The organism is Variovorax sp. Root473 (assembly GCF_001426505.1).
Lineage (GTDB): Bacteria > Pseudomonadota > Gammaproteobacteria > Burkholderiales > Burkholderiaceae_C > Variovorax.
The window spans coordinates 1-407,909 of the sequence record NZ_LMEV01000020.1 but is presented as its reverse complement, the minus strand read 5'-3'; the positions used below and the strand labels follow the sequence as shown (position 1 = coordinate 407,909).

Below are 407,909 nucleotides of genomic sequence, written 5' to 3'. Positions count from 1 at the left end.
TTTCTTTTGGCGAAGCAAAAGAAAGTAAGTCCGCCGCCGGGCGGAACTCCCGGCCTCGGAAAGGAAAAGAAAGCACCGCCCTCATTCCCCACCCCCAAGAAACAAAGCCTCAAACTGCAAATCCCGAGGAAGCCCAGTAGCCAACATCCGAACCCCACCTTCCAAAGAAGGCGTCTCCATCCAAAGCGAGGTTCCAGCCAAAGGCAGCTCGAGCGATCGGCCCTCAACAGCGGCCTCATCGGCAGCAGAAGTCACAAACAACTGAGCCAGCGCCGCATCAAACCGCAGCGCATCCAAATCCCCTTCAAGCCCTTCCAACACAGCCTGCGTCCCCAACGCCCACCACCGCAGCGCCGCAGCCAACGCCGCTCCATTCAAGACATCAGAGGAAGAAGCACCTTCATCCAGCTCAACAGCCAGAGTGAACGGAAAGTACCGCCCCACCCCATCCACCGAAGGCATCAACACGCCCATCCACGCCCGCTCCCCCACCACCTGCGCGCCCAGCGCAAAGCACCACACAGGCGCTTCCAGGTAGTGCGAAGTCCAATCCGCATGCCGATCCCGCAGCCGTGCCAACCCGCGCTGCAACCACGGGTCCCACACCGAGCGAAACGACTCCGGCAACCGCCGATGCGCAAAGTCCCCCATCCCCGGCAACTTCCCGAACCAGCCGGGAAGTTCGTCCGAAACGAAGAGAGAAGAAGAGGCCAGGCTCACAACCCCTCCGGACAAGAAAACTCCCGCAGCTCCTTCAGCCGGATCGGATGCTGCACGCTGTTCGTCGTCACCTCGAACCGCGTCTTGCGCGCCCCCACCTGGAAGGTGATGAAGAACTTCTCCGGCGCGTCACCGGCTTCCAGCTGCCCGTCATCCAGCGTACGGAACAAGGCCCAAGGCCCATCCATCGCCGACCCCGAACTCCCGGTCGTCGACGGCGGACTCACCTGAACGCGCACCTGGTTGCTGCCCTTCGGCCCCGGCCACTGCACCGCCATCGGCACCACGGGACCGTGCGCGTACTTCACGAGCTGGCCGTCGACGTCGAGGATGAACTGCGTGATGCCCGCGTCCATCTCCACCGGCTTGAAATCCAGCCGCATCGAGGGCCCACGCCCACCGCCGCGGAAGAAGATGTCCTTGATGCGCGCCGCGCGCTCGAACTGCGCCAGCGCCTGCGTGGTGATCGCGCCGCGCTCGGCCACGGGCTTGTAGCGCCACGGTCGCGTGCTGGTGTCGACGATGGCGGCCAGTCGCTTCTGGAAGAAGTCGTCCATCAGGCCACCGGCGCCGAACATCTGGCCGAAGTCCTCGGGCAGCACGTCGCGCTTGCTGCTTTGCACGAACGGGTAGCGGCCCGCGATGGCGCGGTTGCAGAACTCGGTCACGGGGCGCAGGTCCTGGCTCAGGTTGCCACGCTCGGCCACCTGCGCCTGCGCGGCGCCGGTCTGGCTCAGGTTCTCGATCATGCTGCGCACCGGCTCGGGCAGGCGGCCCGCGTCCGACTTGAGCTTGCCGGCCACGTCGCCGGGCGGCGGCGAGGTGCGGCCCTTCACGGCCGTGTCGACGGCGTTGAGGTACACGTACACCTCGTTGAAGAGCTTGAGCGCATCGTCGATCGGCGCGGGCTGGTTCGGGCCGCCCGCAGTGACAAGGCGGCGCAGCGACTCGAAGCGGTCGTCCACGATGCTCTCGATGCGCTTGCCCGGCGCCACCTGCTTGCCGGGGTCGCTGCCGAACAGGTCTTCCAGGCCCTTGCGCGTGTTGCGCACGGTCTCGGTGGCCTTGCTGACCACGTCCTTGTTGGCATCGGCCGCGGGAATCAACGTGGTCTGCTTGACCACCGCACGCAAGAAGTTCGCGAGCGGCGAATCGACGCCCGACAGGATGCGCGCGGTCTCGATGTTCTTCTCCAGGCCGCTGACGCGGATCAGCCGCACGTCGGCCAGCAGCGCCTCCCATTGCTTGACGTACTCCTCGAGGTACAGGCGCCGCACGCGGTCGGTGAGCGCGCCCAGCGCCGCGGCATCGCGCAAACGTTCGCTCGCGTTGCGGTCCTGGCCGAGCACCCACGGGTCTTCCGCGGCGAGCAAGCCGGTGAGCACGACGACCTCGTTCTGGAAGCGCTTGTGATACCCGTCGTAGGTGAACATGCCCGGCACGCCCTCGCTCAGCGGCTTGCCGCTGATGCGCTCGAACACGAGCGGGCCTGAGGGGCCGGTGGCCTGCGCGACGCTGAAGCCCGGGATGTCCTTGGTGGCGCGCTGGCGCTTGAGGCGGCTGAACACGCGCTGCTCCAGCGGGTAGCTCGCGAGCACGGCGCGCACGCTGCGCACCAGGTTCTCGTCCATCTTGAGCGGCGAGCGCGGCGGGCCTTGGGCGATGAGCACGTCGAGCTGGTCTTCGAGCGCCTTGCGCTGGTCCTCGGGGATGCCGCGGTCGAGGTTGCGTGCCCAGTCGAGCGTGATCCAGGCTTTCAGCGCCTCGGCGTCGAAACGCTCGGGCTGGTAGAGCATCAGGTAACTCTTGAGGGCCTCGTAGGTGAACTCGAGGTTGTCCTTCTGCGCGGTGCGCAGCTGGTCCTCGATGCGCTTGGCGATCTGCGGCAGGAAGGCGTCGTTGAGCGCACGCTGGTGCGTGAGCATCGCGGCCGCATCGAGCTTGTCGCCCTGGTACAGGCCCAGCGTCATCGACAGCGGCTCGTCGCCCTGGCGGTTGTCGGGCGTCTTCCAGATGTCGCGCAGGCCCTGCAGCACGGGCGCGACCTCGACCAGGTTCTGAACGCGCGTCGGCAGCGCGGCCAGGGTCTTCTGCGCGGGCTCGACGCGCGCCTCGACCGACTTCAGGTAGTTGTGGTTCTGCCAGGTGCTGTAGCCCCAGGCGGCGATCAGGCCGACGGTGAGCAGCGTCATCGCAGCCACGCCTGCCAGGCGCAAGGTGTTGCGGCGGCGCTCCAGCTTCACGTCGGCGCCGGCCAGGCGCTGTTCGGGGAACACCACCTCGCGCAGCAGCGCGGTGAGGAAGTAGCTGCGCCCGCTCGACTTCTGCGGCGCGAGCATGGCGCGCTCGATGCCGAAGCTGCGCGCCAGGCTGCCCATCACGCGGTCGATCGGGCTGCCCTCCTGCGTGCCGCTGGTGAAGTACACGCCGCGCACCCACGGCGGCTGCGCAAAGCGCGAGCCGGTGAACACCTGTTCGAGCAGGTCGGACAGCAGCGGGCCGACCGAGCCGAACTGCGCCGGAAAGCCGAAGATCGCCGCGCGGCGCGTGCCGTCGGTCTCGCGCTGCATGCGCGCGATGAGGCCGTCGTTGACGCGGTTGTGCAGCAAGGCGAACTCGCGCTGGAAGGCGGCCGACAGGCCCTTCTCTTCGAGCTGCAGATTCTCGTCGGCCGGCAGCGTGAAGCCGAAGACCTGCGCGCGCTGCTCCTTGCCGAGGTCGTCGAAGTAGTCGGTGAAGCCGTAGAGCAGGTCGCTCTTGGTGACGAGCACGTACACGGGCAGGCGCGTGGTGAGCTTGCTGTCGAGTTCGAGCAGCCGCGCGCGGATCGACGCCGCGAGCTGCGTGCGCGCCTCGGGGCCCTGGCTCAGCAGGTCGCCCACGCTCACCGTCAGGAACACGCCGTTGAGCGGGCGGCGCGGGCGCGCCTTCTTCAGCAGGCCCAGGAAGCCTTCCCACGCACTCTTGTCTTCCGACTGGTGGCTGTCCTGCGTGGTGTAGCGCCCGGCGGTGTCGATGAGCACGGCCTCGTCGGTGAACCACCAGTCGCAGTTGCGCGTGCCGCCCACGCCACGAATGGCACCGGGGCCGAACTTCTCGGCCAGCGGGAACGAGAGGCCCGAGTTGACGAGCGCCGTGGTCTTGCCCGCGCCCGGTGCGCCGATGAAGACGTACCACGGCAGGTCGTACAGGTAGCTGCCGCCCGAGATCGACAGCCAGTCGCGCCAGCCCGGCTTCTTGCCGGCGGCGTGCAGGCGCATCTGCTTGAGCGTGGCGACGGCTTCGCTGAAGCGCGTGTCGAGGATCTTCTGTTCGCCGTCGACCGGTGCGCCGGTCTTGGCGGCGGCCGGCGCCTTCATGAGGCCGTCGGTCAGGTGCTGGCTGGCGCGGCGCGCGCGCCAGCGGCGGTACAGCGCGCGCAGCAGCACGCCAAGCACGATGACGCCGATGACGATGGCGCGCGCCATCTCGCCTTCGAGCGGCGCGAGCGAGCCGATCTTCACCAGCGGGCCGATCCACCAGATCAGCAGCGCGACGACGATCAGCGCCAGAAGCGTCAGCAGCAGCGGGCTGAACAGGAAGCCAAAGATTTTCTTGATCATTTCGTTGCTCCTGGAACGGGAGCAACCGGTGCAGCAGCCATGCGCTCCGGTTCGGTCAGCAGCACGATGTCGACGCGGCGGTTGCGCGCGCGGTTGGCCGGCGTGTCGTTGGCGGCCACGGGCTCGGCGTCGGCCTTGCCGTCGGAGCGCATGCGCGCGGGCTCGACCAGCGTGGAGAGCGCGCCCTTCACCGCGTCGGCGCGCGCGGCCGACAGGTGCCAGTTCGACGGATAGCGCAGCGAGCGGATCGGCTGGTTGTCGGAGTGGCCGGTGATGAGCACCTCGCCCTTCACCTCGGACAGCGCCTGGCCGATGCGACGCAGCACCGGGAGCGACGCGGCCATCGGCTCGGCGCTGCCCGAACCGAAGAACGAATCACCACGCAGGCGCACCACGCTGCGGTCGGCCTCGTCGGTCACCGTGACCAGGCCCTGCTTGATCTCGGGTTCGAGAAAACGCGCGAGCCGCGGCGACTTGGCCGGCGCAGCGGGCGGCGCGATCTGGATGTTCGGCACGCGCAGGCTCGACACGGCCGCGTAGGTGGTGTCGGAGCGGTGGTTGAGCGTGAGCCGCAGGCCGAACCACGCGAGCGCCAGCAGCAGCGCAAAACCGGCCGCGAATACCCACAGCGGCAGCGACTCGCGCAGCCGCACCGTGCCCGCGCCCTGCCCGCGCCAGTGCGGCGACAGCTCGGGCTCGACGGCCGGGCGGTCTTTCGCGATCAGGTCGGCCAGGCGCTGGCGCACCGAGTCGAGCTGCGCGCGGCCGTTGTCGACCACGCGGTAGCGGCCCTCGAAACCGAGCGCGAGCACGCTGTAGATCAGCTCGAGCAGCTGGCGGTGCGTGGGCACGTCCTGCGCGAGCTTGGCCAGCAGCTGGAACACCTTCTCGCCGCCCCAGGTCTCGTTGTGGAACTGCACCAGCAGGCTCTGCTTGTTCCAGCCGGCCTGCACGCCCCAGGGCGTGTTGGCCACGGCTTCGTCGAGCGCGGTGCACAGCACGTAGCGTGCGGCCAGCACCGACTCGTTGCCCACGCCCGCGCGGCGCGCCGCCGCATCGAACTGGTTCACCGCGTCGGCGGTGGACGCGCGCAGCGCCGGCACGTTGGGCGGCTGTGCGAGGTTGCGCAGCTTGCCGATCAGCACCAGCAGCTTGCCCGCGGCCGACACCAGCGGATTGAGCAGGCCGATCTCGCCCACCTCGGCCACAGGCGTCGGATCGGCGCCGCCGAAGAACGGCGCAGGCGCAGCAGCAGCCGGCGGCGCACCACCCGGCGTGCGCGGCTTGGGCTTGATGACCGTGCGCTCGGACTCGAAGGCCGCGAAGGGGTCGGGAGGAGTGCTCATGGTGATGGTCCGTGTCCGTCAGCCGGAGGCGGCTAGGAACGAATGGCCCAGAACGCCAAGTCGAGGCCGGGAAAATCGCCCGCGATGTGCATCGCGATGCCGCCCGACTGTTCGAGCTGACGCCACAGGTCGCTGTTGCGCGTTTCGAGTTCGAAGTAGTTGGCACCCGTGTGGAAGGGAATCTGGCGCGGCGCCACTGGCATCGGCGTCAGCGTGACGCCGGGCAGCGCGAGGTTCACGAGGTCGCGGATGCGCTCGACCGGGCCGATCTTCACCTGCGTGGGAAAGCGCGCGCGCAATGCCTCGCTCGGCATGTTCGCGTTCACCGCGAGCACGAAGGTCGCCTTGCGCTGCAGTTCGACATCGGTCACCACCGCCACGCGCACGCCGTGCTTGCGGTCGTGCAGGTCGATGCGAATGGCCGACTGCTCGAACACCATCGACAGGCTGCGGCGCAGGTCGTCCATCACGGGGCGGAAGCTCAGCGCGAGGTCGTCATGGATGTAGGGCCCGAAGCGCGTCACGCGGCGCGTGTCACGAAAACTCGCGAGGTCGCCGGCCAGCCCGAGCGCGTGCTCGAAGAAATGCTGCGGATGCAGCATTGCGCTCCTGGCCAGGTGCGCAAAGATCGCCTCGTTGCGGTTCACCGCCTGCAGCAGCATGAAGTCGGCGATCTCGGCCACGCCGCCCGTTCCGCCCTGCGTCATGCGCCCCGCCAGCGCTTCGCCACGCTGGCGCAGCAGGCCCAGCAGCTCGTCGAGCCAGGCGCGGATCACCGCATGGCCGGCCACGTCGAGCAGCGGCGGCAGCATCGTGCGGTCGAGCTGCACCTGGTTGTCGACCCGGCGCTCGACCACGCGGGCCACGCCCAGGGTCGCCCAGGCGTCGGTGGCTTCGCTGGCGCGCATCAGGCGCGTGTGGAGCTGGCCGAGTTGCAGCATCGCGGTGCGCTCGCCAGCCGTGTTGGAGTCGGGCACGTCCGACTCCAGCACGCGGTGACGCACCAGCTCCTCGTACTCTTCAGCGTCGGCTTCGCGCGCACCGGCGCGGCGCAGCGGCAGCGCCAGCACCACCGCTTCGTCGCGCATGGACGCAGGAATGTCGATGGGCTCGGGCAACGGATCGACCGCCGGCATGTCGAACACCGTGCCATCGCCGAAGATGCCCACCGCCCGCACCAGCGCCAGCTTGCCCAGCGTGAGCGCCGCCGCGTCGATCTCGACCTCGGCGAATCCCCAGGCGTAGGGCGTGGTGGTGCGCAGCAGCACATGCCGCGCATGGTCGGCATGGCGCTCGCTTTGCTGCAGGTGCTGAGGCTGCAACAGCATCCCCTCGCTCCAGACCACTTTGGTTCGCCAACTCATCCGCACTCCGTCTACGGCAAGGGTGCCGGGAAGTAAGAAGAAACACGAAGTTTCCGGCGCGGGGGGCTGCGGGCAAATCCGTCTAATGGCCTAGACGGCGGTGATTTGCGTACGGCAAAGGGAGTAGATGGCCAGCGAGGACGCATCGAAAGCGCGCATGCGAAGCGAGGCGACGCGGCCCCGCAACTTCTTCTCTAGCGAGGTGCAGCAAAGCCGCGCAGCGCTTCCACCTGCGCCGCATACGCTTTCTCGATGCGCTGCAACCGCTGCTCGCGCGCCGCGTCGTTGACCCATGCTGCCGACAGCGCGCGCTGCCTACCCAGTTGGTATTCCAGCTTGGCTTCCGGCAACAACGCGCTGTCGTCCGCCGCGACATAGCCGTAGGCCGCGCGCAGGTCTTTCAGCACTTCGCGCTCGGCATCGCCGCGCGGTCCCTTGCCTTTGCCATAGCCGACCAGGAAGGCCTGCAGCTTCGCCTGGAACTCGGGCGGATAGTCGCGGCGCACCACCATCGGGGCACCGGGCGGCGGCTCGGATTCCCAGATCACCTGCAGCCTTGCCGCCTCGACCGGAAACTGCTCGCGAAAGCGCTCGAAGTCGGTGGTGTTGTTGGTGGCGACATCGGCATCGCCATTCGCCACGGCCAGCGCGGTGGCCTGGTGCGTGCCGACGAACTCGCTGCGAAAGCGGGTTTCCATCTCGATGTGGTTCGGCAGGAAGAGTTGGCTCTGCGGCACGATGAAGCCGGTGACCGAACGGCTGTCGCCGCGCGCGAGCCGCCAGCGTTCGGGCTGGGCCAGCAAACCCTCGAGCGTGTTGAGCGGCCCGGCCTTGCGCGCGAGCAGCACGGCGCGGTGCTCGGGCATGCCGTCGCGCCGCGCGATCTGCGCGACGACCTTCATGCGCCGCTGCATCACCGCATCGAGCGCCATCTTGGCCGAGAGAAAAGCCATGTCGATCTCGTCGCGGCCGATGGCGCGGTCGAGTTCTTCGTACGACGGCACCGAGTACGCGCTGACGGGAAGGCCGAGCGCGCGGCTCATGTCGGCCATGAGTGGCGTCCAGAACGCACGCGACTCGACGGTGCCGCCCAGCGGCAGCACGCCGAAGCGCACTTCCCTGATCGCCGACGCAGCCTTGGCAGGAGGCGCAGGCTGCGCGTGCGCCGACCATGGCGCCACCAGCATCACCAGCGACGACGCGGCCATCGCGAGCATCGTGCGCCGGTTCAAGGGCTCACATCCTTCAGCACGGCGAGCTGCTCGGCGTAGCCGTTCTCCAGCCGCTGCAGCCGCGCCTGCCGCGCTGCGTCGTTGACCCATTGCGCGCTCTTCGCGTTCTGCATTGCGAGCTGGTAGGCGAGCCTGGCGGCGGGCAGCAGCGAGCTGTTGTCGGCCGCAACGAAACCGGCGAGGTCATGCAGCGACTTGAGCACCAGGCGCTCGGCGTCGCCGCGCGGCCCCTTGCCGCGGCCGTAGGCGACCAGGAAAGCCTGCACGCGTTGGCGCAGTTCGGCCGGGTACTCACGGGCCACGACGATTTGCGCATGCGGGATCAGTTCCGACTCCCACAGCACCTGCAACCGCTGTGCCTCGGCGGGAAAGCGGGCCTTGAAGCGCTCGAAATCGGCCGAGTTGTTGGTGGCCACGTCAGCCTCGTTGTTGGCCACGGCCAGCGCGGTGGCCTGGTGCGTGCCGACGAACTCGCTCAGGAAGCGCGTCTCCATGACGATATGGTTCGGCAGGAAGAACTGCAGCTGCGGCACGATGAAACCCGACACCGACTGCCGCTCGCCGCGCGCCAGACGCCAGCGCTCGGGCTGCTCGATCAGGTCTTTCAGCGTGTTGAAGGGCGGCGCCTTGCGCGCAAGCAGCAGGCCGCGGTAGCCGGGCAGGCCGTCGTGCCGCACGACCTGGGCCACGACCTTCATGCGTTTCTGGCTCACGGTGTCGAGGGCCATCTTTCCGGACAGGAACGCCATGTCGACTTCGCCGCGCTGGATGGCCTGCTCCAGCGCCTCGTACGAATTGACCGAGAGCACGCTCACCGGCCGCTGGATGGCGCGGCTGAGTTCGGCCAGCAGGGGGTCCCAGTCGCTGCGCGACTCGAAGGCCCCCCCCAGCGGCAGGATGCCGAAGCGCACCGGCGCGTCCGTTGCGGGCCCAGGAGCCGGCGCCTGGGCCGTGGCCAGCAGCGGCAGCAGCAGCCCCATGGCAAGCACCAGGGCCACAGGGCGGCCGGTCTGGAGGAAATGGCCGAAACGACGCAAGAAAGCCTGCATGGGGACATCGGAAGACAAAGGCCCGCGACGAACCGGCGGGGACTGGCATGGGCGACGCGGACGCCATTACATCGCAAATAGCGGCTTTTTTCGTGCTGTTTTCCGCACTTCCCTGATCGGATCGACGGCCCTAAGCTCGCCCCCATGCGCCCAAGGCCTTCATGAACTGGAACTTCCGCCTCCTGCGCGGGCTGGCCCGCCTCACCTTCGCCCAGCAGCTGATCCTGCTGGCGCTGGTGCCAGCCACGGCGGCCACGCTGGTGGCCATCGCGGTGCTCACGCGCCAGCACCTGGGCAACCTCACCGAGCTGATGCGCGCCAACGCACAGACGGTGGCGCTGCAGGTGGCCACGGTGGCGCAGGCGCCGCTGACGCGCATGGACCGCCGCGCGCTGGCGCGCACCGCGCAGACGGGCATGTACCAGCCGCACGTGCAGCAGGTGCAGATCTGGACCGAGGACGGCGAGATCGTCGCCAACTCCGAAACCGTCGATCGCCGCCGCGGCGAGGGCCTGCAGGTGGTGGTGCCGATCGTCAGCGACAACGGCCGGCACAACGGCAAGGTGATGGTCGAGATCGGGCTGGACGCAGTGCAGAGTGCGCGCCGTTCAGTGTGGATCAACGTGGCGCTGGTGCTGGCCGTGAGCCTGCTGGGCGTGGGCCTGGCGGGCTGGTGGGCGGCGCGCCGCATCAGCGAGCCGATCCGCGCGCTGGGCGCGGCGGTCGACCGGCTCGGCGCGGGCGAAAACGCGAGCGTGGCCATCGAAGGCACCTCCGAGGTGCGCCACCTGCAGCATGGCTTCAACCAGGCGGCGCGCGCGCTGGCCGAAAGCCACCGGCTGCTGCAAAGCCGCATCACCGAAGCCACGGCCGAGCTGGCACGCAAGAACCAGCTGCTCGAAGTGGCCAGCCAGGCCAAGACGCGGCTGCTGGCCGCCGCCAGCCACGACCTGCGCCAGCCGCTGCATGCGCTCACGCTGTTCTCCGACGGGCTGGCCAACGGCGAGACCGACCCGGTGAAGCTGCAGCGCATCGGCCACATCCGCGAGTGCGTCGATTCGCTCGACCGGCTGTTCTCGGAGCTGCTCAACCTGTCGCAGCTCGATGCCGGCGTGCTGCAACCGCAGTGGGCCGACTTTCCGCTCGACCGGCTGTTCGAGGAGATCAGCCGCAACTTCCGTCCCGTGGCCGAGCAGCAGGGTCTGCGGCTGGTGGTGCGCAAGACCGAACTGTGGGTGCGCTGCGACTACGTGATGCTTTCGCGCATCCTGAACAACCTGGTGTCGAACTCGCTGCGCCACACGGTCGCGGGTGGCGTGCTGATCGGTGCGCGCGCACGCGGCAAGGGCGTGCGCATCGATGTGGTCGACACCGGCGTGGGCATTGCCGCGCAGCACCAGGCCCGGGTGTTCGAAGAGTTCTACCAGGTCGAGGCGGCCAGCCGCAGCAACGCACCCGGCGGCGCGCGCGGCATGGGCCTGGGGCTGGCCACGGTGCAGCGGCTGGCCGAGTTGCTGAACACGCGCGTCGAACTCAGCTCGCGCCTGCACAAGGGCACCTGCGTGCGCGTGCAGGTGCGCGCCGCGCCCGCCGCGCTGCAGGCACCGATGGCCCCGGCACCCGCTGCGGCCACTGCCGCCAACGACAACAGCAGCAGCAGCAACGCCGACAGCCTGGCGCAGCTGCGCATCCTCGTCATCGACGACGAGCGCACCATCCTCGAAGGCCTGAGCGTGGTGCTCGCCAACTGGGGCGCCACGGTGCTGGCCGCGCAAACGCGCGCCGAGGCGCTGGCGCTGGCCGACCACTGGGACACGCCGCCCGACGTGGTGGTGAGCGACCTGCTGCTGCAGGGCGGCGACAACGGCCTGGACGTGATCGCCGCGCTCGAGCGCCACCCCAACGGCATCGGCGCCGGCACGGCGCGCCTGCTGGTGACCGGCGAGACCAAGCCCGACCGCCTGCGCGAAGTGGCGGCCGCCGGCATCGCCGTGCTCTACAAGCCGGTGTCGCCGCGCGTGCTGCGCCAGGCAATCCAGGCACAGCGCGCAGCCGCACTGACGATCGCGGCCAGCCTCTGACCACGGATTGCGGTAGGCGCCGGGTAGTCCGTCGGACATAGGCCAAGCAGCCGCCGCGGTGTGATCTTCCTCACACCCGCGGGCCCTCGCATGCGCGGGCATAAGCCCTCCGCCTTATCGCGGGAAACGGGACGCGTCCTTACATTGGGTCATTGCCGCTTGCTGCCCAAAGCAGTCCATGTCCGTCGCCGAGAACCCTCCCATTCCGCTTTTCTTCGGAAGAGTGCACCGTGCTGTCCACGCCCTGCTGGCCTGCGGCCTCGTGCTGTGCTTGACCGCCGTGCCGTGTGGTGCATCGGCGGCCAACCTGACGGTGCTGGTCGGCGACGACCAGGCCGCATCGGCGGAGTTCGTGCAGCAGCTGCGCAGCGACCAGTCGTCCGGCAGGTTCGACCTCGTGCGCATCGCGCCGGGCGCGGCTGAACCGGCCGACACCGAACCCGCCGCCAATGCCGGTGTGCGCACCCGCAGCCTGCGCCCCCCCGGCGACGCAGGCCTCACCGTGGCGGTCGGCACCGCCGCCGCGCGCGCCGCCCTCGAGCGCCCCGGCGCCGAGCCGCTGGTGCTCGCGATGCTGAGCCGGCTCGAGTACGAGAACCTCAAGGCCGCCACTCCCTCCGCCCTGCGCCGCGGCGACCGGCGCGTGGGCGTGCTGCTGCGCGACCCGGCCATGGCCGACCAGCTCGCGCTCGTGAACGCCGTGCTGCCGCAGAAGCGCCGCCTGGGCGTCATCGCCACGCCCGAATCCGAACCGCTGGTGCGCGAGCTGCAGCGCGCTGCGCAGACCGCCTATCCCGCCTGGGACCTGCAGGTCGAGATCGCGCCCGACGCCCGCTCGCTGGCCGCCGCGCTGCGCGCCCTCGTGCCGCGCAGCGACGCCCTCATGGTGCTGCCCGACCTGATCGGCGACAGCCAGGCCGCGACGCTCTCGGTGCTGCATGCCGGCGCCGGCGCGGGCCTGCCGGTGTTCGGCGCCAGCGAAGGGCTGGTGCGCTCGGGCGGCCTGGCGGCGGCGGTTTCCACGCCCGGCCAGCTGGCCCAGCAGGCGCGCCAGCTCGGGCAGAAGGTGGCCAGCGCCGGCAACCCCAGCGGTCCTCTGGTGGAGGCGGCCACGCCCGCCACCGTGCGGATCAACGCGACCGTGGCACGCGGGCTCGGCCTGCGTCCGCCGGAGGAACGGGAGCTCACCGAACGACTCGCCGCCCCGCGATGAGCACCACGCCGGTCGCCCCGTCCGCGCTGTCCCGACCGACGGCGGGAGCAGGCGTGGCGGTCGACTCTCCCGCCTCGCCGCCGCCGCCACCCCCACCGTCCGCCGCATCGCTCGTGGTGCGCGGCCACCTGCAGCGCGACCTGTTCCGTCTGGGCGTCGTGCCCTGCGCGGCCGTGGCGCTGGCGCTCACCGGCTGGTTCACGCACCACCGGCTGCAGACGCTCGAAGCCGCTTTCGACGCCGAAGGCCAGGCCGTCGCGAAACAGGTGGCGGCGATGTCCGACCTGAGCCTGTACGCGGGCGACCTGCCGGCATTGCAGAACGTGGCCTCGGCCGCGCTGCGCGGCGGGCAGGTGACGCGCGTGGAGATCAGCAACAGCGCCGGCGTGTACGTCACGGCCGGGCCGAAGAACGAATCGCTCGCGCAGCTGCGCATGTTCAGCGCGCCGGTCACGCTGCGCGAGGCCTCGCGTGCCAGCGCCTTCGCACCCGCGGGCTCCACCACCGGGGGCGACGCGCCCATCGGGCTGGTGCAGACCTTCCGCGACACCACCGCCTACACGCACGAGCGCAGCCGGTCGCTCATTGCCGGCATCGGCATCGCGCTGGTCGCGCTGCTGGCGGCGTGGGCCTCGGTGCGCCACATGGCGCGCACGGTGGCGCGGCCGCTGCGGCGCGTGTCGCGCACGGTGGCAGCGCTGGAAGCCGGCCACTTCGAGGTGCGCTGCGGCGTGGTCGAAGGCGGCACGCGTGGCACGCACGAGCTGGCCGTGCTCGCGCACGACATCGACCGCCTCGCCGAGCGGCTGCAATACAACCGCCAGGTGAGCGAGGAGCGCGTGCGCGAAGCCACCGCCGTCGCGCTGCAGCGCATGGCCGAGGCAGAACAGGCGGCGCTCTCTCGCGCGCGCTTCCTGGCCGCCGCGAGCCACGACCTGCGCCAGCCGCTGCACGCCATGGGCCTGTTCATCGACGGCCTGCTGCCCAGCGCCACCGAGGCACAGCGCCCCGCCGTGCTGCGGCTGCAGGAGAGCACCGGCTTCATGGGCGTGCTGCTGGACGACCTGCTCGAAATCTCGCGGCTCGACGCGCAGGTGCTCACGCCCGCCATCACGCGCGTTTCGCTCGCTGCGCTGTTCGACCAGCTCGATGCGCAGCACGCACCCGCCGCCAGCGCGGTGCAGGTGCGGCTGCGTTGGCGCGACCGCGGCCTGGCGGTGCGCAGCGACGCGGCGATGGTGCAGCGCATCGTCGGCAACCTCGTGGCCAATGCGCTGCGCCACGCGCCCGACGGCGGCACCGTGCTGGTGGCCGCGCGGCGCAGCCGGGCCGGCGTGCGCATCGAAGTGCGCGACAACGGCGTGGGCATCGCGCCCATCCACCAGGGCCGCATCTTCGAGGAGTTCTACCAGGTGGCCAACACCGAGCGCGACCGGCGCCGCGGCTTCGGCCTGGGCCTGGCGATCTGCACGCGCATCGCTGCCCTGCTCGGCACCCGCATCACCGTGCGCTCGGCATTGCAGGCCGGCAGCACCTTCGCGTTCACGCTGCCCCCTGCGCGCATGGCCGACGTGGCGCCGCCCGAGCCCGCACCGATCGCGCCCGCCCCATTGGCCGGACTGCGCTGCCTCGTGGTGGACGACGACGCCGCCATCCTCGACGGCACGCACGCGCTGCTCACGCAATGGGGCTGCGAGGTCGAATGCGTCACCACCGGCGCCGAGGCGCTCGCGCGGCTGGGCACCGGCGACATCGCCTACGACGCCGTGCTGTGCGACCTGCAACTGGCCGGCGACGCCGACGGCGTGGAAGTGATCGATGCCGCCCGCCGCCTGCAGCCCCAGGCGCTCGCCGTGCTGGTATCGGGCGCCACCGGGCCCGAGGTGCTGCAGCGGCTGCGCCAGGGCGGCGTGACGCTGTTGACCAAACCGGTGGCGCCGGCCAAGCTGCGCGCACTGCTCACCACGCGGCGCCACGCGCCCGGCGCCTGACCGCCCATGCCTGCAACCGTCGACCTGAAAGACATCCGCCCCTTCGTCGCCATGCCCTGCCACAGCGGCGCGGTCGGCACCGCGTGCGTGCGCAGCCTGCTCGGTCTCGTCAACCTCGCGTGGACCCACGGCTTCGCGATGCAGACGCGCTTTCTGGACGGCGACAGCCTCGTCACGCGCGCGCGCAACCGGCTGGCCGCCGAGTTCCTGGCCGACACGCGCTGGACACACCTGTTCTGGATCGACGCCGACATCGGCTTCGAGCCCGAGGCGGCTGTGCGGCTGCTCACTGCGGGCCGCGACGTGGTGGCCGGCGTGTACCCGCACAAGAGCGACGGCTGGCCCGACGGCGGCCTGCGCACGCCACTGCCGGCCGGCGCCACGCGCGCCGACTTCGAGGCGCTGCATGCGGCGTTTCCGGTCAACCTGAACGATGCGCGCGACGCGGGCGCGGGCGTCGACGCCGACGGTTTTCTCGAAGTGCTCGATGCACCCACCGGTTTCATGCTGATCGCGCGCCATGTGCTCGAGCGGATGGCGCAGGCGCTGCCCGAGCTGCGCTACACGCCCGACCGCATGGACGACCCGCTCGTCGCGGCGCGCCCGCACTACCGCTTCTTCGACGTGTTCGCCGAACCGAACAACGGGCGCTACCTCAGCGAAGACTACGGCTTCTGCCGCCGCTGGCAGTCGATCGGCGGACGCGTGCATGTCGACACGCGCTCGCAGCTGTCGCACCAGGGCCTGCGCACCTACCGTGGCGACTTCGCGAGAACGCTGGGGTTGGGCGGCTGAGCCGATTCCTGCAGATCGGGCGGCAAGGTGCTGCGGTCGTAGTCGCGATCGGGCGCGATGCGCACCAGCTGCAGGCCCGGCCCTTCCTCCGCGAGGTACTCATAGCCGATGGCCTGGAACTGCCGAGACGGATCGAGCCGCGTGTAGAGGTCGCGCCGGGCCACGCGGTCTTCGTGCCGGATGCTCTTCAGGTGATAGAACCGGTAGCGGCTGTAGAACATCGGGCCGTGGCGCTGCGCGTCGTCGGGCAGCCACGGGCCGTGCAGCGCAGGACTCTGGTCGAACGCGATCTGCCGCGGCAACCGGAACAAGCGCGCGCGCGACTTGCGTCCCCACGGACCATCGCTGCGCCATGCATCGGGAGAGTTCCAGAGTTCGCAGGACACGAGCGACAGGCTGGCAAGCTGGTGGTCGGGCAGCGAATCGACGGTGGCATGCAGGTGACGCAGGAACAGCTGTTCGTAGCGCTCGTCGGCATCGCACACCAGCACCCAGCCCGCGCCGTGGCGGCGTGCCGCGTCAAGCAGGCGGCGCTTGCTCTCGGTCTCGTCCCAGACGTGCGCGCCATCGTCGCGCGGTGGGTTCGACAGCAGCTCAAGCAGCATCGGCTCGCGCCGCAGGATGGGGGCTGTGCCGTCGGTCGAGCCGTCGTCGAGCGCGACGATGCCGTCCACATGGCCGCGCAGGTGGTCGAGGCAACCTGGCAGATAGCGCGCCTCGTTGCGCACCTGCATCACGCAGACGATGCGCAGCCGCGAGGTGAGACGCGGCGGGATCGGCGGGTTCTCGCACCGTGGGCAATGGAAAGCGCTGGCTTCGTGATGCAGCAGGCGCGCGCAGACCTCGCACTGGCGGCGCGAGCCCATTGGCACCACCGGTGTGGCAACGGTGGCGTGCAGCCAGACCGGTGCATCGGCGGGCCATGGGCCTGCGCTGCCGTTGCGCGCGACGCGGTCGAAATCACGGCCCCAGCCGGCATCACCGGCGCGGGCCTCGTGCGGTGTGCATCGAATCCAGTCGAGGTCGCGATCGAACTGCTCGCCGCCGGTGCGCGTTTCGTCCGACAGGTGCAGCAGGTGCGCGCCCGGGCAGGCCAGCAGCTGCCAGCCCGCCATCTCGAGGCGCACGCGCAGGTTGTCGTCGTCGCCGCCCCATTCTTCAAGCGATTCGTCGTAGCCATGGACCGCATCGAAGGCTTCGCGCGCGCAGCACAGCGAGCCGTAGAAGGTCTGCAGCAGCAGCTCGGGCGGCACCTGGCGGGCGAAGGCGGCGTCGAGCGTGTCGGCGGCGTCCGTGAGTTCGTCGAAGCGCGCGAAGCCAACACGGCCGACGGCGACGCCGCGCGCGTGCCCCATCGCCGCCCGCAGCAGCACGGCCATTGCATCGCCCGCGTAGGCGGATTCGGGCGAATGGACCAGCACGAAGCGCCCCGCACTGCAACGCACGGCGGCGTTGATGGCCTTGCACGGCGGGCGCCACGCGTGCGCGACGTCGTTCACGAGCACCTTCCAGCGAATCTGCGCAAAGCGCGCGGCCAGCGCCAGCACGCCGGCTTCTTCGCCGGGTTCGTCGAGCGCCAGCACCACCTCGATGCCGGGCCGCGCCCAGTACGCTGCATTCATCGGCAGCACGCGCTCGAACTCGGCGAGCTTGCGGTAGAAAGGCAGCACGACGCTGAGCCACGGCCGGCCCGCATCGCGCAACGAAGCCTCCAGGGCTTCCGACGTCATGATGTCCACTGCATCGCGCCTTCAGCGATGAAGCACCGGAGGTACCCATGCAAGGCTGCTACATCAACCTCGAGCGAAGCACCCGTCGCCGCGCCGCCATGGACGCGCAGCTGCAGCGGCTCGGGCTGACGGACATCCGGCGACACGCGGCCGTCGATGCGCGCACGCTCACGTCCGGCGGTGCAGCGATCACGCCCGGCGAGCATGCCTGCTTTCTCTCGCACACCGAAGCCATCACCCGCGCGAACGCCGGCGAAGCGCTGCTGGTGCTCGAGGACGATGCGCAGCTCAGCGAGGCGCTGCCGACGGTGCTGCGCAGCGGCGTGCTCGCGCAACTCGAAGCCGACGGCTGTGACATCGCGTTCCTGGAGTGCCAGCCCGTGACCGGGACGCAGCAGCTGCTCGCGCTCTGGCAGAGCCTGCAGCGACGGCTGCCGCAAGGCAGCAGCGCGCCGCGCCATGCGCTGACGGGCATCGACTTTCTCGATGCGCGCATGCTCTACAACTGGGGGGCGGTCGCCTACCTCGTGACGCCGAAGGGCCTGCGCGTGCTGCCCGCGTTGCTGCAGGAAGCGCTCGCGAACGGGCCGTCGCAACCGTACGACCTGACGCTGGGCCGCCTGTTGCGCGACGACCGCCTGCAAGGCACGGTGCTCTCGCCCTTCCTTGCCACGCCGACATTCGGCAGCCATGCCGACAGCGCGCTCGGCAACCCCGCGGACGCGGCGGCGCACGACGTGCTCGGCGGCGCGCTGCGGCGCTTGTTCTTCGCGGGGCCGATCGATGGCGTCGATGCGCAGGTCGCGCCGTGGCGGCATGCCCCACTGACCGACGACCCGCAGCTGCGACTGCTCGCGGACCTGATGGCGCAGCTCTTCGTGCTCACGGTCCGCGGCGACGCGGTGCGCTGACACGCCTTGCGTCTCAGAAGTCCGAACAGCCGTTGCGCCGCTCGGTGTTCACGCAGCTCAGCAGGTTGGGCCGCGAGCGCACGCGCGACCATTCGCGCGCCAGCACGTCGGCGCCCTGCGCCACGCGGTCGCCGTCGAGCGGGCCGGTGGCCAGGCAGATCGGCGCCTGGCCGATGTTCTTGTCGTAGAGGTACGAGGTCAGCGGCTCGCGCACCACGTCCACCGAAGGCAGCAACGGCAGCACGGGCCGCGACGGCGCGGCGGTGACCCGCAGCTCGCCGGGCACCACGCGCACCGCATAGCCTTCGGCCGAGGTGAAGCTGCCGTTGATCGGATACAGGCCCGACGGGCTGGCCAGCCCCGCCGTCGTGGACATCGACCCGCTGAAGCCCGCGCCCGTGTCGCCAAGGATCAGGCCCGTGAGGCTGTAGACGAAGAACGGGTTGGGCGCGCCCACCGCGCGCGACGCATCGGCGATCACGATCGTGGCCGTCGGCTGCTGCGCGTAGATGAAGTGGTTGTCGCCCGGCGTCACGGTCACGGTGCACAGGCCCAGGTAGGCGCAGTGATAGAAGTTGGGCAGCGGGCCCGAGCCCGCCAGGCCGCCGCGCGTTTCGCCGACCCAGGTGTCGGCCCACACGCGCCACAGCGCGCCCGAGATGCCGAAGCCCCCCGGGTTCTGCAAGCGCGCCGCTGCCACGAGGTCGGTGCCGCTGGTGCTGCTGACGGGTGCGCCCAGCGTGAGGTCGCCGCTCAGCGTGCGCACGAGCACCGTGTTCGCCGCCATCGAGTCGGCCGAGGTGACTTGCGGCAGGTTGCCCGCCGCATCGAAACCGGTGACCGACACTGGCCCGATCGTGACCGCGTTCGCATCCACATACGCAAAGCCGCCGGCCGCACCGCCGCCGACCGTGGCCACGTCGTTCGCCGGATTGCGCAAATCGACGCTGCCGTTGCGCGAGCGCGCGAGCAACGTGCCCGCCGTGATCGCGCCCGCACCCGACTGGCTCACGTTGCCGCCCGACAGCAGCCCCAGCGTCGCGGCCGAGACCGGCGCGTTGAGCGCGATGTTGCCGCCGCCCTCGTTCTGCAGCGTCAGCGCGCCCGCGGTGGAGAGCGCACCCGCCACCGTGATGTCGGCCGCATGCGTGGTGCTGCCCGCGACGATGGTCGGCGCGGAAAGCTGCGCGAACTCGGCGCCGGACACCGAGAAGCCGTTGACCGTGGGGCCGCCCAGCACGATGGGCGTGGCCGTGTCGTCCGACACGTTCATGTTGGCATCGACCCCGCCCGGGCGCAGGTCGATGGCGCCGGCCGCGACGACCGGTGCCTCGATGACGATCGAGTCGCCGCTGCCGTCGTTGCTCGCACGCAGCAGCACGTTGCCGCTGCTGCGGATGCCCGGCAGCGCACCCGGCGCGGTCGGCGATCCACCGGCCTGCAGCACGACGCCGCGGCCGCCGTTCTGCGAGCGGCCCGTCACCTCGATGTGGCCGCCGCCCGTGGTGACGAGCTGCGCGCCGTTCTCCAGCCGCACGCCGCTGTCTTCGGTCGCGCCCGGTGCCGACGGGTCGTTGTTGAAGTTGTAGCCGCGCACCGCGATGCTGCCGCTGCCGGTGGTGATGGAACTGCCGCCGTTGATGAGCACGCCGTGCGCCGCCGCGAAGGTGGACGAGGCCTGGCGCCGCGCCACGCCCTGCACCGTGACGTTGCCGCTGGTGGTGCTGATGGTGCTCGGGCCGGTCTGGCCGTCGGTGATGACCACGCCGCTGTCCCACGTGGTCGAGGTGCCGCGGATGTCCACGTTGCCGGTGGCCGTGGCGATGCGCGCGCCCTGCAGGTACACGTCGCCGCCTTCGATGCGCACGTTGCCGCCCGCGCCCGCGTCGCTCTGGCCGACGCGCGTGTCGACCTGTACGTCCCGCGCGACGACCGTGCCGGTCGGCGCACCGGGCTGGCCGCTGAACAGCGACACGCTGCCGCCGTCGGTGATGACCTGCCCGCCGTTCAGGCGGATGGAGCCGCTGCCGGGCGCGCCCGTGCCCAGCGCGTTCATCGACACGCTGCCGCCCTGCGTGAGGATGTTGCCCGCGAAGTTGATGTAGCCGCTGCTGCCCGAGGGCGTGCCATCGGGGTTGACGCCGGCGTTCATCACCACGTTCAGGTCGTCGCCGCCGGTGGCGCGGATGGTGGTGCCGGGCGTGCGCGTCTGGATGCCGCTGGCGGCGTCCAGCTGGAGCGTGAGCGGGCCCTTGGAGCCGGTGTAGTTGATGTCGACGTCGGGCTCGAGCGTGATGACGCCGCCACCGCCCGTGCCGGTGCCCGTGGAGATCCGCACGCTGGTGCCGCCGTTGAGCGCGGTGTTGATGTCGCCGTCCTCGATGGTCGAGTTGGCGAGCGCGTCATACGGGTTGCTCGGCAGCGTGCCGCCGGTGTTGCCGTGGCTGATGGTGAGGTCGAAGGGGTCGATGAACCACTGCCCCGCCGCGCCGTTCGGCGCCGACGCATCGACGCGCGCACCCCGCAGGTCGAAGCGTGCGGCCGAAGTTTCGATGCGCCCGCCGTCGCCGCCGGCCGCACCGGCGCGTGCCGACAGCTGGCCGTAGGCGCGCAGCGTCTGGGTCGCCACCACCTTGATGCTGCCGCCGCTGCCCGTACCCGTGACGTTGGCTTCGAGGCTGGTGTTCTTGCCGATGGCGACGGCATTGCTGCCTGCGATGTCGATGCTGCCGCCGCCGGTGGCGCCGCTGGCATCGAGGCGCGCCACCGCGGGCGAGCCGTCGGAGTTCGTGGCGCCGTCGATCAGCACGTTGCGCCCCTGCACCGAGATGCTGCCGCCCTTGCCGCTGTCGCTGGCCACCGAGGCCAGCGTGCCGACGCTGGTGCCTACGCCGGAGAAGAAGGTGACCAGGCGCATCGAGACATCGGTGCCCTGGCCGTCGATGGCGATGGTGCCGCCGTCGGTGCGCAGCGCCATCGGGTGGTCGCTGTCGGCCGTGACGGCCACGCCGTAGGTGGGCGTGGTCGATGGCGTGATGACGATGTCGGGGCTGCCCTGCGTGGCGCTGAAGCCTTCGCTGCCCGCATGGCCGATCACGTCGATGCGCCGGCCCGCACCGGCCGAGACCGCACCACGGATGGCAACGCCGTTGCCGCCGCCGGCGGACATGTTCCCCGCTGCAAAGCCCGTGTCGGTGCGCAGGCCGTCGAGGTTGGCGCCCTGGCCTTCGATGCGCACGTCGCGTTCGCCGGCGACGGTGGCGTCGTCGATGACGACGGCCGTGCTGGCGCCCACCGCGGCGCCGCCGATGTCTGAAGTCCAGGTCGGCCCCTGGCCCTTGATGCCGATGTCGCCCACCGACTTCAGCACCGCGCCGCTGCTGACGGCGACGCCGCTGCGTTCATAGCCCGCGAGGCCATCGACCTGCAGGCCGCCGGCGCCGGCTTCGACCGTGCCGCCCATGATCGACACGCCGTTGCTGCCGCGGAAGATGAAGTCGCTGTTGTCCTGGTCGTCGATCCAGGTGCGGCCCTGGCCGCGCATCGTCACGCGGCCGTCCCCGCGGGTCGTGGCCTGGCTGCCCGCCAGCGTCACGCCGTCGCGCCACACATAGTCGCCGGTGTCGCCGCCGAGCGGAGCCATCCCACCGATGGCACGGCCGTTCTGAGCGTCGCCCTGGCCGAAGAAGCGCACGTCGCCGCCGTTGGCCGCGATGGTCGCTCCGGTCAGCACGATGGCTGCGGCGTAGTCGCTCTCGGCGGAAGGGTTGCCGCTGCTGTTGTTGATGTTCTTCGCGTTGGTGGCGACCAGGCCGGTGGAATCGGCGTTGAAGTCGACATGCAGTGCGCCTTGCTGCGACGTGATGGCCGAGCCCTCGTTCATGACGATGCTGCCGGCCGAGTCGACGCGCAGCCGCGCCGTGCCGCCTTCGCTCTTGATGACCTGCACGCCGGGCGCAAAGGTGACGCCCGCGCCGACGCCGGTGCGCCCGCTCGCCAGCGTCACGTCGGTGCCGCGGCCCAGCGTGTCGCCAACGCTGCCGGCGCTGACGACACCGCCGCCGAAGGACGGCAGCTTGCTGTCGTACACGGGCACGTTGCCGGCCTCGACGATGCCCAGGTCCGACTGCTTCGCGCTCACCGTCCAGCTGCCGTTGGCACCGCCTTGCGCGCCACCGCCCGCATCGACGCGCACGGCCTGCACGCGCACCGAATCGGCTTCGTTCGAGATTGCACCGCCCTTGCCGGCGCCCGCGCCGCGCGCGGTCATCTCGCCGTAGGCCTGCAGCCGCGATTCGCGCTCGGGGGCTGCATCGGCCTCGCCGACCAGGGCCTGGTCCTTGGCACTGGCGGTGGTGACGGTGCCGCCCGCGCCGCCAGTGGTGGCATCGGCGCGCAGCACCGACGTGGACGACAGCGCCACGTCGTAGCCATGCACCGACACGCTGCCGCCGCCAGCCTGGCCGCTGGCGTCGATCACCGCGCGCTGGTCGCCCGCGCCGGTGCCTTCGATGCGCACCTGCCCGGCCGCGATGCGGATGCTGCCGCCTTGCTGGCCCGCGCCCGCGCCGGTGGCGTCGAGCAGGCCGCCGTTCATCTCGATGCGGTTGTCGCGGCCCGCGCCGAGCACGATCTCGCCGTTGACGTTCTCCAACGTGCGCGCGCGCACCGTGCCCGACTGGTTCACCACCAGTTCGCCCGCCGTGTTGGAGCTGCCGACGAGCATCACGCGCCCGCCGTCGGCCTGCAAGGTGCCGCTCTCGGTATTGACCACCTTGGCGCTGGTGGCCATCGCGTCGGCCGCGACCACGAGGTTGGTGAGCCCGTCGTTGCCCAGGTCGAAACTGATCTTGCGGCCCGAAGCCAGCGCCACGGTGCCGCGGTCGGCCACGATGCGGCCGCTGTTGGTCACCTCGGCGCCCATCAGCACCACGGGGCCGCCGGTGGCGGTGAGCACGCCGGCGTTGCTGACGACATTGGTGTTGCCGTCGGGCCGTTCGAAAGTGAGTTGGGTGCTGCCTTCGAGGAAGGCGTTGTCGGTGGTACTCAGCGCCAGCGTGGAGGCCACGAGACCGCCCACGTTGACCTGCGCGCCCTGGCTGAATACCACGCCGTTCGGGTTGACGAGGAACACACGCCCCGGCGACGTGAGTTGCCCGGCGATGGTCGAGAGCTGGTTGCCCGTCACGCGGTTGAGCAGGATGCTGGCCGCGGCCTGCGACGGGTTGGTGTGCGTGATGTTGACCGCGTCCTTCGCGCCGATGGAGAAGGCATTCCAGTTGATGATCGCGCGCAGCGACGACTGCGAGATCCCCAGTGCCTGCCCGCCCGCGCTGGTGGCCGACGTGGTGGTGCCCACCGTCACGCCACCCAGCGTGGTGTAGCCGCCCGGTCCGAAGCTCGGCAGGATGGTCTGTGCCAGCGCGGGCGCCAGGCCCATGCACGCGATCGAAAGCGCCAGCGGGCGCAACGTCAGCCGGGGTTGGAGGTTACGGGGCTTCATGGTCAGAACGCCTTTTGCAGCTGCACGTACAGCCGCGGATTGCGCCCGCCGCCGTCGGTCTGCGCGGGCGGTGTGCCGGCGCGCCAGGCGAGCGTGGCGTTGATCGAGAAGTTGCCCGGGCGCGACCAGCTCAGGCCGATGCCGTAGCCGCGCAGGCTGTGGGTGTTCTCGCCGTCGAAGGGCGAAGGATGGCGCGCGATGCGTCCGCGTGCCGCGTCGTAGAACAGATAGGGCGTGACCTCGTCGGTCGCGGCCCAGCGGTATTCGAGCGTGCCGATCAGGCCCTGGTCCACCAGCAGTTCGCCCGAGGGGTAGGCGCGCACCGCGCGCGCGCCGCCGAGCGCGAGTTTTTCAGACGCGTCGAGGTTCTTGCTCGCCCACTGGCCGCCGACCGAGACGTACAGCGAATGCCGCGGCACGATGGCCTGCAGGCGCGACACCTGGAAGCTCAGCTTGGTGAAGCCGCCTTCGGTGTGGCGCCCGCCGAACTGCTGGTCGGACTGGAAGCTCTGCGCGTCGCGGATCGACAGGTCGCCGTGGTACAGCGTGCCCGAGCTGGCCCAGTAGCCCCCGCCGAGCACCTCGTCGCGCCGCTCCCAGGCCCAGCCGATGCCGAAGCCCTGCACGCGCTTCTTGGCCGTGAAGTCGACGCCGCGCAGTTCGTCGGTGAGGTCCTTCACGTCGGCCGTGAGGCGCAGGAACAGGTTCTGCTGGCGCTGGCGGATCAGCGGGTAGTTGAGCGACACGTCGAGCACGTCGGCACGGCCGCGTGCGTCGAGGTCGACAAACTGGCCGCCCAGGTCGTAGCTCACGCGCGAGATGCCGATGCCCGCGCGCAGGCCGCTGGTGCCCAGCGGCGCCTCGTACGACACGCGTCCATACTGCAGCGCGTTGCTGTTGGACAGCAGCACGCGCGCATCGAGGTTGTCGCCAATGCCGAAGGGGCTGAGCCAGCGGGCCGTGCCCCCCACGCGGTAGCGCCCGGCCTCCTTGGTGCCGTGGTTGTCGGCCTCGGCCGAGAAGGCCCAGCGCGGGCCGGCCTCGACCTCGACCGACAGATCGGTGGTGCCGGCCTGCGCGCCTTCCTGCAGGCTCGACGAGACCTTGAGGCCGGGCTGGTCCGACAGCAGCAGCATCGCGCGCTCGTAGGCCGGCGCGTTCACCGCCTCGCCGGGCTGCAGCGCCGCCAGGAAGCCGCGCACGCGCGCCTCGCTGATCGGCGCCTCGGGCGCGACCACCACATCGACCTTGCCGAGCCGGCCTTCGATGATGCTGATCTCGACGATGCCGTCGCGCACGGTCTGCACCGGCACCACGGCCTGCGCAAGAAAGTAGCCGCGCTCCTTGTAGCGCGTGGTGATGGCCTGCGCGAGCCCTTCGAGGTCGCCGAGCGTGACGTCGCGGCCGATGTACGGCGCGGTGATGGTTTGCAGCTCTTCGTTGCTCAGCGCCTTCACGCCGTTCAGGCGCAGGTCGGTGAGCTTGAAGCTGCCCGCGGCGGCCCGCTGTGGCTGCGCGGGCAGGGTTTGCGGAGCGACGGCGCCGGTGGCCTGCGCGACGGGGCGGTCGCAGCTGCCGCAGGGGTCCTTGGTGGGCAGCAGCGTGGTGGCCTCCTGCGCATGGGCGCGGGGCATGGCGACCCACAGCGTGGCGCCGACGAGTGCCATGGCGGCGAGAGCGACCGGCGTCGGCCGTGAACGAAGGCGGATCGCAGGGGCCATGGCAGTGCTTCTTTGCAGGAGGGAGCGTGGCGAAGACATGGTCAGCTCCCGACGGTGAGACGCCAGTTGCCGATCAGGTTGAACGGCGCCCAGAAGAAGGGATGGGACATCTTGGGGTCCTTCAGCACGGCCAGCTGGCCGGCCTGCATGGCCTTCTGGATGTCGCGGCCCTTGGCGAGCTCGCCGTAGAGCGTGCCCATGAGCACGGCAGTGGCGTCGTCCGACACCGGCCACAGCGAGGCGATGAGGCTGGAGCTGCCGGCCGAGAGGAACGAGCGCGTGAAGCCCAGCACCTCGTCGCCCTGCGCGATGCGCCCCAGGCCCGACTCGCAGGCCGAAAGCGTGACCAGTGCCGTGCCATCCATCGGCAACGCGAGGATCTCGTGCGCCTCGAGAAAGTTCTGCTTGCCGCCTTCGTTCGCCAGCAGGATGCGCGAGTACAGCGGATCGACCTCGTCGGCCTCGGCGTGCGCCGCCACGTGCATCAGCGGCGAGCGCGAGGCCACGTCGCGGAACTGCGTCTTGGTGGCGGCGGCGCCCATGTACACGGTGTTGCGCGGGAACAGCTGCGCGAGCTGCTTCACCTCGGTCTCGGCGCCTGGCAGGTCGTACTTGTCCTCGATGCGCGGATTGCCGAAGGCCGTGAGCGACGCGTTCACGCGCGGCGTGCGCTGCGCCAGCTGCACCGCGATGCTGATCGACGGCGCCACCGACACCGGGTGCGTCTCGATGAGGTAGCGCCCGTCCAGGCGCAGCGCCTGGAACGGCAGGTAGTGCAGCGGCCCGTGCGGCACCACCACCACGCGCTGGCCCGGTGCCAGGCCCAGCGGGCCGAGCAGCGCGGCGCCCAGCTTGTCGGCGTTGGTGATGGCCGCGCGGCGACCGCGCACGATCGAATTGCGGAAGGTCTCGACGAGTTCGGCGAGCTCCTCGCGCTTCACGCCGATGCGCTTCTCGGTGATGCTGTCGGGCCCGACGACCCAGACCATCAGCCGATCCGGCAGCGCGTGGTACTGCACCACGCGCTCGTCGGCCGCCAGCGTGCGCTGCAGCGCGGCCACGCCGACCGTGCCGGCGGACGATTCACTGAGCTTGGCGCGCCCGCGCACCGCATCGAGCAGCGCGCGCGAACGGCTGTGCTCGCTGACCTCGAACGCACGCTGCGGATCGCCCGCTTCGCTGTACACCGCCACGCCGCGCTCGAACACCGACTGCAGGTCGGAGAACAGGCCCATCTTCACTTCTTCGCTGCGAAAGCGCGCGCGCACCTGGTCGACGTCGGCCAGCGCGCGGCCCGCGGCCTCGGCGGCGGCCTGCTTCTGGCCCAGCGCGAGTTCGCTGCGCGCCACGCCGTCCCAGGCCCAGAGGCGGTAGTAGGCGGTGTCGGTGCCAACCTGCCGCGCGGTGAGCGCACGGTACCTGTCGCGTGCCTCGGCGGGCTTGTTCTCGGCCAGCAGCAGGCGGGCGCGCGTGCGTTCGAGCTGCGCGGCCAGCGGCGCTTCGCGCGGCTCGGCCATGTCGCCGAGCACCTGGCGCGCGCGTGCCGCGTCACCCGATTCGATGAGCGCGTTGACCAGCGAGGCCTGCACCAGCGGCGCGTAGCGCGGCGAGCTGTTGGCCAGCGCCTCCTCGTAGCTGAGCACCGCGCCGGCGAAGTCGCCGCGCCGCGTGCGCACGTCGCCGATCACCTTCTGCACCGGGCCGACCACCAGCTTCGGGTCGCGCGCGGTGTGGCGCAGCGCTTCGCGCGCGAACTCCTCGGCCTTTTCGAGCTGGCCCGAGTAGCTGTAGACGATCGCCAGGTCGCGGTTGGCCACGGCGCGCAGGTTCGGGTCGCTGGTGGCGTTGGCCAGGTGCAGCGCCTTGCTCGCGGCGCGCACGCTCTGGCGGAACTCCCCCGCCTCGGCCAGTGCGACGGCCTGGCTGCAGTACTGATAACCCGAGAGCTTGACCGCGTCCTGCCCGTAGAGCACCGCGCCTTCGCTGGTCAGCGCCAGCAGCGTGTCGGTGTCCGCAAGGCGCGCCTGCGCCATCCGGTCGGCCGCGGCCTCGGCATTCGGGCCGCCCGCTGGAGCAGCGGGCGCCGCAGGTGGTGGTGACGCCGGACGTTGTGCCAGCGCCGAAGGGCCACCGGGGCCCAGAAGCAGCACACCCACCAGGCCGACCGTTCCGGCAAGGCCGGCACGGCGACGCGCCGGATGCGCACATCCCCAACTCGAAAACCACGCCATTGAACCCCCTCGACCCATGCACTCGCGCTGCCGCGAACGCTCGACGCCGCGGGAGTGCGCGCCGTTCAGGCCTCGTGGGAAAGTCTAGGAGCGGGTGTTCACCTCGCCTATTCGCAATACGGTCTAGCGCAAATGGCGTAGAGCCTGCTCAGGCTAGGCGGGGACGCTGTCGATGCTGGCGCGGTCCCAGTGCCGATGCTTCGCGATCGCCGCAATGAAGTCGTGCGCGATCTGGGTCGCCGCAGTGGCGTCTCCCAGGTTCGTGACAGGCGTCTGCGCCACCACCACGCCGGCCGGTGCCTCGCCTTCGGGCGTGACGCCGAGCGATGCGAGCAGCTGCACGCCCTCGCCGACCACGCAGATCGCCTTGCAGTGCTTGTAGGCCTCGAGCACGAAGTGCACGGCATCACCCTGCGCCGCGAGCGCTGCAACGCCCTCCGCCCCCGCGGGCACGAGCACGGCATCGAACATCACCGAGGCGGTGTTCGTGAAGGTCATGTCGATGTCGATCTGGCGCTTCGAGGCGCTGGCCACGGTGCCGAGCTTCGGGCCCACCACCTTGCACAGTGCGCCCGCCTGTTCGAGCGCATCGCGGATCGGCTTGAGCGACGCCGAATCGACGCCGTCGGCCACGAGGATCGCGACCTTGCGCGTGCGCACCACGCCGTCGGCGCTGCCGTCGCTCATGCGCAGCGCAGGCGATTCGTCGATGGGCAGGTCCATGCGGTGCTCGCGAAAGCCCGCGTAGCCCGCCGCCGCCTTGGCATCGGGTTCGCCGATGCCCAGTGGCTCGGCCACGCGGCGTGCGAGTTTCTCGTCGACGTGCGCGAGGTTGTCGACCATGCGCTGGCGGATGGCCGGCACATCGACCTTCGAGAGTTCGAAGCGGAAGGCCGCGACGATGTGTTCCTTCTCGGCCATGCTCTGGCTGTTGAAGAACAGGCGCGCCTGCGTGAAGTGATCGTCGAAGGACGGGCTGCGGCGCCGCACCTTGGGCGACACGACCTCGTCGGGAAAGGACTGGAAGCCGTGGCTGCCGCCGTCGACGCGAAACTCGGTGCCGCTGCCCAGCGTGTTGGGCTCGTAGGCGACCTGGCCGCGCGCGATGGTCTGGCGGTGCATGCCGTCGCGCTGGAAGTTGTGGAACGGGCACACGCCCTTGTTGATCGGCAGTTCGTGGAAGTTGGCGCCGCCCAGGCGCGAGATCTGCGTGTCGGTGTAGCTGAACAGCCGCCCCTGCAGCAGCGGGTCGTTGCTGAAGTCGATGCCGGGCACGACGTGGCCGGGGTGAAAGGCCACCTGCTCGGTCTCGGCAAAGAAGTTGTCGGGGTTGCGATTGAGCACCAGCTTGCCGATGCGCTGCACGGGCACCATTTCTTCAGGGATGAGCTTGGTGGGGTCGAGCAGGTCGAAGCCGAGCGACTCGGCGCGGTCGGGCGCGATGAGCTGCACGCCGAGTTCCCACTCGGGGAAGTGGCCCTGCTCGATGGCCTCCCAGAGATCGCGGCGGTGAAAGTCGGGGTCCTTGCCGGCGATCTTCTGGGCCTCGTCCCACACGAGGCCGTGCACGCCGAGCCTGGGCTTCCAGTGGAACTTCACGAAGTGGCTTTCACCGCGCGCATTCACGAAGCGGAAGGTGTGGACGCCGAAGCCTTCCATCATGCGCAGGCTGCGCGGAATGGCGCGGTCGCTCATGGCCCACATCAGCATGTGGGTGGTCTCGGGCATGAGCGAGGCGAAGTCCCAGAAGGTGTCGTGCGCGCTCGCGGCCTGCGGCATCTCGTGGTGCGGCTCGGGCTTCACGGCGTGGATGAGGTCGGGGAACTTCAACGCGTCCTGGATGAAGAACACGGGCATGTTGTTGCCCACGAGGTCGTAGTTGCCCTCGCGCGTGTAGAACTTGACGGCAAAGCCGCGCACGTCGCGCACGGTGTCGGCCGAGCCCCGCGACCCGGCCACGGTCGAGAAGCGCACGAACACGGGCGTCTTCGCGTCCGGGTCCTGCAGGAAATCGGCGCAGGTGTACTGCGACATCGACTGGTAGGCCTGGAAGTAGCCATGCGCCGCCGAGCCCCGCGCATGCACGGCGCGCTCGGGAATGCGCTCGTGGTCGAAGTGCGTGATCTTCTCGCGCAGGATGAAGTCTTCGAGCAGCGTGGGCCCGCGCACGCCCGCCTTGAGCGAGTTGTGGTTGTCGGGAATCTGCAGGCCCTGGTTGGTCGTCAGGTGCGCGGGATGCTCGGCGGTGAAGCCCTCGAGCTGCAGCTGCTTGGCGTTGGCCCCATCACCGGCCTTGGCGGTGCTGGCGCGACGGCCTGCGGCCGCCTTGTTCTGGGGCGTCATCGGGGTTCTGGGCACGTCGTGTCGCCCTCTCTCAGCTGACTTCGTTGCTGTTGCCGCTGGCGCTGCCGCCGCTGCTGCCGATGAAGATGTCCAGGACATTCACCACGGCGATGAGGCCGATGCAGCCGGTCACGGCCGCGACGGCCCAGACCAGGATTTCATCGCCCCACGTGCCCATGAGCGTGTCGAACAGTGTCGAGAATTCCATGATATGTTCCCTCGGAGAAAGTGATCGGGTCGATCGGCTCGGTGCGCCCGACGCCACGGGACAGCGCCCCGGTCGGTCGGCAAGGGCTGAGCTTAGGTTCGGCGCGGCCGCGCACCCGTAGTGGGCGCCCCTCCCCGTCTGTGGGAGAAGGTGGGCGCCCCCGGTAGGAGGGCGCCGACAGCGCCGAGGCTTCAGAGGCCGGGGTCGAGCACGCGGTCGCTGGGCCGCGCGAAGTAGAACCACTCGGCGCCGGGCAGCGCCATGGCATTCGGGAACACGATGAAGCCGTCGTCAGGCGCGCTGACCCGCGTGCCGTCGTGCCGCATGCCGATGGGCTCGCCGCGCCGCACGGCGTCGAAGGTGGCCCAGTCGCGCACGAAGCTGTCGTCTTCGTGCAGGCGGTCGGTCACGCTCGCCAGGCGCAGCAACCGGGGCGGTTGCGCAGGCGCGCCCGACAGGCCCGGCGGCAACGCCGCCATGCCCAGCAGCGCGAGCGTGCGGCGGATGGCGGCCCACGCCACCTCGGGCGCCTGCGGATCCTGGTGCTGGCCGCATTCGAGCGTGACGCCGTAGCCGCCGCAGCTGCGGATGTATTCGTTGGTGCCACGGCCGAAGTCGATGGCGGCCTCGTCGACCGTGGCGCCGCGCTGCGCGAGGCCGGCGGCGTAGATGTCGAGCCAGCCCTCGACGACGATGGGCGTACCGATGTGCAGCGCGAGCCGGCCTTCTTCCTGCGCGCGCGCAAAGGGTTCGAGCGGGCCGTTGTTGTCGCGCGGGCCGATCATGGCGAAGGCCTCGCCCTCGCTCTGGAAGGAATGCAGGTCGAGCAGCGCGTCGTGGCGTGCGATCACGGGCGCCAGCCGGTTGGTGATGCGGGCTTCGTAGTCGGCGGGCAGGTCGCTCGGACGGAACAGGCGGTTGAGGTTGCGCTGGCCCTCGCGCTGCAGGCGGCGCCGCGCGAGCGGGTTGGCCACGGGCACGAGCGTGAGTTCGCCGCGCAGCAGGCGCAGCGCGCCGCTGTCGAATTCGGCCAGCACGCGCGCGATGCCCTCGGTGCCGCAGGTCTCGTCGCCATGAACGCCACCGATCACGAGCAGGCGCGGGCCCGGGTTCAGCGACGCGAACGTGTGCAGGCGCAGGCTGTCGGTGGCGGTCGCGGCGTCGTCGAAAAGGGCGGTGGACATCGGGCGATTATGCGGAGGCGACTTCGACCGCGCAAAAGGCAAGGCGCCGGATGCGGCGGGCGCGCAGCGCGAACCTACAGCCGCGCCCCCGCCTGTCCTACCGCCCTCTCGCGGGGCACCGCGCAAGCTGGCGCCAGACCCGAACATTGAAGGAGCAGACGATGGCCCAGCCGCGCAACGACACGAAGGACGCAGACAAGGACACCGCCGGTGGCGACACGCGCGTCGAAAAGGACGGTGAATCGGCGCCGCGCCTGCCGCACGAGCGCGACCAGTCGTCGGACAGCCAGGCGATGCGGGACGGCCAGCCGCCCGAGAAGGGACGGCGTGGCTACGAGGACGTGGAACGCGGCGTGGTCGACACCGACCGCGGGCTGACGCCCGAGCGCACGCCCGACGGCAAGGTCAGGCCTTGACCGTGGCCAGCTGCTGGCGCATGTCGCCGATCACCGCGCCGTAGTCCTTGGCGTTGAAGATGGCGCTGCCCGCCACGAAGGTGTCGGCGCCGGCCGAGGCCACGCGCGCGATGTTGTCGGCCTTGATGCCGCCGTCGACTTCGAGGCGGATGTCGCGCCCGCTTTGCGTGATGCGCTTGCGGGCCTGCTCGATCTTGCGCAGCGCCGAGTCGATGAAGCTCTGGCCGCCGAAGCCGGGGTTGACGCTCATGATGAGGATGAGGTCGATGTCGTCGATGGCCCAGTCCAGCGCCTCCAGGCCCAGCCCCGGGTTGAACACCAGCCCGGGCTTGCAGCCCGCGGCCCGGATGGCCTGGATGCTGCGGTGCGTGTGGGGCGATGCGTCGGGGTGGAAGCTGATGTAGTCAGCACCCGCTTGCGCAAAAGACGCGGCCAGTGCGTCGACGGGCTGGACCATGAGGTGCACGTCGATCGGCACGGGCGTGCCGTCGGCAGTCTTGGCGTAGGGCTTGAGGGCCTGGCAGATCATGGGGCCGAAGGTCAGGTTCGGCACGTAATGGTTGTCCATCACGTCGAAGTGGATCCAGTCGGCGCCGGCCGCGATCACGTCGGTCAGTTCCTGGCCGAGGTGCGCGAAGTCGGCGGAAAGAATGGAGGGCGCAATGCGGAACGGGGTGCTGCTCATAACCCCGGATTCTCGCAGCCGCCGCAAGTCCGAGGAAAGGCCTCCGTTACCATGCGCCCCATGTCACACAGTCCCTTCAGCGTACAGGTCGAACCGCGATACCTGGCCGACCAGTCCTCGCCCAAGGACAACGTCTACACCTTCTCCTACACGATCACCATCACCAACGTGGGCACGGTGGGCGCGCAATTGATCGCGCGCCACTGGCTCATCAACGACGCTTCGGGCCACCCGCAGGAGGTCAAGGGCCTCGGTGTGATCGGCCAGCAGCCGCTGCTGGCGCCCGGCGAATCGTTCCGCTACACGAGCGGCTGCCGCCTGCAGGCGCCCAGCGGCACGATGCACGGCAGCTTCTTCGTGGTGACCGAGGAAGGCGAGCGCTTCGACGTGCCGGTTCCGATGTTCGTGCTCGAAGCCGACATCGGCGGCACGCCCGTCTCGCGCGTGCTTCACTAGGCACTCCCCCAGGCTTCGCGCACTTCGTGTCGCTTCTCCTTCCCCCTCGCCGGGGGCAACACCAGCGGCCCGGCTGAGCCGGTTCCGCGGTGTTCCCCGCACGGATCCGTTACGAATTCTTCATGGCTGCCGCATCGCGCGACTTGCAGGGGCTGCTTGCCGGCCTCGACCCCACGGCCGATGTGGCGCAGCGCCACATCTGGCTCATCCACCTGTTCGACTGGCTGCGCGGCGACCGTGCGTCGCCGCAGGCGGCCATCGGCCGGGTGCAACTGCTGCTGGACGCCGTCGAGACGCGGCCCGAGCTGTGCGAACGGCTGCGCGCCTGGTGGCGCGCGTTCACGCAGGCGGTCGACCTCACGGCGCTGCTGGCCGACTACGGCTTTGCGCCGCGCACCGCTTTCCTGAGTGAATTCGGCGAGCGCATGCGCCGCAAGATCCTGCCCGGCACGCCCGAGACCACCGACGCCTCGGACCTGTTCCGGCTGGTGCTGCCCGGCGTGTTCGACGCGGGCTGGATCGCGCTGCTCGACGACACCCAGCTCGCGCGCATCGGCGCGCTGCTGTCCGACGCCGCGCCTGCGCACGACGGTTCGCCGCGCTGGCGCCACACGGTGATGGACGCGGTCACCTACTGCTGCAGCCAGGTGGTGGCGACGGGTTTCTCGCCCGAGCTGCGGCTGCGCATCAGCCCCGAAGCGGGCGAGGCGCGCCCTTTTCATGCGCTGATGTCCGACCTCGACGCGCTGCGCGAGCAGATGTTCGCCCGGCCGCACAATGAAGACGCGCTGCAGGCCGCCTTCGTTGCCTTTCGCGACCGGCTCGACGCCTGTCGCTCCAGCGCCTCGTCGGTCTACGCGCACCTGGAAGACAACGGCATTTCGGTCGGCCTGGTGTTCCGGCTGCGCCAGTTGCGCGAGCGCGTGCTGCGCATCCGCGAACTGCTCGACTGCCTGATCTCGCCCGTGCCGGGGCCCAGCATGGCGCGGCTGGTCGGCAAGCTGGTGCTGGCGGGCGGCGAGCGCAACAGCATCCGCGCGCTGATCGCCTCCAACTCGTCGATGCTCGCGGCCAAGGTGACCGAGCGCAGCGCCGAGACGGGCGAGCACTACATCACCCGCGACCGCCGCAGCTACCTGCAGATGGTGAAGAAAGCCGCCGGCGGCGGCGCCTTCACCGCGCTGACGGTGCTGGCCAAGTTCGGCATCTACGCGCTGGCGCTGTCGGCCTTCTGGAGCGGGCTGGCCTCGGGCCTCATGTATGCGGCCAGCTTCGTCGCGATCCAGCTGCTGCACCTCACGCTGGCCACCAAGCAGCCCGCCATGACCGCGCCCGCCATGGCGGCGCGGCTGCGCGACATCAAGTCGGACGGAGCGGTGGACCAGTTCGTCGACGAGGTGGCCAACCTCGTGCGTTCGCAGGTGGCGGCCGTGCTGGGCAACGTGCTGCTGGTGGTGCCGGCAGTGGGCCTGCTGGTGTGGGGCTGCCAGGCCGCGCTGGGCCGGCCGTTGCTCGACGCGGCCCATGCCGCGGCCACGCTGCACGGGCTGTCGCTGCTGGGACCGACCGTTCTTTTTGCGGCATTCACCGGCATCCTGCTGTTTTCGTCCAGCATCATCGCCGGATGGACAGAAAACGCCTTTGTCCTGCATCGCCTGGACTCCGCCATGCGTTACAACCCTCGCATCGGCGCCTTTCTCGGTGCCGCACGGGCCCGTCGCTGGGCCGCCTTCATGCGCACACACATCTCAGGCTTCGCCTCCAACATCTCGCTGGGACTCATGCTCGGACTGCTGCCTGCGTTCGCGGGCTTCTTCGGGCTCGGGCTGGATGTGCGCCATGTCACCCTGTCGGCCGGCCAGATCGCGGCCGCGGCGGCATCCATCGGGTTGCCGGCGCTGCACCAGCCGGCCCTGTGGTGGGCGGTTGCGGCAATCCCGGTGATCGGCGCGCTCAATGTGAGCGTGAGTTTCTATTTCGCTTTCCGGCTGGCGCTGCGCGCGCACAGCGTGAGCCTCGATGACCGCGCCCGCATCCGCAGCGCGATCTGGGCCCGCTGGCGCCGCCGGCCGGTGAGCTTCTTCCTGCCTACATGAACCTGACTGCCTTCATCACCGACCTCCAGGGCTTCTGGTCCGAATGGGTGCGCCCCTCGGCCGGCCTGCCCACCGTGCTCTGGGCTCTTCTGGTGGCCGCCGCTGCCGCTTCCGGCCACCTGGTGCAACGCTACCTGGGGATGCCGAAGGTCGTCGGCTATTCGGTGGTGGGCGCGGTGGTGGGTTTTGCGGGCTTCGAGGGCGCGATCTGGCCGCTGCGCGGCATCAGCCTGTACCTGCTGGAACTGGGCGCGGCTGTGGTGCTGTTCGAGGCCGGCGGGCGACTGCCGCTGCGCTGGTTCCGCCACAACCCGATGGTGCTGGTGCAGAGCCTGCTCGAAGCGACACTGACCTACTTCGGCGTGTACTGGATCCTGATGCTCCTGGGCCTGCCCGACCCGGTGGCCAACCCCATCGCGCTGATGGCGATCGTCGCCTCGCCCGCCGTGCTCAGCCGCGTGATCATGGACACCCGCGCCGCCGGCCCGGTGACCGAGCGCGCCATGACACTGGCCACGCTCAACACCTTCTACGCGCTCGCGCTGGGCTATGCGCAGGCCGGCCTGATCGAGCGCGCGCCGCAGTCGCTGATGCAGAAGCTCTACCCGGTGGCGGTGGTGCTCGGCCTGTCGTTCGTGGTCGGCGCGATCATGGCACTGGCGCTGCGCTCGGCGCTGCGCGTGATGAGCCCGAGCAGCGAAAACACGTCGATCCTGCTGCTGGCGATCATCGCGGCGGGCGCGGCGCTCACGGCCCACATCGGCGGCTCGGCGCCGCTGGCGGCGCTCATCGGCGGCGTGCTGCTCAAGACGCTCAACCCCAAGCCCTGGGCCTGGCAACGCCAGCTCGGCACCGCGTCGTCGCTGCTGACCATGCTGATGTTCGTGCTGGTGTCGATGGTGGCGGCGCAGGCCGACTGGACCCTGCCCGTCGCCAGCGTCGTGCTGGCCGTGATCGGCGTGCGCCTGGTCACCAAGATCTCGGGCGTGGCCATTGCCAACCCGGGCAGCGGCGCCAGCTGGAAGCAGGCCTTCTGGGTCGGCTGCGCGATGACGCCGCTGTCGTCGATCGCCCTGCTGATCGCCTCCAATTTCGCATCGGCCTCGCCGCTCCTGGGCACCATGATCACGCAGGTCGCCCTGCCCTCGATCCTGCTGATGGAAGTGATGGGCGCCGTGCTGGCCACCGTGGCGATCCACGCCGTGGGCGAGAGTTCGGTCCCCTGGGCGCCGCAGGCCTTCAGCACCACGGAAGACACGCAGCGATGAGCAGCCACAGCAACCCCACCTCCATCCTCCCGATCGATCCGGACAGCGACGATGTGCGCTCCGCGCCGCTGCCCGCCGATCCGGCGAGCCGCGCCGTCAAGCTCGAGCCCTTCAACAAGTCGGAAGCGCTGTCGCTCGGCGTGGAGCTCGAGCTGCAACTGGTCAACACGCACGACTACGATCTCGCGCCGTACGCCGAGGACATGCTGCGCCTGATGGCGCAGACGCCGCTGCCCGGCAGCGTGGTGCCCGAGATGACGTCGAGCATGATCGAGATCTCGACCGACATCTGCCATTCGGCGCAGGACGTGATCACGCAGCTGTCGCCGATCCGCGAGGCGCTCATCAAGAACGCCGACAAGCTCAACATCGCGGTGGTCGGCGGTGGCACGCACGCGTTCCAGCAGTGGCACGAACGGCGCATCTACGACAAGCCGCGCTTTCGCGAGCTGTCGGAGCTGTACGGCTACCTGAGCAAGCAGTTCACCATCTTCGGCCAGCACGTGCACATCGGCTGCCCCGACGCCGATTCGGCGCTGCTCATGCTGCACCGCATGTCGCGCTACATCCCGCACTTCATTGCGCTGTCGGCCTCGTCGCCGTTCGTGCAGGGGCAGGACACGCAGTTCGACTCGGCACGCCTGAATTCGGTGTTCGCCTTTCCGCTGTCGGGCCGCGCGCCCTTCACCACGAGCTGGAAGGAGTTCGAGGCCTACTTCGAGCGCATGACCCGCACCGGCGTCGTGCGCAGCATGAAGGACTTCTACTGGGACATCCGTCCCAAGCCGGAGTTCGGCACCATCGAGATCCGCGTGTTCGACACGCCGCTCACCATCGAGCGCGCCGCCGCGCTCGCGGGCTACGTGCAATCGCTGGGCGCGTGGTTCCTGCAGGAGCAGCCGTTCGAGCCGAGCGAGGACGACTACCTCGTCTATACCTACAACCGTTTCCAGGCCTGCCGCTTCGGCCTGGACGCGGTGTACGTCGACCCCGCCAGCGGCCAGCACATGCCGCTGCGCGATCACATCCTGATGACCATGACCCAGCTCGAGTGGCACAGCGAGGCGCTCAACGCCACGCAGGCGCTGGGCGAACTGCGCACCAGCGTCGAGGCCAACCGCAACGACGCGCGCTGGCTGCGCGAGAAGCAGGGCAAGGAACGGCTGCTGGCGGAAGTGGTGCGGCAGGCCTCGCTGCGCTTTCGCGGCGCGGCCTGAGCCTCGCCGGTCAGGCCGTCACGGCCTCCTGCGAGAACTGCCGGCGGTACACCGTCGGTGAGACCTTGAACGCCGTGGCGAAGTGCTTGCGCAGCAGCACCGCCGAGCCGAAGCCCGCGTCGGCCGCCACGCGCTCCACCGAGCGGTCGGTCGTTTCGAGCAACCGCTGCGCCAGCGCCAGCCGCTGGTTCTGCAGCCACTGGCCGACCGTCGTGCCCGTCGATTCGCGAAAGCGCCGCGTGAAGGTGCGCCGGCTCATGAGCGCGCGCCGGGCGAGGTCGTCGAGTTCGTGCGGCGTCTGCAGATGCCGTCCCAGCCATTCGAGCAAGGGCGTGAGCCGGTCGCGTTCGGCCGCCGCCGGCATGGGCTGCTGGATGTACTGCGCCTGACCGCCCTGCCGGTGCGGCGCGACGACCATGCGCCGCGCTGCGCGGTTGGCGGTGTCGGCGCCGTAGCGCACGCGCAGCAGATGCAGGCAGCAGTCGATACCCGCGGCCGTGCCCGCCGAGGTGAGCACATCGCCGTCGTCCACGTACAGCACCTCGGGCTGCAGCACGACCTGCGGGTACTGCCTGGCGAAGGCGGCGGCCAGGTTCCAGTGCGTGGTGGCGGGCCGTCCGTCGAGCAGGCCGGCCTCGGCCAGCACGAAGGCGCCCAGGCACAGGCCGACCACGGTGGCGCCGCGGCGATGCGCCGCCTGCAGCGCACGGATGAGCGCGGGCGGCGCGGGCCGGCCGTCGTCGCGCCAGGACGGCACCACCACGATCTGCGCACGGCGAATCGCCTCCAGGCCGTGCGGCACCCCGAGCGTGAAGCCCGCGTTGGTGGCCAGCGGCCCGGGCTCGGGCGCGCAAACCTGCACGCGAAACCTCGGCGCGCCGGTGTCGGTGCGGTCTTCGCCGAACACCATGCAGGGCACGGAGAGGTGGAAGGGGCTGATGCCGTCGAAGGCCACGACGGCGATGGTTTCAACGGCGGTTCTGGCAGCGGTGGAGCGCATGGCCCGATCTTATCGATGAATGGCTTTCGGGCCACTGTCGCCAAACCCGTGGTGCGCGAAGAATCGAGCCATTCCAGACACAACCACCGAAGGAGATACCCCATGAGCCAGTCCGCACCGCGCCGCGCCCTCGTCGTCATCGACGTGCAGAACGAATACTTCGAAGGCGGCGGCCTGCCGATCGAATACCCGCCGGTCGAGAGCTCGCTGCCGAAGATCGCGCAGGCCATGGATGCCGCGCGTGCGGCCGGTGTGCCGGTGGTGGTGGTGCAGCACCACGCACCGAAAGGCGCGCCGGTGTTCCAGGCCGACAACTTCCATGGCCAGCTGCACCCCGAGATTGCGAAGCGCCCGCGCGACCACTTCATCACCAAGGCCTTCCCGAGCGTCTTCACCGGCACCGACTTCGCCGACTGGCTTGCGCGCCACGAGATCGACACGCTGAGCGTCACCGGCTACATGACGCAGAACTGCGACGCGTCCACCGTGTTCGAAGCCATGCACCGCGGGCTGAACGTGGAGTTCCTTTCGGACGCCACCGGCGCACTGCCTTACGAGAATGCGGCGGGCCGCGTGAGCGCCGAGGAAATCCACCGCGTGTTCAGCGTCGTGTTCCACAGCAACTTCGCCGCCGTGGCGACGACCGACGTGTGGATTGCTGCGCTGAAGAGCGGCACGGCGATCGAGAAGGACAACGTGGTCATGTCCAACCGCCGCGCGCGCGGCGTCTGACCCGCACGGGAAGTCAGGCCAGATCCAGCGGCTGCGGCGTCGGCTTCCCGTGCTTCACCGCGCTCTTCCTGAAGCCACGGCCGTTGGATCAAAAGGCGCCATCCGCCGTTCGCGGTAGCACGTGGGCGAACGGCCGACGGGGCGCCAGGTCGTTATGCTCTTCCCCCCATGGGTGAATTCGACCTGATCACACGCTATTTCAAACGTCCCGCCACGCGCTCGCCGCTGGGCGTGGGCGACGACTGCGCCTTGCTCGCGCCGGCCGCGGGCATGCAGCTCGCCGTGTCTTCCGACATGCTGGTGGAGGGGCGGCACTTTCTGTCGACCGTGGCGCCGGCCCGGCTCGGCCACAAGGCGCTGGCCGTGAACCTCAGCGACCTGGCCGCCTGCGGTGCGAAGCCGCTGGCCTTCACGCTGGCGCTGGCATTGCCCGGCGTGGACGAGCCCTGGCTCGAAGGCTTTTCGCGCGGCCTGTTCGCCCTGGCCGACGCGCACGGCTGCGAACTGGTGGGTGGCGACACCACGCGCGGCCCGCTCAACATCTGCATCACCGTGTTCGGCGAGGTGCCGGCCGGCGCCGCGCTGCTGCGCTCGGGCGCGCGCGCGGGCGACGACCTGTGGGTGAGCGGCTCGCTCGGCGACGCGCGGCTGGCGCTCGAGGTGTTCCGCGGCACGCTCGCGCTGTCGGCCACGGCCTTCGACGCGGCCCGCACCCGCATGGAGCAACCCACGCCGCGCGTGGCGCTGGGGCAGGCGCTGCGAGGCATCGCCACATCGGCGGTGGACGTGAGCGACGGCCTCATCGGCGACCTGGGCCACATCCTCGCGTCGAGCCGCGTGGGCGCCACGCTCGACGCCGACGCGGCCACCGCGCTGATCGCCGTCGACACCGCGGGCCTGCGCACCGAGGCGCTGCGCACCTGCGCGCTCTCGGGCGGCGACGACTACGAGCTGGTGTTCACCGCGCCGGCCTCGGCCCGCGATGCGGTGGAGCAGGCCGGGCAGGCGAGCGCCACGCGCGTCACGCGCATCGGCCGCATCGAGGCCGACGCGGGTTTGCGCATCGTCGATGCGGGCGGCGCGCCGGTGTCACAGCGCTTCGGCTCGTTCGACCACTTCGTCTGAGCACCCCCAGGATTCTCTAGAGGCTCTGCTTCAGCGCCTCGATGAACGCGCGCGCCGCCGCCGACAGCGAATGGCCGCGCTTGGTGACGATGCAGATGTCGCGCGCCACGCGTGGCGCGCTGAGCACCTTCACCACGAGCATCGGGTTCTTCTCGGCGCGCGCGAAGGCCGAGGGCATGATCGATGCGCCCATGCCGGCCGCCGTCATCCACAGCGCGGTGGACAGGAACGACACCTCGTTCACCACGTCGAGCGTCACGCCGGCGTCTGCCGCCGTGCCGTCGATCAGCGGGCGCACACCGTAGCCGGGGCGCACGGTGATGACGGGGTGGCGCCCCAGGTCGGACCAGCGCACCACGCGTGCCTTGGCCAGTGGATGGTCGATGCGGCACACCACGGCGAGGTGGTCGCGCATGAGGCGCTGCACCTCGACCTCGGGGCCGGGCCGCTCGGGCGTGCCGATGCCGAAGTCGACGTGCTCGCCGAGGATGCGCGAGATGAACTGGTCGGGCGCGCAGTCGTTCACCAGCACGCGAACTTTCGGGTGCTGTTCGCCGAAGGCGCGCAGCGCATCGGGCAATAAAAACCCGGCCAGCGTGGGCGTGATGGCCAACGTCACGCGGCCGCGCTCCAGCGTGGCGAGTTCGCGGAAATCGGCCGAGAGCGAATCGACGTCGCGCAGCACGCGCTCGACGGTGGAAATCATCTGTTCGGCTGCGGCCGTGGGCTTGAGCGCACGCGTGGTGCGATCGAACAGGCGCGTGCCCAGGCCTTCTTCGAGCTGGCGGATCAGCATGCTCACGGCCGACTGCGTGACGAACAGCCGCGTGGCCGCGGCGCCGAGCTTGCGCAGCTGGTAGACCGCGAGGAACGCACGCAGCTGGCGGATCGTAGGACTGAAGTTCGTATTCATCAGAAAATTTGAAAAATCATTCGGAATTTCTTGATTTACGAATGAATCCTGCCATCGTTCAATCTCCCATCAAAGCACCGGATTCAAGGAGAGGCACGAATGACAGCACCCATCGCCCGCGACATGCGCGCATTTCAGAAGCGATGGCTGTGGGCTGCGGCCGGTGCGCTGCTGGCCAGCACCGCCCTCGCGCAAGTTCCCGCCGGCGATGCCTTCCCCGCCAAGCCGATCCGCATGGTCGTGACATTCCCGCCCGGCGGCAGCGCCGACGGCGTGGTGCGCATGCTGGTGCCGCGCCTGAACGAGAAGCTGGGCCAGCAGGTGGTGGTCGACAACCGCCCCGGCGCGGGCGGCAACGTCGGGCTCACGCTGGTCGCCAAGGCACCGGGCGATGGCTACACGCTGGGCGTGGGCGCGGCAGGCGCGCTGGCGGCCAACGTGAGCCTGTACACGCAGATGCCTTTCGATCCGCAGAAAGACCTGAAGCCGGTGGGCATGCTGGCGGCCATTCCGTTCGTGCTGGTCGGCCACCCCTCGGTGGCGGCGAAGACGCAGCGCGAACTCATCGCGCTGGCGAAGGCGAAGCCGGGCACGCTGTCGATCGGCCATGGCGGCAACGGCACGGCCATGCACCTGTCGGCGGCGCTGTTCAACCAGATGGCGGGCACGCGGCTGGTCGAGGTGCCCTACCGCGGCTCGGGCCCGGCCGCGCTCGACGTGCTCGGCGGGCAGATTCCGCTCGCGGTGGTCGACCTGCCCTCGTCGCTGCAGCAGATCCGCGCCGGCAAGCTCGTGGCCTTCGCCGTGACCAGCCCGCAGCGCCTGCCGATGCTGCCCGAGGTGCCGACGGTGGCCGAGGCCGGCCTGCCGGGCTACGACTCGACCGGCTGGTTCGGCGTGGTCGCGCCGGCCGGCACGCCGGCGCCGGTGGTGGCGCGGCTCAATGCCGAACTGAATGCCGCGCTCGGCGACGAACAGACAAAGACCGCGATGCGCGCGCTCGGCGTGGAACCCGCGCCGGGCACGGTCGAATCCTTCGACAACTACATCCGCGCCGAGACGAAGAAGTGGGCCCAGGTGATCCAGGACGCCCACATCAAGCTCGATTGAACGACAAGACGATAGAGACATGACGACGACCGCCGACACCCCGATGCAAGCCGACGTGCTGATCGTCGGCGCCGGCCCCGTGGGCCTCACGCTGGCGATGGACCTGGCCTCGCGCGGCGTGACCGTGATCCTGTGCGAAACGCGCCGCTTTGCCGAACCGCCGAACGTGAAGTGCAACCATGTCGCCTCGCGCACCATGGAGCAGTTCCGCCGCCTGGGCGTGGCGCAGCAGCTGCGCGATGCGGGGCTGCCGGCCGACCATCCGAACGATGTGGTGTTCCGCACCTCGGTGACGGGCACTGAGCTCACGCGCATTCCGATCCCGTGCCGGCGCGACCGCTACACCGAAACCGAGGGCCCCGATGCGTGGTGGCCCACGCCGGAGCCGCCGCACCGAATCAACCAGATCTACCTCGAGCCGATCCTGCTGAAGCACACGGCCGCGCTGCCGGGCGTGACGCTGTGCAACCGTACGCAGTTCGAGCGCTTCACACAGGACGCCGACGGCGTGAGCGCCATCGCCACCGACATGGACAGCGGCGCCACGCGCAGCATCCGCTGCCGCTACATGGTCGGCTGCGACGGCGGCAGCTCACCGGTGCGCAAGCAGATCGGCGCGAAGCTCGAAGGCACGGCCGTGATCCAGCGCGTGCAGTCGACCTTCATTCGCGCGCCGCAACTGCGCGCGCTGATTCCGGGCAAACCAGCGTGGTCGTACTACGCCATGAACCCGCGCCGCTGCGGCACGATGTTCGCCATCGACGGCCACGAGACCTGGCTGGTGCACAACCACCTGAACGCCGAAGAGCCCGAGTTCGATTCGGTCGATCGCGACACCTCGATCCGCGAGATCCTGGGCGTGGGGCCCGACTTTCACTACGACATCATCAGCAAGGAAGACTGGATCGGCCGGCGCCTCGTGGCCACGCGCTTCCGTGAAGGCCGCGTGTTCCTCGCGGGCGACGCCGCGCACCTGTGGGTGCCCTACGCGGGCTACGGCATGAATGCCGGCATCGCCGACGCGCTCAACCTCTCATGGCTGCTGGGCGCCTGCGTGCAGGGCTGGGCCGACGAGGCCATCCTCGACGCCTACGAGGCCGAGCGGTTGCCGATCACCGAGCAGGTGTCGCAGTTCGCGATGGACCATGCGCAGAAGATGATCCGCGCGCGCCGCGCCGTGCCGCCCGACATCGAGGCGCCCGGCCCCGCGGGCGACGCGCTGCGCGCCGAGATCGGCCGCGAGGCGTATGCGCTCAACGTGCAGCAGTTCTGCTGCGGGGGCCTGAACTTCGGCTACTTCTACACCGGCTCGCCGATCATCGTGCCCGACGGCGAGCACCGCGCGCCGCCGTACTCGATGGGCGAGTTCACGCCCTCTACCGTGCCCGGCTGCCGCGCGCCTCATTTCTGGCTGGCCGACGGGCGCTCGCTGTACGACGCCTTCGGTCCGGGCTACACGCTGCTGCGCTTCGACCGCAGCGTGGACGTGCGCCCGCTGGAGCGCGCCGCCGCCACGTACCGCATGCCGCTCACGGTGCTCGACATCGAGACCGCAAGCCTGCCCAAGGCCTATGCGCACCGGCTCGTGATGTGCCGCGCCGACCAGCACATTGCGTGGCGCGGCGCGCACCTGCCGGCCGACGTGTACGACCTCGTCGCCACCTTGCGCGGCGAATCGCGGCGCGAGCGTGGACGCCGCCGGGCCTTGGCCTGGGAAGGCGTGCTCGCCTAACGGGGGCGCCGCGCCGCCGCGCGCGATGCCAGCCAGGCGGCGATGGCAGGCGCCAGCGCGAAGGCGGCGAACAACCAGATCGCTGCGCTGCGCGCACCGGCTATGCCACCGGGCACCGTGAGCCCCGCCGCATTCGCCACCAGCCCGGCCACGGCCGCGCCGACGGCCATGCCGTACAGCTGCACGGTGGTGATCGAGGCGGAGGCCAGCCCCTCTTCGCCGCGCGGCGCGAGCGCCATCACGCGCGTCAGCAGGTGCGGCCACCCGATGCCCACGCCGAAGCCGACGGCGGCCAGCGCCACGGCCACGAGCGCGGTCTCGACGTGAGCCTCGAGCGCACCGGGCGTCGGCAACAGCCACGCGAGCGCCAGCAGGCCGGCCGTGCAGACCACCGGTCCGGCGCGCAGCATGCGATCGGCGCTCGTGCCATGGCGGCCCGACGAGAGCAGCGAGCCGATGCTCCAGCCGCCCGCCATCGCCGCCGTGAGGTAGCCCGCCGCGAGCGGCGTGTGGCCATGCAGCAGTTGCAGGAAGTAGGGCACGAAGATCTCGGTGGTGGTGCCGATCAGCAGCAGCGCCACGCTCGCGTAGATGGCGCCCAACGGCGTGCCGAGTGCATAGGCGCCGGTCGGCAGCAGGCGCACGGCGCCCACGCCCTGGGCATGGCGGTCGATGCGGGTGGCGGCAAAACCGATGGCCAGGCCGAGCATCACACCCACCGCCTGTCCCGCGAGGCCGGGCCAGAAGCCGCTGGCCGCGATCACCAGCACCGACAGCGCCAGCAGCGCGATCTGCGGCGCCGGCACGCGCGGCATCTGCGCCGGCCGGTCATGCCGGATGCCCGCCGCGGGCCGCAACTGCACCGCCACCAGCAGGGCCTGCGCCGCCGCCACCGGCAGCAGCGCCCAGAAGGCCCAGCGCCAATGGCCGGCCTGCGCGAACAGTCCGCCCACGGCCGGTCCGCACAGCGTGGCGACGCCCCACATGCCTGATACGAGCGCCACCGCGCGCGGCCACAGCCGAGGCTCGAACACACGCTGGATCAGCCCATAGCTCAGCGCCGCCAGCAGGCCGCCGCCCAGGCCCTGCACCGTGCGCCCCGTGAGCAGCCACGGCATGGCCGGCGCCAGCGCGCAGCCCACCGAGCCGGCGGTGAACACGGCCAGCGCCACGAGGCAAGCGCCGCGCGGTCCGCGCGCGGCCAACAGCCGCACCGAGAGCGTAGCCCCGAGGATCGAGCCGACCACGAACAAGGTCGTGCTCCAGGCGTACCAGTCGAGCCCGCCGATCTCGCGCACCACCGAGGGCAGCACGGTCGTCACGATGTGGACGTTGACCGCGTGCAAGGCGACGCCGCCGGTCAGCGCCAGCGCGCGCCAGCCGTTGCGCCCGCTGAACAGGTCGCGCCACGCGGCAGTGGGCGACGACGCGCCAACGGCGGCAGCTTCGAGGGAAGAGGAGGAAGACGACATGGGAACGAAGGAGAACGCAAAAGGAGCCTGGATACTAGGCGGCGGTCTTCAATTAAACAAGTTATTGCTTTGATAAATAAAAACTTCAGTGCGCAGCCGCCGAACGGGATGCGCGACACTTCGAAACCGATGCACGCCGCTTCTTCCTCCTCTTCTTCGATGGATTCTTCTCCCGCCACCGGCGCACTGCCCCGTTCCCCGATGCGCCGTCCCACCCTGCACTTCCTGCTCTCGCACCCCGCGCATTTCATTGCGCTGGGCTTCGGCTCGGGGCTGTCGCGCTTCGCCCCCGGCACCGTCGGCACGCTGTGGGCCTGGGCCGCCTTCGTGGTGATGCAGCTGTGGTTCACGCCCGCGACCATCGGCTGGATCATCCTCGCCGGCCTGCCGATCGGCTGGTGGGCCTGCACGGTCGCTGCGCGCAACATGAACGTGGCCGACCCCGGCGCCATCGTGTGGGACGAAATCGTCGCCTTCTGGCTCGTGCTCTGGCTGGTGACGCCGGCCGGCCTGTGGGCGCAGGTCGCGGCCTTTGCGCTGTTCCGTTATTTCGATGCCGCCAAGCCCGGCCCCGTGGGTTGGGCCGACGCCGCCTTCAAGCCCCGCGACCCCGCGCGCGTGCAGTGGTGGCGCGCCGGCTTCGGCATTCTTCTGGACGACCTCGTGGCGGCCTTCTGCACGCTGCTGGTCATTGCGCTGTGGCGCGCATGGTGAACCCGATGGAATCCTTCACTCCTTCCAACGCCTCCGCGCTGGCCGAACACGACACACCCGCGCTCGTCGCCACGCTGGCCGAGCGGCTGCAGGCCCGGGGCTGGATGATGGCCACCGCCGAAAGCTGCACCGGCGGCCTGATCGCCGGCGCCTGCACCGACCTCGCGGGCTCCAGCGCGTGGTTCGAGCGCGGCTTTGTCACCTACTCGAACGCCGCGAAGACCGAGATGCTGGGCGTGGACGCCGCGCTGATCGACGCCCACGGCGCGGTCAGCGAGCCCGTGGCGCGCGCGATGGCCGAAGGCGCCATTGCCCGCGGCGCCCCGGCGCGTGCGTCCGTGGCCGTGACAGGTGTGGCCGGCCCCACAGGCGGCTCGCCCGACAAGCCCGTGGGCACGGTGTGGTTCGGCTGGTCGGTCGACGGGCAGGTGCGCACCGAGCGCCGCCGCTTCGACGGCGACCGCGCCGCCGTGCGCGCAGCCACGGTGCACTACGCGCTGCAGACGCTGATCCAACTCCTGCCACGCTGATCGCGCCGCATCCGACGATGATCCGACATCACCACCGCGAGGTTTCATGACCACAGCAGCCATCCACGCCGAGACCATCGAGCGCTTCTACAGCGCGTTCTCGCAACTCGACGCCGCCACCATGGCCACCTGCTACGCGCCCGACGCGGTGTTCGACGACGAGGCTTTTTCGCTGCGCGGCCGGCGCGAGATCGGTGGCATGTGGCGCATGCTGTGCGACGCCACGAAGGCCAAGGGCGCCGATGTGTGGCGCCTGAACTGGCGCGACGTGCAGGCCGACGCCACCACCGGCAGCGCCCACTGGGACGCCCATTACCGCTTCAGCGCCACCGGCCGCCTGGTCGACAACAGCATCGACGCGCGCTTCACCTTCACGCCCGACGGCCTCATCGCCACGCACCGCGACAGCTTCCCGTTCTGGACCTGGTCGCGGCAGGCGCTGGGCACGCCGGGCCTGCTGCTGGGCTGGACGCCGATGCTGCGCAACAAGGTGCGCGCCACGGCGGCTGCCAATCTCGCCAACTTTCTTGCACGCCAACCCTCATGACCACACCTTCGATCGCACTCACCTTCACCAACAACGAAGCGCAGCACCGCTACGAGGCTGCGCTCGACGGCAAGCTCGCGGCCTATGCCGAGTACAACCTGCTGACCGACGCGATCATGTTCACGCACACCGAGGTGCTGCCCGAGCATGAGGGCAAGGGCGTGGGTTCGGGCATTGCGAGGCACGTGCTCGACGAGGCGCGCGCCGCCGGGCGGCATGTGATTCCGGTGTGCCAGTTCATCGCGGGCTACATCCGCAAGCACCGCGAGTACGCCGACCTGGTCCGGCCGGACATCCAGCGCGCCTTCAAGATCTGACGGAAGCCGCCTTCGGCGCGGGCAGCCAAGCGAAGGCGGCGACGCCGATCACCAGCAGCACCGCAATGACTGCCAGCACGGCGGTCAGCGGATCACCGCCGTGCGCCGCGGCCACCGAGGCGGCCACGCCCGTGCCCCACTGCATGAACGCGACGCCCAGGAACATCGCCATGGTGAAGACCGCCATCGCGCGGCCCGTGAGCGCGGCCGGGTAGGCCACGCGCACGTCGGCGTACTGCCAGACGATGAAGCCCGAGAGCACGCCGATGAGCACCATGCCCGCGATGTCGAGCCAGGCGGAGTGCAGCACGGCGATGAGCGCGAACAGCCCGGCGTAGACGAGGCCGCAGGCCACGATCCAGCGGCGGCGCGCGGCACCGTCGCGGTCGAGGCGGCCGAACAGCGGCGCGCCGAACAGCGAGATCACCGACACCACGAGCGCGACGTTGCCGCTCTGCACCAGCGAGTAGCCGTGGCGTTCCATCATCAGCGGACCGAGCCACAGCCCGCGCAGCGAGATGAAGGCCGCGTACGTCACCGCGCCCAGCACCATGATGCCGAGCGTGTGCGGCATGGCGAACAGCGCGCCGAACTGGCGCACCGCAGCGGGAATCGACTCTTTCTGCTGCGGCACGGCCGACGCGGGCTCGTGCACCCAGCGCCAGATCGCGAGCCAGGCCAGCGCCGATGCCAACGAGAGCACCAGGAAGCCTGCGCGCCACGAGTACGCCTGCACCAGCCACGCGAGCGGCGTGCCGGTGGCCAGCATGCCCAGGCCGCCGATGGCCAGCACCATGCCCGAGACGGTCGCAAAACGCGCCGCCGGAAAGTGCCGCGCGATGAACACCGTGCACACCAGGAAGGCCGGCGCGCAGCCGACGCCGATGAGCGCCTGCCCGGCCACGAGCACGAGGTAGTTCGACGACACGGCCGACAGCAGCGCGCCCGCGATCGCGACCGGAAAGGCCACGAGCACGGTGCGGCGCACGCCGTGCAGGTCGATGCCGATGCCCATGAAGAGCTGCATCGCGCCGAACGCAAAGTGAAAAGCCCCCGAGAAGATCCCGAGGGCCTGGGCGGAAAGATGAAAGTCCGCCTGCAGCGGACTGGCCATGATGGCGCCCACGGTGCGGAACGCCTGGCTCAGCGCGACACCCGCACACAACGCCAGGACCATGACCCAGGCGGCGCGGGATGTCAGAGGCTGTGCTGCGGGCGTGGGGCTCATGGACAGGGGCGATCGCCGGAGGACCGTGCCCGCTCACTCACCGTGGCACTTCTTGTACTTCTTGCCGCTGCCGCAGGGGCACGGATCGTTGCGGCCCGGCGTGGCTTCCTTGCGGATCGTCTCGACCTTCGGGCCGAGGCTCTTCCAGAGCTGGCGCAGGTCGTAAACCGCCCAGATCGCGGCGCCGAAGTCGTCCAGGCGCTGCTGGCTCACGCTGGGCGGGCCGTTCTCGTCGTACATCGACAGCGTGGGCTTGGCGGTGTCGTCCTCGGTCAGCGCGACGATGTTGTCGAGCGCGTCGTCGAGCATCTGCGCGGCTTCCTTGTCGCGCGGCGCGGCCCAGTCTTCGGGCCAGTTCTCGACCGCGTACATGAAGCCCAGCGCCCAGACCTGGGCGAACGAGGGAATCTCTTCGCCGGCCATTTCCGCGCGTTCTTCCTCGGGCAGCGAGGCGATGGCGCCGCGCGTGTCGAGCACTTCGGGCTGCCAGCTGCGTTCGTCTTCGAGCGATTCGACCGGGGCGTCGAGGCCTTCCTCGATCTCGCGCCAGCGGCGCTTCCAGTTCCAGACGAACTCCATGTGCTGGGCCGGCACGAAGTGGTCGCCCAGCAGCACGGGCCAGTATTCGGTGGGATCGATGGGACGGCGCGTGCAGATCAGCGCGGCCATGAAGCCTTCGCAGAACTCCCACTGGGGAATTTCCTCGTCGTCCTCGCGCATGGCGTCGAGCGCGGTGTCGAGGGCGTCGAAGTCGTCGGGACCCAGGGCTTGGGGAGGCGTCGCCGGGGCGGTGTCAGGGGTATCGGGGGTCTCTGGGGTGGTCGTCATGGCAGCAGTCACGGCAGGTTGGGAGCAGCCCTCTATGATGCAGCAGGCTCCTGCCGACATCTGATGACCATGCCCACGATTATTCCGTTTCCCGCACGCTACAGCGCGTTCGCCCTGTGTGTACTCGGCTTGGTGGCCTGCCTGGCGATGGTTCTGGCCTCGCCACACCTGTGGCTTGCCTGGGTCGGCGTGGTCGTTTTCGCGGTGCTCACGGGCACCGGCGTGCACGACCTGCGCCAGGCGCGCCACGCCATCCTGCGCAACTACCCGGTCATCGGGCACCTGCGCTTTCTGCTCGAATTCATCCGCCCCGAGATCCGCCAGTACTTCATCGAAAGCGACGCCGAGGCCGCGCCGTTCTCGCGCGCCCAGCGCTCGCTGGTGTACCAGCGCGCCAAGGGCGAGCCCGACAACCGGCCCTTCGGCACGCAGCTGAACGTGTCGGCCGCAGGCTACGAGTGGATCAATCACTCGATGCAGCCCACGAAGCTGGACGGGCACGATTTCCGCATCGTGATCGGCGGCACGCCGCAGCCGGCCGATGCGAACCCGGCGCAGGTCTGCACGCAGCCTTACAGCGCAAGCGTTTTCAACATCTCGGCGATGAGCTTCGGCGCCTTGTCGGCCAACGCCATCCTGGCGCTGAACCAGGGTGCGCAGATGGGTGGCTTTGCGCACGACACGGGCGAGGGCTCGATCTCGCAGCACCACCGCGTGCACGGCGGCGACCTCATCTGGGAAATCGGCTCGGGCTACTTCGGCTGCCGCAACGACGACGGCACCTTCAACGCCGAGCGCTTCACCGCCAATGCGCGCGACCCGCAGGTGAAGATGATCGAGATCAAGCTCAGCCAGGGCGCCAAGCCCGGCCACGGCGGCGTGCTGCCGGCGGCCAAGGTCACGCCCGAGATCGCGGCGGCGCGCGGCGTGCCGGTGGGCGTGGACTGCGTCTCGCCCTCGTCGCACAGCGCGTTCTCCACGCCGACCGAGATGATGCATTTCATCGCCAGGCTGCGCGAGCTGTCGGGCGGCAAGCCGACCGGCTTCAAGTTCTGCCTCGGCCACCCGTGGGAATGGTTCGGCATCGTCAAGGCGATGCAGGCCACCGGCATCACGCCCGACTTCATCGTGGTCGACGGCGCCGAGGGCGGCACGGGCGCGGCGCCGGTCGAGTTCAGCGATCACGTCGGCGCGCCGCTGCAGGAAGGCCTGCTGCTGGTGCACAACACGCTGATCGGCGTGAACCTGCGCCACCGCATCAAGATCGGCTGCGCCGCCAAGGTGATCACTGCCTTCGACGTGGCGCGCATGATGGCGCTGGGCGCCGACTGGTGCAACGCGGCGCGCGGTTTCATGATGGCGCTGGGCTGCATCCAGGCGCAGAGCTGCCACACCGGCCACTGCCCGACCGGCGTGACCACGCAGGACCCGGTGCGCCAGCAGGCGCTGGTGGTGCCGACCAAGGCCGATCGCGTGCGCAACTTCCACCGCAGCACGCTGCATGCGCTGCAGGAGCTGGTGCAGGCCGCGGGCCTGGACCATCCGCAGCAGATCACCGCGCACCACATCGTGCGCCGCATCTCCGACACCGAGGTGCGCCTGTTGAGCAACCTGGTGATGCAGGTGCAGCCCGGCGCGCTGCTCGGGCCGCTCGACCACCAGCACACCGTGTTCCGCACCTACTGGCCGCTGGCCAGTGCACAGAGTTTCCAGCCCGTGACGCAGGGCCCTTACGGGCTGGCGGCGCCGGGCTATGCCATGGCCGCATGAATCCACTGAGACGAGGAGGCGCCGCGACGCGCCTGTACAGCCAACGGGGCGCCGCATCGGCGCCCGCGCCGCTCGAGGACGCTTCAGGCGCGGCGCCGTCTGCGCCCGGCGACTACGCCGAATTCCTGCGCGTGACGCTGCCCAAACAGGCCAAGAACGTGGCCAGCCACCGTTTCGGCAGCGAACGTGTCTGGCTCAAGAAGGCGGGTCCGCGCCACGGGAAGTGGGGCTACCGCGTGATGGCGCTGGTCGCGCGCCTGGCCGGCCTCGACGTGATCAAACCCGTGCCCAATCCGGGCGGCGAAGCCGCCATTGCCACCGAGGCCCGGCGCCTGAAGCAACTGGCCGCTGCAGGCCTGCGCGTGCCCGTGGTGCTGGCAGAGCAAGCCGATGGCCTGTTGATTTCCGACCTCGGCGAAAGCGGCCGTGCGACCGTGGTGCTGCAAGAGCGCATCGACCAGGCCGCCGCCGCCGGTCCGGCCGCCCTGCTCGCCGTGTGGCGCGAAGGCCTGGCCGCCATCGCCGCCGTGCACCTGCGCGGCCAGCACCTGAGCCAGGCCTTCGACCGCAACCTCGTGCAGTGCCCCGACGGCGTGATCGGCTACATCGATTTCGAGGACGACCCCGCCGAAGTCATGACGCTGGCCGAGTGCCAGGCGCGCGACTGGCTCAGCTACCTGCACTCCACGGCCATGATGCTGGAGGCCGCCGCGCCGCAGGCGGCGGGCCAGCACTGGCATGCGGCGCTTGGCGGCGTGAACGAGGAAGTGCGCGAGCGCATCGCGAACGCGGCGCGGCGCATGAAATGGGCGCAAAAGCTGCCGGCCAGCCGGCGGTGGGGACGCGATACGCAGCGCGTGCGGGCGGTGGCGCGGTTGCTGGGGCAGTGGTACGAGGTGAACAAGGGCTGAGACGGATCGGCGTGGCCTATGCCAGCGCCGCCCGCACCGCCACGCCCTGCAGTGCCAGCCGTTTCTTCATCGACAGCACCGCCTTGTCCTTGCTCAACAGCTGCGCTCCGTAGGCGACCGACAGGTCGATGAACACCTGGTCGTCCGGATCGCTGCACACGCACGGCGCACGCGCGGGCACCTCGGTGACCAGATGCACGCGCGCATCGAAATCGGCGAGCACGACGGGGATCGTCAGTTCGCGCCGGGCCATGCGCCTCGCGATCAGCGGGTAGCCGAGCACGCGCTCCAGTTCGCTGCGCATCGCGGGCGTGGCCAGCCAGCGCAGCGCGCCGCGCGCGAGGTCGTCGACCAGCGGCGCCCAGGCGGGGTCTTCGAAGACCAGCAGGTCCAGGGCGATGTTGGTGTCGATGACGACCCACCCGACCGCCGGGGTTCCCACGGCCTCTTCGGGGATCGCGGGCGCCAACGCCACGGCCGGCTGTGCGCTCACTTGCGCGCCGAGCCCGCCACCATGTCGAAGCGGAACAGCCGGCATTCGATGGGGCCGTTCCACATCGGCACGCGGCGCGACTCTTTCAGGCGCATCTGCCTGGGCAGCTTCAGGTCGGGCGTGAGCACCCAGGCGGTCCAGCCTGCGTAGTTCTTCTTCCAGTGGGTGGCGAGCTGCGGAAAGAAGTCGCCGCCATCGCCGCCCTCTCCATCCCCCGGGGTCTGGGCGGCCTCGCGGGCGCCGAAGCGCGCCACGCCGCCGACCTCGATGCGCTCGCCGTACGGCGGGTTGAGCATGATCACGCCGCCCTCGGCCGGCGGCATGCGCTGCAGGGCGTCGCCGCCGCGGAACTCGATGGCATCGGACACGCCGGCGCGCTGCGCGTTGCGCTCGGCGAAGTCGACCATGCGGTGCGACACGTCGGAGCCGAAGACGGCGATGTCGCTCGCGTGCTGCGCGTTGGCTGCCTCGTTCTTGATCGCCGCCCAGACGTGCGCCTGGAACGGCAGCAGCTTCTCGAAGCCGAAGCGCCTGAGCGATCCGGCGGCGATGCCGCGCGCGATCTGCGCGGCCTCGATGGCGATGGTGCCGCTGCCGCAGCAGGGGTCGTACAGCGGGGCCTTGGCGACTTCGCCGGTCTCGGGGTTCCACCAGCCGCTGGCGGCCAGCATGGCGGCGGCCAGGGTTTCCTTCAGCGGGGCATCGCCCTTGTCCTGGCGCCAGCCGCGCTTGAACAGCGGCTCACCCGAGGTGTCGATGTACAGCGTGCAGGTGTCGGTGGTCAGGTGCGCAAAGATGCGGCAGTCGGGCCACTGGGTCTCGATGCTGGGGCGCACGCCGTTGACCTTGGCGCGGAAGCGATCGGCCACGGCGTCCTTGATGCGCAGCGTGGCGAAGTTCAGGCTCTGCAGCGGGCTGTGCTGGGCCGTGGTCTCGATCTTGAAGGTCTGTTTGGGCGTGAACCAGATCTCCCAGGCCACGCCGCTCGCGATGGCGTACAGGTCGTTCTCGTTGCGGTAGGGCGCATGGGCCAGTTCGACCAGCACGCGCTGCGCGAGCCGGCTGTGCAGGTTGAGCTTGAGGCCGTCGCGCCAGTCGGCACGCACGCGCACGCCGCCGCGCAGGGTGAGCAGGTCCTGCCCGGCACGGCCGGTCAGGGCGTGCACCTCCTGGGCAAGGAATTCCTCGACGCCGGCGGCGCAAGGCAGGAAAAATGAGAGATCGTTCACGGAAAGTCGGCCATCGGGAAGCCCGCTAAGGGCCCCCATTGTCGCCGGGGCTGGGGCCTTCTCTATATAGTCGATTTGCCCATGACGCCCACCCCCGCCTCCGCGGCCCCCCCGGCAGACGCCCGCGACGGCGACCACCGCTTCGCGATCCAGTGCGAAGTGCTGCGGTTGTCGATCCGCCCGCTCGGGCCGGTGCTGCTGGTGCAATACCTGCTCAACTGCGGCGTGGCGGCGCTCTTCGCCTGGCAGTTCTCGCCGGCGCGCGCGCTGGTGTGGCTGGCGCTGGTCACCGGTGTCACGGTGATGCGCGGCTTCTTTGCGCAGCGCCTGCCCGAGCCGTTCACGCCCACGAATCTGCGCGAGGCCCAGCGCCGGCACACGCTGCGCACGGCCATCTGGGAGCTGGCGCACGGCCTGGCGGGCGTGCTGCTGTTCAACCCCGAGCGCCCCGATCTGCAGCTGCTGCTGGGCCTCATCCTCATGGGCATGACGCTGTCGTCGGCGTTCTCGGTGTCGTTCTACACGCCGGCCACGCAGCTGGCCATCACGCTGCTGCTGGCGCCGGTGATCGTCACGGGGCTGTGGCTCGGGGCGCCGGTGATGATGGCCGTCGCGGTGATCGGCATCGGCCTCACGGCGATGATGTGGAAGCTGGTGGCCGACCATTCGCGCCAGCTCGAGGAGAACATCGGCCTGCGGCTGAACGAGCGCACGCTGCGCGAACAGGCGCTGGCCGGCCTGCGCGCCTCCGAGCAGGCCCAGGCCGAGCGGCTGCGCTTCTTCTCGGCGGCCAACCACGACCTGCGCCAGCCGGTGATGGCCATCGGGCTGCAGGCCGAGGTGCTGCGCCAGCAGCTGCAGCACGGCACCGACAGCGCGGCCGTGCAGCACACGGTGGCCTCGCTCTCGCGCGCGCAGCAGGCGCTCGAGGGCCTGACCAACCAGCTGCTCGAAATCGGCCGCATCGAGGCCGCGGTCGATCCGCTGCGCCCTGCGGCGGTGGCGCTGGCGCCGCTGCTGAACGAGCTGGCGCGCCAGGCCGGCGAAGGCCGCGTCGCGGTGCGCAGCCCGGCCGATGCGGTGACCTGGACCGACGCGGTGGCGCTGCGCCGCGTGCTCTCCAACCTGCTGGACAACGCCCTCAAGTTCACCCCGCGCGGGCGCGTGCTGCTGGCCGTGCGGGCGCGCCGCCGGCCCGGCACTGACACCGGGCGTGCGTGGCGTATCGAGGTGCGCGACAGCGGCATCGGCATCGCGGCCGAATCGCAGGCGCGCGTGTTCGACGACTTCGAGCAGGTCGGCAACGTGGAGCGGAACCTGCAACACGGCCACGGGCTGGGGCTGGCGATCGTGCGACGGCTGGCCGGGCAGCTGGGCATCGAGGTCGCGCTGCGTTCGGCGCCGGGCAAGGGCTCGGTCTTCAGCTTCGAGCTGCCGGCCGCGCGGCCCGGTGCGGCGACCGTGCCGGCGCCTGCGCCCACCGTGGCGATGGACGTACCCGACGCAGACGCCGCGCTGCGCCCCGGGCTGGCCGTGCTGGTGGTCGAAGACAACATCGTGGTGGCCGATAGCCTCTCCGCGCTGCTGCGGCACTGGCATGTGGCGCCGCGCGTCTACGCCAGCGCCGCCGAGGCGCTCGCGCTGGCCGACCTGGACGCGCTCGACGTCGCGCTGTGCGACATCCGCCTGCCCGGCGCGTTCAACGGCATCGCGCTGGCCGAGCGGCTGGCGCAGCGCAAGCCTACGCTGACCATCGCCTTGATCTCGGCCGACATCACCGAAGCCACGCAGCAGCTGGCCGCCGCGCGCGGCTGGCACGCGCTGCGCAAGCCGGTGCAGCCGGACGACCTGCGGCGCGTGCTGCTGCGGGCCCAGCAACAACCAACGCCGTCGTCGTAGCGGCCCTCGGCGCGGGCCGGCCCCGCTGCGGTGTCATCGCTTCCGAGCTATGCTCCGCGCACAGGCCGCCGCCCCTGCCCGATGCCCGCCGAACCCCTTCCCACTCCTTCCGTTGGCGCCGTCGCCCTGCGCGAGCCCCGCTACGGGCGGGTCGCGATGGCACTGCACTGGCTGCTCGCGGCGATGATCGTCGGCTCGCTCGGCGTCGGGCTCTACATGACGGGCCTGCCCTTCTCGCCCCAGCGCCTGAAGCTCTACAGCTGGCACAAGTGGGCCGGCATCACCATCCTCCTGCTGTCCGCGCTGCGGCTGCTGTGGCGCCTCACGCACCGCCCGCCGCCGCTGTCGGCGCGGGTGCTGGCTGCCATGCCGGCCTGGCAGCGGGCCGCGCACCGCATCAGCCATGCGCTGATGTACCTGCTGTTCTTCGCGGTCCCGCTGTTCGGCTGGGCCTACAGCGCGGGCATGGGTGTGCCGGTCGTGTGGTTCGGCCTGCTGCCGCTGCCCGACCTGGTGGCGGTCGACAAGGACTTCGCCGAGGCCGTGCTCAAGCCGCTGCACCAGCGCAGCGCCTACCTGCTGGCCGGCGTCACGCTGCTGCACGTGGCGGCGGCGCTCAAGCACCACTGGATCGACCGCGACGGTCTGTTGCAACGCATGTGGCCCGCGCCACGCAAGGAATCCGCCGGATGACGACGCGTCTTTTGTGGGCCGGCGCAACCCTCCTCGGCCTCGCGCTGCACGCCGCGGCCGAGCCGATGCCGGCCACCGCCAAGCTGGTGCCCGAGAAGAGCCAGATTGCCTTCGTCAGCAAGCAGATGGGCGTGCCGGTCGAAGGCAGCTTCAAGCGTTTCGACGCGCAGGTCGCCTTCGACCCGAAGAAACCCGAGGGCGGCTCGGTGGTGCTGCAGATCGACACCGCCAGCGCCGGCTTCGGCATTCCGATGAGCGATGCCGAGCTGCCCAAGCCGACCTGGTTCGACACCGCGCATTTCCCGCAGGCCAGCTTCCGTTCGAGCGCCATCAAGGCGCTGGGCGAGGGCCGCTTCGAGATGGCCGGCAAGCTCACCATCAAGGGCGTCAGCAAGGCCGTGACGGTGCCGGTGAGCCTCACGTCGTCGGGCGGCGCCTATTCGGTCGCCACGGGCACGCTCACCATCCAGCGGCTCGACTACAAGGTGGGCGACGGCGAATGGACCGACACCTCGGTGGTCGGCAACGAGGTGCAGGTGCGCTTCAAGCTGACGCTCGCGGGCCTCGGGCCGCTGTGACGACGATTCCCTTTTCCATGCATCCTTCTTCTTCTTCCGCCATGAACAAGCTCCTCTTTGCCGCGGCCTTCTGCGTGGGTGCGGCCCTGCCCCTGGCCAGCACGGCCCAGGAATACACGGCGCCGCCGCTGGCCGCCAAGCCCGCGGGCGGGCCGGCCAAAAATGCCAGCTACGTGATCGACCCGACCCACACCTTCGTCATGTACGAGATGGGCCACTACGGCACCACCACCAACCGCGGGCGCTTCAGCACCAAGGACGGCTCGGTGCAGATCGACGGCACCGGCGCCAGCGGCAAGGTCGACATCACGATGGACATCAGCTCCATCAACACCGGCGTCGACCTGCTCAACCGCCACGTGCAGAGCAAGGATTTCTTCAACGTGGCCGAATTCCCCACCGGCCGCTTCGTGGCCGAGCGCATCGACTTCAGCGGCGACAAGGTGACCGACGTGCCCGGCACGCTCACGCTCATGGGCCAGACCAGGCCGGTGACGCTGAAGGCCGTGCGCTTCAACTGCTACCTGAATCCGCTGATCAACCGCCAGGTCTGCGGCGGCGACTTCGAGGCCACCGTGCAGCGCAGCGACTGGGGCATCACCTGGGGCCTGAACTTCGGCTTCGAGAACAAGGTGAAGCTGCTGGTGCAGGTCGAAGCCGTGAACGTGCAGCAATGACGACGACGCCAGGAGCCACGCGATGATGGACACCACCCTTTCCCTGATCGGCATCGCCGGCGCCATGGCCGTCGGCGCGATGAGCCCCGGCCCGAGCTTCGTGATGGTGGCGCGCACGGCCGTGGCCTCGCGCAGCGACGGGCTCGCGGCGGCGCTGGGCATGGGCGCTGGCGGGCTGGCGTTCTCCATCGCCGCGCTGGCCGGGCTGCAGGCGGCGTTCCTTGCCGTGCCGGGGCTGTACCTCGCGATCAAGGCCTTCGGCGGCGCGTACCTGATCTACCTGGGTTTTCGCATCTGGCGCGGCGCGCGCCAGCCGCTCGCGATCACGCCCGACACGGACGCCTCGCCCCGCAGCCAGGGCCGCAGCGGACGCACCTTCCTGCTCGGGCTGGCCACGCAGGTCAGCAACCCGAAGACGGCGGTGGTGTACGCGAGCATCTTCGCGGCCTTTTTGCCACGCGAGGTGCCGCTGGTGCTGGCGCTCGCGGTGCCGGCCGTGATCTTCTGCATCGAGACGGGCTGGTACGCGGTCGTTGCGCTGGCGCTGTCTTCGGCTGCGCCGCGCGCGGCCTACCTGCGCTACAAGACCTGGATCGACCGCGCGGCCGGCGGCGTGATGGGGCTGCTGGGCCTGCGGCTCGTGTGGTCCGCGGTGCGCGGCACCTGAGGAGCTACAGCAGGCTCTCCGGCGTGAGTGGCGCCAGCAGCTCGAGCATGGTGCGGTCCCAGAAGCCCGAGTCGGGCTCTTCGTGCAGCACGGTGGTCTTGCCGCCTTCCTCGCTGACCCATTCGATGCGCCGCGAACCCGCTGCGCCTGCGTCGCTGCCTTCGGCAAACCGCAGCCGGTAGGCGCCCTGCTGCTTGAGCACGTCGAGCAGTTTCAGGGTCTGCTGCGCCATCTCCGGGCTGCGGATGAACAGGCCGATCTCGGTGTTGTGGACCTCGGAGCGCGGGTCGAAATTCATCGAGCCGACGAACAGGATGCGCTGGTCGATCACCGCCGACTTGGCGTGCAGCCGCCCCACCGACGTGCCGAACAAACCCAGCCGCACGCTGCGCCGCGTGCGCGCGGAACTCAGCTCGTGCAGCTCGGCGCCCAGCGCCAGCATGTCGGCGCGGTAGCGGCGGTAGGCGGTGTGCACCAGCGGCTCGTCGGTGGCGGCGAGCGAGTTGGTGACCACGCTGATCTTCACGTTGCGCCCGCGGATCTCGCGCATCACCTCCAGCCCCGACGCGCCCGGGATCAGGTAGGGCGAGACCAGCGTCACCTCGCTGCGCGCGCGGCGCATCTGCTCGACCACGTTGTAGCGCACGCTGTCCACGTCGAGCAGCGGCACGCCGCCGTACGACGCGGTCTTGCCGATCACGCGGTCGGGCGAATCGGCATACGCCTCGGCGGTGGTCCAGATGAGGCCCAGCTTGCCGGCGTCGAGGTCGTCGGCCACGGGGCTGTAGCCGAGCAGGTCGTTGGGTGCGGGCCTGGGCGGCGGCGGCGTGGTGTCGGGGCCGGTGGCGACGTCGAAGCGGCGCTGCAGTTCTTCGCGCGGCAGGTCGGTGTGCACGACCGCGCCGATCGGGCGCACGTGCGGGCTGTTCCAGTACTGGTCGAACAGCACGCCCAGGCGTGGGATCAGCGCGCCCGTGACGAAGGTGTCCAGGTCGATGAAGTTCGGGCCGGTGGTGCGGCGGAAGTACTGGTTGCCGATGTTGCGCCCGCCCGCCACCGCCATCGCACCGTCGGCGATGAACAGCTTGTTGTGCATGCGGCGGTTGACGCGGCTGAAGTCGAAAAGCGACGCGGTGAAGCGCTTGAGCAGGCTGCCGCGCCCCGCCGGGAACGGGTTGAACAGGCGCAGCTCCACGTTCGGCGTGGCGGCCAGGCCGAGCAGCAGTTCGTCTTCGCCCGAGGTGTACAGGTCGTCCATCAACAGGCGCACGCGCACGCCGCGTTGCGCCGCATCGCGCAGGGTGCGCAGCAGGTAGCGGCCGGTCTCGTCGTTCTCGATCTGGTAGTACTGCACGTCGAGCGTGCGCTGCGCGCGGCGCGCCAGCTGCAGCCGCGTGTCGAAGGCGAAGTCACCGCCGGGCATCAGGCGAAAGCCGCTGAGGTCGGGGTCGGGCTGCGAGGCCAGCGCGATCTTGCCGAGCACGGTGTCGGCCGAGACGGCGATCGTTTTCGTGGGCGGGCGCGGTGCGTCGTCGGGCAAGGTGGCACAGCCGGCGAACAGCGATGCAGCCACGAGGGCGAAGACCCAATGCCCCCAGCGCGACAGCAGGCGACGGGTCATCGTGGACTTTCTACAGGGCCTTGCGCAGGTTGGCGGGTGCGATGCGCAGCGCTTCGCGGTACTTGGCGACGGTGCGGCGCGCGCACTCGATGCCCTGCTCCTTCAGCATCTCGGAGATCTGGCTATCGGACAGCGGCTTCTTGATGCTCTCGGAACTCACGAACTGCTTGATCAGCGCGCGCACCGCGGTGCTCGACGCATTGCCACCCGTCTCGGTGCCCAGCGCCGAGCCGAAGAAGTACTTGAGCTCAACCGTGCCGAAGGGCGTGGCCATGTACTTGGCGGTGGTCACGCGCGAGATGGTCGACTCGTGCAGGCCCAGCTCGTCGGCGATCTCGCGCAGCACCAGCGGGCGCATGGCCAGCTCGCCGTGCACGAAGTAGCTCTTCTGCCGCTCGACGATGGCGTTGCTCACGCGCAGGATGGTGTCGAAGCGCTGCTGGATGTTCTTGATGAACCAGCGCGCCTCCTGCAGCCGCTGCGACAGCGCCTGGCTGCCCTCGCCCTTGTGCGACTTGAGCGCGCCGGCGTAGATGTCGTGCACGCGCAGGCGCGGCATGACCTCGGGATTGAGCATGACGCGGAACTTCACATTTGTGCCGCGGCCCGTCTTGGTGACGATCACATCGGGGATGACGATGTTGCGTTCGACGTCGACAAAGCGGCGGCCCGGCTTGGGCTCCAGGCGCGCAATGATCTGCAGCGCCGAGCGCACCAGGTCTTCGTTGGTGCGCGTGAGCGTGGCCAGGCGCTTGAAGTCGCGCCGCGCGAGCAGCTCCATCGGCTGCTTGCAGATCGCGATGGCGGTCTTGCGGATGAGCGCTTCGGCCTCGGTCTCGTCTTCGCTGGCGAGCGCCTTCAGCTGGATGCTCAGGCATTCGCCGAGGTCGCGCGCGCCGACGCCGGCCGGCTCCAGGCTCTGCAGCAGGCCCAGCGCCACCTGGAAGTGGTGCACGAGGTCGTCGAACTGGTCGTTGTCGTCGCCCGCCAGGCCCGAGGCCAGTGCCGGCAGCGAGTCTTCGAGGTAGCCGTCGTCGTTGAGCGATTCGATGAGGAAGCGCAGCGCGGCGCAGTCGTTTTCGTTCAGCCGCAGGCTCAGCGCCTGGCGGTGCAGGAACGACTGCAGCGACTCCTGGCTGCGCGCGAGCTCGGTGGCGTCGGCACGCTCGTCGTCGCCCAGGTTGTTCTGGCGCGCGGGCGCATCGCTGCCCCACTCGCTGTCGTCGGGCGCCATGTCGACGGTGCCGTCGCCTTCCCAGTCGGGCTCGCGCTCGGCGATTTCGGCAGCGGGGCCGTCGCTGTCGGGGGTCGAGGTGGTGGTGTCGCTGGACGTGCTGGCGGTGCTGACGGCGGACGGCGCCAACTCGGCCTCGCCCTCGCCCGCGTCGTCGCGCGGCACGGGCGCGTCGGCCGTGTCCAGCCCGAACTCCTCGCGCGCCGCTTCTTCCGCGGTGCGCTCGAGGAACGGGTTCTCGTCCAGCATCTGCTCCACCTCCTGGCTCAGTTCGAGCGTGGAGAGCTGCAGAAGCCGGATCGACTGCTGCAGCTGTGGCGTCAGCGCCAGATGCTGCGAGACGCGAAGGGACAGCCCTTGCTTCATGAGGAAATGGCTCCCCCCCAGGCTGCGCGCTTCGCGCTACGCCAACCCCCTACCGGGGGCGGGCCGGCCGCTTCGGGCGGCCGTGCGCGGCGGCCCCCGCGAGGAAGCTCCGCGCGGACGGCGGCCACGATGATCCTTGACCCTCGCCGCACGGTCACATCCGGAAGTGCTCGCCCAGGTACACCCTGCGTACCTCGGCGTTGTCGACGATCTCCGAGGGTGTGCCTTGTGCCAGCACGTGCCCGTCGCTGATGATGAACGCGTGATCGCAGATGCCCAGCGTCTCACGCACGTTGTGGTCGGTGATGAGCACGCCGATGCCGCGCTCTTTCAGGAAACTGATGATCCGCTGAATCTCGATCACGGCGATCGGGTCGATGCCGGCGAAGGGCTCGTCCAGCAGGATGAAGCGCGGCTGCGTGGCCAGCGCGCGCGCGATCTCGACGCGGCGGCGCTCGCCGCCCGACAGCGCGAGCGCAGGCGAATCGCGCAGGTGGTCCACGCGCAGGTCGGCCAGCAGGTCGGCCAGGCGCTCTTCGGTGTGCTGCTTGGTCAACGGCACCATGCGGCCGTTGGCGTCGGGCTCGCGCTGCAGCTCAAGCACGGCACGCACGTTTTCCTCGACCGTGAGCTTGCGGAAGATCGACGCTTCCTGCGGCAGGTAGCTCAGGCCCATGCGCGCGCGGCGGTGAATGGGCATGTGGGCGATGGGCTCGCCGTCGATGGTGATCTCGCCGGCATCGGCGCGCACCAGCCCGACGATCATGTAGAACGAGGTGGTCTTGCCCGCGCCGTTGGGGCCGAGCAGTCCGACGACCTCGCCCTTCTGCACATCGAGCGAGACGTCTTTCACGACCGTGCGGCTGCCGTAGCTCTTCTTGAGGCCGCGCGCCACGAGGCGGCTGCCGGGGAGGCCATCGACGGTCTGGGTTCCTGCGGCTTCGATCACTTGCGCCCTTCCCCTTCGGTGCCGCCGAGCGTGGTGCTCGGACGCAGCCCGGCGCCGGGCGCGGGGGTGGGCGCCGGGGCCGCGGGCTTCTTGCCGCCCGCTGCCGGTGCCGATCCGCCGGCAGCGGGTGCCGCGGCGGCCTTCGGCGTGAGGATGGCCTTCACGCGGCCACCGCCGCCCGCCGAGACGCCGGCGTTCGGCGGCACGAGGGAGCCGTTGACGGTGTAGGTGTCGTTGCTCTGGTCGTAGACGATCAGTGCGCCGCTGCTCTCGTCGTTGGCCGTGGCGCCGATCAGCCGGCGCATGACGGCGCGGCGGATGAACTTGACGTTGTCGGCGCGGCTGTCGTACTCGATGACTTCCGACTCGCCCTCGATCCACTCGTCGCCGGCGTTGCGCTTCTGCTTGTAATAGGCCAGCTTGCCGGGCGCGGCCGTGACCACGCCGTACTGGTAGCCCTCGGCATCCTGGCGCACGTCCAGCCGCGCACCGCGGATGATGATCGTGCCCTTCGTGACCAGCACATTGCCGGTGAACACGCTGGTCTGTTTCAGGTCGTCATAGCGCATCGAGTCGGACTCGATGTTCATCGGCTTGGTGCGGTCGGCGGTTTCTGCCAGGGCGCCCGAGGCGGCACCGGCCAGCAACAGCGCACCGACGGCGAGACGGCCGAGGCGACGAAGGGTGGGGAATGTGGGGATGGAGGGCAATGTCATAAAGGCACGAAACTTGCTCTGAAACATTGTATGCGTGGGACGGTGATTGACCACCGCCGCCAATGAAAAAGCCCGCCGAAGCGGGCCTTGCATTCGACCGGAAAGCAGGTCGCCGGGGCGGTCAGCCCTTCTTGGCTTCGCCGATGAGGAAGGTCGCCACTTGCAGCACCTTGGACATGCTGCCGGCGGTTTCGCCGTCGACATACCAGCGGCCTGCGACGGCCAGGGCCGGCACGCCGGCCACCTTGTAGGCCTCGGTCTGCTGCGCGGCGCGGCGGGCCTTGCTGGCCACGCCGAAGGACGCAAAGGTTTCCTTGAACTTGGCGCCATCGAGGCCGGCACGCTCGGCCCAGGCCTGGATGTTGGCTTCGCCGTTCAGGTTCTGGCGCTGCGCATGGATGGCGGCGAAGACCTTCGGGTGGTATTCCTCCAGCTTGCCCATGGCTTCGAGCGTGAAGTACAGGCGCTGCTTGGCTTCGACGTCGTTGCCCACGAAGGGCACCGGGATGCGGCGGAACGCCACGTCCTTCGGGGCTGCCTTGACCCAGGCCTCGAGCGAGGGCTCGAAGTCGTTGCAATGCGGGCAGTTGTACGAGAAGAACTCCACCACCTCGACCTTGCCGGCCGGTGCATCGACCGGCACGCGCTTGTCGAGCACGAGGAAATCGGTGCCGGCCTTGGGGGCGCGCTGGGCGTGTGCCGGAACGGCAGCCAGCGAAAGCAGCCCGATCGAAGTGGCGGCCAGCGAAAAGTCACGACGTTTCATGGAAAAGGTTCTCCTGTGGGTACCGCAGACAGAGCCGGCGCGCCGCAGGGAGTTCCCCGTGGGCAGCGCGCCCGAGGCGCTCGAATTGACAAAAACAGCGTGCGGCAGATGCCGCGCGGGCGAAGCTTGGGGGCTGATCAAGAAAGCCGTGGGTCAGCGCTGGACACGGACCAGCGCCGATTCCAGGCCGCCGCCGTCGAGCCGTTCCTTGAGCCGGTCGGCGTCGTCCTTCTTGTTGAACGGGCCGGCGCGCACGCGGTAGACCGTGCGACCGGCCTGCTCGCGCTCGGTGACCTTGGCCTCGACGCCCATGAGCGAGAGCTTGGCGCGCTGCGCCTCGGCGTCGTCGGTGGTGCGGAAGGCGCCGGCCTGCACGAAGTACATGAAGGGGTCGGCACCCGACGCCGACGGTGCGGCCGAAGCGGTGGTCGTGCTGCTGCCGCCTGCGCGGGCCCGGGCGAGGTCGCCCAGCGGATCGTTCGACGGCGGCAGTGCGTTGGCTTCGGCCGGCGTCGGCGCGGGACGCGCCGGCTTGGGCGCCACCACCACGGGGGCCGGGGCGGTGACGGGCGCGGCGGCCGTGGGCGGCGTGCCGGGTGCCACGGTGACGGGGGCGCCGGTGATCGGGTTCACCGGGCCGGTGGCCGTGGCGGCCGGTGGCGTGGCGGCCGGCTTGGGCGCACCGGCCTTGCCGGCCAGCGGTGCGTTCGGGTCCCAGTCGCGGTTCTTGCGGGCTTCGGCTTCGTCCTGCTCGGCACCGCCGCGTTGCGTCTTGTTGACGAACGGGATCGGCACCTTGGTGACGTACACCGCGATGCCCAGGGCGACGCCCAGACCGAGCACCAGGCCGATGATCAGCCCGATGACGATGTTGCCGCGTTGTCTGCTTGTCTTCTTCATGTTCAGAGGGTGATTCACATCTTGCTCGGCGCACTGACGCCGAGGATCGCGAGGCCATTGTGCAGCACCTGCGCAGCGGCTGCGACGAGTGCGAGACGCGCCAGCTTGACGGGTTCGTCGTCCACCAGGATGCGCTCGGCATCGTAGTAGCTGTGGTAGCTGGCCGCGAGTTCGCGCAGGTAGAAAGTCACATCGTGCGGGGCGAAATCCTTCGCCGCGGCCGTCAGCATGGCCGGGTACTTGGCCAGCAGCAGCATTAGCGCCTGGGCCGCCGGGCTGTCCAGCGGCGACAGGTCGACCGCCTTGAGCGCAGCCGCGTCGCCGCCCCAGGCCGCGAGCACCGAGCAGATGCGCGCGTGGGCGTACTGCACGTAGTACACGGGGTTGTCGTTGTTCTTCGTGACCGCCAGGTCGACGTCGAAGGTGTATTCGGTGTCGGGCTTGCGGCTGAGCAAAAAGAAGCGCACGGCATCGGTGCTGGTCCACTCGATCAGGTCGCGCAGCGTGACGTAGCTGCCGGCGCGCTTGCTGATCTTGACCTCTTCGCCGCCCTTCATGACGCGCACCATGGTGTGCAGCACGTAGTCGGGGTAGCCCTCGGGAATGCCTTCGCCCGCGGCCTGCAGGCCGGCGCGCACGCGCGCGATGGTGCCGTGGTGATCGGTGCCCTGGATGTTCACGACCTTGTGGAAACCGCGCTCCCACTTGGCGATGTGGTACGCGACGTCGGGCACGAAGTACGTGTACGTGCCGTCCTGCTTCTTCATCACGCGGTCTTTGTCGTCGCCGTAGTCGGTCGACTTCAGCCACAGCGCGCCGTCCTGCTCGTAGGTCTTGCCGGCGGCCACGAGCTTGGCCACGGCCGCCTCGACGCGGCCGCTGGTGTAGAGGCTGGACTCGAGGTAGTAGTTGTCGAAGCGCACGCGGAAGGCCTGCAGGTCGAGGTCCTGCTCGCGGCGCAGGTAGGCCACGGCGAATTCGCGGATGCTGTCCAGGTCGTCGATGTCGCCGCTGGCGGTGTACTCGCGGTCGTCCGACTTGACGGTCTTCTTCGCCTTGAAATCTTCGGCGATGTCGGCGATGTAGTCGCCGTTGTAGGCCGGGGCTTTTTCGCCGCTGGGCCACTCGGGGTCGCCGGGCTTGAAGCCCTTGGCGCGCAATTGCGTGCTGTTGGCCAGCGTCTGGATCTGCACGCCGGCGTCGTTGTAATAGAACTCGCGCCACACGCTCTGGCCCTGCGAGGCCTGCAGGTTGCAGATGGCATCGCCCAGCGCCGCCTGGCGGCCGTGGCCGACGTGCAGCGGACCGGTCGGGTTGGCCGACACGAACTCGACCAGCACTTTTTCGCCGGTGGCGGGCTGCTGGCCGAAGCCTTCGCCGGCGGCCAGCACCTCGCGCACGATCTGCTGCTTGGCGGCGGCCTTCAGGCGGATGTTGAGGAAGCCGGGACCGGCGATCTCGATGGCCTCGACCCATTGGCCGAAAACGGGGGTGGCGAGCAGCGCAGCGCTCAGTTCCTCGGCCAGTTCGCGGGGCTTGCGCCCCAGCGGCTTGGCGAGCTGCATGGCGGCGGTGCTGGCGAAATCGCCGTGCGCCGCCACCTTGGGCGACTCGAACGCGGCTTTGGCACCGGCGCCGGGAGAGAGGGTTTCGAGCGTGTTCGCGAGCGCCGCGAGCAGCTCCTGTTTGACCAATAGCATCTGTGAATTTTACCGGGGGCAAACCCGGACCCAGTTAACGATCGTCATCCGATGGGCGATGTCGCCCGTTAGGATGGTCGGCCCCGAGGCGGGGCGTCTGTCACAACCCAACCTTGCAAGGACATATCCACCATGAAGAAGCTCCTTTCCCTGGTCGCCTCCACCGTCGCGCTCGGCGCCTGCCTGTCGTTCAGCGCCTACGCGCAGGACAAGGCACCCGCCCCGGTCGTGGCCCCCGCTGCCGCCGCCGCACCTGCGGCAGCCGCTCCTGCCGCCGCGGCCGCACCCGCCGGTGGCGCCAGCTGCGATGCCAAGGCCATCGACAAGAACGGCAAGCCCCTGGCCGGCGCCGCCAAGAACAGCTTCATGAAGAAGTGCACCAAGGCCGCCGCCGCGCCCGCCTGCGCCGCCAAGGCTGTCGACAAGAACGGCAAGGCGCTGGCCGGTGCCGCCAAGAACAGCTTCATGAAGAAGTGCGAAGCCGACGCCGCCAAGGCCTGATCCGGCGCGGCGCCGCCGTGCGGCGCTGACATTTGTTTCCCCCAAGTCAAAGGGCCCGCTCACGCGGGCCTTTTCTTTTTGTCTTTTGTACTGATTACTTGCCGAAGCCGCGCGCCAGAAACACCGCGACCAGCGGGATCAGCGCGATCAGGTGCGCCTGGATCATCACCAGCTTGCGCGTCTTGAGGATGTCGGCCTCTGCCGGCAGCTTGCCGGTGGCGCGCAGCGTCTTGCGCCAGCGGAAATAGGTCAGCGTCGGGAAGATCGACAGCACACCCACGATGATGAACAGCGTGAGCTTCACGTGCAGCAGCGGGTTGGTCCAGTACCAGGCCGTGCCCTTCACGCCCCACCAGGTGCGCGCGATGCCGGTGGCCAGCACCGCGATGGCCGCGATGCCGTAGACCATGTCGACCTTGGCGAGCCGTTCGACCACGGCGGCATTGAGCCACTGGACGCGGCACAGCGCAGCCTCACTGGAAATGAACACGACCATCGTGAGGATGGCCAACAGATGCAGGTAGGCGAGGATGGCTTCGAGCGTCATCGGAAACTTTCTTCATCGGGGTTGCAAGCAAATGCAAAAAGCATTGTGCCGTCCGGTCACGATTTCAGGACCGCCCGCCCCAGAATTCCGGCTGCCCGTACTGCGCTTTGAGGAAATCAAGCCACAGTCGCACGCGCAGCGGCAGGTGCTTGGTGCCCGCGAACACCGCGTAGATGCCGTTGGGCGGCGCGGCGAAGTCATCGAGCACCGGCACGAGCAGGCCGGCGTCGATCTCGGCCTCGACCTCCCAGGTGCTGCGCCACGCGATGCCGTGGCCCGCGAGGCACCAGTCGTGCAGCACCTGGCCGTCCGAACAATCGAGCGGTCCGCTGGGACGCAGATGGATCAGCTCCTGCGCGCCCTCTTCGTTGGTGATGCGAAAGGCCCAGCCGCGCGTCTGCGAGGCATCGCTCGACAGCGCAAGGCAGGCAAAGCGCGACAGCTCGCCCGGGTGCTTCGGCGTGCCGTGGCGGCGCAGGAACTCGGGCGTGGCGACGCAGCGGCGGCGGTTGTCAGCCAGGCGCACGCTCACCAGCGACGAGTCGGGCAGGTCGCCCACGCGCACGGCGCAGTCGAAGCTCTCGCCGGTGACATCCACCACGCGGTCGCTGAGGTTCAGCGAGATCGTCACCTCCGGATGCAGCGCATGGAAGCGCGGCACCAGCGGCGCGACGTGGCGGCGGCCGAAGCCGGCCGGCGCCGTCACGCGCAGGTGGCCGCTGGCCTTGATGCCGCCGGCGCTCACGCTGGCCTCGGCGTTCGCGAACTCGGTCAGCAACCGCTGGCAATCTTCAAGGAAGGCGCTGCCTTCGTGCGTGAGCGTGATGCGGCGCGTGGTGCGCACCAGCAGCTTGACGCCCAGGCGCTCCTCGAGCGCGTCGATGCGCCGGCCCATGATCGCGGGCGCCACGCCTTCCGCCTTGGCCGCCGCGGTGAGGCTGCCGCGGGTCGCGACCGAGACAAAGGATTCGAGTTGCTTGAGGCGGTCCATGGCGCGGGAACTATATCGCCCGCCACGGCGTTGTCGCCGGCTCAGTCGCCGGCCGTGACGCCCTGCGCCCGCAGCGCGGCGATGTCTTCGTCGCTGTAGCCCACTTCCTTCAGCAGCGCCTCGCTGTGCTCGCCGATGTGCGGCGGCTGCAGCCGGATGCCGGGGCGCTCGCCGCCCAGCGTGAAGGGCGCGAGCGGCACCTTGGCCATGTGGCCGTCGTTCATGCGTACGGGCGCCAGGCCGCCGGTCGCATTGAGGTGCGGGTCGTCGAACAATTCCTGCGGCTTGGTGATGGGCGCGAAGGGCAGCTCGTTCTGCTCGAACACCGCGCTGAGTTCGGCGGCGCTGTGGTTGGCGAGGTGCGAACGCAGGATCGGCATCATCCAGTCGCGCGCGCGCACGCGGTCGTTGTTGGTCTTCAGGCGCGGGTCGGCCAGCATCTCCTCGAGGCCAAAAGCGTTGCAGAAGATCGTCCATTGCTTGTCGCTGACCGCGGCAAGAAAGATCTGCTCGCCGTCCTTCACGGTGAACACGTCGTACACGGCCCAGGCCGAGATGCGGCTGGGCATCGGGTCGGCCGCCTTGCCGGTGGCGGCGAACTGCATCATGTGCTGCGCGACGAGGAACACGTTGTTCTCGAACAGCGCAGCCTGCACCTCGCAGCCCTTGCCGGTGAGGTCGCGCTGGCGCAGCGCGGCCATCGCGCCGATGGCGCCGAACATGCCGCCCATGATGTCGTTCACGCTCGTGCCCGCGCGCAGCGGGTCGCCGGCACGGCCGGTCATGTAGGCCAGGCCGCCCATCATCTGCACCACCTCGTCGAGCGCCGTGCGGTGGTCGTAGGGACCGGGCAGGAAGCCCTTGTGGCTCACGTAGATCAGGCGCGGGTTGAGCTTGGCCAGCGTGTCGTAGTCGAGCCCCAGCTTCTTCATCGTGCCGGGCTTGAAGTTCTCGCTCACGATGTCGGCGGTGGCGATGAGGCGCAGCGCGGCCTCCACGCCCTCGGGCTTCTTCAGGTCGAGCGCGATGCTCTTCTTGTTGCGGTTGAAGGTCGGAAAGAACCCCGCGCCCGAGCCCAGCAGGCGGCGCGTGTTGTCGCCCTCGATGGGCTCGACCTTGATGACCTCGGCGCCGAGGTCGGCCAGCAGCAGGCCGCAGGTGGGACCCATCACCATGTGGGTGAACTCGACGACGCGCACGCCCGCGTAGGGCAAGGGATTGGCTTCAGACATGTGCAATGTGTTCCTGGACAAAGCCCTTGGGCAAACCGGCCTCGGGCGTCATGCCGTAGACCGGTTCGCCGGGCAGGCCGGCCATGAGCGGCGCGCGCGCCGCGATGAGTTTCTGGATGTCGATGCCGGTGCGAACGCCCATGGCCTCGAACATGAAGACGAGGTCTTCGGTCACGGCATTGCCCGAGGCGCCGGGCGCATAGGGGCAGCCGCCGAGACCACCGAGCGAGGCGTCGAAGGTGCGAACGCCTTCGTCCCACGCGGCCAGGCAGTTCGCGATGCCCAGGCCGCGCGTGTTGTGCATGTGGGCCGCGCCCGCGTGCACGCCGATCTCGGCGCGCAGCCGCTTGAAGAGGCGGCGCACCTGCGCGGGATTGGCGTAGCCCACCGTGTCGGAAAGCCCCGATTCGTCGGCGCCGGCCTCGATGCACTGCGCGGCCAGGCGAATCACGTCGTCTTCCGGCACCAAGCCCTGCAGCGTGCAGCCGAAGGCGGTGGAAATGCCCGCTTCGAGCTTCACCTGCGGCGCGAGGGCGCGGCGCAGTTCGGCGATGGCGCGCACCTCCTCGACCATCTCGGTCGGCGTCTTGCGCACGTTGGCCAGCGAATGCGCGACGCTGGCCGACACCGGCATCGTGAGCTTGTGCACGCCCGCCTCGAGCGCGGCCTGCGCGCCCTTGCGGTTGGGCACCAGCGCCATCACGGTGAGGCCGGGCAGGGTGACCGCGTGGCGCACCACCTCGGCGGCATCGGCCATCTGCGGCAGCAGCTTCGCGGGCACGAACGAGGCGACCTCGATCTCGCGCACGCCGGCGGCGTAGAGCGCGTCGATCCAGCGCAGCTTGTCGGCCGTGGGCATGGCGGCCTTGACCGATTGCAGGCCGTCGCGCGGACCGACCTCGCTGATGAGAACGTCGGGGGAGGTCATCGGGTGCTTTCTTGACTGTTCTATCTTGCAGAACTATATTCTGTTAAGCAGAATTAAATCGGCAAGCCCGCCGACTGTCAAGCCACGCCATGCCCCGCAAAGCCCAGAACGAATCGGTGTCCGACCTCAACGCCGCCCCCGGCGGCGCCGCCGCGGTCGACCGTGCGCTGAGCCTGCTCTCGGCCTTCCAGCCCGGCGACGAGGCGCTGTCGCTCGCGCAGTTTGCCGAGCGCACGCAGCTCTACAAGAGCACGGTGCTGCGGCTCTTGGCCTCGCTGGAACACGCGCGGCTCATCCGCCGGCACGACGACGGGCGCTATGCGCTGGGGCTGGAGATCGCGCGGCTGCACGGGCTGTATGCGGCGTCGCAGTCGCTGGACCGCCTCGTGCTGCCGGTGCTGCGCACGCTCGCCGCCGCCACCGGCGAGAGCGCGGCGTACCACGTGCGACAAAACCAGGGCGACAGCTGGGTGCGGCTGTGCCAGTTCCGCGTCGATTCGTCGCACGTCGTGCGCGACCATGTGCGCGCGGGCGACTTGCTGCCCAACGACCGCGGCGCGGGCGCGCGCGTGCTCATCGCCTTCGGTCCCGACGCCGAACGGCCGCGCGGCGCGAAGGAACGCAAGCTGTACGACGCGATCCGCGCGCAAGGCTATTGCGCGTTGGTGGGCGACCGCACGGCCGAGCTGGCGGGCATCTCGGCGCCGGTGTTCCATGCGGATGGGCGTCTCGCCGCGGCGATCACGCTGACGATGCCGACGCATCGGTATGACGCGGGCTACGTCGGGCCCGTGCTGGCGGCGGCGAAGGAACTCGGCGGCCAGGTCTGACGGTCTTGCTCCTTCCCTTTTCGAGGAAGGCTGGGGTCGGGGGGCCGCGGCCTTTGAACAGGCCGCAGCGCATTCGCTCAGCGCAGCGCTGCCAGCAGCGCCTCGTTCTGCGCCAGCAGCCCAACGCTCACGCGCAGCCATTGCGGCAGGCCGTAGGGGCCGAGCAGCGAGACCTCGATGCCAGCGGCGAGCAGGCGCGCGTGCACGGCGGGCGCATCGCCGACCTGCACCATCAGGAAGTTGCCCGACGACGGGACGTACGGCAGGCCCAGCGCGCTGAAGCCCGCGGCGAGCTGGTCGCGCCCGGCGGTGTTCAGTTCGTAGGTGCGCGCCAGGAAGTCGGCGTCGCCCAGCGCCGCCACGGCCGCGGCCTGGGCCGGCGTCGTCACGTTGAAGCGCGGGCGCTGCGCGTTCATGCGCGCCGTGAGCGCCGGCTGCGACACGCCGTAGCCGATGCGCAGCCCGGCCAGGCCGAAGGCCTTGGAGAAGGTGCGCGCCACGATCAGGTTCGGCAGGCGGCGCACCCACTCGATGCTGTCGTAGCGCTGCGCGGGCGCGAGGTACTCGGTGTAGGCCTCGTCGAGCAGCACGGTCACGTGCGCGGGCACCGATTGCAGAAAGTCGCGCAGCGGCGCAGCATCGATGAAGGTGCCGGTCGGGTTGTTCGGATTGGCGACGAAGACCAGTTGGGTGTCGCCGCCGATGGCGGCGCGCATCGCGTCCAGGTCGTGGCCGAAGTCGAGCGCGGGCACGACGGTGGCGCGCGCATGGGCGTGCGCCGTGGCTGCCGCATAAACGATGAACCCGTACTGCGAATAGACGACGTTCTCGCCCGGCTTCAGGCTGACCTGCGCCGCCAGCTCGAGAATCTCGCTCGATCCGCTGCCCAGCGTCAGCCATTCGGGCGGCACGTCGAGCCGCGCGGCCAGCGCCTGCTTGAGCGCGGTGCCGTTGCTGTCGGGATAGTTGCCCGCGCCTTCGAGGGCGGCAGCGGCGGCGCGGCGGGCCGACTCGGGCATGCCGAGCGGGTTTTCGTTGGAAGCCAGGAGGATCATTGCGACAGGAGCTGATTATTTAAGAAGTTAAATATATACAGCCGCCACTGCCCCGCCCTCAGGACCTTCCCTTTGAGGTGCTGCGGGGCCCTCGCGGACCTGCGTTGATTACATGCATTTTTGTCACAGATAAATCTCACTTTCGGCTCTTACTGTCCTGCAAAGTATCGAATACAGTTCTCACATGGCTTCACCTGGGGCAGTTCTCTTTGACGCTTACGGCACCCTGTTCGACGTGTACAGCGTCGGGCAGGCGGCCGAGCGCCTGTTCCCCGGCCAGGGGGCCGCGCTGGCCGTGGCCTGGCGCGACAAGCAGATCGAATACACCCGCCTGGTGACGACCAGCAACGACGGTGCCTGCTACCGCCCGTTCAGCGAACTCACGCGCGCCGCCCTGCGCTACAGCACCAAGCGGCTGGGCCTGGCGCTGGACGACAACGCCGAACAGCAGCTGATGGGCGCCTACCGCACGCTCGCCGCCTTCGAAGAAAGCCGCGAAGTGCTGCAGGCGTTGAAGGCGCGCGGCGTGGTCACCGGCATCCTGTCGAACGGCGACCCCGGCATGCTCGACGACGCCGTGCGCAGTGCCGGCCTGCACGGCCTGCTGGACCACGTGCTGAGCGTGGACGGCATCCGCAAGTACAAGACCCATCCCGAGGCGTACCGGCTGGGCGTCACGGCCACCGGCCTGCCGCCCGCGCAGATCGCCTTCGTGAGCTGCAACGGCTGGGACGCGCTGGGCGCGACCTGGTACGGATTTCGCACGCTCTGGGTCAACCGCTACCAGCTGCCTTTCGAAGAACTGGGCACGTCCCCCGAGCGCACCGGCCAGAGCCTGCGCGACGTGCTCGCCTTCTTCTGAATCAGGCCCTCCCGATTTCCATTTTTTGCATTGCGTTCCCAAGGAGAAAACACATGACCGACCGCACCACCGCCCACCGACTCCAGGTCGCGACCGAACTGCACCGCTTCGTCGAAGAGAAAGTCCTGCCCGCCAGCGGCGTGGCCAGCGACGTGTTCTGGAAGGGCTTCGATGCCATCGTCCATGACCTCGCACCCAAGAACGTCGCCCTGCTCGCCGAGCGCGACCGCCTGCAGAGCGAACTCGACGCCTGGCACAAGAAGAACCCCGGCCCGATCGCCGACATGCCGGCCTACCGCGCCTTCCTGGAAAAGATCGGCTACCTGCTGCCGCAGCCCAAGGGCGTGAAGGCCACCACGGCCAACGTCGACTCCGAACTCGCGCTGCAGGCCGGCCCGCAGCTGGTGGTGCCGATCCTGAATGCGCGCTACGCCCTCAACGCCGCCAACGCGCGCTGGGGTTCGCTGTACGACGCGCTGTACGGCACCGACGCCATCCCCGAAACCGGCGGCGCGGAAAAGGGCAAGGGCTACAACCCCGTGCGCGGCGCCAAGGTCATCGAGTTCGCACGCAACGTGCTCGACCAGGCCGCACCGCTGAGCAACGGCTCGCACAAGAACGCCACCGGCTACAGCGTGAAGGACGGCCAGCTCGTCGTCGCACTGCAAGGCAGCACCACCGGCCTGGCCGATGCGTCGCAGTTCGTCGGCTACCAGGGCGACGCGACCGCGCCGTCGTCGGTGCTGCTCAAGCACAACGGCATCCACCTGGACATCCGCATCGACCGCAGCACCGCCATCGGCAAGAGCGACGCCGCCGGCGTGAGCGACCTCGTGCTCGAAGCCGCGCTCTCCACCATCCTCGACCTCGAAGACTCGGTGGCCGTGGTCGACGCCGCCGACAAGGTCGTCGCGTACGCCAACTGGCTAGGCATCGTGCAGGGCACGCTCACCGAGGAAGTCGCCAAGGGCGGCAAGACCTTCACGCGCGGCCTGAATGCCGACCGCGAGTACACCGGCGCCAACGGCCAGCCGCTGAAGCTGCACGGCCGCTCGCTCATGTTCCTGCGCAACGTGGGCCACCTGATGACCAACCCGGCCATCCTGTACGAAGGCGGCAAGGAAATCCCCGAAGGCATCCTGGACGCCGTGGTCACCACCACCATCGCGATGATCGACGTCAAGCGCAAGGGCAACTCGCGCACCGGCAGCATCTACATCGTCAAGCCCAAGATGCACGGCCCGGCCGAAGTCGCCTTTGCGAGCGAGCTGTTCGGCCGCGTCGAGCAGCTGCTCGGCCTGCCCGCCAACACCGTCAAGCTCGGCATCATGGACGAGGAGCGCCGCACCAGCGTGAACCTGCAGGCCTGCATCGCCGAGGCCGCCGCGCGCGTGGCCTTCATCAACACCGGCTTCCTGGACCGCACCGGCGACGAGATGCACACCGCCATGCAGGGCGGCCCGATGATCCGCAAGGGCGACATGAAGTCCAGCGCCTGGATCGGCGCCTACGAGAAGAACAACGTGCTCGTCGGCCTGAACTGCGGCCTGCGCGGCAAGGCGCAGATCGGCAAGGGCATGTGGGCCATGCCCGACCTGATGGCCGCGATGCTCGAACAGAAGATCGCCCACCCCAAGGCCGGCGCCAACACCGCCTGGGTGCCCTCGCCCACGGCCGCCACGCTGCACGCGCTGCACTACCACCAGGTCAGCGTGACCGCCGTGCAGCAGGAGCTGGAAAAGATCGACGCCGAAGGCGAGCGCGAGAACATCCTGAACGCACTGCTGCAGGTGCCGATCGCCGCGCAGGCCAAGTGGACCGACGCCGAGAAGCAGCAGGAAATCGACAACAACGTGCAGGGCATCCTGGGCTACGTGGTGCGCTGGATCGACCAGGGCGTGGGCTGCTCGAAGGTGCCCGACATCCACAACGTCGGCCTGATGGAAGACCGCGCCACGCTGCGCATCTCCAGCCAGCACCTCGCCAACTGGCTGCTGCACGGCGTCGTCACGAAGGCGCAGGTCGACGAGACCTTCCAGCGCATGGCCAAGGTGGTCGACGAGCAGAACGCCGGCGACGCGCTGTACCAGCCGATGGCCGGCCACTTCGAGACCTCGGCCGCCTACAAGGCCGCGCAAGACCTCGTGTTCAAGGGCATCGAGCAGCCCAGCGGCTACACCGAGCCGCTGCTGCACGCCTGGCGCCTGAAGGTGAAGGCCGCGGCCTGACGCGCGCGATGCGCAGTGCCGGCCACCGCCGGCACTGACGCCTCGGAGACAGCCAACGAACGGCGCCCTCGGGCGCCGTTCTGCATGGGGCGCGACATGCCGGTAGCATCGACGCCGCCCTCCTCTCTCTCCGGTTTCCGTTTCTCCCGATGAACAAGCACGCGGCTTCGCCGCCCCCGACCCGCGGGTCGACCTCGGCCGCGGCCATGCTGGTCGCACTGGCCACCGCCTTCGCGCTGAGCCAGGCCTTTCGCACCGTCGGCGCCATGATGGCCACGCCGCTCACGCAGCACTTCGGCCTCACGCCGCAGGCGCTGGGCACCTGGGCCGGCACCTTCCATTTCACCTTCGGCATCATGCAGCTCGCGATGGGCGTGTCGATCGACCACTTCGGCGTGCGCCGCACCGTGCTCACCGCTTTTCCCCTGGCCATTGCGGGCGCCGCGCTGTGCACCGTGGCGCCGGGCTTCGGCGCGCTGCTGCTGGGGCAGGCGCTGATCGGCGTGGGCTGCGCGCCGGCCTTCCTGGCCTGCACGGTGTTCATCGCACGGCACTTCGACGCCTCGCGCTTCACGGCCATGTCGGGCCTGGTGATGAGCCTCGCGGGCATGGGCATCCTGTTCACGGGCACGCCGCTGGCGCTGCTGATCGAGGCCGCGTCGTGGCGCGCCGGCTATGCCGCGTTGACCGCCTTCGCCGTGCTCTCGTGGATCGTCATCTTCTGGCACGTGCACGAGCCAGCGCGCACGACCACGACCACGACCACGTCTGCGGCGTCGGACGAGCCCGCGCCCGAGCACCAGTCGCTGCGCCAGGCCGTGCGCGACCTGGTGCCGCTGTTCGCCATGCCGCACACGCTCGGGCTGCTGTGCTTCGCCTGCGTGTCGTATGCGGCCTTCATCACGCTGCGCGGCCTGTGGCTCGGCCCCGTGCTGCACGACCGCCACGGCCTCTCGCTCGTCGCCAGCGGCAACGTGGCGCTGGTGATGACCGTCGCCGGCATGGCCAGCCCCATGCTGTTCGGCCGCCTCGACCCCGGCGGCGCGCGCCGCACGCGCTGGATGATGCGCTGCGCCTTCGCCGGCGCGGCGATGTTCGCCGCCATGGCCCTCACGCAATCGCGCGCCATCGACATCGGCCTGCCGATCGTCTACGGCATGCTGTCGGGCTACAGCGTGCTGCTGTACGCGTACACCAAGAACGCCTACCCGGCCGCCGTGACCGGCCGCGCGATGGCGCTGCTCAACATGGCGATGTTCCTCGGCGTCTCGCTGATGCAATGGACCACCGGCGTGGCCGCCTCCTGGGCCGTGGCCCAGGGCAGCGAGCCGTTCCGCGCGGTGTTCCTCACGGTGAGCGGGATGCTGGCGGCGGGGACGCTGGCGTTCTGGGTGTTGCCGCGGGCGCGTGAGCGTGCACGGCCGGCGTCGGGCGAACGCTGACGTCACGCATCGTCGGCCCTCCGTCCGACGTCGCGCGCGGCTTTCTGCAGCGCCACCTTCTGCGCGCGCCGTTCGGCACGGTGCGTGCGCAGGTGGCGGCCTGCGCCCTGGCTGGATTCACGGCGGGCCATCGCGGCCACCACGGGATTGCGCGGGGCCGACGCGGGCACCGCAAAGTAGAACCGGCCCAGACGCTTGTCGTCGTCGCGGGCCTTTCGTTGAGCACTCATGTGCACACACTCCGAAAAAACAAAAAGGCCCCGGCGAATGCAGTTGCGCGCGGGGCCCTTGTCGATACGGCCGCGGCGGATGCGAAGGTGCACATCCGGCCGGGGCGGTCGGCGTGCGTCAGGTGTTCAGTGAACGGTTCATTGGTTGGTGTTCTCGCCCGGGAGGTCGATCGTCGCCGTGCGTGGTGTCGAAAAACTGTCGCTGAAAAAGGAAGGGCGGATTCTGTCGAGGGCTTGCGCGGCGCGCAAGCGGGGCGTGGCGCGTTGTGGCGCAAAGCTGACGCGGCGCGGCTCGCCGGGTTCATTGAATCGACGCTGGTTGAATCCGCTTCGCGCAACGCGCCGTATGGCATCTCAAGCGCATCGCGCCTCCGAGCTGTTGGCGGTTTCCACAGAGCCCTTTCTTTCCAGGAGACATCCATGAAAAAACTCGTGATCGCACTCGGCGTGTCGGCGTTGCTCGGCGCGTGCGCCGGCACAGGCATGAGCAATGCCAGCAGCAGTGCCGCCGTCCCCATGGTCGGCGGCGCGCCGATGTACCCGACGAAGGACATCGTCGACAACGCGGTGAATTCGAAGGACCACACGACGCTGGTCGCCGCGGTGAAGGCGGCCGACCTCGTGGCCACGCTCAAGAGCCCGGGCCCGTTCACGGTGTTCGCGCCCACCAACGCCTCGTTCGCGGCGCTGCCGGCCGGCACGGTCGACACGCTGCTCAAGCCCGAGAACAAGGCCACGCTCACCAAGGTGCTGACCTACCACGTGGTGCCCGGTCGCATGGACAGCGCGGCACTGACGAGCGCGATCAACGCGGGCGGTGGCAAGGCGATGCTGAAGACCGCGAGTGGCGGCACGCTCACGGCCACGATGAGCGGCGGCACCGTGTGGGTGACCGATGCCAAGGGCGGCACGGCGGCGGTGACGATCGCGAATGTCTACCAGTCGAACGGCGTGATCCACGTCGTCAACAAGGTGCTGCTGCCGGGCTGATCGCGCACCGGCCGTTCAGCCGCGCCGGGCGGCCTCGGCCTCCTCGCGCAGCCACTGCGCGAAGTCCTGCGCGTCGCGGTTGCTCGCGGCGCGCCGAGAGGTTTCGACGAAGTAGCCGCGCAGCGACGCGGCGCCTTCGCCGAGCGGCGCGACGAGGCGGCCTTCGCGCAGCAGTTCGCGCAACAGCGGCAGCCGGCCAATCACCACGCCCTGCCCCGCCACGGCGGCGGCCACGGCATCGGCGTACTGCGTGAAACGCAACGTGGTCTTCATGCGCAGATCTTCGAGCCCCATGAGCTTGAGCCAGGGCTCCCAGTCGGCCGTGGGCGCCTCGCCGTGGTCGGGGTAGTCGACCGTGAGCAGCGTGAGCTGCGCCAGGTCGGACGGCGTGCGCAGCACGGTCGCGAGCTGTGGCGAACACAGCGGCATCACCGACTCCTCGAACAGCGCCGGGCCCAGGCCGCGCGCAATGGGCATGAGCCGCACGGCCACGTCGATGCGGCTGCGTTCCATGTCGAGCACGTCGAGCGTCGCCGACACACGCACGTCGACCTGCGGGTGGCTGCCGGTGAAGCGCGCCAGCCGCGGAATGAGCCACAGCGATGCAAAGCCCGGCGTGGTGGTGATCGCGACCTGGCGCGGCGCGGCATGGGCGCGCACGCGGGCGGTGGCGTCGCGCAAACGTTCCAGGCTGTCGGTGACCGCGCGCTGCAGCACGCCGCCGGCCTCGGTGAGCACGAGCGCGCGGTGGCGGCGCTCGAACAGCAGCACGCCCAGGCTGGCTTCGAGCTGCTGGATCTGCCGGCTCACGGCTGACTGCGTGAGGTGCAGTTCGCCGGCCGCCAGGGTGAAGCTCAGCCGGCGCGCGGCGGCCTCGAAGCTGCGCAGCAGCTCAAGCGGCGGAAGCTCGCCGGCCGGGGTTTTCACATTCTCTGGAGGCATGCAACGAGTTCCGAATGACCGCGTGTAAGAGAGGAATCGGCTCACTATATTCATTCGCATCACGAATGCAATGGAGCTTCCCATGAGCACCGCCACCACCCCGTCTTCTTCGGCTTTTTCTTTCTCCTCGTCGACCTCGCGCTTCCACGTGAGCTTGCCCAGCCGCGCCGTCTTCGCCGTGCCCGACGGGGCGGGCGTGGGCATCGAGTGCCGCAGCGGCGCGGTGTGGATCACGCTCGACCGCGACCCGCGCGACATCGTGCTCGGCCCGGGCGAGCGCTTCGAGAGCACCGAGCACCGGCGCGTGCTGGTGTCGGCGCTGGAGTCGTCGTGCATCTCGGTGTCGGACGCGCAGCCTGCCGCGCTGCCGAACCCCGCCTCGCGCGCGCAATCACGCGCGGGGTCGCCCTGGCGACTGGCGCTGCACGGGTTGTCCCCGGCTTGACCGCGGGCGCCGTGGCATCGAACCTCGATGCCATGGACCGCCCCCGCAGGGAGCGCCGCGCGCCGCCGTGACGACAGGCGGCTTTTTGCTTTGGGCGTCCGTTTTCCTTCTTGCCTTGAACGGGACACGCCCATGACCACCACTTCTGGCGCAGCGCTCGCATGACCGCGCCGCAACCCACACCCCAACCCTGCATCCTGTGCGAGCAGGCCGACGGCATCGCCACGCTCACGCTGAACCTGCCGCACAAGCTCAACCCGATCGCGAAAGACCTGCAGGTCGAACTGCGCGACGCGCTCGAACGCATCCGCGACGACCGCACGGTGCGCGCCGTGATCCTCACGGGCGCCGGCAAGGCTTTCTGCGTGGGCGCCGACCTGAGCGCGATGGCGCCGCCCGGCGAGCCTGGTCAGACGCTCGGCGACCAGACCGCCGAGTGGATGCAGAAGCTCAGCAACCCGCTCATCGAGACGCTGCGCACGCTGCCGGTGCCGGTGGTGGCCGCGGTCAACGGCCCGGCGGCCGGCGCGGGCGTGGGGCTGGCGCTCGCGGCCGACGTGACCATTGCCGCGCGCAGTGCCTACTTCTACCTGCCCTTCCTGCCCAAGCTCGGCATCGTGCCGGACCTCGGCTGCACCTGGGCCATTCCGCGCCGCGCCGGCCGTGCGCGCGCGATGGGCATGGCACTGCTCGACGAACGCCTGAGCGCCGGACGCGCGGTGCAGTGGGGCCTGATCTGGGCCTGCGCCGACGACGAACAGCTGATGGACGAGGCCCGCGCCATCGCACAGCGCCTGGCGCGCCTGCCGGCGCATGCGGTGCTCGAAGCGCGCGAGGCATTCGACGCCTCCGAACACCACACGCTGAAGGAACAACTGCACTACGAGAGCGAGCGCCAGCGCGCGCTCATCGACCGCCCCAGCTTCCGCGAGGGCGTGAGCGCCTTCCTGCAGAAGCGTCCTCCTGTCTTCGAAACCCGCTGACGTCCCCATGACCATCGAACGCACCCTCTTCACCGCCGACCACGAGGCCTTCCGCGACAGCTTCCGCCGCTTCATGGACAAGGAGATCGCGCCCTTCCACGACGACTGGGAAGAGCAGGGCTACGTGGACCGCGCCGTCTGGACCAAGGCCGGGGAGAACGGCTTCCTGTGCATGGCGCTGCCCGACACCTACGGCGGCGCGGGCGCCGACCTGCTGTATTCGGTGATCCAGTTCGAGGAGCTGTGGGCACGCGGCTTCACGGGCATCGGTTTCGGCCTGCACAACGAGATCGTGGCGCCGTACATCCTGCGTTACGGCACCGAGGCGCAGAAGCTGCACTACCTGCCCAAGCTCGCCAGCGGCGAGATGGTCGGCGCCATCGCCATGAGCGAGCCCGGCGCGGGCAGCGACCTGCAGGCCGTGAAGACCAGCGCCCTCCGCCAGGCCGACGGCAGCTACCTGCTCAACGGCAGCAAGACCTTCATCACCAATGGCTGGCACGCCGACCTGGTGATCGTGGTCGCCAAGACCGATCCGGCCGCGGGCGCGAAGGGCACCAGCCTGTTCCTCGTCGAGCGGGGCATGCCGGGCTTCGAGAAGGGCAAGCGGCTGAAGAAGCTGGGCCTGAAGGCGCAGGACACCTCGGAGCTGTTCTTCAACGACGTGCGCCTGCCCGCCGAGGCGCTGCTGGGCGACGCCGCCATGCTCAACCGCGGCTTCGTCTGCCTGATGGAGCAGCTGCCCTGGGAGCGGCTGCAGATCGCGATCAGCGCGGTGGCCGCTTCGCAGGCCGCCATCGACCACACCGTGGCCTACGTCAAGGAGCGCAAGGTGTTCGGCCAGCCCGTGGGCCACTACCAGAACACGCGCTACACGCTGGCCGAGTTGCAGACCGAGGTGCAGGTGGCGCAGGTGTTCGTCGACAAGTGCATCGAGCTGCTGATGGCCGAGAAACTCGACACCGCCACCGCGAGCATGGCCAAGTACTGGACCAGCGACCTGCAGTGCAAGGTGATGGACGAGTGCGTGCAGCTGCACGGCGGCTACGGCTTCATGTGGGAGTACCCGATCACGCGCGCCTATGCCGACGCGCGCGTGCAGCGCATCTACGGCGGCACCAACGAGATCATGAAAGAAGTGATCACGCGGTCGATGGGGATGAGATAGCGCTCGCCTCCCCGCTCGCACGACTCGCTGGACTTCTGGCTAGCGCGGCTTCAGATCGATTGCGAGCGAAACGAGCCCTGCATTTGAGCCTGTGCGATGACGTGGCCGTGTGCGGCTGCCTTGGCAATCCACATCAAGCCGATGTTCTTGTTTTTCGGCACGCCTTCACCGCCGATATAGCAGCGGCCCAACCACTGCATAGCGTCCGCGTGGCCTTGACGCGCGGCCTGCTCGAGCCAATACAGGGCAATCGTCGGCTTGCCAGCGTTCGAAAACAACTGCCCAATGTCGTTCTGTGCATCGGCATTACCCGCGTCGGCTTGTACGAGAAAATCGAGATCCGACTGATCGAGCGGAACGCAAATGAGCGGTGCGACCTCCGCCAAGCTGAGCATGGCCCGCCCCTTTGCGTCGTCAGTCAGACGGGTCATCGTCCCATCCGCGATTCGCCGCCACCAAGTGCGCCGGCTACGCTCAGCGACGACGACCGACGCAGCAATGCTGATTGGCACATTTTTCATGAAACGCGCTCCCTGATTTTTCCTTATTTTAAATGCATGAAGATGCACATTTTGGCTCAGCGCTCGTATAAATAAAAAAGCGGCCAAGGCCGCTTTTTTATTTATACGAGCCTCAGTTAAGAGCAATCCTTCGGCTTAAGCTTGGTGTCAACGGTGGTGGAGCACGACCACGCGCCCGGAGTCGCGCTGTCATCCGCCAATCGCGACCAAGTGATCGTCTTGCCATTCACTTGGGAGCCACCAATCATCGTGCATGTAATGCTGCCAACACCTTTATCAACAATCTTAAACGCGGGAGTAATGGCAGAGCAGCGTTTCGTGGCCTTCTGCAACCCGATTTCTTCGGCAGATTTTATCTCCACGCCATCGGTAATTTTTGTTTCAGAAGTCACCTTGCCTGGCGTAATTTCTGCCAACGCGGCGGCGATCTGGGCCTTCGCGGTGTAATCCTGATAAGCAGGCAACGCGACAGCGGCAAGAATACCGATGATCGCAACGACGATCATCAATTCAATGAGAGTGAAGCCCTTTTGTGTGGTACGTAGCATTGAACGGTTCATGAAATTACCTTTGATTTGAATTGAACCCCAGACCTTCTGGCGCTCAATCCAATCCAGCAATGCACGTACCTCGACCTCCTTTTACAGTCAATTAAGATTAAATAACATTTAACCTCTTAATTAACATTTTTGGCGTGCAGTGAGGTGTGCCACGCCACCGCAGCACCTGTGCCATGGCTTGACTCCGAGGTGTGCCAAAACGCATAACGTCCCGCGCACCACAACCCGACCTGGCTTGTGGCTTAGCGTTGCCGCAAAATTGGGTCATGCCCACCCCACCGGCCCTGCCAGCCAAGCGTTGCACGAGCGCGTCTCGCACAAGTCGAGCAGCTTGGCCCCGCATCTGCGCGCGCCGAACCGCTGCTTCGGCATCACTGACCGAGGAATCCATCCCATGAGCAACATCACCCTGACTCATGCCTTCTACGCCCAGTCGGGCGGCGTCACCTCGGTCATCAACGCCTCGGCCTGCGGCGTGATCGAGACGGCGCGCCAGCACCCGGACCGCATCGGCACGCTCTATGCCGGACGCAACGGCATCCTCGGCGCGCTCACCGAGGACCTGATCGACACCAGCGCCGAGCCGGCAGAAGCGATTGCGGCGCTGCGCACCACGCCTTCGGGCGCGTTCGGCTCGTGCCGCTACAAGCTCAAGTCGCTCGAGAAAAACCGTCGTGAATATGAACGTCTCATCGAGGTGTTCAAGGCGCACGGCATCGGCTACTTTTTCTACAACGGCGGCGGCGACTCGGCCGACACCTGCTTCAAGGTAAGCCAGCTGTCGCAGTCGATGGGCTACCCGCTGCAGGCCATCCACGTGCCCAAGACCATCGACAACGACCTGCCGCTGACCGACTGCTGCCCGGGCTTCGGCTCGGTGGCGAAGTACGTGGCGGTGTCCACGCTCGAGGCCTCGTTCGACGTGCGCTCGATGGCCGCCACCTCCACCAAGGTGTTCGTGCTCGAGGTGATGGGCCGCCACGCAGGATGGATCGCCGCGGCTGGCGGGCTGGTGGCCGACCATGGGATTCCGGTGGTGGTGCTGTTCCCCGAGATCGAGTTCGACGCGGCCCGCTTCCTGGCCCGCGTCGATGCGCTCGTGCAGCAGCACGGCTACTGCTCGGTGGTGGTGTCCGAGGGCTGCCACCACCCCGACGGCACCTTTCTCGCCGAACAGGGCGCGCGCGACGCCTTCGGCCATGCCCAGCTCGGCGGCGCTGCGCCGGTGGTCGCGCAGATGGTGAAGGAAGCGCTGGGCCACAAGTTCCACTGGGCCGTGGCCGACTACCTGCAGCGCGCGGCGCGGCACATCGCCTCGGCCACCGACGTGAAGCAGGCCTACGAGCTGGGCCAGCGCGCGGTCGAGCTGGCGCTCGAAGGCCGCAACGCGGTGATGCCGACCATCGAGCGCACGAGCGACGTGCCCTATGCCTACACGCTCGGCGCGGCGCCGCTCGAATCGGTCGCGAATGTCGAAAAGCCGATGCCGCGCGACTTCATTTCGGACGACGGCTACGGCATCACCGAGAAGTGCCGCCGCTACCTGCTGCCGCTGATCGCGGGCGAGGATTACCCGACCTACCGCGACGGCCTGCCGGTGTACGCAACGCTGCGCAATGTCGCGGTGCCGAAAAAACTGCCGGCTTTCGCGCTCGCATGACCGTCGTCATCGACACCGCGCACTGCCCGCTGTGCGGCGAGGCGAACCGCTGCGCGATGGAGGTCGAACGCGAAACCGGCCAGGCGCAGCCGCCCTGCTGGTGCATGGCCGCCGATTTTTCGCTGGCGCCGCTCGACACGCTGCCACCGACATTGCGCGGGCAGGCCTGCATCTGCGCGCGCTGCGCCGCGGGCCTGCCGCCGGCTCAGGACTGAGCGACGTCGCCCTGCGACTGCGCTTGTGACTGGGTTTGCGACTGCATCGCTGCAGGCTCGGCAGCTTGCGCCACAGGCGCCGTCGCATCCCCCGCCATCACCATCGTCGGCGCCATGCCGCTGCGCTGCGCGGTGACCACGCCGTGGATGAACTGCAGCTTGCCCACCGCCGCGCGCGGCAGCACGAAGGGGTAGTAGTCGGGCTGGCCCATGCTGCGCGACAGCTCGTTGAGCATGCTGGTCAGCAGCACCCAGCCGTTGATGAAGTCGAGGAATTTCGCGGCGTCGGGATGGTCGGGCTGCCACAGGTCGGCAACGGTGAAGAGGTCGCTCGTGAGTTCGACGTTGCTTGCATCGATGCCGAAGCTCATCGCCGTGTCGGCCGTGTCGGCCATGTGCAGGTAGTGAGCCCAGGTCTCGGCCCAGTCTTCCCACGGATGCATGCTCGCGTAGCTGCTGACGAAGCGCTGCGCCCAGTCGGGCGGCGGGCCCTGCTCGTAGTGCTGCTGCAACGCGGCGCCGTAGTCGGCGCGCTCGTCGCCGAAGAGCGCGCGGAAGTCGTCGATCCACGGCGTGGGCAGCACCAGCAGGTCCCAGTAGTAGTGGCCGATCTCGTGGCGGAAGTGGCCCAGCAGCGTGCGGTAGGGCTCGTGCATCTCGGCGCGGATGCGCTCGCGCACGGCGTCTTCGGCCTCCTCGGCGTTGAGCGTGATCAGGCCGTGCTCATGGCCAGTCATCACATGCGGGGCGCCCGGCATGTTGCTGAGAAAGTCGAAGGCCAGCCCGTGCACCGGATCGGCATGGCGGCTCACCACCGGCAGGCCGAGCGCGAGCAGCTGCGAGATGAGCCGGCGCTTGGCCATCTCGAGCTTGCACCACAGCTCGCCGTTGGCCGCCACCGACAGGTCGGGAATGGTGCGCGTGACACTGCACGACAGGCAGTAGCCCGGCGCGTGGCCCTGCGTGTCGGCGGGAATGGCTTCGCCTTCGCGCGGCGTTGCCACCATCCAGTTGCAGGCGGCCGGCGTCATGAGGTTGGCGCAGCGGCGATAGGTGAGGCCATGCGGGTCGCCGAAGACGGTGAAGGTGTCGGGCAAGGCGCCCTCGCCTTCGGCGGGCGCGAGTGGCACCACGCCGAGCCGGTCGATCACGTAGCCCAGCGGCGTGAGGCAGGCCAGGCATTTGCTGTTGCGCAGGAACACGGGGCGCCCACACTGGCAGCGGTAGGCGCGGCTGACGGTGGGTGCGGCGAGTTCGGCCCCGAGCGTGGGGGCCGCATCCTGCACGGCCGGGTCATCGGCGGGTTCTTGGTGGATCGGCGGGTTCATGGCGTGTTCTTTGGATGGCTTGACGCACAAGGGACTGCCGCCGCATTGTGCGACCCGCGCGCGCAGCGTCCGCCGCGCAAACACCGATATGCTTGTAGGACGACGGACGTCCCAGACGCCGCTGGACCTTGCGCTGCTCCATGACCTCCCCACAAACACCCGACACGCTGCCCTCCATGGGCGTCCTTCGCGCCCGCTACGGCGAGCGCTACCGCTGGTACCTGCTGCTGTCGGTCATGGTGGGCACGATGGCGTCGATCATGTCGTCGACCATCGTCAACGTGGCGATCCCCGACATGAGCCACCACTTCGCGCTGGGCCAGGAGCGCGCGCAGTGGGTGAGCTCGGGCTTCATGGTGGCGATGACGGTGTCGATGCTCACCACGCCGTGGCTGCTGTCGCGCTACGGCTACCGCCGCACCTACGTCGGCACCATGCTCCTGCTGCTGGCTGGCGGCATCGTCGGCGGGCTGGCCGACCACTACCCGCTGGTGCTGATGGCGCGCGTGGCCGAGGGGCTGGCGGCGGGCGTGGTGCAGCCCATTCCGGCCATCATCATCCTGCGCGCCTTCGAGCCGCACGAGCAGGGGCGCGCCAGCGGCATCTTCGGCATGGGTGTGGTGCTGGCGCCGGCCATCGGGCCGAGCATCGGCGGGGTGCTGGTCGACCTGTTCGGCTGGCGCTCGATCTTCTTCATGGTGGTGCCCTTCTGCCTGGCCTCGATCTGGCTGGCCTACAAGTTCGTGCCCAAGACCGCACCCGGCGGCGTGGCCGCGGCACGCGGCAGCGGGCTCGATGGGCGCGGGCTGGCGCTGGGCACCGTGGGTACGCTGTGCCTGCTGAACGGGCTGGTCGAGCTGCGCGGCGATTCGCCGCTGCAGGCCACGCTGCTGCTGGCCGGCGCGCTCATCGCCTTCGTCGCCTTCGTGTGGTGGCAGCGCCGCCTCATGGCCGCGGGCGGCGCGCCGCTGATGAACCTCGCGCTCTTTCGCTACCGCCAGTTCGCGATGGGCAGCCTGGTCGCCTTCATCTACGGCACCGCGCTGTTCGGCTCGACCTACCTGCTGCCGGTGTACATGCAGGTGGGGCTGCACCTGTCGGCCTCGCACGTGGGCACGACGCTGCTCCCGGCCGGCATCGTGCTGGCCCTCACCATCCCGCTCGTGGGCCGCATGGCCGACAAGCAACCGACCTGGCTGCTGGTGAGCATCGGCCTGGCGCTGCTGGCGGTGTCGTTCGCGCTCATGGCCGTGCTGCGGCTGGACAGCCCGCTGTGGCTGCTGGTGATGTTCGCGATCGTCGGGCGCATCGGGCTGGGCTTCATCCTGCCTTCGCTCAACCTCGGGTCGATGCGCCCGCTGGCCAAGCCGCTCATTCCGCAGGGTGCCAGCGCGATCAGCTTCGTGCGCATGCTCGGCGGCGCGGTCGGCGTGAGCCTGTGCGCCATCATTCTCGAATGGCGCCTGGCTGCGCACGGCGACTCGCTCGCCAACCCGGTGAGCACCCCGGCGCGGCTGGCCGCCTTCGACGAGGTGTTCCTGATGCTGGCCGGCCTGTGCGCGCTGGCCGTCTGCGCGGCCTGGCAACTGCGCGAGAAACCCGACGAGGACACGGCGCAACACACGGGGTAAACCCCGGCGGCGTACGAGGATGCTTTCGATTTCAATTGTTATCAGTTGTATCTAAAAGCGGAATCGGCTCCATGCATCGCAGACGTTTTCTCGCCGCCTCGGCAGCGGCGACGGCCGGACTCGGCCTCCTGATTTCTTCCTCCACCGCGCTGGCCGCCGAGAACGGCGTCAGCGACGGCGAGATCGTCCTGGGCCACACCGGCATCCTGAGCGGGCCGCTGGGCGCGCCCATCCAGGTCGTGATGGCCGGCGCCGGGCTGGCCTTCGACGCGGTCAACGCGCAGGGCGGGCTCGCGGGCCGCAAGATCAAGCTGGTCTCGCTCGACGACGAGCTCAAGCCCGAAAAGGCCGTCGCCAACTACGAGAAGCTGTTGGCCGAGCACCGCGCCTTCGCCTTCTTCGGCTGCGTAGGCTCGGGCACCACGGCCGCCGCGGCCAAGGTGCTGGGCCGAAGCGGCGCGCCGATGGTCGGCGGCTATGCGGTGTCGGACTCGGCCCGCGAGAAGGTCGCGGGCGCGGGTTATTTCGTGCGCGCCACTTTCGCGCGCGAGGCGCAGGCGCTCGTGCAGCACCTGACGACCATCGGCGTCTCGCGCATCGCCGTCGCCTACCTGGACAACCCCGGCGGCGCCGAAGTGGCGCGGCTGGTCGAGGCCGCACTTGGCGCGCTCCAGCTCAAGCCCGTGGCGGCCGTGCCCGTGAAGGGTGACGGCACGGCCAACGAGGCCTCGGGCAAGGCGCTGGCCGACAGCCAGGCGCAGGCCGTCATCATGTACCTGGGCGGCGGCATCGGCGGCGAGGTGATGAAAAGCGCATGGAGCGCCGGCGGACGCCAGATGTTCTACGGCATGTCGATCGTTCCGGGCGACATCACCGCCAGGCTCGTCGGCGACAAGACCAGCGGCCTGGCCATCTCGCAGATCGTGCCCTATCCCTGGAGCGAGGTCGACGCCACCGCGCGCGAGTACCGCCAGCTGGCCGAGCGTGCCAAGGTGGACATCGGCTACCTGAGCTACGAAGGCTATGTGAACGCGCTCGTGATGATCGAAGCCCTGCGCCGCACCGGCCGCGACCTCACGCGTGCCCGTCTGCACGCCACGCTGAAGGCGATGAAGCTGCGCATCGGCAACATGGAAGTCGACTTCACCGGCGCAAGCAACACGGGCTCGCGCTTCATCGAGATGGTGCGGGTGACGAAGGAAGGGCGGTTTCTGCGGTAGCGCACAGGCCGGCCAGGGAATCCCTCGGTCCCCAACGCGCCGGTTTTGCCGCTTCTTGATAACCGCTTGCGGACGCGATCGCTGTCGTCGATCGCCATATGTCCGCCGCCCTGCCGCCCTTGCCGAGCGCCCGCGTGACTGCAGCAGCCATCAGCGCGCTTCGATGCGTTCCAGCGTGAACCGATCGACGAGATGGCGGCTTTGCACGGGCTCTGAGCGGGCCGGCGCATGGACTAAGCTCGCCGGCGACGGCCCCTGCGGGGCCGCGCTTCCTGCTTCACCGTCCATGCCCCGTCTCATCACCCGACGCGCCCTCGTCGTCCTCGCCTCGCTCGTCCTCATCGCCTGGCTCGGGCTGTGGGGTGCGAGCCGCTTCAACGTCAACCTGACGCATGCGCCCGGCGAGGTGATCGACCAGTTCGAGGGCGTGCAGGTCTACTACAACGGCGCCATCAACCACGTCGACGGACGCAGCCTCGCACCCGATGGCTACAACATCGGCCTGCGCTGGCAGTGCGTGGAGTTCGTCAAGCGCTACTACTACGAGCGGCACCAGCACCGCATGCCCGAGGCGCGCGGGCATGCCAAGGCCTTCTTCGACGCGGCCGTGGCAGACGGTGCGCTGAACGCGGCGCGCAACCTGGTCCAGCATCGCAATGGCGGTGCGAGCGCGCCGGCGGTGGGCGACATCGTCGTGTTCGCGCCGTGGCTCTTCAATCCCTACGGCCACGTGGCGATCGTGTCGCGCGTGGACGCCGACGCGGTCGAGATCGTGCAGCAGAACCCCGGGCCCTTCGGTACCTCGCGCGAGCGGCTGCCCCGGGCGCTCACCACCGACGGGCGCACGCAGCTGGGCACCGGGCGCGTGCTGGGTTGGCTGCGGCTGCCCGCGGCTGCCTCCTCCTCCTGAATCGCGGTCTAATCACAGCCATGTGCCAATTGCTAGGGATGAACTGCAACACGCCGACCGACGTGACCTTCAGCTTCACGGGGTTCGCGCAACGCGGCGGCCGCACCGACCACCATGCCGACGGCTGGGGCATCGCGTTCTTCGAGGACCGCGGGCTGCGCCACTTCGTCGATCACCAGCCGGCCTGCGAGTCGCCGGTGGCCGAGCTGATCCGGCGCTATCCGATTCAAAGCCGCAACGTCATCGCGCACATCCGCAAGGCGACGCAGGGCGAAGTGAATCTGCAGAACTGCCACCCCTTCGTGCGCGAGCTGTGGGGCCGCTACTGGGTGTTCGCCCACAACGGCGACCTGAAGGACTTTCGCCCGCGCCTGCACGGCAACTTCCACCCGGTGGGCAACACCGACAGCGAGCACGCCTTCTGCTGGATCATGCAGGAGCTGGCCAAGTCGCACGCGGGCGTGCCCAGCGTCGAGGAGCTCACGCTCACGCTGCGCGAACTGGCGCCGCAGCTGGCGGCGCACGGCACCTTCAACTTCATGCTGTCGAACGGACAGGCGCTGTGGGCGCATGCCTCCACGAACCTCTGGTACGTGGAGCGCCGCCATCCCTTCGTGACGGCGCAGCTGTCCGATGAAGACCTGGAGATCGACTTCGCCCAGCACACCACGCCCACCGACCGCGTGGCCGTCGTGGTGACGGCGCCGCTCACCACCAACGAAACCTGGACGCCCTTCACCTCGGGCGAATTGCATGTGTTCGTGGACGGCCAGCGGATGCCGCGCTGAGGCAAAAACTCAATCCTTTGCCTGACACTTTTTTGCAACAGTGCAAGAAAGTACCGCCCCGTAAGTGCAAACCATGAACAATAACTGTTCTCATTTGTACACGGTCGCCCTTTCATGCCCGCCTGCGCCTCTCCTTTCTTCCTTCGCCCGACCGTGGCCGCCTCGTTGCTGGCCCTTCACGCGCTCACCGCCCTGGCGCAAACGCCGGTCGCCGAAACTGCGGCCCCCGCCAGCGGCACGCTGAGCACCGTCACCGTCGAAGCCAGCGCCGACGCCTCGGCCGAAGGCCTGGTCAAGCCCTTCGCGGGCGGGCAGGTGGCGCGCGGCGGGCGCGTGGGCATCCTGGGCAACCAGGACATGATGAGCACGCCGTTCTCGAGCACCAACTACACCAACGAGCTGATCCAGGACCAGCAGGCCAAGAGCGTGGCCGACGTGCTGCTCAACGACCCGTCGGTGCGCCAGGCACGCGGCTTCGGCAACTTCCAGGAGCTGTACGTGGTGCGCGGTTTTCCCGTGTACTCGGACGACGTGGCCTACAACGGCCTGTACGGCATGCTCCCGCGCCAGTACATCGCCTCTGAATTCTTCGAGCGCGTGGAAGTGTTCCGCGGCGCCAACTCCTTCCTGAACGGCGCCGCGCCCGGCGGCAGTGGCATCGGCGGCGCGATCAACCTGCTGCCCAAGCGCGCGCCCAACGAGCCGCTCACGCGCGTCGGGTTCGGCGTGCAAACCGGCGGCCAGGGTTACGTGAACCTCGACCTGGCGCGCCGCTTCGGCCCCGACGACAGCCTGGGCGTGCGCGTGAATGCCGTGCGCCGCGAAGGCGGCACCGGCGTGCACAAGGAAAGCCAGCAACTGAGCGCCTTCGCCGTCGGCCTCGACTGGCGCAACCGCAACGTGCGCCTGTCGGCCGACTTCGGCTACCAGGACTACGACCTGAAGGACGGCCGCCCCAGCCTCACGCCGTCATCGGCGCTGCCGATTCCGCGCGCGCCCGACGCCAGCACCAACTTTGCCCAGCCCTGGACCTACTCGAAGGAAAAGGACAAGTTCGCCACCTTCCGCGGCGAAGTCGACATCACCGACCACATCACGGCCTGGGCCGCCGGCGGCGTGCGCCGCAGCGACGAAGACAACGTGCTGTCGAACCCGACGCTGAACGACGTGTTCGGCAACACCAGCAACACGCGCTTCAGCAATACCCGCAAGGACCGCATCGGCACTGCGGAACTCGGCGTGCGCGGCACCTTCGCCACCGGCCCCGTGAAGCACACGGTGGTGGCCTCGGCCGCCACGTACAGCAACGACCGCGACAACGCCTACGCGATCTCGCGCGGCAGCCTGCGCAACAACATCTACGCGCCGTTCGCGTCGCCCTACCCGCTCGCCAACAACTTCACCGGCAACACGCTGGAAGACCCGCGCCTGACCGACAAGATCGACACCTCGAGCGTCGCCATTGCCGACACCATGTCGTTCATGGACGACCGCCTGCTGGTCACGCTCGGCGTGCGCCGCCAGACCATCGAGCAGACCAGCTTCGCCTACACCACGCTCAAGCAGTCGAGCACCTACGACAAGAGCAAGACCACGCCGGTGGCCGGCGTCGTGTTCAAGATCACGCCGACCGTCTCGGCCTACGCCAACTACATCGAAGCGCTCGTCAAGGGCAACGTGGCGCCCGGCACGGTGAACAACCGCCCGGTCACCAATGCGGGCGAGGTGTTCGCGCCGTACCAGGCCAAGCAGAAGGAAGTCGGCGTCAAGTACGACGGCGGCAGCCTGGGCGCGAGCGCCGCGTTCTTCACCACCGACCAGCCGGTCTACCAGTACGCGGGCCAGACCTACGGCCTGTACGGCAAGCAGCGCAACCAGGGCCTGGAGTTCTCGGTGTTCGGCCAGCCGGCCAAGGGCCTGCGCCTGCTCGGCGGCCTGACGCTGCTCGACGCCAAGCAGAAGAACACGCAAGGCGGCGCCACCGACGGCCGCACGGCCATCGGCGTGGCCAAGCAGCAGGCCAACCTGGGCGCCGAGTGGGATGTGCCGGGCGTGCGCAACCTGTCGCTCAATGCGCGCCTGCTGTACACGTCCAAGCAGTACGCCAACGCCGCCAACACGCAGCAGATTCCGGGCTGGACGCGCTTCGACATCGGCGCGCGCTACCTGGTCGACCTGGGCAATGGCCGTGCGCTCACGCTGCGCGCGCGCATCGACAACCTGTTCAACAAGTCGTACTGGGCATCGGTGGGCGGCACGCAGGGCTCCAACTACCTGACGCTGGGCGCACCGCGCACCTTCTCCGTGAGCGGCACCATCGACTTCTGACCCGATGCGCGCCGTTGCGACCGCCATTCACCGCTGGGCCGGCCTGGCGGTTGCGCTGTTTCTTGTCGTCTCGGGCCTGACCGGCGCCGTCATCTCGTGGGACCACGAGATCGACGGCTGGCTCAACCGCAAGCTCTACGACACGCCAAGCCGCGGCCCATTCAAGGACCCGTTCGACCTCGCCGCCGCGGTCGAGGCGCACGACCCGCGCGCGCGGGTCGCGTACATGCCGCTGGGTTTCGAGGAAGGCCACGCCGCCGGCTACTTCGTGCAGCCGCGCACCGACCCGGCCACCGGCAAGCCCTTCAGGCTGGGCTACAACCAGGTGTTCGTCGATCCGGTCACGGCCGAAGTGCGCGGCCGGCGCGACTCCACGGCCATCTCGCTCAAGCCCGAGACGCTGATGCCCTTCCTGCGCAAACTGCACTACATGCTGCACGTGCCGGCGATGTGGGGCACCGACCGCATCGGCTGGTGGATCATGGGCACGGTGGCGCTGGTGTGGCTGCTCGACAGCTTCGTCGCGCTCTACCTCACGATGCCGCGGCGCCTGCGCAAGGCGGTGCATCCGGCGCACCGGCCGGCGTCCGTGTGGTGGCAGCGCTGGAAGCCGTCGTGGACCGTGCGCTGGGCCGCCGGCGGCTACAAGCTCAACTTCGACCTGCACCGCGCGGGCGGGCTGTGGATCTGGGGGCTGATCATCGTCGTGGCCTTCACCTCGTTCTCGCTGAACCTCTACAAGGAGGTGTTCCACCCGATGCTCTCGCTGGTCTCCAAGACCACGCCGGGCCCGTCGGCGCTGGTGCCGCTCGCGCCGCTGGGCACGCGCATCGAGCCCACCATCGGCTTCCGCGAAATCGTGGCGCAGGCCGACGCCGAAGCGCGGCGCCGCGGCTGGACCACACCGCTGGGCGGCGCGTTCTACAACGCACGCGGCGGCTTCTACAACATCTCTTTCTTCGACCACGCCACGCACGACGACAGCGACGGCATGGGCCTGTCGAACCTCTACCTGGACGGGCGCGACGGCCACCTCATCGGCAGCAACCGGCCGTGGCACGGCACGGCGGCCGACGTGTTCGCGCAGCTGCAATTGCCGCTGCACGGCGGACGCATCCTGGGCATGCCGGGCCGCATCCTGATGTCGGCGCTGGGGCTGGTGGTGGCGATGCTGTCGATCACCGGCATCGTCATCTGGGCGCGCAAGCTGCGCTCACGGCGGCTGCAGGCGCGGCGCGAGCGCGAGGCCCGCACCGCGGCTTCGGGGCTCAGGCGGGCCGCAGCGTTTTCTCCAGCGCGTCGATGAACATCTTCGGCACGTCGAAACCGGTCTGCTCGGTGATTTCCTGAAAGCAGGTCGGGCTGGTCACGTTGATCTCGGTGACCGAGTCGCCGATCACGTCGAGGCCGATCAGCAACAGCCCGCGCGGCGCGAGCACCTTGCCGATGGCCTCGGCGATCTCGCGGTTGCGTGGCGTGAGCGGCTGGGCCACGCCCTTGCCACCGGCCGCGAGGTTGCCGCGCACCTCGGTGCCCTGCGGAATGCGCGCCAGCACGAAGGGCGCCGGCTCGCCCGCGATGATCAGGATGCGCTTGTCTCCCTGCGTCACCTCGGGCACGAAGCGCTGCACCATGATGGTTTCGGCGCCGTCCTTGTTGAGCGTCTCGACGATGGAGCCCAGGTTCAGCGCGTCTTGTTTCACGCGGAAGATGCCCATGCCGCCCATGCCGTCGAGCGGCTTGAGGATGATGTCGCCGTGCTCGGCATGGAAGTCGCGCACGGCCTGCGCGCTGCGCGTGACCAGCGTGGGCGTGACGAACTGCGGAAACTCCATGATTGCGAGCTTCTCGGGGTGGTCGCGCAGCGCGCGCGGCGAGTTGACCACCTGCGCGCCCTCGCGCTCGGCCTGCTGCAGCAGGTGCGTCGAGTAGATGTACTCGGCGTCGAAGGGCGGGTCCTTGCGCATGAGCACGGCATCGAAGTCTTTCAGCGCCTTCGACTCGACGATGTCGACGCGGTACCAGTCCTTGGCGTCGCCCGTGAGCGTGATCTGCTGCACCACGGCCGAGACGCGGCCGCCCGAGGTCCACTGGATGTCCTGCGGCAGGCAGGCCGCGATGCGATGCCCGCGGCGCTGGGCCTCGCGCATCATCGAGAAGGTCGTGTCCTTGTAGATCTTGAAGTGATCGAGCGGGTCGGCCACGAAGAGGATGTTTTTCATCAGGCGTTCTTTCCGGCGCCGGGAACGGCGGCTGTGGAGGGGGTTTCTGGCGGCATGTTGCCGGAAGCGGCGATGTCCTTGTCGGCCGGGGCCTTTTCAACGGGCACCTGTGCGCGGCGTGCGCGGCCGACCTGCTGCACCGCCAGCGCCAACGCGCCAGCCACCACGCCCCAGAAGGCGGAGCCGATGCCAGCCAGGGTGACGCCCGAAAGCGTGACCAGGAAGGTGATGAGTGCGGCCTCGCGGTGCGCCTCGTCGCGCACCGCGGCCGCGAGCCCGCCACCGATGGTGCCCAGCAGCGCCAGCCCGGCGATGGCCGCGACCAGCTCTTTCGGAAAGGCCGTCAGCAGGCCCGTGACGGCCGCGCCGAACAGGCCGATCACCACATAGAGGGCGCCGCAACTCACGGCCGCCGTGTAGCGCCGCGCCGGGTCTTCGTGCGCCTCGCGGCCCATGCACATGGCAGCCGTGATGGCGCTCAGGTTCAGCGCGAAGGCGCCGAAGGGCGCAAGCACCAGCGTGGCAACGCCGCTGATGGTGATGAGCTTGCTCACCGGCAGGTCGCTGTAGCCGCTGGCGCGGATCGCCGCCACGCCGGGCAGGTTCTGCGAGGCCATGGTCACGACGAACAGTGGCAGCGCCAGGCTCACGATGGCCTGCCAGGTGAAGACCGGCGCCGTGAACACCGGCCAGGTGAGAGAGAAGTGCACAGCCGACCATGCCAGCTCGCCGCGCGCGGCCGTAAAGGCGATGGCCACCAGCAGCGTGAGCGGCACCGCGTAGCGCGGCAGCAGGCGCTTGCCCACGAGGTAGGTGCCCAGCATCAGCAGCACCAGCGGCAAGGCGGTCTGCGCCGCCGTGAAGGCCGACATGCCGAAGCGCGCAAGCACGCCGGCCAGCAGCGCCGACGCGATGGCCATCGGGATCTTGTTCATCACGCGCTCGAACCAGCCGGTGGCGCCCGCGAGCACGATCAGCACCGCGCAGACGATGAAGGCGCCCACCGCCTCGCCCATGCCGTAGCCCGCACCGGCCACGGCCAGCACGGCCGCACCGGGCGTGCTCCAGGCAATCATGACGGGCTTGCGCCACCACAGCGAGGGCAGCGCCGACGCCAGCCCCATGCCGATGCCCAGCGCCCACATCCACGAGGCCGCCATCTCGGGCGTGGCGCCGAAGGCCTGGGCGGCCTGGAACACGATGGCCACCGAACTCGTGAAACCCACGAGCACGGCGACGAAGCCTGCCGTGAAGGCTGAAAGGCTCAGGTCCTTGAAGAATCGCATGCCGGGATTCTGCCGGGGCACGCGGCGGGCGCCGCGGCCCTCAGATCTCGATCTTCGAACCCAGCTCGACGACCGCATTGTTCGGCAGGCCGAGGAAGGCCGCCGCGCCGCTCGCGTTGTGGTGCATCTGCGCGAACAGCTTCTCGCGCCAGGGCGCCATGCCGCTGCCCAGCGTGGGAATCACGACGTCGCGCGAGAGGAAGTAGCTGGTCGTCATCGGCTCGAGCTGGCAGCCGCGCATGCGCGCGTTGTCGAGCGCGCGCGGCAGGTCGATGTCGTTCTTGAAGCCGTAGTGCACGATGACCTGCCAGCAGTGGTTGCCCAGCGACTCGATCTCGATGCGCTTGTCCATCGGAATCCAGGGCACCTCGTGGTTGCGCACGGTGACGAACATGTTCTGCTCGTGCAGCACCTTGTTGTGCTTGAGGTTGTGCAGCAGCGCGTTGGGCACCACGCCCGGCTCGGCCGTGAGGAACACGGCCGTGCCGTCCACGCGCGCGGGCGGGCTCATGAACACCGAGCCCAGGAACGACTTCAGGTCGATCGCGTCGGCGTGCTGCGCCTCGCCCATGAGGCGGCGGCCTTCCTTCCAGGTGACCATCAGCGTGAACACGGCGCCGCCGATCAGCAGCGGGAACCAGCCGCCCTCGAACAGCTTGAGCAGGTTCGAGGCGAAGAACAGGAAATCGACGACGAAGAAGATCGCGGTCGAGGCGATGCACAGCGCCAGCGGCAGCTTCCACGCGTAGCGAATCACGAAGAAGGTGAGGATCGTGGTGATCAGCATGTCGGTGGTCACGGCAATGCCGTAGGCCGCGGCCAGGCTGCTCGAGGTGCGGAACATCACGACCGCCATCACGATCGCGACGAACAGGCCCCAATTGACCAGCGGAATGTAGATCTGACCCGCGGTGCGCACACTGGTGTGTTCGATGTTCAGGCGTGGCAGGTAGCCCAGCTGGATCACCTGGCGCGTGACGCTGAAGGCGCCGGTGATGAGCGCCTGCGAGGCGATCACCGTGGACAGCGTGGCGAGCAGCACCAGCGGAATGAGGGCCCATTCGGGCGCCATCATGAAGAACGGGTTCTTCACGGCCTCGGGGTTCTCCAGCAGCAGCGCGCCCTGGCCCAGGTAGTTGAGCGTGAGCGCCGGCATGACAACCGAGAACCACGCGATGCGGATCGGCTTCTTGCCGAAGTGGCCCAGGTCGGCGTACAGCGCCTCGGCGCCGGTCACGCACAGCACCATGGCGCCCAGCAGGATGAAGCTGGTGCCCGGGTTGTCCCAGATGAACTTCAGGGCGAACCAGGGGCTCAGCGCCTTGATGATCTCGGGGTGGTGCGCGATCTGCCACACGCCCAGCACGGCGATGGCCGCGAACCACGCCAGCGTGACCGGGCCGAAGAACTTGCCGATGCCTGCGGTGCCGCGCTTTTGGACCGCGAACAGGCAGAACAGCACGACCAGCGTGATCGGGATCACGTAGTGCTTGAAGTGCGGCGACACCACCTCCAGGCCCTCGACCGCCGACAGCACCGAGATGGCCGGCGTGATCACGCCGTCGCCGTAGAACAGCGAAGTGCCGAAGATGCCGACGATCAGCAGCAGCTGGCGCAGCCTGGGCTTGTCGGCCACGGCCTGGGAGGCCAGCGCGAGCATCGCGACCAGGCCGCCCTCGCCTTCGTTGTCGGCGCGCAGCACGAGCACGACGTACTTGATCGACACGATGACCGTGAGGGTCCAGAAGAACATCGACAGGATGCCGTAGACGTTCTCCACGGTGAACGGCACATGGCCGTGACCGAAGACTTCCTTGACCGCATAGAGAACGCTGGTGCCGATGTCGCCATAGACGACGCCAATGGCGCCGACGATGAGGCCGGCAGAGATGTTTTTGGGGGCTGACACGAGGTCGATGGGAAAAGGGCGGCTCGCAGTGATCGACGCGTCAGTCACGCTGGGATGCCGCGGCCGTGCCGCGCATCCCTCCGCCCTTTGGGTTCCTTTGCTGTGGGGCTGCTATTTTGCCGCCGCCCGCCCGCGCCGCAACCCGGCTTGGCCGCTCATTCGTAGATTTCGGCGTCCGGATCGGTGGCTTCCATCTCGTAGCTGGCCGCGACCATCGCCAAACGGCCCACCACGCCATACATGTAAAAACGGTTGGGGGCGCTGGCACCGGGCTTGGCGCCCGGCTGCGGCAGTTGCGCGCTTTCCGAGAAAGCCAGGGGCACGTAGCTGGCGCCCGGCTGCTTGAGGTTCTCGTCGGCGGCGCGCTCGGCGTGCACGCGGTAGAAGCCGCCCACCACGTAGCGGTCCATCATGTAGACCACTGGTTCGGCCACGCCGTTGTGCACGCGCTCGTTGGTGAGCACGCCTTCCTGCACGATCAACTCGGTGGGCTCGCGCAGGTCGCGCCCGGCGCTGGTCTTGCTGGGCGATGAGGTGGCGGTGCGCGACTTGCCGATGAGCGCCTCGACCTCCTTGGCGTCGCGCACAGTCACGACGCCGGGGCTGCCGCTGCCGCTGTGGCCGCCCTTGACGACCACGAAGGGCTTCTCGTTGATGCCGTATTCCTTGTACTTGCGGCGCACCTTGGTGAGCACCGCGTCGACATGGCTGGTGAGCACGTCGATGCCTCGGCCTTCGGCCACATCGACGCCTTCGGCGCGCGCGTAGATCGGGTTGATGAGCCAGGGATCGATGCCCAGCAGCTTGCCGAAGCGCTTGCACAGCTCTTCGTAGCTGTGCAGGTGGTTGCTCTTGCGGCGCACCGACCAGCCCGCGTGCAGCGGCGGCAGCAGGTACTGCTCGTGCAGGTCTTCGAGGATGCCGGGTGTTCCCGCAGAAAGCTCGTTGTTGAGCAAAATTGTGCAGGGATCGAAGTTCTTCAGGCCCAGTCGGCGCTTGGAACGCACCACCGGTTCGAGCGTCACGGTCTCGCCGTTGGGCAGCTCGATCTTCTTGGGCGACTTGATGGCCGGGTCGATCGACCCGATGCGCACATTGAGGCCCGCCATATGGAAGATGCGCACGAGTTGCGCGACGTTGGCGAGATAAAAGGTGTTTTTCGAGTGATTTTCAGGAATGACGAGCAGGTTGCGGGCTTCCGGACAGATCTTCTCGATGGCTGCCTGCGCGGCCTGCACCGCCAGCGGCAGCATTTCCTTGGTGAGGTTGTTCCAGCCACCGGGAAACAGGTTGGTGTCGACCGGCGCAAGCTTGAAGCCAGCGTTGCGGATGTCGACAGCGCTGTAGAACGGCGGCGTGTGCTCCATCCACTCGAGGCGGAACCAGCGCTCGATGGCGGGCATCGAGTCGAGCACCCGCTGCTCCAGTTCGTTGATCGGGCCGGTCAGGGCGGTGACGAGATGCGGAACCATGCGGCGGCCTTCTTGGACTTGTACGGGAAAAGCTGAGCGGGATTGTAGGATTTGGGGCTGCCCGCGCGGATGACAAGCGGAAACACTGCGATTCCTTCAACGGCCCCTGCTTTCACCCACCGTCCTGTAGGACTTGCCTGCTTTCGCCCTCTGCAAAGCGACAAGGCCAATGGCGCGGCACCCGCCTCGGTGCCGCCGGCATCCGTCAGCTGCGAGTTTCGCCCTGCCCGAGCACTACGTACTTGAGCGAGGTCAGGCCTTCGATGCCGACCGGGCCGCGCGCGTGGAACTTGTCGGTGCTGATGCCGATTTCGGCGCCCAGGCCGTACTCGAAACCGTCTGCGAAGCGCGTGCTCGCATTCACCATCACGCTGGCCGAATCGACTTCGCGCAGGAAGCGCTGGGCGTTGATGTGGTCGCGCGTGACGATGGCGTCGGTGTGGTGGCTCGAGTAGCGGTTGATGTGCGCAATGGCCTCGTCCAGCCCCGCCACCACCTTGATGCTGATGACGGCGGCCAGGTACTCCTCGGACCAGTCGGACTCGACCGCATCGATCACCTTCGCCTGCGGATGGTGCGCCTCGCTGGCGCGCAGGATCGCGGCGGCGGCCGGGTCGCAGCGCATCTCGACGCCCTTGGCGGCGAAGACGGCGGCGATTTCGGGCAGGAAGTGGTCGGCCACCGAGGTCGCCACCAGCAGGCCTTCGGCGGCGTTGCAGGGGCTGTACTTCTGGGTCTTGGCGTTGTCGACGATGCGCAGCGCCATGTCGAACTCGGCCGTGTCGTCCACGTAGACGTGGCAGTTGCCGTCCAGGTGCTTGATGACCGGCACCTTGGCGTCGCGGCTGATGCGCTCGATCAGGCCCTTGCCGCCGCGCGGAATGATCACGTCGACGAAGTCGGGCATGGCGATGAGTTGGCCCACGGCCTCGCGGTCGGTGGTCTGCACCAGTTGCACCGCATCGACCGGCAGCCCGGCTTCGGCCAGCGCCTCGGACACCAGCAGCGCCAGCGCCTTGTTCGAGTCGATGGCTTCCGAGCCGCCGCGCAGGATGGCCGCGTTGCCGCTCTTGATCGCCAGGCTCGCGGCCTCGATGGTCACGTTGGGGCGGCTCTCGTAGATCATGCCGAAGACACCGATCGGCACGCGCATCTGGCCCACGCGGATGCCACTGGGCTGCTGCTTCATGCCGATGATCTCGCCGATCACGTCGGCCATGCCGGCCAGCTGCTCACAGCCCTCGGCCACGGTCTCCAGGACCTTGGGCGTGAGCTTGAGCCGGTCGACCATCGGGGCCGACAGGCCCGCGGCGGTGGCGCGCTCCAGGTCCTTTTGATTGGCGATGGCCAGCGCGGGGCCGGCTTCGCGCAGGCGCCGGGCCAGCGCTTTCAGCGCTCTGTTTTTGGTAGCTGCATCCGCACGGGCCATGAGGAATGCAGCCGCTTTGGCTTGCAGACCGAGGGTCTGCATGTGCTCGCTGACGTTGAACGCGTTCATAGCCGCGCATTTTCCCACGCGGACCTTCGGCCCGGCTGACACGGGGGCCTTTTGATGGCGCGTCAGGCCCGGCGCGGCGCCGCGGCCGTGCTGCAGGCGCGGCACAACATCAGCGCCAGCCGCTGCAGCGCCTGCCAACCGCTGGCGGGCCAGTCGGGCTGCTTCAGGCCCTTGCAAATGCCGTCGACCAGATGGGCCGCGCGCAACAGCCGGGTCAACATGCGGTCGTCCAGGCGCGGCAGCACGCGTTCGAAGGCGCGCTCGCGCGGGCCCCAGATGCGGTTCTCGCGCAGCGCCATCGGCAGCGGGCGGCCGGCGGCCATGGCGTCCTTCACGCGCTTGAGGGCGCGGATATCCTCGGCGATCGTGTAGTGCACCAGCACCTCGGCCTCGCCCTCGGCCTGCAGGCCGTCGAGCATGCGCGCCACGCGCTGCGGGTTGCCGGCCAGCACGGCCTCGGAGAGCTTGAACACGTCGTAGCGCGCCACGTTGTTGACGGCGCCCTCGACCTGCTCCCAGCTCAGCTCGCCGGCCGGATGCAGCAGCGCGAGCTTCTGGATTTCCTGGTGCGCGGCGAGCAGGTTGCCTTCGACGCGGTCGGCAAAGAACTGCAGCGTGCGCTGGCCTTCGTCGCCGGGCATCACGCGCTGGCCCTGCAGCCCCAGGCGCTGGGCGATCCATTGCGGCAGCGCGGCGCGCTCGATCGGGTCGACCTGGATGCTCACGCCGTTGTTCTCCAGCGCCGAAAACCACGCGCCGGTGCGCGTGGCCTTGTCCAGGCGCGGCAGCATCACCAGCGTGAGCGTGCTGTCGTTGCCCGGCGCCGCTTCGGCCAGCTGCTGCAGGGCGACGCTGCCGTCCTTGCCGGGCTTGCCCGAGGGAATGCGGATCTCGACGATCTGCTTGTCGGCGAACAGCGAGAGCGAGCCCCCCGCCGCCAGCACCGCGCTCCAGTCGAAGTGCGCGCCGGCCACGGTGTACGAGCTGCGCTCGGTGTGGCCCTGGGCGCGAGCGGCGGCGCGGATGGCATCGGCCGCCTCCTGCGCGAGCAGCGGCTCGTCGCCGTGGATCGTGTAAAGCGGCTTCAGGCCCTTTTGCAGGTGGGCGCCGAGCTGGGCACTGGCAAGTTGCATGGAATGAACGGAATCGCGACCGGAGGCGTCGCCTACAGCGACTGCACCGCCGCCAGCCGGCGCATCAACTGCTGCGCGATGTCGGCCTGCATGTCGCGAAACAGCAGCTCGGCCTCGCCTTCCTTGGCCAGCGCGTTGGTTTCGTTGAAGCTCAGGTCGCGCGTCTGCGAGACCTCCGACGCGGGCAGCAATTCCTTGCCGCCCGGCGTGCGCAGGCTGAAGCGCACGCGCAGGCGCAGCTGCAGCTCGCGCAGCAGGCCGGCGGAGTTGGTGGAGATCACGAAGCGGTCGCGGTCCTCCCCCAGCACAACGAGCACGGCGTCGGCGGTGCTGGCCTCTTCCTTGGGCACCAGCCGCACATTGCCGGCCGCACGCAGCTCGCGCCGCAGCTGGTTGATGAGCGCCGTATTGCCGTCGAGCGACAGCGTCTTGAACGCGAAATTCGGCGCCTTGCGCAGCGCGAAGCCGCAGCCGGACAGGGCCAGCGAAGCGCCTGCCACGCCGAGGCCCAGGAGAAAGCCGCGGCGCGGCTGCGAGGCATTGCGAATGTTCATGCGTCTGTCGTTTCCGTCGTTGTGCAGAGACTTGGTCAGATGACCACGTTGACCAGGCGCCCGGGCACCACGATCACGCGCTTGGGCGGCGCGCCTTCGGCGAAGTTGACGAAGTCGTCGCAGGCCAGCGCCAGCCGCTCGATCTCGTCTTTCGAGGCACCGGCGGGCACCAGCAGCTTGCCGCGCAGCTTGCCGTTGACCTGCAGCATGAGCTCGACCTCGTCCTGCGCCAGCGCTGCCACGTCGACCACGGGCCAGGGCGCGTCGAGCAGGTCGCCGAGCGCCTTGTCGTAGCCGAGCTGCTGCCAGAGCTGGTGCGCGATGTGCGGCGTGGCCGGGTACAGGCAGCGCAGCAGGATGCCGAAGCCTTCGCGCGCGGCGGCCGCGTCGCCCGCGCTGCCGTCGGGCTTGAAGCCTTCGAGCGCGTTGAGCAGCTTCATCGTGCCCGACACCACCGTGTTGTATTGCATGCGCTGGTAGTCGTAGTCGATCTGGCGCAGCACGGTGTGCACCTCGCGGCGCAGCGCCTGGGCCGGCTTGCCGAAGCTCTGCCCGGCGATCGCCACCGGCGCCACGTCGGCCTGGGCCACGCCGTAGTTCCACACGCGGCGCAGGAAGCGGTAGCTGCCTTCGACGGCTGCATCGTTCCACTCGAGCGTGGCTTCGGGCGGCGCGGTGAACATGGTGTACAGGCGCGCGGTGTCGGCGCCGTACTTCTCGATGAGGTCCTGCGGGTCGACGCCGTTGCGCTCACTCTTGCCCATCTTGCCGACGCCGCCGTATTCGACCTTCGTTCCGTCGGCCAGCGTGCCGCCGGTGATGCGGCCCTGCGCGTCGAGCACCGCCGTGACTTCGAGCGGCGGGAAGTAGTCCTTGCCGCCCTTCTCGTTGCGCTTGTAGAAGATGTGGTTGAGCACCATGCCCTGCGTGAGCAGCTTGGCGAAGGGCTCGTCGGCCTTCACGAGGCCCAGGTCGCGCATGACCTTGGTCCAGAAGCGCGCGTACAGCAGGTGCAGGATCGCGTGCTCGATGCCGCCGATGTACTGGTCCATCGGCATCCAGTAGTCGGCGCCCTCGGCGACCATGGCCTGGTCGTTCTTGGGGTCGCAGTAGCGCATGAAGTACCACGACGAATCGACGAAGGTGTCCATCGTGTCGGTCTCGCGCCGCGCGGCCTTGCCGCACACCGGACACACCACGCCGGCGTGGAAGCCCTCGTGCTTGGCCAGCGGGTTGCCCGAGCCGTCGGGCACGCAGTCGGTCGGCAGCACCACGGGCAGGTCCTTTTCGGGGACCGGCACCGCGCCGTGCTCTTCGCAATGGATGATCGGGATTGGCGTGCCCCAGTAGCGCTGGCGGCTCACGCCCCAGTCGCGCAGGCGCCAGGTGGTCTGCAGCTCGCCCAGGCCCTTCTGGCCCAGCGCATGGGCCACGGCGGCCACGGCCTCCTTGTACGACATGCCGCTGAAGTTGTCGGAGTTGATGGTCACGCCGCGCTGCTTGTCGCCGTACCAGTCCTGCCACTTGTGATAGTCGAAGTGCGGCTCGTCGTCGACCAGCACGACCTGGATGATCTCGATGCCGTACTTGTTGGCGAAGGCGAAGTCGCGCTCGTCGTGCGCGGGCACGCCCATCACGGCGCCGTCGCCGTAGTTGATGAGCACGTAGTTGCCGACCCACACCGGCACCTGTTCGTCGGTGATCGGGTGCTTGACCGTCAGGCCCGTGGGCACGCCCTTCTTCTCTTGCGTGGCGAGCTCGGCCTCGGTGGTGCCGCCGTTCTTGCATTCCTCGATGAAGGCCGCGACCTTTGGGTCGAGCGTGGCGGCGTGCGCGGCGAGCGGGTGCTCGGGCGCCACGGCGCAGAAGGTGACGCCCATGATGGTGTCGGCACGCGTGGTGAACACGTACATGCGGCCGTCCTGGATCAGCTTGCCGTCGGCGCCCTGGATGTCATGCGTGAAGGCGAAGCGCACGCCTTCGCTCTTGCCGATCCAGTTTTCCTGCATGAGCTTGACGCGCTCGGGCCAGCCCGGCAGCTCGTGCTGGGTGTGCTCGAGCAGCTCTTCGGCGTAGTCGCTGATCTTCAGGTAGTAGCCGGGAATTTCACGGCGCTCGACGGTGGCGCCGGTGCGCCAGCCCTTGCCGTCGATCACCTGCTCGTTGGCCAGCACGGTCTGGTCGACCGGGTCCCAGTTCACGACCTGGGTCTTGCGGTAGGCAATGCCCTTTTCGAGCATCTTCAGGAACAGCCACTGGTTCCACTTGTAGTAGCTCGGATCGCAGGTGGCGATCTCGCGGCTCCAGTCGATGGCCAGGCCCATGGCCTGGAGCTGGCCGCGCATGTAGTCGATGTTCTCGTACGTCCACTTGGCCGGCGGCACGCCGTTCTTCAGCGCCGCGTTCTCGGCCGGCAGGCCGAAGGCGTCCCAGCCCATGGGCATCAGCACGTTGTAGCCGCTCATGCGCAGGTAGCGCGTGAGCATGTCGTTGATCGTGTAGTTGCGCACGTGGCCCATGTGCAGCTTGCCGCTGGGGTACGGCAGCATCGAACAGGCGTAGTACTTCTTGCGACCCGTGTCCTCGGTGACACGGTAGACATCGGCGGCGCGCCATTGCGCCTGGGCAGCGGACTCGACGTCGCTGGGTTTGTAGCTGGGGTTCATGACATCTCGGCAGGGCCCGGCTCGACGGCGGCCGGGAAGGCGGATTATCGCCGCGCGTGATCGCCCCCGGCCGTGTGCCGGAATCAGGCCCTTTCCTGCGGCGGCGGGGCGGGCGTCCACTCGTCGCCCCACAGTTCCGGCTCGCTGTAGGCCTCCAGATTCGCCCAGTGGTGGGCCGCATCTTCCCGGTAGAAAAGGCTGGCGAGCCCCGCTGCCAGGCGCCGCGCGCCGTCGCTGATGGCTGGAATGTCGCCCGACACCGTCCCGTGCGACAGCGCCGCCGGGTAGCAGAAGCAGTGGATGCGATCCAGCCCCGGGCAGGCGCCGGGCGCGTTTTCCTGGAATTCGAAGGCCGGCCCGAGGTCGGGCGAATCGGCCAGCTCGCGGTCCTCGTCGCCGGGCGCGGGCGTGAAACGGTCTTTCCAGGTACGGATGTGCGCGGCAATGCCCGCGAATTCGGGCCGGGCGGCCCAGTCGACCTGGAAACCGGTCGACACGATCAGGAAGTCGAACTCGAAGTCGCCCTTGGGCGTGGTCACGCGCAACCCCTCGCCCTGCGGCGCCACGGCCAGGACGGGGCAGCCGAAATTGAAGAAGGCATTGGCGTGCCGCGACACCCGCAGCGTGCTGCCGTGCGGCGGCGGCACGTTCAGCACGTTGATGTAGTGGCGGATGCGCCACTTCAGTTCGTCGGGCAGGTCGTAGTGCCCCTGCGTGAGCCCCGGCACGCCGGCGCCCTTGCCCTTGTTGACGCGCGGCAGGTCGGGCCGACGGATCAGCAGCTCGACGCTGTGCGCGCCGGCCTCGAGCGCGGTGGCGGCGCTGTCCATGGCCGAGGAGCCCGCGCCGACCACGCCCACACGCAGGCCTTTCAGGCGGCCGTAGTCCATTTCGTCGGAGGAATGCGCCCACTTGGCGCGCGGCAGGCCGTCCACGAACGCCGGCACGGCCGGGCCGCCCAGGCCGTCACGGCCGGTGGCCAGCACGACGCGGCGCGCCAGCACACGGCGCACGCCCTCGGGCGTGCGCAGGTCCAGGCGCACGGCGCTGGCGTCGCGCAACGGTTGCAGGCCAGTCACAGCGGTGTCGTTGCGCACGTCCACGCCCATCACGCGGCGGTACCAGACCAGGTAGTCCATCCACTGCAGGCGTGGGATCTTGTCCATCGCGGCCCAGGCCTCGGTGCCGAACTGGGCCTCGAACCACGCGCGGAAAGTCAGCGAGGGCAGCCCCAGCGCGGGGCCCGTGAGTTCCTTGGGCGAGCGCAGGGTTTCCATGCGCGCGGTGGTGGCCCAGGGGCCTTCGCGCCCGGCCGGCGCGCGGTCGAAGACCACCGCGCGGATGCCCTGCTGCGCCAGCGCGCCTGCCGCGGCCAGCCCGGCCTGGCCGCCACCAATGATGGCCACGTCGAGCACGGGCTCGCCGCCGATCTGGCGCGGCGGCACCCAGGCGCGAGCGGGCCAGCCGAGGTAGTCGAGGTCCCGGGCCAGCCGGCGTTCGAGCGCGGCGAGGCCGATGGGTGGGGCAGAGGAGGAGAAAGCGGTGTCGTCGGTGGTCATCGGTCGGGGGTCGGGGCGGCAGCGCCCCGCCCTGCTGAATTTACCCACTTCCGCGCGGCGCCCGCCTGCCACAGCGTACCGCTGGCCCGGATTTCGCATGCCACAATGAATTTCGACCACAGGGGCAGGCATGAGCGGCAGCAACGGCGAATGGTGGCGGGGCGCAGTGATCTACCAGATCTACCCGCGCAGCTTCATGGACAGCAACGGCGACGGCGTGGGCGACCTGCCCGGCATCACGTCGAAGCTCGACCACGTCGCCAGCCTCGGCGTCGACGCGGTCTGGGTCTCGCCCTTCTTCCGCTCCCCCATGAAAGACTTCGGCTACGACGTGGCCGACTACCGCGCGGTCGATCCGCTGTTCGGCACGCTGGCCGACTTCGACGCGATGCGCGCACGCATGCATGCGCTGGGCCTGAAGCTCATCATCGACCAGGTGCTCTCGCACACCTCCGACCAGCACGCGTGGTTCGCCGAAAGCCGCAGCTCGCGCGACAACCCGAAGGCCGACTGGTACGTCTGGGCCGACCCGAAGCCTGACGGCACGCCGCCCACCAACTGGCTCTCGGTCTTCGGCGGCCCGGCCTGGCAGTGGGACTCGCGCCGGCGACAGTACTACCTGCACAGCTTCCTGGCCGAGCAGCCCGATCTCAACTTCCATTGCGCCGAAGTCCAGGACGCCCTGCTCGGCGAGGTGCGCTTCTGGTGCGAACGCGGCGTGGACGGCTTCCGTTTCGACGCCTGCAACCACCAGTTCCACGACGCGCTGCTGCGCGACAACCCGCCGGCCACGACCGCGTCGATCGACGAGGTCAGCACCGTGCGCCCCGACAACCCCTACGCGATGCAGCAGCACCTGTACGACAAGAGCCAGCAGGAGAACCTCGTGTTCCTCGAGCGCCTGCGCCAGCTGCTCGACGGCTACGGCGCGGTCGCGCTCGGCGAGGTCGGCGACGAGAACGCACCGCCCGTCATGGCGCAGTACACCGAACTCGGCAAGCGCCTGCACCTGGCCTACAGCTTCAGCCTGCTGACCGCCGACCACAGCCCGACGCATTTGCGCCACCAGATCGAGACGCTCGACGCCGCGCTCGCGCCCACGGGCGGCTGGGGCTGCTGGGCGGTGTCGAACCACGACGTGCCGCGCGTCGCCACGCGCTGGAGCGACGGCGCCGCGCCCGACACCCGCCGCGACCGGCTCTGGCTCGCGCTGCTGCTCGCGCTGCGCGGCAGCGCCAGCCTCTACCAGGGCGAAGAACTGGGCCTGCCCGAGGCCGACGTGCCCTTCGAACTGCTGCAAGACCCCTACGGCCGCGCCTTCTGGCCCGAGTTCAAGGGGCGCGACGGCTGCCGCACGCCGATGCCCTGGACCACCGACGCACCCAACGCCGGCTTCAGCAGCGGCACGCCCTGGCTGCCGGTGGACGGCGCCCACCTGCCGCTGGCCGTCGCGCAGCAGGAGCGCGACCCCGGCTCGATGCTCACCTTCAGCCGCGCGCTGCTGCACTGGCGGCGCACGCAGCCGCTGCTGCGCACGGGCGCGCTGGCGTTTGTCGACGTGCCCGAGCCGCTGCTGCACCTCGTGCGAAGCGATGGCGATGCGGTGCTGCATGCGATCTTCAATACAGGCATCGAACCTGTCTCAGTTCCCTTGCCCGAGCCGCTGGTGCCGCTGGCCGGCCACCCCCTCACGCCGACCGCAACGATCACCGCCGATCCAAAGCCCCTGCTGACGTTGGCGCCTTATGGCGTGTTCTTCGGCACGCCTGCCGAAGCAGGAGGACGCTGAACCCCATGCCGCCTTCTCCTTTTCTCCAAGCTGCCGACATCCAGGCGCTGATGCGCGCCGAACACGGCGACCCGTTTGCCGTGCTCGGTCCCCACGAGACCGCCGACGGCCTCGAGGTGCGCGCGCTGATGCCCGGCGCGCGGCAGGTGGCCGTGGTGCATTCGCGCACCGGCTGGCCGCTGTCGATCCTCGCGCGGCACGAAGGCTCCGACCTGTTCAGCGGCCTCGTGCCCGCGGCCGAGGCGCGCATGGGCTATTCATTCCAGGTCGATTGGGACGCGGGCCATGCCACGCGGCTCGAAGACCCCTACCGCTTTCCTTTCGTGCTCGGCGAGACCGACGTGTGGCTGCTGGCCGAGGGCACGCACCTGCGGCCCTGGGAGCGGCTGGGCGCGCACCTGCGCGAGATCGACGGCGTGAAGGGCGTGGCCTTTGCGGTGTGGGCGCCGAACGCGCGGCGCGTGTCGGTGGTGGGCGACTTCAACAACGGGGACGGCCGGCGCCACATGATGCGGTTGCGCCGCGAATGCGGCGTGTGGGAAATCTTCGCGCCGCACGTCGCCGTGGGCGACAGCTACGCCTTTGAAATTCTCTCTGCGCAAGGCGAGGTGCTGCGCAAGGCCGACCCCTTCGCCTTCTCTTCGCAACTGCGGCCCGGCACCGCCTGCGTCGTGGCGCCGCTGCCCGCGCCGGTGACGATGCCCGCCGGCCGCGCCGAAGCCAATGCGCGCGAGGCACCGATCAGCATTTACGAAGTGCACCTGGGTTCATGGCGCCGCAAGCACCACGGCCAGGAATGGCTGGACTACCGCGAGCTGGCCGACACGCTCGTGCCCTACGTGCGCGACCTGGGCTTCACGCACATCGAGCTGCTGCCCATCACCGAGCACCCTTTCGATGGCTCGTGGGGCTACCAGCCGATCGGCCTGTATGCGCCGACCTCGCGCTTCGGCACACCCGGCGACTTCCGCCATTTCGTCGAAGCCGCGCATGCCGCGGGGCTGGGCGTGATCCTCGACTGGGTGCCCGCGCACTTTCCGACCGACGCGCACGGCCTGGGCAACTTCGACGGCACCGCGCTGTACGAGTACGCCGACCCGCGCGAGGGCTTTCACAACGACTGGCAGACGCTGATCTTCAACTACGCCCGCACGGAGGTGCGCAACTACCTCGTCGGCAACGCGCTGTACTGGCTGGAGCGCTACGGCGTGGACGGCCTGCGCGTGGATGCGGTGGCGTCGATGCTGTACCGCGACTACAGCCGCAAGGCCGGCGAGTGGGTGCCGAATGCACAGGGCGGGCGTGAGAACCTGGAGGCCATCGACTTCCTGCGCCGCATGAACCGTGTGGTGGGCGTGGAGCGTCCGGGGGCTGTGACCATTGCGGAAGAGTCGACAAGCTTTCCCGGCGTGACGCGGCCGCCGGAAGACGGCGGGCTGGGGTTTCACTACAAGTGGAACATGGGGTGGATGAACGACACGCTGGCGTATGCCGGGACCGATCCGGTCTATCGCAAGCATCATCACCAACAGGTCACCTTCGGACTGATGTACGCGCACAGCGAGAACTTCGTGCTGCCGCTGTCGCATGACGAAGTGGTGCACGGCAAGGGGTCGATGATCGGACGCATGCCCGGGGATGAATGGCAGAAGTTCGCGGGGTTGCGCAACCTGTATGGGTACCTCTGGGCTTATCCGGGGAAGAAGCTGCTGTTCATGGGCGGGGAGTTTGCGCAGTACGCGGAGTGGAATGCGGATCGCGGGCTGGACTGGCACTTGCTCGAGCATGCGGCGCATCAAGGGGTGCGGCGGTTGGTGCGTGATCTGAACAACGTGTATCGGCACTTTCCTGCTTTGCATGAGCTGGACCACGAGGGTTCCGGGTTCGAGTGGCTGGTGCATGACGATGTGGCGCAGTCGGTGTTTGCGTTTGTTCGTCGGGCTCGGGATGGTGGGTTTGTTGTGGTGGTTTGCAACTTCACGCCTGTGCCTCGGCATGGCTATCGGTTGGGGGTTCCTGTGGCTGGCTCGTATCGGGAGGTCATCAATACGGATGGGGTTGTGTATGGGGGGAGTGGGGTTGGGAACGGGGTTGTCGAGAGTTCTCCGATGGGGTGGCATGGGAAGGCGGATTCGGTTGTTGTCAGCTTGCCGCCGCTCGCTACTTTGATGTGGGTGTTGGCTTGAAACGCTCTGGGCTGGTTTTTGTTCCGGGGCCGGGTCTCGGCCCGGCCTCGGGAAGCAAGAGCCGCCGAGGAGTCAAAGCATGCTGAGCCCAGGCAACCCATATCCCCTCGGCGCAACCCCGTCACACCAAGGCGTCAACTTCGCAATCGCAGCGCCAACAGCAACCAAAGTAGACCTCTGCCTCTTCGACAGCACAGGCCAGAACGAACAACAGCGGCTAACGCTTCCAGAATGCACCGACGGCATCTGGCACGGCCACCTCCCCACCGCCCGCCCCGGCCTGATCTACGGCTACCGAGTCCACGGCCCCTGGTCCCCCCAAGAAGGACAGCGCTTCAACCCCGCCAAGCTCCTCCTGGACCCTTACGCCCGAGAAATCGTCGGCCACTACAACGGCAGCGACCTCTTCCTGGGCCATGACCCCAACAACCCAACCCAACGCGACCGCAGAGACAACGCTCCCATCGCACTCAAGGCCCGCGTAGCAGCACCCAGCAACACCCCCCCAACCACAGGCTGCGCCCACATCCCTCCCACCGATCGCGTCCTGTACGAGCTGCACATCCGCAGCCTCACCAGACAACATCCAGGCGTGCCCGACCCCTTGCGCGGCACCTACGCCGGCCTCGCAGAACCCGCCGTGCTCGACCACCTGCAACGCCTGGGCGTCACCACCCTGAGCCTCATGCCCGTGCAGCACCGCGCCGACGAACAGCGCCTGCTGGCCCGAGGCCTGACCAACCACTGGGGCTACAACACCATCGGCTGGTTCGCGCCCGAAGCGCGCTTCTGGAGCGGCCGTCCCGGCACCACGCCCGCCAGCGAGTTCCGCGCGATGGCCGATGCGGTGCATGCGCGCGGCATGGAACTGGTGATCGACGTGGTCTACAACCACAGCGCCGAAAGCGACGAGCTCGGCCCGACGCTCTCGCTGCGCGGCATCGACAACGCCCTGTACTACCACCTGCGCCCGGACGACCGCGCCCTCTATGAGAACTGGGCCGGCACGGGCAACTGCCTGAACCTCGGCGAGCCGCGCGTGCTGCAGCTCGTGATGGACAGCTTGCGCTTCTGGGCCTGCGAGATGGGCGTCGACGGCTTCCGCTTCGACCTCGCGCCCGTGCTGGGCCGCGACGCGCAGCGCGGCTTCGATGCGCGCGCGCCCTTCTTCGCGGCCATCGCGCAAGACCCGGTGCTGTCGCGCACGCTGCGCATCGCCGAGCCCTGGGACCTCGGCCCCGGTGGCTACCGGCTCGGGGAGTTCCCGCCGGGCTGGCTCGAATGGAACGACCGCTTCCGCGACACGCAACGCGGCTTCTGGCTGCGCCAGGGGCGCGAAGGCGCCACCGGGCTGGGCGACTTCGCGCAGCGCTTCACCGCCTCCAGCGCGAGCTTCGCGCACGATGGCCGCGCACCGACCGCGAGCGTCAACTTCATCACCGCGCACGACGGCTTCACGCTGCGCGATCTCGTGAGCTACGAGGAGCGCCACAACCTCGCCAACGGGGAAGGCAACCGCGACGGCCACGCGCACAACCTGAGCACCCACTGCGGCGTCGAAGGCCCGAGCGACGATCCCGCCGTGCGCGCGATGCGCGCGCGCCTGCAACGCACGCTGCTCGCCACGCTGCTGCTGTCCCAGGGCACGCCGATGCTGCTGGCCGGCGACGAGCTCGGCCACAGCCAGAACGGCAACAACAACGCCTACTGCCAGGACAACGAAACCACCTGGCTCGGCTGGATCGGCCTGTCGGATCCGGCCAGCGAACGCGCGCGGCTGACTGCGTTCGTCGCGCGCCTCACGGCGCTGCGGCGTGAGGCGCCGGCGCTGCGCAGCGTGCGCTGGTGGCCGGCCGATCCACCGGCCGGCGCACCGCCGGGCATTCGCTGGCTGCGCCCCGACGGCAAGCCGATGGCACCAGCCGACTGGCACGCAGGCACGGCCCTTGCAATCCTGTTCGGGCAGGCCGAGGACGCCTGGCTGGTGCTGGTGAATGCGGGCCCGAATCCCGTCCGCTTCACGTTGCCGCAGGGAGACTGGCGCCGCTGCCTTGCGACCGATGCCGAAGACCCCGACGACCTGCGCGCCGCGCCTCACCTGATGGGACGCGCGGTGGAGGTACCGGTTTCGAGCCTCTGGCTTGCAAGAACGTAGGAGCCAAGCCCACGGCGCAGTGCCAGACTCGGTGCGGACACTCTGACGACGACGAATTCAACAAGCGAACGAACGAACGGAGACACAGATGGACAAGCTCAACACCCAGGGAACCCGGGCCCCGCAGCCCCCCTTGCAGGCCCATCAACTGGTCCGCCGCACCATCGCGCTGGTCCTGGCCGGCGGCCGGGGCTCCCGCCTCAAGCAGCTCACCGACCGGCGCGCCAAGCCGGCCGTGTACTTCGGCGGCAAGTTCCGCATCATCGACTTCGCGCTGTCCAACTGCCTGAACTCCGGCATCCGGCGCATGGCGGTGGTCACGCAGTACAAGTCGCACTCGCTCATGCGCCACCTGCAGCGCGGCTGGAGCTTCCTGCGTGCCGAGCTCAACGAGATGGTCGACGTGCTGCCCGCGCAGCAGCGCATGGGCGACGAGCACTGGTACCGCGGCACGGCCGATGCGGTGTTCCAGAACCTGGACATCATCAGCACCCGCTCCACGCCGCACGACTACGTGGTGGTGCTGGCCGGCGACCACATCTACAAGATGGACTACTCCGTCATGCTCAAGGACCACGCCGAGCGCGGCCTGGGCTGCACGGTCGGCTGCATCGAGGTGCCGCGCATGGAGGCCACGGCCTTCGGCGTGATGGCGGTGGACGACGGCCGCCAGATCACCAGCTTCCTCGAGAAGCCCGCCGACCCGCCCGCCATGCCCGGCCATCCCGACCTGGCGCTGGCCAGCATGGGCATCTACATCTTCGACTCGGCCTACCTGTACCGGCTGCTCGAGGAAGACAACGCCAACCCCGACTCGAGCCACGACTTCGGCAAGGACATCATCCCGCGCGCCGTGGCCGAAGGCCGCGCGCTGGCACATCCGTTCAGCATGTCGTGCGTCACGCGCGCCTCGCGCGGGCCCGACGCCAAGGCCTACTGGCGCGACGTGGGCACGATTGATGCATTCTGGGCAGCCAACCTCGACCTGGCCTCGATCACCCCGGAGCTCGACATCTATGACACGGACTGGCCCATCTGGACCTACCAGCGGCAGCTGCCGCCCGCCAAGTTCGTGCTCGACCGCGAGGGCCGCCACGGCATGACGGTGAACACCATCGTCTCGGGCGGCTGCATCGTCTCGGGTTCGAAGGTGAGCAGCTCGGTGCTGTTCTCGGGCGTGCGCATCCATTCCTTCTGCGAGATCAACGAGGCCGTGCTGATGCCCGACGTGGAAGTGGGCCGCGGTTGCCGGCTCAACCGCGTCGTGATCGACCGCGGCTGCGTGATCCCCGACGAAATGGTGATCGGCGAAGACGCCGCAATCGATGCGGCGCGCTTCGAGCGCACGGAAACGGGCGTGGTGCTGGTCACGCGCGAAATGCTGCACCGGCTGGCGCCCGACCCCGTGCCCGCTGCCGTTCGATAGCCCGAAGCACCATGCGCATCCTGCAAGTCAGCGCCGAGCTGTTCCCCCTTCTCAAGACCGGCGGCCTGGCGGACATCGCCGGCGCCCTGCCCCTGGCGCTCATGGCCGCGGGGCAGGACGCGCGCGTGCTGCTGCCGGGCTTTCCCGCCATCGTGGCCGGCATGCGCGACCTGGTGCCGGTGGCCGAGTTCACCGCGCCCTGGGGCGAGCGCTTCGGCCTGCGCGCCGGACATGTCGCCATTGCCGGCGATCCGCCGATGGCCACCTATGTGATCGACGCGCCCGCGCTCTTCGACCGCCCTGGCAATCCGTACGAGGACACCGCGCGCCAGCCCTACAGCGACAACCACCGCCGCTTCGCGCTGCTGGGCTGGGCGGCGGCGCAGCTCGCGCAAGGACTCGACCCCGGCTGGCGGCCCGACATCGTGCACGCGCACGACTGGCACGCGGCGCTTGCACCCGCCTACCTGTCCTTCGCGCGGCGCGCAGGCGGCGCGCGCGTGGGCACCGTGTTCACCGTGCACAACCTGGCCTACCAGGGCTTGTTCGCGCCGAAGCACTTCGCCGAACTCGGCCTGCCGGCCTCGGCCTTCCACATGAACGGCCTCGAGTACCACGGCCAGGTCTCCTTCATGAAGGGCGGCCTCTGCTTCGCCGACCAGCTCACCACCGTGAGCCCGACCTACGCGCTCGAGATCCAGACGCCCGAGCAGGGCTGCGGCCTCGACGGCCTGCTGCGCCAGCGCAGCAACGTGCTCAGCGGCATCCTCAACGCGGTGGACGACCAGGTCTGGAACCCGTCCACCGACACTGCGCTGGTACAGGGTTATCAGACGCCCGAAGGCCGCCACATGGCCGGCAAGGCGCGTTGCAAGTCGGTGCTGCAGCGCCAGCTGGGGCTGGCCGAACGCCCCGACGCGCCGCTGTTCATCGTCGTGAGCCGGCTCACCGAGCAGAAGGGCCTGCACCTCGTGCTCGGCGGCCTGGACACGCTGCTCGCCCAAGGCGGCCAGCTCGCGCTGCTGGGCAGCGGCGAAGGCTGGCTCGAAGAGGCGTTCCGCCAGCGCGCGGCAGCGGCGCCCGAATCGGTCAGCGTCACCATCGGCTACGACGAGGCGCTCGCGCACCAGCTCTTCGGCGCAGGCGACGTGACGCTCGTGCCTTCGCTGTTCGAGCCCTGCGGCCTTACGCAGATGTACGGCCTCAAGTACGGCAGCCTGCCGCTGGTGCGCCGCGTCGGCGGGCTGGCCGACACCGTCGTCGACTGCACGCTGGAAGACATGGCCAGCGGCGCGGCCACCGGCTTCGTGTTCAACCGCTTCGAAGACGCCGACTACGACCGCGCCCTGCGCCGCGCCTTCGCGCTCTACGAGCGCGCCGCCGACTGGCGCCGCGTGCGCGGCAATGCCATGCGACGCCCCGCCGACTGGGGCGCCGCAGCGGCGCAATACATCGATGTGTATCAACGGGCGTTGGCCTGAAGAGGCCCCGCGCTTCCATCCGTCGACCCACAACCCCACAACCCACCCCCGAGAACGCCTCCCATGACGATCAAGGACTTCGCCTACGACCACCCCGACCGCGACGTGGCCGCCTTCAAGCGTGCAGTGGCCAACAAGCTGATCTACGCCGTCGGCAAGGACCCCGTGGCCGCCAGCCCCGACGACTGGCTGCACGCCACCGCGCTGGCCGTGCGCGACCAGCTCGTCGAGCGCTGGATGACGACCACGCGCGCCAACTACGCGCAGGACCTCAAGCGCGTGTACTACCTCTCGATGGAGTTCCTCATCGGGCGCACCTTCACCAACGCGCTGCTCGCGGTCGACCTGTACGGCACCGTGCGCGAAGCGCTGGCCGACTTCGGCGTCGACATGGCCGCGCTGGCCGAACGCGAACCCGATGCGGCGCTCGGCAACGGCGGCCTGGGACGGCTCGCGGCCTGCTTTCTCGATTCGATGGCCACGCTCGGCGTGCCTGGCATGGGCTACGGCATCCGCTACGAGTACGGCATGTTCCGCCAGCAGATCGTCGACGGCCAGCAGGTCGAGACGCCCGACTACTGGCTCACGCGCGGCAACCCGTGGGAATTCCAGCGGCCCGAGGTGAACTACCGCGTGCGCTTTGGCGGGCGCGTGCAAAAACGCGAAGGCACCCACGCGCCCTACGGCGCGGCCGACTGGGTCGACACGCACGACGTGCGCGCCGTGGCCTACGACACCATCATTCCCGGCTACGGCACGCAGGCCACCAACACCCTGCGGCTGTGGTCGGCACGCGCCACCGAGGAGATCGACCTGTCGGCCTTCAACCGCGGCAACTACATGCAGGCGGTGGAGAGCAAGAACCACTCCGAGAACGTGTCGCGTGTGCTCTACCCCGACGACTCCACGCCGTCGGGCCGCGAGCTGCGGCTGCACCAGGAATACTTCTTCTGCAGCGCCAGCGTGCAGGACCTGCTGCGCCGCTACCTGCGCAACCACACGAGCTTCGACCAGCTGTCCGAAAAAGTCAGCATCCACCTGAACGACACGCACCCGGTGCTCGCCGTGCCCGAGCTCATGCGGCTGCTGCTCGACGAGCACGACCTCGCGTGGGACGTGGCCTGGGCGCACACGCAGAAGGTGTTCAGCTACACCAACCACACCTTGATGCACGAGGCGCTGGAGACCTGGCCGGTCGAGATGCTGGGCCGCATCCTGCCGCGGCACCTGCAGATCATCTACGACATCAACGCGAAGTTCCTGGCCACGGTGACGCAGAAGGTGGGCAACGACGTCGAGCTGATGCGCCGGCTGTCGCTGGTCGATGAAACCGGCGAGCGGCGCGTGCGCATGGCCTACGTGGCGGTGCTGGCGAGTCACTCGATCAACGGCGTGTCGGGGCTGCACTCGGAGCTGATGAAGCAGTCGATCTTTTCGGACTTCGCCAAAATTTTTCCGGAGCGCTTCAACAACAAGACCAACGGCGTCACGCCGCGCCGCTGGCTCGCGCAGGCCAACCCGCCGCTGGCCAGCCTGCTCGACCAGCGCATCGGCAAGGGCTGGCGGCGCGACCTGTCGCAGCTCGAAGCGTTGCGGCCGATGGTCGCGCAGCCCGCCTTCGTGCGCGCCTTTCGCCATGCCAAGCGCGAGAACAAGCTGCGGCTGGCCAACTGGGTCGGCGAGCACCTGAAGCTCGACCTGGACACCGACGCGATGTTCGACGTGCAGGTCAAGCGCATCCACGAGTACAAGCGGCAGCTGCTCAACGTGCTGCACGTGATCGCTCGGTATCACCGCATCCTCGATGCACAGGCCAGCGGTGCGCCCGTTGACATCGTGCCGCGCGTGGTCGTGTTCGCGGGCAAGGCGGCTTCGGCCTACGCGATGGCCAAGCAGGTGATCCGCCTCATCAACGACGTGGCGGCCACCGTGAACGCCGACGCGCGCGTGGGCAGGCTGCTGAAGGTGGTGTTCCTGCCGAACTACAGCGTGAGCCTGGCCGAGATCATCATGCCGGCGGCCGACCTGTCGGAGCAGATCTCGACGGCGGGCACGGAAGCTTCAGGCACAGGCAACATGAAGTTCGCGCTCAACGGCGCGCTCACCATCGGCACGCTCGACGGCGCCAACGTCGAGATGCGCGAGAACGTCGGCCCCGAGAACATCTTCATCTTCGGCCACACCACGCCCGAGGTGGCCGACATCCGCGCCCGCGGCTACCAGCCGCGCGAGATCTACGAGGAGAACGCCGAACTCAGGCGCGTGCTCGACGCCATCCGCGACGGCGCGTTCTCACCGGGCGAGCCGGCGCGCTACCAGGGCATCTACGACGCGCTCGTGAACTGGGGCGACCACTACCTGCTGCTGGCCGACTACGCGAGCTACGTGGCCAAGCAGGCCGAAGTCGATGCGCTGTACCGCGACGCGCAGGCGTGGACGCACATGGCAATTCTCAATGTGGCGGGGATGGGCGCGTTCTCGTCGGACCGGACGATCGCGGAGTACGCCCACGAGATCTGGCATACGAAGCCGGTTGTGCTGAGCTGAGCTGACTCAAGCCTTCGGTATTTTTCCCTCTCCCGCTGGGGGAAGGAGCAAAACCACTCAGCGCGGTTTTGCGGGCGCCGCTTCGGCCTCGGTCACGAAGCCGATCCGACTCAACCCAGCCTTGTTCGCGATGCCCATCAGCGCCACCACCTTGCCGTAGGGCACGGTCTGGTCGGCGCGCAATTGCACCTCGGTGTCCTTGCTGTCGACGGCGGCTTTCTCGAGTTGGGCCGTCAGCTCTTCGTCGGTCACGGGCTTGTCGTTCAGGAAGACCTTGCCCGCCGCGTCGACCGACAGGCTCACGAACTTGGGCGTGTCGTTGGGCTGGCCCGCGTCGGTCTGCGGCAGGTCGAGCTTGATCGAACTGGCCATCAGCGGCGCCGTGATGATGAAGATCACCAGCAGCACCAGCATCACGTCGACCAGCGGCGTGACGTTGATGTCGGACAGCGGACGCTGCCCGCCCGCGCCCGTCGCACGCCCGCCGCCTGCGGCGCTGCTACCTAGCGAAGTGCGTCCGAAGGCCATGGTGTGTGCTGCGTCCTAGACAGGCATCGGCCGCGCCGGCGGCGGTGCGGCGGGTGCCGGCGCTTCGCCGAAGCTGCCGAGCAGGTCGTGCGCGAAGCCTTCGAGCTCGGCCTCGACGCGGCCCACCACACGGCCGAACACGTTGTAGGCCAGCACGGCCGGAATGGCGACGGCCAGACCGAAGGCCGTCATGACGAGCGCCTCGCCGACCGGCCCGGCCACCTTGTCGATGGTGAAGCCGCCGGTCTGGCCCGCGATGCCCGCCAGTGCGCCGTAGATGCCCCAGACGGTGCCCAGCAGGCCGACGAAGGGCGCGGTGGCGCCGACGGTGGCCAGCAGGATCTGCCCGGCCTGCAGGCGCCGCAGCGCGCCGTGCAGCGCACCGCGCAGCACGCGCGTGAGGCGCTGGTTGCGATCGACCGTGGCACCCAGCGTGCCGCCGGGGGCTTCGGTGGCGGCCTGGCGCAGCGCGGCCACGGCGGGGCGCACGAGTTCGGCGCGGTCGAAGGCCTGGAGCTTCTGCTCGGCCTCGGCCAGCGTGGCCGACTGCCAGAACGCCGCGATGCTGCGCAGCACGTCGCGCGTGCCGCCGCGCAGCAGCCAGGCTTTCCAGAGGATCACGACCCAGCTGGCGATCGACATCGCGAGCAGCAGCGCGGCCACCGAACGGCTGACGCCGTCACCGTGGGTCAGCAGTTCGAGCACGCTCATTCGCGTCCTTGGTTGTGGTCCGCGTGCTTAGCGCAAGCCCAGCACGTCGAACATGTCGAACAGGCCGTTGCGCTGGTCGCCCAGGAAGCGCACCGCACGCAGCGCGCCCTGTGCGTAGGTCACGCGGCTGGACGACTTGTGGGAGATTTCGATGCGCTCGCCGATGCCCGCGAACAGCACGGTGTGGTCGCCCACGATGTCGCCGCCGCGGATGGTGGCGAAGCCGATGGTCGACGGATCGCGCTCGCCGGTGATGCCTTCGCGGCCGTACACGGCGCAGTCCTTGAGGTCGCGGCCCAGCGCGTCGGCGATCACCTCGCCCATCTTGAGCGCGGTGCCCGAGGGGGCATCGACCTTGAAGCGGTGGTGGGCCTCGACGATCTCGATGTCGTAGCCGGTGGCCATGGCGCGGGCGGCCATGTCGAGCAGCTTGAGCGTGACGTTGACGCCCACGCTCATGTTGGGCGCCATCATGATGGCGATGTCCTTGGCGATCTCGGCGATCTCGGCCTTCTGCGCGTCGCTGAAGCCGGTGGTGCCGATCACGGCCTGCACGCCCAGCTCGCGGCACACGGCCAGGTGCGCCATCGTGCCTTCGGGGCGGGTGAAGTCGATGAGCACCTGCGCGTCTTGCAGGCCTGTGCGCAGGTCGGCCACGATGGGCACGCCGCTGGTGAAGCCCAGGAAGGCCGCGGCATCGGCACCGAGGGCGGCGCTGCCTGCGATGTCGAGGGCGCCGGCCAGGCGGCAGTCGGGCGCGTTGCGCACGGCCTCGATCAGCATGTGGCCCATGCGGCCCGAGGCGCCAGCGATTGCAACACGGCGCAGCGCGGGAGCGGAGGAAGAAGAAGCGGAGGAGGTGGTGGTGGTCGGTTCAGTCACGGCGATTCAGTCTTTGAAAAGTCCCTGCGGGAGCCATGGACACCGACGCAGCCAGCCCACCGGCCCGGCGGGCACCGCCCGCAGGTGGGGTGGCCGCCGCCGGAGCCCTGCCGCGCACGCTCAGCGCGCGGCTTCGAGCGGGGGGTAGGCGGCCGGCAGCGCGGGGGCGGGAGCCACCGGAGTGCCGCTGGCGTCGGCTTTCTTGTCGTCCTTGGCGGGCGCGAATTTCTTGAGCTCTTCTTCGGTGGCCTCGAGCTGCGGCACCTTGCCGACCTTGCGGCGGGTGTCGAGCGTGGCGACGAACTCTTCTTCGCTGGGCATTTCGTCGCCCTCGAAGCGGTCCATGAGTTCGCCGTTGAAGAACACGGTCAGGCGGCGCTCCTGCGGATCGACGCCCTGGCGGCGGATCGTGAAGACGTAGTCCCAGCGGTTGGCGTGGAAGACGTCGTTCAGCAGCGAAGTGCCGAGGATCTCGCGCACCTGCTGGCGCGACATGCCGGGTTTGAGTGCCGCGACCTGTTCCTTCGACACGAAATTGCCCTGCACCACTTCGACTTTGTAGGGAGTGACGGCAGACAGCGCGCCACGCGTGCGTTCGCTGAAACCGCTGCAGGCACCGAGGGCGAGCGTCGCCGCAATGGCAGCAACCAGCAACCAGGGCCGGCGTTGGAGGATGGCAGGCATGGGAGAAGAGGGGGTAGCGATATGATCGAACATTGTAGCGGCCGAGCCTGAAGGCCCGGTCTCAGCCCAGGGCGCAGGAACCATCATGGCCAACATCGACGAACTCAAGAACACCGGCCTCAAGGCCACCTTGCCGCGGCTGAAGATCCTCGAGATCTTCCAGACCGGCAGCCAGCGGCACATGACGGCGGAAGACGTCTTCCGCGTGCTGCTCAATGAACACTCCGACATCGGCCTGGCCACCGTGTACCGCGTGCTGACGCAGTTCGAGCAGGCCGGCATCCTGGAGCGCAGCCACTTCGAAAGCGGCAAGGCGGTCTACGAGCTGAACGAAGGCACGCACCACGACCACCTGATCTGCACCTCGTGCGGCAAGGTCGAGGAGTTCTACGACGCCGAGATCGAGCGCCGCCAGCAGATGATCGCCAAGGACAAGGGCTGGATCCTGCAGGACCACGCGATGTCGCTGTACGGCCTGTGCGGCGACTGCGTCAAGAAGCGCTGACGCCAACGTCCTGCTGAAGCAGGCAGCGGCCCTTCCAGCCCTTCGGGCGGAAGGGCTTTTTCTTTTCTTCCTCAGTCCGGATCGCGCCCGCTCTCCATCGCCTTGTGGTGGCGCGCCACGAAGTCGGCATAGGTGTCGATGCCGCGCAGCTGCAGGATCGAATTGCGCACCGCGGCTTCCACCAGCACGGCGATGTTGCGCCCCGCCACCACCTGGATGATGACCTTGCGCACCGGGATGCCCAGCACGTCCTGCGTGAGTGGCGCCGAGGGCATGCGCTCGTAGTCGCGCTCGAAGCTGTCGCGACGCACGAGGTGCACGATGAGCTTCAGGCGCATCTTCCGGCGCACCGCCGTTTCGCCGAAGATCGCGCGGATGTCCAGGAGGCCGATGCCGCGCACCTCCAGCAGGTTCAGCAGCAGGTCGGGACAGCGGCCCTCGATGGTGTTCTGGTTGATGCGGTACAGGTCGACCGCGTCGTCGGCCACGAGGCCATTGCCGCGCGAGATCAGCTCCAGGCCGAGCTCGCTCTTTCCGAGGCCCGACTCGCCCGTGATCATCACGCCCATGCCCAGGATGTCCATGAACACGCCGTGCATCGAGGTGCGCTCGGCGAAGTGCTTGGACAGGTAGGCGCGCAGCAGGTCGATGACGAAGGCGGACGATTCGCGCGTGGCAAACAGCGGCAGCTGGGCGCGCTCGCAGATCGACAGCAGCTCGTCGGGCGCGGTTTGGCCGTCGGCCAGCACCAGCATCGGCGGCTCCAGCGTGACGATGCGCCCGATGCGGCGCACGCAGTCTTCCTTGCTGCCGCGCGTGAGGTAGGCGACCTCTCGCGCGCCCAGGATCTGCACGCGGTAGGGGTGGATGTAGTTCAGGTAGCCGACCAGGTCGGCGGCCGACTGCGCACGGCTGATGACGTCGGGGTCGAACTGGCGCTCCGAGGCACCGAGCCCCGCGAGCCATTCCCAGCGGAGCGATCCGCGGAACTCCTCGAACATGGCATCGGCGCTGATGACGGTCGGCTTCATGCGTGCGGCGGCCGGCCCGAAGCGCCGGCATTCTGGTCAGGATGGAGGGAAAAGCGTCGCCGCAGCTTATCAGCAGCGGCAGGCCCGGCGCGCGCGCTCAGGCGACCTGGGTCGATTGCCAGCCAGCAATGAGGCCGTGCAGCGCGGCGGCGTCGGTGGTGGACTTGATCTGCTCGCGCAGGCCGGCGTCGCTCAGCAGCTCGGCAATTTCCGACAGGATTTCGAGGTGCTTCTGCGTGGCCGCCTCAGGCACCAGCAGGAAGATCAGCAGCGCCACGGGCTGCTCGTCGGGAGCGTCGAAGCCGATGGGGTTGGCCAGCTGGAACACCGCGGCCATCGGCGCCTTGAGGCCCTTGATGCGGCCATGGGGAATGGCCACGCCGTGGCCCAGACCGGTGGAGCCGAGGCGCTCGCGCGCAAACAGGCTGTCGGTGATGAGGGCACGGCCCAGACCGTGAAGGCTCTCGAACAGCAGGCCGGCTTCTTCGAAAGCACGTTTCTTGCTGGTGGCGTCAACGCTCACGAGCACTTGAGCGGGCGGCAGGATGGACGCGAGGCGATTCATGGTGGGGTCAGAGCGGGGGCGATTATGCACCTCCTTGGTAAAAACCCCCAGTACCCCTCATTACTTTCGTCTACATCTGTTGCCCTGAGGCGTCGCCGCCCTTGGAGGGCCTTGCAAAGCCCCACCAATGTGGTCGGACAAACAAAAGGCCGCCCGAAGGCGGCCTGGGATGCGGGGCGCGCGGCCCGGCGTTTACATCACGCGCTTGGGCGCTACGTGATGGTGGTCTTGCAGGCGGTCCTTGTGGCGGACCACCTGGCGGTCGAGCTTGTCGACCAGTTCATCGACCGCGGCGTACAGATCAGCGTGGCTCGATTCCGCGAACATGTCATTGCCCTTGACGTGAATGTTGCACTCCGCCCTTTGGCGGCGTTCCTTTTCCTTCTGCTTTTCCACCGTGAGGATCACCTTGACATCGACCACCTGGTCGAAATGTCGCGTGATCCGGTCCAGCTTGCTCGTGACGTAGGTGCGCAAGGCAGGTGTGACGTCGAGGTGATGACCGCTGATCGTCAAATTCATGAATGACCTCCTGAGAATTGACGGTTGGGGAAATGACCGCGCTCCAGGATGAAGTGTGGCCGGCGAAACAGGTGTGGGGAGAACGGGAAGAGAAGAAAGAGAGATGAGGAAAGGGGGCGGTCGGATTCACTATGCCCAAGCTGTCACGGTATTGCAATACGGGGGCTTGCCCGAATGACGCAGAGGTGAATGGCGTGCCCTAATCCGCTATTGATTCCATAGCTACGCACGTGCAGTGGCATGCAGTTGCGGCACATTGGAAGCAAGTGTTTCGATGCGCCGCGTGCAGTGACCCTCCCGCCCGAAGGGCCGGCCCGTTCAGCGCCAGGCCGCGCGCATGCGGTTGCGCAGGTCGATCACCGCGGCCGGTGGCGGCACGGCGGGCGGCAGGACCGGGGGCGGCGGCCAGGTCTGCAGCTCGAAGCCCGCCAGGTCCGCCTCCGTGATGAAACGGGTGCGGTTGGCGTACAGATGCCGATCTCCGCGCGCTGCCTGCTGGGTGATGTGGAAGCGCTGCGGCATCACCAGATGCAGGTGGTCGCGGGCCCGCGTCATCGCCACGTAGAGCAGGCGCCGTTCCTCTTCCAGTTCGTGCGCGCCCTGCGCCACGTCGGCCGGCATGCAGCCGTCGACCACGTTGATCACGTGCACCGAGTTCCACTCCTGGCCCTTGGCGGAATGGATGGTCGACAGGATCAGATAGTCCTCGTCGAGCAGCGGCGGGCCGGGTCGGTCGCTCGTGGCTTCGGGCGGATCGAGCGTGAGTTCAGTGAGGAAGCGTTCGCGCGAGCCGTAGCCACCCGCGAGCCGCGCCAGCTGTTCGACGTCGGCGCGGCGCACGCCCGAGGTGTCTTCGTACAGCCGCTCCAGGTGCGGCTGGTACCACTGCATGGCCACCTCGACGTCGGCCGGCCACTGCAGCGACGGCGCGCGCAAGGCGGCGTAGGCCTGGGCGAAGTCGGCCCACTGTTCACGCGCTGCGGAGGGCGGCACGAAGTCGCGCACGGCCGCGACCGGGTCGACCGCCTGGTCCATCGCGTCGAGCAGGCGCGTGCCGGTGGCCGGCCCCACACCGGGAATGAGCTGTGTGACGCGAAAGCCTGCCATGCGCCCGCGCGGGTTCTGCGCGAAACGCAGCACGGCGAGCAGGTCCTTCACGTGCGAGGCCTCGAGGAACTTGAGCCCGCCGAACTTCACGAACGGGATGTTGCGCCGCGCCAGTTCCAGTTCGAGCGCCGCGCTGTGCGACGAGGTGCGAAACAGCACCGCCTGCGACTTCAGCGCCAGCCCGCCCTCGCGGTGCGCCAGGATCTTGTCGGCCACCCAGCGGGCCTGCCCGGCCTCGTCGGGCACGAGCACCAGCACCGGCTTGCCGGCCGAGGGCTTGTCGGTCCACAGCGTCTTGGCGTGCCGCTCGGCGGCCTGCGCGATGACACGGTTCGACACGTCGAGGATCGGCTGCGTCGAGCGGTAGTTGCGCTCCAGCGTGACGATGCGCGCCTCTTGCGAGAACTGCGACGGAAAGTCGAGGATGTTGCGCACCGTGGCGCCGCGGAACGAATAGATCGACTGTGCGTCGTCGCCCACCACCGTCACGCCGCGCCCGTCGGGCTTCATCGCGCGCAGGATCTCGGCCTGCAGCAGGTTGGTGTCCTGGTACTCGTCGACCAGCACATGGTCGAAGCGCGCGCCGACGTGCGCGGCCAGCGCGGGCTCCGCGACCATTTCGGCCCAGTAGAGCAGCAGGTCGTCGTAGTCGAGCACGTTCTGCTGCTGCTTGGCTTCGACGTAGGCGCCGAACAGCGTCTTGAGCGGGGCCTCCCACTCGGCGCACCAGGGAAAGCTGTCCTTCAGCACGACGGCCAGGGGCGCGCGCGTGTTCACGCAGCGCGAGTAGATCGACAGGCAGGTGCCCTTGCGCGGAAAGCGGTTGACCGTGGACGACAGGCCCAGCTCATGCCGCACCAGCCCCATGAGGTCTTCGGCGTCGCCGCGGTCGTGAATGGTGAAGTTTTCGTCGAGCCCGATCTGCGCGGCGTATTCGCGCAGCAGCCGCGCGCCGATGCCGTGGAAGGTGCCGGCCCACGGCAGCGCGGGCGGCCGCTCCGACTTCAGGCCCAGCACGCGCGCCAGCACCTGGCCCGCGCGGCGCTCCATTTCCTGCGCGGCGCGGCGCGAGAAGGTGAGCAGCAGCAGCCGCTGCGGATCGACCCCGCCCGCGATCAGGTGCGCCACGCGGTGCGCCAGCGTGCTGGTCTTGCCCGAACCGGCGCCGGCGATCACGAGCAGCGGCCGGTGGTCTTCGCCGACCGTCGCGCCCACGCCGTGCTCGACCGCCGCGCGCTGGTCGTCGTTGAGCGCGGCGAGCGCTGCGGCCAGGCGTTCGGCCTGAGTCTTCGGTGCGGTGGAAATTGCGGGGGGCGCAGCGGTCTGCATGGGCACGACTTTACTGTATGTCCGTCCAGTCCGAGTGCCTTGCCGCCCAATGGCCGGTGACATAATCGCGCCTCGCTGCAACCGGAGACTCCCCATGGAAACCGCCCCGTCTCGGCAGCTTTCAACTCCCTTGCGACGCCGCGCGTGATGTACTGACGCCGGGTCCGCGGGAATTGAAAGCGCCCCTCCCTCGCCCATCGTTCAGTCATTCCCGGGAGTGAGCCCATGCTCAATATCTTTACGCTCGCCAACGGCCGCCTCGTCCAGGAAGAGATCGAGTCGCTCGAAGAGCTCTCCAAGTTCCAGCCGATCTGGGTCGACCTCGAATCGCCCACGCTCGAGGAAAAGCGCTGGATCAAGCAGTACTACGGCCTCTCGATTCCCGAAGACGCGATGGACGAGGACATCGAGGAGTCGGCCCGCTTCTACGAGGAAGACAACGGCGAACTGCACATCCGCTCCGACTTCCTGATCGACGACGACGAAGACCCGCGCACCGTGCGCGTCGCCTTCATCCTCAACCAGCACAACACCGATTTGCGCAGCCGCGGCGTGCTGTTCTCGATCCACGACGAAGACGTGCCCGTGTTCCGCCTGCTGCGCATGCGCGCACGCCGCGCGCCGGGGCTGATCGAAGACGCGAAGGAAGTGATGCTCAAGCTCTTCGACGCCGACGCCGAATACTCGGCCGACACGCTGGAGAACATCTACGACGAACTCGAAGTGGCCGGCAAGAAAGTGCTGTCGGGCAACGTCAGCGACGAGCTGGCCGGCGAGGTGCTGGGCGCCATCGCGCGGCAGGAAGACTTGAATGGCCGCATCCGCCGCAACGTGATGGACACGCGCCGTGCCGTGAGCTTCATGATGCGCAGCAAGATGCTCAACGCCGAGCAGTTCGAAGAAGCGCGGCAGATCCTGCGCGACATCGAATCGCTGGACAACCACACGGCCTTCCTCTTCGACAAGATCAACTTCCTGATGGATGCGACCGTCGGTTTCATCAACATCAACCAGAACAAGACCATCAAGATCTTCTCGGTGGCCAGCGTGGCGCTGCTGCCGCCCACGCTGATCGCGAGCATCTACGGCATGAACTTCAAGTTCATGCCCGAGCTCGACTGGGCCATGGGCTACCCCTACGCCATCGCGCTGATGGCCGCCAGTGCGCTGGTGCCGATGTGGTACTTCCGCCGGCGCGGCTGGCTCAAGTAGTTCTTCACACTGGGTGCTAGAGTGGCTGCCGGCAGGCAGCTGACCTGGAGAGCCCCGTGCGCAGACTTCGTTTCCTCACCAATCGCCACCGAGCGCCGTCGACGAACACCGCGCTCGGCTTGCTGCTGGCCTTCAATGCCGGCGCCGTCAATGCAGGCGGCTTCCTCGTGCTGCACATGTATACCTCGCACATGACCGGCTTCGCCTCGCAGCTGGCGGACGGCATGGTGCTGGGCAACCTCACGCTGCTGCTGAACGCGCTGGGCGCGATCCTGGCGTTCGTGAGCGGCGCCGCGGTCTGCGCGGTGCTGGTGAACTGGGCGCGGCAGCACCGGCTGCATGGCGTGTACGCGCTGCCGCTGCTGCTGGAGGCCGCGCTGATGTTCCCGTTCGGGCTCGCCGGCGCCATCACGCTGACCTGGGCCACGCCGTTCGCGGTGCCGCTCACGGTGCTGCTGCTCTCGTTCATCATGGGCCTGCAGAATGCCGTGGCGTCGAAAACCTCCGGCGGCAGCACGCGCACCACCCACATGACCGGCAACATCACCGACGTGGGGATCGAGCTGGGCAAGATGCTCTACTGGAACCGGCGCGCGCCGTCCACGCCGCTGCCGGTGCGCCACGACCGCAGCCGGCTGCGCCGCTGCGGCGGGCTGGTCGGCATGTTCGTGCTCGGGGGCGCGGTGGGCGCGCTGGGCTTCAAGCACGTGGGCTTCATCTGCGTCGTGCCGCTGGCCGCGCTGTTGCTGGCACTCTCGATTCCGCCGCTGTTGCGCGACCTGCCGCAGCTGCGCCGACTCGCACCGTAGGCAGCTTCTTCAGGCTGCGTCGCGCGGCAGGGAGGCGAGCCAGGCGTCGACGAGCGCCAGGCTGTAGCGGCTCGCCACCTCCGCCACGAAGCGCGTGAAGTCGCCGTGCGCGGCATCGTCGGCACGGTCCGAAATGGTCCGCAGCGCCGCAAAGGGCATGCCGTAGTCGTGGCAGGCCTGCGCCATCGCCGCGCCTTCCATCTCGACCGCGAGTGCATCGGGCAACGAACGCTGCAGGGCCTCACTCTCCGCGGTGGTCGACACGAAACGATCGCCGCTGATCAACAGGCCGCGGTGCACCTTCGGTGAACGCAGATGGAACTCATCGACCGCCTTCTGCCCCACCAGGCCCACCGGATCGCGCAGCGTGCCTTCAGCCACCGCTGCCAGCGCATCGCCAATGGCCGCATCGACCGCGAAGCGCGAACGCCCCATCAGCGGCACCTCGTACTTCGGAAAGATCGGCGAGGCGTCCATGTCGTGCTGCAGCAACTCGGTCGCCACGACCACGTCGCCGACGTTCACGCCCGGCGCGAGTCCGCCCGCCACGCCCGTGAACACGATCGCCCGCACGCCGAAGCGTTCGAGCAGCACCGTGGCCGTGACCGCCGCCGCGACCTTGCCGATGCGCGACAGCACCGCGACCACGGGCTGGCCCTGCAGGTGGCCGACCCAGAAGTCGCGGCCGGCCACGCGCACGCGCTGCTCGTCGGGCATGCGCGCGAGGAGCGCACTGAGCTCCTCGTGCATGGCCGCGACGATGGCGATGGACGTGGACAACACAACAGAACTCAAAACAAGACTTTCTCTATTCCAGAAACACCGCGGAACCGGCTTCGCCGGGCCCCAGGTGTTGCCCCCTGCAAGGGGGTTGGCGTAGCGACACGAAGTGCGCGAAGCCTGGGGGTTTACTTGATATCCACGCCGTAGAACGTATGGCGACCGAAGGGGCTCAGCTTGAAGTCGATCACCTCCTTGCGCACCGGCTTCAGCTGCACCGCGTGCGCGATGGTGAACCACGGCGCCTGCTCCTTGAAGATGACCTGCGCCTTCTTGTAGAGCGCGTCGCGCTCCGACTGCTTGGTCGCACTCTTGGCTTTCACCACGAGGTCTTCGTAGGGCTGGTAGCAGAACTTCGAGATGTTGCTGCCGCTGGCCGACTTGGCCGAGGCGCAGCCCAGCAGCGTGTAGAGGAAGTTGTCCGGGTCGCCGTTGTCGCCGGTCCAGCCCAGCATGCCCATCTGGTGCTCGCCAGCCTGCAGGCGCTTGCGGTACTCGCCCCATTCGAAGCTCTTGATCTCGGCCTTGACGTTGATCTTGGCGAGGTCGGCCTGCATCAGCTCGGCGATGCGCTTGGCGTTCGGGTTGTACGGGCGCTGCACCGGCATGGCCCACAGGTCGGTGCTGAAGCCGTCGGGGAAGCCGGCTTGCGCCAGCAGCTTCTTCGCGGCCTCCGGGTCGTACGGGTCGTCCTTCACGGCATCGTTGTAGGACCACAGCGTGGGCGGGATCGGGTTCTTCGCGGCCACGCCGGTCGTGAGGTACACGCCGTCGATGATGGCCTTCTTGTTGATCGCCATGTTGATGGCCTTGCGCACGCGCACGTCGTCGAAGGGCTTCTTGGTCGTGTTGTACGAGAGGTACCCCACGTTCAGGCCCGGCTGCTCCAGCACCTGCACGTTCGGGTCCTTGCGGATCGCGTCGAGGTCGGCCGGGTTCGGGTACGGCATGACATGGCACTCGCCCTTTTGCAGCTTGGCCCAGCGCACCGAGGCATCGGGCGTGATCGCGAACACGAGGTCGTCGATCTTGGCCTTGCCGCCCCAGTACTGCGGGAACGCCTTGAAGCGGATGATCGCGTCCTTCTGGTACTGCACCAGGTAGAACGGGCCGGTGCCGATCGGGTCCTGGTCGACCTTCTCGGGCGTGCCGGCCTTGAGCATTGCAATCGCGTACTCTTTCGACTGGATGCCCGCGTACTGCATCGCCAGATTGGCGAGGAACGGCGCCTCGGCCTGGTTGAGCGTGATCTTCACCGTGTGGTCGTCGATGCGGTCCACCGACTTCAGCAGCTTGGGCATGCCCATGTCGTTGAAGTAGGAGTGGTTCTGGCTCGTGACCTTGAAGAAGGGATCGCTCTCCTTCCACTGGCGTTCGAGCATGAAGATGAAGTCGTCGGCGTTGAAGTCGCGCGTGGGCTTGAAGCTCTTGCTCGTGGTGTGCCACTTCACGCCCTTGCGCAGGTGGAAGGTGTAGACCGTGCCGTCGGCCGAGATGTCCCATTTTTCAGCGAGGCCCGGCATCACCTTGGTGCCGCCGCGCTCGAACTCGACGATGGTGTTGTAGACCTGCGTGGTCACGTCGAAGGACGTGCCGGTGGTGTTCATGCCCGGGTAGAAGTTTTCCGGGCTTCCTTCGGAGCAGTACACCAGCGTCTTGGCTGACACGGCGCCGCAGGCCAGGGTAAGGGCCGTGAGCGCTGCTGGTGCCAGGAGCGCCAGCTTTTGTGAGCGGCGCGAAACGGAGGACTGGGTCTTCATGGGGACTCCTCGAGACAGGGTTGAAAAATTCGCCGCGCCTCAGGACGCGGCGAGCACGGGACCATCGGCGCGCACGGCCGGCGCGCCATCGAGAAACTGCTCGGCGTAGTGGCAGGCCACCAGCCGTTCGTCGAGCGCGCGCAGCGCGGGGCGCTCCTCGCGACAGCGCGGTTGCACATGCGGGCAGCGCGTGCTGAAGACGCAGCCCGAAGGCGGGTTCAGCGGCGACGGCAGCTCGCCCTTGAGCACGATGCGCTGGCTGCTCAGACCCGGCGTCGAGGCCAGCAGCGCCTGCGTGTACGGATGCAGCGGCCGCGTGAAGATGCGCGACTTGGGCCCGTGCTCCACCGCATGGCCCAGGTACATCACGAGCACGTCGTGCGCAATGTGACGTACCACGCCGAGGTCGTGCGAGATGAAGAGATAGGCCAGCCCCAGCTCGGCCTGCAGGTCGGCCAGCAGGTTCAGCACCTGGGCCTGGATCGACACGTCGAGTGCCGACACCGGCTCGTCGGCCACCAGCAGGCGCGGCGACAGCATGAGCGCGCGCGCAATGGCGATGCGCTGGCGCTGGCCGCCCGAGAACATGTGCGGGTAGCGGTTGGCGTGCTCGGGGCGCAGGCCGACGCGGGCGAGCATCTCGCGCGCGCGCTCGGCGCGCTCGGGCTTGCTCAACGAGGTGTTGATGGCCAGCGGGTCTTCGAGCACCGCCGAGATCTTCTTGCGCGGATTGAGCGAACCGTACGGGTTCTGGAACACCAGCTGCACGGCCTGGCGCAGCTCGCGCTTGCGTTCATGCGGCGGGCTCACGGCATCGGCGCCGATCAACGTCAGCTGCCCGGCGGTGGGCTTTTCGATCAGCGCGACCATGCGCGCGAGCGTCGACTTGCCGCAGCCCGACTCGCCCACCACCGCCAGCGTACGCCCACGTTCGAGGCGGAACGAGATGTCGCCCACGGCGCGCAGCTGCGCCGGTGCGCGGAACAGCCCGCGCCGCACGGCGTAGGTGCGCTGCAGGTTGCGCGCCTCGGCAACGATCTCCGGTGACGGTGCATCGCTCATGGCAGCACCTCCGCGACGGGAGCGCGCGGCGGGTCGTGCGCGATGGCTTCGGCGCGACCCGGCTCGCCGAGTGGAAAGTGGCAACGCACCTCGGCACCCTGCCACGCGCGCAGCGCCGGTCGCACCTGGCAGGCGCGCTCGGTGACGTAGCCGCAGCGCGGTGCGAACAGGCAGCCCGCGGGCCGGTCGTGCACGCCGGGCACCACGCCGCTGATCGTGGCGAGCCGGCCCTCGGGCGCGGCGCGCTCGGGCAGCGCCGCCAGCAGCGCCTCGGTGTACGGATGCTGCGGCGATGCAAAAAGGCGGTCGACGCGCTGGTGCTCCATCACCTGCCCCGCGTACATCACGGCGATGCGCTGCGCCATTTCGCTCACCACGCCCATGTTGTGCGTGATGAGCACGAGCGCCATGCCGCGCTCCTTCTGCAGGTCGCGCAGCAGGTCGAGGATCTGCGCCTGGATGGTCACGTCGAGCGCGGTGGTCGGCTCGTCGGCGATCAAGAGGCGCGGGTTGCAGGCGATGGCCATCGCGATCATCACGCGCTGGTTCATGCCGCCCGAGAGCTGATGCGGAAAGCTGCCCAGGCGCGACGAGGCGGCGGGAATGCCCACCTGTTCGAGCAACTCGGTGGCGCGCTTTCTTGCTTCGCGCTTGTCGAGCTTCAGGTGCAGCCGCAGCGTTTCCATCAACTGGAAGCCGATGGTGAAGCAGGGGTTGAGGCTGGTGGTCGGCTCCTGGAAGATCATCGCGACCTCCTTGCCGACCAGCGTGCGGCGGGCCTTGTCGGAGATGCCGAGCAAGTCCTTGCCCGCAAAGCGCATGTGGTCCGCGCGCACGCGGCCCGGGAAGCCGACGAGGCCCATGAGCGCCATCATCGTGACGCTCTTGCCCGAGCCCGATTCGCCGACGATGCCGAGCACTTCGCCTTCTTCGAGCGTGAGGCTCACGCCGTCGACCGCATGCAGCACACCGCCCTGGGTGGGAAATTCAACGTGCAGATTCTGGATATCGAGCAAAGGCATCGTTTCTCTCCTTTGCTTCAGCGCTTGAGCTTGGGATCGAGCGCATCGCGCAGCCCGTCGCCCAGCAGGTTGAACGCCAGCACCGCCGCAAGAATCGCAAGGCCCGGAAAGGTGACGACCCACCACGCGCGCAGCACGAACTCGCGCGCGTCGGCCAGCATGGTTCCCCACTCGGGCGACGGCGGCTGCGCGCCCAGGCCGATGAAGCCGAGCGCCGCCGCATCGAGGATGGCGGTCGAGACGCCCAACGAGGCCTGCACGATCAGCGGTGCCGAGCAGTTGGGCAGCACCTCGCGGAACATCAGGCGCAGCGTGCCGGCGCCGCTCACGCGCGCAGCGGTCACGTAGTCGCGCGAGACCTCGGCGATGACGGTGGCGCGCGTGATGCGCACGTAGTGCGGCAGCACGACGATGGCCACCGCGAGCATGGCGTTGACGAGCCCCGGCCCGAGGATCGCGACGATCACGATGGCCATCAGCAGGCTGGGCATCGTGAGGATGATGTCCATCATCCGCATGATCGCGATCTCCAGCGCGCCGCGGAAGAAGCCGGCGACGAGCCCGAGCACCACGCCCACCACCACCGACAGCGCCACCACGGCGACGCCGATCGACAGCGACAGCCGCGCGCCGTGCATGAGCCGCGACAGGATGTCGCGCCCGATGGCGTCCGTGCCCAGCACGTACTGCCACGAGCCGCCCTCCTGCCAGGCCGGTGGCTTGAGGAAGGCCGCGGCGTTGGTCTCGTTCGGCGCATGCGGCGCGATCCACGGCGCGAACAGCGCCACCAGCAGCAGCACGACGATGGTGACGAGGCCGATGACAGCGCCGCGGTTCGCCGAGAAAGCGGTCCAGAACTCGCGCCAGGGGCCGGGAGGCACCGAGGCCGGCGTGCCGGGGGCAACCGCGTGGGTGTTGCCTGCCATGGGCTCAGTGCCTGATCCGCGGGTTGATGACGCCGTAGGCGACGTCCACCAGCAGGTTGAGCAGCATCACGATGCCGCCGAGCAGCAGCATGCCGCCCTGCAGCACCGGGTAGTCGCGCCGCCCGATGGCCTCGATGAGCCACTTGCCGACACCCGGCCAGGAGAAGATGGTCTCGGTGAGGATCGCGCCGGTGAAGAGCACGCCGATCTGCAGGCCGATGACCGTCACGACCGGGATCAGCGCGTTGCGCAGCGCATGCAGGCCCACCACGCGAAAGCGCGACAGGCCCTTGGCGCGCGCGGTGCGGATGTAGTCCTCGCCCAGCACTTCGAGCATGGCTGAGCGCGTCATGCGCGCGATGACGGCCAGCGGCACGGTGCCCAGCACGATGGCCGGAAGGATGAGGTGGTGCAGCGCCGACCAGAAGGCCTCGGTCTCGCCGGCGCGCAGCGCGTCGATCAGCAGGAAGCCGGTCTGCGGCTCGACGAAGTACTGCACCGAGATGCGGCCCGACACCGGCGTCCACCCCAGCTGCACCGAGAAGAACAGGATGAGCAGCAGGCCCCACCAGAAGATCGGCATCGAGTAGCCGGTGAGCGACGTGGCCATCACGCCGTGGTCGAAGATGGAGTTGCGCCGCACCGCCGCCAAGATGCCGGCCGGCAGCCCGAGCAGCAGCGCGAAAAGAATCGCGCACACGGCGAGTTCGACCGTGGCCGGAAAGAGCGCGAGGAACTCGCTCATCACCGTGTCCTGCGTGATGAGCGACTTGCCCAGGTCGCCCTGCAGCACGCGGCCGATGTAGATGCCGTATTGCACGAGCAGGGGCTTGTCCAGGCCCATGGCGGTGCGCAGCTGGGCGTGGCGCGCGGGGTCGATGCCGCGCTCGCCGGCCATCGTCTCGATGGGGTCACCCGGCACCAGCCGGATGAGAAAGAAGGCCAGCAAGGTCATGCCGATGAAGGTCGGCACGAGCAAGCCTAGGCGGACATAGATGAATCTGAGCATCGACCCGCGAATATGCAAGATCGATGCCCCGGCCCCACCCGGGCGGAACCCTTACTACTTCTTGCTATCCCGCAGTTCGCGCCGCAGGATCTTGCCCACCGGGGTCTTGGGCATGTCGGTGCGGAACTCGATCACGCGCGGCTGCTTGTAGCCCGTGAGGTTGGCGCGGCAGTACTCGCGCACCTGCGCTTCGGTGAGTGCCGGGTCCTTCTTGACGATGACCAGCTTCACGGCCTCACCGGTCTTGTCGTCGGGCACGCCCACTGCGGCGCATTCGAGCACGCCGGGCAGCATTGCCACGACGTCCTCGATCTCGTTCGGGTACACGTTGAAGCCCGACACCAAAATCATGTCCTTCTTGCGGTCGACCACCTTGAAGTAGCCGCGCTCGTCGACCACGCCGATGTCGCCGCTCTTGAAGTAGCCGTCGGGCGTCATGACCTTGGCGGTCTCGTCGGGGCGCTGCCAGTAGCCGGCCATGACCTGCGGGCCCTTGATGGCGATCTCGCCGCGCTCGCCGGTCGGCACTTCGTTGCCCTCGTCGTCGAGCAGCTTGAGCCAGGTGCTCGGCAGCGGCAGGCCGATGGTGCCGGTGTAGGCGGTGCTGTTGGTCGGGTTGCAGGTGGTCGAAGGCGAGGTTTCCGAGAGGCCGTAGCCTTCGCAGATCGGGCATCCGGTTTTCTCGAGCCAGAGCTTGGCCACCGCGGCCTGCACGGCCATGCCGCCGCCAACGGAAACCTTCAGGTTCTTCCAGTTGACGGTGTTGAAGTCAGGGTGGTTCGCCAGTCCGTTGAACAGCGTGTTGACAGCCGGGAAGCTGTGGATGGTGTGCTTCGACAGTTCTTTCAGCACGCCGGGAATGTCGCGCGGGTTCGGAATGAGGATCAGCTTGCCGCCCGTGCGCATGTTCAGCATCATGCCGACCGTGAACGCGAAGATGTGATACAGCGGCAGTGCGCACACGCTGGTGGGCTGTTCGTTGGCCGGCACCTTGGCCATGACGGGCTCGTTCCAGGCTTCGGACTGCAGCACGTTGGCGATCACGTTGCGATGCAGCAGCACCGCGCCTTTCGACACGCCGGTGGTGCCGCCGGTGTACTGCAGCACGGCCACGTCGTCGGGGCCGATGGCCACAGGCTTGAGCTTGCCGCTCGCGCCCTTGTCGAGCGCGTCGTTGAAGCGCACCGCGCCCGGCAGGCTGAAATGCGGCACCAGCTTCTTCACGTTGCGCACCACGTAGTTGACGAGCGCGCCCTTCAGGAAACCGAGCCGGTCGCCCATGGCCGCCAGCACGATGTGCTTGATCGGCGTGGCCGCGATGCATTGCTGCAGCGTGGTGCCGAAGTTCTCCATGATGACGATCGCCTTGGCGCCCGAGTCCTTCAACTGATGCTCGAGTTCGCGCGGCGTGTACAGCGGGTTCACATTCACCAGGATCAGGCCGGCGCGCAGGATGCCGGCCACCGCGATCGGGTACTGCGGGCAGTTGGGCATCATCACGGCCACACGGTCGCCCTTGGCCAGGCCCAGGCCCTGCAGGTACGCGGCGAAGGCCTTGCTCCGCTTGTCGGTTTCCGCGTAGCTGACGTCCTTGCCCATGAAGCTGTAGGCCGTGCGGTCGGCGTGCTTGGTGAAGCTCTCCTCCATGAGCGCCACCAGCGACGGGTACTGCGAAGCGTCGATGTCGGCGGGCACGCCTTGCGGGTAGCTGCTGAGCCAGGGGCGTTCGGTCATGGATGTGTCTCCTCGGAGTCGGATGAGTTTTTAAAACGAAAACGGCGCACGTAAGGCGCCGCGACGATCGGGCCCGCATCGCGGGCGCGGACCTTCGGCCTATTCGATGGCCTTGCCCATATCTTCCACTACTTTTTTCGCATCACCAAAGACCATCATGGTCTTGTCCATGTAGAAGAGTTCGTTGTCCAGGCCCGCGTAGCCGGCCGCCATGGAGCGCTTGTTCACGATGACAGTCTTGGCCTTGTAGGCTTCCAGGATCGGCATGCCGTAGATCGGGCTGCCCTTGGTGTGCGCCGCAGGATTCACCACGTCGTTGGCACCCAGGATGATCGCCACGTCGGCCTGGCCGAACTCGCCATTGATGTCTTCCATCTCGAACACCTGGTCGTAGGGCACCTCGGCCTCGGCCAGCAGCACGTTCATGTGGCCGGGCATGCGGCCGGCCACCGGGTGGATCGCGTACTTGACGGTGATGCCCTTCTCGGTGAGCTTGGCCGCCAGTTCCTTCACGGCGTGCTGGGCGCGCGCCACGGCCAGGCCGTAGCCGGGCACGATGACCACAGTCTCGGCGTTGCCGAGCACAAAGGCCGCGTCGTCGGCGCTGCCGCTCTTGACCGGGCGCTGTTCCTTCGCGCCGCCGGTGGCCGCGGCCGCCTCGCCGCCGAAGCCGCCCAAAATCACGTTGAAGAACGAGCGGTTCATGGCCTTGCACATGATGTAGCTCAGGATCGCACCCGACGAGCCCACCAGCGAACCGGCCACGATCAGCATCGCGTTGTTCAGGCTGAAGCCAATGCCGGCCGCCGCCCAGCCCGAGTAGCTGTTGAGCATCGACACCACCACCGGCATGTCGGCGCCGCCGATCGGGATGATGATGAGCACGCCCATCACGAAGGCCAGCGCCAGCATCGCGAAGAATGCCGGCCAGCTTTCGGTGGCCACGAACACCAGGCCCAAGGCGATGGTCGCCAGGCCCAGCACCAGGTTCAGCATGTGCTGGCCCTTGAACTGCACCGGCGCGCCCTGGAACAGGCGGAACTTGTACTTGCCCGAGAGCTTGCCGAAGGCGATGACCGAGCCGCTGAAGGTGATGGCGCCGATGGCCGCACCCAGGAACAGCTCGAGCCGGTTGCCGTAAGGAATGCCGTGGCGCACGAAGCCGTCGAAGAGGATGGCGCCGTCGGGCGTGCGCGCACCGATGACGGCCGCCACGGGCGCGGCCGTGATGCCGAAGGCCCAGGGCTCGGCCACTGCGGCCACGCCGATGAACACCGCGGCCAGGCCGATCATGCTGTGCATGAAGGCGACCAGCTCGGGCATCTTGGTCATCTCGACCTTGTTGGCCATGAAGGCGCCCAGGCCGCCACCGACCACGACGGCGGCCAGCACCCAGGCGATGCCGGTGGTGAACTCGACGTTGAGGGCGCGCGCCTGTGCGTGCACCAGTGCAATGGTGGTCAGCACGGCGATCGCCATGCCGGTCATGCCGAAGACGTTGCCGCGGATCGAGGTGGTGGGATGCGACAGGCCCTTCAGGGCCTGGATGAAGCAGACGCTGGCAACGAGGTACAGCAGCGTGACGAGGTTCATGCTCACTTGGCCACTCCTTGTGCTGCCTCAGCGGCCTTGGGGGCGGCCTTCTTGTCTTTCTTCTTGAACATCTCGAGCATCCGGCGCGTGACCAGGAAGCCGCCGAAGACGTTCACCGCGGCCAGCGCCACGGCGAGCACGCCCATGGTCTTGCCCAGCGGGGTGGTGGTGAGCGCGGCGGCCAGCATGGCGCCCACGATCACGATGGCCGAGATGGCGTTGGTCACGGCCATCAGCGGCGTGTGCAGCGCGGGCGTGACGGTCCAGACCACGTGGTAGCCAACGTAGATGGCCAGCACGAAGATGGTCAGGTTGATGACGGTGTGCGAAACGATTTCCATGGTGTTTTCTTCTCCTCGTTCGGTCTCGGTGTCTCTGGGTCCAGGGCGCTGTCAGAGCTGCTTGACTTCGTTGATGCGGTTGGCATCGCCCAGCAGCACCACCTTGGGCTTGTGGTCGGCGGCTTCGACCTCGGTCATGGGGGCATAGGTGCAGATGATGAGCAGGTCGCCCACATGCGCCTTGCGCGCCGCCGCGCCGTTGAGCGAGATGGCGCCCGATCCGCGCGCCGCCTTGATGACGTAGGTCGAGAAGCGCTCGCCGTTGTTGACGTTGTACAGCTCGATCTTTTCGTACTCGCGCATGTCGGCCGCGTCGAGCAGGTCCTCGTCGATGCCGCACGAGCCTTCGTAGTGCAGGTCGGCTTCGGTGACGGTGGCGCGATGCAGCTTCGCGCGCAGCATGGTGCGATTCATGGAACGGCAGCCTGCTCTTACTTGCGCGTGACCTGGCCGTCCTGCGTGACGCGGCAGGCGGCGACGATGTCGTCCTCAAGGTCGATCTTGAGTGCGCCTTCCTTCGTGACGACGAGCTTGAGGAAGTCGAGCACGTTGCGCGCATACAGCGCCGACGCGTCGGCTGCCACCAGCGCCGCAAGATTGGTTTCGCCGACGATGGTCACGCCATGCTTGACCACGGTCTTGTCGGCTTCCGACAGCGGGCAGTTGCCGCCCACGCCACCATCGGCATTGACAGGGCCCTTGCCGGCCGCGATGTCGACGATGACCGAGCCCGGCTTCATCGACTTCACCATGTCCTCGGTGATGAGGGTCGGCGCCGCACGGCCCGGGATGAGCGCGGTGCTGATGACCACGTCGGCCAGCGCGACGCGCTTGGCAACCTCGATCTGCTGGCGCGCGAGCCAGCTCGCAGGCATCGGCTTGGCGTAGCCGCCGGCACCGACCGCGGCCTCCTTCTCTTCGTCGGTGTCGTAGGACACCTCGATGAACTTGCCGCCCAGCGACTCGATCTGTTCCTTGACGCTCGGACGCACGTCCGACGCCTCGATCACGGCGCCCAGGCGCTTGGCCGTGGCAATGGCCTGCAGGCCGGCCACGCCGACACCCAGGATGACGACGCGCGCGGCTTTCACGGTGCCGGCAGCGGTCATGAGCATGGGGAAGAAGCGCTGGTACTTGTCGGCCGCGATCATCACGGCCTTGTAGCCCGCGATGTTGGCCTGCGAGCTGAGCACGTCCATGCTCTGGGCGCGCGTGGTGCGCGGCGCGGCTTCGAGGGCGAACGCCGTGACGCCCGCGGCAGCCAGGCGTTGCAGGCCGGCCGCGTCGAAAGGATTGAGCATGCCGATGACGACCGCGCCGGCCTTCAGCTGCGCCGCTTCGGCGTCGCTGGGCGTGCGCACCTTGAGCACCATGTCGGCGCAGAACGCCCCGGCTGCATCGGTGATCTCGGCCCCTGCCGTCTGGTATGCCGCGTCGGTGACGCTGGCCGCAATGCCGGCACCGGCCTGCACACGCACGGTATGCCCGGAGGCCACCAGTTTCTTCACCGTTTCGGGTGTCACGGCCACTCGGGTTTCGCCAGCCGCTGTCTCGGCAGGCACGCCTATCAACATAGAGTTCTCCTCAGGGGGAAGGGGCAGCACGGATTGCGGGCAGAGCTTACAGCAAGATTACAAGCGTTCACTGTCACCAACATACCGCGTGCGACTCACCTTTCGATGCCCATCTGCATTGGTTTTATAGCTATTTATTTGATAGCAGCTTGAGGATCGACGCGATTTTTGCGAGACGCCGTTCTCGTGAGTTGAAACCCCCACGTCGACCGGATCAGCGATTCTTTTCGAATGCGTGCGATTGAATTCAATTGCATTCAATTAACGATTTGATCACAAAGATAAAATCAAATTGAGCAAATTAGCAGCAATTCGAAGCCGATATCGAAGACGCAGATAGATACACTTCGATTCATATTGCCGACACATGTACAGAGCGGCTCACGGCGGAAAGGGAATGGAATGCGAATTGCGGTACTCGACACTGAGCCGGACCAGCTTCAGTTGATCAACCAAACCATGGCGAGCCTCGGCCACGAGTGCCACGCCTTCCCCGGTGGCAAGGCACTGCTCCATGCATTGCGCCGCGAGACCTTCGACATGCTGGTCCTCGGCTGGCGCCTGCCCGACATGAAGGGACCCGACGTCGTGCGCACGATCCGCCAGGAGCACAAGAGCCGCATGCCTATCCTGTTCGTGACCGACTGCCACGACGACACCGACCTGGTCGAAGGCCTCAATGTCGGTGCCGACGATTTCATGGCCAGGCCGCTGCGCCCGACCGAATTCCAGGCCCGCATCAATGCGCTGCTTCGCCGCTCGTACCCCGCACGGCACGAGCCCGAGCTGGTGTTCGGTCCGTACCATTTCTTTCCGCCCTCGCGCACCATCAAGGTCCACGGCGCCACGGTCGAGCTGAAGAACCGCGAATACGAACTGGCGCTCTTCCTGTTCCAGAACCTCGGGCGGCTGCTCTCGCGCGAGCACCTGCATGAAGCGGTGTGGGGGCTGGGCGTCGAAGCCCTCTCGCGCTCGCTCGATACCCACGTGTCGCGCCTGCGCACCAAGCTCGAGTTACGGCCTTCGAACGGCTTCCTGCTATTGGCGGTCTATGGCCTGGGCTACCGGCTGGAAACCATCGACGTGCAGGCGCGGGCCGGCACGGCCCTGCGCTGACGCGCTCCCGGCCGCAGCGCCTGCCGCACAGCCGGCGTCCGATAGCCGATAGACTCGCGCCCACGATGCCCACACGCTGGAAACCCAATGTCACCGTGGCCGCGGTGATCGAGCAAGACGGCCGCTTCCTGCTCGTCGAAGAGCAGACCGACGACGGCCTGAAGCTCAACAACCCCGCCGGCCACCTCGACCCCGGCGAGTCGCCCGAGGACGGCTGCATCCGCGAAACACTCGAGGAAACGGCCCACGCCTTCACACCGACCGCGCTGCTCGGCGTGTACATGGCGCGCTCGGCCGAGCAGCCCGACGTGACCTACATGCGTTTTGCCTTCACCGGCGAACTGGGTGCGCGCGAAGAAGGCCGCGCGCTCGACGAAGGCATCGTGCGCACGCTGTGGATGAGCGCGGACGAAATCCGCGCCAGCGTGGCGCGCCATCGCAGCCCGCTGCTGCTGCGCTGCATCGAGGACTACCTCGCCGGCAAGCGCCACCCGCTGTCGCTGATCCACACCGAAGACGGCGTGCGGCAGTCGCGCTGAGCCGCCGCTCGAATCAGACGATGACGCCGCCCCCGAGGCAGCGCTCGCCGTCGTACAGCACGGCCGACTGCCCCGGCGTGACCGCCCATTGCGGCGCACCGAAGCGCAGGCTGAATGCACCGTTGGCGCCCTCGCCCAACTCACAGGCCGCATCGGCCTGCCGGTAGCGCGCCTTCGAACCATAGGTGCCGGCCGCAGGCGCATCACCCGCCACCCAGCTCGCATCGTCCGCCGTCAGGTCGGTCGACAGCAGCCACGGATGGTCGTGCCCCTGCACCACCCACAGCGTGTTCTTCTCGACGTCCTTGCGCGCGACGAACCACGGCGAATGGTCGCCCGCGCCGCGCTGTGCGCCCTTCTCCTTCACGCCGCCGATGCCCAGGCCCTGGCGCTGGCCCAGCGTGTAGAAGCTCAGGCCCTGGTGCTCGCCGAGCTTGCGGCCGCGATCGTCCTTGATCGGGCCCGGCTCCTTCGAGATGTAGCGGTTCAGGAAGTCGCGGAACGGCCGCTCGCCGATGAAGCAGATGCCGGTCGAGTCCTTCTTCTTCGCGTTGGGCAGGCCGATTTCCTCGGCGATGCGGCGCACCTCGGTCTTGTGCAGCTCGCCGACCGGGAACAGCGTCTTCGACAGCTGGGCCTGGTTCAGGCGATGCAGGAAGTAGCTCTGGTCCTTCGAGTTGTCGAGCCCCTTGAGCAGTTCGTGCCGGCCCGTGGCCTCGTTCAGGCGCACGCGGGCGTAGTGGCCGGTGGCGATCTTCTCGGCGCCCAGCCGCATGGCGTGGTCGAGGAAGGCCTTGAACTTGATCTCGGCGTTGCACAGCACGTCGGGGTTCGGCGTGCGGCCGGCCTTGTATTCGCGCAGGAACTCGGCGAACACGCGGTCCTTGTAGTCGGCGGCGAAGTTGACGTGCTCGATCTCGATGCCCAGCACGTCGGCCACGCTGGCGGCGTCGATGAAGTCGACGTTCGACGAGCAGTACTCGCTGTCGTCGTCGTCCTCCCAGTTCTTCATGAAGATGCCGACCACCTCGTGCCCCTGCTGCTTGAGCAGGTGCGCGGTGACCGCGGAGTCCACCCCGCCGCTCAGCCCGACCACGATCCGTTGTTTTGCCATAAGCCCGCCATTGTCCCAGCCCGGCGACAGGGGCATCCGGCGTGTGGGAAATCGGGAAAACCCGTGTCGCCGGCTTGTCAGCCCGCACGCCACGATGCGAAAGGCCGGCGCTACAGTGACCCGAAACACAGCGGAGACACGACGCATGGCGAACCTTCCCCCTTCTGGCGACACCCTTCCCTGGACGCGCAACTACCCGCCCGGCATGCGCTGGGACGCCGAACTGCCCGTCAAGCCGGTGCAGCAGATGCTCGACGAGGCGGTCGCGCGCTGGCCCGACCACTCGGCCGTCGAGTTCATGGGCCAGTCGCTGACCTACCGCCAGCTCGGCGACGCAGTCGACCGCGCCGCCAAGGGCCTGCAGGACCTGGGCGTGAAGCCAGGCGTGCACGTCGGCCTCTACCTGCCGAACACACCGCACTACCCGATCGCCTTCTTCGCCGTGCTCAAGGCCGGCGGCACGGTCGTGAACTACTCGCCGCTGGACGCCGAGCGCGTGCTGGCCCACAAGATCGAGGACAGCCGCACCGACATCCTCGTCACGCTCGACCTCGTGAACCTGTATCCGCTGATGGCGCGCCTGCTCGACAGCTCGCGCCTGAAGACGCTGGTGGTCGGCAGCCTCGGCGACCACGGCGCGGCGGGCGACAAGGTGCAGGCGCAACTGCAGGCCGCAGGCCAGATCGCGCCCGTGCCCACCGATGCGCGCCACGTGCGCTTCACCGACCTGCTCCAAAGCGAAGGCACGCACCAGACCTACCCGCTGGGCGACCTGGCCGAAGAGATCGTGGTGCTGCAGTACACGGGCGGCACCACGGGCCTGCCCAAGGGCGCGATGCTCACGCACGCCAACCTCACGTCGGCTTCGGCGCAGTACTACGAATCGACGCGCGGCGAGCCACCGATCCTCGACGAAGGCAAGGAGCGCTTCCTGGTCGTGCTGCCGCTGTTCCACATCTTCGCGCTGAGCGCAGCGATGCTGCTGGGCGTGCGCCTGGGCGCGGCGCTGGTGCTGCACACGCGCTTCGACGTCGACGCGGTGATGAACGAACTCGCGGCCAGCAGGATCAGCGTGTTCCCCGGCGTGCCGACCATGTACACCGCCATCCTGTCGCACCCCAAGGCCAGGGAGATGGACCTGCGCTCGCTGAAGTTCTGCGGCTCGGGCGGCGCGCCGCTGCCGGTGGAGGTGGAGCAGCGCTTCTTCGAACTGACGGGCTGTCACCTCAACGAAGGCTGGGGCATGACCGAGACCTCGCCCGTGGGCACCTTCACGCCCGCACGTGGCGTGCGCAAGGCCGGCTCGTGCGGCATGCCGCTGCCGCAGGTGCGCATCAAGCTCGTGAACCTCGACGATCCGACGAAGGACGTGACCACGTTCGGCGAACCGGGCGAGCTGTGCGTGCAGGGCCCGAACGTCATGAAGGGCTACTGGAACAACCCGAAGGCCACCGCCGAGTCGATGACGGCCGACGGCTACTTCCGCAGCGGCGATGTCGCGAAGATGGACGCCGACGGCTACCTCTACATCGTCGACCGCACCAAGGACATGCTGCTGTGCGGCGGCTACAACGTCTATCCGCGCGTGCTCGAAGAGGCGGTGTACGAGCACCCGTCGGTGGCCGAGGTCTGCGTGATCGGCGTGCCCGACGCGTACCGCGGCCAGTCGCCCAAGGCCTTCGTGAAGCTCAAGGACGGCGCAGACGACCTCACGCTCGACACGCTCAAGTCTTTCCTGAAGAACCGCCTGGGCAAGCACGAGATGATCGGCGCGCTCGAAATCCGCGCCGAGCTGCCCAAGACCGCCGTGGGCAAGCTCTCGAAGAAGGACCTCGTGGACGAGGAAGCCCGCAAGCGGGCCTGATCCTCAGGCCTGCTTCTGACCGAATGCCTCGGCCAGCAGCTCGTACGAGCGCAGCCGGGCGGCGTGGTCGAACACCTGCGAAGTGATCATGAGTTCGTCGGCGCCGGTGCGCGCCACGAACGCTTCCACGCCCTGCTTCACGGTCTCGACCGAGCCCACGGCCGAGCACGACAGCACCGAGTCGAGCAGCGCGTTCTCCGCCGGCCCGACCTTCTGGCGGTAGTTCTCGACCGGCGGCGGCAGGCGCCCGGGACGGCCACTGCGCAGGTTCACGAAAGCCTGCTGCCACGAGGTGGCGCGGAACTCGGCCTCGGCGTCGGTGTCGGCCGCGAACACGTTGAAGCCCAGCATCACGTAGGGCTTGCTCAGTTGCGCCGAGGGCTTGAAGGTCTCGCGGTAGATCTGGATGGCCTGCATGATCTGCTGCGGCGCGAAGTGCGAGGCGAAGGCGTACGGCAGCCCCAGGTGCGCTGCGAGCTGAGCGCCGAAGGTGCTCGACCCGAGGATCCACACCGGCACTTCGAGCCCCGCGCCCGGCACGGCGCGCACGGCCTGCTGCGGATTCTTCGACATGAAGTCCATGAGTTCCATCACGTCCTGCGGGAACTGGTCGGCGTCGGACTCCAGGTTGCGCCGCAGGGCGCGCGCGGTGCGCTGGTCGGAACCGGGCGCGCGGCCCAGGCCGAGGTCGACACGGCCCGGGTACAGCGACTCCAGCGTGCCGAACTGTTCGGCGATCACCAGCGGCGAGTGGTTGGGCAGCATCACGCCGCCGGCGCCGATGCGGATGGTGGAGGTGCCCGCGCCCACGTACGACAGCAGCACGGCCGTGGCCGCGCTCGCGATGCCCGGCATGCCGTGGTGCTCGGCGAGCCAGTAGCGCGTGTAGCCCAGCTTCTCGCCGTGCTGCGCCAGCGACAGCGAGTTGCGGAACGACTGCGCGGCATCGCTGCCTTCGGTGATCGGGGAGAGGTCGAGGATCGAAAGCGGAATCATGGCGCGATCATGGCGCGAACCGCCCATGCCGTCACGCACGGGGCTATTCGGTTTGGTATAGCGTCCCGACGCTCGCGAAATCGCGGCCGTGCTGCGTCACGTGGACCTGGAAGGGCACGCTCTCGCCCGGCGCAATGGCCGGCAGGTTCTCGACCACCTTGAAGCCGGTCAGCTGGTCGTTGCGGTCGCGCAGGCTCACCCACAGGCGCACCTTGGCCGCGATGGCCGTGCCGGGGTTCTTCACCGTGCCCGTGACCTCCACGCTCTTGTAGGTGAAGCGCTGGCTGAAGTTGAGCAGCACGCTGCCGGTGCCGGCCTTGGTGCCCGTCACCTGCACCTCCAGCGGCTTGCGCGGGCCAGGCAATGCGGCGCGGCGCATCGGCTTCCACTCGACGCGGGTCTGCGTGATGCGGTCCACGGCCCTCGGCTCGAACAGGATCGGAAAGCGCTCGCCCGGATACAGGTAGGCCAGCTCGTCGAGACGCGTGGTGCCGTCGGCCGTGCTGCCGCCGAAGCGCGAGATCACCGCGCCGGGCGTGATTGCCACGGCGTCGGTGCTGCGGTTCACCAGCTCGGTCATGAAAAGCGGCCGCTGGATCGTGCTGCGTCCCGCCACCAGCGGCAGCAGCTCGAGCTGCCGCGGGTCGAAGCGCTCGCTGTCCTCGGCCAACAGGTCTTCAGTGCTCAGCCGCAGGTCGGGGTGGAAGACCTCCGGCCCGCCGGTCGCGCGGATCACGCGGTCGGCACTCAGCACCGTCGTACGCGAGCCCGAGGGCGCGACCGTGCGGTAACCGACGCGGTAGTCCCACGCCGCAATGGCGGTGCCACGGCCGAAGCGGCTGATGTCGACATCGATCGCGGTACGCCCCCCGGGCTCCAGCATGGAGCCCGGCGCATGGCCGCGACCCGTGCCGATCACCTGGCCCGCATCGTCGTACAGCGTGACAAGCGCCTCGATGCTGCCCAGTGCGGGTGCCCCCGGCGCACCCGCATGCACGATGCGGCCGGCCAGGCGCACGCGCTCGCCCTGCTGCACCAGCCGCCGGCGCGAGAACACCAGCCGCGGCCCTTCGGCGGCGCTGCGCGGTTCGGACAGCTTCTCGACCGTGACATCCTGCCGCGTGACGTTCTTGCCCGACGGCAGGTCGACCACCACGGGCGCGGACTCGCCGGGCATCAGCACGTCGATCGGCAACGATTCGCTGCGCTCGCTCAGCCGGGTGTCGCCATCGTGGAACACGACCTTCAGGCTGGGCCGTTCGAGCGGCCGGCCGGTTTCGTTGCGCGCCAGCACCCACAGCTTCGGCCGCTCGCCGACGAGCACCTGGCGCGGCTCGGAGAGCTTCAGGCCGTCCGTCGGGATGGTGCGGTCGACGATCGCGCGCGCCACCGTGGGCACGTTGTTCTGCTTGCCCGAACCGAACAGCAGCATCGCGACCTGGATGGCCAGCGCCACGCCGACAAAGCCGATCACGACGAAGCCGATCATGCGCAGCATCTGCTTCTGGCGCAGCGCCTGTTCGGCCGCGATCTGCTGGCCGGCGTGGTGCTTGACCTGCTGCAGCACGCGCTCGAGGCGGTCGGACACGTCGTCTTCGACCAGTGACATCGAACCGCAGTGCGAGCAGGTGTATTCGTTCAGGCCGGTGCGGCGCAGCGCGCTGCTGCCGCACTCGCCGCATTTGAGGGTCTGCAGGTCGATGCTCATGGCGCTTCTTTTTCTCTTCGTTCGTCCCTTACCAGCCGAACACATCGACGATGTCTTCAGCCACCGCGGCGCTGCCCAGCAGCGGCACGAGCCGCTCGATCAGCCGCGCGCGATGCACCGGATCGACTTCGCAGTCGTCCTCGTCGGTGAAGATGGCGTCGCCCGCTTCGTTCCACACCTGGCCGATGGTGCCGAGGCAGGCGGCCATCTCGAAGATGTCGGCGAAGAGCGGATCGTCTTCCTGCCATGTGCCCGTGCCGTGCATCGCGAACTGGATCGCGCCGGTGCGCAGGTCGAAGATGAACGGGTCGGCGCCCTGATCGGCCACCACCAGCCAATGCTCGGGCCAGTCGGCAATGCGCTCGCCGGTGATGCCGTGCCAGCGGTAGCCCGCCTGCAGCTGCCACAGGCGCGAGAGCGCGGGAATGCTGAACGGGTTGCCGGTGGTCGGCACGGTGAGGCCGGCATGGCCCACGCGGTCATTGACCCAGTCGCCGAGCGGGCCGACCTGTTCGTAGAAGGTGGCGATGGCGGCGGGCAAGGCCAGCTCGCCGTGCCAGTGCTCGGCGGCGAGTTGCGGCGCCAGCGCGCCATGAGGTGCCAGGGCCGCGCGGGCCTGTTCGATCGATGCCACGTGTGTTGTTCTCCGTTCAGGCCACACAGGCGGCCTGCAATGCGATACGCAGTGCGCCGATGTCGCCGGGTGCGACCTCGTGCACGCCCGGCACGCCGGCCAGGCCGCAGGCCGTCGATGCCACCACGGGCACGCCGGCCGCCACGGCGCGCAGCAGTGCGCGCGGTGCATGTTCGACGTGTGCGGGCAGCACGACGACGCTCGCATCAGCCAGCCAGTCGCCCTGCCAGTTCGCGTGTTGAATGGGTTGGATGCCCTGCCAGAGCTGCACGTCGTCCGACGGCGACCCCAGCACACGCAGGCGGCACGGCCAGCCTTGCAGCGCGGCTGCGAGTTCGCGCGCACCCTTGCGAGCCAGCGCGCTTGCGGCGAACACGACGAGCGGCGGTTCTTGACGCGCGCTGTGCGTGGCCTTCACCTGCGGCAGTGCCCATTCGAGCCGCTGCAGTGTGGCCTGCAGTGCGTACTGCGCCATGGCCTGCGCCACCGCGGCATGCGGCGTGACGACGATTGCCGCGCAGGCGAGCGCCAGCGCCTCGTCGCGCACCAGCGACGCCTCGGCGCGAAAGTCGCGCAAGGTCGCATCGCCGGGCCAGCGCTGCGATGCCGCATCGAGCGTCTGTTCGATGTCGGCCATCGGCAAGGCGCTGGCCAACAGGGTGATGCGGCGCCCATCGAGCGCGCCGAGGCGCTGCAGGTGCGGCAGCAGTGACTGCTCCACCACGAGGTGGGTGTGCGAAGGTGCCAGCCGTGCGGCAAAGGCTTGCGCGAGCCAGCGCTGGCCGTCGATCAGGCTGGCTTGGCGTTGGCCCGCGTGCCGCGCCCAGAGCCGCTGCCACGCGGCGCGTCGCAGGCTCGCGGCCCACGGTGTGGTCACCTGGCCTTTCGTCTCGGACTCGCGATGCCAGCCTGCAGCAGGCACGCGCCAGAACGCGAGCCGCAGCGGCACGGGTTGCATGCGTTGCGCCTGCGGATGCACCCCGCGCAAGTAGCGCGCGAACTCCGGCGTCCAGCCATCGACGAGCGCCACGGTGCCCCCTTCAGGACCGACGTCGATGAGCGACCGATGGCGAAAGCACGTCGTCTGGTCGCAGCTCAGGCAGCCGCGTGCCAACGGCAACACGGTGGGCGCGTCGTCGTTCGTGCGCCGCAGCGTGACGGGTTCGATCGACACTGCCAGCGGCGTACGCGCGCGAATGCGCACCACGAGTTCGGTGTCGGTCAGCATCACCTCGAGCCGCCATGCGTGCCGCGCGCGCAGCTTGAGGTCGACGTAGTTCCAGAACACCGTCGCATCGATGGCGTCGCTGTCGGGCATGACGGCCTGTTCGATGCGTGCCGTGTGCCCGTGACGCTCGACCAGTTCAAGCCCCGCGCGAACGGCCACGGTGGCGAGCGCGTTCGACAGCTGGCACAGCCCGCCGGCCAGCGTCGGCACGACACAGCCGCCACGCACCTCGCGCCCGACCACGAAGCCGCGACCTGGGCCCGGTCGCCCCAGCTGGCGCCAGAAGCTCAGCACTTCGCCGGCCGGGACCTCGATGGCGTCGAACGCAGATCGCGCCACGCGCAGGTTCTGCACCTTGCCGGCGACCAGGGGAAATTCGCCGGCACGGCCGTCGGTCCACAAGGGGGTTCGGTGCTGCGCGAGCACCGGCGCATCGGCCAGTGCGTGTTGGCCACGGGGCCAGCGCCGGGCCGAGGGCCGCAGGGTTTCGCGCAGGGCGTGGGCCGTGGCGAGCAGCCGCGAGCGCAGCCAGAAGTCGATCGCATCGATGCGGCGCGGCGGCTGCCAGGCCTGCACGCTCACGCGGCGGGGCCTCGCTTGCGCCATTGGCCGAGGTCGGCTTCGATGCGCTCGTTGATGTTGCCGCTCCATTGCGCGCCGAAGCCGGCCTCGCGCAGCAGTTCGACGATGCGATGGCCGATCACGACGGTGTTGGCTTCGCGCTGCGCGATCTCGGGAATCATGCCGCCGCTGAAGGCGAGGTACAGGCGGCCGGTGCGCACGGCGCCGTCGAGGTCCTGTGCGTGATAGAAGCAGCAGCCGCGGATGCCGGACTCGAGCCGCCCCGCTGCACGCCACTGTTCGCGCACGTCGTCGTGGCCGTCGGACAGCGTGTTGCCGGCGCGATGCAGGGCAATGATCTTTTCGCTGCGCAGTTGTGCGAACACGGCGTCGAGCCGGTCGTACTCGGTCTGTGCAGGCCACTGCGCCTCGGCGGCGCGCTTGGCGGCGCAGGCGCGCGCGGTTTCGGCCTTGATCCAGGCACGGTCCTCGGACGTGAGCTCATCGGGATCGAGGTACTCGTCAGTGATCATCCAGCCGATGTCGGCATCGGCGTGAAAGCCGCTCCACACCAGGTCGTGGATGCGTCCGCGCGTGTCTTCGGGGTCGAGAGTGAGGGCCATGCGTAGTGGGTCGTCGCGGGGTCGGCGACGGATCATGCTTTCATTTTTCGCGGTCGGAACGACGCTCGATTCTCGCGTGTTCGCACCGCGGCGATGCGTTAATGCGAAAGCATGCGCTCTGGCAGCCGTCCCTCCCGCGCCCAAATCATGAAGGATGCGCACGGCCAAGGCAATGTGACTTTCGGCCAAAAAGTCGCTGTCATCGCCCATGAAAAAAGCCGGTCCTGCGTTGGCAGGGCCGGCTTCCATGAAGACCTGGGTCGTTCGCCGAGTGCATCGGCGAAGCGTTCGGGCCGCTTACAGCGGCAGTGCGTCGCCGTGGGCGGCAGCGCGGGCTGCGGCGCGAACCGCGGCGCGGTCGACGGTGCTGGCGACGATCGGAGCCACGCCCGACGAAGCGCCTTCGGCATACGGGTCGGCGCTGTGCGCAGCGGCGACAGCGTCGGCACGCACGGCAGCGCGGCTGGTCGTCGAGACGATCACTTGCGCGGGGCCGGCGTTGGCGCCGGTGGCGTAGGGGTTGGCGCTGTGGGCGGCCACGGCGGCTTGTGCAGCGACGTCGGCGCGGCTGGCGGCCGAGGTCAGCTGATGCACGCCTTCATAGCTTTCGGCATGGGCGGCGCCGGCAACGGCCATCAGGGCAACAGCAACGGCGGAGAGGATCTTCGAGGCGGTCATTTGGATTTCTTCCTTCTTCAATTCAGTTCAAGTTCTTGCTTTGGATGTCGAACCGGTCTTGGGTGGGTCACCGCCCCTCTCTGTTCTTTTTCGGAGGGCGGCCACCTCGCTCGGGGCCCTGTTCACCCAGATCAGCTTTGAGGGCTGGTCCGTGAGATGAATTGTGCGCCGCGATCTAGGTAAAAACCCGTAGCAAAACGAACCGCGGTGTTCACGGATTCGAAACAATTGAAGGGAAGTGAGACGCGAGTCCCTCGGCGAGGGGAAAAAACAAAAACGCGCGTCCCCTTTTCGGGAACGCGCGTTTCTGTGGAGTCGCACGGATCGCAGCGCATTCGCCCCAAAGGACGACGGCTGCGGCTCGCTGGATCAGAACGGAATGTCGTCGTCCATGTCGTCGAAGCCCGACGACGACTTGGCCGGCGCCTGGCGGGGCGCCGGTGCCGGCGCGCGCGGTGCAGCGGCTGCGGGGGCACGCGGAGCGTAGCCGCCACCGCCGCCACCTTGGGAATACCCACCGCCACCGCCTTGCGAGTAGCCGCCGTCGTCGTCGCTCGGACCCGACGGGCCGCCCTGGCCCTGGCGGCTGCCCAGCATCTGCATCTGGTCGGCGCGGATTTCGGTGGTGTACTTTTCGATGCCGTCCTTGTCGGTCCACTTGCGCGTGCGCAGCGAACCTTCGACGTAGACCTGCGAGCCCTTGCGCAGGTACTGGCCGGCGATTTCGGCCAGGCGGCCATTGAACACGATGCGGTGCCATTCGGTGGCTTCGCGCATCTCGCCGCTTTGCTTGTCTTTCCAGCGATCGGTGGTGGCCACGGTGACGTTCGCGACCTGATCGCCGCTCGGGAAGGTCCGCATTTCGGGGTCGCGCCCCAGGTTGCCGACGACGATGACTTTATTGACCGATGCCATATGCACTGCCCCTGATAAGTAGATGAAGGAGGAGGAAAAAAGAACCCTCGATTGTGCCCCAAGGCGACCTGCCGAGCCTCCGGGGGATGCCAGAATGGCCTTTACCGATGAACCGAGAACCCGACTTTTTCGAGCATCTGCGCGCCGAGTTGCGCGGCGGCCGCGTCTGGCTCGACCGGGCCATCGTGCTGGGCTACGCCATCGCGGCGGGACTGTTCGTGGTGGGCTTCACCTTCGCCACCGACTGGGTCTTCGGCCAGTTCCACCGCTTCTACCGCGCCTGGCCCTGGGCCGTGCTGCTGACGATGCCGCTGATCACGGCCGGCATCGTGTGGGCGACGCTGCGCTTCTTCCCCGGCGCGGGTGGCTCGGGCATTCCGCAGATCAAGGCCGCGCTGCATCCGGCGCTGCCCGAAGAGCGGCGCTTCGCTTTCGCGTCTCTGCGGCTAACGGTCGCCAAGATCGGGCTCGGCGTGGCGGGTTTCGCGGCGGGCCTCTCGATCGGGCGCGAAGGCCCGTCGGTGCAGGTCGCGGCCGGCGTGATGCAGCACGCACGGCGCTGGCTCTCGCCCAACAGCACCATCGACGCACGCGCCCTGCTGGTGGCCGGCGGCGCCGCCGGCATCGCCGCGGCCTTCAACGCGCCGCTGGCGGGTGTGGTGTTCGCCATCGAGGAGCTGTCGGGCCGGCTGGAGGCGCGCTCCAGCGGCCTGATCATCACGGCCATCGTGCTGGCCGGCCTGGTGGCTGTCTCGGCATTCGGCAACACCAGCTACTTCGGCGTGATTCGCGTCCCGCGGCTGGGCTGGGACGCGCTGGGTCCCGGCCTCTTGGTCACGCTGCTGAGCGGCGCGGCGGGCGGCTTGTTCGCGCGGCTGCTGATCGCCTCGCTCACCGGCGGCGCGTCCGGGCGCTTGCAGTGCTGGCGGGCGCGCTTTCCGGTGCGCTTCGCAGCCGCTGGCGGGTTGGCGATCGCCGTCATCGGGCTGGTGACGGGCGGCGTGACCTTCGGCGCAGGCTCCGAAGCGGTCAAGGAGATGCTGCGGGGCCACGACCAGCTGACGCCGCTCTACACCGTGCTGAAGTTCATCGCCACCTGGCTCACCGCCTGGTGCGGCGTGCCGGGCGGCATCTTCGCGCCCTCGCTCTCCATCGGCGCGGGCATCGGGGACGCGGTGGCCCAGCTGGCGAACAGCGACCTGGGACCTGCCCTCATCGCGATGGGCATGGCCGGCTTCCTGGCTGCGGTGACGCAGGCGCCGCTGACCGCGTTCATCATCGTCATGGAAATGGTCGACGGCCATTCGATGGTGCTCAGCCTCATGGCGGCGGCCATGCTGGCCAGCCTGGTCTCGCGGATGATCAGCCGCCCGCTGTACGAGACGCTGGCCGAGCACATGGTCGGCCGGGCCGTCGGCAGCGCCGAACCGGTGCATGCGCCACCCCCAGCGCCGGCACCATCGCCGCAGACAGCCTCCGCACCGGGCCCCTCGCAACCCGCCTCCTGGCCATGAATTGACGGGCGCACTATCATGTCCGGTTGCCCTCGGACGATCGCCCCCTTGAATTCCAAAGCCACTGAAGACATCGCCGCCAACGAGGAAAGCGCCCGCGATGCGCAACTCGAACGCGACACCTACCTCGGCGCGGTGCTGGCGCAGCAGCGCATCAGCATCCGGGGCGCGCGCACCCACAACCTGAAGAACGTCGACCTCGACATTCCGCGCAACAAGCTGGTGGTCATCACCGGCCTGTCGGGCTCGGGCAAGTCGAGCCTGGCGTTCGACACGCTGTACGCCGAAGGGCAGCGACGCTACGTGGAAAGCCTCTCGGCCTATGCGCGGCAGTTCCTGCAGCTCATGGACAAGCCCGACGTCGACGTGATCGAGGGCCTGTCGCCCGCGATCAGCATCGAGCAGAAGGCCACCAGCCACAATCCGCGCTCCACCGTGGGCACGGTGACCGAGATCCACGACTACCTGCGCCTGCTGTACGCGCGCGCCGGCACGCCCTTCTGCCCCGACCACCACCTGCCGCTGCAGGCGCAGACGGTCTCGCAGATGGTCGACGCCACGCTGGCCCTGCCCGACGAGCCGCGCCTGATGATCCTGGCGCCCGTGGCACGCGAGAAGAAAGGCGAGTTCGTCGAGCTGTTCACCGAGATGCAGGCCGCCGGCTACGTGCGCTTCCGCGTCGACGGGCAAACGTACGAATACAACGACCTGCCCAAGCTCAAGAAGACCGAGAAGCACGACATCGACGTGGTGATCGACCGGCTGCGCGCGCGCCCCGACATGCAGCAGCGCCTGGCCGAGAGCTTCGAGGCCGCGCTTCGGCTGGCCGAAGGCCGCGCCATTGCGCTGGAGCTGGGCGCCGAGGGTGCACCCGACAAGGAGCACCTGTTCAACGCCAAGTTCGCCTGCCCGATCTGCCACTACTCGCTGTCGGAACTCGAACCGCGCCTGTTCTCGTTCAACTCGCCCGTGGGCGCCTGCCCGAGCTGCGACGGCCTGGGCCACCGCGAGGTGTTCGACCCGGTGCGCGTGGTGGCGTTTCCGTCGCTGTCGATCGCCAGCGGCGCCATCAAGGGCTGGGACCGCCGCAACGGCTACTACTTCAGCATGATCGAGAGCGTCGCCAAGCACTACAAGTTCGACGTCGACGCGCCCTTCGAATCGCTGCCGGCCTCGGTGCAGCAGACGCTGCTGCACGGCTCGGGCGGTGAAGAGATCAAGTTCAACTACACCATGGAGTCGGGCAACTTCGCGGGCAAGAAGCTCACGAAGAAGCATCCCTTCGAGGGGATCATCCCGAACATGACGCGGCGCTACCGCGAGACCGATTCGGTGATGGTGCGCGAAGACCTCGCACGCTTTCGCAACCAGCAGCCCTGCCCCGATTGCGGCGGCTCGCGGCTGCGGCGCGAGGCGCGCAACGTGTTCCTGGTGGACGACGCCGGGCACGTGGGCGCGAACGGCGGCGAGCCGCCGCGCATGGCGATCTTCGAACTGAGCCACCTCACGCTGCGCGATGCCTATGCCTGGTTCAGCACGCTCAAGCTGCGCGGCGCCAAGGCCGACATCGCCGACAAGGTGGTGCGCGAGATCGGCCTGCGCCTGAAATTCCTGAACGACGTGGGCCTCAATTACCTGAGCCTGGACCGCAGCGCCGAGACGCTCTCGGGCGGCGAGGCGCAGCGCATCCGCCTGGCGTCGCAGATCGGCTCGGGCCTCACGGGCGTGATGTACGTGCTCGACGAGCCCAGCATCGGCCTGCACCAGCGCGACAACGACCGGCTCATCGGCACGCTCAAGCATCTGCGCGACATCGGCAACAGCGTGATCGTGGTCGAGCACGACGAGGACATGATCCACGCCGCCGACCACGTCATCGACATGGGCCCCGGCGCCGGCGTGCACGGCGGGCGCGTGATGGCGCAGGGCAGCTACGCCGAGGTGTCGGCCAACCCCGACTCGCTCACGGGCCAGTACCTCTCGGGCGCCAAGAAGATCGAGGTGCCGAAACACCGCACCGCCTGGCTGCCCGCCGTGAAGAAGCCGGCCTTCAACGAAGGCAAGAAGCCTTCGCGCTTTCCGCAGAGCCCCGCCGCCGAACGACGCGCCGCGCGCGAAGCGGCCCACCTCGCGTCGCAGACCGACCTGCAGGAAATCCGTGTCGTCGGCGCGACCGGCAACAACCTGAAGAACGTGAGCGTCGCCTTCCCCGTGGGCCTGCTGACCTGCGTGACGGGCGTCTCGGGCTCGGGCAAGTCGACGCTCGTGAACGACACGCTCTACACCGCCGTGGCGCGCACGCTGTACCGCGCGCACGAAGAGCCGGCCGCGCACGAGTCGGTGGAAGGCATCGAGTACTTCGACAAGGTCATCAACGTCGACCAGTCGCCCATCGGGCGCACGCCGCGCAGCAACCCGGCCACCTACACGGGCCTGTTCACGCCCATCCGCGAGCTGATGGCCGAGACCAACACCGCGCGCGAGCGCGGCTACGGCCCGGGCCGCTTCAGCTTCAACGTGGCCGGTGGCCGCTGCGAGGCCTGCCAGGGCGACGGCGTGGTGAAGGTCGAGATGCACTTCCTGCCCGACGTCTACGTGCCCTGCGAGGTCTGCCACGGCCAGCGCTACAACCGCGAGACGCTCGAGGTCCAGTACAAGGGCAGGAACATCGCGCAGATCCTCGAGATGACGGTCGAGGTGGCGCACGAGTTCCTGAAAGCCGTGCCCACCATCGAGCGCAAGCTGCGCACGCTGCTGGACGTGGGCCTCTCGTACATCAAGCTCGGCCAGTCGGCCACGACGCTGTCGGGTGGCGAGGCGCAGCGCGTGAAGCTCGCGCTCGAACTCAGCAAGCGCGACACCGGTCGCACGCTGTACATCCTCGACGAACCGACCACCGGCCTGCACTTCGCGGACATCGAGCTGCTGCTGAAGGTACTGCACCAGCTGCGCGACGCGGGCAACACCATCGTCGTCATCGAGCACAACCTGGACGTCATCAAGACCGCCGACTGGCTCATCGACATGGGCCCCGAAGGCGGCGCCGGCGGCGGCACGGTGGTGGGCGAAGGCACGCCGGAAGACATCGCGGCGAACGAGGCGAGCCACACGGGGCGCTACCTCAAGCGCCTGCTGTAGCCGCGCCGCCAGCACGAATGCGCGGGCCGCGCCACAATCGCGGCCCATGCCTTCCTTCACGCCGCGCCAGTTCGTTCTTCTTGTCCTCCTCACCCTCGCGTGGGGCTTCAACTGGCCGGTGATGAAGCTCGGCGTGGCCGACTACCCGCCGCTGGCTTTTCGCGCGATTTCGATCTGGCTGGGCGTGCCCGTGCTGGCGATCGCGCTGGTGGTGATGAAGGTGCCGTTTCGCGTGCCGCGCAGCGCCTGGCCCGAGCTGGTGTGGCTGGGCGCGACCAACATGTTCGTCTGGCACGCCTGCATCATCCTGGCGGTGAAGGCGCTGTCGGGCGGGCGCGCCGCGATCCTGGGCTACACGATGCCGGTGTTCTCGGCGGTCATCGGCGCGCTGCTGTTCTCGGCCGTGCTCACGCGGCGTGCGTGGACCGGCGTGGGTGCCTGCGCCATCGGCGTCGGGCTGCTGCTGTGGCACGAACTCACCGACTTCGCGGGCCGGCCCGGCTACGTGGCGCTGGCGCTGGTGGCCGCCGCCACCTGGGCGCTGGGCACGCAGTTGCTGCGCCACACGCGCATCGGCCTGCCGACGCTCACGCTCTCGTTCTGGATGACGCTCATGACGGCCGTGGTGATGACGGTGCTGTCGCTGCTGTTCGAACGCGGCCAGTGGCGCTCGCCGGGCGCCGTGACCTGGGGATCGATCGCCTACAACGCGGTGTTGATCTTCGGCTTCGCGCACGCGGCGTGGTTCTACCTGGCGCGCGGCCTGCCGCCGGTGGCCTCAACCCTGAGCGTGATGTTCATCCCCGTGCTCGGCGTGTTCAGCGGCGCGGTGTGGCTCGGCGAGGTCGTGCACTGGCAGGACTGGGTGGCGGTGGCGCTGATGATGGTCGCCATCGCCTCGGTGCTCTTGCCTTCACGCAGCAGCAGCAGCAGCGCGAAGGCCTGAGCTCAGGTCGTCGTCTGCACGTGCAGGCGGCTGGTCTTGCAGCGGTGCAGCGCGCGATAGTGTTCCAGCGGCCGGCCGTTGGCGCCGTAGGCGATCGATTCGATGCGCAGCAGCGGCTCGGGCTGCGGCAGGTCGAGCAGGCGGCAGGTTTCCGCGTCGGGCAGCACGGCATCGATCCAGCGTTCGGCGCGCACCAGCCGCACGCCGTACTGGCGGCGCAGCACGTCGTAGAGCGAGCGGTCGTCCAGCCGCGTGCGGTGCAGGCCCGGTGCCAGGTCGGCGGGCACGGCCGTCTCGACCAAGAGGCGCAGTTCGCCATCGACGCTGCGCAGGCGCTTGAGGCCGACCACTTGCGCGTCTTCGGTGAGGCCCAGCGCGGCGGCTTCCTGCGCGGTGGCGGCGCGCAGTTCCTGCACGAGGATCTGCGTGCGCACCGAGCGGCCCTTGCGTTCCATCTCGTCGGAAAAGCCCAGCACGGTGGACACGAAGTCTTCGTCGCGCTCGCGCGCCGACACGAAGGCGCCGCGGCCCTTGATCTTGTAGATGAGGTTGTTGCGCACCAGGTCGGCCAGCGCCTCGCGCACGACGATGCGCGAGATGCCGAACTGCTCGCCGAGCTCGGCCTCGGACGGCAGCTTGGCGCCGATGGGCAGCTCGCCCTGCAGGATCTGCAGCCGGATCGCGTCGCGGAACTGCGCCCACAGCGGCGATTCGGAGTTGCGGTCGAGCGAGGTCGTCGACACGGTGTCGGGGGCGGTGGTGAGGGTCACGTTAGGTCGGGCCGAGGACGGGGCTGGCCATCAATGATGCATCGAAAGCGGAAGGCGCCGGCTCGTTGGCCGCCACCGGTTGCAGGCGCACGCCGTGGCGCTCGCGCAGCGCAGCGGCACAGGCACGCAGCTCTTCGTGTGCACGGGCCGCGTCCCAGCCGAGGGCTTCGGCGGCCACGCCAGCGATCTCGGCGAGCGCGTCATCGGTGACCAGCCCGCGGATGGCCAGCAGCGTGCGGCGGATCACGAGATCGTCCAGGTGCACGACGCCGGTCTCCATGCACAGGTACGAGAGCTCGGCCGCCGAGTACTCGGGCGCATGGCGCAGCGGCGTGTCGCCCAAGGCCGCGAGGCGCTGCGCCAGCGGCAGCGCCTTCGAGCCGTAGCGGCGCAGCAGGCCCAGCGCGCGTGCGCGGCCCAGGCCCGAGCCGGCCGTCATCTTGTCGATGAAGCGTTCGGTGGCGGCCGCGTCGGCCGGCAGCTCGGCGCCGCCGCCGATGGGCAGCGACTGGGTCGAGGCGGTGCGCGAGCGGCCCAGGTGGCGCAGCACGTGGTCGGTGGCTTCCTCGGCCAATGCGCGGAAGGTGGTCCACTTGCCGCCCACGAGGCCGACGATGGGCACGTCGCGCGTCGCGCTTGGCGGGTCGACCACCACCGAATGGTCGCGCGAGATCTGGCCCGGCTTGTCGGCGTCGGAACGCGCCAGCGGGCGCACGCCGACGTAGGTGTAGATCACGTGGTTGCGGTCGAAGGCCATGTTCGGGAACACCTCGCGCAGCACGTCGATCAGGTAGTCGATCTCGGCCGGCTCGGTGACGATCTGGTCGGGATCTTCCACCGGGATGTCGGTGGAGCCCACCAGCACGCGGTCGAGGAAGGGGTAGACGATGCACACGCGCCCGTCCACCGCCTCGAAGTAGGCCATGCGGCCTTCGAGCGCGTCGCGCAGCGCCGGGTGATCGAGCACGAGGTGCGAGCCCTTGGTGCCCATCACGCGCGGGCCGGCGCCGCCGAGCACGGCCGCGCTCCGGTCGAGCCAGGCACCGGTGGCGTTCACCACGGTGTCGGCCGTGACGCGCACCAGCGCGCCGGTGATCTCGTCGCGCAGCGTGAGGATGTTGCCCGCGCAGCCCGTCACACGGCAGTAGTTGGACGCCACCGAGCGCGGCTGGTCGCGGCAGGCGTCGCCGATGAGTTCGAGGATCAGCCATTCGGGATGGCTGATCCAGGCATCGAAGAAGGTGGCGGTCCAGCGGATGGCGGCGCGGAACAGGCGGCGGTCGCTGGTGGGCACGCGGCTGATGCGGTGGCCCGGCATCACGCGCTGGCGCCGGCCCAGCAGGTCGTACAGGCGCAGGCCCGCGGCCACGGCCAGCAGGCCGCGCGTGCGCTGCGGCGGCGTGCGGCCGAAGAACTTGAGCGCGCTGCTCATCAGGCCGCCGAAGAAGCTCGACAGCGGCACCACGGTCTTCAGCGGCTGCACCAGGTGCGGCGCGTTGCGCAGCAGCAGGTTGCGCTCGCGCGTGGCCTCGGCCACCAGCGAGAAGCTGCCGTTTTCGAGGTAGCGCAGGCCGCCGTGGATCATGCGCGAGGGCGCGCTGCTGGCGCCGGCGCCGAAGTCGCCCTTGTCGACGATGAGGCAATCGACGCGCTGCAGCGACAGGTCTCGGAACACGCCCACGCCATTGATGCCGGCGCCGACGATCACCGTCGAAAAATGACGGCCCTCAAGAGAGGCTGGGCGGACAAAGGGCAGTTGCCACGCGCTCATGACGCACCGCCCGAAAGATGGTTGAAGACTGGAGACATGCGATCGATCAGTTCGTTGAATTCGGCGTTGAAATCGGCATGGGCCCGCGCGTCGCGCGCGTCGGGCTCGATGAGTTCGCAGGACGCGCGCAGCGGGCTGGCGGGGCCCGCGTCGTCGAGGTCCTGCGACATCGCGGCATACAGGGCGGCGCCGCGCGCGCCGGTTTCGTCGTCGGCGCAGCGCTCGACCGGGTGGCCCAGCAGCGCCGCGAGCAGGCGCACCAGGCGCGCATCGCTGGCGCCGCCGCCCAGCACGCTGGAGGCCGACACCGGCAGGCCCTGCGACGCGAGGCGCGCGGTGTGGCGCGCATGCAGCGCGGCCACGGCATCGACGACGGCACGCGCCATGTCGGCGGGCGTGTGGTGGCTCTTGAGCCCGACGAAGCCGGCCGTGATGCCGCCTCCGCCATTGATGAAAGGCAGGAAGCGCAGACCGTTCGCGCCCAGCGGCACGCCCATGGCGAGGTCGACCACGGCGCGCGCATCGGGCAGCCCGAGCGCCCCGGCCAGCCACGCGATGTTGGCCATCGACGAGGGGCTGTTCTCCATGTACAGGCGTTCGCGCGTGCGGCCGAAGTTGACGAGCGCGGCGACCTCGGGCTGCGGCGCGACCACCGGACCGATGACGGCGTTGACGCACCACGTGCCCAGCACCGACACGGCACGGCCGCGGTCTTCGGCGCCGATGGCGGTCATCGAGGCGAGCAGGTCGATGGCACCCATCGCCACCGGAATGCCGGCGGGCAGGCCGCACAGCGCCGCCTCGGCCGTGCGCAGCCGGCCCATCGTCTGGCCGCTGGGCACCAGCGGGCCGAAGGCGCGCGGCCCGAGGCCGTCGATGCCCGCGACCTCGAAGGCCAGGGGCGACCAGTCGCCGGTGGCCAGCGTGAGCAGGCCGGCGGTGCTGGCGTCGCTCGCGTCGGTGGCGATCTCGCCGGTCAGCAGGAAGCCGAGGTAGTCCTTGGCGAACAGCAGGCGGTGCAGTTCACCGCGCTGCACGGCGTCGGCGCCCAGCAGCTCGGCCGCGATCACGGTGGGTTGCCCGGGCCAGGGGCGGCAGCCCACGTCCGCGAACAGCCGGTCGCCGTGGCGTGCCGAGAGGGCGAGTGCGCGCGCATCGGCGCGCTGGTCGGTGGAGGCGACGGCGCGGCCGCCCACGAGGTGGTGGTGTGCATCGAGCGCGTACAGGCCCGCCCCGTGGCCGGTGCAGCCGATGGCGCACACGTCCGCGGCGCGCGGGCCGAGCTGGTGCGCCACGTCGCCGAGCACGTGGGTCAGCCCCGCGCGGATCGCCGCCTCGCCCACCTCGCAGCCGCCGCCGGGCAGCCGCGCATGCCGCAGGGGCAGGCGCGACACGGCCAGGCTGCGCCCGCTCCCCGCGTCCAGGGCCAGCGCCTTCAGGCTGCTCGAGCCCATGTCGATGCCGATCAGTATTTTGGTCTTCATGTCATAACAGCTTCGGCGGAAAAAAAGACTGTCACCAGTAGCGTTTCCCCTAGTTATCGGGTGAAACGGCCCGCCATTACATTCTAGCCTGTCATAACAACTGTCGTGACACCACGGTCCACAGGCTCGCCACCCAACGGCGAGCCGAAAGCTCTGCCAGTCAACGTGAGGAGACAAAGAATGAGGCGTAATTTCCTGAAGTCCGCGGCCGCCGCCGGTATCGGCCTGGCCGGTGCGAGCGCGTTCGCGCAACAGCAAGCCGCAGCCCCCGCGGCGGGTGCCGGCCTGCGCGGCAATGCCAGCGACGTCTACGTGATGAACGTGATGGTCTCGGGCGTCGAGTACTGGTTCCCGGTCTACGAAATGATGAAGCAGCTCGGCCGCACGCTGGGCGTTCGCACCCGCTACACCGGCACGCCGGAGTACGACGTGAACAAGCAGCTCGCATCGTTCGAACAGGAACTGGCGCGCAAGCCCGCCGGCATCCTGCTGCACCCGATGAACCCCGACCCGTTCATCGAACCCATCAACCGCGCCGCCGCGATGGGCATCCCGGTCGTGACCTTCGCGGCCGACTCGCCGAATTCGAAGCGCACCTCGTTCATCACCTCCGACAACGACCGCGAAGGCAACCAGGCCGCCGACGCGATCGCCGCATCGCTCAACGGCAAGGGCGAGTACGCCGTGCTCGAGAACCCGGGCCAGGACAACCACGACCGCCGCATCGCCGCGTTCGTGAACCGCATGAAGGCCAAGCACCCCGGCATGAAGCTGGTCGGCCGCGCCGCCAGCAACCAGGACCCGAACAAGGCCTACCAGGCCGTGCTGAGCCTGGCGCAAGCCAACCCGAACCTGGGCGCGCTGTTCATGCCCGAAGCCAACTCGGCGCTCGGCGCTGCGCAGGCCAAGGTCGAGACCAAGAAGAACATCAAGGTGATGTGCTGCGACGTCAACGCCAAGATCCTGGACATGATCAAGTCGGGCGACGTGTTCGGTGCCATCAACCCGAACCAGGGCATGCAGGGCTACATGGGCATGATGATGCTGTTCCTGGCCAAGAACCCGGGCCTCATCGACCCGATGAACGACGCCAAGCGCAATGGCACTAACCCGATGTCGGTGCCCTTCCTGGACAACGGTCTGGCCGTGGTCAGCAAGGCCAACGCCGACGACTTCTACTGGGACAAGTACCTCGCCCGCCGTGGCACCAAGGGAATCGGCGAGTGAGCACCCCTGCCGCATTGCTTGAACTGCGCGGCATCGCGAAGCGCTTCGGCGCTTCGCGCGCCCTCTCGGGCGTGGACTTCTCGCTGCAGGCTGGCGAGATCCACGCCCTGTGCGGCGAGAACGGCGCGGGAAAGTCGACGCTGATGAACATCATCGACGGCATCCACCAGCCCGACGAAGGCACCATCGCGCTGCGCGGCGACACCGTGGTCATCGACGGCCCCGCGCACGCGATGCGCCTGGGCATCGGCCTGGTGCACCAGGAGATCGCGCTGTGCGCCGACGCCACCGTGGCCGAGAACATCTTCATGCCGGAAATCAACGCCGGCCAGCAGGCGTGGATGAACTTCTCCGCGCTGAACACGCGCGCCGCCAAGGTGCTGGCGCGCCTGGGCCAGGACATCGACCCGGCCGCGCTCGTGCGCGACCTGAGCATTTCGAGCCAGCAGCTGGTGGAGATCGCCAAGGCGCTCACACTCGATTGCAAGGTGCTCATCCTCGACGAGCCCACCGCCGCCCTCACCGACAACGAATCGGCCGCACTCTTCCGCGTGCTGCACGACCTCAAGGCACAGGGCATCGGCATCATCTACATCAGCCATCGCATGGCCGAGATCTTCACGCACTGCGACCGCGCCACCGTGCTGCGCGACGGGCGCAACGTACACAGCGGCCCGCTCGAAGGCATGACGCCCGACGAGCTGGTGCGCCGCATGGTCGGACGCGACCTGGGCAACTACTACCCGCCCAAGCAATCCGCCGTTGCCGACGCGAATGCCGACCCCGTGCTCGAAGTCGACGGCATTGCCGACGACGAGCGCGTGCACGGCATCTCCTTCACGCTCCAGCGTGGCGAGATTCTCGGCATCGCCGGGCTCATGGGCGCCGGGCGCAGCGAGCTGGCCGAGACCGTGTGCGGCCTGCGCCCCGCTCGGCGCGGCGCCGTGCGCCTGAACGGCAAGACGCTGGCCATCCGCAAGTACAGCGACGCGCTGCGCGAAGGCATTGCGTACCTCAGCGAAGACCGCAAGGCAGCCGGCGTGTTCCTCGACCTGCCGATCGCGCAGAACATCTCGTCGATGGCGCTGCGCCGCGTGAGTTCGGCGCTGGGCCTGCTGCAGCGCGCCAGCGAACACCGGCTCGCGGTGCAGCTGGGCGCCAAGCTCAACCTGAAGTCGGACGGCGTGGCGATCGAGGTGTCCAGCCTGTCGGGCGGCAACCAGCAGAAGGTGGCGATCGCGAAGCTGCTGGCCACGCAACCGGCGGTGCTGCTGATGGACGAGCCCACGCGCGGCGTGGACGTGGGCGCGAAATCCGAGATCCACCACATCCTGCGCGACCTGGCCGACCAGGGCGTGGGCGTGGTGGTGATCTCTTCCGAACTGCCCGAGATCATCGGCCTGTGCGACCGCGCACTGGTGATCCGCGAAGGGCGGCTGGCGGGCGAACTGGCCCATGACGAGATGACGGAGGAAGCCCTGCTGCGGCTGGCCTCCGGACTTTGCGAACCCGAAGAGGCAATGGCATGAACTTTCCGACCAGAATCGATGCAGGCGCTGCGGCCACGGCCACAGCCACAGCCGGCTCCCTGCAACCCCGCCGAACAGGAGACCCCGTGAAGCAGGCCAACAAGCTCACGAGCATGCGCGAGGCCGGACTGGTGCTCATCATCGTGGCGCTGTGCGTCGCGATGAGCTTCGCATCGCCCTACTTCCTCACCTGGGACAACGTGCGCGCGATGCTGCTGTCCTTCTCCATCGAAGGCATCGTGGTGGTGGGCATGACCATCTTGCTCATCGTCGGCGGCATCGACCTGTCGGTGGGCTCGGTGGTGTGCTTCGCGATGGTGGTGACCGGCAAGCTCTTTCTCATGGGCATGGACCCGTGGCTCGCGAGCCTGGTGGCCATTGGCGCGAGCGGCCTCATCGGCGCCATGATCGGCGGCTGCGTCACGCGCATCGGGCTGAACCACTTCATCGCCTCGCTGGCCTTCATGGTGATCGTGCGCGGCCTGTGCCTCGCACTCACGCAGGGCACGCCACAGTCGTTGTTCTCGTTGCCGGCCGAGTTCAAGTTCATCGGCCAGGGCACGCTGTTCGGCGTGCCGGCCGTGATCCTGATCTTCCTGGCGATCGTGATCGTGAGCGACTTCGTGCTGCGCCGCTCCACCCTGCTGCGCCGCGTGTTCTACACCGGCAGCAACGAGAAGGCCGCGCTGTACGCCGGCATCCGCGTGGGCCGCGTGAAGTTCTGGGTCACGGTGCTGTGCTCCGCCTCGGCGGGCCTGGCCGGCGTGATCTACACCGCGCGCTTCGGCGCCGCCACGCCGACCTTCGGTATGGGCATGGAACTCAACGTGATTGCCGCGGCCGTGATCGGCGGCGCCAGCCTCAAGGGCGGCTCGGGCACCGTGCTCGGCGCCGTGCTCGGCCTGGCGCTGCTGTCGGTGGTGACCAGCTCGCTGATCCTGCTCGACGTGTCGCCTTACTGGCAGGACGTGATCAAGGGCCTGATCCTGCTCGCGGCCGTGACCATCGACCACATCCTGAACACGAGAAAGACCAAGCGATGAGCAGCGCAACGCAAATGACGCAGATGAAGAAGATCACCCTCGGCCCCTCGGGCATCGAATGCTCGGCCATCGGCCTGGGCACCTGGGCCATGGGCGGATGGATGTGGGGCGGCGGCGACAACGCGGCCGCCGTGATCGCGATCCAGGCCTCGCTCGATGCGGGCGTGAACCTGATCGACACCGCGCCGGCCTACGGCCTGGGCCGCTCCGAGAGCATCGTCGGCACCGCCCTCAAGGGCCGCCGCCACGAGGCCGTGATCGCCACCAAGTGCGGCCTGGTGTGGCACACGCAGCAGGGCACGCACTTCTTCGACGAAGACGGCCACCCGGTGTACCGCTACCTCGGGCGCGACTCGATCTTCCACGAATGCGAAGAGAGCCTGAAGCGCCTGCAGACCGACTACATCGACCTGTACATCACGCACTGGCAGGACCACACCACGCCCGTGGCCGAGACCATGGACGCGCTGCTGGCGCTCAAGAAGCAGGGAAAGATCCGCGCCATCGGCGTGAGCAACGCGACGCCCGAGATCCTTTCCGAGTACCTGAAGCACGGCCCGGTCGATGCGGCGCAGGAGCTCTACAGCCTTATCGACCGCGGGATCGAGACCACGCTGGCGCCGCTGTGCGCCGAGCACAACGTGGCGGTGCTGGGCTATTCGTCGCTGGCGCTGGGCCTGCTGGCCGGGCCCATCGACCCCGCGCGTGAGTTCAAGGGCGACGACCAGCGCGCCACCCACCCGCGCTTCAGCGAAGCCAACCGCGCCAGGCTCAAGGCCTTCTTCGACACGCTGGAGCCGCTGCGCACGCACCTGGGCTGCTCGTTCGGCCAGATGATGATCGCCTGGACCATCGCGCGCGGCACCGTCTCGGTGGCGCTGTGCGGCGCGCGCGTGCGCCAGCAGGCGATCGAGAACGCCGGCGCCGGCGCGGTCGTGCTCGACGGCGAAGCCCTGCAGCTGATCGACGCTGCAGCCAAGCGCCACCTGGACGCGCTCGCCTGAGCGCGCGCCTGTTCCTTTCCTTCCTTTTCCTCAACACGGAGTTCTTCCTTCATGTCGAAAGACAAGACCGCGCGGCTCAACCGCCTGCTGCACAACGGCCGCTGCCTGGACATCGCCCTGGACCACGGCGTGTGCAACGAGCCCACCTTCCTGGACGGCCTGGAGGACATGCCCGGCGTGATCGACAAGCTCGTGGCCGCGAAGCCCGACGCGATCCAGCTGAACTACGGGCAATCCGACCTGCTGCAGAACCGCCCCGGCCGCGAGCGCCCCGCGCTGGTGATGCGGCTGGACATGGGCAACCCCTACAACGCCGTGCACCACCGCGTGATGTGGGCCGTGCTGCAGAACCAGGACGACCCGGTGCTGCCCGCCGTGCAGATGGACGCGGCCTGCGTGGTCGTCAACCTGTTCATGCTGCCCGACGAGCCCGACCTGTTTCGCCAGTGCGTGCAGAACATCGCGCGCGTGCGCGCCGACTGCGAGCGCTACGGCATGCCGCTGATGATCGAGCCACTGGTGATGCAGGCGCCCACTGCCAACAGCCGCTACTCGGTGGACGGCGATGCCGAGAAGATCGTCACGCTCACGCGCCTGGCACGCGAAATGGGCGCCGACATCGTCAAGGCCGACCCCACCACCGACCCCACCGACTTCCACCGCGTGGTGCAGGCCGCGCGCTGCCCCGTGCTCGTGCGCGGCGGCGGGCGCGAAGACCTGCAGCAGGTGTTCGCCCGCTCGCGCGTGCTCATGGACCAGGGCGCCGTCGGCATGGTGTACGGCCGCAACGTGTACCAGCACGCCAACCCCTCGGCGGTGGTGAGCGCGCTGATGGCCATGATCCACGACGATGCGAGCGCCGAGGCGGCCTGGAGCATCTACGAATCGGGCGGCGTGAAGTAACCACGCCGCACTGACGCCTCCGCGAGGAGGACCGGGAGCGCAAGAGAGAAAGAAGCTGTACGGCGGGCAACGCACGCATTGCCCGCCGGGGGTGCGCCTGCGCGTGCACTTTGCATTCAGAGCGACCGAGCGAATCGAGTGAACCGAAGGACAAGAGGGTTCCTGCGAACTTCAAACAACCTGGAGGCGACGATGAAGATCCGGTATTTCCTGATGGCGTTGATGGTGCCGTGCGTCACATTGCTGACGCATGCGGCGATCACGGGGGTCAGTCCGATGACGACCCTCAACAACATGGCTTCAGCGGTCTCGGCGGCCGTGGCCGACCCGCTGCCCCTGCAGGGTCCGGGCCTGGGCAACCTCACCTACACCTCGGCGGAGCTGTTCAAGCCGGTGTCGATGATCACCAGCCCCAACCACCCGCTCGACCCGGCGCACAGCAGCGCCTACGAATCGCGCGAGGTGCCCGCCACGTACCCGGGCCGCAAGGACTACGGCATGAACGCCGGCATCATGGTCAACGGCTACTTCCTCACCTCCTTCGCACCCGACAGCGGCCTCGGCCCCGGCGGCTTCCTGCTGTACGACGTGTCGAACCCGCGCCAGATCCAGCTCGTGAAGAAGATCTACGAGCCCGATGACGCTTCAGGAGGCCGCACCAAGGAGTTCCGCGAGACGCACTCCTTCGGCACAGCGAAGATCGGCGGCAAGACCTACGTGGTGCTGCCCAGCATCAACGGCGTCGAGTTCTGGGACTTCACCGACATCAACGACATCAAGCAGGTGAAGAAGCTGGCGCTGCCCGGCGTCAACGCCGGCGACTACGAGAACGTGGCCTGGCAGCTCTGGTGGCAGGCACCCTATCTGTACGTGGCCTCGGCGGGCCGCGGCATGTTCATCGTCGATGCGACCGATCCCGCGAACGCGGTGATCGCCAACCGCGGCGCAGGCAAGCCCAACCCGGTGCCCACCGGTGAACTCGGCGGCTTCCGAATCGGTCCGATCTTCACGATGGGCAACCACATGGTGCTGACCGCGATGGAAAGCACCGGCGGTTTCGCGAGCCTGGACATCTCCGATCCACTCAACCCCAAGGTGCTCGATTCGATCGCCGGCGCCACGCCGTTCTATTACGCGACCTGCTTCGACGGCAAGACCGTGCACACCTCCGCACGCGGCAGCGGCGCCAAGATGTACAGCTACGACCTGAGCGACCGCTCGCGCTTCGTGGCCGAGGACAACCGGCTCGTCATCGACGAACAGCTGTACTGCGCCACGCAGGACCACTACGTCATTCAAGGCGCGCAGACCCGCATCCACAAAGTGGACGTGAGCAACCCGCTCAACCACGTGGAGGTGGGCCGCGGCAGCATCCTGCGCGAGGACGACCCGAACTTCTCGCACTCGGACAACGGCCAGGTCGCGATGTTCGGCAACCTCGTCTTCGTGGGCAACGACCACGGCTCGGGCAGCGGCTTCGTCGTGCACGCGGTAGAGCCCGACACGAGCAAGCCTGAAGTGAAGCAGGTCTCGCCCGCCAACGGTGCGAGGCAGCAGGCCCTGACCTCGCGCATCGGCCTGGGCATGACCGACAGCATCCGGCCCGAGAGCGTGAACAGCAACACCTTCATCGTGCGTCCGGTGGGCGGCAACACGCTGGCAGGCACCTACAGCGTGCAGCTGGGCATCGTCAACTTCCACCCCGCGCAGCCACTGCAACCGGGCACGAGCTACGAGGTGTTCCTGCCGGCCAACGGCGTGACGGACTATGCGGGCAACGCCATCGCCGCCGACTATCGCGCAACCTTCAACACCGGCAACGCCAGCGACATCAACCTGATGCACCACTGGCCGCTCACGGGCAACCTGAACGACCCGATCGGTGCCAACAACGGCACGCCCGCCACCGGCGACGCGTTCGAGAGCATCGGCCTGAACTTCGCGAACCGCACCGCGGGCGTGCCGCTGAAGAACGACACCGTGGCCACTGCACTGGGCGGCACGGCCTCGCTGAGCTTCTACATGAAGACCACGCAGGCGGGCAGCGCCAGCTCGTGGACCGCACCCGGCATCTTCGGGCGCGACCAGTCAGCCGGCACCGACGACGTGTTCTGGGGTTGGCTGGACAGCGGCGGGCGCATCAAGCTCTCGGTGGGCAATGACGGTGGCACCGCCTCCACCGCGGCCGTCAACGACGGCAACTGGCACCACGTCGTGCTCACGCGCGACGCGGCCTCGGGCGCGCAGGCGGTGTATGTCGATGGCGTGAAGACCACGTCGACCGGGCCGACCGGCACCAAGGGCCTGTCGAACAAGTTCCAGGTCATGGGGCAGATCCAGGGCAACGCCGCACTGTTCAAGGGCACGCTGGCCGAGGTGCGCGTGTACGGCCGCGTGCTCGGCCAGACCGAGGTGGACACGCTGCGCGGCCAGGCCATCATCGGCGACCCGGGCCTGGGCGCGGGGCCCAAGCTGGTCAACGGCCAGCTGACGTTCAACCCCGCGACGCTCGGCGCCACCGGCGTGCAGTTCCGCTGGAACTTCGGCAACGGCACGCAAACGGCGTTCTCGTCGGTACCGAACACCAGCTACACCTACACCACCCCGGGCCACTACACGGTGACCCTGACGGTGAAGGACAGCAGCGGCCGCGAGACCTACTACACCTACAACGTGACCATCATCGCGCCGGTCACCGCGACCGCGCCCACGCACACGACCAACATCGCGGGCGATGCGAGCCGGGTGTACTCGGTGAACCCCGACAGCGGCACGGTGGCCGCCATCGACGCGCAGACTCTCGCCAAGCTCTGGGAAGTGCGCGTCGGCGACGAGGCCAAGACGCTGGCCGTCGGCCCCGACGGCCGCATCTGGGTCGCGGTGCAGGGCGAGGACAAGCTGGTGGCGCTCAACGCCGCCGACGGCTCGCAGTCGGTGTCGATCCCGCTGGCCTACGGCAGCGGCCCGTACGGCGTGGCCTTCACGCCCAACGGCGCCAAGGGCCTGCTCACGCTCGAAAGCAAGTCGGTGCTCATGAGCTTCGACCCTAGCAGCGGCGCCACCACCGGCGCGCTGGCGCTCGAGGGCGGCGTGCGCGGCATCGCCGTGGCCGCCGACTCGCAGGTGGCCTACGTCACGCGCTTCAAGTCGAAGATGACGGGCGGCCAGCTGCACAAGGTGAACCTGCAGTCGATGACCGCGCTGCAGACCATCGCGCTGCCGGTCGACACCACGACCGTCGACACCGAGAGCCGCGCACGCGGCGTGGCCAACTACCTGAGCCAGGTGGTGATCTCGCCCGACGCTTCGCGTGCCGTGCTGCCTTCGAAGAAGGACAACATCGTGCGCGGCCGCTTCCGCGATGGCACCGACCTGCCGCATGACCAGACGGTGCGCTCCATCCTGTCGCAGGTGAACCTGCAGGCCGCCGCCGAGGTGTTCGCCGAACAGATCGACTTCGACGACCGCGCCCCCGCGCGCGCCGCGCTGTATTCGCCCGCCGGCGACTACCTGTTCGTGGCGCAGATGGAAGGCAACCGCGTCGCCATCGTCGACAGCTACACCCGCGCGGTGCGCGGCGAGATCAACGCCAGCAGCGCCCCGCACGGCCTGTACCTCGATGCGGCGCGCAAGCGGTTGTTCGTGAACAACTTCCTGGCGCGCTCGGTGTCGGTGCACGACGTGGCGCAGGTGCTGTCGGCCGAGACCAACGCGGCGATCTTCCTGGGCAACGTGGGCACGGTGGCGCAGGAACCGATGGCCGCCGCCGCACTGCGCGGCAAGCAGGTGTTCTACAACGCGGCCGACCGGCGCATGAGCAAGGACAACTACATCTCCTGCGCGAGCTGCCACGCGGACGGCGGCGACGACGGCATGGTGTGGGACTTCACGCAGCGCGGCGAGGGCCTGCGCCGCACCATCAGCCTGCAAGGGCGGCGCGGCACCAGCCACGGCAAGCTGCACTGGACCGCCAACTTCGACGAAGTGCAGGACTTCGAGCACGACATCCGCAACGAATTCGGCGGCACCGGCTTCCTGAGCAACGCCGACTTCGCGGCCACGTCGAACCCGCTGGGCACGCCCAAGGCCGGCAGGAACGCGCAACTGGACGACCTGGCCGTGTACCTGGGCTCGCTCAACAAGTACATGCGCAGCCCGGCCCGCGCCGCGGACGGCAGCCTGAGCGTGGACGCGGTGCGCGGACAGACCGTGTTCAACACGGCCCAGTGCGCCACCTGCCACACGGGCGCCACCTTCCGCGACGGCCTGCGGCACGACGTGGGCACGATCCAGGCCTCGTCGGGCAAGGGCAGCAACCAGCCGCTGGCGGGCGTGGGCTTCGACACCCCGACCCTGTCGGGCACCTGGAACACCACCGCGTTCTTCCACAACGGCCAGGCGGCCACGCTGCAGGACCTGCTCGCGGGCGGCCACGGCAATGCCTCCAGCCTGCCGGCGAACGACGTGGTGGCCCTGCGCGAGTACGTGCGCTCGCTGGACACCGCGCCGGCGGTGGTCACGCGGCTGCGCTCCGACCTCAACCCGACGATGTGCGTGAACATCAAGGGCGCCTCGACCGCCAGCGGCGCGACGGCGGTGCAGTGGCCGTGCGGCAACGCGGGCAACGAGAAGTTCACGATGACGCCGATCACGGGCGGCTACGTGCAGTTCATCGCCGAGCACAGCGGCCTGTGCCTGGCGCAGAGCGGCACGGCGACCACGAACGCGGCGGTGGTGCAGGTGGCCTGCTCGACGGGCAACACGGCGCAGTGGAGCCTCGTGGGCGGCACGCTGCGCAACCGCGCCTCGGGTTCGTGCCTGGACGTGCCGAACGCCTCGACCACGCAGGACACGGCACTCATCACCTGGACCTGCAACGGCGGCAACAACCAGAACTGGACCCAGCTGCCGTAAGCACCCCGCTTCGCGCCTGACCCCCGGCCGGCCGTTTCGACGGCCGGCTTTTTTTCGTCCGGTGCATGACCTCCTGCGTCATGGATTCGATGCACCCGTTCTGGAACAGTGGGTCCATCGATTCATCAACCCCAGGAGAAAAAACCATGACCGGCCTCGACATCCTCCCGCTCGCCGTCGCCCTGCTGATCGGCATTGCCGCACTCGGTTCATGCCTCGGCATCGCGCTGGTGGGCCAGAAGTTCCTCGAAGGCACGACACGCCAGCCCGAGCTGGTCGACACGCTGCAGACCAAGTTCTTCCTGGTCGCGGGCGTGACCGACGGGGCCTTCATCATCGCGACCGGCATCGGCCTCTGGTTCGCCACGGCAAGCCCGTTTGGTTGACGTTGGCGAACCCCTCCGGCAAGGGCTCGGCGCGGCGGAAGCGACACGGTTCACTGGCACCATTCGTGCTAGTACCGTTGACACCGAATTGTTTACGGCTAAAGTATTTAACTATCAACAGTTCAGTTGTCTCAACCCTTCCCTAGCCGGAGAACCCGATGCGCCCCACGTTCCTGAAATCGCCCGCGCTGCCGCGCACCCTGCTCTCGCTGCTGCTGTGCGGCGCTGCCCTCGGCGCCTCGGTGTCGGCCATCGCCGCACCGGTCAAGGTCGGTTTGGCCCTTGATATTTCGGGGCCTTTCGCGGCTTTGGGCGCCGAGGCACGCGACGGTTTTGCACTCGGCATCAAGCAACTGAACGGCAAGCTCGGCGGGCAGGACGTCGAATTCGTGCAGGCCGACATGGCCGGCAGCCCCGACCAGGCCAAGCAGCTGGTCGACCGCATGATCCAGCGCGACAAGATCGACATCTTCAGCGGCCCCATCGGCTCCAACGTGGCACTGGCCGTGGGCCCGACGCTGTTCAACGCCAAGGTGCCCTACCTCTCGGCCAATGCCGGCCCGAGCCAGTTCGCGGGCGCGCAGTGCAGCCCTTATTTCTTCGGCACCGCCTACCAGAACGACCAGTTTCACGAGGCCGCCGGCAAGTTCGCACAGGACCGCGCCTTCAAGAAGATCGTGCTGATCGCCCCCAACTACCCGGCGGGCAAGGACGCGCTCGGCGGCTTCAAGCGCCAGTTCAAGGGCCAGGTGGCCGACGAGCTGTACACCAAGCTGGGCCAGATCGACTACGCCGCCGAACTCGCGCAGCTGCGCGCGGCCAAGCCCGACTCGATCTACTTCTTCCTGCCCGGCGCGATGGGCATCAACTTCATCAAGCAGTTCGTGGGCGCGGGCCTGTCCAAGGACATCACGCTCGTCACCAGCGGCTTCTCGGCCGACGAGGACGTGATCGGCGCCGTGGGTGAGCCCATGCTCGGCCTGTTCAACACATCGCACTGGGCGCACGACCTGGACAACGCCGCCAACAAGGCCTTCGTGGCTGCGTTCCGCAAGGAATACAACGGCCGCTACCCGTCGGTGTACGCCGCGCAGGCCTATGACGCGATCCTCGCGATGGACGCCGCCGTGAAACAGGCCGGCGGCAACGCGCAGAACCGCGAGGCCGTGGTCGCCGCCCTGAAGAAGGCCAGCTACGCCTCGACGCGCGGCACCTTCAAGTACGCGAACAACCACTTCCCCATCGAGAACTTCTACCTGCGCGTGATCGGCAAGGACGCACAAGGCAAGGTGACGAACAAGCTGATCAACACCGTGCTGACGAACTACGGCGACAGCTACGCCGCCAAGTGCAACATGAAGTGATGCCGCGCGTCCTTTCATGAGCGGCATCCTCGTCCTCGAGCAATTGCTCAACGGCATCGGCTACGGCCTGATGCTCTTTCTTCTGGCGGCGGGCCTCACGCTGGTGTTCGGCATCATGGACGTGCTGAACCTCGCGCACGGCTCGCTGTTCATGGCCGGCGCCTATGTGGCGGCCGAGGCGCACACGCGCACGGGCTCGTTCGCCGCCGCCATCGTCGTCGCGGTGCTCGTCACCGTGGTCGTGGCGCTGCTCATCGAGGTGCTGCTGATGCGCCGCCTCTACAAGCGCGACCACCTGGCGCAGGTGCTCGCCACCTTCGGCGTGATCCTGGTGGCCGACGACATCGTCAAGATGATCTGGGGCCCCTCGCCCATCATGGCGCCCACGCCGGCCGCGCTCTCGGGCCCGGTCGAGCTGATGGACGGCCTGCCCTACCCCTCGTACCGGCTCGTGATCCTCGCGGGCGGCGTGCTGATGGCGCTGGCGCTGTACGTGCTCGTGAACCACACGCGCATCGGCATGCGGGTGCGCGCAGGCGCATCTGACAGGCCGATGGCCGAGCTGATGGGCGTGCGCGTGGGCCGCATCTTCAACGGCGTGTTCCTGCTCGGCGCGGCGCTGGCCGCGCTCGCCGGCGCGCTCATGGGCCCGATCGTCGCGGTGCAGGTGGGCATGGGCGAAGCCATCCTGATCCCGGCGCTGGTGGTGCTGGTGATCGGCGGCATCGGCTCGGTGCGCGGCGCCTTCGTGGCCGCGCTGCTGGTCGGCGTGGTCGACACCATCGGCCGCGCCTTCGTGCCGATGCTGCTGCGCGCCACGCTGCCGCCCGCCACGGCGGCCGACCTGGGACCGCTGTTCGCCGAGGTCGCGATGTACGCGCTCATGGTCGTCGTCCTGATCTTCCGGCCCTCGGGTCTCTTCTCCGCCCGCGCATGAAATTCTCGTCACGCACCTTCGGCCTCGGGCTGCTCCTCGTGGCGCTCGCGGCCTTTCCGCTGGTCGCGCCGCTGTTCGGGCTCGACTTCTACATCGGCTTCGTGCGGCGCGTGCTCATCGTCGCGCTCGCCGCCGCGAGCCTGAACTTCATCCTCGGCTTCGGCGGCATGGTGGCGCTCGGGCACGCGGGCTTCATCGGCATGGGCGCCTACACCGTGGTGGCGCTCAGCGACGCCGGCGTGATGTCGGCCTGGATCCTGTGGCCGCTGGCCGCGCTGGTGGCCGGCGTGGTTGCCGCGCTGATCGGCACGGTGGCGCTGCGCACGCGCGGCGTGTACTTCATCATGACCACGCTGGCCTTTGCGCAGATGCTGTACTTCGTCGTCGTGTCGCTGCGCAAGTACGGCGGCGACGACGGCTACACGCTGATGTCGCGCCCCACGCTGCTGCCGGGCCTGGACCTGGGCAACGAATCGACTTTCTACTGGGTGGTGCTCGTGGTGGTGGCGCTCGCGCTGTGGTGGCTGCATCGCGCCACGCAGGCGCGCTTCGGCCATGCGCTCATGGGCATCCGAGACAACGAGACGCGCATGCGCGCGCTGGGCTATCCGGTGTTCCGTCTGCAGCTCGTGGCCTTCGCCATCTCGGGCGCGATTGCCGGCCTGGCCGGCGCGCTGCTGGCCGGCGGCAACGGCTTCGTGAGCCCGGCGACCATGCACTGGACGCAGTCGGCCACGCTGGTGGTGATGGTCGTCATCGGCGGCCTGGGCCGCAGCTGGGGCGGGCCGGTGGGCGCCGTGGTCTGGCTGGTGCTGGAGGAAGCGCTCAAACAGCACACCGAGCATTGGCACATGCCGCTGGGCCTGCTGCTGATCGCTGTCGCCCTCTGGGCTCCGCGCGGCCTGGCCGCACTGTCGACGAAACGCCGCACGGCTGCTGCCGCTGCCGCCATCACGCCACAAGGCGCCGCAGGGAGCGCCAAGCCATGAGCCTTTTCAGAATCGAAGGGTTGGTCAAGCGCTTCGGCGGCCTGCTGGCGACCGACCATGTGAACCTCACGGTGGAGCGCGGCGAAGTGCATGCGCTGATCGGTCCCAACGGTGCGGGCAAGACCACGCTGGTGAACCTCATCACCGGCCTGCTGGAGGCCGACGCGGGCCGGTTGATGCTCGACGGGCAGGACATCACGGCCTACAAGGACCACCAGCGCGTGGCCGCCGGCATGTCGCGCTGCTTCCAGGTGACGCGCGTGTTCGCGAAAGAAACGGTGCACGACAACCTGATGCTCGCGGCGCAGGCCCATGCGGGCAGCAGCCTGCGCTTTCTCGCACCGCGCGCGAACGAACGCGACCTGGTCGACCGAGCCCACGCGCTGGCCGACCGCGTGGGCCTGGGCAGCGAGCGCCACCGCATCGCGGGCACGCTGCCGCACGGTGCGCAGCGCGCGCTCGACGTGGCATTGGCGCTGGCCGCCGAGCCCAAGCTGCTGCTGCTCGACGAGCCGATGGCCGGCATGGGTCCGGACGAATCGGCGCGCATGGTCGACCTCATCGAATCGCTGCGCGAATCGATGGCGATCCTGCTCATCGAGCACGACATGGACGCCGTGTTCCGCCTCGCCAACCGGCTCACGGTGCTGGTGCAGGGCAAGGTGCTGATGAGCGGCACGGCCGATGAGGTGCGGGGCCACCCCGATGTGCAAGCCGTGTACCTCGGCACCGAAGCGGAAGGGCATCTATGACTCCCCCCCAGGCTACGCGCACTTCGTGTCGCTTCGCCAACCCCCTACCGGGGGCAACACCAGCGGCCCGGCAAAGCCGGTTCCGCGGTGTTCCTGGCCTTGTGGCCTGTCTCGCACTTTCGCGTGCGACGAGGTATTGAGATGCTGTTAGAAGCTACATCCATCGAAGCCGGCTACGGCGCCAGCCAGGTGCTGTTCGGCATCGACCTGCGCGTCGGTGCGGGCGAAGTGATGGCGCTGCTGGGCCGCAACGGCATGGGCAAGAGCACGCTGCTGAAGGTGCTGACCGGCACGATCGCACCGATGTGCGGCGGCGTGCAGTTCTGCGGCGCGGCCATCGGCGGCCAACGGCCCGACGCCATCGCGCGGCGCGGCATGGCCATCGTGCCCGAGGGGCGCCATGTGTTCCCCAATCTCAGCGTGGACGAACACCTGCGCGCCTTCGCACGGCCCCGGCCCGGCAGCGCGCCGCGCTGGACCGTGGAGGCGCTGTACAAGCTCTTTCCGCGGCTGTCGGAGCGCAAGGCCAACGCGGGCAACCAGCTCTCGGGCGGCGAGCAGCAGATGCTGGCCATTGCGCGCGCGCTGTCGACGCACCCGCGCCTGCTGATCCTGGACGAAGCCACCGAAGGCCTGGCGCCGGTGATCCGCGAGGAGATCTGGCATTGCATCGCCACGCTCAAGTCCGAAGGCGAGGCGATCCTGGTGGTCGACAAGTACGTGCAGCGCCTGCTGCCGCTGGCCGACCGCCACATGATCCTCGAACGCGGGCGCGTGGTGTGGCAGGGCGACTCGGCCGCGCTCGACGCCGACCGGTCGCTGTGGACGCGCTACCTGGGCGTCTGAACGCGCGCCGCGCTCAGGTCGTCACTCGGGCGCGGCGTCGAGCTTCAGGATCAGGTCGCGGCTGGCCTGATTCAGACCGACGACCTCCACCACGCTGCCGTGCTTGCGCAGGCGCTCGACCACCTTGGTCAGCGCGGCCACGGCGGTGACGTCCCAGAAGTGCGCCTGCGTCACGTCGATGCGCACGGATGCGCCGTCGATCTCGCGCACATCGAAGGCATCGACCAGCATGTCGGCCGAGGCGAAGAACACCTGGCCCGTCACGCGGTACACGCGCGCATCGCCCTCGCCGACCTCGGCCTGCACCTGCAGCAGCCGCGCGACCTTGAAGGTGAAGAACACGCCGCTGAGCATCACGCCGACCGCCACGCCCGCGGCGAGGTTGTCGGTGGCGACGGTGACGGCCACGGTCGCGAGCATCACGGCGCTCGACATGCGCGGATGCCGCACCAGCGTGCGCAGCGAGCCCCAGTCGAAGGTCGAGGCCGACACCATCACCATGATCGCGACCAGCGCCGCCACCGGCACCTGCGACACCCAGGGCTTGAGCAGCACCATGAGGATCAGCAGGAACGCGCCGGCGAACAGCGTCGACAGCCGCCCGCGTCCGCCGTAGCGCACGTTGCTCACGGTCTGGCCGATCATTCCGCAGCCCGCGATGCCGCCGAAAAAGCTGGCCGCGACGTTGGCGATGCCCAGGCCGCTGCATTCGCGGTTCTTCGAGCTTGGCGTGTCGGTGAGTTCGTCGACCACGCTGGCGGTCATCATCGATTCGAGCAGGCCGACCATGGCGATCGCGAAGGCCGGCAGCGCGATGATGCGCAGCGTCTCCAGCGTGAGCGGCACCGAGGGGAACGCGAACGTGGGCAAGGCATCGGGCAGATGGCCGAGGTCGGCCACGGTCTTCAGCGGCAGGCCGAGCCACTGCCCCACCAGCGTCACGACCACGATGCACACCAGCGGCGATGGCACCGCCGTCGTCAGGCGCGGCAGCAGGTAGATGATGGCCAGCCCGAGCCCGACCATGGCCCAGGTCGCGGTGTTGGCACCGATGAAGTGCGGCATCTGCGCCGCGAAGATCAGGATGGCCAGCGCGTTGACGAAGCCGGTGCGCACCGACGACGACACGAAGCGCATCAGCACCCCGAGCCGCAGCAGGCCGAACACGATCTGCATCGCGCCCGCGAGCACGCCCGCCGCCAGCAGGTACGGCAGGCCGTGCGCGTGCACCAGCGGCGCGGCCACCAGCGCGACCGAGCCGGCCGCGGCCGACACCATGGCCGGCCGCCCGCCGGTGAAGGCGATCACGAGGCCGATGACGAAAGAAGCAAAGAGGCCGACCGCCGGGTCCACGCCCGCGACAAAGGAAAAGGCGATGACCTCGGGGATGAGCGCGAAGGTGGCGACGGCGCCCGCCATCAGCTCGCGGGGAATGCTCGGGCACCATTCGGTGCGCAGGCGACTGTGGGTAGAAGACATGGGAAGCAGCAACAGTTCGCGGGCGCCACTGAGGCGCCGCGATGCGGAACAGGAAAAGAGAAGGAGGCCGGCGTGCGGCCCCCCGCGCGGATGGCGACGGCCGTGAGCCGCCGCGCTTCACGCCGCCCGCGTCAGGGAGGCGTCGGCCGCGAGCAGCCCGACTGCCGGCGGCGGATGGGGAAGCGGGGCATCCGTGAACACATGGGCGCCGATTGTAGGGAGCGCCGTTGCAGGCTCCATTCAGACCGAGCGCGTGATGCCGCCATCCACGCGCAGGTTCTGCCCCGTGATGTAGCCCGCGCCCTCGGAGGCCAGGAAGCCGACGGTGGCGGCGATCTCGGCGCTGCGGCCGTAGCGGCCCATCGGGATGCGTTCGCGGAACACGTCCTTTTCGGGCAGGCTGTCGATGAAGCCCGGCAGCACGTTGTTCATGCGCACGTTGTGCTTGGCGTACTGGTCGGCGAAGAGCTTGGTGAAGGCCGCGAGGCCGGCGCGGAACACGCCCGAGGTCGGGAACACGGGATCGGGCTCGAAGGCTGCGAAGGTCGAGATGTTGATGATCGCGCCGCCGCCCTGCTTCACCATGTGCGGCGCCACGAGGCGCGCGGGGCGCACCGCGCTCAGGAAGTAGACGTCCATGCCGCGGTGCCAGTCGTCGTCGCTGATCTCCAGGATGGGGGCACGCGGGCCGTGGCCGGCGCTGTTCACGAGCACGTCGATGCGGCCCCACTCGGCGATGACCTGGTCGACGAGGCACAGAAGGTCGTCGTTCGACTGGTTGGAACCCGTGACGCCGATGCCGCCGAGTTCCCGCGCCAGCGCCTCGCCCTTGCCCGACGAGGACAGGATGGCCACGCGAAAGCCGTCGTCCGCGAGCTTGCGGGCCGCGGCGGCGCCCATGCCGCTGCCACCGGCGGTGACGATGGCTACTTTGTTTGGTGCTTCTGAAGACATCCCGGAATCCTTGGTTTTTGCGAAGACCTGTATTTGGCCAAGGATTCGGGGCGCGTGCTCAGGCGACTGGCAGCGTGGCCTGCATCGACGGCCGCTGGTTGAATGCCGCGAACCACTTCGCGCTGCTCGGCGCCTGGGCGCGCCAGTCCACCGAGGGAAAGCGAAAGTCCATGTAGCCCAGCGCGCAGCCGAAGGCGATGGTGCCGATGTCGACACGGTCGCCGAACGACGGCGCGGCCGCTTCGAGCCATTCGAGGCCGGTGCGCACCTTGTCGAGCTGGCCATCGGTCCAGTCGCTCCAGCGCAGCGCCTCGGGGCGCAGCATGGTTTCGTAGCGTGCGAGCAGCGCGGCGCCGGTCATGCCATCGGCCAGCGACAGCTCGGTCAGGCGCGCCCAGCGTGCTGGCTCGGTGGCCGGGAACAGGCCGCCGCCGTGCACGGTGTCGAGGTACTCGCAGATCACGCGGCTGTCGAACAGCACCTGGCCGTCATCGGTGAGGAAGGTCGGCACCTGACCGAGCGGGTTGTTCGGGAGGATGCTCTCGTCGCGCTTCACCGGGCCGGCCGCGCTGGGCAGCTTCTCGATGCGGTCGGCCACGCCAAGTTCGTGGGCCACGACCATGCACTTGCGCACGAAAGGAGAGGCGGGGGAGAAGAAGATCTGCATGATGATGAAGCGATGTCTTTCAGGCGTTGTCGAAAGAGCCGTGGGCCATGTGCATGCCGGCCACCCAGCCGAAGGTTAGCGCAGGGCCGAGCGTGATTCCCGGCGCGGGGTACTCGCCGCCCATCACCGAGTGCATGTCGTTGCCGGCCACGTAGAGCCCGGCGATGGGCGCCCCTTGCGCATCGAGCGCGCGGGCGTGGCCGTCGGCACGGATGCCGAGCGCGGTGCCGATGTCGCCCGGGTACACCTTCACCGCGTAGAACGGTGCCTGCTGCACCGGCGCGAGACAGGCGTTGGGCTGGTGGTCGGGGTCGCCGAGATAGCGGTTGTAGGCATCGCTGCCCTTGCCGAACACCGGGTCCTGGCCTTGGGCGGCAAGCGGATTGAACTTCGCGACCGTGCGCGCCAGCCCGGCCGGGTCCACGCCCGCCTGCTGCGCGAGCGCTTCGAGCGTGTCGGCGCGGTAGAGATACCCGGCGCGCACCAAGTGCTCGCGCGGCCGGCCACCGGGGAGTGCGAGGCCCAGGCCCCACTTTTCCATGAAGGCGCTGTCGCACACCAGGAGCGCGGGGATGGCCGCGGCCTGCGCGTTCGCGCGGTACATGCCGCGCACGAACTCGTGGTACGAGGTCGATTCGTTGACGAAGCGCTCGCCGCGCGCATCGACCGCGATCAGCCCTGGCTTGGCGCGGTCCCACACCAGGTGCGGATAGCGCAGCACGCTGCCGTCGGGCCGCGTGAGCAACGAGACAGGCGCCCACAGCGCCGGTCCCGTGTGGCCGGTGCCGAGCACGCCGCCGGCCTGCTGCGCCATCGCGATGCCCTCGCCGGCATTGTCTGGGGGCGACATCGAATAGGGCCCCGTAGGCGCCGGGTAGTGTTGTTCGCGCAGGGCGGCATTCCATGGAAAGCCGCCCGTCGCGATGACCACCCCGCGCCGCGCGCGCAGCATCGTTTCCTTGCCGTCGCGCCGCACGCGCACGCCGGTGACGGAGCCCGCCGCATCTTTCTCCAGCGCCAGTGCCGGCGTGTCGAGCCAGAAAGGAATGCGCTGCGTCAGCACGCTGTGAAAGAGCCGCGCCGCGAGCGCGTTGCCCAGCAGCAACCGCGTGCCGCGGTGGTGGCCGCTCAGGCGGTCGCCAAAGTAGCGCAGCACCATCTTCGCGCCATGCTTCCACGACGCGAACGAACGCCAGACCGCAAGCAGGTGCTTCACGTCGGTCATGTTGACCATCATTCCGCCGAGCACGCAGAACTCGGGAAGGGGGTCGCGCAGCGTCTTGAAGTGCGGGCCGAGCAGCCGCCCGTCGAACTCCATGGGGTCGAGCGAGCGGCCGCCCATGGCGGCGCCTTCGCGGTCGGGGTAGTAGTCGGGCGAGTAGGTTCGCGCGGCCAGTTGCACGTCGGTGCGCTCACGCAGGTAGCGCAGTGCGCGCGGGCCCGCATCGAGGAATGCGTGGCGCAATTCTTCGTCACCTGCGGCACCCACGGTGTTCTGCAGGTAGGTCCAGGCTTTCTCGCGCGTGTCGGGATGGCCAGCCGCCTCGGCCTGGTCGTTGAGCGGCACCCACACGGCGCCGCCGGAGACGGCGGTCGAGCCGCCGATGCGGTCGGTCTTCTCGACCACCAGCACGTCGAGGCCTTCGAGCTTCGCGGTGAGCGCGGCAGACAGGCCGCCCGCGCCGCTGCCGATGACGACGACGTCGTACGTGGTCTTTTCTTTCTGTTGTTGCTGCGCCATCAGGACCCCGAACCGCCGAGCGACTTGCCGCCGTCGACGAACAGCACCTGGCCGGTCACGAAACAGGTGGCAGGCGATGCGAAGAAGGCCACCGCGTTGGCGATGTCTTCCGGCTTGCCGGCCGCGCCCGTGGGCTGCAGCGCAAGCTGCGCGGCCAGACGTTCGGGCGAGAGCGCGCGCAGCAGCGGCGTGTCGATCAAGCCCGGGGCGATGGCGTTGACCATGATGCCGTGCGGTGCGAGTTCCATCGCGCTGGCACGCGTGTAGCCGACCAGCCCGGCCTTCGAAGCGACGTAGTGCGCGTGGTTCTTCGCTCCGAGGTAGGCACGCGATGCGATGTTGACGATGCGCGCACCGCTCGCCATCTTGCGCGCGGCCTCCTGCGTGAGCGTGGCTACGGCCAGCAGGTTCACTTCGTACATGCGGCGGAAATCGGCCGAGGTCACGTCGAGAAAAGCACGCTCGTCGAAGATGCCGGCGTTGTTGACCAGCGCCGTGAGCGGCGGCAGCTGCTGCACCATCGCGCGCACGGCGGGTTCGTCGGTCAGGTCGATGGCGCGGCATTCGACGTCGAGGCCGGCGGCGCGCAGCCCCCGCGTTTCACGCTCGGCCAGTTCGCCGTTGAAGTCGGCCATGACCACGCGCCAGCCATCGCGCGCCATGCGCTCGACAATGGCGCGGCCCATGCCGCTGGCGCCGCCTGTCACGAGGACGAGCGGCTTCTCTGCACTGCTGCTGTTGTTCATGATTGTTCCGGCGTGCTGCGGTGCTCAGACCGCGAGATAACCACCATCGACCGGCAGCACCACGCCATTGACGTAGCTGGCCATCGAGGAGGCAAGAAAGACGACCGGCCCGGCAATTTCGTCGGCTTCGCCGTGGCGCTTGATGGGCACGCGGCTCAGGTACCAGTCGGTGCCGTGTTCGGTCTCGCGCTGGCCGGCCGTCATGTCGGTGACCATCAGGCCCGGCGCCACCGCGTTCACGCGCACGCCGTAGGGTGCGAGGTCTCGTGCCAGCACTTGCGTGAGCGAACGCACGCCACCCTTGGCCACCACGTAGCCGGCCGACGAGATGCCCGCGCCGAAGGCCACGATGGACGACAGGTTGACGATGTTGCCGTGTGAGCGCTTGAGCGCCGGCACGAAGGACTGCGAGACGTTGAACACGCCCTGCAGGTTGACCGACATCACGCGGTCCCAGGCCTCGCGCGCACCGGGTTCGTCGAACTTCGAACGCACCGAGATGCCCGCGTTGTTGACCAGCACGTCGATGTCGCCGTGCGACGCCGCAACGCGCACCGAGAGTGCATCGACCGCCGCCGCGTCGCTCACGTCGACGCTTTCGGCATCAGCGCGGCCGCCGGCTTCGCGGATCGATGCGGCCACCTGCTGCGCCGCCTCGAGGTCGCGGTCGACCACCAGCACGTGCGCGCCTTCGATCGCCATGCGGCGCGCGATGGCCTCGCCCAGGCCGCGCGCGGCACCGGTGACGAGCGAGAGTTTGTCTTCGAGGAGCATGAGATTCCCTTCGGGAAAAAGCGTTGCGGCGTCAGACGCCGAGGTAGGCGCGGCGCACCGCTTCGTCGTTCGCGAGCTGCGTGGCCGGGCCGTGCAGCGAGATCTCGCCGTTCTCCAGGATGTAGCCGTAGCTCGACACCGCGAGCGCCAGCTGCACGTTCTGCTCGACCAGCAGGATCGTGATCTTCTGTTCGCGGTGCAGGCGTTCAATGATCTCGAACATCTGCTCCACCAGCAGCGGCGACAGGCCCATCGACGGCTCGTCGAACAGCATCACGCGCGGCCGTGCCATCACGGCGCGGCCGATGGCCAGCATCTGCTGCTCGCCGCCCGACAGCGTGGCCGCCATCTGGTGCTGGCGCTCTTTCAGGCGCGGGAACATCGTGTAGACCGACTCCAGGTCGTTGCGAATGCCCGCGCGGTCGCGCCTCAGGTAGGCGCCCAGGTCGAGGTTCTCGCGCACGCTCATGTCGCGGAACACCTGGCGACCTTCGGGCACCTGCACGATGCCGCGCTGGACCAGCACGTCGGAACCGAGCTTGTCGATGCGCTCGCCGTCCAGACGCACCTCGCCCTCGGTGCAATCCACCAGGTTCGAGATGCAGTTCAGCGTGGTGGTCTTGCCTGCGCCGTTGCTGCCGAGCAGCGCGACGATCTCGCCTTCGGGCACGTCGACCGACACATTGCACAGCGCCTGGATGCGGCCATAGGCGGCCGAGATGGCGCGCAGGGACAACAATGCTTCAGCCATGCGCGGCTCCCTTCCCAAGATAGGCCTCGATCACGCGCGCATTGCTGCCGATTTCCGCAGGCGTTCCTTCCGCGATCTTTTCGCCGAAGGCCATGACGGTGATGCGGTCCGAGATGGACATCACGAGTTGCATCACGTGCTCGACCAGCAGCACGGTGATGCCGTCGCGCGCCACCAGCTCCTTCAGCAACCGGTCGAGGCTTTCGATCTCGCGGTTGCGCAGGCCCGCGGCCGGTTCGTCGAGCAGCAGCAGCTTGGGCTTGATGGCCAGCGCGCGCGCCAACTCCAGCAGCTTCTGGCGGCCGAAGTCGAGGTCGCGCGCCGGCTGATGGCGTTCGTCTGCCAGGCCGACGCGCTCCAGCAGGTGCATGGCGAAGTCTTCGGTGGCGCGGTCGGGGCGGCGCAGCAGCCGGCCCAGTGTGCCGGCACCGCGGGAGTGCGTGCCGAGCAGCACGTTCTCAAGCACCGACAGTTCGGCGAACAGCTCCAGGTTCTGAAAGGTGCGCGCAATGCCGAGCGAGGCCATGCGATGCGGCGACACGCTGGTGAGTTCGCGGCCTTCGAAGGTCACGCTGCCGCTGCTCGGCGTGTAGAAGCGCGAGATGCAGTTGAAGGTGGTCGATTTGCCCGCGCCGTTCGGACCGATGAGCGCGTGGATGCGGCCCTGCTCCACCTGGAACGAGAGGCCGTTCACCGCCTTGAGGCCGCCGAACACCACGCTGATGTCGCGCACATCGAGGAATGTGGTCGCGCTCATGCGTGCTTCTCCGCCACGTTCGCGCTTGCCACGCTGCTTGCGCGCTGCGACTTGCGGCGCGCCGCGAACAGCGACGCCATGCCCTTGGGCAGGAACATCATGAAGAGCATGAGGATGCCGCCGTAGATGATTTCCTGGTACGACGGGGCCTGCCGCAGCAGCTCCGACGCCAGGCCGAACACGATGGCGCCGGCCACCGCGCCGCGCACCGAGCCGAGCCCGCCGACCACCACCATCGTGAGAACCAGAATGGTGGTCTGAAAGCCCAGGCTTTCGGGATGGATGAACGAGGTGAACAGCGTGTACATGCCGCCCGCCACGCCCGCGAAGGCGGCCGACAGCACGAAGGCCGTGACCTTCACCGCGCGCGTGTTCACGCCCATGGCGATGGCCGCCACGTCACTCTCGCGCACCGCGCGGAACGACGAGCCCAGCCGTGAGCGCGCCAGCGCCACGGTGAGCCACAGCATCAGCGCTGCGATAGCGACCACGAAGGGATACGCCTGCAGGTCGTTCATGAGCTGGTAGCCGCCGAGCGAAGCCGGCTTCATCTGCAGGCCGTTCGATCCGTTGGTCACCTGCTCCCAGTTCAGGAACACCCATTGCATCGCCTCGCCGAAAGCGAAGGTGGCCAGCGCCAGGTAGATGTCGCGCATGCGCAGGGCCAGCAGGCCGATGACCCAACCCAGTGCGGCCGACAGCACGGCGCCCGCCACGATGGACACGAAGAACGGCGGCTGCCACTGGTTGTTGATGAGCCCGGCCGTGTAGATGCCGATGCCGAAGAAGGCCGCGTGCGACAGCGCGAACTGACCCGTTTCGCCGATGACCAGGTGCATGCCGAGCGCGAGCACCGAGAACACCATCAGCAGGTTGACCACGTACAGCACATAGCCGCTGGTGGTGAAGGGCAAGACCGCGAGCACCACGGCCATGCCGAGCAGCACGCCGCGGTCCCACCACGGAGAAGAAACCGACGACGCACTCATACCTTCTTCACCTGAGGCTTGCCGCCGAGCAGCCCTTGCGGACGCACCAGCAGCACCACCATGATCGCCACGAAGGGCGCGACCACGATGGCGTTGGACGAAATGAAAAGCCCCACCAGGTTCTCGACGATGCCGATGATGAAGCCGCCGACCACCGCGCCCGGCAAGCTGGTGAAGCCGCCGACGATGGCTGCCGCGTACGCCAGGATGGCGATGTGGCCGATGTCGGGCGTGATGAGAATCTTGGGCGTGATGAGCAGCGCCGAGATGGCCGAGATGACGCCCGTGAGCGCCCAGATCTGCATGCGGATCGAGCCGAGCTTGACGCCCACGATCTGCGCGCCGCGCGGGTTCATGCCCACCGCGCGCATGGCCTGGCCGGTGCGGGTGCGCGTGAACATCAGGTACAGCAGCACCATCACCACTACGGCCGAGCCGAAGATGGCCAGGTCGAGCAAGGTGAGCGAGGCCTGGCCGATCATGATCGGGTCTTGCGGCACCAGCGAAGGCAGCGAGCGCGGCGTGTCGCCCAGGCCGGTCTTGCGCACCAGGCCCTTGAGCAGGTACGCAAAGCCGAGCGTGGCAATCACCAGTTGTACGCCGACGCCGCGCGAGGCCGTCACGCGTTGCATCACCACGCGCTGGAACGCGGCGGCGAGCAAGGCGGTAACGGCGATGCTCGCGAGCACCGCGCCCCAGTAGGGCCAGCCCCACACCACCAGCGGGAAAAGCGCGGCGTAGCCGCCGGCCATGAAGATTTCGCCTTGCGAGAAGTTCGGCACGTCGGTGGTCTTGAAGACCATGACGATCGCCACCGCCAGCAGCGCGTAGACGCTGCCGGTGACGATGCCGGACAGCACGCCCTGCTGGACGAACAGCCAGATGTCGGAGAGGCTCATGAAGTGAATGCCCGTGCGCTCAGGGCTTGTAGGTCCACACGCTCTTGTAGCTGCCCGGCACCAGGGCCATGTTGCTGCCGTCGAACTTGATGTAGATAGCCGCCTCCTGCGCGGCGCGGTCCTGCGGGCCGAACTCGATCGGGCCGGCCATCACGCCGGACTCGAACTTCATGGTCGACAGCGCCGTGAGCACCTTCTCGCGCGTGGGGTTCGGGCCGGCCGCCTTCAGGGCGTTGACCACCGCCATCGCGGGCGGAATGCCGTAGGGCATGTAGGCTTGCGGATGGCCGGGCTTGGTCGCCAGGTCGGGGTAGGAGGCCTTGTAGAGGTCGTACACCCACTTCAGCTTGGGACCGCCGGGCACGTCGGCCAGCACTTCCTGGATGTAGACGTTCTTGAAGGCGTCCTTGTTGCCGACGTTCTCCACCAGCTGCTTGAGGTCGGCGGTCGAGTTGACGGCCAGCACGATCGGCTTGTTGAAGCCCAGCTCGAAGGCACGCTTGACGATCAGGCTCACCGGCCGTGCATAGGTGGTGAGCAGCAGCACGTCGGGGTTGGCGGCCTTGATCTTCAGCATCGGCGCGGTGACGTCGGTGATGTTCGGGTTGACCGACTGCACCTGCAGGTCGACGCCGCCCAGCGCCTTGGCCTGCGCCTGGGCCGACTCGAGGTTCCAGCCGCCGTAGGCGTCGTCGTGGTTGATGTAGCCAATCTTCTTCGCCTTGAGCTGTTCGCTCGCGAACTGCACCATCGAGCCGCCCACGGCGTGCTGCGAGATGGAGAACGCGCCGTAGATGTACTTCGAGGGCGGATACAACGCGCCGTCGCCCGAAGCGTTGAGCATCACCAACGGCATCTTCGCGCGCTCGACGTATTCGCGTGCACCCACCACGGCCGCCGAGCACGAGCCGCCGTTCAGCAGGAACACCTGGTCCTGCTCGGTGAGCTTCTTCACTGCGGCCAGCAGATCGTTGGCATTGCAGCGGTCGTCTTCCACCACGAGCTCGATCTTGCGGCCGTTCACACCGCCTTCCTTGTTGACCTTGTCGTAGTACATCTTCGCGGCGTTGATGACGTCGAAGCCGTAGTTCATCGACGCGCCCGACATCGGCGAGAACATGCCGATCTTGATGGTCTTGTCGGTGAGGCCGGGCTCCGACTGCGCGAACGCAGCGCCCGCCAGGGTGCACAGTGCGAGGGGTGCCAGGGCTGAAACCAGAAAGTTCTTCTTCATGAGCTGTCTCCGTTGGTATGGGTGAGTCGGTGGAAGGCGCTGCCCGCTTACTGCATGCGGTAGCCGCCATTGACGTCGATCACGTTGCCGGTGATGTACGCCGCATGCTCCGAGACGAGGTAATCGACCGCGCCGGCCACGTCATCCACCGTGCCGATGCGCCCGAGCGGAATGCTGGCGGCCGCGGCCGTGAGGGCGCCGCTGCTCTGCACGGTGCCGCGCAGCATGTCGGTGTCGATCAGGCCGGGGGCCACCGCGTTGACAGTGACGCCCATGTGGGCCGACTCGCGCGCCATCGCCTTGGTCAGGCCGAGCACCGCCGACTTGGCGCCGATGTACGTGGCGCTGGAGCGGTAGCCGCCGAGCTGCGCCGCCACCGAGCCGAAGGTGACGATGCGGCCATGCGCCACCGGCGCGGCCTCGCGGCGGCGCAGGTAGGCGCGGCCGCACAGGAACACGCTGCGCGCATTCACGGCGAAGGTGCGCTCCCAGTCGTCGAGCGTGGTGTCCTTGATGAGCGAGCGTTCGCCACCGGGCATCAGCAGGATGCCTGCCACGCAGACCAGCGCGGCGATCGGCCCGAGCTGGCTTTCGATGCCGTCGAATGCGGCCTCGACAGCGGCCTCGTCGCTCACGTCGAACTGGCGGAAGTGGTGGCCTTCGCCTAGCGATCGCGCCACGGTGCGGGCGTTGTCGCCATCGATGTCTGCCACGACGACGCGAAAGCCGCTGGCCGCGAGACGCCGGCAGACGGCTTCGCCGATGCCACGGCCGCCGCCGGTCACGAGGGCCAGCCGGCCGGGCGCTTGTGCATGATGTTCCGTCATGGAATGTGAAATCTCCGTGCCGCGTCATGCGGCGTGAAAGTGAGTCGAGGGCCGCATTGTGTATACATGAGCACTTTATTAATCCCGCATTTACCCTGATTTGTCGCCATATTCTCGACTTTCGCTGGCATCATGTATACCTGAAATGGACACACTCTCCCAACAAGTCACAGAGACGCTGCGCACCTGGATCCTTCACGGGCGACTCGCGCCCGGCACCCGGGTGGAGGAAGTGCCGATCGCGGAAAGCCTGAAGGTGTCGCGCACGCCGGTGCGCACCGCACTGGCCGCGTTGGCAATGGAAGGCCTGATCGACCACCAGCCGAAGAAGGGCTACCTGGTGCGCTCGTTCGCGCTCGAGGACATCCTCGCGGCGTACGAAGTGCGCTCGGTTCTGGAGGGGTTGGCATGCCGGCGCTTCGCGGCGCTGGGCGTGGACGAGTCAACCGCCGCGCTGCTGCGCGAGTGCCTGCGCGAGGGCGACGAGATCCTGGCCAAGGGCCAGTTGCTGGTCGAGGACCTGGCGCCCTACCAGCAGATGAACGTGAAGCTGCACAACGCGCTCATGCATGGCGCCGGCAACCAGTGGGTCATGCGTTTCGGCGCACAGGCACAGGCGGTGCCCTTCGCATCGGACCGGATCATGCTGTGGAACGACCACGGCGTGATCCTGCGTTCGCACGACGATCACCACCGCATCGTGCAGGCGGTGATTTCAGGCGATGCCGCGCGCGCCGAGCAGTTGATGCGCGAGCACGTGTATTACGCCGGCATCCTGCTGCGCGACAACTACCAGCGGCTGCTGGACGAGCGCAGCCGCGACGGGCTGCTGCCCACGCTCACGAACGAGCTCCCGGCTTCCTGATGCGCAGCATGCCCTCTTGCGCCGCCGACGCCACCAGGCGCCCGTCGCGCGTGTAGATGCTGCCGCGGCACAGGCCGCGCGCGCCGCCGGCGCTGGGCGAGTCGACCACGTAGAGCAACCAGTCGTCAAAACGAAAATCGCGGTGGAACCACATCGCGTGGTCCAGGCTGGCGGGGCGCACCCGGCCGCTCATGAAGCTCAGGCCGTGCGGCAGCATCGCGGCGCGCAGCAAGCCGTGGTCGGAGGCGTAGGCCAGCAGCGCGCGGTGCACCGTCAGGTCGTCGGGCAGCGGCGCGATGGCGCGCATCCAGATGGCGCTCTGGTTCTCGGTGGGGCGCACCTCGGGCCGCAGCAGGTCTTCGGGGTCGACGCGCCGGTACTCGATGCCGTGCGGCTGGATGGCCTTGGCGCGCCAGGGTTCGGGCAGGCGATCGCCGAGCGCGATGCGCTGGTCGAGTTCGCTGGCCAGGCCGTCGGGGCCCTCGACCTCGGGCATGGGAAACTGGTGCTCGACGCCCTCGTCCACGGTCTGGAACGAGGCCGACATTTCAAAAATGATGCGCTCTTGCTGGCGCGCCACCACGTGGCGCGTGGTGAAGCTGCGGCCGTCGCGCACGCGGTCGACGCTGTATTCGATGGGCGCGTGCTCGCCGGGCAGCAGGAAGTACGCGTGCATCGAATGCACGGGGCGCTCGGCGCCCACCGTGAGGCTGGCGGCCATGAGCGACTGGCCGAGCACCTGGCCGCCGAAGACGGCGGGCGTGCCGATGTCCTCGCTCTGGGCCAGGAAGCGGTCGCCGCCCAGCGGTTCGAGCTGCATGAGGGCGACGAGGTCGGCAACGAGGCGGGCGGCAAGGACGGGTTCGGGGGTCATCGGGGAAGATTTCTGGGCGAAAAAAGCAGCCCTCGACGATAGCAAAGGCCAGGCCTGCGCGCTGTCGCGGCCCGGTCAGCAGCGCCCGGCAGACCTACTTGAAGAAGCAGATGTCCAGCATCAGGCGCAGGCTGCAGCCGTAGTCCGTGCCGCCGTCGACGATGCGCACCGGCACGCCGGCCAGCAGCATCGCGCCGTCGGCGCCGTACACCAGCGGCGAGCGCTCGGCTTTGGCGAACGGGCCGCTGAGCGTTTCCTGCTCGACGTACTTCAGGTACTGGCGCCGCGAAAAATCGACCTCGTCGGCCGACTTCAGCGCCACTGCCGCGTAGCGCTTGCCGTAGACGGTACCGAAGTAACGCAGCACCGGCCCGGTGCGGTCGCCGTACTTCACCTCGGCCTTCGCGAAACCGGTCTGGACGAGGAAGTTGCGGTCTTCGGGCGTCAGGTCGGCGTCGAAGGCCATCAGCACGTACTGGCCTTCGAAGCTCTGGTTGCGCGCCACTTTCAGTTCGCCGATGAGCGCGGGCGCGATCTTGGTGCGGCCTTCCCAGCGCAGCAACGCGGCCACGGACGGGTCGCCATCGAACACGTAGTGGTACTTCTCGCCAGCGATGGCGACCTTGCGGCCGTCCTTGGCCGCGACGAAGCTCAGCACGCGGTCCTTGCCGTGGACGGGGTCACCCTCGGGGGTGCTGGCGCAGCCCATCTGCAACAGGCCGAAGGCGGCGCAGGCCAGCGCCAGGAAGAGGCGACGCGCGGGGGTCGGCAGCGAAGAAAAGAAAGGCACGGTGTGTCCGGGGTTCGAGTTCATCCAGCCCCGGACTCTAGCGCCGCGCCGCGCTCAACGGTCCAGGTCGACGCCGTCGGCCAGCAGCTTTTTCTGCAGCGCTGCCACATCGATCGCCGCGAAGCGCCCGCTGCCCAGCGACGCCGCCGCGGTGCCGGCCGCCTGCCCCATCACGAAACAACCGCCGCTGGCGCGTGCGGCCGACTGCCCCTCGTGCGTCATCGAGGCGCAGCGTCCGGCCACGAGCAGGTTGTCGACCGTCTGCGGCACGAGCATGCGCCACGGCAGGTGGTTGTAGGCGTTGGCTTCGTCGCGCGGAAAGGCCCACTCGATGCGGCCGTCGGCGTGCATTTCCATCGGCCAGGCGTTCAGGCCGATGGTGTCGTCGAAGGTGGCCGAGCCGAGGATGTCCTCGCGGCCCAGCGCGTACAGGCCCTGGATGCGCCGCGTCTCGCGGATGCCGACCTGCGGCGCGATCTCCACGATGGCCGACGGCGCAAAGCCCGGCACCTCGGCCTGCAGGAACTTGAAGTACGCGGCGATCTGTCGCCGGCCTTCGAGTTCGCCTTCGCTGAGTTCGCGCGCATCGACGCCGTTCATCGCGCGGCCTTCGGCGTTGCGGATCTGCGTGACGTTGGCGCGCCACTCGCGCGGGTCCTTGTTGGGCCGCAGGATCGCGCCTTCGCGCGGAAAGCTGTACTTGCCCGGATGCTGCTGCTCGGCGCGCGCCATGAAGCCGTTGATGGCCGAGAACTCGCCCACCGCTTCCAGCGCGGCCGGCGCGTCGACCTGGCCGATGCGGAACATGGTGGTCGGGAACAGCCCGCTGCCGTGGCCGTCGCCCACCTCGAAGGGCACGCCCGCGAAGGCGGCCACGTCGGCGTCGCCGCTCGCGTCGATGAAGGCGTTGGCGCGGATCGCCTGGCGGCCCGACTTGGTCTCGACCACCAGCGCGGCGATGCGCGCGCCGTCGTGCAGCACCGCTGCGGCATACGCGTGGAACAGCATCTGCACGCCGGTCGCCTCGAGCAGCTGGTCTGCGGCCAGCTTGTAGGCCGAGGTGTCGTACGAGCGCACGCAGATGCGCCCGCCCATGCCGTTCTGCGGCGCGTTCATGCCGTTGAAGCCGGCGATGCGTTCGATGAGTTCGTCGACCACGCCGCGCACCAGCTGCGTCATTTCGCCGCGGCGCTTGCCGTACAGGCCCGCGAAGTTGGTCACGCCGCCTGCGGTGCCCATGCCGCCGAGAAAGCCGTAGCGCTCCACCAGCAGCGTGCGCGCGCCATGGCGCGCGGCGCTCACGGCGGCGGCAATGCCGGCGGGGCCGCCGCCGACGACCACTACGTCGAAGTCGCCGAACACGGGCAGCGCGCGCGCCGGTTCGGTCAGGGTGTGCTGTTGCTGCGCCGTCGCCATCACTGGATCTTGATGCCGCGCGTGGAAATGATCTTGCTCATGATCGCCGCCTCTTCCTTCACGCGCGTGCGCATGCCGTCCGGCGAGGTGCCCACGGCCTGCCAGCCCTGCTCGAAGAGCTTGCGGCGCACGTCGGGGTCTTTCATGACGATCTCGATCTCGCGGCTGATGCGGGCCTGCGCGGTCTTCGACAGGCTGGCCGGGCCGAGCAGCGCCACCCACACCTCGAGGCTGAAGTCTTTCACGCCGGCGTCGGCCAGCGGGGCGATCTCGGGCACCAGCGCGCTGCGTCCGCCCGTCAGGCCCACGGCCTTGAGCTTGCCGGCGCGGATCTGCGGCATGGCCACGCCTGGCGGGATCAGGCCCATCTGCACCTGGTCGCCCAGCATGGCCGTGACGACCTGCGGGTTGCCCTGGTAGGGCACGTGCTCGGGCTTGAAGCCATTCACGCGGCTCTTGAGCAGCTCCATGCCCAGGTGGCCGACCGAGCCCACGCCCACCGAGCCGTAGTTCCACTTGTCGCCGGCCTGGCGCGCGGCATCGAAGAAGGCGGCGCCCGAGGGCAGGCTGTTCTGCGCCACGAGCACCAGCGGCGCGGTGGCGATCAGCGACAGGTAGCTGAAATCCTTCGCCGGGTCGTACGGCAGCTTGGGGTACAGCATCTTCGACGACGTGAGGTTGCCGTTGATGACGATGCCCAGCGTGTGGTCGTCGGTGGCCTTGGCCACCTGGTCGGCCGCGATGTTGCCCGAGGCACCGGCCTTGTTGTCCACCACGACCGGCTGGCCCAGCGCGCGGGACAGTGGCTCGGCGATGGTGCGCGCCGCGATGTCGGGCGTCGATCCGCCGGGGAAACCCACCAGCAGGCGGATCGGCCGGGTCGGCCACGCGGGGGTGTCGGCGCTGGCGGACAGCGGCAACGCCGCGGTGGCGGCCAGGCCGCAGGCGATCAGGAGGGCTCTCTTGGTGGCTTGCATGGAAAAAGACAGTTAAAAGGTAAACAAAAATGCAAAGAGAGGCAGCTTAACTGGCGCGCCGAGCCCAGGGCAAGGCGCACTCTCTTCAGTCGAGGCTGATGTTGCCCCGGCGCACCAGCTCGCCGTACACCTTCGACTTGGCCTCGGCGGTGCGCTCGATCTCCTCGGGCGACCAGGCCAGCGGCTCGAAGGCGAAGGTGTCGAAGCGGGCGCGGATGTCGGGGTCGGCGATGACCTTGGCCACGTCGGCGTTGATCTTCGCCTTCACGGCCGCCGACACACCCTTGGGCGCGAGCAGCGACACGAAGGAGTTGACCTCCAGCGAGGCCGGGCCGCCGGCCTCGGCCATCGTGGGCACATCGGGCATCTGCGGGATGCGCTTGGGCGCGGCCACGGCGATGTAGCGCAGCTTGCCGGCCTTGTAGATGCCCTGGCTCGACGGAATGCTCGCGAAGGCCCACGGCACCTCGCCCGTGCCGACGTTGGAATACAGCTGCGACACCTCGCGGTACGGCGCGTGCCGCATGCGGATGCCCGTGAGCGCCTCGAGCTGCTGCGCGCCCAGGTGGCCCGGGCTGCCGACGCCCCACGAGCCGTAGACCACGCCTTCGGGGTTGGCCTTGGCGGCGGCGATCAGGTCGCCCATGGTCTTCCACTTCGACTCGCTGCCCACGGCCACGAAGAAGGGCGTGCGGAACAGCGAGGCGACCGGGTCGAAGTGCTGCAAGGTCACGAAGTTGCGCGACTTGTACAGGTGCGGCAGCGCGGCGATGTGCTCGCTGTCCAGCTGCAGCAGCGTGTAGCCGTCGGGCGCGGCGCGGCGCGCCTGGTCGATGGCGATGAAACCGCCGCCACCGGGCCGGTTGTCGACCACCACGCGCTGGTTCCACAGGCGCGAGAGCTTGTCGGACACCAGCCGAAGCACGGCGTCGGGGCCGCTGCCGGCCGCGAACGGGGTGATCAGCGTCACCGGCTTGCTCGGGTAGTCGCTGCCCTGCGCCCACGCGCCGGAAGCGGCGGTCAGGGCGAGGACGGCGGTCGTCAGCAATGCGCGTGGAAAGTTCATGGGTTGTCTCCTGGGCCTTCGGCCTCGTGGGTGAAATGAAAGATGACGTTGAGGGGAACGCATGTCAGTTATCCAGCGTCGCCCCTTGCCAAGAACCCCGCGGAACCGGCTTTGCCGGGCCGCTGGGGTTGCCCCCGGCGAGGGGGTTGGCGGACCTCGCGCAGCGAGGGTAGCCTGGGGGAGAGCTTCATTCCAGGCAGTGCTCGGGCCGCCAGGCATAGAGCCATTCGACCGCATCGTAGAAACGTTCGGGCGTGCGCCCGGTCCACAGGCTGTTGCGCACGAGACGCTCCACGCCTTTGGCGTGATACAGGCGCCCCATCTCGCGCACCGACAGCACGACGCGCGCGCAGCGTGCGATGCGGGCCTGTTCGTAGCGCTGGAAGGCGGCGGCCATGTCGAAGTCGCAGGCTTTCACGGCCTCGCCGAGCGTCACGGCGTCTTCGAGCGCCATGCAGGCGCCCTGCGCAAGGTACTGCATCATGGGATGCGCCGCGTCACCCAGCAGCGTGGCCGGGCCGTGGCTCCAGCGTTCGACGGGGTCGCGGTCGGCGGTGCTCCAGCGGCGCCACGAGGTCGGGCGGTCGAGCAGCTGGCGCGGGCGCGCATGCACGCCTTCGAAGTACGACAGCACCTCTTCCTTGCTGCCGTCGGTCACGCCCCACTCTTCTTCTTCACGGCTGTGGAAGGTGACGACCAGGTTGTACTGCTCGCCGTGGCGCAGCGGGTAGTGCACGAGGTGGCAATTCGGGCCGGCCCACACGACGGGCGCGTTCCATTGCAGGTCGGCGGGCATGTCGGCCGCAGGCACGACGGCGCGGTAGACCACATGGCCCGACACGCGCGGCGCGTCGCCGATGAGCTTGGCGCGCACCACCGACTTCACGCCGTCGCAGCCCACGATGGCGTCGGCCTGGAAACGGCGGCCGTCGCGCGTGACGGCGGTGACGCCGTGCGCGCCGGTGTCGATCGTCTCGACCTGCGCCGAGGTGTGGAAGCGGATCAGCGGATGCTGCTTCACCGCCGCATGGATCGCGCCATGCAGGTCGGCGCGGTGGCTCACGGCATACGGATTGCCGAAGCGCGCGCGGAAGGCCTCGCCGACGGGCACCGAGGCCACCTCGCTGCAGTCGACCGCATCCATCATCACGAGCCGGTCGGTGAACACCGAGCTGCGGCGCACGGCCTCGCCCACGCCCAGCGCGTCGAGTGCCGCGAAAGCGTTGGGGCCGAGCTGCAGGCCGGCACCGATCTCGCCAATGACGGCGCTCTGTTCGAGCAGGTCGATGGTCACGCCCAGGCGCGCGAGCGCCAGTGCGGCGGCCATGCCGCCGATGCCGCCGCCGACGAGCAGCACGGAAGGAGGGTTCTTCGAGGGAGTCATGCGCGGGCCGGGGCGATCAGTCGATGCGCACCGTGAGCGACGGCAGGCGCTCGATGCTGACCTTGATCGTCTGGCCCGGCTTCACCGCGCCCACGCCTTCGGGCGTGCCCGTGAAGATCAGGTCGCCGGGCTGCAGCGCGAACAGGGTCGAGAGGTTGGCGATGACTTCGTTCACCGACCAGATCAGGTGCGTGATGTCGCTGTTCTGGCGCACCTGGCCGTCCACTTCGAGCGTGATGGCGCCGGCGTTGATCTCGCCCACGTCGGCCAGCGTGCGCAGCGGTGCAATGGGCGCCGAGAAGTCGAAGGCCTTGCCAATTTCCCACGGGCGGCCGGCTTCGCGCATCTTCATCTGCAGGTCGCGGCGCGTCATGTCCAGGCCGACGGCGTAGCTGTGGATGTGGCTGGCGGCCTGGTCGACCGGGATGTCCTTGCCGCCCTTGCCGATGGCGACGACCAGTTCGGCTTCGTAGTGGTAGTTGCTCGTGAGCGGCGGGTAGGGAATGGCTGCGGTGGCGCCTTCGGCCACGGGCACGACCGAGGCGTCGTCGTTGGGCTTGCAGAAGAAGAAGGGCGGTTCGCGGTCGGGGTCGAAGCCCATCTCGCGCGCATGCGCTGCGTAGTTGCGGCCCACGCAGTAGACGCGGCGCACGGGGAACTGCTGGTCGGAGCCGACGATGGGCAGGCCGACGATGGAGGGGGGCGTGAAGACGAAGGACATGGAAGCTCCTGCCGCGGGGGACGGCACATCAGACAAACAAGAAAAAGAGGGAAGGACGGTCGCCGCGCTGTCAGGCGTCTTCGAGGAAGGCTTCGCGCAGGATGCCCATGGCCTGCTGCACGGGACGGTCGGAAAAGCTGAAGAGCACGGTGTCTTCGCTCGGCGACGACAGGCGCAGCGGCGCCCACGACGGCACGACGAAGGTGTCGCGCGGGCCGAAGTCGAAGCGCTGGCCGGCGATCTCGGCCGTGCCGTGGCCTTCGACCACGCTGTAGACGGTGCCGTCGGTGGCGCGATGCGCCTGGCCGGCGAAGCCCTTGGGCAGCAACTGCAGCTGGGTCGAGATGGTCGGCATCGGCGAGCCGCCCGTCAGCGGGTTGATGTAGCGCAGCTTGTGGCCCAGCCAGGCATCGGGCGCCTCCTGCTTCTGCAGTTGCGCCAACGCCTCGCGGCTGCGCAGGTAGGGGTAGTTGAAGATCGGCGAGGTGGCCGAGGTGTGGTCGTGCCGCACCGGCACCATGTTGTGGCCGAAGCGCGCGAGGCTGTGGCCTTCGGGCCGCGCCACGTGCTGCACCTTGGCGTCGTCGTTCTCGGCAAAGCCGGCATCGAAGAAGCGAAGCATCGGAATGTCGAGGCCGTCGAGCCACACCACCGGCTCGGTCACGCCTTCGATGCCTTCGTTGCCATGGTCGTGCCAGGCCCACGAGGGCGTGATGATGAAGTCGCCGGGGTGCATCGTCGTGCGCTCGCCGCCCACGGTGGTGTAGGCGCCCTTGCCGTCCACGATGAAGCGCAGCGCCGACTGCACGTGGCGGTGCGAGGGCGCGACCTCGCCGGGCATGATGAGCTGCAGGCCGGCGTAGATCGACTGCGTGATCGACGCGTTGCCCGGCAGGGCCGGGTTCTCGAGCACCAGCACGCGCCGCACGGCCTCTTCGGCGGTGATGAGGTCGGCCGATTCCATGAGCAGCGGGCGGATCTCGTCGTAGCGCCACAGCGCGGGCACGCACGGACTCTTGGGCTCGCGCGGCACCAGCACGTGCAGCGACTCCCACAGCGGCGAGAGGTTCAGCGGGCGGATGCGGGCGTAGTAGTCGCGGCGCTCGGCGGCGTTGGCCGGTGCGCTGACGGCATGGGAAGAAGCGGGGTTCATGGGGTCGGTGTCTCCGTTGGCGGCATTGTTGTCCCGCCCCACTATTTGCTCAAGACCGCGTGTCAATACACGGAATTCGAAATTTAGATAATGGTGTCTTTCGCCTTCAGGGCTCCGTCCCGCCCCACCCCATGTCCAAGCTCGATCTCGAATGGCTCGCCGTGTTCGACGAGGTCTACAAGACCGGCAACGTCACCAAGGCGGCCGAGCGCCTGGGCATGGCCCAGGCGGCGGCCAGCACGGCGCTGAACAAGCTGCGTGCGCACTTCGACGACCGCCTGTTCACCCGCACGGCGCAGGGCATGCAGCCCACGCCGCATGCCGAGCGCATCTACCCGAACCTGCGCGAGGCGCTGGCCCAGCTCGCGCAGGCCCAGGGCAACCGCAGCAGCTTCGAGCCGGCGCAGGCGCAGCGGCGCTTTCGCATCTGCATGACCGACATCAGCGAGGTGGTGCTGCTGCCCGGCCTGCTCGACCACCTGCGGCACACGGCCCCGGGCGTGCACATCGAGACCGAGATCATCTCGACCCACAGCGGCCGCCGGCTGCAGGACGGCGACGTGGACCTGGCCGTAGGCTTCATGCCGCAGCTGGACGCGGGCTTCTACCAGCAGGTTTTGTTCATGCAGAACTTCGTCTGCCTGGCGGCACAGAACCATCCGCGCATCGGCGCCAAGCTCACGCGCAAGCGCTTCGAGGAAGAGGCGCACGCGGTGGTGTCCAGTTCGGGCACGGGGCACGCCATCGTCGACACGACCATCGCGCGCCTGGGCCTGAAGCGCAACGTGGTGGTGCGGCTGTCGAGTTTTTTGAGCGTGGCGCGCATCGTGGCCCACACCGAGCTGATCGTCGTGGTGCCGCGCATCCTGGGCAACGTGCTGGCCACGCAGGAGCCGGTGAAGGTGCTGGCGCCGCCGTTCACGCTGCCGGCCTACGCGGTCAAGCAGCACTGGCACGAGCGCTTTCATGCCGACCCGGGCAACGCCTGGCTGCGCCGCACGCTGGCGCAGCTGTTCAGCGGCAGCTGAACGGCGCCAAAGGGCGCCCGGGCGCTCGCATAATCGCGGCTCCCCACCCACAGCCCACAGAAAAAAAGGCGCCCCATGTCTTCCATCACCCTCCGGTTCCTGGCCGAACCCAGCACCGTCAACTTCGGCGGCAAGGTCCACGGCGGCACGGTCATGAAGTGGATCGACGAGGCCGGCTACGCCTGCGCCACCAGCTGGGCCAAGCGCTACTGCGTCACCGCCTTCATCGGCAGCATCCGCTTTCACCGGCCGATCATGATCGGCGACCTGGTCGAGGTCGAGGCCCGACTGGCCTACACCGGCAAGACCAGCATGAACATCTCGGTCGAGGTGCGCAGCGGCGACATGAAGGGCGGCGTGATGGAGAAAACCACCGAATGCCTGATCGTTTTTGTCTCTGTCGATTCCCATGGCCGGCCACTGCCGGTGGAAGCCTTCGTGCCCGGAACGCCTGGCGAAATGGCCTTGGCCGAGCGCGCCAAGTCGCACCTCGACGCCAGCCGCGCTGCCGGCGGCACGCCCTGAGCCTGAGCATGGAGATAGGCGACGCGCCCTAACCACGGGGCGCCCGGGCGGCTAGAGTCGTGCGCTTGCCCCAAAGGAACACACCGCATGGCTACCTCCAGAGACGACGACAGCAGCAAGAGCGACAACTCCTCCGACCGCATCAAGGACTCGGCCCAGCAGATCTGGCTGGCCGGCCTCGGCGCCTTCGCCAAGATGCAGCAGGAAGGCAGCAAGGCCTTCGAGGCGCTGGTCAAAGATGGCGCCGGCATGCAGAAGAAGACCCAGCAGGCCGCCGAGGAAACCCTGGCCCAGGCCCAGCAGCGCATGGCTGGCTTCGCCAGCGAGTTCGGCACCAAGGCGGCCGGCCAGTGGGGCAAGCTCGAGAACATCTTCGAAGAACGCGTGGCGCGCGCGCTCGAAAAACTCGGCGTGCCCTCGGCCGCCGACGTGGCCGCGCTGCAGGCCCGCATCGAGGCGCTCGAGGCCCAGCTCAAGCAGCGCGATGCCAAGTCCGCCGCCACGGCACCTCGCAAGTCCACCGCGCGCAAGGCTGCGCCCGCCGCCGCCAAGAAGGCCCTGCGTCGCACCAAGGCCGGCTGACATCGTTCTGTAATTGCGGCGCTGCACAAAAAATCAGCACCGCAAAACATGCCCCGCACCGTTCATGGTGCAGCGCACATGCGCTAGAGTGCCCCCAGAGACCAAGAGAAACCACGGGGGCACCGACATGGCAAAGAAGGCGCCACGCCGCACTGCGCAACGCATCCTCGAAGCCGCACTGGATTTGTTCAACCGCTTCGGGGAACCGAACGTGTCGACCACGCTGGTGGCCGGCGAGCTGAACATCAGCCCCGGCAATCTCTACTACCACTACCCCGCCAAGGAAGAGCTGATCAACAAGCTCTACGAAGGCTACGAAGCCGAGCTCCACGAGCTGCTGCACGCCAGCGAAGGCGTGCACGACGTGGAGGACGCGTGGTTCTTCATGCACAGCCTGTTCGAGCTGATCTGGCGCTACCGCTTCCTGTACCGCGACCTCAACGACCTGCTGAGCAAGAACCGCCACCTGGAGACCCAGTTCCAGCTCGTGCTCAAGCACAAGGCACGCGCCATCCGCCAGCTGATCGCCGGCCTGAGCCGCGCCGGCCACCTGGACATCGACGCGCACGAGGTCGACACGCTGGCCCAGAGCATGGTCGTGGTGCTGACCTACTGGCTCAGCTACGAGTACGTGCGCAACCCGCGCCAGGCGCTGGAGCCTGCGCACGCGCAAGGCGCACTGATGCGCGGCGGCCACCACACGCTGCACCTGCTCGCGCCCTACCTCGCACGCGAGCAGCGCCGCCACCTGCTGGCGCTGAGCAACGCCTACAACGGTGAGAACGCCGCCAGCAGCAATCCCAGTCCCGTGCCACCGACGGTCGATATGGCGGCCTAGAACATCCCATGCCCCACTCCGATTTCAAACCGTTCTCGCTGCTGTCCGCCAGTCCTGCCGCGGCCACTGCAGGCTCCGCCGGAACCGGCACCGAACCCTGGACGCCTCTTCCCTACCCCGACGTGCCCCGCTACGACGCGCGCAGCCTGCGCACGCACTGGCCGCGCCTGCATGCCGGCCACGCGCTGCCGCCACCTGCGCCCGACGCGCCGTTGGCCGAAGGCTGGGCGCTGTACCACAGCGGCGAATTCGAACGCGCCGCCGCCCTCGGCCTGCTGCACGGCCCCGACGGCCTGGCGCTCGCCAACCAGGCGACCGCGATCTACGCCAACTACCTGGAACCGCGCGAGGCCGTGCGGCTCGCGCTGTTCCGCCAGGTCATCGAACGCGCCGGTGCACAGGTCGCCATCGAGCCCGACAACTGCCAGGCACTCTACTGGCAGGCCTATGCGCTGGGCCGCTACAGCCAGGGCATCAGCGTGGCGCGTGCGCTGGCGCAGGGCCTGGGCACCAAGCTCAAGGGCGCGCTGGAGCACGTGATCGAACTTCAGCCGGAACACGGCGACGCGCACCTCGCGCTGGCCGCCTTCCACGCCGAGGTGATCGACAAGGTCGGTGCGCTGGTCGGGCGCATGACGTATGGCGTGCGCGCCGACACATCGATCGAGCTGTTCGAGCGCGGGCTGGCGCTGCACCCCCATTCGGCGGCCGGGATGATGGAGTACGCGCGTGCGCTGCTGATGCTGCACGGCGAGTCGCGCACGGGCGAGGCGAACAGGCTGTTTGAGAAGGCCGCGGCGCTGACGCCGGCGGACGCGCGCGAGCGGCTGGACGTGGAACTGGCGCGCGCAGGCCTGACCGAATGAAGCGCCGAGTGCTTGCCGTTGGTACCAGTTGGTACCAATCCATTTAAGATGCGCGCTTTCTGACCTTCTTCCTGACCGCCATGTCCGACCTCAACGCCCAATTCGAAGCCGCCCAGGCCAACTCCAAGCTGTTGGCCGAGCGCCCCGACAACCCGACGCTGCTGAAGATCTACGGTCTTTTCAAGCAGGCGACCGAAGGCGACAACACCGCCAAGAAGCCCAGCTTCAGCGACATCGTCGCGCGCGCCAAGTGGGACGCATGGACGGCCCAGAAGGGCGCCACGACCGACGAGGCGAAGCAGAAGTACATCGACCTGATCGAATCGCTGCGAGGCTGACCCGCAACGCCAGCTACCCGACGATCCCCCGCGCCTGCAATGCGGCGATCTGCTCAGTACTCAACCCGATCTCCTTCAACACCGCCTCCGTGTCCGCCCCCAGCGCCGGCGCATTGCGCCGGTGGCCGGCGGGCGTGAGCGACAGCTGGGGCACGAAGCCCGGCACGGCGAGCGCGCTGCCGTCGGGCATCTTCACCTCCTGCAGCATGCCGCGCGCGGCGTAGTGCGGGTCGGCCGCGATGTCGGCGATGGTGTAGATGCGCCCGGCCGGCACATGCGCCGCATCGAGCGCGGTCAGCACTTCGCTCACCGTGCGCTGCGCGGCCCAGTCGCCGATGGCGGCGTCGAGCATCTCGACCTGCGCCACGCGCCCCGTGTTGCCCGCCAGCGCCGGATCGGCCGCGAGGTCGGGCCGGCCGATGCAGGCCATGAGCCGCTTGAAGATGCTGTCGCCGTTGCCCGCGACGATGGCGTAGCCGCCGTCGGCGCAGCGGTAGGCATTGGTGGGCGCAATGCCCGGCAGCGCGCTGCCGGCCGCCTCGCGCACCGCACCGAAGGCACTGTACTCGGGCAGCAGGCTTTCCATGCAGTTGAAGACCGCCTCGTACAGCGCGACATCGACCACCTGGCCCCGGCCCTTCGGGAATTCGGCGCTCACGGTGGCGTGGCGGTGCTGCATGGCCATCAGCACGCCGATCACGCCGTGCAACGAGGCCAGCGTGTCGCCGATCGACACGCCCACGCGCACCGGCACGCGGCCCGGCTCCCCCGTGAGATGGCGCAGCCCGCCCATGGCCTCGGCCACCACGCCGAAGCCGGGGCGGTCGCGATAGGGGCCGGTCTGGCCGTAGCCGCTGATGCGCAGCATCACGAGCGCGGGGTTGGCGGCCAGCAGGTCGTCGGGGCCGAGGCCCCAGCCTTCCATCGCACCGGGTCGGAAGTTCTCGACCAGCACATCGGCCTCGGCCGCGAGCTGGCGCACGATGGCCTGCGCCTCGGGCTCGCGCAGGTCCAGTGCCACCGAGCGCTTGTTGCGCGACTGCACCTGCCACCACACGGAGGTGCCGTCCTTCAGCAGCCGCCAGGTGCGCAGCGGGTCGCCCGCACCCGGCGGCTCGATCTTGACCACGTCGGCGCCGAAGTCGGCCAACGTGCGCGCCGCGAAGGGGCCGGCGATCAGTTGCCCGAGTTCAACGACCTTGAGGCCGGCCAGCGGGCCTGCAGCGGGAGAAGGAGAAGAAGAGCTGTGCGTCATGGCGCCGAGTGTGCCTCGGCGCCGCCCGGTTCATGCACAGCGACGCGGCGAATCAGGCGAGGCGAGTGCTGCGCCCCGGCGCCTCGAGCAGCGCATCGAGGTTGCGCGCGATCTTCTGCTCGATCTGGCCGCTGAAGCTGCTGAACAGGAAGCCCAGCGTCGCTTCGATCCGGAAGGTGTCGCCCGTGATTTCAAACGTGCCGTCGATGCCCGCGCGGCTGAACTGCGCGACGTCGCCGTTGGCGCCCTCGGTGTAGGTGAATTCGAGACCGTAGTCCTGCTCGACCTGCTGCACCCATTGGCGCGCGACTTCGCGGGCGCCGGCCATGCCCAGCGTGTGGTTGCGTTCGATATGGATGTCAGACACCGTGATCTCCGTTGTTGTGCGTGTGCTCAGCGCGGTCGAACCGCGTGTGCAGGATGCCGGTGGCCGCCTGCAGCGCGCTGCGGCGCTCTTGGTCGGTCGGCAGCGCGGCGATGCGCCGGACCTCAGTGTAAAAGCGCGGCCAGTCGCGGCCCTCGCGTTCGAACAGCGCTTCGAAGCCCGGCACCAGGTCGTCGTAGGCGCCCTGCGCACCGAAGGCCGCATTGTTGGCGCGCGCCACCCAGCCGTCGTAGGCGTTCTGGCGCGGACCGGTCCATGCCGCCTTCAGCGCGGCATAGCGCGCGCGGAAGTCGGCCAGGGCGGCCTGCTTCTGCGCCTCGACCTTCGCCCAGTCCTTGGCCTTGGCTTCGGGCGACTCGTACACCTGTGTGAGCGCGCGGCGCGTGTTGAGCGCGAGCGCCCGGAAGTCCTGCCGCTGCGCATTGAACTGCGCATACTCGGCGCGCGCTGCCTCGCCGGCTTCGCGCTGCAGCCACAGCGCGCCACCGATGCGCTCGACGGCCGTGGCGTACGACTCGTTGAACACCGTGTCGCCCGACACGTAGAGCACCTGGTGCGCCAGCTCGTGGAACACGAGGCGCGCCAGCTCGCCCTCGGGGTAGCCGATGAAGGTGGACAGCAGCGGATCGCCGCCGGCCCAGTTCATCCAGCCCAGCGTGGAGTAGGCCGGCACGGGGTACACGGCCACTTCGAGGCCGTTGGCCTTCTGCGCCTCGGCCTCGGTTTTTGCGGCGGCCTCGTCGTAGTAGCCACGGTAGCCCACGCAGCCCGCGACCGGGAAGCACCAGCTCTTCAGCGTGAGCGAATACGGCGGCGCGGCCACCACGTTCCATACGGCGGCGGGGCGATGCAGGTCGGCGTACGCGGTGTAGCTGGCGTTGTCGGGCAGACCAAGTTCGCTCGACGCGAAGCGGCGGATGCGCTGCGCGAGTTCGAGCTTGGCCTTGAGCGGCGCCCCCACGGTCGGGTCGGCCAGCCATTCGGGCACGGGCCTGGCCGCGCGCAGGATGTCGAGGTGGCCGTTGGCCGATTGCCAGTAGTAGCCGAGGTCGGCGCAGCCACTCAAGAAAAGCGCGCTGGCCAATGCCAGCGCAGGCGCACCCGGCCGCGGCATCACACCTTTTCGACCTGCACCAGGCAGTCGTAGAAAGTCGGCCCGCGACCGATGTCGGTCAGGCGCTGGCTGGTCAGTTCGTTGATGTTGGTGCCGTCCATGCCGAACTTGCGCCACCAGATGCCCATGCCGTGCACCACGCCCTGGCGCGCGCGACGCGACACCTCGGCGCGGCAGCGGTGCTCGCCGCGCTGGTTGAACACGCGCACCGTGGCGCCGTCCTCGATGCCGCGCGCGGCGGCATCGTCGGCGTGGATCTCCAGCAGCGGCTCGACCTCGATGGCCCGCAAGCTCGTCACGTTGACGAAGGTCGAGTTGAGGAAGTTGCGCGCCGGCGGCGAGATCATGGCCAGTGGAAACTCGGTCGAGCTGCCGGCCGGCTCCCAGTTGGGCACGTGGTCGGGCAGGCCGTCGATGCCCATGGCCTGCAGACGCTCGCTGAAGAATTCGCAGCGGCCCGAGGGCGTGGGGAATTTGCCCTCGGCGAACGGCGCCTCGGCCAGCTTCAGGCTGGTGAAGCCCTGCGCGCGCAGTTGCTCGAAGTCGATCACGTCGTCGGCGAAGGCGGTGCGGCACAGCGACTCGTCGCCCTCGGCAAAGCAGGGTTCGTCGAAGCCCATGCGGCGCGCCAGCTCGCGGAACACCCAGGCGTTGCTGCGGGCCTCGCCGCGCGGCGCGACGGCCGGCTGGTTCAGCAGCACGTCGGTGTGGCCGTAGCTGCAGTGGATGTCCCAGTGCTCCAGCTGCGTGGTGGCGGGCAACAGGTAGTCGGCGTAGTCGGCGGTGTCGGTGCGGAACTGCTCCAGCACCACCGTGAAGAGGTCTTCGCGCGCGAAGCCCGCCACCACCTTGGCCGACTCGGGCGCCACCGCAACCGGGTTGCTGTTGTAGACCACGACGGCTTTCACCGGCTTGGCGGTGTCGAGCAGCGCATCGCCGATGGTGCTCATGTTGATGGTGCGCGGCGTGCGCCCGGCCAGCAGATCGGGGCGCTGCAGCGCGGCGCGGTCGACCGGGTAATGGCCCGAGCTGCTGAGCAGCAGGCCGCCCGCCCGATCGCGCCAGGCGCCGACCAGCGCCGGCAGGCAGGCGATGGCGCGCGCCGCATTGCCGCCGCCGCGCACGCGCTGCATGCCGTAGTTCAGGCGGATCGCGGCCGGCCTGGTCGTGCCGTAGGCCTGGGCCAGCGCCACGATCTGTGCCTCGGGAATGCCGCAGACCTCGGCCGCGCGCGACGGTGGCCATTGCAGCGCGCGCTCGCGCAGCTGCTCCCAGCCCAGCGTGTGGTTGGCGATGTAGTCGTGGTCGAGCCAGTCGTGCACGATGAGTTCGTGCATGAGCGCCAAGGCCAGCGCGGCGTCGGTGCCGGGCAGCAGCGCGATGTGCTCGTCGCACTTGTCGGCGGTTTCGGTCTTGCGCGGATCGATGCACACCAGCCGCGCGCCGGCGCGCTTGGCGGCCTGGGCGTGGCGCCAGAAGTGCAGGTTGCTGGCGATGGAATTGCTGCCCCAGATCAGGATGAGCCTGGCTTGCGAGAAGAACTCGATGCGCATGCCGACCTTGGCGCCCAGCGTGTAGACCATCGCTTCGCCACCCGCCATCGAACAGATGGTGCGGTCCAGCAGCGAGGCGCCGAGCTTGTGGAAAAAGCGCCGGTCCATCGATTCGCCCTGCACGAGGCCCATGGTGCCCGCATAGCTGTAGGGGAGAATTGCTTCCGGCTCGGCTTGCAATCCCCGAAGATGCGCGGCGATGTCGTCCAATGCCGTCTCCCACGAGACGGGCTCGAAGCGGCCGCTGCCCTTGGGACCGACGCGTTTCAGGGGTTGCACGAGCCGCTCGGCATGGTCATTGCGTTCGATGTACCGGGACACCTTGGTGCACAGCACGCCGCCGGTGTGCGAGTGGGCGGGGTTGCCCTGCAGCTTCACCGCCACGCCGTCCTTGACGGTGGTGACGAGGGCGCAGGTGTCGGGGCAATCGTGCGGGCAGGCGCCCAGCACCGTGGAGGGTGCGGTGGCGTCGGGCGTGTCGAGGAGGGAATCCGTTGCGTGGGCCATCGGACAAGTCTAGTTTGAGTATCAACACACAGAGAAAGAGGGAGGATTTCACCATGACGATGCATCTGAATCGCAGGCATTTTTCGATCGCGACAGCCGCCGCCACGCTGGGCGGCTTCGGCATCGCTCGGGCGCAGAACGACACACCGCTCGTGCTGGGCCAGTCGGCGCCGTTCACGGGGCCGGCCGCCCAGTTGGGCATCCAGTTCCACCAGGGCGCCAAGCTGTTCCTGGACCAGCACAACGCCCAGCCGGGCCAGCGCGACGTGGTCATCAAGAACCTCGACGACGGCTACGAGCCTGACCGCTGCGCGGCCAACACGCAGAAACTCATCGCCGACGACGTGTTCGCGCTGTTCGGCTACATCGGCACGCCGACCAGCCTGGCCGCGCTGCCGCTGGCGGTGAAGGACAAGGTACCGTTCATCGCGCCGTTCACAGGCGCGATGTCGCTGCGCGAGCCGTTTCACCGCAACGTGTTCCATCTGCGCGCGTCCTACAACGACGAGACGGCCCTGATGGTGAAACAGCTCACCCACCTGGGCATGAAGAAGATCGCGGTCTTCTACCAGAACGACGCCTACGGCAAGGCCGGGCTCGACGGCGTGACGCTGGCGCTGGCCCAGCAGCAGCTCAAGCCCGTCGCGCTGGCCACGGTGGAGCGCAACTCCGCCGACGTGGCCGCGGCCGTGAAGACGATCCTGGCGAGCCAGCCCGCGGCAGTGGTCCAGGTCGGCGCCTACCAGGCCTGCGCGGCGTTCATCCGTGAAGCGCGCAAGGCGGGCTACGGCGGCGTGTTCTTCAACCTCTCGTTCGTGGGCACGCAGGCGCTGGCGGACGAGCTGGGCAAGGAAGCCGCAGGCGTGATGGTCACGCAGGTGGTGCCCTCGCCCTTCAACCAGGCGAACGCGCTGGCGCGTGAGTTCACGGAGGCGGTGCGCAAGGCGGGTGGCGGCGCAAGCGCCAATTTCTCGAGCATGGAAGGCTACCTGGCGGCCAAGGTGCTGACCGAAGGCCTGCGCCGCGCACCGGGCGGCAAGGGCACACGCGATGGGCTGATCGCGGGGCTGGAAAGCATCGAGCGTCAGCAGTTCGGCGGCTTCGAAGTGTCCTTCTCGCCGAAGAGCCACGTGGCGTCGCGGTTCGTCGAGCTGTCGATGCTGACGGCGGACGGGCGCGTCAGGACCTGAGGTTCTTTCGTGGAATACCGCGGAACCGGCTTTGCCGGGCCGCTGGTATTGCCCCCTTGAGGGGGTTGGCGCAGCGACACGAAGTGCGCGAAGCCTGGGGGTGGGTCAACCTGCCAGGCCGTCCACCGCCTGGAACATCGCCTGCCGCGCCTGGCTCACGATCTGGCCGCGCCAGGCGTCGCTGTCCGTGTAGAACGCCTCCACCATGCGCGCACGGATGCCGTCGGCCAGGTCGGCCGGCGCGTCCGGATGCTTGTGCAGCCAATGGTCGGCGCGCAGCGCGCCGGTCACTTCGAGCATCGGCAGCGTGCCGTATTCGAGCGCGATGCCCGTGTACTCGGCCTGCGGGCATTCTTCGTACACGGCGTCCCACATCAGGCCGCGCAGCAGCGCCGAGGTGGAGGAGCCGTCGTAGATCGAGGTGACGGGCGCGGCGGGCGTGCCCCACCATGCGTTGGCGCGGGCGTAGGCCACCTTGTCGTCGCGGCAGGCAAAGATGCGCTCGCCCAGTCCGTTGGGGCCGAGCCCCGTGTGCAGGTCGATCCAGGCGAGGCGCTTGGCGTGGCCTGCATGGCGGCGCAAGACGCTGCGCAGGGTCTTGTTGCTCCAGGTCGGCGCCTTGCCGCCGAAGAACAGGCCGTCGTCGAACTGGTATTGGCCGCTCGTCACCGCCGCCTGGTAGGCCGTGGCGCCGTGCTTGCCGATCCACTTCTCGATCGCAGCCTGGTTCTCCGGCGTCGGCGGCCAGGTGTCGGGCAGCAGCAGCGGATGCAGCCTGGCGTAGGGCTCGTTCACCGGCACCGGCTTCGAGAAGTCGAGGAAGTTGCGGTTCAGGTCGACGTTCTCGTGCGTCACGCGGCGGCCGTACGAAAAGCCGTGCGGGTTGAGTGCATGCACGTAGAGCACCGCGACGCCCTGCACCCTGGTCTTCTCGCGCCATTCGGCATCGTGCAGCGCAAACACCTGCACGCCGCTGCCGCAGTGGCCTTCGACGCCGTGGCAGGCGCTGGTGACAACGAGCAGCCGCTCGGCGTTGGCGTCGCCGTCGAGCGCCACGTCCATCGACAGCTCTTCGCCGTCGCGCCCCTTGAGCGGGTGCGCATGCGGCTCGACCGTGAGGCCCGCGCTCACGCAGCCCTGCAGGAACTTCTGGCGCGCGGGGGCGTAGCGCGGCGAAAAGGCCTCGCCGATGCCGATCATGAAGCGTTGCCGCCGGGCTTGAGGAACTGCTCGGCGATCTGCACCCAGCAGGTGGCGCCCAGTGGAATGAGGTCGTCGTTGAAGTCGTAGCTGGCGTTGTGCAGCGTGCACGGGCCTTCGCCGTGGTGCACGTCGCGGTGCGAACCGTCGCCGTTGCCGATGAAGGCGTACGCGCCGGGCTTGGCCTGCAGCATGAAGGCGAAGTCTTCCGAGGTCATGGCGGCCTCCTGCCTGAGCACGTTTTCGGGGCCGACGATGTCGCCCATCACGCGGCGCGCGAAGTCGGCCTCGGCCTCGGTGTTGATGGTCGGCGGGTAGTAGCGCTCGAAGCGGAACTCGCAGGTGGCGTCATGCGCGGCGCAGATGTGCTCGCTGACCTGCTTCATCTTCGCTTCGATCATGTCGAGCACTTCGATCGAGAAGGTGCGCACGGTGCCCGACAGCTCGCAGTTGTCGGGAATCACGTTGTTGGTCTCGCCGGCGTGGATGGTGGTGACCGAGATCACCGCCGAATCGGTCGGCTTCATCTTGCGCGTGAGGATGGTCTGGAAGGCCTGCACGATCTCGCAGGCGATCGGCACCGGGTCGATGCCGGTCTGCGGCAGCGCCGCGTGGCCGCCCTTGCCGACCACGTTGACGTGGAACTTGTTGCCCGACGCCATCACGGGGCCGGGGCTCACCGCGAACTGGCCAGCCTTCATGCCGGGCCAGTTGTGCATGCCGAACACGGCGTCCATGGGGAACTGCTCGAACAGGCCTTCCTTGATCATCTCGCGCGCGCCGCCGCCGCCTTCTTCGGCCGGCTGGAAGATCAGGTAGACGGTGCCGTCGAAGTTGCGATGCTTGGCCAGGTGCTGCGCGGCTGCGAGCAGCATCGCCGTGTGGCCGTCGTGGCCGCAGGCGTGCATCTTGCCGTGGTGCTGGCTGGCGTGGGCGAAGGTGTTGAGCTCGGTGACGGGCAGCGCGTCCATGTCGGCGCGCAGGCCGACGGCGCGGGTGCTGGTGCCGTTCTTGACGATGCCCACCACGCCCGTGGTGCCCAGGCCGCGGTGGATGGGAATGCCCCATTCGGTGAGCTTGCCTGCCACCACGTCGGCGGTGCGGACTTCTTCGAAACAGAGTTCAGGGTGGGCATGAAGGTCACGCCGGACGGCCGCGATGCCGGCCGCCTGCGTGACGAGCGAGTCGATGAGTTTCATGGGACACAGTCTAGGCTTTGCGATCAGCGCCGCAAAGACCGTGCCGGGCAAACCCTCAGCGGCCCATGCTCTTCAGGTACTCGGCGCGTGCAGCCAGCGCGGTGTCGGTGAAGTCGGTGAAAACGCCGTCCACGCCGAGCTTGTAATAAATCGCGTACTCGTTCTTGCCGTCCTTGTTGTAGTCGGCGGCCAGGCGGCGCGACTCGTTGCGGAAGGTGAACGGGTGCACGAAGAGGCCCGCCTTGTGCGCATCGGCGATCAGCGTGGTGGGCGAGACCGAGGTGGCGTCGGCGTCGTTGATCTTGCCGTCCTTGTTCACGTCGAGCGGCTTGCCGTCGGCACCGACGCTGCCCTTGATGCTCACGATGTAGCGCTTCCACGGGCCGATGCCGTCGGCGTAGGTCTTGATCTCGGCCAGCCCGGCGGGCGTGACCATGACGTCGAAGTTGCGCTTGTCGCCGGCCTTGGTCCACTCGTAGGGACGGTCGACGGGCACGGCGTAGGTCATGGCGCCGGTCTTCATGTCGATGCCGTCGCCGTCGATCAGCTGGATGAGCCGGGTGTTCAGGCCCTTGGCCTTCATGTACTTGAGGCTGCCGGGCTCGAACGACTGCACGTAGATGGGCGCGGTCTTGCTGTTCCAGCCGGCGGCGTTGATGGCGGCGATGACCTTGTCTTCCATGGGCAGCCCCAAGTCGCGGAAGTAGGTCGGGTTCTTGGTCTCGGGGTAGATCGCGATGGTGCGGCCGGTTTCCTTCGACTTGGCCTTCGCGAAATCGATGATCTCCTGGAAGGTCGGGATCTTGAACTTGCCGTTGAATTCCTGCGGGCGCTCGGGGTCGGTCGAGATACCACCCAGCGTCTTGATCTCGGCCAGCGTGAAGTCGTTGCTGAACCAGCCGGTCTGGGTTTCGCCGTCGACCTGGATGGTCTTCTTGCGCGAGGCAAAACGCGCGTGCCTGGCCACGTCGGTGCTGATGGCCAGGTTGGGGTCGTGGCGGGCGATGAGCACGCCGTCCTTGGTGGAGACCAGGTCCATCTCGATGACGTCGGCGCCCAGCTCGATGGCGCGCGCGTACGACTCCAGCGTCTGTTCCGGCAGGTAGCCCGAGGCGCCGCGGTGGGCGATGACCAGCGGCGGGTTGCCGTCCAGCGTGAGCAGCTTGTGCGCCGACGGGCCGGTGGTGCCGCAGGCGGCCAGGCTCAGGACGGCCGCGGCGGTCAGGGTGATCTGCAGGGACATGCGCATGTTGTCTTCTCCATCCAAACAAAGAAAAAAGAAGAAGCAGGCTACCCGCTGCGCGTGACAACGCCGGTACCCGCCTGCGCGCGCCTTCAACTTCCCGGACAATCTGTTGCATGCAGCACACGCTTTCTCCCCAGAGCCTCTTGATGGCGCAAACCTTGGTTCGCATGAACACGGTGAGCGCAAACAGCAACCTCGAGCTGATCGACTTCGCCCAGGCGCACCTCGCCGCCCTGGGCGTGAAGAGCCGCATCACCTACAACGCCGAGCGCACCAAGGCGAACCTGTTCGCCACGCTGGGCGAGGGCAAGCCGGCCGGCGTGATCCTCTCGGGCCACACCGACACGGTGCCCTGGGACGGCCAGGCCTGGAGCGTCGACCCGCTGTCGGGCGTGGTGCAGAACGAGCGCCTGTACGGCCGCGGCTCGGCCGACATGAAGAGCTACATCGCGATCGCGCTGGCGAACGCCAAGCACTTCCTGGAAGGCGACGCGCCCTTCGCCGTGCACTTCGCCTTCACGTACGAGGAAGAAATCGGCTGCTTCGGCGTGCGCGAACTCATTGCCGACATGCGCGACGCCGGCATCAAGCCACTGGCCTGCATCGTGGGCGAACCCACCAGCATGGTGCCGGCCATCGCGCACAAGGGCGTGTACCGCTACAAGTGCTGCGTGCGCGGCAAGGAAGCGCACTCGTCGCTCACGCCCAAGTCGGTCAACGCCATCGAGATGGCGGCGCGCGTGATCGGCAAGGTGCGCGACATGGCCGAAGACTTCGAGCGCAGCGAGCCACGCTACGACGGCTTCGACGTGCCCTTCAGCACCGCCAGCGTGGGCCAGTTCCACGGCGGCATTGCCGACAACGTGGTGCCGCGCGACGCCGAGTTCCGCTACGAATTCCGCGACCTGCCCACGGCCGATGCAAAGCGCATGCAGTCCGACGTGCTGGCCTATGCCGCGAGCATCGAGCCGGCCATGAAGAAGGTGGCGCCCGACGCCGGCTTCAGGTTTGAAACGATCTGCGAGATCCCGAGCTTCCTGGGCGCGGCCGGCGATCCGGTCACGCTGCTCGCGCAGCGCCTGGCCAGCGAAGACCGCACCACGCTGGTGGCCTTCGGCACCGAAGCGGGCCTGTTCAAGAACGCCGGCATCCCCACGGTGGTGTGCGGCCCCGGCAGCATCGAGCAGGCGCACCAGCCCGATGAGTTCGTGAGCCTCGAACAGCTCGCGCGCTGCGAGCTGTTCATGCGGCGCCTGGCGTCCGAGCCGGTCATCGGCTGACATCCACCCGGCGCCGCCTGCCCGCCCCATGAAACGCGTTGCGCTCGGCCTGCTGTGCGCGGCAGCGGCGCTGTATGCGCTGGCCACCGTGCTGCACGACCAGCACGCGGCCTGGGGCTACGTGGCGGCCTTTGCCGAGGCCGCGATGGTCGGCGCCATTGCCGACTGGTTCGCGGTGGTGGCGCTGTTTCGCCATCCGCTGGGCCTGCCAATCCCGCACACGGCCATCATCCCGAGCAACAAGGACCGCATCGGCGCGAAGCTCGCGGGCTTCATCTGCGACAACTTCCTGAGCACCGCGCAGGTGCTGGCCAAGCTGCGCCAGTTCGACGCGGCGGCCCGCATCGCCGAGTGGCTGGCCCGGCCCGCCAGCGGCGACAAGCTGGGCGAATGGGGCGTGGCGGCCACGCGCTACGGCCTGGCCGCCTTCGACGACGAACGCGTGCGCGACTTCATGGGCCGCGCCGCTGCGGCCGGGCTGGCCAGGATCGACCTCTCGCGCCTCACCGGCCAGGCGCTCGACGCGCTCACGGCGGGCGGACGCCATCAGGCGCTGCTCGACGACGTGCTGCAGCAGGTGGCCGACCTGCTCGACGGCGACGAGGTGCAGGCGCACATCACCGAGGCCATCGCGCGCGAGATCAAGACGCTGCGCTACGTCGGCCTGGACCAGGTGGCGGCCAAGCTCGCCACGCGCAAGATCGTGGCCGCCATCGCGCGCACGCTGGCCGAACTGGCGGCCGAGCCCGACCACCCGATGCGCCGGCGCTTCGACCACTTCGTCGACGACTTCGTGGTGCGCCTGAAGCTCGACCCCGAGTTCCAGCAGCGCGGCGAGCAGATCCGCGCCGAACTCATCGCCCACCCCGCGCTGGGCGACTACCTGCACGGCCTGTGGGGCGAGCTGCTGGGCTGGCTGCACGACGACCTCGGGCGCCCCGACTCGACCATCCGCCAGCGCATCGCGACCATGGCCGGCGCGCTGGGCCAGCGGCTGCACAGCGACGCGGCGATCCGCGCCTGGATCAACGAGCAGCTCGAAGCCGCCGCGCCGGCCGCCATCGAGCGCTACCGCGAGGACATCCGCCGCTACATCGAACAGCGCGTGGGCGAGTGGAACGCGCATGAGATGACCGACGAGCTCGAACGCCACATCGGACGCGACCTGCAGTTCATCCGCATCAACGGCACGCTGGTGGGCGGGCTCGTGGGGCTGCTGATCCACACGGCGACGCAGCTGCTGCGCGGCTGACGCCGAGGGTTATCCGCAGCGAACAAAAGTCCGCATCCAGTCCCGCGAGCGACTGTGCGGGGCGCATCGGCTCCTAGACTGCGGGCGCACTGTCGCATCCGCCACAACGCCAACCCAGAGGAGATCGCCATGCCCCGTCGCTCGATCCGCGCAGCCGCGCTGACCGCCGCCCTCGCCCTGCTCGCCGCCTGCAGCACGCTGTCGCCGCCCCCCAAGCGCCCCGCCGCCTGGGCCGCGCCCGAAGTGCTCGTGGCCCCGTCGTCCTTCGCGGGCGTGCACGGCCTGGCCATCGATGCGAAGGGCCGGCTGCTGGCGGGCTCCGTGCTCGGCAACACGCTGTGGGAGGTCGACCGCCAGACCGGCGCCGCCAAGGTGCTGGTCGACGCGCCCGAAGGCCAGGCCGACGACATCGCGGTCGGGCCGAAGGGCGAGCTGGCCTGGACCAACTACCTCATGGGCATGCTGCGCTACCGCGAGAACGACAGCGCGCCGCTGCGCGTGCTCGCCAAGGACCTGCCCGGGCTGAACTCGCTGGACTTCGACCGCAGGAACGGCAAGCTCTACGCCTCGCAGGTGTTCCTCGGCGATGCGCTGTGGGAAATCGACCGCGAGGGCAAGAAGCCGCCCCGGCTCATCAAGAAGGACATGGGCGGCTTCAACGGCTTCGAGGTCGGGCCCGACGGGCTGCTCTACGGGCCGCTGTGGTTCAAGGGCCAGGTCGTGAAGATCGATCCGGCGAACGGCCACATGACCGTGATCGCCGACGGCTTCAAGATCCCGGCCGCCGCCAACCTCGACGGCAAGGGCAACCTCTGGGTGGTCGACGCGCGCAGCGGCGAGCTGGTGAAGGTGGACCTGGCCAGCGGGCGCAAGACCGTCGCCAAGCAGCTGCGGCCCTCGCTCGACAACCTGGCCATTGCCAAGGACACGCCCGACGGCACGATCTACGTCTCGAACATGGCCAACAACGAGGTGCAGGCCTTCAACCCCGCCACCGGCCAACTGCGCACGCTCACCAGCGGCAAGCTCGCGGTGCCGGCCGGTCTCAAGATCGACGGCAACGACCTCTGGGTGGCCGACGTGTTCGGCTTCCGGCAGGTCGACGTGCGCACCGGCGAGGTGCGCGACGTGTTCCGCATGCAGCGCGAGCCCGAACTCGACTACCCGTTCGCGGTCGGGCTGTCGCCCAAGCTCTTCGCGCTGACCTCGTGGTTCACGGGCTCGGTGCAGCTGGTCGACCGAAAGACCCTGAAGACGGTCGAAACGATCCACGGCCTGAAGGCCCCGTTCGATGCGCTGCCGATGGCCGACGGCAGCGTGATCTACGCCGAACTTGCCACCGGCAGCATCACACGCGCCAGCGGGCCGAAATTTGCAGAAAAGTCAGTGCTCGCTAGCGGCCTGAACGGCCCGGTGCAGCTGGTGGTGGGCCAGGACGGCGCGCTCTACGTGACCGAGGCGGCCGGCCGGCTGCTGCGCATTCCGCTGGACGCCAGCGCACCGCTGCGCGCGGTGGCCGACGGCCTGGCGCTGCCCGAGGGCCTGGCCCAGACGCCGTGGGGCAGCTTCATCGTGGCCGAGAGCGCGGCGCGCCGGCTGGTCGAGATCGACCCTGCCACCGGCACCCGCCGCACGGTCGCCGACAACCTGCCCATCGGCCTGGCGGCCGGGCCTGGCCTGCCACCGCCGTACGTGGTGACGGGCGTGGCCGTGGGCCGCGACGGCACGGTCTACGTGGCCGCCGACAGGAACAATTCGATCTATCGAATTCGGCCTGTCATTCAGGGTAACAATTAGTACAGATTTCTGTTTACTTTTACAAACACATATTACAAACTGGCCGGGACGCTTCGCGGCGTTCCGACTGCATAGGGTCGTCGGGGTCTGCGAAACGCCTTTTCCCGAAGGGACACCGCATGACTCCACTCGTCGTAGGCCAAGTGCTATCGCCCGAATACTCCCTGGGACTGATCGCACTTTCGTTCGTCATTTCCTTTTTCGGCTCGCTCGTGGCCCTGATCTGTGCCGGGCGCATGGTCGGCGCCGACGGCAAACCCAACCTGGCCATCGTGGCCTGCGCCGCGGTGGCGCTGGGCGGCATCGGCATCTGGTCGATGCACTTCATCGGCATGCTGGCCTACCGGCTGCCCTTCGGCATCTCGTACAACATGCCGCTGACCATCGTCTCGCTGGTGGCGGCCATCCTGATCTCCGGCATTGCGCTGTACCTGGCGGGCGGGCGCGCCAAGTTCAGCCGCTCTGGCTGGCTGGCGGGCAGCCTGCTGGCCGGCCTGGGCGTGTGCGTGATGCACTACATGGGCATGTTCGCGATGAACATGCGGGCCACGATGAGCTTCGACTTCGGCATGGTCGCGCTGTCGGTGGTCATCGCCATCACGGCCGCCGCCGCCGCGCTGTGGCTGGCCTTCAACCTGCGCAAGCTCAGCCACCAGGTGGGGGCCGCCGCCGTGATGGGCGTGGCGGTCTGCACCATGCACTACGTGGGCATGAGCGCGGCCAGCATGATCTGCACGGCCGCCGCCCCGGTCGACGCGCTCACGCTCGGCGGCAGCTACATGGGCCTCACGGTGTTCGGCACGGCCGGCGCGGTGCTGATCTTCATCTACTGGGTGGTCACGGGCAGCAGCCTTGACGCTGCGCCGGCCACCGCCGCGCAGCGGCGCGTACGCCCCAGCTAGTTGGCGCAAGCGGGTCCGGGCCCCGCCTCCTAAAGTCTGTGCGAACGACTCGTTGCGCTTCGCACAGACCTCCATGCCTTTCCTCGAATCCCGGCTGCAGACCGCCGGAGACACCTATCAGGCCAACCGCGCGAGCATGCTGTCGCTGCTGGACCAGGTCCGGTCGCACGAAGCCCGCGCCGTGGCCGCCTCCAGCGCCTCGGCCGAGCGCTTCGCCAGGCGCGGCCAGCTGCTGCCACGCGAGCGTCTCGCGCTGCTGCTGGACACCGGCGCGCCCTTCCTGCCGCTCGCTACCCTCGCGGGCCTCGGCCAGGACAACCCCGACCTCTCGAAGAGCGTGCCCGGCGGCGGCCTGATCGCCGGCATCGGGCGCGTGGCGGGCGTGCGCTGCATGATCAGCGCCTCCGACTCCGGCATCGACGCCGGCGCGCTGCAGCCCATGGGGCTGGACAAGCAGCTGCGGCTGCACGAGATCGCGCTGGAGAACAAGTTGCCCTTCGTCCAGCTGGTGGAAAGCGCGGGCGCCAACCTCATGCAGTACCGCGTGCAGGACTTCGTGCGCGGCGGCAACATCTTCCGCAACCTCGCGCGGCTCTCGGCCGCGGGCCTGCCGGTGGTGACGGTGACGCACGGTTCGTCGACCGCGGGCGGCGCCTACCAGACGGGCCTGTCGGACTACATCGTGATGGTGCGCGACCGCACGCGGGCCTTCCTGGCCGGGCCGCCGCTCTTGAAGGCGGCCACCGGCGAGATCGCCACCGAGGAAGAACTGGGCGGCGCCGTCATGCACACCCATATCTCGGGCCTGGGCGATTACCTCGCCGAGGACGACCGCGACGCGCTGCGCATCGCGCGCGCCATCCTCGGCGGCATCGACTGGGCGCGCGACGAAACGGCGCGCGCCTTCGCACCGCCGCGCCACGACGCCGAGGAGCTGATGGGCCTCATGCCCGCCGACGGCCGCCGCCCGGTGGACATGCGCGAGGTCATCGCGCGCATCGCCGATGGCTCGGAGTTCCTGGCCTTCAGCGAGCACTACGGCAGCGCCACCGTCTGCGGCCACATCCGCCTGGAAGGCCACGCGGTGGGCATCATCACCAACAACGGTCCCATCGATTCCGACGGCGCCACCAAGGCCACGCACTTCATCCAGGCCTGCTGCCAGTCGCGCACGCCTATCGTCTACCTGCAGAACATCACGGGCTACATGGTGGGCCGCGCGCACGAGGAGGCCGGCATCATCAAGCACGGCGCCAAGATGATCCAGGCCGTGACCAATGCCAGCGTGCCGCAGATCACGCTGCACTGCGGCGCCTCCTACGGCGCGGGCAACTACGGCATGTGCGGACGCGGGTTTGCACCGCGCTTTTGCTTCAGCTGGCCCAACGCGCGCACCGCCGTGATGGGCGGCGAGCAGGCCGCGCAGACCATGGCCATCGTGATGGAGGCCGGCATGGCCCGCAAGGGTGCCGTCGACCGCGACAGGATCGACGCGATGCAGCGCCAGATCGTCGAGCGCTTCGATCGCCAGATGAGCGTCTTCACCACCAGCGCGCTGCTGCTCGACGACGGCGTGATCGACCCGCGCGACACGCGCGCCGTGCTGGCCGAGACGCTGTCGATCTGCCGCGACGCCGAGGCCCGCGCGCCGCAACCCATGCAGTTTTCGGTGGCACGGCCATGAGCGCTTTTGACAAGATCCTGATTGCCAACCGCGGCGAAATTGCGGTGCGCGTGATGCGCACCGCGCGCGCCATGGGCTACCGCACGGTCGCGGTGTACTCCCGCGCCGATGCGCACGCCGAGCACGTGCGCCAGGCCGACGAATCCGTGTGCATCGGCGAGCCGCTGCCCGCGCAGAGCTACCTGAACATCGACGCGATCATTGCCGCGGCCCGTGCCAGCGGCGCCGACGCGGTGCACCCGGGCTACGGCTTCCTGGCCGAGAACGCGGCCTTCGCGCAGGCCTGCCGCGACGCGAAGCTGGTCTTCATCGGACCATCGCCCGAAGCCATTCTTTCGATGGGCGACAAGGCCGGCGCCAAGCGTCTGATGCAGGCGGCCGGCGTGCCGTGCATTCCCGGTTACCAGGGCGACGATCAAAGCACCGCCACGCTGGTCGCCGAGGCCGAGCGCATCGGCTGGCCCGTGATGATCAAGGCCACGGCCGGTGGCGGTGGACGCGGCATGCGGCTCGTGACCTCGGCCGGCGCCTTCGCCGAGCAGCTGCAAAGTGCGCAGTCCGAGGCGCTGCATGCCTTCGGCGACGCCACCGTGATTTTGGAGCGCGCCATCGTCGCGCCGCGCCACATCGAGATCCAGGTGTTTGCCGACCGCCACGGCCATGCGATCCACCTCGGCGAGCGCGACTGCTCGGTGCAGCGGCGCCACCAGAAGGTGATCGAGGAAGCGCCCTCGCCAGCGGTCGATGCCGCGCTGCGCGCGCGCATGGGCGCCACCGCCGTGGCCGCCGCGAAGGCCATCGCCTACGAAGGCGCGGGCACGCTCGAGTTCCTGCTCGACGCACAAGGCCAGTACTGGTTCATGGAAATGAACACGCGGCTGCAGGTGGAGCACCCCGTGACCGAAGCGGTGACGGGCCTGGACCTCGTCGAGCTGCAACTGCGCGTGGCGGCCGGTGAGCCGCTGCCGCTCACGCAGGACGACGTGCGCATCGCCGGCCATGCCATCGAGGTTCGGCTCTGCGCCGAAGACCCGCTGCAGGGCTTCCTGCCGCAGAGCGGCACGCTGAGCGCATGGCGCACGTCACCGGCGCTGCGCACCGAACATGCGCTGCGCGACGGCGCCGAAGTGCCGCCCTTCTATGACTCGATGATCGGCAAGCTCATCGCTTCGGGCCGCACGCGCGACGAGGCGCGGCAGCGGCTGCTCGCGGGCCTGCGCGACACGGTCGCGCTCGGCCTGCCGACCAACCAGGCGCTGCTGCAGCGCGCGCTCGCGCACCCGGTGTTCGCCCGCGGCGAGGCGACCACCGCCTTCATCGGCGACCACCTCGACGCGCTGCTGGCCACCGACGCCGCGACCGACACGCGCGCCGCCCTGCTCGCGGCCCTGCTGCTGCAGACCGGCGCGCGCGGCTGGCCCTCGCCGCTGGCGCACACGCTGCCCAACGCTTTGCGTTTCGCGCTCGACGGTGCCGTGCACACGGCGCGCGTGACACCGCGCGGCGCCGCGTCCTTCGACGTCGTGCTGGATGACGCCGCGCCCGTGTCGCTCGCCTTGCTGGCGCTCACGGACGACGGCCTGCTGCGCTTCGCCTGCGACGGCGTGGCCGCGCAGGCGCGTGTCGTGCGGTGCGCCGACCGCGTCGACTTCCATTTCGACGGCCGCGCCTTCCGCCTCGACGACCTCACGCACGTGGCCGTGGCGCGCGCCGACGCGGGCGGCAGTGACGGCCTGCTGCGCGCCTCGATGAACGGCCGCGTGGTCGCGCTGTTGGCCGCCGAGGGCGACACCGTCGCCGCGGGCCAGCCGCTGGTCACGCTCGAAGCCATGAAGATGGAACACGTGCACTGCGCACCCCGTGCGGGCCGCGTCGCGGCGCTGCATGTGGCCGTGGGCGCGCAGGTCGCCGCGCGCCACATCGTGGCCGAAATCGCCGAGGCCTGATCGCTTCTTCCTTTGCCAGAGCCCATCGCCATGAACGCACCTCACTACCGCTCCGTTTTCGCACCCGCCCTGTTCGCCGGCCAATGCATCGTCGTCACCGGCGGCGGCTCGGGCATCGGCCGCTGCACCGCGCACGAACTGGCCTCGCTCGGCGCCCACGTGGTGCTGGTCGGCCGCAAGCCCGAGAAGCTCGACGCGGTGCGCGCCGAAATTGAAGCCGCCGGCGGCCAAGCCAGCACGCAGGCCTTCGACATCCGCCAGGAAGACGCCGTGCGCGAGGCCGTGAAGGCCATCGTCGCCGCGCACGGGCGCATCGACGGGCTGGTCAACAACGCAGGCGGCCAGTACATCACGCCGCTGGCCGCCATCTCGGCCAAGGGCTGGGAGGCGGTGATCCACACCAACCTCACGGGCGGCTTCCTGGTGGCGCGCGAGTGCTACGTGCAGAGCATGCAGGCGAGCGGCGGCGCCGTCGTCAACATCGTGGCCGACATCTGGGGCTCGATGCCGAACATGGGCCACAGCGGCGCCGCGCGCGCCGGCATGGTGAGCTTCACCGAAACCGCCGCCGCGGAGTGGGCCGTGAGCGGCGTGCGCGTGAACGCCGTGGCACCGGGCTACATCGCCTCCAGCGGCATGGACCACTACCCGCCGGAGGCCGGGGACATGCTGCGCGCCATGCGCAAGACCGTGCCCGCCGGCCGCTTCGGCAACGAGGCCGAGACCTCCGCCGCCATCGCCTTCCTGCTGAGCCCGGCCGCGGCCTTCATCAGCGGCACCGTGCTGCGCGTGGACGGCGCGCGTCCGCAGGTGCGCATGGGCTGGCCGATGGAACTTCCCGACGCGCAGGCGCAGCAGCGCCCCGCGGTACGGCCCTATGACGGCTTTCACCTCGCACAGACGCCGCGCGTGTTCCAGGACACGTGAACAGCGAACGAACGGACACACGGAGACCCGCGATGCAGTACACCCACGAACACCTCGAGATGCAGAAGACCCTGCGCCGATTCATCGACGAGGAAATCAATCCCCATGTCGACGAATGGGAAGCTGCCGAGATCTTTCCCGCGCACGAGGTCTTCAAGAAGCTCGGCAACCTCGGCCTGCTGGGCCTGAACAAGCCCGAGGCCTTCGGCGGCGCAGGCCTCGACTATTCGTATGCGATGGCCTTCGCCGAAGCCTTGGGCCACATCAGTTGCGGCGGCGTGCCGATGGCCATCGGCGTGCAGACCGACATGTGCACGCCCGCGCTCGCGCGCTTCGGCAGCGACGAGTTGCGCCGCGAGTTCCTCACCCCCGCCATCGCGGGCGACATGGTCGGCTGCATCGGCGTGAGCGAGCCCGGCGCGGGCAGCGACGTGGCGGGCCTGAAGAGCCATGCGCGCAAGGACGGCGACGACTACCTCATCAGCGGCCAGAAGATGTGGATCACCAACAGCCTGCAGGCCGACTGGATGTGCATGCTGGTCAACACCAGCGACGGACCCGTGCACCGCAACAAGTCGCTCGTGATGGTGCCGATGAACCTGCCGGGCATCGAGAAGGCGAAGAAGATCCGCAAGATCGGCATGGACTCGAGTGACACCGGGCTCATCTACTTCGACAACGTGCGCGTGCCGCAACGCTTTCGCATCGGCGAGGAGGGCCAGGGCTTCGTCTACCAGATGCAGCAGTTCCAGGAAGAGCGGCTGTGGGCCGCCGCCAGTTCGCTCGAACCGATGGAAGACTGCATCGCGCAGACCATCGAATGGGCACAGCAGCGCCAGATGTTCGGCGCCACGCTGGCCGACCAGCAGTGGGTGCAGTTCAAGCTGGCGGAACTCAAGACCGAGGTGGAAGCGCTGCGCGCCCTCGCCTACCGCGCCTGCGACCTGCACGTGAAGGGCGAAGACGTGCTCGAACTCGCGTCGATGGCCAAGCTCAAGACCGGTCGCCTCACGCGCCAGGTGGCCGACACCTGCCTGCAGTTCTGGGGCGGCATGGGCTTCACGCTGGAGAACCGCGTGTCGCGCCTGTACCGCGACGGCCGCCTGGGCTCGATCGGCGGCGGCGCCGACGAGGTGATGCTCGGCATCCTCGCCAAGACCATGGGCATCGCCAAGCGCCCACCGCGCGGCTGACCGGGCAAGCCATGGACGCGGAACTGCAGGCCGACCGCGCCGCGCTCGCCGACACGGTGCAGCGCTTCGCCCAGGCCGAGATCGCACCCAACGTGCACGCCTGGGACGAGGCCGGCGAATTCCCGCGCGCACTGTACGCCCGTGCGGCCGAACTGGGCCTGCTGGGCCTGGGCTACCCCGACGCACTCGGCGGCACGCCCGCTTCCTATGCGTTGAAGCTGCCCGCCTGGGTCGCGCTCGCGCGCCACGGTCAGAGCGGCGGCGTGCTCGCGAGCCTGTTCTCGCACAACATCGGCCTGCCGCCCGTGGTGCTGCACGCGAGCGACGCGGTGCGCCACGAGGTCGTGCCCGCGGTGCTGCGCGGCGAGAAGATCGCCGCCCTCGCGATCACCGAACCCGGCGGCGGCTCCGACGTGGCCGCGGTGCGCACGACGGCGAAGCGCGACGGCGACCATTACGTGCTCAACGGCGAGAAGACCTTCATCACCTCGGGCATGCGCGCCGACTGGATCACCGTGGCCGTGCGCACCGGCGAGGGCCGCGGCGCAGGCGGGCTCTCGATGCTGCTGGTGCCGGGCGACGCGCCCGGCCTCTCGCGCACACGGCTCGCGAAGATGGGCTGGCTGTGCTCCGACACCGCCACGCTGCATTTCGACCACGTGCGCGTGCCCGCGCGCTACCTGCTCGGCGAAGAGGGCGCGGGTTTCCGCATGGTCATGGGCAATTTCAACGGCGAGCGCGTCGGGCTCGCGGCCGGCGCGCTGGGCTTCGCACAGGCCTGCCGCGACGAAGCGCTGGCCTGGTCGCGCGAGCGCAAGACCTTCGGCGCCGCGCTCATCGAACACCAGGCGGTGCGCCACAAGCTGGTCGACATGCAGATGCGCATCGCCTCGACCGAGGCCTGGCTCGAGGCCGTGTCCGCCGAGGGCGACGCGCACGAGGCGGCGGGCCGCATCAACGCACCCGAGTGGGTGGCGCAGGTCTGCCTGCTCAAGAACCATGCCACGCAGACCATGCAGTTCTGCGCCGACCAGGCCGTGCAGATCCTCGGTGGCATGGGCTTCATGCGCGGCACCGTGAGCGAGCGCATCTACCGCGAGGTCAAGGTGATGATGATCGGCGGCGGGGCCGAGGAAATCATGAAGGAGCTGGCGGCGCGCCAGCTCGGTTGGGTGTAGCCGGCCTCAGTCGTTCGGCTCGGCGTCGCTGCGCTGCGACGCAGCGGCCAGCGCCGCGGCGGCGCGCAGCTTGTCCTTCTTGCTCGGCCGCGCGCCCTTGACGCCGCCGTTGCCCGAGGTATCGACCACCACCGGCGCCGTCTCGACCGGCTCGAAACCCGCGATGCGCTCGCGCGGCACATGCTGGCCCTGGCGCTTTTCGATGAGGCGGAAGTGCGCCTCGGTGGCCGCGCTCACGAAGCTGATCGCCAGCCCGCTTGCGCCCGCGCGGCCGGTACGGCCGATGCGGTGGATGTAGTCGGTCGGCGAGCGCGGCAGGTCGTAGTTGATGACCACGGGCAGCTGCGCGATGTCCAGGCCGCGCGCCGCCAGGTCGGTGGCGATCACCACGTCCCACCGGCTCTGCTTGAACTGCGCCAGGATGTCGCGCCGCGTGCCCTGGGCGATGTCGCCATGGAACGGCACGGCGTAGATGCCGTTGCGGTACAGCTTCTCGGCCACGGTCTGCGCGGCGTGCTGCGTGGCGACGAACACCAGCACGCGGTCCCACGTGCCTTCGTTTTCCTTCAGCAACTGGCGCAGCAGCTGCGTGCGGCGGCCGGCATCGACCTGGATGGCGCGCTGCACGATGTCGGGCCGCGTGCCGGGCTCGCCCTGCACGTCGACCAGCGCCGGGTCGTGCAGCATGTCGTCGGCCAGCGCCTGGATGGCGATCGGGAAAGTCGCCGAGAACAGCAGGTTCTGGCGCCGCGCCGGCAGCAGCGCGAGGATGCGCTGCAGCTCCTCGGCAAAGCCCAGGTCGAACAGGCGGTCGGCCTCGTCGAGCACGAGCATCGACACGGCGTCGAGCGCGAGCGCGTTGTGCTCGACCAGGTCGAGCAGCCGGCCGGGCGTGGCGACCACGATGTCGGCGCCGCCTCGCAGGCGCATCATTTGCGGGTTGATCGAGACGCCGCCGACGGCGACGACGATCTTCAGGCGCTCGGGCAGGTGGCGGGCGAAGTCTTCGAGCGTCTCGCCGACCTGGGCCGCGAGTTCGCGCGTGGGCACGAGCACCAGCGCACGCAGCCGGCGCGAAGCGGGCGATGCGGGCTCGGCGGCCAGGCGCTGCAGCAGCGGCAGGGAAAATGCTGCCGTCTTGCCGGAGCCGGTCTGTGCCGAGCCCCGCAGGTCGCGGCCCTGCAAAATTGCAGGGATGGCCGCCGCCTGGATGGCGGTCGGCGCGGCAAAGCCGCTCGCGGCGGCCGCTTGCGCCAGCGCGGGGGTCAGGCCCAGGGTATCGAATGGCATGGAACGGGCACCGGGAAAAGAGAGATCGAAAGAAAGACGGATCGCATGGGAACGATGAAGAACCACCGCACCGGCAGCACGCTGGTGTACTCCACCGAGGCGGGCGGGCGCATGTGCCCCGACTGCGGCGCCCCGATGGCGCAATGCCGCTGCAAGGAACTCGCGAAGGCGCAAACGGCGGCCACGGACGGCATTGTCCGCGTATCGCACGAGACCAAGGGCCGAAAGGGCAAGGGCGTGACCGTCGTCAAGGGCCTGCCGCTCGACGCGGCGGCGCTCGTGGCGGTAGGCAAGCAACTGAAGGCGGCCTGCGGCACGGGCGGCACGGTGAAGGACGGCACCGTCGAGATCCAGGGCGATCACCGCGAAGTCGTGATCGCCGCCCTCGTGAAACAGGGCCACACGGTCAAGCGCACGGGAGGCTGAACAGCGCATGAACCCCGAAGACCTGCAGCGCCTGGTGACGCTCGAAATGCCTTTTGGCAAGCACAAGGGCACGCTGATCGCCGATTTGCCCGGAAATTACCTGACCTGGTTTGCGCGCGAGGGTTTTCCCGCGGGAGAAATTGGCCGACTGCTCGCTTTGATGCATGAAATAGACCACAACGGCCTGTCCGACCTCCTGAAACCGTTGCGAAACCGCCCGTCGGGCCGGAATGTTTCTCGATAACACAAGATTTCCTCCCTTTTTTCGGAAATCGGGCCGGATAATCCGGCTCACGTGTCTGCGAGCCTCGGCTCCCGTGCACGTAATTTGGTGATCGGTCAGTTTCGCGCCACAGCGCATTAGTTTGTTGTGATTCTGGGACTCCATCGCTTTGTGTTTTTTTGGTTTGAATTAGGAGTCCCTCCATGGGCAAGAAACTTTACGTGGGCAACCTCGCCTACTCCGTGCGTGACAACGACCTGGAACAGGCTTTCGGCGAATTCGGTTCGATCGTCAGCGCCAAGGTCATGATGGAACGTGACACCGGCCGTTCGAAGGGCTTCGGCTTTGTCGAAATGGGCACCGACGCTGAAGCACTCGCTGCAGTCGAAGGCATGAACGGCGCATCGCTGCAGGGCCGCGCCCTGACGGTGAACGAAGCCCGTCCGATGGAAGCACGTCCCCCCCGCACCGGCGGTGGTGGCGGCTACGGCGGTGGTGGCGGCGGCGGCTACGGTGGTGGTGGCGGCGGCGGTTACGGCGGCGGTGGCGGCCGTAGCGGTGGCGGCGGTGGTTACGGCGGCGGCGGCGGTGGCCGCGGCGGCTACTAAGCCCTCCCCCACACACGCATGAGCGCCTCGGCGCTCTGAATAAAAAAAGCTCCTTCGGGAGCTTTTTTCGTTTCCGGCCCCACCCCCTCCTGCCCTTGCCCCGATCCCTTCGTGGAACACCACCGAACCGCTTTGCCGGGCCGTCGGTGTTGCCCCGGAAGGGGGTTGGCGTAGCGAAGTGCGCGAAACCTGGGGGAGAGCCAGTACTTACCCTTGTAAGCATTTGTCCGTACCGTCGCGGTCAGCCGACGGTCAGCCGCTGGCGACGACCCTCGTCCCCTTCGAAACAGAGGGTCGAGACGATGAAAATCAAGAGACAGGCGGACTTCTTCTCAGGGGTCATGTTCGCCACCGTCGGTGGCGCGTTCGCCATCGGCGCCACCACCTACACCATCGGCGACGGCGCCCGCATGGGGCCGGGGTACTTTCCACTGATGCTGGGCATCCTGTTGGCGCTGCTGGGCGCGCTGATCATGTTCCAGGCCATGGTGGTCGAGAGCGCCGACGGCGACAAGATCGGCAAATGGGCCTGGAAGCCGCTGGCCTTCGTGCTGGGCGCCAACCTGGCCTTCGGTGTGCTGCTGGGCGGCCTGCCCAGCGTCGGGCTGCCGGCGATGGGGATGATCATCGCGATCTACGCGCTGACGATCATCTCGAGCATGGCCGGCCAGCACTTCAAGCTGCGCGACGTGCTGGTGCTGGCGACCATCCTGGCAGCCGGCAGCTATGTGGCCTTCATCTGGGCGCTCAAGCTGCAGATCCAGGTCTGGCCCACGTTCATTTCGGGTTGAGGAGCACACCGCCATGGAACTGTTCCACAACCTGGCGACCGGCTTCGGCGTCGCCTTCACCTTCACCAACCTGCTGTACTGCCTGGTCGGTTGCATCCTGGGCACGCTGATCGGCGTGCTGCCGGGCATCGGCCCCGTCGCGACGATCGCGATGCTGCTGCCCGCCACCTACGCACTGCCGCCCGTGTCGGCGCTGATCATGCTGGCCGGCATCTACTACGGCGCCCAGTACGGCGGCTCGACCACGGCCATCCTGGTGAACCTGCCCGGGGAGTCGTCCTCGGTGGTCACCTGCATCGACGGCTACCAGATGGCAAGGCAGGGCCGCGCAGGCCCCGCGCTGGCCGCGGCGGGGCTGGGCTCGTTCTTCGCGGGCTGCGTGGGCACGCTGATCCTGGCCGCCTTTGCGCCACCGCTGACCGAGTTGGCTTTCAAGTTCGGCCCGGCCGAGTACTTCTCGCTCATGACGCTGGGCCTGATCGGCGCGGTGGTGCTGGCCTCGGGCTCGCTGCTGAAGGCGGTGGCGATGATCGTGCTGGGCCTGCTTTTGGGCATCGTGGGCACCGACGTCAACTCGGGCGTTGCGCGCTTCAGCTTCGACATCCCCGAACTCACCGACGGCATCGGCTTCGTGGTGATCGCCATGGGCGTGTTCGGCTACGGCGAAATCATCGGCAACCTCTCGCAGCCCGACGACGAGCGCGAGGTGTTCACGCACAAGGTCAAGGGCCTGTGGCCCACCAAGGACGACTTCAAGCGCATGACGCCCGCGGTGCTGCGCGGCACGGCGCTCGGTTCGGCCCTGGGCATCTTGCCCGGCGGCGGCGCACTGCTGGCAGCCTTCGCGGCCTATGCGCTGGAGAAGAAGATCAAGATGCAGCCCGGCGAAGTCGCCTTCGGCAAGGGCAACATCCGCGGCGTGGCTTCGCCCGAGTCGGCCAACAACGCCGGCGCGCAGACCTCCTTCATTCCGCTGCTGACGCTGGGCATTCCGCCCAACGCCGTGATGGCGCTGATGGTCGGCGCGATGACCATCCACAACATCCAGCCCGGCCCGCAGGTGATGACCAGCAACCCGGAGCTGTTCTGGGGCCTGATCGCCTCGATGTGGATCGGCAACGCGATGCTGATCATCCTGAACCTGCCGCTGATCGGCATGTGGATCAAGCTGCTGACGGTGCCCTACAAGTTCCTGTTCCCGGCCATCGTGCTGTTCTGCGCCATCGGCGTGTACTCGACCAACAACAACACCTTCGACGTGTGGATGGTGGCGATCTTCGGCTTCATCGGCTATCTGTTCCTGAAGCTGCGCACCGAGCCGGCCCCGCTGCTGCTGGGCTTCATCCTCGGGCCGATGATGGAAGAGAACCTGCGGCGCGCGCTGCTGCTGTCGCGCGGGGCGTGGAGCGTGTTCGTCACGCGGCCGCTGTCGGCGGGCCTGCTGGTGGCAGCGGCGCTGCTGCTGTGCATCGTGCTGCTGCCGGCGATCAAGGCGAAGCGCGAAGAGGCGTTTGTCGAAGACTAAGCTCGCCCCCAGGCTGNCGCTTCGCCAACCCCCTACCGGGGGCAACACCTGAGGCCCGGCAAAGCCGGTTCCTCGGTGTTTCTCGAAGAAGCCCCCGGCCTCGCGCCTGGGGCTTTTTTATTTCAGGAACGCGTCGTAGGCCGTCTTCAGGATCAGCGCACTCACCACCACGATGAACACGATCCGCACAAAGCCCGCGCCGTGCTTCAGCGCCACGCGCGTGCCGGCCAGGCTGCCGGCCACGTTGGCCACGGCCATCACCAGCCCGTAGTGCCACCAGACGTGGCCCTTGGCGGCCAGCAGGATCAGCGCGGCGGCGTTGGTCAGGGTGTTGATGACCTTGGCCGAGGCCGAGGCGTTGAGGAAGTCGTAGCCCATCCAGCGCACGAACAAAAACACCAGGAAGCTGCCCGTGCCCGGCCCGAAGAAGCCGTCGTAGAAACCGATGGTCAGGCCGATGGTGCTGGCCGCCAGCGTCTCGGCGCGTCCACTGAAGCGCGGCGCGTGCAGCCGGCCCATGTCCTTGCGCGCCAGCGTGTAGATCAGCACGCCCAGCAGGATGACCGGCAGCGCCCGGCGCAGGAAGTCGCCCGGGAAGACCGTGACGGTCCACGCGCCGACCATCGAGCCACCGAAGCCCAGCAGCGCGGCCGGCCACATGGCGCTCCAGCGCATCTGCACCCGCTGGCTGAACTGGGCGGCCGAGGCCGCGGTGCCCCAGATGGACGCGCTCTTGTTGGTGCCCAGCAGCGTGGCCGGCGGCGCGCCCGGAAACACCGCAAAGAGGGCCGGCACCAGGATCAACCCCCCGCCGCCCACGATCGCATCGATAAAACCCGCGAGCAGTGAGGCGCCCGTGACCACCAGCATTTCCATGCGGGCGATTGTCTCACCGGAATTGCTATCGAAACGATAGCTTTGATGGCCGATACCGGCTGGCCAGGAGGCTTGTTTGGCTTGGAGGAAAGCGCCCACGTCCGCGCGGCGAACAGGCAAAAAAAAGCGCCGACCAGCGGCGCTTTTCAAATATCAGGCAGGCATCTCGTACGGAGCCTTTGAAGAATGTTCTTGTTGATCGATCGGAAGCTTGTCTCCTCGGACCCTCGGCAGTACGAGCAGGGCCCGTCGCGAGTGCGCAGATTGTGCAAGCGCGCACCCGCCCGGTGCATTAGGAATTACCCGCTTCGTGTTACTTCGACCCTCCAGTTGGGAAACCAAAGTGTTTCAGCCAGTTAACAAGATGGCATGACTCGTGCACACAGGCCTTCTGTCCACCACTCCAGGAAGAAACGGTCATGGCCCTGCTGGCACCCCAAGCCTCCCTGAACGCGGCCGACACTGCCTGGATGATGACCTCGACCGCGCTGGTGCTGCTGATGACGCTGCCCGGCATCGCGCTCTTCTATGCCGGCATGGTCCGGCGCAAGAACGTGCTGGCCACCATGGCCGGGGTGGTGGCGATCGCGGCGGTGGTCTCGCTGACCTGGTTCGCGCTCGGCTACTCGCTGGCCTTCACGTCCGGCTGGCCCTGGCTCGGCAACCTCTCGCGCATCGGCTTCTCGGGCTTCGAGTACCTGAAAGACGCCGGCCAGGTGGCCGTGAGCCACGTGGCGCCGAACGTGCCGGAGTCGGTCTACGCCATGTTCCAGCTGAGCTTCGCGATCATCACCACCGCGCTGGTGCTCGGCGCCTTTGTCGAGCGCATGCGCTTCTCGGCCCTGCTGTGGTTCGCGCTGCTGTGGAGCGTGCTCGTGTACGCGCCCGTGGCGCACTGGGTGTGGGAGCCGGGCGGCTGGCTCGCGCAGATGGGCGCGCTCGACTTCGCGGGCGGCTCGGTGGTGCACGTCAACGCGGGCATCGCGGGGCTGGTGTGCGCCTATGCGCTCGGGCCGCGCCGGGGCTACGGACGCGAGGCCTTCGAGCCCTACAGCCTGGCGCTCACCATGACCGGCGCGGGCCTGCTGTGGGTGGGCTGGTTCGGATTCAATGCCGGCTCGGCGGTGGCGGCCGACGGGCGCGCCGGCCTGGCCATGCTGGTCACGCACATCGCGGCGGCGGCCGGCGCCCTGAGCTGGATGATTGGCGAATGGATCGTGCGCCGCAGCCCCTCGCTGCTGGGCCTGTGCTCCGGCCTCGTGGCCGGGCTGGTGGCGATCACGCCCGCGGCCGGCTTCGTCACGCCGCTGCCGGCGCTGGCCATCGGCGCCATCGCCGGGCTGGCCTGCTACTGGGGCGCCACGGGCCTGAAGCACCTGCTCGGTGCGGACGACTCGCTCGACGTGTTCGGCGTGCACGGCATCGGCGGCATCGTGGGCGCGCTGCTCACGGGCGTGTTCGCCGACCCGCGCATCTCGGGCGCGACAGGCAACGTGCTGACGCAGGCGATCGCCGTCGGCAGCGTGGCGATCTACAGCGCGACGGGCACGGCCATCGTCCTGTTCCTCGTGCATGTGCTGGTCGGATTGCGCGTCGACCCCGAGAGCGAACTCGTGGGCCTCGATCTTGCTCAACACAAGGAACACCTGGGAGCCTGACCCACAGACGCCGGAGACCCCGCCATGCCATCCATGTCCGAAAGCGAACGCATCGCCCTCGCCGCCCGCCTGCACGTGGCGCTGCGGCGCAAGCACGGACGCGTGACCGACACCGAATGGATGGCCACCAACGCCGAGTACGCCGCCGAGATCGTGCGCATGACGCGCATCCACGCCGCCGAGACGAAGGACGACGAGCTCGACCAGCTCGCCACGCGGCTGGAGCAGGCGATGGAGCCGCTGGCCCGCGCCGCGCGGCTGGCGGCGCGGCAGCCCGACGGCCTGCCGCCCACGCCGCCGCCGCGCTATGTCGGCGGGCTGCGCTGACGACGCCTCAGTTCGCGGCCAGCGCCGCCTTGCGGATCGACTGCAGCGTGCTCGCGGGCGTGATCGCCTCCGGGTCCAGCAGGCAATGCAGGATCGCCGGCTTGCCGCTCGCACGCGCACGCGCCAGGGCCGGGCCGAACTCTTCCGTCGTGGTCACGCGTTCGCCGTGTCCGCCGAACACCTCGGCATAGCCGCGGAAGTCGGGGTTCTTCAGCTGCGTGGCGCTGATGCGGCCGGGGTAGTGCTTTTCCTGGTGCATGCGGATCGTGCCGTACATGCCGTTGTCCAGCAGCACGACGAGGATCGGCAGCCCGTACTGCACGGCGGTCGCGAACTCCTGGCCGTGCATCAGAAAATCGCCGTCGCCCGCGAACACGACCACCTCGCGTTCGGGCCACAGCCGCTTGGCACCGACGCCGGCCGGCAACCCGTAGCCCATCGACCCACTGGTCGGCGCAAGCTGGCTCGCGAACGCGCGGAACGGCCAGAAGCGGTGCACCCAGGTCGCGAAGTTGCCCGCGCCGTTGCAGAAGATGGTGTCGGCCGGCAGCACCTCGCGCAGGTGCTGCATGACCTCGCCCATCTGCAGCGGGCCCGGGATGCGGATCGCGGCCGGGTCGCTCCAGCGCAGGAAGTCTTCGCGCGCGGTCTTCGTCTGCGCCTGCCACACGGGCGATGAAGTCGGACGCAACGCAGACACCGCTTCGGCGAACGCCTGCGGCGTGGCGTGGATGCCCTGCGTCGGGCGATAGAGCTTGCCGAGCTCGTCGGCATCCGCGTGCACATGCACCAGCGCCTGCTTCGGCTGCGGAATCGCGAACAGCTCATAGCCCTGCGACGGCACTTCCGACAGGCGCCCGCCGACCAGCAGCACGAGGTCCGCATCGCGGATGCGCGCCAGCATGCGCGGGTTCGCGCCGAGCCCCAGGTCGCCCGCATAGCAGGGATGCTCGGCGGACATCAGCATCTGGCGGCGGAACGAGCAGTACACGGGCAACGAATAGGCCTCGGCGAACTGCGCGAACTGCTGCGTCGCGGCTTCCGACCAGCGGCTGCCGCCCAGGATGACGACCGGCCGCTGCGCCTGCGACAGGCGCTGCTGCAGTTCGGCGAGTGGGGCCGCGCCGGGATGGGTTTCAGTGACGGCATACGGCAGCGCATCGGCCACCACGGCGGCTTCGGTCAGCATGTCTTCGGGCAGCGCGATCACCACCGGACCGGGCCGGCCCGAGGTCGCGACATGGAAGGCGCGCGAGACGAGTTCGGGCACGCGCGCCGGATCGTCGATCTGCACGACCCACTTGGCCATCGTGCCGAAGACCGCGCCGTAGTCCAGCTCCTGGAAGGCTTCGCGGCCCATCGCGTCGCGCGCGACCTGGCCGACGAACAGCAGGAGCGGTGTCGAGTCCTGGTGCGCGATGTGCACGCCCGCCGCCGCGTTGGTGGCGCCGGGGCCGCGCGTGACGAAGCAGATGCCGGGCTGGCCCGTGAGCTTGCCCTGCGCCTCGGCCATCATCGTCGCGCCGCCCTCCTGGCGGCACACCGTCACGTCGATCGATGCGTCGTGCAGCGCGTCGAGCACGGCCAGGAAGCTTTCGCCGGGCACGCAGAAAAGCTGCTTGACGCCGTGGGTGATGAGCTGGTCGACCAGGATCTGGCCGCCGGTGCGGGAGGAAGTCATGAGGGTTCCAGTGGATTGAAGATGTTCATGAAAGCACGGCGCAGGCGGCGGCGATGCGCGCGCACGCCTCTTCGAGTTGCGCCATCGACGTCGCATACGAGATGCGGAAATACGGTGCGAGCCCGAACACGCTGCCCGGCACCACCGCCACCTCGAAGTCCTGCAGCAGGTAGCGGCAAAAGTCGCTGTCGGTCTGCAGCAGCGTGCCGCTGGCCGTTCGCTTGCCGAGCACGCCGGCGCAGCTTGCGAAGGTGTAGAAGGCGCCCTCGGGCACGCGGCAATGCAGGCCTGGCGCGCGGTTGAGCGCGGCCACGACGAAGTCGCGACGCTGTTGGAACGATGCGCAGCGCTCGGCAACGATGCCCTGCGGGCCGGTGAGCGCCTCGATCGCCGCGGCCTGGCTCACCGACGACGGGCACGAGGTCGACTGGCTTTGCACCACGGCCATCGCCGCGATCAGCGGGCGCGGTCCCGCGCCGTAGCCGACGCGCCAGCCGGTCATCGCATAGGCCTTCGACACACCGTTCACCGTGAGCGTGCGCTCGCGCAGCCGCGGCTCGACGGCCGCCGGTGTTGCGAACGCGAGGCCGTCGTAGAGGATGTGTTCGTAGATGTCGTCCGCCAGCACCCAGACGTGGGGATGGTCGAGCAGCAGGTCGGTGATCGGCCGGAGCTGCGCCGCGCTGTAGGCCGCGCCGCTTGGGTTCGACGGCGAGTTCTGAAACAACCAGCGCGTGCGCGGCGTGATGGCCGCCTGCAGCTGCGCCGCGGTCAGGCGAAAGCCGTTCTCCTCCTCGCACGCCACCGACACCGGCACGCCGCCGCAGATCTGCACGATGTCCGCGTACGAGGTCCAGTACGGCGCGGGCAGGATCACTTCGTCGCCCGGGTTCAGGCTCGCCATCAGCGCATTGAAGATCACCTGCTTGGCGCCCGCGCTCACGCTGATCTCGTCGAGTGCGAAGTCCAGCGCGTTGTCGCGCTGGAACTTCAGCTGCACGGCCGCCTTCATCGCCGGGCTGCCGTCGAGCACCGTGTAGCGCGTGTCGCCGCGCGCAATGGCCTGCGAGGCCGCAAGCCGGATGTTCTCGGGCGTGTCGAAGTCGGGCTCGCCCGCGCCCAGCACGATCACCGGGCGGCCGGCGCGCTTGAGCGCCTGCGCGTGATCGGTGATGCGCAGGATCTCCGAGACCTGGAGGGCGCGCACGCGTTGTGCTGGCGAGAACACGGCGGCGTCGGTCACCTGGCGTAGGCTTCCAGCGGCTTGTCGTTGGGTTCGAGCATCAGCTGCTTGAGCACGGGGCTCATCGGCAGATTGAGGCTGGTGTTCTTCGGCGGAATCGCGGCCACGAACCACTTGGTGTAGATCTTCTCGAGCTCGCCGCTCTTCATGAGCTTGCGCAGTGCGCCGTCCACCGCGGCCTTGAAGGCCGGGTCGTCCTTTCGGAACAGCAGCGCGATCGGCTCCGAACCCAGCGCCTCGCCAGTGATGCGATACGCCGCGGGGTTCTTCGAGTTCGCGATGATGCCGGCGAGCAGGTTGTCGTCGAGCACGAAGGCATCGACACGGCCCGACTCCATCAGCAGGAAGCTCTCCAGATGATCCTTGCCGAGCAAGGTGTTGTACGAGACGTTCTGCGCACGCTCTCGCTTGCGCAGAAGCTGCACGGCGGTGGTGCCGCTCGACGCCGACACGTTGCGGCCCGCGAGCTGGTCGAGCGTGGTGATGCCCGAGTCGACCCGCGACGCCATGCGCACCTCGCTCACGTACGTGGTGAGTGCGAAGGCCACCTGCTGCTGGCGCGCGGTGTTGTTGGTGGTGGGGCCGCAGCCGATGTCGAGCGTGCCGTTCTGCATCAGCGCAATGGTGTTCTGCGCGGTCACGGCCATGTACTCGAGCCTGGCGTCGGGCGCGATGTCTTTCAGCACACGCTCGCAGAGTTCGACGTGGTAGCCCACGTACTTGTCGCCCGCGCCCAGCATGTAGGCCATGGGGGGCGACGCCTCGCGCACGCCGAGCACGGCCTTGCCGCTGGCCTTGATCTTGTCGAGCGTGCCGCCGGTCGGCGCCTGCTGCGCGGAGGCTGTGGTGCCAAAGGCGAGCGCGAGCAGCGCGGCGGTGGCGAGGGTCTTCAGTTGCATCTTCATCTTCTGTGTCTCCTGGTGGTTTTCCGTGAAAGGGTGCGGCGCGCCCTGCCGGCACGGCAGGACTTTTCATGGGACATCGCGGAACCGGCTTTGCCGGGCCGCAGATGCCGCCCCCGGCAGGGGGTGGGCCAAGCGACACGGAGTGCGCGAAGCCTGGGGGCGAGCCTCAATTCCCGATGTCGAAGATCACGCCCTGCGCAAGGGGAAGTGCCGTCGAGTAGTTGATGGTGTTGGTCGCGCGGCGCATGTAGGCCTTCCAGCTGTCCGAGCCCGCTTCGCGTCCGCCGCCGGTTTCCTTCTCGCCACCGAAGGCGCCGCCGATCTCGGCACCGCTGGGGCCGATGTTGACGTTGGCGATGCCGCAGTCCGAACCCGCGCTGGACATGAAGCGCTCGGCCTCGCGCACGTTGAGCGTGAAGATCGAGGACGACAGGCCCGCGCCCACCGCGTTGTGCCATTCGATGGCTTCGTCGAGCGTGCGGTAGCGCACCACGTAGAGGATGGGCGCGAAGGTCTCGCGCAGCACCGGGCCGTCGTGCGATTTCAGTTCGACCAGCGCGGGGCGCACGTAGTAGGCGTCCGGCGTGCCGATGCCGTCGACGCGCTGGCCGCCGTGTACCGTGGCGCCGATCTCGCGGCTTTCGTTCAGGGCCTTCTGCATGCCGTCGAAGGCCGCGCGGTCGATCAGCGGACCGACCAGCGTGCCGGCCTCGCGCGGATCGCCCACGCGCACATTGCCATAGACCTTCGCGAGCTTGGGCACCAGCTGGTCGTACACGCTGTCGTGCACGAACAGGCGCCGCAGCGTCGTGCAGCGCTGGCCGGCCGTGCCCATGGCCGCGAACGCGATGCCGCGCAGCGTGAGGTCCAGGTCGGCCGAGGGCGTGACGATGGCGGCGTTGTTGCCGCCCAGTTCAAGAATGGCGCGGGCAAAGCGCGCCGCGAGTTTCGGCGCGACCTGACGGCCCATCGCCGTGGAGCCGGTGGCCGAGAGGATCGGCACGCGCGGGTCGGCCACCAGCACCTCGCCGATGTCGCGCGGGCCCAGCAGCAGGCCGAGCAGGCCTTCGGGTGCATCGCCGAAGCGTTCAATGGCGCGCTGCGCGATGGCGTGCACGGCCAGCGCGGTGAGCGGTGTTTTCTCGGAAGGCTTCCACACCACCGGGTCGCCGCACACCAGCGCGAGCGCCGCGTTCCACGACCACACGGCCACGGGAAAGTTGAAGGCCGAGATCACGCCGCACACGCCCAGCGGGTGCCAGGTTTCCATCATCCGGTGCTCGGCGCGCTCGGTGGCCAGCGTGAGGCCGTAGAGCTGGCGCGAGAGGCCGACGGCGAAGTCGCAGATGTCGATCATTTCCTGCACCTCGCCCGCACCTTCGGACGGGATCTTGCCGGCCTCCAGCGTGACGAGGCGACCCAGGTCGCGCTTGGCGGCGCGCAGCGCTTCGCCCAGCAGGCGCACCAGTTCGCCGCGGCGCGGTGCCGGCACCAGGCGCCAGGCCTTGAAGGCCTCGTGCGCGCGGCCGATGGCGGCGGTGGCTTCGACGGCCGTGGTCTGCGGCACCTGCGCGATCACCTCGCCGCTGACCGGCGAGCGCACCGTCAACTCGCCGCCGGTGTGGGCCGAGCGCGGCACGCCCAGGCGCTGCAGCAGTTGTTCGACTTCGGCGGGAACGCAATCGGGGGTCTGGGCTTCAGGCATGGGCGCTCCAGGGGAAGAAAGGCCGAACAAATGGAAGGGCGGAACCCGGCCAATATGTGCGAAACCCGCGCCGTTGGCTAATGAAAAAATGGAAGGACTTGGTGCGTTTGGCGAATGAACTCTTGGGCGAAACCTTCGTTCAACGCACGCTTCAAAGCCACCCCCGGCCCGCCCGCACAATCGCAACGTGCCCAGAACCTTGCCCGATCCATCGCCGCCGCAGCCCTACTGGCTCTACCTGCTCGAATGCGAAGGCGGCGTGTACTACGCGGGCATCGCGCTCGACGTGGAGCAACGCTTCTTCCTGCATGTCTTCGGGCTGGGCGCCAAGTTCACGCGTGCGCGTCCGCCGCAGCGGGTGCTGGCGGCGCGCCAGTACCCTGACAGGGGTGCCGCGCTGCGGGCGGAGATCACACTCAAGGCGCTGCCTCGCGCGCGCAAGCTGGCGTTCTTCGACCGGTAGGCGCTCCGTCGACGCACCCGCCCGCGCCGCGCCGCCGAGGCCGGCTCAGCGGTGGCGGTTGTCTTCGAGGATCCAGCCTGCGGCCTTCTCCGCCATCATCAGCGTCGGGCTGTTGGTGTTGCCGCTCGTGATGGTGGGCATCGCACCCGCATCGACCACACGCAGGCCGCGCACGCCGCGCACGCGCAGGTGGGCGTCGAGCACCGCCATCGGGTCGCTGTCGGCGCCCATCTTCGTGGTGCCGACCGGATGGAAGATGGTGGTGGCGATGTCGCCGGCCAGCCGCGCGAGGTCTTCGTCGCTCTGGTACTGCACGCCAGGCTTCCACTCTTCGGGCTGGTACTTCGCGAGCGCCGGCTGCTGCGCGATGCGGCGCGTCACGCGCAGCGAATCGGCCGCGACCTTGCGGTCTTCCTCGGTGCTCAGGTAGTTGGGCGCGATGGCCGGTGCGTCTTCGAAGCGCGGGCTCTTGATGCGCACCGAGCCCCGGCTCGTCGGGTTCAGGTTGCACACGCTCGCGGTGAAGGCCGGAAAGCTGTGCAGCGGCTCGCCGAAGGCATCGAGCGACAGCGGCTGCACGTGGTACTGGATGTTGGGCCACTCGCGGTCGGGCGAGCTGCGCGTGAACGCGCCCAGCTGCGACGGCGCCATGCTCATCGGGCCGCTGCGTTTGAGCAGGTATTCCAGGCCGATCTTCGCCTTGCCGACCATCGACGAGGCCAGCACGTTGAGGGTGGGCGCGCCGTTGATCTTGTAGACCGCACGGATCTGCAGGTGGTCCTGCAGGTTGGCGCCGACGCCGGGCGCGTCGACCGCCACGTCGATGCCGTGCTGGCGCAGCAGGTCGGCCGGGCCGATGCCCGACAGCTGCAGGATCTGCGGCGAGCCGATGGCGCCCGCACTGAGGATCACTTCGCACTCCGCGTGCGCGGTGCTCATTTCGGACCCGTTCCACACCTGCGCGCCGGTGCAGCGTTTCGTGCCGTCGGGCAGCGTCTCGAACAGCAGGCGCGACACCTGCGCACCGGTCCACAGCTCGAAGTTCGGGCGGCCGTAGCAGGTGGGCCGCAGGAAGGCCTTGGCGGTGTTCCAGCGCCAGCCGTTCTTCTGGTTGACCTGGAAGTAGCCCACGCCTTCGTTGCTGCCGCGATTGAAGTCGGTGGTGTGCGGCACGCCGGCCTGCACGGCCGCATCGGCAAAGGCGTCGAGGATGTCCCAGCGCAGCCGCTGCTTCTCGACGCGCCACTCGCCGCCCGCGCCGTGCATCTCGTCGGCACCGAGGTAGAAGTCTTCGTGCTTGCGAAAGGCCGGCAGCACGTTCTGCCAGCGCCAGCCGTCGTCGCCCGTGAGGGACGCCCACTGGTCGTAGTCGCGCGACTGGCCGCGCATGTAGATCATGCCGTTGATGCTGGAGCAGCCGCCCAGCGTCTTGCCGCGCGGGTAGCGCAGCGTGCGGCCGTTGAGGCCCGCGTCGGGCTCGGTGTTGTAGAGCCAGTCGGTGCGCGGATTGCCGATGCAGTAGAGGTAACCCACCGGAATGTGGATCCAGTGGTAGTCGTCCTTGCGGCCGGCCTCGATGAGCAGCACACGCTTGGTCTTGTCGGCGCTCAGGCGGTTGGCGATGAGCGAGCCGGCGGTGCCGGCGCCGATGATGATGTAGTCGAAGGTGGTGTCGCTCAACGGTGTCTCCAATCTGGTTGTTCTTTTCTTCGGCACACGACGTCGTCACGCACCCATGCCTTGCCGGTGCGCCCGCGGAACCGGCTCTGCCGGGCCGCCGGGAGCGCCCCCTCGAGGGGGGATGCGAGCGACACGAAGTGCGCGAGAGTCGGGGGTGGGCTTATTTCGCCGTCGGCATCACGAACTCGGCGCCCTTGCCGATGCTCTCGGGCCAGCGCTGCATGATCGACTTCTGCTTCGTATAGAAGCGCACGCCCTCTTCGCCGTACGCGTGCATGTCGCCGAACAGGCTCTTCTTCCAGCCGCCGAAGCCGTGCCAGGCCATCGGCACCGGGATCGGCACGTTGATGCCGACCATGCCGACCTGGATGCGGCGGCCGAACTCGCGCGCCACGTTGCCGTCGCGCGTGAAGCAGCTCACGCCGTTGCCGAACTCGTGCGCGTTGATGAGGTCCACCGCTTCCTTGAAGGTCGCCACGCGCAGGCAGCCCAGCACGGGGCCGAAGATCTCTTCCTTGTAGATGCGCATCTCGGGCGTGACGTGGTCGAACAGCGTGCCGCCCATCCAGAAGCCGTCGCCGCAGCCTTCGCCCGCCTGGTTGCCGTCGAACGTGCGCCCGTCGACCAGCAGCTTCGCGCCTTCCTTTTCGCCTTGCGCGATGTAGCCGGTGATGCGCTCGTGCGCGGCGCGCGTGACGATCGGGCCCATCTCGGCCGCGAGGTTGGTGCCGTTGAGCACCTTCAGCGTCTTGGTGCGCTCGATGAGCTTGGGCAGCAGGCGGTCGGCCACGTCGCCCACCAGCACCGCGACGCTGATCGCCATGCAGCGCTCGCCGGCCGAGCCGTAGCCGGCGCCGATGAGGGCGTCGACCGCCTGGTCGATGTCGGCGTCGGGCATGACGACCATGTGGTTCTTCGCGCCGCCCAGCGCCTGCACGCGCTTGCCGTGGCGGGCGCCGGTTTCATAGATGTAGTTGGCGATGGGCGTGGAGCCGACGAAGCTGATCGCCTTGACGTCGGGGTGCTCCAGCAGCGCATCGACCGCGACCTTGTCGCCCTGCACCACGTTGAACACGCCGTCGGGCAGGCCGGCCTGCTTGAGCAGCTCGGCCATGAAGAGCGACGCGCTCGGGTCGGTCGGGCTGGGCTTGAGCACGAAGGTGTTGCCCGCCGCAATGGCCACCGGGAACATCCACATCGGCACCATCACCGGGAAGTTGAAGGGCGTGATGCCGGCCACAACGCCCAGCGGCTGGCGCAGCGTCCAGTTGTCGATGCCGGTGCTCACCTGGTCGGTGAAGTCGCCCTTGAGCAGCTGCGGAATGCCGCAGGCGAACTCGACGATGTCGATGCCGCGGCTGACTTCGCCCTGCGCGTCGGTGAAGACCTTGCCGTGCTCGGCGGTGATGAGGTGCGCGAGCTCGTCCTTGTGCTGGTTGAGCAGCTCCAGGAACTTGAACATCACGCGCGCCCGGCGAAGGGGCGGCGTGTCGGCCCACTTGGGGAACGCGGCCTGCGCGGCGGCCACGGCGGCCGAAACCTGCGTCGCGTCGGCGAGGCCGACCTTGCCGGTGACAGCGCCGGTGGCGGGGTTGGTCACGTCCTGCGTACGGCCGGAGGTGTTGGCGGCGGGAGTGCCGGCGATGTGGTGATCGATATTTCGGGTGCTGATGGGCATGTTCGGGTCTCCTGAAGGCAATTTGGCCCGCTCTGCGTAGAGAAAGCCAATGAATTCGCGTCGATGGCGCTATAAATCATCTTTATATGACTGCGCCATCGATGGACCTCCAGATTCTGCGCGCCTTCGTCCTGGCGGCGCGCGAGGGCAACGTCTCGCGCGCCGCCGAAAAGCTGCACCTCACGCAGCCTGCCGTGAGTCTGCAGCTCAAGCGCTTCGCCGAAGAGACGGGGCTGGCGCTGTTCACCCGCACGCCGCACGGGCTGGCGCTCACGGCGGACGGCGCAGCCATGCTGCCGCAGGCCGAACGCGTGCTGGCCGCCGTGGGCGACCTGCAGCAGGCCGCGCGCAACCTGCAGGTCACGGTGCGCGGGGCGCTGCGCATCGGCACCATCCTCGACCCCGAGTTCACGCGGCTGGGCGTGTTCCTGCGCGAGCTGGTCGAGGCTGCGCCGCAGATCGAGACCGAGCTGCGCCATGGCATGAGCGGCAGCGTGCTGGCGCAGGTGCTGCACGGCGAGCTCGACGTGGGCTTTCACCTCGATCCCGGCGATGAGCCGGACACCGCCGCGCCGGCGCCGCTGGCGGTGCGCACGCTCACCCGGTTCAGCTACCGCGTGGTCGCGCCGGCCGGCTGGGGCCCGCAGGTGCTCGGCCGCGACTGGAAGGCGCTGGCCGCCCTGCCCTGGCTCGCCACGCCGCCCGAGTCGGCACACCACCGCCTGCTGGAGCGCGTGTTCGGGCCGCTCGGCCTGGCGCCCCGGCGCGTCGCGCTGGTCGACCAGGAAGCCTCGATGCTCGACCTGCTCAAGTCGGGCGTGGGCCTGAGCCTGGTGCGCGACTCGATCGCGATCCGCGAAAGCCAGGCCCACGGCCTCGTGCTGGCCGACCGCGTGCGGCTCGATTGCGCGCTGCGTTTCGTCTCGCTGGCGGCCCGGCGCGACGAGCCCGTGATCGCCAGCGCATGGAACGCGCTGGCCCGGGCCTGGAGCTGAAGGGCTCCTGAAAAACGGCGTCTGGCCCTACGCGAACGAAGGGCCGGACGCACACAAGCTCCGGATGCACGCGGTTACGATGCGCCCTCTCACCTGCATCCTGTTAACAAACCGCCTCACACGCACGTCCATGGTTTCCAGCCCGTCGTCTGCCGACCTGCCCGCCACCGACGACACCTCTGCGCCGCCGCGCGCGCGCACGCAGGACGTGGACGGCCGCAACTGGGCCGTGGCCAGCGGATGCTGGACCACGCTGGCGATGTCGTCGCGCCCGGCCTGGGACGCGGTGGCCAGGGACCTCGCCGCGTTGCCGCCCGGAGACGACCGCGCCTGGGACCTGCGCCCCATCGGCCAGCTCGACCACATCGGCGCCCAGCTGCTGTGGGACCACTGGCGCCACGACTGGCCGGCCACGCTCGAACTGGCGCCGCAGCACCAGGCGGTGCTCGACCAGGTGGCGAAGTTCACGGTCGCCACGCCCGACGAGCCGCCGAAGTCGCTCGCCGACCGGCTGCGCGCATTCGCCCTTCACGGCCCGCGCGCGATGGCGGTGCTGCGCGATTTCGTCGGCCTGATCGGCCAGCTCGCGCTGGACCTGTGCACGCTGGTGCGCGCGCCGCACCGCGGGCCGTGGCGCGACTTCTCGGGCCACCTCTATCAGTTCGGCGCCACGGCGCTGCACATCACGGCGCTGGTCGGCCTGCTCATCGGCGTGGTGCTGGCCTACCTGATTTCGCAGCAGCTGCGCCAGTACGGCGCCGAGACCTTCGTGGTGAACATCCTCGGGCTGTCGCTGATCCGCGAGCTCGGGCCGGTGCTGGCCGCCGTACTCATCGCGGGCCGCTCGGGTTCGGCAATCACGGCGCAGATCGGCGTGATGCGCGTCACCGAAGAACTCGACGCCATGCGCGTGATGGGCATCCCGCACGGCTTTCGCCTCGTGATGCCGCGCGTGCTGGCGCTGGCCATCGCGATGCCGCTGATCAGCCTGTGGACCTCGATGGCGGCACTGGCCGGCGGCATGCTCGCGGCCGACGCGGCGCTGGGCATCTCGCCGGCGTATTTCCTGTCGGCCCTGCCGCGCGCGGTGCCCATTGCCAACCTCTGGCTGGCGCTGGCCAAGTCGGCGGTGTTCGGCGTGCTGATCGCGCTGATCGGCTGCTACTTCGGCATGAAGGTCAAGCCCAACACCGAGAGCCTGGGCCGCGGCACCACGTCGTCGGTCGTGACCTCGATCACCGCGGTGATCCTGGTCGACGCGCTGTTCGCCGTCCTGTTCAAGGGCATAGGATTCCGCGGATGAACGCCGCCACGACGCCTTCTTCCCCCGGCACGGTGGTCGACATCCGCAAGCTATGGACGGTGTTCAAGAACACCGACGGCGAGCAGGTGGTGCATCGCGACCTCGACCTGCACATCGACCGCGGCGAGGTGCTGTCGCTCGTCGGCGGCTCGGGCACCGGCAAGACGGTGTTGCTGCGACAGATCCTCGGGCTGCAGAAACCCACGAAGGGCGCGGTCGAGGTGCTGGGCCAGGCCCCGGGCGAACTCAGCGCGGCCGGCGCAGCCAACGTGGGCATGCTGTTCCAGCACGGCGCGCTGTTCTCGGCCTTCAGCGTGCTGGAGAACATCGCCTTTCCGTTGCGCGAACTCAAGCTGCTGCCCGACGCGCTGATCCGCCATGCCGCACTCGTGAAGCTGCAGATGGTGGGGCTGGAGCCGCAGCATGCGAACAAGAGCCCGTCGGACCTGTCGGGCGGCATGATCAAGCGCGTGGCGCTGGCGCGCGCGCTCATCATGGACCCGCCGCTGCTGCTGCTGGACGAACCCACCGCCGGCCTCGACCCCGAGGCCTCCGACAGTTTCTGCGACCTGCTGCGCGGCCTGCACCGCGAGCTGGGCCTGACGGTCGTGATGGTCACGCACGACCTGGACACCCTGTTCGACCTGAGCACCCGCATCGCGGTGCTGGCCGACCAGAAGGTGATCGTGAGCGGCACGGCGCGCGAAGTCATCGCCTACCCGCATCCCTTCATCCACGAATACTTTCTCGGCGGGCGCGGCCAGCGCGCCCTGGAGGCGCTGCACGACAAGCCCGCCGCCGCCGCTGAACCACCCGCGCCGCGGCCCGAGGCTGCGCGCGCTGACGAAAGGTAGGTCCCCATGGAAAACAAGGCCCACGCCCTCGCCGCCGGCGCCTTCGTGCTCGGCCTGATCGCCGCGCTCGTCGCGCTGGTGGTCTGGTTCACGCGCGACAACACCGTGCGCAACGTGTACGAACTCTCCACCCGCGACGCCGTGAGCGGCCTGCAGCCGCAGGCCCAGGTGCGCTACCGCGGCATCTCGGTCGGCAAGGTGACCTCGATCGACTTCGACCCCAAGACCAAGGGCAACGTGCGCGTGCGCATCACGGTCGACGAGCGCGTGCCGCTCACCACGTCGAGCTTTGCCACGCTGAGCTACCAGGGCGTGACCGGCCTGGCCTTCATCGCGCTGGACGACGAGGGCCAGTCGACCGTCGCGCTCAAGCCCGACAACGGCAACCCGCCGCGCATTCCGCTCAAGCCCTCGATGCTCGCGAAGCTGCAGGACCGTGGTGAGGAAATCATCGACCAGGTCGAAGAAGTGACCAAGCGCGCCAACACGCTGCTGGCCGACGCCAACCAGAAGCGCGTGGCCGATGCGCTGGAGAACATCGCGGCAGCCTCGGCCAGCGCCAACACGCTGCTCAAGCAACTCGACAACACCGTCAAGACCGGCCTGAATCCGACGCTCGCCGCGATGCCCGAGACGCTGTCGACGGTGAAGAAGGCGGCCGGCGATGTCTCGCGCGTGGCCAACAATTTCAACACCACCGTGGGCCGGCTCAACGCGCCCGACGGCCCGGTCGAGCGCCTGAGCGACGGCACCAAGGCGCTGGCGCAGGCGGTCGATTCGTTCAACGCCGCCACCCTGCCGCGCGTGAACCGCGTGGCCGACGACACCGCGCACGCGGTGCGCCGCCTGGGCCGCGCGGCCGACAGCATCAACGACAACCCGCAATCGCTGCTGTTCGGCAACGGCGGTGCGGCTGCGGGCCCGGGCGAGCCCGGCTTCGTTGCGCCCGCCGCACGCCATTGACCGGGAGCACAACACCATGCGCATGAAGAACACCCTCCACGCCTTCGCCAGCCTCGGCTGTGCGCTGCTGCTCGCCGGCTGCGGCGCGCTGCCCGACAAGCCGGCGCGCGCCACGCTGTACGACTTCGGCCCCGGCCTTTCGGCCCCTGCACCTGCTGCTGCGCCCACGGCCGCACTGCCGGCGCTGTCCCTCGCGGAGTTCGACAGCAACACGCGCCTGGACGGCACGCAGATCCTGTACCGCCTGGGCTACGCCGACGCCAACGAGCTGCGCCCCTACGGCCAGTCGCGCTGGAGCCAGCCGCCCGCGCAGCTGCTGCGCCAGCGGCTGCGCGACACGCTGGCCGAACGCCGCACCGTGCTCGGCCCCGAAGAAAGCGCAACGCTCGCGCGCACCGAGAGCATCGTGCCCGACACGCTGCGCATCTCGCTCGACGAGTTCAGCCACTACTTCGACGCGCCGGCCAGCAGCACGGGCCTCGTGCGCGTGCGCGCCACGCTGGTCCGCAGCGCCACCGGCGGCGACCGCGTGATGGGCCAGCGGACCTTCACCGTGCGCCGCCCCGCGGCCAGCGCCGACGCGCCCGGCGGCGTGAAGGCGCTCATCGCGGCGAGCGACGCGGCCATGGCCGAGGTCGTGCAATGGGTCGACCAGCTGCAACAGCAACAACCGCCAGTGCCGCGCGCGGCACCGGCGCGGCGCTGAGCGACCTGCGCTTTTTCCGTTCTTTCCAACCACCTCGAGGAGACCCGCCCCATGAACGCAACGCGCATCGTCGGCATCCTGCTGATCGTCGCCGGCATCGCCGGGCTCGGCATCGGCGGCTTCAGCTTCACCAAGGAAACCCACCAGGCCAAGCTCGGCCCGCTGGAGTTCTCGGTGAAGGAAAAACAGAACGTCAACATCCCGTCCTGGGCCGGCGTGGCGGCGATCGTGGTGGGCGGCGCGCTGGTGCTGCTGGGTGGCAAGAAGGGCTGATGCCCACCGGCGCGGCCAGGGCCGACGCCTTCGGGGTGCTGCCGCCCGACACGCCGGCGGCGCCTGAGAACTGCGACCGCAAGGACCACTGGCCCGCCAAGAGCCTCGCGCGCTGGCGCGTGCTGCGCGAGAAGCCGCGCGCCAGCGCTCGCTTCAGTCGCCGGCCATGCCCGCCAGCAAGCGCGGCAACAACGCTTCCGACGCCCCCCGCAACACCACCGCCGCCGCATCGTCCAGATGCGGCAGCGGCTCGATGTTCAGCGTGACCAGCCGCGCCCCCCGTGCCATCGCCAGCTTGGGCAGTTCGGCCGCCGGGTAGACGATGGTGGTGCTGCCGACCACCAGGAACAGGTCGGACTCCTGCGCTGCCACTTGCGCGTCGAGCAGCACGCCGGCGTTCAGCATCTCGCCGAACATGACCACGTCGGGCCGCGCGTGCGAGCCGCAGCGCAGGCAGCGGTGAAACGGCCACGGGCCGCTGCGGTTGCCGCAGTGGTCGCAGCGCCAGCGGCGCAGCGAGCCGTGCAGTTCGAGCACGTCCTGACCGCCGGCCTTGCCCAGGAGGCCGTCGACGTTCTGCGTGATGAGCCGCGTCGCAGGGCGCAGCCGCTGCAGCTGCGCGAGCGCGAGGTGGCCGGGGTTGGGCGACGCGGCCTCGATCAGCGACAGGCGCTGGGCCCAGAACCTGGTGAAGCCGCCGGGGTCGCGCGCGAGATCCTCGGCATGCGAGAACTTGAGCGCGTTCTGGCTCATCCACAGGCCGTCGGCGTCGCGGTAGGTCGGGATGCCCGAGGCCCTGGACAGCCCCGCGCCCGAGAAGACCACGATGCGCCGCGCACCGCGCAGCAGCGCCACGGTGCCGTCGATGCGCAGCGCGAGGTCGTCGGCGCCAGAGGAAGAAGACGTGGAAGACAAGGCGGAAGAAAACAGGGTCATCGATCGGAAACGGGGGGAACCACGGCGCCGACCCCGCCCCGGTTGTTGCTCGCCCCCAGGCGCTGCGACACCGTGCCCGCGCAGGCCTTGAGCGCGCGCGCGATCTCGCCGTCCCAGGCGGTGTGGAAGATGCCGGCCGGGCCGATGGCGGTCACGGCCAGCACGATGGCGCCGGTGTGGTCGAACACGGGCGCGGCCATGGCGCTCACGCCCTCGATCACCTCGCCGTCGGAGCGGCTGATGCCGTGGTCGCGCACTTCCTGGCACTGGCGCTCGAAGTCGCTCCACGAGGGCAGCGGCTGCACCGGCGGCATGCCGGCCGGCGGCGCGGGCTCGGCGGCGCCCTTGCGCTGCTTCTGGCGCTGGCGCTCGTCCTCGAGCTGCGCGCGCACCACGGCCGGATCGAGGTAAGCGGCGAAGACGCGGCCCGAGGCCGTGTTGGTGAGCGAGAACACGGTGCCGTGGCGCATGTTCACGTGCACCGGCGAGGGCGACTCGGCCGTGCGCACGATGGTCGCGCCGCGCGCGCCCCACACGGCCAGCGCCACGGTGTGGCCGATCTGCTGCGCGAGCTGGCCGATCAGCGCCGTGGCGATGTGCACGGGGTCGGCCTGCTGCAGGCTGATCAGCCCCAGTTGCAAGGCCAGCGGGCCGAGCAGATAGTGGCCGCTGGCGCGGTCCTGCTCGATGAGGCCCAGCCGGCCGAAGCTCACCATGTACGGGTGGGCCTTGGCGGCCGTCATGTCCGCTTCGCGGGCAAGGTCTTTGAGCGCCATCGGGCGGCCGTGGTGCACCAGCGCGCGCAGCAGTTGCCCGCCGACTTCGATGCTCTGGATGCCGCGCTGGGCGCGGTCGGGGTCAACAGTCGCCATGGCCGCCTTGCCGTCTGGTTGTTCGTTCATGAAGAAGGCATTAGACATGAACCGATCTCGGGCTTACACTGCGCGCATTCGTTATCTGCAAACTCATTCGCCTTAAACGAATGAAAAGAATCCAAACCCACCCCACCGGAGACCCACGATGAGCCAAGCCAAGAAATTCGCCAGCCAGGCCGATCTGGAAGAAAAGAAGATCACTTTCAGCCAGATCTCGGAGCATGCCTGGGCCTACACGGCCGAGGGCGACCCGAACACCGGGATCATCATTGGCGACGACTGCGTGCTGGTGGCCGACACCCAGGCCACGCCCGCCATGGCGGCCGACGTGGTGCGCCGCATCCGCGAGGTGACCGACAAGCCGATCAAGTACGTGGTGCTCACCCACTACCACGCGGTGCGCGTGCTGGGCGCGGCGGGTTACGGCGCCGAACACATCCTGGCCAGCCAGGACACGCGCGACCTGATCGTCGAGCGCGGCGAGGAAGACAAGGCCAGCGAAATCGGCCGCTTCCCGCGCCTGTTCCAGAACGTCGAGACGGTGCCCCCGGGCCTGACCTGGCCCACCATGACCTTCACCGGCAAGATGACGCTGTGGCTGGGGACGCTCGAAGTGCAGCTGCTGCAGCTGGGCCGCGGCCACACCAAGGGCGACACGGTCGTCTGGCTGCCGCAGGAGCGCGCGCTGCTGTCGGGCGACCTGGTCGAGTTCGGCGCCACGCCGTATGCGGGCGACGCCTACTTCCAGGACTGGCCGCAGACGCTGGACAACATCGCTGCCCTGAAGCCACTGGCCCTGGTGCCGGGCCGCGGCGCCGCCCTGACCACGCCGCAGGACGTGGCCAAGGGGCTGCAGGAAACGCGCGACTTCATCGCCGACGTGTACGCCAGCGTGCAAGACGGCGTGAAGGCCGGCCGCGACCTGAACGCGGTCTACAAGGAAACCTACGCGAAGCTGCAGCCCAAGTACAAGCAATGGGTCATCTTCGACCACTGCATGCCCTTCGACGTGAGCCGCGCGTACGACGAGGCCTCGGGCCACGCCGACCCGCGCGTGTGGACGGCGCAGCGCGACATCGACATGTGGAAGGCCCTGGAAGGCTGATCGCGCCGCGACCTTCCCCCGCGCGGGGAAGGCGACGGAAACGACAAGGACGCGGAGACACCACGTGATCGACTACCAAAGCCTGCGCTTCGACTACACCCGCCACCCCGACCAGGACGCCGCCGCGCCCGCCCGCCACCCCGTGGTGGTCGTGGGCGCCGGCCCGGTGGGCCTCACGCTCGCCATCGACCTCGCCCTGCGGCAGGTGCCCGTGGTGCTGCTCGACAACGACAACAGCCTGTCCAGCGGCTCGCGCGCGATCTGCTTCGCCAAGCGCACGCTCGAGGTGTTCGACCGCCTCGGCTGCGGCGACCGCATGGTGGACAAGGGCGTGTCGTGGAACGTCGGCAAGGTGTTCTTCCATGACGAGCAGGTCTACCGCTTCGACCTGCTGCCCGAGCCCGGCCACGAGCGCCCGGCCTTCATCAACCTGCAGCAGTACTACGTCGAGGGCTACCTCGTCGAGCGCGCCGCGGCACTGCCGCTGATCGACCTGCGCTGGAACCACAAGGTCACCGGCATCGCGCAAGGCGAGGATGGCGCAGTGCTCACGGTCGAGACGCCCGAGGGCGAGTACCGCCTGCAGGCCGGCTACGTCGCCGCCTGCGACGGCTCGCGCTCCAACCTGCGCCAGATGCTGGGGCAGGAAGCCAAGGGCCGCGTGTTCCGTGACCGCTTCCTGATCGCCGACATCAGCATGGACGCGCAGCTGCCCACCGAGCGCCGCTTCTGGTTCGACCCCTCGTTCCACCCCGGCCAGAGCGTGCTGCTGCACAAGCAGGCCGACGGCATGTGGCGCGTCGACTTCCAGCTCGGCTGGGACGCCGACCCGGTGGAAGAACGCAAGCCCGAGCGCATCACGCCGCGCGTGCGCGCGCTGCTGGACAGCATCGGCTTCGAAGGCGTGCAGTTCCAGATCGGCTGGGCCAGCGTCTACACCTTCGCCTGCCAGCGCATGGAGCGCTTCCGCCACGGCCGCGTGCTGTTCGCCGGCGACTCGGCGCACGGCGTGTCGCCCTTCGGCGCGCGCGGCGCCAACTCGGGCGTGCAGGATGCCGACAACCTCGCCTGGAAGCTCGCGGCCGTGCTGGCCGGCGACGCACCCGACGCACTGCTCGACAGCTACGCGAGTGAACGCGAGTTCGCGGCCGACGAGAACATCCGCAATTCGACGCGCGCCACCGACTTCATCACGCCCAAGAGCGAGGTGAGCCGGCTGTTCCGCGACGCGGTGCTCGAGCTGACCAAGCGCCACGCCTTCGCGCGCTCGCTGGTCAACAGCGGGCGGCTGTCCGTGGCCACGGTGCTGCGCGACTCGCCGCTCAACACACCCGACGCCGACACCTTCGCCGGCGCGATGGTGCCCGGCGCCGCGGCGGCCGATGCGCCCGTGCGGCGCGCCGATGGCAGCATCGGCTGGCTGCTGCGCGAATGCCATGTGGCGCGCTTCACCGCGCTGGTGTTCGGCACCGGCGACGCCGCCGAGCGCAGCCTGCAGGCGCTGAACGCCAGCGACCTCGCGCTGCACGTCGTGCGCGTGGAAGGCACTGGCGCCGACGCCGAACTCGCCACGCAGCGCTACGACGCGCAGCCCGGCACCGTCTACCTGCTGCGGCCCGACCAGCACGTGTGCGCGCGCTGGCGCCACCCCACGGCGGCGAACCTGCGCGCGGCCCTCGACCACGCACTGGCAAAGGCATGACCCCGATGCAACCGCAACTGATCACCACGCCGAACCTTGAAGCGCCCGACGATTTCTACGAGGCGCTCATCGAGGCCCACCAAGGGCTTTCCACCGAGGAAAGCCACGCCTTCAACGCACGGCTCGTGCTCGTGCTGGCCAACCACGTCGGCTCGCTGGCCGTGCTGCGCGAAGCCTTCGAAGCCGCGCGCGCCGCCTGAGCTGCGCTGCATCCGCACACTCCCACCTCATCGCGATTTTCGAAAGAGAAGCCCATGACCCACCCCACCCCTGCAGCCGAACGGCGCTACCAGAGCGGCTTCGGCAACGAGTACGCCTCCGAGGCCGTGCCCGGTGCGCTGCCCCAAGGCCGCAACAACCCGCAGCGCGGCCCCTTCGACCTGTACACCGAGCTGCTCTCGGGCACCGCCTTCACGGCGCCGCGCCACGAGAACCGCCGCACCTGGCTGTACCGCCGCCAGCCCTCCGTGGTGTCGGGCCGCTACCAGCCGTACGCGCAGGCGCACTGGACCACCGGCGCCGACCGCGAGATCGCGCTGCCGCCCGAGCCGATGCGCTGGGGCCCGCTGGCGCTGGACGGCGCGGCCGACAAGGACTTCGTCGACGGCATGCACACGCTGGCCGCCAACGGCGACGCCGAGTCGCAGGTCGGCATCGGTTCGCTGATGTACCTCGCGGGCCGTTCGATGGACAACCGCGCCTTCGTCAACGCCGACGGCGAGATGCTGCTGGTGCCGCAGCAAGGCCGCCTCGTCATCACGACCGAGCTCGGCGTGCTCGACGTCAAGCCCGGCGAAATCGTGGTGCTGCCGCGCGGCATGGCCTTCAAGGTCGCGCTGCCCGACGGCCTCTCGCGCGGCTACGTGTGCGAGAACTACGGCGCGCACTTCCGCCTGCCCGAACTCGGCCCGATCGGCTCGAACGGCCTGGCCAACGCACGCGACTTCCAGGCGCCCGTGGCGGCTTTCGAGGAAGACGGCGGCGCCTACGAGCTGGTGAAGAAATTCGGCGGCCGCTTCTGGAGCGCGCCGACGAAGCAATCGCCCTTCAACGTGGTCGCCTGGCACGGCAACCTCGCGCCGGTGAAGTACGACACGGCCAACTTCATGGTGATCGGCTCGATCAGCTTCGACCATCCCGATCCGTCGATCTTCACCGTGCTGACCTCGCCCAGCGACACGCCCGGCACGGCCAACTGCGACTTCGTGATCTTCCCGCCGCGCTGGATGGTGATGGAAAACACCTTCCGTCCACCATGGTTCCACCGCAACCTCATGAGCGAGTTCATGGGCCTGGTGCTGGGCGAGTACGACGCCAAGCCGGGCGGCTTCAAGCCCGGCGGCGCCAGCCTGCACAACTGCATGGTGCCGCACGGCCCCGACGAGGAAGCCTTCGACAAGGCCACGCACGCCGACCTCAAGCCGCACAAGCTGGACAACACGCTGGCCTTCATGTTCGAGAGCCGCTACCGTTTCATCCCGACGAACTTCGCGCTGCAAAGCCCGGCGCTCGACACCGACTACACCGACTGCTGGGCCGGTCTCAAGGACCAATTCAAGCCATGAAGATGAAGAAGAGCGCTTTCGCCCTCACCCGCCGCGCGGCGGCCGTCGCACTGCTCGCGGCGCCGTTCCTGCTGGCGCACGCGGCCGACTTTCCGTCCAAGCCCATCAAGTTCATCGTGCCCTACACGGCCGGCGGCACCACCGACCTCGTGGCACGCACCGTGGGCCAGAAGGTGTCGGAGAAGCTGGGCCAGCCGGTGCTCATCGACAACCGCGGCGGCGCGGGCGGCAACATCGGCATGGACGCCGTGGCCAAGGCCGCGCCCGACGGCTACACGATCGGCTTCGGCGCCATCTCGACCAACGCGCTGAACCCGCACATCTACAAGTCGATGGCCTTCGATCCGCGCAAGGACTTCACGGCCATCAGCCTGCTGGGCATGTCGACCATCGTGCTCGAAGTGCCGGCAAGCTCGGCCATCAAGACCGTGCCCGAGCTCATCGCCGCCGCGAAGAAGAACCCCGGCCTGCCCTACGCCACCGCCGGCGCCGGCACCTCGATGAACCTGGCCGGCGTGATGTTCGCGCAGATGACCGGCACCGAGCTCACGCACGTGGCCTACAAGGGCAGCGGCCCGGCCATCACCGACATGCTGGGCAACACCATCGGCGTGATGTTCGACAACCTGCCGGCCTCGCTGCCTCACATCCAGGCCGGCAAGCTGCGCGCGCTGGCGGTGGCGGGCGCCACGCGCTCGCCCTCGCTGCCCGACGTGCCGACGATGGCCGAAGCGGGCCTCAAGGGCTACGCGCTGGAGCCGTGGTTCGGCGTGTACGGGCCGGCGAAGCTGCCGGCGCCGATCGTGAAGGCGCTGAACGAAGCCTTCGTCGAAGCGCTCGCGATGCCCGACGTGAAGGCCAAGCTGCAGCAGGCCGGCTTCTCGCCGCGCGGCTCGAGCGCGCAGGAGCTCACCACGCTCACCGACACCGAATACAAGCGCCTGGGCGATGTGGCCAAGAAGGCCGGCATGACCGCAGACTGATCCGATTCAAGAACCGAAAGACATCCATGACCGCACTCAACGCCACCCACGACCCGAAGCTGCGCAGCTGGGTCGCCGCCGCCAACGTGGCCGGCACCGACTTCCCGATCCAGAACCTGCCCTTCGGCCGCTTCCGCGCCGCCGGCAGCAGCGAGGCCTTCCGCATCGGCGTGGCCATCGGCGACCAGATCCTCGACCTGCGCGCAGCCGGCCTCATCGACACCGACGACATGAACGTGCTGATGAACGCCTCGGTGAAAGACCGTCAGGCCCTGCGCGCCGCGATCTCCGCGGGCCTCGCCGAAGGCAGCGGCCAGCAGGCCGCATGGTCGAAGGCGTTGCTCGCGCAAGCCCAGGCCGAGATGACCGTGCCCTGCCGCATCGGCGACTACACCGACTTCTACACGGGCATCCACCACGCCACCACCATCGGCAAGCTGTTCCGTCCCGACCAGCCGCTGATGCCCAACTACAAGTGGGTGCCCATCGGCTACCACGGCCGCGCCTCGTCGATCGGAGTGAGCGGCCAGGTCTTCAAGCGCCCGCAAGGCCAGACCAAGGCACCCGATGCGGTGGCGCCGAGCTTCGGCCCATCGAAGCGGCTGGACTACGAACTGGAGCTGGGCTTCCTCGTCGGCCGCGGCAACGCGCTGGGCGAGCCCATCGCCATCGGCGACGCCGAAGACCACCTGTTCGGCGTGACCTTGCTCAACGACTGGTCGGCGCGCGACCTGCAGGCCTGGGAATACCAGCCGCTGGGCCCCTTCCTTGCGAAGAACTTCGCCAGCACGCTGTCGCCCTGGATCGTGACGACCGATGCGCTGGCGCCGTTCCGCGCGAAGTTCGAGCGCCCCGCCGAAGACCCGCAACCGCTGCCCTACCTCGACGCGCCCTCGAACCGCGCCAGCGGCGCGCTCGACATCACGCTCGAAGTGCTGCTGCAGACCGCGAAGATGCGCGCCGACGGCGTGGCGCCCGTGCGCCTCACGCTGGGCAACACCACCGAGGCCGCCTACTGGACCGCCGCGCAGCTCATCACGCACCACACGGTGAACGGCTGCAACCTGCAGCCCGGCGACCTGCTGGGCTCTGGCACGCTGTCGGGCCCGCAGCCCGACCAGGCCGGTTCGCTGATGGAACTCACGGGGGGCGGCAAGCAGCCCATCACGCTGCCGAACGGCGAGAAGCGCACCTTCCTGGAAGATGGCGACACGCTGGTGATGCGCGGCTGGTGCGAGCGCGAAGGCGCTGTACGCATCGGCCTGGGTGAAGTCGCCGGGACCGTGGTCGCCTGAGGCCTCCGCCCTGCCTTGCTCCCTCTTCCCGAAGGAAGAGAGAGTCAGAAAATCAGGGCGTCGGCGCCGCCGACGATGCGGCACCCGCAGGCACCGGCGAGGCCGCGCCTGCCACAGGCCACACCACCTCGCTGGCCACGCGCGGCTTGCCCATCGGCGCACCCGCGCGGCCGATGCGCACGGCGGCCATGTCGGCCTCGCTGGGGTACTGGTCCATGAGCCAGTAGTCGAACACGCGGCGCGCGATGGGCGCCGCGGCGCCTGCGCCCCAGCCCGCGTTCTCGACGATGACGGCAAGGGCGATCTTCGGGTTGTTGGCCGGCGCGTAGGCCATGAACAGTGCGTGGTCGCGCTGGTGCTCTTCGAGCGCGCGCGCGTTGTACTTGGTGTTCTTGGCCTGCGTCACGGCCTGCGCCGTACCCGTCTTGCCGGCCGCCTGGTAGCCCGCGCCCGCGAACACGCTGCGCGCGGTGCCGCTGGTGACCACGCTGGTCAGGCCTTCGCGGATCACCGCGATGTTGGCGGCGGTGAAGCCGAGGTTCTCGGCCGGGGGCTGCGGCAGCGGCACGATCTGCCCGCTGACCGTGTTGCGCATCGCCAGCGCCACGTGCGGCCGGTGCTTCATGCCGCCGTCGGCCACGATGGCCGTGGCCTGCGCGAGCTGCAGCATGGTGAAGTTGTTGTAGCCCTGGCCGATGCCCAGCGAGATGGTCTCGCCCGCGTACCATTTTTTCTGCTCGGGCCGCTTGTAGGCGTTGCGCTTCCACTCGGTGCTCGGCAGCACGCCGCGCAGCTCGCCGCCCAGGTCGATGCCGGTGATCTGGCCGAAGCCCAGGGGTTTCATGAAGTCGTGGATGAGGTCCACGCCCATCTCGTTGGCCAGCGAGTAGTAGTAGATGTTGCTCGACAGCTGGATCGAGCGGCGCATGTCAACGCCGCCCAGGTTGCCTTCGGGGCTGCCGAAGCGGTGGCCACCGAAGTTGAAATAGCCGGGGTCGTTCACCACCACGCTCGCGCCGCGCTTGCCCGTCTGCAGCGCCGCCAACGCCATGAAGGGCTTGTAGGTGGAGCCCGGCGGGTAGGTGCCGCGCAGCGCACGGTTGAGCAGCGGCTTGTCGAGCGATTCGCTGAGCTCTTTCCAGCTCTCGGTGTCGATGCCTTCCACGAACAGGTTCGGATCGAAGGTGGGCTTGCTCACGAACGCCAGCACCTCGCCGGACTTCGGGTCGATGGCCACCAGCGCGCCGCGGCGCTCGCCGAACATGTCTTCCACCAGCTTCTGCAGCTTGATGTCCAGCGACAGCATGACGGTGTTGCCCGGCGTGGCCGGATGGCTCGCGAGCCGGCGCACGGCACGCCCGCCGGCCGAGGTTTCCATCTGCTCGACGCCGGTCTGCCCGTGCAGCATTTTTTCGTAGCTCTGCTCGATGCCGAGCTTGCCGATGTAGTCGGTGCCCTTGTAGTTGGCCTGGTCTTCTTCTTCCCAGTCTTCCATCGCGGTCTTCTCGCGCTGGTTGATGCGGCCGATGTAGCCGAGCACGTGAGAGCCCGTCTCGCCGTTGGGATAGTTGCGGAACAGGCGCGCCTTGATCTCCACGCCCGGGAAGCGGTAGCGCTGCGCCGCGAAGCGTGCCACTTCTTCGTCGCTCAGGCGCGTGCGGATCGGAATGGAGTCGAAGCTGCGCGAGTCTTCGCGCAGGCGCTTGAAGCGGCGGCGGTCGCGCGGCGACACCTCGAGCACGCTGGTCAGGCTGTTGATGGTCTCCTCGACGTCGCCGACCTTCGAAGGCGTGATCTCCAGCGTGTAGGCCGAATAGTTGGAGGCCAGCACGATGCCGTTGCGGTCGAGGATGAGCCCTCGGTTCGGCACCACGGGCACCACGGCCGTGCGGTTGCTCTCGGCCTGCTCGGCCAGGTCGTCGTGGCGCACCACCTGCAGGTACACCAGCCGCGAACCCAGCAGGCCGAAGGCGAACAGCACCGCCAGGCCGATGACGATCACGCGGCGCTTGAACCGCGCCAGGTCGGCGGCAACGTTGCGGATTTCGGTCATGGCATCAGGAGCTTAGGCGCGCGCAGGTGCGATGGCAAACGCGGCGCAGGGAAGAACTTAGAGGGGTCGGTTCTCGTCGGGTTCCGGCGTGCGGCGCTGCGGAGCGAGCAGCAGCGCCGTGGCCAGAGGCCACAAGGCGGCCTCGATGGCGGGCGAGATCAGCACGCCCCAGCCCGGGAACACGCCGCCGCCGATCATGCGCGTGATCACCTCGATGAACTGCGACAGCGCAAACAGCGGCAGCACCTGCAGCGCCTGCGAGAACACCGGGTACCACAGCAGGCGCCGGTGGATCATGATCGCGAAGAAGCCCAGCGTGGTGTAGGACAGCGCATGCTGGCCCAGCATCGACGACTGGTGCACGTCCATGAGCAGGCCGAACATGAAGGCCGCGCCGATGCCCACGCGCGCGGGCTGGTGCACGCCCCAGAACACGATCACCAGCGCCAGCAGGTCGGGCATCCAGGCGGCGCGGCCGATGGGGATCAGGTTGACCAGCAGCGCCACGAGCAGGCTGGTCCACATGAAGACGGGGCTGACGGGCAGCAGCAGCTGTTGCTGCCCGGGACGCTTGATCATCGCGTGCCTCCCGCAGGCTTCTTCTCGTTCTTGCCGGCGCCCGGCTTGCCTTCGGGGCGCTTGCGCTGGGTGGACGCGGCCTCGGCGTGCGGCGGCGCCACCGGCGCGCCCGAGGGCTCGAGCACCAGCACGTAGCGCGCCGCGGTCACGCGGGCCAGCGGCACGCAGTAGATGCGCGCAAAGGCCGAGTCGGCGCGGCGCTCGATGCGTTCGATCTTGGCCACCGGCAGGCCGGCCGGGTAGATGCCGTCGACACCGCTGGTGGACAGCAGGTCGCCCTCCTGCAGGTCGGCATTGGCCGCCATGAAGCGCAGCTCCATGCCGCCGCCGTGGGCCGAGGCGTCGCCAAAGGCCACGCTGCGCACGCCGGTGCGGGTGTTCTGCACGGGAATGGCCAGGTCGCGGTCGATCACCAGCGTGACCTCGCTCGTGAAGGGCAGCACCTGCGTGACCTGCCCCAGCACGCCGCGCGCGTCGATCACCGGCGAGCCGGCCGCCACGCCCTGCGTGAGGCCCTGGTCGATGACGATCTTGCGCGTGTAGGGATCGGCCGCGTCGTACAGCACCTCGGCCGGGCGGCCCGGCGTGGTGGTGGTCTGGCGCAGCTCGAGCAGCTCGCGCAGGCGGGCGTTGTCCTGTGCGAGCGTGTCGGCGCGGCTGGCGGTTTCGGCCTGCAGCATCAGCGCCTTGCGCGCTTCTTCTTCGTTGCGCTGCGCGGTCTGCAGTTCTTCGAAGTAACGGCTGCCGCCCATCACCAGCATGACCGGCTTGAGCGCCACCATCTGCACCGGATAGAGCACCGCGCCGATGGCCGATCGGATCGGCTTCACGAGGTGAAAGCGTGCGTCGGCGACCATGAGAAAGAGCGACAGCGCGCCGAAGAAGATCAGCTTGCTGAGTGCCGATTGCCCCTGGTTGAACAGGGGTGGCGCTGTGCGATCGAGCGTGCCCAGAGGCATGTGGTCAGACCCGGCGGTGGTGCGGCATCAAATAACAAAAAGCCGGCCTGCGCAAGCAAAGGCCGGCCGATGATGGCTTTCGCCTTTTACTCGCTCGTGAAGATGCTGCCCAGACGGTCCATGCGTTCGAGCGCGATGCCGCAGCCGCGCACCACGCAGGTCAGCGGATCTTCGGCCACGAGCACCGGCAGGCCGGTTTCCTCGGCGAGCAGGCGGTCGAGGTCGCGCAGCAGCGCGCCGCCGCCGGTGAGCATCATGCCGCGCTCGGCGATGTCAGCGCCCAGTTCGGGAGGCGTCTGTTCCAGCGCGTTCTTCACGGCCGAGACGATGTTGTTCAGGGGATCGGTCAGGGCTTCCAGCACTTCATTGCTGCTGATGGTGAAGCTGCGCGGCACGCCTTCGGACAGGTTGCGGCCCTTGACTTCCATTTCCTTGACTTCGGAACCCGGGAAGGCCGAGCCGATGTTCTTCTTGATGACTTCGGCCGTCGGCTCGCCGATCAGCATGCCGTAGTTGCGGCGGATGTAGTTGATGATGGCTTCGTCGAAGCGGTCGCCGCCCACGCGCACCGAGCCCTTGTAGACCATGCCGCCCAGCGAGATCACGCCCACCTCGGTGGTGCCGCCGCCAATGTCCACCACCATCGAGCCCGAGGCTTCGCTGACGGGCAGGCCGGCGCCGATGGCCGCGGCCATGGGTTCTTCGATGAGGTAGACGGCGGTGGCGCCAGCGGCTTCGGCCGCGTCCTTGATGGCGCGACGCTCGACCTGCGTGGAACCGCAGGGCACGCAGATGATGATGCGCGGGCTCGGCGTGAGCAGCGTGCGCGGGTGCACCATCTTGATGAACTGCTTGATCATCTGCTCGGTGATCACGAAGTCGGCGATCACGCCGTCCTTCATCGGGCGGATGGCCTCGATGTTGCCGGGCACCTTGCCCAGCATGGCCTTGGCTTCGCGGCCGACAGCCTGGATCACCTTCTTGCCGTGGGGACCGCCTTCATGGCGGATCGCGACCACCGAGGGCTCGTCCAGCACGATGCCCTTGTTGCGGGCGAAGATCAGGGTGTTGGCGGTGCCGAGGTCGATCGCCAGGTCGGTGGAGAAGTACCGACGGAAAGCTCCAAACATGTGCGGAATCCTCTGAGCACGGCCTGCGCATCGGCAGGTCGTCGCTCTATTTTTTGGGTCGTTTGACGGGGTGAATTGATCGTTTTTGGCGCAAAAGCCGGCGCGTTCGCGGGGGTTGCGGCAAAGGCGGGATAATAACCGAATCCCCTCTGAATCCCGTGTTAGCACCCTCTTCGGCGTGCGATTACCTCTGGTTTTTCGACCGGTCAGCCATCTATGTCTCTTTCCGCTTCCGATATTGCACGCATCGCCTCTTTGGCGCGGCTGCAGCTTGCTCCAGATGAAAGCGAGCGCATGCTCACTCAAATCAACGGCTTCTTCGATCTGGTCGAACGCATGCGCGCGGTCGACACCACCGGCGTCGAGCCGCTGGCGCACCCCGTGGCCGCGCTCGAAGACGTGACGCTGCGCCTGCGCGACGACGTCGTGAGCGAGCCGAACAACCGCGAAGCCAACCAGAAGAGCGCCCCGGCCGTCGAAGCCGGCCTGTTCCTCGTGCCGAAGGTGATCGAATGATGAGCAGCGGTGAACTGCACCAATGGAGCGTTGTCGAGCTGGCGAAGGCGCTGGCCGACCGCAAGGTCTCGGCCGTGGAGGCCTCGCAGGCTTTCCTTGGCCGCATGAAGGCCCACGAGTCGCTCGGTACCTTCGTCGACGTCAACGAAGAAGTCACGCTGGCCCAGGCCCGCGCCGCCGACGCGCTCATCGCCAAGGGCAACGCCCCGGCGCTGGCCGGCGTGCCGATCGCGCACAAGGACATCTTCGTCACCACCGATTTCGCCACCACCGCCGGCTCGAAGATGCTCGCGGGCTATCGCTCGCCCTTCGACGCGACCGTGGTGCGCCGTCTGGCCGACGCCGGCGCGGTCACGCTGGGCAAGCTCAGCTGCGACGAGTTCGCGATGGGCTCGGCCAACGAGAACGTCGCCGTGCCCGCCGTGGGCCACGACACCGCCGTGCCGGTGCGCAACCCCTGGAACATCGAGCGCATTCCGGGCGGCTCGTCGGGCGCCAGCGCTGCGGCCGTGGCCGCGCGCCTCGCCCCCGCCGCGACCGGCACCGACACCGGCGGCTCGATCCGCCAGCCGGCCTCGTTCTGCGGCGTCACCGGCATCAAGCCGACCTACGGCCGCGCCTCGCGCTACGGCATGGTGGCCTTCGCATCGAGCCTGGACCAGGCCGGCCCAATGGCCCGCTCGGCCGAAGATTGCGCGCTGCTGCTGTCGGCCTTCTGCGGCCCCGACCTCGACCGCGATTCCACTTCGCTCGACAAGCCCGCGGAAGACTTCGGCCGCTCGCTGAACGACTCGCTCGACGGCCTGCGCATCGGCGTGCCCAAGGAGTTCTTCGGCGACGGGGTCGCACCCGGCGTGCGCGCGGCCATCGATGCGGCCCTGTCGCAGTACGAGAAGCTCGGCGCCAAGCGCGTCGAGGTGTCGCTGCCGCGCACCGAACTGTCGATTCCCGTGTACTACATCCTCGCGGCGGCCGAGGCCTCGAGCAACCTGAGCCGCTTCGACGGCGTCAAGTTCGGCCACCGCGCCAAGCAGTACAAGGACCTGGCGGAGATGTACGAACGCACGCGCGCCGAAGGCTTCGGCGACGAAGTGAAGCGCCGCATCATGATCGGCACCTACGTGCTCTCGCACGGCTACTACGACGCCTACTACCTGCAGGCGCAGAAGGTGCGCCGCATGATCGCGGACGACTTCCAGCAGGCGCTGACGCAGTGCGACGTGATCGCCGGCCCCGCCGCGCCGACCACCGCCTGGAAGATCGGCGAGCACGGCGACGACCCCGTGGCCGACTACCTCGCCGACATCTTCACGCTGCCCGCTTCGCTCGCTGGCCTGCCCGGCATGAGCGTGCCCGCGGGCTTCGACGGCGGCATGCCCGTGGGCCTGCAGCTGATCGGCAACTACTTCGGCGAAGCGAAGCTGCTCAATGCAGCGCACCGCTTCCAGCAAGCCACCGACTGGCATACGCGCACGCCGGAGGGTTTCTGACATGAGCGAGACCGTGAACACATTCGAAGCACAACAACAAGGCCGCCCGACCGGCCCGCTGGTGCGCGGCTATGAAGTCATCATCGGCTTCGAGACACACGCGCAACTGTCGACCGCGAGCAAGATCTTCAGCCGCGCCTCCACCGCCTTCGGCGCCGAGCCCAACACGCAGGCCTGCGCGGTCGACCTGGCACTGCCCGGCACGCTGCCCGTGATGAACAAGGGCGCGGTCGAGCGCGCCATCAAGCTCGGCCTGGCGCTGGGTTCGCACATCGCGCCGCGCAGCGTGTTCGCACGCAAGAACTACTTCTACCCCGACCTGCCCAAGGGCTACCAGATCAGCCAGTTCGAGATCCCGGTGGTGCAAGGCGGTGCGGTGTCGTTCTTCCTCGGCGAAGAAAAGAAGACCGTGCGCCTGGTGCGCGCCCACCTCGAGGAAGACGCGGGCAAGTCGCTGCACGAAGACTTCATCGGCCAGAGCGGCATCGACCTGAACCGCGCCGGCACGCCGCTGCTAGAGATCGTGACCGAGCCCGACATGCGCTCTACCGCCGAGGCCGTGGCCTATGCCAAGGAGCTGCACAAGATCGTCACGTGGATCGGCATCTGCGACGGCAACATGCAGGAAGGGAGCTTTCGCTGCGATGCCAACGTGTCGGTGCGCAAGCCCGGCGACAAGCTCGGCACGCGCCGCGAGATCAAGAACCTGAACAGCTTCAAGTTCATGCAGCAGGCGATCGACTACGAGATCAACTCGCAGATCGACGAGCTCGAAGAAGGCCGCGCCATCGAGCAGGCCACCGTGCTGTTCGACCCCGCCACCGGCGAGACGCGCACCATGCGCACCAAGGAAGACGCGGCCGACTACCGCTACTTTCCCGACCCCGACCTGCCGCCCCTCGTGGTGGCTGCCGAGTGGATCGAGCGCGTGCGCGCCACCATGCCCGAGCTGCCGCGCGCCACGGCCGAGCGCTATGTGCGCGACCACGGCCTGTCGGAATACGACGCCGCGCAGCTCACGCAAGGCGCGGCGCTGGCCCGCTACTTCGACGATGCGGTGAACGCCGGCGCGGCGCCCAAGCTGGCCAGCAACTGGATCACCGGCGAGATGGCGCGCCGCCTGAACGCCGCCGAGATCGGCATCGAGGCCGCGCCCGTGAAGGCCGCGCAGCTCGCGCAACTGGTGACGCGCATCGCCGACGGCACGCTGCCGAACAACGCGGCGCGCCAGGTGTTCGAGGCGCTGTGGAGCGGCGAAGGCAGCGATGTCGACGCGATCATCGAAGCGAAAGACCTCAAGCCGATGAACGACGCCGGCGCGCTCGACAAGATCCTCGACGAGGTGATTGCCAGGAACGCGAAGAACGTCGAGGAATACCGCGGCGGTAAAGAGAAGGCGCTCAACGGCCTCGTGGGCCAGGTCATGAAGGCCAGCGGGGGCAAGGCCAACCCTGCGCAGGTCACCGAGCTGCTGAAAGCCAAGCTGGGCTGATCGACCCCCGGGGCCTTGCGCAAGGCCCCGGCCGGTTCATTCGTCAGCGCGGGTTGCCGCCGTTCTGCGGCGACCAGAGCGTCTTCAGGCGCCCGCGCTCTTCGTCGAAGCGCGCATTCACGCGCTTCTTCTCTTCTTCCTGCTCCGCGATGAAGCGGTTCTGCACGGCCAGGCTCTGCGTGTTGTCCTCGATCCGGCGACGCACCGCGCCGGGCGCCTTGCTCGTGTCCTGCTTGTAGAACTCGAGCTCCTCGTCGATCTTCTTGCGGTCGTCGCCGAGTTCGACGATGCGCTTCTTCGCCGCCTGGATCACCGCATCGATCTGCGACAGCGCCTCGACGCGCTCACGGTCGTGGGTGGTGGCGTTGGGGTAGCGCACCAGCAGCGCGCGCTCGCGGCGGCGCTCGTCGATGATGCGCGCCGCCTGGATGGCGGCTTCGCGCGCGCGGTCCTCGCGCTCCTGCAGCTCGTGCGCCGTGTAGGTCGGCTCCAGCTTGCGACGCACCGTGCCACTCGGCCCCAGTTCGCGCTGCTCGCGGTCGCTGCATTCGGCGATCGGCCGGTCGGCGGTGAGCGTGCGTCCGCGCGCGTCGACGCAGGTGTAGATGCCGACACCGGGCGGTTCCGTCCTGGCGGGCTGCGCGAGCGCCGCCCCGCACCCTGACAGGGCTGCCAGGCCCAGCCACAGCGATGCCACGGCGCAGGCGGAAGAGGAGTGGCGGGCGAGGCGTCGCATCGGCGCTGCGTCTCAGGCGCCGTAGCGCGTGCGGTAGGCCAGCACGCGCTCGCGGTGCGCGCCGAGGTCGGCGGCGGCGTTGCCCGAGAGGTAGCTCAACAGGTCGTCCAGCGTGGCGATGGGCACCACCGCGAGGCCGAGCTGGTTGCGCACGTACTGCACGGCGCTGTGGTCCACGTCGACGCCGTTCTCGGTGGCCTTTTCCTGCCGGTCGAGGGCGATGGCCACGGCATGCGGCGTGGCGCCCGCGGCCTGGATCGCGGCGATCGATTCGCGCACCGCGGTGCCGGCGGACATCACGTCGTCGACGATGAGCACGCGGCCCTTCAGCGGCGCGCCCACGAGGTTGCCGCCCTCGCCGTGCGCCTTGGCTTCCTTGCGGTTGTAGGCGAAGGGGTAGTTGCGACCGCGGCGAGCCAACTCGGCGGCCACGGTGGCGCCCAGCGGGATGCCCTTGTAGGCGGGACCGAAGATCATGTCGAACTCCAGGCCGCTTTCGACCAGGCGGTCTGCATAGAATCCGGCGAGCCGCGCGATCTTGGCGCCGTCGTCGAAGAGGCCCGAGTTGAAGAAATACGGGCTCATGCGACCGGCCTTGGTCTTGAATTCGCCGAAGCGAAGCACGCCGGCGTCGAGCGCGAACTGGACGAAGTCCTGTGCCACCGCGCTGCTTGTCTGACCGTCTACAGCCATTGGAAATTCCTTGTGTTCAAACTGACCAGTCTCAATCTCAATGGCCTGCGCTCGGCGGCCACCAAGGGCGTCGCCGACTGGGTGGCCGAACTCGCGCCGGATTGTATTTGCATGCAGGAAATCCGCGTCCAGGCCAGCGATGTCGAGGGCCGCTTCGAAAGGATGGCCGAACTCCAGGGCCACTTTCACTTTGCCGAGAAAAAAGGCTACGCGGGCACTGCGATCTACACCAAGCATGCGCCCAGCGCCGTGGTGGTGGGCTGGGGTGATCCCGAATTCGACGCCGAAGGCCGCTACCTCGAGTTGCGCTTCGACACGCCCAAGCGCAAGTTCTCGGTCATCAGCTGCTACTTCCCGAGCGGCAGCTCGGGCGAGGAGCGCCAGGCCGCCAAGTTCCGCTTCCTGAAGGGTTTCTTCCCGCACCTCGTGGCGCTGAAGAAGGAGCGCGAGTTCATCCTGTGCGGCGACATCAACATCGCGCACCAGGAAATCGACTTGAAGAACTGGCGCGGCAACCAGAAGAACAGCGGCTTCCTGCCCGAAGAGCGCGCCTGGATGACGCGCCTGCTCGACGCCGGCACCGAAGGCGCCGGCCTGGTGGACGTGTACCGCCGCCTCAAACCCGACACCACGGGCGAGGCCTACACCTGGTGGAGCAACCGCGGCCAGGCCTACGCGAACAACGTGGGGTGGCGGCTGGACTACCACCTGGCCACGCCGGCCATGGGCGCGCTGGCGCGCACCGAGTCGATCTACAAGACGGTCAAGTTCAGCGACCACGCGCCGATCACTGTGGAGTACGACTTCACGCTGTAAGTCGCCCGCCCGGCGATGCCGATCCCGACTCCGTCCCCGCCGCCCGCGGCGACGGCGGTGTCCCTGCCACGCGACGTGGTGAACGCGCCCGAGGTGAAGGCCGCGATCGCGCGCCGAAGCGCCGAGCGGGGCGACGACGCCGACAGGGCGGCCTGACCGGCTGCGCCACGAGATCTGGCGCGACGAATACCAGGGCAACGCGGTCGACTCTGCTGGCCGACGCCAACGACAAGGGGCTCTACAACTACCGCGAGAGCCTGCGCTGGATCATGGGCGCGCAGGCCGTGGCGCCCGAAGACGAGTTCGTGGTGAACGTGACCAAGAACACCCACCAGGACGGCTTCCTGTCGTCCACGCTCTACAAGCTCACGCGCCGGCAGATCAAGGCGCATGAGATCCCGGGCGGTGACAACGCGATGGTGTGACGTTAGCGCGACAGCGCCGGCAAGGCCTTGGCCAGCGTCTCGCTGAAGGCGCGCATCGCCTCGGTCTCGTGCGTGCCGCGCTTGGTCAGGCGAAAGAAGTCCATGCCCACGCGCGGCGTCAGCAGCACGTCGGTCTTCACGCGGTGACGGCGGCACGCCGCGAGCGCGAAGGTGGGCATCACCGCGGTGCCGAAGCCGGCCTCGACCATCGAGATCAGTGTGCCGAAGAAGTTGAAGGCAGGCCGCTGCGCGTCGGCCAGGCCGATCTCGCCGAGCTGGCGCTCGATCACCTTCTGGATCGGGTTGCCGGGCGGCAGGCCGATCAGCGTGGCGCCGCGCAGCGCGGACCAGGGCGCGGTGCCGACCGGTTCGCCGTCGGCCGCGGCCTGCGTGACGCGCATCAGCTCGAAGCGCCCCACGGGCGTGCGGTCGAGCCCCGCCGCGGCCTTGAAGAAGAAGCCCAGGCCGAGGTCGGCCTCGCCCGCGGCCACCATCGCTTCCACATCGCGCAGGTCGGCGTCGAAGAGGCGCAGCACGACCTGCGGATGCGCGGCGCGAAAACTCGCGAACACCCAGGGCAGCAGGTGCGACGACACCAGCGGCGTGGCCGCGATGCGCAGCGTCTGGCGCGCCGCGTCGCCCTCGGCGCCGAGTTCGGCGGCCACGTCATCGAGGTCGGTGACGAGCCGCTCCACCACCGGCAGCAGGCGCCGGCCGGCCGGCGTGAGGCTCACCATGCGCGTGGTGCGGTCGAACAGGCGGCAGCCGAGCTGCTTTTCCATCTCGCGGATCAGGATGCTCAGGCCGGCCTGGGTGATGTGCGCCTGCTCCGCCGCGCGGGTGAAGTTGCCGATGCGCGCCACCTGCAGGAAGGCGCGCATCTGGCGCGTGGTCAGGTTCATAAGAATTCATGATAAATCCATATGACATCTAAATTTCCCATATGCCTCGTTTGCGGTCCCAATACGGACCCCATGAGCACCGCACCCCACGAAGTCATCATCCTTGGCGCCGGCATCGGCGGCCTGACCCTCGCCCTGAGCCTGCACCAGGCCGGCATCGCCTGCCGCGTGTACGAGGCCGTGCCCGAGCTGCGCCCGCTCGGCGTGGGCATCAACCTGCTGCCCCATGCAGTGCGAGAGCTGTCCGAGCTGGGCCTGCTCGACGCGCTCGACGCCGTGGGCGTGCGCACGCGGGAGGCGGTCTTCTTCACCGAGCACGGCCAGTTGGTGTTCCGCGAGCCCGCCGGCCAGCACGCGGGCTACGACTGGCCGCAGTACTCGATCCACCGCGGCGACCTGCAGACCGTGCTGCTGAACGAAACCTTGAAGCGCCTGGGGCCCGACAGCGTGCAGTGCGGCCACCGCTGCATCGGCGTCGAACAGGACGCCGACGGCGTGACGGTGCACTTCGCCGACGGCCGCGCGCCGGTGCGCGGCGCGGTCGCGGTGGGCTGCGACGGCATCCATTCGGCGCTGCGCAGGCAGCTGTATCCGGACGAGGGCGCGCCGCGGTATTCGGGCATCAACATGTGGCGAGGCACTGCGGCCTGGAAACCCTTTCTCTCGGGCGGCAGCATGGTGCGCGCGGGATGGCTCACCGTCGGCAAGATGGTGATCTACCCGATCCGCAACGACATCGACGACCAGGGCCGCCAGCTCGTGAACTGGGTGGCCGAGATCCACGCGCCCCAGCCCGCGATGCGCGACTGGAGCCGCGCCGGGCGCCTCGAGGACTTCCTGCCCGCCTTCGCCGACTGGCACTTCGACTGGCTCGATGTGCCGGCGCTGATCCTGGCCTCCGACACCATCCTGGAGTACCCGATGGTCGACCAGGACCCGCTGCCACGCTGGAGTCATGGCCGCCTCACGCTGCTGGGCGACGCCGCGCACCCGATGGTGCCGCGCGGCTCCAACGGCGCGGGCCAGGCGATCATCGACGCGCGCTTCCTGGCGGGCGCGATGAAGCGCGAGGGCGTGGGCATCGCGGCGCTCGAGACCTACGACCGCGTGCGCGTGAAGGCCACCACCGACGTGGTGCTGACCAACCGCAGCAATCCACCCGACACCATCCTGCGCGAGGTGTTCGAGCGTTCGGGCGGCCAGCGCGTCGAAAACCTCGACGAGATCGTCACGCAGCAGGAACTGCAGGCGATCTCCGACCACTACAAGCGCGTGGCCGGCTACGACCCGGCGGCGCTGAAGGCGCGCGCGTCGTACCTCTGAGCGCCGGCACATTCACAGATCAAGACGGAGACAAGACACGATGAAATTTCTGCGCAAGACCTTCGCCACCCTGCTGGTTGCGGCCAGCGCCGCCGCGGCCCACGCCTGGCCCGACCAGCCGGTGACGCTGGTGGTGCCCTACACGCCCGGCACTGGCATCGACCTGATCGCACGCCAGCTCTCGGCCCGGCTGCCCGCCGTGCTTGGCCAGCCGGTGATCGTGGAGAACCTGGCCGGCGCGAGCGGCAACATCGGCAGCGAGAAGGTGGCACGCGCCAAGCCTGACGGCTACACGCTGCTGGTGCAGGTCAACACGCTGGTGATGAACAAGGGCCTGTACAAGTCGCTCGCCTACGACCCGGTGGCCGACTTCACGCCGGTGTCGCAGACCTCGTGGGGCACGCTGCTGCTGGTGACCAACCCGTCCACCCAGAAGGCGGGCTCGCTCGCGCAGCTGGTGGCCACCGCCAAGGCCAACCCCGGCAAGCTGACCTACGCCACGCCCGGCGTCGGCACGCCGCACCACCTGTCGATGGCGCTGCTGATGCAGGGCACCGGCACCGACCTGCTGCACGTGCCCTACAAGGGCACGGCCGGCGCCGTCACCGACCTGCTCGGCGGGCGCATCGACGCGATGTTCCTGCCGGTGCACGTGGCGCTGCAGCACATCCAGGCCGGCAAGCTCAAGGCGCTCGCCACCGGCAGCGGCCACCGCCTGCCGCAGCTGCCCGACGTGCCCACCCTGGCCGAGGCCGGCGTGACCGCCGACAACGTCGACATGTGGTACGGCGTGCTCGCGCCCAAGGGCACGCCAGCCAACGTGGTGGCGCGGCTGAACACGGAGATCGCCGCGGTGCTGAAATCGCCCGAGGTGGCGAAGTCCTTCGAGTCGCAGGGCATGGTGCCCGCCAGCTCGACGCCGGCGGCGTTTGGCGCGCTGATCCAGAAGGATGCGCAGCGCTGGGCGACGGTGGTGAAGAAGGGGAACATCACCGCCGACTGAGCGGAGCCGGGGCGAGACGCCCGCTACTTGCGCGCAGCCGCCCGGTACAGATTCTCGACCTTCGGCACGTTCGCCTCGAGCTTGGCGATGCGGTCCGGCCCGCTCGGGTGGGTCGACAAGAAGCTCAGGCCGCCCTGGTTCCTGGAGGCGGTGGCCATCTTCTTCCACAGCGACACCGAGGCCTGCGGGTCGTAGCCCGCGCGCGCGGCAAGCTCCAGGCCCACGAGGTCGGCGTCGGTTTCGTCGCTGCGGCTGAACTTCAGGGTAATGAGCTGCGTGCCGGCGCGCGCCGCGAGGTCGCCGACCTGGCCGAGCCCCAGCAGCTGCGCGCCGATGGACAGCGCCGCGCCGGTGCCAGCGCTCTTGGCCATGCGCGCGCGGGCGTGCTCGCGCAGCGCGTGCGCCATTTCATGGCCCATGACCATCGCAACCTCGTCGTCGCTGAGCTTCAGTTGCTCGAGGATGCCGGTGAAGAAGGCGATCTTGCCGCCGGGCATGCAGAAGGCGTTGATCTGCTTGCTGCCGATCAGGTTCACCTCCCACTTCCATTCGCGTGCGCGGGCGTTCCACGGCAGGGCGAAGGGAATGAGCCGTTGGGCGATGGCGCGCAGCCGCTGCAGCTGGGCGTTGCCGTCGCCGGCCAGCGCATTCTTGGCGCGCGCCTGTGCGAGCAGTTGGCCGTACTGTTGCACACCGGCCACTTCGATCTGCTCGGCGGGCACGAGGTTGCGCGCCACCGAGGCATTGCCGACGTTGACCTGCGCCAGCGCTGGCGCGCTCAGCGCCGCACCGGCGGCGGCCAGCAGGAAGGCCCGGCGCGGGTTCCAGGCTGAGGCTTCGGAAAGGGCAGAGAAGGGACGTTCGCATCGTGTGCACATAAGTGCCCGGATGATAGGAACAAATGCAGACAAACGGGCGCGCCGATCTCCTGGGCGGCTCATGGACAATCCCCCACTCATGTCCGCACCGCCCGCCGAACCCACCCCAGCCCCCGCGAGCGCCGCCCTGCCCTGGCGCGACGCGCTCAAGGTCTACCTCGAATCCGCCACCCTGCGCATGCTGGCGCTGGGTTTCTCGGCCGGCCTGCCACTGCTGCTGGTGCTGGGCACGCTGAGCTTTCGGTTGCGCGAAGCGGGCATCGACCGCACCACCATCGGCTACCTGAGCTGGGTCGGGCTGGCCTATGGCTTCAAGTGGGTCTGGGCGCCGCTGGTCGACCGGCTGCCGCTGCCGCCGCTGACCACGCTGCTCGGGCGCCGGCGCGGCTGGCTGCTGCTGGCGCAGGGCATGGTGATCGCCGGGCTGATCGGCATGGCGATGAACGACCCGCGCCTGGGGCTGCAGCCGCTGATCTGGTGCGCGCTGCTGGTGGCCTTCGGTTCGGCCACGCAGGACATCGCGCTGGACGCCTTCCGCATCGAATCGGCCGAGACGCGCAAGCAGGCGGCGCTGGCCGCCGCCTATCAAACGGGCTATCGGCTCGCGATGATCTGGGCCGGCGCCGGCGTGCTGTGGGTCGCGGCCTGGGCCGAGGTGGCGCCAGCGGTAGCCGTCACCGGCGCGGCGGCGTACCAGAACGGCGCCTGGAAGACGGCCTACCTCGTGATGGCGGCCTCGATGGCGGTGGGCGTGCTCACGGTGCTGCTGTCGCCCGAACCCGTGCGGCGCGTGCTACCGAAGGCGAAGAACGCGGGCGAATGGCTGCGAAGCGTGCTGATCGAGCCGTTTGCCGACTTCATCCGCCGCTACAAATGGCAGGCGGCGCTGATCCTCGCGCTGATCGCCATCTACCGCATCAGCGACGTGGTGATGGGCATCATGGCCAACCCCTTCTACGTGGACATGGGCTTCACCAAGGACCAGGTGGCCACGGTCAGCAAGATCTACGGCGTGGTCATGACGCTCGCGGGCGCCTTCGTGGGCGGCGTGCTGTCGATGCGCCTGGGCGTGATGCGCGTGCTGATGCTGGGCGCGGTGCTGAGCGCCGCGAGCAACCTGCTGTTCGCCTGGCTGGCCACGCGCGGGCACGACCTCACGGCGCTGATCGCGGTGGTGTCGGCCGACAACCTGGCTGGGGGCATCGCCTCGGCGGCCTTCATCGCCTACCTGTCGAGCCTGACCAACGTCAGCTACTCGGCCACGCAGTACGCGCTGTTCAGCTCGCTGATGCTGCTGCTGCCGAAGTTCATCGCCGGCTACTCGGGCGCGTTCGTCGACGCCTACGGCTACAGCACCTTCTTCACCGCCACCGCGATGCTGGGCGTGCCGGTGCTGCTGCTGGTGGCGCTGGCCGCGCGTTCGGCGGCCCGCACAGGCGGCGGCGAGCGTCAATAGGGCCTGCGCCGGAGCTGTCATCTATAGGAAACAGCCGACGCAACCCGATACGCATCGCTGGTAGGCTGTGACATTCATTGCGCGAAAATTGCGCTTTTCCGCTTTTTCTTCTGTCGTTGACGCCTTTTCGCCTGTCGCCTGCTCCCACATCCATCGTGCCGTCCCGAATTTCTCCCCTTCACATCAGTGCCTACACGGCCACCTCGGCCGTCGGCGTCGGCAAGGAAGCGCACGCTGACGCGCTCGCGCACTCGCGCAGCGGCCTGCGTGCCAACGATTTCGGCGATGCGCCGCTGCCGACCTGGATCGGCCGCGTCGACGGGCTGGAAGACGTCCGCCTGCCTGAATCGGCGGCGTCGTGGGACTGCCGCAACAACCGGCTGGCTTGGCTGGGCCTGCAGGCGGACGGCTTCCTCGAAGCGGTCGCGGCCGCGCGCAAGAAGTACGGCGCCACGCGCATCGCGCTGGTGCTCGGCACCTCCACGGCCAGCATCGGCGAGACCGAACTGGCCTACACGCAGCTCGACGCCGACGGCAACTTCCCGCCGGACCAGCGCCGTGCCGCGGTCCACACGCCGCATTCGCTGGCCATGTTCGTGCAGCAGGTGCTGGGCATCGACGGCCCGAGCGAGACGATTTCGACCGCCTGCTCGTCCAGCGCCAAGGTGTTCGCCTCGGCCGAGCGCCTGATCCGCCTGGGCCTGGCCGACGCGGCCGTGGTCGGCGGCGCCGACACGCTGTGTGGCAGCGTGCTGTTCGGTTTCAATTCGCTGGAGCTGGTCTCCACCGAACCGTGCCGCCCCTTCGACGCCGGACGCAAAGGCATCAGCCTCGGCGAAGCGGCCGGCTTTGCGCTGGTCGAACGCGTGCAGCCCGGCGCCCCCGCCACGCCACTGCTGCTGGGCTACGGCGAAGCGAGCGACGCGCACCACATGTCGACCCCGCACCCCGAAGGCCTGGGCGCCGAGCGCGCGCTCGACGACGCGCTGGCGCGCGCGGGCCTTGCGGCCGACGCCATCGACTACATCAACATGCACGGCACGGCGAGCCAGAAGAACGACGAGGTCGAGGGCGCACTGGTGGCGCGCCGCTTCCCGGCGCACACGCACGCCAGCTCGACCAAGGGCTTCATGGGCCACACGCTGGGCGCCGCGGGCATCGTCGAGGCCGTGGTCTGTTTGCTGGCGATCGAGCGGGGCCTGATGCCAGGCACGGTCAACACGCGCACGCTGGACGAAGGCTTCGGTCCCCAGCTCAAGCTTGAGCCTGCAACGGGCGAGGTGCGCTACGCGCTCTCCAACTCCTTCGGCTTCGGCGGCAACAACTGCGCGCTGGTCTTCGGCAAGGCGGTGAACGCATGAACACGCCCCCCACGCTCTACATCGAAGGCCCCGCCTTCTGGACCCCCACGCTGCCCGGCTGGGACGCCGCGCGCGCGGCCTTCCGCGGCGAAGGCGCACTGGCCGATCCGCCCGCCAAGCGGCCCTCGCCGCAGGTGCTGGCCCCGGCCGAGCGCCGCCGCGCGCCCGACACCGTGGCGCTGGCGCTCGAAGTGGCCGCCGCCGCCATCGCGGGTGCCGACCGCAACGCGGCCGACGTGCCCTGCGTGTTCACGTCGGCGCACGGCGACCTGTCGATCAATGACTACATGTGCAGCACGCTCGCGGGCGACCCGAAGATGCTGTCGCCCACCAAGTTCCACAACTCGGTGCACAACGCGGCCGTGGGCTACTGGACCATCGGCACCGGCTGCATGGCGGCCAGCAACGCCGTCTCGGCCTATGGCCACAGCTTTGCCGCCGGCCTGCTCGAAGCGGCTGTGCAGTGCGCGGCCGACCAGACGCCGGTGCTGCTGGTGGGCTACGACGCCCCCACGGTCGGTGCGCTGGCATCGGTGACCGACAGCCGCGGCCTGCTGGCCGTGGCGCTGGTGATCGCGCCCGAGCGCACCGCCCACACGGTGGCCAGCCTCGACTGGTCGCTGGTCGGCGACGGTGCGGCGACCGGGCCGCACTCGGCCGCCGCCGCCACGCTGAAGGACATCAACCCGATGGCCGATGCCCTGCCCCTGTTCGAGGCGCTGGCCCAGGCCCCGGGCAGCGCCGACGCGCCCATCGACCTGCCGCTGTCGGCCGCGCTGGCCCTGCGGCTGCGCCTGCAGGCCGCGGGCTGACCCGCCGGCACGGGGGCCGTGCGTGCGCACGCTCCCGTTTGACGACCACCGCATGGCGCCCCTGAAACCTGGGCGAGGCGCCATGTTTTTCGCAGCAATCCAGGTTGACAGGGCGATGCTGCGTTTACCCAACTTTACGGAGCGTTCAAGCCCGCTTGCTCCCGGTGAACGACCATGAAGCGCATGAGCACCCCCCAACTCCTGATGATCGAAGACGACGCCCGCCTGGCACAGATGGTGGGCGAGTACCTGACGCAGTCGGGTTTCGCCTTCACCCACGCCGGCGACGGCGCCAGCGGCCTGGAGCAGCTGCAGCAGCACGCGCCCGACCTGGTGATCCTCGACCTGATGCTGCCCGACACCGACGGGCTCGAAGTCTGCCGCCGCATCCGCGCCCTGCCCGGCCCGCTGTCGAAGGTGTCGGTGCTGATGCTGACCGCCAAGGGCGACCCCATGGACCGCATCATCGGCCTGGAGATCGGCGCCGACGACTACCTGCCCAAGCCCTTCGAGCCGCGCGAGCTGCTGGCGCGCATCCGCGCCGTGCTGCGCCGCCGCAGCGAGAACGCCACCGAAGCGGAGGCCTCCACGGTGATGCGCTTCGGCACGCTCGAGATCGACCGCAACGCACGCACCGTGTCCGTGGCCGGCGCGCTGGCTGACCTCACCTCCTACCAGTTCGACCTGCTCGTGGCCATGGCCGAGCGCGCGGGCCGCGTGCTCACGCGCGACCAGATCATGGAAGCCGTGCGCGGCCGCGAGCTCGAAGCCTTCGACCGCTCGATCGACGTGCACATGGGCCGCATCCGCGCCGCCATCGAAGTCGACGCGAAGAACCCGAAGCGCATCCTCACGGTGCGCGGCGTGGGCTACGTGTTCGCCAAGCAGCAAGACTGACCGGAGCGGCCCGCATGCTGCGCAGCCTCTACCGCCGCCATCTCTACGTCCGCATCTGGCTCGCGGTGGTCGGCGGCGTGGTCATCCTCACGCTGATGGCCAACTGGATCGTGCGCGTGGCCGCCGAGGCCGAGCGCGAGCGCCTGGCACCGGTGCCGCGCGAGGTGGTCGTGCTCGACAGCGAAGACCGCACCATCGGCACCGGCAAGGCCATGCGCGTGCCGGGCCAGGGCCTGGAGTTCGACGTGCAGCTGAGCGATGGCCGCGACATGACATTGCGCGTCGCGCCGCGCGAACGCCCCACCGGCACCGGCGGCTTCGCGCCCTGGCGTACCCCGTTCGGGCTGGGCTGGATGATTGCGCTGGTGGGCGTGGCGGTGGCGCTGGGCGTCTACCCGATCGTGCGGCGCATCACCCAGCGGCTCGAAACCCTGCAGCGCGGCGTGCAGCGCTGGGGCGAGGGCGACCTCTCGGCGCGCGTGATCGAGGAAGGACAAGACGAAGTGGCCGATCTCTCCAAGCGTTTCAATGCCTCCGCCGAACGCATCGAGCAGCTCGTGCGTTCCCACAAGTCGCTGCTGGCAAATGCCTCGCACGAGCTGCGTTCGCCGCTCACCCGCATCCGCATGAGCCTGGAGCTCATGGGCGACCAGCCCAGCCCGGCGGCGCGCGAAGAGATTTCGCGCAACATCGGCGAACTCGACCAGCTCATCGACGAGATCCTGCTGGCCAGCCGGCTCGACGCCAGCGAGGCCGACATGGGCACCATCGAAGCCGTCGACCTCACCGGCCTGGCCGCCGAAGAGTGCGCGCAGGTGAACGCCGAACTCGACCTGGCCGAAGGCACCGACAACGCCACGCTCACCGTGCCGGGCGTGTCGCGCCTGCTGCGCCGCGCGATCCGCAACCTGCTGGAAAACGCCCGCCGCTACGGCGCCGGCGAGATCAGCGTCGAACTCGGCAGCGCCGGCGGCTACGCCACGGTGCGCGTCAACGACCGCGGGCCGGGCGTGCCGCCCGCGCTGCGCGAACGCATCTTCGAACCCTTCTACCGCCTGCCGGGTGCCAGCGAGCGCAACGGCGGCGTCGGCCTGGGGCTGGCGCTGGTGAAGTCCATCGCCGAGCGCCACGGCGGCTCGGTGCGCTGCGAAGACCGGCCAGGTGGCGGCGCGAGCTTCGTGATCCGCCTGCCTGTGGCCGCGACCGCCCACTGAATCTCCCGGTCTTGTTGGTGAGACGCCGCGGAACCGGCTTTGCCGGGCCGCTGGCGTCGCCCCCGGCGAGGGGGTTGGAGAAGCGACACGAAGTGCGCGGAGCCTGGGGGAGTTCCATTTCGCCCACCTAAAATCCCGCCCCTATGCAGAGATCGCACATCGTTCGGCCCGCGGCCATGTTCTGGGGGCTGGTGGTGTTCATGCCGGTCGGCGTCACCTACCTGTCGGCCATCGTGCTGCTGCTTGCCTTGCTCTTGGGCGGCGGCTTGCGCGAGCGTTATGCGCGGCTGCGCGCCAACCCGCTGTGGTGGCCGGTGGTCGCCTATGTGGCGTGGACCTTCGTCGTGCTGGCCGTGCGGCCGCACTACCCCGAGACCCCTTCCAACCTGTTTCACGGGCTGCGCATCGCCTTCACCTTCCTGATGGCGATGGCGCTCACGCGCGAAGAGGCGCTGTGGGCGCTGCGCGGCTTCCTGCTGATCGCGGCGCTCAACATCGTGCTCGTCGTGCTGCACTACACGCTGGGCTTTCCGGTGCCGGGGGCGTTGCGCGGCGTGGTGATGGAAGTGGGCAACAAGTCGATCAGCAACGCGCTGCTGTTCAGCATCGTGGCGGCCAGTGCGGCGGTCTACGGGCTGTCGCAGATCACGGGGCACCGGCCCTGGCGCGCACTGGCGGCCTTTGCGCTCGTGCTCGGGCTGGGCGCCGTCGTCGCGCTGCCGCTCACGTCGCGCACCTCGGTGCTCGCGCTGTTGCTGGTGATTCCGGTGGTCTGCCTGCACCAGTGGAAGAACCACCTGAAGGCGCTGTCGGCCGCGCTGATCCTGGGTGCGGTGGTGATCGGTGCCAGCCTGTACCAGCTGCCGCAGCTGCAGCAGAAGGTCGAGACCGGTATCGAGGAACTCGAGAAGGCACAGACCGGTGCCGTGTTCCATGGCAGCTGGATCATTCGCTACTACATGTACCGCGACACCGGCGCCATGATTGCCGACCAGCCCGTTGCCGGCTGGGGCATCGGCGGCTGGACCGACCAATGGCACAAGCGCGGCCCCGCGCTGTTCGCCGACTCCAACATGCCGCACAACGACTTCCTGTGGGTGGGCGCGCAAAGCGGCATCCCCGGCATCCTGAGCCTGCTGGCGATCATGCTGGTCGCCGTCTGGCAGGCGTGGCGCCGGCCCGACATCGCCGGCCGCTACGCGCTGGCCGCCACGCTCATCGCGGTCATCGCGTCGAGCGTGAACTCGGCGATGCGCGACGCGCAGATCGGGCTGGCCGTGCTGTGGATCGCGATGGTCTACCTGCGGCTGGCGCAGGAATCGCAGGACCCCGATCCGTGGCGCGGCCTGTGGCCGACGGCCCTGCGACGCTGAAACGAAAAAACCGGCCACGAGGGCCGGTTTCTTTTTCCGCCTGGCCGCTCAGTGGCGGCTGGACACGGTCTCGCCCGCCTTCAGGCGGTACACCGTGCCGCAGTACGGGCACTTGGCTTCGCCGGTGCGCGCCACGTCGAGGTAGACCTTCGGGTGACCGTTCCAGAGCTTCATGTCGGCCTTGGGGCTGGGGCAGAACACGCCGCCCTGGTGGTTGAGCTCCTTCGCGAGGAGTTCGACGACTGCATTGGTGGACATGGTTTTTCTCAGACCTTCGTGAGCCAGTGGGCGTACTTGGGATTCTTGCCGTTCACGATGTCGAAGAAGGCCGACTGGATCTTCTCGGTGACCGGGCCGCGCGCGCCGCCGTCGCCGCGGTTGCCGATCTCGATGCGGTCGAGTTCGCGGATGGGCGTCACTTCAGCGGCGGTGCCGGTGAAGAAGGCTTCGTCGGAGATGTAGACCTCGTCGCGCGTGATGCGCTTTTGCACCAGCTCGATGCCAAGGTCCTTGCAGATGTGCAGGATGGTGTTGCGCGTGATGCCGTTCAGGGCACCGGCCGACAGGTCGGGCGTGTAGACCACGCCGTTCTTCACCACGAACACGTTCTCGCCAGCGCCTTCGGACACGAAGCCGCTCGCGTCGAGCAGCAGGGCCTCGTCGTAGCCGTCGTCCAGCGCTTCCATGTTGGCGAGGATCGAGTTGGTGTAGTTGCTGACCGATTTGGCCTGCGTCATCGTGATGTTCACGTGATGGCGCGTGTAGCTCGAGGTCTTCACACGGATGCCGCGGCGCATGCCCTCTTCACCGAGGTACGCGCCCCAGGACCAGGCGGCAACCATGGCGTGGATCTTGTTGCCCTTGGGGCTCACGCCCAGCTTCTCGGAGCCGATCCAGATGAGCGGGCGCAGGTAGCAGCTTTCGAGCTTGTTCTCGCGCACGACCTGCTTCTGGGCTTCGTTCAGCTGCTCTTGCGAGAAGGGGATCTTCATGCGCAGGATCTTGGCGCTGTTGAACAGGCGTTCGGTGTGCTCGGCCAGGCGGAAGATGGACGTGCCGCCATCGGCCGTCTTGTAGGCGCGCACGCCCTCGAAGGCGCCGCACCCGTAGTGCAGCGTGTGGCTCAGCACGTGGATCTTGGCGTCGCGCCAGTCCACGAGTTCGCCGTCCATCCAGATCTTGCCGTCACGGTCGTCCAGCGAGGGGGGGATCGAGCTCATTTCCTGATTCCTTTGGGAGCGGTGTGGGGGTGCGACCCACTGGGAAGTCGCAAAAGCTTTCGATTTTACGGCGGCGCCCGCAAGCCCTGCACTTCAGGGTGCCCGACAATGGCCGGTTGTGCCAACCAGTGGAAAAAGGGTTCCCGTGTCCGTATTCAAGAACGTCATCGTCTATCGCATCGAACCTGCCTGGTCCCAATCACTGACCGAGGCAGAAGAAGGGCTCGGCAAGCAACGCTTCGTGCCTTGCGGCCCCTCGCAGGAAAAGTCCGCCGGCTGGGTCGAGCCCCGCGGCGAAGCCAACGGCCCGCTGGTCGAATCCATCGACGGCCAGTGGCTGGTCGAGTACATGATCGAGAGCAAGCAGGTCCCCGGCTCGGTGGTGCGCCGCAAGCTCGACGAGCGCTGCGCCCAGATCGAGGCCACCACCGGCCGCAAGCCCGGCAAGAAGGAAAAGAAGGAGCTCAAGGAAGACATCACCCTCGAGCTGCTGCCCATGGCCTTCACCCGCAGCGCGCGCGTCACGGTGTGGATCGACAAGGCCGAGAACCGCCTCGTGATCAACAGCGGCAACGCGGCGCGCGCCGACGAAGTGGTCACCAGCCTCGTGAAGTCGCTCGACGGCTTTGCCGTGGCGCTGATCAACACGCAGATCGAGCCGGCCGCCGCCATGGCCAACTGGCTGCTGACGCAGGAGCCGCCGGCCGGCTTCAGCATCGACCGCGAGTGCGAGCTGAAGGCCTCCGACGATTCGAAGGCCGTGGTGCGCTACGCCAAGCACGCGCTGGACATCGACGAGGTCAAGCAGCACATCACCGACGGCAAGCGTCCCACGCGCCTGGCGCTCACCTGGGACGACCGTGTGTCCTTCGAACTGACGCACGGCCTGCTGATCCGCAAGATCACCTTCCTCGAAGGCACGGGCGACGGCGCGGCAGGCGGAAAGAAGGAAGACAACTTCGACGCCGACGTGGCCATTGCCACCGGCGAACTCGGCCAGCTGGTGCCAGCGCTGCTCGATGCGCTGGGCGGTGAGGCGGCGTTCTCGGCGGCACCGCCGGACGAAGCGCCGAAGGCTGCGCCTGCCGCCACCGCGCCTGCGACGCAGGCCGACGCGCCCGAGGAAGAGGACGCGCCGTTCTGAGTGAGACGACGCGCCCGCGCCGCGTTCAGGCGGCGGGTGTTTCTTCGTCGGGCGGCGTCTCGGGCCGCGTGAGCGTCCAGCTCTGCAGCTTGCCGCCGTTGAACACGGCATCGACATAAGAGCCGCCGGCGTCGGTCCAGCGGTACAGCTCGGGCTGCTCGTTCTCGGGCGAGCGCAATTCGCCGAGGGCGCGCGTCATCGCAATGACGTGCATCAGCGTTACGCCGGGCTTGAGCTTGGCATTGAGCATCACCGAGCTCGCCACCGTGCCCATGGGCCGGTCGGCGGCCCGCTTGAGCACCTGCATCGCGCGGTTGAAGTGCATCAGCAGGAACATCACGATGGCGCCGCCGGCAAACGCCACGCCGCCCCATCCGTATTGGTGCCAGGACAGGCCGAGGAGAACGACGGCCCCCACGGGCACCAGCAATTTCTGGAAATTCATGGGCGCATTGTCGCCGCCCGGCACGCACGCCCCCGGAGGCCCCGGCGAACGAGCGCCCCGACCCCACCGGGGTAGCCACCGTGGCTACCGCCGGGTGCACAAAGCGGTACTCGCGGCGAAAAGCGCAGGGGGCAGCGAGAGGTGCGGGCACATTTCGCCGCACGGGCATCTGCCCGGGCCACCGAGATACGCATGAACATCCCGCGCTCCGTCACTTTCGTTCGACTCACCCTTGCCGCCGCACTCGCGGGCACCGTACTCAGCGGCTGCTACGTGGTGCCGCTCGGCCAACCCGCTCCCATCGCGCCGTCGCAGCAAAGCTACGCCGTTGCACCGGGGCCGGTGTCTCAGACCTTCAGCGCGCGGCTCTATCCGTCGAACGCCGAAGCCGCGCGCTACGGCGCCGTCGGGGGCACGGTGACCAACGACATGAACGGCCGCGGCCACTTCAATGCGCAGATCGGTGCCGAACAGTTCCAGGGAGAGGCGACCCGCGTGGCCGGCTCGCGCACCGCTGGCGTGGCGAACGCCACCGGCAGTCGCGGCGGCAATCTGAGTTGCCAGTACACGATGAACTCCGCCACCTTGGGCAGCGGCCAGTGCGTGCTCAACAACGGGCCGGCGTTCACGATGCACATCGGAAGCTAGGCAGACGTCACACAGAAAGAAGGCCAGGGAGGCCAGGGAAGGTAGGGAGGGTATGCCCGGCGCGACCACCACGCGCCGGGCATTTTTTTCCTTGAGCTACCAGTTCACAAGCTGCCGCATCTTGCGCCGCAGTTCGCGTTCACGCTTCTGCTCGGCCTTCCAGTCGTCGCGGATGGCCAGCGTGACCGACAGCGCCATCAGCAGGATCACGAACGCGAACGGCAAGGCGAACACGATGGTCGCCGTCTGTATGGCCTTGATGCCGCCCGCGAACAGCAGGCTCAGCGCAATGGCCGCCACCAGCACGCCCCAGGTGATCTTGACGCGGGCCGGCGGGTTCGGGTTGCCCTTGGTGCTCATGATGCCCAGCACCAGCGTCGCGGAATCGCCCGAGGTCACGAAGAACACGAACACCAGCAGCGTGGCCACGACCGACAGCAGCCCACCCATGGGCATGGCCTTGAACATCACGAACATGGTGGTCGACACGTCGGCCTTCACCGACTCGACCAGCGGCACGCCCTGGAAGATCTCGAAGTTGAGCGCCGCGCCGCCGAACACCGAGAACCAGGCGAAGCCCACCAGCGTGGGCGCGATCACCGTGCCGAGGATGAACTGGCGGATCGTGCGGCCGCGCGAGACGCGCGCAATGAACAGGCCCACGAACGGCGACCACGCGAGCCACCAGGCCCAGTAGAACAAGGTCCAGTCGGCCACCCACGAGCTGTTGCGGAACGGATTCATGCGCAGGCTCATGCGCACGAAATCGGCGAGGTACGCGCCCAGCGTATTGGTGAAGGTCTCGACGATGGCAATGGTCGGCCCCACGACCAGCACCGTGAGCGCCAGCAGCGCCGCCACCACCAGGTTGCCCATCGACAGCCACTTCACGCCGCGCTCGACGCCGGTGACCGCCGAGGTGATGAACAGCGCCGTCGTCACCACGATGATCGTCGCCTGCGCCCAGCGGCCGATGTCCGTTCCGAAGGCCGCGTGCAACCCGCTGTTGATCTGCGTGGCGCCCATGCCCAGCGAGGCTGCCACGCCGAAGGCCGTGGCCACCACGGCCAGCACGTTGAAGGCCGGCGACAGCCGCTGCACGAAGCGCCATGGCAGCGCCTCGGTGGCCGAACTGACCAGCGGCAGCGCCTTGCGGCGGAAGCTGAAGAAGGCGATCGACAGACCCACGATGCCGTAGATCGCCCACGGGTGCAGCCCCCAGTGGAAGAAGGCGTAGCGCATGGCCACGCCCGCGGCATCGGGCGAGGCGGCGATCACGCCGGGCGGCGGGTTCGCGTAGTGCGAGATCGGCTCGGCCACGCCCCAGAACACCAGGCCGATGCCCATGCCGGCCGCGAACAGCATCGAGAACCACGCGCCGATGGAAAACTCCGGCTCGTCGTCTTCGTCGCCCAGCTTCAGGTCGCCGAAACGGCTGAACGCCAGGAAGAAGGCCAGCACCACCAGCCCGAGCACCACCCACAGGTAGAACCAGCCGAAGTTGCGCGTGATGTCGGCGAGCGCGGTGCTGAACACGCGGTCGAGCGACGCGGGAGAGACCAGCCCCCACAGCACGACCACCGCGATCAGCCCGGCAGAGACGATGAGTTGCATGGCGGGGGCCTCCTGAATGTGAGTGTTGTCGTGCCGGCGCGCGCACGTGCGAGTGTCAGTCCAGACGCCGTACCACGTCCATCGCTTCCTCGATGCGGTCGACCGGGTGAATGGTCAGGCCCTCGATGTCCTTCGTGCCCTTGCGCGGCGCATTCGCCTTCGGCACCACGGCCACGCTGAAGCCCAGCTTGGCCGCCTCGCGCAGGCGCTCCTGGCCGCGCGGCGCGGGCCGCACCTCGCCGGCCAGCCCGACTTCACCGAAGGCGATGAAGCCCTTGGGCAGCGGCTTGCCGCGCAGGCTCGAGGTGATGGCCAGCATCACGGCCAGGTCGGCCGCGGGCTCGCTGATGCGCACGCCGCCCACCGCGTTGACGAACACGTCCTGGTCCATGCAGGCCACGCCCGCGTGGCGATGCAGCACGGCCAGCAGCATCGCGAGGCGGTCGCGGTCCAGGCCCACCGACAGCCGGCGCGGGCTCGGTCCGCCGTTGTCGACCAGCGCCTGGATTTCGACCAGCATCGGCCGCGTGCCTTCGAGCGTGACCAGCACCACGCTGCCGGGCACCGGCTCGGCATGCTGGCTCAGGAAGATCGCGCTCGGGTTGGTCACGCCCTTCAGGCCGCGCTCGGTCATGGCGAACACGCCGATCTCGTTCACCGCGCCGAAGCGGTTCTTGATGGCGCGCACGAGGCGAAAGCTCGAGTGCGTGTCGCCTTCGAAATACAGCACCGTGTCGACCATGTGCTCCAGCACGCGCGGGCCCGCGAGCGCGCCTTCCTTCGTGACGTGGCCCACCAGCACCACGGCCGTGCCGCTGGTCTTGGCAAAGCGCGTGAGGTGCGCCGCGCATTCGCGCACCTGCGCCACCGAACCGGGCGCCGAGGTGAGCTGGTCGGAGTACACGGTCTGGATCGAGTCGATCACCGCGATGGCCGGGCGCGTGGCATCGAGCGTGGCGATGATTTTTTCGAGCTGGATCTCGGCCAGCACCTGCACCTGCGAGTGGTCGAGCCCGAGCCGTTTGGAGCGCAGCGCGACCTGCGATCCGCTTTCCTCGCCGGTGACGTACAGCGCGTTCTGCCCCGCGCGCTGCAGCGCGTCGACCGCCTGCAGCAGCAGCGTCGACTTGCCGATGCCCGGGTCGCCGCCGATCAGCGTGACGCCGCCCGACACAATGCCGCCGCCGAGCACGCGATCGAGTTCGTCGAGCCCCGTGGGCGTGCGGGCGACATCGGTCGCCTCGATTTCCGACAGCGTGGTGAGTTCCGATGCACCCGCGAGCGACGCGAACTGCGTGCCGAAGCGGTTGTTGGACGGTCCGTTGGCCGCGCCGGCGACCTGTTCGATGAGTGTGTTCCATGCCCCGCAACTGGGGCATTTGCCGAGCCACTTGGGGCTGGTGCCGCCGCATTCGCTGCAGACGAAAGTTGTTTTGTCCTTGGCCATGCGGCGAGTTTAGGGGGCGCGGTTCAGGCGATGGCGAATTCGCGCACAAGCAGGTCCGCGAACGCCGCTGCGGCCGGCGACAGCGTGCGGCCCTGCCGCGTCACGACCGCGATGTTGCGCGCCACCGTCGGGCGCATGAGCCGCCGCGCCACCAGCCGCGTGTGGTCGGCATGCGCGAGGATCGACGCCGGCAGCAGCGCCGGCCCGAGCCCGCTGGCCGCCATCGCGAGCGCCGTGGTCAACAGCGTCACCTCGTAGGCGATGTCCAGCCGCACGCCAGCGGTTGCCGCGGCGATGTCGATGCTGCTGCGCACGCCGTACCCGGGCTTGACCGTGATCAGCGGATGGCCCGCGAGCTGCCGCCAGGTGATGCGGTCGGTGCCGGGCAGGCGCAGGTCGAGGTCGGCAATCACCGCGAGGTGGTCGTGCACGAACACGCGCTGCTCGAGCCCCGGCGTGCGTGCCTGCAGCGTGCCCACGCCGAAGTCGACCTGCTCGCCGAGCACCTTCTCCACGAACTGCCCGGGTGCGCAGTCTTCGATGGCGACCTTCACCTCGGGGTGCAGGTCGAGGTAGCGGCGCAGGGCCTTGGGCATCAGCGTCTGCGCGATGGTGGACGTGGCCGCGATGCGCACGCGCCCACGCCGGCCCGCCGCCAGCTCGGCCATGCCGGTGCCAAGCGCATCGAGTTCGGCGAGCACGCGCTCGGCATAGCCGATGGCTTCGTTCGCGGCCTCGGTGCGTTGCAGCGAACGCGTGGTGCGGTCGAACAGGCGCACGCCAAGCCGCGCTTCGAGTTCGCGCAGCAGCACGCTGACGGCCGGCTGGGTCAGCGACAGCGCAGCCGCCGCGCTCGACAGCTGGCCGCTGTGGTACACGGCCGCGAACGCGCGCAGTTGCCGCACAGAAGGCACGCCGCGCATTGATAGTGGTTTTTTATGAATGGCCATGAAAGTTTCACTTTTTCCGTGAGCCGGTTCGGCACTGTAATGGCGCCTCGCAAGAATCAGGAGACAAGCGACCCATGACCGAGCAACTGCAAGCCCAGGTGCTGATCGTCGGCGCCGGCCCCGTGGGGCTGACGCTGGCCATCGACCTGGCGCAACGCGGCATCGACGTGCTGATGACCGAGATCCGCCACCGTGGCGAGCCGCCCAACGTGAAGTGCAACCACGTGGCGGCGCGCTCGATGGAGGTGTTCCGCCGCCTGGGCGTGGCGCAGGCGCTGCGCGAGGCGGGCCTGCCGGCCGACTACCCGAACGACGTGGCCTATCGCACGGCCGTGACGGGCATGGAGCTGTCGCGCATTCCGATCCCCGCGCGTCGCGATCGCTACACCGCCACCGGCGGCCCCGACACCTGGTGGCCCACGGCCGAGCCGCCGCACCGCATCAACCAGATCTTTCTCGAACCGGTGCTGTTCGCGCATGCCGAGGGCACGCCCGGCCTGCGCATCCGCAACCGCACGCGCATCGACGACTTCGAACAGGACGACGACGGCGTGTGGGCCACCGGCGTGGACTTGGACGACGGCCGCGCGGTGCGCATCCGCTGCCAGTACCTCGTCGGTTGCGACGGCAGCCGCTCGACGGTGCGCAAGAAGATCGGCGCCAGCCTGCACGGCACCGACGTGGTGGGCCGCGTGCAGTCGACGTACTTCCGCACGCCCGGGCTGCTGGGCCTGCTGAAGCACCCGCCGGCCTGGGCCACCTTCGCGCTGAACCCGCGCCGCTGCGGCAACGTGTACGCCATCGACGGGCGCGAGACCTGGCTGCTGCACAACTACCTGTTGCCCGAGGAGACCGACTTCGACTCGGTCGACCGCGACTGGGCAATCCGCCAGATCCTCGGCGTGGGCGACGACTTCGAGTACCAGGTGATCTCCAACGAAGACTGGGTCGGGCGCCGGCTCGTGGCCGACCGCTTCCGCGACCGGCGCGTATTCATCTGCGGCGACGCGGCGCACCTGTGGATTCCGATGGCGGGCTACGGCATGAACGCCGGCATCGCCGATGCGATGAATCTCTCGTGGCTGCTCGCGGGCCGGCTGCACGGCTGGCTGGCCGAGGCTGCGCTCGCGGCGCACGAGGCCGAGCGCCAGCCGATCACCGAGCAGGTGTCGCGGTTCGCGATGAACCACGCGCTGGCCCTGCAGCGCCAGCGCGAAGGCGTGCCCGAGAACATCGAGGCGCCCGGGCCCGAGGGCGACGCGCTGCGCGCCGCACGCGGCCAGGCGCTGTACGACCTGAACGTGCAGCAGTACTGCTGCGGCGGGCTCAACTTCGGCTACTTCTACGAGGGCTCGCCGCTCATCGCCTACGACGGCGAGGCCGCGCCCGCCTACACGATGTACGAGTTCACGCCCTCGACCGTGCCGGGCTGCCGCACGCCGCACCTGTGGCTGGACGACGGGCGCTCGCTGTACGACGCCATGGCGATGCCCGGCGAGGGCTACACGCTGCTGCGCTTCGACCCCGCGATCGATGTCGCGCCGCTCGAAGCCGCCGCCGCGGCGCGCGGCCTGCCTCTGCGCACGCTCGACATCCGCGCCTCGGCCGCCACCGCGGTGTACGACCGGCCGCTCGTCATCTCGCGCCCCGACCAGCACGTGGCCTGGCGCGGGCATGCCGTGCCGGCCGACGCGCTCGCGCTGGTCGACCTGCTGCGCGGCGCCGCCGTGGTGGCCACACCGACATCCGAAAAAGAAAGAGAGACAAGCCAATGAACCGTCGCCATGCCTTGCGCCATCTGGGCGCGCTGTCCGTCGCCGCCTGCGCCGCAGGCCCCGCCCTCGTGCGCGCACAAGGCGAGAAGCCCATCACCATCGTCGTGCCCTACGCGCCCGGCGGCACGACCGATATGCTCGGCCGGCTCATCGCGCAGCAGCTGGGCTCCGCGCTGGGCCGCACCGTGATCGTGGACAACCGGCCCGGGGCCGGCACCGCCATCGGTGCCTCGCAGGTGGCGCGCGCGGCGCCCGACGGCTCGACGCTGCTGGTCGCGACCAGCACCACGCTCGCCATCAACCCCTGGCTCTACAAGAAGCTCTCGTACGACCCGGCGAAAGACTTCGCGCCGGTCGGCCTCATCGGCTCCGTGCCGCTGATGGTGGTGGTGCATCCGTCGGTGCCGGCGAACACGCTGGCCGAGCTGGTGGCGCTCGCCAAGTCGCGGCCCGATGCGCTGAGCTACGGCTCGGCCGGCAACGGCAGCCCGCAACACCTGGGCGCGGAGATGTTCAAGGTCGCGACCGCGGCGAACATGGTGCACGTGCCCTACAAGGGCAGCGCGCTCGCGCTGACCGACCTGCTCGGCGGCCAGTTGCAGCTCATGTTTACCGACATCGCGCCGGCCCTGCAGCATGTGCGCAGCGGCAAGCTGCGCGCGCTGGCCGTGACNNNCTCCCCCGCCGTGCCGACCGTGGCCGAATCGGGCGTGGCGGGCACCGCCGATTTCGAGGCGGTGGCGTGGCAGAGCGTGGTCGCGCCCGCGGGCACGCCCAAGGCCTTCATCGACCGCTGCAGCCAGGAAATCGCCCGCCTCGTCGCACAGCCCGCGCTGCGCCAGAAGCTCGAAAACGAGGGCTTCGAGCCGGCCGCGCCAGGGGCGCACGGCGCGGGCGCGCCGGAGCAATTGGCCGCCTACATCCGCAGCGAAACCCAACGCTGGGGCCAGGTGATCCGCGCTTCTGGCACCACGATCGACTGAGCGTCCGACGGCCCGCAAGGGTTATCCCGCGGGCGTGTTTTCTCGGCATTCATTTAACATGTTAAATAATTCTGAGAGGCACAGCTTTTGAGCACCACCTTCACGCACCGCAATTTGCCGCGCCTGCTGCTGCAGGCCCGCGAAGCCGTGATGGCCCACACGCGGCCCAGCCTGCGCGAGCACGCGCTGTCCGACCAGCAATGGCGCGTGCTGCGCGTGCTCGGCGAGCACGGCGCGGTCGACACCGGCCGCGTCGCGCGCGAGGCCTTCATCCTCGGCCCCAGCCTCACGGGCGTGCTCGCTCGCATGGAGCGCGACAACCTCATCACCCGCGCCCGCGACCCGGCCGACCAGCGCCGCACCGTGGTCGAGGCCACGCCGCACGGCATGAAGCTCGTCAAACGCCTGGGCACCAGCATCGAGGCGCACTACGACTGGATGGAGCAGTCGCTGGGCAAGGCCAAGCTGACGCAGCTCTACGGCCTGCTGGACGAACTGATTGCGCTGGAGCAACCCGAACCATGACCACCTTCTTTCTCCCCACCGGCACCGTGTACGGCACGCTGCTGAACTTCCGCGCCGAGGCCGCGGCGCTCGCGCCGCAGATGACCGAGGCGCCCTACAAGGCACCGCCGAAGGCGCCCGTGCTCTACGTGAAAACGGCCAACACCTGGAGCCCGCATGGCAGCGCGATCCCCGTGCCCGCAGCGGTGCCCGAGGTGGAAGTCGGCGCGAGCATCGGCATGGTGATCGGCGCCGAGGGCGACATCGAAGGCTTCGTGCTGCTGAACGACCTGTCGATCCCGCATGCGAGCTTCTTCCGCCCACCGGTGAAGTTCAAGTGCGTCGACGGCTTCCTGGGCATGGGCCCGGCGCTGCGCGACGCGCAGGAGGTGGCCGACCCGGCGCAGTTCCGCGTCGAGGTCCGCATCAACGGCGAACTGAAGCAGTCGATCGACTTCTCGCAGCTCGTGCGCCCCGCGCCGCAACTGCTCGCCGACGTGGGCGAGTTCATGACGCTGGCGCACGGCGACGTGCTGATGCTCGGCTGCGACCTCGGCCGTCCGCTGGCCCGCGCGGGCGACCGCATCGATATCTCTGCGCCAGGCTTCGAGACCCTGAGCAACACGCTGGTGAAGGAAGCAACGGCATGAAGCACGCACGCGTCATCTTCGAAGGCCGCGAGCACACCGGCACCGCGCACGAACTCAACGGCCAGGCCGACGCGGCCGTGCGGCTGGCCGACGGCCGCGTCGTGCCGCAGGACCAGCTCGTGTGGCTGCCGCCGCTCGCGCCCACGGCGCGCCCGCGCACCATCCTCGCGCTCGGCCTGAACTACGCCGACCACGCGAAAGAACTCGAGTTCAAGGCGCCCGAGGAACCGCTGGTGTTCGTCAAGGGCCAGAGCACGCTCATCGGCCACCGCCAGTTCACGCACCGCCCGGCCGACGTGAAGTTCATGCACTACGAGTGCGAGCTCGCCATCGTGGTCGGCAAGACCGCGAAGCACGTGAAGCGCGACGACGCCTACGAATTCATCGGCGGCTACACGGTGGCCAACGACTACGCGATCCGCGACTACCTGGAGAACTGGTACCGCCCCAACCTGCGCGTGAAGAACCGCGACACCTGCACGCCGCTGGGGCCGTGGTTCGTCGATGCGGCCGACGTGGCCGACCCGATGGCGCTCGCGCTGCGCACCACGGTGAACGGCACCGTCACGCAGCAGGGCAACACGCGCGACATGATCTTCGACGCGCCCTTCCTCATCGAGTACTTCAGCCGCTTCATGACGCTGTCGCCGGGCGACCTGATCCTCACCGGCACGCCCGACGGCGTGGTCGATTGCCAGCCGGGCGACGTGGTCGTGACCGAGATCGACGGCATCGGCGCGCTGGTCAACACCATCGCCGCTCGCTGATCGACTGCGCCACCTTTTCAAAAAAACGGAGACACGCCGCCATGACGACTGCCAGAACCCGGACCTTCCGCCTTGCTGCCGCCTTCGTGGCGGCCAGCGCCGCCACGCTGCTGCTCGCACCCGCGGCAACGGCACAGACCGCCTCGACCTATCCAACCAAGCCCGTGCGCTGGGTCGTGGGCTACCCGGCCGGCGGCGGCACCGACTACCTCGCGCGCACGGCCGGCGCGCAGCTCTCGCAGCAGCTCGCACAGCCCGTCACGGTGGACAACCGTCCCGGCGCGGGCGCGATCATCGCGTCGGAAAACGTGGCGCGTTCGCCGGGCGACGGCTACACCGTGTTCTCGGCCGACAACGGCGTGCTGGTCTACAACCCCGCGCTCTACAAGAAGCTGCCCTACGACGCCGAGAAGGACTTCGCGCTGCTCGGCATGATGGGACGCTCGCCGCTGATCATCACGGCCGCGCCGGGCGCGGGCTTCAGCGACGCCAAGGCGCTCATCGCGGCGCTCAAGGCCTCGCCGGGCAAGTACAGCATCGCCACGCCGGGCACCGGCAGCCCGCACCACCTGGCCTACGAGCTGTTCCAGCGCGAAGCCGGCGTCTCGCTCCTGCACATTCCCTACAAGGGCGGCGCGCCCGCGCTGCAGGACCTCATGGGCAACCAGGTGCCGCTGATGATGCTCGACCTGCCCAGCGGCATCAGCGCCGTGAAGGCCGGTAAGGTCATTCCGCTGCTGGCCATGTCGGCCGAGCGCGTGCCGCAGCTGCCTCAGCTGCCCACGGCCAAGGAGCTCGGCTACGCGGTCGAGGCCTACACCTGGCAAGGGCTGGTGGCACCGGCCGCCACGCCCAAGGACATCCAGGCGCGCCTGGGCGCCGACCTGCTCAAGAGCATGAACGACACCGGCGTGAAGCAGAAGCTCTACGACGCCGGCTGGGAAGCCCGCCCCACGGACGCCACCGAGATGGCCCGCTTCGTGGACACCGAACGCAAGAAGTGGCACGCGCTGATCAAGGCGCGCGACATCAAGCTCGACTGACGACACACCGCCGCAAGGCCGCAACACCTTCACGCCCATGCAACAGATCCATCACCTCATCGACGGCAAGCACGTCCACGGCACCGACTACTTCGAAACCGTCAACCCCGCCACGCAGGACGTGCTGGCCGAAGTCGCCTCGGGCGGCGAAGCCGAAGTGAACGCCGCCGTGGCAGCCGCCAAGGCCGCCTTTCCCAAGTGGGCCGGCCTGCCCGCGCCCGAGCGCGCCAAACTCATCCGCAAGCTCGGCGACCTGATTGCCAAGCACGTGCCCGAGATCGCGCAGACCGAGACCAACGACTGCGGCCAGGTGATCGCGCAGACCGGCAAGCAGCTCATTCCGCGCGCGGCGGACAACTTCTACTACTTCGCCGAGATGTGCACGCGTGTGGACGGCCACACCTACCCCACGCCCACGCACCTGAACTACACGCTGTTCCATCCGGTGGGCGTGTGCGCGCTCATCAGCCCGTGGAACGTTCCCTTCATGACCGCCACCTGGAAGGTCGCGCCCTGCCTGGCCTTCGGCAACACGGCGGTGCTGAAGATGAGCGAGCTGTCGCCGCTCACGGCCGCGCGCCTGGGCGAGCTGGCGCTCGAAGCGGGCATTCCCGCCGGCGTGCTGAACCTGGTGCACGGCTACGGCAAGGAAGCCGGCGAGCCGCTGGTGGCGCACCCCGACGTGCGCGCCATCTCGTTCACCGGCTCCACCTCTACGGGCAACCGCATCGTGAAGAGCGCGGGCCTGAAGAAGTTCAGCATGGAACTCGGCGGCAAGAGCCCGTTCGTGATCTTCGAAGACGCCGACTTCGACCGAGCGCTCGACGCGGCCGTGTTCATGATCTTCAGCAACAACGGCGAGCGCTGCACGGCCGGCTCGCGCATCCTCGTGCAACAGTCGATCTACGCCGACTTCGCCGCGAAGTTCGCCGAGCGCGCCAAACGCATCGTCGTGGGCGACCCGCTCGACGAGAAGACCATCGTCGGCCCAATGATTTCGCAGGCCCACCTGGCCAAGGTGCGCAGCTACATCGAGCTGGGCCCGAAGGAAGGCGCCACGCTTCTCTGCGGCGGCCTCGACACACCGGCCAACCTGCCCGACCGCGTGAAGAAGGGCAACTACGTGATGCCCACCGTGTTCGCCGACGTCGACAACCGCATGAAGATCGCGCAAGACGAAATCTTCGGCCCGGTCGCCTGCCTGATCCCGTTCAAGGACGAGGCGCACGCCATCGAGCTGGCCAACGACATCGCCTACGGCCTGAGCAGCTACGTGTGGACCGAGAACATCGGCAAGGCGCACCGCGTGGCCGCGGCCGTCGAAGCCGGCATGTGCTTCGTCAACAGCCAGAACGTGCGCGACCTGCGCCAGCCCTTCGGCGGCACCAAGGCCTCGGGCACGGGCCGCGAAGGCGGCACCTGGAGCTACGAAGTGTTCTGCGAGCCGAAGAACATCGCAGTGTCGATGGGCTCGCACCACATTCCGCACTGGGGCGTGGCGTGAGCGTCCAACGCCGCGCGCTGCTGCAGGGTGCTGCCGCACTCGCAGCCCTGCCCGCAGTGGCACGCGCGCAGACGGCATGGCCTGCCAAGCCGGTGCGCATCGTCGTGCCCTTCACGCCCGGCGGCACCACCGACTTCGTCGCGCGGCTCGTCGGCCTCGAGCTCGGCAAGGCGCTGGGCCAGCCGGTGATCGTCGAGAACAAGCCCGGCGCCGGCACGGTGATCGGTGTCGATGCGGTCGCCAAGTCGGCGCCCGACGGCCACAGCTTCGTGTGCGTGGCCAACAGCTTCACGGCCAACCAGACACTCGTGCGCAAGCTGCCCTACGACACGCTCAAGGACCTGCGCCCGGTCGCGCTCATGGGCATGTCGGAGCACGTGCTCGCCACGCACCCGGGCAGCGGCCTGAAGACACTGGCCGACCTGCGCAACCAGGCCAGGGCCATGCCCGGCACGCTGAGCTTTGCCTCCTTCGGCAACGGCACCTCGGCGCATCTGTCGGGCGAAATGCTCAAGCTGCAGATGGGCCTGGACATCGTGCATGTGCCCTACAAGGGCCAGGGCCCGGCGCTGGCCGACCTGCTCGGCGGGCAGGTGACCGTCATGTTCGGCAACTGGCCCGAGTTCCGCGGCCATGTGCAGGCCGGCAAGCTGGTGGCGCTGGGCATGGCGACCGCGCAGCGCTCGCAGTACGCGCCCGCGATACCCACACTGGCCGAACAGGGCGTGGCCATCGAGTCCAATTCGTGGAACGGCCTGCTGGCCCCGGCCGGCACGCCCGACGCCATCGTGCAACGCGTGAACGCCGAAGTGAACCGCGCGCTCGCCTCGCCGGCCGTGACCGAGGCTTTTCACAAGGGCGGCATTGCGTCGCAGTCGGGCACGCCCGAGCGCTTTGCCGAGTTCATCCGCAGCGAGATCGCGAAGTACGGCGACGTGATCCGCAAGGCCAACATCCAGATCGAGGGCTGACCCGTGAGCCTCTATGCGATGCAGAAATTCCTGTTCGCGCTGAACCGCGATGCCGACGTGCAGCGCCGCTTCGCCGAAGGCGGCGACGTGCGCGCCACGTTGCTGGCCGGCTACGACCTGAACGACGAAGAGCGCGAAGCGATCGGCTCCGGCGACATCGGCAAGCTCTACGTGCTCGGGTGCAACGGCCAGCTGCTGATGCACTTCGCGCCCCTGCTCGGCGTGGCGTGGGCGGACTACCTCGAAGCCATGCGCGAAGGCGTGCGCAAGTACGGCCCGGTGCGCGCCGGCATCTACGCAATGACAACCGGAACCAACGAGAAAGTCGCAGGAATATGAAGACCCCCACGCTCCCCACTTCGTGTGGTTTGCTGCCCCCCGAAGGGGGGCTCGATGCCCTTCGGGCGGCCGGGCGGGCATCGACATGAGTCTCGTATTCGCAGGCGTGTGCAGCCACGCCCCCGGCATCACGGGCCGCGCGCACCTGGCCGACCCGGCGGTGAAGGACGAGTTCCACGCGCAGTTCCATCGCTTCGGCGAGGCGATGCGCGCCACCAAGCCCGACGCGGTGATCGTCATCGCGGCCGAACATTTCGCGAACTTCTTCATGAACAACATGCCGGCCTATGCGATCGGCATGGCCGACAGCTACGAGGGCCCGATCGAGGACCCGAAGTGGCTGGGCATCGAGAAGCGCACCATCCCCGGCGACGCCGCGCTGTCGCAACGCCTGATCCGCGAGGTGATGCAGACGGTGGACGTGGCCTACGCGGAAGAATGGAAGTTCGACCACGGCATCATGGTGCCGCTGAACTTCCTCACGCCCGACTTCGACACCAAGGTCATCCCGGTGAACATCAACTGCCAGGGCCCGCCGCTCACGCCGCTGCACCGCGCGTGGGCCTTCGGCGAAGCCCTGCGCCGCGCCTGCGACAAGGTGCCCGAGCGCATCGCGCTGGTGGGCACGGGCGGCATCTCGCACTGGCCGGCCACGCCCGACTCGGGCAAGGTCAATGCCGAGTGGGACGCCGAGTTCATGCGCCGCTGGTGCGCCAACGACCGCGAGGCGCTGCTTTCGCAAGACGACTACAACGACGAGGCCACCTACCGCGAAGCGGGCCAGGGCGGCTTCGAGATCCGCACCTTCCTGAGCGTGGCCGCGGCCGCGCGCGGCAAGGGCGAGATCTTCCACATGAAGGCCATCCCGATCTTCGCGGTGACCTGCACGGCCGCGACGATGTCGGTGGTTTGAACGGAGCACGACCATGCCGCACCTGGTGATCCTGTACACGCCCAACATCGAGGCCGAGACCGACGTGTCGGCGCTGTGCCGTACGCTGGCCGACACCATGCTCGAACAGCGCGACGAGGCCGGCAAGCCGGTGTTCCCCACCGGCGGCACGCGCGTGCTGGCCTACCCCGCCGCGCATTACGCGGTGGCCGACGGCCAGGCCGACTACGCCTTCGTGTACCTGAACCTGCGCATGGCCTCGGGCCGTTCCGAGGCGGTGAAGAAGAAAGCCGGCGACGAGCTGCTGGCCGCCGTGCGCACGCATTTCGAGCCCGTCTTCACGCAGCGCCACATCGGCATCACGCTGCAGATCGACGAAGCGCCGGGGCAGGTGTACGACGGCAAGCACAGCAACCTGCATCCCCTGTTCAACAAGTCATAAATAAGAAGCGAGCCCCATGCTCTCCACCGCCACCATCGCCCAACTGGCCGCCGAACTGCACGAGAGCGAAAAGTCGCGCGTGCAGGTCGAGCATTTCTCCAAGCGCTTTCCCGGGATGACCATCGAGGACGGCTACGCCATCTCGCGCGAATGGGTGAAGCACAAGATCGCCGAGGGCCGCGTCGTCAAGGGCCACAAGATCGGCCTCACCTCGCGCGCCATGCAGCAGGCCAGCCAGATCACCGAGCCCGACTACGGCACGCTGCTGGACGACATGTTCTTCGAGCCGGGCGGCGACATCCCGTTCACGCGCTTCATCGCGCCGCGCATCGAGGTCGAGCTGGCCTTCGTGCTCGGCAAGAAGCTGCAGGGGCCGAACGTGACGATCTTCGATGTGCTCGCCGCCACCGACTACGTGGTGCCCGCCATCGAGATCATCGACGCGCGCATCGAGCAGTTCGACCGCCACACCAAGGCCATGCGCAAGGTGTTCGACACCATCGCCGACAACGCGGCCAATGCGGGCATCGTGCTGGGCGGCCGGCCGGTGAAGCCCGACGCGGTCGACCTGCGCTGGGTGAGCGCGCTGCTCTACAAGAACGGCGTGATCGAAGAATCGGGCGTGGCTGCGGCCGTGCTCAACCACCCGGCCACCGGCGTGGCCTGGCTCGCGAACAAGCTCGCGCCGTGGGATGAATGCCTCGAAGCCGGCGAGATCGTGCTGGGCGGTTCGTTCACGCGTCCCACCACCGCCGTGCCGGGCGACACCTTCCATGCCGACTACGGCCCCTTGGGCTCCATCGCTTTCCGTTTTGCCTGACGAGTTTTTTCCATGCACACCCCACTCAACACTTTCAAGCAGGCCCTGCAGGCCGGCCAACCGCAGATCGGCCTGTGGGTCGGCCTCGGTGACGGCTACGTGGCCGAACTGCTGGCCGGTACCGGCTACGACTGGCTGCTGGTCGACGGCGAGCACGCGCCCAACGACGTGCGCTCGGTGCTCGCGCAGCTGCAGGGCATTTCCAGCGCGTGGTCGGCGCAGCCCGAGGCGCAGCGCTCGCACCCCATCGTGCGCATTCCGGTCGGCGACACCACGCTGATCAAGCAGTACCTGGACATCGGTGCGCAGACGCTGCTGGTGCCGATGGTCGACACCGCCGAGCAGGCCGCGAAGCTCGTGCAGGGCATGCGCTATCCGCCCGAAGGCATCCGCGGCATGGGCAGTGCGCTGGCGCGCGCCTCGCGCTGGCAGGCCTACCCGAACTACCTGCACGAAGCCAACGCGCAGACCTGCCTGCTGGTGCAGGCCGAGACGGTCGAGGCGATGAAGAACCTCGACGCCATCGCGGCGACGCCCGGCGTGGACGGCGTGTTCATCGGCCCGGCCGACCTGTCGGCCTCGATGGGCTTCGTGGGCCAGCCCAACCACCCCGAGGTGCAGGCCGTGATCGCCGACGCCGTCGCGCGCATCCGCAAGGCCGGCAAGGCGCCGGGCATCCTCTCGACCACCGAGGAACAGGCCCGCAAGTGGCTCGCGGCCGGCGCGCTGTTCGTGGCCGTGGGCGTCGACACCATCCTTCTCGCGGCGGCCGCCAAGCAGTTGCTCGCGAAGTACAAGGCCGCGCCGGGCGCCACCGCGCCCAACGGCTATTGACCGCTCTCGTCCTTTCACGCGCCAGCCCACGCCAGCCGAATGACCACGCCCAAAGACTCCCCGCCGCGCTTGCGCTCCGCCACCATCCGCGAGGGCACGATCCGCGCGACCACGCGCAGCTTCCTGCACGCGCTGGGCCAGGACGACGAAGACATCGCGCGCCCACACGTCGGCGTGTTCCACACGGGCGGCGAGATGAGCCCGTGCAACCTCAACCTGCGCGAGCAGGCGCAGCATGCCAAGACCGGCATCTACGCGGGCGGCGGCACCCCGCACGAATGCCCGGTGGTGTCGGTGAGCGACGGCCTGACGATGGCGCACTCGGGCATGCGCTTCTCGCTGATCTCGCGCGAGCTCATCGCCGACAGCGTGGAAGCGTCCACGCGCGGCCACCAGTGGGACGGCATCTTCGCCATCGGCGCCTGCGACAAGAACCTGCCGGGCCTGATGATGGGCATGGTCCGCTGCAACGTGCCCAGCGTGTTCGTGCACGGCGGCTCGGCGCTGCCGGGCCAGATGCCGGGGCCTGACGGGCGCGACCTGAACGTGGTCGACACCTACGAGACCATCGGCAAGGTGCTCGCGGGCACGGCCACGCACGACGAACTCGACGCCATGAGCCGCGCCTGCCTGCCCACGGCCGGTGCCTGCGCAGGGCAGTTCACGGCCAACACGATGGGCATGGTGTCGGAGGCGCTGGGCCTGGCGCCCATCGGCTCGAGCATGGTGCCCGCGGTGTTCAGCGAACGCGCGCCGCTGATGCGCCGCGCCGCCAAACAGCTCATGAAGGCGGTGATGGGCGACGGCCCGCTGCCGCGCGACATCGTGACGCGCAAGGCGCTCGAAAACGCCTGCGCCGTGGTCTCGGCCACGGGCGGCTCGACCAACGCGGCGCTGCACCTGCCAGCCATTGCGCACGAAGCCGGCATCAGGTTCCACCTGGACGACGTGGCCGAGATCTTCGCGCGCACGCCGCTCATTGCCGACCTGCGCCCGGGCGGCCAGTACCTGGCGCGCGACGTGTACTACATCGGCGGCGCCGGCGTCATCCTGCGCACGCTGCTGGAGCAGGGCTTCCTGCACGGCGACGCCCTCACCTTCACCGGCCGCACGCTGGCCGAGGAAGTGGCCGACGCCGCCGCGCCCGACGGCCGCGTGGTGCGCGAAGCCGGCAACCCGATCACGCGCGACGGCGGGCTGGCGGTGCTCAAGGGCAACCTCTGCCCCGACGGCGCGCTGCTCAAGACGGCGGGCCTGCAGACGCTGGTGCACCGCGGCCCGGCGCGCGTCTTCAATTCGGAAGAAGAAGCCCAGGCGGCGGTGCAGAACCGCCGCTACGAAGCGGGCGACGTGATCGTCATCCGCAACGAAGGCCCCAAGGGCAGCCCCGGCATGCGCGAGATGCTGGGCATCACCGCATTGCTCTACGGCCAGGGCATGGGCGACAAGGTCGCGCTGCTGACCGACGGACGCTTTTCAGGCGCCACGCGCGGCCTGTGCATCGGCTACGCAGGGCCCGAGGCGGCCGATGGTGGGCCGATCGCGGTGCTGCGCGACGGCGACATGGTGGCCATCGATGCACGCGCCGCGGCGCGCAGCATTTCGGTCGAACTGAGCGTCGAAGAAATCGCGTCAAGGCTGGCCGGACGTGAGGTAAACGCGGGGGTGGCGCGCGGTGGTTTGTTGGAAAAATACGCGCTCACCGTGCGCCCTGCCCACCAGGGCGCCGTGACCCACTCGGGCGCGGTCACCTGGCTGCGCGACGAGTCGTGATCCTGTTGACTCCTCACCCTCCAGAAAAGAGACAGACATGACCTTCACCCGCCGCCACATGCTGCAGTCCACCGGCGCCTCGGCGCTGCTCGCGAGCCTCGGCCAACAGGCCTTCGCGCAGGCTGCCGCACTCGAGAACGCCACCATCGTCACCGGCTTCGCGGCCGGCGGTACCTCGGACACCACCTGCCGGCGCATCGCGCTGAAGCTCAGCCCCGACTACGCCAAGACCGCCGTGGTCGAGAACCGCACCGGCGCGGGCGGCCAGATTGCCGTGAGCTACGTGAAGGGCCGTCCGGCCGACGGCACCACCATCCTGCAGACGCCGACGTCGATCCTCACGATCTACCCGCACATCTACAAGAAGCTGCCGTACGACCCGATGGTCGACCTCACGCCCGTGAGCCTGGCCTGCATCTTCGACTTCGGCTTCGCAGTCGGCCCGGCCGTGCCGGCCACCGTCAAGACCGTGCCCGAGTTCCTCACCTGGGCCAAGGCCAACCCGGCCGGCGCCAACTACGGCTCGCCGGCCGCGGGCTCCACGCCGCACTTCATCGGCGCGCTGCTGGGCAAGCAGGCTGGCGTCGAGCTCAAGCACGCGGCCTACCGCGGCACGCAGCCGGCCATGCTCGACCTGCTGGGCGGCAACATCTCGGCGGTGTCGGGCCCCATCGGCGACATCACGCAGCACCTGCAGTCGGGCAAGGTGCGCATCCTGGGCGTGTCGGGTGCCAAGCGCAGCCGCTTCGCGCCCGATGTGCCGACCTTCGGCGAGCAGGGTATCAAGAACATGGCGCACAGCGAATGGTTCGCCTTCTTCCTGCCGGCCAAGGCCTCGCCCGAGCTGGTGACGAAGCTCAACACGGCAATGAAGAACGCGCTCGCACAGAAGGACGTGATCGACGGCCTCGGCACCTTCGGCCTGGAAGCCATGTCTTCCACGCCGGCCGAGCTGGGCGATCTGCTGAAGAAGGACACCGCCAAGTGGGCGCCGATCGTGAAAGAGGTCGGCTTCACGGCTGAAGGTTGATCACATGAAGGAACTGCCATGAACACACTCGCCACCGCGCCGTCGGCGCTGGTCCATCCCTCGATCCATCCCGACGAGCGTGCCGCCCGCGAAGAGCTCGCGGCCTGCTATCGCGTCTTCGCGATGCTGGGCTGGGTCGAGATGATCTACAACCACATCACCGTGCGGCTGCCCGACAGCGTGACGGGTGGCGAGAAGCAGTTCCTCATCAACCCCTTCGGGCTGCACTACAGCGAGGTGACGGCCAGCAACCTGGTGAAGATCGACCTGCAGGGCAAGGTGCTCGACGGCTCAGCGCACCCGGTGAACCCGGCGGGCTTCACGGTGCACGCGGCCATCCACGACGGCCTGCCCGGCGCGCACTGCGTGATGCACACGCACACCACGGCCGGCGTCGCCGTGGCCTGCCTGCAGGGCGGCCTGCAGCAGACCAATTTCTATACCGCCCAGCTGCATGGCATGGTGGCGTACCACGACTTCGAGGGCATCACGATCCATGCCGACGAAGGCCCGCGCCTGCTCAGGAGCATCGGCGACCGCAACGCGGTGATCCTGCGCAACCACGGCCTGCTGGCCTGGGGCCAGACGCTGCCGCAGACCTTCGCGATCCTGTGGACCTTGCAGCGCGCCTGCGAGATCCAGATGGCGACCTTCTCGATGGGCGCCGCGATTCCCGTGAGCGAAGAGATCGCGCAGCGCTGCACGCGCGACGCGCTGCAGTTCAGCCCCGAGCACGGCGCCGGGCAGGATGTGTTCAACGCGCTCGTGCGCCAGGTCGATCGCATCGACACCAGCTACAAGAACTGATCCCATGAAGATCTGCATCTACGGTGCCGGCGCGATCGGCGGATGGATCGGCGTCGGCCTTGCACAGGCGGGCCAACGCCTCAACGTGGTGGCGCGCGGCGCCACGCTCGACGCACTGCAGAAGGACGGCCTCTCGCTGATGCGCGGCGACGTGCGCACGCGCGTACCGGTGAACGCCGTGGCCGACCCCGAGGCACTGGGCGTTCAAGACCTGGTGGTGATCGCCGTGAAGGCGCCCGCGCTGGCCGGCGTGGCCGAACGCATCGGGCCGCTGATCGGGCCCGACACGATCGTGCTGGTGGCCATGAACGGCGTGCCGTGGTGGTTCCTCGAAGGCGGCTTCGGCGGCGAGATCACGGGGCACCGCCTCGCGGCCGTCGACCCCGAAGGCGCGATTGCGAAGGCCATTCCGTCGCGCAACGTGATCGGCTGTGTGGTGCACGCGAGCTGCTCGCTCGACGGGCCCGGCGTGGTGCGGCATCACTTCGGCAACGGGCTGATCGTCGGCGAGCCTTCGGGCGAGGCCACGCCGCGCGTGCAGAAGCTGGTCGAGCTGCTCAAGCGCACGGGCATCGACACCACGCTGTCGCCGCAGATCCAGAAGGACGTGTGGTTCAAGCTGTGGGGCAACATGACGGTGAACCCGATCAGCGCGCTCACAGGCGCCACCACCGACCTGATCATGGGCGACGACTACGTGCGCGGCTTCATCTCGGCCGTGATGCTCGAGGCCAAGGAGATCGGCCGGCGCATCGGCATCGAAATCACGCAAAGTCCCGAAGACCGGCATGCGGTGACGATGAAGCTCGGCGCGTTCAAGACCTCGATGCTGCAGGACGTGGAAGCGGGCCGTTCGGTCGAGCTCGACGCACTCGTCACGGTGGTGCGCGAACTGGGCGAGCTGACGGGCGTGGCCACGCCGTTCACCGACGCGCTGCTGGGGCTGGCGCGGCTGCGCACGCGGCAGCTCGGGTTGTACTGAGCCGCGGCCGCGCGCGGCGCAGGACATTCGCGGAGCAAGGCCCCCGGTCGGCGGGCGCGTTGCCCTGAACGTCAGGCGTCCAGTTCAGCCGGCCAGCCCGACGTACACGTTCTGCACGTCGTCGTTCGCGTCGATGGCCGCAAGGAAGGCTTCGACTTCTTCCAGGTCCGCAGCGCTCAGGCTCGCCGGATCGATCGGGTTCTTGGGCCGGTAACCGAGCTTGGCCGACAGCACGGTGAAGCCCTGGGCCGGCAGTGCGCGGCTCACCAGGTCGAGGTCGGCGGCCTCGGTCAGGAACAGGGTGGTGCCGTCTTCGGCGCCCGGCTCGAAATCCTGCGCGCCGGCCTCGATCGCGGCCACTTCGGCATCGGCCTCCTTGCTGGCGGGCTCGGCTTCGATCATGCCGAGGTGGTCGAAATCCCACGAGACCGAGCCGGAGGTGCCGAGCTGGCCCTTGCGGAACAGCACGCGCATTTCAGGCGCGGTGCGATTCACGTTGTCGGTCAGGCACTCGACCATCACGGCCACGCGGTGCGGGGCGAAGCCCTCGTACATGACGTGGTCGAAGTGCACCGCCTCGCCCGTGAGGCCGGCGCCCTTCTTGATCGCGCGGTCGAGCGTGTCCTTCGGCATCGAGACCTTGCGGGCCTGCTCGACGACCAGCCGCAGCCGCGCGTTCGAGGCCGGATCGGCGCCGTTGCGCGCAGCGATCATGATTTCCTTGGCCAGCTTGCCGAACAGCCGGCCCTTGGCATTCGCGGCCACGTCCTTGTGCTTGGCTTTCCATTGCGCGCCCATGTCTGTATTCCTTGGTGTTGGGGGGGCGGCGAAACGCCGCAGCCCCCGAGGATGCCACGAGCCCGGGGCCGGGCACGGCGGGGCCCTTGCGCCGTCAGGGGCGACAGCCTTGCGTCGGGCGCAGGAAGCGCCTGTTACTTTCCGTTGGAAAGAACCATCATTCCTCAGCGGTCGCGAAAGGCACCCGCGGCGCGACCGCGCACATGAGTTCGTAGCCGACGGTGCCGGCGGCCTGCGCCACCTCGTCGATGGGCAGCACCGCGCCGGTCAGGGCCGAGCGGCCCCACAGCGTGACCTCGGCGCCGAATTGCGCGTCGGGCACGGGCGTGAGGTCGACGGTGATCATGTCCATGCTCACGCGGCCCACCATGCGGGTGCGCACGCCGTTCACCAGCACCGGGGTGCCGGTGTCGCAGTGGCGCGGGTAGCCATCGGCATAGCCGACCGCCGCGATGCCGATGGTGAGCGGGCCCTCGGCCTTGAAGCGCGAGCCGTAACCGATGGTGTCGCCGGTTTTCAGCGTCTGCACCGAGATGAGCCGTGTCGACAGGGTCATGGTCGGCTGCAGCTGCCAGTGCGCCGCGTCGTGCTCGGGAAAGTCGGGGGCGCTGCCATACAGCACGATGCCGGGGCGCACCCAGTCGCCGCGCGTGCGCGCTGCATGGCGCAACGTGGCCGCGCTGTTGGCAATGGAGCGCTCGCCGGGCAGGTCGCGCGTGGCGCGCTCGAACACCTCGAGCTGATGCGCAATGCCGCGCGGGCCGTCGGCGTCGCTGAAGTGCGTCATGAGCGAGATCTCGTCGACCTGCGGGAGCGCGTTCAGGCGCGTCCAGGCCGAGCCGAAGCGCTCGGGCGAGAAGCCCAGGCGGTTCATGCCGGAGTTCATCTTCAGGAACACGCGCTGCGGCTTCAGGGTCTTGTGGGCCGCGAGCATGTCGATCTGCTCGTCGCAGTGCACCGAATGCCACAGGTCCAGGCGCGAGCACAGCTCCAGGTCGCGCGCATCGAACACGCCTTCGAGCAGCAGCACCGGGCCGCGCCAGCCCAGCGCGCGCACGCGCTCGGCCTCGGCCAGGTCGAGAAGCGCAAAGCCGTCGGCGCCGCGCAGGCCTTCAAAGACCCGCTCGATGCCGTGCCCGTAGGCATTGGCCTTGACCACGGCCCAGACACGGGCATCGACGGCCGAACGGCGGGTGCGGTCGAGGTTGTGGCGCAGGGCGGCGGTGTGGACGGTGGCGAGGATGGGGCGCGGCATGGGGGTGTCGGGGTGATTTCAGACCACGTTTTAGCATCTTCGGGAATGGGGTCGAATCCCGTGGGGATGCCTCAATTCACGTCAGACCCCCATGCTATAACCGCCCATTCGCGCCCGACGCGACACTTTTTCACTACCGCCAGCAGACCCTCTGGCCAGCCAGCCCATCGATGAAGCGCGGTTTTTACACGATCATGTCGGCCCAGTTCTTTTCGTCGCTGGCCGACCAAGCGCTTTTCGTCGTTGCCGTCGATCTCATGCGAAGTTCGGGCGCCCCCGAATGGCAGCGGGCCGCGCTGGTGCCGATCTTTGCGGTCTTCTATGTGGTGCTGGCCCCGCTGGTGGGTGCCTTTGCCGACGCGTTGCCCAAGGGCAAGGTGATGTTCATCAGCAACGCGATCAAGGTCGTGGGCTGCCTGATGATGCTGTTCGGCTCGCACCCGCTGCTGTCGTACTCCATCGTGGGCCTGGGCGCCGCGGCCTATTCGCCGGCCAAGTACGGCATCCTCACCGAGCTGTTGCCGTCGTCGCAGCTGGTCAAGGCCAACGGCTGGATCGAAGGACTCACCATCGCGTCGATCCTGCTGGGCATCGTGCTGGGCGGCATGCTGGTGGGCCATTCGGTGTCGAGCCATTTGCTGCTCATCGACCTGCCGTTCATCGACACCGGCATCGACTCGCCGGCCGAAGCCGCCATTGCGGTGCTGATCTTCGTCTACGCGCTCGCGGCCTGGTTCAACACCCGCATCCCGCACACCGGCGTCGAGATGCGGCCGCTGCGTTCCAACCCCGAGCAGAGCATGGTGCACAACCTGGCCGGCCTGCTGCCCGACTTCTGGCATTGCAACGCCCGCCTGTGGCGCGACCGGCTGGGCCAGATCTCGCTGGCGACCACCACGCTGTTCTGGGGCGCGGGCGGCAACCTCAAGTACATCGTGCTGGCCTGGGCCGCCGTCGCGCTCGAATACAACACCACCCAGGCCTCGGCGCTGACCGGCGTGGTGACCATCGGCACCGCGGTGGGCGCCATCGTGGCGTCGATGTACATGCGGCTGGACATGGCCACGCGCGTGATCCCCATGGGCATCGCGATGGGCGTGATGGTGATCGGCATGAACTTCATCGGCAACGTCTGGCTGGCGGTGCCGTTCCTGATCATCCTGGGCGGCCTGGGCGGCTTCCTGGTCGTGCCGATGAACGCGCTGCTGCAGCACCGCGGCCACAACCTGATGGGCGCGGGTCGCTCCATTGCCGTGCAGAACTTCAACGAGCAGGCCTGCATTCTTCTGCTGGGCGGCTTCTACAGCGTGTGCACGGGCCTGGGCCTGTCGGCCTACGGCGCAATCAGCGCCTTCGGCCTCGTGGTAGCGGGCTGCATGTGGCTCATCAAGCGCTGGCACGAGAACAACCTCAGGAAGTATCCTGAGGAAGTCGATCATCTGCTTGCGATCGCGCGCAGCGACAAGCATCACTGATTTCGCACGACCGCGTTGGTGAATGGCCGGCGCGCCGAGCGCCCCCACTCCAACGTCCCCATGCCCGCACTTGCCCTGATGTTCAACGCCTTCGTGTGGGGCGTGGCCTGGTTTCCATTTCGCCAGATCGCCAGCCACGGGCTGCATCCGCTGTGGACCACCTGCCTGATCTACCTCGTCATTGCCGCAGCGATGGGCCTCGTGCGCCGGCATGCCTGGAAGGCTTTCGCGGCGTTCCCGATGCTGGTGGCGCTGGGCCTGGCGGCGGGCTTCACCAACGTGGGGTTCAACTGGGCCGTGACGCAGGGCGACGTGGTGCGCGTGGTGCTGCTGTTCTATCTGATGCCGCTGTGGAGCGTGCTGCTGGCCTGGCTGCTGCTGGGCGAGCGGCCGACGGGCGGTGCGCTGGCGCGTGTGGCATTGGCGCTCACCGGCGTGGTGGTGGTGCTGAAGGCGCCGGGCACCGACTGGCCAGTGCCTTCGAGCCTGCCCGACTGGCTGGGCGTGGCGGCGGGCTTCGGCTTTGCCGTGACCAACATCGTGCTGCGCCACTTGCGGCATGCGCCGGGCGAGTCGCGCGCGCTGGCCATGTTCTGGGGCTGCACCGTGGTCGCGGGCGTTGGCGCGGTGGGCGGCACCGCGTTCGGCGGCATCGATTCGCCGCTGCTCGCCTCGCCGGGCTGGTTCGGCTGGGCCGCGCTGCTGGGGACGGGCTTCATCGTCGCCAACGTGTGCCTGCAGTACGGGGCACCGAAGCTGGCGGCCAGCGCCACCTCCGTGATCATGCTGTCGGAAGTGCTGTTCGCGAGCGTCTCGTCGGTGGCGCTGGGCGCCTCGACCATGAACTCGCGCATCCTGGTCGGCGGCGCGCTGATCGTGCTGGGTGCGGTGTGGTCGGCGTTTGCGCGAACCCCGACCGCGCGCGATGATCGCGTTTCCGCGTCCACCTGAGGAACTCCCCCATGACCAGCGTCTACGACTTCGAGGCCACGCGCATCGACGGCCAGCCGGTGAAGCTCTCGGCCTTCCGCGGCCAGGTGCTGCTGATCGTCAACACGGCGAGCCGGTGCGGGTTCACGCCGCAGTTTGAGGGGCTGGAATCGCTGCACGAGAAGTTCGCCGACAAGGGCCTCACGGTGCTGGGCTTTCCTTCCAACCAGTTCGGCGGCCAGGACCCGGGCACCAACGAGGAAATCGGCGCCTTCTGCATGACCAACTACGGCGTGAGCTTTCCGATGATGGAAAAGATCGACGTCAACGGCAGTGGCGCGCTGCCGCTGTTCCAGTGGCTCACCAAGGAAAAGCCCGGCTTGCTGGGCAGCACGGCGATCAAGTGGAACTTCACCAAGTTCCTGGTGGGGCGCGACGGCACGGTGCTCAAGCGCTATGCGCCGCTGGACACGCCGGCCTCGCTCACGCGCGACATCGAGGCGGCGCTCGCCGCCGGCTGATCAGAATCTGAAGTCCGCCGTCTTCGGCGCCCCGCCGACCGTCACGGTCTGGCTCTTGGTCTCGCCGGTCGACGTGCTCACGTCGATCACATAGCGCCCCGCCGGCAGGTCGATGAGGCAGACCGGCCCGGTCGCGGTGAAGGCCATCGCGGCAGCGCTGTGGGCGTCGCCACCCTTGATCGCGACATTCAGGTTGGCCAGGTAGGCACCGTCGGCACGCGCGAACAGCAGCGCCAGCGGATGGCTCTTCATGGCAGCGCGCATCGCGGTCGACTCGTCGGCGCCGATGCCGCCGCACACATAGCGCGTGTTGCCGATGCCCTGCCAGGGCGGCAAAGCCGACGGCGGCTGCTGCGCCTGGGCAGCGAAAGTGCCTGTTGCGCAGACGGCGGCCAGCAACGCACGGCGCAGCGGAAAGGCGGAAACGAAGGACATGGCACGGACTCCTTGCAGCTTCATCGGTTCGCCATGATGCGCCCCGAATGCACCGGACGCACGTCGGACAGCAACGTACCCTGCCGTGCGCGCGGACCCTACCCTGCCGGTGTCTGTAGCGCCGCGTCGAGCAGTTCGACCCAGTGCCGCACGGGCGTCTCGCCGCTGCCGCTTTGCAGGTGCGTGATGCAGCCGATGTTGGCCGAGGCGATCGTCGTGGGCTGCAGTTGCTTGAGATGGCCGAGCTTGCGGTCGCGCAGCGGGTAGGCCAGCTCGGGCTGCAGCACCGAATACGTGCCGGCCGAGCCACAGCACAGGTGCGATTCGTTCATGGCCACGCGCACGTCGAAGCCGAGCGCGCGCAGGTGCGTCTCGACGCCGCCGCGCAGCTTCTGGCCATGCTGCAGCGTGCACGGCGGGTGATACGCAACGACGCCTTCAGGTGCACGCACGCGGGCCTTCAATGCAGGCACGAGATCGGGCAGCAGCTCGCTCAGGTCGCGCGTCAGTTCACTGATGCGCGACGCCTTCGCCGCATAGGCCGTGTCGTGCTGCAGGATGTGCCCGTACTCGCGCACGGTGACGCCACAGCCCGACGCGTTCATCACGATGGCTTCCACCTCGTTGCGCTCGACCTGCGGCCACCACGCGTCGATGTTGGCGCGCATCTGCGCCTTGCCGCCTTCCTGGTCGTTGAGGTGGAACTTCACGGCGCCGCAGCAGCCCGCCTCTTTCGCGATCACGGTCTGGATGCCCGCCGCATCGAGCACGCGCGCGGTGGCGGTGTTGATGTTCGGCATCATCGACGGCTGCACGCAGCCCGCGAGCATCAGCACCTTGCGCGCATGCGTGGCGGTGGGCCAGCGGCCGGCGTCCTGCTTCGCGGGCACCTTGGCTTTCAGGGCCTCGGGCAGCAGGCCGCGCACCGACTGGCCGAGCTTCATCGCGGGGCCGAACAGGGGCGATGGCAGCGCTTCTTTCAGCAGCCAGCGCGTGGCCGACTCCATGGCGGGGCGCGGCACTTTCTCGTCGACGATCTTGCGGCCGATGTCGACCAGGTTCCCGTACTGCACGCCGCTCGGGCACGTGCTCTCGCAGTTGCGGCAGGTGAGGCAGCGGTCGAGGTGCAGCTGCGTGCTGCGCGTGGGCGCATGGCCTTCGAGCACCTGCTTGATGAGGTAGATGCGCCCGCGCGGGCCATCGAGTTCGTCGCCGAGCAGCTGGTAGGTCGGGCAGGTGGCGGTGCAGAAGCCGCAGTGCACGCACTTGCGCAGGATGGCTTCGGCTTCGCGGCCCGCCTCGGTATCGCGGAATTCGGGGGCTAGTTCGGTTTGCATCGCGGGGTGGTGTCGTTTCTTGTCATTGATCGCCTGCGACGAGCCGGCCGCCGTCGAAGACACCGTGCGGATCGAACTCCTGCATCAGCGCGCGATGGATGCGTGCCACCGGTGCGCTCAGCGCGTCGAAGCGCGGCACGCGGCAATCGGCGGCTTGCGCCGCCGGCACGCGGAACAGCGTGGCGTGGCCACCGGCCGCGCGCGCAGCTTCGCGCACGCGCGAGGCCTGCGCGGGCGGCGCGAGGTACCAGCGCTGCCCGCCGTGCCACTCGACCAGCGGCGCAGCGCAGCCTTCGATGGCGATCACCGGCGCAGTCTGCGGCACCGACAGGCGCCACAGCGCGAGCGAACCGGCCTCGCCGGGCGCGAACCACGGCATGCGCTGGTCGCGCAGCGCGGTCCAGCCGGCGGCGGCGCGCGCGGGGTCCTGACGCTCGCCGCCGAGCTGTGCGCAGGCCGCATCGACCGCCGCCACCGCGCCGCGCAGCCGCAGGCGCAGCACGCCGGTGCCCTCGTGCTCGAACCAGCTGCTCGCGTTCAGCGGCAGCGGGCGTCCGCCCCACTCGTTGAGCAGGCGCAGCGCATCGGCCTGGCTGCAGGCGAAGGCGAGCGTGGCTTCGGCGGGCGGCACGGGCAGCACCTTCAGGCTCGCTTCGGCGATCACGCCCAGCGTGCCGAGCGACCCGGCCAGCACACGCGAGACGTCGTAGCCCGCGACGTTCTTCATCACCTGGCCACCGAAGCTCAGCACCTCGGCGCGGCCGTTGATGAGCGTGGCGCCAAGCACGTAGTCGCGCACGGCGCCCACGCTGGCGCGCGACGGACCACTGAGGCCGGCGGCGACCATGCCACCGACGGTGCCACCGTCGGCAAAGCACGGCGGCTCGAACGGGAGGCACTGGCCCTGCTCGGCGAGTGCGGCTTCGAGTTCGGCCAGCGGCGTGCCGGCGCGCACGGTAACGACCAGTTCGCTGGGCTCGTAGCTCGTGATGCCGGCGAGTGCGCGCAGGTCGAGCAGCTCGCCGTGCGGCGGCTGGCCGTAGAAATCCTTGGTGCCGCCGCCGCGCAGGCGCAGCGGTATGGCGTCGGCCGCGGCGGCGCGCACGCGCTCGACGACCTGCTGGAGGGCGGTGTCCATGTTCGTCATCGGGTTCTCAGAATCTCGGCAGGTCGGCGTGCTTCAGCCGGCCGCCGCGCACCACCTCTTTGCCGTACTCGGCGCAGCGCTGCAGCGTGGGAATCACCTTGCCGGGGTTGAGCAGCCCGGCGGGGTCGAAGGCGCGCTTGATGCCGAACATCTGCTCGTTCTCGGCGGCGGTGAACTGCACGCACATGCTGTTGAGCTTTTCCACGCCCACGCCGTGCTCGCCCGACACGGTGCCGCCCATGGCGACGCTGGTCTCGAGGATGTCGGCGCCGAACAGCTCGCAGCGGTGCAGCTCGTCGGGGTCGTTGGCGTCGAACAGCACCAGCGGATGCAGGTTGCCGTCGCCCGCGTGGAACACGTTGCAGCAGCGCAGGTTGTATTTCTTCTCCATCTCCTGGATCGCCAGCAGGATGTCGGCCAGGCGCTTGCGCGGGATGGTCGAATCCAGGCACATGTAGTCGGGGCTGATGCGGCCCGACGCCGGAAAGGCGTTCTTGCGGCCGCTCCAGAATTTCATGCGCTCGTCTTCGCTGGTGCTCACGGCGATGGCGGTGGCGCCGCAGCCGCGCAGCACGTCGGTCATGCGGCCGATTTCCTCTTCCACCTCTTCCGGCGTGCCGTCAGATTCGCACAGCAGGATCGCGGCGGCGTCGAGGTCGTAGCCGGCATGCACGAAGTCTTCGACGGCGGCGGTCATGGGCTTGTCCATCATCTCCAGGCCGGCCGGGATGATGCCCGCCGCAATCACCGCCGCGACCGCGTCGCCGGCTTTGCGCACGTCGTCGAAGCTGGCCATGATGCAGCGCGCCAGCTGCGGCTTGGGCACCAGCTTCACCGTGACTTCGGTGGTCACGGCCAGCATGCCTTCGCTGCCGATGGCCAGTGCGAGCAGGTCGAGCCCCGGTGCATCGAGCGCCTCGCCGCCGAATTCGATGGGTTCGCCTTCGGCCGTGAAGCCGCGCACGCGCAGCACGTTGTGCAGCGTGAGGCCGTATTTCAGGCAGTGCACACCGCCCGAGTTCTCGGCCACGTTGCCGCCGATGGTGCAGGCGATCTGGCTCGACGGATCGGGGGCGTAGTACAGGTTGAACGGCGCGGCTGCTTCGCTGATCGCGAGGTTGCGCACGCCGCACTGCACGACGGCCGTGCGGCTCACGGGGTCGACCTTGAGGATGCGGCTGAACTTGGCGAGCGACAGCGTCACGCCCAGCGCGTGCGGCATGGCACCGCCCGACAGGCCGGTGCCGGCGCCACGCGCCACCACGGGCACGCCGAGCTGGTGGCAGGCCTGGAGCACGGCCGCCACCTGTGCCTCGGTCTCGGGCAGGGCCACCACCAGCGGACGCTGGCGGTAGGCCGTGAGGCCGTCGCATTCGTAGGGCGTGGTGTCTTCGGCGTGCCAGATGAGCGCATGCACGGGCAGGTGCGCCTGCAGCGCCCGCACCACCTGCGCCTGGCGCTCCGCCTTCGACAGCTGCGTGTGCTGGTCGGTCGTGACGGGAGCATTCATGGCGGGAACAACTTTCAGCGGACGACCATCAGGGTGAATGGCCACACATAGGCCTGCATCGTCACGTACAGGCCGACCAGCGAGGCCAGCGCGATCGAGTGGAAGAACACGTAGCGCAGGATGTCGCCTTCGTGATTGAACCACCGCGTGGCGGTGGAGGCCACCACGATCGACTGGGCGTCGATCATCTTACCCATCACGCCGCCCGAGCTGTTGGCCGCGCCCATGAGGTTGGGCGCCAGGCCGAGCTGGTCGGCCGCGACCTTCTGCATGCCGCCAAACAGCACGTTCGATGCGGTGTCGGAGCCGGTCATGGCGACGCCGATCCAGCCCATCAGCGTGCCGAAGAAGGGATAGAACACGCCGGTGTTGGCGAACGCCAGGCCCAGCGTGGTGTCGGTGCCCGAGTAGCGCGTGAGCGTGCCCAGCGCGAGCATCAGGACGATGGTCATGAGCGAGTAGCGCACCATCCACAGCGTGCGGACAAAGGTGCGCACGATCTCGATGGGGTTGTACTTCATGAACAGCGCGCTCACGATCGCCGACAGGAGAATGCCGGTGCCCGTGGCCGACAGCAGGTTCAGCACGTACACCGCGCCTTCCTTCGTGGGCGCCGTGACCACCGGCGGCATCTTCTCGATCAGGTTGTGCAGACCGCCCATCGGGAACGAGGGCGCGAAGACGCCGTTGAGTGCGGTCTTCACCGACGGCAGGCCCCAGATGAAGACGAACACCGAAAGAATCACCCAGGGCATCCATGCGCGCACGAGTGCCTCGCGGCTGTGCACGACGATGGCAGCCGGCGGCTTGGCCTCGTGCGCGCTCACGTCCTTGCCGCGCAGCGAAGGCGAGCGCCATACGTTCTTGGGCTGCCACACGCGCAGGAACAGCACGAGGCTGGCCATCGACACGATGGCCGCGATGATGTCCACCAGCTCGGGGCCGATGAAGTTCGACACCAGGTACTGCGGGATCGCGAACGACACGCCCGTGACCAGGATGGCCGGCCAGATTTCCATCATCGCCTTGCGCCCCGCGAAGGCCCAGATGAGCCAGAAGGGCACCAGCAGCGAGAAGAACGGCAGCTGGCGGCCGATCATCGCGGTGACTTCCATCAGGTCGTAGCCGTGCACCTTGGCCAGCGTGATCACCGGCGTGCCCAGCGCGCCGAAGGCGACCGGTGCCGTGTTGGCAATCAGCGAGAGGCCCGAGGCGGCCAGCGGCGAGAAGCCCAGGCCGATCAGGATGCCGGCCGTGACCGCCACCGGGGTGCCAAAGCCCGCCGCGCCCTCGAAGAACGCGCCGAAGCAGAAGGCGATCAGCAACAGCTGGATGCGACGGTCTTCGGTGATGCCCGAGAGCGAGTCCTGCAGCACCTTGAAGCTGCCGTTCTGTTCGGCCAGCTGCTGCAGGAAGATGATGTTCAGCACGATCCAGCCGATCGGCAGCAGGCCCGTGAAGCCACCGAAGAGCGCGGCGCGTCCGGCCATCTCGGCGGGCATGCCGTAGGCGAAAACGGCGACGGCCAGGGCCGCCAGCAGGCCGAGGCCGGCGGCAATGTGGGCCTTGATGTGGAAGAAACCGAGGCATGCAAGCATCACCACCACCGGGATCGCGGCGAGCGCGGTGGAAATGATCATGTTGCCGAACGGGTCGTAGATCTGCTGCCAGGTCATGCGTTGTCTCCGGGGAGTCTGTTGTTGTGACTCGCACTCTAGGGAGATGCGCACCGGCCGGGTTGAAGGTTTTTTGCCCGGACCTTGATAAAAATTTGTCGCCCCGACGTGTCGGTCAGCGGCGCATCAATGCAGCATCTGCACGATCCAGTCGACGAACGCCGCGCACTCCCAGCGCTCCAGCGTGCCCGGCTGCCAGCAGATGTAGTGGCGGTGCGGCGAGGGCACGGGCCGCTCCGACAGCGCCACCAGCCGCCCCGATTCGAACCAGGCGGCGCCCAGTTTCTGTCGCACCAGCGCCACCCCGAAGCCGCTGGCGGCCGCGTCGTAGACCAGGCCCAGGTCGTTGAACTGCGAACCCAGGTGCGGCTCGGGCTGGTCGATGCCGCAGCTCGCGAACCAGGTGCTCCAGGGCTCCAGCGGGCTGCGGATCAGCCGCGCGCTGGCGATCTCGGCCGCGGTGCGAAAGCCGTCGAAGGGCCCGAACTCGTTGAGATAGCTCGGGCTGCAGGCGGGCACCACGTCCTCGCCGATGAGCAGGCGGTGCTCGCAGTCGGCGTACGCGCCGATGCCGTAGCGCACCTGCAGGTCGGTCTGCTCGGCCGTGACGTCGAGCAACGGAATCGACACATGCAGGGCCAGCTCGATGTCGGGATAGATGTTGCGAAAGAGCTCCAGCCGCGGCATCAGGAACTGGCGGCTGAAGGTGGGCGTGACGGCCACGCTCAGGCGCGGTGCGCGCAATGCCGCGTCACGGCTGCCGGGCGTGGCCTGCTGCAGCGCGGCCAGGCCGGTGCGCACGTTCGCAAGGTACGCCGCGCCATCGGCCGTGAGGCTGAAGTCGCTGCGACCGAAGAGCTTGAAGCCCACGTGCGCCTCGAGCTGGCGGATGCGGTGGCTCACCGCGCTGGCCGTCACGCACAGCTCGTCGGCCGCGCGACCCGCATGCCGCAGGCGCGCGACGGCCTCGAAGGTCAGCAGGCACTGAATCGGGGGGATGTGGAGCAGAGCCATCCACGCGGAGCCGGTCGGCTCAATCCTCGAAGAAATTCACCGGCAGGCCCGGCGTGTCGACGCGCATCGCGAGCACGGTGCCCGAAGCCGGGCGCTGCACCAGCTCGTCGGCCGGGCGGCCCTTGCGCCCGCTGGTGACGAACAGGGTGCGCAGGTCGTCGCCGCCGAAGCAGGGCATGGTCGGGCATTGCACCGGCACGGCGATGGCGGCCACGCGCTCGCCCGAGGGCGCGAAGCGCAGCAGCTGCGCGCCTTCGAACATCGCGACCCAGTAGTGGCCGGCGGCATCGATGGCGGCGCCGTCGGGGCGGCCGTCGTAATGCGTGGGCGAACCGGCCACCCAGCCCGCGGGCTTGGGGTCGAACTGCTGGAACACGCGCGCATGCGACAGCGTGTTGGCCCCGGCGTCCCAGTCCCAGGCGCGCACCACGTGCGCGGCGGTGTCGGCCCAGTAGAGCGTGCGGTTGTCGGGCGAGAACGCCAGGCCGTTGGCGGTGGTGACGTGCTCCAGCATCGACGTGATGGTGGGCGACACGTCACCCGGGCGGGCATCGAAGCAGTAGAGCGCGGCGTTGGCGCGGTCCTTGGCCTCGTTGAGCGAGCCGGCCCAGAAGCGGCCGAGCGCATCGCACTTGCCATCGTTGAAACGCATGGTGCGCACGTCGTGCTCCACCCGCGCCATGGCGACGAGTTCGCCGCCCCATTCGCGGGTGCGGTAGATGCCGTCGCGCAGCGCGATCACGAGGCCGCCGCTGCGTGCCGGCGCCATGCAGCCGGGCTCGGTGGGCAGCGCCCATCGCTCGACCGTGGCCGCGGGCGATCCGAGGACGCCGCGCGTGCGCAGCACGGCGCGGCCCGGGATGTCGAGCCAGTAGAGCGCGCGTTCGTGCGGATGCCAGAACGGCGATTCACCCAGCTCGCAGAGGCTGTCTTCGATGGAGGTCCACATGGTGGGGCGATTGTGCCCCCGGCCACGCGGGCCGCGGGCCGCGGGCAAAAAAAAGCCCGCTGACGCCGAAGCGCTCGCGGGCTGAACATCCAAAGGAGACTCGCCTGAAAAACTTTGTTCTTTGTAATCAGACTGTGCGGCGTGTCTCTTCGCAGAACACCGCGGAACCGGCTTTGCCGGGCCGCTGGTGTTGCCCCCTGCAAGGGGGTTGGCGAAGCGACACGAAGTGCGCGCAGCCTGGGGGTTTACCTGTTGTAGGCCGTTTCGCCGTGCGAGGAGATGTCGAGGCCTTCGCGCTCTTCTTCTTCCGACACACGCAGGCCGAGGGTCAGGTCCGCGATCTTGTAGGCAACGAACGCAACGATGCCGGACCACACGATGGTGAACAGCACGCTCTTGACCTGGATCCAGACCTGCGCGCCCATCGAGAAGGTGTCGGGGGTCAGGCCGCCGGTGCCGCCCAGGCCCTTGGCAGCGAACACGCCAGTCAGGATGGCACCCAGGATGCCGCCCACGCCGTGCACGCCGAACACGTCGAATGCGTCGTCCGCGCCGAGCATGCGCTTGAGGCCACCCACGCCCCACAGGCAGACCAGGCCGGCCAGCAGGCCCATCACGATCGAACCCATCGGGCCGACGAAACCGGCGGCAGGCGTGACGGCCACGAGGCCGGCGACCGCGCCGGACGCAGCGCCCAGCATCGAGGCCTTGCCCTTGTGCAGGCTCTCACCCAGGATCCACGACAGCGCCGCGGCGGCGGTGGCGAGCACCGTGTTCACGAAGGCCAGGCCGGCAGCGGCGTTGGCTGCACCGGCCGAGCCGGCGTTGAAGCCGAACCAGCCAACCCACAGCAGCGAGGCGCCGACCATGGTGAGCGTGAGCGAGTGCGGCGTGAAGGCTTCCTTGCCGTAGCCCACGCGCTTGCCGACCATGTAGGCACCGACCAGGCCGGCGACACCGGCGTTGATGTGCACCACGGTGCCGCCGGCGAAGTCGAGCGCGCCGTCCTTGCCCAGCAGGCCGCCGCCCCACACGATGTGGGCCATGGGCACGTAGCTGAAGGTGAACCAGATCACCGAGAACAGCAGCACGGCCGAGAACTTGGCGCGTTCTGCAAAAGCGCCGACGATCAGCGCCACGGTGATGGCCGCGAAGGTGCCCTGGAAGGCGAAGAACACGAATTCGGGAATCGTGGTCAGCGCGCCGAAGGTCTCCTGCGTGATGCCCTTCATGAAGATCTTGTCGAAGCTCCCGAAGAAGTTGCCGTCGCCCGTGAAAGCCAGGCTGTAGCCGTAGATGGCCCACAGCAGGCTGATCAGCGAGAAGATCACGAAGACCTGCATCAGCACCGACAGCATGTTCTTGGAGCGACCCAGGCCGCCGTAGAACAGCGCCAGGCCGGGAATGGTCATCAGGATCACGAGCAGGGTCGAGGTGAGCATCCAGGCGGTGTCGCCGGAGTCGACCTTGGGCGCGGGGGCAGCAGCCGGTGCGGCGGGCGCGGCCTCGGCGGCGGCCGGTGCTGCAGCCGCTGCAGGCGCGGGCGCAGCAGCGGCGGGTGCCGATGCAGCCGGCGCCTCAGGGGTGGCGGCGGGCGCCTGGGCCATCGCCGAAGTGCCGGCGACGAAGACGCTCAAGCCGAGCGCAAGAGAGACAAGAAGTTTTTTCATGGTCGTTGTTCTTTCGGGCCAGGAATCGGTCAGAGGGCTTCGCGGCCCGTTTCGCCGGTGCGGATGCGCACGACCTGCTCGAGGTTGTAGACAAAGATCTTGCCGTCGCCGATCTTCCCGGTGCGCGCGGCCCCCTCGACCGCCTCGATCACGCGGTCGACCAGTTCGTCGGAGATGGCCGCCTCGATCTTCACCTTGGGCAGGAAGTCGACCACATACTCGGCACCGCGGTACAGCTCGGTGTGGCCCTTCTGGCGACCGAAGCCCTTCACTTCCGTGACGGTGATGCCCTGCACGCCGATGGCCGAGAGCGCTTCACGCACCTCGTCGAGCTTGAACGGTTTGATGATGGCTGTGACCAGCTTCATGATGAGTTGCTCCTTCTGGATGGATGAAAGGCGGCGCGGCAACGTGGGCCGCGCCTGGTTGTTGTGTCGATTACAGCGTCTTCGTCAGCGTGAGGATGAAGCGTGCCTTGTTGGGCGAGTAGTAGGTCGTGCCGAAGGTACCGAAGTCGGGGATGTCGATGCCCGGGTAGGCCACGACCTGGTAGTTGGACTTCTTGTTGGCGCCCTGCACCGAGCCCGTGAGCGTCAGGCCGCTGCCGAAGTCGTAGGTCGCGCCGACGTTGTAGTCGACGTAGCTCTTGTAGCCCAGGCTGCGGATGTCGCTGGACATGTTGGTGAAGCCGACGGCGGCCTTCAGCGTGACCTTGGGCACGATCTCCTTGCTGTAGGCCAGGTTCAGGTAGCCGGTGTTGCGGCCCTTCAGGCCCGAGCCCGTCTTGGCGCCGGCGTAGCCGAAGTAGTCCTTGGACACGGTGTGCGAGTACTTGGCCGTGAACGCGCCGAAGGCTTCGCTGGCGTAGGTGGCGCCCACGTAGAGCTCGGTGGTGTTGCCCACCGAGTTGCCCGGGTAGATGTAGGTGAGCGCACCGACGTCCATGTCGAGCGGGCCGGCCTTGAACTTGTAGCCGCCGTACAGGTCGCTCTCGATGCTGTTGCCCTGGAGCCAGTTGACGCTCGAATTCCAGTTGCCGACGTAGAAGCCGCTGTCGCCGAAGGCGTAGTCGAAGCCGCCCTGGATGGCAGGCTTGAAGCCCTTGGTCTTGGCGTAGTCGTTCTTGCCGATCATGTCCTGGTCCTGGCCGCGGAACTTGTAGTTCGTGGTCAGCGAGACATTGCCCGTGAGCAGGGGCGCGGGCGCCGGTGCGGTTGCGTCGGCAGCCTGGGCCATGGCGGCGCCGGAGGCGGTCAGTGCGGTGGCCAGAACGATCAACGCCTGGGCGGCGGTACGGTGCGTCATCAGGGAACTCCTCGCAAGTGTGTTGTTGGACCTGAGCACCCTCAAAGCAGGGAGCGTGCCAAAGTGCACAAATACCGTCCCGACCAGAGGGCGGCGATGCCCGGCGGTGAGCGCCAAATCGTTACAAGCCCTGTTTCCGGCAGTTGCACACGCTTGCACGCTGCACGGTCCTGGGCTTGCATGTCGCAAGCGCACCAACTTGGGGAGAGGGAGAAAAATGAGTCTGTCTTTGGTGCAAAGCCGCGCCTTGCTCGGCCTGGAAGCGGCCGCCGTCACGGTCGAGGTGCATCTGGCGAACGGCCTGCCGAGCTTCACTTTGGTCGGGCTGGCCGAAACGGAGGTCAAGGAGGCACGTGAACGCGTGCGCTCGGCGATCCAGAACGCCGGGCTCGAATTTCCGACGAACAAGAAGATCGTCGTCAATCTCGCACCGGCCGACCTGCCGAAGGATTCGGGCCGCTTCGACCTGCCCATCGCCCTGGGCATCCTCGCGGCCAGCGGGCAGATCGAGAACGCCCGGCTGGCCGGCCACGAGTTCGCCGGCGAGCTGTCGCTGTCGGGCGAACTGCGACCCGTGCGCGGCGCGCTGGCGATGGCCGTGGCCACCTACACGCAAGGCACGGCCGTGCGGCTGGTGCTGCCCATGGACAGCGCCCACGAGGCCGCGCTGGTGCCGGGCGCCCAGGTGTACGGGGCGCGGCACCTGCTCGACGTGGTGCGCCAGTTCGTCGCCAGCGGCGGCGGGCCCGTCGATGCGAGCGACGACGGCTGGGCCCGCGTGCGCGCCGCGCCCGGCGACGGCGCGCCGCGCTATGCCGACCTGGCCGACGTCAAGGGCCACACGGGCGCCAAGCGCGCACTCGAGATCGCCGCGGCTGGCGGCCACAGCCTCTTGATGGTGGGGGAGCCTGGCTCGGGCAAGTCGATGCTGGCGCATCGCTTCGCCGGACTGCTGCCGCCGATGAACGTGGACGAGGCCCTGGAAAGCGCGGCGATCGCCAGCCTCGACGGCCGCCTGTCGCCCGATCGCTGGATGAGCCGCCCGACGGCCATGCCGCACCACACGGCGAGCGCGGTGGCGCTGGTGGGTGGCGGCTCGCCGCCGCGGCCGGGCGAGATCTCGCGCGCGCACCACGGCGTTCTGTTTTTGGACGAGTTCCCCGAGTTCACGCGCGCCGCGCTCGAAGCGCTGCGCGAGCCGCTGGAGACCGGCACCATCACGATCACCCGCGCCGCCCGGCGCGCGGAGTTTCCGGCGCGCTTCCAGCTCATCGCGGCAATGAACCCCTGCCCGTGCGGCTACCTCGGCTCGACGCTGAAGCCCTGCCGCTGCACGCCCGAGCGCGTGGCGCGCTACCAGAGCAAGCTCAGCGGCCCCTTGCTGGACCGCATCGACCTGCACATCGAGGTGGCGGCGGTGTCCGCCCCGCAACTGCTCGATGCGCCGGCGGGCGAATCGACCGACAGCATCCGTGCGCGCGTGGTGAGCGCGCGCGAACGCGCGCTGCGCCGCCAGGGCCATGCGAACCAGGCGCTGCAGGGCCGCGCGATCGACACCCACGCCGGGCTCGACAGCGCCGCGCGCCATCTGTTGCAGCAGGCGGCCGCGCGGCTGGGCTGGTCGGCGCGCAGCACGCACCGCGCGCTGAAGGTGGCACGCACCATCGCCGACCTCGCGGCGGAAGATGCCGTGCAGGCCGCGCACGTGGCGGAGGCGGTGCAGTACCGCCGCGCGCTGCGCACCGGCGCGCCCTGACCCGACGGCCCTCGGCCCTCTTGTCTTACTTGAACTCGTGGCTCACGACCGGTGCGGACTTGCTGTCCTGCACCGTCACGCGCTGGCGGTAGGCCGTGAGGTCGCCGTTGCGCACCTCGATCGTGTAGATGCCCGGACGCAGCGGCAGCGACTTGAGCGGCGGGCTCACGCCGCGGTCCGCGCCGTCGACGAAGACCTGGCCCCAGGGTCGGATGTTGAACTGCACGCGGCCCATGCCGGGCGCCGCGGCCGGGGGAGGCGGGGGCGCCGGCGGCGCGCCGGCAATCACGGTCGGCACGGGGTTCGTGGGGCCCGCCGCCGGCGGCGGTGACTGCCGGTTGAGCTGGGCGATGGCGTTGCGCGCCTCGCGCGCATGCAGGCCTCGGCGGTGGCGCCGCAGGTAGGTCTCGTAGCCTTCGCGCGTGTTCTCCGCCTGCGCCAGGTTCCAGTCTTCCACCTCGGCGACGGCGGCGGGGTCGGGGGGCGGCGGCGCTTCGGGTGGGGCCGGCTGTGCAGGCGGTGCGGGCTGTGCCTCAGGCTCGGCCGGTGGCGTGGGCGCCGCGGCGACCGGCACGTTGTCGAGCGGGCTCAGCGGCGCACTGGCCGGTGCGGCGGGCGCGGACGCAGCCGCTGCCTCGGAGGCCGCCCCGGCCGGCGGCATCGCCGCCGGGGGAGCGCCCGGATCGGACATCGGCGTGCCGGGCGGTGGCGCCGCGGCGATCATCGGATCGGACGGCGCCTTGGCCGTCAGCCGCCAGCCGATCCAGCCGCCGACCGCGAACAGCGCGAGCACCAGCGCGCCCACGAGGAACCACGGGGGGCGCTTCGACGGCTTCTTCGGCCGTGCGACAGGCGACGGTGCCGGCGGTGGCGGGGCCTGCACGCGCGCGGGCGCGGCTTCCACGGGCACGGGCTGCACCTCGGACGCTGGCGGTGGCGCGTCCACTTCCGGCTGCGGCGCAGGCGGTTCCTGCGGCACGGGCGCCGCGACGGGCACGACGGCCGCCGCAGCAGCCGCAGCCACAGGCGCCGACCGGTCCACCACGTAGAGGTCGCCCAGCTTCACCAGCCCCAACTCCGCCGCAAAGGCGGCCACCGTCTGCGTGCGGTCCTTGCTGTGCACGGCCAGCGTGTGGTCCACCGCGGCGCAGAAGGCCGGGCTCAGGTCGTCGCGGTCCATCGACGACAGGGGCACGTAGGCGTCCTGCACGCTGCGCACCACGGCCGAGGGCGGCGGATGGCCGGTCACGGCGCGGTACAGCACGGCGCCAAGCGCATAGAGATCGGTCCACGCGCCCTGCAGCAGCGTGTTGTCGTCGGCGTACTGCTCGATCGGCGAGTAGCCCGACTTCACCATCACCGCGACCTCGTCGACGAGGTCGGCGATCGACTTGCGCGCGGCGCCGAAGTCCAGCAGCACCGGGCGATCGTCCTGCTGCTGGATGAAGATGTTGTCGGGCGCGATGTCGCGATGGAAGCACTGGCTGTGGTGCAGCGTGTCCAGCGCACCCAGCAGCGGCCCCAGCATGCCGAGCAGCCAGGGCTCGGTCAGCGTGTCCGGCTCGCTCTCCGCCAGCTTGCGCAGCGTGCGGCCCTTGTACAACTGGATCGCCATGTAGGCCGTGGAGTTGGCCTCCCAGAAGCGATGCACGCGCACCAGCGCCGGATGGCTGAACTGCGCCAGCGTGCGTGCCTCGTTGATGAAGCTGCGCAGGCCGGCCGCAAAGGTGGCGGTGAGGCGCTCGGAGCGCACGTGCACGCTGTTGTCGCCCACGCGGCGCGCGAGCATCGAGGGCATGTATTCCTTCACCGCCACCTCGCGCTGCAGCGAGTGGTCGTAGGCGCGGTAGACGATGCCGAAGCCGCCTTCGCCGATGACCTCGAGCAGCTCGAACTCGTCGAGCCGATGGCCCGTGCCGAGGGGATGAGGGCGCTCCTGCGGGTCGGGCGTCACGCTAGGGCTGGCGGGCGTCGTCATGGGGTGTTTCTTTTTCCTGCGGGTGGATCGGGCGCGTCATGCCCATGGCACGTGGCCTTGCGAAAACAGCTGGGAGAACAGCGGCGTGTTGAGCCCGCCGCCGTGCGCCGCGGTGCGCAGCGGCGAGCCGTCGGCCTGGTTGGTCCACCAGTAGCTGGTGCCGCCGAAGGGGTCGAAGCACAGCGGCAACTCGGGCCAGCCCAGGCGCTGCTGCGCGCTCGCGCCGCGCGCATCGCCCGCAGGGCCGGCGGCCGCGCCGAGGATCGAGAGGATGTCGTCCGAGCCGCCACTGGCGGTGCGAAAACCCGTGCGGCCCGCGGCCAGCACCTGGCTGTCGAAGAGGTCGGGTGCCACGCCGTGGCGAATGGCCTGCAGCAGCGCGCTGCCGCATTGCCAGTACCACGCGGCCGAGCCTTCGAGCACGGCGGGGTGGTAGCGGGCGGCGTCCACCTGCAGCGTCACGCAGGCCGGGTAGTAGCGGCCCACGCGGTCGCAGCTCGGTGCGATGCAGCCGAACTGCACTGCGTTCACGCCGTGCGTCGACGGAATGGCGAAGTTCCAGACCGGCGCGACCGCGTAGTGCCGCGTCATCGCGTCGGGCCAGCGCCTGAAGCTGCCCAGGCCGTTCTGCATCCAGCGGTCCCACCAGGCCTGCAGGTCGTGCGGCATGCGGCGGTAGAGAAAGTCGCCGGCCGACGGCAGCTTGCCGTACCAGCCGATCTGCTCGTCGACGGGCGACCAGGCATGCGGAGGGAGCGCGCTGTTCATGCAAGGGCCCTGCTGATGTGGCTCATCTCAGGATTTCCCCGGGCACGAGAAGCTGTTCATCTGCGACAACCGCAGCGGGTTGTAGACGCTGTTGGCCGTCACCGCGAGCACCACCTTCTTGCCCTGCAGGTCGAAGGTCGCATTGAACGATTCGGGCGTGCGGCCCGACGAAATCGAGGCCTTGTCGAACAGCCGATGCAGCGCCCACGGCCCTTCGGTCACGATGCCGCCGGCCGGCGTGCCGTTGGCCACCGTGACCTGCAGCCGCACCTGGTTGCTGTTGCGCGGGCCGGGCCACTTGATGCTGCTGGGCGCTTGCGGGCCGTGGGCGTAGCGCACCGTCTGGCCGTCGATGTCCAGCGTGAACTGCGTGAGCGCGGCGTCCATGTCCTCGGGCCGGATGTCCAGCGTGAACGAGGGCGTGCGTCCACCCGCCATGCCCGAGAAGAACACGTCGCGGATCGCCTGCGCCTTCTGGAACGCGTCGAGGTACGCCGAGCGCCCCGACGCGCTGCCGTCCACGCCGCGCTTGAAGGTCCAGGGGTTGACCGAGGTGTCGACCTGCGAGGCAAGGTTCTTTTGAAAGAAGTCGTCCATCATCCCGCCGGGCGCGAACAGCTGCGCGAAATCGCCGGCCGCCACGTCGCGGTTCGAGCCACGCGCGAAGGGGTAGCGCCCCGCAATCGCCTGGCTGCAGAACTGTCCGATGGTCGCGGCCGCGTTCTGCCCGATGTTCTGCCGCGTCACCGCTGCGGCCTTCGACGACGCGGTGGCCGACAGGTCGTTCAGCATGCCCTGGAACGGCACCGGCAGGCGCCCTGCTTCGGCCTGCAGCTTGGTGACCGCATCGCTCGACGGCGGGATGTTGCCGCTGCGCAGCGCGGTGTCGGTGGCGGTGAGGAAGGTGTACAGCTCGTTGATGAGCGCGGCCGTCTGGTCCAGCGGCGTCTGGCCGCCGGCCTTGGGCGCGGTCACCATGCGCCGCAGCGGCGCGAAGTGGTTGTCGACCAGCGACTCGGGCCGGTCGGGCGCGGTGTTGCGACGCTGGCTGCCGTCGGGCTGGCCGATGAGCTGCTCGATGCGCTCGCGCGTGCTCGTCACGCGGTTCTGCGCCTGGTCGAGCAGGCTGCGCGCGGCCTCGTCGTGGTTGCGCAGCAGGTCGGTCTCGCGCGCCGCGCCGCGGATGATGCGCGACATCGGCGACTCGCCGGTCGACAGCACGCGCGTCATCTGGATGCTCTGCAGCAGCGACTTGCTCTCGGCCAGCCGGATGTCGGCCAGGTACTCGTCCCAGATGCGGATGTAGTCGCTGAGGTACAGGCGCCGCACCTCGCGCAGCAGCAGCTCGCGCGAGGTGATGTCGGCCATGCCCGGCGCGCGGATCTGCAGCACCCAGCGGTCTTCCTGCTCCAACGCCAGCGTGGTCTCGGCCATGCGCTTGTCGAAGATGTCCCAGTAGCCGCGGTAGGTGAAGAGCGTGGGAATGCCGTCGGTCAGCGGCTTGCCGCTGGCGCGCCGGACCACCAGCGCCGACTCCGCGCCGCCCGCCTCGGCAATGGTGAAGGCATTGGGCGCGCTGGTCTGCAGGAGGATGCGGCGCAGCCGCGCGTACGAGCGCTGCGCCAGCGGCACGCCGGCCAGGCGCTCGCGCGTTTGCGTGATGAGCCTGTCGTCCTTGGTGAAGGGCGAGGTCACGACGCGGTCGGCAAACAGCGTCTTCAGGTGCGCCTCGAGGTTCGTGCGCTGCTCGCGCGTGAGCGACGCGCCGATCTTGCGGTCGACGTCGGTCAGCAGCCAGGCCTGCAAAAAGTCGGCGTCGTAGCGCTCGGGGTCGTACAGCATGAGGTAGGCCTTGAGCGCCTCGTAGCTGTATTCGGCGTCCAGCTTCGCGGCCTCGCGCAGCGACTGCTCCACGCGTTGCGCGGCCTGCGGCAGCAGCACGGTTTCCAACGCGCGCTGGTACACGCCGTCGGTCGCGGCCTGCAGCTTCTCGCCCTGGTAGAGCCCGAAGCGGTAGCCCACGGGCGGATCGCCGATGTCGAAGTCGGCGGACTTCGGCAGGTCGCGCAGCCGGTCGAGGATGAGCAGCGAGCTGGCGATGTCGCCGCTCGAATCGACCACCGTCGGCAGCTCACCGCGCGCCGCCGCCTTGTTGAAGGCCTTGGCGTTGCCGTCGACCTCGGCCACGTAGGCCTTGTTGTGCCGCCAGCTGTTGGCCCATGCGCCCAGCAGCACCACCGCGAGCAGCCCGACCAGCGCGTAGCCCGCGAGGTCGATCGCGCGGCGGCGGCGGTACCAGCGCAGGTTGGTGCCGGCCACGCCCGCATCGCGGAAGATCACCTGCTGCAGCAGCTCCTTGAGGAAGTAGCTCTTGCCCGGGCCCGGCGGCGGCGCGGGCGGCGCGTTCACCTGCAGGTAGCGCTTGATGGCGCCCATCACGCGATCGAAGGCCGTGCCCTCCTGCGTGCCGCTGGTGAAGTACACGCCGCGCAGCAGCGGCGCCACCTCGAACTTCGACGGGTTGAACACGTCGGCCAGGAAGGTGCCCAGGATGTCCTCGAAGCTCGCGAACTGCTGCGGCAGCAGGTAGGCCTGCGCGCGCCGCATCGGGTCGGGCTCGGTCGCCATCAGCTCGGGCAGGCGCTCGTCCAGGCGCTGGTGCAGCAGCTTGTATTCCTGGTGAAAGCGCTCGCGCAGGTCGGCCTTGGCCGGGTCGGCAGGGTTGCCCTCGATCGGGAAGGTGAAGCCCCACACCTGCTGGCGCTCGGCGCGGCCCAGCGAGCCGAAATACTCGTTGAAGCCAGCCAGCAGGTCGGTCTTGGTGACCAGCACGTACACCGGGAAATTGATGCCCAGGTCGTTGCGCAGTTCGAGCAGCCGCTTGCGCAAGGCCATGGCATGGCGCGCGCGCTGCGCGTCGTCGGCCAGCGGCAGGTCGGCGATGCTGATGGTGAGGATCGCGCCGTTGATCGGCTGGCGCGGGCGGAACTTCTTGAGCAGTTCGATGAAGCCCTTCCACTCGCCCTCGTCGGTCTCGCGGTGGCTCTCGTGCGTGGTGTAGCGCCCCGCCGTGTCGATGAGCACCGCCTCGTTGGTGAACCACCAGTCGCAGTTGCGCGTGCCGCCGATGCCGCGCACCGCCGCCTTGCCGAGCTGGTCGGCGAGCGGAAAGTCCAGGTCGGAATTCACCAGCGCCGTCGTCTTGCCCGAGCCCGGTGCGCCGATGAAGATGTACCAGGGCAACTGGTAGAGGTACTGCCGGTCGAACAGCGCGAAGCGCCCGGCCGCCTTGCCGCCGGGGCCGGGGCCGAAGCGCATGTTCTTCAGCACCGCCGTTGCGTCGGAGAAACCGCTGTGCAGCTCCTTGATCTCGGGCGCCTCTTCGGGCTTGGCTTCCTTCGCCTTGGGCGACGGCGTGCGCAGCTGGTGCAGCAGCTGCGCGTTGAGGCGGCGCTCGCGCCACTTGCGATACGCCACGCGCAGCAGCCACACGCCGAACATCAGCGCGATGACCACGATGCGCACGAACTCGCTTTCGAGCGGTCGGTAGCGGCCCACGGCGATCACCGGGCCGATGACCCAGATCAGGAACGCGAGCGCGATCAGCCCGAACAAGACCCAGAGGTCGCGGCTGACGAGAAAACGGAAGAGCGCGCGCAGCATCAGCGGGTGCCTCCTTGCGGCTGTGGCGCGGGTGCAGCCCCCGGGACGGGCACGCCCGCCACCGGCGCTACCAGCAGCGTCACCTCGACGCGCCGGTTGCGCGCGCGGTTGGCGGCCGAGTCGTTGGGCACCAGCGGATCGGCGTCGCCGCGGCCTTCGGCGCGCAGGCGTTCGGGCCGCGCCAGGCGCCGCCCGATCATGGCCTTCACCGCATCGGCGCGCGCCTGCGAGAGCTGCCAATTGGACGGAAAGCGCACGCTGCGGATCGGCTGGTCGTCGCTGAAGCCGCTGACGAGCACGTTGCCTTCCACCGCATTGAGCGCGTCGGCCACGCGCGCGAGCACCGGCGCGTAGCGGTCGAGCACGCGGTCGGAGCCGGAGGCAAACAGGCCGTCGCCGCGCAGCACCACCACGCTGCGGTCGGCCTCGTCGCGCACCGTGAGCAGGCCGTCGCGGATCTCGGGTTCAAGGAAGCGCTGCAGGCGCGGCTGCGCCGCGGCCACCACCACCGCGCGCTGCGTCTGCGGCAGGCGCACCGCGCTCACGGCCGAGAACGCGCCATCGGAATGGCCCGCGAGGTTGAAGGTGAGCACCGCGAACACCAGCACCAGCAACACCGCCGCCACCGCGCCCACGGCCCACACCGGCAGCCAGTGGCGCGTGCGGCGCACGGGCGCGCTCGCGTCCTGCCAGTGCGGCGACAGCGGCACGGCGATCTCGCCGCGCGTCTGCCGGATGATCTGCAGCAGCCGCTGCTTGAGCGTCTCCAGCTGCGAGCGGCCGTTGTCGATGACGCGGAAGCGCCCCTCGAAGCCCATCGCCAGGCAGAAGTAGATGAGCTCGATGAGGTGCAGGTGCTGCTGCGGGTTCTGCACCAGCCGCGACAGCAGCTGGAAGAATTTTTCGCCGCCCCAGGTCTCGTTGTGGAACATCACGAGCAGGCTCTGCGACGACCAGATGCTGCCGCCCCATGGCGTGAGCGCCGCAGCCTCGTCGACTGCGGTGCACAGGCAGTAGCGCGCGCCGATGATCACTTCGGGCGCGATGCCGGCCTGCTGCGCGCGCGTCTCGAAACGCCGCACCTCGTCGACCAGGTGCTCGCGCAACTGCGCGGGCGCCGGATGGTGGCCGGTGGCGCGGATCTGCGGGATCAGGTCGAGCAGCGGATTGGCCGCCGCGACCAGCGGGTTGTTGCCCGCCAGCGCCGTGTCGCCCGCGTGCGGGCGCCGTGCGTCGTGCCACGCGGTGAAGGCATCGGGCTGGGGCTGCGATGGTTGCGGCTGCAGCGACCCCGGGCCGCTGCTGGTGTTCGCACCGCCGCCCGGGTTGGGCGGCACGAAGCCTCCCGGGCCGACGGCCATGTCATTGGCACCGTTCATAGGGTCCCTCACGGACGGATGGCCCAGAACTCCATGGCGAGCCCTGGAAAGTCGCCGGCCAGGTGCATGGCGACGCCGCCCGATTTCTCGAGCTGGCGCCACATGTCGCCGCCCTTGTCGAGTTCGAAGTAGTGGTAGCCCGCGTGGTACGGGATCTGTCGCGGCGCCACCGGCAGCGAGCGCACGACCACGCCGGGCAGCTGCAGCTGCACGAGGTCGCGGATGCGCTCGACCGAGCCGATCTTGACCTGCGTCGGAAAGCGCTGCTGCACGGCATCGGCCGGCAGGTCGGCATGCACCGCGAGCACGAAGGCCGCGTTGCGCACCAGCACCGGGTCGGGCATGCGGCCCACGCGCACGCCGTGGCTGCGCTCTTCGAGTTCGATGGCGATGGCGCTCTGCTCGAGCACCGCCGACAGCGAACGCCGCAGCTCTTCCATCAACGGGCGGATGCTCTCGTTGAGGTTGTCGTGGTCGTACACCGGCCACACCACCGGACGGCGCGTGGGCGAGGTGTGCGTGGCCAGGTCGCAGGCCAGCTTGAGCCAGTCGACGAACAACGTCTCGGGGTGCACCTGCACCGCCTGCTGCGCATGCCAGGTGAGTGCGAGGTAGCGATTGACCAGCTCCAGCAGAAGGAAGTCGGAGACCTCGCTCACGCCGCCGCGCCCCGGTTGCGACAGCCGCGAGGCCAGCGCCTCGGAGCGCTGCGTGAGCAGGCCGTGCAGCTCGGCCGTCATGCTGCGCAGCATCGGATGCGCCGAGGCGTCGAGCACCGGCGGAATGTAGTTCGCATCGATCACCAGCTTGTGGTCGGTGCGCCGCTCGATCACGCGCACCGCGCCGACGGCTTGCCACTCGGCCGTGAGTGACGAAGCCCGCGCCAGCCGCAGGCGCGGCCTGGCCAGCTGCAGCACCGCCGGCCCGAGCGCGACCGCATTGCCGTCGGCCACTTCGCGTTCGACCACGCCGAAGCGCGCGGCCGAGCCTTCGTCTTCCGAGAAGATCACTTCTTCGCTGCCGGGCCGGCGCAGGGGCAGCGCGAGCACGATGAGTTCGTCGGTGAGGTCGGTGGGCACCTCGAAGGGCACCGGTGCGTCTTCGAGGCCGAACGCGAAAGGCGTGCCGTCGGGCAGCACGCCCGCGCCGCCGAGCAGCGACACGCGACCGAGCGCGAAGGCATCGCGGTCGATGTCCAGGTGCAGCCATCCCCAGTAGGCGCCCTGCATGCCCGCGGTGCGGCGCGTGACGTACTGCTCGACATAGCGCTCCATCTGCTGGAAGTGCTGGGGCCGCAGGTACATGCCTTCGGACCACACCACGCGATTCGCCAATGCCTGAGGTTGGGCGCCCTGACCGGCCGCGCCCGCGTTGCGAACTGTCACCAAAGAACCTCCTGGAATGCTCACACGGAGGCGGGGAATGCGCTGTTCAGCGGCTCCCCGCTCGATCTTTATTCGCGCCTGATGCTACACGGCGCCTCTTGCGTTTCACATGTCTTTTCAGAGGCATACGCGCTGCACTTTTGTACTAGCGCGCGCAAAAAATTAACGACTTGGTACCAGTTCCAGCCCTGTCTTACGTACCGCGATGCGCACGCCCTGTTCGCTCGGAGAAAACTGCCACACCTTGTAAAGATTCGTTTGTTTGGGTTCTTTCAGTGGCAGCACGATGCGCCACCGAGCCGCTTCCAGCTTGCGATAACCGGCAATGACACCGATGGCGCGCGAGTCGAGTCCGGCCTCGCGCTTGAACACGCGTTCCTCGCCGCTGCGCATGATGGCCTGGTCTGCATTCACCAGTTCCGTCATCAGCGTTTCGCGATCACGGTCCTGCAGCGCAAAGTAGTCTGCCGTCTCAAAGTTGCCGGAAGATTTCAGTTCGAAGACCTTCACCAGGATGGGGGCGGCCTGTCCGCGTCCGTCGGGATTCACACCGTCGTCGATGCGCACGGTGATGGCGTAGGGCGTGGGCATCGACTTGGCTGTCGATGCACAACCAGCGAGGCCTGCAAGCAACGGAGACGTTGCCAATGCGCCTTGAATCAAGGTCCTTCGATGCATGAGATCTCCCTGAAAGCTTCGCGATCTATATTATCGAAACCATGCACGCGCACGGTGTGCATTGCGTGTTGTTGCATCACGATGCACAGCACACGCTCTCTCACGCATTGCCTCTCGCGAAGTAGGAGAAAAGATTGAAGTCTTGCCTGCCTGTCCTGGCTTTCACCTGCACGCTTGCGCTGTTGAGCGGCTGCCAGAGCCCCCCCGATCCGCCGCCCCAACCCGAACGCCTGAGCCAGCAAGTGGCACGCACCACGCTCGAGCGTGCGCAACAGGCCTACGACGCCGGCGACTACGCCAAGGCCATCTCCACCTTGAAGAGTGGCGGCGTGTCGGTGTTCGATGGGGCCGAGCCCGACACGCGGCTCGCCGCGCTGAAGCTCGAAGCCTTCAGCTACTGCGTGAACAACCAGATCGCGGAGTGCCGCACGCAATTCCGCAAGATCCTCGATGCGTTCCCCAGCTTCGAGCTGAATGTCGCGGAGCGCACCCACCCCGTGTGGGGCCCGGCATTCGAGGCCGCCAAGAAGATGAAGCACGGATGACACGTGGCCGGCCACGGCCGCAAGCGGGCACGCTCGCCCGCGCCGCGACACACATGGAGACGCCATGCGCTGGACAGTGATTGAACACGGCGGCATGCCCGTGGCCTCCGGGCCGTCGGCACTGCTCGCCGCCCCGGGCGGCACCATCGGCCGCAGCCCCGACAACCACCTCGTGCTGCCCGACGAGCAGCGGCAGATCTCGCGCCTGCAGGCCACCGTGCGCTTCAGCGACGACGGCGCCGCCGTGCTGCGCAACATGAGCGCGGTGCTCCCGATCCGCGTGAACGGACGCACGCTGCGCCACGACGAAGAGTCGCGCGTGGCCGAGGGCGACCGCGTGACGATCGGCAGCTACGTGCTCGAAGCCGCGAGTGCCACCCAGGCATCGCCGCCCGCCGTCACCGAAGCACCGATCACCGAGCCGCTCGGCGCACATCCGGTCGCGCCGATCACGGAGCCGCCGCCTGCGTTGCCTGTGTCCGCATCCATGTCCGCCTCCGTGCCTGCGGCGTCGGCGCCTTCTTCATCGATCAGTGCATTGCTGCCTGCCGCGTCGCCGGCGTCCGATGTCTTTGCGGACCTGTTCGGCGAAGGCGCGCTGCCGCTCGGCGATGCACCGCCCGAGAAGACGGTCGCGATGCCCACCGCTGCGCCCGCGCCAGTGAACGCGCCGGCACCTGCGCCGCTGCCCGCACCGCCGCCGCCACCTCCCCCACCGCCTTCCTTTTCTTCCGCTGCTGCAGCGGCTCCCGCGACCGCGCCGCTGTCCGCGCAGATGCCGTCGGCGGCCGACTGGGATGCCATCCTCGCCAACGCGCCGCGCCGTGCCGACGATGCAGCGGCATCGATGCCCGATCCGATGGCGCAGGAGCCCTTCGCCCTGCCCTCGCAGGCGCAACGCAACCCGGTCGATCCGCTCGCCGAGCTGAACCCGCAGCCGACGCAGGGCCTGTCCGACCTCGCGCTCAAGCGCAGCATGGACCCGCTCTCCTTCTTCGCCGAAGACCGCGATGCGCCCTCCCCCCTGTCCGACCCGCGCCCCACGGCGCTGACGCAGGAGAACCCGCTCGACGATGTGCACCCAGCCACCGACCTGATCGCGCGACCGCCGGCCGCGTCAGGCCACAGTCTCGCGAACCATGCGCGCGAGATGACGTCGCAATTCAATCCGCCGCAGCCGGTGGCGGCCACGGCGTCGGCCGCCACGCCGGAGCCTGTGAAAGAGGCGGCGCCGATTGAAGAGGTGCCTGTCATTGCGGCAGCGTCGGAGATTCCGGTCGTGGTCGCAGAGCCCGTCGTGCCTGATGAAGAAGCACCGCCTGCCCTACCAGTCGCTGCAGTCCCTTCGCCAGCACCCGCCTCGCCCCGCCCACCCTCGTCGGCCGACGACCTGTTCAAGGCCTTTCTCGAAGGCGCCGGCGTGCCCGAGGTCGCGGGCCAGCAGCCGCTCGATGCCGAGGCGATGCGGCACCTCGGCCGGCTGATGCGCGCCTTCACCGACGGCACCATCGAGCTGCTGTCGTCGCGCGCGATGCTCAAGCGCGAGGTGCGCGCCGAGATCACCATGATCGTGGACGAAGAGAACAACCCCTTCAAGATCCTGCCCAACGGCCGCGCCGTGCTCATGCAGATGTTCGGCGCGCGCATGCCCGGCTTTCTCACGCCCGAGGCCGCCGTGCACGATGCGCTCGGCGACCTGCAATCGCACCAGCTCGGCATGGTCGCCGGCATGCGCGCCGCGCTGCTCACGCTGCTGCACCGCTTCGACCCCCACGGCCTCGACCAGGCCACGCCGCACGACGGCGGGCTCGGCGAAAAGCTGTTGCCCGGCGGCCGCGAAGCGCGGCTGTGGCGCCAGTTGAAACAGCTGCACGCCGACACCACCGCCGCCGTCGAGGACGACTTCCAGGCTGTCTTCGGCCGCGCGTTCCAGCAGGCCTACGACCGCGAGATGGAACGCCTGAAGGAGGCGCGCCGTGCCTGAAGCCACCCGCACCTTCGCCGTGCCCATCTCGACCTCGCAGTTCTCGTGCGTGGGCGAACGCAGCGGCAACCAGGACGCCATCGGCTACCACCTGGACGAACGCAACGCCTGCTTCGTCGTGAGCGACGGCGTCGGCGGCCACGCGGGTGGCGAGCTGGCCTCGCGCATCGTGGTGGACACCGCACTCAACACCTTCGTCGATCACCCGTCCGTTGCGGCCGAAGACATCCGCCATGCCGTGAAGGAAGCCAACGACGCCGTGCTCGCCAAGCAGCGCGAGCTGGCCGACCAGAGCCGCATGAGCGCGACCATCGTCTCGCTGTTCGTCGACCGCGCCACCGGCGAGGCCTGCTGGGCCCACGTCGGCGACAGCCGCCTCTACTGGTTCCGGCGCGGCGCGCTGATGCAGCGCACCGAAGACCACAGTCTGTCGGAACGCTCTGGCGAAGCCGCCGCGCGCCAGGGTGCCAACGGCGGCGAGCGCCTGGTGAAGAGCAACCTGCTGTACCGCGCGCTCGGCGCGCGCGCGACGGCGGAGACGTCGGTGTCCGAGCCGCAGCATCTCGCCGATGGCGACGCGTTCCTGCTGTGCACCGACGGGCTCTGGCAGCTCATCTCGCAGCAGGTGATGGAGCGATCGCTGCAACTCGCCGACAGCGCGGAAGAGTGGCTCGCCCTGCTGCGCCGTGCGGCCGAAGCCAAGGCCGACGAGTCGCGCGACAACTACTCGGCGCTGGCGGTGTGGGTGGGGTCGCCGCAGCAGGTGACGCTGGCGGGGCCGGTCTGAACCGACGCGCCCTCAGGGCGCCAACATCAGCACCTTGTACTGGCTCGGCACGATGCGCATGCCGACGATGTTGCAACGGTTCTGCGTCGTGATGCTGGTGACCCGCGTGGCCGGCGTCCCCTTGAGAAGCACGGTGAACGCGCCTGTCACATGACGCGATTGCTGCATGAACGTCTGCGACACCACGCCGCCCAGGGCCCCGGGCTGATCCCCCAGGGTGATGGGCGTGGTCGTGGCCATGTTGTGTGCCGGCATCGCCATGAAGAGGATGTTCCAGGCATTAGGAACAGCCATCGGCCCCATGGCCATGTTCGGGTATGGAATGGGCACCGGCGTCTTGCAGACGTCGGGGAATGCCATGTCCATTCCCATGAGCTGACAGTTGGCAAACATCGGGTACCTCCTCGTTTAGCCCATGTGGATCTGAGCCGCGTCCACCTTCACCAGCTCCTGGCCGGTGACCACCGTGTGATGGCCATGAATGCGCACCGTCTCGCTGGCCTTGTAGTCCATGTGGCCCGCACGCACCTGGTCGACTTCATCCGTCAGGCGCAGCGTCTGACGCGCCATCTGCACGATGCGATCAGCCACGGTCTCGAAGACCTTACCGACCAGCCGGACGCTGCCGGCCGCGGCCTGCACGGAGCGCGTCACCAGCCGCAGTTCACCGATGTCGCACTCGCCCTCTTCCGCCTTGAGTACGAAGCGCTTGTCCGCGCGAAGCCTGAGCTCCGAGGCACTCGCGATGGTCACCCGGCCGTTGCCGGCAGACGCGAAGGTGACGTCGCCCGCCGCCTCGATGCAGCTTGACGACGCATCGGCCTGCTCGATCACGGCGATCAGGTAGGTTCGCGCGCTGTCGGGACCGGACACCAGCACGGTATCGCCGCTGGCCGGTTTGAGCAGGCAGCTCGCCGCGCGCCGGCACACCCAGACAGCACCCTGCTCGTCGTCGACGGTGACACGTCCATCCGGCAGCAGTGCGGCGACCACTCCCTGGAAGTGAACCGGAGCCGTCAGCTTCGAGGCTTTATGCAGTGAAACGACTGACATGGAGGTCTCCTTGTTTCGATGGGTCAACAGTGGAAGGGACAGGCCTGGGGGCATCAGCGCGGCGGATGGATCTCTTGAGCCTTGAACAGCTCCGCATCGTTTTCGATGATGCCGCCGCCTCCCGAGAAACGCGCCTCTGCGCGCGCGGCCCGATGAAAGCGAGTGCGCAGAAAACGTGCATTGCGCAGATCCGCGTGATGAAGGTCGGCATAGGAAAAATCAGCATCGTGCAGGTCCGCGTCGCGAAAGCTGGCACCGCTCGCGTGCGCGCGATGGAACACGCTCAGCGGCAGGCGCGAGCGGCTGAAATCGGCACCTTCGAGTTGGGCGTCGGCCCAGATCGACTGATCGAAGATGGCATCGCTGCAATTCGCTTCACGCAGATCGGCTTCCGGGAACATCGTCTGGGCGGCATCCACTGCGCTGAAGTTCGCCTGGGTCAGCGTGGCGCCCTTGAAGTTGCTCTGCGTCAGCACGGCGCCGCTGAAATCGACACCTGCCATCGCGCTGTCGGTGAACTGGCAGCGCAGGAAGGCGGTGTGCGCCAAGCGCTGGCCTTCGAGATTGCACTCCATCAGGATCGAACCATCGCATTGGGCCTGGGCGAACTCGACCGTGCGCAGATCCATGCGATAGAACATCAGGTGCAGCAGCTTCGCCCCACGGCAATCGAGCTGGTCGACCCGTGATTCGGTGACGACGATCTGATCGCAAATGCCGGGCTTCAACACCGCATGCCCGAGCTCGCATCTGACAAAAGCCACGCGCTCCATTTGCGCCTTCTCGAAATCCGCGTGAGCCAGCGACGATTCGAAGAAGTTGGTGTCCAGCATGAACGCGCGGCCGAGTTGCGCGGCCTCCAACCGGCACCGAAACACGCGCACGTCCTTCAAGCTGGCCGCCGACAGGTCGGCTTGATCGAAGTTGCATTGCGCCAGCGAACTGTCGTCGAGGCTGGCGCCACGCAGATTCGTCCGGCTCAGGTCGACGTGCTCCATCTGTGCCCCCGACAAGTCGACGCCGCTGAGGTCCTGACCCGCGAGACTCACTCTGACCACCGGTTCGCCATGCCGAATCTTGTCCAGAAGTTCTTCGACTGTCATCGAACGGGTTCAGTCCTGCGTGCGGGCAAGGTCTTGGCGCCTTGGGTGTAGGCGCCGATGAAGGTGGTCGAGCCGTCGATGGCGGCCTGCGACACGTCGGCGCGAAACAAATTGGCGTCCTGCAGGCTGGCAAAGCGCAGATCGGCCTTGGAAAGATTGGCGTCGATGAGGTTGGCCCCGCGCAACGAGGCTTCGCGCAAGTCCGCGCGAATGAACAGGCTCTCGCCGGCATGCAATCCCTCCAGCCGCGCGCGCCGCAGGTCGCACTCGGAGAAGTCGCAGCCGTCAAGGCGTGCCTTCGCGAGGTCGGCGCCAACCAGTAGGGCGCCGCGCAGGCCGCACTGCTTGAGCGAAGCGGCGCAGAACACGGCCTGCACCAGGCTGCAGCCATGGACGAAGGAACAGGTGACGAGGCTGGCCTCGGTGAAGTCGACCCCCTCCTGCGCGTCGAGGGTGACGAAAGCACAGGCGTTCAGCGCGGCGCGTACGAAGGATGCCCCCTTGAAGCTGCACTCGATCCAGCTCACCTGCTTGAACGCGGCGTTGTCGAAAGCCATGTCTTCCAGTGCCAGCTTGACCATCGCCATCTGCTCCCAGTGCGAGCCGCGCGCATCGCAGCGCACCCATTCACTTTGGAACAAATCGGCTTGGTTGAACGCGGCCTTCGCCAGCACGCAGGAACGAAAAATGGTCTTGTTGCAACGCGTCTGCACGAAGCTCGCACCCGCGAAGTTCGCGCCTTCGCATTGCGCGCCACCCAGATTGGCCTCGTCCAGCCGCGCATCGGTGAGCGAAGCCCGGACAAGCCGCGCCCGCGCAAGCACCGCGCGCGTGAAGTTGCAGCCATCGAGCCGCGCGTCGCTGAAGTCGACGTCTTCGAGGTTCGCTTCCGTGAAGTCGGCACCGCGCAGATCCAGGCCCGAGAGGTTGGCGCCGACGAAGCTCATGCCTGCGAAACGACGCTCACCGCTGGCTGCGGCCTCCAGACGCCGACGCAGCCGCCTGGAGCGCAGGCTGCTGGCCGGCGGCGCCGGCTCGAGCAGGTGTGCGCCGTGCAGGTGCCCCATGCGCGCGCTGTGCCCGGCCTGCTCGCGCAGCCGCGCGCTTTCGGCGGCCTCGTCGGGGGTGAGGGGTGTTCGGCGCTCGCGCGCCGCGTCTTCCTCGAGGCGCGCGAGGTCACGCAGCAGGTGGTCCGGGTCGAATCGGCGCTGCACAGGCTTGCCGGTCCGCGCCGTGACCTCGGTCATGGCCTTGTCGATGCTCGCCTGGATCTCGCCGGACAGCGTGCGCGGGTCCATCTGCGACAGCGGCGGGATATCGATATCGGGTTGGATGGCAGCGGGCATCCCCTGTGCGACGGCCTTTGCGCGGTCCTCGGCGACGCGGGCAAGGGCCGCCTTGCGCATCTGCTCGAGGGCTTGATCGGCCTTCTCGGCGAAGTCGGGCAGATCGTCCATGGAGGCAGGCGGCTGCAAATCCGGTTCGGACAGGGGCGGCAGATGCTGCTCGGGATCCAGGCCCTGCGCCAGCAGTCGGGCGCGCAAGCGTTCGTGCTCGCGCTGCCGGCCTGCGCGCAGGTTGCGCACCTGCGGAAGCGAAGCGATATCGGGCATCTGGTCACCTGCCCATGGCCCCATGACAGCCTTGGGGACCAGGTCGCGGTCACGCAGGACCAGCACCGCCTTGGCGGGATCGATGCGCTGCTGCAGCACCTGCTGGTAGTGGGCGAGCGGCCGCGGCTGATCGCGCAACTCGAGCGCGGGCATGATGTGCTTGACGTCGGCCGCGTCATCCTCGGCGATGGGCGATGCACCGTGCCAGACCAGGATGACGCGCTCGGCGTGCGGAAAAAACCAGGCCGTGCTCAGGCGCAGCGAAATTTCCGACAGCGCGGTACCGTCTTTCTGAAAACTGGCGAAGCAGCGCGCCTGCCAATCGGGCAGCTGGCCGCGCATCACCGGCTGCCGAGGGTGCATGTTCCACAGTTCGTAGGCGGCGCCCGGCGGCAGTTCGCGCTGGCCGGGCAGGCGCTGGTCGGCAGGTGCTGCATTGAAGTAGCGCCAGTCCATGTCCTCGGCGAAACCCGGGTAGTCGTGCTGCAGCCACTGCTGGTCGTAGGCGCGCCCCATCAGCGCGAGCCGCTGCGGCCGATCGGGTGGCACGGCGCCGAAACCCGCAGGGACGATGCGCCGCCCGGGTGTGTCCTGACGCGTGCCGGGCAACTCGAGATGGGGAAGCCGGCGCGTATGTACGCCGTTGATCGTTTCATCGAAGCTGCCGATGCCTTCCGGGTTGTCGGGCTCGCCCGGGCCGCCATAGGCATGTGCCCAATCCAGCCTCAGCCGCTCGAAAGGCTGGGGAGGCGTCGCGCGGCCGTCAAGCCAGTAGCGATCACCACTCACCAGCACTGACTTGGCCTGACCCTGGAAGACGGCCTGGGCCGCGCACAGTGTCTTGTCGTCCTGATGTGCCGTGTACGCATAGCCGCTGACCAGCCATTCCGGCTCGATCTTGGGCACGCCCAGGTCCAGCACGTTGCCGGGCCCAATTTCGTCGGCCGCCAGCTTCCAGAGATCCTGGTCGGGCATCAGCAAGGGCTCGGGCGCCAGGCTGGCCATCGCGAAGACCGAGACGCCCAACAGGTCTTGCCGCTGCCGCCGGAAGGGCCGCGTGAGGATGCTCAGGCGAAAAGGCTTGATGGTCTTCATGGGGGCAACGCGCCTGCTTCAGCGCATCGGCTGGTCGATGGCGATCTCGCGCGAGACCGGGTCGAAGCGCAGCTTCACGGAGCGCCCCGGTGCGAAGTCGGCGAGCTTCACCGGACTGATCGGGGCGTCCAGTTCAGTCTCGTAGGCGGGCAATCCGCCCTCAGGCCGTACCTGGAGCTTGAGCCGCACGAGGATATAGATGCGCTCGACCCGCATGCCCGTGTCGTAGCTCTCGAGCACCATCGCGACGGCCGGCTGGCCCGTACGAAGCACTCGCTCGGCGCGATCCGCACCCATCACGTGGCGGTTGACCACACGCTGCAGATGCATCACGCGCAAGACATAGCGCTTGGCCAGCGTGGTCAGCACGAACGACAGCAGCGCGACGACAGCGATGGGGACAATCAGATACCAGTACTCAGTGAACCACATAGCAAAAAGATCCAACACGCACCCCAGGCTCAGAGATAGACGGTGATGCCTCTGGGGTTCACCTTGATTTGGGACAAGTCGATTTTCGTCGCCTTGTTGTCCGTCGTGAAAAGCGTCTGGGTGGTGGTGTAGAGGCCGATCGCACCACTGGCGGAATACATGTCGAACTTGTTGATGGCGCCCGTGATCGAATAGGCGTTGAAGCCCAGGTTCTGGGCGGCGACGCTGATCACCCTCCCGTTCAGGAATACGGCAGCGCCATTGATGCTCACGTTGATCCCGGTGATCCCCATGTTGAAGCCCTTGAAGGCAATGCCCCAGTCCGTGAAGGTCACCTTCTTGGCCGACTTGTCCTCCACATGAGGTGCATCCAGGATGATCTTGGTCGGCGACTTGATCGTGATGTCGTCCGCGGTGCTTTCCAGGTGCATCGGGCCATCCGTTGTCGTTGTCAACGACGTGTCCGCATGCACCTTTTGCACTCCCTTGACGAGATAGTCCTCGTCGCCCTTGACCGTCACCTTCTTGCCCTTGGTTTCTTCGGTATACAGACCGAGCACCGTGGTGTTCTGCGGGCCATCGATGTCTTCCTTGAGCGACGTGCCGATGATTCGCTCTTCACCGCCGTCTACCGTGTCCTTGCGCTTGCCGGTGACATGGATGGTCTGATTCCCGATGACATCGATCTGCTGGTTGCCGCCATCCACCTTGATGAACTGGTCGCCTCCGTTGACGGTGATCTTCTGCGGCCCGCCCTTGTTGACCGTCAGCGTGTGCGGGCCGTTGACCGTCACATCGAGCGAGGTGTTGGTCGTGTAGGTGTCCGAGCCTTCGATCACCGTCACGCGCGTGCCGTCCACGGTGTGTGTTTCATTGTTCTCGACGTTGAGGCTGTAATCCTTCTGCGCGTGCATCTTGATCGACTCGTTGCTGGGGTCGTCGTCGATCATGAAGTGGTTGGCCAGCTCCCCGTCGCCCTTGATCGTGCGGCTGATGAACCCACTGACCGTCGCCTTGGCGGGAAGCTCCAGCGGCGGCATCTGGTCGGCGTTGTAGACGCGCCCGATGATGATCGGCCGGTCGGGGCAGCCCGCGATGAAATCGACGATCACCTCCTGCCCCACGCGCGGATGGTTCACCGCGCCGAAGTTGGAGCCCGCCCACGCGCTGGACACGCGCACCCAGCACGAGCTGTCCTCGTTGCGCTGGCCGTAGCGGTCCCAGCGGAACTGCACCTTCACGCGGCCGTACTTGTCGATCCAGATGTCTTCGCCGGGCGGCCCGACCACGGTGGCGGTCTGCGGGCCTTGCGTGCTCGGCACGCGCGTGATGCGGCGCGCGCGGAACGGGAACGAGGTGGGCTGCACGCCGAAATGAAAGCTGTACTCGCCCTGCATGCCGCCGCTGGCGTAGCCGCCTTCGCGCAGGCTGTACATCACCGAGACGACGAGGTACTCGCGGTTGTCCTCGTTGCGCGGTGCGTTCTGCATGGTGAAGCGGTAGCCGGGCGCCATGCCGCGCACGTTGGCGTGGCCGGTGTCGACCTCGGCCTGGGCCTGCGCTTCCTCCAGGCGGATGCGCGCGTAGTGCTCGCCCTGCCCCGCGTCGCTGTAGCCGCCCATCCACTCGTACATCTCGTAGCGGCCGTGGTCGTTGCCGCGTGGCTGGCTGCGCGTGTTGAGCAGGTCGGCCCGGGGCTTCTTGAAGTCGAAGTCGTCGACCACGTAGGTGCCGGGGCGGATCTCCTCGGTCACTTCCCACTGGTCGATCACTTCGCGGCCGGGGTCGGCGGCGCGGTCGCTCGCGAGGTAGCCGATCTTCGGGTAGCCGGGCAGCGTCTCGTGGGCGCTCATGTCGTCGGCCAGCACCAGCGTGTGCTGGTTCTTGTCGTGCTTGAAGTAGTAGTAGATGCCCTCGTGCTCCATGAGGCGGCTCACGAAGGCGAAGTCGGTCTCCTGGTACTGCACGCAGTACTCCCACTGGCGGTACGAGGCGCTGAGCTTCTTCTCGAAAGCGAAGCCGTACTCGCCCAGCACGTCTTCAAGAATCTCGACCACCGACTTGTTCTGGAAGATCTTGCAGTCGCTGGTGCGCGTGAGGTACCACAGCCAGGGCCGCACCGAGGCGCGGTAGACGGTGTAGCGCGAGGAGCCGCCTTCGCGCCCGATCATGGTGAAACGCGTGATCTGGCCGTTGAGGTAGCGCGGCGTGCCGCTCAGCGTCTGTATCTCCAGCGCGAGCGGCTTGCCGAGCAGGCCCTTCATGTCGACCGAGGTGTTCGGGCTCAGCAGGTCGACCTCGAACTCGAACAGCTGCGACAGCCCTTCGCTGCCGTGCATCGAGCGGAACAGCAGCTGTTCCTCTCCAAGCGGGGTGTGGGCTTTGACGACTCTGTCCATGCGGCTCTCCCTTGTGTCTACGCGGGGCGTTCTGAAAATTCGTACTGGAAGTCGTCGCCCGCCGCGCCCAGCTGCACGCCAGCGAGCTTGCGCGCACTGACGGTGGCGCCGATGACTTCCTCGCTCAGTCGGGGCAGGATGGTGTGCGTGAGGATCGCGTCGATCATCCGGCCACCCGACTCTATGGCCGTGCAGCGGCGTGCGACAAGCGCGACGGCGCTGTCGTTGTAAGCCAATGCAATGCCGTGGTTGGCCTGCAGCCGCGCCGCGATGCGGTCCAGCTGCAGGCGAATGATCCGGTGCAGTGCGTCGGCCTGCAGCGGGTAGTAAGGCACGACCACCAGCCGACCGAGCAGCGCGGGCGCGAACACCTTCAGCAGCGGCTCGCGCAGCGCGGCAGCCAGCGGCTCGGGGTCGGGGCGCAACGTCGGGTCTTCGCACAGCTGCATGACGAGGTCGGTGCCGACGTTCGACGTCATGATGATCACGGTGTTGCGAAAGTCGATGTGCCGGCCTTCGCCGTCTTCCATCCAGCCCTTGTCGAAGACCTGGAAGAAGATCTCGTGCACGTCGGGGTGCGCCTTCTCGATCTCGTCGAGCAGCACCACGCTGTAGGGCCGGCGGCGCACGGCCTCGGTGAGCACGCCGCCTTCGCCATAGCCCACGTAGCCGGGCGGCGCGCCCTTGAGCGTGGAGACGGTGTGCGACTCCTGGAACTCGCTCATGTTGATGGTGACGAGGTTCTGCTCGCCGCCATACAGCGCCTCCGACAGCGCGAGCGCGGTCTCGGTCTTGCCCACGCCCGACGGGCCGCACAGCAGGAACACGCCGACGGGCTTGTTGGGGTTGTCCAGCCGCGCACGCGCGGTGCGGATGCGCCGCGAAATGGTCTCCAGCGCATCGGGCTGCGCGACCACGCGGGCCGACAGGATCTCGCCCAGGCGCAGCACCGACTGTGCGTCGTCGCGCACCATGCGGCCGATGGGAATGCCGGTCCAGTCGGCCACCACGGTGGCGACGGCCTGCGCATCGACGGCCGCGAGGATGAGCGGTGTCTCGCCCTGCAGCTGCACGAGCTGGTCTTGCGCTTCGTTGAGTTCGGCGCGAATTTCTTCGGGTGTTCTTTCAGGCTCGGCGGGCGCCGCTTCTTCGTTGTTGTTGTCTTCCTCGACTTCAGCCTGCACCGGCACCGCCGCAGGCGACAGCAGCTTGCGCAGCGCGACGATGCGCTCGACCAGCGCGGCCTCTTCCACGCGCCGCTGCTCCAGCTGCGCGAGTTCGGCCTGCGCGGCAGCCACCTGCGCCGCGATGTCTTCCACGCGCTGCTGCTCGCCGACACCGATCGCCGCCTCGCGCCCCGCGATGCCGGACTCGATGCCCAGCACCTCGATGCGCCGCTTCAAATCTTCGAGCGCCGCAGGCAGCGCATGCTGGCTCAGCGCCACGCGCGCACACGCGGTGTCGAGCAGGCTCACGGCCTTGTCGGGCAGTTGGCGCGCGGGAATGTAGCGGTGCGACAGGCTCACGGCCGCTTCGAGCGCGGCGTCGAGGATGAGCACGCCGTGGTGCTTCTCCAGCTCGGCGGCAATGCCGCGCAGCATCACCACGGCCGTGGGCTCGGTGGGCTCGTGCACCTGGATGGTCTGGAAGCGCCGCGTGAGCGCCGGGTCTTTCTCGATGTACTTCTTGTACTCCGACCACGTCGTGGCACCGATGGTGCGCAGCCGCCCGCGCGCGAGCGCGGGCTTGAGCAGGTTGGCCGCGTCGCCGGTGCCGGCCGTGCCGCCCGCGCCCACCAGCGTGTGCACTTCGTCGACGAACAGCACGATGGGCTTGGGGCTTTTCTCGACCTCGTCGATCACCTGGCGCAGCCGCTGCTCGAACTCGCCCTTCACGCCCGCGCCGGCCTGCAGCAGCGTGGGGTCGAGCACCCACAGCGACACGTCGCGCAGCGAAGGCGGCACGTCGCCCGCAGCCAGGCGCGAGGCCAGGCCCTCGACCACGGCCGTCTTGCCGACGCCGGCCTCGCCGGTGAGCAGCGGGTTGTTCTGGCGGCGGCGCATGAGGATGTCGACGATCTGGCGGATCTCGTCGTCGCGGCCGTACACGGGGTCGAGCTCGCCGGCGCGCGCCTTGGCCGTGAGGTCGCTGGCGTACTTGGCGAGCGCCGAGCCGCCGGCTGCAGGCGCATCGCCGGGGTGCTGCGCCACAGGTGCGCCCGCGCCCGCATCCGACGTGGCGTCGTGGTCGTCTTCCGGCGAGCCTTCGGTCCACGCCGCGAGCTGCGCGACCAGCACGTCGGGCACGAGCTTGTCGAACTCGCGCGAGATGCCCGAGAGCACCTGGCGCAGGCCCGGCGTCTTCACGATGCCGGCGAGCAGGTAGGCGCCGCGGATCGACGTGGCTTCGAAGCGCAGGCTCGCGTACACCCATGCGCGCTCGACCGCGTGGTCGACGTGCTCGGAGATGTCGCTGATCGACGTGGCGCCGTGCGGCAGGCGGTCGAGCGCGCGCACGAGGTCCTGCTCGACCGCGTCGAGGTTGAGCCCGGCGCGCTTGATGATGCGCAGCAGGTCGCTGTCCTGCAGCTGCAGGATCTGGTGCAGCCAGTGCACGAGCTCCACGTAGGCATTGCCGCGCAGCTTGGCGAAGGCCGTGGCGGTCTCCAATGCCTTGTAGAGCATCGGATTCAGTTTCGAAAAGAGGGAGACGCGGCGGATGTCGGTCATGAAGGAGCCGGTGCGTTGCGGGAAAAAAGCGCCTCGGGCTGGAACACCATGTCGCCCGCGTCGGTGTCGGACAGGCGCGTGCCGAGCCAGCTGCCCCAGCCCAGGCGCTGGTCGCTGCTCAGCCGCATGCCGCGCGCCTCGGGCTTCTTGAGCACCAGCCGCAGCTCCCAGGCGAATTCGATGCCGACGTACTGGCGCACCCAGTCGACCACCTGCTGCAGCCGCGGGCTGCCCGGCAGGAACTCGCGGAACTGCTGTTGCGACAGCGGGCCGAGCTCGAGGCGGAACTTGCTCTGCGCGTCGCGCACCGCCAGGCCGATGGTGGCGCCGCTGCCGAGCCGGTGGTTGCGCCCGAGCAGGCCGATGCGGCTGACCTGGCGCTCGTCGATGCGCACCCAGTCGCTCACGAACTCCACGACCTGCACCGGCACATCGAAGTACAGGCGCAGGATCTGGATGAGGCCTTCGGGGTTGCGCGTCTGGCGCACGAGGTGCCCCGCCATGTGGGTGCGCGCATGGTCGGCGATGCGGTCGCGTGCCTTCAGGCCGGGCTGCCCCATGTTCATGAGGCTGGCCACGTAGTCGACGAAGCGGTGGCCGTCGGGGCGGTCCAGGCTGTTGACCGATTGCGCGTCGGCCCAGGCGCGGTAGAACAGCAGGATCAGCCGGTGATGGAACAGGTCGGCGAACGCGCTGAGCGTGTTGTCGGCATGGTGGCGCTTGCGCTCGCGTGCGTACTCGGTCAGGTGCAGCGGCAGCGGGCCGTTGGGACCGAACAGGCCGAAGCCGTAGATCGAGATGCGCGGCGCGCCGTCGTGATCGACCTCGACCCCCGACACGTTCGACGGCGCAAACGCCATCGAGGGCTCCTGCCCCAGCCGCAGCGGCTCGTCGAGCGGGCGCGGGGCGCGGCCCAGCAGCGGATGGCCGCCCTGCGCGTCGAGCCGGCGCAGCAGCATGAACAGGTCGTGCTCGAAGGGCTGCTCGACGAGTTGGGCCCACAACACAGGGTCGGCCTCGGGCACGCTGCGGCGCGGTGCGGCTTTCGCCTTCGCCTTGGTGGGGCTGCGCACTTCGGCAGGCGCCTCGTCGCGCAACTCGACCTCTGCCGGCAGCACCTGCGGCATTGTGTCGTCGGTGAGGTCGGTCGTGCTCATACGGCGGGGCGGCGTCCCACGCGCGGGGTCCAGCGCGCAATTTCCCCGCGCTGCAGGCTGGACAGCGCGAACTCGGTGAAGGCATTGAGCGACACGTGCCGGCTGAAGAACTGCTCCAGCACAGCGCCGAACAGGTACGGGCTCGTGCCCGAGAAGGCGACCTCGTCGATCTGCAGCGCGATCTCGACACCGCGCCCGAACACGATCGGACCCGGCTCGGGCAGGCGGCGGAACACCGGCGCCAGCGCCATCGAGCGCACGCCCTGGATCTGCCGGCGCACAGCCGGGTCGGCCAGGTTGCCGTACAGGTCGAGCATCTCGCGCAGCGCGGCGGCGCCCTGCGCGGCATCGACGTCGGTCAGGCTCAGGTAGTTGAGGCCCAGGTGGCTGATGAGGCGCCAGGTGAGCGCGCCTTCGGCCAGTGCCGGGTACGGCCGCGACGGGCCGCGCAGGATGCGCACGCCGCGCACCGGCGCCGACACGCGCAGCGTGAAGTCCGATTCGAGCCCGGTGGGCAGCAGCAGCGGCAGGTCGCGGTTGGTGCACAGCGCGTCGAGGGTGATGTGGCGCAGGCTGTGCGGGAACGGCGCGTCGTGCTGGTCGACCAGCGACACGTACACCTCGCTGCCCGTGTAGCTGGTGCGCGTGCCCTGCGCACGCGCGCGGTCGGACACGAGGCGCGGCTCGCGGCGCAGCGAGAAGTAGGCGCCGAAGTCGCCGTCGTCGGACGCGAACGAGCCAAGGAAGGGCCGGAACTCGCGCTCCTCCGAGCCGTTGGCCATGTGGCCCGTGACGCGCTCGACGGTGAATATCTCGAAGTCGCGCGGGCGCGTGCGGTCGATCACCGCGTGATGCTCGTGCTGGCCGGGCCCCACCGGGATGCGGTCGCTGCGACGCGGCACGAGGTTGATGATGGGCGTGCAGAACAGCGAGAAGTGCCTGGCGTCGACCAGCCGCTCCAGGTCGGCGTCGGCGCGGTCGAGCAGGATCACGATCTCCATCGTGCTGCCGCCGATGGCCGAGGCCGCCGCGCGCAGGTGCTTCACGCTGAAGAACAGGTAGCGCTCGGGAAAGGCGAAGTACTCGTGCAGCAGGCGGTAGCCCTGGAACGAGCGCGCGTCGTAGGGCAACAGCGACTGCTCGGGGTCGAAGCCCTCGTGGCGGATCGCCTCGTCGCCCAGCGGCACGATGCGCGCCGTGCTGCCGGGGCCGGCGCGGCACACGGTGGCCACGCTGTGGTGAGCCACCAGTTCGAGCACGCGCAGCGCATGCAGCTCGGCGCCCGAGAGAAAGAACTCGAGCCGATCCAGCGGCATCTCGGCAAAGCGCGCGCCGCCGACGGCTTCGAGCTTGATGGTGATGGCGCTCCTGGCCTGGCGCGCCGCCATCGGCAGCGCATGCGCGATCTCGGCCGGCACGGGGCCGAGGCTGGCATCGGCGATCTTGATGGGCCACAGCGTGACGGCATGCCCCGTGCGGAACTCGCAGGCCGTCTGCTCGCCCTTGATCATGCGGCCGCGCAGGAGCGTGTGGCGCGGCAGCTCGTAGCCCGCCTTCAGCGAGCCTTCGTTGAGATTTCCGTCGATCTGCACCACGGCCATCGCGGGCAGCGGTGCGAGAAAGTTGGGGTACACCACCTCGAGCAGGCGCTGCGAGAAGCGCGGAAACTCCGCGTCCATCTTGAGCTGGATGCGCGCGGTGAGAAAGCTGAAGCCTTCGAGCAGGCGCTCCACGTACGGGTCGCTGACCTCGATGCCGCGCATGCCCAGGCGGCCTGCGATCTTCGGGTAGCGCTGCGCGAACTCGGCCCCGAGCTCGTGCATGTAGGTGAGTTCGCGGTTGTAGTAGTCGAGCAGCCGCGAATCCATCAGAGCCCTCCCGTCGGCCGCAGCACCATGTGCCCGCTCTCGAGGTCGAGCTCGGAGCGCAGGATGAACTCGATCGGGTACGGCACCGACCACAGCGTGCCGCGGATCTCCAGCGCGAGCAGGTTGTGGTGCTCCAGGTCGGTCGCGTCGGTCACGCAGCGCACGTCAATGCTGTCTTTCATGATGCGCGGCTCGAAGTCGATGATGGCCGCGCGGATGGCCGCTTCGACGTCGGCGAAGTCGACCTCCGACATGCGCCCGCCGGCCCAGCCGCGCACGCCGTAGTTCACCACCGAGCCGCGCGCGCGCGGCATGCCGTTGATGCTGTGGTCGGCGCCGAAGTTGGTGGTGTTCAGCAGCCACTGCAGGTCGCGCAGCACGGAGTCGCGCAGCAGCTTGCCGCTCATGAGGAACGCGCCCGCGCGCTCCTGCCCGTTCTGCGGCGCCTTGTCGGTGAGACGGTCGAGCAGCACCGGCTGCAGGCGGTCGCGTGCAACGCTCTCTTGCGCGTCGCCGTCAATGTCGGTGGTGACGGCGGGGCTCATGGGGCCGCGCCTTCCGTTGCGGCGGCTTCGAACTCGATGCGCCGCAGGTCGAGCAGCGAATGGTCGCCGGCCTCGCTGATCAGCGTGCGCTGGCCGATGCCCGCGAACTGGTCGTCGCCCGCGAGCGGCTGCCAGTCGGTGCGGCGGCCCAGCGCGGTTTCGTCGTCCAGGCTGTCGAGCGCGCCCGGGTAGCGCACGGGCACGAGGCCGTTGAGGCCGCGCCCGTCGTGCAGCTCGATCTCGGCCGGCGCCCACAGCAGGTCGACCAGATGCTGTGGACGCGAGAACTTGATGCGGCGCACCGCCGGCAGCGGCAGCCACGCGTAGCCCGAGGGCGTGAACAGTTCGAGCACGGCGCCGATGCGCGCGTCGCCGTCGCACAGCCAGGCGAATTCGCTGTGCGCCGCAGGCTCGCCGTCGAGCGCCTGCACGGCGCGCGCATCGGAGCGGTCGATGGTGGTCAGCGTGCCTTGCAGCGCGGGGGCTGCGTCGCGTGCCGCCTCGCGCAATGCCGCAGCCTCGTCGGCACGATCGGCGGGCAACACGGCGGCACCGAGCAATTGCTCGACCCAGTCGGCATTGCCCGAGACGATGGCGGGCGTGCGTCCGCCGCCAGCCCAGAAGTCGGTGCGCTCGCGCTCGCCCCGCAGCGCCATCGCGCAGGTGACGCTGGCCGGCGTGAATGTCGGATCGAGCTTGGTGGCGAGCTTGAGCTGATCTTCGGCCCGCTGCCATTCGCCGCGCAGCGCGAGGAAGTGGCACAGGGCAAGGCGCAGGCCGGCGTTCTGGGGACTGGCGCGGATCTGCCGCTGTACCCATTCGGTGTGCTCGGCCACGGAACGCTCGCCCAGCACTGCAAACCCATCGCCCATGAAGCTTCCCCGTTGACTGGCTGAAAGGTGAAGGGCGGCGCGCCGCAAAGGGGCGCCGCAAGAGACAGACAAACGGCTGTGGACCGCCGGCAAGGGCTACACGGCCCGGAAGGCCATGGCCCTGCCGCGCAACAAGGAATCAGGCTTCCTTGTTTTCCTTGATGTTCCAGCCCAGCACCGTCTCGGCGCCCTTGCCGCCCTTGTCGGTCTGTTCCCAGTACTGCTGTTTCACCTTCGCGGCCTGGAAGGCGTACTGCACGAAGACGGCGTCCGAGCCCTGCTCGGCCGTGTACTGCACCGAGGTAACGAGCACCTCTTCGAGCGTGACGCGGGTGTATTCGATCTGCGAGCCGCCGGCCTTGCACACGGCCACTTCGACCTTGCTCAGGTGCTTGCCGCTCGCGCAGTTCTTCAGCACCGAAGGCGCGGCCTTGTCGATGCGCGCGAGCACCTGCAGGTCGTTGAAGCTGGCCTTGCCCACGCCGCCGCCGCCGCCGCTGACCATGTTGCCAGGCTGCGTCGCACCCCATGCAAACGACTTGATGTCGGTCCAGTCCTTGTGGTTGGAGTCCTTGGACTCACCGTTTGCACCCTCGACGCGCATGAACATGTCTACTGCCATGATTGACCCCCAAAGTTATCGATGAATTGCCCGGTAGCGGGACAGTGGAATTAGCTGCTGTCCTTCTTGTTGGACGGCAACTTCGAAACCAGCCGCAACGACACGGTCAGCCCTTCGAGCTGGTAGTGCGGCCGGAGAAAAAACTTGGCGGCGTAGTAGCCGGGGTTGTCCTCGATGGCTTCCACCTGGACCTCGGCCGCCGCCAGCGGCTTCATCGCCTTGGTGTCCTGCGACGAGGTGCCGGGGCTGCCGTCGACGTAGTTCATGATCCAGTCATTGAGCCAGCGCTCCATGTCCTCGCGCTCGCGGAACGAACCGATCTTGTCGCGCACGATGCACTTCAGGTAGTGCGCGAAACGGCAGCACGCAAACAGGTACGGCAGGCGCGCCGCGAGGTTGGCGTTGGCCGTGGCGTCAGCGTCGTAGTACTCGGCCGGTTGCTGCAACGACTGCGCGCCGATGAAAGCGGCGAAGTCGGAGTTCTTGCGATGCACCAGCGGCATGAAGCCGTTCTTGGCCAGTTCGGCCTCGCGCCGGTCGCTGATGGCGATCTCGGTCGGGCACTTCATGTCCACGCCGCCGTCGTCGGTGGGGAAGGTGTGGGTGGGCAGGTTCTCGACCGCGCCGCCCGACTCCACGCCGCGGATCGACGTGCACCAGCCGAACTGCTTGAACGAGCGGTTGATGTTCACGCCCATCGCATAGGCCGAGTTGGCCCAGGTGTAGCGCGTGTGCAGTGCCGAATCGGTTTCTTCCTCGAACTCGAACTCGTCGACCGGGTTCGTGCGCGCACCGTAGGGCAGGCGCGCCAGGAAGCGCGGCATGGCCAGTCCGATGTAGCGCGCGTCTTCCGAATCGCGCAGCGAGCGCCACGCGGTGTGCTCGGTGTTCTGGAAGATCTTGGTCAGGTCGCGCGGGTTCGACAGCTCCTGCCACGAGTCCATCTGCATCACGGTGGGCGAGGCGCCGGCGATGAAGGGGCAGTGCGCGGCGGCGGCAATCTTGGCCATCTCGCCGAGCATCTCGACGTCGGGCGGGCTGTGGTCGAAGTGGAAGTCGCCGATGAGCGCGCCGAAGGGCTCGCCGCCGAACTGTCCGTACTCGGCCTCGTAGATCTTCTTGAACATCGGGCTCTGGTCCCAGCCGATGCCCTTGTGGCGCTTGAGCGAGCGCGCCACTTCGCGCTTCGACGCGCACATGACGCGGATCTTCAGCTGCTCGTCGGTCTCGGTGTTGTTCACGAGGTAGTGCAGGCCGCGCCATGCGCCTTCGAGCTGCTGGAAGTCTTCGTGATGCAGGATCTGGTTGATCTGCTCCGACAGCTTGCGGTCGATCTCCGTGATGATCGCCTGCACGCTGCGGTAGGCGTCGTTCGAGATGGTGACGGTGTTCTCGAGCGCCTGCACGGCGAGCGTCTTGACGGCGTTTTCCACCGCCTCGCGCGCCTGCTCGGTCTTGGGCTTGAACTCGCGCTGCAGGAGGTCGGAGAACTCGTTGGGTTCGAGCGCTTCGACGGTGGCGGTGCGGGCGCGGGCGCCTTGCTGGGATGCGGTGCTCATGGTGCGGTCCTGTCGTCGGCTTGCTTGGCTGCTGCGGCATCTGCGGCCGCCTGCGCGACCGCGGGGTTGGGTGCGGACGCCAGCGACTTGAGCAGCGCCGGGTTCTGCAGCGCCTGTGCGATGAGTTGCTCGGCCCCGTTCTTGCCGTCCATGTACGAGAGCAGGTTCGACAGCTCGGTGCGCGCCTCGAGCAACTGCTGCAGCGCATCGACCTGGCGCGCGATGCGCGCGGGCGAGAAGTCGTCCATGCTGTCGAAGGTGATGTCGACGTTCATCTGGCCTTCGCCGGTGAGCGTGTTGGGCACCTGGAAGGCGACGCGCGGCTTGATGGACTTCATGCGCTCGTCGAAGTTGTCGATGTCCACCGCCATGAACTCGCGCTCCGCGAGGTCGGGCATCGGGTCGACCTGCTTGCCGGCGAGGTCGGCAATGACGCCCATCACGAAGGGCAGCTGGATCTTGCGTTCACTGCCGTAGATCTCGACGTCGTACTCGATCTGCACGCGCGGCGCCCGGTTGCGCGCAATGAACTTCTGACCACTGTTTCTGACACGGTTGTCTGCCATAAGCTTCCTCTTGAAACTGAATGCATGGGTCGTACCGGTCGGTCGGTGCCGGGGGCGTGACTGCAACGCGCCCGCGGCCACCGCCGCTGTTTGTTCGTTAAGGCGTTGCAGCGCCGCCGTTCAACGGGCGGCCGGCAAGGCTTTCAATTTTTTGCAATCCCTCGGGCACGAGCTCTTCGATGATCTGGAAGAAGTTGAGGTCCAGCAGCCGCTGGGCCCTGCGGATCAGCATGGGCGCCGGATGGCTCGGCTCCGTTCGCTCCAGGAACTCGCACGCTTTTTCCAACAACACTTGCACATCTTCACGGGCCGATATTTCAATCTCTTGAATGCGCAGCGGGCGCAGGGCCATTTGCGGTGCCACTGCCACATGCGCTGCGGCTGCGTGCGCGTGCGCCGCACCGCTTGTTTCTTCTGCTCTGCTCACTGCTGAAGCCTGCAGCACTTCGCCGTGCGGCTGCTCCGGCAGCAACTGGCCGACGGTGCGCAGCGACCGTTCGAGCCGCGAAAAATCGGGCGCCCAGCTCTGACCCAGCGCGCGTTCGCAGGTCTCGCGGATGCGCTGCAGGAGTGCCAAAGCCTCACGCAGCGCCACCACGGGTGGCGCTGCCTTGTCGTGCGCGCGGCGTGCGGCCTCGCGCAGGCGGCCGAGGCCACCGGGGTAGTCCACCTGGTCGCTCTTGCTCGAATCGAGCAGCGCCTCGACCTGCCGCAGGCTCATGACGGTGCCGCCGTCTTCGAGCAGCCGCGCATCGCGCACGCTGCGTCCGAGCCCTTCGGCCTCGGCCAATGCGGCCAGCGCGTTCATGCGCGGCAGCGGGTCTTCGTTCGTGCCATCGACGACGCGCGGATGCACGTCGTTCCAGAAAGTCTGCAGCACCGCATCGACCTGGCGCAGCCCGTCGACATAGCCGGGCAAGCCGCGGCTTTCGGTCCATGCGAGCGTGAGCGGCACCAGCACGCGCAAGTCGCGCGTGCGCAGGCACAGCTGCCGTGCGATGCGGTCTACGCGCGCCCAGTCGGGCGGCTCGGCGGGAATGATCGTGTCGCCGAACTGTTGCTCGCGCTTGCCCGTGGCCGCCTGTTGCAACGCCATGAAATCAGCGTCGTATTCCAGATCTTCGCCACAGGGAAGCGGGCCCTCGACAGGCGTCTGCAACAGATCGATCTCGTTCGACAGCAACCACTACTCCCTTGATTTATCCACTCGCGATGGTAGTCATCTTGAGGGTAAGAAGAAGCATGGTCAACCGCAACAGAATGCAAAGTACAGCCTCTGAATTCCAAAGAAGTACATCTGCTTTTAAAGTGCATGAATACGGTCTACAGCAGCTGGCGAGTGGCCAAGTTGCGCATCAGGGCACTGAGGCCGAAAGACCAACGCGGTGCCTGATCTGCATGCACCACGCGGTTGTTCAGTGCGCCCAATTCAGGCGCTGCAATGCGCACATGGTCGCCCACGACGTGCGTGAATCCTTGTCCCGGTCCGTGACGGTCTTGTGTCGGCGCGAACATCGTTCCCAGAAACAACATGAAACCATCGGGGTAGGCGTGATGGCGGTTGAGCGTCTGCGCCACGAGGTCGAGCGGGTCGCGGCTGATCTTCGACAGCGAGCTCGATCCTTCGAGCGTGAAGCCCTCGGGGCCGGTCACGTTCAGCGCCACGGTGATGCGCCGCACATCGGCAATGCCGAAGTGCGCATCGAACAGACGGATGAACGGCCCGATGGCGCACGAGGCGTTGTTGTCCTTGGCCTTGCCCAGCAGCAGTGCGCTGCGGCCTTCGAAGTCGCGCAGGTTGACGTCGTTGCCGAGCGCGGCGCCCAGCGTCTCGCCGCGGCTGTTCACCGCGAGCACGACCTCGGGCTCGGGGTTGTTCCAGGCCGAGTCCGCGTGGATGCCCACGTCGGCGCCGGTGCCCACGGCTGCAAGCACCGGCGCCTTGGTGAAGACTTCGGCGTCAGGGCCGATGCCCACTTCGAGGTACTGCGACCACATGCCCTGCGCGATGAGCACGTCCTTGACCTTCATGGCTTCGGGCGAGCCCGGCACGATGTCGGCGAGGTTGTCGCCCAGCACATCGCCGATGGCCGCGCGCGTGGCCTCGGCGCGCGAGGCATCGCCGCGCGCCTGTTCCTCGATCACGCGTTCGAGCAGGCTCGCGACGAAGGTCACGCCGCTGGCCTTCACGACCTGCAGGTCGCAGGGAGCGAGCAGCCAGGGCTGGCCGCTGTCGCGCATGCTCTCGTCGCTGTTGGCGAGCACGGCCTCGAGCGCGGCGATGCGCGGCGCGCTGCCACTGTGCAGTGCCGCGCGCACGGCTTCGGCCGGCGAACCCTGGCCTTCGAGCAGGTCGCTCATGGTCGGTGCGAGCTTCGACAGGTCGTGCAGGCCATCGCCCTGCACGGCCACCAGCACCGGCCCCACGCCAGGTTGCCAGAGGCGCCCGACAAGGGTGGCGCGCTCGGCGTCGCGGGGCAGGCTGGAAGCGGTCGAAAGGTTCAATGGCATGGCGCGGTATCTCCGTGGATAAGGTTTGCGTGCCATCGTAGCCGCGGCCCAGTGACCACGGCTGCCACGCCTGCCGCGGGTCAGTGGCCCGTCGTGGCCCGCACGCGGGCCACGTCGGCGGGCAGGGTCGGCCAGGCCGCTTCCTGCGGTGCGAAGCGGGCACGCATGTAGCCGGCGAGGTCGGCGATCTGGCGGTCGTCGAGCGCGTCGCGGAACGCGGGCATGAAGCCAATGTCGCGGTGCGCGGGCGCACGCACGCCGTCGAGGATGGTGCGCAGCAGGTTGTCGGGCCGCGCGCTCGTGAGGCTGCTGTTGAGTGCCAGCGGCGTGTTCACGCCCAGCAGCGTGGGGCCGTCGCCGTCGTGGTGGCACGAGGCGCAGGCGCTGTCGAACATGCGCTGCGCGGGGCCGAGCAGTTGGCCCTGCGTGCGCGCGGCGTTGTCGATGGCCTGTTGCGCAAGCGCCTGCGGTTGTGCAACAGGCTCGGGGTTGAACGACCCGAGGTAGACGGCCATCGCGCGCACGTCCGCGTCGGGCACCTGCGCGAGTTCGCGCACCACCTCGGCCATCGGACCGCCGGCGATGCCGTGGCGCGGCGAGTGGCCGTGGCGCAGGTAGCGGTAGAGCGCGTCGGCGTCCCACGGCACGGCAGCCTTCGACAGCTGCGTGAGCGCGGGCGCTTCCCAGCCATCGACCATCGCGCCCGAGAGGAACGCGCCGCCGCCCTGCTCCGCGCCGAGCGCGTTGCGCGGCGTGTGGCAGGCGCCGCAATGGCCCAGGCCGTTGACAAGGTAGGCGCCGCGGTTCCACTCGGCGCTCTGCGTGGGCACGGGCTGCAGCGGCGCGGGGTCGTGGAACAGCGCGTTCCATCCGGCCATCAGCGGGCGCAGGCTGAACGGGAACTTCAGCTCGGACTTGGGCGTTTCCGCGCGCACGGCCGGCATCGACATGAAGTACGCATACAGCGCCTGCAGGTCGTCGTCGCTGGTCTTCGCGAAGGCGGTGTAGGGGAACGCGGGGTACAAGTGGTGGCCGTCGCGCGAGATGCCCTCGCGCATCGCGCGCTGGAAGGCGCTGAACGACCAGCGGCCCAGGCCCGTCTCTGCATCGGGCGTGAGGTTGGTGGTGTAGAGCGTGCCGAAGGGCGTGTCCATGGCGCGGCCACCGGCATTGGGTGCGCCGCCGGGCGCGGTGTGGCACACGGCGCAGTCGCCGAGCGCAGCGAGCACGCGGCCGCGTTCGATGGTGGACTCGCTGTAGACCGGCGCGCTGAGCGACACGGGCGCGATGGCCGAGCGCCAGCCGAGCAGGCCGGCGATGACGCCGAGGCCGCCGATGAAGAGCGCGGCGCCAGTGGCCCACAGGCCCTTGCGACGCGGCCACAGGGCGTTGCTCACGCCTGCGCTCGAGGCCGGTGGTGAAGAGGGGCCGGCGGCATCGCCCTGCACTGGCGGCGGTGGCAGCGAACCCCGATTCAACTCCGCCAGCACCGTCTCCGGCGTGAACGGCGGCGAGCGGAAGCGCACGCCTGTCGCATCGAAGATTGCATTCGCGATCGCCGCCGTCCCCGGCACCGACGACGACTCGCCCGCCCCCAGCGATGGCTCGCCCGGGCGCGGCATGTGCATCACCTCGATCACCGGTACGTCGCGGAAATTGATGATCGGGTAGCTGCCCCACTCGCGGCTCGCGACCACGCCCGAAGGCAACACGCCCGGCAACTGCGCGCCGCCCGGGGCTTCGCCTGGCTGCTGCGGCGCGAACTGCACCTGCTCCTTCAGCGCGCGGCTCGTGGTCTGGATCACGTTGCCGTGCACCTGGTGCTCGACGCCGGCGGGGTTGACGAGCAAGCCCGCGTCGTGCCCCACCACCACGCGGCGCACATGCACCTCGCCGGTCTTTCGATTCACCTCCACGTCGGCCACCCACGCGGCCCATGCGGCGCCGAAGCCCGGCCACTTGCTGTGGATGTAGCGCGCGTATGCAAAGCCCTGGCCGAAGAGGATGTCGCCGCCCTCGCCGAGCCCGCCGTCGGCGTTCTCCTGCGGCCCGGTGCGCATGCGCCAGCCGGCCTTCTGCGCGGTGGCCTGCACGAGCTCGACCGCGCGCGGGTCGTCCAGGTGCCGCAGGCGGAACTGCACCGGGTCGACACCGGCCGCTGTCGCCAGCTCGTCGATGTACGACTCGTGCGCGAACGAACTCGGCAGCGCCGACACGCCGCGCAGCCACGAGGCGCGCACGATCGGCGCCATGTCGTTGACCTTCACGCGCAGGTTGTCGTAGCTGTACGGCGGGCGCGCGGTGCGGTCGCCCATCTCGTAGGCCTGCGCCACGGGCTCGACCGTGCGCGTGAGCAGCAGTGCCAGCGTGGGCGCGCCGTTCGACGGATACGAAGTCTCGAAGTCGTAGGCGGCGACGCGGCCATCGGCCATGAGCCCGCCGTCGATCTCCATGAGCTGCGCCGCGCCCTTGGGTTCCCAGGCGTGCTCCTGCTCGCGCGAGAGCTGCACGCGCACCGGCGCACCCACGGCGCGCGCGAGCAGCGCGGCATCGGCCGCGACGTCGTCGGCGCCGTTGCGGCCGTAGCAGCCCGCGGCTTCCATGCGCACCACGTCGACCTGCACGTCGTCCACGCCCATGAGCTTCGCGAGATCGGCGCGCAGGACGTGTGGGTTCTGCGAGCCGGTCCAGCAGCGCAGCTGCAGGCCGCTGCCGTCGGCAGGCTGCCACTCGGCCAGCGCGCACGACGGGCCGATGGACGCATGCATCTGGTACGGCCACACGTAGGTGCGCGGCATCGGCTGCGCGGCACCCGCGAGGCCGCCATCGACATCGCCCTCGTTCACCAGCAGGCGCTGTGTCGAGGGGTTGTCGCGCAGGGCCTGCGCTACGTTGCTCAGATCGGGCATGCCGGGCCAGGGCTTCCAGGTCACGCGCAGTTCGCGCATCGCCTGCTCGGCGTGTTCCTCGCGTTCGGCGACGATGCCGACGAAGTCGCGCAGCACCACCACGGCGCGGATGCCGGGGATGTGCGCGATCGACGATTCGTCGACCGATTCGAGCGTGTTGCCGATGAAGTCGCCGTGGTCCGCGCCCGCATAAGGCGGGCGCACCACGCGGCCGTGCAGCATGCCGGGCACGCGCATGTCGTGCACGAAGACGAGATCGCCCGCGAGCTTGGCGGGGATGTCCACACGCGCCTGGCGCGTGCCGACGAGGCGGTAGTCGGCGGGGTTCTTGGGCACGGCCTGGGGGTCGAGCCGCAGCACGGTGCGCTGACCTGCCACGAGGTCCGCGTAGTTGACGTGGCGGTCCGGCGCCTCGGCCATGCGCACCACGCCGTGGCGCACCTGCAGCGCATCGACGGCCACGCCGAGCCGTTCGGCCGCGCGCGCGAGCAGCCAGGCGCGCGCCTGCGCGGCGGCCAGGCGCAGCGGCTGCGCGTGGATCTGGATCGACGCGCTCGCGATGGTCGCGCCCTGGTTGGGCGCGCGCGCGGTGTCGCCGAGCATCATGCGCACGCAGGGCATGCCGAGGTCGAGCTCTTCGGCCACGATCTGCGCCAGCGCGGTCTGGATGCCGGTGCCCAGATCGACGTGGCCGTTGAGCGCGCAGACGCTGCCGTCGTCCCACAGCGCGAGCAGCACCTCGTCGCCTTCGATGGGGTTACTGGCGATGAAGGCGGGCTGGCCCTTGGCGGGCGGTGGCGGCGGCGGGGCCTCACGCACCACCAGCAGCACGCCGTCAGCGGCCAGAAATTCCGCGCGCGTCTGCGGCAGGTCGGCGCGGCGCGTCATGCGGCGGGGGCGTCCGGCGGGGCCACGCGCAGGCGCACGGCGGCACGCTGCACGGCGTCGAGGATCTCGATGTGCGTGCCGCAGCGGCACAGGTTGCCCGACAGCTCGCTGCGGATGCGCGCCTCGCTCGCGTCGGGGTCGCGCGCCAGCAGCGCGGCGGCCTGCATCACCATGCCGTTGAGGCAGTAGCCGCACTGCGCGGCCTGTGTGTCTTCGAAGGCAGCCTGCACCGGATGCCAGCGTCCGCGCATGCCAAGCCCTTCGAGCGTGGTGATGTGGCGCCCCGCCATCCCATGCGCGGGAATCACGCAGGACCGCGCGGCCACGCCGTCGACATGCACCGTGCACGCGCCGCACTGCCCGAGCCCGCAACCGTACTTGGGCCCGTTGAGCCCGAGGTCGTTGCGCAGCAGGTGCAGCAGCGTGGCTTCGCGCGGCACGCCCGCGAGCGTGTGCGCCCGGCCGTTGACCTGCAGGTGCAGCGGCTCAGCGCCGCAACTGGCCGTCACGGGCACCGGGCCCCAGGCCCGCGAAGGGTGTGGCCCGCGATCGAAAACTTCATGCGTTGTCTCGTCCGTCGTCGTGGTGTGGTGGTGGTTGCTGCCGTCTGCCGCGGCCCCGGCTGCATCAAGCCGCCTGGATATCGCCCGCCTGGATGCGCTTCACGCCCTTGGCCGTCATCTGCTTCCATGCGGCGGCCAGCGAGCCGTTGAGGTCGATGCCGCGCGTGGCGTCTTCGATCACGTAGGCCTCGAAGCCGGCCTTGCGCGCGTCCATCGCGGTCCAGGCCACGCAGAAGTCGGTGGCAAGGCCCGTGACGAACACGGTCTTGATGCCGCGCGCCTTGAGGTAGCCGGCCAGGCCGGTGGCCGTCTTGTGGTCGGCCTCTTCGAAGGCGGAGTAGCTGTCCATGTCCTTGTGGAAGCCCTTGCGGATGATGAGCTGCGCGGTCGGCACCTTCAGCTTCTTGCCGAGCGCGGCGTCGTCCGTGCCCTGCACGCAGTGGTCGGGCCACAGCACCTGCGTGCCGTAGTTGAGCTTGGTCGTCTCGAAGGGCTTCTTGCCCGAGTAGGTGCTGGCGAAGGAGGCGTGGCCCGCCGTGTGCCAGTCCTGCGTGACGACGATGTTCTGGAACGCGGGCGCCAGCGCGTTGATGACCGGGATCACTTCATTGCCGCCCTTCACCGCGAGCGTGCCGCCGTCGAGAAAGCAGTTCTGCACGTCGACCACGATCAGCGCGGCCTTGCCACCGGGCTTGATCTTGCCGGCCGCGAAAGCGGAGAGGCCGAAACTGCCGAGGCTGCCGACGAGCCCCAGGGCAGCGGCGGACTTCAAGACGGTTCTGCGATGCATGGTGTGGACTCCGGTGGTTGAGGAAAGGAAACGGTCAGACGCTGAGGTAGGCCCTGCGCACTTCTTCGTTCGCGGCCAGTTCGGCCATCGTCGCGTGGTAGCGGATCTGCCCCTTCTCGAGCACATAGGCCCGGTCGGAGACCAGCTCGGCGAAGTGCATGTTCTGCTCCGACAGCAGGATGCTCACGCCCTGCGCCTTGAGCTCGAGGATCATGTTGGCCATCTGCTCCACGATGACCGGGGCCACGCCCTCGGAGGGTTCGTCGAGCAGCACGAGGTAGGGGTTGCCCATCAGCGTGCGCGCCACCGTGAGCATCTGCTGCTCGCCGCCGCTCATGCGCCCGCCCGGGCGGTTGGGCATCTCGCCGAGGTTGGGGAACAGCTGGAACAGGCGCTCGGGCGTCCACAGCGGCGCCGCGGTGCCATCGGCCCACTGGCGCGCGGGCTGCTTGCCGACCTCGAGGTTCTCCATCACCGTGAGGTCGGTGAACACGCGCCGGTCTTCGGGCACGAAGCCCAGGCCCAGGCGCGCCGCATGGTGCGGCTCGCTCTTGGAAATGTCGTGGCCCAGGAAGCGCACGGCGCCGCGGCGCTTGCTCAGCATGCCGATCAGCGTCTTGAGCGTGGTCGACTTGCCCGCGCCGTTGCGGCCCATGAGCGCGACGACTTCGCCGCGCCGCACTTCGAGGTCGACGTCGTAAAGAATCTGCGCGGCGCCGTACCAGGCGCACAGCGACTTGGCTTGCAACAACGGTTCATGCGTGCTCATGCGGCAACTCCCAATGCGGCGGCCTTTTCGGCGATCTTCTCGAAGGTCTTGCCACTGCCGAAGTACACCTCCTGCACCTTCGGGTGGTCGCGGATTTCGAGCGGCTTGCCCTGCGCGATGAGGCGCCCGCGCGCGAGCACGATCATGCGGTCGGCATACGCGAACACCACGTCCATGCTGTGCTCGGTGAAGAGCACGGCCATGCCGCGCTGGATGACGAGGTCCTTGGTGAGCGCCATGAGCGAGTTGCGTTCCTTGGGCGCCATGCCGGCGGTGGGCTCGTCCATGAGCAGCAGCTTGGGCGAGTTGGCCATGGCGATGGCGAGCTCGACGCGCTTCACGTCGCCGTAGGCCAGCACGCTGCAGGGCCGGTCGGCCTGCGCCTTCATGCCAACCTGATCGAGCAGCGCCAGCGCCTCGTCGCGCTTGTGGTCCGCCGCGCGGCGCCACATCGAGAACAGCTGGTGGTCGTGCGAGAGCAGCGCCATCTGCACGTTCTCGACCACGGTGAGCGAGGCGAAGGTCTCGGCGATCTGGAAGGTGCGGCCCACGCCCTTGCGCCAGATCTCGCGCGGCTTGCGGCCCACGAGCTCGTGGCCGTCGAGCGTGATCGAACCCTGGTCGGCCTTGAGCTGGCCGTTCACCATGTTGAAGGTGGTCGACTTGCCGGCGCCGTTGGGGCCGATGAGCGCGAGCAGTTCGCCCGCGGGCAGTTCGAAGCTGATGCCGTCCACGGCCTTCACGCCGCCAAAGGACTTGCCCAGGTTGTCTACTTTGAGAAGGCTCATGCCTTCACCTCCTTGAGCTTGGCGTCTGCTTCATCATGCTTCGGTGCGCGCCACCGGTCGACGAGCTGCTTGATCGACCCGGCAATGCCCTGCGGGAACAGCAGCACCAGGATCAGGATGATGGCGCCGAGCATCGCGCGCCAGTAGTCGGTGTTGCGCGCCACCGTGTCGTGCAGCCAGGTGAAGGTGACGGCGCCGACCACCGGTCCCGCAAGCGTCTGGATGCCGCCCAGCAGCACCATCACGAGGCCGTCGACCGACTTGCCGACCGACAGGCTCTCGGGCGAGATGCTGCCCTTCGAGAATGCATAGAGCGCACCGGCCAGGCCCGCCACGGTGCCGGCGATGACGAAGGCCGCCCACTGCATGCGCTTGACGTCGATGCCGATGGCATCGGCGCGCAGCACCGAGTCGCGGCCCGCGCGCAGCGCATAGCCGAAGGGCGAAAACAGCACGCGGCGCAGCCACCACACGCCCGCGCCCACGAGCACCAGCGTGAGCCAGTAGTAGACCTGCTTGTCCGACAGCCACTCCGAAGGCCACACGCCGGTCAGGCCGTTGCTGCCGCCCGTGAAGCTGTCCCACTGGTAGGTGATGGCCCAGGTGATCTGCGCAAAGGCCAGCGTGAGCATCGCGAGGTACACGCCCGACAGGCGCACCGCGAACCAGCCGTAGACGAAGGCGCCGAGCGCGGCCACCAGCGGCGCGACGACCAGCGCCAGCTCCATCGGCAGGTGCAGCGCGCGCACCAGCAGCGCCGCGCCGTAGGCACCGAGGCCGAAGTACGCGGCGTGGCCGAAGGAGTGCATGCCGGCCGGCCCCATGATGAAGTGCAGGCTGGTCGCGAACAGCGCGGCGATCAGCAGGTCGATCATCAGCACCGTGGTGTAGGGCGAACCGGCCGTGAGCAGCGGCAGCGCGGCGAGCACCAGCGCGAGCCCGGCGGCGGCCACGATGTAGGCGGTGCTCGGGCGGCGCAACGGCTCTTCCTGCATGCCGACGTAGCGGCTCGGTGCCTGCGGCCGGCCGAACAGGCCCCACGGACGCCACACCAGCACGATGGCCATCACGAGGAAGTCGACCATCAGCGTGAGCTTGGAGAACGACACGTCGATGCCGAAGATCTGCACCACGCCCAGCCAGATGCACACGGCCTTGATCTCCGCGATGAGCAGCGCCGCCACGTAGGCGCCGGGCAGCGAGCCCATGCCGCCGACCACCACGACGACGAAGGCGGCGCCGATGGTGTTCAGGTCCATTTCGAGCGTGGCGGGTTCGCGCGGCAGTTGCAGCGCACCGCCCAGGCCGGCGAGCAGTGCGCCGAGCGCGAACACCGCGGTGAAGAGCCACGCCTGGTTGACGCCCAGCGCGCTGACCATCTCTCGGTCTTGCGTGGCGGCGCGCACCAGCGTGCCGAAGCGCGTGCGCGTGAGCAGCAGCCAGACGAGGCCGAGCACCAGCGGGCCGACGACGATCAGGAACAGGTCGTAGGAAGGAAACTGGCGGCCGAGGATTTCGACCGAGCCCTTCAGGCCCGGCGCGCGCGGGCCGAGCAGCTCGTCAGGCCCCCAGAGCCACAGCACCGCGTCCTTGATGACCAGCACCAGCGCGAAGGTGGCCAGCAGCTGGAACAGCTCGGGCGCCTTGTAGATGCGGCGCAGCAGCAGCACCTCGATGAGCGCGCCCAGCACACCCACCGCGAGCGCGGCGATCAGCAGCGCGGGCCAGAAGCCCACGCTCGGGCCGAGCTTCTCGACCAGCGTGTACGCGACATAGATGCCCACCATGAAGAACGACCCATGGGCGAAGTTGACGATGCGCGTCACGCCGAAGATCAACGACAAGCCGGCCGCCACGAGGAACAGCGAAGACGCGCCGGCCAACCCGTTGAGCAACTGAACAACGAAGCCTGAAAAGCTCATAAGGACCCTGAGGAAACTGGAGACACCGCGCCCTGCCCCGCTCGATCGGCGGCGGCAGGCGCGTTGCAGGAGTCGCGCGGGATCAGTCCGCGGGACGCATCTTCTTCACTTCGTCATCCGTCGGCTGGAACTTGGCGCCGTCGAGGTACACGTAGTCGACCATCACGCCCTTGCCGCCGTCGTTCTTGGTCTTGCCGACGTACGCGCCCATGGTGGACTGGTTGTCCTGCGCGCGGTAGCTGATCTTGCCGAAGGGCGTGTCGACCTGCAGGCCCTTGAAGGCCGCGACCAGCTTCTCGGTGTCGGTGCCGCCGGCCTTCTTCACGCCGGCCGCGATCGAGTAGATGGCGCTGTAGCCCACCACCGAACCCAGGCGCGGGTAGTCCTTGAACTTGGCCTGGTAAGCGTCGTTGAAGGCCTTGTGCTCCGCCGTCTTCACGCCGTACCAGGGGTAGCCGGTGACGATCCAGCCGTTGGGTGCCTCGTCCTTCAGCGGATCGAGGTACTCGGGCTCGCCGGTCAGCACGCTCACGACTTCACGGTCCTTGAAGAGGCCACGCGTGTTGCCTTCGCGCACGAACTTGGAGAGGTCGGCGCCGAACAGCACGTTGAAGATCGCGTCGGGCTTGGCATCAGCCAGCGCTTGCGCCACGCTGCCTGCATCGACCTTGCCCAGCGGCGGGGCCTGCTCGGCGACGAATTCGACGTCGGGCTGCACGGCCTTCAGCAAGGTCTTGAAGGTGGCGACCGACGACTGGCCGTATTCGTAGTTGGGGTACACGATGGCCCAGCGCTTCTTCTTGAGCTTGGCCGCCTCGGGCACCAGCATCGCGACCTGCATGTAGGTCGAGGGACGCAGGCGGTAGGTGTACTTGTTGCCGTTGCTCCAGACGATCTTGTCGGTCAGCGGCTCGGCGGCGAGGTAGAAGAATTTCTTCTGCTTGGCGAAGTCGGTGAGCGCCAGGCCCGTGTTCGACAGGAAGGCGCCGGCCAGCACGTCGACCTTCTCGCGCGAGATGAGTTCTTCGGCCACGCGCACGGCGTCGCCGGGGTTGGCGTTGTCGTCGCGGCTGATGAGTTCGAGCTTCTTGCCGTTGACGCCGCCCTTGGCGTTGATCTCGTCGACCGCGAGTTCCATGCCCTTCTTGTAGGGCTCGAGGAAGGCGGGTTGCGCCTTGTAGCTGTTGATTTCACCGATCTTGATCACGCCCTGCGCATGCGCGGGGACCAGGGCCGAAGCCAGCGTGACGACGGAAGCGGCGCAGAAAACATGGCGCAAAGGATTCATCGGGAAGCTCCTTGGTTTCGAACAACAATAAAAACGCGATACGGTGACGATGCGAAGACAGCGCGCGCTCAGCGCAGACCGTCTTCACCCTTGATCTCGCCGACTTGCAGGCCGCCGATGCGCGGCAGCGGGCGGCCGCTGTCGGTGACGGCAACCGCCACCACGATCTCGTTGGCGCGCGGCGCATCGGCCACGCGGGCCTCGATGGCGTCGAAGTGGCTGCGCACGAAGGCCGCATCCTTGTGACCGAGCGGCACGTCGATGGCGGTGCCCAGCGTGCCCTGCTTCTTGGCCGAAGGCACGAGCGCGGCGCCCTTCTCGACCGCCACGCGCAACGGCGCGCCCAACTTGGGATGCAGGATGGCGGCGGCATGCTCCAGTTCGCCGCGCTCGCCGACGATGGCGGCCTTGCCGTAGCTCTGCGCCTGGCCGGGCTCGATGCCCAGCGCCTTCACGGCCTTCTGACCGAGCAGCGCACCGAGCTCTTCGCCGATGGCAATGAGTTCGTCGAGGTTCTCGCTGTAGCGTCCGGCGTAGGGGTTCTCGATCACGGCGATGGCGACGGCGCGGCGCGTGGGCGGCGTGACGTCCTGGCCCATTTCCTTGCGGGTTTCGTCCACCTGGATGACGAGCTTGCGGATGTTGGCGGTCATGTCTGTGTGTTCCTTGTCTTGTCTCTTGTCTTGTGCGGTCAGCGCAGGCCGTCCCACTTGCTGATGTCCTTGGCGAGCAATCCACCGACGCGCGCATGCACGCGGTAGCCCGTGCTCATCGCGAGGATGAAGACGATCTCGTCGGCCATCGGCGCGCCGGGCACGCGCACCTCGATGGCGTCGAACTGGCCGCGCACGTAGCTGGCGTTGATGTTGGTGAGCGGCACGTCGAGCGCGGCACCGGGCGGGCCGACCTTCTTGGTCGAGGGCACGATCGACAGCGCGTTGCCGGGCTGGCCGGTTTTCTCTTCGGCCTTGCCCGCGGTGTAGGCCGCGCGGCTGCCCTTCCAGCCGAGCAGCTCGCGCATCGCGTAGCCGCCGGGCACATGCCACAGCGCGCCGTGCTCCAGCTCGCCGTCGGCACCGACGATGGCGCCCTTGCCGTAGGTGGCGATCTGCTCGAGCGGCACGTCCATGGCGGCGTGCAGCTGGTGCGCCATGTCGACGCCGACCGGGTCGAGCAACGCCATCATCGGCAGGATGTCGGGCTCGTAGCGGCCCGCGAAGGGATTGGTCAGCACCGCGCCGATGGCACCGCGCACCAGCGGTGTCTGGGCGCGCGGCCCGAACTCGTGGTGGATGTGCTCGACATGGGTGAAGACGCGACGGATTTCGATCATGAAAAGGGACCTTGCTTTTCGTTAAGCAAATACTGAACCAACTGCTTCGGGCAGCCGGGCGTCCAGCGACTTCGAGCATAAGGGTTCCACCAGCCGCCACTGCCCCTGGCAAACGAGCAGAACGGCCCACACCAGCCCCCTTTTCTGCAGCGCGTGGGCGCAGGCCGCGCCCGTATCGAGTGCATGGTGCACCTGCGCGGGCGCCAGCGGCGGCACGTCGACAGTGACGAAGGTGTCGCCGAGGTCGCTGTCGTCCTTGCATTCGCTGGCGGGCTTGCGCTGGATGGCGGCGTCGTCGACATCGACGGCGTTGGCGATCACGGTGGCGGCGGCGTCGGCCTGCGCCGCGGTGGCGGCCAGCACCGTCACGCTGTCGGCGATGCCCAGCGAGAAGCTGCGCCCGCGCCAGCCGCTGGTGGCAACGCCCCGCACCGGCTGGTCGGCACGCAGCTCGAACTGGCCGTCGGTGGTGAGCACGGCGCTGTCGCGCCAGTCGAAGCGCGCGAGGTCCGCGAACACGCCCACGCGCGCCGAGTGGCCGGGCGCGAGGTGCAGCGCGATGTCGCCGCCGTTGTTGATCCATGCGCGCTCGATGCCGGGCCGGTCGTAGAAGGCGATGAGTTCCTGCGCCACGCTGCCCGCCACGGCCGCCATGGGCGTGATGAACAACGGCGAAAACGCATCGCAGGCCTCCCACATGCGCTGCGCGACCACGCCACGCGGGCGCTGGCGTGCGGCCACGGGCAGGCGCAGCTGCGGCAGCTCGCGCACGAGTTCGTCCAGCACATGGCCGAAGCGCGCCCAGGCCGCGTCATGCGCGGCCGCGACGGCGTACGGGTCGCCGTGCGCCTCGGCCACGATGTCGATCGGGCCGTGGTTGAAATGCCAGCGGCTCGCGTCGAGCGCCGTGCGTTGGGCGGACATTTTTTCAGCCCAGCATCGGCGCATGGCCGAGCGGCCACGGATTCGCATCGTCGACGACGAGCCATTGCCGCGCCAGCGGTGCGCCGTCTTCCTGCCACGCACCGCGCGCGAGCGCCTGCTCCAGCGGGAAGACGTGCTCCATGTGTCCGCCGAGCATCTCGTAGTCGGCCAGCCGCATGCTGAACTCGATGGGCGCGACGATGGCCGGCGTGGGCACCGTGCCGAAGCTGTTGTCGGGCATGCGCATGACGTCGGCCATCACGGTGATGCCGCCGCCGGGCCACACATAGGCCGGCGCGCCGCCGCAGGTGACGTTGACCAGCGCGCGCTTGATGGCGCGCGTGAGCAGCACCGGGTTCTCGGTGACGCCTGCGCGCAGGCTGCCGCCGGCGCCACCGAGGAACAGCACGGTGCACAGCGAGGGCTCGCAGTTCTCGCCGATGCGATCGACGATGCGGCGCACCTCGGACGGCATCTCTTGCTCGATGGGCTTCAGTGCGTCATCGAGCACGTACCACTGCGCGTGCTCGCCGGTGGTCGAGGTCATGAGCAGGCGCAGGCCGGGGCGGGCCACGCCTTCCTCCCAGCCTTCGATGATCGCGAGCGGATCGGCGATGTCGGTGCCGCCCCAGCCGTTGCCGGGGTTCGCCACCTGGAAGTAGCGCCCCGGCGTGGACTTGCGCCCCAGCATCTGGATGCCCGAGGGCGCCATGTCGAGGCAGCGGCCGGCCTGGTGCTCGGTGAGCACGCCGGTGATGTGGTCGTCGACCACCACCACCTCGTCGGCCACGCCGGCGAACTGGCGCGCGAAGATGCCCACGGCCGCCGAGCCGCAGCCCACGCGCATGCGTTGTTCTTCCACGCCGTTGACGATGGGCGCCTTGCCAGCCTGGATGACGAGGCTGGCGCCGCCGTCGATGGTGCACTCGACCGCCTGCTTGTTGCCCAGCAGCTGCATCAGCTCGGCCGTCATGCGCCCCTCTTTCTTGCTGCCGCCGGTGAGGTGGTGCACGCCGCCCAGCGACAGCATCTGCGAGCCGTACTCGGCCGTCGTGACATGGCCCACGACCTCGCCCTTGTAGCGCACGTTGGCCTGCTCGGCGCCCAGGAAGCGGTCGGTGTCGATCTTCACCTTGAAACTGCAGTAGCTGAAGATGCCTTCGGTGACGACGGTGACCATGTCGACGCCCTGGGCCTTGGAGGCCACGATGAAGGGCGCGGGCTTGTAGTCCGGATACGTGGTGGACGAGCCCACGCCGGTGACGAAGACCTCGTCGGCATGCAGCAGGTCGCCGTTCCAGTCGGGCGTTGCGTCGGCCTCGGCCACTTCGGCGCCGGGGCGATCGAAGGACACGAGCGCCGGTTGTTCGCTGGCGAGCATACGGCGCAGCAGCACCACCGGATCGACGCGCACCAGCACGCCCTGGCGATTGGCGTAGCGGTCGCAGGCGCCGGTGCGGCCGTCGGAGATCTGGCACAGCACGGGGCAGGCGTTGCACTCGACCTTGGCGGTGCTCATCTTCTCGTTGCGCGGCGGCGCCTTGCCGAAGGCGGTGCTGCCGGCCTGCGCAACCAGCGGCATGTCGATGCCGGGCAATCCGTCTGTCTTGGTGTGTTCAGTCATCGGGGCGATCTCGTGGTGGGGTGCTGTCGGAGCGGGTCTTCAGGCTCCGGGGTTTGCAACAAACGTGCCGTGCAGGTGCTTGTGCGGCGGCTGTCGTTTGTGTAGCATCCCCTACACTTTCATGTTGCATTCACTACATCAAAGATCAATGTAGCAAACAGGCCCGATGCTTGCAATGGTGTTTTCTCGCGGTGTTCATCGGGGTTTTTCCGACCAACGACAATGCAGGGTTGCTAGCCGGCCGATGGCGGACGCCCCAAAGGCGTGCATTTCGGCTCAGCCACCTTTCCCTGTCTTCAACCAACACTTGAGTTCTGTATGAGTGCATTCAGCGAAGAACGCGTCCTGAGCGTCCACCACTGGACCGATCGCCTGTTCACCTTCACCACCACGCGCGACCCGGCGCTGCGCTTCTCGAACGGCCACTTCACGATGATCGGCCTGAAGGTCAACAACAAGCCCCTGCTGCGCGCCTACAGCATCGTGAGCCCGAACTACGAGGAGCATCTCGAGTTCCTGAGCATCAAGGTCGAAGACGGCCCGCTCACCTCGAAGCTGCAGCACATCCAGGTGGGCGACACCATCATCGTGGGCCGCAAGCCCACGGGCACGCTGCTCATCGACTACACGCTGCCGGCCAAGCGCCTGTACCTGTTCGGCACGGGCACCGGCCTGGCCCCGTTCATGAGCATCATCCGCGACCCCGAGACCTACGAGAAGTTCGAGCAGGTCATCCTGGTGCACGGCGTGCGCCAGGTCGACGAGCTGGCGTACCACGACCTCGTGACCGACCACCTGCCCAAGCACGAGATCCTGGGCGAGATGATCGCCAAGCAGCTGCTGTACTACCCGACGGTCACGCGCGAGGAGTTCCGCAACCAGGGCCGCGTCACCGACCTCATCGAGAGCAACAAGCTCACCGACGACCTCGGCCTGCCCCCGCTCAACGTCGAGGAAGACCGCGTGATGCTGTGCGGCAGCCCCGGCCTGCTGGTCGACCTGAAGCACATCCTGGAAAAGCGCGGCTTCAAGGAAGGCAACACGAGCACGCCGGGCGACTTCGTGGTCGAACGCGCCTTCGCCGAGAAGTAATGTCGGCCCCCCGGCTTTTCACTCGCTACGCTCGTGTAGCTCCACCCCCCATGGGGGAGGCGCGGTCCGCCTTGGGGCGGCCCGGCGGCGACCGCCTGTGATGGAGCGCAGGCCTGCTTCTGCCAAGCCCCAGCGCCGCACCGGCGTGCGCGAGGCCGCGGCCCAGGCCACGCGCGACAGCATCCTCAAGGCGGCGACCAAGGTGTTCGCCAAGTACGGCTACGACGGCGGCAGCGTGGAGAAGATCTCCAAGGCCGCCAAGTCGTACGACCGGATGATCTATTACTACTTCGGCAGCAAGGAGGGCCTGTTCATCGCGGTGCTCGAGGGCATCTACCAGCGCATGGACGATGCCGAGGCCGCCATTGCGCTCGACGCCTCGCGGCCCGTGGAAGCGCTCACCGAAGTCATCCGCTTCGTGCTCGGCTACTACCGCAAGAACCCCGAGTTCGTCACGTTGCTGAACACCGAGAACCTGCACAAGGGCCGGCACATCTCCAAGTCGCTGCGGGCGCGCGAGTACTCGTCGCGGGCGGTGGCCATCATTTCGGAAATCCTTGCCAGCGGTGCCGCGCAGGGCCTGTTTCGCAGCGACCTCGTGGCGCGCGACATCTACCTGCTGATCGCGTCCACCGGCTATTTCTACACCTCGAACCGGCACACGCTCACCGCCTTCCTCGGTGAACCGATGGAGTCGCCCCAGGCGGTCACGCATTGGGAAGATTTCGTGGTCGAGACCCTGCTGCGCACCGTGCGCGCAGACGACATCCAGGAACAAGACAACACCACCCCACCCCACGACGAGGACACCACGAAATGGCAGAAATCGCAGCCGGCGCAAAGTCGGGCAAGGTCGTCATCAAGAACATAGGGCTGCTGCTCTCGGGCGACATCGACAGGCCCATCCTCGACGCCGACACCCTCGTGGTGAACGACGGCCTGATCGTCGCGGTCGGCAAGGAAAAAGACTGCGACCTCGAAGGCGCGCAGACCGTCATCGACGCGCGCAAGACCTGCGTGGCGCCCGGCCTCATCGACAGCCACGTGCACCCCGTGTTCGGTGACTGGACACCGCGCCAGGGCCAGATCGGCTGGATCGATTCGACGATGCACGGCGGCGTGACCACCATGATTTCGGCGGGTGAGGTGCACCTGCCGGGCCGTCCGAAAGACATCGTCGGGCTGAAGGCGCTGGCCATCACCGCGCAGCGCGCCTTCGACAACTTCCGCCCCGGCGGCGTGAAGGTTCTCGCCGGCGCGCCGGTGATCGAAAAAGGCATGGTGGAGAGCGACTTCAAGGAACTCGCCGAAGCCGGCGTGGGCCTGCTCGGCGAAGTGGGCCTGGGCTCGGTGAAGGCCGGCTACGAGGCGAAAGAGATGGTGGCCTGGGCGCGCAAGTACGGCATCCAGAGCACGATCCACACGGGCGGCCCGTCGATCCCGGGCTCGGGCCTGATCGACAAGGACGTGGTGCTCGAGGCCGACGCCGACGTCATCGGCCACATCAACGGCGGCCACACCTCGCTGCCCGAGGCGCATGTGTGCGAGCTGTGCGAGAAGAGCACGCGCGCCATCGAGATCGTGCACAACGGCAACGAGAAGGTCGCCATCGCGGCGGCCAGGGCGGCGCTGGAACTGAAGTGCCCGCACCGCGTGATCCTCGGCACCGACGGACCCGCCGGCTCGGGCGTGCAACCACTGGGCATCCTGCGCATGGTGGCGATGCTGTCCTCCATCGCGAACATCCCGGCCGAGCTGGTGTTCTGCTTCGCCACGGGCAACACGGCGAAGATCCGCAAGCTCAACTGCGGCCTGATCGAAGTGGGCCGCGCCGCCGACTTCGTCTTCATGGACCGCGCCCAGCATTCGCCTGCGCCGGGGCTGCTCGAAAGCGTGCAGCTGGGCGACATCCCGGGCGTGGGCATGGTGATGATCGACGGCCTCGTGCGCTGCGGCCGCAGCCGCAACACGCCGCCTGCGACGGAGATTCCGGTGGTGGTGTCAGGCGGGCACTGAACGTGCCTGAACGCGCCCGACGGCGGCCTCAGCCACCGTTGCGGTGCGAGCGAAAGACCAGGTAGCGCGCCGACAGAAAGTTGGCGCCCAGGCCCGCGATGCTGCCCAGCGCGACGCCGAGCGCGGCGGCCCAGCGGCCTTCGACCCAGTGCAGCGTCAGCACGTAGGTGCCGTAGTTCAGCACCGCACCGGCCAGCATGGTCGTGAGGTAGCCCAGGTACTCGCGCCAGACCGAGCGCCCCGTGGCGGCCCCGGCCGCGCTCGCCGCGAAGGTGTAGCGGCGGTTGTAGAGCCAGGTGGTGGTGGCGGCGGCCAGGAAGGACACGACGCGCGCGCCGTACCACCCCAGCAGCGGCGCCAGCAGGTAGAGCACCGCCACGTCCACCACGAAGCCGATCACGCCGGCGACGGCGAACGACAGGAACTCGCGCCCGATCTTCATGCCGGCATCAGCGCGCGCGCAAGCTCTCGCGCACGCAGGGCTGCGCCAGGTAGCGCAACCGCTTGGCCTCCTGCCGGCCGAGCGTGACGGTGTGCATCACCACGCCGCAGACAAACGACAGCAGTGCCGCCAGCATCGCGCCGGTGGCGAGCACCGCCGTGGGCAGCCGCGGCACCAGGCCGGTGTGGGCGTAGGTCATGAACAGCGGCACGGCCAGCGCGAGCGCACCGATCGCGAGCACCGCGGCGACGATCGAGAAGAACTGCAACGGCCGCTCGCTGACAAAGAGCTTGCCGATGGTCTTCAGGATGCGCCAGCCGTCGCGGTAGGTCGAGAGCTTGCTGTGCGAGCCCTCGGGACGCGTGCTGTAGGCGGTGCCTTCCTCGGCGTAGGGCATGCGCAGCTCGAGCGCGTGCACGGTGAGTTCGGTCTCGATCTCGAAGCCCTGCGACAGCGCGGGGAACGACTTGGCATAGCGGCGCGAGAACACGCGGTAGCCCGAGAGCATGTCGGTCAGGCCGCCACCGAAGAGCTGCGCCACGGTGCCCGTGAGCAGCCAGTTGCCGAAGCGGTGGCCGGCGCGGTAGGTGAGTGCGTCCTGCCCGTCGTCGACGCGGCTGCCGACCACCATGTCGAGGTTGCCCTCGACCAGTCGCGCGATGAGGCGCGGCGCGGCGGTGGTGTCATAGGTGGCGTCGCCGTCGACCATCACGTAGATGTCGGCTTCGACGTCGGCGAACATGCGCCGCACCACGTTGCCCTTGCCGCGCGCGGCCACGTGCGTGACGATCGCGCCGGCCGCGCGGGCCACGGCGGCCGTGTCGTCGGTGGAGTTGTTGTCGAAGACGTGGATCTCGACGCCGGGCAAGGCCGCGCGGAAGCCTTCGACTACCTGGGTGATGGCCAGGGCCTCGTTGAAGCAGGGAATGACGGCGGCAATGCGCGGCATGGCGGACAGGGAGGCGGATCGGTCGTCGGTCATGGTGCGGTCAGGGGGGCGGTCGCCGGAAGCAGTCGGTAGGCCCGGCTGCCGTCTTGTTCGTGCAGCAAGCCATAGTATTTGTCGAAGTCAGGCCGCACGCTGAGCACTTTCACCATCTCGGGCGACATGACGACGGTGGTGAAGCCCTCGGCGGCCAGCTTGCGCGCCGTGTCGCCGGGCGACAGCAGCAGGTAGTCGCGGTAGCGCCAGCGTCCGAGCGTGTCGCCCCAGATCGGGTTGGGGCCGTAGTAGATCGCCTCGTTCAGCGCGATCTGGTAGACGCGGCCGGTCACGTTGCGGCGCACATAGTCCATGACGCCGTAGCCCGGCACGTGCTTGCGCAGGAAGGCCTCGCGCGCCTCGGGCGTGAGCGAGATCATCGACACCTTGGTGGCCGTCTGCCCGACCGACACGGCGGCCAGCACGGCCAGCAGCAGCACGACGACCCAGTCGCCGACGCCGGCACCGCTGCGCGGGCCGGCGGGTGCGACGGCAGCGGGGGCGCCGCGCAGGCGGCGCACGCCCGCCGCGATCCAGCCGAACAGCACCTGCCAGCCCACGGCCGCCGTCATGGCGAGCAGCGGGAACGAGGCCATGAGGTAGCGCGGGTAGCGCGAGGTCACGACCCACACGGCCACCGAATACAGGCAGAACCAGCCCGCCGCGCGCACGGCGGCGGAGCGCTTCCAGAGCACGCTGAAAGGCGCGAGGAACACCGACCAGATCAGCGCGTTGGGCATCTCGGCGTGGTCGCGCACGTCGGCCACCTGCTGCACGTAGTCGGCCGGCACCCATTCGGTGAAGCCGAACACGCGCGCGCCGATCGGGTTGAAGGGGTCGCCCGTCATGATGGCGTTGCGCGCGTACCAGTAGATGCACGGGATCAGGAAGCACAGCAGCGCGGGCGCCCAGGCCCGCCACACGCGGCGCTCGTGGCGCACCACGAACAGCGCCACCAGCGGCAGGAAGATCAGCGCCTGGTACTTCGAACCCGCCGCCACGCCGAGGCAGAAAGCCGCAAGCGACAGCCAGCGCGTGCCGTCGCGCAGCGGTTCGGACGGTTCAGACTCACGCCACCACCACAGCGCCACGCAGGCCGACAACACGAACAGCGCCACGCCCATGTCGATCAGCGCGTTGGCGTAGTCGCCCATGCCCAGCCAGATGGCTGCGCCGATGCAGGCAGTGAGCCGGTTGGCATGCAGGATGCCCAGGCGGAAGATCATCAGCACCGACAGCGCACCCGCCAGGGCGTTGAGGAAGTGCGGCAGCACGTCGTCGCCCACCTGCAGCGCGGCGGCGTACAGCAGGTTGTAGTTGTACGGGAACCAGGGGTAGCGCAGCCAGTCGTGGATGCCCAGCGTGCCCTGCTGCGCCACGAGGCGTGCATACGGCAGGTGGTACATCAGCTCGTCGAAGGCGGCCGGCGGCGCGAGCGGCGCCACCAGTGCCGGCAATGCGACCAGCGCCAGCGCGATGGCGGCGATGCGCTCGAAGCGGCTCCACGGCGGGGTGGCGGGTGCGGCCGCGCGCAGTGCGCGGATGTCGGCGCGCCAGCCGCGCCACTGCCACGCGGCGGCCACGACGCCCGCGCCGACCAGGCCCAGCGTGGCCTCGCGGCGGAACAGCCCGAAGATCGCCAGCGCCTGGAAGGCACAGATGTACAGGCCGACGCCAAGCGCCGCGGCCATGGCGGCTTCGAGCCAGGCGTCGCGGCGCGACGGGGGACGCAGGCGCGCGAGCACCGCGCGGCCGGCACCCCAGCAGGCGATCACGAAGATCGCGAACTGGGTGTAGTGCGCGGCGGCAAAGATCAGCTTCTGAATATCAACTCCCGTGGCCGGTCACTCCGGTCGCGCCGACCGGCCGGCAGGTTCAAAGGTTCGGCGCCAGCAGGCGCTCGAGCTCCGCTTCGCTCGCATGGCGCCGCGCGGCCTGGTCCTGCAACTGGTCGTGCCCGATCTTGCCGACGTTGAAGTACGTCGCGTCGGGGTGCCCGAGGTAGAAGCCGCTCACGCTGGCGGCGGGCATCATAGCGAGGCTCTCCGTCAGGGTCATGCCAATGTCCGCGCAGTTCAGAAGGTCGAACATCGGGCCCTTCACGCTGTGGTCGGGGCAGGCCGGATAGCCGGGCGCGGGGCGGATGCCGCGGTACTTCTCGGCAATCATGTCCTCGTTGCTGAGGCCTTCGTCGGGCGCGTAACCCCACAGGTCGGTGCGCACGCGGTGGTGCATCGCCTCGGCAAAAGCCTCGGCCAGCCGGTCGGCCAGGGCCTTGAGCATGATGGCGGAGTAGTCGTCGAGGTCGTCGATGAAGAACTTCTCTTTCTTCTCGACGCCCAGGCCGGCCGTGACGGCGAACATGCCGACGTAGTCCTTCACGCCGCTGTCCTTCGGCGCGACGAAGTCGGCCAGGCAGCGGCTGGGGCGCATCACACCGTCGATCACCTGCTTCTCGGTCTGCTGGCGCATGCCGTACCAGGTGAGCGCGACTTCGCTGCGCGTCTCGTCGGTGTACAGCTCGATGTCGTCGTCGTTCACGGTGTTGGCAGGCCAGAAGCCGACCACGCCGCTGGCGCTGAGCCAGCGCCCTTCGATGAGGCGCTTGAGCATGCGCTGGCCATCGGCGTACACGCGCACGGCCTCGGTGCCGACGATCTCGTCCTTCAGGATGGCAGGGAACGGGCCGGCCAGGTCCCAGGTCTGGAAGAACGGGCCCCAGTCGATGTACTTCGCCAGCTCGGTGAGGTCGAAGTTCTTGAACAGGCGCCGGCCGATGAACTTGGGCACGGGCGGTGTGTAGCTCGACCAGTCGACCGGCGTCTTGTTGGCGCGCGCCTTGGCCAGCGGCCACATCGGCACCTGCTTTTTGTTGGCGTGCTGCGTGCGCACCTTGGCGTAGTCGGCGTTGATCTCGTCGATGTACGCGGTGGCCTGATCGGAGAGCAGGCTCTGCGCCACGCTCACGCTGCGCGAGGCGTCGGGCACGTAGACCACGGGGCCTTCGTAGTGCGGCGCAATTTTCACGGCGGTGTGCACGCGGCTGGTGGTGGCGCCGCCGATGAGCAGCGGGATCTTCCTGATGCGGAAGTGGTCGTCCTTCTGCATCTCGCCGGCCACGTACTGCATCTCTTCGAGGCTGGGCGTGATGAGGCCCGACAGGCCCACGATGTCCGCGCCCTCGACCTTGGCCTTCGCAAGAATTTCGTGGCACGGGACCATCACGCCCATGTTCACCACTTCGAAGTTGTTGCACTGGAGCACGACGGTGACGATGTTCTTGCCGATGTCGTGCACGTCGCCCTTCACGGTGGCGATGATGATCTTGCCCTTGGTGCGCACGTCGCGGCCCGCGGCCTCGTCCTGGCGCTTCTCTTCCTCGATGTAGGGGATGAGGTGGGCCACGGCCGACTTCATCACGCGCGCCGACTTCACCACCTGCGGCAGGAACATCTTGCCCTGGCCGAACAGGTCGCCCACGATGTTCATGCCGTCCATGAGCGGGCCTTCGATCACGTGCAGCGGGCGCCCGCCCTTGGCGAGGATGGCCTGGTAGGCCTCTTCGGTGTCTTCGACGATGAAGTCGGTGATGCCGTGCACCATCGCGTGCGACAGGCGCTGGTTGACGTGCACCGGGTGCTCGGGCGTGCCGCGCCATTCGAGCTTCTTGCTGTCGTCCTTGGCGCCGCTCTTGGCGGTCTCGGCCACTTCGACGAGGCGCTCGCCTGCGTCGGAGCGGCGGTTGAGCACCACGTCTTCCACGCGCTCGCGCAGCGTGGGTTCCAGGTCGTCGTACACGCCGACCATGCCGGCGTTGACGATGCCCATGTCCATGCCCGCCTGGATCGCGTGGTACAGGAACACGGTGTGGATGGCTTCGCGCACGGGGTCGTTGCCGCGGAAGCTGAAGCTCACGTTGCTCACGCCGCCCGACACCTTGGCGCCCGGCAGGTTCTGCTTGATCCAGCGCACGGCGTTGATGAAGTCGACCGCGTAGTTGTCGTGCTCCTCGATGCCGGTGGCAATGGCGAAGATGTTCGGGTCGAAGATGATGTCTTCGGGCGGAAAGCCCACCTCGTCGACCAGCACGCGGTAGGCGCGCTCGCAGATCTCGATCTTGCGTGCGTAGGTGTCGGCCTGGCCCTTCTCGTCGAAGGCCATGACGACCGCGGCGGCGCCGTAGCGCTTGACCAGCTTGGCCTCGTGCTTGAACTTGTCGACGCCCTCCTTCATGGAGATGGAGTTGACGATGCCCTTGCCCTGGATGCAGCGCAGCCCGGCCTCGATCACGTCCCACTTCGAGCTGTCGACCATCACCGGCACGCGCGCGATGTCGGGCTCGCTGGCAATGAGGTTCAGGAAGCGGACCATGGCGGCCTTGCTGTCCAGCATGGCCTCGTCCATGTTGATGTCGATCACCTGCGCGCCGTTCTCCACCTGCTGGCGCGCGACGGCCAGGGCGTCCTCGAACTGGCCGTTGAGGATCATGCGCGCGAAGGCCTTGGAGCCGGTGACGTTGGTGCGCTCGCCGATGTTGACGAACAGCGAACCTTCGCCGATGGCGACCGGCTCAAGGCCGGACAGCTTCATGGGAGGGGGAGCGACGGGAGCGGAAACGGATGCGGGAATCTGGGACATGGCCTCACCTGCGGAAGAGTCGAACAGGCGAGCGTCGTTGTCGCCCCAAGCCTGACGATTCGCCTCTGTGGCGAACCGCTGCAACGCTCCTTGGGAAGTCGCGCATTTTAGGTCGATTCGATGGCGCCCTGGGAAAACCCCAGTTTTCATTCCTGCATGCGTCAACAGAATGCGCCCACCGTTTCCGAACGAACGTTCGTGTTTTTAACCAGACGTGAGGGAGAGCGCCAGATGGTCAGGAAGTCGATTGCCCGGTTGCAGCATGCAGCCACCCCGATGCGCGCCGTGGCCCTGGGCTGCGGTCTCCTGGCCGCCGCGGCCCTCACGGTTCTCGCGGCACCGGCCCGTGCCGCGGCCAGCGGCACGGCCACGCGCGTCGAGGCCTTCGTCACCTCCGACATGGCGAAGACCAAGTACCCGATCGTGCTGGTCCACGGCCTGCTGGGCTTCGACAACCTGCTGGGCGTCGACTATTTCTACGACATCCCCGGCCAGCTGGCCGGCGCGGGCGCCAAGGTGTACGTGGCGCAGGTGTCGGGCACCAACACCTCCGAGATCCGCGGCGAGCAGCTGCTGCAGGAGCTCAAGACCATCCGCGCGCTCGAGCAGAACCCCACGCTCAAGTTCAACCTCATCGGCCATTCGCAGGGCTCGCCCACGGTGCGCTACGTGGCGGCGGTGGCGCCCGACATGGTGGCGTCGGTCACGTCGGTGGGTGGCGCCAACGGTGGCTCGAAGGTGGCCGACCTGCTGGCCAGACTGCCCGAAGGCGGCATCGCCCAGACGCTGGTGGTGAAGGCGGTCGGGCTGCTGACGGGAATGATCGGTTTCCTCTCGGGCAAGGACCCGAGCCAGCTGCCCGAGGTGCCGCTGAACGCACTGGCCTCGCTCACGACGGCGGGCGGCGCGGCCTTCGACGCCAGGTTCCCGCAGGGGCGCCCCGCCGCGGGCTCGTCGTGCGACGTGAAGAGCGGCCCGGCCGTCGTCAACAACGTGCGCTACTACTCGTGGTCGGGCGTATCGACCAGCTTCAACCTCTTCGACCCGAGCGACACGGCGCTCTCGACGCTGGGCAGCCTGTTCTTCTTCGGCGAGGCCAACGACGGCCTGCTCGCGGTCTGCACCACGCGACTGGGCACGCACCTGGGCGACTACCGCCAGAACCACCTCGACGAGGTGAACCAGGCCTTCGGCAACACCTACGGCAGCCAGTTCCCGTACTACGAGAAGAAGCCGCCAGCGCTGTTCAGGGAACAGGCTGCCCGACTCAAGAGCGCGGGACTCTGAGGACGCGGTCCATGCGCGGCGTGGCCTTGACCATCGGCGCGGTCGCGCTGGTGGCCGCGGGAACCGGCTGGCTGGCGCTCGGCCCCGAGGCGGTCGAAGCGCCACGGGCCGCCGCGCCCCGCGCCACGGCGGCGGTCGCAGCGCCCACCACGCCCCGTCCCGCGCAACCAGCCGCCGCCGCCCCGGACGCCCTGCTCACCAGCGGCCTCATCACCCTCTTCGACCAGGTGCTCGCCGAAGCGCAGGCCGACAGCAAGGCCACGCTCATGGCCCGCGCGCCCGCCCTGCTCGCCAAACACCTGCGCGAAGACTGGCGCGTGCGTGCGCTGGGCCTGCTGGAGCGCTACGTCGACATGCAGGAAACCCTGCGCACGCTGCAGCCGCCCGCGCCCGGCGACCCGGCCTTCCTGCGCCGCAGCCTGGAAGCGCGCGAGGCCGTGCGCCGCCAGTACTTCGCGCCCGAGGAAATCGAAGGCCTGTTCGGCGACCAGATCCGGCAGGACCAGTTCATGGCCGAGAAGATGGAGCTGCTGTCCAACCCCGACCTCACGCCCGAGCAGCGCGCGGCGGCGCTGGCGCAGAGCGAGCAGGCCTGGCTGTCGCCTGCCCAGCGCGAGGTGCGCAAGGACGCGGTGGCCCATCTCGACGTGATGCGCCAGACCGAGGCGCTGCAGACGCGCGGCGCGAGCCCCCAGGAGCGCTTTGCCGCGCGCAGCGAGGCCTACGGCTACGAGGTGGCGCGCGGCCTGGCCACGCTCGACCAGGAAACGCAGGAGTGGAACGCCCGGCTCGACCGCTATGCCAACGCGCCCGAGGCCGAGCGGGCCGTGCTGCGCGAGACGCTCTTCAACGAGAACGAGCGCTTGCGCCTGAGCGGGGCCCTGGCGATGCGCTCGGCCGCCGCGCCAAGGCCGGCGAAATAAGCCGGATCGATGCCGCCTTACGCAGGCTGCGCTTCCCCCATCGCCGAAGCCGGCAGGCCGAACACGCGATCGAAGGCCCAGTTGAAGGCGAAGGTGTAGACCAGGAAGAACACCACCAGGCCCAGGTCCATCACCAGCGCCTGCCAGAGCGACACGCCCAGGCCCCAGGCCAGCATCGGCACCAGGAACGCGATCAGGCCGCCTTCGAAGCCGATGGCGTGGGCGATGCGGCGCTTCAGGCTGCGCCCGCGCACCGCCTGGCGCGATTCCCAGCGCTCGAACAGGGCGTTGAACGTCAGGTTCCAGATCACGGCGATGACCGAGGCACCCACGGCCAGCAGGCCCGAGTGGCCCAGCCCCGCGTCCGACATCAGGGCCAGGCCGGCGCTGGCCGCCACGATGGCGATGCCCTCGTAGAGGGAGATGTAAACGATCCGGCGCTGAATGCCCTGCATGAATTTCTCTGTGTGTTTGACTGCGATGGGTGGACTTTATTTGTGTTTTACTGATATAAAAAGTTAACTTATTTCAGTTTTATTGATAGATCGGACAGATCGGGCACGCCATGGCTTTCTCCAGCGACAACGTCGAGGTCTTCCTGGCCGTGATCGATCACGGCTCCTTTTCAGCCGCCGCCCGGGCGCTGCGCAAGGTGCCGTCGGCCGTGAGCATGGCCATCGCCAACCTCGAGGCCGAACTGGCGCTGCCGCTGTTCGACCGCAGCGGCCGCGAGCCCCAGCCCACCGCTGCCGCGCGCTCGCTCGAACCGCAGGCGCGACTGCTCGCGGCCCAGCTGCGGCAGCTGCAGGTGCAGGCGCTGGCGCTCACGCAGGGACTGGAAGACCGGCTCACGCTGGCCATCGCGCCCGAGCTGCTGGCCGCGCCGTGGAGCGGGCCGCTGGCTGCGCTGGCCGACGACTACCCGCTGCTGCAGGTCGAGGTGCTGGCCGCGCCGCAGGCCGATGCATTGGCGCTGTTGCACAGCGGCCGGGCCCAGCTGGCGCTGGTGTTCGAGCGCCCCAGCCTTGACGGCCGGGAGGGCTTCCAGGAGGTCGGCAGCGACACCATGGTCGCGGTGATGGCGCCCGACCACCCGGTGTTGCGCGCCGCGGCCGGCGAGCGCCTGCGCGAGGAGCACCTCACCAACACGCGGCAGATCGTGGTCGCCGGGCGCGACCTGGGCACCAGCGACCCGCGCTTCGTGTTCGCGCGGCATGTCTGGCGCACCGACAACGCGCTGGCCGCGCTGAGCCTGATCACTGCCGGGCTGGGCTGGGGCTGGCTGCCGCGCAACTTCGCGCGGCCGCATGTGGCGGCCGGCGCGCTGGTCGAGATTCCGTTCGAGAACCTCAGCAACGGGCTTGACCTGTGGGTGGATGTGGTGTGGTCGCGCGAACGGCCGTTGGGCCTGGGCGCGCAGCGCTTCGTGGCGCTGATCGCGCGCGACCGGCAGGCGGCCGCCGGCATCGAGACGCCGACCGTCTGACCCTGCTCAGGACCGGCCGTGGCCGTGTCCACCTCCGCCGCCGTGCCCGCCACCACCACCACCCCCGCCGTGCGGACGCCCGCCTCCACCACCACCGCCCCCACCGGGCCGGCCCCCGCCCGGATGCGGATGCGACACGCCCGGCGGCGGTCCGGGCCGGAAGCCCGGCTGTGGCCGCGGTGGACGGAAACCGGGGTCGACGGGCGGCCGGTAACCCGGCCCACCGGGCGGGCGAACGCCCGGGCCATGCGGTGGCCGGACGCCGGGCCCGTGCGGCGGTCGCACGCCCTGCCCCGGCGGCCAGGGCCGCGGCTGCCAGGCCGGGCGCACAGGCGGCGGCGGGCGCCAGCCCGCGATCGGCGGCGGTGGCCGCTGGCCCCACCAGCGCCGGTCGCCGTACCAGGGGCGGTCGCGGTAGTAGTCGGCCCAGTAGCTGCCAATCACGAAGCTCACGATGGGCACGCCGATGACCGCGCCGTAGGTGGCCAGCGGCACGCGCTGCTGCTGGTAGGCGTAGTCGAGGTTCCTCGACCAGACCCAGCCGCGCCCGCCGTCAGGCAGCACCACGTCGCACCAGCCGTAGCCGCTGGTACAGCCGACCACGTCGACCGGCTGCCCCGGCCCGAGCCGTGCCACCAGCGGGTAGTCGCCCGAGGGCCCGGCGCGCAGGTTGACCGCGCCGCGCGTGAAGGCCTGCTGCGCCGCCGCCGCAAGCGGCAGCAGCAAGACGAGCGCGCCCAAGGCAGCGCGGCGCAAGAAGGATGTGGCGTTCATGGGAGGCTCCTGTGCGCGCCAGCGTAGGCGCGGGGCGGGGAGCCGTCAATCAGCCGAAGGCGCGCACGGCGCCTGGCTTCAGGCAGCTTCCTTGTAGAAGCCGTTTGTGTTCAACAGGCGCCCCTTGGCAGGCGCCACCGCCGCGCCGATCGCCGCGATGTGGTCCGGCGTGGTGCCGCAGCAGCCGCCCACGATGTTCACCAGCCCCTCGGCCGCGAACTCGTGCAGCAGGCGCGAGGTGACGTCGGGCGTCTCGTCGAAGCCCGTGTCGCTCATCGGATTGGGCAGGCCGGCGTTCGGGTAGCAGCTGATGTAGGTGTCGCCCGCCACGCGCGCCAGCTCCTGGATGTAGGGGCGCATCAGCGTCGCGCCCAGCGCGCAGTTCAGGCCGATGGCCAGCGGCTGCGCATGGCGCACGCTGTGCCAGAAGGCGGTGACGGTCTGGCCGCTGAGGATGCGGCCCGAGGCGTCGGTCACCGTGCCGCTGATGATCAGCGGCAGGCGCTGCCCGCTGTTGTCGAAATACTCGTCCACCGCGAACAGCGCGGCCTTGGCGTTGAGCGTGTCGAAGATGGTTTCGACCAGGATCACGTCGGCGCCGCCTTCCACGAGCGCTTCGGTCTGCTCGTAGTACGCCGCGCGCAGCGATTCGAAATCGACATTGCGTGCGCCCGGGTCGTTCACGTCGGGGCTGATGCTGGCGGTCTTGGGCGTCGGGCCGAGGGCGCCGGCCACGAAGCGCGGCTTGTCCGGCGTGCTGTACTTGTCGCAGGCCGCGCGCGCCAGCCTGGCCGATTCGAGGTTCATCTCGCGCGCCAGGTGGGCCATCTTGTAGTCCTCCTGCGCGATGGTGGTGGCGCCGAAGGTGTTGGTCTCGATGAGGTCGGCGCCGGCCGCGAGGTAGGCCTCGTGGATGTCGGTGATGACGTCGGGGCGCGTGAGCGAGAGCAGCTCGTTGTTGCCCTTCACGTCGCGCTCGAAATCCTTGAATCGCTCGCCGCGGTACTGCTCTTCGGTGAGCTTGAAGCGCTGGATCATCGTGCCCATCGCGCCGTCGAGGATGGCAATGCGCTGGGCGAGGATGCCAGGCAGGGCCTGGCCGCGGGTGTAGACAAGAGGCTTCATAGCCCCCTATTCTCGCTCGCCCCCAGGCTCCGCGGCACTTCGTGTCCGCTTCTCCTCCCCCCTACCGGGGGCAACGCCGATCGACCGGCAAAGCCGGATCGATGGCGTTCCACCTGAACGCGAAAGCGGCCGGCTCAACGGCTCTCGACGAAGGCCAGCACCGCCTCCAGCATCCGGCGCACGTGCGGCTTCACGCCCGCGGCCACGTCGGGCAGGTAGTCGAAGGGCAGCGCTTCCTGCATGTAGCTCGACTGGGTCATCTCCAGCTGCACCGCGTGCACGCCGCCGGCCGGGTTGCCGTACTGGCGCGTGATGTGGCCGCCCTTGAAGCGGCCGTTGAGCACGCCGGTGTAGCCCGGCGCCGATTCGGCGATGCCGCGCAGCGTGGCGGCCAGCACGGGGTCGCAGCTCTTGCCGTCGGCGGTGCCCAGGTTCAGGTCGGGCAGCTTGCCTTCGAAGAAGCGCGGCAGCACCGAGCGGATCGAGTGCGCGTCCCACAGCGCGACGGTGCCGTGCGCGGACGTCAGGCGGTCGAGCTCGGCCTGCAGCTGCTGGTGGTAAGGACGCCAGACGGCGTCGCGGCGTTCGGCGATCTCGGCGTCGGACGGCTGCTCGGCGGCGTTCGCGTAGACCGGCGTGTCGTCGAAGGTGTCGACCGGGCACAGGCCGGTGACGCTCTGGCCCGGGTACAGGCTGGCACCGTCCGGCGGACGGTTCAGGTCGACCACGTAGCGCGAATGCGTGGCCACGAGCACCGAGGCGCCGAGTGCATCGGCAAAGTCGTAGAGCTGTTCGAGGTGCCAGTCGGTGTCGGGCACATGGCGTGCCTCGTCGGTGAAGCGCGCGGCCAGCGCGGGCGGCACGTGCGTGCCGACGTGCGGCATGGAAATCAGCAGCGGGCGCGTGCCCTGGCGAAAGCGGAACGCCGGTTCGGTGGTGGTGAAGAGGGGCATGGGTGAATTCTCAGTCCTGCAGGAGTCGAGTGCGCGCGGCCACGAAGGCCGACACGGCCTCGTCATGCAGCACGTGGCGGCCAGCGGCGACGCGCGCGCGGCCCGCCACCCAGACCGCATCGACGGCCGAGGTACGGTGGCTCGCGAACACATGGGCCGAAAGCATGTCGGGTGCCGACAGGCCCTGCAGCGCGACATGCGCCGCATCGAGCACGACGAAGTCGGCCTGCTGGCCCGCGGCGAGTCCGCCCACCGCGCGCGCCGAGGCCTGCGCGCCGCCCTGCACGGCCTCGAGCGTGAGCGCGGTGGCCACGTGCGGCTGCGCCGCGCTGGCGCCGACGTTGCGCTGGCGTTTGGCCAGGCGCTGGCTGTATTCGAGCATCAGCAGCTCCTCGGCCGCGTTGACGCTGGCGTGGCTGTCGGAGCCCACGCCCCAGGCGCCGCCATGGCTGCGCCATTTCGCGAAGTCGAAGATGCCGTCGCCCAGGTTGGCCTCGGTCGTCGGGCACAGGCCCGCGACGGCGCCGCTGCGCGCGGCGTATTCGTATTCGGCGTCGTTCATGTGCGTGGCGTGCACGAGGCACCAGCGCGCATCGACGCGCGCGTGGTCGAGCAGCCATTCGACCGGGCGCAGGCCGCTCCATTCGACGCAGTCGTCCACTTCCTTGGTCTGCTCGGCGATGTGGATGTGGACCGGCGCCGTGCGGTCGATGGCATCGAGACCGGCAAGCGCCTCGTGCAGCGCGTCGGGCGGCACGGCGCGCAGCGAATGCGGCGCCAGGCCCAGGCGCGCGCCCTGCGCATCGCAGTCGGGCTTGAGCGTTTCGAGCAGGCGCAGCATCGACTCGGTCGAGCGGATGAAGCGGCGCTGCCCCTCGGTGGGCGGCTGGTCGCCGAAACCGCTGGTCTGGTAGAGCACCGGCAGCAGCGTGAAGCCGATGCCGGTGGCCTGCGCAGCGCGCAGCAGCGCGCGGCTCAGCGCCGCGTCGTCGGTGTAGGGGCGCCCGTCGGTGTCGTGGTGCACGTACTGGAACTCGCACACGCTGGTGTAGCCCGCCTCGAGCATCTCGGCATACAGCCAGGTCGCAATGGCTTCCATGTGCTGCGGGCCGAGACGCGCGGCAAAGCGGTACATCAGCGTGCGCCAGCTCCAGAAACTGTCGGCAACGCCCCCTGGCGCCGACAACGTCGGCACCTCCCCCCGAGGGGGGCGAGAAAGCTCGGGGCGGCCCGTCGCTTTCTCTGGTTCGGCACGGTGCTCGGTCAGGCCCGCGAAGGCGCGCTGGAAGGCGTGCGAATGCAGGTTGGGCATGCCGGGGATCACGGGACCTTGGGCGGCTTGCGCATCGGCAGGGCGTTGTGCGCCGGCCTGCACCTGCGTGAGCTGGCCCGCGTCGTTCCACGTCAGCAGAACGTTCCTGGTCCATCCTTCGGGCAGCAGCGCGTCGGCTGCGAAAAGCGTGTGTGTCATTCGGTGGCTCCGATGGCGATGCGCCCCTGGCGCACCACGGTGCGCACCGGCTGTTGGCCGAACCAGTAGGCCAGCTCGGCCGCATCGTTCAGGTTCCAGAGCACGAAGTTGGCGGGCATGCCGGGCGCGATCGCGCCGTGCGTGGCCTGCAGGCCCAGCGCGCGCGCGGCATGCACGGTGACGCCGGCCAGCGCCTCGGGCACGGTGAGGCGGAACAGCGTGCAGGCCATGTTGATCATCAGCAGCAGGCTCAGCGTCGGCGAAGTGCCGGGGTTGTGGTCGGTCGACACGGCCATCGGCACGCCCGCGGCGCGCAGCGCGTCGATGGGCGGCAGGTGCGTGTCGCGCAGCGTGTAGTAGGCGCCGGGCAGCAGCACGGCCACGGTGCCCGACTGGCGCATGGCCGCGATGCCCTCGGCCGACAGGTGCTCGATGTGGTCGCACGAGAGCGCCCCGTAGCGCGCGGCCAGCGCGGCGCCGCCCATGTCCGACAGCTGCTCGGCATGCAGCTTGACCGGCAGGCCCAGCGCCTTGGCGGCCTGGAAGACCTGCTCGGTTTCCTCGAGCGAGAAGGCGATGCGTTCGCAGAACACGTCGACCGCGTCGACCAGCCCTTCGGCCGCGAGCGCGGGCAGCATCTCGTGGCAGACGAGGTCGATGTACTCGGCGCTGCGACCTGCATATTCCGGCGGCAGCGCATGCGCACCGAGGAAAGTGGTGCGCACGGTCACGCCGTAGGCTTCGCCCAGGCGACGCGCCACGCGCAACTGCTTGCGCTCGTGTTCGAGCGCCAGGCCGTAGCCCGACTTGATCTCGATGGCGCAGACGCCATCGGCCAGCAATTGTTCGAGACGCGACGCGGCCTGCGCGAACAGCGTGTCCTCGTCCGCTTCGCGCGTGGCGCGCACCGACGAGACGATGCCGCCGCCGGCCTTGGCCACTTCTTCGTACGTCGCACCCGCGAGCCGCATCGCGAACTCGTTGGCGCGCTGGCCGCCGTAGACCAGGTGCGTGTGGCAATCGACGAGGCCGGGCGTGACGAGCGCGCCGCCGCCGTCGTGCGGCGCGAGCCCCGCGAACTCGGCGGGCAGATCGGCGCGCGCACCGACCCAGCGGACCGCGCCCTGCGCGACCACGAGGGCGGCGTCGGCATCGGGCGCCAACGTGACGCCGGGCGCCGCACCGGGCGCCAGGCGCAGGCCGGTCCACAGGCCGTCGGCCGAGGGGAATTCGCTCGCGGGTTTCATCGTCATCCTTTGTCCTCTTGCCGGTCAGGCCGGCACGAAGCGCACGGCCACGAGCCGCGCGTCGTTGCTCGCCGGTGTGGCTTGCCACGCTGGCGCGGCGTCGGTCCAGCACAGGCCCTCGCCTTCGCCCAGGCCTTCGTCATTCAAGCGCCAATCGCCGCGCAACGCCAGCAGCACGCCGTGCGCTGCGGGCGCGATGTCGGCGACGTGGTCCAGCACCTGCACATCGGCGCGCCACTGGCCACTGCGCGTCATCACGTTGAAGTCGTTCGAGGCGCCGCCGAGCAGCGTGCAGTCGATCGGGTCGTCGCCGGAAAAGGCGAAGGGCTGGTGCGGCACGTCGAGCCGGTGTGACACGCGGCCGTCGTGCGTGAACAGACGCACGCCGTCGCCTTCGAGCAGCATGATCTGCCGCTCGACACCGGGGAACACCGAGAACGGACCGGGCGACGCGATGGTCGCAATGCTCACGCGCCAGCCGAAGCTGTCGAGCCCCGCGCCGGGCGGCCAGCTGGCGATTTCCTGCGTGGTGCCGCCGCCGTTCTTCCAGGGCGTGGCGCACAGGGCCGCGCGCGAAAAGCGCTGCACGCTCATCGCATCAACCCGCCCTGGCGCAGGCGCTGCTCGAAGTGGCGCAGCACCAGCGTCATGGTGCCCGTGAGCACGAAGTAGACGACCGCGATGGCAAGGTACACCTCCAGCGAGCGGTACGACACGCTGATGATCTTCTGCCCTTCGTGCATCACGTCGTGAATGGTCAGCAGCGACACCAGCGCCGAGTTCTTGATGAGCGCGATGAACTCGTTGCCCAGCGGCGGAATCATGCGCACCACGGCCTGCGGCAGCACGATCTCGCGCATCGCGGTGGCCGGCGTCATGCCCAGCGACTGCGCCGCCATGGTCTGGCCCTTGTCGATCGACTGGATCGCGCCGCGCACGATCTCCGACACATAGGCGCCCGAGTACACGCCCAGCCCCAGCACGCCGCACAGGAAAGCGGGCAGCAGGATGCCGAAGTGCGGCAGGCCGAAGAACAGGATGAACAGCTGCACCAGCAGCGGCGTGCCGCGAATGGCCGCCACGTAGGCGGTGCACACGCCGTAGATCCAGCGCCGCTTCGGGTTCAGCCGGCCGATGCCGGCCAGCAGGCCCAGCACGCAACCGAGCGCCAGCGCGCAGGCGGTGATCTCCACCGTGACCAGCGCGCCGCGCAGCAGGTCGGGCCAGCCCTGCCAGACGGGCGAGAAATCGAGATCCATGGCCCGCTTACTTGGTGTTCGCGCTGAACCACTTCTTCACGATGGCCGCATACGTGCCGTCGGCCTTCAGCTTCTCGATCGCGCCGTTCACGGCCTTGGTCAGCTCGGGCGTGTCCTTGCGGATGGCCATGCCGTATTCCTCGGTGGTGATCTGCTCGTCGAGCACCTTCAGGCCGCCGCGCGTGCGCACGTACTGGAAGGCGGCGGGCTTGCCGGTGACCGCGGCGTCGGCGCGGCCGATGTCCACGAGGTTGAACATCTCCTGGTTCTTCTCGACTTCCATCAGCTGCACCTGCGGGAATTTCTCCTTGGTGTAGGCCACCGACTTGGTGCCCACCTGCACGCTGACCTTCTTGCCGTTGATGTCGGCCGGCTTCTTGATGGTCGTGTTGTTGTCCTTCACCATGACCACGAGGCCGCCCGCGTAGTAAGGCACGGTGAAGTCGACGACCTTCTTGCGCTCGTCGGTGATGTAGATGCCCGAGACGGCCATGTCGAAGCGCTTCGAAATGAGGCCCGGCACGAGGCCCTTGAAGTCGATGTCGATCCACTCGATCTTGCGGCCCAGCGTCTTGCCGATCGCTTCCACCAGCTCGACGTCGAAACCGGTGCGCTTGCCGTTTTCCACGAACTCCATCGGCGGGAAGGTGGCGTCGGTGGCCACGCGCAGCGGCTCGCCCTGGGCTTGTGCAGCGCCAGCGAAACCGAGGAAGGCGAAGCCGGACAGGGCGGCGGCGACGAGGGTGCGACGGGTGTTCATGGGAGGGCTTTCGTGGAGGTGAGGAGAAAGAAAAAAAGAAACAGCACGGCTACTGCAGTGCGCGCGAGATGCGGGCCGCCGTGACGACGGTCATGTGGACCAATGCAGCTTCCATGCCTTCGACACGCGTGAGCGGTGCCATCAGCGTGATCGCCCCGCGCAGGCGCCGGCCCGCGGCCAGCACCGGCGCGCTCGCGCCCCACACGCCGGCATCGACCTCGCCGTGCGTCACGGCATGGCCGGCCGCGCGGATGGCGTCGAGTTCGGCGGCGCGCTCGGCGCGGCGTTCGGGCGCTTCGTCCAGGCCGTCGAGCAGCAGGTCGCGCGTGTCGGCCGGCGCGTGCGCCAGCAGGCACTTGGCGCTGGCGCCGTCACGCGCGGGCACGCTGCGGCCGCGGTCGAAGGAGCAGCGCAGCGACTGTTCGCTGTCGATCATCTCCAGGCACACGACGCGCTCGTTCACGAGGGTGACGAGCGCCACGCTCTCGTGGCTTTGCTGCGCCAGCGCGCGCATGTCGACGCGCGCAGCCATCACGAGGTCGGAGTTGCCGTCGAAGCCGCTGGCCAGTTGCACGCTCACGGGCCCCGGCGAGTAGCGGCCCTCGGACTCCATCACGAAGCCCCAGCGGCGCAGCGTGGCGACCTGCCGGTACAGCGTGCTCTGCGACAGGCCCGTGGCCTGCACCAGCTCGGCCGCCGTCATCGCCACCTTGCTTTGCGCCAGCACCGACAGCACGAACAGCGCGCGGTCGTTGTGGGCGGGAGCTTCAAGCGGAGTCGTCATCGGGGGCAATCGCTGGGCGGTCGAAAGTGGATGCGGCGTGCAGTATCTTGCTCGCCGTTCCCACGTCCAAGCCCGAATTCCCACGCGATGGGAATGAGCGCGTTTTTTCTTTCTACCTTCGTCTTACCCGGCTCAGCCCACGAGCCGCGGAAAGAGCGCGTCGTCCATCGGCGCACCGGCCGGCAGGCGCTCGGCCAGGCCCGGGAAATCGGGCGAGGTCTTCCAGCTGCGGGGCGCGTGGCGGATGTCGTCGCCCAGGAACCGCACTGAGAACACGCGGCGCTGCTGATCGGAAGCATCGAGAGCCATCGTCGGGCCACCTTCTTTTTTGGGTGTCGGTGACCCGCTTTTTTTACTGCACTCGGCGAGTCACTTGACCATCGGCAGCTTCAGGCCCTGCTTCTTCGCCGTGGCAACCGCGATGTCGTAGCCCGCGTCGGCATGGCGCATGACGCCGGTGGCCGGGTCGTTGAAAAGCACGCGCCCGATGCGCTGGGCCGCCGCGTCGGTGCCGTCGCACACGATCACCACGCCCGAGTGCTGCGAATAGCCCATGCCCACGCCGCCGCCGTGGTGCAGGCTGACCCAGGTGGCGCCGCCCGCGGTGTTGAGCAGCGCGTTGAGCAGCGGCCAGTCGCTCACCGCATCGGTGCCGTCCTTCATCGCCTCGGTCTCGCGGTTCGGGCTCGCGACCGAGCCGGTGTCCAGGTGGTCGCGGCCGATGACGATGGGTGCCTTCAGTTCGCCGTTCTTCACCATCTCGTTGAAGGCCAGGCCGGCGATGTGGCGCTCGCCCAGGCCCAGCCAGCAGATGCGCGCGGGCAGGCCCTGGAACGCGATGCGCTCACGCGCCATGTCGAGCCAGCGGTGCGTGTGGGTGTTCTCGGGGAACAGCTCCTTGATCTTGGCGTCGGTCTTGTAGATGTCTTCCGGGTCGCCCGACAGCGCCACCCAGCGGAACGGGCCCTTGCCTTCGCAGAACAGCGGACGGATGTAGGCCGGCACGAAGCCGGGGAAGTCGAAGGCGTTCTTCACGCCTTCGTCGAACGCAACCTGGCGGATGTTGTTGCCGTAGTCGACCGTGGGGATGCCCATGGCCTGGAAGTCGAGCATGGCCTGCACGTGCACGGCGCACGACTTCGCGGCGGCCTTCTTCAGCGCATCGTGCTGCGACACGTCCTTCATGGCGGCCTGCCATTGCGGCACCGTCCAGCCCGAAGGCAGGTAGCCGTTGATCAGGTCGTGCGCGGAGGTCTGGTCGGTGACGAGGTCAGGCTTGAGGCCACCGGTCTTCGCACGCTTGACCAGTTCCGGGAGGATGTCGGCCGCGTTGCCGAGCAGCGCGATCGACACGGCTTCCTTCGCGTCGCAATGCTGCTGGATGAGTTCGAACGCATGGTCGATGTCGCGCGCCTGCTTGTCGACATAGCGCGTGCGCAGGCGGAAGTCGATGCTCGACTGCTGGCACTCGATGTTGAGCGACACGGCGCCCGCCAGCGTGGCCGCGAGCGGCTGCGCGCCGCCCATGCCGCCCAGGCCGGCCGTGAGGATCCACTTGCCCGCGAGGCTGTTGTTGTAGTGCTGGCGGCCGGCTTCGACGAAGGTCTCGAAGGTGCCTTGCACGATGCCCTGGCTGCCGATGTAGATCCAGCTGCCAGCGGTCATCTGGCCGTACATGAAGAGGCCCTTGCGGTCGAGTTCGTTGAAGTGCTCCCAGGTGCCCCACTTGGGCACGAGGTTCGAGTTGGCGAGCAGCACGCGCGGTGCGTTCTCGTGCGTCTTGAACACGCCGACCGGCTTGCCCGACTGGATGAGCAGCGTCTCGTCGTCGTTCAGCTCCTTCAGCGACGCGAGGATCTGGTCGTAGCAGGCCCAGTTGCGCGCGGCGCGGCCGATGCCGCCGTACACCACGAGGTCCTGCGGGCGCTCGGCCACCTCGGCGTCGAGGTTGTTCTGCAGCATGCGGAACGGGGCTTCGGTGAGCCAGCTCTTGCAGTTCAGCTCGGTGCCGCGCGGCGCGCGGATCACGCGCGTGGGGTCGTGGCGCGGATCGGTGGATTGGTTCAGGTCGATCTTGTCGGGTGCGTTCATGGCGTGGTTCTCCTTGTCGGAAGGTCGGATAAGGGACGGTGCGGATTACTTGGAATGGCTGGGCAGGATGTCGAGCAGCGCGGCCGGCAGGTCGGCTGCGAGCGCCCACAGGCGCATGGCTTCGATGTCGGGTGCGAGGTAGCGGTCGCGCTCGAGGAAGGCGACCTTCTGGCGGATGCGGGCGAACTCGGCCTCGACCAGCGGCGAGCTCTTGAGCCCGCGTTTCAGTTCGATGCCTTGCGCAGCAGCCATCGCTTCGATGCCGACGACGACCGCGGTGTTGTTGACCATGTCGCCCAGCCGGCGCGCCGCGAAGGTGGCCATCGACACGTGGTCTTCCTGGTTGGCCGAGGTCGGCAGGCTATCGACGCTGGCGGGGTGCGCGTGCGACTTGTTCTCCGAGGCGAGTGCGGCGGCCGTGACCTGCGCGATCATGAAGCCGGAGTTCAGGCCACCGTCGCGCACGAGGAAGGGCGGCAGGCCCGAGAGGCCGCTGTCCAGCAGCAGCGCGAGGCGGCGTTCGGCGATGGCGCCGACTTCGCTCACCGCCAGCGCAATGATGTCGGCCGCGAAGGCGACGGGCTCGGCGTGGAAGTTGCCGCCCGAGATGACCTCGCCGGTGTCCGTGAAGACCAGCGGGTTGTCGGATGCGGCGTTGGCTTCGATGACCAGCACGCGCGAGGCGTGGGCCAGGTTGTCAAGGCAGGCGCCCATCACCTGCGGGATGCAGCGCACCGAATACGGGTCCTGCACGCGGCCGCAGTCGGCGTGCGACGGGACGATCTCGCTGCCGTCGAGCAGCGTGCGCACGGCGCCGGCCACGGCGATCTGGCCGGGCTGGCCGCGTGCGGCGTGGATGCGCGCGTCGAAGGGCTTGATCGAGCCCTGGATGGCTTCGAGCGACAGCGCGCCCGACATCAGCGCCGAGGCGAACACGTCTTCCGCGCCGAACAGGCCGGCGAGCGCGAGCGCGGTCGATACCTGCGTGCCGTTGAGCAGCGCCAGGCCTTCCTTGGGGCCGAGCACGAAGGGTTCGAGGCCGATGCTGCGCATGGCTTCGGCGCCGCTCACCTTCTTGCCGTCGGCCAGCGTGGCTTCGCCTTCGCCGATGAGCACGCAGGCCATGTGGGCCAGCGGCGCGAGGTCGCCCGAGGCGCCGACCGAGCCCTTGCACGGGATGCTGGGCGTAACGCCCGCGTTGAACAGCGCCAGCAGCGCATCGACCAGCGCGGGCCGCACGCCCGAGTGGCCGCGCGCCAGGCTCACGGCCTTGGTCGCGAGGATCATGCGCACCACCGGCGCGGCCAGCGGCTCGCCGGTGCCCACGCTGTGCGACAGCACGAGGTTGCGCTGCAGCTCGGCCAGGTGGTCGTTGCCGATGCGCGTGCTGGCGAGCTTGCCGAAACCGGTGTTGATGCCATAGACCACCTCGTCGTTCTCGACGATGTGGCGCACCGCGGCCTCGGCCTTGGCCATGCCGTCGCGCACCGACGCATCGAGCACGAGTTGCACGCCGCCGGCCTGGATGCGTCGCAGCATCGCAAGGTCGACCTTGCCGGGCGTGAGGGTCAGGGTGGCTTCGGGGGTGGCGGTGTGATGGCTTGGCATGTGAACCTGTCTATACAAGTGATTGCGAGAGAAAACGTGGGCCTCTGAGGGTCGAAAAAACGGTCTGTCTAGCCGAAGGTCGGGTTGCCGTCGGACTTGAAGCGGCTGCCCAGGCTGTAGCGCGAGGCCGGATGCAGGCAGCGCACCCAGGTCACGGGCGTGTTGCGGATCCAGGTGCGGCGCGTCAGCAGCAGGCAGGGGTCGGTGGGCGCCATCGCGAGCCGCTCGGCCTGCTCGGCGCTGGGCAGCACGGCATCGACGACGTGTTCGATCTGGTCGAAGGGCACGTGGCGCACGAGGTATTCGCTGGGCGGCACGGCCGTGAAGTCCTGCTCGAGAAAGTCGGGCACGACCTGCGGGTTGACATAGCGCTCCTCGAGCTGCACGGGCGTGTCGTTGTCCAGGTGCAGGCAGGCGCTGTGGAACACCGAGTCGCCCGCGCGCAGGTCGAGCCATGCGGCCACGTCGGGCGAGGCCGCGAGGCGCTCGACCGCGAGCATCTCGCAGCGGTAGTCATGGCCGCGCTGGCGGATCTCGCTGGCGATGTTGGCGATCTGCAGCAGCGTCGACTGCGGCTTGTTCTCGGCCACGAAGCTGCCGACGCCAGCCACGCGCACGATGCGGCCCTGCTCCATGAGCTCGCGCAGGGCGCGGTTCACGGTCATGCGCGCCATGCCGAACTGCGCGACCAGCTCGTTCTCTGAAGGCAGGCGGTGGCCGGGCGGCCACGTGCCGTCCTGGATCTTGCGGGAGATGTGATCCTTGACTTGCGCATAGAGCGCGAGGGACGGCAGGTCGCGTTTCATCGTGCTTTCAATGTTCCGCGGCGGCCATCGACTCGGCGCGGATTTCTTCGGTGAGGCGCGCCTTGATGTCCATGAACTCCGGCGAGGTCTTGATGGTGTAGCTGCGCGGGTGCGGAAAGTCGACCGCGATCTCGGTCTTGATGCGCCCGGGACGCGCGCTGAACACCGCCACGCGGTTGGCCATGAAGATCGCCTCGTCGATGTCGTGCGTGACGAACAGCACCGTCTTCTGCGCCGACTCCCAGATGCCCAGCAGCAGTTCCTGCATGAGCACGCGGGTCTGGTTGTCCAGCGCGCCGAAGGGCTCGTCGAGCAGCAGCATCTTGGGGTCGTTGGCCAGCGCACGCGCAATGGCCGTGCGCTGCTGCATGCCGCCCGAGAGCTGCTTGGGAAAGTGGTGTTCGAAGCCGCGCAGGCCGACCTTGGCGATGAAGAACTCGCTGCGCTCCTTCTGGTCGGCCTCGCTCATGCCGCGCTCGCGCAGGCCAAAGCGGATGTTCTGCGCCACCGTGAGCCACGGAAAGAGCGTGTAGCTCTGGAACACCACGCCGCGGTCGGCGCCGGGGCCTTCGATGCGCTCTCCGTCGAGCATCACCTGGCCGGTGGTCGGGAAGTCGAGCCCCGCCACGATGCGCAGCAGCGTCGACTTGCCGCAGCCCGAGGGGCCGAGGATGGTGACGAAGTCGTTCTCCTTCACCTCGAAGTCGATCGGCTGCAGCGCCTGCGTGCGCTGGCCCCTGGCGCCGGTGAAGACGCGCGAGACGCCCTGGATGGAAAGTTGGTTCTGCGACATCACAGTGCGGCCCATGCAAACAGGCGACGGTTGATTGCCTTGAAGGCGAAGTCCGAAAGCAGGCCGATGACGCCGATCACGATGATCCCGAAGATGATCTGCCCGGTGTTCAGCAGCGCCTGGCTGTCGGTGATCATGTGGCCGATGCCCGACGAGGAGCCGATCAGCTCCGCCACGATCACGTAGGTCCATGCCCAGCCGAGCACGAGGCGCAGCGTTTCGGCAATGCCCGGTGCGGCGCCCGGAATGAGCACGCGTGCCACGATGCCGCGGCTGTTGGCGCCCAGCGTGTAGGCCGCCTCGACGAGGTCGCGCCGCGCGCCGCCCACGGTGACGGCCACCATCAGCACGATCTGGAAGAACGAGCCGATGAAGATCACCAGCAGCTTCTGCATCTCGCCCAGGCCCGCCCACAGGATGAGCAGCGGAATGAAAGCCGAGGCCGGCAGGTAGCGGCAGAACGACACGAAGGGCTCGAAGAAGGCCTCGACCGTCTTCCATGTGCCCATGGCCACGCCCAGCGGCACCGCGATGACGGCCGCCAGCAGGAAGCCGCCGAACACGCGCCACACGGTCATGCCGATGTCGCCGATGAAGCCGTACTCGGTGAAGAGCAGCCAGCCCTCTTTCACCATCGTGATCGGGCTCGCCAGGAAGGTGGGTGACACGAAGCCACCCAGCGTGGCAATGCCCCACACCACCACGAAGAGCACGAAGAAGCCCAGCCCCAGCAGCGTGCGCGCGGACGCGCTGATGGGTTCGAGCGGCGCGAACACGCGGCGCCGCACGGGAGGCGCGGGCAGCGGCGACGCGGCGCGTGCCGGCGCGGCCGTCATCGGTGGCACCTGCGGCAAGGCCTTACTTGACATAGCTGGCGTCGAAGGTGGCGGCGTAGTCTTCCGGTGCCTTGCGGATCACGCCGGCCTCCAGCAGGATGGCCGCGGCTTCCTTCATGAAGCTGGTGAGCTCGCCCGCAAAGAACTTCTGGTTGGCCGCCTTATCCTGCCAGCGCAGGTAGGCCGACGACTTGGCGAACTGCTCGCCGCTTTGCTTGACGGCCGCGCCCATGAGCTCGTTCGACTTGGCCGGATCGGCCTTGATCATGTCCAGCGCGTCGAAGTACGACTTGGTGAGCGCAGCGGCGGCCTTGGCGTTGGCCTTGAGCCAGGTGGGCGCGCAGCCGACGGTGTCCATCACCATCGGGTAGTCGAGCGTGGTGGCCAGGATCTTGCCGGCGGCCGGGTTGGCGCGCACGGTCGACAGGTACGGCTCGTAGGTCATGGCGGCGTCGTTCTGGCCGGCCACGAAAGCCTGGGCGGCGGGCTGCGGCTCCAGCGAGACCACCTTCACGTCCTTCAGGGTCATGCCGTTCTTGCTGAGCATCCAGGCCAGGCCGAAGTACGGCGCGGTGCCGGGAGCGCTCACGCCGATGGTCTTGCCCTTGAGGTCGGCGAAGCTCTTGACGTCGTTGCGCACCGCGATGCCGTCGGCGCCGTAGGACTTGTCCATCTGGAAGATCTGCACGATCGGCACGCCGTTGGCGTTCCAGGCCACGTGCGTCTCGACGGTGGTGGCCGCGCATTGAATGGCGCCGGAGGCCAGCGCCAGGTGGCGGTCCTTCTGCGGGATCATCTTGAGTTCGACATCGAGCCCGTTCTTCTTGAAGATGCCGGCCTTGTCGGCCAGCGACAGCGGCGCAAAGCCGGTCCAGCCGGACATGCCAAGCGAAATCTTCGTGTCCTGGGCGGCGGCCGTTCCGGCCATGCCCGCTGCACATGCACCTGCTGCCAGCAGCGAAGCGACTTTCACAACTACCGTCTTGACCATGGGGACTCCTGGTTCCATTTTTTGAGAGAGGTGACTCGGCGATACATGCCCGGGGATGAGGGCAGCACGCCTCGCATTGTTGCCAGGCGCCCCAACTTGTATATACAGGATAACCCGAAAGTCCTGTTTCGGTGCATTTCAGAGAGAAACGCACCATTTTGCTGTCTAGACAAGAGGGGCGCCGGAGCGGCATCCACCTTTGCAAACGCCGTGCCACAGTCATATCGGGGCTGCTGGGGGACAATCGGCGTGCGCCCCGGCTCCGGCCCTTTTCCCCCTCCCCGCCTTTCGCACCCGCCTTCCGTGTCCTCCCTCGCTCCCAGTCCCTTCGACGCCTCCGACAACGGCAGCAGCAGCAGCAGCTACGGCAGCGCGGCCCCCGCCGACATCCTTCACGACGTGTTCGGCTATTCGCAGTTCCGCGGGGCCCAGCAGGACATCGTGGAACACGTGGTGGCCGGTGGCGACGCGCTGGTGCTGATGCCCACGGGCGGCGGCAAGTCGCTGTGCTACCAGATCCCGGCGATCGCGCGCCGGCGCTCGGGGCGCGGCGTGACGGTGGTGGTGTCGCCGCTGATCGCGCTGATGCACGACCAGGTGGGCGCGCTGCACGAAGCCGGGGTGAGCGCGGCCTTCCTGAACTCGACGCTCGACTGGGAAGAGACACAGGATGTCGAGCGCCGCATGCTGCGCGGCGAGATCACGCTGCTGTACGCGGCGCCCGAGCGCGTGAACACACCGCGCTTTCTGTCGCAGCTCGATTCGCTGAACGAGCGCGGCAAGCTCTCGCTGTTCGCCATCGACGAGGCGCACTGCGTGAGCCAGTGGGGCCACGACTTCCGCCCCGAATACCGCGCGCTCACCGTGCTGCACGAGCGCTATCCGGGCGTGCCGCGCATCGCGCTCACGGCCACCGCCGACGACCTCACGCGCGCCGACATCGTCGAGCGGCTGCAGCTCGAGCAGGCGCGCCAGTTCGTCTCCAGCTTCGACCGGCCGAACATCCGCTACACCATCGTCGAGAAGAAAGACGCCACCACGCAGCTGCTGCGCTTCATCGAGCGCGAGCACGAGGGCGATGCGGGCGTGGTCTATTGCCAGTCACGCAAGCGCGTGGAAGACCTCGCGACGACGCTGCAGGGCGCGGGCATCAACGCGCTGCCGTACCACGCTGGCCTGGATGCAGCGGTGCGCCAGAAGCACCAGGACCGCTTCCTGCGCGAGGAAGGCATCGTGATGGTCGCGACCATCGCCTTCGGCATGGGCATCGACAAGCCCGACGTGCGCTTCGTCGGCCACGTCGACATGCCCAAGAACATCGAGGGCTACTACCAGGAAACCGGCCGCGCGGGCCGCGACGGCGCCCCCGCCGACGCCTGGATGGCCTACGGCCTGAACGACGTGGTGAACCAGCGCCGCATGATCGACGAGAGCCCGGCCGGCGAAGAGTTCAAGCAGGTCATGCGCGGCAAGCTCGACGCGCTGCTGTCTCTGGCCGAGGCCAGCGACTGCCGCCGCGTGCGCCTGCTGGGCTACTTCGGCGAGAAGAGCACGCCCTGCGGCAACTGCGACAACTGCTTGAACCCGCCACAGGTGTGGGACGGCACCGATGCCGCGCGCAAGCTGCTGAGCACCATCTACCGCGTGCAGCAGCTCAGCGGCATCAGCTTCGGCGCGGGCCACATCATGGACATCCTGCGCGGCAAGGCGACCGAGAAGGTCAAGCAGTTCGGCCACGAGCGCATCAGCACCTTCGGCATCGGCGCGGAGTTCAGCGAGGTGGCGCTGCGCGGCGTGCTGCGCCAGCTGATCGCCACCGGCGCGCTGGCGGTGGACGCCGAGGCGTTCAACACGCTGAAGCTCACCGAGGGCTCGCGCGCGGTGCTCAAGGGCGAGACCACGGTGTCGCTGCGCGAGTCGGTGTCGTCGCCGGCCGAGCGCAAGCCCCGGCGCGAGAAGGCCGCCAAGGGCGCACCGTCGCCGGCCGCGGCGACGCTCGACGATGTCGGCAAGAAGCGCTTCGAGGCGCTTAAGGCCTGGCGCGCCGAAGTGGCGAAGGAACACAACCTGCCGGCCTACGTGATCTTCCACGACGCCACGCTGGCGGCCATTGCCGAGCGCGCACCCGCGACGCTCGAAGACCTGCAGGGCATCAGCGGGATCGGCACGAAGAAGCTCGAGGCCTACGGCGCCGAAGTCCTGCGAGTCTGCGAAGCCTTCTAGCGCTGGCTCAGGCGACTGACGCCCAGACCGGCGCCATTGCGCGATAGAGCGCGCGAAAAGCCTCCAGGCGTGGCTGGTAGGCCGCGTGCAATGCGGCGTCCGGCGCCAGCACGTGGCGCACGGCGGGCGCGACCACCACACCCGTCGGGTCTTCGCCCGTGACTGCCAGCCGCGCGAGCCGCGCCGCACCGAAGGCCGGGCCGCGGTCGGCGGATTCATACAGCACCAGCGGCACATCGAGCACCGAGGCGATCAGCTGCGCCAGGAACGCCGATCGCGCACCGCCGCCGATCAGCGCCAGGCGCTCGGGCCGCGCGGTCTGGGCGTTCAGCGCCTCCAGGCCATCGGCGAGCGAGAAGGCGATGCCTTCGCAGACCGCCTGCATCAGGTCGGCGCGCGTGGTGGCGCCCGAGAGGCCCACGATCGCGCCGCGCGCGAACGGGTTGTTGTGCGGCGTGCGCTCACCGAAGAGGTAGGGCAGCGCGAGCAGGCGCGACGGCCCGGTGTACGCGGCCTCGACCTCGGCCAGCAGCGCGCCGACCGAGGCACCGCCGGTGCACGACGCCAGCGCGGCCAGCGGGCTCGCGCCGTTGAGCAGCGCCGCCATGCGGTACCAGCGCTGCGGCAGCGCGTGGCAGAAGGCATGCACCAACCGTTCGGGATCGGGGCGGTGCGCGGTGTCGGCCACCAGGATCTGCGCCGAGGTGCCAAGCGACACGAAGCCGTCGCCCGGCCCGACCACGCCGATGCCGACGCCGCCTGCTGCGGCATCGCCCGCACCGCCGGCGATCGGCACGCCGCGCGGCAAGCCCCAGCGCGCGGCCAATGCATCGCGCACGGTGGCGCAGGGTTCGCACGACTCGACCACGCGCGGCAGCCAGGCGGGATCGACCCCGCAGGCGGCGAGCGCCTGCGGCGACCAGCGGCGCTGCGCCTGGTCGAACAGCCAGGTGCCTGCGGCGTCGGTGACGTCGGTCACCTTGTCGCCCGACAGCTGCAGGCGCACGTAGTCCTTGGTCAGCAGCAGCGAACGGGCGCGCGCCACGGCCTCGGGCTCATGGGTGCGCAGCCAGCGCAGCTTGGGGCCGGTGAAGCCGGCCATCGGCTGCACGCCGACGGCGCGGCGCAGGGCCAGGTCGGTCTGCATGAGTTCGGCGGCCTCGGCGGCGGCGCGGCCGTCGTTCCACAAGATCGCGGGGCGCACGGGGCGGTCGGCCGCGTCGAGCAGCACCAGCGAATGCATCTGGCCCGACAGGCCGACGCCCTGTACGCCGGCCATCGCGGTCGGGTGCGAGCGTGCCAGTTGGTCGAGGCCGTCCGAGACGGCGGCCCACCACTGGTCGGGATCGTGCTCGCACCACAGGGGCTGCGGGTACTGCGAAGTGAGCGGCCGATCGACCGTGGCCACGACCTGCAGCAGTTGCATGTCGGTCAGGACGATCTTGACCGCGGAGGTTCCGATATCGATGCCGAGCAGCATGCGTGTGTTCCCTGTTCGAGGGCCGCAGTATCGGCGCTCCGGCCCCGCGCGCCGGCTGACGGCAGGCGGTTTACGAGCCGGTCGCCGGCAGCGTGATCGGCACCGGCCGCGTGAGCAGGTCGATGTAGAGCTCGAAGAAGCGCGCGTTGTCGAACTTCTTCACCACCGTCATCTTCTGCAGCGGCACGCCCGCGGGCGGTGTGGTGTAGCCGATGGAGCGGCCGTTGTCGGCGGCGCCGGGCTTGGCGATCACGTCGACATAGCGCTCGACGGTCTGCGTGGCGTAGCGCGGATCGATGAGGTAGGCGAGCACCAGCGTGTCCCAGATGTTCTGCGTGTAGTTCGGGTTGTTCTCGAAGCCGTTGGTGCCGCTGAAGCCGTAGCCGTTGAGCTTGCGGAACACCTCGGTCACGGCCGTCGGCTTGGCCGGGTGCGCGATGCGGTCGTAGACGGGCTGGGTGAGGAACACGGTGTCGGTCACGTCCAGCGGCACCACCACCTGCGGAATCGGCAGGCGCACCACGAACTGCGCGGCCTCGGGGTCGAACCACCAGTTGAACTCGGCGAAATGGGTGGTGTTGCCCGCCACGTCGACGGCGCCGCCCATGTAGATGATCTGCTTGATCAGCGGCACGATGTCGGGGCTCTTCTTCACGGCCAGCGCGATGTTGGTGAGCGGGCCAATGGCCAGGAGGGTGATCTCGTTGGGGTTGGCCTTGACGGTGTCGATGATGAAGTCGACCGCGCTCTTGCGCTGCACCACGGTGCGCGTGGCAAAGCCGTCGGGCGAGGGCTTGAGGTCGGCGTCCGTCCTGGGCTCGGGGCCGCTCCAGGCGCCCAGGTAGCCGTCGCCGCCCGCCCCCGCCTTCATCTCGGCCTCGATGGTCGCGTAGTCGTGGTTGATGGCGTAGTTCTCGCCCACGTAGACGCCGATGCGCTGGCCCACGCCCAGGCGCTCGACCGACATCAGCGCGTCGGCCACGCCCTGCTGGAGCCACTGGTTGCCCGAGACGACGCTGATGCCCATCACCTGCACCTTGCCCTCTGCCTGCAGCTGCGCGGCCATGACGCCAAGCTGGCCGTCGTCGCTCATGGTGTTGTAGTCGCTGTCGATGATGACTTTCTGCGCCACCGGCGCCGCTGCGTACCCGGGCGCCAGGCCGATGCCGCCGTTGCCGCCACCGCCGCATGCCGTGAGCACGGCCACGGCGACGAGCCAGAAGGTCGTCACTGTCCATTTGCGCATCTGTTTCTCCTAAGTGATTGGTTTTCAGCCCTGTCTCCGACCAGCGGCAAGGGAGTGAAAACGTTTGCGCAAAGCTTTGCGCAAACGTTTGCCAAACTCTAGGGGGCATGCCGGGCGCATGGCAATGGGGTGCGGCTAAGGGTTTTCCGCGAGGCCGGAGCAGGCCTCGCGCGGAGACGTCAGCCCGCCATCAAACGGGGGCTGGCAAGAGGTCGATCAGCCGGTTCTCGCGCAGCGGCGACCGGGGAAGCAGCACGGGCTCGTCGTCCACCGGCGTGTCACCCTTCTCCAGTCCCGGGGTGTCCGCAGCCTTGGCGGATGCGGTCGGCGCTGCGCACGACCCGGTGTCGCGCAGCCGCAGCGCCGCGGCCAGCCGGCGCTCGGCGGGATCGCCCAACGGGTGGTTGAAGTCGTCGGACACGACGCAGCCGGCGTTGGGCGCGAAGCCGTCGCCGTAGTCGCCGAAGCCGGCCTGGTTGACGCCCTTGAAGTTGACCGCGAAGTAGGTCGTGCCGCAGTTGTCCTGCGGCACGAAACCGTAGGGCTTGCCGCAAGTGGTGGTTCCCACGATGTTGACCGTGACGCCCACGCCGCGCAGGCTGTTGATGACCGACTCGCTGGCAGAGCACGTGCCGCCGCTCGTCAGCAGCGTGACGCGCGACAGGTTCAGCGTGGGCAGCGGCTGGCCGGCGCGGGTGGTCGTGACGAAAGGCGTGAGGTTCTGGGCGAGCGTGCGGTGGTAAGGGTTCTTGTCGTTGAAGGTCAGCAGCTCGAAGGTCTTGCCGTTCGTCGCGGCCGCTCCGGCCACCATGTAGGCCAGCTGGCTCGCGATGCGCAGCTGGCCGCCGCCGTTGTAGCGCATGTCGAGCACGAGGTCCTGGATGCCGCCGTCCTGCTTGAGCGTGTTCACGGCCGCGACGAGTTGCGCCTCGGCGGTCGTGATGTGGTCGTTGAACAGCAGGTAGCCCACGCGGCTGCCGGCCGGCCCGATGGTGCGCGTGAACTGCACCGGCGTGCTCGTGATGCGCTGGGCCGTGAGTTCGATGGGGCTGCCACGCGTGCCGTCCACCTCGAAGGTGAAGGTGTGCTTCTCGCCGAGGGCCCGCGGCGAGAGCGCGCGGAAGATGGGGTCCCTCTCGCTGTCGGGGACGGACACCACGTCGATGCCGTCGACGATGACCAGCTTGGCCCCGCGCACCAGGCCGGCCGCCGCAGCCGGCGAGCCCGGTTCGACGAAAGCGATGCGGATGTTGCGCGGCACCGAACTGCGCACGGTCGCCGTCTCCATGCCGTAGCCGACCGACACGCCGCCCTCCGACTGCTGGCGGTACGTCTCGGTGTTGTTGGTGAAATGGAAGCGGTCCTTGGCCCGGCCCGACGGCGTGGTGGCCGGTGTCTTGAGCACGTCGAACCAGGTCTGTGGCGTGGCGTAGTCGGACGCCTTGAGCGTGGTGGGCACTTCGTCGTACCAAAGGTAGGTTTCGTCGATCCAGCCGCGCACCCAGCTCTTTTCGTTGTCGACCGTGCCGGCGACGTCGGGGTACGCGCGGCCGGTCTCGGGGTTGATGCCCGGGCGCGGCGCGGCGCACTGGCCGGCGACGGTCGAGGACGCCACGATGCCGTCGCCGTTGCCGTTGCCGCTCCCGGGGTTGGGCGGCGGCGCCACGCCGATCGGGAACCCTCCGCCGCCACCACCTCCCCCGCCGCCGCCCCCGCATCCCGCCAGGAGGCCGGCCAGGGCGAGTGCCATCGCACCGGCACAGGCGGCCAGGGTCCGCGAGCGCCGCGACGCACCTGCATTGTGAAAGGCCATCGGGTCCTCCTGGCGTCCGCGGCGGCGGACAGTTCCGGTTTATTGCTTGTTCGGGGTGCTGATACAGGACGCGCGCCCGCTACTGGATGAAGCCCATGCCGCGCGATTCGCGCACCTCGGGCTTGATCCGGTGCTCGGCTTCGAGCTGCTCGAGAAATTCCGCCGCCGAGAACTCGGCCGCGAGGATGTCGGTCTGCCGCTTCACGGCCGCGAAGTCGCCGGGGCACAGTTGCGACAGCTGCGCAAGGCGCGCGCGCACCTCGCCTGTGAGCAAGGCGGCGTCGCCCGCGAGCGCCTCTGTCACGAACATGCGTTCGCGCTGCGCCGCGGTGAGCGGCATGAACTTGATCTTGAAGGTGAAGCGCCGCAGCGCCGCCTGGTCGAGCCGGTCGAGCAGGTTGGTGGTGCAGACGAACACGCCGCGAAAGCGCTCCATGCCCTGCAGCATCTCGTTGACCTCGGTGACCTCGTAGGTGCGCTGCGCGCCGCGCCGGTCCTGCAGGAAGGAGTCGGCTTCGTCGAGCAGCAGCACGGCTTTCTCGGACTCAGCCTCCCTGAACATGGCGGCCATGTTCTGCTCGGTTTCGCCGACGTACTTGCTCATGAGGTCGCTGGCCTGCTTGACGATGAGCGGGCGCCCCACGGCTCTGGCGATGTGCTCGGCCAGCGCGGTCTTGCCGGTGCCGGGCGCGCCGTAGAAGCACAGCGTGCCGTGGCCACGGGCCTTCAGCGCCTCGACGATGCGCGGGATCTCGAAGCGGGTTTCGACGTGGAGCATGTCCAGGTCGTAGGTGGTGACGCTGCGGCGCTCGGCCGGGCTCTTGTCGAGCGTGCCGAGTGCGAGGTCGGCGTTGCGCAGCTGGCGCTCGATGAGGGCTTCCACCGAAGCTTCGTCGGTCTTCGCGAGGCCGGCGAAGCGCACGGCAGTGCGGATCTGCGCCGGTGTGAGTCCCTTGCGCTCGGCCAGCTTGGCGGTGAACGCCTCGGACACCACCACGCCTTCGAGCGTCTTCTTCACGAGCTGCTCGCGCGCGCCGGGCGGTGGCGACTTGAGCTCCAGGTGGTAGGCAAAGCGGCGGCGGAAGGCCGGGTCGATCTGCTCGATGCGGTTGGTGACCCACAGCGTGGGCACGGGGTTGGCTTCGAGGACCTGGTTGACCCAGGCCTTGCCGCTCACGCTGCCGCTCGCGGGCGCAGGGATCTGCTCGGCGCGCGCCATGAACTGCGCGGCCTCGGTGCTGATGGGCGGAAACACATCTTCGACCTCGTCGAAGAGCAGCGCGGCCTGCGCGCTGCCCTTCAAGAACACCTGCGCGATCTGCAGCGAACGGTAGCGGTCGCGCCCGCTGAGCGAATTGCCATCGCGGTCGGCGTACTCGACTTCGAAGAGCTCCAGGCCCGCGGCCTGCGCGACCACCTTGGCCAGCTCGGTCTTGCCGGTGCCAGGCGGGCCGTAGAGCAGCACATTGACGCCGGGCTCCTTGCGCGCCACGGCCGCACGCAGCAGCGTGACGAGCATCTGGGCGTCCTCCTGGACGAACGAAAAATCGTGCGGCGTCAGCGTGCTCTTGGCCGAGGGCCGCGTGAACACGGCCATCAGTTCGTTGTGGTCGCGGTACTCGCGCATGAGCACGGGCGGCAGCTTCTCGCTGACCTTCATGAGGTCGGCGAGGTCAGTGATGTTGTGCTCGGAGATGAGGTTCTCGACGAGGCCGATGCGCTCAAGCCGCGAGCCCGCGCGCAATGCCTCACCCACTTCGCTCGCATTGACGCCCGCGATGTCCGCGATGGCGGCGTAGGCCTCGGGCGCGTTGTTGACCTTGAACTCGACCAGCAGCGAGCGCAGGTCGCGCTGGTAGCGCGCCAGCGTGCCGTACAGCAGCAGCGCGCGCTCTGCCTTGTTGAGTTGCAAAAGGCCTGCGAGCGCGTCGATGTTCTTCTCGACCAGCGTCGACTGCTTGCGCAGCGCATGCGTGAGCCAGTCGCGCGTGACGGTGAGCACCGAGAGCAGGTCCTTGGGCTGGTCTTTGGCGTACTCGTCGAGGTAGAAGAACAGCGTGCCTTCTTCGTACGGACCGCGCCAGACACCGTGGCGCTCGAGCAGCGTGCGGCCGTCGAAGTCTTCGACGCCTTTCCACACTTCGTTGCCCGCACAGCGGCGGCCGAGAAATTCGCGCAATCGCTGCAGCACTGCGGCGGGCCACACGAGATGGCGCCCGGTGAGCGAGAGCAATCCGTTGATATCGCGCCGCACATTGAAGCGCGGGCCCTGCTTGGCCGCGAGCGTGAGCACGAAGTGCGAGCACATGAGCTCGAGCACCGGCGCTTCCTTGAGACCGGGCGAAGGCAAGGCCTGCCCGCGCACCGCAGCAGCCACCACATCGACACCCGCACGCTTGACCATCAGGCAACCTCCTGCGAGGAAATACTTGGAGCGACCATAACGCAGACTTTTGGCTTCGGGAAGACGCCGAAAGAGTAAAAACCCTGATCCGCTGGATTCCCGCCACAATGCGCGCCATGGTCGGAATCGAAGCTATCCGGCGCGCTGCGGCGCGCCTGCAGGGCCAGGTGCTCAACACGCCCTGCGTGGAGTCGCGCACGCTCTCCGAGATCGTGGGCGCGCAGGTGTTCCTGAAGTTCGAGAACCTGCAGTTCACGTCCTCGTTCAAGGAGCGCGGTGCGTGCAACAAGCTGGTCGATCTGTCGGAAGGCGGCACGCGCGGCGTGATCGCCATGTCGGCCGGCAACCATGCGCAGGGTGTGGCCTATCACGCGCAACGGCTCGGCCTGCGCGCACTCATCGTGATGCCGCGCTTCACGCCCGGCGTGAAGATCGAGCGCACGCGCGGCTTCGGCGCCGAGGTGGTGCTGCACGGCGACACGCTGGACGCAGCGCGCGCGCATGCGCTGGCATTGGCCGAGCGCGAAGGCCTGACCTTCGTGCACCCGTACGACGACGAAGCCATCATTGCCGGCCAGGGCACGATCGCACTCGAGATGCTCGACGCGGTGCCCAACCTCGACACGCTGGTGGTGGCGGTCGGCGGCGGCGGGCTCATCGCGGGCATGGCCGTCGCAGCGCGCGAAGCCAAGCCCGGCATCGAGATCGTCGGCGTGCAGACCCAGCGCTTTCCGGCGATGGTGAATGCCGTCAAGGGCACGCATCACGTGCAAGGCACCAGCACCATTGCCGAAGGCATCGCGGTCGGCACGCCGGGCGTGCTGACGCGGGAAATCATTTCGGCCAAGGTCGACGACCTGCTGCTGGTGGACGAAGGCGACATCGAGCAAGGCGTGCTGATGCTGCTGGAGATCGAAAAGACGCTGGTCGAAGGTGCAGGTGCGGCCGGTCTTGCAGCGCTGATCCGGCATCCCGAGCGCTTTCGCGGCAAGCGCGTGGGCCTCGTGCTGTCGGGCGGCAACATCGACCCACTGCTGCTTGCGGCCATCATCGAACGCGGCATGGTGCGCGCTGGACGGCTGGCCCGGGTGCGGGTCAGTGCGCGCGATGTGCCAGGCTCGTTGGCCCATATCACGGCCACCGTGGCCGAAGCGGGCGCTAACGTCGACGAGGTGCACCACCAACGCGCCTTTACCATGCTGGCGGCGCAGAATGTGGACGTCGAACTGGTGCTGCAGACCCGCGGCCGGGCTCATCTGGCGAGTGTTCTGGCCGCCCTGAAGGACGCCGGTTTCGAAGCCGTCGAGCAGCATTGAGGGCTCCTCGCAACCCCCTAGACCCGCCGGCTGCGCCCCGCCGGTAAAATGGCGGGAGTTTGGCCATTTGCTGCTCACAGCAACTGGCGGTTTGTCATTTGCGTATTCGAGGTATTTCCCGATGTCCCAACCCACTCCCGTCGAGCCCGGCCATGCTGCCGCCGCTGAACATGACGCCGTCGAATCGGTCGTTCACCTGATGCCGCTCGTGCTCCCGCTGGCTGGCGGCGTGCTGATGCTGCTGCTGGCGTCGATCGCCGTTTTTCTCGCCTGAACTGACAGGCTTTCGCGCTTTTGTCCGCGGGCTGTGCGGCCCGCGTGGACGCAATCTCCCAAAGCGAAACGTTTTCTCAAACGGACCTCCGTGCGCCACCCGGCGCGGCGCCCCGTTCGGAAAGACGATTTTTCAACTTAGGAGATTTCCGATGAACGCACCCACGATGAAGGGCCTCACCATTCAGGCGCCCTCATACGTCAAGAACGCCAAGCTGATCGCCTGGGTGGCCGACATGGCTGCGCTGTGCAAGCCCGAGGCCATCCACTGGTGCGACGGCAGCAAGGAAGAATACGACCGCCTCTGCCAGCAACTGGTCGACGCCGGCACCTTCAAGAAGCTGAACCCTGCCAAGCGCCCGGGCTCGTTCCTCGCGATGTCCGATCCGAGCGACGTGGCACGCGTCGAGGACCGCACCTTCATCTGCTCTGCGCAGAAGGAAAACGCCGGCCCCACCAACAACTGGATGGCCCCGGCCGAGATGCGCGCCACGCTGCAGCCCCTGTTCGACGGCTGCATGAAAGGTCGCACCATGTACGTGGTGCCGTTCAGCATGGGCCCGCTGGGCTCGCCCATTGCGCACATCGGCATCGAGCTGTCCGACAGCCCCTACGTGGCCGTCAACATGCGCATCATGACCCGCATGGGCAAGGCTGTGTACGAGGTGCTGGGCACCGACGGCGAGTTCGTGCCCTGCGTCCACACCGTGGGCGCACCGCTCGAAGCCGGCCAGAAGGACGTGACCTGGCCTTGCAACAAGACCAAGTACATCGTTCACTACCCCGAAACGCGCGAGATCTGGAGCTATGGTTCGGGCTACGGCGGCAACGCGCTGCTGGGCAAGAAGTGCTTCGCGCTGCGCATCGCCTCGAACATGGGCCGCGACGAAGGCTGGCTCGCCGAGCACATGCTGATCCTCGGCGTGACCAGCCCTGAAGGCAAGAAGCACCACGTGGCCGCCGCCTTCCCCAGCGCCTGCGGCAAGACCAACTTCGCGATGCTGATTCCGCCTGCGGGCTTCGACGGCTGGAAGGTCACGACCATCGGCGACGACATCGCCTGGATCAAGCCGCAAGCCGACGGCACGCTGCGCGCCATCAACCCGGAGGCCGGCTACTTCGGCGTGGCACCAGGCACCAACGACCTGACCAACCCGAACTGCATGGCCAGCCTCGACCGCGACGTGATTTTCACGAACGTGGCACTGACCGACGACGGCGACGTCTGGTGGGAAGGCATGGGCGACGCGCCCGCACATTGCATCGACTGGCAAGGCAAGGACTGGACGCCCCAGATCGCCAAGGAAACCGGCGCCAAGGCCGCCCATCCGAACGCGCGCTTCACTGTCGCCGCCACCAACAATCCTGCGCTCGACGAAGCCTGGGACGACCCAAAGGGCGTGAAGATCGACGCCTTCATCTTCGGCGGCCGCCGCTCGACCACCGTGCCGCTGGTCACCGAAGCCCGCAACTGGGTCGAAGGCGTCTACATGGCCGCCACGATGGGTTCGGAAACCACCGCCGCGGCTGCCGGCCAGCAGGGCGTGGTGCGCCGTGACCCGTTCGCCATGCTGCCCTTCATGGGCTACAACATGAGCGACTATTTCCAGCACTGGCTCGACCTGGGCAAGAAGCTCGAGGCCTCAGGCGCGCAACTGCCGAAGATCTACACGACCAACTGGTTCCGCAAGGGCGCCGACGGCAAGTTCGTCTGGCCCGGCTACGGAGAGAACATGCGCGTGCTGAAGTGGATGATCGATCGCGTCGAAGGCAAGGCGACGGAAGGTGTCGAGCACATCACCGGCGTGAGTCCGCGCTATGAAGACCTGAACTGGACAGGGCTGGATTTCAGCGCAGAGCAATTCGCGACGGTCACGAGCATGGACAAGGCGGCATGGCAGGCTGAGCTGAAGCTGCACACGGAGTTGTTCCAACAACTGGCGCATCATCTGCCGAAGGAATTGCCGGAGACGAAGGCCGCGATTGAGCAGCGGTTGGCAGCCTGAGTAGGCTCTTCTCGCAGGCTTGGCTTATGCCGGCCTGCAAAGCCCGGGCCTTCAAAGCCTATAGAAAGCCTGATGAGTCCGCCTCATCGGGCTTTTTGTTTTGCGTGAAGGTCAATATTGGCGCCGTTGCATGTGATTCCAGGTCACGGCGGGGTCTTCGCTGGGG

352 protein-coding genes, 2 pseudogenes and 1 riboswitch are annotated in these 407,909 nt (G+C 68.7%); of the genes and pseudogenes, 156 read left to right on the top strand and 198 right to left on the bottom strand.

Features of this window, described 5'->3' with window-relative positions; genetic code table 11:
* Positions 1 to 81: 81 nt before the first annotated feature.
* From tagF (ASD34_RS26565) to phnD (ASD34_RS26540), 6 genes are all read right to left on the bottom strand, one after another.
* Positions 82 to 720: a type VI secretion system-associated protein TagF gene (tagF, locus tag ASD34_RS26565; RefSeq protein ID WP_056584526.1), complete on the bottom strand. Its 639-nt coding sequence runs from the start codon at positions 718 to 720 to the stop codon at positions 82 to 84.
* Positions 717 to 4,322: a type VI secretion system membrane subunit TssM gene (gene tssM, locus ASD34_RS26560; RefSeq protein ID WP_056584522.1), complete on the bottom strand. Its 3,606-nt coding sequence runs from the start codon at positions 4,320 to 4,322 to the stop codon at positions 717 to 719. The genes tagF (ASD34_RS26565) and tssM (ASD34_RS26560) overlap by 4 nt, the downstream gene beginning before the upstream one ends.
* A complete protein-coding gene (locus ASD34_RS26555; protein ID WP_056584519.1) occupies positions 4,319 to 5,668 on the bottom strand; it encodes a DotU family type VI secretion system protein in 1,350 nt (449 codons plus the stop codon). Before ASD34_RS26555 ends, tssM (ASD34_RS26560) begins: the two co-directional genes overlap by 4 nt.
* Before the next feature lie 32 nt (positions 5,669 to 5,700).
* Positions 5,701 to 7,032 carry a type VI secretion system baseplate subunit TssK gene (gene tssK / locus ASD34_RS26550; protein WP_056584516.1) on the bottom strand — a complete coding sequence of 444 codons (1,332 nt, stop codon included), beginning with the start codon at positions 7,030 to 7,032 and terminating at the stop codon, positions 5,701 to 5,703.
* Between the two features lie 194 nt (positions 7,033 to 7,226).
* Positions 7,227 to 8,240, bottom strand: coding sequence for a phosphate/phosphite/phosphonate ABC transporter substrate-binding protein (gene phnD, locus ASD34_RS26545; protein WP_056584747.1), 1,014 nt, complete (start codon positions 8,238 to 8,240; stop codon positions 7,227 to 7,229).
* A gap of 20 nt (positions 8,241 to 8,260) precedes the next feature.
* A complete protein-coding gene (gene phnD / locus ASD34_RS26540) occupies positions 8,261 to 9,313 on the bottom strand; it encodes a phosphate/phosphite/phosphonate ABC transporter substrate-binding protein (RefSeq protein ID WP_056584514.1) in 1,053 nt (350 codons plus the stop codon).
* Positions 9,314 to 9,474: 161 nt separating this feature from the next.
* Here phnD (ASD34_RS26540) and ASD34_RS26535 point away from each other — a divergent pair, with 161 nt between their 5' ends.
* The 4 genes from ASD34_RS26535 (at position 9,475) to ASD34_RS26520 (ending at position 15,393) form a co-directional block, all read left to right on the top strand.
* Positions 9,475 to 11,394: a hybrid sensor histidine kinase/response regulator gene (locus tag ASD34_RS26535; protein ID WP_056584512.1), complete on the top strand. Its 1,920-nt coding sequence runs from the start codon at positions 9,475 to 9,477 to the stop codon at positions 11,392 to 11,394.
* A 223-nt stretch (positions 11,395 to 11,617) separates the two neighbouring features.
* Positions 11,618 to 12,607 (top strand): ABC transporter substrate binding protein, encoded by a 990-nt coding sequence (locus ASD34_RS26530; RefSeq protein WP_235510267.1) that lies wholly within the window; start codon positions 11,618 to 11,620, stop codon positions 12,605 to 12,607.
* Positions 12,604 to 14,598, top strand: coding sequence for an ATP-binding protein (locus ASD34_RS26525; protein WP_082549105.1), 1,995 nt, complete (start codon positions 12,604 to 12,606; stop codon positions 14,596 to 14,598). Before ASD34_RS26530 ends, ASD34_RS26525 begins: the two co-directional genes overlap by 4 nt.
* Before the next feature lie 6 nt (positions 14,599 to 14,604).
* On the top strand, positions 14,605 to 15,393 hold the full coding sequence (locus ASD34_RS26520; protein WP_056584506.1) for a hypothetical protein: 789 nt from the start codon (positions 14,605 to 14,607) through the stop codon (positions 15,391 to 15,393).
* On the opposite strand, the gene ASD34_RS26515 is transcribed toward ASD34_RS26520, so the two are convergent.
* Positions 15,351 to 17,123, bottom strand: coding sequence for a glycosyltransferase family 2 protein (locus ASD34_RS26515; protein WP_157609766.1), 1,773 nt, complete (start codon positions 17,121 to 17,123; stop codon positions 15,351 to 15,353). The genes ASD34_RS26520 and ASD34_RS26515 overlap by 43 nt on opposite strands.
* 47 nt (positions 17,124 to 17,170) lie before the next feature.
* Between ASD34_RS26515 and ASD34_RS26510 the strand changes: the two genes are divergently transcribed.
* Positions 17,171 to 18,034 carry a glycosyltransferase family 25 protein gene (locus ASD34_RS26510; protein ID WP_056584500.1) on the top strand — a complete coding sequence of 288 codons (864 nt, stop codon included), beginning with the start codon at positions 17,171 to 17,173 and terminating at the stop codon, positions 18,032 to 18,034.
* Positions 18,035 to 18,047: 13 nt separating this feature from the next.
* Here ASD34_RS26510 and ASD34_RS26505 read toward each other — a convergent pair whose 3' ends face one another.
* From ASD34_RS26505 to ASD34_RS26485, 6 genes are all read right to left on the bottom strand, one after another.
* Positions 18,048 to 23,537: a beta strand repeat-containing protein gene (locus tag ASD34_RS26505; protein ID WP_056584497.1), complete on the bottom strand. Its 5,490-nt coding sequence runs from the start codon at positions 23,535 to 23,537 to the stop codon at positions 18,048 to 18,050.
* Positions 23,538 to 23,539: 2 nt separating this feature from the next.
* Positions 23,540 to 25,258 carry a ShlB/FhaC/HecB family hemolysin secretion/activation protein gene (locus ASD34_RS26500; RefSeq protein ID WP_235510265.1) on the bottom strand — a complete coding sequence of 573 codons (1,719 nt, stop codon included), beginning with the start codon at positions 25,256 to 25,258 and terminating at the stop codon, positions 23,540 to 23,542.
* 41 nt (positions 25,259 to 25,299) lie between these two features.
* Positions 25,300 to 27,414, bottom strand: a complete 2,115-nt coding sequence (locus ASD34_RS26495) for a CHAT domain-containing protein (protein WP_235510263.1) — start codon at positions 27,412 to 27,414, stop codon at positions 25,300 to 25,302.
* A 228-nt stretch (positions 27,415 to 27,642) separates the two neighbouring features.
* Entirely contained in the window at positions 27,643 to 29,832 is a 2,190-nt protein-coding gene (locus tag ASD34_RS26490) for a catalase (protein WP_056584490.1), read from the bottom strand.
* A gap of 31 nt (positions 29,833 to 29,863) precedes the next feature.
* The gene (locus tag ASD34_RS27950) at positions 29,864 to 30,040 is read right to left on the bottom strand and encodes a hypothetical protein (protein WP_200937667.1); all 177 of its coding nucleotides are present in this window, start codon (positions 30,038 to 30,040) and stop codon (positions 29,864 to 29,866) included.
* A 191-nt stretch (positions 30,041 to 30,231) separates the two neighbouring features.
* On the bottom strand, positions 30,232 to 31,224 hold the full coding sequence (locus ASD34_RS26485; protein WP_056584487.1) for a succinylglutamate desuccinylase/aspartoacylase family protein: 993 nt from the start codon (positions 31,222 to 31,224) through the stop codon (positions 30,232 to 30,234).
* 161 nt (positions 31,225 to 31,385) lie between these two features.
* Here ASD34_RS26485 and ASD34_RS26480 point away from each other — a divergent pair, with 161 nt between their 5' ends.
* Positions 31,386 to 31,640 carry a hypothetical protein gene (locus tag ASD34_RS26480; RefSeq protein WP_056584486.1) on the top strand — a complete coding sequence of 85 codons (255 nt, stop codon included), beginning with the start codon at positions 31,386 to 31,388 and terminating at the stop codon, positions 31,638 to 31,640.
* Here ASD34_RS26480 and rpe read toward each other — a convergent pair.
* Positions 31,630 to 32,325 (bottom strand): ribulose-phosphate 3-epimerase, encoded by a 696-nt coding sequence (rpe, locus tag ASD34_RS26475; protein WP_056584483.1) that lies wholly within the window; start codon positions 32,323 to 32,325, stop codon positions 31,630 to 31,632. The genes ASD34_RS26480 and rpe overlap by 11 nt on opposite strands.
* A gap of 60 nt (positions 32,326 to 32,385) precedes the next feature.
* On the opposite strand from rpe, the gene apaG reads away from it, so the two are divergent.
* The 4 genes from apaG to ASD34_RS26455 all read left to right on the top strand — a co-directional run bounded on the left by apaG (position 32,386) and on the right by ASD34_RS26455 (position 37,362).
* Positions 32,386 to 32,781 (top strand): Co2+/Mg2+ efflux protein ApaG, encoded by a 396-nt coding sequence (gene apaG, locus ASD34_RS26470; protein ID WP_056584740.1) that lies wholly within the window; start codon positions 32,386 to 32,388, stop codon positions 32,779 to 32,781.
* Positions 32,782 to 32,903: 122 nt separating this feature from the next.
* Complete coding sequence (locus ASD34_RS26465; RefSeq protein WP_056584480.1) at positions 32,904 to 34,877, top strand: site-specific recombinase; 1,974 nt, start codon at positions 32,904 to 32,906, stop codon at positions 34,875 to 34,877.
* The gene (locus ASD34_RS26460) at positions 34,874 to 36,145 is read left to right on the top strand and encodes a cation:proton antiporter (protein WP_056584477.1); all 1,272 of its coding nucleotides are present in this window, start codon (positions 34,874 to 34,876) and stop codon (positions 36,143 to 36,145) included. The genes ASD34_RS26465 and ASD34_RS26460 overlap by 4 nt, the downstream gene beginning before the upstream one ends.
* Complete coding sequence (locus ASD34_RS26455; RefSeq protein ID WP_056584474.1) at positions 36,142 to 37,362, top strand: YbdK family carboxylate-amine ligase; 1,221 nt, start codon at positions 36,142 to 36,144, stop codon at positions 37,360 to 37,362. The genes ASD34_RS26460 and ASD34_RS26455 overlap by 4 nt, the downstream gene beginning before the upstream one ends.
* Positions 37,363 to 37,372: 10 nt before the next feature.
* Here the strand turns inward: ASD34_RS26455 and ASD34_RS26450 are convergent, their stop codons facing one another.
* Positions 37,373 to 38,362: a GlxA family transcriptional regulator gene (locus ASD34_RS26450; protein ID WP_056584471.1), complete on the bottom strand. Its 990-nt coding sequence runs from the start codon at positions 38,360 to 38,362 to the stop codon at positions 37,373 to 37,375.
* Between the two features lie 102 nt (positions 38,363 to 38,464).
* Between ASD34_RS26450 and ASD34_RS26445 the strand changes: the two genes are divergently transcribed.
* Positions 38,465 to 39,094: an isochorismatase family protein gene (locus ASD34_RS26445; protein WP_056584468.1), complete on the top strand. Its 630-nt coding sequence runs from the start codon at positions 38,465 to 38,467 to the stop codon at positions 39,092 to 39,094.
* Positions 39,095 to 39,262: 168 nt separating this feature from the next.
* On the top strand, positions 39,263 to 40,219 hold the full coding sequence (gene thiL / locus ASD34_RS26440; protein ID WP_056584464.1) for a thiamine-phosphate kinase: 957 nt from the start codon (positions 39,263 to 39,265) through the stop codon (positions 40,217 to 40,219).
* 16 nt (positions 40,220 to 40,235) lie between these two features.
* On the opposite strand, the gene ASD34_RS26435 is transcribed toward thiL, so the two are convergent.
* Positions 40,236 to 41,132 carry a LysR family transcriptional regulator gene (locus ASD34_RS26435; protein ID WP_056584461.1) on the bottom strand — a complete coding sequence of 299 codons (897 nt, stop codon included), beginning with the start codon at positions 41,130 to 41,132 and terminating at the stop codon, positions 40,236 to 40,238.
* 99 nt (positions 41,133 to 41,231) lie between these two features.
* Here ASD34_RS26435 and ASD34_RS26430 point away from each other — a divergent pair, with 99 nt between their 5' ends.
* Both ASD34_RS26430 and ASD34_RS26425 read left to right on the top strand, forming a co-directional pair.
* Positions 41,232 to 42,242, top strand: coding sequence for a tripartite tricarboxylate transporter substrate binding protein (locus tag ASD34_RS26430; protein WP_082549102.1), 1,011 nt, complete (start codon positions 41,232 to 41,234; stop codon positions 42,240 to 42,242).
* Between the two features lie 19 nt (positions 42,243 to 42,261).
* Positions 42,262 to 43,974, top strand: coding sequence for an FAD-dependent oxidoreductase (locus ASD34_RS26425; RefSeq protein ID WP_056584458.1), 1,713 nt, complete (start codon positions 42,262 to 42,264; stop codon positions 43,972 to 43,974).
* Here ASD34_RS26425 and ASD34_RS26420 read toward each other — a convergent pair.
* On the bottom strand, positions 43,971 to 45,446 hold the full coding sequence (locus ASD34_RS26420; RefSeq protein WP_056584455.1) for an MFS transporter: 1,476 nt from the start codon (positions 45,444 to 45,446) through the stop codon (positions 43,971 to 43,973). The genes ASD34_RS26425 and ASD34_RS26420 overlap by 4 nt on opposite strands.
* Positions 45,447 to 45,605: 159 nt before the next feature.
* Here ASD34_RS26420 and ASD34_RS26415 point away from each other — a divergent pair, with 159 nt between their 5' ends.
* The 4 genes from ASD34_RS26415 to ASD34_RS26400 are packed head-to-tail and all read left to right on the top strand — an operon-like array spanning position 45,606 to position 47,554.
* On the top strand, positions 45,606 to 46,160 hold the full coding sequence (locus ASD34_RS26415) for a phosphatidylglycerophosphatase A (RefSeq protein WP_235510261.1): 555 nt from the start codon (positions 45,606 to 45,608) through the stop codon (positions 46,158 to 46,160).
* 5 nt (positions 46,161 to 46,165) lie between these two features.
* Positions 46,166 to 46,690, top strand: a complete 525-nt coding sequence (locus ASD34_RS26410; protein WP_235510259.1) for a CinA family protein — start codon at positions 46,166 to 46,168, stop codon at positions 46,688 to 46,690.
* A gap of 46 nt (positions 46,691 to 46,736) precedes the next feature.
* Positions 46,737 to 47,237, top strand: coding sequence for a nuclear transport factor 2 family protein (locus ASD34_RS26405; RefSeq protein WP_056584448.1), 501 nt, complete (start codon positions 46,737 to 46,739; stop codon positions 47,235 to 47,237).
* Entirely contained in the window at positions 47,234 to 47,554 is a 321-nt protein-coding gene (locus tag ASD34_RS26400; protein ID WP_056584445.1) for a GNAT family N-acetyltransferase, read from the top strand. Before ASD34_RS26405 ends, ASD34_RS26400 begins: the two co-directional genes overlap by 4 nt.
* Here the strand turns inward: ASD34_RS26400 and ASD34_RS26395 are convergent.
* Complete coding sequence (locus ASD34_RS26395) at positions 47,544 to 48,782, bottom strand: MFS transporter (RefSeq protein WP_056584442.1); 1,239 nt, start codon at positions 48,780 to 48,782, stop codon at positions 47,544 to 47,546. The genes ASD34_RS26400 and ASD34_RS26395 overlap by 11 nt on opposite strands.
* 33 nt (positions 48,783 to 48,815) lie before the next feature.
* Positions 48,816 to 49,610: a UPF0149 family protein gene (locus tag ASD34_RS26390; protein WP_056584440.1), complete on the bottom strand. Its 795-nt coding sequence runs from the start codon at positions 49,608 to 49,610 to the stop codon at positions 48,816 to 48,818.
* A 69-nt stretch (positions 49,611 to 49,679) separates the two neighbouring features.
* Here ASD34_RS26390 and ASD34_RS26385 point away from each other — a divergent pair, with 69 nt between their 5' ends.
* Both ASD34_RS26385 and ASD34_RS26380 read left to right on the top strand, forming a co-directional pair.
* A complete protein-coding gene (locus tag ASD34_RS26385) occupies positions 49,680 to 51,380 on the top strand; it encodes an FMN-binding glutamate synthase family protein (protein ID WP_056584731.1) in 1,701 nt (566 codons plus the stop codon).
* Entirely contained in the window at positions 51,377 to 52,291 is a 915-nt protein-coding gene (locus ASD34_RS26380) for a hypothetical protein (RefSeq protein ID WP_056584437.1), read from the top strand. Before ASD34_RS26385 ends, ASD34_RS26380 begins: the two co-directional genes overlap by 4 nt.
* 16 nt (positions 52,292 to 52,307) lie before the next feature.
* Here ASD34_RS26380 and ASD34_RS26375 read toward each other — a convergent pair whose 3' ends face one another.
* Complete coding sequence (locus ASD34_RS26375) at positions 52,308 to 52,733, bottom strand: putative toxin-antitoxin system toxin component, PIN family (RefSeq protein WP_056584728.1); 426 nt, start codon at positions 52,731 to 52,733, stop codon at positions 52,308 to 52,310.
* A 47-nt stretch (positions 52,734 to 52,780) separates the two neighbouring features.
* Complete coding sequence (locus ASD34_RS26370) at positions 52,781 to 54,013, bottom strand: THUMP domain-containing class I SAM-dependent RNA methyltransferase (protein WP_056584434.1); 1,233 nt, start codon at positions 54,011 to 54,013, stop codon at positions 52,781 to 52,783.
* An 81-nt stretch (positions 54,014 to 54,094) separates the two neighbouring features.
* Here ASD34_RS26370 and ASD34_RS26365 point away from each other — a divergent pair, with 81 nt between their 5' ends.
* The 5 genes from ASD34_RS26365 to ASD34_RS26345 all read left to right on the top strand — a co-directional run bounded on the left by ASD34_RS26365 (position 54,095) and on the right by ASD34_RS26345 (position 58,527).
* Positions 54,095 to 55,912, top strand: coding sequence for a hybrid sensor histidine kinase/response regulator (locus ASD34_RS26365; RefSeq protein ID WP_056584431.1), 1,818 nt, complete (start codon positions 54,095 to 54,097; stop codon positions 55,910 to 55,912).
* A gap of 81 nt (positions 55,913 to 55,993) precedes the next feature.
* Positions 55,994 to 56,605, top strand: coding sequence for a cytochrome b (locus ASD34_RS26360; RefSeq protein ID WP_056584428.1), 612 nt, complete (start codon positions 55,994 to 55,996; stop codon positions 56,603 to 56,605).
* Positions 56,602 to 57,183, top strand: a complete 582-nt coding sequence (locus ASD34_RS26355; RefSeq protein ID WP_056584425.1) for a YceI family protein — start codon at positions 56,602 to 56,604, stop codon at positions 57,181 to 57,183. Before ASD34_RS26360 ends, ASD34_RS26355 begins: the two co-directional genes overlap by 4 nt.
* Before the next feature lie 41 nt (positions 57,184 to 57,224).
* Complete coding sequence (locus tag ASD34_RS26350) at positions 57,225 to 57,860, top strand: YceI family protein (RefSeq protein WP_056584422.1); 636 nt, start codon at positions 57,225 to 57,227, stop codon at positions 57,858 to 57,860.
* A gap of 22 nt (positions 57,861 to 57,882) precedes the next feature.
* Positions 57,883 to 58,527 carry a LysE family translocator gene (locus tag ASD34_RS26345; protein ID WP_056584419.1) on the top strand — a complete coding sequence of 215 codons (645 nt, stop codon included), beginning with the start codon at positions 57,883 to 57,885 and terminating at the stop codon, positions 58,525 to 58,527.
* 4 nt (positions 58,528 to 58,531) lie between these two features.
* Here ASD34_RS26345 and ASD34_RS26340 read toward each other — a convergent pair whose 3' ends face one another.
* The 7 genes from ASD34_RS26340 to argS all read right to left on the bottom strand — a co-directional run bounded on the left by ASD34_RS26340 (position 58,532) and on the right by argS (position 66,779).
* The gene (locus ASD34_RS26340) at positions 58,532 to 60,148 is read right to left on the bottom strand and encodes a phospholipase D family protein (RefSeq protein ID WP_056584416.1); all 1,617 of its coding nucleotides are present in this window, start codon (positions 60,146 to 60,148) and stop codon (positions 58,532 to 58,534) included.
* Between the two features lie 10 nt (positions 60,149 to 60,158).
* Positions 60,159 to 61,748: an RNA polymerase factor sigma-54 gene (gene rpoN / locus ASD34_RS26335; protein ID WP_056584412.1), complete on the bottom strand. Its 1,590-nt coding sequence runs from the start codon at positions 61,746 to 61,748 to the stop codon at positions 60,159 to 60,161.
* Positions 61,749 to 61,902: 154 nt separating this feature from the next.
* On the bottom strand, positions 61,903 to 62,697 hold the full coding sequence (gene lptB, locus ASD34_RS26330) for an LPS export ABC transporter ATP-binding protein (protein WP_056584408.1): 795 nt from the start codon (positions 62,695 to 62,697) through the stop codon (positions 61,903 to 61,905).
* Complete coding sequence (gene lptA, locus ASD34_RS26325) at positions 62,694 to 63,413, bottom strand: lipopolysaccharide transport periplasmic protein LptA (protein ID WP_056584725.1); 720 nt, start codon at positions 63,411 to 63,413, stop codon at positions 62,694 to 62,696. The genes lptB and lptA overlap by 4 nt, the downstream gene beginning before the upstream one ends.
* A gap of 121 nt (positions 63,414 to 63,534) precedes the next feature.
* Positions 63,535 to 64,179, bottom strand: coding sequence for a thiol:disulfide interchange protein DsbA/DsbL (locus tag ASD34_RS26320; RefSeq protein WP_056584404.1), 645 nt, complete (start codon positions 64,177 to 64,179; stop codon positions 63,535 to 63,537).
* A gap of 153 nt (positions 64,180 to 64,332) precedes the next feature.
* A complete protein-coding gene (locus tag ASD34_RS26315; protein ID WP_056584401.1) occupies positions 64,333 to 65,079 on the bottom strand; it encodes an SPOR domain-containing protein in 747 nt (248 codons plus the stop codon).
* A gap of 14 nt (positions 65,080 to 65,093) precedes the next feature.
* Entirely contained in the window at positions 65,094 to 66,779 is a 1,686-nt protein-coding gene (gene argS, locus ASD34_RS26310) for an arginine--tRNA ligase (RefSeq protein WP_056584397.1), read from the bottom strand.
* Positions 66,780 to 66,911: 132 nt separating this feature from the next.
* Between argS and ASD34_RS26305 the strand changes: the two genes are divergently transcribed.
* Positions 66,912 to 67,280, top strand: a complete 369-nt coding sequence (locus tag ASD34_RS26305) for a hypothetical protein (protein ID WP_056584394.1) — start codon at positions 66,912 to 66,914, stop codon at positions 67,278 to 67,280.
* A gap of 94 nt (positions 67,281 to 67,374) precedes the next feature.
* Here ASD34_RS26305 and ASD34_RS26300 read toward each other — a convergent pair whose 3' ends face one another.
* From ASD34_RS26300 to ASD34_RS26285, 4 genes are all read right to left on the bottom strand, one after another.
* The gene (locus tag ASD34_RS26300; protein ID WP_056584391.1) at positions 67,375 to 67,827 is read right to left on the bottom strand and encodes a DUF2214 family protein; all 453 of its coding nucleotides are present in this window, start codon (positions 67,825 to 67,827) and stop codon (positions 67,375 to 67,377) included.
* A 64-nt stretch (positions 67,828 to 67,891) separates the two neighbouring features.
* Entirely contained in the window at positions 67,892 to 68,818 is a 927-nt protein-coding gene (locus ASD34_RS26295; RefSeq protein ID WP_056584388.1) for a LysR family transcriptional regulator, read from the bottom strand.
* Between the two features lie 41 nt (positions 68,819 to 68,859).
* Positions 68,860 to 70,050 (bottom strand): CaiB/BaiF CoA transferase family protein, encoded by a 1,191-nt coding sequence (locus tag ASD34_RS26290; protein WP_056584386.1) that lies wholly within the window; start codon positions 70,048 to 70,050, stop codon positions 68,860 to 68,862.
* Entirely contained in the window at positions 70,043 to 70,978 is a 936-nt protein-coding gene (locus tag ASD34_RS26285; RefSeq protein ID WP_056584384.1) for a hydroxymethylglutaryl-CoA lyase, read from the bottom strand. The genes ASD34_RS26290 and ASD34_RS26285 overlap by 8 nt, the downstream gene beginning before the upstream one ends.
* An 89-nt stretch (positions 70,979 to 71,067) precedes the next feature.
* Between ASD34_RS26285 and ASD34_RS26280 the strand changes: the two genes are divergently transcribed.
* Entirely contained in the window at positions 71,068 to 71,808 is a 741-nt protein-coding gene (locus ASD34_RS26280) for an IclR family transcriptional regulator (RefSeq protein ID WP_056584382.1), read from the top strand.
* A gap of 77 nt (positions 71,809 to 71,885) precedes the next feature.
* Here the strand turns inward: ASD34_RS26280 and hisC are convergent, their stop codons facing one another.
* A complete protein-coding gene (hisC, locus tag ASD34_RS26275; protein WP_056584379.1) occupies positions 71,886 to 72,863 on the bottom strand; it encodes a histidinol-phosphate transaminase in 978 nt (325 codons plus the stop codon).
* Between the two features lie 184 nt (positions 72,864 to 73,047).
* Between hisC and ASD34_RS26270 the strand changes: the two genes are divergently transcribed.
* The 3 genes from ASD34_RS26270 (at position 73,048) to ASD34_RS26260 (ending at position 77,395) form a co-directional block, all read left to right on the top strand.
* Positions 73,048 to 73,725 carry a haloacid dehalogenase type II gene (locus tag ASD34_RS26270; RefSeq protein WP_056584376.1) on the top strand — a complete coding sequence of 226 codons (678 nt, stop codon included), beginning with the start codon at positions 73,048 to 73,050 and terminating at the stop codon, positions 73,723 to 73,725.
* Positions 73,726 to 73,778: 53 nt separating this feature from the next.
* Entirely contained in the window at positions 73,779 to 75,953 is a 2,175-nt protein-coding gene (locus ASD34_RS26265; protein ID WP_056584374.1) for a malate synthase G, read from the top strand.
* A 149-nt stretch (positions 75,954 to 76,102) separates the two neighbouring features.
* Positions 76,103 to 77,395 (top strand): MFS transporter, encoded by a 1,293-nt coding sequence (locus tag ASD34_RS26260; RefSeq protein WP_056584372.1) that lies wholly within the window; start codon positions 76,103 to 76,105, stop codon positions 77,393 to 77,395.
* A 2-nt stretch (positions 77,396 to 77,397) separates the two neighbouring features.
* On the opposite strand, the gene ASD34_RS26255 is transcribed toward ASD34_RS26260, so the two are convergent.
* On the bottom strand, positions 77,398 to 77,625 hold the full coding sequence (locus ASD34_RS26255; protein WP_056584369.1) for a hypothetical protein: 228 nt from the start codon (positions 77,623 to 77,625) through the stop codon (positions 77,398 to 77,400).
* Between the two features lie 483 nt (positions 77,626 to 78,108).
* Between ASD34_RS26255 and ASD34_RS26250 the strand changes: the two genes are divergently transcribed.
* On the top strand, positions 78,109 to 78,615 hold the full coding sequence (locus ASD34_RS26250) for a fasciclin domain-containing protein (RefSeq protein WP_414929898.1): 507 nt from the start codon (positions 78,109 to 78,111) through the stop codon (positions 78,613 to 78,615).
* Positions 78,616 to 78,630: 15 nt separating this feature from the next.
* Here the strand turns inward: ASD34_RS26250 and ASD34_RS26245 are convergent, their stop codons facing one another.
* On the bottom strand, positions 78,631 to 79,557 hold the full coding sequence (locus tag ASD34_RS26245; RefSeq protein ID WP_056584363.1) for a LysR substrate-binding domain-containing protein: 927 nt from the start codon (positions 79,555 to 79,557) through the stop codon (positions 78,631 to 78,633).
* An 82-nt stretch (positions 79,558 to 79,639) separates the two neighbouring features.
* On the opposite strand from ASD34_RS26245, the gene ASD34_RS26240 reads away from it, so the two are divergent.
* The 3 genes from ASD34_RS26240 (at position 79,640) to ASD34_RS26230 (ending at position 82,153) form a co-directional block, all read left to right on the top strand.
* Positions 79,640 to 80,002 carry a DUF2917 domain-containing protein gene (locus ASD34_RS26240; RefSeq protein WP_056584722.1) on the top strand — a complete coding sequence of 121 codons (363 nt, stop codon included), beginning with the start codon at positions 79,640 to 79,642 and terminating at the stop codon, positions 80,000 to 80,002.
* A gap of 161 nt (positions 80,003 to 80,163) precedes the next feature.
* The gene (locus tag ASD34_RS26235) at positions 80,164 to 80,985 is read left to right on the top strand and encodes an enoyl-CoA hydratase-related protein (RefSeq protein WP_056584360.1); all 822 of its coding nucleotides are present in this window, start codon (positions 80,164 to 80,166) and stop codon (positions 80,983 to 80,985) included.
* Between the two features lie 7 nt (positions 80,986 to 80,992).
* Positions 80,993 to 82,153, top strand: a complete 1,161-nt coding sequence (locus tag ASD34_RS26230; protein WP_056584358.1) for an acyl-CoA dehydrogenase family protein — start codon at positions 80,993 to 80,995, stop codon at positions 82,151 to 82,153.
* 50 nt (positions 82,154 to 82,203) lie between these two features.
* Here the strand turns inward: ASD34_RS26230 and ASD34_RS26225 are convergent, their stop codons facing one another.
* Both ASD34_RS26225 and ASD34_RS28445 read right to left on the bottom strand, forming a co-directional pair.
* A complete protein-coding gene (locus ASD34_RS26225; RefSeq protein ID WP_056584355.1) occupies positions 82,204 to 82,674 on the bottom strand; it encodes a tetratricopeptide repeat protein in 471 nt (156 codons plus the stop codon).
* 116 nt (positions 82,675 to 82,790) lie between these two features.
* Entirely contained in the window at positions 82,791 to 83,222 is a 432-nt protein-coding gene (locus tag ASD34_RS28445; RefSeq protein WP_056584351.1) for a pilin, read from the bottom strand.
* Between the two features lie 406 nt (positions 83,223 to 83,628).
* Here ASD34_RS28445 and ASD34_RS26215 point away from each other — a divergent pair, with 406 nt between their 5' ends.
* Together ASD34_RS26215 and ASD34_RS26210 are read left to right on the top strand one after the other, a co-directional pair.
* Positions 83,629 to 84,894 carry a 6-phosphofructokinase gene (locus ASD34_RS26215; protein WP_056584349.1) on the top strand — a complete coding sequence of 422 codons (1,266 nt, stop codon included), beginning with the start codon at positions 83,629 to 83,631 and terminating at the stop codon, positions 84,892 to 84,894.
* Positions 84,891 to 85,109, top strand: coding sequence for a cysteine-rich CWC family protein (locus tag ASD34_RS26210; protein WP_056584346.1), 219 nt, complete (start codon positions 84,891 to 84,893; stop codon positions 85,107 to 85,109). The genes ASD34_RS26215 and ASD34_RS26210 overlap by 4 nt, the downstream gene beginning before the upstream one ends.
* Here ASD34_RS26210 and ASD34_RS26205 read toward each other — a convergent pair.
* The gene (locus ASD34_RS26205) at positions 85,100 to 86,437 is read right to left on the bottom strand and encodes a putative zinc-binding metallopeptidase (RefSeq protein ID WP_056584344.1); all 1,338 of its coding nucleotides are present in this window, start codon (positions 86,435 to 86,437) and stop codon (positions 85,100 to 85,102) included. The two genes, ASD34_RS26210 and ASD34_RS26205, sit on opposite strands and share 10 nt — an antisense overlap.
* Before the next feature lie 140 nt (positions 86,438 to 86,577).
* Here ASD34_RS26205 and ASD34_RS26200 point away from each other — a divergent pair, with 140 nt between their 5' ends.
* From ASD34_RS26200 to ASD34_RS26175, 6 genes are all read left to right on the top strand, one after another.
* Positions 86,578 to 88,068, top strand: a complete 1,491-nt coding sequence (locus ASD34_RS26200) for a DHA2 family efflux MFS transporter permease subunit (protein ID WP_056584340.1) — start codon at positions 86,578 to 86,580, stop codon at positions 88,066 to 88,068.
* A gap of 71 nt (positions 88,069 to 88,139) precedes the next feature.
* Positions 88,140 to 89,288 (top strand): ABC transporter substrate-binding protein, encoded by a 1,149-nt coding sequence (locus ASD34_RS26195; protein WP_056584338.1) that lies wholly within the window; start codon positions 88,140 to 88,142, stop codon positions 89,286 to 89,288.
* A gap of 286 nt (positions 89,289 to 89,574) precedes the next feature.
* The gene (locus ASD34_RS26190; protein ID WP_056584334.1) at positions 89,575 to 90,198 is read left to right on the top strand and encodes a CHAP domain-containing protein; all 624 of its coding nucleotides are present in this window, start codon (positions 89,575 to 89,577) and stop codon (positions 90,196 to 90,198) included.
* A 20-nt stretch (positions 90,199 to 90,218) separates the two neighbouring features.
* Positions 90,219 to 90,986, top strand: a complete 768-nt coding sequence (locus ASD34_RS26185; RefSeq protein ID WP_056584331.1) for a class II glutamine amidotransferase — start codon at positions 90,219 to 90,221, stop codon at positions 90,984 to 90,986.
* Between the two features lie 114 nt (positions 90,987 to 91,100).
* On the top strand, positions 91,101 to 93,314 hold the full coding sequence (locus tag ASD34_RS26180) for a TonB-dependent receptor (RefSeq protein WP_056584328.1): 2,214 nt from the start codon (positions 91,101 to 91,103) through the stop codon (positions 93,312 to 93,314).
* A 4-nt stretch (positions 93,315 to 93,318) separates the two neighbouring features.
* Positions 93,319 to 94,620, top strand: coding sequence for a PepSY-associated TM helix domain-containing protein (locus ASD34_RS26175; protein WP_056584325.1), 1,302 nt, complete (start codon positions 93,319 to 93,321; stop codon positions 94,618 to 94,620).
* On the opposite strand, the gene gshB is transcribed toward ASD34_RS26175, so the two are convergent.
* The 9 genes from gshB to ASD34_RS26130 all read right to left on the bottom strand — a co-directional run bounded on the left by gshB (position 94,583) and on the right by ASD34_RS26130 (position 107,613).
* Positions 94,583 to 95,536, bottom strand: coding sequence for a glutathione synthase (gene gshB, locus ASD34_RS26170; protein ID WP_056584322.1), 954 nt, complete (start codon positions 95,534 to 95,536; stop codon positions 94,583 to 94,585). The genes ASD34_RS26175 and gshB overlap by 38 nt on opposite strands.
* A complete protein-coding gene (locus ASD34_RS26165; protein ID WP_056584319.1) occupies positions 95,536 to 96,822 on the bottom strand; it encodes a benzoate/H(+) symporter BenE family transporter in 1,287 nt (428 codons plus the stop codon). The genes gshB and ASD34_RS26165 overlap by 1 nt, the downstream gene beginning before the upstream one ends.
* A 40-nt stretch (positions 96,823 to 96,862) precedes the next feature.
* Positions 96,863 to 98,731 carry a potassium transporter Kup gene (locus ASD34_RS26160; protein WP_056584719.1) on the bottom strand — a complete coding sequence of 623 codons (1,869 nt, stop codon included), beginning with the start codon at positions 98,729 to 98,731 and terminating at the stop codon, positions 96,863 to 96,865.
* 155 nt (positions 98,732 to 98,886) lie between these two features.
* On the bottom strand, positions 98,887 to 100,203 hold the full coding sequence (gshA, locus tag ASD34_RS26155) for a glutamate--cysteine ligase (RefSeq protein WP_056584316.1): 1,317 nt from the start codon (positions 100,201 to 100,203) through the stop codon (positions 98,887 to 98,889).
* A 205-nt stretch (positions 100,204 to 100,408) separates the two neighbouring features.
* The gene (locus tag ASD34_RS26150) at positions 100,409 to 101,701 is read right to left on the bottom strand and encodes a glutamate-5-semialdehyde dehydrogenase (RefSeq protein WP_200937664.1); all 1,293 of its coding nucleotides are present in this window, start codon (positions 101,699 to 101,701) and stop codon (positions 100,409 to 100,411) included.
* A gap of 62 nt (positions 101,702 to 101,763) precedes the next feature.
* Positions 101,764 to 102,834 carry a DNA polymerase III subunit delta gene (holA, locus tag ASD34_RS26145; protein WP_056584314.1) on the bottom strand — a complete coding sequence of 357 codons (1,071 nt, stop codon included), beginning with the start codon at positions 102,832 to 102,834 and terminating at the stop codon, positions 101,764 to 101,766.
* 32 nt (positions 102,835 to 102,866) lie between these two features.
* Positions 102,867 to 103,388, bottom strand: a complete 522-nt coding sequence (lptE, locus tag ASD34_RS26140) for an LPS assembly lipoprotein LptE (protein WP_056584311.1) — start codon at positions 103,386 to 103,388, stop codon at positions 102,867 to 102,869.
* 35 nt (positions 103,389 to 103,423) lie between these two features.
* Positions 103,424 to 106,054, bottom strand: coding sequence for a leucine--tRNA ligase (gene leuS, locus ASD34_RS26135; RefSeq protein ID WP_056584308.1), 2,631 nt, complete (start codon positions 106,052 to 106,054; stop codon positions 103,424 to 103,426).
* Positions 106,055 to 106,137: 83 nt separating this feature from the next.
* Positions 106,138 to 107,613 carry a flavin-containing monooxygenase gene (locus ASD34_RS26130; protein WP_056584304.1) on the bottom strand — a complete coding sequence of 492 codons (1,476 nt, stop codon included), beginning with the start codon at positions 107,611 to 107,613 and terminating at the stop codon, positions 106,138 to 106,140.
* Between the two features lie 130 nt (positions 107,614 to 107,743).
* On the opposite strand from ASD34_RS26130, the gene ASD34_RS26125 reads away from it, so the two are divergent.
* The 6 genes from ASD34_RS26125 to ASD34_RS26100 all read left to right on the top strand — a co-directional run bounded on the left by ASD34_RS26125 (position 107,744) and on the right by ASD34_RS26100 (position 119,197).
* A complete protein-coding gene (locus ASD34_RS26125) occupies positions 107,744 to 109,402 on the top strand; it encodes an alpha-amylase family glycosyl hydrolase (protein ID WP_056584302.1) in 1,659 nt (552 codons plus the stop codon).
* A gap of 5 nt (positions 109,403 to 109,407) precedes the next feature.
* Positions 109,408 to 111,588 carry a 1,4-alpha-glucan branching protein GlgB gene (gene glgB / locus ASD34_RS26120; protein ID WP_056584299.1) on the top strand — a complete coding sequence of 727 codons (2,181 nt, stop codon included), beginning with the start codon at positions 109,408 to 109,410 and terminating at the stop codon, positions 111,586 to 111,588.
* Between the two features lie 79 nt (positions 111,589 to 111,667).
* On the top strand, positions 111,668 to 113,743 hold the full coding sequence (gene glgX / locus ASD34_RS26115) for a glycogen debranching protein GlgX (protein ID WP_056584298.1): 2,076 nt from the start codon (positions 111,668 to 111,670) through the stop codon (positions 113,741 to 113,743).
* Positions 113,744 to 113,831: 88 nt separating this feature from the next.
* Entirely contained in the window at positions 113,832 to 115,169 is a 1,338-nt protein-coding gene (glgC, locus tag ASD34_RS26110; RefSeq protein WP_056584295.1) for a glucose-1-phosphate adenylyltransferase, read from the top strand.
* Between the two features lie 11 nt (positions 115,170 to 115,180).
* Complete coding sequence (gene glgA, locus ASD34_RS26105; RefSeq protein ID WP_056584292.1) at positions 115,181 to 116,650, top strand: glycogen synthase GlgA; 1,470 nt, start codon at positions 115,181 to 115,183, stop codon at positions 116,648 to 116,650.
* A gap of 63 nt (positions 116,651 to 116,713) precedes the next feature.
* Complete coding sequence (locus tag ASD34_RS26100; RefSeq protein ID WP_056584290.1) at positions 116,714 to 119,197, top strand: glycogen/starch/alpha-glucan phosphorylase; 2,484 nt, start codon at positions 116,714 to 116,716, stop codon at positions 119,195 to 119,197.
* A gap of 57 nt (positions 119,198 to 119,254) precedes the next feature.
* Here the strand turns inward: ASD34_RS26100 and ASD34_RS26095 are convergent, their stop codons facing one another.
* From ASD34_RS26095 to ASD34_RS26080, 4 genes are all read right to left on the bottom strand, one after another.
* Positions 119,255 to 119,725: an ExbD/TolR family protein gene (locus tag ASD34_RS26095; RefSeq protein WP_056584287.1), complete on the bottom strand. Its 471-nt coding sequence runs from the start codon at positions 119,723 to 119,725 to the stop codon at positions 119,255 to 119,257.
* Between the two features lie 15 nt (positions 119,726 to 119,740).
* Entirely contained in the window at positions 119,741 to 120,436 is a 696-nt protein-coding gene (locus ASD34_RS26090; RefSeq protein ID WP_056584284.1) for a MotA/TolQ/ExbB proton channel family protein, read from the bottom strand.
* A 27-nt stretch (positions 120,437 to 120,463) separates the two neighbouring features.
* The gene (dapB, locus tag ASD34_RS26085) at positions 120,464 to 121,264 is read right to left on the bottom strand and encodes a 4-hydroxy-tetrahydrodipicolinate reductase (RefSeq protein WP_082549127.1); all 801 of its coding nucleotides are present in this window, start codon (positions 121,262 to 121,264) and stop codon (positions 120,464 to 120,466) included.
* A gap of 174 nt (positions 121,265 to 121,438) precedes the next feature.
* Entirely contained in the window at positions 121,439 to 122,002 is a 564-nt protein-coding gene (locus ASD34_RS26080; RefSeq protein ID WP_056584279.1) for an outer membrane protein assembly factor BamE, read from the bottom strand.
* A gap of 85 nt (positions 122,003 to 122,087) precedes the next feature.
* Between ASD34_RS26080 and fur the strand changes: the two genes are divergently transcribed.
* Positions 122,088 to 122,507, top strand: a complete 420-nt coding sequence (gene fur / locus ASD34_RS26075; RefSeq protein ID WP_056584276.1) for a ferric iron uptake transcriptional regulator — start codon at positions 122,088 to 122,090, stop codon at positions 122,505 to 122,507.
* A gap of 71 nt (positions 122,508 to 122,578) precedes the next feature.
* Here the strand turns inward: fur and hprK are convergent, their stop codons facing one another.
* The 4 genes from hprK to ASD34_RS26055 all read right to left on the bottom strand — a co-directional run bounded on the left by hprK (position 122,579) and on the right by ASD34_RS26055 (position 127,061).
* On the bottom strand, positions 122,579 to 123,538 hold the full coding sequence (gene hprK / locus ASD34_RS26070) for an HPr(Ser) kinase/phosphatase (RefSeq protein ID WP_056584273.1): 960 nt from the start codon (positions 123,536 to 123,538) through the stop codon (positions 122,579 to 122,581).
* Between the two features lie 97 nt (positions 123,539 to 123,635).
* Positions 123,636 to 124,103: a PTS sugar transporter subunit IIA gene (locus ASD34_RS26065; RefSeq protein ID WP_056584270.1), complete on the bottom strand. Its 468-nt coding sequence runs from the start codon at positions 124,101 to 124,103 to the stop codon at positions 123,636 to 123,638.
* A 192-nt stretch (positions 124,104 to 124,295) separates the two neighbouring features.
* On the bottom strand, positions 124,296 to 124,625 hold the full coding sequence (hpf, locus tag ASD34_RS26060) for a ribosome hibernation-promoting factor, HPF/YfiA family (RefSeq protein WP_013538898.1): 330 nt from the start codon (positions 124,623 to 124,625) through the stop codon (positions 124,296 to 124,298).
* A gap of 318 nt (positions 124,626 to 124,943) precedes the next feature.
* Positions 124,944 to 127,061, bottom strand: a complete 2,118-nt coding sequence (locus ASD34_RS26055) for an ATP-dependent helicase (RefSeq protein ID WP_056584712.1) — start codon at positions 127,059 to 127,061, stop codon at positions 124,944 to 124,946.
* A 225-nt stretch (positions 127,062 to 127,286) separates the two neighbouring features.
* Here ASD34_RS26055 and corA point away from each other — a divergent pair, with 225 nt between their 5' ends.
* On the top strand, positions 127,287 to 128,273 hold the full coding sequence (corA, locus tag ASD34_RS26050; RefSeq protein ID WP_056584267.1) for a magnesium/cobalt transporter CorA: 987 nt from the start codon (positions 127,287 to 127,289) through the stop codon (positions 128,271 to 128,273).
* Between the two features lie 56 nt (positions 128,274 to 128,329).
* Positions 128,330 to 129,082, top strand: coding sequence for a YoaK family protein (locus ASD34_RS26045; protein WP_056584263.1), 753 nt, complete (start codon positions 128,330 to 128,332; stop codon positions 129,080 to 129,082).
* 9 nt (positions 129,083 to 129,091) lie between these two features.
* On the opposite strand, the gene ASD34_RS26040 is transcribed toward ASD34_RS26045, so the two are convergent.
* From ASD34_RS26040 to ASD34_RS25990, 11 genes are all read right to left on the bottom strand, one after another.
* On the bottom strand, positions 129,092 to 129,832 hold the full coding sequence (locus ASD34_RS26040) for a 5'-methylthioadenosine/adenosylhomocysteine nucleosidase (protein WP_414929897.1): 741 nt from the start codon (positions 129,830 to 129,832) through the stop codon (positions 129,092 to 129,094).
* 158 nt (positions 129,833 to 129,990) lie between these two features.
* On the bottom strand, positions 129,991 to 131,622 hold the full coding sequence (locus tag ASD34_RS26035; RefSeq protein WP_056584257.1) for an ABC transporter substrate-binding protein: 1,632 nt from the start codon (positions 131,620 to 131,622) through the stop codon (positions 129,991 to 129,993).
* Between the two features lie 39 nt (positions 131,623 to 131,661).
* Positions 131,662 to 132,684, bottom strand: coding sequence for a peptide ABC transporter ATP-binding protein (locus tag ASD34_RS26030; RefSeq protein ID WP_056584254.1), 1,023 nt, complete (start codon positions 132,682 to 132,684; stop codon positions 131,662 to 131,664).
* On the bottom strand, positions 132,681 to 133,706 hold the full coding sequence (locus ASD34_RS26025) for an ABC transporter ATP-binding protein (protein ID WP_056584251.1): 1,026 nt from the start codon (positions 133,704 to 133,706) through the stop codon (positions 132,681 to 132,683). Before ASD34_RS26025 ends, ASD34_RS26030 begins: the two co-directional genes overlap by 4 nt.
* 17 nt (positions 133,707 to 133,723) lie before the next feature.
* On the bottom strand, positions 133,724 to 134,632 hold the full coding sequence (locus ASD34_RS26020) for an ABC transporter permease subunit (protein ID WP_056584248.1): 909 nt from the start codon (positions 134,630 to 134,632) through the stop codon (positions 133,724 to 133,726).
* Positions 134,633 to 134,636: 4 nt separating this feature from the next.
* Positions 134,637 to 135,641: an ABC transporter permease subunit gene (locus ASD34_RS26015; protein ID WP_056584245.1), complete on the bottom strand. Its 1,005-nt coding sequence runs from the start codon at positions 135,639 to 135,641 to the stop codon at positions 134,637 to 134,639.
* A 54-nt stretch (positions 135,642 to 135,695) separates the two neighbouring features.
* A complete protein-coding gene (locus tag ASD34_RS26010) occupies positions 135,696 to 137,375 on the bottom strand; it encodes a long-chain-fatty-acid--CoA ligase (protein ID WP_056584242.1) in 1,680 nt (559 codons plus the stop codon).
* 99 nt (positions 137,376 to 137,474) lie between these two features.
* Positions 137,475 to 138,974, bottom strand: a complete 1,500-nt coding sequence (locus ASD34_RS26005) for an NAD(P)(+) transhydrogenase (Re/Si-specific) subunit beta (protein ID WP_056584238.1) — start codon at positions 138,972 to 138,974, stop codon at positions 137,475 to 137,477.
* Positions 138,971 to 139,309, bottom strand: coding sequence for an NAD(P) transhydrogenase subunit alpha (locus ASD34_RS26000; RefSeq protein WP_056584236.1), 339 nt, complete (start codon positions 139,307 to 139,309; stop codon positions 138,971 to 138,973). Before ASD34_RS26000 ends, ASD34_RS26005 begins: the two co-directional genes overlap by 4 nt.
* Positions 139,310 to 139,360: 51 nt before the next feature.
* The gene (panD, locus tag ASD34_RS25995) at positions 139,361 to 139,723 is read right to left on the bottom strand and encodes an aspartate 1-decarboxylase (protein ID WP_056584233.1); all 363 of its coding nucleotides are present in this window, start codon (positions 139,721 to 139,723) and stop codon (positions 139,361 to 139,363) included.
* A gap of 17 nt (positions 139,724 to 139,740) precedes the next feature.
* Positions 139,741 to 140,883: a Re/Si-specific NAD(P)(+) transhydrogenase subunit alpha gene (locus ASD34_RS25990; protein WP_056584230.1), complete on the bottom strand. Its 1,143-nt coding sequence runs from the start codon at positions 140,881 to 140,883 to the stop codon at positions 139,741 to 139,743.
* 402 nt (positions 140,884 to 141,285) lie between these two features.
* Between ASD34_RS25990 and ASD34_RS25985 the strand changes: the two genes are divergently transcribed.
* Together ASD34_RS25985 and ASD34_RS25980 are read left to right on the top strand one after the other, a co-directional pair.
* Positions 141,286 to 141,999: a response regulator transcription factor gene (locus tag ASD34_RS25985; RefSeq protein ID WP_056584227.1), complete on the top strand. Its 714-nt coding sequence runs from the start codon at positions 141,286 to 141,288 to the stop codon at positions 141,997 to 141,999.
* A gap of 65 nt (positions 142,000 to 142,064) precedes the next feature.
* Positions 142,065 to 142,538, top strand: coding sequence for an NUDIX hydrolase (locus ASD34_RS25980; RefSeq protein ID WP_056584224.1), 474 nt, complete (start codon positions 142,065 to 142,067; stop codon positions 142,536 to 142,538).
* Between the two features lie 13 nt (positions 142,539 to 142,551).
* Here ASD34_RS25980 and mnmA read toward each other — a convergent pair whose 3' ends face one another.
* Positions 142,552 to 143,652, bottom strand: coding sequence for a tRNA 2-thiouridine(34) synthase MnmA (gene mnmA, locus ASD34_RS25975; RefSeq protein ID WP_056584221.1), 1,101 nt, complete (start codon positions 143,650 to 143,652; stop codon positions 142,552 to 142,554).
* Positions 143,653 to 143,797: 145 nt separating this feature from the next.
* Between mnmA and ASD34_RS25970 the strand changes: the two genes are divergently transcribed.
* Entirely contained in the window at positions 143,798 to 145,516 is a 1,719-nt protein-coding gene (locus tag ASD34_RS25970) for a long-chain-fatty-acid--CoA ligase (protein WP_056584218.1), read from the top strand.
* 3 nt (positions 145,517 to 145,519) lie between these two features.
* Here the strand turns inward: ASD34_RS25970 and ASD34_RS25965 are convergent, their stop codons facing one another.
* The 7 genes from ASD34_RS25965 to ssb all read right to left on the bottom strand — a co-directional run bounded on the left by ASD34_RS25965 (position 145,520) and on the right by ssb (position 152,859).
* Entirely contained in the window at positions 145,520 to 146,512 is a 993-nt protein-coding gene (locus ASD34_RS25965; RefSeq protein ID WP_056584708.1) for an LLM class flavin-dependent oxidoreductase, read from the bottom strand.
* 43 nt (positions 146,513 to 146,555) lie between these two features.
* Positions 146,556 to 148,220 carry an FxLYD domain-containing protein gene (locus ASD34_RS25960; protein WP_056584214.1) on the bottom strand — a complete coding sequence of 555 codons (1,665 nt, stop codon included), beginning with the start codon at positions 148,218 to 148,220 and terminating at the stop codon, positions 146,556 to 146,558.
* A gap of 28 nt (positions 148,221 to 148,248) precedes the next feature.
* On the bottom strand, positions 148,249 to 148,854 hold the full coding sequence (locus ASD34_RS25955; protein ID WP_056584212.1) for a hypothetical protein: 606 nt from the start codon (positions 148,852 to 148,854) through the stop codon (positions 148,249 to 148,251).
* Positions 148,855 to 148,870: 16 nt separating this feature from the next.
* The gene (locus ASD34_RS25950; protein WP_235510258.1) at positions 148,871 to 150,664 is read right to left on the bottom strand and encodes a VanW family protein; all 1,794 of its coding nucleotides are present in this window, start codon (positions 150,662 to 150,664) and stop codon (positions 148,871 to 148,873) included.
* A complete protein-coding gene (locus ASD34_RS25945) occupies positions 150,661 to 151,266 on the bottom strand; it encodes a DUF6891 domain-containing protein (RefSeq protein ID WP_056584205.1) in 606 nt (201 codons plus the stop codon). Before ASD34_RS25945 ends, ASD34_RS25950 begins: the two co-directional genes overlap by 4 nt.
* Positions 151,267 to 151,563: 297 nt before the next feature.
* On the bottom strand, positions 151,564 to 151,944 hold the full coding sequence (locus ASD34_RS25940; RefSeq protein WP_056584202.1) for a hypothetical protein: 381 nt from the start codon (positions 151,942 to 151,944) through the stop codon (positions 151,564 to 151,566).
* A 369-nt stretch (positions 151,945 to 152,313) separates the two neighbouring features.
* Positions 152,314 to 152,859, bottom strand: a complete 546-nt coding sequence (ssb, locus tag ASD34_RS25935; RefSeq protein ID WP_056584199.1) for a single-stranded DNA-binding protein — start codon at positions 152,857 to 152,859, stop codon at positions 152,314 to 152,316.
* A 107-nt stretch (positions 152,860 to 152,966) separates the two neighbouring features.
* On the opposite strand from ssb, the gene ASD34_RS25930 reads away from it, so the two are divergent.
* Genes ASD34_RS25930 through ASD34_RS25920 form a run of 3 tightly spaced genes read left to right on the top strand, consistent with a single transcriptional unit; the run spans position 152,967 to position 158,457 of the window.
* The gene (locus tag ASD34_RS25930) at positions 152,967 to 154,373 is read left to right on the top strand and encodes a chloride channel protein (protein WP_056584197.1); all 1,407 of its coding nucleotides are present in this window, start codon (positions 152,967 to 152,969) and stop codon (positions 154,371 to 154,373) included.
* Positions 154,374 to 154,391: 18 nt separating this feature from the next.
* Positions 154,392 to 157,511, top strand: a complete 3,120-nt coding sequence (uvrA, locus tag ASD34_RS25925; RefSeq protein ID WP_056584195.1) for an excinuclease ABC subunit UvrA — start codon at positions 154,392 to 154,394, stop codon at positions 157,509 to 157,511.
* A gap of 46 nt (positions 157,512 to 157,557) precedes the next feature.
* Positions 157,558 to 158,457 (top strand): DMT family transporter, encoded by a 900-nt coding sequence (locus ASD34_RS25920; protein WP_056584192.1) that lies wholly within the window; start codon positions 157,558 to 157,560, stop codon positions 158,455 to 158,457.
* 2 nt (positions 158,458 to 158,459) lie between these two features.
* Here the strand turns inward: ASD34_RS25920 and ASD34_RS25915 are convergent, their stop codons facing one another.
* From ASD34_RS25915 to ASD34_RS25905, 3 genes are read right to left on the bottom strand one after another with little or no spacing between them, the layout of a single operon-like run.
* Positions 158,460 to 159,227, bottom strand: coding sequence for a GntR family transcriptional regulator (locus ASD34_RS25915; protein ID WP_200937662.1), 768 nt, complete (start codon positions 159,225 to 159,227; stop codon positions 158,460 to 158,462).
* Position 159,228: 1 nt separating this feature from the next.
* Positions 159,229 to 160,998 carry a glycerol-3-phosphate dehydrogenase/oxidase gene (locus ASD34_RS25910; RefSeq protein WP_056584190.1) on the bottom strand — a complete coding sequence of 590 codons (1,770 nt, stop codon included), beginning with the start codon at positions 160,996 to 160,998 and terminating at the stop codon, positions 159,229 to 159,231.
* Positions 160,995 to 162,482 carry an FGGY family carbohydrate kinase gene (locus ASD34_RS25905; protein WP_056584187.1) on the bottom strand — a complete coding sequence of 496 codons (1,488 nt, stop codon included), beginning with the start codon at positions 162,480 to 162,482 and terminating at the stop codon, positions 160,995 to 160,997. Before ASD34_RS25905 ends, ASD34_RS25910 begins: the two co-directional genes overlap by 4 nt.
* A gap of 180 nt (positions 162,483 to 162,662) precedes the next feature.
* Here ASD34_RS25905 and ASD34_RS25900 point away from each other — a divergent pair, with 180 nt between their 5' ends.
* The 12 genes from ASD34_RS25900 to ASD34_RS25845 all read left to right on the top strand — a co-directional run bounded on the left by ASD34_RS25900 (position 162,663) and on the right by ASD34_RS25845 (position 178,376).
* Positions 162,663 to 163,709 (top strand): substrate-binding domain-containing protein, encoded by a 1,047-nt coding sequence (locus ASD34_RS25900; RefSeq protein WP_056584185.1) that lies wholly within the window; start codon positions 162,663 to 162,665, stop codon positions 163,707 to 163,709.
* Positions 163,706 to 165,238 carry a sugar ABC transporter ATP-binding protein gene (locus ASD34_RS25895; protein WP_056584182.1) on the top strand — a complete coding sequence of 511 codons (1,533 nt, stop codon included), beginning with the start codon at positions 163,706 to 163,708 and terminating at the stop codon, positions 165,236 to 165,238. Before ASD34_RS25900 ends, ASD34_RS25895 begins: the two co-directional genes overlap by 4 nt.
* Positions 165,235 to 166,281 (top strand): ABC transporter permease, encoded by a 1,047-nt coding sequence (locus ASD34_RS25890; protein WP_056584178.1) that lies wholly within the window; start codon positions 165,235 to 165,237, stop codon positions 166,279 to 166,281. Before ASD34_RS25895 ends, ASD34_RS25890 begins: the two co-directional genes overlap by 4 nt.
* A gap of 23 nt (positions 166,282 to 166,304) precedes the next feature.
* Entirely contained in the window at positions 166,305 to 167,285 is a 981-nt protein-coding gene (locus tag ASD34_RS25885) for an aldo/keto reductase (protein ID WP_200937660.1), read from the top strand.
* 51 nt (positions 167,286 to 167,336) lie between these two features.
* The gene (locus ASD34_RS25880) at positions 167,337 to 168,188 is read left to right on the top strand and encodes a class I fructose-bisphosphate aldolase (protein WP_056584175.1); all 852 of its coding nucleotides are present in this window, start codon (positions 167,337 to 167,339) and stop codon (positions 168,186 to 168,188) included.
* 192 nt (positions 168,189 to 168,380) lie between these two features.
* Positions 168,381 to 173,102 (top strand): RICIN domain-containing protein, encoded by a 4,722-nt coding sequence (locus ASD34_RS25875; RefSeq protein WP_056584174.1) that lies wholly within the window; start codon positions 168,381 to 168,383, stop codon positions 173,100 to 173,102.
* Between the two features lie 146 nt (positions 173,103 to 173,248).
* Positions 173,249 to 173,488, top strand: coding sequence for a F0F1 ATP synthase subunit C (gene atpE / locus ASD34_RS25870; RefSeq protein ID WP_056584171.1), 240 nt, complete (start codon positions 173,249 to 173,251; stop codon positions 173,486 to 173,488).
* Positions 173,489 to 173,646: 158 nt separating this feature from the next.
* On the top strand, positions 173,647 to 174,852 hold the full coding sequence (locus tag ASD34_RS25865; protein WP_056584167.1) for an ABC transporter substrate-binding protein: 1,206 nt from the start codon (positions 173,647 to 173,649) through the stop codon (positions 174,850 to 174,852).
* A gap of 16 nt (positions 174,853 to 174,868) precedes the next feature.
* Entirely contained in the window at positions 174,869 to 175,789 is a 921-nt protein-coding gene (locus ASD34_RS25860; protein WP_056584164.1) for a branched-chain amino acid ABC transporter permease, read from the top strand.
* On the top strand, positions 175,786 to 176,778 hold the full coding sequence (locus ASD34_RS25855) for a branched-chain amino acid ABC transporter permease (protein ID WP_056584161.1): 993 nt from the start codon (positions 175,786 to 175,788) through the stop codon (positions 176,776 to 176,778). Before ASD34_RS25860 ends, ASD34_RS25855 begins: the two co-directional genes overlap by 4 nt.
* Complete coding sequence (locus ASD34_RS25850) at positions 176,775 to 177,530, top strand: ABC transporter ATP-binding protein (RefSeq protein ID WP_056584158.1); 756 nt, start codon at positions 176,775 to 176,777, stop codon at positions 177,528 to 177,530. Before ASD34_RS25855 ends, ASD34_RS25850 begins: the two co-directional genes overlap by 4 nt.
* Positions 177,531 to 177,674: 144 nt before the next feature.
* Positions 177,675 to 178,376 carry an ABC transporter ATP-binding protein gene (locus ASD34_RS25845; protein WP_414929896.1) on the top strand — a complete coding sequence of 234 codons (702 nt, stop codon included), beginning with the start codon at positions 177,675 to 177,677 and terminating at the stop codon, positions 178,374 to 178,376.
* Between the two features lie 21 nt (positions 178,377 to 178,397).
* Here the strand turns inward: ASD34_RS25845 and ASD34_RS25840 are convergent, their stop codons facing one another.
* The 12 genes from ASD34_RS25840 to ASD34_RS25785 form a co-directional block, all read right to left on the bottom strand.
* The gene (locus ASD34_RS25840) at positions 178,398 to 179,855 is read right to left on the bottom strand and encodes a SulP family inorganic anion transporter (protein ID WP_056584699.1); all 1,458 of its coding nucleotides are present in this window, start codon (positions 179,853 to 179,855) and stop codon (positions 178,398 to 178,400) included.
* Between the two features lie 240 nt (positions 179,856 to 180,095).
* Positions 180,096 to 180,809 (bottom strand): SDR family oxidoreductase, encoded by a 714-nt coding sequence (locus tag ASD34_RS25835; RefSeq protein WP_056584152.1) that lies wholly within the window; start codon positions 180,807 to 180,809, stop codon positions 180,096 to 180,098.
* Between the two features lie 58 nt (positions 180,810 to 180,867).
* On the bottom strand, positions 180,868 to 181,476 hold the full coding sequence (locus ASD34_RS25830) for a glutathione S-transferase (RefSeq protein ID WP_056584149.1): 609 nt from the start codon (positions 181,474 to 181,476) through the stop codon (positions 180,868 to 180,870).
* A 19-nt stretch (positions 181,477 to 181,495) separates the two neighbouring features.
* A complete protein-coding gene (locus ASD34_RS25825; protein ID WP_056584146.1) occupies positions 181,496 to 183,217 on the bottom strand; it encodes an FAD-dependent oxidoreductase in 1,722 nt (573 codons plus the stop codon).
* Entirely contained in the window at positions 183,217 to 183,963 is a 747-nt protein-coding gene (locus tag ASD34_RS25820) for an SDR family NAD(P)-dependent oxidoreductase (RefSeq protein WP_056584141.1), read from the bottom strand. The genes ASD34_RS25825 and ASD34_RS25820 overlap by 1 nt, the downstream gene beginning before the upstream one ends.
* A gap of 24 nt (positions 183,964 to 183,987) precedes the next feature.
* Positions 183,988 to 184,737, bottom strand: coding sequence for an SDR family NAD(P)-dependent oxidoreductase (locus ASD34_RS25815; RefSeq protein WP_056584138.1), 750 nt, complete (start codon positions 184,735 to 184,737; stop codon positions 183,988 to 183,990).
* Between the two features lie 31 nt (positions 184,738 to 184,768).
* Positions 184,769 to 185,488 carry an ABC transporter ATP-binding protein gene (locus tag ASD34_RS25810; RefSeq protein ID WP_056584135.1) on the bottom strand — a complete coding sequence of 240 codons (720 nt, stop codon included), beginning with the start codon at positions 185,486 to 185,488 and terminating at the stop codon, positions 184,769 to 184,771.
* Positions 185,481 to 186,245: an ABC transporter ATP-binding protein gene (locus ASD34_RS25805; RefSeq protein WP_056584132.1), complete on the bottom strand. Its 765-nt coding sequence runs from the start codon at positions 186,243 to 186,245 to the stop codon at positions 185,481 to 185,483. The genes ASD34_RS25810 and ASD34_RS25805 overlap by 8 nt, the downstream gene beginning before the upstream one ends.
* Positions 186,242 to 187,234, bottom strand: coding sequence for a branched-chain amino acid ABC transporter permease (locus ASD34_RS25800; protein WP_056584129.1), 993 nt, complete (start codon positions 187,232 to 187,234; stop codon positions 186,242 to 186,244). Before ASD34_RS25800 ends, ASD34_RS25805 begins: the two co-directional genes overlap by 4 nt.
* Positions 187,231 to 188,133 carry a branched-chain amino acid ABC transporter permease gene (locus ASD34_RS25795; protein ID WP_056584126.1) on the bottom strand — a complete coding sequence of 301 codons (903 nt, stop codon included), beginning with the start codon at positions 188,131 to 188,133 and terminating at the stop codon, positions 187,231 to 187,233. Before ASD34_RS25795 ends, ASD34_RS25800 begins: the two co-directional genes overlap by 4 nt.
* Before the next feature lie 19 nt (positions 188,134 to 188,152).
* Positions 188,153 to 189,367, bottom strand: coding sequence for an ABC transporter substrate-binding protein (locus ASD34_RS25790; protein ID WP_056584123.1), 1,215 nt, complete (start codon positions 189,365 to 189,367; stop codon positions 188,153 to 188,155).
* A gap of 47 nt (positions 189,368 to 189,414) precedes the next feature.
* The gene (locus ASD34_RS25785; RefSeq protein WP_056584120.1) at positions 189,415 to 190,194 is read right to left on the bottom strand and encodes an SDR family NAD(P)-dependent oxidoreductase; all 780 of its coding nucleotides are present in this window, start codon (positions 190,192 to 190,194) and stop codon (positions 189,415 to 189,417) included.
* A gap of 145 nt (positions 190,195 to 190,339) precedes the next feature.
* Here ASD34_RS25785 and ASD34_RS25780 point away from each other — a divergent pair, with 145 nt between their 5' ends.
* Positions 190,340 to 191,059, top strand: coding sequence for a GntR family transcriptional regulator (locus ASD34_RS25780; protein ID WP_056584116.1), 720 nt, complete (start codon positions 190,340 to 190,342; stop codon positions 191,057 to 191,059).
* Here ASD34_RS25780 and ASD34_RS25775 read toward each other — a convergent pair.
* The 8 genes from ASD34_RS25775 to gtdA form a co-directional block, all read right to left on the bottom strand.
* Complete coding sequence (locus ASD34_RS25775; RefSeq protein ID WP_056584111.1) at positions 191,034 to 191,933, bottom strand: acyl-CoA thioesterase; 900 nt, start codon at positions 191,931 to 191,933, stop codon at positions 191,034 to 191,036. The two genes, ASD34_RS25780 and ASD34_RS25775, sit on opposite strands and share 26 nt — an antisense overlap.
* Positions 191,934 to 192,027: 94 nt before the next feature.
* The gene (locus ASD34_RS25770) at positions 192,028 to 192,723 is read right to left on the bottom strand and encodes a hypothetical protein (protein ID WP_235510257.1); all 696 of its coding nucleotides are present in this window, start codon (positions 192,721 to 192,723) and stop codon (positions 192,028 to 192,030) included.
* 54 nt (positions 192,724 to 192,777) lie between these two features.
* Entirely contained in the window at positions 192,778 to 194,139 is a 1,362-nt protein-coding gene (locus ASD34_RS25765) for an FAD-dependent oxidoreductase (protein ID WP_056584105.1), read from the bottom strand.
* A complete protein-coding gene (locus tag ASD34_RS25760; protein ID WP_056584101.1) occupies positions 194,139 to 195,116 on the bottom strand; it encodes a Bug family tripartite tricarboxylate transporter substrate binding protein in 978 nt (325 codons plus the stop codon). Before ASD34_RS25760 ends, ASD34_RS25765 begins: the two co-directional genes overlap by 1 nt.
* Positions 195,117 to 195,201: 85 nt before the next feature.
* Positions 195,202 to 196,182: a Bug family tripartite tricarboxylate transporter substrate binding protein gene (locus ASD34_RS25755; RefSeq protein WP_056584098.1), complete on the bottom strand. Its 981-nt coding sequence runs from the start codon at positions 196,180 to 196,182 to the stop codon at positions 195,202 to 195,204.
* Positions 196,183 to 196,369: 187 nt separating this feature from the next.
* Complete coding sequence (locus ASD34_RS25750) at positions 196,370 to 197,566, bottom strand: 3-hydroxybenzoate 6-monooxygenase (RefSeq protein WP_056584095.1); 1,197 nt, start codon at positions 197,564 to 197,566, stop codon at positions 196,370 to 196,372.
* Positions 197,567 to 197,582: 16 nt separating this feature from the next.
* Positions 197,583 to 198,287: a fumarylacetoacetate hydrolase family protein gene (locus ASD34_RS25745; protein WP_056584092.1), complete on the bottom strand. Its 705-nt coding sequence runs from the start codon at positions 198,285 to 198,287 to the stop codon at positions 197,583 to 197,585.
* 70 nt (positions 198,288 to 198,357) lie between these two features.
* A complete protein-coding gene (gtdA, locus tag ASD34_RS25740; protein WP_056584089.1) occupies positions 198,358 to 199,440 on the bottom strand; it encodes a gentisate 1,2-dioxygenase in 1,083 nt (360 codons plus the stop codon).
* Positions 199,441 to 199,571: 131 nt separating this feature from the next.
* On the opposite strand from gtdA, the gene ASD34_RS25735 reads away from it, so the two are divergent.
* From ASD34_RS25735 to ASD34_RS25710, 6 genes are all read left to right on the top strand, one after another.
* The gene (locus ASD34_RS25735; RefSeq protein ID WP_056584086.1) at positions 199,572 to 200,468 is read left to right on the top strand and encodes a LysR family transcriptional regulator; all 897 of its coding nucleotides are present in this window, start codon (positions 199,572 to 199,574) and stop codon (positions 200,466 to 200,468) included.
* A 75-nt stretch (positions 200,469 to 200,543) separates the two neighbouring features.
* Entirely contained in the window at positions 200,544 to 200,993 is a 450-nt protein-coding gene (locus tag ASD34_RS25730) for an acyl-CoA thioesterase (protein WP_056584084.1), read from the top strand.
* A gap of 87 nt (positions 200,994 to 201,080) precedes the next feature.
* On the top strand, positions 201,081 to 201,575 hold the full coding sequence (locus ASD34_RS25725; protein ID WP_056584081.1) for a phasin family protein: 495 nt from the start codon (positions 201,081 to 201,083) through the stop codon (positions 201,573 to 201,575).
* Between the two features lie 127 nt (positions 201,576 to 201,702).
* Positions 201,703 to 202,413, top strand: a complete 711-nt coding sequence (locus ASD34_RS25720) for a TetR/AcrR family transcriptional regulator (protein ID WP_056584079.1) — start codon at positions 201,703 to 201,705, stop codon at positions 202,411 to 202,413.
* Between the two features lie 8 nt (positions 202,414 to 202,421).
* On the top strand, positions 202,422 to 203,279 hold the full coding sequence (locus ASD34_RS25715) for a hypothetical protein (protein ID WP_200937658.1): 858 nt from the start codon (positions 202,422 to 202,424) through the stop codon (positions 203,277 to 203,279).
* A gap of 80 nt (positions 203,280 to 203,359) precedes the next feature.
* Positions 203,360 to 203,617 (top strand): acyl-CoA-binding protein, encoded by a 258-nt coding sequence (locus ASD34_RS25710; protein WP_056584076.1) that lies wholly within the window; start codon positions 203,360 to 203,362, stop codon positions 203,615 to 203,617.
* Positions 203,618 to 203,630: 13 nt separating this feature from the next.
* On the opposite strand, the gene ASD34_RS25705 is transcribed toward ASD34_RS25710, so the two are convergent.
* Genes ASD34_RS25705 through ASD34_RS25690 form a run of 4 tightly spaced genes read right to left on the bottom strand, consistent with a single transcriptional unit; the run spans position 203,631 to position 208,431 of the window.
* Positions 203,631 to 204,872: a CaiB/BaiF CoA transferase family protein gene (locus ASD34_RS25705; RefSeq protein WP_056584073.1), complete on the bottom strand. Its 1,242-nt coding sequence runs from the start codon at positions 204,870 to 204,872 to the stop codon at positions 203,631 to 203,633.
* Positions 204,873 to 204,924: 52 nt separating this feature from the next.
* Positions 204,925 to 205,239: a polyhydroxyalkanoic acid system family protein gene (locus tag ASD34_RS25700; protein WP_056584069.1), complete on the bottom strand. Its 315-nt coding sequence runs from the start codon at positions 205,237 to 205,239 to the stop codon at positions 204,925 to 204,927.
* Positions 205,232 to 206,371, bottom strand: a complete 1,140-nt coding sequence (locus ASD34_RS25695; protein WP_056584065.1) for an aminopeptidase — start codon at positions 206,369 to 206,371, stop codon at positions 205,232 to 205,234. The genes ASD34_RS25700 and ASD34_RS25695 overlap by 8 nt, the downstream gene beginning before the upstream one ends.
* Positions 206,371 to 208,431, bottom strand: a complete 2,061-nt coding sequence (locus ASD34_RS25690; RefSeq protein WP_056584062.1) for a molybdopterin-dependent oxidoreductase — start codon at positions 208,429 to 208,431, stop codon at positions 206,371 to 206,373. The genes ASD34_RS25695 and ASD34_RS25690 overlap by 1 nt, the downstream gene beginning before the upstream one ends.
* A 59-nt stretch (positions 208,432 to 208,490) precedes the next feature.
* Here ASD34_RS25690 and ASD34_RS25685 point away from each other — a divergent pair, with 59 nt between their 5' ends.
* The gene (locus tag ASD34_RS25685) at positions 208,491 to 209,621 is read left to right on the top strand and encodes an ABC transporter substrate-binding protein (RefSeq protein WP_082549124.1); all 1,131 of its coding nucleotides are present in this window, start codon (positions 208,491 to 208,493) and stop codon (positions 209,619 to 209,621) included.
* Positions 209,622 to 209,726: 105 nt separating this feature from the next.
* Here ASD34_RS25685 and ASD34_RS25680 read toward each other — a convergent pair whose 3' ends face one another.
* The 3 genes from ASD34_RS25680 to ASD34_RS25670 are packed head-to-tail and all read right to left on the bottom strand — an operon-like array spanning position 209,727 to position 213,269.
* Complete coding sequence (locus ASD34_RS25680) at positions 209,727 to 210,821, bottom strand: M14 family metallopeptidase (RefSeq protein WP_056584055.1); 1,095 nt, start codon at positions 210,819 to 210,821, stop codon at positions 209,727 to 209,729.
* On the bottom strand, positions 210,818 to 212,020 hold the full coding sequence (locus tag ASD34_RS25675; RefSeq protein WP_056584053.1) for a M20 aminoacylase family protein: 1,203 nt from the start codon (positions 212,018 to 212,020) through the stop codon (positions 210,818 to 210,820). The genes ASD34_RS25680 and ASD34_RS25675 overlap by 4 nt, the downstream gene beginning before the upstream one ends.
* Before the next feature lie 55 nt (positions 212,021 to 212,075).
* Entirely contained in the window at positions 212,076 to 213,269 is a 1,194-nt protein-coding gene (locus ASD34_RS25670) for a glycerophosphodiester phosphodiesterase (RefSeq protein ID WP_082549087.1), read from the bottom strand.
* A 110-nt stretch (positions 213,270 to 213,379) separates the two neighbouring features.
* Here ASD34_RS25670 and argE point away from each other — a divergent pair, with 110 nt between their 5' ends.
* The 9 genes from argE (at position 213,380) to ASD34_RS25625 (ending at position 225,425) form a co-directional block, all read left to right on the top strand.
* Positions 213,380 to 214,546 carry an acetylornithine deacetylase gene (argE, locus tag ASD34_RS25665; protein WP_056584048.1) on the top strand — a complete coding sequence of 389 codons (1,167 nt, stop codon included), beginning with the start codon at positions 213,380 to 213,382 and terminating at the stop codon, positions 214,544 to 214,546.
* Positions 214,547 to 214,574: 28 nt separating this feature from the next.
* A complete protein-coding gene (locus tag ASD34_RS25660) occupies positions 214,575 to 215,798 on the top strand; it encodes a DUF445 domain-containing protein (protein WP_056584045.1) in 1,224 nt (407 codons plus the stop codon).
* A gap of 129 nt (positions 215,799 to 215,927) precedes the next feature.
* Entirely contained in the window at positions 215,928 to 217,595 is a 1,668-nt protein-coding gene (locus ASD34_RS25655; protein WP_056584041.1) for a hypothetical protein, read from the top strand.
* Between the two features lie 119 nt (positions 217,596 to 217,714).
* Positions 217,715 to 218,497, top strand: coding sequence for an MHYT domain-containing protein (locus ASD34_RS25650; RefSeq protein WP_056584038.1), 783 nt, complete (start codon positions 217,715 to 217,717; stop codon positions 218,495 to 218,497).
* A 73-nt stretch (positions 218,498 to 218,570) separates the two neighbouring features.
* Positions 218,571 to 220,181 carry an acyl-CoA carboxylase subunit beta gene (locus ASD34_RS25645; protein ID WP_056584688.1) on the top strand — a complete coding sequence of 537 codons (1,611 nt, stop codon included), beginning with the start codon at positions 218,571 to 218,573 and terminating at the stop codon, positions 220,179 to 220,181.
* The gene (locus tag ASD34_RS25640; RefSeq protein ID WP_056584035.1) at positions 220,178 to 222,127 is read left to right on the top strand and encodes an acetyl/propionyl/methylcrotonyl-CoA carboxylase subunit alpha; all 1,950 of its coding nucleotides are present in this window, start codon (positions 220,178 to 220,180) and stop codon (positions 222,125 to 222,127) included. The genes ASD34_RS25645 and ASD34_RS25640 overlap by 4 nt, the downstream gene beginning before the upstream one ends.
* Positions 222,128 to 222,157: 30 nt before the next feature.
* Positions 222,158 to 223,054 carry an SDR family oxidoreductase gene (locus ASD34_RS25635; protein ID WP_056584032.1) on the top strand — a complete coding sequence of 299 codons (897 nt, stop codon included), beginning with the start codon at positions 222,158 to 222,160 and terminating at the stop codon, positions 223,052 to 223,054.
* 32 nt (positions 223,055 to 223,086) lie between these two features.
* Positions 223,087 to 224,247 carry an acyl-CoA dehydrogenase family protein gene (locus ASD34_RS25630; protein WP_056584030.1) on the top strand — a complete coding sequence of 387 codons (1,161 nt, stop codon included), beginning with the start codon at positions 223,087 to 223,089 and terminating at the stop codon, positions 224,245 to 224,247.
* A gap of 11 nt (positions 224,248 to 224,258) precedes the next feature.
* The gene (locus ASD34_RS25625) at positions 224,259 to 225,425 is read left to right on the top strand and encodes an acyl-CoA dehydrogenase family protein (RefSeq protein ID WP_056584028.1); all 1,167 of its coding nucleotides are present in this window, start codon (positions 224,259 to 224,261) and stop codon (positions 225,423 to 225,425) included.
* 6 nt (positions 225,426 to 225,431) lie between these two features.
* On the opposite strand, the gene ASD34_RS25620 is transcribed toward ASD34_RS25625, so the two are convergent.
* Positions 225,432 to 226,715 (bottom strand): DEAD/DEAH box helicase, encoded by a 1,284-nt coding sequence (locus ASD34_RS25620; RefSeq protein ID WP_056584025.1) that lies wholly within the window; start codon positions 226,713 to 226,715, stop codon positions 225,432 to 225,434.
* A gap of 45 nt (positions 226,716 to 226,760) precedes the next feature.
* On the opposite strand from ASD34_RS25620, the gene ASD34_RS25615 reads away from it, so the two are divergent.
* From ASD34_RS25615 to ASD34_RS25595, 5 genes are all read left to right on the top strand, one after another.
* Complete coding sequence (locus tag ASD34_RS25615) at positions 226,761 to 227,141, top strand: translation initiation factor Sui1 (RefSeq protein WP_056584021.1); 381 nt, start codon at positions 226,761 to 226,763, stop codon at positions 227,139 to 227,141.
* 7 nt (positions 227,142 to 227,148) lie between these two features.
* Positions 227,149 to 227,385, top strand: coding sequence for a DUF3820 family protein (locus ASD34_RS25610; RefSeq protein ID WP_056584018.1), 237 nt, complete (start codon positions 227,149 to 227,151; stop codon positions 227,383 to 227,385).
* A 182-nt stretch (positions 227,386 to 227,567) separates the two neighbouring features.
* The gene (locus ASD34_RS25605) at positions 227,568 to 227,972 is read left to right on the top strand and encodes an RNA recognition motif domain-containing protein (protein WP_056584015.1); all 405 of its coding nucleotides are present in this window, start codon (positions 227,568 to 227,570) and stop codon (positions 227,970 to 227,972) included.
* A 302-nt stretch (positions 227,973 to 228,274) separates the two neighbouring features.
* The gene (locus ASD34_RS25600) at positions 228,275 to 228,763 is read left to right on the top strand and encodes a tripartite tricarboxylate transporter TctB family protein (RefSeq protein ID WP_056584013.1); all 489 of its coding nucleotides are present in this window, start codon (positions 228,275 to 228,277) and stop codon (positions 228,761 to 228,763) included.
* 13 nt (positions 228,764 to 228,776) lie between these two features.
* Positions 228,777 to 230,288: a tripartite tricarboxylate transporter permease gene (locus ASD34_RS25595; RefSeq protein ID WP_056584010.1), complete on the top strand. Its 1,512-nt coding sequence runs from the start codon at positions 228,777 to 228,779 to the stop codon at positions 230,286 to 230,288.
* Between the two features lie 117 nt (positions 230,289 to 230,405).
* Here the strand turns inward: ASD34_RS25595 and ASD34_RS25590 are convergent, their stop codons facing one another.
* The gene (locus tag ASD34_RS25590; protein ID WP_056584007.1) at positions 230,406 to 231,164 is read right to left on the bottom strand and encodes a sulfite exporter TauE/SafE family protein; all 759 of its coding nucleotides are present in this window, start codon (positions 231,162 to 231,164) and stop codon (positions 230,406 to 230,408) included.
* A gap of 419 nt (positions 231,165 to 231,583) precedes the next feature.
* On the opposite strand from ASD34_RS25590, the gene ASD34_RS25585 reads away from it, so the two are divergent.
* Both ASD34_RS25585 and ASD34_RS25580 read left to right on the top strand, forming a co-directional pair.
* Positions 231,584 to 232,822 carry an ammonium transporter gene (locus ASD34_RS25585; RefSeq protein WP_056584003.1) on the top strand — a complete coding sequence of 413 codons (1,239 nt, stop codon included), beginning with the start codon at positions 231,584 to 231,586 and terminating at the stop codon, positions 232,820 to 232,822.
* A 24-nt stretch (positions 232,823 to 232,846) separates the two neighbouring features.
* The gene (locus ASD34_RS25580; protein WP_082549084.1) at positions 232,847 to 233,149 is read left to right on the top strand and encodes a hypothetical protein; all 303 of its coding nucleotides are present in this window, start codon (positions 232,847 to 232,849) and stop codon (positions 233,147 to 233,149) included.
* A 7-nt stretch (positions 233,150 to 233,156) separates the two neighbouring features.
* Here ASD34_RS25580 and ASD34_RS25575 read toward each other — a convergent pair whose 3' ends face one another.
* The 4 genes from ASD34_RS25575 to ASD34_RS25560 all read right to left on the bottom strand — a co-directional run bounded on the left by ASD34_RS25575 (position 233,157) and on the right by ASD34_RS25560 (position 238,683).
* Positions 233,157 to 234,830 (bottom strand): thiamine pyrophosphate-binding protein, encoded by a 1,674-nt coding sequence (locus ASD34_RS25575; protein ID WP_056583998.1) that lies wholly within the window; start codon positions 234,828 to 234,830, stop codon positions 233,157 to 233,159.
* A 25-nt stretch (positions 234,831 to 234,855) separates the two neighbouring features.
* The gene (locus tag ASD34_RS25570; protein ID WP_056583996.1) at positions 234,856 to 236,073 is read right to left on the bottom strand and encodes a pyridoxal phosphate-dependent aminotransferase; all 1,218 of its coding nucleotides are present in this window, start codon (positions 236,071 to 236,073) and stop codon (positions 234,856 to 234,858) included.
* Positions 236,070 to 236,978, bottom strand: a complete 909-nt coding sequence (locus ASD34_RS25565) for an amino acid ABC transporter substrate-binding protein (protein ID WP_056583990.1) — start codon at positions 236,976 to 236,978, stop codon at positions 236,070 to 236,072. Before ASD34_RS25565 ends, ASD34_RS25570 begins: the two co-directional genes overlap by 4 nt.
* 166 nt (positions 236,979 to 237,144) lie before the next feature.
* Positions 237,145 to 238,683, bottom strand: a complete 1,539-nt coding sequence (locus tag ASD34_RS25560) for an aldehyde dehydrogenase family protein (RefSeq protein ID WP_056583986.1) — start codon at positions 238,681 to 238,683, stop codon at positions 237,145 to 237,147.
* A gap of 187 nt (positions 238,684 to 238,870) precedes the next feature.
* Between ASD34_RS25560 and ASD34_RS25555 the strand changes: the two genes are divergently transcribed.
* Positions 238,871 to 239,146 (top strand): GIY-YIG nuclease family protein, encoded by a 276-nt coding sequence (locus tag ASD34_RS25555; protein ID WP_056583983.1) that lies wholly within the window; start codon positions 238,871 to 238,873, stop codon positions 239,144 to 239,146.
* Positions 239,147 to 239,191: 45 nt separating this feature from the next.
* Here the strand turns inward: ASD34_RS25555 and ASD34_RS25550 are convergent, their stop codons facing one another.
* Together ASD34_RS25550 and ASD34_RS25545 are read right to left on the bottom strand one after the other, a co-directional pair.
* A complete protein-coding gene (locus tag ASD34_RS25550; RefSeq protein ID WP_056583981.1) occupies positions 239,192 to 240,826 on the bottom strand; it encodes a GMC family oxidoreductase in 1,635 nt (544 codons plus the stop codon).
* A 160-nt stretch (positions 240,827 to 240,986) separates the two neighbouring features.
* The gene (locus ASD34_RS25545) at positions 240,987 to 242,504 is read right to left on the bottom strand and encodes a CoA-acylating methylmalonate-semialdehyde dehydrogenase (RefSeq protein WP_082549082.1); all 1,518 of its coding nucleotides are present in this window, start codon (positions 242,502 to 242,504) and stop codon (positions 240,987 to 240,989) included.
* Positions 242,505 to 242,590: 86 nt separating this feature from the next.
* Between ASD34_RS25545 and ASD34_RS25540 the strand changes: the two genes are divergently transcribed.
* From ASD34_RS25540 to ASD34_RS25515, 6 genes are all read left to right on the top strand, one after another.
* The gene (locus ASD34_RS25540; protein WP_056583978.1) at positions 242,591 to 243,499 is read left to right on the top strand and encodes a LysR family transcriptional regulator; all 909 of its coding nucleotides are present in this window, start codon (positions 242,591 to 242,593) and stop codon (positions 243,497 to 243,499) included.
* Between the two features lie 130 nt (positions 243,500 to 243,629).
* Positions 243,630 to 244,802 (top strand): MlaE family ABC transporter permease, encoded by a 1,173-nt coding sequence (locus ASD34_RS25535; RefSeq protein WP_056583972.1) that lies wholly within the window; start codon positions 243,630 to 243,632, stop codon positions 244,800 to 244,802.
* Positions 244,799 to 245,656, top strand: a complete 858-nt coding sequence (locus tag ASD34_RS25530) for an ABC transporter ATP-binding protein (RefSeq protein ID WP_056583969.1) — start codon at positions 244,799 to 244,801, stop codon at positions 245,654 to 245,656. Before ASD34_RS25535 ends, ASD34_RS25530 begins: the two co-directional genes overlap by 4 nt.
* A 6-nt stretch (positions 245,657 to 245,662) precedes the next feature.
* The gene (locus tag ASD34_RS25525) at positions 245,663 to 246,619 is read left to right on the top strand and encodes an MlaD family protein (RefSeq protein WP_056583966.1); all 957 of its coding nucleotides are present in this window, start codon (positions 245,663 to 245,665) and stop codon (positions 246,617 to 246,619) included.
* A gap of 22 nt (positions 246,620 to 246,641) precedes the next feature.
* Positions 246,642 to 247,325, top strand: coding sequence for an ABC-type transport auxiliary lipoprotein family protein (locus tag ASD34_RS25520; protein WP_056584682.1), 684 nt, complete (start codon positions 246,642 to 246,644; stop codon positions 247,323 to 247,325).
* Between the two features lie 51 nt (positions 247,326 to 247,376).
* Positions 247,377 to 247,598, top strand: a complete 222-nt coding sequence (locus tag ASD34_RS25515; protein ID WP_056583963.1) for a hypothetical protein — start codon at positions 247,377 to 247,379, stop codon at positions 247,596 to 247,598.
* A gap of 153 nt (positions 247,599 to 247,751) precedes the next feature.
* Here ASD34_RS25515 and ASD34_RS25510 read toward each other — a convergent pair whose 3' ends face one another.
* Both ASD34_RS25510 and ASD34_RS25505 read right to left on the bottom strand, forming a co-directional pair.
* Positions 247,752 to 248,513: an SIR2 family NAD-dependent protein deacylase gene (locus tag ASD34_RS25510; protein ID WP_235510255.1), complete on the bottom strand. Its 762-nt coding sequence runs from the start codon at positions 248,511 to 248,513 to the stop codon at positions 247,752 to 247,754.
* Positions 248,514 to 248,530: 17 nt separating this feature from the next.
* The gene (locus ASD34_RS25505) at positions 248,531 to 249,406 is read right to left on the bottom strand and encodes an IclR family transcriptional regulator (RefSeq protein WP_056584679.1); all 876 of its coding nucleotides are present in this window, start codon (positions 249,404 to 249,406) and stop codon (positions 248,531 to 248,533) included.
* A 148-nt stretch (positions 249,407 to 249,554) separates the two neighbouring features.
* Between ASD34_RS25505 and ASD34_RS25500 the strand changes: the two genes are divergently transcribed.
* From ASD34_RS25500 to fahA, 6 genes are all read left to right on the top strand, one after another.
* Positions 249,555 to 250,514, top strand: coding sequence for an MBL fold metallo-hydrolase (locus tag ASD34_RS25500; protein ID WP_056583957.1), 960 nt, complete (start codon positions 249,555 to 249,557; stop codon positions 250,512 to 250,514).
* A gap of 64 nt (positions 250,515 to 250,578) precedes the next feature.
* The gene (locus tag ASD34_RS25495; RefSeq protein ID WP_056583954.1) at positions 250,579 to 252,216 is read left to right on the top strand and encodes an FAD-dependent oxidoreductase; all 1,638 of its coding nucleotides are present in this window, start codon (positions 250,579 to 250,581) and stop codon (positions 252,214 to 252,216) included.
* Between the two features lie 5 nt (positions 252,217 to 252,221).
* The gene (locus ASD34_RS25490; protein WP_056583950.1) at positions 252,222 to 252,416 is read left to right on the top strand and encodes a DUF2783 domain-containing protein; all 195 of its coding nucleotides are present in this window, start codon (positions 252,222 to 252,224) and stop codon (positions 252,414 to 252,416) included.
* 54 nt (positions 252,417 to 252,470) lie between these two features.
* Complete coding sequence (hmgA, locus tag ASD34_RS25485; RefSeq protein WP_056583947.1) at positions 252,471 to 253,781, top strand: homogentisate 1,2-dioxygenase; 1,311 nt, start codon at positions 252,471 to 252,473, stop codon at positions 253,779 to 253,781.
* Between the two features lie 2 nt (positions 253,782 to 253,783).
* Positions 253,784 to 254,764, top strand: a complete 981-nt coding sequence (locus ASD34_RS25480; protein WP_056584676.1) for a Bug family tripartite tricarboxylate transporter substrate binding protein — start codon at positions 253,784 to 253,786, stop codon at positions 254,762 to 254,764.
* 26 nt (positions 254,765 to 254,790) lie between these two features.
* Positions 254,791 to 256,059, top strand: a complete 1,269-nt coding sequence (gene fahA, locus ASD34_RS25475) for a fumarylacetoacetase (protein WP_056583943.1) — start codon at positions 254,791 to 254,793, stop codon at positions 256,057 to 256,059.
* 52 nt (positions 256,060 to 256,111) lie between these two features.
* Here fahA and mrdA read toward each other — a convergent pair whose 3' ends face one another.
* The 4 genes from mrdA to ASD34_RS25455 all read right to left on the bottom strand — a co-directional run bounded on the left by mrdA (position 256,112) and on the right by ASD34_RS25455 (position 260,780).
* On the bottom strand, positions 256,112 to 258,112 hold the full coding sequence (gene mrdA / locus ASD34_RS25470; protein ID WP_056583938.1) for a penicillin-binding protein 2: 2,001 nt from the start codon (positions 258,110 to 258,112) through the stop codon (positions 256,112 to 256,114).
* 57 nt (positions 258,113 to 258,169) lie between these two features.
* A complete protein-coding gene (gene mreD / locus ASD34_RS25465) occupies positions 258,170 to 258,691 on the bottom strand; it encodes a rod shape-determining protein MreD (RefSeq protein ID WP_056583936.1) in 522 nt (173 codons plus the stop codon).
* Complete coding sequence (gene mreC / locus ASD34_RS25460) at positions 258,688 to 259,650, bottom strand: rod shape-determining protein MreC (RefSeq protein WP_056583933.1); 963 nt, start codon at positions 259,648 to 259,650, stop codon at positions 258,688 to 258,690. The genes mreD and mreC overlap by 4 nt, the downstream gene beginning before the upstream one ends.
* An 86-nt stretch (positions 259,651 to 259,736) precedes the next feature.
* Entirely contained in the window at positions 259,737 to 260,780 is a 1,044-nt protein-coding gene (locus tag ASD34_RS25455; RefSeq protein WP_056583929.1) for a rod shape-determining protein, read from the bottom strand.
* 216 nt (positions 260,781 to 260,996) lie between these two features.
* Between ASD34_RS25455 and gatC the strand changes: the two genes are divergently transcribed.
* From gatC to gatB, 3 genes are read left to right on the top strand one after another with little or no spacing between them, the layout of a single operon-like run.
* Positions 260,997 to 261,296: an Asp-tRNA(Asn)/Glu-tRNA(Gln) amidotransferase subunit GatC gene (gene gatC / locus ASD34_RS25450; RefSeq protein WP_056583926.1), complete on the top strand. Its 300-nt coding sequence runs from the start codon at positions 260,997 to 260,999 to the stop codon at positions 261,294 to 261,296.
* Positions 261,296 to 262,786, top strand: a complete 1,491-nt coding sequence (gene gatA / locus ASD34_RS25445; RefSeq protein WP_056583923.1) for an Asp-tRNA(Asn)/Glu-tRNA(Gln) amidotransferase subunit GatA — start codon at positions 261,296 to 261,298, stop codon at positions 262,784 to 262,786. Before gatC ends, gatA begins: the two co-directional genes overlap by 1 nt.
* 1 nt (position 262,787) lies before the next feature.
* On the top strand, positions 262,788 to 264,278 hold the full coding sequence (gene gatB, locus ASD34_RS25440) for an Asp-tRNA(Asn)/Glu-tRNA(Gln) amidotransferase subunit GatB (RefSeq protein WP_056583920.1): 1,491 nt from the start codon (positions 262,788 to 262,790) through the stop codon (positions 264,276 to 264,278).
* 43 nt (positions 264,279 to 264,321) lie between these two features.
* On the opposite strand, the gene ASD34_RS25435 is transcribed toward gatB, so the two are convergent.
* Positions 264,322 to 265,014, bottom strand: a complete 693-nt coding sequence (locus tag ASD34_RS25435) for a hypothetical protein (RefSeq protein ID WP_056583917.1) — start codon at positions 265,012 to 265,014, stop codon at positions 264,322 to 264,324.
* Positions 265,015 to 265,026: 12 nt separating this feature from the next.
* Positions 265,027 to 265,707 carry an orotate phosphoribosyltransferase gene (pyrE, locus tag ASD34_RS25430; RefSeq protein ID WP_056583914.1) on the bottom strand — a complete coding sequence of 227 codons (681 nt, stop codon included), beginning with the start codon at positions 265,705 to 265,707 and terminating at the stop codon, positions 265,027 to 265,029.
* 12 nt (positions 265,708 to 265,719) lie between these two features.
* Here pyrE and ASD34_RS25425 point away from each other — a divergent pair, with 12 nt between their 5' ends.
* Positions 265,720 to 266,523 (top strand): exodeoxyribonuclease III, encoded by an 804-nt coding sequence (locus tag ASD34_RS25425; RefSeq protein WP_056583911.1) that lies wholly within the window; start codon positions 265,720 to 265,722, stop codon positions 266,521 to 266,523.
* 269 nt (positions 266,524 to 266,792) lie between these two features.
* Positions 266,793 to 266,948, top strand: coding sequence for a hypothetical protein (locus ASD34_RS27310; RefSeq protein WP_235510253.1), 156 nt, complete (start codon positions 266,793 to 266,795; stop codon positions 266,946 to 266,948).
* A 2-nt stretch (positions 266,949 to 266,950) separates the two neighbouring features.
* On the opposite strand, the gene ASD34_RS25420 is transcribed toward ASD34_RS27310, so the two are convergent.
* Positions 266,951 to 267,850, bottom strand: coding sequence for a LysR family transcriptional regulator (locus tag ASD34_RS25420; RefSeq protein WP_056583907.1), 900 nt, complete (start codon positions 267,848 to 267,850; stop codon positions 266,951 to 266,953).
* A 72-nt stretch (positions 267,851 to 267,922) separates the two neighbouring features.
* On the opposite strand from ASD34_RS25420, the gene ASD34_RS25415 reads away from it, so the two are divergent.
* Positions 267,923 to 269,173 (top strand): flavin-dependent oxidoreductase, encoded by a 1,251-nt coding sequence (locus tag ASD34_RS25415; protein ID WP_056583904.1) that lies wholly within the window; start codon positions 267,923 to 267,925, stop codon positions 269,171 to 269,173.
* Positions 269,174 to 269,213: 40 nt separating this feature from the next.
* On the top strand, positions 269,214 to 270,176 hold the full coding sequence (locus ASD34_RS25410; RefSeq protein ID WP_056583901.1) for a tripartite tricarboxylate transporter substrate binding protein: 963 nt from the start codon (positions 269,214 to 269,216) through the stop codon (positions 270,174 to 270,176).
* 23 nt (positions 270,177 to 270,199) lie between these two features.
* On the opposite strand, the gene ASD34_RS25405 is transcribed toward ASD34_RS25410, so the two are convergent.
* Positions 270,200 to 271,054, bottom strand: a complete 855-nt coding sequence (locus ASD34_RS25405; RefSeq protein WP_056583898.1) for a M48 family metallopeptidase — start codon at positions 271,052 to 271,054, stop codon at positions 270,200 to 270,202.
* 61 nt (positions 271,055 to 271,115) lie between these two features.
* Between ASD34_RS25405 and ASD34_RS25400 the strand changes: the two genes are divergently transcribed.
* The 6 genes from ASD34_RS25400 (at position 271,116) to ASD34_RS25375 (ending at position 278,167) form a co-directional block, all read left to right on the top strand.
* Entirely contained in the window at positions 271,116 to 272,510 is a 1,395-nt protein-coding gene (locus ASD34_RS25400; protein WP_056583895.1) for an AmpG family muropeptide MFS transporter, read from the top strand.
* Positions 272,511 to 272,665: 155 nt separating this feature from the next.
* A complete protein-coding gene (locus ASD34_RS25395) occupies positions 272,666 to 273,871 on the top strand; it encodes a beta-ketoacyl-[acyl-carrier-protein] synthase family protein (RefSeq protein ID WP_200937656.1) in 1,206 nt (401 codons plus the stop codon).
* On the top strand, positions 273,868 to 274,683 hold the full coding sequence (locus ASD34_RS25390) for a beta-ketoacyl synthase chain length factor (protein WP_056583892.1): 816 nt from the start codon (positions 273,868 to 273,870) through the stop codon (positions 274,681 to 274,683). Before ASD34_RS25395 ends, ASD34_RS25390 begins: the two co-directional genes overlap by 4 nt.
* Before the next feature lie 174 nt (positions 274,684 to 274,857).
* Positions 274,858 to 275,580, top strand: a complete 723-nt coding sequence (locus tag ASD34_RS25385) for a response regulator transcription factor (protein ID WP_056583888.1) — start codon at positions 274,858 to 274,860, stop codon at positions 275,578 to 275,580.
* Positions 275,581 to 275,594: 14 nt separating this feature from the next.
* Complete coding sequence (locus ASD34_RS25380; protein WP_056583885.1) at positions 275,595 to 276,794, top strand: ATP-binding protein; 1,200 nt, start codon at positions 275,595 to 275,597, stop codon at positions 276,792 to 276,794.
* A 143-nt stretch (positions 276,795 to 276,937) separates the two neighbouring features.
* The gene (locus tag ASD34_RS25375; protein ID WP_056583882.1) at positions 276,938 to 278,167 is read left to right on the top strand and encodes an O-antigen ligase family protein; all 1,230 of its coding nucleotides are present in this window, start codon (positions 276,938 to 276,940) and stop codon (positions 278,165 to 278,167) included.
* 48 nt (positions 278,168 to 278,215) lie between these two features.
* Here ASD34_RS25375 and ASD34_RS25370 read toward each other — a convergent pair whose 3' ends face one another.
* Positions 278,216 to 278,425: a zinc-finger domain-containing protein gene (locus tag ASD34_RS25370; protein WP_056583879.1), complete on the bottom strand. Its 210-nt coding sequence runs from the start codon at positions 278,423 to 278,425 to the stop codon at positions 278,216 to 278,218.
* A gap of 8 nt (positions 278,426 to 278,433) precedes the next feature.
* Positions 278,434 to 279,387, bottom strand: a complete 954-nt coding sequence (locus ASD34_RS25365) for a branched-chain amino acid transaminase (RefSeq protein WP_056583875.1) — start codon at positions 279,385 to 279,387, stop codon at positions 278,434 to 278,436.
* 145 nt (positions 279,388 to 279,532) lie between these two features.
* On the opposite strand from ASD34_RS25365, the gene ASD34_RS25360 reads away from it, so the two are divergent.
* The gene (locus ASD34_RS25360; RefSeq protein ID WP_056583872.1) at positions 279,533 to 280,531 is read left to right on the top strand and encodes a recombination-associated protein RdgC; all 999 of its coding nucleotides are present in this window, start codon (positions 279,533 to 279,535) and stop codon (positions 280,529 to 280,531) included.
* Positions 280,532 to 280,556: 25 nt separating this feature from the next.
* Here ASD34_RS25360 and ASD34_RS25355 read toward each other — a convergent pair whose 3' ends face one another.
* Complete coding sequence (locus ASD34_RS25355; protein WP_056583868.1) at positions 280,557 to 280,976, bottom strand: hypothetical protein; 420 nt, start codon at positions 280,974 to 280,976, stop codon at positions 280,557 to 280,559.
* A gap of 192 nt (positions 280,977 to 281,168) precedes the next feature.
* Here ASD34_RS25355 and ASD34_RS25350 point away from each other — a divergent pair, with 192 nt between their 5' ends.
* The gene (locus ASD34_RS25350; RefSeq protein WP_056583865.1) at positions 281,169 to 281,624 is read left to right on the top strand and encodes a hypothetical protein; all 456 of its coding nucleotides are present in this window, start codon (positions 281,169 to 281,171) and stop codon (positions 281,622 to 281,624) included.
* Positions 281,625 to 281,720: 96 nt separating this feature from the next.
* On the opposite strand, the gene ASD34_RS25345 is transcribed toward ASD34_RS25350, so the two are convergent.
* Genes ASD34_RS25345 through ASD34_RS25335 form a run of 3 tightly spaced genes read right to left on the bottom strand, consistent with a single transcriptional unit; the run spans position 281,721 to position 285,635 of the window.
* Positions 281,721 to 283,238 carry a BCCT family transporter gene (locus ASD34_RS25345; RefSeq protein WP_056583862.1) on the bottom strand — a complete coding sequence of 506 codons (1,518 nt, stop codon included), beginning with the start codon at positions 283,236 to 283,238 and terminating at the stop codon, positions 281,721 to 281,723.
* Positions 283,239 to 283,293: 55 nt separating this feature from the next.
* Positions 283,294 to 284,685 (bottom strand): DNA repair protein RadA, encoded by a 1,392-nt coding sequence (radA, locus tag ASD34_RS25340; protein WP_056583859.1) that lies wholly within the window; start codon positions 284,683 to 284,685, stop codon positions 283,294 to 283,296.
* 23 nt (positions 284,686 to 284,708) lie between these two features.
* On the bottom strand, positions 284,709 to 285,635 hold the full coding sequence (locus ASD34_RS25335; protein WP_056583856.1) for a LysR family transcriptional regulator: 927 nt from the start codon (positions 285,633 to 285,635) through the stop codon (positions 284,709 to 284,711).
* 74 nt (positions 285,636 to 285,709) lie between these two features.
* On the opposite strand from ASD34_RS25335, the gene ASD34_RS25330 reads away from it, so the two are divergent.
* From ASD34_RS25330 to ASD34_RS25250, 18 genes and pseudogenes are all read left to right on the top strand, one after another.
* Positions 285,710 to 287,410: an FAD-dependent oxidoreductase gene (locus ASD34_RS25330; RefSeq protein ID WP_056583852.1), complete on the top strand. Its 1,701-nt coding sequence runs from the start codon at positions 285,710 to 285,712 to the stop codon at positions 287,408 to 287,410.
* Positions 287,407 to 288,083, top strand: a pseudogene (locus tag ASD34_RS28435) (Bug family tripartite tricarboxylate transporter substrate binding protein); the annotation flags it as partial. The gene ASD34_RS25330 and the pseudogene ASD34_RS28435, both read left to right, overlap by 4 nt.
* 3 nt (positions 288,084 to 288,086) lie before the next feature.
* A partial coding sequence (locus tag ASD34_RS28430) for a tripartite tricarboxylate transporter substrate-binding protein (protein WP_268810587.1) occupies positions 288,087 to 288,393 on the top strand: 307 nt, incomplete at its 5' end.
* 87 nt (positions 288,394 to 288,480) lie between these two features.
* Complete coding sequence (gene hpaR, locus ASD34_RS25320; protein WP_056583837.1) at positions 288,481 to 288,918, top strand: homoprotocatechuate degradation operon regulator HpaR; 438 nt, start codon at positions 288,481 to 288,483, stop codon at positions 288,916 to 288,918.
* The gene (locus ASD34_RS25315; protein WP_056583834.1) at positions 288,915 to 289,547 is read left to right on the top strand and encodes a fumarylacetoacetate hydrolase family protein; all 633 of its coding nucleotides are present in this window, start codon (positions 288,915 to 288,917) and stop codon (positions 289,545 to 289,547) included. The genes hpaR and ASD34_RS25315 overlap by 4 nt, the downstream gene beginning before the upstream one ends.
* Positions 289,544 to 290,314 carry a fumarylacetoacetate hydrolase family protein gene (locus ASD34_RS25310; RefSeq protein ID WP_056583831.1) on the top strand — a complete coding sequence of 257 codons (771 nt, stop codon included), beginning with the start codon at positions 289,544 to 289,546 and terminating at the stop codon, positions 290,312 to 290,314. Before ASD34_RS25315 ends, ASD34_RS25310 begins: the two co-directional genes overlap by 4 nt.
* Positions 290,315 to 290,355: 41 nt before the next feature.
* Entirely contained in the window at positions 290,356 to 291,357 is a 1,002-nt protein-coding gene (locus ASD34_RS25305) for a Bug family tripartite tricarboxylate transporter substrate binding protein (RefSeq protein WP_056583828.1), read from the top strand.
* Between the two features lie 37 nt (positions 291,358 to 291,394).
* Entirely contained in the window at positions 291,395 to 292,861 is a 1,467-nt protein-coding gene (gene hpaE / locus ASD34_RS25300; RefSeq protein ID WP_056583825.1) for a 5-carboxymethyl-2-hydroxymuconate semialdehyde dehydrogenase, read from the top strand.
* Positions 292,858 to 293,832, top strand: coding sequence for a tripartite tricarboxylate transporter substrate binding protein (locus ASD34_RS25295; RefSeq protein ID WP_056583822.1), 975 nt, complete (start codon positions 292,858 to 292,860; stop codon positions 293,830 to 293,832). Before hpaE ends, ASD34_RS25295 begins: the two co-directional genes overlap by 4 nt.
* A 3-nt stretch (positions 293,833 to 293,835) precedes the next feature.
* Positions 293,836 to 294,171, top strand: a complete 336-nt coding sequence (locus ASD34_RS25290; protein WP_056583820.1) for an aromatic ring-opening dioxygenase LigA — start codon at positions 293,836 to 293,838, stop codon at positions 294,169 to 294,171.
* 85 nt (positions 294,172 to 294,256) lie between these two features.
* Entirely contained in the window at positions 294,257 to 295,084 is an 828-nt protein-coding gene (locus ASD34_RS25285) for an extradiol ring-cleavage dioxygenase (protein ID WP_056583817.1), read from the top strand.
* 13 nt (positions 295,085 to 295,097) lie between these two features.
* Positions 295,098 to 295,505 (top strand): 5-carboxymethyl-2-hydroxymuconate Delta-isomerase, encoded by a 408-nt coding sequence (locus tag ASD34_RS25280; RefSeq protein WP_056583810.1) that lies wholly within the window; start codon positions 295,098 to 295,100, stop codon positions 295,503 to 295,505.
* A 16-nt stretch (positions 295,506 to 295,521) separates the two neighbouring features.
* Positions 295,522 to 296,325, top strand: coding sequence for a 2-oxo-hept-4-ene-1,7-dioate hydratase (gene hpaH / locus ASD34_RS25275; protein ID WP_056583807.1), 804 nt, complete (start codon positions 295,522 to 295,524; stop codon positions 296,323 to 296,325).
* Positions 296,326 to 296,337: 12 nt separating this feature from the next.
* A complete protein-coding gene (gene hpaI / locus ASD34_RS25270; RefSeq protein WP_056583804.1) occupies positions 296,338 to 297,159 on the top strand; it encodes a 4-hydroxy-2-oxoheptanedioate aldolase in 822 nt (273 codons plus the stop codon).
* 39 nt (positions 297,160 to 297,198) lie between these two features.
* On the top strand, positions 297,199 to 298,932 hold the full coding sequence (ilvD, locus tag ASD34_RS25265; RefSeq protein WP_056583794.1) for a dihydroxy-acid dehydratase: 1,734 nt from the start codon (positions 297,199 to 297,201) through the stop codon (positions 298,930 to 298,932).
* A gap of 37 nt (positions 298,933 to 298,969) precedes the next feature.
* Complete coding sequence (locus ASD34_RS25260; RefSeq protein ID WP_056583789.1) at positions 298,970 to 299,962, top strand: Bug family tripartite tricarboxylate transporter substrate binding protein; 993 nt, start codon at positions 298,970 to 298,972, stop codon at positions 299,960 to 299,962.
* A gap of 18 nt (positions 299,963 to 299,980) precedes the next feature.
* A complete protein-coding gene (locus ASD34_RS25255) occupies positions 299,981 to 300,769 on the top strand; it encodes a class II aldolase/adducin family protein (RefSeq protein WP_056583783.1) in 789 nt (262 codons plus the stop codon).
* 4 nt (positions 300,770 to 300,773) lie between these two features.
* Positions 300,774 to 301,751 carry a 2-dehydropantoate 2-reductase gene (locus ASD34_RS25250; protein ID WP_056583781.1) on the top strand — a complete coding sequence of 326 codons (978 nt, stop codon included), beginning with the start codon at positions 300,774 to 300,776 and terminating at the stop codon, positions 301,749 to 301,751.
* An 84-nt stretch (positions 301,752 to 301,835) separates the two neighbouring features.
* Here ASD34_RS25250 and ASD34_RS25245 read toward each other — a convergent pair whose 3' ends face one another.
* Together ASD34_RS25245 and alr are read right to left on the bottom strand one after the other, a co-directional pair.
* Positions 301,836 to 302,549 carry a YebC/PmpR family DNA-binding transcriptional regulator gene (locus ASD34_RS25245; protein WP_056583770.1) on the bottom strand — a complete coding sequence of 238 codons (714 nt, stop codon included), beginning with the start codon at positions 302,547 to 302,549 and terminating at the stop codon, positions 301,836 to 301,838.
* A gap of 157 nt (positions 302,550 to 302,706) precedes the next feature.
* Entirely contained in the window at positions 302,707 to 303,804 is a 1,098-nt protein-coding gene (gene alr, locus ASD34_RS25240; RefSeq protein ID WP_056583767.1) for an alanine racemase, read from the bottom strand.
* A 170-nt stretch (positions 303,805 to 303,974) separates the two neighbouring features.
* Between alr and lplT the strand changes: the two genes are divergently transcribed.
* The 3 genes from lplT to ASD34_RS25225 are packed head-to-tail and all read left to right on the top strand — an operon-like array spanning position 303,975 to position 306,730.
* The gene (lplT, locus tag ASD34_RS25235; RefSeq protein ID WP_056583764.1) at positions 303,975 to 305,279 is read left to right on the top strand and encodes a lysophospholipid transporter LplT; all 1,305 of its coding nucleotides are present in this window, start codon (positions 303,975 to 303,977) and stop codon (positions 305,277 to 305,279) included.
* A gap of 60 nt (positions 305,280 to 305,339) precedes the next feature.
* Positions 305,340 to 306,230 carry a DMT family transporter gene (locus ASD34_RS25230; RefSeq protein WP_056583762.1) on the top strand — a complete coding sequence of 297 codons (891 nt, stop codon included), beginning with the start codon at positions 305,340 to 305,342 and terminating at the stop codon, positions 306,228 to 306,230.
* Positions 306,231 to 306,241: 11 nt separating this feature from the next.
* Complete coding sequence (locus ASD34_RS25225; RefSeq protein WP_056583757.1) at positions 306,242 to 306,730, top strand: glutathione peroxidase; 489 nt, start codon at positions 306,242 to 306,244, stop codon at positions 306,728 to 306,730.
* Here ASD34_RS25225 and ASD34_RS25220 read toward each other — a convergent pair whose 3' ends face one another.
* The 10 genes from ASD34_RS25220 to ASD34_RS25175 all read right to left on the bottom strand — a co-directional run bounded on the left by ASD34_RS25220 (position 306,731) and on the right by ASD34_RS25175 (position 317,773).
* Positions 306,731 to 307,165 (bottom strand): carboxypeptidase regulatory-like domain-containing protein, encoded by a 435-nt coding sequence (locus ASD34_RS25220; protein WP_157609764.1) that lies wholly within the window; start codon positions 307,163 to 307,165, stop codon positions 306,731 to 306,733.
* A gap of 98 nt (positions 307,166 to 307,263) precedes the next feature.
* Complete coding sequence (glcF, locus tag ASD34_RS25215) at positions 307,264 to 308,502, bottom strand: glycolate oxidase subunit GlcF (protein WP_056583750.1); 1,239 nt, start codon at positions 308,500 to 308,502, stop codon at positions 307,264 to 307,266.
* A 22-nt stretch (positions 308,503 to 308,524) separates the two neighbouring features.
* Complete coding sequence (glcE, locus tag ASD34_RS25210; RefSeq protein WP_056584672.1) at positions 308,525 to 309,640, bottom strand: glycolate oxidase subunit GlcE; 1,116 nt, start codon at positions 309,638 to 309,640, stop codon at positions 308,525 to 308,527.
* A gap of 16 nt (positions 309,641 to 309,656) precedes the next feature.
* Positions 309,657 to 311,159: an FAD-linked oxidase C-terminal domain-containing protein gene (locus ASD34_RS25205; protein ID WP_056583748.1), complete on the bottom strand. Its 1,503-nt coding sequence runs from the start codon at positions 311,157 to 311,159 to the stop codon at positions 309,657 to 309,659.
* A 14-nt stretch (positions 311,160 to 311,173) separates the two neighbouring features.
* The gene (locus ASD34_RS25200) at positions 311,174 to 312,835 is read right to left on the bottom strand and encodes an L-lactate permease (protein ID WP_056583745.1); all 1,662 of its coding nucleotides are present in this window, start codon (positions 312,833 to 312,835) and stop codon (positions 311,174 to 311,176) included.
* A 126-nt stretch (positions 312,836 to 312,961) separates the two neighbouring features.
* On the bottom strand, positions 312,962 to 313,849 hold the full coding sequence (locus ASD34_RS25195; protein ID WP_056583742.1) for a LysR substrate-binding domain-containing protein: 888 nt from the start codon (positions 313,847 to 313,849) through the stop codon (positions 312,962 to 312,964).
* Between the two features lie 19 nt (positions 313,850 to 313,868).
* Positions 313,869 to 314,798: an SMP-30/gluconolactonase/LRE family protein gene (locus tag ASD34_RS25190; protein WP_056583739.1), complete on the bottom strand. Its 930-nt coding sequence runs from the start codon at positions 314,796 to 314,798 to the stop codon at positions 313,869 to 313,871.
* A gap of 245 nt (positions 314,799 to 315,043) precedes the next feature.
* The gene (locus ASD34_RS25185) at positions 315,044 to 316,468 is read right to left on the bottom strand and encodes an ammonium transporter (RefSeq protein WP_056583736.1); all 1,425 of its coding nucleotides are present in this window, start codon (positions 316,466 to 316,468) and stop codon (positions 315,044 to 315,046) included.
* A gap of 29 nt (positions 316,469 to 316,497) precedes the next feature.
* Positions 316,498 to 316,836 (bottom strand): P-II family nitrogen regulator, encoded by a 339-nt coding sequence (gene glnK, locus ASD34_RS25180; RefSeq protein ID WP_056583732.1) that lies wholly within the window; start codon positions 316,834 to 316,836, stop codon positions 316,498 to 316,500.
* A 70-nt stretch (positions 316,837 to 316,906) separates the two neighbouring features.
* Positions 316,907 to 317,773 carry a TorF family putative porin gene (locus ASD34_RS25175; protein WP_056583727.1) on the bottom strand — a complete coding sequence of 289 codons (867 nt, stop codon included), beginning with the start codon at positions 317,771 to 317,773 and terminating at the stop codon, positions 316,907 to 316,909.
* A gap of 217 nt (positions 317,774 to 317,990) precedes the next feature.
* On the opposite strand from ASD34_RS25175, the gene ASD34_RS25170 reads away from it, so the two are divergent.
* A complete protein-coding gene (locus tag ASD34_RS25170; RefSeq protein WP_056583724.1) occupies positions 317,991 to 319,529 on the top strand; it encodes a YifB family Mg chelatase-like AAA ATPase in 1,539 nt (512 codons plus the stop codon).
* Between the two features lie 25 nt (positions 319,530 to 319,554).
* Here ASD34_RS25170 and ASD34_RS25165 read toward each other — a convergent pair whose 3' ends face one another.
* From ASD34_RS25165 to tssJ, 6 genes are all read right to left on the bottom strand, one after another.
* Positions 319,555 to 321,507 carry a serine/threonine-protein kinase gene (locus ASD34_RS25165; protein WP_056583719.1) on the bottom strand — a complete coding sequence of 651 codons (1,953 nt, stop codon included), beginning with the start codon at positions 321,505 to 321,507 and terminating at the stop codon, positions 319,555 to 319,557.
* A gap of 36 nt (positions 321,508 to 321,543) precedes the next feature.
* A complete protein-coding gene (gene tagF / locus ASD34_RS25160) occupies positions 321,544 to 322,275 on the bottom strand; it encodes a type VI secretion system-associated protein TagF (protein ID WP_056583715.1) in 732 nt (243 codons plus the stop codon).
* A gap of 27 nt (positions 322,276 to 322,302) precedes the next feature.
* Positions 322,303 to 325,938, bottom strand: coding sequence for a type VI secretion system membrane subunit TssM (gene tssM / locus ASD34_RS25155; protein ID WP_056583710.1), 3,636 nt, complete (start codon positions 325,936 to 325,938; stop codon positions 322,303 to 322,305).
* The gene (locus ASD34_RS25150; RefSeq protein ID WP_056583708.1) at positions 325,938 to 327,317 is read right to left on the bottom strand and encodes a DotU family type VI secretion system protein; all 1,380 of its coding nucleotides are present in this window, start codon (positions 327,315 to 327,317) and stop codon (positions 325,938 to 325,940) included. The genes tssM (ASD34_RS25155) and ASD34_RS25150 overlap by 1 nt, the downstream gene beginning before the upstream one ends.
* 8 nt (positions 327,318 to 327,325) lie before the next feature.
* Positions 327,326 to 328,621: a type VI secretion system baseplate subunit TssK gene (tssK, locus tag ASD34_RS25145; RefSeq protein WP_235510274.1), complete on the bottom strand. Its 1,296-nt coding sequence runs from the start codon at positions 328,619 to 328,621 to the stop codon at positions 327,326 to 327,328.
* A 243-nt stretch (positions 328,622 to 328,864) separates the two neighbouring features.
* Positions 328,865 to 329,380, bottom strand: coding sequence for a type VI secretion system lipoprotein TssJ (tssJ, locus tag ASD34_RS25140; protein ID WP_056583706.1), 516 nt, complete (start codon positions 329,378 to 329,380; stop codon positions 328,865 to 328,867).
* Positions 329,381 to 329,622: 242 nt separating this feature from the next.
* On the opposite strand from tssJ, the gene ASD34_RS25135 reads away from it, so the two are divergent.
* The 3 genes from ASD34_RS25135 to ASD34_RS25125 all read left to right on the top strand — a co-directional run bounded on the left by ASD34_RS25135 (position 329,623) and on the right by ASD34_RS25125 (position 332,696).
* Positions 329,623 to 329,925 (top strand): TssQ family T6SS-associated lipoprotein, encoded by a 303-nt coding sequence (locus ASD34_RS25135; RefSeq protein ID WP_235510250.1) that lies wholly within the window; start codon positions 329,623 to 329,625, stop codon positions 329,923 to 329,925.
* Between the two features lie 64 nt (positions 329,926 to 329,989).
* The gene (tagH, locus tag ASD34_RS25130) at positions 329,990 to 331,909 is read left to right on the top strand and encodes a type VI secretion system-associated FHA domain protein TagH (RefSeq protein ID WP_056583689.1); all 1,920 of its coding nucleotides are present in this window, start codon (positions 329,990 to 329,992) and stop codon (positions 331,907 to 331,909) included.
* Complete coding sequence (locus tag ASD34_RS25125) at positions 331,902 to 332,696, top strand: PP2C family protein-serine/threonine phosphatase (RefSeq protein ID WP_056583685.1); 795 nt, start codon at positions 331,902 to 331,904, stop codon at positions 332,694 to 332,696. The genes tagH and ASD34_RS25125 overlap by 8 nt, the downstream gene beginning before the upstream one ends.
* Positions 332,697 to 332,708: 12 nt before the next feature.
* On the opposite strand, the gene ASD34_RS25120 is transcribed toward ASD34_RS25125, so the two are convergent.
* From ASD34_RS25120 to ASD34_RS24990, 27 genes are all read right to left on the bottom strand, one after another.
* Positions 332,709 to 333,089 (bottom strand): DUF4150 domain-containing protein, encoded by a 381-nt coding sequence (locus ASD34_RS25120; protein WP_056583673.1) that lies wholly within the window; start codon positions 333,087 to 333,089, stop codon positions 332,709 to 332,711.
* A 15-nt stretch (positions 333,090 to 333,104) separates the two neighbouring features.
* Positions 333,105 to 333,749 (bottom strand): DUF3540 domain-containing protein, encoded by a 645-nt coding sequence (locus tag ASD34_RS25115; protein ID WP_056583671.1) that lies wholly within the window; start codon positions 333,747 to 333,749, stop codon positions 333,105 to 333,107.
* Between the two features lie 53 nt (positions 333,750 to 333,802).
* Positions 333,803 to 334,852, bottom strand: coding sequence for a pentapeptide repeat-containing protein (locus tag ASD34_RS25110; RefSeq protein ID WP_056583669.1), 1,050 nt, complete (start codon positions 334,850 to 334,852; stop codon positions 333,803 to 333,805).
* Positions 334,849 to 337,560 (bottom strand): DUF2169 domain-containing protein, encoded by a 2,712-nt coding sequence (locus tag ASD34_RS25105; protein WP_056583667.1) that lies wholly within the window; start codon positions 337,558 to 337,560, stop codon positions 334,849 to 334,851. Before ASD34_RS25105 ends, ASD34_RS25110 begins: the two co-directional genes overlap by 4 nt.
* 18 nt (positions 337,561 to 337,578) lie before the next feature.
* Positions 337,579 to 337,992: a hypothetical protein gene (locus ASD34_RS25100; RefSeq protein ID WP_056583665.1), complete on the bottom strand. Its 414-nt coding sequence runs from the start codon at positions 337,990 to 337,992 to the stop codon at positions 337,579 to 337,581.
* A gap of 29 nt (positions 337,993 to 338,021) precedes the next feature.
* Complete coding sequence (locus tag ASD34_RS25095) at positions 338,022 to 340,391, bottom strand: type VI secretion system Vgr family protein (protein ID WP_082549077.1); 2,370 nt, start codon at positions 340,389 to 340,391, stop codon at positions 338,022 to 338,024.
* 17 nt (positions 340,392 to 340,408) lie between these two features.
* On the bottom strand, positions 340,409 to 343,120 hold the full coding sequence (gene tssH / locus ASD34_RS25090; RefSeq protein WP_056583664.1) for a type VI secretion system ATPase TssH: 2,712 nt from the start codon (positions 343,118 to 343,120) through the stop codon (positions 340,409 to 340,411).
* Positions 343,117 to 344,277: a type VI secretion system baseplate subunit TssG gene (gene tssG, locus ASD34_RS25085; protein ID WP_157609763.1), complete on the bottom strand. Its 1,161-nt coding sequence runs from the start codon at positions 344,275 to 344,277 to the stop codon at positions 343,117 to 343,119. Before tssG ends, tssH begins: the two co-directional genes overlap by 4 nt.
* Positions 344,274 to 346,145: a type VI secretion system baseplate subunit TssF gene (gene tssF, locus ASD34_RS25080; protein WP_056583662.1), complete on the bottom strand. Its 1,872-nt coding sequence runs from the start codon at positions 346,143 to 346,145 to the stop codon at positions 344,274 to 344,276. The genes tssG and tssF overlap by 4 nt, the downstream gene beginning before the upstream one ends.
* The gene (tssE, locus tag ASD34_RS25075) at positions 346,145 to 346,690 is read right to left on the bottom strand and encodes a type VI secretion system baseplate subunit TssE (protein WP_056583659.1); all 546 of its coding nucleotides are present in this window, start codon (positions 346,688 to 346,690) and stop codon (positions 346,145 to 346,147) included. The genes tssF and tssE overlap by 1 nt, the downstream gene beginning before the upstream one ends.
* Complete coding sequence (locus ASD34_RS25070) at positions 346,687 to 347,562, bottom strand: type VI secretion system accessory protein TagJ (RefSeq protein ID WP_056583656.1); 876 nt, start codon at positions 347,560 to 347,562, stop codon at positions 346,687 to 346,689. Before ASD34_RS25070 ends, tssE begins: the two co-directional genes overlap by 4 nt.
* Before the next feature lie 139 nt (positions 347,563 to 347,701).
* Entirely contained in the window at positions 347,702 to 348,184 is a 483-nt protein-coding gene (locus ASD34_RS25065; protein ID WP_056583653.1) for an Hcp family type VI secretion system effector, read from the bottom strand.
* 50 nt (positions 348,185 to 348,234) lie between these two features.
* Positions 348,235 to 349,743, bottom strand: coding sequence for a type VI secretion system contractile sheath large subunit (gene tssC, locus ASD34_RS25060; protein WP_056583649.1), 1,509 nt, complete (start codon positions 349,741 to 349,743; stop codon positions 348,235 to 348,237).
* Positions 349,740 to 350,309 carry a type VI secretion system contractile sheath small subunit gene (gene tssB, locus ASD34_RS25055; RefSeq protein WP_056583647.1) on the bottom strand — a complete coding sequence of 190 codons (570 nt, stop codon included), beginning with the start codon at positions 350,307 to 350,309 and terminating at the stop codon, positions 349,740 to 349,742. Before tssB ends, tssC begins: the two co-directional genes overlap by 4 nt.
* Before the next feature lie 97 nt (positions 350,310 to 350,406).
* Positions 350,407 to 351,492, bottom strand: coding sequence for a type VI secretion system protein TssA (tssA, locus tag ASD34_RS25050; RefSeq protein ID WP_056583645.1), 1,086 nt, complete (start codon positions 351,490 to 351,492; stop codon positions 350,407 to 350,409).
* 140 nt (positions 351,493 to 351,632) lie between these two features.
* The gene (locus ASD34_RS25045) at positions 351,633 to 352,820 is read right to left on the bottom strand and encodes a fumarylacetoacetate hydrolase family protein (protein ID WP_056583643.1); all 1,188 of its coding nucleotides are present in this window, start codon (positions 352,818 to 352,820) and stop codon (positions 351,633 to 351,635) included.
* Between the two features lie 80 nt (positions 352,821 to 352,900).
* Positions 352,901 to 356,617 (bottom strand): molybdopterin cofactor-binding domain-containing protein, encoded by a 3,717-nt coding sequence (locus ASD34_RS25040; RefSeq protein ID WP_056583640.1) that lies wholly within the window; start codon positions 356,615 to 356,617, stop codon positions 352,901 to 352,903.
* Positions 356,614 to 357,126, bottom strand: a complete 513-nt coding sequence (locus ASD34_RS25035; protein WP_056584664.1) for a (2Fe-2S)-binding protein — start codon at positions 357,124 to 357,126, stop codon at positions 356,614 to 356,616. The genes ASD34_RS25040 and ASD34_RS25035 overlap by 4 nt, the downstream gene beginning before the upstream one ends.
* Before the next feature lie 118 nt (positions 357,127 to 357,244).
* Complete coding sequence (gene pncA, locus ASD34_RS25030; RefSeq protein WP_056583638.1) at positions 357,245 to 357,970, bottom strand: bifunctional nicotinamidase/pyrazinamidase; 726 nt, start codon at positions 357,968 to 357,970, stop codon at positions 357,245 to 357,247.
* A gap of 34 nt (positions 357,971 to 358,004) precedes the next feature.
* Positions 358,005 to 358,739 (bottom strand): ABC transporter ATP-binding protein, encoded by a 735-nt coding sequence (locus ASD34_RS25025; protein ID WP_056583636.1) that lies wholly within the window; start codon positions 358,737 to 358,739, stop codon positions 358,005 to 358,007.
* Complete coding sequence (locus tag ASD34_RS25020; protein WP_056583634.1) at positions 358,736 to 359,527, bottom strand: ABC transporter ATP-binding protein; 792 nt, start codon at positions 359,525 to 359,527, stop codon at positions 358,736 to 358,738. The genes ASD34_RS25025 and ASD34_RS25020 overlap by 4 nt, the downstream gene beginning before the upstream one ends.
* On the bottom strand, positions 359,524 to 361,449 hold the full coding sequence (locus ASD34_RS25015) for an ABC transporter permease (protein WP_056583632.1): 1,926 nt from the start codon (positions 361,447 to 361,449) through the stop codon (positions 359,524 to 359,526). Before ASD34_RS25015 ends, ASD34_RS25020 begins: the two co-directional genes overlap by 4 nt.
* Before the next feature lie 82 nt (positions 361,450 to 361,531).
* Positions 361,532 to 362,737 (bottom strand): ABC transporter substrate-binding protein, encoded by a 1,206-nt coding sequence (locus tag ASD34_RS25010; RefSeq protein WP_056583630.1) that lies wholly within the window; start codon positions 362,735 to 362,737, stop codon positions 361,532 to 361,534.
* Positions 362,738 to 362,805: 68 nt separating this feature from the next.
* Complete coding sequence (locus tag ASD34_RS25005) at positions 362,806 to 363,390, bottom strand: amino acid synthesis family protein (RefSeq protein ID WP_056583627.1); 585 nt, start codon at positions 363,388 to 363,390, stop codon at positions 362,806 to 362,808.
* 38 nt (positions 363,391 to 363,428) lie between these two features.
* Complete coding sequence (locus ASD34_RS25000; RefSeq protein WP_056583623.1) at positions 363,429 to 364,070, bottom strand: amino acid synthesis family protein; 642 nt, start codon at positions 364,068 to 364,070, stop codon at positions 363,429 to 363,431.
* A gap of 21 nt (positions 364,071 to 364,091) precedes the next feature.
* Complete coding sequence (locus ASD34_RS24995; protein ID WP_056583619.1) at positions 364,092 to 364,994, bottom strand: UPF0280 family protein; 903 nt, start codon at positions 364,992 to 364,994, stop codon at positions 364,092 to 364,094.
* Between the two features lie 4 nt (positions 364,995 to 364,998).
* Complete coding sequence (locus ASD34_RS24990) at positions 364,999 to 366,618, bottom strand: hypothetical protein (protein WP_056583613.1); 1,620 nt, start codon at positions 366,616 to 366,618, stop codon at positions 364,999 to 365,001.
* 318 nt (positions 366,619 to 366,936) lie between these two features.
* On the opposite strand from ASD34_RS24990, the gene ASD34_RS24985 reads away from it, so the two are divergent.
* The 3 genes from ASD34_RS24985 (at position 366,937) to ASD34_RS24975 (ending at position 369,726) form a co-directional block, all read left to right on the top strand.
* Positions 366,937 to 367,710 carry a ferredoxin--NADP reductase gene (locus ASD34_RS24985; RefSeq protein ID WP_056583611.1) on the top strand — a complete coding sequence of 258 codons (774 nt, stop codon included), beginning with the start codon at positions 366,937 to 366,939 and terminating at the stop codon, positions 367,708 to 367,710.
* 100 nt (positions 367,711 to 367,810) lie between these two features.
* Positions 367,811 to 368,581 carry a TetR family transcriptional regulator gene (locus tag ASD34_RS24980; RefSeq protein ID WP_056583606.1) on the top strand — a complete coding sequence of 257 codons (771 nt, stop codon included), beginning with the start codon at positions 367,811 to 367,813 and terminating at the stop codon, positions 368,579 to 368,581.
* A complete protein-coding gene (locus ASD34_RS24975) occupies positions 368,527 to 369,726 on the top strand; it encodes an amidohydrolase family protein (RefSeq protein ID WP_056583604.1) in 1,200 nt (399 codons plus the stop codon). The genes ASD34_RS24980 and ASD34_RS24975 overlap by 55 nt, the downstream gene beginning before the upstream one ends.
* 28 nt (positions 369,727 to 369,754) lie before the next feature.
* Here ASD34_RS24975 and ASD34_RS24970 read toward each other — a convergent pair whose 3' ends face one another.
* The 4 genes from ASD34_RS24970 to metH all read right to left on the bottom strand — a co-directional run bounded on the left by ASD34_RS24970 (position 369,755) and on the right by metH (position 375,788).
* Positions 369,755 to 370,168: a GtrA family protein gene (locus ASD34_RS24970; RefSeq protein ID WP_056583594.1), complete on the bottom strand. Its 414-nt coding sequence runs from the start codon at positions 370,166 to 370,168 to the stop codon at positions 369,755 to 369,757.
* Positions 370,169 to 370,175: 7 nt separating this feature from the next.
* On the bottom strand, positions 370,176 to 371,150 hold the full coding sequence (locus ASD34_RS24965; RefSeq protein WP_056583592.1) for a glycosyltransferase family 2 protein: 975 nt from the start codon (positions 371,148 to 371,150) through the stop codon (positions 370,176 to 370,178).
* Entirely contained in the window at positions 371,147 to 372,925 is a 1,779-nt protein-coding gene (locus ASD34_RS24960) for an ArnT family glycosyltransferase (RefSeq protein ID WP_235510247.1), read from the bottom strand. Before ASD34_RS24960 ends, ASD34_RS24965 begins: the two co-directional genes overlap by 4 nt.
* Before the next feature lie 100 nt (positions 372,926 to 373,025).
* The gene (metH, locus tag ASD34_RS24955; protein ID WP_082549074.1) at positions 373,026 to 375,788 is read right to left on the bottom strand and encodes a methionine synthase; all 2,763 of its coding nucleotides are present in this window, start codon (positions 375,786 to 375,788) and stop codon (positions 373,026 to 373,028) included.
* A gap of 22 nt (positions 375,789 to 375,810) precedes the next feature.
* A riboswitch (S-adenosyl-L-homocysteine riboswitch) is annotated at positions 375,811 to 375,886 on the bottom strand.
* A 133-nt stretch (positions 375,887 to 376,019) separates the two neighbouring features.
* On the opposite strand from metH, the gene ASD34_RS24950 reads away from it, so the two are divergent.
* Positions 376,020 to 377,075, top strand: coding sequence for an esterase/lipase family protein (locus ASD34_RS24950; protein WP_235510244.1), 1,056 nt, complete (start codon positions 376,020 to 376,022; stop codon positions 377,073 to 377,075).
* Between the two features lie 11 nt (positions 377,076 to 377,086).
* On the top strand, positions 377,087 to 377,998 hold the full coding sequence (locus tag ASD34_RS24945) for a lipase secretion chaperone (protein WP_056583586.1): 912 nt from the start codon (positions 377,087 to 377,089) through the stop codon (positions 377,996 to 377,998).
* Between the two features lie 17 nt (positions 377,999 to 378,015).
* Here the strand turns inward: ASD34_RS24945 and ASD34_RS24940 are convergent, their stop codons facing one another.
* Positions 378,016 to 378,453, bottom strand: a complete 438-nt coding sequence (locus ASD34_RS24940; RefSeq protein ID WP_056583580.1) for a PACE efflux transporter — start codon at positions 378,451 to 378,453, stop codon at positions 378,016 to 378,018.
* Between the two features lie 110 nt (positions 378,454 to 378,563).
* On the opposite strand from ASD34_RS24940, the gene ASD34_RS24935 reads away from it, so the two are divergent.
* Positions 378,564 to 379,484: a LysR family transcriptional regulator gene (locus tag ASD34_RS24935; RefSeq protein WP_056583573.1), complete on the top strand. Its 921-nt coding sequence runs from the start codon at positions 378,564 to 378,566 to the stop codon at positions 379,482 to 379,484.
* 6 nt (positions 379,485 to 379,490) lie between these two features.
* On the opposite strand, the gene ASD34_RS24930 is transcribed toward ASD34_RS24935, so the two are convergent.
* The 16 genes and pseudogenes from ASD34_RS24930 to ASD34_RS24860 all read right to left on the bottom strand — a co-directional run bounded on the left by ASD34_RS24930 (position 379,491) and on the right by ASD34_RS24860 (position 394,982).
* A complete protein-coding gene (locus ASD34_RS24930; RefSeq protein WP_056583570.1) occupies positions 379,491 to 380,258 on the bottom strand; it encodes an SH3 domain-containing protein in 768 nt (255 codons plus the stop codon).
* Positions 380,259 to 380,336: 78 nt separating this feature from the next.
* Positions 380,337 to 381,383, bottom strand: a complete 1,047-nt coding sequence (locus ASD34_RS24925; RefSeq protein ID WP_056583567.1) for a homocysteine S-methyltransferase family protein — start codon at positions 381,381 to 381,383, stop codon at positions 380,337 to 380,339.
* 134 nt (positions 381,384 to 381,517) lie between these two features.
* Positions 381,518 to 382,336: an N-formylglutamate deformylase gene (gene hutG / locus ASD34_RS24920; RefSeq protein ID WP_056583564.1), complete on the bottom strand. Its 819-nt coding sequence runs from the start codon at positions 382,334 to 382,336 to the stop codon at positions 381,518 to 381,520.
* 10 nt (positions 382,337 to 382,346) lie between these two features.
* Positions 382,347 to 383,807 (bottom strand): formimidoylglutamate deiminase, encoded by a 1,461-nt coding sequence (locus ASD34_RS24915; protein ID WP_056583560.1) that lies wholly within the window; start codon positions 383,805 to 383,807, stop codon positions 382,347 to 382,349.
* Positions 383,804 to 385,054 carry an imidazolonepropionase gene (hutI, locus tag ASD34_RS24910; RefSeq protein WP_082549121.1) on the bottom strand — a complete coding sequence of 417 codons (1,251 nt, stop codon included), beginning with the start codon at positions 385,052 to 385,054 and terminating at the stop codon, positions 383,804 to 383,806. The genes ASD34_RS24915 and hutI overlap by 4 nt, the downstream gene beginning before the upstream one ends.
* Before the next feature lie 24 nt (positions 385,055 to 385,078).
* Positions 385,079 to 385,648: a HutD family protein gene (locus ASD34_RS24905; protein ID WP_056583555.1), complete on the bottom strand. Its 570-nt coding sequence runs from the start codon at positions 385,646 to 385,648 to the stop codon at positions 385,079 to 385,081.
* Complete coding sequence (locus ASD34_RS24900; protein WP_056583552.1) at positions 385,645 to 386,313, bottom strand: amino acid ABC transporter permease; 669 nt, start codon at positions 386,311 to 386,313, stop codon at positions 385,645 to 385,647. The genes ASD34_RS24905 and ASD34_RS24900 overlap by 4 nt, the downstream gene beginning before the upstream one ends.
* 7 nt (positions 386,314 to 386,320) lie before the next feature.
* A complete protein-coding gene (locus ASD34_RS24895; protein WP_056583549.1) occupies positions 386,321 to 387,073 on the bottom strand; it encodes a transporter substrate-binding domain-containing protein in 753 nt (250 codons plus the stop codon).
* Positions 387,074 to 387,122: 49 nt separating this feature from the next.
* Complete coding sequence (locus ASD34_RS24890; protein ID WP_056583547.1) at positions 387,123 to 387,857, bottom strand: IclR family transcriptional regulator; 735 nt, start codon at positions 387,855 to 387,857, stop codon at positions 387,123 to 387,125.
* A 132-nt stretch (positions 387,858 to 387,989) separates the two neighbouring features.
* Positions 387,990 to 388,142 (bottom strand): annotated as a pseudogene (locus ASD34_RS27305) (phytanoyl-CoA dioxygenase); the annotation flags it as partial.
* Between the two features lie 84 nt (positions 388,143 to 388,226).
* Entirely contained in the window at positions 388,227 to 389,948 is a 1,722-nt protein-coding gene (gene hutU, locus ASD34_RS24885) for a urocanate hydratase (RefSeq protein WP_056583544.1), read from the bottom strand.
* A gap of 45 nt (positions 389,949 to 389,993) precedes the next feature.
* Positions 389,994 to 391,556 carry a histidine ammonia-lyase gene (gene hutH, locus ASD34_RS24880; protein ID WP_056583541.1) on the bottom strand — a complete coding sequence of 521 codons (1,563 nt, stop codon included), beginning with the start codon at positions 391,554 to 391,556 and terminating at the stop codon, positions 389,994 to 389,996.
* A 68-nt stretch (positions 391,557 to 391,624) separates the two neighbouring features.
* Positions 391,625 to 392,362: a histidine utilization repressor gene (gene hutC, locus ASD34_RS24875; RefSeq protein ID WP_056583540.1), complete on the bottom strand. Its 738-nt coding sequence runs from the start codon at positions 392,360 to 392,362 to the stop codon at positions 391,625 to 391,627.
* A 7-nt stretch (positions 392,363 to 392,369) separates the two neighbouring features.
* The gene (locus ASD34_RS24870; protein ID WP_056583537.1) at positions 392,370 to 393,170 is read right to left on the bottom strand and encodes an ABC transporter ATP-binding protein; all 801 of its coding nucleotides are present in this window, start codon (positions 393,168 to 393,170) and stop codon (positions 392,370 to 392,372) included.
* Positions 393,155 to 393,991 (bottom strand): ABC transporter permease, encoded by an 837-nt coding sequence (locus tag ASD34_RS24865; protein WP_056583534.1) that lies wholly within the window; start codon positions 393,989 to 393,991, stop codon positions 393,155 to 393,157. Before ASD34_RS24865 ends, ASD34_RS24870 begins: the two co-directional genes overlap by 16 nt.
* Positions 393,992 to 394,013: 22 nt before the next feature.
* Positions 394,014 to 394,982: an ABC transporter substrate-binding protein gene (locus ASD34_RS24860; protein WP_056583532.1), complete on the bottom strand. Its 969-nt coding sequence runs from the start codon at positions 394,980 to 394,982 to the stop codon at positions 394,014 to 394,016.
* A 303-nt stretch (positions 394,983 to 395,285) separates the two neighbouring features.
* Here ASD34_RS24860 and recQ point away from each other — a divergent pair, with 303 nt between their 5' ends.
* Complete coding sequence (gene recQ / locus ASD34_RS24855; protein ID WP_200937654.1) at positions 395,286 to 397,205, top strand: DNA helicase RecQ; 1,920 nt, start codon at positions 395,286 to 395,288, stop codon at positions 397,203 to 397,205.
* A 7-nt stretch (positions 397,206 to 397,212) separates the two neighbouring features.
* Here recQ and xylB read toward each other — a convergent pair whose 3' ends face one another.
* The 4 genes from xylB to ASD34_RS24835 all read right to left on the bottom strand — a co-directional run bounded on the left by xylB (position 397,213) and on the right by ASD34_RS24835 (position 404,148).
* Positions 397,213 to 398,685, bottom strand: a complete 1,473-nt coding sequence (xylB, locus tag ASD34_RS24850; RefSeq protein WP_056583529.1) for a xylulokinase — start codon at positions 398,683 to 398,685, stop codon at positions 397,213 to 397,215.
* A gap of 70 nt (positions 398,686 to 398,755) precedes the next feature.
* Positions 398,756 to 399,931: a nucleoside hydrolase gene (locus ASD34_RS24845; protein ID WP_056583526.1), complete on the bottom strand. Its 1,176-nt coding sequence runs from the start codon at positions 399,929 to 399,931 to the stop codon at positions 398,756 to 398,758.
* 190 nt (positions 399,932 to 400,121) lie between these two features.
* Entirely contained in the window at positions 400,122 to 401,744 is a 1,623-nt protein-coding gene (locus ASD34_RS24840) for a S41 family peptidase (RefSeq protein ID WP_056583523.1), read from the bottom strand.
* Between the two features lie 79 nt (positions 401,745 to 401,823).
* Positions 401,824 to 404,148 carry an ATP-binding protein gene (locus ASD34_RS24835; RefSeq protein ID WP_056583522.1) on the bottom strand — a complete coding sequence of 775 codons (2,325 nt, stop codon included), beginning with the start codon at positions 404,146 to 404,148 and terminating at the stop codon, positions 401,824 to 401,826.
* A 116-nt stretch (positions 404,149 to 404,264) separates the two neighbouring features.
* On the opposite strand from ASD34_RS24835, the gene ASD34_RS24830 reads away from it, so the two are divergent.
* The 3 genes from ASD34_RS24830 (at position 404,265) to ASD34_RS24825 (ending at position 407,743) form a co-directional block, all read left to right on the top strand.
* Positions 404,265 to 405,464, top strand: coding sequence for a threonine ammonia-lyase (locus ASD34_RS24830; protein WP_200937652.1), 1,200 nt, complete (start codon positions 404,265 to 404,267; stop codon positions 405,462 to 405,464).
* Positions 405,465 to 405,585: 121 nt separating this feature from the next.
* Entirely contained in the window at positions 405,586 to 405,738 is a 153-nt protein-coding gene (locus ASD34_RS27945; protein ID WP_200937650.1) for a hypothetical protein, read from the top strand.
* Positions 405,739 to 405,889: 151 nt separating this feature from the next.
* The gene (locus tag ASD34_RS24825) at positions 405,890 to 407,743 is read left to right on the top strand and encodes a phosphoenolpyruvate carboxykinase (GTP) (RefSeq protein WP_056583515.1); all 1,854 of its coding nucleotides are present in this window, start codon (positions 405,890 to 405,892) and stop codon (positions 407,741 to 407,743) included.
* Positions 407,744 to 407,909: the final 166 nt, after the last annotated feature.

Excerpts from the sequence above, each read along its gene's own strand:
- ASD34_RS26490 (WP_056584490.1), bottom strand. The coding sequence starts at position 29,832 with ATGACGCCCCAGAACAAGGCGGCCGCAGGCCGTCGCGCCAGCACCGCC.
- ASD34_RS26465 (WP_056584480.1), top strand. The coding sequence starts at position 32,904 with ATGGCTGCCGCATCGCGCGACTTGCAGGGGCTGCTTGCCGGCCTCGAC.
- ASD34_RS26265 (WP_056584374.1), top strand. The coding sequence starts at position 73,779 with ATGACCGACCGCACCACCGCCCACCGACTCCAGGTCGCGACCGAACTG.
- ASD34_RS25755 (WP_056584098.1), bottom strand. The coding sequence starts at position 196,182 with ATGAACTTTCCACGCGCATTGCTGACGACCGCCGTCCTCGCCCTGACC.
- ASD34_RS24930 (WP_056583570.1), bottom strand. The coding sequence starts at position 380,258 with ATGAACGCCACATCCTTCTTGCGCCGCGCTGCCTTGGGCGCGCTCGTC.
- ASD34_RS25990 (WP_056584230.1), bottom strand. The coding sequence starts at position 140,883 with ATGTTGATAGGCGTGCCTGCCGAGACAGCGGCTGGCGAAACCCGAGTG.
- ASD34_RS26040 (WP_414929897.1), bottom strand. The coding sequence starts at position 129,832 with ATGCACGAGGAGCTCAGTGCGCTCCTCGCGCGCATGCCCGACGAGCAG.
- ASD34_RS25190 (WP_056583739.1), bottom strand. The coding sequence starts at position 314,798 with ATGTGGACCTCCATCGAAGACAGCCTCTGCGAGCTGGGTGAATCGCCG.
- ASD34_RS26510 (WP_056584500.1), top strand. The coding sequence starts at position 17,171 with ATGCAAGGCTGCTACATCAACCTCGAGCGAAGCACCCGTCGCCGCGCC.
- glnK (WP_056583732.1), bottom strand. The coding sequence starts at position 316,836 with ATGAAGCTGGTCACAGCCATCATCAAACCGTTCAAGCTCGACGAGGTG.
- ASD34_RS26400 (WP_056584445.1), top strand. The coding sequence starts at position 47,234 with ATGACCACACCTTCGATCGCACTCACCTTCACCAACAACGAAGCGCAG.
- lptA (WP_056584725.1), bottom strand. The coding sequence starts at position 63,413 with ATGACATTGCCCTCCATCCCCACATTCCCCACCCTTCGTCGCCTCGGC.
- ASD34_RS26410 (WP_235510259.1), top strand. The coding sequence starts at position 46,166 with ATGGAATCCTTCACTCCTTCCAACGCCTCCGCGCTGGCCGAACACGAC.
- ASD34_RS26185 (WP_056584331.1), top strand. The coding sequence starts at position 90,219 with ATGTGCCAATTGCTAGGGATGAACTGCAACACGCCGACCGACGTGACC.
- ASD34_RS25625 (WP_056584028.1), top strand. The coding sequence starts at position 224,259 with ATGGACGCGGAACTGCAGGCCGACCGCGCCGCGCTCGCCGACACGGTG.
- ASD34_RS24925 (WP_056583567.1), bottom strand. The coding sequence starts at position 381,383 with ATGAAGCCTCTTGTCTACACCCGCGGCCAGGCCCTGCCTGGCATCCTC.
- ASD34_RS25795 (WP_056584126.1), bottom strand. The coding sequence starts at position 188,133 with ATGAGCCTCTCCGACATCTGGCTGTTCGTCCAGCAGGGCGTGCTGTCC.
- ASD34_RS25890 (WP_056584178.1), top strand. The coding sequence starts at position 165,235 with ATGAACTTTCCGACCAGAATCGATGCAGGCGCTGCGGCCACGGCCACA.
- ASD34_RS25645 (WP_056584688.1), top strand. The coding sequence starts at position 218,571 with ATGCCTTTCCTCGAATCCCGGCTGCAGACCGCCGGAGACACCTATCAG.
- ASD34_RS25725 (WP_056584081.1), top strand. The coding sequence starts at position 201,081 with ATGGCTACCTCCAGAGACGACGACAGCAGCAAGAGCGACAACTCCTCC.
- ASD34_RS24970 (WP_056583594.1), bottom strand. The coding sequence starts at position 370,168 with ATGAAGATCGGGCGCGAGTTCCTGTCGTTCGCCGTCGCCGGCGTGATC.
- ASD34_RS24830 (WP_200937652.1), top strand. The coding sequence starts at position 404,265 with ATGGTCGGAATCGAAGCTATCCGGCGCGCTGCGGCGCGCCTGCAGGGC.
- ASD34_RS26025 (WP_056584251.1), bottom strand. The coding sequence starts at position 133,706 with ATGCCTTTGCTCGATATCCAGAATCTGCACGTTGAATTTCCCACCCAG.
- ASD34_RS25415 (WP_056583904.1), top strand. The coding sequence starts at position 267,923 with ATGAGCACCGCACCCCACGAAGTCATCATCCTTGGCGCCGGCATCGGC.
- ASD34_RS25760 (WP_056584101.1), bottom strand. The coding sequence starts at position 195,116 with ATGCAAGCCACCAAGAGAGCCCTCCTGATCGCCTGCGGCCTGGCCGCC.
- gshB (WP_056584322.1), bottom strand. The coding sequence starts at position 95,536 with ATGAAAAACATCCTCTTCGTGGCCGACCCGCTCGATCACTTCAAGATC.
- ASD34_RS25735 (WP_056584086.1), top strand. The coding sequence starts at position 199,572 with ATGTCCAAGCTCGATCTCGAATGGCTCGCCGTGTTCGACGAGGTCTAC.
- ASD34_RS26035 (WP_056584257.1), bottom strand. The coding sequence starts at position 131,622 with ATGAAGACCCAGTCCTCCGTTTCGCGCCGCTCACAAAAGCTGGCGCTC.
- pyrE (WP_056583914.1), bottom strand. The coding sequence starts at position 265,707 with ATGGCTGTAGACGGTCAGACAAGCAGCGCGGTGGCACAGGACTTCGTC.
- ASD34_RS26225 (WP_056584355.1), bottom strand. The coding sequence starts at position 82,674 with ATGAAAAATGTGCCAATCAGCATTGCTGCGTCGGTCGTCGTCGCTGAG.
- ASD34_RS25375 (WP_056583882.1), top strand. The coding sequence starts at position 276,938 with ATGCAGAGATCGCACATCGTTCGGCCCGCGGCCATGTTCTGGGGGCTG.
- ASD34_RS25370 (WP_056583879.1), bottom strand. The coding sequence starts at position 278,425 with ATGTCCACCAATGCAGTCGTCGAACTCCTCGCGAAGGAGCTCAACCAC.
- ASD34_RS26180 (WP_056584328.1), top strand. The coding sequence starts at position 91,101 with ATGCCCGCCTGCGCCTCTCCTTTCTTCCTTCGCCCGACCGTGGCCGCC.
- ASD34_RS26100 (WP_056584290.1), top strand. The coding sequence starts at position 116,714 with ATGACGATCAAGGACTTCGCCTACGACCACCCCGACCGCGACGTGGCC.
- ASD34_RS26065 (WP_056584270.1), bottom strand. The coding sequence starts at position 124,103 with ATGAATCGCCTCGCGTCCATCCTGCCGCCCGCTCAAGTGCTCGTGAGC.
- ASD34_RS25250 (WP_056583781.1), top strand. The coding sequence starts at position 300,774 with ATGAAGATCTGCATCTACGGTGCCGGCGCGATCGGCGGATGGATCGGC.
- lplT (WP_056583764.1), top strand. The coding sequence starts at position 303,975 with ATGAAGCGCGGTTTTTACACGATCATGTCGGCCCAGTTCTTTTCGTCG.
- ilvD (WP_056583794.1), top strand. The coding sequence starts at position 297,199 with ATGACCACGCCCAAAGACTCCCCGCCGCGCTTGCGCTCCGCCACCATC.
- gshA (WP_056584316.1), bottom strand. The coding sequence starts at position 100,203 with ATGGTTCCGCATCTCGTCACCGCCCTGACCGGCCCGATCAACGAACTG.
- rpoN (WP_056584412.1), bottom strand. The coding sequence starts at position 61,748 with ATGAAGCAAGGGCTGTCCCTTCGCGTCTCGCAGCATCTGGCGCTGACG.
- ASD34_RS25245 (WP_056583770.1), bottom strand. The coding sequence starts at position 302,549 with ATGGGCGCGCAATGGAAAGCCAAGCACAAGGACGTGGCCGCGAATGCC.
- ASD34_RS26080 (WP_056584279.1), bottom strand. The coding sequence starts at position 122,002 with ATGCCTGCCATCCTCCAACGCCGGCCCTGGTTGCTGGTTGCTGCCATT.
- ASD34_RS25580 (WP_082549084.1), top strand. The coding sequence starts at position 232,847 with ATGCCATCCATGTCCGAAAGCGAACGCATCGCCCTCGCCGCCCGCCTG.
- ASD34_RS26435 (WP_056584461.1), bottom strand. The coding sequence starts at position 41,132 with ATGAATACGAACTTCAGTCCTACGATCCGCCAGCTGCGTGCGTTCCTC.
- ASD34_RS26055 (WP_056584712.1), bottom strand. The coding sequence starts at position 127,061 with ATGCAGACCGCTGCGCCCCCCGCAATTTCCACCGCACCGAAGACTCAG.
- ASD34_RS26515 (WP_157609766.1), bottom strand. The coding sequence starts at position 17,123 with ATGACGTCGGAAGCCCTGGAGGCTTCGTTGCGCGATGCGGGCCGGCCG.
- tssH (WP_056583664.1), bottom strand. The coding sequence starts at position 343,120 with ATGACCGACATCCGCCGCGTCTCCCTCTTTTCGAAACTGAATCCGATG.
- ASD34_RS25110 (WP_056583669.1), bottom strand. The coding sequence starts at position 334,852 with ATGACAGTCGAAGAACTTCTGGACAAGATTCGGCATGGCGAACCGGTG.
- ASD34_RS25855 (WP_056584161.1), top strand. The coding sequence starts at position 175,786 with ATGAAATTCTCGTCACGCACCTTCGGCCTCGGGCTGCTCCTCGTGGCG.
- hmgA (WP_056583947.1), top strand. The coding sequence starts at position 252,471 with ATGACCCACCCCACCCCTGCAGCCGAACGGCGCTACCAGAGCGGCTTC.
- ASD34_RS26425 (WP_056584458.1), top strand. The coding sequence starts at position 42,262 with ATGACGACGACCGCCGACACCCCGATGCAAGCCGACGTGCTGATCGTC.
- phnD (WP_056584747.1), bottom strand. The coding sequence starts at position 8,240 with ATGGCCGCGTCGTCGCTGGTGATGCTGGTGGCGCCATGGTCGGCGCAC.
- ASD34_RS26340 (WP_056584416.1), bottom strand. The coding sequence starts at position 60,148 with ATGACCCGTCGCCTGCTGTCGCGCTGGGGGCATTGGGTCTTCGCCCTC.
- ASD34_RS25540 (WP_056583978.1), top strand. The coding sequence starts at position 242,591 with ATGACTGCGCCATCGATGGACCTCCAGATTCTGCGCGCCTTCGTCCTG.
- ASD34_RS26450 (WP_056584471.1), bottom strand. The coding sequence starts at position 38,362 with ATGCGCTCCACCGCTGCCAGAACCGCCGTTGAAACCATCGCCGTCGTG.
- ASD34_RS25260 (WP_056583789.1), top strand. The coding sequence starts at position 298,970 with ATGACCTTCACCCGCCGCCACATGCTGCAGTCCACCGGCGCCTCGGCG.
- ASD34_RS25185 (WP_056583736.1), bottom strand. The coding sequence starts at position 316,468 with ATGAAAAAACTTCTTGTCTCTCTTGCGCTCGGCTTGAGCGTCTTCGTC.
- ASD34_RS26365 (WP_056584431.1), top strand. The coding sequence starts at position 54,095 with ATGACGCCCACCCCCGCCTCCGCGGCCCCCCCGGCAGACGCCCGCGAC.
- ASD34_RS25220 (WP_157609764.1), bottom strand. The coding sequence starts at position 307,165 with ATGTCCTTCGTTTCCGCCTTTCCGCTGCGCCGTGCGTTGCTGGCCGCC.
- ASD34_RS25040 (WP_056583640.1), bottom strand. The coding sequence starts at position 356,617 with ATGACGCGCCGCGCCGACCTGCCGCAGACGCGCGCGGAATTTCTGGCC.
- glgX (WP_056584298.1), top strand. The coding sequence starts at position 111,668 with ATGCTGAGCCCAGGCAACCCATATCCCCTCGGCGCAACCCCGTCACAC.
- ASD34_RS24840 (WP_056583523.1), bottom strand. The coding sequence starts at position 401,744 with ATGGCCTTTCACAATGCAGGTGCGTCGCGGCGCTCGCGGACCCTGGCC.
- ASD34_RS26355 (WP_056584425.1), top strand. The coding sequence starts at position 56,602 with ATGACGACGCGTCTTTTGTGGGCCGGCGCAACCCTCCTCGGCCTCGCG.
- ASD34_RS25200 (WP_056583745.1), bottom strand. The coding sequence starts at position 312,835 with ATGACCTGGCAGCAGATCTACGACCCGTTCGGCAACATGATCATTTCC.
- lptE (WP_056584311.1), bottom strand. The coding sequence starts at position 103,388 with ATGAACATTCGCAATGCCTCGCAGCCGCGCCGCGGCTTTCTCCTGGGC.
- ASD34_RS25775 (WP_056584111.1), bottom strand. The coding sequence starts at position 191,933 with ATGACCCCCGAACCCGTCCTTGCCGCCCGCCTCGTTGCCGACCTCGTC.
- glgB (WP_056584299.1), top strand. The coding sequence starts at position 109,408 with ATGCCGCCTTCTCCTTTTCTCCAAGCTGCCGACATCCAGGCGCTGATG.
- rpe (WP_056584483.1), bottom strand. The coding sequence starts at position 32,325 with ATGAGCAGCACCCCGTTCCGCATTGCGCCCTCCATTCTTTCCGCCGAC.
- ASD34_RS25515 (WP_056583963.1), top strand. The coding sequence starts at position 247,377 with ATGAACGCAACGCGCATCGTCGGCATCCTGCTGATCGTCGCCGGCATC.
- ASD34_RS26455 (WP_056584474.1), top strand. The coding sequence starts at position 36,142 with ATGAGCAGCCACAGCAACCCCACCTCCATCCTCCCGATCGATCCGGAC.
- metH (WP_082549074.1), bottom strand. The coding sequence starts at position 375,788 with ATGTCCCAGATTCCCGCATCCGTTTCCGCTCCCGTCGCTCCCCCTCCC.
- ASD34_RS26480 (WP_056584486.1), top strand. The coding sequence starts at position 31,386 with ATGGCCCAGCCGCGCAACGACACGAAGGACGCAGACAAGGACACCGCC.
- thiL (WP_056584464.1), top strand. The coding sequence starts at position 39,263 with ATGGGTGAATTCGACCTGATCACACGCTATTTCAAACGTCCCGCCACG.
- ASD34_RS25390 (WP_056583892.1), top strand. The coding sequence starts at position 273,868 with ATGAACACGCCCCCCACGCTCTACATCGAAGGCCCCGCCTTCTGGACC.
- mrdA (WP_056583938.1), bottom strand. The coding sequence starts at position 258,112 with ATGACCGAAATCCGCAACGTTGCCGCCGACCTGGCGCGGTTCAAGCGC.
- ASD34_RS25650 (WP_056584038.1), top strand. The coding sequence starts at position 217,715 with ATGACTCCACTCGTCGTAGGCCAAGTGCTATCGCCCGAATACTCCCTG.
- ASD34_RS25100 (WP_056583665.1), bottom strand. The coding sequence starts at position 337,992 with ATGTGGTTCACTGAGTACTGGTATCTGATTGTCCCCATCGCTGTCGTC.
- ASD34_RS25850 (WP_056584158.1), top strand. The coding sequence starts at position 176,775 with ATGAGCCTTTTCAGAATCGAAGGGTTGGTCAAGCGCTTCGGCGGCCTG.
- ASD34_RS26390 (WP_056584440.1), bottom strand. The coding sequence starts at position 49,610 with ATGACGACCACCCCAGAGACCCCCGATACCCCTGACACCGCCCCGGCG.
- ASD34_RS26460 (WP_056584477.1), top strand. The coding sequence starts at position 34,874 with ATGAACCTGACTGCCTTCATCACCGACCTCCAGGGCTTCTGGTCCGAA.
- atpE (WP_056584171.1), top strand. The coding sequence starts at position 173,249 with ATGACCGGCCTCGACATCCTCCCGCTCGCCGTCGCCCTGCTGATCGGC.
- ASD34_RS25840 (WP_056584699.1), bottom strand. The coding sequence starts at position 179,855 with ATGTCTTCTACCCACAGTCGCCTGCGCACCGAATGGTGCCCGAGCATT.
- ASD34_RS26380 (WP_056584437.1), top strand. The coding sequence starts at position 51,377 with ATGAATCCACTGAGACGAGGAGGCGCCGCGACGCGCCTGTACAGCCAA.
- hpf (WP_013538898.1), bottom strand. The coding sequence starts at position 124,625 with ATGAATTTGACGATCAGCGGTCATCACCTCGACGTCACACCTGCCTTG.
- ASD34_RS26200 (WP_056584340.1), top strand. The coding sequence starts at position 86,578 with ATGACCTCCCCACAAACACCCGACACGCTGCCCTCCATGGGCGTCCTT.
- tssG (WP_157609763.1), bottom strand. The coding sequence starts at position 344,277 with ATGAGCACGACCGACCTCACCGACGACACAATGCCGCAGGTGCTGCCG.
- hutG (WP_056583564.1), bottom strand. The coding sequence starts at position 382,336 with ATGCCCCTCTTCACCACCACCGAACCGGCGTTCCGCTTTCGCCAGGGC.
- ASD34_RS25985 (WP_056584227.1), top strand. The coding sequence starts at position 141,286 with ATGCGAATTGCGGTACTCGACACTGAGCCGGACCAGCTTCAGTTGATC.
- ASD34_RS25715 (WP_200937658.1), top strand. The coding sequence starts at position 202,422 with ATGCCCCACTCCGATTTCAAACCGTTCTCGCTGCTGTCCGCCAGTCCT.
- ASD34_RS25745 (WP_056584092.1), bottom strand. The coding sequence starts at position 198,287 with ATGTCCTTCGTCTTCACGCCCCCCTCCATCGTCGGCCTGCCCATCGTC.
- ASD34_RS25960 (WP_056584214.1), bottom strand. The coding sequence starts at position 148,220 with ATGAGCATCGACCTGCAGACCCTCAAATGCGGCGAGTGCGGCAGCAGC.
- ASD34_RS25910 (WP_056584190.1), bottom strand. The coding sequence starts at position 160,998 with ATGAGCGCGTGGCAACTGCCCTTTGTCCGCCCAGCCTCTCTTGAGGGC.
- ASD34_RS24975 (WP_056583604.1), top strand. The coding sequence starts at position 368,527 with ATGGCAGAAATCGCAGCCGGCGCAAAGTCGGGCAAGGTCGTCATCAAG.
- ASD34_RS25815 (WP_056584138.1), bottom strand. The coding sequence starts at position 184,737 with ATGCTCCTCGAAGACAAACTCTCGCTCGTCACCGGTGCCGCGCGCGGC.
- ASD34_RS26095 (WP_056584287.1), bottom strand. The coding sequence starts at position 119,725 with ATGGCCTTCGGACGCACTTCGCTAGGTAGCAGCGCCGCAGGCGGCGGG.
- ASD34_RS25900 (WP_056584185.1), top strand. The coding sequence starts at position 162,663 with ATGAGGCGTAATTTCCTGAAGTCCGCGGCCGCCGCCGGTATCGGCCTG.
- ASD34_RS25790 (WP_056584123.1), bottom strand. The coding sequence starts at position 189,367 with ATGAAGAAGAACTTTCTGGTTTCAGCCCTGGCACCCCTCGCACTGTGC.
- ASD34_RS26485 (WP_056584487.1), bottom strand. The coding sequence starts at position 31,224 with ATGTCCACCGCCCTTTTCGACGACGCCGCGACCGCCACCGACAGCCTG.
- ASD34_RS25120 (WP_056583673.1), bottom strand. The coding sequence starts at position 333,089 with ATGTTTGCCAACTGTCAGCTCATGGGAATGGACATGGCATTCCCCGAC.
- ASD34_RS25720 (WP_056584079.1), top strand. The coding sequence starts at position 201,703 with ATGGCAAAGAAGGCGCCACGCCGCACTGCGCAACGCATCCTCGAAGCC.
- ASD34_RS26255 (WP_056584369.1), bottom strand. The coding sequence starts at position 77,625 with ATGAGTGCTCAACGAAAGGCCCGCGACGACGACAAGCGTCTGGGCCGG.
- ASD34_RS26385 (WP_056584731.1), top strand. The coding sequence starts at position 49,680 with ATGCCCACGATTATTCCGTTTCCCGCACGCTACAGCGCGTTCGCCCTG.
- ASD34_RS25225 (WP_056583757.1), top strand. The coding sequence starts at position 306,242 with ATGACCAGCGTCTACGACTTCGAGGCCACGCGCATCGACGGCCAGCCG.
- hutC (WP_056583540.1), bottom strand. The coding sequence starts at position 392,362 with ATGAAACGCGACCTGCCGTCCCTCGCGCTCTATGCGCAAGTCAAGGAT.
- ASD34_RS25660 (WP_056584045.1), top strand. The coding sequence starts at position 214,575 with ATGAAACGCGTTGCGCTCGGCCTGCTGTGCGCGGCAGCGGCGCTGTAT.
- ASD34_RS26015 (WP_056584245.1), bottom strand. The coding sequence starts at position 135,641 with ATGCTCAGATTCATCTATGTCCGCCTAGGCTTGCTCGTGCCGACCTTC.
- ASD34_RS24980 (WP_056583606.1), top strand. The coding sequence starts at position 367,811 with ATGGAGCGCAGGCCTGCTTCTGCCAAGCCCCAGCGCCGCACCGGCGTG.
- ASD34_RS25750 (WP_056584095.1), bottom strand. The coding sequence starts at position 197,566 with ATGACTCCCTCGAAGAACCCTCCTTCCGTGCTGCTCGTCGGCGGCGGC.
- ASD34_RS26020 (WP_056584248.1), bottom strand. The coding sequence starts at position 134,632 with ATGGCAGGCAACACCCACGCGGTTGCCCCCGGCACGCCGGCCTCGGTG.
- ASD34_RS25405 (WP_056583898.1), bottom strand. The coding sequence starts at position 271,054 with ATGTGCACACGATGCGAACGTCCCTTCTCTGCCCTTTCCGAAGCCTCA.
- fur (WP_056584276.1), top strand. The coding sequence starts at position 122,088 with ATGGCCAACATCGACGAACTCAAGAACACCGGCCTCAAGGCCACCTTG.
- tssK (WP_056584516.1), bottom strand. The coding sequence starts at position 7,032 with ATGAGTTGGCGAACCAAAGTGGTCTGGAGCGAGGGGATGCTGTTGCAG.
- ASD34_RS25330 (WP_056583852.1), top strand. The coding sequence starts at position 285,710 with ATGACCGAGCAACTGCAAGCCCAGGTGCTGATCGTCGGCGCCGGCCCC.
- ASD34_RS26555 (WP_056584519.1), bottom strand. The coding sequence starts at position 5,668 with ATGAGCACTCCTCCCGACCCCTTCGCGGCCTTCGAGTCCGAGCGCACG.
- ASD34_RS25335 (WP_056583856.1), bottom strand. The coding sequence starts at position 285,635 with ATGGCCATTCATAAAAAACCACTATCAATGCGCGGCGTGCCTTCTGTG.
- ASD34_RS25435 (WP_056583917.1), bottom strand. The coding sequence starts at position 265,014 with ATGCGACGCCTCGCCCGCCACTCCTCTTCCGCCTGCGCCGTGGCATCG.
- ASD34_RS25070 (WP_056583656.1), bottom strand. The coding sequence starts at position 347,562 with ATGGGCGATGGGTTTGCAGTGCTGGGCGAGCGTTCCGTGGCCGAGCAC.
- mnmA (WP_056584221.1), bottom strand. The coding sequence starts at position 143,652 with ATGGCAAAACAACGGATCGTGGTCGGGCTGAGCGGCGGGGTGGACTCC.
- leuS (WP_056584308.1), bottom strand. The coding sequence starts at position 106,054 with ATGAACCCCAGCTACAAACCCAGCGACGTCGAGTCCGCTGCCCAGGCG.
- ASD34_RS26445 (WP_056584468.1), top strand. The coding sequence starts at position 38,465 with ATGAGCCAGTCCGCACCGCGCCGCGCCCTCGTCGTCATCGACGTGCAG.
- ASD34_RS24895 (WP_056583549.1), bottom strand. The coding sequence starts at position 387,073 with ATGAACACCCGTCGCACCCTCGTCGCCGCCGCCCTGTCCGGCTTCGCC.
- ASD34_RS25805 (WP_056584132.1), bottom strand. The coding sequence starts at position 186,245 with ATGAGCGCGACCACATTCCTCGATGTGCGCGACATCAGCGTGGTGTTC.
- ASD34_RS26205 (WP_056584344.1), bottom strand. The coding sequence starts at position 86,437 with ATGAACCCGCCGATCCACCAAGAACCCGCCGATGACCCGGCCGTGCAG.
- ASD34_RS25785 (WP_056584120.1), bottom strand. The coding sequence starts at position 190,194 with ATGACGGAACATCATGCACAAGCGCCCGGCCGGCTGGCCCTCGTGACC.
- ASD34_RS24945 (WP_056583586.1), top strand. The coding sequence starts at position 377,087 with ATGCGCGGCGTGGCCTTGACCATCGGCGCGGTCGCGCTGGTGGCCGCG.
- ASD34_RS25605 (WP_056584015.1), top strand. The coding sequence starts at position 227,568 with ATGGGCAAGAAACTTTACGTGGGCAACCTCGCCTACTCCGTGCGTGAC.
- ASD34_RS25710 (WP_056584076.1), top strand. The coding sequence starts at position 203,360 with ATGTCCGACCTCAACGCCCAATTCGAAGCCGCCCAGGCCAACTCCAAG.
- gatB (WP_056583920.1), top strand. The coding sequence starts at position 262,788 with ATGAGCGAGACCGTGAACACATTCGAAGCACAACAACAAGGCCGCCCG.
- ASD34_RS26430 (WP_082549102.1), top strand. The coding sequence starts at position 41,232 with ATGACAGCACCCATCGCCCGCGACATGCGCGCATTTCAGAAGCGATGG.
- ASD34_RS27945 (WP_200937650.1), top strand. The coding sequence starts at position 405,586 with ATGTCCCAACCCACTCCCGTCGAGCCCGGCCATGCTGCCGCCGCTGAA.
- ASD34_RS26195 (WP_056584338.1), top strand. The coding sequence starts at position 88,140 with ATGCATCGCAGACGTTTTCTCGCCGCCTCGGCAGCGGCGACGGCCGGA.
- ASD34_RS25165 (WP_056583719.1), bottom strand. The coding sequence starts at position 321,507 with ATGACGACGCCCGCCAGCCCTAGCGTGACGCCCGACCCGCAGGAGCGC.
- ASD34_RS25315 (WP_056583834.1), top strand. The coding sequence starts at position 288,915 with ATGACCACCTTCTTTCTCCCCACCGGCACCGTGTACGGCACGCTGCTG.
- ASD34_RS26505 (WP_056584497.1), bottom strand. The coding sequence starts at position 23,537 with ATGAAGCCCCGTAACCTCCAACCCCGGCTGACGTTGCGCCCGCTGGCG.
- ASD34_RS26500 (WP_235510265.1), bottom strand. The coding sequence starts at position 25,258 with ATGGCCCCTGCGATCCGCCTTCGTTCACGGCCGACGCCGGTCGCTCTC.
- alr (WP_056583767.1), bottom strand. The coding sequence starts at position 303,804 with ATGCCGCGCCCCATCCTCGCCACCGTCCACACCGCCGCCCTGCGCCAC.
- ASD34_RS25095 (WP_082549077.1), bottom strand. The coding sequence starts at position 340,391 with ATGGACAGAGTCGTCAAAGCCCACACCCCGCTTGGAGAGGAACAGCTG.
- ASD34_RS24915 (WP_056583560.1), bottom strand. The coding sequence starts at position 383,807 with ATGACACACACGCTTTTCGCAGCCGACGCGCTGCTGCCCGAAGGATGG.
- ASD34_RS25945 (WP_056584205.1), bottom strand. The coding sequence starts at position 151,266 with ATGGCCCTCACTCTCGACCCCGAAGACACGCGCGGACGCATCCACGAC.
- ASD34_RS25410 (WP_056583901.1), top strand. The coding sequence starts at position 269,214 with ATGAAATTTCTGCGCAAGACCTTCGCCACCCTGCTGGTTGCGGCCAGC.
- ASD34_RS25005 (WP_056583627.1), bottom strand. The coding sequence starts at position 363,390 with ATGACCGCCAACATCCGCAAGCTCGTCATCCAGGTGGACGAAACCCGC.
- ASD34_RS25615 (WP_056584021.1), top strand. The coding sequence starts at position 226,761 with ATGGGAACGATGAAGAACCACCGCACCGGCAGCACGCTGGTGTACTCC.
- mreC (WP_056583933.1), bottom strand. The coding sequence starts at position 259,650 with ATGCCTCTGGGCACGCTCGATCGCACAGCGCCACCCCTGTTCAACCAG.
- ASD34_RS24935 (WP_056583573.1), top strand. The coding sequence starts at position 378,564 with ATGGCTTTCTCCAGCGACAACGTCGAGGTCTTCCTGGCCGTGATCGAT.
- ASD34_RS26175 (WP_056584325.1), top strand. The coding sequence starts at position 93,319 with ATGCGCGCCGTTGCGACCGCCATTCACCGCTGGGCCGGCCTGGCGGTT.
- ASD34_RS24990 (WP_056583613.1), bottom strand. The coding sequence starts at position 366,618 with ATGACTGAACACACCAAGACAGACGGATTGCCCGGCATCGACATGCCG.
- ASD34_RS26315 (WP_056584401.1), bottom strand. The coding sequence starts at position 65,079 with ATGAAGAAGACAAGCAGACAACGCGGCAACATCGTCATCGGGCTGATC.
- tssK (WP_235510274.1), bottom strand. The coding sequence starts at position 328,621 with ATGTACCTGCGGCCCCAGCACTTCCAGCAGATGGAGCGCTATGTCGAG.
- hpaE (WP_056583825.1), top strand. The coding sequence starts at position 291,395 with ATGCAACAGATCCATCACCTCATCGACGGCAAGCACGTCCACGGCACC.
- ASD34_RS25885 (WP_200937660.1), top strand. The coding sequence starts at position 166,305 with ATGAAGAAGATCACCCTCGGCCCCTCGGGCATCGAATGCTCGGCCATC.
- ASD34_RS25230 (WP_056583762.1), top strand. The coding sequence starts at position 305,340 with ATGCCCGCACTTGCCCTGATGTTCAACGCCTTCGTGTGGGGCGTGGCC.
- ASD34_RS25930 (WP_056584197.1), top strand. The coding sequence starts at position 152,967 with ATGAACCGAGAACCCGACTTTTTCGAGCATCTGCGCGCCGAGTTGCGC.
- apaG (WP_056584740.1), top strand. The coding sequence starts at position 32,386 with ATGTCACACAGTCCCTTCAGCGTACAGGTCGAACCGCGATACCTGGCC.
- ASD34_RS24845 (WP_056583526.1), bottom strand. The coding sequence starts at position 399,931 with ATGCGCAAATGGACAGTGACGACCTTCTGGCTCGTCGCCGTGGCCGTG.
- ASD34_RS25820 (WP_056584141.1), bottom strand. The coding sequence starts at position 183,963 with ATGAACAACAGCAGCAGTGCAGAGAAGCCGCTCGTCCTCGTGACAGGC.
- ASD34_RS26190 (WP_056584334.1), top strand. The coding sequence starts at position 89,575 with ATGCCCCGTCTCATCACCCGACGCGCCCTCGTCGTCCTCGCCTCGCTC.
- ASD34_RS25065 (WP_056583653.1), bottom strand. The coding sequence starts at position 348,184 with ATGGCAGTAGACATGTTCATGCGCGTCGAGGGTGCAAACGGTGAGTCC.
- uvrA (WP_056584195.1), top strand. The coding sequence starts at position 154,392 with ATGTCCGGTTGCCCTCGGACGATCGCCCCCTTGAATTCCAAAGCCACT.
- ASD34_RS24995 (WP_056583619.1), bottom strand. The coding sequence starts at position 364,994 with ATGTCCGCCCAACGCACGGCGCTCGACGCGAGCCGCTGGCATTTCAAC.
- ASD34_RS25980 (WP_056584224.1), top strand. The coding sequence starts at position 142,065 with ATGCCCACACGCTGGAAACCCAATGTCACCGTGGCCGCGGTGATCGAG.
- ASD34_RS28445 (WP_056584351.1), bottom strand. The coding sequence starts at position 83,222 with ATGCTACGTACCACACAAAAGGGCTTCACTCTCATTGAATTGATGATC.
- ASD34_RS25800 (WP_056584129.1), bottom strand. The coding sequence starts at position 187,234 with ATGAGTGCGTCGTCGGTTTCTTCTCCGTGGTGGGACCGCGGCGTGCTG.
- ssb (WP_056584199.1), bottom strand. The coding sequence starts at position 152,859 with ATGGCATCGGTCAATAAAGTCATCGTCGTCGGCAACCTGGGGCGCGAC.
- ASD34_RS25500 (WP_056583957.1), top strand. The coding sequence starts at position 249,555 with ATGAGCCAAGCCAAGAAATTCGCCAGCCAGGCCGATCTGGAAGAAAAG.
- ASD34_RS25620 (WP_056584025.1), bottom strand. The coding sequence starts at position 226,715 with ATGCCATTCGATACCCTGGGCCTGACCCCCGCGCTGGCGCAAGCGGCC.
- tssE (WP_056583659.1), bottom strand. The coding sequence starts at position 346,690 with ATGAGCCCCGCCGTCACCACCGACATTGACGGCGACGCGCAAGAGAGC.
- tssF (WP_056583662.1), bottom strand. The coding sequence starts at position 346,145 with ATGGATTCGCGGCTGCTCGACTACTACAACCGCGAACTCACCTACATG.
- tssC (WP_056583649.1), bottom strand. The coding sequence starts at position 349,743 with ATGAGCACCGCATCCCAGCAAGGCGCCCGCGCCCGCACCGCCACCGTC.
- ASD34_RS25115 (WP_056583671.1), bottom strand. The coding sequence starts at position 333,749 with ATGTCAGTCGTTTCACTGCATAAAGCCTCGAAGCTGACGGCTCCGGTT.
- ASD34_RS24905 (WP_056583555.1), bottom strand. The coding sequence starts at position 385,648 with ATGAGCGTGCAGCGCTTTTCGCGCGCGGCCCTGTGCGCCACGCCCTGG.
- ASD34_RS26130 (WP_056584304.1), bottom strand. The coding sequence starts at position 107,613 with ATGACCACCGACGACACCGCTTTCTCCTCCTCTGCCCCACCCATCGGC.
- ASD34_RS26280 (WP_056584382.1), top strand. The coding sequence starts at position 71,068 with ATGCCCCGCAAAGCCCAGAACGAATCGGTGTCCGACCTCAACGCCGCC.
- xylB (WP_056583529.1), bottom strand. The coding sequence starts at position 398,685 with ATGCTGCTCGGCATCGATATCGGAACCTCCGCGGTCAAGATCGTCCTG.
- holA (WP_056584314.1), bottom strand. The coding sequence starts at position 102,834 with ATGCAACTTGCCAGTGCCCAGCTCGGCGCCCACCTGCAAAAGGGCCTG.
- ASD34_RS25520 (WP_056584682.1), top strand. The coding sequence starts at position 246,642 with ATGAAGAACACCCTCCACGCCTTCGCCAGCCTCGGCTGTGCGCTGCTG.
- panD (WP_056584233.1), bottom strand. The coding sequence starts at position 139,723 with ATGAATCGCACCATGCTGCGCGCGAAGCTGCATCGCGCCACCGTCACC.
- ASD34_RS27310 (WP_235510253.1), top strand. The coding sequence starts at position 266,793 with ATGGGCGCGCAGGCCGTGGCGCCCGAAGACGAGTTCGTGGTGAACGTG.
- ASD34_RS25860 (WP_056584164.1), top strand. The coding sequence starts at position 174,869 with ATGAGCGGCATCCTCGTCCTCGAGCAATTGCTCAACGGCATCGGCTAC.
- ASD34_RS25535 (WP_056583972.1), top strand. The coding sequence starts at position 243,630 with ATGGTTTCCAGCCCGTCGTCTGCCGACCTGCCCGCCACCGACGACACC.
- ASD34_RS25525 (WP_056583966.1), top strand. The coding sequence starts at position 245,663 with ATGGAAAACAAGGCCCACGCCCTCGCCGCCGGCGCCTTCGTGCTCGGC.
- ASD34_RS26150 (WP_200937664.1), bottom strand. The coding sequence starts at position 101,701 with ATGAACGCGTTCAACGTCAGCGAGCACATGCAGACCCTCGGTCTGCAA.
- ASD34_RS25825 (WP_056584146.1), bottom strand. The coding sequence starts at position 183,217 with ATGGCGCAGCAACAACAGAAAGAAAAGACCACGTACGACGTCGTCGTC.
- ASD34_RS26300 (WP_056584391.1), bottom strand. The coding sequence starts at position 67,827 with ATGACGCTCGAAGCCATCCTCGCCTACCTGCATCTGTTGGCCATCCTC.
- ASD34_RS25345 (WP_056583862.1), bottom strand. The coding sequence starts at position 283,238 with ATGCAACTCATCGTCTCTGCCGGGCTGATCGCGGTGGTCGTGCTGTGG.
- ASD34_RS27950 (WP_200937667.1), bottom strand. The coding sequence starts at position 30,040 with ATGGAATTCTCGACACTGTTCGACACGCTCATGGGCACGTGGGGCGAT.
- ASD34_RS25575 (WP_056583998.1), bottom strand. The coding sequence starts at position 234,830 with ATGACTTCCTCCCGCACCGGCGGCCAGATCCTGGTCGACCAGCTCATC.
- ASD34_RS25195 (WP_056583742.1), bottom strand. The coding sequence starts at position 313,849 with ATGGCTCTGCTCCACATCCCCCCGATTCAGTGCCTGCTGACCTTCGAG.
- ASD34_RS26420 (WP_056584455.1), bottom strand. The coding sequence starts at position 45,446 with ATGTCGTCTTCCTCCTCTTCCCTCGAAGCTGCCGCCGTTGGCGCGTCG.
- ASD34_RS25400 (WP_056583895.1), top strand. The coding sequence starts at position 271,116 with ATGGACAATCCCCCACTCATGTCCGCACCGCCCGCCGAACCCACCCCA.
- ASD34_RS26030 (WP_056584254.1), bottom strand. The coding sequence starts at position 132,684 with ATGAGCGATGCACCGTCACCGGAGATCGTTGCCGAGGCGCGCAACCTG.
- ASD34_RS25865 (WP_056584167.1), top strand. The coding sequence starts at position 173,647 with ATGCGCCCCACGTTCCTGAAATCGCCCGCGCTGCCGCGCACCCTGCTC.
- ASD34_RS25600 (WP_056584013.1), top strand. The coding sequence starts at position 228,275 with ATGAAAATCAAGAGACAGGCGGACTTCTTCTCAGGGGTCATGTTCGCC.
- ASD34_RS25455 (WP_056583929.1), bottom strand. The coding sequence starts at position 260,780 with ATGTTTGGAGCTTTCCGTCGGTACTTCTCCACCGACCTGGCGATCGAC.
- hpaI (WP_056583804.1), top strand. The coding sequence starts at position 296,338 with ATGCACACCCCACTCAACACTTTCAAGCAGGCCCTGCAGGCCGGCCAA.
- tagH (WP_056583689.1), top strand. The coding sequence starts at position 329,990 with ATGCGCTGGACAGTGATTGAACACGGCGGCATGCCCGTGGCCTCCGGG.
- ASD34_RS26245 (WP_056584363.1), bottom strand. The coding sequence starts at position 79,557 with ATGCCTCCAGAGAATGTGAAAACCCCGGCCGGCGAGCTTCCGCCGCTT.
- ASD34_RS25385 (WP_056583888.1), top strand. The coding sequence starts at position 274,858 with ATGAAGCGCATGAGCACCCCCCAACTCCTGATGATCGAAGACGACGCC.
- mreD (WP_056583936.1), bottom strand. The coding sequence starts at position 258,691 with ATGATCAAGCGTCCCGGGCAGCAACAGCTGCTGCTGCCCGTCAGCCCC.
- ASD34_RS26305 (WP_056584394.1), top strand. The coding sequence starts at position 66,912 with ATGAAGAAGCTCCTTTCCCTGGTCGCCTCCACCGTCGCGCTCGGCGCC.
- ASD34_RS25505 (WP_056584679.1), bottom strand. The coding sequence starts at position 249,406 with ATGGCGACTGTTGACCCCGACCGCGCCCAGCGCGGCATCCAGAGCATC.
- tssM (WP_056584522.1), bottom strand. The coding sequence starts at position 4,322 with ATGATCAAGAAAATCTTTGGCTTCCTGTTCAGCCCGCTGCTGCTGACG.
- ASD34_RS25970 (WP_056584218.1), top strand. The coding sequence starts at position 143,798 with ATGGCGAACCTTCCCCCTTCTGGCGACACCCTTCCCTGGACGCGCAAC.
- ASD34_RS26285 (WP_056584384.1), bottom strand. The coding sequence starts at position 70,978 with ATGACCTCCCCCGACGTTCTCATCAGCGAGGTCGGTCCGCGCGACGGC.
- glgC (WP_056584295.1), top strand. The coding sequence starts at position 113,832 with ATGGACAAGCTCAACACCCAGGGAACCCGGGCCCCGCAGCCCCCCTTG.
- ASD34_RS25675 (WP_056584053.1), bottom strand. The coding sequence starts at position 212,020 with ATGAAACTCATCGACTCGCTCGTCACGCAGGCGGCCGGCATCGCGGCC.
- ASD34_RS25585 (WP_056584003.1), top strand. The coding sequence starts at position 231,584 with ATGGCCCTGCTGGCACCCCAAGCCTCCCTGAACGCGGCCGACACTGCC.
- ASD34_RS25285 (WP_056583817.1), top strand. The coding sequence starts at position 294,257 with ATGAGTCTCGTATTCGCAGGCGTGTGCAGCCACGCCCCCGGCATCACG.
- glcF (WP_056583750.1), bottom strand. The coding sequence starts at position 308,502 with ATGCAAACCGAACTAGCCCCCGAATTCCGCGATACCGAGGCGGGCCGC.
- ASD34_RS25640 (WP_056584035.1), top strand. The coding sequence starts at position 220,178 with ATGAGCGCTTTTGACAAGATCCTGATTGCCAACCGCGGCGAAATTGCG.
- ASD34_RS25000 (WP_056583623.1), bottom strand. The coding sequence starts at position 364,070 with ATGATCGAAATCCGTCGCGTCTTCACCCATGTCGAGCACATCCACCAC.
- gatC (WP_056583926.1), top strand. The coding sequence starts at position 260,997 with ATGTCTCTTTCCGCTTCCGATATTGCACGCATCGCCTCTTTGGCGCGG.
- ASD34_RS25920 (WP_056584192.1), top strand. The coding sequence starts at position 157,558 with ATGCCTTCCTTCACGCCGCGCCAGTTCGTTCTTCTTGTCCTCCTCACC.
- ASD34_RS25010 (WP_056583630.1), bottom strand. The coding sequence starts at position 362,737 with ATGAATCCTTTGCGCCATGTTTTCTGCGCCGCTTCCGTCGTCACGCTG.
- ASD34_RS25480 (WP_056584676.1), top strand. The coding sequence starts at position 253,784 with ATGAAGAAGAGCGCTTTCGCCCTCACCCGCCGCGCGGCGGCCGTCGCA.
- ASD34_RS24835 (WP_056583522.1), bottom strand. The coding sequence starts at position 404,148 with ATGGTCAAGCGTGCGGGTGTCGATGTGGTGGCTGCTGCGGTGCGCGGG.
- ASD34_RS24950 (WP_235510244.1), top strand. The coding sequence starts at position 376,020 with ATGGTCAGGAAGTCGATTGCCCGGTTGCAGCATGCAGCCACCCCGATG.
- ASD34_RS25380 (WP_056583885.1), top strand. The coding sequence starts at position 275,595 with ATGCTGCGCAGCCTCTACCGCCGCCATCTCTACGTCCGCATCTGGCTC.
- ASD34_RS26345 (WP_056584419.1), top strand. The coding sequence starts at position 57,883 with ATGATGGACACCACCCTTTCCCTGATCGGCATCGCCGGCGCCATGGCC.
- ASD34_RS25205 (WP_056583748.1), bottom strand. The coding sequence starts at position 311,159 with ATGAATGCTCCCGTCACGACCGACCAGCACACGCAGCTGTCGAAGGCG.
- ASD34_RS24985 (WP_056583611.1), top strand. The coding sequence starts at position 366,937 with ATGAGTGCATTCAGCGAAGAACGCGTCCTGAGCGTCCACCACTGGACC.
- ASD34_RS25905 (WP_056584187.1), bottom strand. The coding sequence starts at position 162,482 with ATGAAGACCAAAATACTGATCGGCATCGACATGGGCTCGAGCAGCCTG.
- ASD34_RS26350 (WP_056584422.1), top strand. The coding sequence starts at position 57,225 with ATGAACAAGCTCCTCTTTGCCGCGGCCTTCTGCGTGGGTGCGGCCCTG.
- ASD34_RS26525 (WP_082549105.1), top strand. The coding sequence starts at position 12,604 with ATGAGCACCACGCCGGTCGCCCCGTCCGCGCTGTCCCGACCGACGGCG.
- ASD34_RS25565 (WP_056583990.1), bottom strand. The coding sequence starts at position 236,978 with ATGAAGATGCAACTGAAGACCCTCGCCACCGCCGCGCTGCTCGCGCTC.
- ASD34_RS25830 (WP_056584149.1), bottom strand. The coding sequence starts at position 181,476 with ATGCAGATCTTCTTCTCCCCCGCCTCTCCTTTCGTGCGCAAGTGCATG.
- ASD34_RS24870 (WP_056583537.1), bottom strand. The coding sequence starts at position 393,170 with ATGGGCCGCACTGTGATGTCGCAGAACCAACTTTCCATCCAGGGCGTC.
- ASD34_RS25545 (WP_082549082.1), bottom strand. The coding sequence starts at position 242,504 with ATGCCCATCAGCACCCGAAATATCGATCACCACATCGCCGGCACTCCC.
- ASD34_RS26010 (WP_056584242.1), bottom strand. The coding sequence starts at position 137,375 with ATGACCGAACGCCCCTGGCTCAGCAGCTACCCGCAAGGCGTGCCCGCC.
- hisC (WP_056584379.1), bottom strand. The coding sequence starts at position 72,863 with ATGATCCTCCTGGCTTCCAACGAAAACCCGCTCGGCATGCCCGAGTCG.
- ASD34_RS25355 (WP_056583868.1), bottom strand. The coding sequence starts at position 280,976 with ATGAATTTCCAGAAATTGCTGGTGCCCGTGGGGGCCGTCGTTCTCCTC.
- pncA (WP_056583638.1), bottom strand. The coding sequence starts at position 357,970 with ATGCATCGCAGAACCGTCTTGAAGTCCGCCGCTGCCCTGGGGCTCGTC.
- ASD34_RS24860 (WP_056583532.1), bottom strand. The coding sequence starts at position 394,982 with ATGGTCAAGACGGTAGTTGTGAAAGTCGCTTCGCTGCTGGCAGCAGGT.
- ASD34_RS25280 (WP_056583810.1), top strand. The coding sequence starts at position 295,098 with ATGCCGCACCTGGTGATCCTGTACACGCCCAACATCGAGGCCGAGACC.
- tssM (WP_056583710.1), bottom strand. The coding sequence starts at position 325,938 with ATGCTGCGCGCGCTCTTCCGTTTTCTCGTCAGCCGCGACCTCTGGGTC.
- radA (WP_056583859.1), bottom strand. The coding sequence starts at position 284,685 with ATGGCCAAGGACAAAACAACTTTCGTCTGCAGCGAATGCGGCGGCACC.
- ASD34_RS26520 (WP_056584506.1), top strand. The coding sequence starts at position 14,605 with ATGCCTGCAACCGTCGACCTGAAAGACATCCGCCCCTTCGTCGCCATG.
- ASD34_RS26230 (WP_056584358.1), top strand. The coding sequence starts at position 80,993 with ATGACCATCGAACGCACCCTCTTCACCGCCGACCACGAGGCCTTCCGC.
- ASD34_RS26000 (WP_056584236.1), bottom strand. The coding sequence starts at position 139,309 with ATGGAAATCGTTTCGCACACCGTCATCAACCTGACCATCTTCGTGCTG.
- ASD34_RS25630 (WP_056584030.1), top strand. The coding sequence starts at position 223,087 with ATGCAGTACACCCACGAACACCTCGAGATGCAGAAGACCCTGCGCCGA.
- ASD34_RS25350 (WP_056583865.1), top strand. The coding sequence starts at position 281,169 with ATGAACATCCCGCGCTCCGTCACTTTCGTTCGACTCACCCTTGCCGCC.
- ASD34_RS25560 (WP_056583986.1), bottom strand. The coding sequence starts at position 238,683 with ATGCCTGAAGCCCAGACCCCCGATTGCGTTCCCGCCGAAGTCGAACAA.
- ASD34_RS25310 (WP_056583831.1), top strand. The coding sequence starts at position 289,544 with ATGAAGCACGCACGCGTCATCTTCGAAGGCCGCGAGCACACCGGCACC.
- ASD34_RS25765 (WP_056584105.1), bottom strand. The coding sequence starts at position 194,139 with ATGGCGACGGCGCAGCAACAGCACACCCTGACCGAACCGGCGCGCGCG.
- ASD34_RS24865 (WP_056583534.1), bottom strand. The coding sequence starts at position 393,991 with ATGACGGCCGCGCCGGCACGCGCCGCGTCGCCGCTGCCCGCGCCTCCC.
- ASD34_RS25175 (WP_056583727.1), bottom strand. The coding sequence starts at position 317,773 with ATGACGCACCGTACCGCCGCCCAGGCGTTGATCGTTCTGGCCACCGCA.
- ASD34_RS25015 (WP_056583632.1), bottom strand. The coding sequence starts at position 361,449 with ATGAGCTTTTCAGGCTTCGTTGTTCAGTTGCTCAACGGGTTGGCCGGC.
- ASD34_RS26295 (WP_056584388.1), bottom strand. The coding sequence starts at position 68,818 with ATGGACCGCCTCAAGCAACTCGAATCCTTTGTCTCGGTCGCGACCCGC.
- ASD34_RS26165 (WP_056584319.1), bottom strand. The coding sequence starts at position 96,822 with ATGCGATTCTTCAAGGACCTGAGCCTTTCAGCCTTCACGGCAGGCTTC.
- ASD34_RS25025 (WP_056583636.1), bottom strand. The coding sequence starts at position 358,739 with ATGAGCACGCATGAACCGTTGTTGCAAGCCAAGTCGCTGTGCGCCTGG.
- hutH (WP_056583541.1), bottom strand. The coding sequence starts at position 391,556 with ATGCCAAGCCATCACACCGCCACCCCCGAAGCCACCCTGACCCTCACG.
- ASD34_RS26240 (WP_056584722.1), top strand. The coding sequence starts at position 79,640 with ATGAGCACCGCCACCACCCCGTCTTCTTCGGCTTTTTCTTTCTCCTCG.
- glgA (WP_056584292.1), top strand. The coding sequence starts at position 115,181 with ATGCGCATCCTGCAAGTCAGCGCCGAGCTGTTCCCCCTTCTCAAGACC.
- ASD34_RS26090 (WP_056584284.1), bottom strand. The coding sequence starts at position 120,436 with ATGAGCGTGCTCGAACTGCTGACCCACGGTGACGGCGTCAGCCGTTCG.
- ASD34_RS25150 (WP_056583708.1), bottom strand. The coding sequence starts at position 327,317 with ATGAACGGTGCCAATGACATGGCCGTCGGCCCGGGAGGCTTCGTGCCG.
- gtdA (WP_056584089.1), bottom strand. The coding sequence starts at position 199,440 with ATGAACCCCGCTTCTTCCCATGCCGTCAGCGCACCGGCCAACGCCGCC.
- corA (WP_056584267.1), top strand. The coding sequence starts at position 127,287 with ATGCTCAATATCTTTACGCTCGCCAACGGCCGCCTCGTCCAGGAAGAG.
- ASD34_RS25305 (WP_056583828.1), top strand. The coding sequence starts at position 290,356 with ATGACGACTGCCAGAACCCGGACCTTCCGCCTTGCTGCCGCCTTCGTG.
- ASD34_RS25655 (WP_056584041.1), top strand. The coding sequence starts at position 215,928 with ATGCCCCGTCGCTCGATCCGCGCAGCCGCGCTGACCGCCGCCCTCGCC.
- ASD34_RS25810 (WP_056584135.1), bottom strand. The coding sequence starts at position 185,488 with ATGGCTGAAGCATTGTTGTCCCTGCGCGCCATCTCGGCCGCCTATGGC.
- phnD (WP_056584514.1), bottom strand. The coding sequence starts at position 9,313 with ATGCAGGCTTTCTTGCGTCGTTTCGGCCATTTCCTCCAGACCGGCCGC.
- tssJ (WP_056583706.1), bottom strand. The coding sequence starts at position 329,380 with ATGCATCGAAGGACCTTGATTCAAGGCGCATTGGCAACGTCTCCGTTG.
- ASD34_RS25170 (WP_056583724.1), top strand. The coding sequence starts at position 317,991 with ATGAGTCTGTCTTTGGTGCAAAGCCGCGCCTTGCTCGGCCTGGAAGCG.
- ASD34_RS25105 (WP_056583667.1), bottom strand. The coding sequence starts at position 337,560 with ATGAAGACCATCAAGCCTTTTCGCCTGAGCATCCTCACGCGGCCCTTC.
- ASD34_RS25705 (WP_056584073.1), bottom strand. The coding sequence starts at position 204,872 with ATGACGCACAGCTCTTCTTCTCCTTCTCCCGCTGCAGGCCCGCTGGCC.
- ASD34_RS25595 (WP_056584010.1), top strand. The coding sequence starts at position 228,777 with ATGGAACTGTTCCACAACCTGGCGACCGGCTTCGGCGTCGCCTTCACC.
- ASD34_RS26235 (WP_056584360.1), top strand. The coding sequence starts at position 80,164 with ATGACCGCGCCGCAACCCACACCCCAACCCTGCATCCTGTGCGAGCAG.
- ASD34_RS25685 (WP_082549124.1), top strand. The coding sequence starts at position 208,491 with ATGCATCTGAATCGCAGGCATTTTTCGATCGCGACAGCCGCCGCCACG.
- ASD34_RS26395 (WP_056584442.1), bottom strand. The coding sequence starts at position 48,782 with ATGAGCCCCACGCCCGCAGCACAGCCTCTGACATCCCGCGCCGCCTGG.
- ASD34_RS26405 (WP_056584448.1), top strand. The coding sequence starts at position 46,737 with ATGACCACAGCAGCCATCCACGCCGAGACCATCGAGCGCTTCTACAGC.
- ASD34_RS25420 (WP_056583907.1), bottom strand. The coding sequence starts at position 267,850 with ATGAACCTGACCACGCGCCAGATGCGCGCCTTCCTGCAGGTGGCGCGC.
- ASD34_RS26320 (WP_056584404.1), bottom strand. The coding sequence starts at position 64,179 with ATGAAACGTCGTGACTTTTCGCTGGCCGCCACTTCGATCGGGCTGCTT.
- ASD34_RS26270 (WP_056584376.1), top strand. The coding sequence starts at position 73,048 with ATGGCTTCACCTGGGGCAGTTCTCTTTGACGCTTACGGCACCCTGTTC.
- ASD34_RS26260 (WP_056584372.1), top strand. The coding sequence starts at position 76,103 with ATGAACAAGCACGCGGCTTCGCCGCCCCCGACCCGCGGGTCGACCTCG.
- fahA (WP_056583943.1), top strand. The coding sequence starts at position 254,791 with ATGACCGCACTCAACGCCACCCACGACCCGAAGCTGCGCAGCTGGGTC.
- ASD34_RS25875 (WP_056584174.1), top strand. The coding sequence starts at position 168,381 with ATGAAGATCCGGTATTTCCTGATGGCGTTGATGGTGCCGTGCGTCACA.
- ASD34_RS25680 (WP_056584055.1), bottom strand. The coding sequence starts at position 210,821 with ATGATCGGCATCGGCGAGGCCTTTTCGCCGCGCTACGCCCCCGCGCGC.
- ASD34_RS25255 (WP_056583783.1), top strand. The coding sequence starts at position 299,981 with ATGAACACACTCGCCACCGCGCCGTCGGCGCTGGTCCATCCCTCGATC.
- hutU (WP_056583544.1), bottom strand. The coding sequence starts at position 389,948 with ATGAACGCACCCGACAAGATCGACCTGAACCAATCCACCGATCCGCGC.
- ASD34_RS26415 (WP_235510261.1), top strand. The coding sequence starts at position 45,606 with ATGGATTCTTCTCCCGCCACCGGCGCACTGCCCCGTTCCCCGATGCGC.
- glcE (WP_056584672.1), bottom strand. The coding sequence starts at position 309,640 with ATGGACACCGCCCTCCAGCAGGTCGTCGAGCGCGTGCGCGCCGCCGCG.
- ASD34_RS25880 (WP_056584175.1), top strand. The coding sequence starts at position 167,337 with ATGTCGAAAGACAAGACCGCGCGGCTCAACCGCCTGCTGCACAACGGC.
- ASD34_RS26360 (WP_056584428.1), top strand. The coding sequence starts at position 55,994 with ATGCCCGCCGAACCCCTTCCCACTCCTTCCGTTGGCGCCGTCGCCCTG.
- ASD34_RS25530 (WP_056583969.1), top strand. The coding sequence starts at position 244,799 with ATGAACGCCGCCACGACGCCTTCTTCCCCCGGCACGGTGGTCGACATC.
- ASD34_RS26290 (WP_056584386.1), bottom strand. The coding sequence starts at position 70,050 with ATGTCTGAAGCCAATCCCTTGCCCTACGCGGGCGTGCGCGTCGTCGAG.
- ASD34_RS26125 (WP_056584302.1), top strand. The coding sequence starts at position 107,744 with ATGAGCGGCAGCAACGGCGAATGGTGGCGGGGCGCAGTGATCTACCAG.
- ASD34_RS26250 (WP_414929898.1), top strand. The coding sequence starts at position 78,109 with ATGAGCAATGCCAGCAGCAGTGCCGCCGTCCCCATGGTCGGCGGCGCG.
- ASD34_RS25365 (WP_056583875.1), bottom strand. The coding sequence starts at position 279,387 with ATGAGCTCGATCCCCCCCTCGCTGGACGACCGTGACGGCAAGATCTGG.
- ASD34_RS25730 (WP_056584084.1), top strand. The coding sequence starts at position 200,544 with ATGTCTTCCATCACCCTCCGGTTCCTGGCCGAACCCAGCACCGTCAAC.
- ASD34_RS26210 (WP_056584346.1), top strand. The coding sequence starts at position 84,891 with ATGACCGTCGTCATCGACACCGCGCACTGCCCGCTGTGCGGCGAGGCG.
- hprK (WP_056584273.1), bottom strand. The coding sequence starts at position 123,538 with ATGAAGCCGACCGTCATCAGCGCCGATGCCATGTTCGAGGAGTTCCGC.
- ASD34_RS24940 (WP_056583580.1), bottom strand. The coding sequence starts at position 378,453 with ATGCAGGGCATTCAGCGCCGGATCGTTTACATCTCCCTCTACGAGGGC.
- ASD34_RS25965 (WP_056584708.1), bottom strand. The coding sequence starts at position 146,512 with ATGATTCCGCTTTCGATCCTCGACCTCTCCCCGATCACCGAAGGCAGC.
- ASD34_RS25670 (WP_082549087.1), bottom strand. The coding sequence starts at position 213,269 with ATGCGCATGTCCCTGCAGATCACCCTGACCGCCGCGGCCGTCCTGAGC.
- hpaH (WP_056583807.1), top strand. The coding sequence starts at position 295,522 with ATGCTCTCCACCGCCACCATCGCCCAACTGGCCGCCGAACTGCACGAG.
- ASD34_RS25940 (WP_056584202.1), bottom strand. The coding sequence starts at position 151,944 with ATGACCGCCTCGAAGATCCTCTCCGCCGTTGCTGTTGCCCTGATGGCC.
- argS (WP_056584397.1), bottom strand. The coding sequence starts at position 66,779 with ATGCTATTGGTCAAACAGGAGCTGCTCGCGGCGCTCGCGAACACGCTC.
- ASD34_RS25490 (WP_056583950.1), top strand. The coding sequence starts at position 252,222 with ATGCAACCGCAACTGATCACCACGCCGAACCTTGAAGCGCCCGACGAT.
- ASD34_RS25690 (WP_056584062.1), bottom strand. The coding sequence starts at position 208,431 with ATGGCCCACGCAACGGATTCCCTCCTCGACACGCCCGACGCCACCGCA.
- gatA (WP_056583923.1), top strand. The coding sequence starts at position 261,296 with ATGAGCAGCGGTGAACTGCACCAATGGAGCGTTGTCGAGCTGGCGAAG.
- ASD34_RS25695 (WP_056584065.1), bottom strand. The coding sequence starts at position 206,371 with ATGCCGCGGCCGGGTGCGCCTGCGCTGGCATTGGCCAGCGCGCTTTTC.
- ASD34_RS25610 (WP_056584018.1), top strand. The coding sequence starts at position 227,149 with ATGAACCCCGAAGACCTGCAGCGCCTGGTGACGCTCGAAATGCCTTTT.
- ASD34_RS24965 (WP_056583592.1), bottom strand. The coding sequence starts at position 371,150 with ATGACCGACGACCGATCCGCCTCCCTGTCCGCCATGCCGCGCATTGCC.
- ASD34_RS25020 (WP_056583634.1), bottom strand. The coding sequence starts at position 359,527 with ATGAGCCTTCTCAAAGTAGACAACCTGGGCAAGTCCTTTGGCGGCGTG.
- ASD34_RS24900 (WP_056583552.1), bottom strand. The coding sequence starts at position 386,313 with ATGGATCTCGATTTCTCGCCCGTCTGGCAGGGCTGGCCCGACCTGCTG.
- ASD34_RS24825 (WP_056583515.1), top strand. The coding sequence starts at position 405,890 with ATGAACGCACCCACGATGAAGGGCCTCACCATTCAGGCGCCCTCATAC.
- ASD34_RS25635 (WP_056584032.1), top strand. The coding sequence starts at position 222,158 with ATGAACGCACCTCACTACCGCTCCGTTTTCGCACCCGCCCTGTTCGCC.
- ASD34_RS25045 (WP_056583643.1), bottom strand. The coding sequence starts at position 352,820 with ATGCCATTGAACCTTTCGACCGCTTCCAGCCTGCCCCGCGACGCCGAG.
- ASD34_RS25780 (WP_056584116.1), top strand. The coding sequence starts at position 190,340 with ATGGACACACTCTCCCAACAAGTCACAGAGACGCTGCGCACCTGGATC.
- ASD34_RS25590 (WP_056584007.1), bottom strand. The coding sequence starts at position 231,164 with ATGGAAATGCTGGTGGTCACGGGCGCCTCACTGCTCGCGGGTTTTATC.
- argE (WP_056584048.1), top strand. The coding sequence starts at position 213,380 with ATGCAGCACACGCTTTCTCCCCAGAGCCTCTTGATGGCGCAAACCTTG.
- ASD34_RS25835 (WP_056584152.1), bottom strand. The coding sequence starts at position 180,809 with ATGTCTTCAGAAGCACCAAACAAAGTAGCCATCGTCACCGCCGGTGGC.
- hutI (WP_082549121.1), bottom strand. The coding sequence starts at position 385,054 with ATGAAACCCGCGAGCGAATTCCCCTCGGCCGACGGCCTGTGGACCGGC.
- ASD34_RS26535 (WP_056584512.1), top strand. The coding sequence starts at position 9,475 with ATGAACTGGAACTTCCGCCTCCTGCGCGGGCTGGCCCGCCTCACCTTC.
- tssB (WP_056583647.1), bottom strand. The coding sequence starts at position 350,309 with ATGGCAGACAACCGTGTCAGAAACAGTGGTCAGAAGTTCATTGCGCGC.
- tagF (WP_056583715.1), bottom strand. The coding sequence starts at position 322,275 with ATGAACAGCGCGCTCCCTCCGCATGCCTGGTCGCCCGTCGACGAGCAG.
- ASD34_RS24890 (WP_056583547.1), bottom strand. The coding sequence starts at position 387,857 with ATGACGACTCCGCTTGAAGCTCCCGCCCACAACGACCGCGCGCTGTTC.
- ASD34_RS26215 (WP_056584349.1), top strand. The coding sequence starts at position 83,629 with ATGAGCAACATCACCCTGACTCATGCCTTCTACGCCCAGTCGGGCGGC.